Genomic DNA, 459,990 nt, shown 5'->3' with positions numbered 1-459,990 from the left:
CGCTGCAAATCGCCGGCACCGAGGTCAAGGGCGCCAGCAAGGCTGAACGCAAGCAGCTGCGCCGCGATGTGCAGATGGTCTTCCAGAGCCCTTACGCGTCGCTCAACCCGCGGCAGAAAATCGGCGATCAACTGGCAGAACCGCTGTTGATCAACACCTCGCTGAGCAAGGCCGAGCGGCGCGAAAAAGTGCAGAAGATGATGGAACAGGTAGGCCTGCGTCCCGAGCATTATCAGCGCTACCCACACATGTTCTCCGGCGGCCAGCGCCAGCGGATTGCGTTGGCCCGGGCGATGATGCTGCAACCGAAGGTGCTGGTGGCGGACGAGCCAACCTCAGCGCTGGACGTGTCGATCCAGGCCCAGGTCCTTAACCTGTTCATGGACCTGCAAAGGGAGTTCAACACCGCCTACGTGTTCATTTCGCATAACCTGGCAGTAGTGCGCCATGTAGCGGATCAGGTGCTGGTGATGTACCTGGGCCGGCCGGCAGAGATGGGGCCGAAGGAGGATATCTACGAAAAGCCGCTGCATCCCTACACCCAGGCGTTGCTGTCGGCGACTCCGGCGATCCACCCGGACCCGCTGAAGCCGAAGATCCGCATTGCCGGCGAACTGCCCAACCCGCTGAACCCGCCAGAGGGCTGCGCGTTCCACAAGCGCTGCCCCTACGCGACCGAGCGGTGTGCCAACGAGGTACCGGCCTTCAGGCAGGTGGCCTCCCGGCAGGTGGCTTGCCATTATGCGGAGCAGTTTCTCTAGGCCCAGATAGCGCCCCTCGCCGGCAAGCCGGCTCCTACAGGCGCTGTAGGGGCCGGATTGTCGGCAATGGCCGTCTCAATGCATGAAGAACCAGATCAGAATGATCACTGGAATCGGCACCCCAATCATCCACAGCAGTATCGAGCGCATGGCTTTTCTCCTGTTCGGCGGTGAACAAACCGGTGCACGCGCCATGCCAGCGCCCGCGAAAACCCATAGCTATCCGAATCAACGGCTTACGCTGCCTGCCGCTTGATAGAACCGTGCAATATGCCGGACCCACGCCCTTGCACCTGGGTGTTCTGCAATGCACTATCCATTCATGACCGCCCTCACCCTCCCCGACGGCCCAGACCAGACCCCACGCACGGCTGACACGGTGCTGCGCTATCACCTGTGCTGGAAGCACCGCGACCTGGATGGCGTCATCGCGCTCTACCACCCTGACATCCAGTACCACGACTTTTTCCAGAATCGCGTGCTCGGCTACCACGAGCTGCGCGACTACGTGCGCGCCTGCCTGCCCCATGAGGCTGGCGAAGACATCGTCCATAGCGACCGCATCCGCGTGGACGGCTGCACCGCGTTCATCCAGTACCAGGTGACGGTCCAGGGCGGCGACGGCCTGGTGGCGTTCCAGTCCAGCGAGGCAATTACCGTCAAGGACGACCTGATCTGGCGAGTCAACGAATATGCCACCCTGGTGCGCCAGAATGGCCACAGCCCTGCCAGCGGCGGTTTGCGTCCTGCCACCAGCCGCTTGGGCCTGTCACCACGCCAACTGTCGACCATGGCTCAGGACCTTGAGCACTATTTCCAGCGCCAACGCCCCTACCTTGACCCGGAGCTGAATCTGCAACAGGTCGCCGACGCCAGCGGCTACAGCCGCAACCAGATCTCCTACCTGCTCAACCAGGTGCTCGGGCAGAGCTTCTATCGCTACGTCAACCAGGCCCGCCTGCAACACTTGATGGCGATCCTTGACCACGGCAGCGCCGACACGCCGATAGACGACCTGGCCTTCAATGCCGGCTTCAACTCACTTTCGGCGTTCTACAAAGCGTTTCGCGAACACACAGGCCTGACGCCCAAGGCGTACCTGAAGCAAAATTCCCTGCGTGCACGCACGTAAGACAGCCATCGTCGAACGCTACTAGGATCGCCCACAGACATTGATGGATGTGGAGCCGAACCCGATGCAACCCCTGCGCACGCTCAGCCTGTGGATGGACCAGCTCGACGAGCCACTGTGCGCGCGCCCCGCTCTGCGCGAAGACCTGGACGTCGATGTGTGCATCATCGGTGCGGGCTATACCGGCCTGTGGACCGCCTACTACCTCAAGCGGCAGGCGCCGCAACTGAGCATTGCTGTAATCGAAGCCAACATCGCCGGCTTCGGTGCCTCGGGGCGCAATGGCGGCTGGCTGATGGGCAACCTGCTGGGCGAGGACCGGTTGCTCGCCACGCTGTCACCGCAAACGCGCCGCGCCAGCATCGACCTGCTGCACGGCATTCCCGATGAAGTGCAAAGCGTGCTGCAACGCGAGGCCATCGACTGCGATTACCGTAAAGGTGGCGTCCTGTATTGCGCTGCGCGCTACCCCGAGCAGGAGCGCAACCTGCGCGCCTACCTTGATGACCTGTATCGCCAGGGCATGACCGAGGACGACTATCGCTGGCTGCGCCCCGAGCAGTTGGATGCCCAACTGCGGGTCAGCAATGCCTATGGCGCCATCTACAGTCCGCACACCGCGACGATCCAGCCGGCCAAGCTGGTGCGCGGCCTGGCCCGTGCAGTGGAAGCGCTGGGCGTGCCGATCTACGAGAACACCCCGGCCATCGACTGGCAGCCCGGTGCAGTTCGCTCGCCCCTGGCGCATATTCGCTGCCACTGGGTAGTGCCTGCCGTGGAGGGTTACGCCGCCAGCCTGCCCCCGCTGGGCAAGCACCAACTGCCGGTACAGAGCCTGCTGGTGGCTACCGAGCCTCTGCCGGAATCGACCTGGGAACGGATCGGCCTGTCCCAGGGCCAAGCCTTCAGCGAGAGCAGCCGCCAGGTCACCTACGGCCAACGCACCGCCGACAACCGCCTGGTGTTCGGCGCCCGCGGCGGCTATCGCTTCGGCGGTCGTCTGCGCGAGAACTTCAACCTGAACGATCAAGAGATCGAGCTGCGTCGCTACCTGTTCAGCGAGCTGTTCCCGCAGCTGGGACACGTACGGATCACCCATTCGTGGGGCGGCAACCTGGGCATGGCCCGGCGCTTCCGCCCGCACATGCTCTGCGACCGCCAGCGCGGTATCGCCCTTTCCGGTGGCTATGGCGGTGAAGGCGTCGGGGCCACCAACCTGGGCGGCCGCACGCTGGCGGCGCTGATTCTCAACCAGCACAACGAACTGACCGCACAGCCCTGGGTGCTGGACAACCGGCCCGTGTCGAGCCTGGCCAGCTGGCCGCCCGAGCCGTGCCGCTGGCTGGGCTACAACGCGATCATCCAAAGCTTCGTCCACGAGGACCGGACCCTCGCCAACCCCGCCAGCGCGCCCTGGAGGCGGCGCCTGGCCAGCTCGCTTGCGGACTTCATGGAAGGCTTCATGCACTGATTACCTTCACCCTACACAGGATCCACCGGTCATGAGCATCACCCAGTTCAAACACACCGAAAGCGCCGTGCTCGACACCTCCAGCCCGGTTGCGGTGCCACTTGGCGAACCCGTAGCAGTGACCTCGGTCACCTGCGTCGAGCGCAGCGATGGTGTCGAAACCGGCATCTGGGAGTGCACACCCGGCCGCTGGCGACGGCAGATCGTGCAACAGGAGTTCTGCCATTTCATCAAAGGCCGCTGCACCTTCACCCCCGATGGTGGCGAGCCCCTGTCCATAGAAGCCGGAGATGCCCTGATGCTACCGGCCAACAGCACAGGTACCTGGGACATCCAGGAAACCGTGCGAAAAACCTACGTCCTGATTTTCTGATCCGCTGATCGCCTGCCTTCGATAACAACAGACAAAGCAAGGTACTCCCGACATGCGCACACTCCTCGTCGCCCCCCTGATGCTGGCCGCCAGCGTGGTCAGCGCCGCTGACACGGTGAAGATCTACAACTGGTCCAGCTACGTGGCCCCTGACACGCTCAAGAACTTCCAGCAAGCTACGGGCATCGTTCCAACCTACGATGTCTATGACAGCAACGAGACCCTCGACGGCAAGCTAATGACGGGTAACTCCGGCTACGACGTGGTGTTTCCCTCCAACCACTTCATGGCCCGGCAGATCCAGGGCAAGGCCCTGAAGAAGCTGGACAAGTCGCAGTTGCCCAACTGGCACAACCTCAACCCGGTGCTGCTCAAGGCGCTGGAGGTGAACGATCCCGGCAACCAGTACGGCTTCCCGTACCTGTGGGGCAGTACCGGCATTGGCTACAACATCGACAAGGTCAAGGCAGTGCTTGGCGACAATGCGCCCGTGGACTCCTGGGACCTGATCTTCAAGCCCGAAAACATCAGCAAGCTCAAGCGTTGCGGCGTCGCGGTGCTGGACAACGGCCCCGAGCTGCTTCCGATCGCCTTGCACTACCTCGGCCTGCCGCACCACAGTCAGGACCCAAAGGACTACGACAAGGCCAAGGCGCTGTTGATGAAGGTGCGCCCGTACATCAGTTACTTCCACTCCTCGAAGTACACCGGCGACCTGGCCAATGGCGATATCTGCGTGGTGGTGGGTTTCTCGGGGGATGTACTGCAAGCGAAGAACCGCGCCGAGGAGGCGAAGAACGGAGTGAAGGTGGGCTACTCGATTCCCAAGGAAGGCGCGCCGATGTGGTTCGACATGGTCGCCATGCCAGCCGATGCACCCGATGAGAAAGCCGGGTATGCCTACATGAACTACCTGTTGCAGCCGGAAGTGATGGCCAATATCAGCAACCATGTGCAGTACGCCAACGGCAACCTCAAGGCAGACGGGTTGGTAGAGCCGGCGATGAAGGGTAATACGATGATTTACCCGAGCGAGGACGTGATGGGCAAGCTCTATGCGCTAGAGGCGATGCCAGCCAAGATCGACCGCATTCGGACGCGGATCTGGACCAGCATCAAGGCCGGTAACTGAGCCCCTGTGCAGTTTTCACTGGCCTCAATGCCGGCAAGCCGGCTCCCACCGACTGTTGCACAGCCCTATGGACTGGCGCTGTACCTGTGGGAGCCGGCTTGCCGGTGATAGGGCCAGATCAGACACCACACGGTGCTGATCCTACCCCGAGGATCAGTGGTGTTCGCGGGTAGCGCGGAACTTGATGTCCGGCCAGCGCTCTTCCATCAACGACAGGTTGACCCGGGTCGGTGCCAGGTAGGTCAGGTGGCCGCCACCGTCGATGGCCAGGTTCTCCATGGCCTTGTTCTGGAATTCCTCGAGCTTCTTCTTGTCGTCGCAGCTGATCCAGCGCGCCGACCAGACAGTGATGGGCTCGTAGGCGCACTCGACCTTGTACTCTTCCTTCAGGCGGCTGGCGACCACGTCGAACTGCAGCACACCCACGGCGCCGAGAATGATGTCGTTGCTGCGCTCGGGGAAGAACACCTGGGTCGCGCCCTCTTCGGCCAACTGCTGCAGGCCCTGGCGCAATTGCTTGGACTTGAGCGGGTCCTTCAGGCGCACGCGACGGAACAGTTCCGGCGCAAAGTGCGGAATACCCGTAAAGCCCAATGCCTCGCCTTCGGTGAAGGTGTCACCGATCTGGATGGTGCCGTGGTTGTGCAGGCCGATGATGTCGCCGGCATAGGCCTCTTCCAGTTGCTCACGCTCGGAGGAGAAGAAGGTCAGCGCATCGCCTACGCGCAGGTCCTTGTTGATACGCACGTGGCGCATCTTCATGCCCTTCTCGTACTTGCCCGAGCAAATGCGCATGAAGGCGATACGGTCGCGGTGTTTCGGGTCCATGTTCGCCTGGATCTTGAACACGAAACCGGTGAACTTCTCTTCAACAGGCTCGACGGTCCGCTCGTGGGCGACACGACCCAAGGGTCGCGGCGCCCAGTCGACGACAGCGTCGAGCACATGGTCGACCCCAAAGTTGCCCAGCGCGGTACCGAAGAACACTGGGGTCAGCTGACCGTTGATGAATTCTTCCTGGTTGAACTCGTGGCAGGCGCCCTGCACCAGCTCCAACTGCTCGACGAACGACTCGTACTGGTCGCCCAGGTGGGCACGGGCCTCGTCGGAATCCAGCTTCTGGATGATCTTCGCTTCGGTACGCTCGTGGCCATGGCCCGGGGTGTACACCACGATGTAGTCGCCGGTCAGGTGGTAGACGCCCTTGAAGTCCCGGTAGCAACCGATCGGCCAGGTGATTGGCGCAGCCTTGATCTTCAGGACGGCTTCGATCTCGTCGAGCAGTTCGATCGGGTCGCGGATGTCACGGTCGAGTTTGTTGATGAAGCTGACGATCGGTGTGTCACGCAGGCGGCAGACGTCCATCAGGGCGATGGTACGTGGCTCGACGCCCTTACCGCCGTCGAGCACCATCAGCGCCGAGTCCACCGCGGTCAGGGTGCGGTAGGTATCTTCCGAGAAGTCTTCGTGGCCGGGGGTGTCGAGCAGGTTGATCATGTGCTCGCGGTATGGGAACTGCATCACCGAGGTGGTGATGGAGATACCGCGCTGCTTCTCCATTTCCATCCAGTCGGAGGTGGCGTGGCGGTCGGACTTGCGCGACTTCACGGTGCCCGCAACGGAAATCGCCTTGCCCATCAGCAAGAGCTTCTCGGTGATGGTGGTCTTACCGGCGTCGGGGTGGGAAATGATTGCGAAAGTGCGGCGCTTCGCGACTTCGGCGGCCTGGTTGGTCATGGGAAATCGCCTGACTGGAGATCAAAAAAAGGGCCGAGATTATACCCGAATCCATAGCCATACCCAAACAGTGGCCGCCGAAACCGACCTCAATGGTCGTCGAGCAGTTCTTCGCCGATGTGCGTGATCTGAAGCTGCAGGTCAAGCGCGTGGCCGTCGCCCGCCCGGGCATAAGCGAACCAATGCCCGCCAACGTCCTCCCGACCTGTGGCACTCAACTCGAGGTTGGTGGTTCGTGTCCAGATCCGCACGGGTAGCGACTCACCCGCTCGCGGCGCCTGATCCAGGCTGCTGAAGCCCCCGTCTTGGTTCTGCGCCATCAGTTTCCAAAGGCGGTCGTCGCTGACCGGGGTGTCGTACAGGCAGCCGTAGCCGTTGCCATTACGGTCCAGGTGGCGGGTCCTTGCGTTGAAATCACGCCCCGTGCGACGGCTCCAGGATTGAATGTCGTAGTAACGACGCCCCCTGGCTTCATCCACCATGCAGCGGAACCAGAAGTAATGAGGCTCACCGACCGTCAGCGAGGTCAGGATCAGCCAATCGTCTGCGACGCGGGCTACCTGCACGCCCTTCTCCACCACTTTTGCGCAATCCAGATAGCCCTCCAAGCCCGCAGTGGTGGAGGTGACATGGGCGATAAAGGAGCGATCGTAGTCATGTTCAAGCATATGAAACTACCTCAAGTGTTTTTTTCCAGGGTCGCAAGGAGGGCGCTTCCAACCTCCTGCGAGCCCCGTATTCAGCGGCCTTGGCGTTTCGATAGGCAGGAGGAAACAATCAACCTGAAAAAATCCGCGCTGGCCAAATGCCGGCTCAGATGGGAACCTTTGGCCCCCTGGAGACGTCCACAATCCTGTTACCCCCTCGGCAACGTCCATTGGGTCAGGGCTGGTTTCACCGGCATTTCGAGCCTGACGGGGCTTGGCTAAATGGCGTGTCGCGTCCGCGTCGAGACCGCACGCTGCTACTCGCGACCACACTGCCTGCCGCCAGGAATGGCCGGCCGCCACGGGAGTGTGTTCGCCGACTACACAAGGAGTCCGCCTGTGGCTGCACGCTACGGAAAAGGGCTGTTGGGATGGGCCACCGTGCTCGTCATCCTGGCCCTGCTGGTCCATTGGATCGGCATCGACACGATCGCGCGTTATCGCGACGATCTTGGGTTCTACCTGCAAGCGCACCTGGTATTGGTGCTGGCTTCGATGGCGGCGGCGCTGGCCGTGGGCATCCCTGCCGGCATTGCCTTGAGTCGACCGCACCGGGTCGACAAAGCCGAGCGCTTCATGCAGTTCTTCAACGTTGGCAACACCATTCCCCCCCTGGCTGTCCTGGCCATCGCGCTCAGTGTCCTGGGCATCGGCGCAGGTCCTGCGATCTTCGCGCTGTTCCTCGCCTCTCTCCTGCCCATCGTGCGCAATACCTACGAGGGTCTGAAGAACGTCCCCGCCTCGCTCAAGGAAGCCGCCACCGGCATTGGCATGACCCCGCGCCAGCAACTGTGGCAGGTGGAACTGCCCAATGCCGTGCCGATCATCGTCGGCGGTGTGCGCGTAGCCCTGGCCCTGAACGTTGGAACGGCGCCGCTGGCGTTCCTGATCGGTGCCAACAGTCTGGGCAGCCTGATCTTCCCCGGCATCGCCTTGAACAACCAGCCACAACTGCTATTGGGCGCTGCCTGCACGGCACTGCTGGCATTGGCGTTGGACGCGGCGGTGAGTTTCGCCAGCAGACGCTGGCTGGAACCTGGCCTGGCCCGATAACGAGAGGGAACCCATGAAAAAGACAATCGCCTTGTTGCTGGGCGCGGCCCTGCTGTTCGCAGGATTTGCCCAGGCAGCGGACAAACCGCTGATTCGTATCGGTGCTCGCGTATTCACCGAACAGACCGTGCTGGCCGAGATCACCGCCCAGTATCTGCGCGCCCATGGCTATCAGGTGCGTGTCACCGGCGGGCTGGGCAGCAGCCTGGCACGCCAGGCCCAGGAAACCGGCCAACTCGACCTGATGTGGGAATACACCGGTGTCTCGCTGGTGTCGTACAACCATATCGACGAGCGCATGCCCAGTGCCGAAGCCACCTACGCCAAGGTCAAGGAACTGGATGCCGGGAAGGGCCTGATCTGGCTGACACCCTCCAAGTTCAGCAACACCTACGCCCTGGCCTTGCCACGCAAGGTTGCCGAAGCGTACCCGCAAGTGACCAGCATCTCGGCACTCAACGATGTGCTGCGCGCGCAGCCCGATGGCAACCTTCTGGTGGCCCTGGATACCGAGTTCGCCAACCGCCCGGATGGCCTGGTCGGCCTCAAGGAAATGTACGACCTGCAAGTGGGCAGGGCGAACATTCGGCAAATGGACGCGGGCCTGGTCTACACCGCCCTGCGCAACAACCAAGTATTCGCCGGCTTGGTCTACACCACCGATGGCCGCCTGAGCGCATTCGACCTGAAGCTTCTCGAAGACGACAAGCATTACTTCCCCGACTACACAGCCGCACCGGTGGTTCGCAAAGCGGTGCTCGACGCCAACCCGGAACTGGCCAGCCTGCTCAAGCCACTGGCCGAACAGCTTGACGACGAAACCATGCGCCAGCTCAACGCCAAGGTCGATGTCGAGCACCAGAACCCGAGTGCCGTCGCCGCAGCCTTCCTGCAGGCGCATCCACTTAAGGAGGTGCAGCCATGAGCCTGCTCGATACGTTCGCCCACCTCGACTGGGCCCTGGTCCTGCAACTGACCTGGCAGCACATCATGCTGGTCAGTGTCGCCGTGGGCCTTGCGATCATCGTCGGCGTGCCGCTGGGCGTCCTGATGACCCGCTTCCCGGCTGTTGCCGGCCCGCTGCAGGCAAGCGCTACGGTCATGCTGACAATCCCTTCGATCGCCCTGTTCGGCTTGTTGCTGCCGTTCTACTCCAAATTCGGCCAAGGGCTTGGGCCGATGCCTGCGATCACCGCGGTGTTCCTCTATTCACTGCTGCCGATCCTGCGCAACACCTACCTGGCACTGACCAACGTCGAACCTGGTATCCGCGAGGCCGCGCGTGGCATCGGCATGACCTTCGGCCAGCGCCTGCGCATGGTCGAGCTGCCCATTGCAGTGCCGGTGATCCTCGCCGGTGTACGCACCGCCGTGGTCATGAACATCGGTGTCATGACCATTGCCGCCACCATCGGTGCCGGCGGCCTTGGGGTGTTGATCCTCACCTCCATCAGTCGTAGCGACATGTCGATGCTGCTGGTCGGCGCCGTGCTGGTCAGCCTGCTGGCGATCATCGCTGACCTGCTCCTGCAAACCCTGCAACGTGCCCTGACTCCAGAAGGACTGCGCTCATGATCGAACTCAAGAACCTCAGCAAGACCTTCAACGTGAACGGCAAGGACGTCAAAGCCGTCGACTCGGTCAGCCTCACCGTCAACGAAGGCGAGATCTGCGTGTTTCTTGGCCCTTCCGGCTGCGGCAAGAGCACCACGCTGAAGATGATCAACCGCCTGATCACCCCGACCTCCGGCCAGGTGTTCATCAATGGCGAAGACACCAGCGGGCTGGACGAAGTGACCTTGCGTCGGCGTATCGGCTATGTGATCCAGCAGATTGGCCTGTTCCCCAACATGACCATCGAGGAAAACATCACCGTGGTCCCGCGCCTGCTCGGCTGGGACAAGCAAAAGTGCCACGAGCGCGCCCGCGAGCTGATGCACATGATCAAGCTCGAACCCAAGCAGTACCTGCAGCGCTACCCACGTGAGCTTTCCGGTGGCCAGCAGCAGCGTATCGGCGTGATCCGCGCCCTGGCCGCCGAGGCGCCCGTGCTGTTGATGGATGAGCCGTTCGGCGCGGTCGACCCAATCAACCGCGAAATGATCCAGAACGAGTTCTTCGAGATGCAGCGAGCACTGAACAAGACCGTGATCATGGTCAGTCACGACATCGACGAAGCCATCAAGCTGGGCGACAAGATCGCCATCTTCCGTGCCGGCAAGCTGTTGCAGCTGGATCACCCGGATACCTTGCTGGCCCATCCGGTGGATGATTTCGTCAGCAATTTCGTCGGTCAGGACAGCACCTTGAAACGCCTGTTGCTGGTGCGCGCCGAAGATGCGGCGGACAACGCGCCGTCGGTGAGTCCGCAGACATCGGTGAGCGATGCGCTGGAGCTGCTCGACGAGCATGACCGTCGCTATGTGGTGGTCACCGATGCAGCGAACAAGGCGCTGGGGTACGTACGTCGGCGCGACATGCACCGCCAGCAAGGAACCTGTGCGGACTTCCTGCGCCCGTTCAACGCCACGGCGTCGCATGATGAGAACCTGCGCATCCTGTTGTCACGGATGTACGAGTTCAATCGGGCGTGGTTACCGGTGCTGGATGCCGAGCAGGTGTTCCTCGGCGAGGTGACGCAGGAGTCGATTGCGGCCTATTTGAGTTCGGGCAGGTCGCGCGGGGCGAAGACCAGCATCGTATCGCCTGCCGAGGCCGTGGCATCCTGATCTGAATTGCTGTGCGAACCCGCCCCACAGGGACAGCACCGTCACTGTGGGCGCGGGTTCACCGGCAAAGCAGCCGACGCGGTATCAGAACCCTACACTGGCCTGCACATAGAAGGTACGCGGCTCACCCACATAAATGCCGGCGTTGTTATCGCTGGAGCGGGTGTAGTACTGCTTGTCGAAGAGGTTCTTCACCCCTGCCGCCAGCTTCAGGTTGGCCATTTGCGGCCCGAAGTCATATCCACCACGGGCATGCCAGGTCACGTAACCGGGAATGTCACCGTACTGCCCGTCAGCACTTGGCTCGGTGATGTAGTCGCCGTTGAAGCTACCATCGGCGTTGATCCCGGTACCCGGCGCGCGCTGCTTGGACTGGGCATAGGCATCCAGATTCCAGGTCCAACGATCGACCTCGTAGCGCAGGCCGGCAGTGGCCACCTGGCGCGAATAGAATGGCAGGTCGCGGCCCTTGAAGCCGGGAATCTCCCCCTCGTAGGTCGCGCGGGTGTAGGTGAAGCCCGCATTGGCCGACAGCCCTTGCAGGCGCGGGTCCAGACCGGCCAGGTCATAGCGAACCGACGCTTCGATACCTTGGTGCTTGGTGGCGCCGAGGTTGGTCCACCCCACATCGTTGCTGATGTACTGCAGCTCATCGTCGAAGTCGATGTAGAACGCGGTCAGCTCCCCGGCGAAAGCACCATTGTCATAGCGCGTACCGATCTCGTAGGTCTTGGCCTTCTCCGGCTCCAGGCCGTTGGCGGTGCTATTGCCCGTGCCGCCCTGACCCAGCTGGAAGTACTGCAGGCTGCCGAACGATGTCTCGTAGTTGGCGAACAGTTTCCAGGCATCGGAAAGGTGGTACATCACGCTCAGCGCTGGCAGTGGCTCATTGCTGGTAATGCTGCGGTTCTTCTCCGGCACCGGCTTGCCATTGGCACCAAGCACCGGGCGATCACGCCAGTCGGTGTTGATGTGTTCGAAACGGATACCCGGCGTGATGGTCCAGTTGCCGACGTCGATCTTGTCGTCGATGTAGTAGGCGCTGGCCTCGGTGCCACCGCTACGGTCCTGGAACACATGGCCATCGGAGCCTGGGATCGGCGTAGGCACATTGTCGACCAGCCCCAGACGCGTGGACTGCTCGCGCATGGCCTCTTTCAGGTAGCGGTAGCCCACGCTGACTTCCTGGGTGGTGGGCCCGGCGAAGAAGATCCGGGACACACGCGGTTCGATGGCGAAGGTGTGATAATTGCGCGGGTAGGAAGACAAGGTCTTCATGTCGCGCGAGGCAATCGAGCTGCCACGGAAACTGTCGGTATAGTACGTCAACACCTCGAATTGAGTGGCATCGTCGAGCTGGCGCAGCCATTTGAACGAAACGTCCTTGCGACGGCCGGCGAAGTAGTCGTAGTCGCGCACCGACTGGAACGGGTTCTGATCGTACTGGGCCTGGGTCAGGCCTCCGGGCATGTCGGCACGGCCATCGTAGTAGTGAAAGTTCAGCCAGAACTCATCGCTGTCGGTTGGCGCCCAGTGGGTCTTGAGAATGACGTCATCGATGTCGTTGCCGTTGTTGCTTTCCCGATAGCCGTTGCCGTTGACACCGGTGTACAGCAGCGCGACGCCCATGCCGTTGTCCGCAGTGCCGCCAACGAACGCCGACTCGGTGTGTTTCCAGCCGCCATGCTGCGAGGTCTCAAGCGTGGTGGACAACTGCGCCGAAGCCTTCTCGGGGATCGCCCGGGTCACGAAGTTGATCACCCCACCGACGTTCTGCGGCCCATAACGCACAGAGCCTGCGCCACGGACCACGTCGATGCTGTCGAGGTTGCCCGAGGAGATAGGCGCCATGGACAGCTGTGGCTGGCCGTAGGGCGCGAAGGCCGCTGGAATGCCGTCGATGAGCACGGTCGAACGCGGCGACAGGCGCGAGGTCAGGCCACGCACGCCAACGTTGAGCGAAAGGTCGCTGCCGCCGGTGCCGTTGGAGTCCTGCACCTGAACCCCCGGAATGCCCCGCAGCACGTCACGCACGTTCATCGCGCCTTTCTCCACCATCGCCTCGCGGCGCACCACCGTCCGTGCGCCGGGGTGGTTCTGTACCACAGCCTGCTCGGCATCGCCCAACCAGTCACCCACCACCTTCACATCGGTCGGTGCCAGCTCCAGGCTGCCGGAGGTCAAGCTGCCAGCGGCCTGGGCCGGTTTCACCACCACAGTGCCCTGGGACATCTCATAGGTCAGGCCGCTGCCTTGCAGCAGTTGCTGCAGCGCCTGTTCCGGCGCCAGTTGGCCCGATACCGCCGGGGCCTGCTTGCCGGCTACCAGCTCAGGGCTGAAGAACAGCTGCAGGTTGGTTTGCTGGCCCAGTTGGCTCAAGGCAGACGCTAACGGTTGGGCCTGGATCTGAATTGCGGCAGCGGCCTGCTCGGCATGGCTGTCGAAGGCCACGGCACTGACCGCAAGGGCCAGCGCCAGCGCGCGGAAACGAGGGAATGGCTTGTTGTTGTTCACGTCTTCGAAGCATCCTGAAAGTCGGGATAAACGCCAACCGCATGCAAATGTAAATGCTTGGCAGTTGCAGCTGGCGGGGAAGACGAACGACGGGGAAAAAACCTGAATTTATTTTGCGACTATTTCGCGTGAACCGTCTTGGTGGGTCCTGATGGCCACCGGCAGGATACTTGGCAAAGCGCGCAACAGTGCGTCGGTATCGTCGGTGCTGAAAGTGCTGGACAAGCGCAGCCCGGCGACCTTGCCAGGTGCGACTCGCAGCGGTTGAGCCCGGTAACGCTTCACTTCCGCCACCACTTCCTCCAGGGTGGCGTTCTCGAACACCAGTTTGCCCTGGCGCCAGGCGGTCAACGCAGCCGCATTGATCGCGTAGGGCTCGGCCACCTTGCCCTGCGCATCGATGGAAGCGCCCTGCCCGGCGCCCAACTGCGCCAGCGATGCATCGCGGCCCTGCACACGCACCGAGCCCTGCTCGACCGCCACACGGGTCAGCGACGGGTCCAGGCGTACATCAAAACGGGTACCGGTCACGGTAACGCTGCCCTGGGCGGTGTCGACGACGAATGGTCGGCTGCTGTCGTGGGCAACCGTGAACATTGCCTCGCCGGCTTCGAGCACGATGTGCCTGCGACCCGTGCTGTATGCCACTTGCAGCCGCGTCGCGCTGTTGAGCGCAAGTAGCGAACCATCTGGCAGTTCGACCTGACGGCGCTCACCGAAGGCTGTCTGCAAGGTGTCCTGATGGTTCAGCCGCTGGTACTGCCAACCGCTCCAGCCCAGGCCCAGCGCGGCGACGGCAACACCGGCAGCCAGCGCCTGGCGCAGCACGCCCCGCCGCGGCAAATGGCGCACCGGCTCCGGTTCACATAATGCCTGCAGTCGCTGTGGGGGGATGCGCTCGGCTGCGCACCAAAGCAGCGCCAACGCGTCATATTCTGCACGGTGGCTGGGATGTGCTTCGAGCCAATCGTGCAACCGAGCCTGCAACGCACTGTCGCGCGGCGCATCGTGGACGCGAGCGAACCATTCGGCTGCCTGCTCGCGGACGGTACCGGCACCGTGCTGTTTCATCGCAAAGGTCTCCTGACTCATCGGGTGGACACATCCAGGTGCTCACGCAGATGCCGGAGCGTGCGGATCATATACTTTTCGACCATGTTCTTGGTCAAACCCATGCGCTCGGCGATTTCCGCCTGGGTCAGGCCTTCGAGCTTCTGCCAGATGAATACCCGCCGACAGTTCAGGGGCAATTCGGCCAGGGCGCGCTCGACGCTGTCGGCCAGTTCCAGGGCATGTACATAGGCTTCAGGGTCGTCGCTGGCGGTGGCACCTTCCTCGAAGGTTTCCTGCTCCAGTTGCTGACGCCGGTCTTCGCGGCGAAAACCGTCCACGGCAATGTTGCGGGCAGTTTGATGAAGATAAGCGCGAGGCTGATCGACCTGCTCACGCGTGTTCTCAAGAACCCGCACAAAGGCATCGTGGGTGAGATCCTCGGCCTGCTGACGACTGCGCAACTTGCGCGTCCAGGTGCCGATCAGCTCGTGGTAGTGGTCGAGGAAGCCTTTGTGTCCGGACACGGTCTGGGTCGTCAGGGAGGCGGATAAGGGTGCGAATAGTAATGTTTCTCATCAAACTCAGCAAATCCGCCAGTCGGTAACAAAAAATTTATGGGTGATGTCATGTACGGGAGTGCTTGAGAATGTGGCCATAAATATGAACACCTCTGGCCCCTTCGCGGGTAAACCCGCGCCGACCTAAATTGTGAAAACCCTGTAGGAGCGGGCTTACCCGCGAAGGGGCCTACACGCTCCATTCCACAATTTTTTACGCTTGAAACAGTGCCGGGAACATCAGGCGGTCATGCGAGTCGGTTATTCAACGGGTAGGGCGTCGATCCACGACGATCGCACCCGGATTGCCTGTTGATTCTGCATTCTTCACGCCCTAAAGTGCGCGCCGAACGTCCATGCTGGAAACGATCCATCCGGCTCAAGTACTGAGTAGGCGAACCAAAGTGGGGATACGGAGGACGTTCAGTTTGCAGCCACTTAATCTTTCAGTTTGCCCATGGAGTCCCTGAGCATGTCGATCCAGGTCGAAGACTATTTCGCGCGTGAAACCTTCCAGAAGATGAAGGCGTTCGCCGACAAGCAGGAAACCCCGTTCGTACTCATCGACACCCAGATGATCAGCCAGGCCTACGACGACCTGCGCGCCGGTTTCGAATTCGCCAAGGTCTACTACGCGGTCAAGGCCAACCCGGCGGTCGAGATCATCGATCTTTTGAAAGAGAAAGGTTCGAGCTTCGACATCGCCTCGATCTACGAACTGGACAAAGTGATGGGCCGCGGTGTCAGCGCCGACCGCATCAGCTACGGCAATACCATCAAGAAGTCCAAGGACATCCGCTACTTCTACGAGAAGGGTGTGCGCCTGTACGCCACCGACTCGGAAGCCGACCTGCGCAACATCGCAAAGGCCGCACCGGGTTCGAAGGTCTACGTGCGGATCCTCACCGAAGGCTCCACCACTGCCGACTGGCCGCTGTCCCGTAAGTTCGGCTGCCAGACCGACATGGCCATGGACCTGCTGATCCTCGCCCGCGACCTGGGCCTGGTGCCCTACGGTATCTCCTTCCACGTTGGTTCGCAGCAGCGCGACATCAGCGTCTGGGACGCTGCTATCGCCAAGGTCAAAGTGATCTTCGAGCGCCTGAAGGAAGAAGACGGCATCGAACTGAAACTGATCAACATGGGTGGCGGCTTCCCGGCCAATTACATCACCCGTACCAACAGTCTCGAAACCTACGCCGAAGAAATCATTCGCTTCCTGAAGGAAGACTTCGGTGATGACCTGCCGGAAATCATCCTCGAGCCGGGCCGTTCGCTGATCGCCAACGCCGGTATCCTGGTCAGTGAAGTGGTCCTGGTTGCGCGCAAGTCGCGCACCGCCGTCGAGCGCTGGATCTACACCGATGTGGGCAAGTTCTCCGGCCTGATCGAAACCATGGACGAGTCCATCAAGTTCCCAATCTGGACCGAGAAGAAGGGCGAAACCGAAGAAGTCGTGATCGCAGGCCCGACCTGCGACAGCGCCGACATCATGTACGAGCACTACAAGTACGGCCTGCCGCTGAACCTGGCGATCGGCGACCGTCTGTACTGGCTGTCGACCGGGGCCTACACCACCAGCTACAGCGCAGTGGAATTCAACGGCTTCCCACCGCTGAAGGCTTACTACCTGTAAACCAGAACGGGGCCGCAAGGCCCCGTTTTCGCAGGCGCACCACGTGGTGGTTCATCGACGCCTATACAGTGAAACATTGCTGAAATTGGGGACATTGACGTCCTGTACCGCCATCTCGAACGTCAGCACGTTAGGTTTGCCAACCCCCACGTAGTGGTCATCCCAAGGCTTTCGATTGGCCACGCTGACCATTGCCAAGCCTGGCGCAGCCAACGTCACGCCTTGATAGACCTGGATCTGCGGCTGTTCGATCTTCGTGCCGTCGACCCGCACCCGCCAACTCACCGGCTCATCGCTTTTGGCGTAGTAACCAATGTAGCTTTGCCCACTCAGGTCCCAGATGTCGTAATGCGCATAGCCTTCGCCCGATTCGACGGCGCGTACCTGATAGCCGTGTCGATCTCCTTCGAAATACCCGAACCAAAAGCGTTGCGGGCTTTTGACCTCGCTACTGGAACTGACGGTCAACCACTGGCAGCGCCGCTCCCGAGGCGTCCCCTCCATCGAGTCCAGCCACCCTTCGTAGCCTGGGGTGACTGAGGTGAAGGTGGCAATAAACGAACGGTCCTGAACGTACTTCATGCTTAACCTCGCGATTGAATCGAGAGGCGCGACTTTCAGCCTGCTCGCTCAATCAACGAAGTCGGTCAGACTTCCTCGCGCAGCTGTATTTCCAGGGCATAGCCGTCTGCGACAGCCGCCATTGAAGGGCCTGCCGAGCGCAAGGTGTTCAGGCTGCTACGCAAGAACGGCACGTTACCTTGGGCGCGGGCAAGTTCGATCCATCTCAGTGCTTCCTGGTTTTCACCTCGTTCGAACAGCACCAATGCCAAGCTGAACATGCCCCGGAAATCCCCCGCCTCGGCTGAACGCCGATACCAGCGCACCGCCCGAACAGGGCTGGGCGCAGTGGCAATACCGTGTTCCAGATAACGGCCAAGCAGGTTCATCGACTTGGCATGGCCAAGGTGCGCGGCCTTCTCGTAACAGGCCAGAGCCTGGGCCTGGTTGACCGCTACTCCGCGCCCGGTGGCCAGCAGGTTACCCAGGTTGTAAAGCCCCCAGTCGAGCCCGGCATCGGCAGCGTGCGCATAATGGATGGCAGCCTTGACAAGGTTCACCTCGCCGCCCCAGCCATGTTCCAGGCAGCGTCCAAGCATGTTGTGCGCCATGGCATTGCCCGCCTGCGCAGCGATGCCGAACCAACGTCGAGCCAACAGGGCATCCTGTTCGATGCCTCGCCCGTCGAGCAGTATCTGCCCCAGTAACAACTGGGCCTGGACCACGCCCTGCCCCGCTGCCGCGAGAATCGCCTGGGCGGCCTTGCCAGGGCTGTCTTCGAGCATGGCCTGCAAGCCCGCGACATCCACCACGTCCTCACGACGCAATTGGTAGGACACGGTTCAGACCTCGGCCCAGCGGCGCAACAAGTTGTGGTAGGTGCCGGTCAGTTGCAGCAAGGCAGGATGCTCCGGCACATCGGTGGTCAATTGCTGGATGGCATTGTCCATCTCGTACAGCAATGTACGTTGCCCGTCGTCGCGCACCAGACTCTGGGTCCAGAAAAATGCCGCATAGCGTGCGCCACGGGTCACCGGGTTGACCTTGTGCAAGCTGGTGCCGGGGTACAGCACCAGGTCACCGGCCGCCAGCTTGACCTGCTGCACGCCGTAGGTGTCCTGGATGACCAACTCACCGCCGTCGTAGCTGTCGGGGTCGCTGAGGAACAGGGTCGATGACAGATCGGTACGCACTCGCTCGGGGCTGCCCTTGGGCTGGCGCAGTGCATTGTCGATATGGAAACCGAAGTTGCCCCCTTCGCGGTAACAGTTGATCAGGGGCGGGAAGACCTTGTGCGGCAACGCCGCCGACATGAAACGCGGGTTCTTCCACAAGCGGTCGATCAATGCGCAACCCAATTCCTTGGCCAGTGGGTGCCCTTCGGGCAACTGCAGGTTGTGCTTGGCCTTGGCCGACTGATACCCCGCCGTGATCTTGCCATCAGCCCAGTCGGCCTGCTCAAGGGCCTCGCGGATGCGAGTGAGCTCGTCGGCGTCGAACAGGCCGGGAATGTGAAGCAGCATGGCAACGCACCATCAGGAAGTGTAAAGGCTCAATGATATTGATTACCTTTTACGCTGTACAAGCCCCGTCCGCCGCTTAAGACGTTTCAGCGCGTGCAAACCGTAAAGACAAATTGTAAAGAATGTAAATTCATAGCGAATGGTAACGACTCTCAATTGTGAGTCACAATTGCTTACATTAAGATCCGCAGCCTTAACACCTTGGGGAAGGTTCTTTGCAATGCGTCACTACGTGCCATCTACCGTAAGTTCACCGCGCCTTATCGTTTCGGCCATCGGCGTCGCCCTCAGCGCGTCCTCTGCCTATGCCGCCGAGCCCTCCGCCAGTAACGCCATCACCCTCGATGCCACCAGCATCGAGGGCAAGCTTGAACAGGCCAGCACCGATTACAAAGTCGAAAAGGCCTCCTCGCAGAAGTACACCGCTCCCCTGGTGGACACGCCCCGTTCAGTCACCGTGATTCCACAGCAAGTGATCAAGGACACCAATGCCCTGAACCTGCAGGATGCTCTGCGGACCGTGCCGGGCATTACCTTCGGTGCCGGCGAGGGCGGCAATCCCCAGGGCGATCGCCCGTTCATTCGCGGTTTCGATGCCCAAGGCGACACCTACCTCGACGGCGTACGAGACACCGGCGCACAAACCCGCGAGATCTTCGCCGTGGAGTCGGTGGAAGTTGCCAAAGGCCCGAACTCGGCGATCGGTGGCCGCGGAGCTGCCGGCGGCACCATCAACCTGGTAAGCAAGCGGGCGCACTTGGGCAACTCGCTCGACGCCGCGTGGACCTGGGGCAGCGACCAGACCCAGCGCTACACCCTCGATGGCAACTACCAGTTCAGCGATACCGTTGCCGGCCGCCTGAACCTGATGACTCACGAAAGCAACGTAGCCGGGCGCGACAAGGTCAACTACGACCGCTGGGGTATCGCACCGTCCTTGGCCTTTGGCCTGGGCACGCCGACCCGCGTCAACCTTGACTACTACCACCTGGAAAGCGACGACCTGCCAGACTCGGGTATCCCGTACACGATCCCGACCGGCGGTAGCGGCGACCGCACCTCGGCCCACCCAAGCAAGCCGAATGACGGTGGCGACAGCGACAACTTCTACGGCTTGACCAATCGCGATTTCCGCAAAAGCCGTGTCGACATTGCCACCTTCGCCATCGAGCACGACCTGACAGACGCGCTGACCATCAAGAACACCCTGCGTCATGGCAACAGCATGCAGGACTACATCCTGACTCAGCCCGACGATAGCCAGGGCAACGTCAATAACGGCGAAGTCTGGCGTCGGGCCAATACCCGCGTCGGCAATACCACGACCACCACCAACCAGACGGACCTGTTCGGCGAGTTCTATGTGGCGGGCTTCAAGAACAACTTCTCGACGGGTATCGAACTCAGCCGCGAAGAATCGAAACGGTCTTCCTACAATGTCGCCACACTGGATGGCACCACCAAGGTCAACAACAAGAACGTGTGCAATGGCATCGGTGCCCCGTACAACTGCACCTCGCTGGGCAACCCGACGCCGGACGATCCGTGGAATGGAGCGATCTCACGCAACTACGCGGGTACCGACACCAAGAGCGACACCCGCGCCATCTACGTGTTCGACACACTTGAGCTGACACCTCAGTGGCTGCTGAACATGGGCCTGCGCTACGACCACTTCGACACCCAGTACCGTGGCTACGACGCCTCGGGTGCGACCGTGGTGAACAAGAATGGCATCGCATCCAAGGGCAGTGACACCAGTGAGTTCTTCACAGGCCAACTGGGCCTGGTCTGGAAGCCAGCCGACAACGGCAGCATCTATGTCTCCTACGCCACTTCCGCGACGCCGCCAGGTGCCTTGCTTGGCGAAGGTATGGAAGGCAACCCGCTGGGCAATACCACCGACCGCTCCGGCAACCTGCTGAGCAGCGACATGGAGCCGGAAGAGACCACCAACTACGAAATCGGCACCAAGTGGGACCTGCTGAACGAGCGCCTGTCGCTCACCGCCGCCCTGTTCCGCACCGAGAAGGAAAATGCTCGCGTTCAGGTGGACACCACCTCGTACGAGAACGTTGGCGAAACTCGCGTACAGGGCATCGAGCTGTCGGCCAGCGGCAAGATCACCGAGAAATGGCAGGTGTTCGCCGGCTACACCTACATGCAGGCCCGGCAGATCGACGGCGGCCCCCTGGGCAAGGCCAATGATGGCAACCAGCTCCCTAACACACCTAACAACAGTGCCAGCCTGTGGACCACCTACGCGATCACGCCGAAGCTGACGGTCGGTGGCGGTGCCTTCTACGTCGACGACGTCTACGGCAGCGTGGCGAACACCACCATGGTCGACAGCTATGTCCGCTACGACGCCATGGCCGCCTACAAGCTGACCAAGAACGTGGACCTGCAGTTGAACGTGCAAAACCTGACCAACGAGGTGTACTACGACAAGGCGTTCTCCACCCATTTCGCCAACCAGGCCGCAGGCCGCACCGCATTGCTGACCACCAGCGTTCATTTCTGATGACGGGATTGGGGTAAAGCCGGCCCCTGCAGGAGCCGGCTTGCCGGCGATAGGGCCCACACTGGCACTAAACAATCCCCGACCCGGCCCCGTTCATTTCAGTGAGCGGGGTTTTTGCGTATCAAGGCATAATCCACGCCGCCCGGCCCCGCGCGGCCCCAAATGGTGATCGATGTGTTGAAGAAGTCGCTGTTCCAATTGCACTGGTTCTTTGGCATCACCGCTGGCCTGGTGCTGGCCCTGATGGGCATCACCGGCGCGGTGTATTCGTTCCAGGAAGAACTGCTGCGGCTGTTCAATGCCGATGTCCTGCGGGTCGAGGTGCGCCAGGAAGGCGTGCTGCCGCCAGCAGAGCTGGTCCGACGGGCCGAGGCTGCACAAGGCGACAAGGTCTCGATGCTGTGGGTCGATACCCGCGAAGGCAATGCCGCACGCCTCTTCTTCACCCCTGCCCCCGGCGAGCGCCGTGGCGAACTGCGCTATGCCGACCCCTACACGGGAGAGCTCAAGGGTGAAGTCGCCGGGCAAGGCTTCTTCAACCTGATGCTGCAGTTGCACCGTTTCCTGGCCATGGGCGAGACCGGCAGGCAAATCACCGGCGCCTGCACCCTCATGCTGGTGTTCTTCTGTTTGTCCGGGCTGTACTTGCGCTGGCCGCGCAAGGCGCTGAACTGGCGGGTCTGGCTTACGTTCGACTGGGCCAAGAAGGGCCGCGCGTTCAACTGGGACCTGCACGCGGTGGCTGGGACCTGGTGCTTGCTGTTCTACCTTCTTTTCGCCCTCACCGGCTTGTTCTGGTCCTACGACTGGTACCGCGAGGGGCTGAACAAGTGGCTGGCCGACACGCCGGCCGGTGGTGAGCAGCACAAACGTGGTGCACGCCATGGCCTGCAGAAAGCCGACAAGGATACACCGCCGCTGGTGGTCGACTACGACGCGATCTGGAGCAACCTCAAGGCATCCGCAGGCCCAGGCCTTGCCAGCTACAACCTGCGCTTGCCGCCGGCTGGCGACCGACCAGCCACACTCTTCTACCTGCTGGACAACGCCCCTCACGAGCGCGCCTTCAACACCGTCACCCTGGACCCGGCCAGCGGCCAGTTCAAGCGCGTGGAGCGCTACGATGACAAGTCGTTCAAGGCCCAGCTGCTGCAGAGCGTCTACGCGCTGCACGTGGGCAGTTATTTCGGCCTGACCGGGCGAATCATCGTCACGATCGCGAGCCTGACCATGCCACTGTTCTTCGTCACCGGCTGGCTGCTGTACCTCGATCGTCGCCGCAAGAAACGTCAGGTTCGTGCCGCACGGGGCACCGTCGTCACTACCGCGGACAAAGCCGATAACTGGTTGATCGGCTTCGCCAGCCAAAGCGGCTTTGCCGAACAGCTGGCCTGGCAAAGTGCTGGGCAGTTGCAGGCTGCCGGATTGCCCGTTCAGGTCCGCCCACTGGCCGACCTGCAAGAGAACGACCTGCGCCAGGCGCGTCGCGCGCTGTTCGTGGTCAGTACCTTCGGCGATGGCGAAGCGCCTGACAGTGCGCGCGCGTTCGAACGCAAAGTGCTCGGCCAGCCATGGGCATTGAACAACCTCACCTATGCCCTGCTGGCCTTGGGTGACCGACAGTACCCACACTTCTGTGGTTTTGCCCGGCGCCTGCAGGCCTGGCTCGGCGAGCGCGGTGCCAGCAGCGCCTTCAGCCCGGTGGAGGTGGACAACGTCGACCAGGCGGCACTGCAACAATGGCAGCACGCGCTTGCCAGGCTGACCGGCGCCAAGCCAGTCGCTGCCTGGCAAGCGCCAGACTTCGAAAACTGGAGCCTGACCCGCCGCGAGCTACTCAACCCCGGCAGCCTGGGACAACCGGTCTTCCTGCTGGGGCTGCGCCCTGAACACCCGGCGAATTGGCAAGCCGGCGACCTGGTCGAGGTGCTTCCACTCAATGGCCAACGTCGGATCGGTGAATTCCTCGATGGGCTGGGCCTGGACCCCAATACCCGCGTGCAATTGGACGGTCTGAGCGAGACCCTGGGCCAAGCCTTGGCCAGTCGCCAATTGCCCACCCACCGCAGCCACCTGCTCGGCCTGCATGCCCAAGCCTTGGTCGATGCGCTGGTACCGATCGGTAGCCGCGAATACTCCATCGCCTCGATTGCCAGCGACGGCGAGCTCGAGCTGATCGTACGCCAGGAACGTCATGGCGACGGCACCCTCGGCCTGGGTTCGGGCTGGCTGACCGAGTACCTGCCGGTCAATGGCACCGTCAGCTTGCGCCTGCGCCGCAACAGTGGGTTCCACCTGCCAGAAGCGCCGGCCCCCATGATTCTGATCGGCAACGGCACCGGCCTGGCGGGCCTGCGCAGCTTGCTCAAGGCACGCATCAGCGCGGGCGAGCAGCGCAACTGGCTGCTGTTCGGCGAGCGCAACCGTGCCCACGACCTGCTTTGTGGTGTCGAGCTACAGCAGTGGCTCGACGTGGGCGATCTGAAACGACTGGACGTGGCCTTCTCGCGGGATCAGGCCGAGAAGGTCTATGTGCAGGATGTCCTGCTGCAACAGGCCGATGAGTTCAGACGCTGGATCGACGACGGCGCCTGTGTATATGTCTGCGGCAGCCTGCGAGGAATGGCCACCGGGGTCGATACCGCGCTCAACGCCATCCTCGGCGAAGCGACTGTGCAGCAATTGATCGAGGATGGGCGGTATCGGCGGGATGTGTACTGAGCGGAAATCGATGTAACCGGCACCGGCCTCTTCGCGGGTTTAGCCGCGAGAAGGCCGGCCCCACTGTCAATGCAACTCGAAGGTATCGGCATCCAGGTTCGCCGGGAACTTGGCCCGGTAGGCCGCCAGCTCCGCTGCACTCAACACCGCAGTAAACACCCCATCCGCCTCCCCGGCGCTCAGCAGACTCTCGCCCTGGAAGTCCAGCACCTGGCTGTCACCCGAATAGGCGAAGCCCTTGCCGTCGGTACCTACCCGGTTCACTGCGGCCACATAGCACAGGTTCTCGATACCACGCGCCGGCAACAGGCGGTTCCAATGCAGGCGACGGGCCGCCGGCCAGTTAGCGGTATACAGCAACAGGTCGGTGTCCTGGGCGTCACGGCTCCACACCGGGAAACGCAGGTCGTAGCAAATCAGGGGTCGCACCCGCCAGCCCTTGAGCTCGAACTGCACCTGGCGCTCACCCGGGGTGAAGTGCTTGTGCTCGCCGGCCATGCGGAACAGGTGGCGCTTGTCGTAATGCAGGATTTCACCATCCGGGCGCGCCCACAGCAGGCGATTGCGGTGGCTGCCGTCCGCGGCCTGGATGATCAGGCTGCCGGTGATGACTGCGTCGTGTTTCTTCGCCTGGGCCTTGAGCCATTTGTAGGTGGGGCCGTTCTCAGGCTCGGCCAGGGTTTCCGAGGCCATGGAAAACCCGGTGGTGAACATCTCGGGCAGGATCACCAGATCCACATCGCCCACCTGCGCCAGCAGCTCATCGAAGTGCGCGTAGTTGGCTTCGCGGTCGTGCCAGGCCAGGGTGGTCTGCACCAAGGCGACTTTCAGGTTAGGCAGTGCACTCAGATCGCGCATAGTTTTTCCGCTGCCTGACGCAGCGTCTCCTCTCGTTTGGCAAAGCACAGGCGAACCAGGCGTTGCTCGGGGATGGGTTGCTGGTAGAACACCGACACCGGAATGGTCGCCACGCCATGTTCGCGGGTCAGCCACAAGGCCATGTCGACGTCGTTCAGGTCCGGGCGGATCTGCGAGTAGTCCACCAGTTGGAAATAAGTGCCCGCCGTGCGGACAAAGGTGAAACGCGAGTCTTGCAGCAAGTCGCAGAACAGGTCGCGCTTGGCCTGGTAGAAGCCAGGCAACGCGTCGACATGCCCGGGGTCTTCGGCCATGAAATCGGCCAGGGCACATTGCAACGGCGTCACACCACAGAAGTTGACGTACTGATGCACCTTGCGCAGCTCTGCGCTCAGGGCTGGCGGGGCAACGACATAACCGGTCTTCCAGCCAGTGACGTGGTAAGTCTTGCCGAACGAGCTGACCACGAACGCGCGGCTGTAGAGTTCGGCATGGGCCAGCACGCTGGCGTGGCGCACACCGTCATACACCAAGTGTTCGTAGACCTCATCGCTGACCAGGTAGATATCGCGCCCGGCGATCAGACTGGCCAGCTGGTCGAGATCTTCACGGGTAATCAGCGCGCCGCTGGGGTTGTGCGGAGCATTGAGAATGACCATGCGCGTACGCGGGCTCAGGGCGTCGCTGAACCTCTGCCAGTCGATACGAAAATCGCCATCGCTCAACTGAACATGCACGCACCGGCCACCGGCCAGGGCCACCGAAGGCGCGTAGCTGTCGTAGCACGGATCGAAGACGATGACCTCGTCGCCCGCTTGGATAACGGCCTGGATGGCACAGAAGATCGCCTCGGTGGCACCTGGGGTGATGGTCACTTCATGGTCGACATCGACTTTTGCACCGTACAGGCGCTCGATCTTGGCGGCGACCTCCTGGCGCAGGGCTGGCAGACCGGTCATCGGCGCATACTGGTTGTGCCCTAAAGCCACATGGCGGCCAACCGCGTCCAGCAGCGCCTGGGGGCCGTTGAAGTCGGGGAAACCCTGCGAAAGGTTCAACGCGCCGGTCTGTACGGCCAGCTGGGACATGGTGGTAAAGATGGTCGTGCCAACATTCGGCAGTTTGCTGCGGATCATGAAGCCCTCTTTCCTGGGGGTATCCGGCACGGGGTTGGAGTCCGAGCATAGCGGATCGAGCGGTCAGGAAAAAGGATGAAACAATGAGGGTATTGCGCTGGGTCAAAGGGCCAAATCGCCGGCAAGCCGGCTCCTGACCTTGGCGGTAGGAGCCTGCTTGCGGGCGACCACGCCCGCGGGAAATCAGCGCTTCTTGTCGCGGCGCTTCTTCTCGGCCTTCTTGTGGTGCGACATCAGGCGGCGCTTCTTGTTGACCTGGCGGTCGGTGAGGGTGTTCTTCTTGCCCTCGAACGGGTTCTCACTCCCTTTGTACTCGATGCGAATCGGCGTACCGACCAGCTTGAGCACACGGCGGTAAGTGTTTTCCAGGTAACGCGAGTACGACTTCGGAATCTTGTCGGTCTGGTTGCCGTGGATCACGATCAACGGCGGGTTGGCACCACCGAGGTGGGCATAGCGCAGCTTGATGCGGCGGCCATTGACCAGCGGCGGCTGGTGCTCGCTGACCGCATCCTCGAGGATCTGGGTCAGGCGGCTGGTCGGCCAGCGGGTAACCGCCGACTTGAACGCAGCCTGAACCGACTTGTACAAGTGGCCCACACCGGTGCCGTGCAGCGCCGAAATGAAGTGGATGTCGGCGAAGTCGACGAAGAACAGCCGGCGCTCCAGCTCGGTCTTCACATAATCGCGTTCACCCGGCTCCATGCCATCCCACTTGTTCAGGGCGATGACGATGGCGCGGCCGGCTTCCAGGGCGAAGCCCAGCAGGTTCAGGTCGTGGTCCACCACGCCTTCGCGGGCGTCCATGACGAAGATCACCACGTTGGCGTCCTTGATCGCCTGCAGCGTCTTGACCACCGAGAACTTCTCGACTTCCTCGTGGATCTTGCCGCGCTTGCGCACCCCGGCGGTGTCGATGAAGGTGTACTTCTCGTCATCACGCTCGAACGGGATGTAGATACTGTCGCGGGTGGTGCCCGGCTGGTCGTACACCACCACGCGCTCTTCACCGAGCATGCGGTTGACCAGCGTCGATTTACCGACGTTGGGGCGACCGATGATGGCGATCTTGATGCCATCTTTCTCGCTCGGCCCCGGAATACGCACAGCTTCCTCGCCTTCGGCGACGTCGGCATCCAGCGCTTCCTCGACCTGGTCGCGTGGGAGATGGCCGAGGACGGCCTCCATCAGCGCATTGATACCACGGCCCTGCGAGCCGGCCACTGGAATGGCGTTGCCCATGCCCAACGGCGAGAACTCGGCGCGAGCGACATCGGCGTCGATGTTGTCGATCTTGTTGGCGACCAGGATCGCTTCCTTGTTCCGCTTGCGCAGGTGCTCGGCGATCATCTGGTCGGCGGCGGTCATGCCGGCGCGGGCATCGACCAGGAACAGCACGTAGTCGGCTTCCTCGATGGCCATCAGCGACTGCTCGGCCATCTTCTCGTCCATGCCGACTTCGTCGCCGGTGATACCGCCGGTGTCGATCAGGATGTACGAACGACCCTGCCAGGTGGCATCGCCATACTGGCGGTCACGGGTCAGGCCCGACAGGTCACCGACGATGGCATCGCGGGTTTTGGTCAGGCGGTTGAACATGGTGGACTTGCCGACGTTCGGCCGTCCCACCAGGGCGATTACGGGAACCATGCGGCTCTCCACTCTTGAATTCTTGAAAATGCAAAGGCCGCTGCAAGGCAGCGGCCGGAGTTCGGGCGGCGTTTCCTACGCCGCAACTCAAGACCTGTAGCGGTCTTGAGCATAGCTTCAGCGGATGGTCAGTGCCTCGAGCTTGCCGCTGTTGCCAAAGACGTAGATGGTGTCGCCGACCACCAGGGGTCGGGCGCGCAGGCCATCGCTGTCGATTCGCTCGCGACCGACGAAACGGCCGTCGACCTGGCTGAGCAGGTGCAGGTAACCCTCGAAATCACCTACCGCTACGTAGCTGGAGAACACTTCCGGCGCCGACAACTGGCGGCGGGCCATGGAGTCATTGGTCCACAGCGCGCTGGAAGAACGCTCGTCGACACTCTCGACGGTGCCCGACGCTTCGCTGACGTAGACGTTGCCAAAGCCTTGGGCGACACCTACGTAGCTGGACGCATCGCGCTGCCACAGCACGCGACCGCTTTCCAGGTCCAGGCCCGCGACACGGCCCTGGTAGGTGCTGACGTACAGGGTACCACCGGACAGCAGCAAGCCGCCGTCGATGTCTACCACGCGGTCCAGCTCCGAACGGCCCTGTGGAATGGCCACGCGGCTTTCCCAGACAGGCACGCCGTTGCTGATGTCCACCGCAATGACTTTGCCAGTGGACAGGCCAGCAACGGCCAGACGGTTGGTCACGATCGGCGCGCCGGTGCCACGCAGGGTCAGCACCGCCGGAGTGCTTTCATAGATCCAGCGACGGTCGCCGGTCGCGGCATCGAGGCCGATCAGACGGTCGTCCTGGGTCTGGACCACCACCACGTCACCATTGTTCGCTGGCGGTGCCAGCACTTCACTGGTAACGCGCGAGCGCCAGCGCTCCTCACCGGTGCTGGAATCCAGCGCGATGACTTCGCCCTTGAGCGTGCCGAGCATGACCAGGCCGTAGCCTACGCCTACAGCGCCGGAAACCGGCAACTCCAGATCCTTCTTCCACACCACGTCACCGGTGATGCGGTCGAGGGCGAAGACTTCGCCATTGACATCGGATGCGTAGATGCGGTCATTCTCGATGGCCGGCACCAGGGTGTTGTACGTCTCGCCCTGGCCGTCACCGATCGAACGGCTCCACTGCTTCTTCAGCACCACTTCCTCGGTGAACTTGGTCAGCTCGGCCGGAGGCAGTTCCTTCTTGCTGTTGCTGCTGCAACCTGCGGCCAATACGGCCAGGGTCAGCACTGCTGCTTGTTTCCAACCGATCACGTCAGGCGTCCCCTTTGGCCAGGTCATCCAGCTTCAATTGCAGGCCACCGACCGCGGCGTCATCGGACAGCGCGGCCTTGGCTTTTTCGTAGGCGCCGTGAGCATCGTCGGCACGACCCAGCTGCACCAGCAGGTCGCCCTTCAACTCTTCGCGGCTGGCCAGGAACGCCTTGTCGGCGTCGCCATCGAGCAGCTTGAGCGCCTCCTCGGCCTTGTCCTGGGCAGCGAGCACACGCGCCAGACGCTGGCGAGCAATTTCACCCAGGGTAGCGTCGGCAGGTTTGTCCATCACGCTCTTGAGCTCGGCGGCGGCGTCGTCGAGCTTACCGCTCTCGACCGCCACCTTGGCCACGAACAGGCTGCCGTATTGGGCGTAGGCGGTACCACCGAACTCGCTCTTGAGCTTGCCAGACAATTCCGCCACCTTGGTGGCGTCAGGCTGGCCACTCGGCGTCAGACTGGTTTCCAGCAGGGCCTGGTACAGCGCCGAGGCACCTTGCGACTGATTGTTCTGGTACTTGTGCCAGGTATTCCAGCCCAACACCACCACACCGGCCAGCAGGGCACCGGTCAGCAGCGGCTTGCCGTTGCGGTTCCACCAGTCCTTGGCTGCGGCCAGGCCTTCATCATCGGTACTCGACACCCCAATACTCCTTTTCAGCAATTCGGCTGTTTGACTACTTCACGCTTGCGCGATGGCAGCTTCCAGGTGCTCGGCCAGAGCATCCCAGGCAATGTTCTGTTGTTCACCCTGGCCACGCAGGGGCTTGAAACCAATGGTGCGCTGCGCGAGCTCGTCGTCGCCAAGAATCAGCGCAAACAGCGCACCGCTCTTGTCGGCTTTCTTGAACTGGCTCTTGAAACTGCCCCCCCCGGCGTTGACCGCCAGGCGCAGGCCCGGGAGACGGTCACGCAGGCCTTCGGATAGCTTCAGCCCGGCCAGTTCGGCCTGGTCGCCGAAAGCGCACAGGTAGACGTCGATCTGGCGGCTGATGGACTCTGGCACCTTGCCCAGGGTCTCCAGCAGCAGGATCAGACGCTCGATACCCATGGCGAAACCAACGCCCGGGGTCGGCTTGCCGCCCATCTGTTCGACCAGGCCGTCGTAGCGGCCACCGGCGCACACAGTGCCCTGGGCGCCGAGCTTGTCGGTGACCCACTCGAACACGGTCTTGCTGTAGTAGTCCAGGCCACGCACCAGCTTGGTGTTGATTACGAACGGAATGCCAGCGGCATCCAGACGGGCCTTGAGGCCCTCGAAGTGCACACGGGACTCCTCGTCCAGGTACGCTTCCAGTTTTGGCGCATCGACCAGCACCGCCTGGGTGTTCTGGTCCTTGCTGTCGAGAATGCGCAGCGGGTTGCTCTTCAGGCGGCGCTGGCTGTCTTCGTCCAGCTGGTCCAGACGCGCGGACAGGAACTCGACCAGGGCATCGCGGTAACGTGCGCGCGCTTCGCTGGTGCCCAGGCTGTTGAGCTCCAGCTTGACGGCATCCTGAATGCCCAGCAGGCCCCAAAGACGCCAGGTGAGCATGATCAGCTCGGCGTCGATGTCCGGACCGTCCAGGTTGAACACTTCCACGCCAATCTGGTGGAACTGGCGGTAGCGGCCTTTCTGCGGGCGCTCGTGACGGAACATCTGGCCGATGTACCACAGCTTCTGGACCTGGCCGTTGCCGGTGATGCCATGTTCCAGTACGGCTCGCACGCAAGCGGCTGTGCCTTCGGGGCGCAGGGTGAGCGAATCGCCGTTGCGGTCCTCGAAGGTGTACATCTCTTTTTCGACGATGTCGGTGACTTCACCGATGGAGCGCTTGAACAGCTCGGTGAACTCGACGATCGGCGTACGGATCTGGCTGTACCCGTAGGTGTCCAGCAGACCAGCCACGGTACCCTCGAAGTAACGCCACAGTGGCGACTGCTCGGGCAGGATGTCGTTCATGCCACGAATGGCTTGCAGCGATTTGCTCACGGGGAATCCTTACGAATCTGTGTATCAGCCGCGGGCGATCAGCGCCGCGTCGGCCTCGACCTTCTCGGCCGCTTTCTGGCGGATGAGTTTTTCCAGCTCATCGACCAGGTTGTCATTGGTCAGCTTCTGCGCGGGCTTGCCGTCGATGTAGACCAGGTTCGGAGTACCACCGGTCAACCCCACATGGGACTCCTTGGCCTCACCTGGGCCGTTGACCACGCAGCCGATCACCGCGACGTCCAGCGGTACCAGCAGGTCTTCCAAGCGCCCTTCCAGCTCGTTCATGGTCTTGACCACATCGAAGTTTTGCCGCGAACAGCTCGGACACGCGATGAAGTTGATGCCACGGGAACGCAGGTGCAGCGACTTGAGGATGTCGTAACCGACCTTCACTTCCTCGACCGGATCGGCGGCCAGGGAGATACGGATGGTATCGCCGATACCTTCGGCCAGCAGCATACCGATGCCGACGGCGGATTTCACCGTTCCCGAACGCAGGCCACCGGCTTCGGTGATACCCAGGTGCAGCGGCTGGATGATCTGCTTGGCCAGCAGGCGGTAGGCTTCGACGGCCATGAACACGTCGGAGGCCTTGACGCTGACCTTGAAGTCCTGGAAGTCCAAGCGGTCGAGATGCTCGACATGGCGCAGGGCCGACTCGACCAGTGCAGCTGGGGTCGGTTCGCCGTATTTCTTCTGCAGGTCCTTTTCCAGCGAGCCGGCGTTGACGCCGATACGGATCGGGATGCCACGGTCGCGAGCGGCATCCACCACCGCGCGCACTCGGTCTTCACGACCGATGTTGCCCGGGTTGATGCGCAGACAGTCGACACCCAGCTCGGCCACGCGCAGGGCGATCTTGTAGTCGAAGTGGATATCGGCGACCAGCGGCACGCTGACCTGCTGCTTGATGCGACCGAACGCCTCGGCGGCGTCCATGTCAGGGACCGAGACGCGCACGATGTCGACGCCAGCATCGACCAGACGCTGGATCTGCGCCACGGTGGCAGCGACATCATTGGTGTCGGTGTTGGTCATGCTCTGTACCGCGATGGGGGCATCCCCCCCTACTGGCACATTGCCGACCCAGATTTTGCGGGATTCGCGACGTTTGATCGGAGATTCGCCGTGCATGACTTACTGTCCCAACTTCAGGCGAGCGGTCTCGCCACTGGTGAACGGGGCAACATCGACGGCCTGACCGTTGTAGCTGACCTGAGCGCCACGGGCAAAGCCCAGGCGTACCGCGAACGGCGGCTTACCGGTCAGTTCCAGGCTGTCACCCTTGCGCTTGATGGCGCTGAACAGCACCTTGCCGTTGCCATCTGTAACTTGCGTCCAGCAATCGGCGGTGAATTGGATCGCTACCTTGGCACTCCCGGCCGCTACTTCGGCTGGGGTGGCCACGGGGGTTGCCGGCGCACTGGCGACAGGTGCCGCTGGCGTGGCAGGTACGACTGGAGCGACCGGTGCAGGCACTACGGCCGTGGCCGGCGCTTGCTGGACCGGGGCTGCTGCGGGTGCGGGCGCGACAACCGGCGCCTGGGCGGACGGCGCAGTCGCAGCGACAGCAGGGTTGGCTGGCTCGCTGGCGGCCTGCGCAGGCTCCTCGGCGGCGGGCTGCTCCAGTGGCAGTGGCGCACTCTCAGCTTGCTCGCCAGCGGTAACCGCCTGGTCTTCAGGTTCGTCCAGCGGGTGGATCTGTGTGGTGCCGTCGGCGCTCTCGACCTCGACGTGCTCCAGGGCGATCTTGGCCAGGTCCTTGCCACGCAGGCTGCCCTGGTCCTGCCACCACAGGAAGCTGCCGCCGACGACGGCCAGCAACAACAGCAGGCTGACCCCGCGCAGGATGTTATGCGACAGGCGCACCGGTTCTTCGATGCGCCCCAACGAGTGCACTTCACTGCCCTTGGCGTGGGTACCAGTGAACTGATCGAAGGCTTCGACCAGCGGGGCCTGATCCATGTCCATCAGCTTGGCGTAGGCACGGATGTAGCCACGGGCGAAGGTATGCCCCGGCAGCTTGTCGAAGGCACCGGTTTCCAAATGGTTCAGCGACGTGACCGTGAGGTTGAGCTTGCGGGCGACCTCGGCTTGCGACCATTCCCGGTTCTCGCGGGCCTGGCGCAAGAGTTCACCGGGGTTTTGGCGAGACGCTGCTGCTACTTCGGGATGCGCGGCTTTCATCGTTGCTCCGACAGGTATTGCTGATATTCCGGCGTACCGGGATAAAGTCGTTGTAATTGCTCGCCCAGCTCAGCCAGTGCGTTGCGTTCGTCGAACGCGCGGGCAAGGCGACTGCCCAGCAGCAGGCTGCGGGCGTCGTGGCCACTCAACTGGCTGAAACGATCGTAGTAGTCCCGGGCCGGCACATAATGCCTGTTTTCGTAAGACAACTCAGCCATTTCCAACAACGCCCTGGGTTGTCGCGGGTTGAGTTGCAGGGCCTTGCCCAAATACGCATGGGCCTGGTCGCGACGGTCGAGCCTGAGGGCTGTGAGGCCGAGGTTTTCGTACACGCGCGAACGCTCAGGATACAGGCTATCGGCACTGGCCAGGCGAAACATCTGCTCGGCCTCGTCGAACCGCTGCTGAGCATATAGGAAACTGCCGTAATTGTTGCGAATTCGCGTGTCGCCGTCACGCGCATTCAAGGCCTTGCGAAAATGCGCTTCGGCCAGGGCGGGCTCGCCCTGCGCTTGGAACACCAGTGCCAGCGCGGCGTGGGCGTCGGCATCGTTGGCATTCAGGGCCAAGGCCTTGCTCAACGGCACCTTGGCCTGTTCGGCAAAGCCTTGTTGCAAATATCCGAGTCCGAGCTGCACGTAAGCCTTGCCAGCCTCGGCACGCCCTTGGCGATTGGCCAAGGGGTCGCTCGCGCCGCCCGACACACAGCCGGCCAGCAGCACAAGTGTCAGCATCGATAGCGCGGCGCGCAGGTTCATGGCCGGGCCCGCAATCAGTGGCGCACGGCGCTGTCTTGCAACTCGTTGTCGGCAGACAACTGGCGGACGGCGATGTAGCGCTCGCTACGACGGGTGCGGTCATTGACCTGCCCGACCAACTGACCGCAAGCCGCGTCGATGTCGTCGCCCCGGGTAGTGCGGGTGGTGACGTTGAAGCCGCCGTGGTGCAACAGGTCCTGGAAGCGACGGATGGCGTTATTGCTGGGTCGCTCGTAACCCGAGTGCGGGAACGGGTTGAAAGGAATCAGGTTGATCTTGCACGGCACGTCACGCAGCAGCTCGATCATCTGCGCGGCATGCTCAGGTTGGTCGTTGACGTCCTTGAGCAAGGTGTACTCGACGGTCAGCACGCGCTTGCCACCCAGGGTGGCCATATAGCCCATGCACGACTCCAGCAGCACCTTGAGCGGGTACTTCTTGTTGATCGGCACCAGCTGATTGCGCAACTCGTCATTTGGCGCGTGCAGCGACAGCGCCAGCGACACGTCGATGTGCTTGGCCAGCTCGTCGATCATCGGCACCACGCCCGAGGTGGACAAGGTGACACGACGCTTGGAAATGCCATAGCCCAGATCATCCATCATGATCTTCATGGCGGCGATGACATTGTCGAAATTGAGCAGAGGCTCGCCCATGCCCATCATGACCACGTTGGTGATGGCGCGGTCGATCTTGGCAGGAACGGTCCCGAAGGATTTGTTGGCAAGCCACACTTGGCCGATGACTTCGGCGGCGGTGAGGTTGCTGTTGAAGCCTTGCTTGCCGGTGGAGCAGAAACTGCAGTCCAGGGCACAGCCGGCTTGCGACGACACGCAGAGCGTACCGCGATCGTCGGTAGGGATGTAGACGGTCTCGACGCAGCTGCCGGAGGCAACGCGGACCACCCACTTGCGGGTACCGTCGGCGGAAATGTCTTCACTGACCACTTCCGGCGCCCGAATCTCGGCAACGGCCTCGAGCTTTTCGCGCAAGGCCTTGCCGACATTGGTCATGGCGGCGAAATCGTCGACGCCAAAGTGGTGAATCCATTTCATGACCTGACCGGCACGAAAACGCTTCTCCCCGATCGACTCGAAGAATTTTTCCATTTCCTGGAGGGTCAGGCCCAACAGGTTGATCTTGCCAGTCATGTCACTCATGGAATCACCCAAGACCTGCTTCGCTTAGCGAATGCGGTCGCACAGCTCGGTAGCGGAGAAGAAGTAAGCGATTTCGCGGGCAGCCGAAGCTTCCGAGTCGGAACCGTGAACGGCGTTCTCGTCGATGGAAACGGCGAAGTCAGCGCGGATGGTGCCGGCAGCAGCTTCTTTCGGGTTGGTAGCGCCCATCAGCTCACGGTTGGCCAGAACGGCGTTTTCGCCTTCCAGAACCTGAACGATGACCGGGCCCGAAGTCATGAAGGCAACCAGATCAGCGAAGAAGCCGCGCTCTTTGTGCTCGGCGTAGAAGCCTTCGGCTTCGGCTTTGGACAGTTGCTTCATTTTCGAAGCGACGACGCGCAGGCCGGCTTTCTCGAAACGAGTGGTGATCTCGCCGATGACGTTCTTGGCGACGGCGTCAGGCTTGATGATGGAGAAAGTACGTTGAACAGCCATGGAAAACTCCAGAAAAATGAGTGTTGCGAAAAATTAAACCCGCGAATTATACGCGGGTTCCAGGGGATTGCCTAACCTGCAGCACACGCTCAGTCGGCTTCTTCGATCCAGGCCGCCTGGATGGCCTCGAGCACTTTCTCACCGCCGCGTGACGGATCGTCGCTGAACTCTGGCAATGCCAGCACCCAACGGTGCAGATCGACGAAATTCACATAACGAGGATCGACGTCCGGCTTGCTTTCCGCAAGCTGGATGGCGATCTCAAGTACATCAATCCATTTCAGACTCATGCGCAAAACCTCAATGCGGTGCTTCGGCGGCGTGGTTGAGCGAGTATTTTGGAATCTCGATGGTGAGGTCTTCCTCACCGACGATCACCTGGCAGGCCAGGCGCGACTGCGCCTCCAGACCCCAGGCCTTGTCCAGCATATCCTCTTCCAGCTCGTCGGCCTCTTCAAGCGAGTCGAAGCCTTCACGCACGATGCAATGACAGGTGGTGCAGGCACACACGCCGCCGCACGCACTTTCCATCTCGATGTGGTGCTCGTGGGCCAGTTCCAGGATATTGGTCCCGGGCTCCACCTCCACTACCAGCCCCTCCGGGCAGAACTTCTCGTGCGGCAGGAAAATCACCTGTGGCATCGGTTACTCCTCGATCTCATTCAGGTTGCGCCCGGCCAGTGCGGCTTTGACCGTCGAATCAAGGCGACGGGCGGCAAAAGCATCGGTCACCTGCGACAGACGCTTGGTCTGCTGCTCGATGGCCGCGCCATCGGTGCCGCTAAGCAAATCACGCAATTCTTGCATCTGATGCTCGATAGCCACGCGCTCGTCACTGCTGAGCAAACGATCGCCATCGGCGTCGAGGGCGCCCTGCACCGCTTCAAGCAGGCGCTCGCCGTCGACCTGGTGCTCGCGCAACTGTCGGGCCTGCTTGTCGGAACCGGCGTGCTCGAAGGAATCCTTGAGCATGCGTGCGATCTCGCCATCGGTCAGGCCGTAGGACGGTTTGACCTGGATGCTGGCTTCGACGCCCGAGCCGAGTTCGCGGGCGGCGACGCTCAGCAGGCCATCGGCGTCGACCTGGAAGGTGACGCGGATCTTCGCCGCACCGGCGACCATGGCCGGGATTCCACGCAGCTCGAAGCGCGCCAGGGAGCGACAGTCGCTGATCAACTCGCGCTCGCCCTGCAGGACGTGGATCATCATCGCCGACTGGCCATCTTTGTAGGTGGTGAATTCCTGGGCGCGAGCCACCGGGATGGTGGTATTGCGCGGAATCACCTTTTCCATCAGCCCGCCCATGGTCTCAAGCCCAAGGGACAGCGGGATGACGTCCAGCAACAGCAGTTCGCCACCCTCGCGACGATTACCGGCCAGGGTATCGGCCTGGATGGCAGCACCGATGGCCACCACCTGATCAGGGTCGATAGAGGTCAGCGGCGTACGGCCGAACAGTGCACCGACGGCGTCGCGCACGCGCGGAACGCGGGTGGAACCGCCTACCATGACCACGGCACCGACCTCGTCGAGCTCAACGCCACTATCACGCACGGCGCGGCGGCAAGCCTTGAGACTGCGGGCGACCAGTGGCTCGATCATGGCTTCGAATGCAGCGCGGCTCAGCTCGCCTTGCCAGGCGCCGTGGCTGACACTGACCACGTCGGCATCGGTCAGGGCCTCCTTGGCAGCGCAGGCGCTTTGCAGCAGCTGACGCTGGGTGGCCGGGTCGAGGTCGGCGGACAGGCCGGCCTGCTCGATGATCCAGCCTGCAATGGCATGGTCGAAGTCATCGCCGCCCAGGGCGGTATCGCCACCGGTCGCCAGCACCTCGAAAACACCTGCGGTCAGGCGAAGTATGGAGATATCGAAGGTACCGCCACCCAAGTCATAGATGGCCACCAGGCCTTCGGCTTTCTGGTCCAGGCCGTAGGCCACCGCCGCGGCAGTGGGCTCGTTGAGCAGGCGCAGCACGTTCAGGCCGGCCAGCTTGGCGGCGTCCTTGGTGGCTTGGCGCTGGGCATCGTCGAAGTAGGCCGGCACGGTGATCACCGCCCCTACCAGCTCGCCACCCAGGGTGGCTTCCGCTCGCTCGCGCAGCACCTTGAGGATGTCGGCGGAGACTTCCACCGGGCTCTTCGGCCCCTGGACCGTGTCGATGAACGGCATGTGCGACTCGCCGCCGACGAAGCGGTACGGCAGCTGCTCGCCCAGTTGCTTGACGTCGGCCAGGCCGCGCCCCATCAGGCGCTTGACCGACAGCACGGTGTTCAGTGGATCGCTGGAGGCCGCCTCGCGCGCTGCCAGGCCGACTTCGCTACGGCCATCGAGGTAGCGCACGGCGGAAGGCAGGATGACATTACCCTGCGCATCGGGCAGAGGCTCGCTGCGACCGCTGCGCACGGCAGCGACCAGAGAATTGGTGGTACCCAGGTCGATACCCACCGCCAGGCGACGCTGGTGAGGTTGCGGGCTTTGACCGGGTTCGGCGATCTGCAGTAGGGCCATGCTTATCTGAATACCTTAGGCGTCATCACGGGAGACACCGGGTTAATCGTCGAGGCGCTCTTCCAGTTGGCGCACTTCTTGGGCGAGCTTGTCGAGGAACTGCATGCGGCGCATCAGGCGTTCAGCCTTGTCGCGCTCGGCAGGCACATCCCAGCAGGCGGCGAAATCCTCGTTCAGCGTGTCCTGGGCAGCCTTGAGGCGCTTCTTGAACACGGCGACACCGTCGAGGTCGGCTTCGTCCTGCAGCTCTTCGAGTTCTTCGCGCCACTGCATCTGCTGCAACAGGAAGTCGGGGTCATGGACCGTGACCTCCTGGGGCACTTCGTGACCACTGATGGCCAGCAGGTAGCGGGCTCGACGTGGCGCACTGCGCAGGGTCTGGTAGGCGTCGTTGAGGGTTGCGGACTTCTCCAGCGCCACCCGCTGCTCCCGCTCGGAAGCGTCGGCGAAGCGGTCCGGATGCACCTCACGGGCCAGCTCGCGGTAGCGAGTGGCCAACTTGTCGAGGTCCAGGCGGAAGCAGGGCTGGAGGTCAAACAGCGCGAAATGACAAGGAGTACCCACGGCCAGCCTCAGACGTTGAAGCTTTCGCCGCAGCCACACTCACCGCGCACGTTGGGGTTGTTGAACTTGAAGCCTTCGTTCAACCCTTCCTTGACGAAGTCCAGCTCGGTGCCGTCGAGGTAGACCAGGCTCTTGGGATCGATGATCACCTTGACGCCGTGGTTCTCGAACACCTGGTCTTCGTCAGCCAACTCGTCGACGAACTCCAGCACATAGGCCAGACCCGAGCAGCCGGTGGTGCGCACGCCCAGGCGGATGCCCTCGCCCTTGCCGCGCCCTTCGAGGGAACGCCGCACGTGGTTGGCGGCGGCTTCTGTCATGCTGATAGCCATCGGAACTCCTTACTAACCGTGCAACAGGCGGCTTAGATCAAGCCTTTCTTCTGCTTGTAATCGCGAACGGCGGCCTTGATGGCGTCTTCGGCGAGTACCGAGCAGTGGATCTTGACCGGCGGCAACGCCAGTTCTTCTGCCAGCTGGGTGTTCTTGATGGTTTCGGCTTCGTCCAGGGTCTTGCCCTTCATCCACTCGGTGGCCAGGGAGCTGGAAGCGATGGCCGAACCGCAGCCGTAAGTCTTGAACTTGGCATCTTCGATGATGCCTTGCTCGTTGACCTTGATCTGCAGACGCATCACGTCACCGCACGCGGGAGCGCCGACCATGCCAGTCCCGACATCCGGGTCCTCGGCGTTCATCTTGCCGACGTTGCGTGGGTTTTCGTAGTGGTCGATGACCTTTTCACTGTATGCCATGGTGCAATTCCTTCCTCATCAGGGAGCCGCTCTTGCCGGCGACTGCTTAGTGGGCGGCCCACTCGATCTTGGAGATGTCAACGCCGTCTTTGTACATGTCCCACAGCGGCGACAGCTCACGCAGTTTGTTTACCGCTTCACAGACTTTCTGCGCGGCATAGTCGACTTCTTCTTCAGTGGTGAAACGACCGAAGGAGAAGCGGATCGAGCTGTGCGCCAGCTCGTCGTTGCGGCCCAGGGCGCGCAGGACGTAGGACGGTTCGAGCGAAGCGGAGGTGCAGGCCGAACCGGACGAAACGGCGATGTCCTTCAGCGACATCAGCAGCGACTCGCCTTCGACGTAGTTGAAGCTCAGGTTCAGGTTGTGCGGCACGCGAGCGGTGCGGCTGCCGTTGACGTACAGCTCTTCGAGGTCGGAGACCTGGCTGAAGAAGCGGTCGCTCAGGGCCTTGATGCGCGCATTCTCGGTGGCCATTTCCTGCTTGGCGATGGCGAAGGCTTCGCCCATGCCGACGATCTGGTGGGTCGGCAGGGTACCCGAACGCATGCCGCGCTCATGACCACCGCCGTGAATGATGGCTTCCAGGCGCACGCGCGGCTTGCGGCTGACGTACAGCGCGCCAATACCCTTGGGCCCGTAGACCTTGTGGGCCGAGAAGGACATCAGGTCGACCTTCAGCTTCTGCAGGTCGATTTCGACCTTGCCTGCCGACTGGGCAGCATCGACGTGGAACAGCACGCCGCGAGAGCGGGTCAGTTCGCCGATCGCGGCGATGTCGTTGATCGAACCAACTTCGTTGTTGACGTGCATCAGCGAGACCAGAATGGTGTCGTCGCGCAGGGCCGCCTCGACCATGGCCGGGGTGACGATACCGTCTTCGCCCGGCTCCAGGTAGGTGACCTCGAAGCCTTCACGCTCGAGCTGGCGAGCGGTATCCAGGACCGCCTTGTGCTCGATCTTGGAGGTGATGATGTGCTTGCCCTTGGTCTGATAGAAGTGCGCAACGCCCTTCAACGCCAGGTTGTCGGACTCGGTGGCACCACTGGTCCAGACGATCTCGCGCGGGTCGGCGTTGATCAGCTCGGCAACCTGGCGACGGCCGTTCTCAACCGCTTCCTCGGCTTTCCAGCCAAAGACGTGGGAGCGCGACGCCGGGTTACCGAAGTTCCCGTCGACCAGCAGGCACTCGGCCATTTTCTGGGCAACGCGTGGGTCGACCGGCGTGGTCGCGGAGTAATCGAGGTAGATCGGCAACTTCATTGGGTATCTCCTATCAGGCGGTTGGCGTCGCTCGTCGCTGTCGGGTCAATCAGGTCAGTCGACGGCGGACGTCTCAATCTTGTCCAGCTGGGCGGAACGGCCTACGACACGGCGCAGGTCCTGGCGCTGGGCGACTTCCTGCACCTCTCGGCGCATGACGAGGTCGGCCAGGCTGATGCCACTGAGGAATTCGTGGATCTGCTGGCTGAGGTCACACCACAAGTGGTGGGTCAGGCAGGTGTCGCCGGCATGGCAATCCCCCAGGCCCTGGCAACGGGTGGCATCGACCGATTCGTTGACCGCGTCGATGACCTGGGCCACCTGGATGGTTTCCATGCCCCGCGACAGCTGGTAGCCGCCGCCTGGGCCGCGCACGCTGGAAACCAGACTGCTGCGGCGCAGCTTGGCGAACAGCTGTTCCAGATAAGAGAGGGAAATGCCCTGGCGCTCGGAAATGTCGGCCAAAGACACCGGCCCATGCTGCGCGTGCAACGCCAGGTCAAGCATGGCGGTCACGGCGTATCGGCCTTTGGTAGTCAGTCGCATGGCTAATGGATACCACGGGAGTTACAGGATGTGAGCGAGTATGCGATTCCTGAGCATTTAAGTCAACTATTAGACCTACTGCTTTAGTCGGGTTTGCATGCGGGAGGCGGGCGCGATTGTAGCAGCAATGGGGCGTGAGCACACGCCCCATGTATCAGTATGCCTTCAGCCTGGCGCGATCAATGCGGCTGAGTGTCGCGCTGGGCCGGCTGCACGATCTCGGCGAAGTCGTCATCGGGCAGGGCCGGCAACTTCGTGGCACAGTAGTCGCTGCCCATCTTGGTCAAGGCACCGCACATGCCTTCCAGGCGGTCGTCGACCGCCTGCAGGTGGTCGAGCATCTGACCGATGGCGCGGGCCACCGGGTCCGGCATGTCGCCACTGACGCCATAGGCATCGAAGCCGATCTTTTCGGCCATGGCCTTGCGCTTGGCCTCGACTTCGTTGTCGTCGGACTTGACGATGATACGCCCCGGAATACCCACGGCGGTCGCACCGGCCGGCACCGCCTTGGTCACCACCGCATTGGAGCCGATCTTGGCCCCTGCCCCGACAGTGAACGGTCCCAACACCTTGGCGCCAGCCCCCACCACGACACCGTTCTCCAGCGTCGGGTGGCGCTTGCCTTTGTTCCAGCTGGTGCCACCCAGCGTCACGCCCTGGTACAGCGTCACATCATCCCCGATCTCGGCGGTTTCGCCGATCACGATACCCATGCCATGGTCGATGAAAAAGCGCCGACCGATGGTCGCCCCCGGGTGGATCTCGATCCCGGTCATCCAGCGGCCGAAATTCGAAACCAGGCGAGCCAGCCACTTGAAATCGCGCTTCCAAAGGGCATGCCCGAGCCGATGCAGCCAGATGGCGTGCATGCCCGGGTAGCAGGTGAGCACCTCGAAGGCATTGCGCGCCGCAGGGTCACGGTGGAAAACGCTTTGGATATCTTCACGCAGACGCTCGAACATCTGTCAGTCCTTCCGCTTATGCGGCTCGCCCCGTGCGACCTTCTGGGTCTCGGTGAGGATGCCGCGCAAAATGCTCATTTCCGAACGATTGACCGCGCTGCGCCCATACAGCCGACGCAAGCGTGGCATCAGGTGCTTGGGCTTCTCAGGGTCAAGGAAGCCGATGTCCACCAGGGTTTTCTCCAGGTGTTCATAGAACAGCTCCATCTCGTCCATGGTCGCCAGCTCGTTGCTGCGCAGCGAGTTGGCTTCGAACTTCTCGACTTTCGAGGGCGCACCCTCTGCCGCCAGCCAGGCCATGCGCACTTCATAGGAGAGCACCTGGACGGCGGCAGCAAGGTTCAGCGAGCTGAAGTCGGGGTTCGACGGAATGTGCACGTGGAAGTGACATCGCTGCAGTTCTTCGTTGGTCAGGCCGGCGTGCTCGCGCCCGAACACCAGGGCGATCTCTTCGCCACCGCGGGCATGCTCCACCGCCTTGGCCCCGCACTCGCGGGGATCGATCAACGGCCACGGGATGCTGCGCTCACGGGCACTGGTGCCCATGACCAGGCTGCAGCCGACCAACGCCTGCTCGAGGCTGTCGACCACCTGGGCATTGTCCAGCACATCGTCGGCGCCGGAGGCGCGGGCGGTGGCATCGACCGCCGGGAACTCTTTTGGCTGCACCAGCACCAGACGCGACAAGCCCATGTTTTTCATGGCACGCGCAGCGCCGCCGATGTTGCCGGGGTGGCTGGTATTGACCAGAACAACACGAATATTTTGCAGCAAGGTGTTGTGCTCTCAGATGCAGGTTTGGGGGGTAACGATCTTACAGAACCGACCAGCGTAACGCCATGAAAGCAAATGTGACACTTCTGCCGCCAAAGTTTTCTGCTAGAATGATCGGCTTTCTTCTTTAACATCTCCAGGTGACCCTCCCATGCAGCCTATGCTGAATATCGCCCTGCGCGCCGCTCGCAGCGCCAGTGAACTGATTTTCCGCTCCATCGAACGCCTGGACAGCATCAAAGTCGATGAGAAAGAGGCCAAGGACTACGTCTCCGAGGTCGATCGCGCCGCCGAGCAAACCATCGTCAATGCCCTGCGCAAGGCCTACCCGAACCACTCCATCCAGGGTGAAGAGACCGGCTTGCACGCGGGTACCGGCGAAGAAGGCAAGGACTACCTGTGGATCATCGATCCACTGGACGGCACCACCAACTTCCTGCGCGGCATCCCTCACTTCGCCGTGAGCATTGCCTGCAAATACCGTGGTCGCCTGGAGCATGCCGTAATCGTCGACCCTGTGCGCCAGGAAGAATTCACCGCCAGCCGTGGCCGTGGCGCCCAACTCAATGGCCGCCGCCTGCGCGTCAGCTCGCGCACCAGCCTGGAAGGCGCCCTGCTGGGTACCGGCTTCCCGTTCCGTGACAACCAGATGGCCGACATGGACAACTACCTGGGGATGTTCCGCGCGCTGACCGGCCAGACCGCCGGCATCCGCCGCGCTGGCTCCGCCAGCCTGGACCTCGCCTATGTAGCCGCCGGCCGCTTCGACGCCTTCTGGGAGTCGGGCCTGTCCGAGTGGGACATGGCAGCAGGCGTACTGCTGATCCAGGAAGCAGGCGGCCTGGTAAGCGACTTCAACGGTGGCCACGACTTCCTCGACAAAGGCCACATCGTTGCCGGCAACATCAAGTGCTTCAAGGCGGTACTGACGGCCATCCAGCCGCACCTGCCAGAGCACATGAAGCGTTAAGCGCGCATTGCACGCACGAAAAAGCACCCCGAGGGGTGCTTTTTTTGTGCCTGTAGCAGCGGCGCTGACTAGGTGAACCGCGCCGACCTGAGCCCCTCTTACTGCTGGGCGTCGCTCAGGATCAGCTGGCCATTCTTGTCCACCGGAATGGTCGAGCCAGGTTCGTGATCCATTTTCACCCGACCCACTTTGTCACCGATGGAATAGGTCACGTTGTACCCGACCACCTTCTCACTGACGTCATGCACCGTGCTGCAGCGCGTCTGGGTGGTGGTGTAGGTGTCGCGCTCCTGCATACCTTCTTGCACCTTGTTACCGGCATAGCCACCACCGACCGCACCGGCCACGGTGGCGATCTTCTTGCCGGTACCACCCCCGATCTGGTTACCCAGCAGGCCACCGGCAATGGCACCGACTACGGTACCGGCGATCTGATGCTGGTCCTTGACCGGAGCCTGACGGGTTACCGCCACGTCCTTGCAGACCTCTCGCGGCGTTTTCACCTGCTGCTTGATCGGCTGAACGTCGGTGACTTGAGCATACTCGGGGCCTTTGTTCACCAAGCTGTAGGTCGCCACAGCACCTCCGGCGGTAACACCGACAGCACCCAGAACCGCACCCACCAGCATTGATTTGTTCACGTGAACCTCCTGATCGTACCCGCGGGACTCACCCGCCTTCTCCCTGCCTTGGAACGAAAAAAAAGGCGCGAGTTCAACACTCGCGCCTTTTGAGGTGCCGGATGGCGAAGGATCGATCGTTAAGGACGGTCGTCCACACCCTCGGTCTTGGCAGGCGGAATCAGGTCTTCACTGCTCAGATTCAGCCAGATCAGCACCACGTTGGCGATGTAGATCGACGAATAGGTACCGGCCATGACACCGATGAACAACGCCAGCGAGAAGCCAAAGAGGTTGTCGCCACCGAAGAACAGCAGGGCCGCGATCGCCAGCAAGGTCGATACCGACGTGGCGATGGTGCGCAACAGGGTCTGGGTAGTCGAGACGTTGATGTTCTCGATCAGCGAGGCCTTGCGCATCACCCGGAAGTTCTCACGCACCCGGTCGAACACGACGATGGTGTCGTTCAGCGAGTAACCAATGATCGCCAGCACGGCCGCCAGCACCGTCAGGTCGAAGGTGATCTGGAAGAACGACAGGATGCCCAGGGTCACCACGACGTCGTGGATAAGCGAAACGATGGCACCGACCGCGAACTTCCATTGGAAGCGGAAGGCCAGGTAGATCAGGATGCCGCCCAAGGCCAGCAGCATGCCCAGGCCGCCCTGGTCGCGCAGCTCTTCACCCACCTGCGGGCCGACGAACTCGACGCGCTTGACGGTCGCCGGGTTGTCGCCGCCAGCCTTCTGCAAGGCGGCAGCCACCTTGTTGCCCAGCTGCGGGTCATCGCCCGGCATACGCACCAAAAGATCGGTGGTGGCGCCGAAGCTCTGCACCACGGCTTCGTGGAAGCCCGAATCGACAAGCTCTGCCCGGACGGCCTTGAGGTCGGCGGGGCGCTCGTAGGTCAGCTCGATCAGCGTACCGCCAGTGAAGTCCAGGCCGAAGTTGAGACCCTTCTGCCACCAGCTGAACAGTGCCAGTACGGTGAGGAGCACAGTGATGGCGAACGCGACATTGCGCACGCCCATGAAGTTGATGGTTTTCATCGCAGCTCCCTCAAACCCACAGCTTCTTGATGTCACGCCCGCCGCAGGTCAGGTTGACCATGGCGCGGGTCACCATGACGGCGGTGAACATCGAGGTGAAAATCCCGAGGGACATGGTGACCGCGAAGCCCTTGACCGGGCCAGTACCCATGGCGAACAGGATGCCACCCACCAGCAGGCTGGTCAGGTTGGCGTCGATGATCGCGGTATAGGCGCGGTTGAAACCTTCGTGAATGGCACGCTGCACCGACATGCCGGCATTCAGCTCCTCACGAATACGCGAGAAGATCAGCACGTTGGCGTCCACCGCCATACCCATGGTCAACACGATACCGGCGATACCAGGCAGGGTCAGGGTCGCGCCCAGCAGCGACATCAGGGCCAACAGCAGCACCATGTTGCCCGCCAGGGCGATGGTGGCGATCACACCGAAAGCGCGATAGATGGCGATGATGAACAGCGAGACGAACAGCATGCCCCACAGGGACGCATCGATACCCTTGGTGATGTTGTCGGCACCCAGGCTCGGGCCAATGGTACGTTCTTCAGCGAAGTACATCGGCGCGGCCAGACCACCGGCACGCAGCAGCAGCGCCAGCTCGGAAGATTCGCCCTGGCCATTGAGGCCGGTGATGCGGAACTGGCTGCCCAGAGGCGACTGGATGGTCGCCAGGCTGATGATCTTCTTCTCTTCCTTGAAGGTCTGGACCGCGACGTCCTTCTCAACGCCGTCGACCACCTGCTTCTCGTAGCGAGTGACCGGCTTCTGCTCGATGAAGATCACCGCCATGCTGCGCCCGACATTGGAGCGCGTGGCACGGCTCATCAGTTCACCACCATGGCCATCGAGGCGAATGTTCACCTGTGGACGGCCATGCTCGTCGAAGCTGGCCTGGGCATCGGTCACCTGGTCACCGGTGATGATCAGACCCCGCTCGACTGCAGCGGAACGACCGCCTTCGCGGAACTCGAAGACCTCGGTAGTGGCCTTGGAGGCACCGGGTTCGGCACCGAAGCGGAACTCGAGGTTGGCGGTTTTACCCAAGATACGCTTGGCCTCGGCAGTGTCCTGGACGCCTGGCAGCTCGACCACGATACGGTTGGCGCCCTGACGCTGTACCAGCGGCTCGGCCACGCCCAGCTCGTTGACGCGGTTGCGCACGGTGGTGAGGTTCTGCTTGATCGAGTATTCGCGGATCTCGGCGACTTTCGCCTGGGTCAGCGCCAGACGCAGCACCGCGACATCGTTGCGCTCGGTGGTGGTCAGGTCGAAATCATTGAAATTCTTGCGGATCAGGACACGTGCCTGCTCGCGGGTAGCATCGTCAGCGAAGCCCAGCATGATCCCGCCATCCTGCTGCGGCAGGCTGCGGTAGCGGATGCGCTCTTTGCGCAGCAAGGTCTTCACCTCGCCTTCGTAGACCTTCATGCGGGCCGTCATGGCCTTGTCCATGTCCACTTCCAGCAGGAAGTGCACACCACCGGACAGGTCCAGGCCGAGCTTCATGGGGCTTGCACCCAGGTTGCGCAGCCACTGCGGGGTGGTTTGCGCCAGGTTCAGGGCCACGACGTACTCATCGCCCAGTACCTTGCGTACCACATCCTTGGCTGGAAGCTGGTCTTCCTGGTTGGTCAGACGCACCAGACCACTGCCCTTTTCGCCCAGGCTCGCGCCCTTGACGGCGATGCCGGCATCGGCCAGCGCCTTGGTAGCGCGGTCCAGGTCGGCCTGGCTCACGTGCAGCGCGGAACTGGCGCCGCTGATCTGCACCGCCGGATCATCCGGGTAGAGGTTGGGAGCGGAATAAATAAAGCCGATCGCCAGTACCAGCACGATCAGTGCGTATTTCCACAGAGGGTATTTGTTCAGCATCACGCCGCCCGTTCAAGACGCGGGGCGCGTTGCGCGCCCCGACTGGTAAGAAAAAACGGTAACTCAGATAGCCTTGAGCGTACCTTTTGGCAGGGTCGCAGCCACGGCGCCCTTCTGGAACTTCAGCTCGACGTTGTCGGAAACTTCCAGAACCACGAAATCATCGGAAACCTTGACGATCTTGCCAGCGATACCGCCGTTGGTGACAACTTCGTCACCTTTCTGCAAGTTGCTCAGCAGGTTCTTCTGCTCCTTGGCACGCTTGGCCTGAGGACGCCAGATCATCAGGTAGAAGATGACCAGGAAGCCAACCAGGAAAATCCACTCGAAGCCAGTACCGGCGGGGCCGGCGGCAGGTGCAGCAGCATCCGCGTAAGCGGCGGGAATCAAGAAGCTCATTGGGCACTCCAGTTGCTAAGTTTTAATAATAAGAGCGAACAGTCAGTCCAAAGGCGGCACAGGCAGCCCGCGTTTGGCATAAAAGGCGTCGACAAAGGCGGCCAATTTACCCTGTTGAATAGCCTCGCGTAAACCGGCCATCAAGCGCTGGTAATGGCGCAAGTTGTGGATGGTATTCAGCATGCTGCTCAACATTTCGCCGCACTTGTCCAAGTGATGGAGATAGGCACGGGAGAAGTTGGTGCAGGTGTAGCAATCACAGGTCGGGTCCAGCGGCGAATCATCGTGGCGATGGAACGCATTGCGGATCTTGATCACCCCTGTATCGACGAACAGATGGCCGTTACGCGCGTTGCGCGTCGGCATCACGCAGTCGAACATGTCGACGCCGCGGCGCACACCCTCAACGAGATCTTCCGGTTTGCCTACCCCCATAAGGTAACGAGGTTTGTCAGCAGGCATCTGCGCCGGCAGGTAATCCAGCACCTTGATCATTTCGTGCTTCGGTTCGCCCACCGACAGGCCGCCAATGGCAAGGCCGTCGAAGTCGATGTTGACCAACGCTTCCAGCGAGCGCATGCGCAGGTCCTGGTACATGCCACCTTGGACGATGCCGAACAGTGCCGCTGTGTTGTCACCATGGGCGTTCTTCGATCGCTGGGCCCAGCGCAGCGACAGCTCCATGGAGGTGCGCGCCACGTCGTGCTCGGCCGGATACGGCGTGCACTCGTCGAAGATCATGACGATGTCCGAACCCAGGTCGCGCTGGACCTGCATGGACTCTTCAGGGCCCATGAACACCTTGGAGCCGTCCACCGGCGAGGCGAAGGTCACGCCCTCTTCCTTGATCTTGCGCATGGCACCCAGGCTGAATACCTGGAAACCACCGGAGTCGGTGAGGATAGGGCCTTTCCACTGCATGAAATCGTGCAAGCCGTTGTGCTTCTTGATCACCTCGGTACCTGGACGCAGCCACAGGTGGAAGGTATTGCCGAGGATGATCTCGGCGCCGATGGCCTCGATGTCACGCGGCAGCATGCCCTTGACCGTGCCATAGGTACCCACCGGCATGAACGCCGGGGTTTCCACCGTGCCACGTGGGAAGGTCAGACGGCCACGACGGGCCTTGCCGTCGGTGGCCAGCAGTTCGAAGGACATTCGACAGGTGCGACTCATGCTTGATCCTCTGGGCCGCGTGGCGCCGGATTGCGGGTGATGAACATGGCATCACCGTAACTGAAGAAGCGGTACCCCTGCTCGACCGCCGCCGCGTAGGCGGCCATGGTTTCGGGGTAACCGGCGAAGGCCGAGACCAGCATCAGCAGCGTGGACTCCGGCAAGTGGAAATTGGTGACCAGGGCGTCGACCACATGGAAGGGACGGCCTGGGTAGATGAAGATATCGGTGTCGCCGCTGAAAGCCTTGAGCACACCATCGCGGGCCGCGCTTTCCAGCGAACGTACGCTGGTAGTACCGACCGCCACCACTCGGCCACCGCGCGCACGGCAGGCATCGATGGCATCGACCACCTCCTGGCTCACCTCAAGCCACTCTTTGTGCATGTGGTGGTCTTCGATCTTGTCGACCCGCACTGGCTGGAAGGTGCCCGCCCCCACGTGCAGGGTGACGAAGGCCCGTTCCACGCCTTTGGCGGCGATTTTTTCCAACAACGCTTCGTCGAAGTGCAGCCCGGCAGTGGGTGCCGCTACCGCGCCCGCACGCTCGGCATACACAGTCTGGTAGCGTTCACGGTCGGCGCCTTCGTCCGGGCGGTCGATGTAGGGCGGCAACGGCATGTGCCCTACCCGCTCAAGCAACGGCAGCACCTCTTCGGTGAAGCGCAGTTCGAACAGCGTTTCGTGGCGCGCGACCATCTCGGCCTCGCCACCACCGTCGATGAGGATCAGCGAGCCGGCCTTTGGCGCCTTGCTGGAGCGCACATGGGCCAGAACCCGGTGGCTGTCGAGCACCCGTTCTACCAGCACCTCCAGCTTGCCGCCGGAAGCCTTCTGGCCAAACAGCCGCGCCGGGATCACCCGGGTATTGTTGAATACCATGAGGTCGCCAGGGCGCAGGTAGTCGAGCAGATCGGGGAACTGCTTGTGCGCCAGCGCCCCGCTAGGTCCATCGAGGACCAGCAGACGGCTACCATGGCGCTCGGCCAGCGGATGACGAGCGATCAGGGAATCGGGGAGTTCGAAAGAAAAATCGGCGACGCGCATGATGGTGTTCGGTTCGACAGGGCCGCAAAGTTTAGCCCAATGTGTGAAAATTGACTATGAAACACGATTGACCGACCCAAGACACCTCTCTATACTGCGCGCCACACGCCCTGATGGCGGAATTGGTAGACGCGGCGGATTCAAAATCCGTTTTCGAAAGGAGTGGGAGTTCGAGTCTCCCTCGGGGCACCAAATCCGAAGAAAACCGACCTTATGGTCGGTTTTTTTGTGCCTGTAACCAAGCTCCTGCCCTGTACCCTTGCTACCGCACCGAACCTGCCAATGACACGCCATTAATTGGCGCCACGCCAACGACTGTGCCGCCTGCAGCCATGCCTGGATTCTATTGGCCAGCAGCCAAGCCTCTACTTAGGATGTTATTCGTCGGATATACGCAGAAAGCATTGATCGAATGATGTCATCTGGCCATAGTTGCGCTCCCGTTTTTCCACCTCTGTGTGTGCCATGAAAAAAACCGCGCCCTGCCTGGCTGCAATGATGCTGCTCAGTGGGTGCAATGGAATGCCAACCTCCTACGTCTCAGATCCCGTCTACGACCAGGCTTTCGTGGTCACCTCAGGTGCTCCACTGCCGATGCTGCTGATGGCCTCGGCCATTCAGTGGAATGAAGACTATGCGGTAACCGCCAAACACACGCCCTTCCTGCGCAACGTGGTCCACGAAGGCCTCGGCGACGTGGTGTTCTTCAAGCACAAGGCGGCGCAGGTTCCCACCTGGCGCCAGTATGTGCCGGGCGAGTCGGTCACGGCGGTAGGTTTCAACAGCTTCATGGTCCCCGTTCAGGGCACCGGTCATGCCCTGCCATCGCTGGTACGCCTGGAAGGTACGCCAGGCAGTGTGTTTTATTCGGTACACGACGGGCCGATGGTCAAGGGCATGTCTGGCGGCCCGGTGTTTGCTGGAGACGGCAAGGTGGTGGGTATCAGCGTCGCGTTCATCCCCACGAAGCAGATCGACGCGCAGAGCCGGCCGGACCTGGCCGGGCGTGAGCGCGTCAGTGTGTTCATGTCTTATAGCGAAATTGCCAAGGAATGGCGACGTTTCCAGTACCTGCAGGCGCGCAAGGCCAATCCTCGCGCGACGCCGCCAGCCATCAAGGGCTATGTGGCAACCGCCAACCCAGGGGGCTAAAGCGTTCAGGGGCAGCTTGTCCGATCGGCGCCACCGATGGAAGATGACGGACCATGAGCAATCATCAGTAAGGAACGCTGCCCCATGCTCCTGACACATCGCCCCGCGCAAACCGCCGATATACCCGTCATCTGCTGTTTCCCCCAAGGTCCGGACGAACTGTTCTACATGTTCCCCAAGGCCAGCTACCCGCTGACACCTGCTCAGTTGAGCGACGCCATCGCCCAGCGCAGTGGCTCGACGGTGGTCGAGGGCGAGGGCGTGGTTCTGGGCTTCGCCAACTTCTACAAGGCAGAAAGGGGCGGGGTTTGCGCATTGGGCAATGTCGTCGTGGCGCCGGCGGCGCGTGGCCGAGGGGTGGCGCGCTATCTGGTGCAACGCATGGTCGATCTGGCCCGCGAACAATTCGCGGCGCGGGAGGTGTGGGTGTCGTGCTTCAACCACAACACCGCGGGCCTGCTGCTTTATCCATCGCTTGGTTTCGCGCCCTTCGCAATCGAAGAACGGCACACCCCGGATGGCAAGCGGGTGGCGCTGGTGCAAATGAAGCAAGTGATAGGTTGACCCTTCACCTTTGCCAGGCTCTGCGTGAAAAGTCTTGAGACGAAGGTCAGGCTGTTTTCAACGCAGCCTCACCGAGTAGCAAGGCTTTTCATACAGCGCCTAAAACCCTTGGTCCCGTTACAGCGAACCTTCCCTTCTCCTCGACGTCCGAACCTGCATCGCCCACGTTTCGAGGTAGCGCGTGTGAAGAACCTCATCGCCCGCCAGTACCGCCTGGTGGTGAAGACTTTCGGTTACATCGGTTGGTCGCTGTTCTGGCTGCTGATCTGGGATGTGCTGGTCACCATCGACTTCATGCTGTTCTTCAACAGCAAGTTCACCCTGCCACTGATCCCGCTGACCCTGCTGGGTTCGGCGCTGGTGGTGCTGGTGAGTTTTCGCAACAGCAGTGCCTATAACCGCTGGTGGGAGGCCAGGACACTCTGGGGCGCGTTGGTGAACAGCTCTCGCAGCTTTGCCCGGCAGACGCTGACTTTGATCGATGACCCCACGGAGGGCCTGAACCCGGCCAAGGCAACCCTGCTGCGCAGGCACATCGCCTACGTCAACTGCCTGGCGGCACACTTGAAGGGCGAGGCCTGCCCGGATGAACTGATGGCGTTCATCCCCTTGGACGAGTTCGAGCGGCGCAACCGTTCCAACAATTTCGCCAACGATATTCTCAGCGGTTCGGCAACCCTGTTGGCCAGGGAATACCAGGCTGGCCGCCTGGACAGCATCCGTCTGGCGCGGCTGGAGTCCACCCTGGTGGACCTCTCCAATGCCCAGGGCGGCATGGAACGAATCGCCAACACGCCCCTGCCCTACCCCTATGTGTATTTCCCACGGCTGTTCATCACCTTGTTCTGCCTGATCGTGCCAATCGGGCTGGTGGAATCGCTGGGGTGGTTCACGCCCCTGGCGTCGACGGTAGTGGGGTTCATGTTGCTGGCCATCGAGCGTATCGGCACCGACTTGCAGAGCCCGTTCAAGTTCAGCGAGCACCAAATCCAGATGGACACCATCTGCGAAACGATCGAGCGGAACCTGGAATCGATGCAGCGCGAGGCGCAGCGCGGGGAACGGGTGTAGGCGCCGGCTTGCCAGCGGGGGGCCGCAAAGCGGCCGGTCCCTCTATCAGGCGCGCACGAACCGCTGGCGCAACAGATCACTCAACGCATCGACCAGCAGCACCAGCACCAGCATGGCAATGATCACCGTACTGGCCTGCGCTTCCTGGAACAGGCTCAAGGTGGTGTAAAGCATCTGCCCCAATCCCCCCGCGCCGACGAAACCCAGCACGCTGGCCATGCGGATGTTGTTTTCCCAGCGGTACAAACTGTAGGCCAGCAGCTGAGGCCAGAGGTTGGGCAACGTCCCGAAACAGAACGCAGCCAGCTGGCTACCACCTTGCAAACGAATGGCCGCCGCCGGTTCCGGTGACGCATTCTCCAACGCTTCGGCGAACAGACGCCCCAATACCCCGGCGGTATGCAGTGCCAGCGCCAGGGTACCGGCATTCGGCCCAAGCCCGGCAGCCAGCACCGTCAACGCAGCCCATACCAGTTCAGGTATGGCCCGCAGGGCGTTCAGCAGCAGGCGCGCGGCAGCCTGTAGCAGCCAGCCGAAACGCCCTGCCGCAGGCAATGCCAGCAGCATCCCCAAGCCCATTGCAAGCAGGGTGCCCATCCCGGACATGGCCAGGGTTTCCAGGGCACCACGCCCCACTGCGCGCAGGTGCTCGCCAGTCAGGTCAGGCCGCAGGAACCGCCCGGCATACTCACCCATCTGCCCCAGGCCACCGTTGCCGACCACCGCATGAAGATCCAGCTCAAGGTATGCGAAAGACGCCACCACCGCCGCGATGATGACAGCGACCACCAGCAGGTTGATCACCCGGTTCATGCCAACCTCCCCCGCAGGAAGCGGCTGAGTTGGTCGGCCAGAAATACCAGCACCAGAAACGCCAGCAGCATGCTTGCCACTTCAGCACCGGCGAACATGCGCATCGAGAGGTCTATCTGCTGGCCAAGCCCACCGGCGCCGACGAAGCCCATCACCACCGAAGCGCGCACCGCGCACTCCCAGCGGTATACGGTGTAGGACACGACCTCGGCTCCAGCCGTGGGCAGAATGCCGTAGAAGAATGCGGTCAGTCGGCCACTGCCGGCCTGCAGCAACGCATGGGCCGGGCGCTGGTCGACCGACTCGAAGATCTCTGCGTAGACCTTGCCGAGCATACCGCTGTAGGTAATGGCGATGGCCAGTACCCCGGCTGTCGGCCCCAGCCCCACGGCGCGCACGAACAGCAGCGCCCAGACGATCTCCGGCACACTGCGCAGGAAGATCAGCAGGCCGCGCACGGGCATGCGCAGCAACCGCGACCACAGCCCTGCCCTACCGCCCCTGGAGGCTGCGCGCAACGACAGGGCGCGGCTGGCCATCAGGCTGGCCGGCACCGCCAGCAGCAGCGCCAGGGCCATACCGGCAGTGGCCACGGCCAGGGTCTGCAACGTCGACTGATACAACAGCGCCAGGAACTCGGGGTCATGGGCTGGCGGCCAGAACGCGCGGGTGAAACTGGCGATCTGCTGCCGGTTCTCTGCCTGCAGCAACACACCAGGATCGAGCTCGCTCAACTGCAAACCGGGCCACAACAGGGCCACGGCAATCAGGCTCAGCAATAAGCGCGGCAGCAGCGCCGGGTCGCGGACATCGGATTTCAGCATCGTGGAATCTGTACCGTCAACGTCGGGCTGGTCGTGGGAGGCGACGCCAGTTGCTCGTTGGCATACAGCGCATCCAGGCGTGCTTCGCTGACCGCCGCCGCGGGGCAATCGAACGCCACCTGGCCATCACGGATGCCTACCACCCGAGGGAAATGCGCCAGAGCCAGGTCCACGGCATGCAGGCTCGCCACCAGGGTCACGCCATCGGTCATGGCGTGGCGGTTGAGCAAGGCCAGGCTGTGATCGGCCAACACGGGGTCCATGGCCGACACCGGCTCGTCGGTCAGCAACAGTTCAGGCTGCTGGTAAAGCGCCCGGGCGATGCCGACCCGCTGCAACTGGCCGCCAGACAACTGCCCGCACTGCACGAACAGTTTATCGGCCAGCCCCAGCTCGGCCAGCGCCTGACGCGCCCCCGGCACGTCGCTTGGGTAAAGCAGGTTGAGCAAGCCACGCAGGGTGCCCCACCGTCCGAGTCGGCCGGCCAGCACCGCCGTTACCACTCGCTGGCGCGGCGGCAAGGGCGGTGCCTGATGCACCAGCCCCACCCTCGTGCGCAAACGCTGACGAGCCCCTGCGGACAGGCTCCAGGGTTGTTCGCCAAACACCTCCAGGCGGCCGGCACTGGGCTCGATGGCCGTCGCCATCAGGTGCAACAGGCTGGATTTGCCAGCCCCTGAAGGACCGATGATCGCAACCCGTTCACCCTGCTCGATCCGCAGGTTGACGGCATTCAAGGCACGAACCTGGCCGTGTCGCAGGTCGACGTTGTGAAGATGGATAGTCACTTGAGCAGGCCGGCCTCACGTGCCGCTTGCTCGGTGCCTGCATAGTTCTCAGGCTGGGTCTCGATGAAGCGGCTGGCGGCCTGCAGGTCGAGGATCGCCTTGTGCTCCGGGTTGGCCGGGTCGAGGTCGAGGAAGGCCTTCTTGATCTTTTCCTTCAGCTGCGGATCCATGTTGCCGCGCACGGTCCAGTTGTAGTCGTAATAGGCCGGGGTAGTGGCGAACACCTTGACCTTGCTGGTGTCGACCTTGCCGGCATCGACCAGCTTCTGCCATACGCTGGCATTGAGCACGCCACCATCGACCTTGCCGGCCTGAACCCAGGCAACCGTCGCGTCGTGCGCACCGGAGTAGGCCACGCGGCTGAAGTAGCTCTCCGGCTTGATGTTGTCTTCCTTGAGCATGAAGTAACGCGGCATCAAGCTACCGGAAGTGGACGAGATCGAACCGAAGGCGAAGGACTTGCCCTTCAGGTCGGCCAGGCTCTTGACGTCCGGATTGGCAGTGATGAACTTCGAGGTGAATTGCGCGTCCTGTTCACGTTGTACCAATGGCGTGGCTTTGGGGTCCTTCAGGTGCACCTGGACGAAGGTGAAGCCTCCCAGCCAGGCCAGGTCCAAGCGGTCGGACGCCAGCGATTCGACCACTGCCGGGTAATCGGCCACCGGCACGAACTTCACGTCCATGCCCAGCTGCTTGGACAGATATTCCCCCAGCGGCTTGAACTTGCGCAGCAGTTCGGTTGGCGCTTCGTCTGGGATGGCACTGACTCGCAGGGTATCGGCAGCCTGGGCGATGACGGCGCAGCAAGACAGCGCAAGTCCGGCTGCAAGGGCCAGAGGGCGTTTGAGCATTGGGGTTCTCCGGTTCAATAGCGGGGAAAGGGCCGGCATCCGCGCCGACCGTGGCAAGTATAAGAGTCCATGGCACAAAGACCAGCTTTGCTACAATCGCGCAACATCATTGAGCGCACGAGGTGCATATGAGCGAGCCGATTCGCCTGACCCAATACAGCCACGGTGCCGGCTGTGGCTGCAAGATCTCTCCCAAGGTGCTGGACGTGATCCTCGCCGAAAGCGGTGCACAGGCCCTCGACCCGAAGCTCTGGGTGGGCAATGCCTCCCGCGACGATGCCGCCGTCTACGCACTGGACGATGAACGTGGCGTGGTCTCGACCACCGACTTCTTCATGCCCATCGTCGATGACCCGTACGATTTCGGCCGCATCGCCGCCACCAATGCGATCAGCGACATCTACGCCATGGGCGGCGACCCCTTGATGGCCATCGCCATTCTTGGCTGGCCGGTCAACGTACTGCCACCGGAAGTGGCTCGCGAGGTGATCCGTGGCGGGCGCGCCGTGTGCGCCGAAGCAGGCATTCCATTGGCAGGTGGCCACTCCATCGACGCCCCGGAACCGATCTTCGGCCTGGCCGTCACCGGCGTGGTCAGCAAGCATCACCTCAAGCGCAACGACACCGCTACCGTGGGCTGCCGTCTGTACCTGACCAAACCCTTGGGCATCGGCATCCTCACCACCGCCGAGAAGAAAGCCAAGCTGCGCGAACAGGACCACGGCCTGGCCCGTGACTGGATGTGCACCCTCAACACCCCCGGCAGCCGCTTTGGCAAGCTTGGCGGCGTCAAGGCCATGACCGACGTGACCGGTTTCGGCCTGCTCGGCCATTTGGTGGAACTGGCCGAAGGCAGTGGCCTGACCGCGCACCTGAACTACACAGCCGTACCGCGTCTGCCCAGTGTCGACCACTACCTGGCCGAGGGCTGCATCCCAGGAGGCACCCTGCGTAACTTCGACAGCTATGGCCACAAGATCGGCGCCTTGAGCGACGAGCAGAAGCACCTGCTGTGCGACCCGCAGACCAGCGGCGGCCTGTTGGTAGCCGTTACTCCAGAGGGTGAAGCGGAGTTTCTCGACGTAGCTGCAGCGCTTGGCCTGAAGCTCGCGCCGATCGGCGCGCTGGTCGAGCGACAGAGCCACGCGGTCGAGGTGATCTGATGCGCCCCGACTGCACCGATTTTCGCCAGCTGTTCCTCGACGACGCGCCCATGATGGACATGCGCGCGCCCATCGAGTTTGCCAAGGGGGCCTTCCCGGGCTCCGTCAACCTGCCGCTGATGACCGATCAGGAACGGCAGAAGGTTGGCACCTGCTACAAGCAACAGGGCCAGGCCGCCGCCATCACCCTGGGCCACCAACTGGTCAGCGGCACTACCAAGCGCGAGCGCCTGCATGCCTGGGCCAGCTTTGCCAAGGCCCACCCCGACGGATACCTGTACTGCGCCCGCGGCGGCCTACGCTCGCTGATCGTCCAGCAGTGGCTGCGTGACGAGGCCGGCATTGACTACCCACGCATCAAGGGTGGCTACAAAGCCATGCGCACGTTCCTGCTGGAAACCACCCTGCAGGCGGTGGCGCAATGCGATTTCGTACTGGTGGGCGGCCTGACCGGCACAGGCAAGACCGATGTCTTGCACCAGCTGAGCAACGTGCTCGACCTGGAAGGCCATGCCAACCATCGCGGATCCAGTTTCGGCAAGCGTGCCACCGCACAGCCTTCGCAGATCGACTTCGAGAACCGCCTGGCCATCGACGTACTGAAGAAGCGCGCTCGCGGCATCGACCAGTTCGTGCTCGAGGATGAAGGCCGTATTGTCGGCAGTTGCTCGGTGCCGCTGGAGTTGTACCAGGGCATGCAGCAATATCCGATGGTGTGGTTGGAGGACAGCTTCGAGAACCGCGTGGAGCGCATCTTGCGCGATTACGTGGTCAACCTGAGCGCCGAATTCATCGCACTGCACGGCGAGGAGCTTGGTCAACGACTGTTCGCCGAGCGCATGCTGCAAAGCATGAGCAATATCCACAAGCGCCTGGGCGGCGAGCGTTTCCAGCGCTTGTCCGAGATCATGCGCCAGGCGCTGGACGAACAGCAGCGCTGCGGCGCGGTGGACCTGCACCGGGGTTGGATCGAGGGCTTGCTCAACGAGTACTACGACCCGATGTACGCCTACCAGCGCGAGGCCAAGGCCGAACGCATCGAGTTTGCCGGCGATGCACGCGAGGTGCGTGAGTACCTGAAGGCGCGCAAGCGATAAAGGATGGCTGCGCGACTTGCGCACTGACACCATCGCCGGCAAGCCGGCTCCGGCGAGGACTGCGCCAGGAGTCGACTTGCCGGCGAGCGTGACGGAGCCCCCACATCACTGCCCAGGGCTGAGCACCCGATCCAGCTCCCCCGCCCGCTCCCGAGTCATGTCCAGCATGCACATTCCACCTTCATGCAGAGCCATGGTCCCGCCACTGGCCTGCACATGGAACTGGCAGTTGCCGTCGCGATAAGCGATCCACTGGCGCTGCACCTCCCGCAGACGCTTCTGCTGACCGGCATCGAGCTTGGCCATCAGCCGCTTGTAGACCCGGTTCAACCGCTGGTCCTGCAGCGCGGTCTCCTGTTGAATGCATGCACTCATTGCCGCCGTACTGGCCGCCTTGTCCATGCACTGGCCATAGCCCTGCGAGTTTTCCTCGGCCCATGCCTGCGGCAGCAAACCGGCCACTGCAAGGCCTATCAAAAAATGTCTGATCATCATCGTCCCTCCTGGCGAGCATCAGAATGCCCGCGGCTGCTCCGGCGGCATCAGCACCTTGCCAGGCTCGAAGCGCAACGATGGCATCTGCGTGGCGGCATAAAAGGTCACCCCAAGCGCCGCAATCAATGCCACATCCAGCCAGTTCCAACCTGGCACATCGTCACGGCTGCGGGCCTTCCAACACTGCCAGGCCTGGCCGGCACAGAACACGACGATTGCCGCCAGCCACAGGTCGAAGCCCGCACCAAAGCCGGTTCGCTCATGGAACTCATAGCTGATGTTATCGGGCAGGCGTTCAATGCCGAAGCTGCTGGCGGCGAGGTACAGCGCCCCCAAACCCAGCCCCAGGGCCAGCCGTCGGAAGCGCCGATGGCTCAGGAATGCCAATGCCAGCAGCGGATTGGCGAACCACTGGAACAACCCGAAGGGCACGCCCCAGGGCCCGTAAAGCAGCATCTGCAGTGCTGGCATGTGCCGATCAGCGCCCATCAGGGCGCCATCGAACGCCAGGCAGAGCAGGTACAAGGCGAGACTCAAGGTGAGGTAGAAAGCTGGCAAACGGCGGCTCCGTGCTCAATCGTCGAGATTGCCGACCATACAGCACCGGGCGGTCAGACGACAGGCGGCTCAAGTAACAGACCGTATATCCCCGAGTCGGACAGCTCGCCCGCCACGCACCAGCGTGCTCGCAGCGTGCCTTCCAATACGAATCCCTGGCGTTCCAGGGTACGGGCCGAACCGCTGTTGCGCGGGTCGATTTCCGCTTCAAGGCGGCGCATGTGCAAGGTGTGGGCGAGGTAATCGATGAAGCAGGTCAGCGCTTCATCCATGTAGCCCCTGCCCTGCACGGCGCTGGCCAGGCAATAGCCGATTTCGCCACGGCGGGAGACGTCATCGATATTGAACAGCTGCACCATGCCGATCAGTTCGCCGTTGTCACGGCGATACATGCCCAGCTTGAGCTGGTCGCCATTGGCGTACGCTTCGCGGTCGGCGGCCAGTGCGCTCTGGGCTTCGGCAAGGTCTTGCCAGGGTGCGTGGTGCCAGTAACGCATGACCTCGGGGTCGGCCATGATCTTCAGCCATTGTGCAGCGTCGGCGTGGCGCATCGGGCGCAACTGCAGGCGCGGGCTGTCGAGGCAGAGGTCACTGGGGAAACTGCGGGGTGGGGTCACGCCGGATCTCCTGTCCATGGCTGGGGAGATGACAGTTTAACGTCATGTGGGGTGGGTGGGGGTATGGCTTGGGTTTGGAGTGGGCGGCGGGTGCATGTCTGGCGTTTGCGGTGGTGCTGAAACCGAGCGCCGCCCGCGCGGTGCATCGCGAGCAAGGCTCGCTCCTACGTCTGTTTCGGGCCAGTAACGCCAGTGACAGGCGCGCGCGACCGCATTGTTTGTACGGCACGGTATCGCGCTATGCAGCCAGGCGTTCGCGTGCAAATCCCGCAGGACTCATTGGCCCGAAACAGACGTAGGAGCGAGCCTTGCTCGCGATGCGCCGCGCGGGCGGCGCTCGATCTCAAGAACGCTGCAGCTCTATCGGCGAACACGCCTCAAGCCCAGCACCACCGGCAGCTCATCGAAGGCGTGGTCGAGCCGGATGCCGGGCTGGATGACGTACAGGTCGCGACACGGCCAGACCGAAGTCTGCACGCGCACCGCCCCCTGCCCTACTGAAGCATTCGGTTTCAGATTCAGAACCTTCTTACAGCTGACGCTTCAGGCCACCTCGGCCCCATCATCCGGCCAATGCGGCTCGTTGGCCTCTGGTGGCGTCAACGGAGGCAGGCCATAGAACGCCCGCGCATCGTCGCAACTTGGATTATGCACCCCACCCTCCCAAGACGCCTCGAACTCGCGGCATGGGCTGGAACGGTTGGCGTAGATGGTGCACGCGACTTCCTTGCCAATCTCGCCCTGCAGGCTCACGCAGCGGCAAGGCTTGGCGTCGGTGCCGATCATGGCAACACGCGTCGGGTTGATTTGCACCACCAGGTCATCCGGCACAAGGCCGCCGGCAGACTGGCATTCGCCCCAGAAAAAGGACACACGGAAATACCCGCAGCAGGCGCCGCAGTCAAGGCAAGGGTTGTATTCGGACATGATGGCACGGAGGGAAGGTTGTTGTTATCGGGGTTGGCCCGCGCGCCATTTGTAATCGAAGCCAGGTCGGCTGAGAAGAGGGGTAATGCAAAAATAGTTTGCCGTTGATCCGGCAATGGCAGGGGCCGCTTCACAGCCCCTGCCCGTGTGCTATTTACGGGCCAGGCCGTCAGCTCGGAACATCTGGCGAATGCCGCGAATCGCCTGGCGAATCCGGTCCTGGTTCTCGATCAGGGCAAAGCGCACATGGTCATCGCCATAGTCCCCGAAGCCAATCCCCGGCGACACACAAACCTTGGCCTCGGCCAGCAGCTTCTTGGAAAACTCCAGCGAACCCAGGTGTGCGTACTGCTCCGGGATCTTCGCCCAGACATACATCGACGCCTTGGGGTTCTCGACCATCCAGCCCAGCTCGTGCAGCCCCTTGACCAGCAGGTTGCGCCGCTGGCGGTACTGCTCGGCGATATCACGCACGCATTGCTGGTCGCCCTCAAGTGCAGCAATCGCGGCCACCTGCAGCGGGGTGAAGGTACCGTAGTCGTGGTAGCTCTTGATCCGCGCCAGGGCGCTGACCAGCTCCGGGTTGCCGACCATGAAACCGATACGCCAGCCGGCCATGTTGTAGCTCTTGGACAGGGTGAAGAACTCCACCGCAATGTCCTTGGCCCCCGGAACCTGCATGATCGACGGCGCTTTCCAGCCATCGTAGACGATGTCGGCGTAGGCCAGATCGTGCACTACCAGCACGTCGTACTGCTTGGCCAACGCCACCACGCGTTCGAAGAAGTCCAGCTCCACGCATTGCGCGGTAGGGTTGGAGGGAAACCCAAGGATCATCATCTTCGGTTTGGGAATCGACTCGCGAATCGCTCGCTCGAGCTCGTTGAAAAAGTCCACACCCGGCACCAGCGGCACAGAACGCACCTGCGCGCCGGCGATGACCGCGCCATAGATGTGAATCGGGTAGCTCGGGTTGGGCACCAGCACCGTGTCGCCATGGTCGAGGGTGCCAAGCATCAGGTGCGCCAGGCCTTCTTTCGAACCGATGGTGACGATGGCTTCGCTTTCCGGGTCGATGTCGACCTCGTAGCGATCCTTGTACCAGTTGGAGATCGCACGACGCAGGCGCGGTATACCGCGCGAGGTGGAATAGCCATGGGTGTCTTCTCGCTGTGCGACCTGAACCAGCTTCTCGACGATGTGCGGCGGCGTGGCCCCGTCGGGGTTGCCCATGCTCAGGTCGATGATGTCCTCGCCACGGCGACGGGCCGCCATCTTGAGCTCGGCAGTGATGTTGAAGACGTAAGGGGGGAGACGATCGATGCGCGCGAAGCGGCGCGGCGAACCTGGATTGGCCATGGTTTCCTCTGAGAACGTAAGCGCCCGGAACCGTCCGAGCGACGCTGGCCGCTGCGGCGGCCTGAATCAGAAGATAATGCCGATACAGGTTATCTGTAAATGATAATTTCCTGTTTTGTTAGACCTTTTCAGACGATTTTATTGAATATTTCAAGTTTGTGGTTTGACGAGCAGCCCTTTCGCCGACCAACCCGCCCCTACAGGATCAACCACATGCCTCGGAACGAGCTCACCGGCGAACGGGGCTGCACAGGAAGACGCCCATGAAAAACCCCGGCACATGGCCGGGGTCTTCGTGAAACAGGCGTCTGAATCAGCGTGCGTAGGTCATCAGTACGTCCGCAGCGGTCTGGCTGTCCACCGACATCATCACGCTAAGCGCAGTGACGGTGAGGATGGAGAAACCGAATACCTTGCGAGCCCACTTGTTGTCGTCCTCGGCCTTGTAGCCACCCCATGCCATATAGAGCCAGTACAGGCCCATGGCTGCTGCCACGGCCAGGTAGCCGAGGCCGGCGTAACCGCCGAGGGTAAGCATCAGGGTTGCGAGCACGAAGGCCAGCACGTACAGCACGATCTGCTTCTTCGCCGCCAGGATACCGCGAGCCACCGGCAAGACCGGAATGTTGGCAGCGCTGTAGTCCTTGAAGCGGAAGATGGCGATCGCGAAGCTGTGTGGCATCTGCCACAGGCTGAACATCACCAGCAGGGTCACTGCAGCCAGGTCGAAGTTGTTGCTCACGGCGCAGTAGCCGATCACCGGAGGCATGGCACCCGAAAGGCTGCCGACCAAGGTGCCGTGCACCGATTTGCGCTTCAGCCACAGGCTGTAGAAACCGACGTAGACGATGAAACCGATCAGCGCACAGAACGCCGACAGCGGGTTGGCCTGTACATACAGCAAGCTGAAGCCAGCCACCCCAAGCAGGGTGGCATAGGCCAGCGCGAGGGGCAGCGGCATGCCGCCCTGAACCATGACACGGTTCTTGGTGCGTTCCATCTTCTGGTCGATGTCGCGGTCGATGCAGTTGTTGAACACGCAACCGGACGCCACCACCAGAGAAGTCCCTACCACCACCGCCAGGAACAGGGCGAAATCCACATGGCCCTTCGCGGCAAGGAAGAAACCGCCTGCCACGGAAAGCACGTTACCGAAAATGATCCCCGGTTTGGTGATTTGGATAAAGTGCTTCACGGACATGCAGTCTTACCTCACTTGGCCATCATTTCGATGTGGATGTTGAACATGATCCACAGCGACAGGCCGACCAGCAGTGCAATAACCAGAGTGGTGAACAGGAACGTCGACACGTTGGAACGCTGCTCTTTCGAGCGGTCCATGTGCAGGAAGTACACGAGGTGCACTACTACCTGGATGACGGCCATGGCCACAACAACCAGAACGGTCAGGTTCTTCGGCAGGCTTGGGAACATCACCAGGCCGAACGGAATCGCAGTCAGGATGATCGACAGCACGAAGCCGATCATGTAGGACTTGACGCTACCGTGGTTACCTTCGTGATGAGTGTCGTGTGCGTTAGCCATTACAGAACCCCCAGCAGGTAGACGACGGTGAATACGCAGATCCAGACCACGTCCAGGAAGTGCCAGAACAGGCTCAGGCAGCTCATGCGGGTCTTGGCGGTCGGCGTGATGCCCTTGGTGCTGATCTGATACATCAGAACAGCCATCCAGATCAGGCCGGCGGTTACGTGCAGACCGTGGGTACCTACCAGCGCGAAGAACGCCGACAGGAAACCGCTGCGGTTCGGGCCGTAGCCTTCGTTGATCAGGTGATGGAACTCATAGATTTCCATCGCGATGAAGCCAGCACCGAACAGGAAGGTGATGGCCAACCAGCCCAGCACGCCGCCCTTGTTGCCTTTGAACATCTGCAGCATGGCGAAGCCGAAGGTGATCGACGACAGCAGCAGGAAGGCGGTTTCAACAGCTACGAAATCGAGCTGGAAGATGTCATGACCCGACGGGCCGCCGGCAAAACTGCCGGACAGCACCGCGTAGGTGGCGAAGAGCGACGCAAACAGGATGCAGTCGGTCATCAGGTACAGCCAGAAACCGAGGACGGTCATCTGGCCCGAGTCGTGGTGGTGGTCGTCATGCCCATGGTCGTGACCATGAGCAGCACCGTGCATTACTTGACTGGACATTGATTACACCCGCTCAAACGATTCGACACGTGCGCCGGCAGGCAGAGCACCTGCTTTGGCCAGCGCTTTCATGCGCTCGCCTTCGATGCGCGCCACTTCTTCGGCCGGAACCATGTAGCCCTGGTCGTCACGCGCAGCGTGGCGAACGAAGACAGCGATGGTTGCAACCAGGCTCGCGCCAACCAGCCACCAGATGTGCCAGATGAAGGCGAAGCCGAAGACGGTCAGGAACAGGCCCATGAACAAACCGGTAGAGGTGTTGCTCGGCATGTGGATCGCTTCGTACTTGGCCGGAGCCTTGTAGGCGACACCGGCTTCCTTGGCTTCGTGCCAGGCATCCAGGCCAACCTTCTCAGGCATGTGGGCGAAGTTGTAGAACGGAGGTGGCGACGAAGTCGACCATTCCAGGGTACGACCGCCCCACGGGTCGCCGGTCACGTCCAGGTTCTGGTTGCGGTCGCGGACCGAAACGTAGAGTTGGATCAGCTGGCAAGCGATACCGAACAGGATCAGCACGGCGCCGACGACGGCAACGTACAGGTAGGGTTCCCACAGTGGGTTGTCGGAGTGGTTCAGACGACGGGTCATACCCATGAAGCCCAAGGCATACAGAGGCATGAACGCTACGTAGAAGCCCGAGATCCAGAACCAGAAGGCAGCTTTGCCCCACTTCTCGTTCAGGGTGAAACCGAAGGCTTTCGGGAACCAGTAGGCGAAGCCGGCGATATAGCCGAATACCGCACCACCGATGATCACGTTGTGGAAGTGAGCGATTACGAACAGGCTGTTGTGCAGCACGAAGTCAGCACCCGGAACAGCCAGCAGAACGCCAGTCATGCCACCGATGGAGAAGGTGATCATGAAGCCCAGGGTCCACATGATCGGCGCGGTGAAGCGCAGACGGCCCTGGTAGATGGTGAACAGCCAGTTGAACAGTTTCACACCGGTCGGAATGGAGATCAGCATCGTCGCCAGACCGAAGAAGGTGTTGACGCTAGCGCCTGCACCCATGGTGAAGAAGTGGTGCAGCCATACAGCGAAGCCCAGAACGGCGATTGCGCCCGATGCGTAGATCATCGAGTGGTGGCCGAACAGACGCTTGCCAGCGAAGGTCGAGGTCACTTCCGAGAACACACCGAAGGCCGGCAGGATCAGGATGTAAACCTCAGGGTGACCCCACGCCCAGAACAGGTTGACGTACATCATCGGGTTCCCACCAAGCTCGTTGGTGAAGATGTGGAAGTCCAGATAACGGTCAACAGTCAGCAGCGCGAGTGCAGCGGTCAGGATCGGGAACGAAGCCACGATCAGCACGTTGGCCCAGGTGCAGGTCCAGGTGAAGATCGGCATGTCCATCAGCTTCATGCCAGGGGCGCGCATCTTCATCACGGTGACGAGGAAGTTCACGCCTGTCAGTGTCGTACCCAAGCCTGAGAGCTGTAGCGCCCAGATGTAGTAGTCGACACCCACCCCAGGGCTGTACTGAATGCCCGCGAGCGGCGGATAGGCAACCCAGCCGGTCTTGGCGAATTCACCAACGCCCAGCGAAATGTTGACCAACAGCACGCCTGCCAGCAGCAGGTAGAAGCTCAGGGAGTTCAGGAACGGGAAGGCAACGTCACGTGCACCGATTTGCAGAGGAACGGCAAGGTTCATCAGGCCGGTGAAGAACGGCATCGCCATGAAGATGATCATGATCACACCGTGAGCGGTGAAGATCTGGTCATAGTGTTCAGGCGGCAGGTAGCCTTCGGAGCCACCGGTGGCGGCGGCCAGCTGGGTACGCATCATGATGGCGTCGGCGAAGCCGCGCAGCAGCATGACCATCGCGACGATGATGTACATCACCCCGATTTTCTTGTGGTCGACCGTGGTCAGCCACTCAGTCCACAAGTAGGTCCACTTGCGGAAGTAGGTGATAGCACCGACCAAAGCGATACCACCGAGCGCGATAATGGCGAGTGTCACCATGACTATCGGCTCGTGATAGGGTATCGCCTCCAGGCTTAATTTACCGAACATCTCTTACTCCTCTGCACCGGCAGCTGGTTGCATACTCGATTCCACACCCTTGGTAGTGGCCAGATCTTTGCTGCCTGCTTCTTCGTGGCTCGGACGACCGCGGTTCATGCCTTCGTACTTGTCGACGATGATCTGGAACTGGTCAGGCGAGGCCTCGCTGTACAGCGCGACTGGGTTGTTTTCGCTTGGTTTGGCCAAGGCTTCGTATTCGGCCTTGTCCAGCTTCTTCGGCGACTGCTTGACCTCGGCGACCCACTTGTCGAAGTCTTCCTGGGAGGTTGCAGTGGCCTTGAATTTCATGCCGGTGAAGCCAGCGCCGCTGTAGTTGGCGCTGATACCGTCGAACTCGCCGTTTTCGTTGGCGATCAGGTGCAGCTTGGTGGTCATACCGGCCATGGCGTAGATCTGGCCGCCCAGGCCCGGGATGAAGAACGAGTTCATCACGGCGTCGGAGGTGACGCGGAAGTTGACCGGGGTGTTAGCCGGGAAGACGATCTTGTTGACCGTGGCGATACCTTGCTCCGGGTAGATGAACAGCCATTTCCAGTCCAGCGCGACCACGTCGATCTGCACCGGCTTCACATCGGAATCCAGTGGACGGTACGGGTCCAGCTTGTGGGTGGAGTGGTAGGTGAACCAGCCCAGGGCGATGATGATCAGGATCGGGATGATCCACACCGCGGCCTCGATCTTGGTCGAGTGCGACCAGTCAGGGGTGTAGGTGGCGGCCTTGTTGGAAGCGCGGTACTTCCAGGCGAAAACCACGGTCATGATGATGACCGGAATCACCACCAGCAGCATCAGGCCGGTAGCGATAAGGATAAGGTTCTTTTGCTCAATGCCGACCTGACCTTTCGGGTCGAGCAGGGTCCAGTTGCACCCACTGAGTAAAAGCATGCCTAAAAAGGGCAATATGCCAAACAGTCTGGGGTAACGCTTTTTACTCATCTCACGACCTCTAGATCAGCTTGCTTCAATGCAATTTGTGTTTTGGTAGCCAACACTTCGTCCTGCCAAGTGCGGCATTTCGCGCCCGTACTCGCTCCTGCCCGGGGTCCGACTGCAGGAACCTTGGCGTCAAGCGGGTTAGCGGTGCTTATGGTTTCGTAGGCAACAGGCCTGTACTTCAGACCAAGTCCGTTTGGTGCGGGAAAACGCGGAGGGGGGTCCGCCCGGTATCGCCGTTGGGCGAAACTTGACGAAGTCAGCAAAAAGGAGCGCTGCGGCTTCCTTCAATCCTGCGACTCGCAAGCAGTGCCGAACGGAAATTGGGGGCGATTGTAGATAGGTCGCTTACCCTTGACTATGACTTATTGAGCAACAGTCTTTTACAGAATCCGCAACAATGACCCTGAAAAAATCAACTTCGCGACAGTTTGTCGCACCCCGCTTGATAGCCCTGGAACCCGCATTCTGCAAGGCTTTGAGATTGACCTGGATCATGCGGGAGGTGACTTTTCGCTCTTCTCACGCGGCGTAAAAGACCACGCGGAAATCGGGACTTTTGTCTAAGCCCCACGCCGGTTGCGGTAGATCCCCAGCGGTACCAGAACGGTGGTAAGGACGAATGCAACCAGCGCCCATTGCGCCAGCGACAAACCGAGGATCGGCGGGTACGGCGTGCTACAGAAGCCGTCGACCTGAAACGCCAGCGGCCACAGCTTGGCCAACGGCAGGTCATCGACGATCGGCTGCAGGGTATCGATGCCGCAACTGACCATCGGGTTGGCGAGTATATACACATGGTTGCCCGCCGCAACGATTCCGCCAATCGCGCTGAGCACCACCAATGCCTCGAAGAAGGTCAGGCTGCGACGTCCCGGCATGGCTGCGGCGATGAACGCGAACACGGCAATCAACAGCAATGCGTAGCGCTGCAGGATGCACAACGGGCAAGGCGCCTCACCGAGCACCACTTGCATGTAGAGCGCGCCGCCAATCAGGGAGAGGCAGATCACCCCCAGCAGCACCAGAAAGCGCCGTTCCCGATTAAGGCGCGATGTTTGTTCGTTCATTGCCGATTCCTTCGATGGAGAGTGGCAGCGTGTGATTCGCCTGCCTTGCGCAAGTCTACACGCCGGTTTGACCTTTGAGCATGTCGAGGACGAGGCATGGCAGCGCTGCACTATCCAGAGATGGCTGAGACCTGTTGTTGCGGCGTCGGTTCAACGTCGGCCAGCAAAAAAGCTACCCAGGTGCCGCGCAGGGACAAGCCCCTCGACACCCGGGAGTGAAGGATACAGTGATTAAAGGAGGATTAAAGGTGAAAGATGGTCAATGCTGATTCATCATTCCTTCTATATAGGCAACCACCTGAGGGAGCGACTCTGCGTCGCGAGGCCGCTCCCACCGGGTCACCGTGGTACCTCTGTGATCAGACCTGCAGGGTCAGCACATCACTGCAGCGCGGCCGCAGGCCCGAAGAACTCGTAGCGGCTCTGCTGCTCCGGAACGCCCAGCCCCTTCAGGTAGCCTTTGACCGCCGCCATGAAGCCCTTGGGCCCGAGGAAGTAGGCATCCACGTCACGCTCGACCGGCATCCATTCGGCCAGCAGATCCTCGCTCAGCAGGCCAACCGCATGGGCGTCGTTGCTGCCATCCGCTTCGGCATAGCAATAGAAGTGCTGCAACTGAGGGTGACGTTCGGCCAACGCGCTGATCCAGTCGCGGAAGGCATGCACAGCGCCATTGCGCGCACAGTGAATGAAATGCACTGGACGCTTGGTCTCAAGCGCCGCCTCCAGCATCGCCAGGGTCGGGGTGATACCCACACCTCCACTGATCAATACCAAGGGCTTGTCGCTGGCGGTCAGCGTGAAGTCGCCCGATGGTGGGAACAGCTGCAGGGTATCGCCGACGACCAGCTGGTCGTGAAGGTAGTTGGATACCTTGCCACCGGCCTCGCGCTTGACGCTGATCCGGTACTCCTTGCCGTCGCACAGCGCCGACAGCGAATAGTTGCGGCGCTGCTCGACCCCGTCGATGAACAGCTGCAGGCCAATGTATTGGCCCGGCTCGGCCTTGAGCACCGGCTTGCCATCCAGCGGAGCAAAGTAGAACGAAACGATTTCGCTGCTCTCTTGCGCGCGGCGGACCAGGCGGAACTCACGGGCGCCACGCCATCCACCGGCGGCCTCTTCCTTCTGTTTGTACAAGTGCTCTTCCGCGCCGATCAGGATATCGGCCAGCTGGCCGTAGGCAGCGCCCCAGGCCGCGATCACTTCGGGGGTGGCGATTTCCTTGCCCAACACTTCCTCGATGGCCCGCAGCAGGCAGCTGCCGACGATCGGGTAATGCTCCGGGAGAATCTGCAGGGCGACGTGCTTGTTGATGATCTGGCCAACCAGGCCGCCCAGCTGTTCAAGCTGGTCGATATGGCGGGCATACATCAGCACACCGTTGGCCAGCGCGCGAGGCTGGTCACCGCTGGCCTGGTGAGCCTGGTTGAACAGGGGACGCACTTCGGGGTATTCGCTGAGCATCATCTTGTAGAAATGAGTGGTCAGCGCTTCACCACCGCTTTCGAGCAGCGGGACAGTGGCCTTGATGATTGCACGTTGTTCGGCATTGAGCATTGCGACGACTCCTAAGCCTGTGGCTTCGAATGGTTGCACTGGCTATTTCAGCATTCGTGCCAACTCGAAAGGCCCATGAAATCAATGCCTTGACACCGATCATGTCAAAACGACCCACCCCAGCGTATAGTCATTACGACCAATAGGAGTCAATATGACTGCAAAGCCTCTGCTCACCGCCCTCCTCCCGCTGGTCAGCGACCTGTCCCGCGACCTGCCCGACCAGGAGCGTTACCGCCGCCTGTTACAGGCCATGCGCGGCCTGCTGCCGTGTGACGCCGCCGCCCTGCTCCGCCTGGATGGAGAATGGCTGGTGCCACTGGCAGTGGACGGACTGTCGCCAGATACCCTCGGCCGGCGTTTCAAGGTCAGTGAGCATCCACGCTTCCAGATCCTGTTGAGCCGCCCCGAGCCTACGCGCTTCGCCAGCGACTCCGCGTTGCCCGACCCTTATGACGGCCTGGTGCATGCCCCGGACGCCAACCTTGAAGTCCATGACTGCATGGGCTGCCCGCTGATGGTCGATGAACGTCCCTGGGGCCTGGTCACCCTCGACGCGCTGACCCCCGGCCAGTTCCAAAGTCTTGAACTGGAAGCCCTGCAGGCCTTCGCCAGCCTGGCAGCGGCTACCGTGACCGTGGCCGAGCGCATCGAACACCTGGCCCTGCGCGCCGAGGATGAACACCACCGTGCCGAAATCTACCGTCAGGCCAGCGGCCAGCATCAGGAACTGATAGGCCAGAGCAAGGCACACAAACGCTTGGTGGAGGAGATCCGCCTGGTCGGCGGCAGCGACCTGACCGTGCTGATCACCGGTGAGACCGGGGTGGGCAAGGAGTTGGTGGCCCAGGCCCTGCACCAGGCCAGCAAACGCGCCGACCAGCCAATGATCAGCCTCAACTGCGCAGCCCTGCCAGACACCCTGGTGGAAAGCGAGCTGTTTGGCCATGTGCGCGGTGCCTTTACTGGCGCCCATGGCGAACGACGCGGCAAGTTCGAACTGGCCAACGGCGGCACGCTGTTCCTCGATGAAGTCGGCGAGCTGCCATTGACCGTGCAGGCCAAGCTACTTCGGGTGCTGCAAAGCGGTCAGTTGCAACGCTTGGGGTCGGACCGTGAACATCAGGTCGATGTGCGCCTGATCGCCGCGACCAACCGCGACCTGGCCGCGGAAGTGCGCAACGGCAACTTCCGCGCCGACTTCTATCACCGCTTGAGCGTCTACCCCCTGCAGGTGCCACCGCTGCGCCAGCGAGGCCGCGACGTGCTGTTGCTGGCCGGCTACTTCCTCGAACAGAACCGCTCACGCCTTGGCCTCAATAGTTTGCGCCTGTCCAGCGACGCGCAGGCCGCACTGCTGGGTTACGACTGGCCTGGCAATGTCCGCGAACTGGAACACCTGATCGGCCGCTCGGCGCTCAAGGCACTGGGCCAACACGCCGACAGACCACGGATTCTGACCCTGGAAGCCCGCGACCTGGACCTGCGCGCGGTCGCGTCTTCCAATGAGGCTCAATCCGCCCTGCCACAGCAGGAAGCGCCCTTACCCGAAGGCGGCCTGCGTGACGCGGTGGACGCCTATCAACGCCAGGTGATTGAAGCCTGCCTCCAACGTCATGACCACAACTGGGCTGCCGCTTCTCGTGAACTGGGCCTGGACCGCGCCAACCTCAACCGACTGGCGCGCCGGCTAGGGCTTCGCTGAGGCCCGTGCACCAAAGCATTAGTCGGTAAAGCTATCTAGCCGATTGCCAGTTGGCTGCTTAACTGCATAAGGAATCGGTACCTCGGCCTTTGAGTGGCCAGTACTGTTGAAGGCATGCCGCGCCCGCTCGGCCCTGGGCCAATGGACGTCGACCATGTCGCCGTACAACTGCAGGGAGCACTCATGGACAGTATTGTCGTTGCCGATAAGCAAACTTCAGTCGCTACCCAGAATGCCTGGGGCAATATCAGCCTGAAAAGCCCCGCGGTCGTGCAAATGCCGATTTCGCCCAACCAGGTGGCCACCGTCACCCAACGCGGGCAGGACCTGATCGTTACGCTCAAGTCCGGCGAAAAAATAACGATCGGTAATTTCTTCGCCGTCGACCAGGCGGGCGTTGCCAGCGACATGGTCTTCGTCGGCGAAGATGGCACCCTGTGGTACGCCAACTACGATGCCGAAGCGTTCACAGGCTTCACGTTCGAAGAGGTGAGTTCGCTCGACCAGGTGGTGGCGGGTATCGGCGTCGCCGGCAGTGCGACGCCAACCTGGGCGATCGCGGGCCTGAGTCTGCTGGGCGTCGGAGGCGCAGCCGCGGCAGTCGACAACGGGAGCAGTGGCGGCGGTGGCGGCGGATCGGCACCGTCCGACACAACGCCTCCGGCTACCCCCATCGACCTGCTGGTTTCCCCGGATGGCCTGCGCCTGACCGGCCGGGGCGAAGCCGGCACAACGGTCAACGTCCGCGATGCGGCCGGTAATCTGATCGGCAGCGGCACAGTGGGGGCCGATGGACGCTTCGAAATCAGCCTCGACCCGCCGCAGATCAACAGCGAAAACCTTCAAGTCATCCTGACCGACGCCGCAGGCAACGCCTCCCCGGCAGGCACCGTCGTCGCGCCGGACGCGACCGCTCCGCTGGCGCCGACCAACCTGGCGATCGACGAACAAGGCACCACCCTCAGCGGCCGTGCCGAGCCGGGCGCCACGGTTCAGGTACGCGGCCCTGGCGGCACGCTGCTGGGCAGCGTCGTGGCAGGTGCCGACGGTCAGTTCAGCATCACCCTGCAACCCCCTCAAACCGACGGCCAGGCCCTGACTGTCACCGCCCAGGACGCTGCTGGCAATACCTCGCCCGCGGCAAGCATCACCGCGCCGGACGACGTCGGCACGCCCCCGGACACCACCCCGCCCGACGCCCCGGTCAACCTGGTGATCGCAGCGGGTGGCCAACAACTGAGCGGTCGCGGTGAAGCGGGAACCAGGGTCGAGGTGCGCAATGCCGACGGCACCTTGATCGGCAGTGGTGTGGTGGGCAATGACGGCAATTTCACCATTCCTCTCTCTCCAGCCCAGGCCAACGGTGAAGCACTGAACGTCGTGCTCATCGACAACGCCGGCAACACATCGTCGCCCAGCCCGATCACCGCACCGGACACCACCCCACCCAGTCCTGCCACCAACCTGGCACTGAGCGCCGATGGGGTTACCCTCACCGGGCGCGGCGAAATCGGCACCACGGTACAGGTTCGCAATGCCCAGGGCGTGCTGCTCGGTTCTGCCGTGGTTGGGCCTAATGGCCAGTTCACGGTGACTTTGACCCCTGCGCAGACCGACGGCCAGATACTGGACGTGACGCTGCGCGATGCCACAGGCAACACGACGACCACCCCGCTCACCGCTCCGGACCTGGACGGCCCGGCACAACCCTCCGGGCTGGCACTCGATGTCGCCGGCACCCACCTCACCGGGCAAGGGCAACCCGGCTCGATCATCACCGTGCGCGCGGCCAATGGCACCGTGCTAGGCACTACCACGGTCGGCACCGACGGGCGCTTCGAGGTCACCCTCTCGACACCGCAGCGCAACGGTGAAAGCCTGACCGTGGACGCCACCGACAGCCTCGGCAACAGTGCCGGTGCCGTCAACTTCACCGCACCGGACACCTCACCTCCATTGCCGATCACCACCCCCAGCATCGACAGCACCGGTACAACCGTCACAGGCAGCGGGGAACCTGGGGCCACCGTGACCGTTCGCGCCCCCGATGGCAGCGTGCTCGGCACCGGCCAGGTCGCCAGCAATGGCAGCTTCACGGTCACCCTCAACACACCGCAGACCAACGGCCAGGCGCTCTCCGTCGAGCAGCGTGACCCTACCGGCAATGTGTCGACCTCGACCGACCTCACCGCCCCTGACAACCAGGACCCCACCCCACCGGCAGACCTGTCTTTGTCCGGCGATGGCAGCACCCTGTCCGGCACGGGCGAGCCTGGCGCGCAGGTCACGGTCAAAGATGGGTCTGGCGGGGTCTTGGGCACGGCAGTGGTACAGGCCGACGGCAGCTTCCAAGTCATCCTCGACCCGCCGCAGCTCAATGGCCAGACGTTGTCAGTGAGTCAGGCCGATGCCGCCGGCAACGGCTCGACAGACACCCCGTTCGTAGCCAACGACCTTGAAGCGCCCACGCCTGCCCAAAACCTGGCACTGGATGCCAGTGGTACCTTGCTCACCGGGCAAGGCGAGCCTGGCACCACGGTGGTGGTGCGCAATGCCAACGGCCAAATACTGGGTAGCGACCAGGTCAATGCCAACGGCAGCTTCACCGTCACCCTCAGCCCGCCACAAACCAATGGTGAAACGGTGTCGGTGGTGCTGATCGACACCGCGAACCACAGCTCTCCGTCAGCCAGCTACACCGCCGACGACAGCAGTGCGCCAACGTCACCGACAGGGCTGCTGGTCGGCCCGGGCGGCACCTACCTGCAGGGCACTGGCGAGGTAGGTGCGACGGTGGAGGTGCGCAACGCTCAAAACGTGTTGCTGGGCAGCGTGGTGGTTCCGCCAGGCGGCGCCTTCACGGTTGCGCTTTCACCGGCACAGCTCGACGGGCAGTCACTCAACGTGACCTTGACCGACGGCAGTGGCAACACCTCCATGGCCACACCGGTCACCGCCCCCGACCTCACGCCACCGGCCGCCCCCAGCGACCTCGCAGTTGTCCTGAACGGCACGGCGCTCACGGGTAACGCCCCAGGTGCGACCTCGATCACGGTACTGGGCCCCAACGGCAACCTCCTTGCCAGCGGGACAGTCCAGTCCGACGGCAGCTTCAGCGTGCCCCTGTCGACCGCACAGCAGAACGGCGAAACCCTCACCGTCATCGTGGCCGATGCCGCAGGCAACAGCGCCGCCCCGGCAGCGGTGACCGCCCCGGACACCACGCCCCCCAGCGCAGCGACCAACGTCTCCCTGAGCCCGGATGGCACCCTCGTTGCCGGCAATGCCGAGCCAGGCACCGTTGTCATTGTCCGGGACGGCAGTACGCCCTTGGGCAGCGCGACCGTGGGCCCTGACGGTACCTTCCAGGTCGTGCTCGATCGCCCGCTCACCAACGGTGAAGTGGTCGACTTGGTGGTGCGCGACGGCGCCGGACAGGAAGCGAGCAGCCTCTTGAACGGACCCGACGGCAGTGAAGTCGCCAGCCCCACCAACCTGGCGCTCAGCGCCGATGGCTTCGTCCTCACCGGCCAAGGCACCGTCGGCACCCTGATCACGGTGACCTCCAACGGCAATGTACTGGGCACCGCCACCGTCGGCAGCGATGGCACCTTCCATGTGTTCCTCAACGCCGCCCAACTCAACGGACAAACCCTGCAGGCCTACGCCCAGGCGACGGTGGGCGGCACGGCGTCGGTACCCGCCGTGATCGTGGCGGCCGACAGCACCGCACCGGATGCGCCGACCCAGGTCGACCTGAACCCGGCCGGGACCGTTCTCACGGGTCGTGGCGAGGTCGGTGCCACCGTCAAAGTGTTCGATGCTCAAGGCACGCAAGTAGGCAGCGCAGTCGTTGCGAGCAACGGTCTGTTCAGCGTCACCTTGGTGCCTGCGCAGACCAATGCCCAACAGCTGACCATCACCCAGACGGATACCGGCGGCAACACTTCACTGCCCGCGACGCTCCAGGCGCCCGACCTGCAAGCACCACTGGCCGCCAACCAACTCAGCCTCAACAGCGCCGCCACCGTGGTCAGCGGCCAGGGCGAAGCCGGCGCGACTGTCACCGTGCGCGACGCCAATGGCACTGTCCTCGCCACCGGCACGGTCAACCAGAGCGGCGTGTTCCAGGTCACCCTGCCCAGTGCGCAGACCACCGGCAGTGCCCTGCAGGTCACCCTTACCGATGCCGCCGGCAACGTGTCCGCCCCCGCCAGCCTGGCAACGCCGGACCGCACGCCACCGAATGCCGTCGCCGACGTCGTACTCAGTGCCGACGGTCGGCACCTGACGGGCAGTGGCGAGATCGGAGCCATTGTCCAGGTGCGCAATGCCGCGGGTACCATGCTAGGCACCGCTACCGTAGGCGCCGATGGACGCTTCACGGTGGCCTTCAGCACACCTCAGGCCGATGGCAGCACCCTTGGCGTGACCCAGGCAGACAGCGCCGGCAATACCTCCCCGGCAGTGAGCGTCAACACCCCGGACCTCACGCCGCCTGCCGCACTGACCAATGTAATCTTGAACAACAACGGACTGACCCTGACCGGTCTTGGGGAAGCGGGCACCACGGTCACCGTTCGCGGTCCGGATGGCACCGTCATCGGTACCGGCCTGGTGGCCGCAAATGGCAGCTTTACCCTGACGCTCGATAGCGCGCAGCTCAATGCCCAGCATCTGAGCGTGACCCAGACCGACGCAGGCAACAACACCTCCGCCGTCGTTACGGTGATCGCGCCCGACCACACCTCACCCGCCGCCCCCAGCGGTCTGTCGCTGGCCGCCAGCGGGCTGCAGTTGAGCGGCATTGCCGAGGCAGGCAGTACGGTCACGGTACGCGATGCCTCAGGCAATGTCCTAGGCACGGCCATCGCCAACAGCAACGGAACCTTCCAGGTCACCCTCGACAGCCCACAGACCAATGGCCAGACATTGCAGGTGAGTGCAACCGATGCCGCAGGCAATGTGTCGCCCACCACTCCCTATACCGCCGCGGACACCACCCCGCCAGCGCCAGTGTCGCAACTGGCGGTGTCTGCCGATGGCAGCACCCTGACGGGGATCGGCGAGGCCAATGCCTCGGTGACCGTTCGCGCACCAGATGGGTCGATTCTGGGTACGACCACTGTGGGTGTCGATGGTCGGTTCAGCGTGACGCTGTCGCCCGCCGCTGTCGCTGGCCAGGACCTTGGCGTGGTGCAGACCGATGCCGCACAGAACGCCTCGCCCGCACAGACCGTCACCGCTCCGGGCAATCTTGCCCCGGACATTCCCGATGACCTGGTGCTATCGGCCAATGGCCTGACGGTAACCGGCACCGGCACGCCCGGTAGCGCCGTGAACGTCTATGGTCCCCATGGCGTGCTGCTGGGCTCCGGCCTGGTGGCTGTCGACGGCACTTTCACCGTCGGCCTCAGCAGTGCTCAGGCCAACGGCGAAGTGCTGCAAGTGGTTGCCGTGGGTAGCGATGGCAACACATCCTTGCCTGCCACCCTGGTGGCACCCGACACCACCGCGCCGCAACCGCTGACCAACCTGGCCATTTCCAGCAACGGGCTGGTGCTGAGCGGGCGTGGCGAGCCTGGCGCCACCGTCAAAGTACTGGGCGACGGTGGGGTCGAGCTCGGCCAGGGTGTGGTCGATGCCTCGGGCCAGTTCAGCATTAACCTCAGCCCTGCGCAGCTCAACGGCCAGCACCTCAGTGCCAGCCAGACCGATGCGGCGGGCAACGAGTCCAACAGCGTCAGCCTCACCGCCCCCGACCTGGTCGCCCCCGCCGCGCCGCAACAACTGGCCTTCGCCGGCGGCGGCACCCTGCTCAACGGTACTGGCGAGGCCGGCACCAGCGTCAAGGTGCTGGCTGCCGACGGCAGTGTGCTGGGCACTGCGGTGGTTCGTGGCGACGGCACCTTCCAGGTCAACCTGACACCCGCCCAGGCCAATGGCCAGACCGTGCAGGTGATACTCACCGATGCCGCCGGCAACCAATCCGATGCCACGTCCCTTACCGCGGCGGACACAACGCCCCCCGCGGCGCCAAGCGAACTCGCCATCGCCAGCGACGGCGCCACCCTCACCGGCCGTGGTGAAGCGGGTGCACGGGTGTCGGTGAAAGATGCCAACGGCAACGAGATCGGCAGCGCCGTGGTCGATGCCAGCGGCGCCTTCACCATCACCCTCAACCCGCCGCTGGGCAATGCCGAGCTGCTCAGCGTCAGCCAGAGCGACGCCGCCGGTAACGCCTCGCCTGCAACCTCGCTGCAAACGCCGGACTTCACTCCACCTGACGCCCTTACCCAGGTGGTCATCAATGCCGATGGCAGCCTGGTCAGCGGCCGTGGCGAAGCAGGTGCAACTGTCACCGTGACCAATGCCGCCGGGGAGGTGCTCGGCACCACCGTCGTACTTGCCGATGGCAGCTTCCAGGTCGCACTGACACCGGCGCAGATCAACCAACAGGCGCTGTCGGTGCAGCAGGCCGACCCGCCCGGCAACATCAGCGTCCCAGTGGTCGTCACCGCCCCCGACCTGACACCACCCGCGACGCCTGACGCACTACGCCTGAACGCTGCGGGTGACCAGCTCAGCGGCAATGGCGAAGCTGGCACCACAGTGCGGGTGTATCAAGGCAACACCCTGATCGGCGAGGCCACGGTGGACGCCGACGGCACCTTCGTGGTCGACCTGACGCCCGCACAGCTCAATGGCCAGCAATTGCAGGTCACCCTGGAAGATACCAGCGGCAACGTTTCGCCGATCGGCACCCTCACCGTGGCCGATGTCACCCCGCCCGCCAGTGTCCTGGCGACACTCAACGGCAGCGGCACCCAGCTGACCGGCACAGGTGAAGCCGGCGCCAACATCACCGTGGTCAACGACCAGGGCGATGTCGTCGGCCAAGGAGTGATCGATGCCGACGGCACCTTCGTGCTGGATCTGAGCACCCCTCAGCTCGACGGCCAGGTGCTGACCATCATCGCCCAGGACGCCACCGGCAACCCGTCGTCGCCATTCCAGGTCACCGCACCGGACCTGACACCGCCCGCACAACCGACCGGCCTGAGCCTGACCGCCAATGGCTTGCAGCTCAGCGGCAGCGCCGAACCGGGCAGCACCATCACCGTGCGCGGGCCAGACAACACGGTGCTGGGTGAAATCGAAGTTCCCGTCAATGGCGTGTTCACCGTCACGCTTTCACCCGCTCAGACCAACGGCCAACTGCTGTCGGTGGTGGCCACCGATGACGCCGGCAACGCCTCGCCGACTGCCTCCTACCAAGCTGCCGACACCACGGCGCCAGACCTTGTCACCAACTTGAGCATCAGCCCCGGTTACGATGTGCTCAGCGGACGCGGTGAGCCCGGCGCAACCGTGACCGTCACGCTGAACGGCAACCCTCTCGGCAGCGCAGTGGTGGCCGCCAACGGTACTTTCCAAGTCACCTTGCAACCGGCGCCAGGCCCGGACGAGGAACTGCGAATCACCCAGCGTGACGCAGCCCAGAACACATCGGGCGAAGCCAGCTACGATACGCCGCTGGTGCCGGCACCTGCCGCCCCCACCAACGTGGATCTGGCCGCAGATGGCCTGATCTTGAGCGGCAACGCCGAGATCGGCACCACCATCGAGGTGCGTGACGCGTCAGGGACACTCATAGGCACTGGCCTGACAGGCGCTGGTGGCACCTTCACCCTGACGTTGGACAGCGCCCAGCTCAATGGCGAAACGCTGTCGGTCACCGCTGTGTCCGCATTGGGGGGAAGCTCGATACCCGCCATCGTGCAAGCGGAGGACAGCACGGCCCCGGCCAACCCCATCGTCACCGCACTTTCAACCAATGGCCTGGTGCTCAGCGGTACGGGTGAAGCAGGCGCAACCGTGACGGTCCGCGATGCAGGAGGGGCCATCATCGGTACCGGCCAGGTGAATGCCGGAGGGGCCTTCTCCATCACCTTGTCGAGCCCACAGCTCAACGGCCAGGTGCTGGGGGTGACTCAAACCGACGCGGCGCTGAATCCATCCGGCAGCACCAGCTTCACAGCACCTGATTCACAGGCACCAGCGCCTGTGAGCAACCTGGCGATCAATGCCGGCGGCACCGTGCTTACCGGTACCGGCGAACCCGGGGCGACTGTCACCGTGCAAGGCCCCGGCGGTGTCGCACTGGGCAATGCCACGGTCGGCAGCAACGGCCAGTTCAGTATCACCCTCACCACGGCGCAGAACGACGGACAGCAACTGACCGTGCGCCAGGCCGACGCGGCAGGCAACACCTCCAGCAGCGCCAGCATCAACGCGCCCGACACCACGCCGCCCACTGCCCCGGTCGCCAGCATCAACAGCAACGGTACGGTGGTTTCAGGCACTGGACAGGCCGGTACCACAGTTACCGTGCGCAACAGCGCCGGGACGATTCTCGGCACCGCGACCGTCGGCACCAACGGCCTGTTCGTGGTCAGCCTGGCCGCAGCACAGGTGGACAACCAGGCGTTGACCGTCACCCTCACTGACGCGGCGGGCAACACCTCCCAGGGTACCGCGCTGACCGCACCGGACCTCACACCGCCAGCGGCGGCCAGCAACCTGGTCATCAGCGCCGACGGCAGCGTGCTGACCGGTAATGGCGAACCCGGCGCCACGGTCACGGTGCGCAACGCCAGCGGCACCGTGCTGCAGACCGCCACCGTGCAGCCCAATGGCAGCTTCACCGTCACCCTGAGCCCTGCACAGGACAACGGCCAGGTGCTGTCGGTGACGCTAACCGACCCGCGCAACAACGTCTCGGGCAATACCAACATCACGGCACCGGACGTGGACGCCAACGCCCCGGTGGTGGCCAGCGACAACCTGGCGACCGCCACCGTCAACCTGGCACCGGTGGTGTCCACGCAAACCTATCAGGACAGTTTCTCGACCCTGCTGGCGGGCTTCTCCAAGACCTATACCTGGACGGTCGCTGCCGGCACCACGGTGGATCCTACCCTGACCCTCAACACCAGTAGCGCCCTCGCCTTGCTGGACAACGCCACCTTCACCTTGCAAGTGAAAAACGCCAGTGGCGCCTGGGTGACGCTAGCCACCGGCAACACCCAAGGTTTGCTCGACCTGATCCTGCTGCCGCTGGGTCAGGGTGTTCGGGTCGACATCGGCGACTTGCTGGCCGGTGAATACCGGCTGACGGTGAGCAGTGGCGGCATCGGCCTGCTGACCACGGTTACCACACAACTGGACATCGAAACCACCAGCCAGACCCAGTTCACCGGAACCGGAACGCCTACCTCCGGCAACGTCATCAGTGACCCGGGCACCGATGGCGCCACCGACCTGCTCGGGCCGGACAGCGGTGCAGTCCTGCAAGTGCTGAAGAACGGCAGCTATGTCGCGGCTGGCAGCGCCACCGAGGTGCAGGGCCTGTACGGCACCCTGGTGATCCGTGCCGATGGCAGCTACACCTACACCCCGAACGGCAGCCCATCCAGCGTCGGCAAGGTCGATATCTTTAGCTACCAGCTGGTTCACGCCAATGGCCTGGTGGATGGCGCCACGCTCTACGTGCGCATCGACAGCCCGCAGGCCACCGAGATCTGGAGCAACACCAACTACGGCGCTCCCGCCACGGTTGTGGATGCGGTCAATGACATCGACAGCACCGGCATCAGTCTGGTGAATCGCGAATCCACCAGTTCCACCACCTTCACACCGCTGAGCCTGCCGGTGATCGGCACTCGGCAGGCAACCTACAGCACCACCGTAGCCACCGATACCACGGCCGACCTTCAGGTCGTGCTCAACTCGACCAACCTGCTGGGGCTGCTCAACGGCACGACCATCGACCTACTCAAGCTCAACCCAGCAACGGGCCTTTACGCAGTGGTTCAGTCGGTGAACGGCAGTTCGCTGGTCAGCCTGCTGGGGGGCGGCTCCGCCTACACCTTCCAGGACCAGACCGCAGGCTCTTACCAGATACGCGTGACCGCCAGCGGCATCGGCCTGGCCAGCTCCCTCACCACCACGCTCAACACCACGACGACCCATCTCACCGAATTCGTGGTCAGCGGCTATACCCCGGTCACCGGTAACCTGCTTACCGACACCGCAGGGGGTGGAGCCGATAACCTCGGCTCGTCCCTGACCGTGCTCAGCGTCCTGGTGGCCGCCAACACCTATGCGATCCCGGGCTACAACGGCGTCAGCGTGACAGGCACCTATGGCACCTTGCTGGTGCAGGCCGACGGCAGTTACACCTACACCCTCAAGGCGGGCTTGACCTCGGCCATCATTGGCCAGCACGACACCTTCACCTATGAATTGACCCACCCCAACGGCACCACCGATACCGCCACCTTGACCATCAACCTGGACAGCGCCGCCAGTTTCAGTGCCACGAGCGCGCTGCTGGCCGACACCAGCGACGATGGCGTTGCGCTGGCCAGCGTTGCAGCCGCATCCAGCGACGTGATCGCCGGTACCGACGGCAACGACCACCTCGATGGCAGTCAGGGCGGGGCCATCAGCCTGCAGGGGGGAGCCGGCGACGACACCCTGGTGATCGTCGACCAGGACTTCACCAGCGTAGAGGGTGGGGCCGGCACCGACACCCTGCTGTGGGCCGGGGGCGATGCCAGCATCGACCTGGGCAACCTGGCCGAGCGCGTACACGACATCGAGGTCATCGACCTCAATGACACCAGCGCCGTCACCCTCACCCTCAACCTGGCGGACGTCGTGGCCGTCACGGAGACCGGCAAAGACACCTTGGTGATCAAGGGTGATGACAAGGACACGGTGCACCTGACGGACACCTGGACGCTTGCTGGTACCCAGACCGCCGATGGCATCGACTATAACCAATATACGGCCCAGGAGGATCCCAGCCACCACCTGTGGGTGCAAAGCGGCATCCACGTCGTCTGAGCCTGCAGCAAACCGCCGGGTTACCGCCCGGCGCCAAGGATGACCAGCAGTAAGGGAATGATGTGAAGCGAAGCAGTACGCTGTCACCGCTGTTAACAGGCGCCTTTGGGCTCCTGGCCCTGTGTATCACTCCAGCAGCCTGGTCGGCCGACGATATCGACCCGCAGCTGCGCAGCATCGGGCCGTCGCGTCTGCGCGACGCCCCCGAAGCCATACCTGCTCGCCCGCCTTCCGGGCAGGCCGAAGCCGACGGCGACCGCCTGGGCATGGCCGAAGCCGTGCTGCTCGCGGCGCAGTGGCACCCGAGCATCGCCGAGGCCGTCGGTAACCTGTACAAGCAAGGCGAAGGCATCAACGTGGCCCGCGCCGGTTACTACCCGCAGGTCACCGGGGGTATACGCGCAGGGTATGACACCGGGTATGGCAACGACCGGGGCAGCCAGGCGCTGAACCTGTCGCTGAAACAGATGCTCTACGACTTCGGCAAGGTCGACAGTGCAGTGAACGCGGCAAAAGCCGCGGCAGCACGGGCACAAGCCAATATCTTGCTGGTGGTGGACGAACTGGCCCGCGACACCGCCTACGCCTGGATCGAAACCCGTCGCTACGAGCAGTTGATGGCCATTGCCCGCGATCAGATCCGTGGCATCGGCGCCATTGTCGGCCTGGCACGCCAACGCAGCGACATGGGCGCGAGCACCCGGTCCGACGTGGTCCAGGCCGAGTCCCGGGAAGAAGGAGCACGCGCGACCTTGGAGGAGTACCAGTCGCAATACCAACGCTGGCGCTCGACACTTGCCGCGCTGCTCGGGCGCATGTCCCCGCCGGCGCTTGCCGAAGCGCCTCCGGCCGAACTGAACCAGGCCTGCAAACGGCCAGAGCAGGGCGACGACCGCCTGCCCGCCGTGCTCATGGCGCTAGCCCTGCGCGCGCAGTCCCAGGCCGAGCTGGCGCAAGCCAAGGCCGAGGCCTATCCGACCCTGTCGCTGCAACCGCAGGTCAACCATTACCTGGACAACGAGTACGACCGCGACAACTCCCGCCTCGACCGCACGCAGGCCGGGATCTACCTGAACCTTGAGGTGCCGATCTACCAGGGCGGGGCCATCAGCGCCCGCACCCGAGCTGCCGGCCATGCCCTGACTGCGGCCGATTCGGCGGAAGATGCTGCCCGCCTGCAGGCCCGTCGCGGGCTGGCCGAAGCCAAGGCGCAGACCTCTGGATTGGGGCGGCGACTCAGCTCGCTCGAAGCACGCCAGACCAGCATTCAGGAAGCCCGCGAGCTGTACGGTCGCCAGTACCTGGACCTGGGTACACGGCCCTTGCTCGACCTGCTCAATGCCGAGCAGGAGATCTACCAGTCACGCTTCGACCTCGCTGGCACACGCGCCGACCTGCTGCGCCTGGATGTTGATTGCCTGTACAACAGTGGCGCCCTGCGCACAGCCTTCGGGCTGGAAGGGCGCAACCTGCAAGGGGTGCAGATCGAGCCATGAATGAAACCATCAACCTTGCCCAGCCCGCGCAGGCCACCGTCCAGACCGGGCATCCGGACCTGGGGCCGTGGCTCGAAGCCATGCTGCAGGTGGCGCACCACTACCGTCTTGATGTCTCACCCCAGCGCATACACCTGGCCGCTGTGGAAGATGCCCGGCCGCTGGACGAAATCCTACGTCACATGGCCCGCCAGGCGGGGCTTACCCTGCGCTTCACCCATTTCGATGGCAAAGGCCTACGGCAATGGCGCACGCCCTTGGTGCTGGAGCTGGACGACGGCCAGCTGGCCGTGGTCGAGTCGGTGACCCAGGACGACGAACTGGCGGTGGTCTTCGCCGGCGACCAGGGCCTGGCCTCGCGGGTATCGCAGGGCACGCTGGACGGGCGGATATCCCGTGTCGCATTGCTCCGCCCCGCTCGCCCCCTGCGCGACGTTCGCACCGACGACTACACCGCGCCTTACGACCGCCACTGGTTCGCCCGCATCGTGCTGCGCGACCTGCGCCCCTATGGCCAGGTCATGGTCGCCTCATTGGTAGCCAACGTGCTGGCCTTGGCTGGCGTATTGTTTTCCATGCAGGTGTACGACCGGGTGATCCCTGCCGAGTCATTGCCGACGCTGTACGTGCTGTTCGCGGGGGTGGTGCTGGCGCTGGTGTTCGACCTGAGCATGCGCTTGCTCAGGCTCAAGGTGACCGACCTGCTGGGCAAGCGCGCCGACCTGCGGGTCAGCGACCTGGTTTATGGCCATGCCCTGCGCCTGCGCAACTCGGCGCGGCCCAAGTCCACCGGCTCGTTCATCTCGCAGTTGCGCGAGCTTGAGCAGATTCGCGACCTGATCACCTCCAGCACCGCCTCGGTGCTGGCCGACCTGCCCTTCTTCCTGCTGTTCCTGTTGGTGTTCTGGCTGATCGGCGGGGTCCTGGTGCTGATTCCCCTCGTCGCGCTGCTGGCCATGCTGCTGCCTGGCCTGCTGGCGCAGCGGCGCCTGGCCGCATTGGCCAATGCCTCGATGCGCGAGTCGGCGCTGCGCAACGCCATGCTGGTGGAAAGCATCCAGGGCCTGGACGAGATCAAGGCCCTGCAGGCAGAGGCGCGCTTCGAACGCCAGTGGAACCAGTACAACACCGCTTGTGCCCACAGCAACCTGCGCCTGCGCACCTTGACCAACGGCCTGGTGACCTGGACCCAGAATGTCCAGGGTGCAGTGTTCGCCGTGGTCATCGTCATCGGCGCCCCCATGGTGATCGCGGGCGACCTTACTACTGGTAGCCTGGTGGCGGCTTCGATGCTGTCATCGCGCATGATGGCGCCACTGGCCCAGTTGACCCATGTATTGACCCGCTGGCAGCAGGCCAAGGTGGCCCTCAAGGGCCTGGACAATCTCATGCAGTCGCCGGTGGACCATGCCGAAGGCGAGGCGCGCGTCCACCTGCCGGCCCTGCGTGGGGAATACCGGGTGCGCCAGGCGATCTTCCGCTACAGCCCCGAGGCGGCACCGGCGCTGACCATCGGCCAGCTGGACATCCAGCCCGGCGAACGCATCGCCCTGCTGGGGCGCAACGGTTCAGGGAAATCCACCTTGCTCCAGGCCTTGGGCGGCGCCATGGACCTGATGCAAGGCGAGCTCAACCTCGACGGTATTGCTCTGGCCCACCTGGACCCAGCCGACCTGCGCCGCGACGTAGGCTTGCTGCCCCAGTACTCGCGGCTATTTCATGGCACCCTGCGGGAAAACCTCACCCTGGGCGCGGGACAAGCCAGTGACCAGGAACTGGTGGCCGCGCTGTCCGCCACCGGCGCGCTGGACTTCGTCCGCCGACTGCCCAAGGGCATGGACCATTTGATCCTTGAGGGCGGCCAAGGGCTGTCCGGTGGCCAGCGCCAGGCCCTGGTGCTGTCTCGTCTGCTGGTACGCCAGCCACAGGTGCTGCTGCTCGACGAACCCACCGCCTCGCTGGACGACATCAGCGAACGCCACCTGCTCGATAGCCTCGACCGCTTCTGCCAGGGCCGTACCCTGGTGATCGCCACCCACCGCCTGAACGTGCTGCAGCGGGTCGATCGGATCATCGTGCTCGACGGCGGTCGCATCGTCATCGACGACAAACGCGACGCCGCCCTGGCCAAGCTCAAAGGAGGCCAGGCATGAGCAGCCATGAACTTCCCTCGTCCTACCTGGATGGCGAGGACGACCGCGCCGTGCTGCGCGCCGGTCGCCTGATCACCCTGTGCGCGCTGATGCTGGCGGGCTTTCTGGGGTGGGCGGCGTGGTTCGAGGTGGTGGAAGTGTCCACCGGCACTGGCAAGGTTATTCCCAGCTCACGGGAGCAGGTGATCCAGTCCTTCGAAGGGGGCATCGTCACCACCATGAATGTGGCCGAGGGCGACCTGGTCGAGCGCGGCCAGGTGCTTGCCCAGTTGGACCCGACCAAGACCGCCTCCAGCGTGGGCGAAAGCGAGGCCAAGTACCGCGCGGCCACCGCCAGCGTCGCCCGCTTGCGAGCCGAGGTGACCGGCAAGCCGCTAGCCTTTCCCGACAGCCTGCGAGCGTCCCCCGACCTGATCGACGCCGAGACCGCGCTGTACCAAACCCGCCGCCAGGGCCTGGAGCAGACCCTGGCCGGCATCGAGGACTCTTTGCGGCTGGTACGCAGCGAACTGCAGATCACCGAGAACCTGGCGAAGATGGGCGCTTCGAGCCGGGTCGAAGTGATCCGCCTGAACCGTCAACGCTCGGAACTGGAACTCAAGGCCAACGAAGCACGCTCCGACTACCTGGTACGCGCCCGTGAGGAGCTGGCCAAGGCCAGCGCCGAGGCCGACAGCCTGGCCGAGGTGATCCGTGGGCGCAGCGACTCGCTGACGCGCCTGACCCTGCGTTCCCCAGTGCGGGGCATCGTCAAGGACATCGAGGTCAACACCTTGGGGGGCGTGGTACAGCCGGGCGGCCAAGTGATGAAGATCGTGCCGATGGACGAGCGGCTGCTGATCGAAACCCGCATCGCCCCCAGGGACATCGCATTCATCCACCCCGAGCAGGCCGCCAAGGTCAAGATCAGTGCCTACGATTACTCGGTGTACGGCGGCCTGGACGGCAAGGTGGTGGGGATTTCGCCCGACACCTTGCAGGATGAAGTGAAACCGGAGATCTACTACTACCGAGTGTTCATCCGCACCGAACAGGACAGCCTGCAGAACAAGGCCGGCAAGCGCTTCGCGATCGTGCCGGGGATGATCGCCACGGTGGATATCCGTACGGGCGAGAAGACCATCCTCGATTACCTGATCAAGCCACTGAACAGGGCGCGTGAGGCGTTGCGGGAGCGTTAAGGTCTGTCGATGTTTTTTTGGAAGGAGTGAGATCGAGCGTCGCGCGGTCCGCGCTCGATTCACCGCAGAAAATCCAGAATCGTACACCCCCACCCTCCCCCAACCTAAAGCCAGGCGATAACACGCCGATAACCCGGCATCCCCTCTCTGAACGAAGGTCACCATGGCCACGCAAAACGCCCGCGCGGACGCGTTGTCCCTGCTGCTGTTCACCCTGCGCAGCGGCAAGCTGATGGCAATCAACCTGCTCAAGGTCAGCGAAATCATCCCCTGCCCGCCCCTGACTCGGTTGCCTGAATCGCACCCCCACGTCAAAGGTGTGGCCACCCTGCGCGGCAACTCGCTGTCGGTGATCGACCTGTCCCGTGCCATCGGCGAGCGGCCGTTGGCCGACCCGGACGGCGGCTGCCTGATCGTCACCGAGATCAGCCGCTCGCGCCAGGGCCTTCATGTACAGGCGGTCAGCCGCATCGTTCATTGCCTGAGCACCGATATCAAGCCGCCGCCCTATGGCTCGGGCAATCGCTCGTTCATCACCGGCGTGACCCGGGTCGACAACACGTTGGTACAGGTGTTGGACATCGAGAAAGTCATCCACGGCATCGCCCCGCCCGAACCTGAGGCACACCCGGGCGAGGTGAGCGAGCAAGATGCCAGTCTGCTGGCCGCGGCCAATATCCTAGTGGTGGACGACAGCCAGGTAGCGCTGCAGCAATCGGTGCATACCCTGCGCAACCTCGGCATCGAGTGCCACACGGCCCGCAGCGCCAAGGACGCCATCAATGTCCTGCTGGAACTGCAAGGCACCGCCCAGGAAATCAACATCATCGTCTCCGACATCGAGATGTCCGAGATGGACGGCTACGCCTTTACCCGGACCCTGCGCGAAACCCCGGACTTCCAGCACCTGTACATCCTCCTGCACACCTCGCTGGACAGTGCCATGAGCAGTGAAAAGGCCAGGCTGGCCGGAGCCAATGCCATCCTCACCAAGTTCTCCTCGCCAGAGCTTACCGATTGTCTGGTGGTGGCGGCGCGGGCGGTGGCGCACACCGAGCACTGATATATTCAGCGACAATCTCCCCGGCTTGCCGCCGGGGACGTGTAAGGCATAATCACGCCCCTCGGATGTTTCTTGCCGGTATTGCGTATGAAGTTTTTCAGCTCGCTCCTTATCTCCTGCACCCTGTTCAGCGGTGCAGCCCAGGCCTCCAGCAGCCAGGCCTGGAACGAACAGCGCCAGCAGATGCTCAAGGCTTGTCTGGCCGCCAGCCAGTTCAAGGATGCCCACGCCCGCGGCAAGCCTGCGGAGTTCGATGATCAGGTCGGTTTCAGCGCCCTGCTGATCGAAGGTGTCTATCCGCAGAAACACATGCAGCAACGCACAGGCACCGAGTTGTGCCTGTACGACCGCCAGCATCAACGAGCCTTCGTCAGCGAATGGAGCCCGGGAGCTCAGTGAACGACCGTCTACGTTTTGCCTGTACTGGCTGTGGCAAGTGCTGCACCGGCCACCATGTCCCCCTGACACTGGATGAAACCCGCCAGTGGGCAGCGTCCGGCGGCCAGGTCATCATCTTGATCGAAGGCTTCGTGGCCGACGGCCCTGGCATGCCCATCGAGCAGCGCGAGCACGTAATGCGCCGCTCCCTGGCGGTGCCCTGCGGCAGCGGCGAGGCACGGGTATCGGTGACCTTCGCGGCGTTCAACCCAGGCCGTTGCCGGAATCTGGACGATAACGACCTGTGTACCATTTATGAGTCACGCCCGCTGGTGTGCCGCATTTACCCGGTGGAGATCAACCCGCACATCCCCCTGCGCCCCGAAAGCAAGGACTGTCCGCCCGAAGCATGGGAACAGGGGCCCACGCTGATTCATGGCACGCTACCGGTCGACCCGCAACTGGTGGCACTGGTGGAGGCTTCACGCCAGGCCGACCGCGACGACATCGCCGCCAAGGTTGCCCTGTGCCAGGCGCTGGGCATCACCACCAGTGCACTCAAGGGCCGTGGTTTCACGGCTTACTTGCCGAACATGGACGCCTTCGCCACAGCCCTTCGACAGGAATTTCCTGCTGTGCAGACCGCCTGGACCCTCCATGTACCTGATGCCGAACTGGCGGTCAGCCTAGGCGACCTGGGTCTGCAAACCACCGCTGAAACATCGGACTATTACGCCTACATCGGATTCTGATTCAGCGCTTGCCCTGCATGGGTAAACAATCCGTTTACCCACCCCGCCCGATGTCATCCCCTTCCTACACCTCGTGTCGCCCTGCGTCCTACATACCCAGGAAGCGTTTTCCCGTAACGTTCTAATCCATCACAACGGCTTCAGATATTGCGCCCGACACGGCCAACTCGACTTAGCAGTCAACTGCGCAAGAAGTTGCGCACTCAAATGTGAATAAGCCTGTGCATACATTCCTGTAGGCCTTAAGAAATATGGCGTACAGGCAACTGCGCAACTTTTTGCACACCACTGCGCAAGAAGTTGCGCACTTTTCTGGTATTTCGTTGCACAAAAGCCCCTCATTGAAACGACTTAACCTTTAGAGCCCGCGATATATAAGGACTCGCCTGGAATTGGCACGTTTTCTGTATTAACCAGACATGGGAAAGCGGAAATTTCCCAGTCGATATCGACTTATCCACAGCAAGGAGAGCAGCACCATGGCAACACCCGCGTACATGTCCGTCACCGGCGAAAAACAAGGCCTGATCACCGCTGGCGCGTTCACCGCCGATTCGGTGGGCAACACCTACCAGGAAGGCCACGAAGACCAGGTGATGGTCCAGGGCTTCGACCACCAGGTGATCATCCCCCGTGATCCGCAGTCCGGCCAACCGACCGGCCAGCGCGTGCACAAGCCGGTGAAGATCACCAAGGTCTTCGACAAGGCCTCGCCACTGCTGCTGGCGGCCCTGACCTCCGGTGAGCGCATGACCAAGGTCGAGATCAAGTGGTACCGCACCTCGGCGGCCGGCACCCAGGAGCACTACTACACCACCGTCCTGGAAGACGCGATCATCGTCGACATGAAGGACTACATGCACAACTGCCAGGACCCGGCCAACGCCCACTTCACCCACCTGGAAGACGTGTACTTCACCTACCGCAAGATCACCTGGACCCACGAGGTCTCCGGGACTTCCGGTTCCGACGACTGGCGCGTTCCGGTCGCAGGCTAAACCTGGATCACACCGCTGCCTGCCGCGTTCGCGCGGCGGGCTGCGGTCGTTTTCGCTACGTTTTCCCAAAGGAGGACAGGGATGTTTGCCGCCGCGAACCAGACCCATTTCAGCTTGCACATCGACGGCCTGGAGCACGATTTCCAGGTCCTCGCCTTCAACGGCACGGAAGCCATCAGCCACGCCTATGCCATTGACCTCGAGCTGGTGAGCGAATGCCCTTCGCTGGACCTGGAACGCCTGCTACACAAACCCGCTTTCCTCCAGCTCGGCGATGCCGGCCGTGGCCTGCACGGCCTGATCTATCGCGCCGCCCAGGGCGAGTCGGGCAAGCGCCTGACCCGCTACCAGGTCACCCTGCGCCCGCAGCTGGCGTACCTGGACCACCGCATCAACCAGCGCATGTTCCAGCACAAGACCGTGCCGCAGATCATCGCCCTGGTCCTGGAGGAGCATGGCATCCTCGCCAATGCCTACCAGTTCCAGTTGGGCGCGCAGTACCCGCAACGCGAATACTGCGTGCAGTACGACGAGTCCAACCTGCACTTCATCCAGCGCTTGTGCGAAGAAGAAGGCATCCACTATCACTTTCGTCACCGCGCCGACGGCCACCTGCTGGTGTTCGGCGACGACCAGACGGTGTTTCCCAAACTGGCCCCGGTCAGCTTCCAGCACGACGCCGGGCTGGTCGCCGACACGCCGATGATCAAGGGCTTCGCCCTGCGCCTGGAAACCCGCACCAGCAGCGTCACGCGCCGCGACTACGACTTCAAGAAGCCGCTGATCCAGCTCGAAGGCGAGGCCGTCAGCCACGCCGAGCCGGACCTTGAAGACTACGACTACCCCGGCCGCTTCCTCGACCGCGCCCGTGGCAAGCACCTGGCCACCCGCGCCCTGGAGCGCCACCGCAGCGACTTCCGCCTGGCCGAGGGCCGCAGTGACCAACCGCTGCTGGCCAGCGGGCACTTCCTGGCCCTGGCCTGCCACCCCAACGCGGCCTGGAACGACCTCTGGCTGCTGCTCGCCGTGCACCACCAAGGCCGCCAGCCGCAGGTGCTGGAAGAAGTCATCACCAGCGACATCGACGCGAAGCACGACGGTTTCCAGCAGGGTTACCGCAACACCTTCACCGCCACGCCGTGGGACGCCCCGTACCGCCCGCCGCTGCGCCACCCCAAGCCCCGGGTGCTGGGCGACCAGCGCGCCGTGGTCAGCGGCCCGGCCGGCGAAGAGATCTACTGCGACGAATACGGCCGCATCAAGGTGCAGTTCTTCTGGGACCGCGAAGGCCAGGCCGACGACAAGTCCAGCGTGTGGCTGCGCGTCGCCTCCGGCTGGGCCGGCCAGGGCATCGCCGGCCTGCAGTTGCCCCGCGTGGGCATGGAAGTGCTGGTCAGCTTCCTTGAAGGCGACCCCGACCAGCCGCTGGTGACCGGCTGCCTGTACCACGGCGTGAACATGCCGCACTACAAGCTGCCCGACCTCAAGACCCTGGCCACGATCAAGAGCAAGGAATACAAGGGCAGCCGCGGCAACGAACTGCGCATCGACGACACCACCGGTGAAATCAGCATCGCCCTGCGCAGCGACCACGGCGCCAGTGCGCTGAACCTCGGCTACCTGACCCACCCCCGGCCGAGCGGCGGCGCCCCGCGCGGTGAAGGCTTCGAGTTGCGCACCGACCGCCACGGCGCCGTGCGCGCCGCTGGTGGCCTGCTGATCACCACCGAGCCCCGGCCGAACGAAGCCAGGCACCACAAGGACCTGCCCGAGACGGCCGAGCGCCTGGCCACCGCCAGCGAGCAGCAGGACAGCCTGGCTGAACTGGCCAAGCAGATGCAGGCACAGGAGCCAGGCGATCAGGACGAGGTGGCCAAGCGACTGCACGAGCAGCATCAGGGCATTCTCGGCAGCGGCCCCGGCGACCTCAGCAAGAACGAGTTCGCCGAATTCACCCAGCCGCACCTGGTGCTCGCCAGCCCTGCTGGCATCGCCCTGACCACCCCCGGCCCGAACCACATCACCAGCGGCAGCCACCTGGCCCTGAGCAGCACCGGGCATACCAGCCTGTCGATCGGCAAACGCCTGCTGGCCAGTGCCAGCCAGGGCATGCGCCTGTTCGTGCAGAGCCTGGGCTGGAAGGTGGTCAGCGCCTCCGGCGATATCGACATGCGAGCCCTTAAGGACAGCATCAACCTGCTGGCCAAGCTGGATATCACCGCCAATGCCGACCGCATCATCCTCAAGGCCAAGACCGAGCTGGTGGTGCAAGGCGGCGGCAGCGCAACGACCTACAACGCCAGTGGCATCACCCACGTCACCAGCGGCAACTACACCGCCCACGCGGCGCAGTTCGCCCACATTGGCGCGGCGAGCATGGCCGGCACCTTCCCCGAACCACCGAAGCCAGGCAAGGGCGCACTGGAGCTGTTCAACCTGTACGCCAATGCCAAAGGCATCAAGGCCGGGGATTACGAAGTCACCGATGCCCTGGGCAAGGTGTTCAAGGGCAGCCTCGACGGGCAGGGTTTCAACGCCGTGTCCGGCGCCGCGCCGGGGCCGGCCTGGGTCAAGTTCGGCGACGACACCAACGCACCCTGGAACCCCTCCAGCTATGTCGGCGTGATCAACTGGCCGCTGCAGCTGCCGGACGCGCCCAGCATGCCAACCCTCGTGGAATACCTAGCAGACAGCGTGCCCTTGGCCGCGGATGGCGAGGGCGGGCTGTTTGCCAAGGCCAAGCAACTGACCAGCAGCGGCATGAGCCTGCTCAAGAGCGGCCAGGACGCTCTGCAAAGCACGCAACAGGTGCAAGGCGCGCTCGCCAACCGGCCCTCTCTTCCAGCACTGCCCGAGTTCAAGGCCCTGAGCCCGAGCGCCGTTACCGACCTTCTGCCTGGTGAACTGATTTCATGACCGATATCCCCGAAAAACAACGCCCGGCCCAGGCAGCGGTCGTTCCCCTGGACCAGATCGGCGTCGAGGACGTCAGCCGTGGTGCCGCCGTGTTCGACGCCTGGCTACGCGACATCAGCCATGGCTACGTCAACCTCGAACGGCTCAAGGACGCCGCCGAGATGTTGCCGGTCATTGGCAACATCATGGCCCTGGTCGATGCCGTGGGCGACATCGTCAACCTGGCGACTGCCGACCAACCGGACCCATGGGACTGGCTCAGCCTGGGCATCAACCTGATCGGCGTGGTGCCAGCGCCACCCACCATGGCCTATGCCCGCAAAAGCCTGCGGCCGATGCTGGTGCTTGCCCGCCAGGAAGCCAAGCAGGTGCTCGGCGACTCGCTGATCGAGATTCTGGTCGGCCACCTCAACGCCACGATCATTGGCGAGCTGGACACGTTCCTGGGCGATGCCGAAGCCCACCTCACCGAGGTGATGACCGAAGCGGCCAAGACCGGTGAGAAGCTGGTCAACAACACCGCTGATGCCATTGACGCGATCATCCTTGGCAAGCTCGACAGCCAGGGCGACTTGAAAACGGCCGCCACGCAGTTGCAGAAAGTCAGCGACACCATGACGTCAGACCCGCAGGTCTCCCTCGAAAACGCCTTCGGAGCCCTGAGCAATGCCTACTCGGCAATGAGCAAGGGCGCGGCCAACATGGTCATGGGTAATGTCGTGCCCACCCGTGTGCAGCAGGCAGTGCTCGGCTACACCGCGCAGTTCCGCAGCCTGGGCGCGCAGATGAGCAAGCAGATGCTCAACCTCACCAGTCTGGCCAACCCCAACTCCATCGCCAGCATGCGCCTGATCCTGCACAAGAGCAGCACGATCTGGCACGCGCGCAACCCCAAGGCAGTGGCCGGCAACGTCAAGGAAGGCAGCACCTCACAAGCCAGGCATCAGAAAGGTGATGGCCTGCTCGAAGCCACGGCCAACCAGGGCCCGGCCAAGGGTGCCGCCAACGACAAGAAGAACGTCGTCTGCACCAGCACCTGCAACCGCATCAACTTCGCCGTGGGCAGCGAGTCGTTGCACCACACCGACTTCAGCCTGTCCGGCCCGTTCCCGGTCACGTGGACTCGCACCTACAACTCACGCCTCGACAAGCTGGACAACGGCATCCTCGGCGCCCGCTGGATCACCGAGTTCACCACCTGCATCGACGTGGTCGACAAAGGCCTGCTGTTCCACGACATGGACGGACGCAGCCATGCCTTCGCGCTGCCGAAAAAGGGCAAGCCGCAGTATGACGCAGTCGAGTACTTCACCTGGGTGCGCACCGGTGAACAGCAACTGGTGCTGCTGCGCGGCCTGAGCCGCCGGGAAACCTATGCCCGTCACGGTGACCGCTTCTACCTGACCCATATCCAGCTGCGCAGTGGCGCGGGGGCGATGCTGCATTACGAGCATCGTCACCACGACCAGCCGGTGCTGTCGGACATCAACACCTATTTCGACAACGACCCAAACAAGGTCCACCTGCAACTGGGCACCCTGCTCGACGATCACGGCCACATTCAAGGCTTGTGGCAGGTGGTCGACGGCAAGCCGCTGCGTCAGCTGTGCGGGTATCACTACGATGGCCAGGGCGACCTGATCGGCGCCCAGGATGAAAACGGCGCCGCCTGGCACTACCGCTACCGCCATCACCTGATCACCCGTTACACCGATCGTACGGGTCGCGGGATGAACCTGCAGTGGGATGGCTCTGGCGCCAAGGCCAAGGTCATTCGCGAGTGGGCCGACGATGGCAGCTTCGAAACCCGACTGGCATGGGACACGCGCATCCGCCTGACCTACGTCACCGACGCCCAGGGTCAGGAAACCTGGCATTACTATGATGCCCAAGGCTACACCTACCGGATCAAGCACCCGGACGGCAACTCCGAATGGCTGTTCCGCGACGCACGCAAGAACGTCATCCGCCACGTCCATGCCGACGGCAGCCAGGACCGTTACGCCTACGATGAGCGCAGCAATCTGCTGCAGCACATCCGCCCCGATCACAGCGTCGAGCACTATGCCTACGACGACCACGACCAACTGATCAAGATTCGCGATGCCGAAGGCGGGCTGTGGCTGCGCGATTACGACGCGCGCGGCAACCTGGTCGAGACCACCGATCCGCTGGGCAACAAGACCGAGTTTGCCTATACCCCGGCGGGCTTGGTCAAGGCGATCAAGGACGCCAACGGCAACGAAAAGACACTCGCCTACAACGACGCAGGGCAATTGCTGGCGTACACCGACTGCTCAGGCAAGACCAGTGTTTGGGCCTACAACGCCTTCGGCCAGTTGATCGAGTTCGCCGATGCACTAGGCAACAAAACCGCCTATGAGTACAAGACCGGTCAGTTGTCCAAGGTCTCCCACCCTGACAAGACCGAAGAGCGTTTCGACTACGACGCCGAAGGTCGCTTGCTGGCTCACTCCGATGGCCTTGATCGTTGCACCACCTGGTCCTACACCGCGGCCGGCCTGCTGGCCGAACGTGTCGACGCCAACGAGCACACCCTGCGCTACCGCTGGGACAAGCTCGGACGCCTGATCGGCCTGGAGAACGAAAACGAAAGCAAGGCGACGTTCTTCTACGATCCAGTAGGTCGTTTGCTCCAGGAAACCGGATTCGATGGTCTGGTGACCCGCTACCAATACGACCCGTATTCCGGTCGCCTGGCCTCCACCCAGGTCGGCCAACGCCGCATCGACCTGCGCTTCGACCGCATGAACCGGCTGGTCGAACGCACCGCACGCCTGGGCGATCAGAGCCAGACCGAAACCTTCGCCTACGACGGCAACGGCAAGCTGATCCAGGCGATCAACGCCGTCAGCAAGCTGCAGTGGTTCCATGATGAGGCGGGCAACCTGACCCGTGAGCACCAGCACTACCTCGCAACTGGCACGCCGATGGTTGCGGTCTGGCAGCACACCTACGACGCGCTCAACCAGCGTATCTCGACCCTTCGCCCGGATGGACATAAGGTCAGTTGGTTGACGTATGGCAGCGGGCATCTGCTGGGCATGACCCTCGACCATCACGAAATGCTCGCTTACGAGCGTGATGACCTGCACCGTGAAGTCGTACGGCACCAGGGCAACAAGCTCATGCAAACCCAGGCCTGGGACCCGGCCGGGCGCCTGCAAGAGCAGTGGTTGGGCAGCCACGATGGCCCATCCACGCTGCTCAAGCGTCAGTACCGTTACGACGCTGCGGGCCAATTGACCAACATCCACGACACTCGTCGTGGCCAGTTGGAGTATCAATACGATCCGGTTGGCCGCCTGCTCCAGGCCACCAGCCGCCTGGGCGTCGAGACCTTCGCCTTCGACCCGGCTGGCAACCTGCTGGATCAGAAAACCCAAGAGCTGAACCGCCCGCTGGAAGCGGACCCACGTCGCAACAAGCTGATGGACAACCTGCTGCGCGAGTACGCCGGCACCCACTACAAGTACGACGAACGCGGCAACTTGGTGCACCGCTTACAAAACGGCGCGCACGCCCACTTCACCTGGGACCTGTTCGACCGGTTGGCCAGCTACAGCGACGACAAGCTCAAGGTCGACTTCGCCTACGACGCCTTGGGTCGACGTCTGTACAAGAACTCGGTCGCACATTACTGGGATAGGCCGGAAGCGGGTACCGGCTGGAACCAGATGCAGCGGGCCAAGCGCCAACGTGATCTCGGCTGTGGCTTCACCCTGCTCGGCTGGGACGGCGACACCCTGGCCTGGGAAAGCTCACCGCCAAGGGACGATGGCGATACCGGGCGTACCGTGCATTATCTGTATGAACCGGGCAGTTTCGTGCCGGTGGCCCAGGCCCTGCGCAAGCGCCCGATCGTGCTGCACAGGCAGCCGGATTGGCGTCAGCGGGAGTACGACTTCGATCAGGATCCGTTGTGGCAAACGACGATGCCACCGCAGGCGTTCGATGCGATTGCCTGGTACCACTGCGATCACCTCGGCACGCCGATGGAGCTGACCGATCCGCACGGCAACGTTGCGTGGGCGGGGCAGTACAAGGCGTGGGGTGAGGTGCGGGAGGAGCGTTCGGAGTGGGCCAAGCAGGTCGGGATGAGTAACCCGATTCGCTTCCAAGGGCAGTATCACGATCATGAGACGGGGCTGCATTACAATCGACATAGATACTATGCTCCTAAAGCAGGGCGATTTATTAGCAAAGACCCAATAAGCTACAGAGGCGGAATTAACTTATTTGCGTATACGGCCAATCCGGTCCTCTGGGTTGACCCATTAGGGTTAGCAAACAATAAGTATAAAGTTCGCCGCCCACCTGAGGATGCCCATGATCCCCATGGTTCGAAATCCCCGGGAAAGCCTGGAAAGGCAGAAGGCTTTTGTGAATGCAAGTTTGGAGAGACTTGGGCAAAACTTGATGATGGGCGTGGATCAGGATGGCTCGACAAATATGATAACGTTTGGGTTCCTACAGGTCCTGAGGGTCCTGGATCAAAGGCTCATGGTGGGCCACACTGGGATGTACAAAAACCTAAAGGCGAATACGAGAATGTCTATCCAGGTGGGAGACGAAGATAAATGAACATATTAATAAAGCTCCCAAGTTTTTTCTCCAACTTGGATGAAGTTCGCTTTTTTGAAGGTATCACCTCTAATCCCGCCATAGTCGATATCCGCGGAACCGGGAAAGGGCTGAGTATAAAAATAGACAGGCGAAAACTCTCAAAAGAGAATGCGCGAGAACTTATTTCAATACTTTTCAGGTACGGCGTTAACTTGACGCCGCTTGCGGCGATCGCCAATGGGAATCGCCATGCCTGGATAAAAGATAGTGATTATTACTGGCACGAATCCATGTTTGCAAATAAACAGTCCGGTGATTTCATGGACAAGCATAAGGGGAAAACTGGAAGCGTGATGCTCATGAAGAACATGAAATGTAAGGGGTAATCCATTGATTAGGGCCGCGGACGAGTTTAAATGCATATTCGATTCCGCCCAAGGCGAAGAGCGCGAACGTGTAAAAGAGGAGGCAGACGATGCTGTTTGGCTAGAGGTGGTAGAGAAATATCCAGATCTAGGGTCTGTATGAAAAGTCTTGAGACGAAGGTCAGCCAAGGCGAAAACAGCCGAGGAAGCGGAGTTTACGGGTTGTAAATGAGCACTCCGAGGCTGTTTTCAACGCAGCATCACCGAATTTCAAGGCTTTTCGTACAGAGCCTAGAGGTTGAAGTATTGAACAACCATACTATTTCCAGTGTAGTGTTGGAATCTTTGGCGGCGAGCGCCGATCCAGATGTGAGATTTGATGTCGCCATGAAACGGCGTATTACTAGAAAAACATTTGAGGCGCTTGCAGAAGATCCTGTTGCCTCAGTGAGGCACTGTATCGCTTGCAATGCTAGGGTTCCCCGAGATATTTTGGAAATATTGGCTTTTGATAGAAGCGACTCAGTAGCTCGGGCAGCCAAGAAAAGACTGTGATTAGCATTGACTCGTCTTCGAGCAGTATTCGTATAGCTACGCCCCCCGGACCGAGGCTTGCAAAAGCATTCGGTGGCGCACTATACAGAAGCCGGCACCGGCCGGAACGAAATGCAACGGGCCAAGCGCCAGCGTAAACTGAACTGTAGTTTCACCCTGTACGGTTGGGACGGCGACACCCTGGCCTGGGAAAGCTCACCACAAAGGGACGATGGCGATACCGGGCGCACGGTGCACTACCTGTATGAACCGGGCAGTTTCGTGCCGGTGGCCCAGGCCCTGCGCAAGCGCCCGATCGTGCTGCACAGGCAGCCGGATTGGCGTCAGCGGGAATACGACTTCGATCAGGATCCGTTGTGGCAAACGACGATGCCGCCGCAGGCGTTCGATGCGATTGCCTGGTACCACTGTGACCACCTCGGCACGCCGATGGAGCTGACCGATCCGCACGGCAACATTGCGTGGGCGTGGCAGTACAAGGCGTGGGGCGAGGTGCGGGAGGAGCGTTCGGAGTGGGCCAGGCAGCATGGACTGGGTAACCCGATTCGCTTCCAAGGGCAGTACCACGATCATGAGACAGGGCTGCATTACAATCGCTACCGATGTTACGATCCGAGGGCTGGTCGCTATATATGCCAAGATCCTATAGGCTATTCCGGTGGATTGAATCTATTTGAATATGCTATTAGCCCGATCGCATGGGTTGATCCATATGGCTTGTCCAGCGATACAATATGTAATTTAATGTGTGGCTCTTCCTCTGACTTGACAGGTAATACCTGGAGGCTTGACCCAGGAAAAGATAGTGATCTAAGAGGCGCGACTAGAACTTATCGTGATGGGCTGGACGAGGCCTTCAAAAAAACAGGCGTTCCTCGAAGTCAATTTGTTGTGACTAAATGGGGTAAGGATCTGAACGGGAAGTTTATACCAGTAGAATGGGAAGCTCGTGGTGGAGCGAATGTCAATATGGATATCCCGGCATGGAACAATGTGAAATCTAATGGATCACTGGGTGAAGGTCCATATGCTCCACATATTGGCTACCAAACTCCAAAAAAGCCAAGAACGAGAGGGCATATTTTTGTCGACAAAGTTCCAGCAACAAGGAATTAACAGCGAGGAAATATATGTTATGTCATGCTAATGAATTATTGCGCGCCGCTGCTGAAATTGGGGTTAAAGCGCGCTCTACTGAAAAGGATGTGACTGAGAAATATATATCTTTTGTGCTGAATAAGTACAGACCATGGAAGACAAGTGGGCACTTGAGTATTGGCGAGAACGTCAGTAAATTACCTACTGATGAAAATGAGTTTCTATTTTTTTGTCTGTTAAACCGGGTTCGGGCTGGGTGTTTTTTGAGCAAAGCAAGTGGAATAAAAATATTGTTGTGGTGGTTGATGATGTGCGAGATTTATCGAGACTGATGGAAAGCAGCTATGGAATGGAGTACTTTGTATCAGACGAAATTGGCAGTTATCTTATTGCGGTAAACTGGTATGTGATTGAGTATACGGAGGGGGCGATAGTTAGGAGGGTGTAGATAAAATCAAGTAGTAAGTCGACGAGCGAGCATGCGAGCTCAGCCAGCCACACCCAAGCCTCACTTACATCCAGTAACCGATCGTGGTGCATGATCAGCCGCCTGGCTTGCTCATTCCAGGCATGAGTCCGTTCCACCACCCAGCGCTTGGGCATGACCACAAAGCCGCTCGCAACCGGCGCCGCCGTGAACAAATCGCCTTGCTCTGAATGCCATTTCCCGGTGCGGCGATTGTTCGGCCCTCGTATCACCTGGATCTCGAGCGAATGAGTATGTTGCATACATCACTCAGCGAACTGGAGTGGCGATCTATTTTTGCGACCCTCGTAGCCCGTGGCAGCGCGGTAGCAATGAGAACATCAACGGCCTGAGTCGCCAGTATCTGTCTAAAGGCACTGACCTTTCGGGCTATAGCCAAGAGCAACTGGATGCTATTGCGTACGAGCTGAACATCCGACCACGCCAGCGCTTTGATTACAAATGCCCTATCGAAATGATGACGGCAATGATAGCCAAGCACCATGAGAGCCATCCTTGACTCAATAGTCGGGTGTTGCACTCAGCCTCTGAAACCGCCGTGGAAAAAAGATGGCACGAACTTGAAACTGACAAAATGCAACTTCCTGAGTATATTGGGCCTGGCGAACGCTTATATCAGACTAAGCGAGGCCACAGGAAGCTGATAAACAAAGAGGACAACAACCTTCGTAGATTAGAGCTGGAGCATGAGTTAAGCTGCTCGGTAAAATACGATACAAAAAAAATTTGCAAGTACCCATAAAATGGCAAACAAGACTATGAACATGTTTTCCGAACTGTTATCAGCCTTACAAAAAGCTGACGGCAAAAAAATTAGAAAAGAAGTTGCCCAGCTTGCGGACAGGTACGAAAAATTGTTATTCGAAATCGACGGAACCAGCGACGAATCTGTTGATTTTATGCTATCAATCTTTTCCGATGAGCGTTTGTTTAACAAACCAGGAATGGATATCTTCGTATTGAAGGCAGGAACCGAATTTTTCTGCATGACCGATGAGCAAAAGAGCAAGATATACAATGCATTACTTAACGCCTACCATAAATGTAGTAACTTAGACTATTGTTGGGCGACTGGTGATTTGATTGCTCGAAATTTCAATAGGAAATGTGCACTGCATTTTTTTTCTCAAACGTTCGTTTGCGCCACTAAAAATGGCAAGGAAGGTATAGCTCTCGGACTGGACGTTATTGCACGGCAAGAGGGGCGAAACCAGCAGGTGAAGGAAATTATCGCCCGGATTTTACGCTCTGGCTGAAAAGTGAGCGTCAACTAGGCTCTGCACGAGAAGAGATTTCGCAAGCACCGCATGGAACAAGCCAGCTAAACGACTGCTCAATTGCTTGGACAAACACGACCCCGCCGGCAACCTGTTGGACCAGGAATGCGGCAACCTGGTGCACCGCTTACAAAACGGCGCGCACGCCCACTTCACCTGGGACCTGTTCGACCGGTTGGCCAGCTACAGCGTAAGCGCTCCATGAACCCCACATTCAAAGCGCTTACCTGATCCTTGATGCTGTGCTCCCGATTTCTTTCTGGAGCCTGCCGACGATGATGCGCCCCGACGCCAAAGTCGAAAAAGTCTATCTCTACCCCAAGCCCGTCGACTTTCGAAAATCCATCGATGGCCTCGCAGCCTTGGTTGAACTGGATATCAAGGTGGCCGTGTTCGACCCGGTTCTTTTCGTGTTCCTCAACAAGCCGCGCAATCGCGTGAAGATCCTCTATTGGGAGCGCAACGGTTTCTGTCTCTGGCTCAAGCGCCTGGAATCAGAACGCTTCAAAACCTCGCCCGACATCACTGATGAAGCCATTGTCCTGACTGTTCAGGAGCTGAACTGGCTACTTGACGGCTTCGACCTCTGGCGCAACCGTCCGCATCAGGTTTTGACCCCTCGTTTCGTTGCCTGAATCGGTATAATCCTCGGCATGAATCCCATGCCCGATGACCTTCCCGATGACCCTGTCCTGCTCAAGCAAATGCTCCTTGAGGCTTACGCAGCATGCTCGCGTGAGCAGGAAGTCAAAGAAGCCTACGCCACTCACATCGTTGATCTGAAAGAACAGATCAAGTTGCTGCGTGATCGTCTTTTCGGCCGCAAGTCCGAGCAGGCCATCGACCCCAACACGCCGCAACTGGCGATGTTCAACGAGGCAGAAAGCGAACCTCTGTTGACGGTGGAGACGCCGGATGAAGAAGTCGTCACGCCAGCGCCACTCCGGGGAAAACGCAAGCCACTCTCGGCTGATCTGCCACGTATCGAAGTCATCCACGAGCTGCCTGAACACGAACTGACCTGTGCCTGCGGTTGCCTCAAGCATGAGATCGGCGAGGAAATCAGTGAGCAACTGGATATCGTGCCGATGCAGATCCGCGTGCTCAAACATGTCCGTAAGGTCTACGGCTGCCGGGGTTGTGAAGTTGCCCCGGTCACGGCAGACAAACCGGCTCAACTGATAGAGAAGAGCATGGCCAGCCCGAGCGTGTTGGCGATGTTGCTGACGACCAAGTATGTCGATGGCTTGCCGCTGCACCGTTTTGAAAGTGTCCTGAGCCGGCACGGTATCGACATTCCACGACAGACACTGGCGCGCTGGATTATCCAATGCAGCGAACATGTCCAGCCGCTGTTGAATCTGATGCGTGAGCGATTGCTGGAAAGTCCGGTCATTCATTGCGATGAAACCCGTGTCCAGGTACTGAAAGAACCGGATCGAGACCCGACCAGCCAATCCTGGATGTGGGTGCAAGTCAGCGGGCCGCCTGACCGAAAAGTCGTGCTGTTCGACTACAGCTCCAGCCGGGCGCAGGAAGTGCCGTTGCGCCTGCTGGAAAGTTATCGCGGGTATGTCATGACGGACGATTACGCCGGCTATAACGCGTTGGCGCTGCAGCCTGGCGTAGAACGGTTGGCGTGCATGGCGCATGCCCGGCGCAAATTCGTCGACGCTCAGAAAGTGCAGCCTAAAGGCAAAACCGGACGGGCCGATGCCGCACTGACGATGATCAACAAGCTGTATGGCATCGAGCGCGAACTGAAAGATGCCAGTGACGAGCAGCGTTTTGTCGCGCGACAGGCGCAAGCCTTGCCAGTCCTGAGCCAGTTGAAAAGTTGGTTGGACAAGGCCCAGTCCCAAGTCACGCCGCAAAGCGTGCTGGGCAAGGCCGTGAATTATCTCGCGAATAACTGGAGCCGATTGGTGCGTTACGTCGAGACTGGTTTTTTGCCGATCGACAACAATCTGGCCGAACGCTCGATCAAGCCGTTTGTCATCGGTCGCAAGGCCTGGCTGTTCAGCGACACGCCCAAGGGCGCCACGGCCAGTGCCCAGATCTACAGCTTGGTCGAGACTGCAAAGATCAACGGCCAAGAGCCTTATACGTGGCTGCGCCACGTACTGGAGCGACTGCCCCACGCGCAGACCGTAGCGGACTATGAAGCGTTACTTCCGTGGAACTGCTCGCCGGAAATGCCACGGTAACTGCGACTTCCTATTCGCGGTAGGTGGGGTTCATGGATCGCTTACGCTACAGCGACGACAAGCTCAAGGTCGACTTCGCCTACGACGCCCTGGGTCGACGTCTGTACAAGAACTCGGTCGCGCATTACTGGGATAGGCCGGAAGCGGGTACCGGCTGGAACCAGATGCAACGGGCCAAGCGCCAACGTGAACTGGGTTGCGGATTCACCCTGTTCGGCTGGGACGGCGACACCCTGGCCTGGGAAAGCTCACCGCCAAGGGACGATGGCGATACCGGGCGTACGGTGCATTACCTGTATGAACCGGGCAGTTTCGTGCCGGTGGCCCAGGCCCTGCGCAAGCGCCCGATCGTGCTCCACAGGCAGCCGGATTGGCGTCAGCGGGAGTACGACTTCGATCAGGATCCGTTGTGGCAAACGACGATGCCGCCGCAGGCGTTCGATGCGATTGCCTGGTACCACTGTGACCACCTCGGCACGCCGATGGAGCTGACCGATCAGCACGGCAACGTTGCCTGGGCGGGGCAGTACAAGGCGTGGGGCGAGGTGCGGGAGGAGCGTTCGGAGTGGGCCAAGCAGGTCGGGATGAGTAACCCGATTCGCTTTCAGGGGCAGTATCACGATCATCAAACTGGGCTGCATTACAATCGACATAGATACTATGATCCCGATGTAGGGCGGTTTGTCAGCAAGGATCCGCTAAGCTACGGCGGAGGAGTAAATATTTTCCTTTACGTGGCTAACCCTACCGGAATGATTGACCCGCTGGGGCTTTGCAGTTCGAAGCTCAACAATGCATTAGGAGGGATTGCGGGCGACCACCTTCAAGCTCACCATATCGTTCCTGAACAGATTTGGAAAAACCACACATCATTCTTTGTCTCTATAGGCCTCGGCGGGGATGTGGACAAGAAACAGAATGGAGTTCTAATGCCGGATAGGGAGGGCAAAGCAAAACAAATGGGGCGCATGCTCTATCATTGCGGAAGCCATGCTAAGTACAGTGCGGGGGTTGATTTCGAGGTGTCTAGAATCTCGGCCGCTCATTCTGCGGGAATGATTAATAATTCTACTGCGCGGGATAAAATTGCGGCGCTACAAAATAGGAACAGGATGTTGCTACAAGCTCCCGGTGTTCCTGGTATTGCACCTAAACGCTTAGAATAAGGGGTAAAAATGAAATTCTACATGATGAGCCAGAAAAAAGACTCTGGTTGTCCTTTGGGGCTTCTTGATGCCACCTTGTACGACACGATTTATGAAAATTGGGGGGAGGTGGAATATGGCGCCTTCCCTTGGTACGCTAATTCAGCGAGGCACCACCCTCATGAAAAAATGCCTGAAGGCATGGTCCTAGTGGGAGCCGGGAAAAAGTACTGTTTTGGTGCGCGCCGACTAATTAACGATCTATACGCAATTAGTGATAGTTTTTATAATGCGTGTGAAAAGTCCGGGGTGGTTTTTCAGGATGTTGTTCGCGTTAGCTTTAAGGTAGGAGGAGGTAGAAGGGAAAACCCCGGTGCTTATCATGTGGCTGTTTTTAAGTCATACGCAATTGAAGAGGTTATAAAAGGTTCTTTAGGTTTGGTGCGCGACGAGTACAATATGGTGGAGTCATTTGGCAAGTTGGAGTTGAATGATGTTGGGAATGCTGTATTTAAGATATCTGGCCTTTCTCCTTATATAAATACTTTATTTTGCAGTGAAGAATTTAAAAATAAAGCCGAAGAGGTAAAAGTCTTGGGTGTCGATTTTTACCCCATTGAAGAGTGGGGGTCGGAGAAGATATATCCTTTGTAATTAAGTTTGCCTTGTTTTTAGGTCAGGATTGTAGGGCGCTCGGTGGGTACAGCTCGGTGGGGCGTCTGCTCAAAGTCATCAGCCGCCCCTACTTGGAAATTTTCGCCTTCGATTCAAATAGCAACCTTCGGGATCTGAGTCGATGGCAAGCCGCTTCGTCAGTTGTGCACTTACCATTACGACGGCCAGGGCGACCTGATCGGCGCCCGTGACGAAGATGGCGCCGCCTGCACAGTCGGTACCGCAATCATCGGATCACGCGGTCCAATGATCGCGTTGAGGGCGGCTTCATCTTGGAATGGGATGGCAGTGGTCCCCGTTCCAAGGCCAGCGCCGAATCGAGCTGCGTTTTGACCGCATGGGCCGCGTGGCCGCGCTCACCGCCCACCTGGCCGAGCAGAACCAGACCGAGACCTTCGCCTTCGACGCCACCGGCATCCATTACAAGTACGACGAACGCGGCAACCTGGTGCACCGCTTACAGAACGGCGCGCACGCCCACTTCACCTGGGACCTGTTCGACCGGTTGGCCAGCTACAGCGACGACAAGCTCAAGGTCGATTACAGCTACGACGCCCTGGGTCGGCGCTTGCACAAACATTCGGTGGCGCACTACTGGGATCGGCCGGAAGCGGGTACTGGCTGGAACGAGATGCAGCGCGTTAAACGCCAGCGCGAACTGAACTGTGGTTTCACCCTGTTCGGCTGGGACGGCGACACCCTGGCCTGGGAAAGCTCACCGCCAAGGGACGATGGCGATACCGGGCGCACGGTGCACTACCTGTATGAACCGGGCAGCTTCGTGCCGGTGGCCCAGGCCCTGCGCAAGCGCCCGATCGTGCTGCACAGGCAGCCGGATTGGCGTCAGCGGGAGTACGACTTCGATCAGGATCCGTTGTGGCAAACGACGATGCCGCCGCAGGCGTTCGATACGATTGCCTGGTACCACTGCGATCACCTCGGCACGCCGATGGAGCTGACCGATCCGCACGGCAACGTTGCGTGGGCGGGGCAGTACAAGGCATGGGGTGAGGTGCGGGAGGAGCGTTCGGAGTGGGCCAAGCAGCATAGTCTGGGTAACCCGATCCGCTTCCAGGGGCAGTACCACGATCATGAGACAGGGCTGCATTACAATCGACATAGATACTATGATCCCAATGTAAGGCGGTTTGTTAGCAAGGATCCCATCGGGCTCGTCGGCGGCATTAACGTCTATCAGTACGCGCCCAACCCGACGCAGTGGATTGACCCGCTGGGGCTGGCTCGATACCCTTGCGATCCGTGCTCGAAGTACGATGTTGGTACCTACGACGATCTCAAGAAGCGTTCCGCTTCTGGCGACGGTCTAGATATTCACCACGCGATGCAAAGCAAGCCGGCTGGTCAGGTCGTGCCGAATTACGATCATCAGACCGCACCGGCAATTGCTGTTCCGAGGCCAGAGCATTTGCGAATTCCGACGATCAAAGGCTCTTATACTGGCACCGCCCGGGATCTGCTCGCGAAAGATATTCGCGATCTCAGGAGCCGCACCGGAGCATCAAACGAATGCTTGCAGCGCTTGATTGACCTGAACAAGCAGACGTATCCCGGTGCGTTCGCGAGGAAATTACCAACGTGTGAGCTAAGCACATGAACACAGCCGAACTACTTTCATTGATAGACGAGCACGTGAGGGACGCGACGATCAATGACTTAATCGCACTCTTCACGTCTCCTCCCGGCAGGAAACCGGAAAAGTTCTTGGTAGATGTAGCCGCGTGGCGTTCGAACCTCAACGACCACGATCGTGAGCTGTTGGATCGGGTAATCGCGGAATCCGTAAAAGGCGCACTTTTTGGCCTATTTGCAGTTGTCGATGGTGCGCGCGTGGTAGATCAAACCGTTGAACGATTCGTTATCTGTACCGAAGACCATGACGGGAACAGAGTTCCAATCAACGATATGGGTTCGGATTTGCATAGCCACTTTGCGCCAGATTGATTGATGGACCGCATCCGAAAAGAGCGGTGAAACAACAGGGCTGCGTAAGGGGCCCTTGTTGTTGCCCAGAAATCGACCTCCGCGCGGTCACTTGTTTCTCCCTGATCGGGGAGAAGCGCAGCGGCAGCCGTCATTCTGTTGGTGACTAGAAAAGTCGTTCCGCAACCACCTGGCGCGCGTCGTCGTTGAGGTGCATTTGCTGAATTCCGGCGATCGCACGGTGCAGCCAGGTATCGGCAATTGCACGATGCTCGTCGTTCGTGTCGGCCAGCGCCGCCGACAATTGCCGAATTCCGGTGCTGGCCGTCGCGCTGTCGTCGGCGTTGTTTGCAGTGGAAATATCGTGCCGGCCCAAAACGCGAGCTGATCCAGGCCATCAATGCCGACAGCAAGCTGCAATGGTTCCATGACGAAGCGGGAAACCTCTCTCACGAGCATCAGTACTACCTCAAGACCGCTGTGCCGATGGTCGCATTGTGGAAGCAAGAGTACGACGCGCTGAACCTTCGCCCCGATGGCCATAAGTTCAGAACGCTCACCTACGGGAGCGGTCACGTGCTTGGCGTGACCCTTGACCAGCATGAGCTGCTGGCCTACGAGCGCGACGACCTGCACCGTGAAGTGGTCCGGCGGGTCGCCTGCTGCCAGCCACCAGTTGCCTGAGGGTCGAAACCTTCGCCTTCGACCCCGCCGGCAACCTGTTGGACCAGAAGCCCCAGGAGCTGAACCGCCCGCTGGAAGCCGACCCACGTCGCAACAAGTTGATGGACAACCTGCTGCGCGAATACGCCGGCACCCACTACAAGTACGACGAACGCGGCAACTTGGTGCACCGCTTACAAAACGGCGCGCACGCCCACTTCACCTGGGACCTGTTCGACCGGTTGGCCAGCTACAGCGACTACAAGCTCAAGGTCGACTTCGCCTACGACGCCTTGGGTCGACGTCTGTACAAGAACTCGGTCGCACATTACTGGGATAGGCCGGAAGCGGGTACCGGCTGGAACCAGATGCAGCGGGCCAAGCGCCAACGTGATCTCGGCTGTGGCTTCACCCTGTTCGGTTGGGACGGCGACACCCTGGCCTGGGAAAGCTAACCGCCAAGGGACGATGGCGATACCGGGCGCACGGTGCACTACCTGTATGAACCGGGCAGCTTCGTGCCGGTGGCCCAGGCCCTGCGCAAGCGCCCGATCGTGCTGCACAGGCAGCCGGATTGGCGTCAGCGGGAGTACGACTTCGATCAGGATCCGTCGTGGCAAACGACGATGCCGCCGCAGGCGTTCGATGCGATTGCCTGGTACCACTGCGATCACCTCGGCACGCCGATGGAGCTGACCGATCAGCACGGCAACGTTGCCTGGGCGGGGCAGTACAAGGCGTGGGGTGAGGTGCGGGAGGAGCGTTCGGAGTGGGCCAAGCAGCATGGCCTGAGTAACCCGATTCGCTTCCAGGGGCAGTATCACGATCACGAGACTGGGCTGCATTACAATCGACATCGGTATTATGATACTCGGGGTGCTCGATTCATTCGTAAAGACCCCATTAGCTATGCCGGGGGGCTAAATCAATATGTATATGCTCCAAACCCTATAAGTTGGATTGATCCACTAGGACTAGCAAAAGAATGTTGCTGTGGTGCAAAAGGATTAGGGAACGCTACAGAGGCGGGCTCTGTTTTTACTCAGCAACGTAATTTTTGGTCAAAAGATCCTATTCAGTTTAGTGGGAATAAGGTCTATCAGCGGAATGATTTATTTGATCCTAATTTGCAAACTAGTTGGCGTGAAGGTGGCAAGGTCATAACCGGTAGTAATGCTGAGCGTATGGCCTCTGGTCGAGCGCCCATAGGTGTAGATGGCAAGTCGGTGAACCTGCACCATATGACACAAACACAGTCAGGGCCTATTGCAGAAATGACGCAAAGTTTTCACCAAACCAATAGCGCAACTATTCACATTAACCCTAATATAATTCCTTCTGGTAGTGATAGGGCAGCTTTTGATAAGTGGAAGGTGCAGTACTGGAAGCAACGACCTGCAGACTTTAGGAATTGAGAATGAGCCAAGTTACGACACATCAAATTGAGGAATTAGTATCACTGCATCCTGATATCGTGTGCTTTGGTAGCCAGGCCGATTGCGTGAGTGATGACTGGATTGAGAAGGCCGAGCAGCGGCTAGGGCTTGAACTGCCAGGGTCGTACAAGTGGTTTTTAAAGACGTATGCGGGTGGCGAGATTGGTACTGAAGAAATTTACAGTATCTATGGCGTGGACTTTGAGGGTGTCAATGGAGGGGATATTGTCTATCAGCATATTGTGGGCATAAAAAATAATCTGATAGATGGCAAAAAGCTTGTGATTAGCGAAACTGATATGGGGGAAGTCTTTTTCTTTGACTATTCGAAGTTTAAAGATGGTGAGTGCCCCGTGAGTCTTCGACTTCCGTCTGGTGAAAACGTTAATTACGCTTCAGATTTTTATGAGTTTTTATATAAACGAATTTCTGCTCATATTAGATAGATATTCTCATCCTGCACCGGCCATGCGCCGGTGTTGTTTTATCTGCTTACTGCAAAATCTCCTGTCCTTCGTTGCTGGCTTTAGTCGTGGCCTGAGCGATCAGGGCATCAAGCATCTGCGCAACGAATTTCTGTTGGCTCTTAGGGAGACACTGCATAAATAGCCAGCCGCCCCCACCCTTGGCACACTGAGCCCCCTCAACCAGCCTCCTCCGTGAGCTTTGTTACGCGCATGCAAAAGACCTTCTCCGAACTCGAATACACCGGCAAGAAAAAGCAGACTCGCCGAGATCGCTTCCTGGCGGACCTTGAACAGCTGGTGCCCTGGGCACAAGTGGAGGCGCAAGTGGCGCCGTTCTATAGCGACACCACAGGCAAGCGTGGACGCCCTGCGATTGGGTTGTCGCGCATGCTGCGCATGTATGTCGTGCAGCAGTGTTTCGGTCATCTCCGATGAAGGTACCGAAGATGCCGTCTACGACAGCCAGGCCATTCGTGGTTTCATCGGCATCGACCTGGGCCGTGAGTCGGCACCGGATGCCACCACCTTGTTGCGGTTTCGCCGCTTGCTGGAAACCCATCAGCTAACGCGGGTGCTGTTTGAAACGATTAACCAGCATCTGGCCAGCCAGGGTCTGCTGCTCAAGGAAGGCACTATCGTCGACGCTACCCTGATCGCCGCGCCGCCTTCGGTCAAGAACCGAGAAGGCAAGCGTGATCCTGAGATGCATCAAGCGCAAAATCGAATACGCCAAGGCGCAGCTGCGTGCCAAGGTCGAGCATCCCTTCCAGGTGATCAAGGTGCGCTTCAATCATCGCAAGGTTCGCTACCGTGGACTGGAAAAGAATACGGCGCAGTTGTTCAGTCTGTTGGGGTTGGCCAATCTGGTACTGGCCAAGCGGTATTTGCAACGGACGGCGGGATAAGTCCGTCCGAAAGGCGGGGCTGGCCCGCTAATCAGCAAAATCAGGGTAGAAATCGGCCCAAGAAACGCAGAATAAGGCCGGTAGGTTGAAAAACCGGCTTGAAAATGGGGACGGTGAGAATTGGCTAATTGTTCAGCGCCTCCCTAACAAACCTACTTGTAAAAGTTGCAGAGATGCATTGACACACCTAGGAGTGGAATGGGAATGAGCTTTGCTTACGGTGAAATTGTGTGGCCCAATGATGGTCGAGAGGCAAATATTGTACTGAGAAAGTTTATGCTCATAGCCCTTGCAGCAATTAATTATACGTTTCCAGAAGACTTGCCAAGCCCAATAAATTTTGTTGAAAAATACATTTCACGAGAAATCGACCAGTTGGAGTGCCGGAAATTAGCAGCGCAGTGGCGAATACAGATACCGGGTCTTGAAGGTGTTCGTGATTTCCATAGCAGAGATGCATTAAGCACTCGATTGGCAATGCTGTTACTAAGCATTGATGAATCTGACGATCAAGAAATGATGTCGGAAAAGCTCAGTTGGTTTATGGAGTTCCTTCAATGCGACGACGAGAACTATAAACTAGCGGATAAAATTCTTACGGATTACTTTGTCAGCTACGTATGCAAGTAGCTTTTCATGTAAAAATTCATAATGCGCACAGGTACCGGCTGGGACGGCGACACCCTGGCCTGGGAAAGCTCACCACAAAGGGACGATGGCGATACCGGGCGTACCGTGCATTATCTGTATGAACCGGGCAGTTTCGTGCCGGTGGCCCAGGCCCTGCGCAAGCGCCCGATCGTGCTGCACAGGCAGCCGGATTGGCGTCAGCGGGAATACGACTTCGATCAGGATCCGTTGTGGCAGACGACGATGCCACCGCAGGCGTTCGATGCGATTGCCTGGTACCACTGTGACCACCTCGGCACGCCAATGGAGTTGACCGATCCGCACGGCAACGTTGCGTGGGCGGGGCAGTACAAGGCGTGGGGTGAGGTGCGGGAGGAGCGTTCGGAGTGGGCCAAGCAGGTCGGGATGAGTAACCCGATTCGCTTCCAGGGGCAGTACCACGATCATGAGACAAGGTTACACTATAATCGCAATCGCTACTATGCGCCCAAACAAGGACGCTACATCAGCAGAGACCCAATAAGCTATGCTGGTGGGCTAAACCTATATATTTATGTTTCAAACCCAATAGAGCTGACCGACCCTTTATGGCTTTGCAGCCGAAAGCTCGATAATGTTCTAGGGGGTGCTATCGGTGATAATCTTCAGGCTCACCATATTATTCCTGAGCAAGTCTGGAAAATACATAAGCCATTCTTTGACTCGATAGGTCTTGGTGATGGCATGGATAAAAAAGAGAATGGTGTTCTGATGCCCGATAGCGAGGCTAAAGCAAAGCGGGTAGGTCGAATGTTGTATCATTGCGGAAGTCATCCAATTTACAGTGCCTATGTAAGAATGGAAGTGCTTAGGATAAAAAATGATTACAGAGAGGGTGTGATCAGCGACTCTGTGGCGAGAGAAAGGATTGTTGTACTCCAAAATCGAAATCGTAAAATGCTGCAGGCGCCTGGAACTCTAGGTTTGAAACCAAAAAGGTTGGATTAAATATGAACTTTTATGCGATTAGCCAGAAAAAAGACGTAGGCTCGCATCTGGGTCTGCTAGATGCCGCACTCTATGATAAAATATACGAAAATTGGGGTGAGATTGAATATGGGTATTTCCCTTGGTATAAAAATGCGCCAGTTAATGGTGGGCATGAAAAAATGCCTGCGGGGATGGTGCTTGTAGGGGAGTCAAAAAAATATTATTTCGGTGCTCGTAGTTTGGCGGAGGGACTGTATGCAATTAATGAAAAATTCTATGCTGCATGTGTAGAAACCGGGGTGCATTTCATTGATGTGGTTAAGGTGGATTGCAAAGTCAATGGTGGGCGGACGGATAATCCTATTGGTTACTATGCTGCTGTTTTCAAATCTTATAGCCCTGATGATGTGATTGATTTGTCGTCAAAAATTATTGGTGACGAGTATGGTCGAATGCAGTCTTTTGAGTCGTTAATGCTTAAGAAAAAGGACAGTGCAGTGTTTCGAATTGATAGGCTTTCACCGTACATAGATACTCTTTACTGCACAGAGGATTTCAAGGAGAAGGCTGAAGCGCTCGGCGTGTTAGGCGTTGAATTTATCTCTTTAAAAGAAAGTGACTCAAAGGGGATTTTGCCATTATAGCTATATCGCTTGAGGTCTAGATAAAATATGTTTTTTGAGCAGGCGCAAGTTTATAACTTGCGCCTGGGTGAACGGGAAGATGCAGCGGGCCAAGCGCCAACGTGATCTCAGCTGTGGCTTCACCCTGTTCGGCTGGGACGGCGACACCCTGGCCTGGGAAAGCTAACCGCCAAGGGACGATGGCGATACCGGGCGCACGGTGCACTACCTGTATGAACCGGGCAGCTTCGTGCCGGTGGCCCAGGCCCTGCGCAAGCGCCCGATCGTGCTGCACAGGCAGCCGGATTGGCGTCAGCGGGAGTACGACTTCGATCAGGATCCGTCGTGGCAAACGACGATGCCACCGCAGGCGTTCGATGCGATTGCCTGGTACCACTGTGACCACCTCGGCACGCCGATGGAGTTGACCGATCCGCACGGCAACGTTGCGTGGGCGGGGCAGTACAAGGCGTGGGGTGAGGTGCGGGAGGCGCGTTCGGAGTGGGCCAAGCAGCATAGTCTGGGTAACCCGATCCGCTTCCAGGGGCAGTACCACGATCATGAAACAGGGCTGCATTACAACCGGTATCGCTACTATGATCCGAGTTCTGCGCGATTCATTGCTCAAGATCCAGAATTTTGAACGTTTTATTGACTACTTTTATGGATAGTGAACGAGTCCCTTGAAAGTGGGGTGATTACTATTGGAAATATTGGCGATGAACATGATCTGGAAATTCCAGCGGGTGTTTACAAATTGATCTATGAACTCGGGCAAAAAAAGGCAACCATGGTGTCGCCTCAAAATGACGCTCAGACGCTGAAGGGGATTGTTGAAAAGGCAAGATTGCAACTAAGAATTACTTGACCTCGAGTTCACCCAGCCGCGCTCTTTACTCGTAGCCACGCCGACATCGCCCTGACCACCTTGGGCATGCGCTCTCTCGTGCAGGGCCTGGATTGGCGGTTGGTGGCGGGTGCCGGTGACATCCGCGTCACCCGGCAGAAGCTGCGGCGCAACCCCCGGGCCAACTTGGGCGCGGTGTTCCTGGAAATCCTCGAAGGCCACCTGCAGGCCAACCTTGGCGGCGAGCTGGAGCACTACGTCGACGGCGCCCTCGAGCAATTGCCTGCCATGCTCGAAGCCGCCGGCCAGACCGCCAGCCAACTGTTCGGTGGGCTGGCCGGGCTGCTCAAGGACGCCGCTAGCGGCAACCTCGACGCCGAGGTCAATCATGCCCGGGCCCGCCAGCAACTGGCCCAGGTGGCGCTGTACGACTCCATGTTTGAAGTCGACGCCTGGACCCTGGCCGCCGCGCCCCTCGCGCCAACGGATGGTCAAGTGGCGTTGGATAACTCGACCCAGGTAAAAGCTACATCTGCACGACGTGTAGGCGTTGACTCAAAAAATATGGAGCTAGTCGTTTTGGATAGAACTGAGGTGCATGTAAATGGGGGCGCCCAATCCCCCTACTGACAACGCCGCCAAAACTCATCCGCCAACCGCCGCAAGTCCTGCGCCAAATACGCCACATCACTGGCACGTGAGTGGCTATGCTGCCCCACCTCCACCGTCGCTTCACTGGCCAGACGAATACTGACGATATTGCGGTTTATGCTCTCGCTGACCTGGCTTTGTTGCTCCACCGCCGCGGCAATCTGCAAGCTCATCTCGTTGATCTGGTTGACCCGGGCGCTGATGCCATCCAGGGCGCTACTGGCCAGTTGCGCCTGCTCGACGCTGTGTCCGGCGTGCTCGCTGCTTTGCTGCATCACTTCTACCGCGGCGCGGGTGCCGTCCTGGAGGGCACCGATCATGCGCTGGATTTCATGGGTCGACTGCGCGGTGCGCTTGGCAAGGTTGCGTACTTCATCGGCCACAACGGCAAATCCCCGACCTTGCTCGCCGGCTCGGGCCGCCTCTATCGCCGCGTTCAATGCCAGCAAATTGGTCTGTTCGGCAATACCGCGGATGACATCGAGCACACCCGATATCTCGCTGCTGTGGGTTTCCAGCCGGTGAATCACCTGACTGGCCTCGGCCAACGCGCCGGCCAGACCCTGGATGGCGTTGCGGTTACGGTCCACCAACCGATGCCCGGCCTGGGTCTCGCCCTCGGCCTCATCCGCCGCCACCGCTGCCAACTGCGCGCTGCTCGCCACCTGGGCAACACTGGCGCTCATCTGGTGGATCGCCGTGGCTACCTGGTCGGCTTCGCCTTGCTGCTCGAGGCTATGGCTATGACTGGTGTGCAAGGCGTCGACCAAGGCGCCGGAATGGGCCGCCAGGCGTGTCGAGGTGTCGCCGATACGCCCCACCACCGCGCCCAGTTGGGCCTTGAGCATGCGCATGGCGAAAGCTACCTGGCCGATGTCATCACGTCGGCCGGTGTACAACTGCTGGCTCAAGGGGTTGTCGGCTATGGCCAGGGCCTGTGCGCGCAGGCGTTCGAACGGGCGTAGCAAGACGACGATCACCAGGCCGCTCAAGCCTGCAGCCAGCCCCAACTCCAGCAGTGCGGGCAAGCCGCCTATACCCAGGCCCCAATGGCTCAGCGCGGCCACCGACGCCAATACCGTGCCGACGCTGAGCATCAGCCGGCTGCGTAACCCCAGCACCGGTATGCGCTGGCGCCAACCGCCACGGCCCTGGCGCAACTGCGCATAGCAACGCTCAGCCGCCGCGACCAGCTCGGGGCTGGGCTTGGTCCGTACCGATTGGTACTCGATGGTCTGGCCGCCACTGCTGATCGGCGACACGAATGCACTGACCCAGTAATGATCGCCATTCTTGCAACGGTTCTTCACCAGCCCCATCCACGAACGCCCGCCCTTGAGCGTCTGCCACATCTGCTCGAAAGCCTGGGGCGGCATGTCCGGGTGGCGGACGATGTGGTGGGCATTGCCCAGCAACTCATCATGGGAGAACCCGCTGACCTTCACGAAATCCTGGTTCGCATAGGTGATACGGCTGTCCAGGTCAGTGGTGGAAAGAATGTTGGCATCGCCGGGGTAATCCACTTCGCGACCGGTAACAGGCAAATTGCACTTCATCGGAGGCACTCGTTGTTGTAGTTGGGAAGATCGGCAGGGCATTCGACTCTAGGGGTAAAAACAGGCGTTGAATTGATCCAGCGCAGGATATTGGCAATTGGCCACCAACGAGCCGAAACTGTCGGCGCTGTCAGCCAGGCGTCACGCTGCCGACCCGGTCAGGGGGCTATAAGCTTCACTACGGACACGTGTTTCCCACCCCTCTTGGCCAAGGTGCTTGCCCCATGCGACGCCCGTCCCGCTCTCTTCTTCTCGCCGCGGTGGCGCTCCTGGCGCTGGCTGCGCTGGGCCTGTGGTTCGGCCAGCGCGAGCAAGCGCCCGGGCCACGTGCGCAGGCGGCGATTCCGGTACGGGTGGTCAGCGTCGTTCAGCAGGACGTGCCGCGTTATGCCAGTGCCATCGGCTCGGTGCTGTCGCTGCACAGCGTGGAAGTGCGGCCCCAGGTGGAGGGGGTATTGACCCAGGTGCTGGTCAAGGAGGGGCAATGGGTGAAGCAAGGCGACTTGCTGGCCACCCTCGATGACCGGGCGATTCGCGCCAGCCTGGACCAGGCCCGCGCCCTGCTCGGCCAGAGCCAGGCGCAGATCCAAGTGGCCGGCGTCGATCTCAAGCGCTACCGCCTGTTGAGCGCCGATGACGGCGTTTCGAAACAGACGCTCGATCAGCAACAGGCGCTGGTCAACCAGTTACAGGCTACGGTCAAGGGCAACCAGGCGGCCATCGCCAACGCCCAGGTGCAGCTGTCGTACACCCAGATCCGCTCACCGGTGACCGGTCGAGTCGGTATTCGCAACATCGACCCTGGCAACCTGGTGCGTACCAGCGACACCCAAGGCCTGTTCAGCGTCACCCAGATCGACCCGATCGCCGTCGAATTCTCCCTACCGCAGCACATGCTGCCGACCCTGCAACGCCTGCTCAAGGCCCCCGCCCCTGCTCTGGTCCAGGCCTACATGGACGCCGACGGCGAACGCAACCTGCTGGGCGAAGGCCACCTGGCCCTGATCGACAACCAGATTTCCGCCACCACCGGCACGGTGCGGGTCAAGGCCGAGTTCGACAATAAGGATGGCCGCCTGTGGCCCGGACAACTGGTCACCATTCGCCTGCGTACCGCCGTGGACGAAAACGTCCTGGTGGTGCCGCCTCCGGTGGTGCAACGTGGCGTCGATGGGCACTTTGTCTACCGCCTGGACGGCGACAAGGTCACCAGCGTGCCGGTCAAGCTGATATACCAGGACAGCGAGCTGAACGTCATTGCCGGGGTCAAGCCCGGTGAGCGCCTGGTACTCGATGGCCAGTCACGGCTTAAGCCGGGGTCGCGGGTCGAGGTCACCCCTGACGCCCCTGCCGCGTCGGCAATGGCCGACCGCAGGAGTCAGCCATGAATACGCGCAATGGCGTTTCAGCCTGGTGCATCGACCACCCGATCGCCACCCTGCTGCTGACATTCGCCCTGGTGCTGCTGGGCGCCATCGCCTTCCCGCGCTTGCCGGTGGCACCGTTGCCGGAAGCGGACTTCCCGACCATCCAGGTCACCGCCCAGTTACCCGGCGCCAGCCCGGAAACCATGGCATCGTCGGTGGCGACGCCGCTGGAGGTGCAGTTCAGCGCCATTCCGGGCATGACCCAGATGACCAGCAGCAGCGCCCTGGGTTCGACCAACCTGATCTTGCAGTTCACCCTCGACAAAAACATCGATACCGCTGCCCAGGAAGTGCAGGCGGCGATCAACACCGCCACAGCGCGCCTGCCCCAGGACCTGCCCAACCCGCCGACCTGGCGCAAGGTCAACCCAGCCGACAGCCCCGTTCTGGTGCTGACCGTAAGCTCCTCGCAGATGCCAGGCAATGACCTGAGTGACTATGCCGAAACCCTGCTGGCCCGCCAGTTGAGCCAGATCGAAGGCGTCGGTCTGATCAACATCACCGGGCAGTTGCGCCCGGCAATACGGGTCCAGGCGCAGCCGGAGAAACTCGCAGCCATCGGCCTGACCCTCGCCGACCTGCGCCAGGCCATCCAGCAAACCAGCCTGAACCTGGCCAAGGGCGCGTTGTACGGCGAGCACAGCGTGTCGACCCTCGCCGCCAACGACCAGCTGTTCCACCCGCAGGACTACGCCAAGCTGATCGTCTCCTACCGCGACGGCGCGCCGGTGTATCTGCAGGATGTGGCGAAAGTGATCCATGGCGCCGAAAACGCCTACGTCAAAGCCTGGTCCGGCGCGCAACCAGGGCTGAACCTGGTGGTGTTCCGCCAGCCCGGTGCCAATATCGTCGACACCGTCGACCGGGTGCTGGAAGCGCTGCCAAGGCTGCAGGAGATGCTGCCTGCGTCGGTCGAGGTCTCGGTGCTGCAGGACCGGACACAGACCATCCGCGCCTCGCTGCACGAGGTGGAGCTGACCCTGTTGATCGCCGTGGTGTTGGTGATCGGGGTGATGGCGTTGTTCCTGCGGCAATGGTCGGCGACGCTTGTGGTGTCCAGTGTGCTAGGGGTGTCGCTGATCGCCAGTTGCGCATTGATGTATGTGTTCGGTTTCAGCCTGAACAACCTGACCCTGGTGGCCATCGTCATTGCCGTCGGCTTCGTGGTGGACGATGCCATCGTCGTGGTGGAGAACATCCACCGCCACCTTGAAGCGGGCGACGACAGTCGCACCGCCGCGCTCAAAGGTGCCGGGGAAATCGGCTTCACCGTGATCTCGATCAGTTTCTCGCTGATCGCTGCGTTCATTCCGCTGCTGTTCATGGGCGGTGTGGTCGGCCGGTTGTTCAAGGAGTTCGCCCTTACCGCGACGGCCACCATCCTGATCTCGGTGGTGGTGTCGCTGACGCTGGCGCCCACGTTGTGCGCGCTGTTCATGCGCCGCCCGCCTCGCGAGCAACACGGCGGCCTTGGCGAGCGCCTGGTGCGCCGGTACGCGCGTGCCCTGGACCATGCCCTGGCCCACCAGCGCCTGACCCTGGGTGTGTTCGGCATCACCCTGGCGTTGGCAGTGGCCGGATACGTGGCAATCCCCAAAGGTTTCTTCCCACTGCAGGACACCGGTTTCATCCTCGGCACCACCGAGGCGGCGGCGGATGTGTCGTACCCGGCCATGATCGAGAAGCATCAGGCACTGGCCAGGATCATCGAAGCCGACCCAGCCGTGCGCGCGTTCTCCCATTCCGTCGGCGTGACCGGCAGCAACCAGACCATCGCCAACGGCCGATTCTGGATCGCCCTGAAACCCCGTGGCGAACGTGACGTTTCCGCCAGCGAGCTGATCGACAGGCTGCGGCCAAAGCTGGCCCAGGTGCCTGGCATCGTCCTGTACATGCGCGCCGGGCAAGACATCAACCTCAGCTCCGGCCCTTCCCGCACCCAGTACCAGTACGTGCTCAAGAGCAATGATGGCATGGCCTTGAACCTATGGACCCAGCGCCTGACCGACCGCCTGCGGGAAAACCCGGCACTGCGCGACCTGTCCAACGATCTGCAATTGGGCGCCAGCGTCACCCGCATCGACATCGACCGCCAGGCCGCGGCGCGCTTTGGCCTGACCACCACCGACGTCGACCAGGCGCTGTACGATGCCTTCGGCCAGCGGCAGATCAGTGAATTCCAGACCGAGACCAACCAGTACAAGGTGATTCTCGAACTCGACGCCCGCCAACGAGGCAAGGCCGAAAGCCTGAACTACTTCTACCTGCGCTCGCCGCTGACCCACGAAATGGTCCCCCTGTCGGCGCTGGCCCACGTCGCCCCGCCAAGCACCGGGCCGCTGTCGATCAGCCACGATGGCCTGTTCCCGGCCGCCAACCTGTCGTTCAACCTGGCGCCAGGCGTGGCCCTGGGCGATGCCGTGCAGATCCTTGAGCGCACCCAGCGCGAACTCGGCATGCCCGACTCGATCAGCGGCAACTTCCAGGGTGCGGCCCAAGCCTTCCAGAGCTCGCTGTCGAGCCAGCCGTGGCTGATTCTGGCAGCACTGGTGGCGGTGTACATCATCCTGGGCGTGCTCTACGAGAGCCTGGTCCACCCCCTGACCATCATTTCCACCCTGCCATCGGCGGGCCTGGGCGCGCTGATCCTGTTATGGGCCATGGGGCAGGACTTCAGCATCATGGGACTGATCGGCGTGGTGCTGCTGATCGGCATCGTCAAGAAGAACGGCATCCTGCTGATCGACTTCGCGCTGGACGCCCAGCGCACGCAGGGCATCACGCCCGAGCAGGCGATCCACCAGGCCTGCCTGACGCGCTTTCGGCCGATCCTCATGACCACCCTCGCCGCCCTGCTCGGTGCCGTACCGCTGATGTTCGGCTTCGGTACCGGCGCCGAGCTGCGCCAGCCCTTGGGCATCGCCGTGGTCGGCGGGCTGTTGGTGAGCCAGGCCCTGACGCTGTTCACCACCCCGGTCATATACTTGGCCCTGGAACGCTTGTTCCATCGCCGCCGGGCCATCCAGGCGGCTGCGCCCAGTGCCACTTGAGACAAGACCATGCGTGTGCTGATCATCGAAGACGAAGAAAAAACCGCCGACTACCTGTATCGCGGCCTGAGCGAACAGGGCTTCACCGTGGACCTCGCACGCGACGGCATCGACGGCCTGCACCTGGCCCTGGAAGGCGACTACGCGGTGATCGTGCTCGACGTGATGCTGCCTGGCCTGGATGGCTATGGCGTGCTGCGTGCACTGCGGGCGCGCAAGCAGACGCCGGTGATCATGCTGACCGCTCGCGAACGGGTCGAGGACCGTATCCATGGCTTGCGCGAAGGTGCCGACGATTATCTGGGCAAACCGTTCTCGTTTCTGGAACTGGTCGCTCGCCTGCAAGCCCTCACCCGCCGCAGCAGCAGCCATGAACCTTTGCAGGTCCAGGTCGGCGACCTGTGGATCGACCTGATGGCGCGCAAGGCCAGCCGTGCCGGCCAGCGCCTGGACCTCACCGCCAAGGAGTTCTCGCTGCTCAGCGTACTGGCCCGGCGGCAGGGCGAGATCCTGTCCAAGACCGCCATTGCCGAACTGGTCTGGGACATCAATTTCGACAGCGACGCCAATGTGGTCGAGGTGGCGATAAAACGCCTGCGCGCCAAACTCGACGGCCCGTTCGACAACAAGCTGCTGCACACCATACGAGGCATGGGCTATGTCCTGGAAAACCGTGCCGGCTAACTCCATCGCCCTGCGATTGTCGGCGCTGTTCATCCTGGTGGCGATGGGCGTGTTCCTGTTGATTGGCTCGGCGTTGTACCGCCAGGTCGATCGCAGCCTCGACCTGCTGCCCGCTGCCGAGCTCGATGCGCGTTTCAGCGTGCTTGAGTCGACCCTCAACCGCTATGGCACCCCTGAGCACTGGGCCAAGATCACCAACAAGCTTAACCTGCTCAGCGAAGAAGACCGGCGCATCCGCTTCTGGGTGGTCAGCCAAACCCCGGCATTCGAGTATGGCCAGCCGGACGCGCTTATCCGCACATTTGCCGAAGGGCCGCAGGGTATGCGCGAGCTGCGCCTGCCCGATCGGCCCTACCCCTACAAAGTGCTGGTCAGCGAACTCCCACCTTTGGCGGGCCGCCCCGCGTTGCGCTTTCTGATCGGCATCGATACCGAAACCTTCTGGCAGGCCCAGCACAGCTTGTTGGTGGCCATCGTTGGTCTTGCCGTGCTCGGTGTGCTGTTGGCCTCGCTGCTAGGCTACTGGGTGGCGCGCATTGGCCTGCGTCCGCTTCTGGCCCTCTCCAACGAAGCCCAGGCGCTGGCGCCGCCACGTCTGGACGGACGCCTGCAAACCCACGACCTGGCGCCTGAGCTGGCGCAATTCGCAGGCGCCTTCAATGCCGCGCTCGACCGGGTCAGCCAGGCGTATTCGCGGCTCGAGGCCTTCAACGCCGACGTCGCCCATGAATTGCGCTCGCCACTGACCAACCTGATCGGCCAGACCCAGGTCGCCCTGACCCGTGGTCGCAGCGCCGAGCACTACTTCGAAGTGCTGCAATCGAACCTCGAAGAGCTGGAGCGACTGCGCAGCATCATCAACGACATGCTGTTCCTGGCCAGCGCCGACCAGGGCAGCAAGGCCACGGCCCTGACCCAGGCCTCGCTGGCCGAAGAGGTGGCGACCACCTTGGACTACCTGGACTACATCCTTGAAGACGCGCAGGTCAGCGTCACCGTCAGCGGCGACGCCCAGGCGCCCATCGAGAAAGCCCAATTGCGCCGGGCACTGATCAACCTGATCAACAATGCCGTGCAGCATACCGCGCCCAAGCAGGTGATCCAGGTGCACATCGCTGCCGACGCCGAACAGGTCAGCATCGCCGTGAGCAACCCCGGCCCCGCCATCGAGGGTACCCACCTGCCGCTGCTGTTCGAGCGCTTCTACCGGGTGGACGCGGCGCGCAGCAACAGTGGCGGCGGCAACCACGGCCTGGGGCTGGCCATCGTCAAGGCCATTGCCCTGATGCATGGCGGCGATGTTTTCGTGCGCAGCGAAGCCGGCGCCAACACCTTCGGCATTCGCCTTCCAAGCGCTCAACTACGCGGGTTTGAGGCAAAAATCTAAGCCAGTTCAGCGGCGATCATTACTTTTTGTGCAACAGTGCTTATCGTACCCGATACTGTTTCCCGGGCATTGAAAGGACTAACTTTAGTCCTGTCTCAATCAGCACTTGCCAAGCAAGAAGGTAGTTTCAAAATGTCCAACAGTATGGGTATTGCCAGCGTCTTCATCCTGTCTTCCCTGTTGTTGTCGCCCCTGGCCATGGCCGAAGAATCCCAGGCTTTCGTCGCCCGTAACGCACAACTGGCCGCAGCTCAGCAAGAAGCTCGCGAAGCCGTGGCACACAAGGCAGACACTCTGAAAGACGCCAAGCAGACAGCTTCCAAAGCTTCTGTCGACGCCAATGCCGACAGCTGAGTTGTCGCTGTCACCGTTTCCGATTTCCCTTGGCTACGCCATGGGCACCTCCCGTGCCGGTATGTTAGCCTTTTAAAGCCGCTGATCGCTCAGCGGCTTTTTTTATGTGCTTTAACCATCAGCGCGGCCGAAGCGTCACTAATAAGAAAGTTGCACATTCAAAAATAAAAACTGCCCCACCGATAGACCAAAGGAGCTCATACCGGTGCTTACCGCGTATCGTCTTACCCCGTTATTCGTTGCATTGGCCGCAACGATTCCCTTCGCCGCCCAGGCCGATGAAGACAAAGCTGAAGGCTTCATCGAGGGTTCTTCGCTGAACCTGCATTTCCGCAACGCCTACTTCAACCGCGATAACCACCTCCCCGGCGTGCGTGACACCCGTGAGTGGGGCCAGGGCGCGGTTGCCCGGTTCGAGTCCGGCTACACGCCGGGTGTCGTCGGCTTCGGCCTCGACGCCCATGCCATGCTGGGCCTGAAACTCGATGGCGGTGGCGGCCATGCCGGCACCAGCATCCTGCCTACGCACTTCAAGAACGAAGACGAACTGGGTGCCGCGCCGCACTCGTTCTCGACCGCAGGTGCAGCCGTCAAGCTCAAGGCTTTCGACACCGAGCTCAAGGCCGGTGACCTGTTCCTTACCAATCCGGTGATCGCTGGCGGTGAAACCCGCATGCTGCCGCAGACGTTCCGTGGCGTGCATCTGACCAACAACAGCATCGATGGCCTGATGCTCGAAGCCGGTCAGGCCAGTTTCACCAAGCCGTACAACCAGAGCGGACACCGCCGCATCGACACCTACTACGGCAAGTTGGGTGACAACGAGAGCAAGCACCTGAACTGGGCAGGCGCGTCCTGGACGGGCACCGAGAACATCACCGCCAACCTGTATGCCGCAGAGCTGAAGGACATCTGGAACCAGTACTACGCCGACTTCGACTACACCTACGTAGTCAACGACCTGGTCAGCCTGAACCCAGGCGTGCACTTCTACCACACCCAGGACACCGGCCAGGCGCTGCTGGGCAAGATCGACAACAACACCTACAGCGTGCACTTCACCGTCAACGCCGGGTTCCACAGCGTCACCGCCGCTTACCAGCGGGTCAACGGCAACACGCCGTTCGACTACATCAACCTGGGTGACAGCATCTACCTGGACAACTCGCGTATGTACTCGGACTTCAACGCCCCCAACGAGAAGTCCTGGAAGCTGCAGTACAACTACGACTTCGCAGGCCTGGGTGTACCGGGCCTGACGTCGTCACTGTCGTACTCGCGCGGTGAAGCGGACCTGACCAAGGCTGACAAGGACCTGACCCACTACGACTACTACCGCGCGGACGGCAAGAACGCCATGCACTGGGAACGTGACCTGGACGTGAAGTATGTGTTCCAGGAGGGCAACCTGAAGGATCTGTCGGTACTGCTGCGCTATGCCACCCACCGTGGCAGCCAGGGCTATGCGTCCATCGACAGCAACAGTGACAACGATGAACTGCGGGTGATCGTCGATTACCCGGTGAACATCTTCTGACGCATTGATCGCCAGCCAGCCGACGACTACCGGGTTGCAAACGCTCAGTAGGAGCCGGTTGGCCGGCGACTTGGGCTGAAAAACAGCCCCCACAGGTAATTCCGTCGGACAAATCTTGTCCGACAATCCTCGCTTCCCTAGAATACTGCCGCCGCATAACGGCCCCTGCCTCAGCAGTAGCGAGCATGCCCACCCGATCTCCGCGTATCGCACTCTACAGGTCGCACCCCGAACTGATCCTGAACCTGGCCAGTTGCCTTGCCGTGCTCGCTATCGTGGCCATCGTCAGCTACCTGCTGGCACGCGAAAGGGACAGCGTCGAGCTGTCGGCCATTCGCTCGTCCAACAACATCGTCCAGCTCATCGAAAGCGATATCCTGCGCAACGTCGAGCTCTACGATCAGTCCTTGCAAGGCCTGATCTGGGCCGTAAGCCGAAAGGAATTGCCGGACATACCCACCAGCTTGCGCCAGCGTCTGCTGTTCAATGGCGCCTTCGTCGACCACAAGCGCGGCGATCTGCTCTGGCTCGACAAGCAAGGCAACGTAGTGGGCGATTCCACCAGCACCGTCCCACGCACGGCCAACTTGGCCAACACCAGCATTTTTCAGGCCCACCTGCATAACCCCAATCTGGGGTTGCTGGTCGGCCCGCCCTTTAAGTCCAAACTCAGCGACCTGGATTGGTGCATCAGCTTCAGCCGACGTATTTCAGGGCCTGACGCCGCGTTCGTTGGGGTAGCTGCCGGCGCACTGCGCCTGTCGTACTTCAGCGAGCTGTTCCGGCGACTGGATATCGGCGACGACAGTAGCATCAACCTGATCAACACCGACGGACAACTGCTGGCACGACAACCGACGCGCCCCCAGGACCCGATGATCGGGGCCAACGTCAACGACAGCCCCAACTTCAAGCGCATCCTCAGTGAGCACCGGGGCAGCTTCACCGCCCGCTCCAGCTTCACTGGCGCACCCCGTATCTACACCTTCGCACGTGTTGCCGACCTGCCATTGATCGTGCTGGTAGTGCACTCGGCCGACGAGGTGTTCCAGTCCTGGCGACGCACCGCGATTCTGGTCAGCGGTGCCACCGGTGTGCTGTGCATCGGTATCCTCTGGCTGAGCCTGTTGCTGGGCCGAGAGCTGCGCCGCCGCCAGGAAGCCGAACAAGGCCTGGCGACACTGGCCGCCACCGACAGCCTGACCGGACTGGCCAACCGCCGCCGCCTGGACCAGGTACTGCGTCAGGAATGGGCTCGTGCCCAGCGAAATCGACAGCCATTGGCGGTGCTGATGGTGGATGTGGATCACTTCAAGGCCTTCAACCAACGTCACGGCCATGCCGGCGGGGACCATGCGCTACGGGAAGTGGCCAAGACCATCGAACAGTGCATCCGGCGCCCGGCAGACCTTGCGGCACGCTATGGCGGGGAGGAGTTCCAGGTGGTGCTGCCGGAGACCGACCTGGCCGGCGCCAAGCTTCTTGCCGAACGCATCCGTTCGAGCGTGCAAGCACTGGCACCTTTTGCCGACGATGCCCATTCGGTGACGGTGAGCATTGGCATCGGCCTGTACCTGCCGGGCACCCAGCACGATCTGGCAAGCGTGCTGGGTGCGGCAGATGAGGCGCTCTACCGGGCCAAGGCCAATGGCCGTAACCGGGTCGAGGCGCCTGCGGTTTAGGAACGTGCGCGAACAGCGTCGCGCAGTGCCTTCACCTGGTCGTGGTTGCGCTGCACACCCTCGAGTTGCTTCTCGACGATCATGTAGGTCTGGTCGTTGGCGCCCCGGCCCAGTTTGACCAGTTTTTCGCGGGCTTCCTTATAGGCCTTCAAGGCATGGTCTTCACCGCGCTCGACTTCGTTGAGCACCGCTTCTTCATCCTTGCCGGTGACCATAGACTTGAGGTTGACCCAGCCACGGTGCAGGTCGCCGCTGATGCTGGTGGAAGTTTCCGGATCGCCACCCAGGCGGCGCACATCACTCTGCAACTCTGCGGCGGCCGAGGCGCATTCGCCTGCGCGCTGCACGAAGAAGGCTTTGAGCTCAGGGTTCTTCACGTCTTCGGCCGACGTCTTGAATCCTTTCTCGCCATCCTTGCTGTACTCGATCAGGTCGTTGAGCACGTTGATAACGTCTTTGTTCGGGTTGCTCATGGCATGAACTCCTTGGCAGGTGGAAGTCCCTAGGAACAGAGCAGCGTTCATGCCAAGCGCCAACGAATCGTTAAAACGTTGTAAATCAATAAGTTATCTAATGAGGCAAACGAACTGGAAGCGGCGTTCTGCATGATTGCCGCTTGGGCACCCGTGCAGATTGCAGTATGGTCTGCGCTTTTACTCAGCCAGATGCGCCCATGAAACCGGAAACCCTCGAACTACTGGTCACCCGTACCATGCCCTTCGGCAAATACCAGGGCCGGATCATCGCCGACTTGCCTGGGGATTATTTGGCCTGGTTCGCTCGCAAGGGGTTTCCCACTGGAGAGCTGGGCGGGTTGCTGGCATTGATGCACGAGATCGACCACAACGGGTTGATGGACCTGCTGGTGCCGTTGCGTCAGAAGCACCGGCGATAAGGCCCCCGCAGCGTCGATGCTGCGGGATTCTGGATTGTCTTGCGCGGCCTCATCGCCGGCAAGCCGGCTCCTGCAGGGCATACCTAGCCTTTGGCAGGCGCTACCGCCAGTTCCACGCGCTCGCTCTTCTTGATCACGGCATACACCACCGCTGTCAGCAGGCTGCCCGCCACGATCGCCAGCAGGTAGAGCAGCGCGTGGTTGATCGCATTAGGGATCAGCAGCACGAACAACCCACCATGCGGTGCCATCAGCTTGCACCCGAAATACATCGACAAGGCACCGGTCAACGCACCGCCTGCGATACTCGCCGGAATCACCCGCAAGGGGTCTTTGGCAGCGAATGGGATGGCCCCTTCGGAAATGAAGCAAAGCCCTAGTACCAGCGCAGCCTTGCCGGCCTCACGCTCGCTCTGGGCGAACTTGCGCCGGGCGAGGAAGCTGGCGATGCCCAGTCCAATCGGCGGCACCATGCCGGCAGCCATGGTCGCGGCCATCGGTGCATAGCTAGACGAAGCCAGCAGCCCCACCGAGAAGGCGTAGGCCGCCTTGTTGATCGGGCCGCCAAGGTCCACGCACATCATGCCGCCCAGCAACAGCCCGAGAAGAATCGCATTGGTGGTGCCCATACTGTCGAGGAAGCGGGTCAGGCCTTCGAGCATGGCCGCCACCGGCTGGCCAACCACATAGATCATCACCAGCCCAGTGAACAGGCTGGCCAGCAACGGAATGATCAGAATCGGCTTGAGGGCATCGAGACTGCTGGGCAGACGCGCCCAGCGGGCAATGGCCTTGGCGCTGTAGCCGGCGAGAAAACCGGCGACGATGCCGCCAATGAACCCAGCCCCCAGGGTGCTGGCCAGCAGGCCACCGATCATGCCGGGGGCCAGCCCCGGGCGGTCGGCAATCGACCAGGCGATATAGCCGGCCAGCAAAGGCACCATCAGCTTGAACGCGGCCTCACCCCCGATCTGCATCAACGCAGCCGGCAAAGTGCCTGGTTCCTTATAGGCTTCGATACCGAAGACGAACGACAACGCGATCAACAAGCCGCCAGCCACCACCATCGGCAGCATGAACGACACCCCGGTCAGCAGGTGCTTGTAGATACCCGTTTTCTCGGCTTTGCCGGCAGTCGGCGCACCTGCGACATCGGCGGCGCCCTCCAGCTTGCCTTCGGCCAGGGCCTTGTCCAGCGTGGCACGGGCCTGCTTGAGGGCGGTGCCGGTGCCACAACGATAGATGCGCTTGCCGGCGAAGCGTGCCGTCGGCACCTCGATGTCGGCCGCCAGCAACACCACATCGGCTTCGGCGATGGCTTCGGCGGACAGCGGGTTGCGCGCGCCCACCGAACCCTGGGTCTCGACGGTCAGCTGGTAACCCAACTGCTGGGCAGCCTGTTGCAAGGCTTCGGCCGCCATGAAGGTATGCGCTACCCCAGTCGGGCAGGCCGTGATCGCCACGATGCGCGGCGCAACGGCAGTTGCCGATGTGGGGCTGGTGGCAGACGCCCTCAGCACTTGCGCATTGGCCGCGGCTTCATCGAGGAACCCCTCACGGTCGGCCAACGCCTGGGATGGGGTGCTCTGGTACAGGCGCTTGCCGACGAAACGAGCCAGATCGACCGGGCCCGTGCTGATCACCAGCACACAGTCGGCGTCGGCGATCTGTGCAGGCGTCAGTTGTCGCTCGGGATGTTCGCTGTCCTGTACTTCGACACTGGTGCTCCAGCCCCGGCGCTGAGCCGCCGCGGCCAGCAGGCGAGCACTGAGCACGCTCGACACCTGCCCGTTGGGGCAAGCGGTGACAATGGCAATGTTCATCGGCAACCCTCTTGTTGTTCTGTCAGTTGCACACCCGCTTCCAGGCGAGCCAACTGCTCGCGATCACGAATGCCGAAGCCGACCTGGGTGACGGCCTGGGCAGCAATCGCGGTGGCCCGGCGCAAGGTATCGGTCGGCGCTTCGCTCTGCAGCAAGCCATGCACCATGCCGGCTACCAGGGAATCGCCCGCCCCCACCGTGCTGGCGACCCGCACTTTCGGCGGTCGAGCCTGCACCGTGAGGTTATCGGCGAACCAACGGACCCCTTCCGCCCCATCGGAAACAACCACATGCTCGACGCCATCGGCCAGCAGGCGCAGGGCCGCCGCGCGCTGCTGCGCTGCACTGTCCACGGTCAGGCCAAGCACTTCGCCCAACTCCTCGGTGTTGGGCTTGACCAGCCACGGCGCGCTGCGCAGCCCGGCGCGCAGGGCTTCGCCGCTGCTGTCGAGCGCGACTTTCAGGCCCAGGCCCTTGAGGCGCACGAGCAATTGGTTGAACCACTCAGGGCTCACTCCACGCGGCAGGCTGCCTGCGACCACCACGGCATCCTGTCCGGGGGCCACCTGCTCCAACACACGCAGCAGGGCCTCCTGAGCCGCTTCGTCGACTTCAGGCCCCTGCCCGTTGATATCGGTCACGCGGCCGTCGGCCTCGACCAGCTTAATGTTGCTACGGGTTTCGCCTGGAACGCGTACGAAGCAGTCGGTAAAACCGCGCCTCTCGATCAGGGCTTCGAAGGCCTGGAGGTTGTCGCGGCCAAGGAAGCCGCCGACCGTGACGCTGTGCCCCAGGTCAGCCAGCACCTGGGCAACGTTCAGGCCTTTACCGGCGGCATGACTCTGCTGGGCCTGGCTGCGGTTCACGTGGCCGGGACGCAGGGCATCGAGGCTGACTGTGATGTCCAGCGCCGGGTTCAGGGTCAGGGTGAGGATCTTGGCCATTCAGTAACGCTCCACCAGCGCGCGAACCGCCGCGGCGCTGTCTTGTTGCAGGGCCTCGCGCGCCAGGGCGCGGGCCGTCTGGTGATCGGCCTGGCGAACCAGGGCTTTGACTTCTGCAATGCTGCGGGCCGCGACGCTGAGCTCGTCGACGTCCAGGCCGAGCAGCACGGCGACTGCCTGCGGGTCCGCGGCCAGCTCGCCGCACACGCCCACCCACTTGCCCTCGGCATGGGCGGCGCGCACGGTCATGTCGATCAGGCTCAACACCGCCGGGTGCAGGCCATCTGCCTGGGCCGATAGGCTCGGATGGCCACGGTCGATGGCCAGGGTGTACTGGGTCAGGTCGTTGGTGCCGATGCTGAAGAAATCCACCTCACGGGCCAGCTGTGCGGCCAACAAGGCCGCCGAAGGCACCTCGACCATGATTCCGACCTGCAGGTCTGCCACCGGGATTTCCTCACGCAGACGTTCGACCATGGCCCGGGCTTCGCGCCATTCGTGAATCTGGCCGACCATCGGGAACATGATCCGCAGCGGCCGTTGATCGGCCGCACGCAGCAGGGCGCGCAGCTGCTCTTCCATGACCTGCGGCCGTTGCAGGGTCAGACGCACGCCGCGCACACCGAGGAAGGGGTTCTCCTCCGCGGCGATGGGCCAGTAAGGCAGCGGTTTGTCGCCTCCCACATCGAGAGTCCGCACCACCAGTGGCCGACCCTGCAGGCCGTCGAGCACGCGGCGGTACTCGGCCTCCTGGGTGGCGACGTCGGGTGCTTGGGGGTGGGCCATGAAAATCAGTTCGGTACGCAGCAGGCCGACACCTTCGGCGCCTTGATCCACCACCTTGTCGATACCCGTGCTTTCACCGATATTGGCGAACACTTCGACGGCATGGCCGTCGCGGGTCACCGCCGGCTCATGACGACTGGCCCAGGCCGCCTGCAAACGCTGCTCGCGCAGGTCGCGTTCGGCCAGGGCACGTTGCAGCTCGTCAGCGCCAGGCGCGACGCTGACCAAACCACGCTGGCCGTCCAGCAGCAGCGCGGTGCCAGGCGCCAGCAGCAGAATCGACTCGCCCACGCCCACCACCGCCGGAATGCCCAAGGCACGGGCGACAATCGCGCTATGAGCGGTGGCCCCGCCGTGCGCAGTGACGATACCGGCGACCCGGGCCGGGTCCAGCCGGGCGACATCGGATGGGCCAACTTCGGCCATCACCAGCACGTAGGGTTGCTCCGGGGCCTCCTGGGTCTGCACGCCGCACAGCTGGGCCAATACCCGCCGACCGATATCGCGCAGGTCGGCCGCGCGCTCAGCGAGCAGGGCATCGTGCAGCGCTTCCTGCTGGCGCGCAGCCGCTTCGATGACCGCCATCCATGCAGCCGCGGCGCTTTCGCCCTGAGCCAGACGCAGTTCGACATCGTCGGTCAGCGCGGGGTCGGCGAGCATTTCCTGGTGGGTGACGAAGATCTCGCCAATGGCCTTTTCGCTACGTTGTACCAAGGCCTGGAGTTCAGCATTCACCGCCTCCAGCGCTTGGCGCAGCTTCACCCGCTCCTGGGCGGGCGATTCGCCGCGCAGGGGGTAATCGATGTCACGCTCGACACACAGGTGCGCAGGGCCAGCGGCAATGCCTGGGGCAGCACCGACGCCCTGGATATGGCTACCGGCCAGCGGAGGCTGAAGCGCGTCGGCCTCTACCATAGGCTCCGGCACCACACATTTGGGCAGAGGCTCCACCTCTTCGCCAAGGCCTTGCTCGATGGCGGCCAGCAACACCGGCAGCGCATCGGCGGCGATGCCAGGCTCGGCGATCAGTTCGAGCGCCTGGCCTCGCCGCGCCCCTAGGCTCAGCAGCTTGCTCAGGCTCTTGACCGATACTGCTGGCTGCGCGCTGTCCAGCAGACGCACCCTGATTTCCCCCTCGAAGCCCTTTGCAAGCTGCGCCAGCGCTTTGGCCGGGCGGGCGTGCAGACCATGGGGGTTGGCCAGCACCACCCGTACGCTCGGCCAGTCGGCCGGCACCTCGCCGCCCAGCACCTCGAGCACGGCACGGCTGCTGGTGGCCTGGTAGAGCATCTGTCCACGGCCCTCGATCAACACTTCGCACAGGCGTTCGAGCAAGGCCTGATGGGCGGCGCCAAGGCTGGCCAGGCAGAACAGACCATTGAGCGGTTGCTCACGGTAGCGCAGTGGCTGCTGGGGCGTGATGAAGGCCAGACCGGGCTGCAACACCTGACGCTCGCTGTGCAGCCACCACAACCCTTCGCCCAAGGGCAAGGGCTCAGCCTGTTGCAGCGCGGCGGCAAAGCCATTGTCGACACACCCGGCGCGTTGCAGCAGGCGCGAGCCACGCCAGGCCAGTTCGTCGAAGTCTTCGGCAGCAAGGTTCAGGCTGACCAGTTGGGCGTCCAGCGCCAATGCCTGGGGAGCACCCTGCAGCAACTTGAGCAGCGCTTCGGCAGAACTGGCCCGACGCAGGGCCTCGGCCAGGTCGGTTTCGCCCAACGCGCGGGTCAGCAGTTGCAGCAGGCGCAGGTGCTCGTCGGAGCGGGCCGCGATGCCGATGGCGAGGTAAACCCTCTGCCCATCGCCCCAGTCCACGCCTTCGGGAAACTGCAGCAGGCGCACGCCGGTGGCGAACACCAGGTCGCGGGTCTGCGGTGTGCCGTGGGGAATGGCAATGCCCTGGCCAAGGAAGGTCGACCCCTGCGCCTCGCGGGCCTGAAGCCCCTCCAGATACCCTTCGGCGACCAGGCCGTCAGCGACCAACCGATCCGCCAACAGGCGCAAGGCCTGGGCCTTGTCGGCGGCCTTCTGGCCCATGGCTATCTGCTCTTTGGCGAGCTCGAGCATGACCTTCTCCTTTTGCAGTTCCCAGGTGGGTACTGAGGTATTGTTGTGAAATTCACGAAAACGACCAGTGCTACAGTCGGACGCAGGCAACGACCCCGGCAGAAAATTTGCCTGCTGAAACGATTAATCTGACCAGGCGGCCACGTTACTCGATAATCTGCCGAGGAAAAAGCCCCATCCTGTCGGACAATTGCGACAATGGTCGTCTGCGCGCGGTGCCTGTCCTGGGTCAAACTACCCGGTCTGGCTTCGCGGTCAGCCCCGGTAATAACAAGGAAAACTCGGTGAAACTCAGCGATATCGCCCGTCTGGCCGGTGTGTCCGTGACCACTGCCAGTTACGTCATCAACGGCAAGGCCGAACAGCAGCGCATCAGTAACGCCACGGTCGAGCGGGTACGTGCGGTGGTCGAGGCTCACGGCTTCACCCCCAACCCCCAGGCTGCCGGCTTGCGCAGCCGCCATACCCGCACGCTTGGCTTCATTCTCCCGGATCTGGAAAACCCCAGCTATGCCCGCATTGCCAAGCAGCTGGAGCAAGGCGCCCGCGCCCGTGGCTACCAGCTGTTGATCGCCAGCAGCGACGACCAGCCTGACAGCGAACGTCAGTTGCAGCAGCTGTTCCGCGCCCGCCGCTGCGACGCCCTGTTCGTCGCCAGTTGCCTGGAGCCGCACGACGAAAGCTACCGAGAGCTGCTGGACAAAGGCCTGCCGGTAATCGCCATCGACCGGCGCCTGGATCCAGCCTATTTCTGCTCGGTGATCAGTGACGATCGCGATGCCAGCCGACAGTTGGCCCAAAGCCTGTTGGCCACGCACCCACGCAGCATCGCCCTGATCGGTGCACGCCCCGAACTGTCGGTCAGCCAGGCCCGTGCCGGCGGTTTCGATGAAGCCCTGCAAGGCTTCGGCGGTGATGTACGCCGTTACCAGGGCGAAGCCTTCAGCCGGGAATGCGGGCAGCGCCTGATGCAGCAACTGACCGACGAACTGGGCGGCCTGCCCGATGCGCTGGTAACCACCTCCTACGTGCTGCTGCAAGGCGTGTTCGACGCGCTGCAAGCGCGCCCTGCCAATTCGCGCCAACTGCAGTTGGGCACCTTCGGCGACAACCAGTTGCTCGACTTCCTGCCGCTGCCGGTCAATGCCATGGCCCAGCAACACGCACTGATCGCCGCCACAGCCCTGGAGCTGGCCCTGGCCGCCATCGAGGACAAGCGCTACGAGCCTGGCGTACATGCCATAGGCCGCACCTTCAAGCAACGCATCGCGGCTGCCTGACCATGCGCCTGATCGACACCCACACCCACCTGGACTTCCCCGATTTCGACCCTGACCGCCGGCGCCTGCTGGACGATGCGGCAGCGCGCGGGGTCGAGCGGATGGTGGTGCTGGGCGTGTATCAGGCCAACTTCCAGCGGGTATGGGACCTGGTCTGTGGTGACCGACGCTTGTTCGCAGCCCTGGGCCTGCACCCGGTCTACCTCGACCAGCACCGTCCCGAGCACCTGACGCAATTGCGCGACTGGCTGGAACGCCTGCGTGGCGATCCACGGTTGTGCGCAGTCGGCGAGTTCGGCCTGGACTACTACCTGCCGGCGCTGGACAAGGCGCAGCAACAGGCGCTGTTCGAGGCGCAGTTGCAGATGGCCTGCGACTTCGAACTGCCGGCCCTGCTGCACGTGCGCCGCAGCCACGCGCAGGTGATCGCCACGCTCAAGCGCTACAAGCCGGCGCGGGCAGGCATCATCCATGCGTTCGCGGGCAGCTACGAGGAGGCCCGCGAATACATCAAGCTGGGCTTCAAGCTGGGGTTGGGCGGCGCCGGCACCTGGCCGCAGGCGTTGAGGCTGCGCAAGACCTTGCCGAGGCTGCCGCTGGAGTGTGTGGTGCTGGAAACCGACTCACCCGACATGGCGCCGGTGATGTTCCCAGGGCTGCGTAACAGCCCGGAGCACTTGCCGGAGATCGCCGCGGCCTTGGCGGAGTTGATTGGCATCGATGTACAGCGGTTGGCCGAGGTCAGCACGCACAATGCGAGTGAATTGTTTGGCTGGTAGTGGCCGGCAATGCCCTATCGCCGGCAAGCCGGCGCCCACAGGCATTGCCCTCGACCCAAGCGAGGGCGGTCCCGCAGGACCGACCTAGACCCGAAAAGCTCCGATCAAACGCTTCAACTCGATTACCTGTGCCGACAGCGCCCGGCTGGCATCTTCGGTCTGGCAGGCTCCCTGGGTGGTGTCCTGCGCCGCCCGGTTGATCGCCACGATATTCTGGTCGATGTCATGGGCCACCGCTGTCTGTTGCTCGACGGCAGCTGCGATTTGCTGGTTCTGCTCGACGATCCCGCCAACCGCGCCGAGGATATTGCCCAACGCCTGCTGTACCTGGCGTGCCTCATCCACCGTGCCCGACGCCATTTGGTGACTGCTGCCCATCGCCTGGACTGCAGCGGCCACGCCGGCTTGCAGGCGCTGGATCATCAGCGCGATTTCTTCGGTGGAGTCCTGGGTGCGTCGGGCCAGCGTGCGCACTTCGTCGGCGACCACGGCAAAGCCCCGGCCCTGCTCGCCGGCGCGGGCCGCCTCGATGGCGGCGTTGAGTGCCAGCAAGTTGGTCTGCTCGGCAATGCTGCGGATCACCTCCAGCACTCGGCCAATCGCCTGGCTGTCGCCGGCCAGTTGGTTGATCGCCGATACCGTCTCGTCGATTTCCGCCGCCAGACGGTCGATGCTGCCTTGCTGGTGCTCCACCAGGCCTCGGCCATTGGCACTCTCACGGTTGACCTGCTGCGCCCCCTCGGCTGCCAGCGCCGCACTGCGCGCCACTTCCAGGGCGGTCGCGCTCATCTGGTTCATCGCCGTGGCCACCTGTTCGATCTGCTCACGCTGACCACTGACCGCCAGGTTGCTGCGAGCCGACACAGCCAGCACCTGCTCGGCCTGCTCCTCGACCGTAGCCACGGTGCGCCCCACCTGGTCGATCAACCCCCGGATGCGCTTGACGGTTTCGTTGAAGCCCTGGCCCAGCTCGCCCAGTTCATCGCGGCTATGGGCCTGGAAGCTGACCGTCATGTCACCGTCCGCGACCTTGTCCATGGCACTGCCCAACTTGCGCAAGGTGGCCTTGGTCGAGACGAAGAAACCACCATAGAGATAGAGAATCATTGCAAAGACGCCCGCCAGCACGCCGACCAGGCCCACCATACGTAGGCGCTGCTCGCTCAGGCGCGCCTGCAGTTGCCCTTGCAACTGGGCAAGAATGGCATCGTTGAGCTGGTAGGTCTGGCCGATCAGGTCGCTGACTTGTTGATAGAACGTCGCCCAAGGCGCATCCAGGGTCTCGGCCACCACCACCTGCTCCTCGAACAATGCCGCCGCCTGCTTGACCGTGGCCTGGCTAGCCTGCGCGGCCCCTGCCAAGCCTGCCTTCACGGCCTGGTCCCCGGCCAGTGCATCGTCCAGGCGAATGGCATAGTCGGCGGCCAGGCGCTCCAGACGTTGCAGCAGGTCTTCAAACCGAGCGCTGCCGGCAGAGTCGATGAAGCCCCGGCCCAACGCCACGGCACCCATGGCCCTGCCTTCGCCCAGGGTCTGGGTGACCTGGGCCGTAGCAGTGCCTACCAGCTCGCTCAGCTGACGGACCGACGCCTGGTCGTCCTGGCCCAAGCCGGACTGGTTGACCTGCAATTTGCCAAACACTTGGGCAAGGCCCAGCAGCTTGTCGAACAACGCGACCTTGTTCTGCAGCGAGGACTCCACCCGGGCCTGGGCAAAGGCTGCCGACAGCTCCTCGCGCTTGGCCTCCAGCAGTGGGTCATGGCCTTGCAAGGCAAGCAATTGCGCCTGGACCCTGTCCTGCAGCGCAGCGATGCGTGACTCGATGTCTCCAGCCTGACCCGACTGGCCAAGTACCGCGTTGATCTGCAACAGGTTGCCCAGTGATTCCAGATCGCCTCGCAGCGCCAGGCTGCCAGCCAGGGGTGAAATACCCTCGAGTTCGACGCGAGTGGACTGGAATTGCTGGTAGGCATCACGGACCAGATAAAAGCTGGTCACCAGCATGGGCAGGAAGAACAGGACACTGATGAGGCTGAATTTCTGGCCGAAGCTCAGCCGATTCATCAATGCGATGGCCGGATAGAGCAAACGCTTCACAGGTCACCTCCATGGATTCTTATTGTTCTGCGAGATAGCACCAGGCCACTGGTATAACGCAGATCGAATCGGAGGTTTGTAAAGTAAGGTTAACCGATGGCGGCAGGGCCGCAGTGCAAGCCGGCCCCTCCAGGCTCAAACCAGCACGGTCCAAAGCGCGAAGCACGCGTACCACAACACGGCGGTGCGCAACAGCAGCTCCCAGAGGCTGTCCAGACGGCCAAGCCCACGCTGACTGTCTTCCTCATCGGGAATGTCGTCGGCAACTCGACCCACCCGGGTCACCAGGTGCGCGGCACTGATGTGCCAGTTCAACAGTTCGTGCAGCATCACACGCATCACGGCAACGAAATTGCCCACCAAGGCGAAGCTCACGGCGATGATCCGCACCGGCAGCCAATCCATGACATGTCGCAGTCGCTCGGCGCTGGCCTTCAATGCGGGCTGACCGCTGTGCGCGATGCTCAGCGACAACAAGCGGTAGGCCAGCGCGGCAGCGGGGCCGAGCACGAAATACCAGAAGATCACTGCGAAGAAGCTTTGATAGGCCTGCCACAGCAAATACCCCTGAACCTGCACCAGCAAGGCCCGAGGCTCCTCGGCAACCAGGCCCAGGTCCCGCTCGGCCACATGCAACGCGGCCTGCTCGTCGCCCCGGCGCCAGGCGTCACGAAACGGCCCCAGCGCAGCCTTGGCATCTCCCCGGCCCAGACTGTAGATCAGCACCAACAGGTGCACCGGCATGGCCAGCAGGCCATAGGCCACAGGCTCCAGCACATGCAGTAGCAGGGTCAGCAGGATGACCGGTGCCAGCACCAGAATGGCCAGCGTCCACCAGGGATGGACCTTGCCGCTGCGCTCCAGGCGCACCAGCTCTCCCAGGAAAAAGCCATCGCGCTGCAGTCGATGACGCAAGGCCGAAAACTTCTCGACCCAGAGCACCAGCACCAACACCAGAAAACTCATGCGTTCTCCTCGTTTTCCTTGACAGCTTTTCGGTAGCGGGGCCAGTCGAATGCCGGCCCTGGATCGGTCTTGCGTACTGGCGCGATGTCGCTGTGACCCTGGATCCGTGCCAGGTCGATGGCCGGCCAGGCGCGGCGTATCTGTCGCGTCAGTTGCTCCAATGCAGCGTACTGGGCATCGGTGTACGGTAGGTCGTCAGTGCCTTCGAGCTCGATGCCAATGGAGAAGTCGTTGCAGCCTTCACGCCCATCGAACGACGACACACCCGCATGCCAGGCGCGATCGAGCAGTGACACGAACTGGGTAACGGCGCCATCGCGCTCGATGAACAGGTGCGCCGATACCGTCAGGTGGCAGATGCCTTCGAAATAAGGGTGCGCCTTGGGATCGAGCTGGTTCTGGAAGAATGCCTGGACATTGCCCGTGCCAAAGCAGGCAGGCGGCAAGCTGATATTGTGGATAACCAGCAGGGAAATCGACTCACCTGCAGGGCGCGCGTTGAAGTTCGGCGAGGGGCAATGGGTCACGCCGTCGAACCAGCCTGTCGCACGGTTCAGTTGCATGGGGAGTTCCTGAATAGCAGGGGTTACCCGCGCAGTATGCCCTGCCACCGACACCGGGTGCATGTAAATCATTGTGACGATTGGCCAGCGGGCCGTTTCAGTGGGCGTGTTGCTGCCGCAAGCGGTCCAGGACAGTCTCGAGCGCCCGCTCGAACAGCTGGCCGTCGTCCAGCAAGCGGGCTTCTCCATGGCGCAGGGCTTGTGCCAGGCCCGCCGTGCTCCACTCGCGCGCTTTCATTCCGGTGCGGTTGGCGAACACCAGGCGGTCAGTGCCGTCGATGCGCGCCACCAGCTTGCAGCGCAGCGGCTCCTCGTCATCGAACACCTCGACCCAGCTGCCGATACGCAGGCGCTGGACCTGCTGCATGTGCATGGCCAGGCCATCGGACTGACGCAAGGGCGCACAGGCCGGTTCTTCGGCAATCGCCAAGACGATGTCGTCGCCGACCAGCACCTCTGCCAAGGCCGGATCGTCGTCGACTGTAGACGGCTCTCCCCCGGCGCAAGCACGCAGGTGCAACCGCTCCAGGGCAAGGAAGAATTCGCGAGTGGCGGCCGAATCCTGCGCCACGCCCGCCAGGCCGTCGCGCAGGGCCTTGAGCAGCCCCGGCACCTGCTGCAACAGGCGCTCACAAGCCCGCGGCCCGTGGTGGGGGGCAATACTGGCCAGCAATGCGTCCAAGGTTGCCAAAGCGTTGACCCAGGCCAGGGACGCCTCGCCTTGCTTGAGCCATGCCAGCATCATCACCTGGCTCCATGACTGCACCAGCATCTGCACCACCACCTGCGGCCATACATGCCCGCGCAAGCGCTGATTGAGCGCCTGCTGCACCTGCTGTCGGGCCTGCAGGGCACGCGCACGGCCTTCCTCGGCATCGCGGGTGCGCTGCTCAAGCAGTTCGTTGCGTCGCCGTTCGTCCTGGTTGAACGTCACGAAGTCTTCCAGCAGTTCGGCAAACAGACCCACGTCGTCGGTGAAATCGTTCAGCAGCCGCTGGACGATGCGCTCCACACGCAGATGCAGGCTGTCGCGCAGGCCCTGCGCATGGGCATCCCAGCCGAACGAGGCAGCGGCCAATTCGTTGAGCAAGCGCCGCACGGGATGGCTGGGCCGGCTGAACACGCCCTTGTCGAGCAGCGCGACCTTCAGCACCGGTATATGCAAACGGCCCAGCAATGCGCGCAGGGATGGCGGCAAGTTGTCGTCAGCCAGGATGAAGTCGAACAGCAGGCCGACGAGGTTGATCATGTCTTCGTCGGCCGTGGCGATACGCCTGCGGGTACCGCTGCGAACACTGACACGCAACAACAGCTGCTCGAGCTGCTGGCCAAGGACGAAGTCCTCAGGCTCGTAGGTGGCCGGTACGTACTGTTGAAGGTGCGACAGCAGGCGCAACAGGTCGGCGGTGCTGATCGGATGGGCAGTCGCCACCGCTTGCAAGCGCGGCGCGAACCGCCCGCGTTCGGGTGCCAGCAGGCCTTGCAACGAATCGAAGAACGCCTGACCGGCCGCATTCTGGCCGGTAACATCCTCGCGGACCTCGGCTGCCAACGCACGCCGGGATGCCCGTTGCCGATCTTCTGCCCGGCGGCGCGGCGCAGGCTGCAGGTCGGGCAGCACGCCTGCCGCGGCGAGCAACTGGTTCGCCTCGCCATATAGCACGTCGATGTCACGCAGAACGTAGCGTTCGAACAACTTCAACAGCACCAGCTTGACCCGCAGCCCGACCCCCAGGCTGCGCCCGGCGTCGAGGAAGTAGCCGCACAGCGCGCCAGGCTCCAGCGGGTTGTGCCAGTCGTCCAGCGCATGGCCAAGCAAAGTCTGGAACCGAAGGTTCAGTTGCCCCAGCGCAAGGCCATCGCGCGACAGCACCCGCGCGATCATGCCATCGACCGCGGCGGCCCGCTCCAGCTGCGCCTGCCCGCGCGGGCTGTCAGGCTGACTGAGGCCAGCCAAGGGGTCGACCCGGCCCAGGCGCGCGAAGGCATCGTGGTAGATATCGAGAAAACCGCGCTCGATGCTCTTGCGCTTGAGCCGCAAGTCGCGCATCGCTTCGAAGTACAGGTTCTGGTCGAAACGCTCAGCGGCCTTGTCCGCCATTTCGAAAAGGGTGTCGTCGGCATTGTCGAACAAGTCCTGCAGGGCCTGGCGCAACTGCAAGGCAGCTTTGTCGCGTACCTGCAGCAGCAACATGGGGAGGCAAGGCAAAGGCGTACGCACGCCACGATCGATGGCCGCCGCCAAGGGCACCACCTTGCCTTCTTTTTGCATCCCTGACTCCTTGCTGGGTGTTTTCAAGTCTTAGCGCGAAAATCGTCAAAGCTATGACGCCAAATATTGGTCGATATTATCGGTAAAAAAGCGGGCCTCTGCCAGCATCCATTGCATCGCAGGGTAAAGACCATGGGTTGAAGCGAATGCTCGGCGCACCTGACCAAAGGTCACCTGCAAGGCGGCTGTACACACCGTCCCCCTGCCCTATAATCGCCGGCACCTAGCTTGTGGAGCCGAACATGCCGAACCTACGCCTCGCCGACCTGACTGCCGAAATCGAAGCCAATGTGCGCCGTGCGCTGCTGGAGGACATCGGCAGTGGCGACATCACCGCACAGCTGATCCCGGCCGAGCGCCTGGCCAAGGCCACCATCATTACCCGCGAAGACTGCGTGATCGCCGGCACTGCCTGGGTCGATGCGGTGTTCCGCCAGCTCGATCCGCGGGTGGCCGTGCACTGGCAGGTTGCCGATGGCGAGCGGGCCAAGGCCAACCAGGCCTTGTTCCACCTCGAAGGCCCGGCACGCTCGCTGCTAAGTGGCGAGCGCTCGGCGCTGAACTTCCTGCAGATGCTGTCGGGTGTCGCTACCCGCGCGCAGGCGCTGGCCGACAGGGTGAGCGATACCCAGGTACGCCTGCTCGACACCCGCAAGACTTTGCCCGGCCTGCGTCTGGCGCAGAAATATGCGGTCACCTGTGGTGGCTGCTACAACCACCGCATCGGTCTGTACGACGCCTTCCTGATCAAGGAAAACCACATCGCCGCCAGTGGTGGCGTCGCCGAAGCCGTGGCGGCGGCGCATCGCATCGCTCCGGGCAAGCCGGTGGAGATCGAAGTGGAGAGCCTGGACGAGCTGCGTCAGGCACTTGATGCCGGGGCCGATATCATCATGCTCGACGAACTGACCCTGGACGAGATGCGTGAAGCGGTGCGGATCACGGCGGGCAAGGCGAAGCTCGAAGCCAGCGGCGGGGTGAACGAGAGCACGCTGCGGGTGATTGCCGAGACGGGCGTGGACTACATCTCGATTGGTGCGATGACCAAGGATGTGAAGGCGGTCGACCTGTCGATGCGGTTGAGCCTGTAAGAGGCGGTTGAGCCTGTAAGAGACGGTTGAGCCTGTAAAAAGTCCAGATACGAAAAGGGGGCTGCCTAGCAGCCCCCTTCCGGTTCGGTCGTGAAACGCCCTGCGATCAGTGCGAGGCGTTTGCCAGGCCATCCAGGTAGCGCTCGACGTCCAGCGCTGCCATGCAGCCTGCGCCGGCCGAGGTGATGGCCTGACGGTAAACGTGGTCTGCCACATCGCCGGCCGCGAACACGCCCTCGACATTGGTGGCGGTGGCGTTGCCGTCACGGCCGCCGTTGACCACCAGGTAGCCGTCCTTGAGGGTCAGCTGGCCTTCGAACAGCGAAGTGTTCGGGGTGTGGCCAATAGCGATGAACACGCCGTCGACCTTGATTTCGTCGCTGCTGCCATCGTTGTTCTTCAGGCGCGCACCGGTGACGCCCATGTTGTCGCCCAGCACTTCATCCAGCGTGGCGTTGAGCTTGAGCTCGATCTTGCCTTCGGCGACACGGGCGTTGAGCTTGTCGACCAGGATCTTCTCGGCGCGGAAGGTATCGCGGCGATGCACCAGGGTGACCTTGCTGGCGATGTTGGCCAGGTACAGCGCCTCTTCCACGGCAGTGTTGCCACCGCCCACCACCGCTACCGGCTTGTTGCGGTAGAAGAACCCGTCGCAGGTAGCGCAGGCAGAAACGCCTTTGCCCATGAAGGCTTCTTCCGACGGCAGGCCCAGGTAACGAGCGCTGGCGCCGGTGGCGATGATCAGTGCGTCGCAGGTGTACTTGCCGCTGTCACCTTGCAGGGTGTAGGGCTTGTTGGCCAGGTCGACGGCATTGATGTGGTCGAAGACGATTTCGGTCTCGAAACGCTCGGCGTGCTCCTGCATGCGCTGCATCAGGGCTGGGCCGGTCAGGCCGTGGGGGTCGCCCGGCCAGTTGTCGACTTCGGTGGTGGTGGTCAGCTGGCCACCGGCCTGCATGCCAGTGATCAGCAGGGGCTTGAGGTTGGCGCGGGCGGCATAGACCGCGGCGCTGTAACCGGCAGGGCCGGAACCGAGAATGATGACGCGCGAATGACGTACTTCGGACATGTCGAACTCCTGTCGAGCCGGCCGCACAGGGCCGGTATCGGTGTACCAGCTGCGCAGCTGAAATTAAAAGGACCTACGCAACACTTGGGGAAGTGCTACATCGCGCAGGCCCGAAACCTGAAAAGTTGAGCGCACTGTAGCGAGGTCGCAGAGATTAAGGAAATATCCTTCGACAATCCACCTCATAGGCATCCTCTATACCCCAATTTCGACGAAGGAAAACACCTGGCGCTTTTGTTACAGCCGGTTTCCCAACCACCGTCCGCCTTTCGTCGGCGCCGCAAACTCGGTAAGGTCAGCGCGTTTTCCCTCTGTGCGGAGTGTCCCGATGCAAGCCCCTGTCCTTTCCGGTCCCCAGTACCTTCGCGAAGGGTTGAAACTGGTGCTGAGCCCGAACCTTCGGTTATTCGTGCTGCTGCCCCTGGCGGTCAACCTGCTGCTGTTCGGCGGGCTGATCTACTTCGCAGGCCATCAGTTCAGCCTCTGGGTCGACGCCCTGATGCCGACCCTGCCTGAGTGGCTGAGTTTTCTGACATACATTCTATGGCCACTGTTCGTCGCCCTCGTGGTGTTGATGGTGTTCTTCACCTTCACCATGCTGGCCAACGTGATCGCCGCGCCGTTCAACGGTTTTCTCGCCGAGAAAGTCGAAGTGGTGGTCCGCGGCCAAGACACCTTCCCGCCGTTCAGTTGGGGCGAGCTGGTGGCGATGGTGCCGCGAACCCTTGGCCGCGAAATGCGCAAGCTGGGCTACTTCCTGCCACGGGCCATCGGTCTGTTCATCCTGTCGCTGATCCCGGTGGTCAACGTGATAGCGGCGCCACTGTGGCTGATCTTCGGTGTGTGGATGATGGCCATCCAGTACATCGACTACCCGGCGGACAACAACAAGATGAGCTGGCAGGACATGCTCGCCTGGCTACGTAGCAAGCGCTGGCAGTCGCTGGGCTTTGGCGGCATCACCTACCTGGCGCTGATGGTGCCGCTGGTGAACGTGCTGATGATGCCGGCGGCGGTGGCGGGGGCTACGTTGTTCTGGGTGCGCGAGCGTCATTGAGCTCAAGGCGCCGCAAAGCGGCGCATCGCCGGCAAGCAGGCTCCTGCAAACCGCACGGGAGCCGAGCGCCTGACTCAGTGGCTGAGCTGGCTGGAGAACTGCCCCACCGCATCCACCACTTTCTTCGCCCCTTCCTGAATCTCGACGATCACCCCACCGGTATCGGCCGCCAGCGCCAGCCCCTGCTCTGCCTGGCGCTTGCTGGTGTCGATGATCTCTACCGCGGCCTGGGCAAGCTGCTCGTTCTGCTGCACGACCCTGGCGATCTCCTCGGTGGCGGTACTGGTGCGCGAGGCCAACTGACGCACTTCGTCGGCTACCACGGCAAAGCCTCGGCCCTGCTCGCCTGCGCGGGCTGCCTCGATGGCGGCGTTGAGGGCCAGCAGGTTGGTCTGGCCAGCGATGTCGCTGATGGTCTTGATGATCGAACCGATCACCCGCGACTGGGTGTCCAGCGCCTTGATCCCTTCGGCAGCCTCCTGCATGGACGTTTCCAGGCCCCGCATCACGCTTACCGACTGGGTCACCACGTCAGTGGCCTTGCGCGCGCTGGAGTCCGTCTCCAGCGACGTGTTGTAGGCAATATCGGCCGCCTGGGCCACCGCCAGTTCCTGATTGACCTGGTCGGTGATCACCGTGGCGAACTTCACGACTTTGTACAACACATCCTGGGCGTCGAAGATCGGGTTGTAGGAAGCTTCCAGCCAGACCACCCGACCGTGGGCATCGACACGCTTGAACCGGTCGGCCACGTATTCGCCACGACGCAGTTTTTCCCAGAATGCCTGGTACGCCGTAGAGTTCGCTTCTTCCGGCTCGCAGAAAATACGGTGGTGCTTGCCACGCACTTGCTCAAGGCTATAGCCCACCGACTGCAGGAAGCGGTCGTTGGCCGTTAACACATAGCCATCGAGGTTGAACTCGATCACGGCAGTGGAACGCATCAGCGCGTTGATCAGGCTCTCGTGCTCGCGCGACGTTTCGATGGTGCGGGTCAGGTCGCTGGAGTGCATGGTGAAATGCTTGATCCGCCCATCGCTGCCCTTGACCGGCTGCAGGATCGAACGCAGCCAGGCCTCCTGGCCGTTGCCACGCAGCAGCCGGAAAGCGCCGTTGAGGTGTTCGCCACGGGTGATGGCGTTCTTCATCCGCTCATAGAAATCAAGCTTCTTCACGTGCGCGGGGACGATCTCTTCGATATTGCGTCCTATCAACTGCTCGCTGCGGTACAGCATCTCGCTTTCGAAGTTGCTGTTGACCGCGTCGATGCGTCCCTGGGGGTCGAGCTGGAGCACGAGCATCTCGCTGTCGAGGCTGCACTTGACCTGCTCGATGGACAACAGGTCCTCGCGCAACTGCTGGATTTCTTTCTTGAGCTTTCTGTTGAACATCACCGCTCTCCCGGAGCGCGACCCATGATGGAATGCATCTGCATCGGCTACAGGTCCACGGTTCTTGAGCACTTTGCAACGAAATATTCACAGCGCCGGCGTCGCCGGAAATCAGGCGTCATCCGTGCGTCACTTCATCGTCACATGAGCGCAATGAAGCAGGCGGAAACTTTTTGTCATGAATATGCCAGCCCTTCGCATCGCCCTTGTCAGTGAAACCTTCCCACCCGAGATCAACGGTGTGGCCAATACCCTTGGCCACTTGAGCGAAGGGCTTCGGCAACGCGGCCATCAGGTGGAAATAGTACGGCCACGCCAGGCCGGTGATGGTCGTGACGAAAGTGACCAGGACCTGCTGCTGTGTCGAGGCTGGGCCCTGCCCGGCTACCCTGGGCTGCAATGGGGCGAAGTATCGATGCATACCCTGTGGCGCCGCTGGCGCAAACTGCGCCCGGACGTGCTGTACATCGCCACCGAAGGGCCGCTGGGGCTCAGCGCCTTGCGCGCAGCGCGGCGCCTGGGCATCGCGGTCGTCAGCGGCTTTCATACCAACTTCCCACAGTACTCCGGCCAGTACGGGCTGGGCTTGTTGGCACGGCTGCTGACCCATTACCTGCGCTGGTTCCACCGGCGCACCGCCGCCACACTGGTACCCAGTGCCAGCCAGCAGCTTGAACTCGAGCGCCGGGGGTTCGAACGCCTGGCATTGATGGCCCGGGGCGTCGATGCCTGCCTGTTCAACCCGGCGCGACGCAGCCAGGCGCTGCGCGACAGTTGGGGGCTGGGGCCCCATGACATTGCCGTCCTGCATGTCGGGCGACTGGCCGCGGAAAAGAATCTCGGCCTGCTGCGGCCCTGCCTGCAAACCTTGCAGAACACTTATCCACAGCTGCGCCTGCGCCTGGTGGTGGTGGGTGACGGCCCACAGCGAGCAACCCTCGAGCAGCAACTGCCGGAGGCCGTCTTCTGCGGCGCGCAACGAGGCGAATCCCTGGCCGAACACTATGCCAGTGGCGACCTGTTCCTGTTTCCGAGCCTGACCGAGACCTTTGGCAATGTCGTGCTCGAAGCGCTGGCTTCCGGCCTGGCGGTGGTTGCTTATGACGAGGCCGCCGCCGCCCAGCACATTCGCCATGGTCACAGCGGCGCCCTGGCCATGCCAGGAGACCAGGCCGCCTTCATCGACGCTGCCTGCTGGTTGCTGGAAGAGCACGAAACCCTGCGCCGTGTGCGCCTGAACGCTCGCCAGCATGCCAGCCGTCAGGGCTGGCCGGCGATTGTCGAGCAGTTCGAGGCGCACCTGCAAAGCGCCTGCAACCAGGCGCTAGCGACAGCCCCTGCGCTGACGATCAAGCCAGGGTCGACAATGCCTCGCGGCTAAAGGGCAGTACCTCCGTCTCACGCCCCTCGCGGACCTTGAGTGCCCACTCGGCATCCACCAGCAGCGCCCTACCCACTGCCACCAGGTCGAACTCTTCATCGCCGAGGCGACGCAACAGCCCTTCGAGGCTGGCCGGCTTGGCCACTTTGTCGGTGTCGACCATGAACTGCAAAAACTCCCCCTCCAACCCGACGCTGCCCACGGTGATGGTGGGCTTGCCGGTGAGCTTGCGGGTCCAACCCGCCAGGTTCAGTTCAGAGCCTTCGAACTCAGGCTCCCAGAAACGTCGAGTTGAACAGTGGAAGATATCCACACCGGCTTCGGACAACGGCTTGAGGAAAGCGCCCAAGGCCTCCGGGGTGTCTACCAGTCGTGCACTGTAGTCCTGCTGCTTCCACTGCGAGAAACGCAAGATGATCGGAAAGTCCGGGCCGACCGCGGCGCGTACTGCCTGGATCAGCTCGATGGCGAACCGCGAACGGGCGGCCAGGTCGCCGCCGTATTCATCCTCGCGCTGGTTGCTGGAGGCCCAGAAGAATTGGTCGATGAGGTAGCCATGGGCACCGTGAATCTCCACCCCATCCATGCCAATGGCCTGGGCATCGCTGGCGGCCTGGGCGAAAGCGCTGATTACCTCACGGATATCGTCATGGGTCATTCCATGCACCAGCACCTGGCCGTCTTTTACCTTCTCGCTCGGCCCGTAGCCCGGCACACTGGCATCTGGCTCGGTACCCAGGCGGCGTACCGCGCCCACGTGCCAGAGCTGCGGCACGATGCGCCCGCCTTCGGCGTGAACCGCATCGACCACCTGTTTCCAACCCGCCAGGGCATCCGCGCCGTAGAAACGTGGAACGTTGGGGTAGCCATTGGCCGCCCGGTGACCCACTGTGGTGCCCTCGGTGATGATCAACCCCACACCTGCGGCCGCGCGGCGGCGGTAGTAATCGACGACGCCATCGTGAGGAACGCCACCCGGGCAGAAGGTCCGGGTCATGGGGGCCATGACGACGCGGGTCGGCAACTGCAGGGCGCCGAAGGTAAAGGGTTGGAACAGCGGGTTGGTTGACATGGGGGCGCGTCCGTCTGGGGAGGAATTGCGCCTGAGGTTAGGGGGAGAGGAAGGCCTGGCCCAGTATTATTGATCTGGGTGATTCTGGGGTATCGCCGGTACCGGCCTCATCGCCGGCGAACCGGCTCCCACAGGACCTGCGCGGTCCTCTGTCGGAGCCGGCCTGCCGTCGATGAAGACTTCAACCCAGCGCTTTCTCGATGGCCTGCACCACGGACGGATCATCCGGCGCGGTACGCGGTGCGAACCGGGCCAGCACACGCCCGTCCTTGCCCACCAGAAACTTTTCGAAGTTCCAGGTGATATCCCCCGGGAACTCGGCGCCCTCGCCCGCCAGCAGGCGATACAACGAGTGACGTTGCGGCCCGTTTACTTCGAGTTTGCTTCCCAAAGGGAAGCTCACGCCGTAATTCAGGCTGCAGAACGCCTGAATCTCCTTTTCGCTGCCCGGTTCCTGGCCGGCAAACTGGTTGCATGGCAGGCCAAGCACGTTGAAACCTTTGTCCTTGTAGTCCTGGTAAAGATTCTCCAGGGCTTTGTACTGCGGCGTCAGACCACACTTGGAGGCAACATTGACCACCAGCACCACCTGGCCCTTGAACGGGGCCAGGGGCAGGTCCTCGCCGTTCAACGCCTTCAACGTCAGGTCGTGAAATGCACTCATGATAAATCCCCTCTGAGGTTCCTGATTGCCGCTGGGGCGAAACCCGCCCACTAAAAAGGCGCTCGTTCAAGCCGTCCACCTTCCGTTGGGAAGGCTGGTCGGCTTGCCCGAGCGCCTGGCGACTTTCTGAGCTTAGCGCAGAAAATCAGTGGTGATGGCCACCTTCACCATGGATGTGACGGTGAGCGATCTCTTCCTCGCTGGCGTCACGCACGTCGACGACCTTGACCTTGAAGTTCAGGCGCTGGCCAGCCAGAGGGTGGTTGCCGTCGACAGTGACGTCATCGCCGTCGATGTCGCGGATGGTGACGATCTGCATCTGGCCGTCCGGCGCCGAAGCGTGGAACTGCATGCCGACTTCCAGCTCGTCGACGCCTTCGAACATGCTGCGGTTCAGGGTGCTGACCAGCTCGGCCAGGTATTCGCCGTAGGCTTCTTCCGGCTCGATGGCAACGGCCAGCTCGTCACCGGACTCTTTGCCTTCCAGGGCTTTTTCCAGGCCCGGGATGATGTTGGCGGCACCGTGCAGGTACACCAGCGGCGCGCCGCCGACGGAGCTGTCGATGACCTCACCGGCGTCGTTGGTCAGGGTATATTCGATGGAGACAGCCTTGTTGGCGGCGATCAGCATGGGGGCACGACCTTTTGCAAAAGTATGTAGAGGACACCAGTGTAACCAAGGCACCGTCCGAATGCGAACGCACCGCGGACCAGGAGCGGCCCATCAGTCGGATCACCGGCTTTCACCAGGACGAAGAAGGCCACTGGGTGGTCGAGCTTTCCTGCGGCCATACCCAACATCTGCGCCACCAACCCCCTTGGCAGGCTCGCCCGTGGGTGCTCGACGCCGGACAACGGCGACAGCACATCGGACAGGCTTTCGCCTGCGGCTGGTGCGCACAGGGGGCCGATAGCGCTACCCTTGGCCGTTGATTCCTTGCACCGCTTATTTCGAGAAGCACGCATGCAGACATTTTTCATTGCGCCGACCGACTTTGGTGTCGGCCTGACCTCCATCAGCCTGGGCCTGGTGCGCACCCTGGAGCGCGCCGGGCTGAAGGTGGGTTTCTTCAAGCCCATTGCCCAGCCTCATCCGGGCGATACCGGCCCCGAGCGCTCCAGCGAGCTGGTGGCCCGCACCCACGGCATCAAGCCGCCTGTTCCGCTGAGCCTGGCCCATGTGGAACGCATGCTCGGCGACGGCCAGCTGGACGAACTGCTGGAAGAGATCATCCGGCTTTACCAACAAGCTTGCGTCGGCAATGACGTGGTGGTGGTCGAAGGCATGGTGCCAACCCGGCATGCCAGCTATGCTGCGCGGGTCAACCTGCACCTGGCCAAGAGCCTGGACGCCGAAGTGATCCTGGTTTCGGCGCCGGAAAACGAAGTGCTCAGCGAGCTCTCCGGCCGCGTCGAGTTGCAAGCCCAGCTGTTCGGTGGCCCACGCGACCCGAAAGTGCTCGGGGTGATCCTCAACAAAGTGCGAACCGATGAGAGCATGGCCGAGTTCGCCACGCGCCTTCGCGAGCATTCGCCCCTGCTGCGCGGCGATGACTTCCGACTGCTCGGCTGCATTCCCTACCAGCCCGAGCTCAATGCCCCGCGCACCCGCGACGTGGCCGAGCTGCTGGGTGCGCAAGTGCTCAACGCCGGCGACTACGAGCAGCGGCGCATGAACAAGATCATCATCTGCGCCCGCACAGTGGCCAATACCGTCCCCTTGCTGACGCCGGGCACCCTGGTGGTCACGCCAGGCGACCGTGACGACATCATCCTCGCAGTGAGCCTGGCGGCGATCAACGGCGTCCCCCTGGCCGGGCTGTTGCTGACCAGCGACAGCAAGCCAGACACCCGCATCCTTGGCCTGTGCCATGGCGCCCTGCAGGCTGGCCTGCCGATCCTGTCGGTCAGCACCGGCTCGTACGACACCGCCAACCAGCTCAACTCGTTGAACCGCGAGATACCGGTGGATGACCGCGAGCGCGCCGAATTCATCACCGACTTCGTGGCCAGCCACCTCGACGCCGCTTGGCTGCACCAGCGTTGCGGTACCCCGCGCGAGCTGCGCCTGTCACCCGCGGTGTTCCGCTACCAGTTGATCCAACGCGCCCAACAAGCCAACAAGCGCATCGTGCTGCCCGAAGGTGCCGAGCCGTTGCTGGTGCAGGCGGCTGCCATCTGCCAGGCGCGCGGCATCGCCCGCTGCGTGCTGCTGGCCAAACCCGAGGACGTCGAGGCGGTAGCCCGCGCGCAGGGCATCAGCCTACCGGCGGACCTGGAAATTCTCGACCCGGAACAGATTCGCGGGCGCTATGTCGAACCGATGGTCGACCTGCGCAAGAGCAAGAACCTCAATGCGCCCATGGCCGAGCAGCAACTGGAGGACCCGGTCGTGATCGGCACCATGATGCTGGCACTGGATGAGGTCGACGGCCTGGTTTCTGGCTTGGTGCACTCCACCGCCAACACGATCCGCCCTGCCCTGCAACTGATCAAGACCGCCCCGGGCGCCAGCCTGGTGTCCTCGGTGTACTTCATGCTGTTCCCCGACCAGGTGCTGGTGTACGGCGATTGCGTGATGAACCCGCACCCCAGCGCCAGCGAACTGGCCGAAATTGCCCGGCAGAGCGCCGAATCCGCGCAGGCGTTCGGCATCGCGCCACGGGTTGCGATGATCAGCTATTCGAGCGATTCGGCGAGCGATGATGAAGTGGAAAAAGTGCGAGAAGCGACACGCCTGGCACAGAGCGTCGAACGTAACCTGCTGATTGACGGCCCGCTGCAGTACGACGCGGCAGCCAACCCCGAGATCGCCCGTCAGCTGGCACCGCAAAGCCCAGTGGCCGGGCGTGCCACGGTATTCGTATTCCCCGACCTGAATACCGGCAACACCACCCACAAAGCGGTGCAGCGCAGCACCGACGGGGTCAGCCTGGGACCTATGCTGCAGGGGTTGCGCAAGCCGGTGAACGACTTGCCGCGTGGAGCACAGGTGGACGATATCGTGCACACCATTGCCTTGACGGCGATTCAGGCCAGCGTGGTGCGCTAGAGAGAAGGGGCTGCATGGCAGCCCCGGATCAAGGCCGCTGCGACAGTGGTTGAAGACACTGCGCAGCAGCCCCTATCTCAATCAAGGGTACTGCTGAACCTGCCCCTGCTGGTCATACTGCTGGCCAGGAATCGGCTTCAGGTTGACCTCGACACGGCGGTTCTGCGCCCGGCCATTGGCATCGGCATTGCTGGCGATCGGTTGGTCCGGGCCCATACCGCGCACCGTGACGCGCGAGGCATCGACACCTTGGGAGGTCAGGTAGCTGCTGACTGCCTGGGCACGGCGCTGGGACAGGTCCATGTTGTGCTGGCGGCTGCCGGTGCTGTCGGTGAAGCCAACCACTTCGATGGTGTTCTGGTTGAACTGCTTGAACGAACTGGCCAGGTTGTTCAGCGGTGTGTAGAAGCTAGGGGCAATGTTCGCCGAATCGGTAGCGAAGGTAATGTTGCCAGGCATGATCAGCTTGATCTGGTCACCCTGACGCTGAACCTCGACGCCGGTGTTTGCCATTTGCGCGCGCAGCGCGGCTTCCTGCTTGTCGGCGTAGTAGCCATAGCCTGCGGCAGCGGCACCGACGGCGGCTGCACCGATCAACGCACCCTTGCCACGGTTGTTGTGGTCGATGGCGGCACCGGCGATAGCACCGGCCAGCGCGCCCAAGCCACCGTACTTGGCGGTTTTGCTCATCCCGGTGGAGCCCTGCGCCTGACCCTGGCTGTCATAGGGGTTCTGGTTGGCACAGCCGGCCATCAGGGCCGCGGCGGTTGCGACGATAATCAGACGACGCATGGTGAACATGGACAAGCTCCTACTGAAATTCATGTGTACGGCAGAGCGCGAATGGATCTTCGCCAGCCTTGGATGGGTAATTTACGGAAAAATTCCATGAAAGGCTTTTCATGATGGCTCACGCCCGCACGAAAGGGTTCTCGCGCATTTCGTCGCCCAGGCGTGTGTCAGGGCCGTGGCCAGTCACCACGATGGCCTCTTCGTCCAGGCGATACAACCGTTCCTTGATAGAGCGCACGATGGCCCGCTGATCGCCACCCCACAAATCGGTGCGGCCAATTCCACGGCGGAACAGGGTGTCACCGGCTACCAGCAGCTTGGCCTCGGCGAACCAGAAGCTCATCGAACCCGGCGTGTGTCCCGGGGTGTGCAACGCCACGCCACAACCGCAGGCCAGTTCCTCGTCGTCCCCAAGCCAGCGGTCTGGCGAAGGCACTGGCGTGTAGGGCACCCCGAACATCTGGCACTGCATTTCCAGGTTGTCCCACAGCGGCTGGTCATCCTTGTGCAGATGCAGGGTGGCGCCAGTCAACTCCTTGAGCTTGCCTGAGGCAAGGAAATGGTCGAAGTGCGCGTGGGTGTGAATGATGCTCACCAAGGTCAGGCCATGGGCCTGCAGGCGGGCGAGAATCTTGTCCGGGTCACCCCCAGGATCGACCACGATGGCTTTTTTGCTGACAGGGTCGCCGATCAGCGTGCAGTTGCACTGCAGGGGGCCGACGGGGAACGTTTCGCGGATGAGGGTGGTTTGCGGGGGCATCTGGCTACCGGGCATGTCCGAGTATGTTTTGGGCGATTCAGACGAGAGCCTACCATCAGTTCTGTAGTGAGGCGCAGATCGAGCGCCGCCCGCGCAGCGCATCGCGATGCAAGGCTCGCTCCTACGTTTGTTTCGGGCCAGTCATGGCTACGGGATTTGCGCGCGACCGCTTTGGTGCACGGCGCGAAACCGAGTCTTACGAACAAGGCGGTCGCGCGTGTCTGCCACTGGTGTTACTGGCCAAAAAAACGTAGGAGCGAGCCTTGCTCGCGATGCGCCGCGCGGGCGGCGTTCGCATTCATAGGCGCTAAAAATACATGCGTACGCCAATACCCTCAACGCAATTCACCACCAGCCTCAAGGCAAATACAACCGGAACAACCCACCGCCAAGCGCCCCGCCATTGGCAATCTCGATCCGTCCGCGTACGCCATTGCGTTCATGCAGTGCCGCAATCCTGGCCGCGAAGTAAAGACCAAGCCCGGTGCTGCCACTCTGCGGGTCGATCCCTTGCACATAGTCCAACTGCCGTTCGAGCATGCGTGGCGGGTAACCCGCGCCATCGTCGTTGACGCTTATCACCAACTGCTCACCGTCTTCCTCGATGCTGATCAGCAGCGCATGGCCGGCATAACGGATGGCGTTGGTGAGCACATTGGCCACCACCGTGGCGACCAGTTCGCGGTCGAAAAAACCCAGCGGGTTGTCGCTGTCGATACGCCAGGTAGCGAGGATATCGCGGTGCTTGAGCACCTCCTCGTGAGCGGCGAGCTGGGCCTCGATGAAGTCGTCCAGCTCGTGGTAGTCCGGGCATACCGGCAACTGGTTGACGCCCAGTTTGTAAAGGCCCAGCAGCTGCACCAGCATGCCGTTGAGATGACGAAACTCATGTTCCATGACCCCTTGCTCGGACCCGCCGCGCAGCTCCTCGGGCAAGCGCGCCAGCCACTGGTCGTGTGCCTGGATCAACGCTGACAGCGAGTTCTTCACGTCATGCACGGTGGAGGCGATCACCGTGGAGAAATCCAGCCCCTGGTTGTCCTGGTTCATGCGCCGAATATCCGAACGTGCAATTTGCGATAGCGGTCGTAGCGGCTATCGCTGGCGGGGATGCCGGCCACGCTGTTCAGGCAACTGCGGCACTCTTGCATGATGTCGGGCGATGGCGTTTCACCCCCGATGCGCAACAACGCCTGGGCCGTGTTCAGCGCGATACTGATGTTCTTCGGTTGCAGCCCCAACGCCTTGCGGAACATCTCCAGCGCCTCGTTCAACTGCCCGCCCTGGTAACTGCGCACACCCTGACGGTTGAGGTCGACAGCCTCGGTGACAGCGCCAAGCACCGCCGGGTCGTCAGTCAGCTTGGCGACGCTTTGCATGACCTTGGGGTCGTCGCCATAGGTTTCCACGCAACCTTTGAGAATGGCGCCGCCCGCTGCCTCCTGGCCAAGCGCTTGCAACTGCTTGGCCACGGTAAGGGCAGCCTCGACCGAGAAGAACTGCTCCATCTTGTCCAGACGCTGCATGGCTTGCTCAGTCAACTTGGCGGCGGTTTCGGCATCACCTGCCTGCTGCAGGCTGGCGGCCTTCATCAAGCGGGCGCGAACCTGCAGACCCTGGTCCTCGACGTTCTCCTTGGCCACCTCGCTGAGCACGGTATTGATCTCGACGCGAGTACGCGCATCGAGGCCAAAACCCGCGTTCTTGTTCATCAATGCCTGAACCAGGCCAAGGTTGCTTTCGGCATCCTTGTAGCGCGAGCTCTGCCCCTGGTTCACCGCATGCCGATAAGCCTTGGAGGCACTTTCGAAATCTTCGTTGCTCAACGCCAGCTTGCCCAGGGCCGCCTGACGCCTTACCGCGAGGGGCGACAGGCGCACGGCTTCTTCCAGCATGTGCTGGGCACGCTTGGTTTCGCCTTGGGCGACCAGCACCTCGGCCATGCCGTCGTACAGCGCCGGCATGATCGGGAAGGCTTTGAGCGCCTGCTCATACACGCCCTGGGCCTGGGCATGCTGACCACGCTTGTGCAGCAGGCTGCCCAGCGCCGAGTACGCCCACGGCTGCGGTCGGCTGGCGAGAATGGCCTTGAGGAACTTGTCCAGCTCGTCGAAGCGGCCGAGATCGCGCAAGGCATCGGCCCGATAGCGCAGGCACAGCGGGGCGAAGCGCGGATCCTGCTTGCACAGCTCGGCGCACGCGGCCAGCACTTCGGCCGGACGACCGCGGTCCAGGGCCTGGAGTATCGGCTTGAGCAGGGTCTTGCGCTGCACCAGCTTTTCCAGGCGCTGAGCCAGGCCAACGCGGTTGAACGGCTTGGTCAGGTAGGCATCGGGCTCATGTTCGATCGCGCTGAGCACGATGGCTTGGCTGCTTTCGGCCGTCACCATGATGAAGACGCACTCGTGGCTGATCAGCTTGTCGAGGATCAGGTCCTCCAGCACCTGCTGGCCGTTCTTCTTGCCGTCGCCCAGGTGGAAGTCCTGGAGGATAAAGTCGTAGCGCTTCTGCCCGCACATGCGGATGGCCTGCTCGCCACTGTCGGCGGTGTCCACATCACGCACGCCCAGTTCGCGCAGCATGGAACGGGTCGACGTGCGAAAGTCGGTGAAGTCGTCGACGATCAGAAAGCTTTTTTGCCCGTACTGCAGCATCAACACGACCTGTCTTGGGATAATTGGAAAATGGCGCGTGGCGATGCATACCGCCGATTTTTTTATCGGCAGCACTTCAGGAAAGATGAGCCCGGAGAACGCGACGCCCAATTAATGGCACTGAGCCATCATTTTACAAGGCGACAGCCTGCAGAACCAGCTTCAGGCCAGCAGGCCAAGGGACTTGGCCTTGGCCACGGCCTGGGTGCGCCGCTCTACCCCCAGCTTGCTGTTGATATGACTGGCGTGGGTCTTGACGGTGTGCAAGGAAATGAACAACCGCTCGCTGATCTGCTGGTTGGAACAACCTTGGGCGATCAGCTCCAGTACGGCGAGCTCCCGGCTGCTGAGGGCTTCAGCATTGCCAGCGCTGGCCAGCGGCAGTTCGGGTAGACGCGCAAGCAATTGGGCCTGGGCATAACCGCCTGCATTCACCAGCAACTGTTCGCGCAGCCAAAGCGGATGCGCCTCGATCAAGCGCTGGAAGGGCTGCAGAATGCCACCTTGAGCCGCCGTCAGCGCCTTGGGCAACAGGGCCGAGGCCTGCGCCTCCAGCCCCTGCTCCAGCAGCAGGGCCATCCACTGGCACAGCGCAAACACCGTCAGCATCATCCCGCCGCTGGCCTGGCCTCGCTCGACCAGGCTCGAAAGGCGCCGCACCGCCTCTTCGCTGCGCGATTGGATACGCTCGAGCAGCGCCTGCTGCAGCTCGATGTGCAGTGGCAGCAAGGGGTGGAATTCCGGGGGCGCCGCCGCATGCTCGCCACCGTAGGTCTGGCCCAGCCGCAGCAACCAGGACTCGGCAAGGTCGGTGCGCCCCTGGGCCAGCCACAATTCACATTTCACCAAGGTGATCATGGCCAGGTAGTAGATCGGCGGCACGTCCCAGATGTGCATCAACCGCTCTGCCTCGGCCAGCTCGGCGAACGCTTCGGCAAACTGGCCTTCGCGGCCATCGAGCGAGGCGATCACGCAGTGCCCGATCAGTACGCTGATATCACGACAGGCGCGCGCTTCGCCGAGCCCCGCCCGCAAACGCGCCCGGCCCTGCGCCGGCTGCAGGTTCGAAGCGAGCAGATATCCTTCATACAGCGTCAACCGCGCGCGCACGGCATAGAGCCGCTGGCCCGACAGCCCTTGCAGACGCTGCAACCCCTGGCGAACTTCATCCAGAGCCCGCAACACTTCGCCACGGGCATGCAGGACACGGGCACGGTCGTAATGAGCAAGCGCCTCGAACAACGGGTTACCGACCCGCTGGGCCAGCTCCAGCGCCTCGCGGTTCCAGCCCCTGGCACGCCAGAAGTCGGAATCGGCGATGGCCAGGTTGGAGAGCGTCGAAAGGCATACCAGGCGCTGGCCATAGCGTTTGTTCGGCAGACTCTGCAACGCCTCGCCGCAGTAAGTCAACGTGCGCTCACGGTCACCACGCCCCCGGGCGATCACACCGCTCAGCGCCAGCCACTGGGCCAGCATGGACTTTTGCGCAGTGGCCGATGGCGCAGGCAGGAAGCGGCTCAGATACCCCGCCAGTTCCTCCGCGGCATCCAGCTGACAGGCCAGCCCCAACGCCCAACTGTACAGCACGATCAGCCGCGGCGTGCTGATCAGCAGGCTGTCCGGCAAGTCCATCTTCCAACGCAGCAACATGCCGACATTCTGTTCGGCCAGCAGTTGTTCTTCCGACAGGCTCTGCACCAGATCGGCAGCCACATCCAGGTGGCCGGCGCGCAGGGCTTGCTCCACCGCTTCATCCAGCAGGCCTTGGGCCTCGAACCAACGACAGGCACGCAAGTGCAGTTGCGCCAGCGGTTCACTGGCCTGGCGACTGCGCAGCAGGTCCGAGAACAGGTGGTGGTAGCGGAACCAGTGGCCGTGCTCGTCCAAAGGCACCAGGAACACCTGGTGAGCCTGCAGGTAACGCAGGATCGTGGCGCTGTCTTGACGCTCGCGCAGGGCATCGCACAGCGAAGCGCAGAATCGCTCCTGGCAGGCGGTGTCGTACAGGAACGTCTGCACATCGGCCGGCAGGATGTCGATCACTTCTTCCAAGAGGTAGTCGCGGATCAGCCCCTCGCCGCCATGCAGGGCCTGGGGTAAGGCATGTTCATCGCCGGACTCGCTGGCCGCCAACTGCCAGAAGCGCAGCCCGGCCACCCAGCCATCGCTGCGCTGGATCAGGTTGTCCAGGGCCTGGCCACGCAGCCCAATGGGTTGCCGGCCAATGACCGCCAGCGATTCATCAGGCGTAAGTCGTAAGTCCTGCTCGTTCAGTTCCACCAGTTGCCGCGACAGGCGCAGGCGCGCCAGGTGCCAGTCTGGTCGTTGACGGCTGGTGATCAGCAACACCAGCCCATTGGGCAAATGATTGAGGAAAAACTGCAAGCACCGGTCGAGTACCGGCCCCTGCGCCAGGTGATAGTCATCCAGCACCAGCAACAACGGGGTGTCGGGTTGCAGGTACAGCGCCAATTCGTCGAGCAGGCCGTCGATCCACTCCTCGAACGCGAACGGCTGATGGCGCTGGCGCATTTTCAGCAGCCCCATGGCCTGGCCACCCAGCGCCGGACAGAACTGCTGGAGGCCTTCGAGCAACCGTTCGAGGAAACGCCCAGGATCAGCATCGCGGCGGCTCAACCCGAGCCAGAGGCTACGCCAGTGATCGGGCAGTGCCTGGCTGAACTCGACGGCCAGGGAGCTCTTGCCGAACCCGGCCGGGGCATTGACCAACAACAAGCGCCCCGCCAACCCTGCATGCAGGCGCTGGCACAAGCGTGGGCGCGGTACATGGCCCTCCGGCAGCGGTGGCCGGAAGAAACGCCCGTCCAGCAGGCCCAAAGCCTGGCTGGCGAATCCATTCATACGGGACAGATCTGTCATGGCCGGCTCGTTCTAGTTGGAAGACTTCGGCAGTACGGATTGCTGCGAGACTAGCGGGTAACTCGGCGTATTTGAAGATGATGGACGCTACAGGCACAAAAAAGACTACGACAAAAAGCAACAGCACCGATGGACAAAGGCTGGAGCGGGGGTTTGCCAGGGTATTCAGCACAATGATGGGGGGCTTATCGCTGGCCAGCCGATGCCCATGTGCAGCGCGACGACCTTGCGGGCGGCGGGGCCTGTGGCAAAAACAGAAACGCCCCGGCAAGCCGGGGCGTTCTGGGAGATAGCAAGGTGTTTTCAGGTTGGGGTTCAGCGTACCCCTGTCTGGCGCAGCGCAGCAGGCTGGAAGTCGGCCTTGCTGGCACTGAAGCCGAAGTCGTAGGCACGTTTTTCCTCGTTCTTCATGCCCAACGCCAGGTAACGGCCCGACTGCAGGTCGTAGATGGCTTCCAGGGTGTACCACGGCACCTGCACGTTGTAGTAGTCCTGGGAGTGGGCTTCGGAGACGCGCCACAGCTGGCCACGGCCGTCGTACTGGTCGATCACCGCCGCCTGCCAGGTGTCTTCGTCGATGTAGAAATCACGCTTGGCGTAGATGTGGCGCTGGCCAGGCTTGAGGGTCGCAACCACATGCCACACTCGGCGCAGCTCGTAACGCGCCAGGTCCTGGTTGATGTGACCGGCCTTGAGGATGTCGGCGTACTTGAGCTTCGGGTCATCGAGCTTGTAGGCGTTGGAGGCGATGAACATCTCCTTCTTGCCTTCGAGCTTCCAGTCGTAGCGGTCGGGTGCGCCGTTGTACATGTCCAGGTTGTCCGAGGTGCGCAGACCGTCGGCCGCGGTACCCGGGCCGTCGTAGGACACTTGCGGTGCCTGGCGAACACGACGCTGGCCGGCGTTGTAGATCCAGGCCTTGCGTGGCTCCTTCACCTGGTCCAGGGTTTCGTGCACCAGCAGTACGGTCCCCGCCAGGCGCGCCGGCGCGGTCACTTCCTGCTTGAAGTAGAACAGGATGTTGCCGGGGTTGTTCGGGTCGTAGTCCTTCATCTTGTCACGGAAGACGAACTGGTCCGCGAAGTACACCAGGCTGTAAGAGCCGTTCTGCTGCGGTGTGGCCTGGGTTACCAGACGGCTCACGCTGCCGCCGCGATAGCGAGTGATGTGGTTCCAGACCACTTCCAGGCCACTTTTCGGAATTGGGAATGGCACAGCGGTCTTGAAGTTGTTCAGACCATTGCCACCTTCGACCAGGGTGGTCTTGGTAGCGTTTTCCTTGATGGCGGCGAACACCTCATCAGGCACGGTGGCCCCGCGGTGGGTCGGGTAGACCGGGATCTTATAGGTGTCGGGGTAGCGCTTGAACATCGCTACCTGGCCGGGAGACAGCTTGTCCTTGTACTGGTCGACGTTCTGCGCGGTGATGGTGAACTTGGGCTTTTCGCTGCCGTACGGGTCCGACAGGAAGCCTTTGCTGTCGACACTGCCGGCAGTCTTGGACAGCGGCTGCCAGGCCGTGATCGAGCCGTCGGCGTTTCCGGCCTTCTCGGCGCCCATTGGGGTCAGGGTACTGCCCAGCTTGGCCGCTTCGTCGGCGGAAACCGCAGCCATGACGCTGGTCGCCAGCAGGGACAGGCCCAGTACCCCGGCTTTCAGCAGACTTTTGGTTGTTTTCATTGTCTGTCTCGTCCTGATTAGAAGTTCATGCCGAAGCTGAGGGCGACGAAGTCGCGATCATCCACGGTGGTGTACTTGCCGTCGAAGAAGTTGGTGTACGACAGGCTGGCGGTGTAGGTGTTCTGGTACTCGGCGTCCAGGCCGAGGCTGACTGCCTTGCGGCCTTCCTCGAAGTTGCCGCCTGGGCCTGGCGAGTAACCGTCGACGTCGTGGGACCACGCCACGCTGGGGCGCAGGTTCACGCCAGCGAAGACGTTGTTGTAGTCCCAGATGGCCCGCACGCGATAACCCCAGGAGTCGGACGTGGTGAAGCCATCGTTTTCACAGTAACGCGACAGGTTGTTCTGCGGACCACCGGCCAGCGTGCTGCCGTTGAGCGCCTGGCAGGTACCATTGGGCAGCGGACCCGGACCGTACACCGGGTCACGCCCGTAGCGCGCCTTGGAGGTGCTTTCCAGGCCACCGACGTGGGTCCAGCCAACCTCGCCCACCATGGTCAGGCGCTCCGCGCCCATGACCTGGTCGAAGAAGTGGGTGAAGGTGGTTTGCAGCTGGGTGATTTCCTTGCGGCGATAGCCTGGCTGGTCGGTGTCGGCCTTCCCTTCCAGGACCGAGGCATTGGGGTTGAGCGGGGTCAGGCCCGAGTAGAGGATATCGGTGGTGTTCAACTGCACCGGTGCGTTCGGCCGGTAGCTGATCTCGCCGCTCCACGCCGTGCCGGTGGGCAAGGTGGTGGAGAAGCTCAGGCCGTACAGGCGGATGTCCTCCGGATACTCCACGTAGTAGCTGGAGTTGCCCGCCACATACAGCGGCATCAGCGCCTGGAGCAGCGCCGGGTTGGTCGCGGCAGCGGCCGGAACGCCCGCTGCGATCAGTGCCCCGGCCAGGTTGCCTGGCTGGTAGAAGCCGGCAGCCGCGCCACGGCCGCTGAAGATCGGCGCACGGCTGTGGTAGTTCATGAAGTAACCACCGAACTCGGTGTTCAGCGGCTCGTACATATAGCGCAGGGCCACACCGAACTGGCCGCTGTCACGGGCGTCACGGTCGGCGTCACGCTTCACGATCACACCCTCGTCAGGCGAGCCCCAGGTCACGCCTTGCCCGGCCAGCGCATTCATGGCCGGGCCGGCGAATGGGCCGATCTGAGCGCCAAGGCGGCTCGCCACGGCATCCTGGGTGGCCAGCACCGCCAGGTTGTTGTTGCAACCATCGGCAATCACGTCGGGCTGGGAGAAGAAGGTGCCGCAGTTGTCGACGACGGTCTGGTCCCACTCCAGTTGGTAGAAGCCTTCCATGGTCAAGTTGTCGGTGACGCTTTGCGACAGGTAGAACATGTTGACCGGGATCAGGCCTTCCTTGATTTCCGCGCCAGGCCGGCGGAACGCCGAGACATCGATTGGGTTGATGGCGTTGATGCCGCCGCCGATGAAGGTACTTTCGCCCCAGCTCACGACCTGCTTGCCGAAACGAACGGTACCCGGCAAGTCACCCAGGCTGTAGTTGTGATAGATGAATGCGTCGAGGATTTCCCCGCCTGCGGACTTTGCACCTTCCTTGCGGTTGGAGTCACTGATGTCCTTGAACTCGCGGTGCTCGTCCTTCAGTTCGAAGTCGTACCAGTACTTGCCACGCACGAATACGCCCGTGTCGCCGTACTTGAGTTCGAGATCGTGAATACCCTTGAAGATCTTCGAGAAGGTCTCGCCCTTCTTGAAGTTCAGGTGGCCATCGTCGGAGGTCTGCGACAGCCCCCGGCCGCCATTGTTGACCCCGATGAGGTTCTTGTTAGGGTTGGCGGTCGACCAGCTGGCGCCAATGGAGAGCGACGAGTCGAACTGGCCTTCGATTTCTCCGATGTTGAAACTGACCGCGAAAGCTGGACTTGCGAGCGTAGAAGCGAGGCTGACGGCCAGGGGCAGCTTGGCCCGGCGCCAGAACAGGTTTGCAGATTTCATCGACGCTACTCCATGTACTTTTTTGTTATGGCAGTGAGTCCTTTCAGAAACGGCCCGTGCGACCGGTATGCAGGCGTTTACCTGCGGCGACACGTGTTGCGCATGTCGCCCTCCCCCATTCCTGAAAAATCCCCTGGCCTCGACTATAGCCAGCAGGCACAGGTGCTTGATCCCTCTAAAGTGTGATTTGCGTTCCGTGCCTGCGACGCGACCCGTGACAGTGATCACGGCGCGCCAGCAGAGCGAAGCATGGCGCATTTTCGCCGTTTGGCAAGGCGCTGCCTCTCTAGCATGCGGGTCGCGACCGTTTGGAGGCGACCCGCGACAGTGTTACAGGGTCGACAGGAACGCACTGTTACTGGCTTGCCACTGAACGATGTCCTGGCGGATACGCTTCTTGTCGAGCTTGCCGACACTGGTCTTGGGAATTTCAGTAACAACGGCGATCTGGCTTGGAATGGCCCACTTGTTGATATGACCTTCTTCGACGAACGGCTTGAGATGATCCTTGAGTCCCTTGGCATCGATTGCCTGCCCGTCGCGTACCACCAGCAAGGCAAATGGACGCTCGCCCCACTGCGGGTCGGCAACCCCCACTACCGCCACCTCGCGTACCGCCGGATGACGGCTGATCAGGTCCTCGAGGTCCAGCGACGAAATCCACTCGCCGCCAGTCTTGATCACGTCCTTGATGCGGTCGCGGATGTCGATGTAGCCCATGCCATCGAGGGTCGCCACATCACCGGTATGCAGCCAACCGCCCGCCCACAGCTCCTGGCTTTTTTCCGGTTCTTTGAAGTAGCCCATGGTCAGCCACGGCGCGCGCAGCACCAGCTCGCCCTGGGTCTCACCGTCGGCGGGGAGGAAATTGCCGTTGCCATCGACGATAGCGGCCTCCACCAACGGCACCGGCACACCGGCCTTGATCCGGTAGGTGACCCGTTCGTCCTCGCTGCCAGCCTGCAATTCGTCGTTCAGGTGCGCGGCGGAGATCAGCGGGCAGGTTTCGGACATGCCGTAGGCGGCCGTGAGCTGGATGCCACGGGCCAGGGCAGCGTCGTACAGGGAACGGTTGAGTGCGCTGCCGCCAATGATGATTTTCCAACCGCCGAAGTCCTCGCCTTGCGACGACGGACAGTTGAGCAGCATCTGCAAAATGGTCGGTACGCAGTGGGAGAAGGTGACTTTTTCCTCGCGCCACAACTTGACCAGCATGTCCGGTTCGTAACGCCCTGGGTACACCTGCTTCATGCCAAGCATGGTAGCGGCGTAGGGAATACCCCAGGCATGCACATGGAACATCGGTGTGATGGGCATGTACACGTCATTGCTGCCCAGCAGCCGCACGCTGTCGATGCTACCGGTGACCGAGGCTTCGGCCAGGGTGTGCAGCACCAGTTGCCGATGGGTGAAGTAAACCCCTTTGGGGTTACCCGTGGTGCCGGTGGTGTAGAACGTGGTGGCTACCGAGTGCTCGTCGAAGTCAGGGAAGTCGTAATGCGGGCTGGCGGCGGCCAGCAACTGTTCGTATTCGCCCACCAGGTTGGGCAAGTCGGCGGTTTTGTCCGGGCCGTCGGTCAGCAGCAGCGTCTTGTCGACTGTGGTCAGTTGCCCCGCGATAGCTTGGTAGAGGCCGACGAAGTCACTGTTGACCAGCACGAAGCGGTCTTCGGCATGGTTCATGGTGTAGAGGATCTGTTCGGGCGACAGGCGTACGTTGATGGTGTGCACCACTGCCCCGATCATCGGGATGGCGAACATGCATTCCAGGTAGCGGTGGCTGTCCCAGTCCATCACCGCGACAGTGTCGCCGGCCTTGACCCCGGCTTCGCTCAACACGTTCGCCAGCCGGGCGATCCGCTCGTTGAGTTGTGGATACGTCAGCCGCACCTGGTCGCGATAGACGATTTCGCGCGTCTTTTCGTAGCGGCTGCCCGACATCAGCAGGCGTTTGATCAGGAGCGGGAAGGCATAGGCGCCCTCGGCGGGCTTGATGATGCGAGTCTGCAGCATGGGTATCCCTTTTCTTGAAAGCGTGTCGGACAACTCTGATACCAACTCTAGTTGGCCAATGTGACGGCTAAATCAGCCAAAGGAATGATTTGGCTCAACCAAGGTATGAGTGGCATTGTTCGGGTGTTGGCCCTTCTCAACCCTCCACCGGAGCTTCCTGATGCCAAGCCCGCGTCGCGCCGTGTTTCTCGACCACCTGTCCCTGGACCTCGGTGACCTCGACCTGTCGCCGTTGCAAAGCCAGTTCGACGAATTCCAGCTGTTCGATTCGACCCGCCCTGACCAGGTAGCCGAACGCTTGCACGGTGCCATCGCAGTCATCAGCAACAAGGTCGTGCTCGACGCCGCGGCCATGGCCGCCAACCCGCAGCTCAGGCTGATCCTGGTGGCCGCGACCGGCACCAACAACGTCGACCTGGCGGCGGCCAGGGCCCAGGGCATTACCGTATGCAACTGCCAAGGCTACGGCACCCCTTCGGTGGCCCAGCACACCCTTGCCCTGCTGCTGGCCCTGGCCACGCGCCTGTGTGACTACAACCAGGCAGTAGCCGATGGCCGCTGGGCCAAGGCCAGCCAGTTCTGCCTGCTGGACTTCCCGATCGTTGAGCTTGAAGGCAAGACCCTCGGCCTGCTCGGTCACGGTGAACTGGGCGGTGCGGTGGCGCGCCTGGCCGAAGCTTTCGGCATGCGCGTGCTGAGCGGGCAGATCCCCGGTCGCCCGGCGCGGGACGACCGCCTGCCGCTGGACGAGCTGCTCCCGCAAGTCGATGCCCTGACCTTGCATTGCCCGCTGAACGAGCACACCCGGCACATGATCGGCGCCGATCAGCTGGCCCTGCTCAAACCCGGCGCGTTGGTGGTCAATACCGCACGCGGCGGCCTGATCGATGAACAGGCCCTGGCCGACGCCCTGCGCAGCGGTCACCTGGGCGGCGCTGCTACTGACGTGCTGAGCGTCGAGCCACCGGTCAACGGCAACCCGTTGCTGGCCACCGACATTCCCCGCCTGGTCATCACTCCGCACAGCGCCTGGGGCGCGGTGGAGTCACGCCAGCGCATCGTTGGCCAGCTCAGCGAAAACGCCCAGGCCTTTTTCGCCGGCCAGCCACGGCGCGTGGTCAGCTGAGCCGCACGCCGGCCTCTGCTACACTGCGCCACTTTTTTCAGGAGGCGTCGTCCATGGACCCGCGCAGTGAAGTATTGCTCCGCCAGGCGGACCTGTTCCAGGGGCCGCTGCTGATCGCCGGTGCGCCCGCCGACGACTTGCTCGGCCAGTTGCCCAGTGCCCATGGCTGGACCTGGCATGCGGGCGACCAGTCCGTGCTCGACAGCCGCTTCCCGGGGCGCAGCCATTACGCGGTGGAAGCGCCTGAGGTGGCATTCGAGGCGGCGGTGCTGTTCCTGCCCAAGTCCCGCGAGCTGGCCGCCTACTTGCTCAACGCCCTGGCTTCGCGCCTGAAAGGACGCGCGCTGTACCTGGTGGGCGAGAAGCGAGGCGGCATCGAAGGCGCGGCCAAACAGTTGCAGGCCTTCGGCAAGCCCCGCAAGCTCGACAGCGCCCGTCATTGCCAGCTGTGGCAAGTGACGGTGGAAAACGCCCCCGAGGCCAAACCGCTGGAAACCCTTGCCGAGCGCTTCGAACTGGACCTGGAGGATGGCCCCCTGCACGTGGTCAGCCTGCCGGGTGTGTTCAGCCATGGCCGACTCGACCGTGGCACCGCCCTGTTACTCAAGCACTTGGACGACCTGCCTGTGGGCCATGTGCTGGACTTCGGCTGTGGCGCCGGTGTGCTGGGGGCCACGGTCAAGCGACGCTACCCGCAAAGCAGCGTGACCTTGCTCGACGTCGATGCCTTCGCAGTGGCCGCCAGTCGCCTGACCCTGGCCGCCAACGGCCTGGAAGGTGAAGTGATCAGCGGTGACGGGATCGACGCAGCGCCCCGCGACCTGAGCTTGATCCTGAGCAACCCACCGTTCCACACCGGCGTCCATACCAATTACCAGGCATCGGAAAACCTGTTGAAAAAATCAGGCGAACACCTGCGAAAAGGCGGCGAAATCCGCCTTGTGGCCAACAGTTTCCTGCGCTATCAGCCGCTGATCGAAGCGGCCTTGGGCCAGTGTCACACGCTCGCCGAGGCGGATGGGTTCCGGATCTACAAAGCGACCCGCTGATAAAAACAGGGCTTGCCGAAACCGTTTCGACTAGGCAGAATCCGCACCGTCCTAGGGGAGTAGTCTCCCGCGAGCGCCCTGCTCGCCCGGTACGCGTCAACACACTTGGCCCACAGGCCATGGCGCGTGCGACCCATGATCTGCGCAGACAGGTCCAGGGTTTGACAAGACCTATGACACGCACACCTTACCCGGGGCGGGGAGGTCGTACGTGTCATAGCCGTGTCGACCCGCCCCCGTAGGAAACCTGATGCTGGAATCTTTGCTCGTACCCACCGCAATCGTTGCCCTGGCCGAAATCGGCGACAAGACGCAACTGCTCGCACTCATCCTCGCTGCACGCTTTCGCAAGCCCTGGCCAATCATCGCCGGCATCATTGCAGCCACGCTGGCCAACCATGCCGCTGCCGGCGCGGTAGGCGCCTGGGTCAGCGGGTTCTTCAGCGAGACGACGCTGCACTGGATTCTGGCCGCGAGCTTTGCCGCCACGGCGCTGTGGACCCTGGTACCGGACAAGATGGATGACGACGAGAATCCGGCCCGCCGTTTCGGGCCGTTCCTGACCACGCTGATCGCCTTCTTCCTCGCCGAAATCGGTGACAAGACACAGGTAGCCACCGTAATGCTGGCCGCTCAATATCCGCACCTGATCATGGTCATCATCGGCACCACCCTGGGCATGCTGATTGCCAACGTGCCGGTGGTACTGGCGGGTAACTTCGCGGCGGAGAAACTGCCGTTGGCGCTGATTCGTCGCCTGGCAGCTGCTGCGTTCTTCGTGCTGGCGATCGTCGCCGTCTACTCGGCGATGAAGGCCAGTGGCTGGGTGGGGTAAGGCAGTGCCCTGGGGCCGCGTTGCGGCCCCAGGCAACCTTACTTCTTGGCAGCTTCGTACAGCGGCATCACCTTCGGAATGGCCGCCTGCAACGAAGCGATCCGACTGCTGGACGCCGGGTGGGTGCTCATGAACTCGGGCGGTGCGCCTTCGGACGCCTTGCTCATCTTGTTCCACAGGGTGATCGCGGCATTCGGGTCGTAGCCGGCACGTGCCGAAAGCTCCAGGCCAATCAGGTCGGCCTCGTTCTCGTTGGCACGGCTGTTGGGCAACGTCATGGCGTAGTTCACCACGGTGTCGGCCAAGGCCATGCCGCTCTGGCCGAGGCCGAACAACGCGCCAGCACCCTGGCGGGCCATCTCGACCCCATAGGCCTTGGACATCGCTTCGCGGCTGTGCTCGCGCAGGGCGTGGGCGATTTCGTGGCCGACGACCGCGGCAATCTCGGCGTCGGTGAGCTTGAGCTTATCGATCAGGCCGGTGTAGACGATGATCTTACCGCCTGGGCCGCAGTTGGCGTTGAGCTCATCGCTCTTGATGACATTGACTTCCCATTTCCACTGCGCGGCATCCGGGCGGAAGATCGGCGCCTGGGCAATCAGACGGTCTGCGATGGCGCGAACCCGCTTGGCATCGCTGCTGGACTTGTCCAGCACACCCTTGCTCGAAGCCTCACCCAACGTTTGCTGGTAAGACTGCGCGTACATCTGATTGACCTCATCGGTCGAAAGCATACTGAACATGTACTGCTGGCGCTCGACACCGACGGCACCGCCGCTGGTGGTGTTCACCGCCTGGCAGCCAGCCAGCAGGATGCCAGCACTCAACAGGCTGACAACGAATGACTTACGCATGAAAACACTCCCTTTTTACATGCGGCGTATCCTAGGACGAGTCCCCTGCCCCTTGCCATAGCCGCAGGTAAGATTTATGCCGGGGTCAGACACTCGGGCGCATCCAGCTTCGGGTCGTTGACGAAATTGGCCAACGCCCGCTCGCGCAGGGTAACGGTCGGCAAAGCCAGCAACTCGTGCAACCGCAGCACCGGCGTGTCCGGATCCAGCCACGCCGCCTGCGCTGCCTCGTCGAGAATCAGCGGCCGGCGCTGGTTCATCGCTGCCTGGGTCACCACCGCGCAACTGAGCCACACCTGGTCCTGCACTGGATACGCCTCCCAGATCGCGGCGAAGTACAGCGACGAACCTTCTGCCGGCGTCAGCCAATACGGGCGCTTGCGCACCGAACCGCGCCACTCGTAGAAACCATTGGAAGGCATCAGGCACCGGCGCTGACGAAAGGCCTCACGGAACATCGGCTGTTCGGCGAGGGTTTCGGCGCGGGCATGGGCAGGCGTGCGGGAAAGGTCGGTAAGCCAGGCTGGGGTCAGCCCCCAGCGTGCCTTGTCCAGTTGCTGCCGACCGTCGAGCTGTCGCTGGATCAGCACCGAGTGGCCGGGGGAGATATTCCATTGCGCCGGCTGGCCGGCAGGGAAGCCCGGCAGGCTGGCAAGCGCCTGGGGCCAGCGAAACAGGGCATAACGTCCACACATGGGCGAATTCTGAACCTAGCAGATCAAGGTACCGGGAAAACTCTCCGGTTCGTCGCCGGCAAGCGGCTGGGCATCATTGTACGCTTCGATCAGATGCCGTGCGTAACCGGCCTGCTCATCCGGCACGGCAATGCCGAGCAGGCCGTATACCGGCAACTCGCCTACACCACCCACGAGGTCGCGCCCAATCAGGTGCACCTCGATGCCTTCGCTGGTCAGCATGCCCAACAGCATCTGCGCCTCCAGCAGGTTTTCCGGATCGTAGATTCTCTGCATCAGGCATCATCCTCGCGTCTGACGTCGAGCATCCATTCGTCACCGTGCACCTGCAGAATGAACACGACAGGCTGGCAACACACCTGGCAATCCTCGGTGTAGACCTGATCGCCACCGGACAGGTCGACTGTGGTTTCCACCCGTTCACCACAATAAGGACAATCGTAGAAGTCGGTTTCCAGCATCGCGGCCTCCGCAGTGACTTATGCGTATAATTGCCGGTCTGTTTACAGGGCCTGTGAGTGTCCGAGCCGTTTTTCGGACCCCATCCCTACTTTATTACCCTAGCCGTTTCCAACAAGAGAGCATGATGGGCGAATTCGATGCCATCCGACCGTACGACGACGCTGAGGTCCCTGCCGTTCTGGCACGCCTGCTCAGCGACCCGGCATTCCTCGATATCCTCACCCACTTCCGCTTCCCGCGTGCAGCGGGCCCGCTCGGCTGGCTGCTCAAGCCGCTGATCGCCCGCCGCCTGCGCAAGGAGTTCGCGGGCGTCACGTGCGTCGCGACCTTGCAGGACAAGGTCGAGTACTACGTCGACCACACCATCGAACGCGCCACCGACGGCGTGACCTATTCCGGCGTAGAGCAACTCAAGTCCGGTACGGCCTACCTGTTCCTGGCCAACCACCGCGACATCGTCATGGACCCGGCCTTCGTCAACTACGCGGTGTACCATGCCGGCCTGCCGACCCCGCGCATCGCCATTGGCGACAACCTGCTGCAAAAGCCCTTCGTCAGCGACATGATGCGCCTGAACAAGAGCTTCATCGTGCACCGTTCGCTGACCGGTCGCCGCGAAAAGCTGGCCGCCTACCAACTGCTCTCGGCCTATATCAACCACTCGATTCGTAATGACTGCGTATCGATCTGGATCGCCCAGGCCGAAGGCCGCGCCAAGGACGGTGACGATCGCACCGATTCGGCGATCCTCAAGATGTTCCACATGAGCCGCAAGGACGAGCCGTTCGGCGCAGTGATCCAGGGCCTGAACCTGATTCCGGTCTCGATCAGCTACGAGTATGACCCGTGCGACCTGGCCAAGGCGCGCGAGCTGTACATCCGCGCCACCACCGGCACCTACAAGAAGGCGCCTGGCGAAGATGACAACAGCATCGCCAAGGGCATCACTGGCTACAAAGGCCGGGTGCACATCAACTTCGCTCCGCCAGTGACCGAGTATTACGAAGACACCAAGCAGTTGGCGCAGGAAATCGACCGGCAGATCCTCGGCGGCTACCGGTTGTTCCCGGTGCACTACCTGGCCTACGCGATGTGGGCAGAGAAGGATGAAGCGCTGCACGTGCCGAGCGCCGAGACCCTGTTCCCGGCAGACGAACTGGCCCGAGCCAAGGAAGAGTGGCAGCGCCGGCTGGAGGCATGCCCTGAAGAGCAGCGACCGTACCTGATATTGCAGTATGCGACGCCAGTACGTAACCAGTATCAGGTCAAGCAGCAGGCGCCCGTGGCCTGATCGGCCGAACCCCATCGCCGGCGTGCCGGCGATGGCTCAGATCCAGGTGCTGAACCAGGACAGCAGCAGTGCCATGGCCAGGCAGGAAAAGCCCAGGATGTAGTAGTAGCGCGGCACGCGCAGGTCGAAAGCCTCCACCACGCCTTCGTCCATCGCCAGGCTTTCGCGGGTTACGGCTTCGCGCCGCCGGGCGCTGTGCAGCAACAATCCGCCCGGGCACGTCATCAACAGTGCCAGCAGATTGATCAGCTTGGTCGGGTGGGCAACCAGGAAGCCCCAGAGCACTTGCAACGACATCACGCAACCTCGGTTAGAACGACAGCGAAGGCCGGCATTCTACCCAACTCCGCTTGCACCGCCCGGCCCAGGCGACAAAGTGTCATGCGATTTCATGTCGAGGCCGTTTGAAACGTGTCGACCCCATCCCCGGCGAGCCGGCGATGGGGCCGATCGAGCCGAAGGTTACTCGCCCAGGACCTGGCCGATGGTCGGGTCCTTGAACAGGCGCGTGAGGGCATCGCTCAGCACGTCACCGACCAGCTTGGTGTTGGTTTCCTGATTCGGCGCCATGCCGAAACGCTGGTCCAGCGATGCACCGTAGCGGCCGCTGTAGCGACGGTTGGCATTGGACACGTCGGCACGGAAGGTGGCACCGATGGTAGCCTCGGTCACATACAGGTTGTCCTTGGGCGACTGGTATTTCAGCTCGGCCAGGGTCACGGTCAGTTGCGGTGCGTTGTAGGCGTTGGGGGTCGGGGTGAAGCCAAGCAGGCGCACGGCTGCTTCTGCCTGGGCTTGCAGCTTGGGCACGATGTCGTTGCCACTGACGCTGATGGTGCTGGTTTCAGGGTACATGCCACCGCGAGTACCCAGCGATTGCGAAGCCCGCCCATCGACGACCTTGACCACCACGGGCTGGCCATGACCGACCGGCGCGAGCTGGGCAGTGAGTTTGGGTTGCGGGCTGAGTTGTTGCGGGCTGTGGGCACAACCGACCAGGCTGAGGCTGGCCACGGCAATCAAACCGAACAACAGACGTTGCAACATGCGCGTTTCTCCAGAAAATGCGGCAAAGGCCCCCAGTATACTCAGCCAGGCCCTGACCAGTCATCGGCCTGCCCCGTCGTAAAGCCACTCTGGCACCCGACCAAAGCCGGGATTTGCACCCGCGCAAGCCCCCGATGGCACCCACGCACCGCATTTCCCAGACAAACGCTGCAATAAAAACTACGAATTACGACCTTTCTGCCCGCGACATCGTTATAATCTCCCCCCGATTATAAGGACGTCTCCTGATCGGGCCCCGCATTCGCCGATTGACCCCGGCACCTTCAACGCTTCGCCCACAGAGAGCCTTCCACTCAGGTCTTGCATCGGCTGTCGTGCCTGCTTTTCCGGCCCTTCGCACTGCATGAACCTGTGGGTTGCCATCGCGCAGTCCCCTTTTGAGGTTCACGTCTCCAAAAGAGCGTGAAAAAACGGTTTTTCACAACTTCACGAGAGTGTGGCGAGCAAATGAACAGTCTGGCATGTGTAAAAGCGGCAGATGTGTCCCGAACAGCCCTGAACAGGCGGCTAACGCGTTCATCCCGGATGGATGTCTGAGGTCGTTCCATAACGCACGCACGACACCTTGACCATTAGTCGAATTGCCGCACCTGTGGCAAGCGGCGTTCAATAGCCGAACCCGAAGACTGATTGGCGGTGTCCGCGGAAGTTGCAAGAACTGCGAAAAGTCGGACATGGCGATCCTGGCGACCCTGGGGTCCTATGCTGTCAATTAGGTAGCTGTAGATTGTGGAGACGCGTTAAATGGCGCAGAACGAATCGGTTGATGTGGTACTGGTAGGCGCGGGCATCATGAGTGCCACCTTGGCCGTACTGCTCAAGGAGCTTGACCCGACCCTGAAGCTTGAGGTCGTCGAGGCGATGGACTCCGGAGCCGCGGAAAGCTCCAACCCCTGGAACAACGCAGGTACCGGCCATGCCGGGCTGTGCGAGCTGAACTACACGCCCCAGGCCGCCGATGGCAGCATCGACATCAAGAAGGCCGTGCACATCAACACCCAGTTCGAGGTTTCGCGCCAGTTCTGGGCCTACCTGAGCAAAAAAGGCAGCTTCGGCTCGCCGCGCGCCTTCATCAACCCGGTGCCGCACCTGAGCTACGTCGAAGGTGACAAGGGTATCTCCTTCCTCAAGAAGCGCTTCGAGCTGCTCAAGCAGCACCATGCCTTCGCCGAGATGGAGTACACCGAAGACAAGGAAGTGATGAAAGAGTGGATGCCGCTGATGATGCCGGGCCGTCCGGCCGACCAGCGCATCGCCGCCACTCGCGTGCTCAAGGGCACCGACGTCAACTTCGGCGCCCTGACCAACAAGCTGCTCAAGCTGCTGAGCACCAGCCAGGACGCCCAGGTCAAGTACAGCAAGAAAGTCGTCGGCCTGCGCCGTAACGGCAGCGGCTGGACCGTCAGCATCAAGGACGTCAACAGCGGCGGCAGCCGTGAAGTGGACGCCCGTTTCGTCTTCCTCGGCGCCGGTGGCGCGGCCCTGCCGCTGCTGCAAATGTCCGGCATTCCGGAAAGCAAAGGTTTCGGCGGTTTCCCGGTGAGCGGCCAGTGGTTGCGCTGCGACAACCCGGAAATCGTCAAGCAACACCAGGCCAAGGTCTACAGCCAGGCCGCGGTTGGCGCGCCGCCCATGTCGGTACCGCACCTGGATACCCGTGTGGTAGATGGCAAGAAATCGCTGCTGTTCGGGCCGTACGCCGGCTTCACCACCAAGTTCCTCAAGCACGGCTCGCTCATGGACCTGCCGCTGTCTGTACGCATGGGCAACATCGGCCCGATGCTGGCGGTCGCGCGCGACAACATGGACCTGACCAAGTACCTGGTCAGCGAAGTGATGCAGTCGATGGAGCAACGCCTGGAATCCCTGCGTCGCTTCTACCCGCAGGCCAAAGCCGAGGACTGGCGCCTGGAAGTGGCCGGTCAGCGCGTGCAGATCATCAAGAAGGACCCGAAGAAAGGCGGCATCCTGCAGTTCGGTACCGAGCTGGTCTCGGCCCAGGACGGCAGCCTCGCAGCCTTGCTGGGTGCATCGCCAGGTGCTTCGGTGACCGTGTCGATCATGCTCGAACTGATCGAGCGCTGCTTCCCCGAGCAGGCCAAGGGCGCCTGGGCTGCCAAGCTCAAGGAGATCTTCCCGGCTCGCGAGAAGACCCTGGCCAACGATGCCGCGCTGTACCACAAGATCAGTGCCGACAACGATGCGGCCCTGGATCTGGTCGAAAGCAGCCCGGCCAAGCACTACGCCTGATCTGGCTGAAACGAAAAAACGCCCCTCGGGGCGTTTTTTTGTGTCTGCTCGCTGTGCCGCCTATACCGCCCTGCCCCTGTAGGAGCCGGCTCGCCGGTGATAGGGCCGGTTCAGGCGGCCGATCAGCCGCGGGCTTTATCGATGATCTCGATGTACTCCGGCGCATTGCGCTGGTCGGCGATCAACTCGACGAAGGTCTTGCCGTGCTCGTCCTTGCCGTCCAAGTCATGGCCGGCCTCGACGAAGAAACCGACAAAGCGCTCGAAATCGTCGACACGCAGACCACGATAGGCCTTGACCAGCTTGTGCAGCGACGGCGAGGTCACGCCATCGGCCGGCTCGAACTGAAGGAACGTCTTGACGTAGTCATCGCTGATCTCGTCACCAATCACCTGCTTCTTGTCTTTGCGCATTGCCGGCTCCAACTGGACCATCACGGGATTTCGAAGGCCGGCAGTTTACCCCCCTCAGGCGACAGGCCTCAACGCGTACGTACAGTGCCGGTGTGCAGGTCGGCCCAGACATGGCCGTTGGCGTAGGTCAGAAATTGCACGTAGACAGTTTCGTTACGCAGCAGGTCCATGACCACGCGATAATCGCTGACCGGGTAATTCAGGCTCAGCGTGCGGGTCTTTTCGTCGTACACCGGCTTCTTCAAACTCTTGCCGGCCTCACCGTCGAAGGTCAGCAGCACCTGGCCGATGGTCGCGCCCTTGCTCAGCGGCTTGCCCTTGAGGCGCATCTGCAGCGAGGCGGTGATCGGGATCGGTTGCTGGTCGGACTGACGTTGGGCTCCCACCACCACCGAGTAGTCGGTCACTTGCAGCAACTGCTGACCGGTCGGCGCTTCCTGGCGCAATGACAAGTCATCGGGTGGGAGAAACTGGCTGTGCAACGGTGCGGCGCAAAGCGGCAGGCTTACGACCAGCAACAGGGAAAGAATCGCACGCATGTGAGGCTCCTTGGCATGAAGGAGCACTCTAGCACGCCGGGTTTTGGCTGTACGGCCCTATTGCCGCGGATCGGCACCAGCACACGCCGGCGTCCTGGCTGGGCAGCACGCCTCAATCGAATTGCGCGATCATCCAGGCCAGGTATTGGGCCACGCCCTCGTCGCCTTCACGCGGCGCCCAGTGGGCATGCTCGCCTTCAGCCAAGGCCCGGTACGGCCCAGCCTTGCACTCGAACAGAATGCTGTCAGGCTCCAGTACGACCAGCCCGTGATAAAGCCCAGGCACAAGATCCACGCCCAGGCAGTCGCCACCGGCCTGCAGCACGCGCTTGTCGCATACCTGGCCGTCTTCATTGAAAATCAGCAGGCCCAGGCGCCCCTTGAGCACCAGCAGGGTTTCAGCCTTGTCGGCGCTCAGGTGCCGGTGCGGCGCGATGTAGGTGGAGGGCTGCAAGCCGACCGCCACCCGGTGGCACGGCTCATCCATTTCATGAAAGGTGTGATGATGCCGCTGGCGCGGCACCTCGGCGGCTGTGCTGGCCAGCCTGGCGAACAGCGTTTGGTCGATGAACTCAGGCCGGCGCATGCTTACAACCCCTTGACCGCGAAGATGCCGTTGGCGTTGCGCCAGTAGCCCTTGTAGTCCATACCATAGCCGAAGATGTAGCGATCGACGCATGGCAGGCCGACATAGTTGGCCTTGAGGTCCGGGCTGGCCTTGCGGTCGTGGTCCTTGTCGATCAGCACGGCAGTGTGCACCGAACGGGCGCCGGCATGCTTGCAGAAGTCGATGATGGCGCTGAGGGTGTGGCCTTCGTCGAGAATGTCATCGACGATCAACACGTCGCGGTCGATGAACGACACTTCCGGCTTGGCCTTCCAGAACAGCTCGCCACCGCTGGTTTGATTGCGGTAGCGGGTAGCGTGCAGGTAAGAGGCTTCGAGTGGGAACTGCAGGTGGGTCAGCAGCTTGCCGGCGAAGATCAGGCCACCGTTCATCACGCAGAAAACCACCGGGTTCTTGTCGTGCAGGTCCTTGCAGATCTGCTCGCCGACTTTGGCGATGGCCGCCTCGACCTCAGCTTCGTTGTACAGGCAGTCTGCTTCGCGCATGACTTGACGGATGTGCTCGAGATCAGCGGACATGGCGCTCTCCAGGGGGTGCATTTTGGAAAAGCGGGCAAAGGTACGCATCCGCTCGTCCCGAATCAAGCATTTATGGACTAACGTCCAGAATGACTGCACGACAGCACAGGCTGAATAGATTAATCTAGCGCGGTTTTTTTGCCCGCCTTTCGGAGCCCCCCTATGCCCACTCGTGAGATCCGCCATCCGCTGATCCGCCATAAGCTCGGCCTGATGCGCCGTGCCGATATCAGCACCAAGAATTTTCGCGAACTCGCCCAGGAAGTCGGCGCGCTTCTGACCTACGAAGCCACCCAGGACCTGCCGCTCGAAACCTACGAAATCGACGGTTGGTGTGGCAAGGTCCAAGTGGAAAAAATCGCCGGCAAGAAGATCACCGTGGTGCCAATCCTGCGGGCCGGTATCGGCATGCTCGACGGCGTGCTCAGCCTGATTCCGGGCGCCAAGGTCAGCGCCGTGGGCGTTGCGCGCAACGAAGAAACCCTCGAAGCGCACACTTACCTGGAAAAGCTCGCCCCGGACATCAACCAGCGCCTGGCCCTGATCATCGACCCGATGCTGGCCACCGGCGGCTCGATGGTCGCCACCATCGACCTGCTGAAGAAGGCCGGCTGCAAGGAAATCCGCGCCATGGTCCTGGTCGCCGCGCCAGAGGGCATCGAGGTGGTGGAAAAAGCCCACCCGGACGTCCAGATCTACACCGCGTCGATCGACCAGCACCTGAACGAGCACGGTTACATCGTTCCAGGCCTGGGCGACGCTGGCGACAAGATCTTCGGCACCAAGCAGAAGGACGCCTGACCATGCAGGACGGCTTCAACGACCCGCTCTGGCGCCAGGTCGTTTCGGGCGCGCAGATGCTCTTCGTGGCATTCGGCGCGCTGGTGCTGATGCCACTGATCACCGGCCTCGATCCGAACGTCGCGCTGTTCACCGCAGGCATCGGCACCTTGCTGTTCCAGTTGGTCACCGGTCGGCAAGTGCCGGTATTCCTGGCGTCGAGCTTTGCCTTCATCACCCCGATCATTCTCGCCAAGGGCCAGTTCGGCCTGGCCGAGACCATGGGCGGCGTGATGGCCGCAGGCTTCGTGTACACCTTCATGGGCCTGATGGTGAAGATCAAGGGCACCGGTTTCATCGACCGCATGCTGCCGCCTGTGGTCATCGGCCCGGTGATCATCTCCATTGGCCTGGCCATGGCCCCGATCGCCGCGAACATGGCCATGGGCAAGGCCGGTGACGGCAGTGTGCTGCTGCCGTACAAGACCGCCATGCTGATCTCCATGCCGGCACTGCTGACCACCCTGATCGTCGCCGTGTTCGGCAAGGGTATCTTCCGCCTGGTGCCGATCATCGCCGGTGTACTGGTGGGCTTCGCCCTGTCGTTCGCCTTCGGCGTGGTCGATACCGCCAAGATCGCCGCCGCGCCATGGCTGGAGCTGCCCAACTTCACCGCGCCCGCGTTCAACTGGCAGGCCATCCTGTTCATCGTGCCCGTGGCGCTGGCCCCGGCCATCGAACACATCGGCGGCGTGATCGCCGTCGGTAGCGTGACCGGTCGCGACTACCTGAAGAAGCCAGGTCTGCACCGCACCTTGCTGGGCGATGGCCTGGCGACCACCGCGGCCGGCCTGTTCGGTGGCCCGCCCAATACCACCTACGCCGAAGTGACTGGCGCGGTGATGCTGACCAAGAACTACAACCCGAAGATCATGACCTGGGCGGCGATCTTCGCCATCAGCCTGGCCTTCATCGGCAAGTTCGGCGCATTGCTGCAGAGCATTCCGGTTCCGGTGATGGGCGGCATTCTCTGCCTGTTGTTCGGCTCGATCGCGGCGGTAGGCATGAACACCATGATCCGCCACAAGATCGACCTGGCCGAGGCGCGCAACCTGGTGATCGTGTCGGTAACGCTGGTGTTCGGTATCGGCGGCGTGTTGATCGGCAGCGGCGACGGCCCGGACGACTGGGGCCTCAAGGGCATTGCCCTGTGCGCCATCGTGGCCATTGCGCTGAACCTGATTCTGCCGGGCAACGACAGCTGGAAGCACAAGAAACTGGACGACCAGTTGCCCTGAGTGACTGAGCCCCCATCGCCGGCAAGCCGGCTCCTACGGGAGCCGGTTCACGGCTGAGAGAGGGGGGCGCAAACGCCTTATGCCTTCTCGCACATTCCCGCCAGCACCCTCACCCACTCCGGGTGGTCATTCAGGCAAGGCACCAGCACCAACTCCCCGCCCCCCGCCTCGACAAACTGCTCACTCCCCCGCTGGCCAATTTCCTCCAGCGTTTCAATGCAGTCGGCCACGAATGCCGGGCACATCACCAACAGCTTCCTCACACCGGCCTTGCCCAGTTCGTCCAGACGCGTTTCGGTGTAGGGCTCGATCCATTTGGCCCGCCCCAGGCGAGACTGGAACGACACTGACCATTTGCCATCCGGGAGGCCCATCCTGGCTGCAAACGCCTTGGCCGTGGCCAGGCACTGCCCGCGATAGCACACCGCGCGCATTTCGGCGCTGGCGTCCTTGCAGCAATCGGCGGCCTGGAAATCGTGCTGGCCGGTCGGATCGAGCTTTTTCAAATGGCGCTCTGGCAGGCCATGGAAACTCAGCAACAGGTGATCGTAGTCCTGCTGCAGATAAGGCTTGGCACTGGCCACCAGGGCGTCGATGTACTCGGGGTGATCGTAGAACGGTTGCAGCACACGCATCTGCAAGGGCAATTGCTTATCGGCAATCGTCTGGTTCGCCAGCGTCACCACGGTGGTGACCGTGCTGTCGGCAAACTGGGGATACAGTGGCGCCAGGGTAACCTTGCGCACCCCCTGTGCGGCCAATCGCGCCAGCACATCGGGCAATGCCGGCTCGCCGTAGCGCATGGCAATTTCAACGGGGCCGTGGGGCCAGTGCTCGACCATGGCCGCCTGCAAGCGTCGGGTCAGCACCACCAGAGGCGAACCCTCGTCCCACCAGATCGAGGCATAGGCATGGGCCGACTGCTCCGGGCGCTTGATCAGGATCAGCGATACCAGCAGACGCCGCACCGGCCACGGCAGGTCGATCACATAAGGGTCCATCAGGAACTGGTTGAGGTAACGGCGTACATCGGCCACCGAGGTGCTGGCGGGTGAACCCAGGTTGACCAGTAGCAGGGCGTGATCGGTCATGCAGCGTCCTATGTCAGAGGCGGCTGGACAGGCTGTCCAGCGCCGATTGCAGATCGTTGAAACGGAACGTGAAGCCCGCCGCCAGCAAGCGCGCTGGGCGGGCCCGTTGGCCGCCGAGCAGCAGGATCGACAACTCGCCCAGGCCTGCCTTCAGCAGCAGCCTGGGTACCGGCAGCACTGCTGGCCGGTGCAGGGTCCGGCCCAGACGCCTGGCGAACTCGCGGTTGCGCACAGGTTCAGGGGCGCAGGCATTATAAGGACCGCTAGCGTCCTTATGCTTCAACAGAAAATCAATCAAGGCGATTTCATCGTCTATGTGGACCCAGGGCATCCACTGCCGGCCATCGCCCAAAGGCCCGCCCAGGCCGAGTTTGAACGGCAGGCGCAGGCGCGACAAAAAGCCGCCATCGGCAGCCAGTACCAAGCCGGTTCGCACCAGCACCACACGTATGCCCAAGGCTTGGGCGCGCGATGCGGTTTCTTCCCAGGCGATGCACAGCTGGCTGGCGAAATCCTCACGCACAGGCGGCGAGGACTCGGTCAGCTCACGCTCACCGCCATCTCCGTACCACCCCACGGCGGACCCTGAAACCAGCACCTCGGGACGTTGTGCCCTGGCCTCGAGCCAGGCCAGCAATTGTTCGGTCAGGGTGACCCGGCTGGCCCAGAGCACGCTGCGCCGGCCCGCCGTCCAAGGTCGGTCCGCAATGGGCGCGCCGGCCAGATTGACCACCGCATCAAGCACTTCGTCGGCGGCCAGGTCTTCCAGCCGGGCTATCCCACGCACCCCACTGCCACACAACCTGGGCACTTGTTCGGGGCGGCGGCTCCAGACCGTGAGACGATGACCCTGGCTTGACCAGAGTTGGCACAGGTGCTGGCCAATCAAGCCGGTACCGCCTGTCAGCAATATATGCATGGCTGTGTCCTCGTGGAGTGCCGCTGTGGTCTATTTTTAAGATCAAGGCACTTTCCTGACCAGATGTTTGACCCAACGCTCTCGTTAAACATAGGCCACCCTGTTCCATGAAGCAGCATAACCTTATACAAAAATTATGCATTGTACAGGTTTGCCTGACAGCGTAGTCTGCGTAACAGCACGGTTCGAAGAGGCCATCATGACAGTACCAATCGCTATCATCGGTGCCGGCATAGCCGGCCTGTCCGCCGCCCAGGCCTTGCAGAAGGCCGGGCAGGCCGTCCATTTGTTCGACAAGGGCCATGGCAGTGGCGGTCGCATGGCCAGCAAACGCAGTGAGGCCGGTGCGCTCGATCTGGGCGCCCAGTACTTCACTGCCCGCGATCGACGCTTCGTCGAGCAGGTGCAACAGTGGGTCGCCAACGGCTGGGCCGCGCAATGGAAGCCGCAGTTGTACAACTACCGCGACGGCGAACTGACCCCCTCCCCCGACGAGCAGACCCGCTGGGTCGGCGTGCCTCGCATGAGCGCGATCACCCGTGGGCTACTCAAGGATGTGACAGTCAACTTCGGCTGCCGCATCGCCGAGGTCTTCCGTGGCAAACAGTTCTGGCACCTGCAGGACACCGAAGGCTGCAGCCATGGTCCCTACAGCCGCGTGGTCATCGCAGTGCCGGCGCCTCAGGCCACTCCGCTGCTTGCCGCTACGCCCAAGCTCGCCGCCGTCGCGGCAGGGGTGACGATGGAGCCGACCTGGGCCATTGCCCTGGGCTTCCAGACACCCTTGGACACCCCGATGCAAGGCTGCTTCGTCCAGGACAACCCGCTCGACTGGCTGGCCCGTAATCGCAGCAAGCCAGGACGGGACGGGCATCTCGATACTTGGGTCCTGCACGCCACCTCCACCTGGAGCAGACACCACATCGACCTGCACAAGGACGAAGTGATCGAACAACTGTTGGGAGAGTTCGCCGAGTTGATCGGTTGCGTGGTGCCACCTCCGACGTTCTCCCTCGCCCACCGCTGGCTGTACGCGCGCCCAGCGGGCAATCACGAATGGGGCGCCCTGGCCGATGCCGACCAAGGCCTGTATGCCTGTGGCGATTGGTGCCTGTCCGGACGGGTCGAAGGTGCCTGGCTCAGTGGCCAGGAGGCCGCACGCCGCCTTCTGGAACACCTTGAGTAAGCGAGCGCTAAACCTATACAAAAAAACCAGGTTGCATAAATTTCTGGTTGTGCTGGAATAGCCTTGTACACACATTTATTTCTGTACAGGTCTCCGGAGACAACCATGCTCGAGCCTTCTGCCCACCGTAAGCCTCGAATCGGCATCAGCGCCTGCCTTACCGGGCACAACGTGCGTTACAACGGCGGGCACAAGGCGTCCGAATTGTGCCTCGGCCAGCTCGAACAGCACTTCGAATGGATGCCGGTGTGCCCTGAAGTGGCCATCGGCCTTGGCATTCCCCGAGACGCCATCCGTCTGGTGGGCGACCCCGAAAAGCCTGAAGTGGTCGGCACACGCAACCCCGGTACCGACCTGTCAGGGCCGCTGCGTGCCTACGGCGAGCAGATGGCCACTCAACTGCACGATATCTGCGGCTACATCTTCATGCAGAAGTCCCCCTCGTGCGGGCTGGAACGGGTCAAGGTCTATCAGGAGGCCGGGCACCCAGCGCGCAAAGGCGGGCGTGGCGCGTTCGCGGCGGCTTTCTGCGAACGGCGCCCAGACCTGCCGGTGGAGGAGGAAGGCCGCCTGCACGACCCGGTGCTGCGGGAAAACTTCATCAGCCGCGTCTACGCCTACGCCGATTGGCAACACCTGCTGGCCGAGGGCCTGAGCCGTGGTGCACTGATCCGCTTTCACTCGCGCTACAAGTACCTGCTGATGGCCAACAATCCCCAGGCCTATCGCGAGCTCGGCCGCCTGCTTGGCAACATGCGCAAGTACGACGACCCGTTGGTGATAGGGCCGCGTTACTTCAGCCTACTCATGCAGGCCCTGCGTCGCTGTGCCAGCCGCGGCACCCATGGCAACGTCCTGCAGCACCTCACCGGCTACCTCAAGGACTCACTCAGTGCGCAGGACAAGGCCGAGTTGCAAACCATCATCGGCCAGTACCAGCAGGGCGTGATACCGCTGGTGGTACCCCTGACCCTGCTCAAGCACCATTTGCGCAAGCACCCGGATCCTTACTTGCTACAGCAGGCCTACCTGCAACCTCACCCCGAGGACCTGGGGCTGCGCAATGCCGTCTGAACTGCTACCCATCGGCGAGCTGGCTCGCCGCACCGGCGTAAACCCAGTCACCCTCCGGGCGTGGGAACGGCGCTATGGTCTGCTCAAGCCGCAGCGCACCAGCAAAGGCCACCGGCTGTATCCGCTGGACCAGCTGGCGCGCGTCGAGGCCATTCTTGCCTGGTTGGAACGCGGTGCATCGGTCGGCCAAGTACGCGAGCTGCTCGACCAGCCTGCCAACAGCGCGCCCCAGGGCGACTGGCAGGCCCGTCAGGAACACTTGATCGAGGCCGTCGCCAGCCTCTCGCAACGCGCACTCGACCAGCAACTGAACCAGGTGATGGCCCTCTACCCTGCCATCACCCTGTGCGAGCAGTTGCTGCTGCCCTTGCTCGACAGCCTCGCACAGCGCTGGCGCAGCTACTTCAACGCCCGCCTTGAGCAGGTGTTCTTCCACACCTGGCTGCGCAGCAAACTGGGCGCTCGGGTCTATCACGACAACCAGTTGCTGTCCGGCCCGCCAGTGCTGCTCGCCGAAGACAGCGAACGGCCTTTCGACATCAGCTTGTGGCTGTATGCCTGGCTCCTCAGCAGCAACGGCATCGCCGTGGAGGTGCTCGAATACCCCGTCAGCGGGCCAGAGTTGCAACGCGCCGTCGCCGCCCTGCGGCCCCGCGCACTGTTGCTGCACCTGGGCCCACGCGTCGACCTGAAAGCCCTGCACCGGACCCTGGCCGAAGTGGACGGGATGAAGTTGCTGGGCGGCTTGACCGTTGCCCTGCATACCCCACCGTTGCAGGCGCTGGATCTTGACCAGCTGTTTCTGTTCGATACCCCACAGGCGGCCCTGCGTTTGCTCCAACGCCAGGGCCGTCTGCCTGAAGAGTTGACCCTGCCATGCAATTGATCTGGCTGCGCACCGACCTGCGCGTTACCGACAACACTGCCTTGAGCGCCGCCTGTGAGCGCGGCCCCACCGTGGCCATCTGGCTGGCCAGTCCCGGCCAATGGCAGGACCACGACGATGCCCCCTGCAAGGTCGACTTCTGGCTGCGCAACCTGCGCACGCTGCGTCAGTCGCTGAAGGCCCTGAACATCCCGCTGCTGATCCGCACGGTCGAACGCTGGGACCAGGCCCCCGAGACCCTGCTCGCGGTCTGCAAGCAACTGCAGGTAGAAGCCGTGCACTGGAACGAGGAGTACGGCATCCACGAACACCGTCGCGACGAAGCAACGCGTCGCCTGCTGGAGCAATCCGGCATACAGGCGCACAGCTACCTCGACCAGTTGCTGTTGCGCCCCGGCACCGTCCTGACGCGCAGCGGCCAGTACTTCCAGGTGTTCGGCCAATTCAAGAAGGCCTGCTTCGAGCGGCTGCATCTGGGCCTGCCGGCACTGGCTGGCCGGGTGCAATGCCAGGCCCCGCTGAACATTCCGAGCGACCCGGTCCCGGAGCGGATCGAAGGTTTCGATACGCCAACCGATACCCTGCGAACGCTCTGGCCTGCGGGCGAGGATGAAGCACAGAAGCGGCTCCAGCGCTTTCTCGATGAAACCATCGAGAACTACCAGCACCTGCGCGACCTGCCAGCTGAGCCGGGCACCAGTCAACTGTCTGCCTATCTGGCCGCTGGCGTGATCTCGCCCCGCCAGTGCCTGCACGCTGCACTGGCCCACAACCGAGGCGAATTGGACAGTGGCAGCGCAGGTATACAGACCTGGATCAACGAGTTGCTGTGGCGGGAGTTCTATAAACACATCCTCAATGGTTATCCACAGGTCTCCCGACACCGTGCCTTCCGCGACCAGACCGAAGCCCTGCCATGGCGCGACGCCCCTGCCGACTTCAACGCCTGGAAGGAAGGCCGTACCGGTTTCCCGATCATCGATGCCGCCATGCGCCAACTGCTGGAAACCGGTTGGATGCACAACCGTCTGCGCATGATCGTCGCCATGTTCCTGAGCAAGAACCTACTGATCGACTGGCGCCTGGGCGAGCGGCACTTCATGCGCCACCTGATCGATGGCGACCTCGCCGCCAACAATGGGGGCTGGCAATGGAGCGCCTCCACCGGCACCGACTCGGTGCCGTACTTCCGTATCTTCAACCCGGTCTCCCAGTCGCAGCGCTTCGACCCCCAAGGGCGCTTCATCCGCCACTGGCTACCGGAATTGTCGGACCTGGGCGACGAAAGGGTTCATGAGCCGATGAAGGCGGCCGATCTTTTTGCTAATAAATCCTATCACCATCCAATCGTCGATCTCACAAGCAGTCGCCAGCGCGCCCTGGAAGCTTTCAAAGGCCTTCCGCGCCGGCAGGATCAGAGGGCAGCACATTGAACAACACACTGGATTTCTGGGTAACAGGCGCCAGTAATGGACTAGGGCTGGCCTTGGTGGAGCAGTTGCTGGAAGGCGGGCACCGCGTCGCCGCCAGTGGCAGGGACAGCGAAGCGCTGGATGGATTGGCAAAGCGGTACCCCCAACAGTTGCTGCGCGTACCAGGGCAATTGCCGCTGCTCGAGCAGGCTCAGGCAGCCGCGGCGTCGATCCTGCGCAACTGGGGGGGGCTGGACTGCCTGATCCTCAATGCCGGAACGTGCGACTACCTGGCCGATGACCTCCCTGAGGCCGAGCTGTTCGAAGCCATCGTCAGCACCAACCTGCACGCCAGCGAGCACTGCCTCACCAGCGCCCTGCCCTTGCTGGTCAAGCGCGATGCGCCACAAGTAATGGCGTTGCTCAGCCGTTATTCCGCCCTTCAGTTGTACTCGCCGACACGCATGCCCAGCGGCGCCAACAGCACCGCGCAGTGGCTGCGCGAACAGCGTCAAGAGCTGCAGATCCTTGGAGTCGGGCTGACGCTGGTGGCGCCGCAGGCCATGCAAAGCCCGGCTTCATCGGCCCAGGCCATACCTGAGCAGTGGACGCCGGAGCGTACGGCCGATGAACTGATACGTCGGCTGCCTCAGCGTGAGCCTGAACTGGTGCTCGAAGCCCTGACGCTGAGCAACCTGTGGCCCTTGCCACGCTGAGGACACACGCCAGCATGGCCCCGCGGCGGGGCCGTGCTCACAGCGGCATGCGGTAATGCAAGCTGTAGCTTTCTACACCATCGTTGGGCTGCCTGATGCCCGCGTTGGAATAGTGAATGGCCCGGATACCCAACTCATGGCCACCGGCAAAGCGCAGGCCCACGCCGATGCGATCTTCGAACTGGAAGGACGAGCCAAGTTCGTTGCTTTCCAGCTCGGTGCTGGAGAACAACGCAACGCCAATACCGGCCTCGATGTAAGGCTTGACCGACTCCCCGGCGAACTCGTACACGAAGACAGGCGCAAACGACAGGCTGTGGTTGCTGGCGGTTTCGTCACCGTCCCAATAGCTGTAGGCCCCATCCCAGTAGCCCGTCAGCCTGCCCACGCGGGTTTGCCACCAACTGGCGTCCCAGTTCGATTGCAGCCCCAGGCGATAGACCTGTGTGGAGTCACCGGTCTGGCCCACCGAAAACGAAACATCGGCGGCCTGCGCCGTTACCACATGCCCCAGAATCCAGGCGGCAGCCGCCGCCACGCCAAGCCGTTTCTTCATGGGAAACTTCCTTCTTCCTGATGTGTTATGACTGTTCGCCTTGTGCCAGGCAAATAGTAGAAATCGGCGATAGCACGATAGTTCAGCTTTATTCCGCGCTGTGGTTACAACGGGAAGCGTTGCACACGATCGGACTCATGCCATAGCAAAGGCAGGATATTGCTCAGGGCTTGCGGGTCGGCACTGCTCCAGAAGCGTGCCGCCTGCGCCGGCCCGTCGGCCAGCAGATCGCGAGCGGCCAGCAAACGGTGCAACTGCCGCGCAACCGCGGCGCCGGTGTCGATGATCGCAACGTCCGCCGGCACCATTTCAGCCAGCAGCGGGCGTAGGAAGGGATAATGGGTGCACCCCAGAATCAGCGTATCGCAGCCCGCGTCCAACAGCGGCTGTACGTAGCCCAGCAGCAACTGGCGCAGCTGCGCACTGCCAAGGTCGCCGGTTTCGATCCGCTCGACCAGTCCCGGGCACGGCTGGGTGACAACCTGCACGTCATTGGCAAAGCGGTCCAGCAAGGCGGCGAACTTGGCACTTTGCAGCGTGCCGGTGGTGGCCAGAACACCGACCACCCCGGAGCGAGTCGCCGCCGCAGCCGGTTTTACCGCAGGCTCCATGCCCACCAGCGGCCAATCCGGGTAGCGCTCACGCAGGTCGGCCACCGCCGCCACCGTGGCGGTATTGCACGCCAGGACCATGGCCTTGGCCCCTTGTGCGTGGAAGAACTCGGCAATGTGCCTGCAGCGTTCACGGATGTACTCCGCCGATTTCTCACCGTAGGGCACATGGCCGCAATCGGCCACGTACAACAGCGACTCGCCAGGCAGCAGGCGCTGGATTTCGGCGAGCACCGACAATCCGCCGACCCCCGAATCCATCACGCCGACCGGCGCCGAGCGTTCAGCCATGCCGGTTACCACACACGGCACAAGCCGGGTCGCGCTTGACCCGCAGCTCGCGCATGCGCGTGCCCAGTGCGTCGATCAACAGCAAGCGCCCCACCAGCGGCTCGCCGAAACCAGCCAGCAGTTTCATCGCCTCAAGGGCCTGCAAGCTGCCCACCAGCCCGACCAGCGGCCCGATGACGCCGGCCTCGCTGCAGGTCAGCTCGGCCTCGCTGCCATGGCCATACAGGCAGTGGTAGCAAGGGCTGTTGTCGCGGCGCGGGTCGAACACCGAAAGCTGCCCTTCCAGGCGAATGGCCGCACCGCTGACCAACGGCTTGCAGGCGGCCACACAGGCCGCGTTGACGGCTTCGCGGGTGGCGAAGTTGTCCGAGCAGTCCAGCACCAGGTCAACCGCCGCCACCGCCGCAGCCAGGGAGTCATCGTCCAGTGCATGGCGATGGGCAACCAGGTTCACTTCGGGGTTGATCGCCTGCAGACGCTGGATCGCCGAGTCCACCTTGCTCATGCCGACGCTGGTGCTGTCGTGGATCACCTGCCGTTGCAGGTTGGTCAGGTCTACGGTGTCGAAGTCCGCCAGGTGCAGTTCGCCCACGCCTGCCGCCGCCAGGTACAGTGCGACCGGCGAGCCGAGGCCGCCGAGGCCGACGATCAGCGCCTTGCTGCGCTTGAGCCGCAGTTGGCCATCGATATCGACTTGGGCCAGCAGCACCTGCCGGCTATAACGCAACAGTTCCTGGTCACTCAACATGGCAGACGTCCCATCGTGATGCGTTCGTGGCCGCCCAGGTCCTTGCGGCTGGCGACCTCGGTAAAGCCCCGGGCAGTCAGCAACGCCTGCACCGAAGTCGCTTGATCATAACCGTGCTCGAGCAACAGCCAACCACCCGGCAGCAAGTGCTCCGGCGCCTGGTCGACGATTATCCGCAGATCATCCAGGCCATCGGGCCCCGCCACCAGGGCGCTGCTCGGTTCGAAGCGCACGTCGCCCTCCGCCAGGTGCGGGTCCTCTGCGGCGATGTAGGGCGGGTTGCTCAGGATGAGGTCGAAGCGTTGCCCCGCCAGGCTGTCGAACCAATGGCTGGCCAACACCTTCACGTTATCGAGGCCCAGGCGCTGGCGATTGCGCTCGGCAAGGGCCACTGCCTCGTCGACACGGTCCACCGCCGTCACCTGCCAGGCCGGGCAGTCGCTGGCCAGCGCCAAGGCGATGGCACCGGTACCGGTACCCAGGTCGAGCACCCTGGCTGGCGAGGCTGGCTGCAGCTGGAGGGCTGTTTCTACCAGCAGCTCGGTATCGGGACGCGGAATCAGGGTGTGTGGCGCGACCTCCAGGTCGATCTTCCAGAAGCCCTGCTGCCCGAGGATATAGGCCACCGGTTCTCCGGCGCGACGGCGCTCGAGGTAACTGGCGAAGACGTCCGCCGCCTCGCTGCTGACGATCCGCTCGGGCCAGGTGTGCAGGTAGCTGCGCGACTTACCGATGGCCGCGGCCAGCAACAGTTCGGCATCCAGTCGCTCAGTGGGCGAATCCGGCAGCTGCGCGTTGCGCAGCAAGCTGGCGATGATGGTCATTATTCCCCCAGGGCAGCCAATTGATCGGCCTGGTACTCGGCCAGCAACGGCTCGATCACGGCCTCCACGCCACCGGCGAGGATGTCGTCGAGGGAATAGAGAGTCAGGTTGATACGGTGATCGGTCACCCGGCCCTGTGGATAATTGTAGGTACGGATACGCTCGGAGCGGTCACCCGAGCCGACCAACAGCTTGCGCTCGCTGGCGATGGCGTTCTGGGCGGCACTGGTCTGCATGTCATTGAGCTTGGCCGACAACCAGGACATGGCCCGCGCACGGTTCTTGTGCTGCGAACGCTCCTCCTGGCACTCGACCACGATACCGGTCGGCAAGTGGGTGATGCGGATTGCCGAGTCGGTCTTGTTGACGTGCTGGCCGCCAGCACCCGAAGCACGGTAGGTGTCGACCCGCAAGTCAGCGGGGTTGATCTCGATGGCCACTTGCTCGTCGGGCTCAGGCAACACCGCCACCGTGCATGCGGAGGTATGGATGCGGCCCTGGGACTCGGTTTCCGGCACTCGCTGCACGCGGTGCGCGCCAGACTCGAACTTCAGCTTGCCGTAGACATTGTCGCCTTCGACACGCGCGATGATCTCTTTATAGCCGCCATGCTCGCCCTCGTTCTCCGAGAGGATCTCAAGGCGCCAGCCGCGCCGCTCGGCATAGCGTGAATACATGCGGAACAGGTCACCGGAAAAGATCGCCGCCTCATCACCGCCGGTACCTGCGCGAATCTCCAGGAACACGTTGCGACCGTCGTTGGGGTCCTTGGGCAGCAGCATGCGCTGCAGTTGCGACTCCAGGCCCACCAGTTGCTCCTTGGCCTCCCGCACCTCCTCCACCGCCATTTCGCGCAGGTCGGGGTCGGCATCCTTGAGCAGGGCCTGGGCGCCTTCGAGGTCGTCCTGAACCTTGCGCCACTCTTTATAGGCAGCGATCACCGGCTCGACTTCGGCGTATTCACGGGAATAGGCGCGGAATCGGGTCTGGTCGGAAATGACTTCGGCGTCACCGAGCAGGGCGGTGAGTTCCTCGAAGCGGTCCTGGAGCGTGTCCAGTTTGTTCAGCAGCGACGCTTTCATTGCGGGGTTTTGTCCGTCGAGCCCTCGTTGAGGGCAAAGAGTTCCTGGGCCATGGCCAGCGCATCGAGGCGGCCCTCGGCCGAGAGCTTTTTCAGTTGCACGCTGGGCGCATGCAGGAGTTTGTTGGTCAGCCCCCGGGCCAGTTGGGCCAGTACATCTTCGGGGTTGCCGCCGTTGGCCAGCAGTCGCTGGGCCTTTTGCAGTTCTTCGTCGCGCAGGCGCTCGCTTTGCTGGCGATAGGCACGCAGCACATCAACCGCCGCCAGCTCGCGCAGGCGCGCCATGAAGTCCTCGGCGCCCACCGAGACCAGCTCTTCGGCAGCCTGCGCCGCACCCTGGCGGCTCTTGAGGTTTTCGGCGACCACTTCGTGCAGGTCATCGACCGTGTACAAGTACACGTCATCGAGCTCACCGACTTCAGGCTCGATGTCTCGCGGCACGGCGATATCGACCATGAAGATCGGCTTGTGCCGACGTTGTTTCAGCGCGCTTTCCACCGCGCCTTTGCCGAGGATCGGCAACTGACTGGCAGTGGAGCTGATGACGATGTCGCTGTTGGCCAGTTCCTGCGGAATGTCCGCCAGCAGCACGGCATGGGCACCGAACTGTTCGGCCAGGATACTGGCCCGCTCCAGGGTCCGGTTGGCAACCACGATCCGGCGCACGCCTTGCTCGTGGAGGTGACGGGCGACCAGGGTAATGGTCTCGCCCGCACCGATCAGCAGGGCCTGGCTGCGGCCCAGGTCGCTGAAGATCTGCCGCGCCAGGCTGACGGCGGCGAAGGCAACCGACACCGGGTTCTCGCCGATCGCGGTATCGGTCCGTACCTGCTTGGCGGCGCTGAAGGTCGCCTGGAACAAGCGCCCGAGCAGCGGTCCGATGGTGCCGGCCTCGCGGGCCACGGCGTAGGCCGACTTCATCTGGCCGAGGATCTGCGGCTCGCCGAGCACCAGCGAGTCCAGTCCGGAGGCCACCCGCATCATATGCTTCACGGCATCGTGCTCTTCATGGATGTAGGCGCTGGCGCGCAGCTCATCCAGGCTCAGCCGGTGATAGTCGGCCAGCCACTTCAGGACGGCATCGGCGGACAGGTGGTCCTGCTCTATATAGAGCTCGCTACGGTTGCAGGTCGACAGAATCGCCGCTTCGCGGCTGGCGGTCAGTCGACAGAGCTGCTGCAGGGCGTCTACCAGCTGCTCTGGGGTAAACGCCACGCGCTCGCGTACGTCTACCGAGGCAGTCTTATGGTTGATACCAAGTGCAAGAAAGGCCATGCAAGGTCGCTGGTTGTGACGAGAAGCCGATAATTGTCCTCTTTCACAGGTTTTAGAACAACCACCGTTCGCTATTGTCCCAACAATCCCAGGCTATCCCTGTAAACCACGACCTTCGCCGGTGGGTTTGCCCCCGCGCTTGTGTCATCATGCTCCGACCGCCGGTTAGCCCTTCTAAGCCTCATTTATGAACAGACCCTACGCATTGCTGCTTGCCTTCGCCCTGCTCCAGGGCTGCCAGAACCTGGCCCCGCAACAAGCCGAACCGCCCGTCGCCGAGGCGGGCAAAGCCGCGGCCGACAAGCCCGTGGTGTATGGGTCATTCAAACAGGACACGCTCTACAGCCTGTTGGTCGCGGAGCTGGCCGGCCAGCGCAATCGCTTCGACATCGCCCTGGCCAACTACACCGACCAGGCGCAGAAGACCCAGGACCCAGGCGTGTCCGAGCGTGCCTACCGCATCGCCGAATACCTCGGTGCCGACGAGCCGGCCCTGGACAACGCGCTCATCTGGGCCCGCAACGACCCGCAGAACCTCGACGCCCAGCGCGCCGCTGCCGTCCAGTTGGCAGGCGCCGGCCGCTATGACGAATCCATGGCCTACATGGAAAAGGTGCTTCAGGGCCAGGGTGACACCCACTTCGACTTCCTCGCCCTGTCGGCCGCCGAAACCGATCAAGGTACCCGCGACGGCCTGTTGCAGAGTTTCGAACGGCTGCTGGTCAAATACCCGGACAACAGCCAGTTGGTCTTCGGCAAGGCCCTGCTGCTGAACCAGGACGGCAAGCCCCAGCAAGCCCTCGACCTGCTGGAGGAACACCCGCCACAAAACGGCGAAGTGGCGCCGATCCTGCTGCGCGCCCGCCTGCTCCAGGCCCTCGACCGCGGCCCCGAGGCGCTGCCGCTGCTGCGCGGCGCCATCCGCGACAACCCGGACGACAAGCGCCTGCGCCTGACGTACGCCCGAACCTTGGTCGAGCAGGACCGCATCGCCGACGCCAAGGGTGAATTCCTCGGCCTGGTCCAGCAGTACCCGGAAGATGACGAGCTGCGTTACTCCCTGGCACTGGTCTGCATGGAGAACAAGGACTGGGATGAAGCCGAAAGCTACCTGCAGGAGCTGATCGAGCGCGACAGCAACGTCGATGCCGCCCACCTCAACCTGGGCCGCATCCGCGAGGAACGCAACGACCCCGAGGGTGCCTTGCGCGAATACGCCCTGGTCGGCACTGGCCCCGATTACCTGCCAGCGCAACTTCGCCAGGCCGACATCCTGATCGCCAACGGTCGCGGCACCGAGGCCTCGCGCCTGCTGGCCGAGGCCCGCGAAGCCCAGCCGGACCTCGCGGTCCAGCTGTTCCTGGTCGAGTCGGAGAGCTACAGCAACAACAACAAGGACGCCCAGGCCAACCAGGTGCTGCAGCAAGCCATCAAGCGCTTCCCGGACGACCTTAATCTCCTTTACACCCGCGCCATGCTGGCCGAAAAGCGCGACGACCTGACGCAAATGGAACAAGACCTGCGCGCCATCATCGCCCGCCAGCCGGAAAACGCCATGGCGCTGAACGCGCTCGGCTATACCCTGGCCGATCGAACCACCCGCTACACCGAAGCCAAGGCGCTGATCGACAAGGCCCACCAGCTCACCCCAGACGACCCGGCGGTGCTCGACAGCCTGGGCTGGGTCGCCTACCGCCTGGGCAACCTCGACGAAGCCGAGCGCTACCTGCGCCAGGCCTTCGAGCGCTTCCCCGACCATGAAGTCGCCGCCCACCTGGGCGAAGTGCTGTGGGCCAACGGCAAGCGTCGTGAGGCCCGCCAGGTCTGGGCCAAGGCCTTCGAGGCCCAACCCGACAGCCCTATCCTGCGCAAGACCGTCTTGCGCCTGACCGGATCCGAGACTCTTTAACGCTATGTTCCTGCGCCATTGCATTACCTTTTCCCTGATCGCCCTGCTTGCCGGCTGTGCCGGCTTCGGATCCCGCGAAGCCCTGCATGGCCAAGGCAACCCACAACAGTGGCGAGCCCACAAAGAACAGCTGAGCACCCTGGACGGCTGGCAGATCAACGGCAAGGTCGGTATTCGCGCCCCCCGCGACTCCGGCAGCGGCACCTTGTTCTGGCTTCAGCGCCAGGATTACTACGACATCCGTCTGGCCGGGCCGCTTGGCCGTGGCGCCGCACGCCTGACCGGCCGCCCTGGCGGCGTGGTGCTGGAAGTCGCCAACCAGGGCCGCTTCGAGGCCAACAGCCCCGAAGCCCTGCTCGAAGAACAACTGGGCTGGCAATTGCCCGTTTCGCACCTGGTGTGGTGGGTGCGCGGACTGCCGGCCCCGGACAGCAAGAGCCAGCTCACCCTGGATGACGACAGCCGCCTGGCCAGCCTGAACCAGGATGGCTGGCAGGTGCAGTACCTGAGCTACACCCAGCAGAACGGCTACTGGTTGCCCGAGCGCATGAAACTGCATGGCGAAAACCTGGACGTGACCCTGGTGGTCAAGGACTGGCAGCCACGCCAGCTGGGGCACTGAAACCATGCAAAAACTCACCCTGCCCGCGCCGGCCAAGCTCAACCTGTGGCTGCATATCATCGGTCGTCGCCCGGACGGCTACCACGAACTGGAAACCGTGTTCCAGTTCCTCGAACACGGTGACGAGCTGAGCTTCGCCCTGCGTGACGACGGCCAGGTCCGCCTGCACACCGAGATCGACTCGGTGCCACATGACAGCAACCTGATCGTGCGCGCCGCCCGTAAACTGCAGGAGCAGTCTGGCACCCACCTGGGCGCCGACATCTGGTTGACCAAGGTTTTACCCATGGGCGGTGGAATCGGTGGCGGCAGTTCCGATGCCGCGACCACCCTGCTGGCCCTGGACCACTTGTGGCAGCTGGGCTGGGATGAAGACCGACTGGCGAGCCTGGGCCTGTCCCTGGGCGCCGATGTCCCCGTATTCGTTCGCGGTCATGCAGCTTTCGCCCAAGGTGTCGGCGAGCAGCTGACCCCGGTCGACCCCGAAGAGCCCTGGTACGTCGTACTGGTGCCGCAAGTCTCTGTCAGTACTGTAGAAATTTTTTCGCATCCACAGTTGACACGTGATTCCCTCCCCCTTAAGATGCGCCCCGTTCCCGAGGGAAACAGTCGAAATGACTGCCAACCGGTGGTAGAGCAGAGTTACCCAGAAGTTCGCAATGCGTTGAATTCATTGGGTAAATTCACTGAAGCTCGACTGACCGGCACTGGAAGTTGTGTGTTTGGGGCCTTCCCAAGCAAAGCCGAAGCTGATAAAGTTCTGGCCCTTCTTTCAGAGACCCAAACAGGGTTTGTGGCGAAAGGAAGCAATGTTTCGATGTTGCATCGCAAGCTGCAAAGTCTGATCAAGAAGTCGAGTGCCTAGCGCTCGCAGCAACAGATACAGGGGCGTCGCCAAGCGGTAAGGCAGCAGGTTTTGATCCTGCCATGCGTTGGTTCGAATCCAGCCGCCCCTGCCATTTTCCTTATACTCATCCAGGTTACCCTCAGCCTTCAGGTACTGCGCGTGTCCAAGATGATGGTCTTTACGGGGAATGCCAACCCCGATCTGGCTCGGCGTGTCGTACGTCAGCTGCACATTCCACTGGGTGATGTTTCTGTCGGCAAATTCTCCGACGGCGAAATCAGTGCTGAGATCAATGAAAACGTTCGCGGTAAGGACGTCTTCATCATCCAGCCAACCTGTGCCCCAACCAACGACAACCTGATGGAACTGGTCGTGATGGCTGATGCCTTCCGCCGCTCCTCAGCGTCGCGAATCACCGCCGTGATTCCTTACTTCGGATACGCCCGCCAGGACCGCCGTCCGCGTTCGGCACGTGTAGCCATCAGCGCCAAAGTCGTCGCTGACATGCTCACTGTCGTGGGTATCGACCGTGTTCTCACCGTCGACCTGCACGCTGACCAGATCCAGGGTTTCTTCGATATCCCCGTCGACAACATCTACGGCTCGCCCGTACTGGTCGACGACATCGAAGACCAGCGTTTCGAGAACCTGATGATCGTTTCCCCGGACATCGGTGGTGTCGTGCGCGCACGTGCCGTCGCCAAGTCCCTGGGTGTCGATCTGGGTATCATCGACAAGCGCCGCGAGAAGGCTAACCACTCCGAGGTCATGCACATCATCGGCGACGTCGAAGGGCGCACCTGCATCCTGGTAGACGATATGGTCGACACCGCCGGCACTCTGTGCCACGCGGCCAAGGCCCTGAAAGAACACGGCGCTGCCAAGGTTTACGCCTACTGCACGCACCCTGTCCTGTCGGGCCGCGCGATCGAGAACATCGAGAAGTCGGTACTGGACGAGCTGGTGGTGACCAACACCGTTCCGCTGTCCGCCGCTGCTCAAGCCTGTGACCGTATCCGCCAGTTGGATATCGCACCGGTTGTCGCTGAAGCGGTACGCCGCATCAGCAACGAAGAATCGATCAGTGCGATGTTCCGCTAAGCGGAACACCTGCTGACGAAAAGCGCCCCGCCCCAACACCTGTTGTTGGGGCGGGGCTTTTTTGCCATCCCCGTTGGCGCTGGTCGCAAACGCCCTCGGGAGGCTATTTTGGAGATACAAAATGACTGACTTCATCCTGAACGCCCAAGCGCGTACTGACCTGGGGAAAGGTGCGAGCCGCCGCCTGCGTCACTCCGCCAACATCCCTGCCGTTGTCTACGGTGGCGATAAAGAAGCCCAATCCCTGACCATCCTGGCCAAGGAAATCACCAAGCTGTTCGAAAACGAAGCTGCCTTCAGCCACGTTATCGAACTGAACGTCGACGGCGCCAAGCAGAACGTCGTGGTCAAGGCCATGCAGCGCCACCCGGCCAAAGGCTTCATCATGCACGCCGACTTCGTTCGCGTCGTTGCAGGCCAGAAGCTGACCGCCAAAGTGCCGGTTCACTTCATCAACGAAGAAGCCCCGGTCAAGAAAGGCGGCGAAATCTCCCACGTAGTGGCCGAGGTTGAAGTTTCCTGCGAAGCCAAGGACCTGCCTGAGTTCATCGAAGTCGACCTGGCCAAGGCTGAAATCGGCACCATCATCCACCTGTCGGACCTGAAAGCTCCGAAAGGCGTAGAGTTCGTCGCTCTGGCCCACGGTGATGACAAAGCTGTTGCCAACGTTCACGCTCCGCGCGTTGCTCCAGAAGCTGAAGGCGCTGCCGAGTAATCCACTCGCGCGCCGGTGTTGACCGGGTTACAGTGCCCCGCGCCCTGTAACCCACCAACTCCAAGGAAGAGCCCCTGACGTGACCGCCATCCAGTTGATCGTTGGCCTGGGTAACCCCGGCCCCGAATACGAACAGACCCGGCATAACGCAGGGGCTCTTTTCGTTGAACGCCTTGCCAGCGCCCAGCGCGTGTCGCTGACCGCTGACAAAAAATATTTCGGCCTGACGGCTAAGTTCAGCCATCAGGGTCACGACGTTCGTCTGCTGATCCCCACCACCTACATGAACCGCAGCGGCCAGTCCGTGGCGGCATTGGCCAATTTCTTCCGCATCAAGCCGGAGGCCATTCTGGTGGCGCATGACGAACTCGACCTGCCTCCGGGCGTTGCCAAGCTCAAGCGCGGCGGCGGCCATGGAGGGCACAACGGCCTGCGCGACATCATCGCGCAGCTCGGCAACCAGAACGACTTCCACCGCCTGCGGCTTGGCATCGGCCACCCGGGCGACGCCAAACTGGTCTCCAACTTCGTCCTGGGCCGCGCGCCGCGCGCCGAGCAGGAGAAGCTCGACGCCAGCATCGATTTTGCCCTCGGCGTAATGCCGGACGTGCTCGCTGGCGACTTCGCCAAGGCGATGCGCGAACTGCACAGCCAGAAGGCCTGATTTCCTAGAGAGGGGAACACCCATGGGTTTCAATTGCGGCATCGTCGGCCTGCCCAACGTCGGCAAGTCCACCCTGTTCAACGCCCTGACCAAGTCCGGCATCGCGGCGGAGAACTTCCCTTTCTGCACCATCGAGCCGAACAGCGGCATCGTGCCGATGCCTGATGCGCGCCTGAACGCGCTGGCGGAAATCGTCAAGCCGAACCGCATCCTGCCGACCACCATGGAATTCGTCGACATCGCCGGCCTGGTGGCGGGCGCATCCAAAGGTGAAGGCCTGGGCAACAAGTTCCTGGCCAACATCCGCGAAACCGACGCAATCGCCCACGTGGTGCGCTGCTTCGAAGACGAGAACGTGATTCACGTCTCCAACAGCGTCGACCCCAAGCGCGACATCGAGATCATTGACCTCGAACTGATCTTCGCCGACCTCGACAGCTGCGAAAAGCAACTGCAGAAGGTTGCCCGTAACGCCAAAGGTGGCGACAAGGAAGCCCTGGCACAGAAGGCCATCCTTGAGCAGCTCATTCCGCACTTCACCGAAGGCAAGCCTGCGCGCAGCCTGATGAAGAACATGAGCGCCGAAGACAAGGCCGTGATCCGTGGCTTCCACCTGCTGACCAGCAAGCCAGTCATGTACATCGCCAACGTTGCCGAAGACGGCTTCGAAAACAACCCGCACCTGGACGTGGTCAAGGCCATCGCCGAGGAAGAAGGCGCGGTCGTGGTGCCGGTGTGCAACAAGATCGAGGCGGAAATCGCCGAGCTGGATGAAGGCGAAGAGAAGGACATGTTCCTCGAGGCCCTGGGCCTGGAAGAGCCTGGCCTGAACCGCGTGATCCGTGCCGGTTACCAGTTGCTGAACCTGCAGACCTACTTCACCGCCGGCGTGCAGGAAGTACGTGCCTGGACCGTACGCGTCGGCGCTACCGCGCCTCAGGCCGCTGGCGTGATCCACACCGACTTCGAAAAAGGCTTCATCCGCGCTGAAGTTGTCGCCTACGACGACTTCATCCAATTCAAGGGTGAAAGCGGCGCCAAGGAAGCCGGTAAATGGCGTCTGGAAGGCAAGGACTACATCGTCAAGGACGGTGACGTGATGCACTTCCGCTTCAACGTCTGAACAGAAACTTAGATCCTCTCGGATCTTGATGGACACTGAACCCCTTGAGAAATGCAGCCTCAAGGGGTTTTTCTTTTCCACCAAGATCCATTAGGACACTATACGATCCAGCAGAGAACCGGGTACGCTACCGGGTACAGCGAAAACGAACCCACCTTTAAACCGGGTACAGCTAGAAAGGAGCAGCCATGCCGCTTACCGACACTGCGTGCCGCACCGCAAAGCCCAAGGAAAAGCCCTACAAACTGACTGACGGAAATGGTCTCTATCTGGAGGTGAAGCCCAACGGGGTCAAGGCATGGCGCTATCGGTTCGAGCTAAGCGACGGGGCGACCAAGAAGGAAAGCGTGTTCGCCATCGGGGATTACGTGATTGCCCCAAAGGGAGAAATGCCCGAGCAAGCTGAGGAACGTCGCAAAGGACGTCGATTCACCCTTTCAGAAGCCCGAGAGGAGCGCGTTAGAGCACGCTCGCTGGTCATACAAGGCATTAATCCAGCCCACCACCGCCAGCAAGAGCGAGTCAAACGCGACTACGAAAAGGCCATTACCTTTGAAGCTGTCGCCAAAGAGTGGCTGGCTCTGAAGGACTGGGAAGACATCACCAAATCCAAACGACTCAAGATGCTAGAGCGGGTCGTCTTTCCAAGAATCGGCGATCTGCCGATGAAGGCCATCACTCCCGTCAACATTCTTGACGTACTCAGAGGGGCAGCACAGGAGAATGGGCCTTCTGTTGCCGCAGAAGCGAAGCGGACCATGTCCGGGGTTTTCGAACTGGCAATCTCAACCCTACGCACCACCAGCGACCCCGTATACCCGGTTCGTAAAGCGCTGCCAGCCAACAAGACGCAGCACAAGCGCCCACTTTCCGTGAAAGAAATTGGCCAACTGCTGCGAGATGTCGAATCCCACGGCGGGCGCCATGAAACGCTTTGCGCGTTCCGCCTTATGTGGATGACATTGTGCCGCCCTAGCGAAGCCGTTGAAGCTCAATGGTCCGAGTTCAACTTGGACAAGGCGCTATGGAAAATCCCAGCCGAGCGCATGAAAAAACGCAAGGCGCATACGAACCCGCTGCCCCTGCAGGCAGTAGAAATGCTGCGAGGCCTTCATCTCATTACTGGCAAATACGCGCATGTTTTCCCGCACCGAGACGTACGTACTCGGCCAATGGTTTCAGCGTCATTCCGCCAGATGCTTAACGTCCTGGGCTGGGGCGGTAAGTACAGCCCGCATGCCACAAGGACAACTGGTAGCACCAGACTCAATGAAATGGGCTACTCAGCAGACTGGATCGAAAGACAGCTCGCGCATACCGAGCAGAATGCAGTCAGACGCACTTACAACCATGCTGAGTACTTAGATGATCGAGCCATCATGATGCAGCGGTGGGCAGATATGCTAGACAGTTGGAAGAAGGAAAGCGCTTAGGCTAATTTGAATCACATGCCCCTAATCCGGCGGTTTCAGGAGCTGAGTGCAACACGGTTATTGAATTGAAGCTGGAGCATCATGCCGCATAGCCATGGCTTCTTGCATCACCTCGCCCATGACTTCAATCGGGCATTTGAAGTCGAAGCGCTTGCGCGGGCGCATATTCAATTGCAGTGCAATGGCATCCAGCTCTTCCTGGCTGTGTACCGACAGGTCTATGCCCTTGGGCAGGTACCGGCGGATCAGGCCATTGATGTTTTCGTTGCTGCCGCGCTGCCAAGGACTGTGCGAGTCGCAGAAGTAAATCGCCACCCCGGTCTTCCGGGTGATGTCGGCGTGCCGCGCCATCTCCCGCCCTTGCTCGTAGGTCATGCTCTTGCGCATCGCCAGCGGCATACGATTGAGCGCCGCGCTGAAACCTTCCATCGCCGAGGTCGCCGTCGCGTCGTTCATCTTCACCAGGATCAGGTAGCCACTGGTGCGTTCTACCAAGGTGCCTACGGACGAGGCGTTGGCCTTGCCCTTGATCAGGTCGCCTTCCCAATGGCCCGGCATCAGTCGGTCTTCGATCTCCGGCGGGCGCACGTGGATACTGACGATCCCGGGGATTTGGGCACGCCGATCTACACCGCCAGAGCGCGGCCGGCGGGCCGTCTTGCCTTGGCGCAGGCAGATGATTAGCTCCTTGCGCAGTTCGCCGACCGGCAGGGCATAGATCGCGTTATAGATCGTCTCGCGACAGACGTAGGCATTTCTAAGGCTGGGAATGTTCATGCTGCGCAGCCTCAAGCAGGTAGAGTGACTCGCTGCCGGCCTTCACCGAGGCGCTCAACGAGTGAATACGCGGCAGCAGGGGGGGGCGAAATAGAACCGCGCCGTGCCCAGCTTGCTCGCGTAGAAATCGTCCTGCGCTTCTTTACCGTAAGCTGCCTTGGTCATCAAATGGATCATGTCGCGCAACGAATGCGAGAAAGGCCTCGGCGGAAACAGCCAGCTCGCTGGTCACCACCGGCAACATGCGCGACACCTCCCAGCGCTGTGGCGCGAGCGCCTGAACGATGGACGTTATGTCCTCCTGATGGTTCAGCGCATGACCACGGTATTGAACTTCAAGCGCAGAGCCGCATTACCCGCCTTGCACGCGCGAGTTTTCTCACTCCCCTCTCCCACGCTGTAAAAGACTGCCGGTCAAGCCATGATCCCCGGTGATACACCAGGCCAATCAGTACAACATCGGCGCAAACATCCACTCATCAGAAATTTCTCATTATATTGACGCCAAAATTACGCCCCAGCTGCGACTGATGCTAGAATGACATCACCAAGGTGCCTGAAACATCACAAAGGCGCCCGAAAAGGTCATCAATACCTAATGACATCACCCGGCCTTCGAATGGAACCTGAGGCATGAACATCGTTTTTTCGGGCCAAACGCGGCAAGCAAAGCAGACCCGCCGCGAGCGCCTCCAAATTGACGTTGATAGGTGGGGTCCCTAGATAGTTTGACTTGATGATTGAGTCGCATTCCCGAGGGGGGATGATTTTCACCGAGCGGATACACCGATCTCGCGCTGGACAGGGCTTTAGGAGGCCAAGATTTTAGGAACAGTCCGGGTCTTTATCCGGAGCGAACCCTGATGGCACCAGCATTCCGTTCCCAGCCCCCGTACCTTGCGGAAATACCAACGTTGATAGAGTGTCAAGCGGAACGTCCGCCAAAAAGCGCGTCAGCTTTTTAAAAGGGAAAATCTTGCAAAGCCAAGTTGCAGACACGAAATAGTGAAGCAGGGGGAAACAGCTGAATCAGAACAATTCTCAGTACACAAAAAATTTTAAGCCAATACACTAAAGTTTTACTTAGTTCGCTCCGACAACTTGATAGGCTTGGCAAAAAGGCCATGTAACTCTGTCATGCAACGAGATTCCCCATGTCTTTCCGCAATTTGAACGTGTCCAGTCGAGCGGCTTTGGGTTTTGGGCTGATCGGCCTCATCGTATTGCTGCTCGGTCTGTTCGCCCTCAAACAGATGACCTCGATTCGCGACGAAGCCGGCAAAGTCAGCAATCAGTGGCTGCCGAGCATCACGGCTTTGGGGAGGCTGAATGAACACACCCTTCGTCTGCGCATCCACGCGTTGCGCCTGCTTGCCGACCGCGAGCATCTTGAAGAGATTCGCGCCACCGTCAATCAATTCATGACCGACCTCAAGCCGCTTGAAGATGCCTATGCAAAAACCATCTTCATGGCCGAGGAAAAGGCGCTCTATGAGCGTTATATGAGCGCTCGCCAACGTTTCGAGTCGATTCTGCGCGAAATCCAGCAACTGGAAAGCAGTGGGCAACTTGCGAAAGCCATTGTCCGGACCAGTGAGCAATTTACCGACGTGTCCTCGAGCATGAGCCAGGCATTGCGTGATCTGGTCAGTTACAACACTGAACAGGCCGAGCTTTCGTCGCAAGAGGCGGACAAGCTATTCAGCAACGCACGCGTCTGGATGATCGCGACAATCATCGCAGCCGGCCTGCTGACCTGGCTACTGGCCTGGCTGTTCACCCACAGCATCGTTCAGCCGCTGAGCCAAGCCGTCGAAGTCGCCGAAAGCGTGGCCAGTGGCGATCTGCGCCGGCCGATCGAGATCGAAGGCAAAGACGAACCGGCCCGGCTCCTGATGGCACTCAAGACCATGCAGGCGAGCCTGTGCGAAACGGTACAGCGCATCGCCGACTCGTCAAACCAGCTCGCCTCGGCCGCCGAGGAACTCAACGTGGTCACCGAAGACTCGACCCGCGGCCTGCATCAGCAGAACGACGAGATAGAGCAGGCAGCCACTGCAGTCAACGAGATGACCACGGCGGTCGATGAAGTGGCTAGTAATGCCGTGGCAACCTCCGAAGCCTCCCGAGAATCGGATGCAACCACACAACGGGGACGGCAACAGGTTATCCAAACCGTCGATTCGATCAGCCTGCTGGCCTCCGATGTGACCTCGACGGCAACAGAAGTCGAGCGGCTGGCCATTCATATACGCGATATCAGCAAGGTACTGGACGTGATCCGTTCGATTGCCGAGCAGACCAACCTGCTCGCGCTGAATGCTGCCATCGAGGCAGCCCGAGCAGGCGAAGCGGGACGTGGTTTTGCCGTGGTGGCCGATGAGGTACGCGCTCTGGCACACCGCACCCAGCAGTCGACCCAAGAAATCGAGCAGATGATCGGCGCGGTACACCAGGGCAGCGAAAAGGCAGTCCAAGCGATGCAGACAAGCAATCAGCGCGCGCACTCGACCCTCAAACTGGCCAAGGCCGCCGGCGACGCACTGGACGACATCGCTCGAGCCATCAGCCAGATCAGCGAGCGCAACCTGGTGATTGCCAGTGCCTCCGAGGAACAGGCGCAGGTTGCGAGGGAAGTGGATCGCAATCTGGTGAATATTCGCGACCTGTCGATGCAATCCGCCGCCGGTGCCAATCAGACCAACGCAGCCAGCCAGGAACTGGCGCGCCTGGCCGTAGAGCTCAACGGTCTGGTGGAACGCTTCAATTTTTAACCGACGGACACACGCCGCCAACAACCACCTACCGAGAACGCCCCCTGCTCGCCTTGAGCGACCCAGGGGGGAGTTTATGGTATTAGGAGCGGATATTTCACTTCTTCACTCCGAGCATCAGGCCACCAGTGACTCCCCAGGGATTGACTGCAACACGCCTTGGGAAATCCATGCCGGAGCCAAATCGAAACTACCGAAGGAACCATGAGGATGGCATCGACTGGTGTCGCCAAGGCGAGAAACCTCTGGCACTGCTTGCTCGCGTTGACTTTCGTCCCGTTTGCTGAGGCCTCGCAGGACAACCCATCGTCGCTACGCGTGGTCACTGACAACAATTACCCCCCCTACGTCATTCAAAGAGCGAACGGCCAGGTTGAGGGTTACCTCATTGATCTTTGGCAACTCTGGGAACGCAAGACGGGTGTCCGGGTCGACCTGAACGCCATGCAGTGGGCAGATGCACAGCGTTTCATGCTGGACGGCAAGGCAGACGTGATAGACATGCTGTTCCGCACCCCGGCACGTGAGGTGCTATTCGACTATTCGGCACCCTATGCGGCTCTGCCGGTAAGCATCTATGTCGATACATCGATCCACGGGATTCGTGACGTGGAATCGCTGGCCGGCTTCACCGTGGGTGTACAGCGCGGCGATGCCTGCGTGGATAAGCTCACCAGCCTGGGCATCTCCAGCCTGGAAGCCTACCCAAATTACGAGGCCATCCTGTCCGCTGCCGAAAGCGGCGAGATCAAGATGTTCTGCATGGACGACGAGCCAGCGAGCTACTACCTCTATCTCAATCGCGGCAATTTGAACTTTGCTCGCGCCTTCAAGCTGTACGAAGGACAATTCCATTGGGCTGTCCCCCGTGGCAACCAGGCAATACTCGACCTCGTCAACCAGGGTATGAGCTTGATCAGCGCCGATGAGCGGGAAGCGCTACGCAAGAAATGGTTCACGTACCCCTTCGAGCTTCGCCCTTACCTGCGCATCATCCTGGCGGTCGCGCTTGCAGCGCTAGTGCTGGTGGCCATGGCCGGTCTCTGGATCCGGTTTCTGCGCCGTGCCGTTTGGGCCAAGACCGTCGAAATACGCCAGCAACATAAGCAGCTACAACTCACAGCGGACGAACTGCGTTTAGAAAAAGCGCTGTTGCGCACCATCATCGAAAGCAGCCCCGATGCCATGACACTCAAGGATTCGAAGGGTGTCTACTTGGCTTGCAACGCCGCCGCCGATCAGCTGCTTGGCCTGCCGAGCGAGAAAATTCTCGGTAAGACGGACCGCGAGATATTTCAGGACAAGGACTATCTCGACCTCATCCACGCAAACGATCAACAAGCCCAGCGCACAGGACATAGACAACGCTACGAAATCGCCGTGACCACGCCAGACGGCACAAGGCTCGAACTCGAAGTACTAAAGGTTCAAGTCCATGACATCGATGGTGCATCCGTGGGCGTATTGACGACAGCGCGCGATATCACCGAACGCCGCCGCGACGAACGCGAGCTCAGGGTTGCCGCAGTGGCATTCGAGAGCCATGACGGCCAGATAATCACCAACGGCAATGGCGTCATCGAACGCGTGAACGCAGCCTTCACGCGCATCACAGGTTTCTCAGCGGGCGAAGTCCTCGGCAAGCCCTCCGAGAGCCTCAGGTCGGGCATGCACAGCCAAGCATTCTATGACGATATAACAGCCGCTCTGCAGCGAGACAGGCACTGGCACGGGGAAGTCATCAACCAGCACCGGGACGGCCATCTCTACAGCGCACGACTGTCCATTTCCGCGGTATCGGATGTTCAGGGGCGCACGATGCGATACATCGGCAACCTTCAAGACATCACGGCGGAAAAAGAGGCGCTCAAGCTGGCCGAGCACTTGAAGCTGTTCGACTCTTTGACGGACCTGCCAAATCGCATGCTGATGGAGGATCGCATACGCCATGCCCTGGACAATAGCTGCGAACTCACGGAATACGGCGCCATCATGATGCTCGACGTAGATTTTTTCCGGCAGGTGAATGATTCGCTTGGGCATGCCTGCGGCGACCTGGTACTGATCGAAGTCACACGACGAGTGCGCTCGGTTATCCGTGAAGGCGATACCCTCTGTCGCTTCAGTGGCGATAGCTTCGTCCTGCTGGCCGAGAACCTGGGTTTGAACACGCATACGGCGGCATTCCAGGCTCAGCAACTGGCCGAAGCCATCAGGCAGGCCGTCAAAGTCCCAATGACCGTGCATGGCCACCGTCTCGTCTGCACCGTCTCGGTTGGGTTGACACTGTATTTCGACCATGAGACGAACTCTGATGCTCTCCTGCGCCAGGCCGAACTGGCGATGTACAAGAGCAAGAGTCGTGGTAGAAACATCTGTTACTTCTTCGAAGACGCCATGCAGATCGAGATCGATGAGCGCAGAAAGCTCAAGGAGGAGCTCGAGGAAGCCATAGATCAGCAGCAGTTTGTACTTCACTATCAGGTCCAGGTCGACGCGCAAGGACACCCCATTGGTGCGGAAGCTCTCTTGCGCTGGAATCATCCGCAGAAAGGAATTGTATCGCCGGCAAAATTCATCCCGTTTGCCGAGGAAACCGGCCTGATTGAGCCAATCGGCCGCTGGGCTCTGGCCACCGCTTGCCACCAGCTCGCCGACTGGGCGCAGCATGACAAGCTGCGGCACCTCAGCATTGCCGTGAACGTAAGCCCACGTCAGTTCAAGTCCGAGCGTTTCGTCAAGGATGTCCTCGCGGAAGTCCAGCATTCGGGGGCATCGGCCAATAAGCTCAAGCTGGAGGTGACCGAGAGCCTGGCCATCGACGATTTCGAAGACTCCATCGCCAAGCTCAATGCACTCAGAGCGCTCGGCTTCCGGATAGCGCTTGACGATTTCGGTACGGGCAACTCCTCGCTAAACTATCTGACCAAGTTGCCTCTGACTCAACTGAAGATCGATAAGTCATTCGTCGACAACCTACCGGCCGGTCACCGCGACGCCATGGTCGTCCAGACAATTATCGCCATGAGCCGCGGGCTTGAACTCGACGTGATTGCCGAAGGCGTAGAGAATGAGGCGCAACGCGACTTTCTTGCGACCCTGGGTTGCGAGGCGTTTCAGGGCTATCTGTTCGGTCGCCCGCTGCCAGTGAATGAATTTATGGAAGCGGCCCTGCGCGAACAGCAAGACTAAAGCCTGGTATGAGATCCATGCCGCGAAGAATGGCGCCCCGGCGCAATCTCGCCGCAGCTTGCCCATGACACCCGGCGCGCCAAGGCCGCCTTCGACAAGGTTTCCATCCAATAGGTATATGTCCTTACGCGGCACAGCACCCAACACCCATTACACGTATCGTGCGGCGATCTTTTTGCCTTCAAATCAGGGGGCAATGAATGGGCGCAACCCTGAGGATAGCTTTATACCGGCAGCGAAACCCAGACAACCACAATCATATATATTCAACAATAAAAATTCGCTTGAAAATTTTTACAGAGCATCGATAATTGTCTATAAAATATGCCTTTATTAAAGTTTGCATAATTGGATTTCTGGCCACAATAGCCAGCGGGGTCCTTATTTACCAGGAAAGCCAGCGATACCGGCACACTATCGACTCTGTAGTAACTGATATAGAACTTTATCGACTAAACAGGCATATCGAGACACTTGTTCTGGCACGCCAACGAAACGCAAAAACCATTAGCTTCCTGATCAATATCGAACAATATCTGGGCACACCCTCAGCCACATCCAGGCAAAAACTTAATAATCTGCTCAACGAGCTACGAGATAATCTCGACGCCAGCATCATATACATCCTGGATGAACACGGAACAGCGATTGCCTCAAGCAACCATAACGCTCGAAACAGCCTTATCGGTCACAATTTTAGCGCTCACTATTATTTCAAGCAGGCGATGCTGGGCCTGCCAGCCCAGCAGATAAACCTGGACGTTGTTACCAACCGCTTCGGAGCCTACTTTAGCCATCCGATCATTGCAGAATCGTCGGCGGGCGGCTTGCCTGCCCATATGCTGGGGACCATAGTAATCAAGGAGTCGCTAAACTTACCGTTGATCGGCATATCGAAGAAAGAAATCGCAACCTTACAAAATGACAAAACAACAGCACTAACATTACTGATAGGGCCAGAGGGAACGGTAGCTGCGTCAAATGCCGACGACTGGGTGGGCAAGATACTGCCGGCAGACATTCTCGCCGACAACATGCAGATCTGGGAGCACGAGGGCGCTCGCTATAAGGTTTCGCGGATTACGTTAACCGACTTTCCAGGCTGGCAGCTCATCCGCCTTCAGCCGTCGGTTTCCTGGGTAGGTCATGTCATGGCCCCCTTGCTGACCCTGGCTGGCGGGCTTTATCTGGCAATGTTGTGCGCGGTCTTCCTCGCTATGTTCAGACTTTACAGGCGAGTTACCGTCTGGATCAGGAAGCGAGAGATTTCCCATATACGCCTGCGCCGCAGCCACCAACGGTACCGCCGACTCTCCTATCGAGACGCACTTACAGGCCTTCATAATCGTCGCGCATACGAAAACGATCTAACCCGCGAGATGCAGAGGTCCGAGCGATATGAACAACCTCTTACGATCGCGTTGCTGGATATCGATTTCTTCAAGAAGATCAACGATCGACACGGCCACGATGTCGGCGACCGCGTGCTTAGAGATTTTGCAAGGCTGATACAGAAAAACATCCGCGATACCGACTCTGCGTACCGATTTGGCGGCGAAGAATTCATTATCATCCTTCCCGAAACGGACTTGAAGGCAGCAAATGCCGTCATAACGCGCATTCAAAGCTCGCTACTGGAAGACGACAACGAAACCCTATATACGTTCAGCTGCGGTATCTCCCTCCAGCAACCCAAAGACACAGCCGAACAGCTATTCGAGCGCGCCGATGAGCTACTGTACCAAGTCAAAGAAAACGGCCGAAACGGAATAAGGCTGCAGTCCTGAAGATAATTGATATTTGTAAATTACTCACCGGAATTCCACGAGAGCAGTGCCATGGGCACTACCAGACGATTCCAATTTGAAATAAAGAATGGTGGCTAAATTGAAATTAAGCGCAGTTTTTATATTTGGACTAGCAATACAGCTATTGGCACTGGGCACATTTTTTTTTACGGAAACTTCTTTTTTGTCATGCCCTGACAAAAATAGAATCAACCCAGACAGCCAGGCAGAATCTAACCACTCTGGCGAGGCTTCTTTAATGTCGCCAGCTCACAAATCAGAAAAACAAGATAGTTGGACCTGGATGACGTCATTTAAATTTTCGGATTCAGAAGACAAACTAAGCTACGAGACTCTTAAAAATGAAATCTCTATTGCAGCTTGGTTGAGATACTTGCTTATAGCAAGTGGCGTTATGACGTCAGCAGGATTATTAATGATGATTAGCCGCCGAAAAAAAACTACAAATTTTACACCTGACCAGCTATTTCACCTCTGCTCTGTAAGGGCTGCATTAGTGCCGACCACCTATCAACAGTGCTTTAAGTGCCACGCAATTGTTAAGTATCAAAAAAATATAAAGGCCTTATCCAAAGGCTCAGCAATATGGGTGTTAGAGATTACTATATCAAGTGCATCGGACCGTAGGAAATCCGCTGAAGCAATTAAAGCAATGAACTTGCCGGTCATACGACAAGAAAATAACTTTATAATTCTTGGCCCATACAAAAATAAGACCGAGGCAGCGGAAATCGTACGCAATCTATACATTACTCATAATGTTAGAAGCTGGCTATCCCCAGGAAACTGATATATAGTTATACCAACGAAAATATCCGCACCTGATAAACTGCCTTATTGACATTCTTTACCGCAACGGGTTTATTATTGGTAAGTAGGACTGAAATATCGAGGTTAATGTACACACTGACGAAATTATCATATTTTTTTGATAAAGCCTCCAGTCTTCATCAGAAACTCGTATCGTCTTTAATTTAAGATGTCGCACTAGAATCACGGCCGCAACCAGTACGGACTATTGGAAGCCTTCAGGTTTTGGCCGGGCCGGGAAATACTGGCACGATTATTGCTTTGACTGAATAGAGGCGCCAATTTTAAGGCTAAATGAAAAAGGTACCGATGGCCATATTTAGCGGCTCTCAGGTCGTTGGGCAAAACATAGAGCCGTGCTTTCACAGCCACGAGATTAGAACAGCCGTCTTGTAGCACATCAAAAAATCCAAGCGGCCGCCACTTAAATGACCAGGAGTAAGAAAATGAGCCGCATGTATCCCGTGCAGGTCATCGCTGTAACAGGAGGTAAAGGCGGCGTCGGTAAAACGAATGTAGCCGTAAATCTGTCACTGGCATTAGCTGAGCGTGGCCGGCAGGTCATGCTCCTTGACGCTGATCTAGGTCTGGCAAATGTCGATGTTTTACTTGGGTTAGCACCCACCCAAAACCTTGCTGACGTGATTAAGGGACGATGTGAACTGCGGGATGTCGTTCTGCAAGGGCCCCGCGGAATCAGCATCGTTCCTGCCTCTTCGGGCTGCCAGAGCATGAGTCATTTAACGCCAGCTCAGCACGGCGGAATAATTCAAGCCTTTAATGATATCGACGAAAAGCTCGACGTATTGGTGATTGACACGGCTGCCGGCATAGGTAGCACAGTTATCAGTTATATTCGTGCATCTCGCGAAGTATTAATGGTCCTATGTGACGAGCCAGCTTCAGTTGCCAATACCTATGCGCTAATAAAAATGCTCAGTCATTCTTACGGCGTGGCTCGCTTCCGAATACTAGTTAACATGACACGAACCCCCCAAGAAGGACCCAATCTTTTCGCTAGATTAATGCGTGTTACCAATATCTTTCTTGACGTGAGCTTACAATATGTTGGCGCCATACCTTATGATGAATGTATGCGCAAGGCTGTAAAAAAACAGCGTGCTGTATACGATGCTTTTCCGCGTTCTCAGTGCTCCCTGGCATTTAAAGCTATCGCGCAAAAAATAGATGCTTGGCCATTACCGGAAAACCCGATGGGGCACTTGGAGTTTTTTGGTGAGCGGCTGATAACCACTTCCAAGTGGCGAAAAGCCATGTAATTTTTGTAGCTGGCTATAAATTGTAATTAATTTATTATAGAAGTGACGGCTCGGTGCTTAGTTGAATAAAAACATGAAAATACTTATCGTTGACGATTTTTCAACGATGCGACGGATCTTAAAAAATTTGTTACGCGACCTGGGGTTCACTAACATATTTGAGGCAGATGACGGAATGTCTGCACTTCCGATGCTTAAAAAAGGTAGCTTCGATTTTCTCATCACTGATTGGAATATGCCTGGCATGTCCGGTATAGATCTTTTGAATTTTGTACGTGCTGACGACCGTATCAAACACCTTCCAGTTTTAATAGTGACTGCCGAGGCTAAACGTGAACAGATAATTAAGGCAGCCGAAGCTGGAGTGAACGGCTACGTAATCAAGCCCTTTACCGCACAAGTCTTAAAAGTAAAGATTGAAAAGATTTTCGAGCGCAGTAGTAACTAAATTTCCGCTGAAGCTAGGCGGCCGCAAAAACTGAGTGCAACAGCTGACCTTTTCGGTAGGGTGCGGCCCCATGTCCTATTCCGAACTCAGCGTCGAAGTGTAGTGGTCAACCCATTCCGGGCAGTGGGTTAAGTTTTTCTTCATCCACCACAGGTGATAGTCCATCGTTGAACTGATGCTGCCTGATCCAGTTGTAACGATGGGCGTCAGGGCAATGGTCGGCCCCCTGCGCGAGGAAGGTAAGCTATGCGACTCAGGGCCATGCGGCGCCATTCAGCCCGTGCATCGGCCCTGACCACGCCTCTCGCCCGGCAGCATCGTCATTCTCCCACCTTCCAGAGCAACACCATGTCTAGCCTGAATCCAAGCCGCGAACAACTGCTTGAACAAGCGGTCGCGGTAGGGACGGCAGGTAACTGCCGTCCCTACCGCGACCGGTGTGTTGCCCGGACGGTTACTTTTTTCACCACCATCAACATCTTTTTCGAAGCAGAAAGGTTGTCGTGGAGCGTTTATCCATGGGTAAGATTCGCAAAGTGCTACGTCTCAAGTTCGAGGTCGGACTATCGGCTCGCCAGATTGCGGCCAGTGTGCGGGTCGGTCGTGTCATCGTCGGTGACTACCTCTACCGATTCACATCCAGCGGCCTCTCCTGGCCGCTTCCCGCTGAGTTTCCGACGCTGAGCTGGAGCGGCGCCTTCTCCCGCCACCGCCGGCAGTCCCCTCCCAGCCACGACCACTGCCCGACTGGGTCTGGGTGTGCGGAGCTGCGCCGACCGGGCGCAACCCTGGCGCTGCTCTGGCAGGAGTATCTTCTGGGCCAGCCACAGGGCTGGTAAGTAGACCAAAGGAGTTTCACCTTCAGCCTCTCGCAGAACCGTACGTGAGCCTCTCAACTCATACGGCTCCCGTTGCCCAGTCGAACCGCATTTCCAAAGACATGCCAGTGCACGAACAACGATGGACAGGCTTTCTTCATTCGATTGAGCCAGTCAGCACTGCGGCGCTTGTGCCCGGCCAGTGGTTTGTATTTCTGACGTGCCCATCGCTTTAGCTTCAAGTCAAAATGATCGAAGACCTTATGCATCGTTGTTTTGTAAAACGCACCATAGTAGTTCCACCACCCTCGAAGAGTAGCGTTGTACCGCTTTGACAGATCCAGAAGGCTGGCCGGCGTTTGCCGCTGGATATTCCAGCGGCGCGTTTGCTGGCGCATTCGTTTCAAAGCCTCGTTACTGGCAGCAGGCTGGAAGCTGGTGAACCGGCGTCCATTATTACCCTGTGCCTCTCGTGGCCGAAAGGTGAATCCTAGAAACGTGAACTGCGTCGTCGGGTAGGTTGCTTTGCGGTTACTGTCCTTGCAATAAACGATCTTTGACTTTTCCGGGTGCATGGTCAGCAGGCATGCTTCCAATCGTGCCTTGATTGCCGCCATGACCTCATACGCTTGCTTTTCGCTGCGGCAGTGAACCACCGCATCGTCGGCATAGCGGGCAAACGGACATCCCGGATAAGACCCTTGCATCCAGGCATCGAACGTATAGTGCATGAACAGATTCATCAATAAGGGACTGACAACCCCACCTTGGGGCGTGCCGCTTTCACGCGGTACTTGAACGCCGTCAGCAGTCTCAAACGGCGCTTTAAGCCACCATTCGATATACAACAGAATCCAGTCGTCCTTCACATGATGCCTTACTGCTTTGAGCAGCAACTCATGATCGATATGATCAAAAGCTCCCTTGATATCAAACTCCACCACCCAATTCATATTCCAGCAGCGCCTGCGAGTGATCTCGACCGCCTGTTTGGCTGACTTTCCCGGCCGGTATCCATAGGAATCCGAATGAAAAAGACAATCCAGGCGCGGCTCTATAAGCAGCTTGACGGCGGTCTGAGCCACCCGATCGGCTACCGTTGGAATACCCAGCTTGCGTTTGCCTCCTGATTGCTTCGGAATTTCCACCTGCCGAACCGGTGGCGGAAAATAGGAACCCGACGACATGCGGTTCCAAACCTTGTACAGGTTCCGTTGCAGCTTCTGCTCGAACAGGGCAATAGACTGTTCATCTATCCCAGCGGCTCCTCGATTGGCTTTCACACGCTGGAAGGCCTCCCAAACTGTCAATTTGGAAATGCTGTACGACTTTGCTGTGCTCATGCCGCTCCTCCTCGCCACAGCGAGTTGACGACATGAGAAAGCCGGGCAACGCCATCCCTTCGCTCCGCTCTCATTACAAGAGGTTCATCACTACTACGAATGGCTCTGCCCCTGAACCTTTGCATCGGTATTCTTCCTCGCGGTGGTAACCGCTTGTCATTTCCCTTGGCATCAAAGGCCAGGTTCTCACGTTCCGTATCAAAGCCTGTATTGAGCTCATGCCGCCTATACACCGGCTGCCATCTGGACAGTAAACAGGTGCCCTCCAGACTGATCCCAAGGCTACTGAACGACCTTGGTTTTGACAGCACTTGACCAACTTAACGATGCGTCCTCGAACGGTTTGCTTTCGCTCATCTTCTCAATACGTACCTGACGCCGTTTATCAGCGCCTTTTCCACAGTCGCTCACCACCACGCTTTTTGAACGCAGCAGCACCGGGCGGTTTGAAGCCAGCTCCTGCAAGCCGACTCCGGGAGGCCTTCTCCCATCTTTGATACAGCATCGCCGGCTTACGCCAGCGTTCGTGACACACTCCAGTACAGGTGGTTCTGCGAGCACTACCGGGCCTGGGCCGGCAAGGTCGATGTGGTGATGCGTCAGGAGCACCGCGTCGGCGAGAAGTTGTTCGTCGACTATGCCGGGCAGACGGTGCCGGTGATCGACCGCCACAGCGGCGAAATCCGTCAGGCTCAGGTGTTCGTCGAGGTGCTCGGCGCCTCCTGCTATACCTTCGCCGAGACCACCTGATCGCAGCAGTTGCTCGACTGGCTGGGCTCCCATGCCAGTTGCTTCGCCTTCCTCGGCTGGGTGCCGGAGATCGTGGTGCCGGATTATGTCGCGCGCCACATAATCCGGCTTTTGTTCCCTTTGCTGTTATGGGGCACTGGCTCGGCAGCCCCAGGAATGACGGGGGCGCTCGACCCGAGCGGGCACATAAGAATCAAAGGGAATCGAGCCATTTCAGCAAGTCGACGTCCCGGTGCCAAGCGTCTGTTTGGAAGGATGCCTCCGAGGATTGATCAGGTGGAGCGCACAAGGCAACAGCAGCTTCCTTAGTCCGAATGTTGATCTCAGCATAACGGTTCGTCGCGTCCAGACCGACGTGACCCAGCCAGGCCCGGATGACGTTGATTTCGACTCCAGCCTCAAACAGGTGAGGGCTGGGTTGCTAAGGTCGGCCTTGTCGCTCAGGAGCATTAGGTCGCGCTCCCGGCCTGCCTCCTCGTGTTTGGGCTCGATCAGGAAGGGGGAGAAGGAATTGTGACAGTCGCGAATCGCAGCGCTCGCATCCGCGTAGACTTTTGATTCCCCCAGTAGAGCTTTAAAGTGCCCTCCGCTGTCACGCCCACATACAAAACCCCATCCGCGCCGTGATAGTGCATACGTGTGCCGGTCTTGAGATCCATTTTGGAAAGAATCTGTCGCAGCTTGAGGAAGCGCTCCGTCAGCAGGAACAGCAGCATTTCTCCGCCCTCGCCGGTGTTCGCCAAATCGGTAAACGAGCGATCGACGCGCTCGATTAGTTCGGCGACTGCCTCGGTGCTGTTGAATCGGCTGTCACGCGCTTTTGCCTCGACGAGCTCCGAGCTCGGAATCGCATAATCAACGATGGCATTCCGCATGAACTCTGCCAGCCGATACGGTTGAACACGGCCATTTCCATCCATCGAAAGACAGTGACAGTGAATCTTGACTATATGCCCGTCAATCAGTATTCCTCGCTCGACGAGTGTCAGGTGAACCTCAAGCGCTTCCGGGTTCCCCGTTAGAGCAGATTCGAGATCGGCGGGGGATGATCGACAAACGGCCTCCACTCCATATGGTCTACTCCATCTGCGTTCAGATGGCATGACGAAATCAGAATGCAACCGTATTCACCGCTGTAGTGCATAGGACAAACTTGCCTAGAGACCTTCGTGTGTCCGCGTGGGTCGACTGCTGCGGTCAGTTTCTGACTGATACAGTGGTCATGACACTACCATTCGATTCGAAAAAATCTCAGCCACACATTATCGCGATGACATAAGCACCAAGGAGATTCGCCCCATGTCATTGCAGTGCCCCCGTTGTCACTCCCCCAAAGTCGCTTCCTTCCATCACGCCATGAAAGTCGGCGCGGCCATCGGCACCGTAGGCGGTGCTGCCCGTGGCGTCAGCGCAGCTCTAGCTGGTGGTCAGGCTGGTGCGCTTATCGGTGCTATCGCCGGGCCTATCGGCATCACCCTCGGTTCAGTATCAGGCGCAATCCTCGGCGGCCTGGCCGGCGGGGTCGGCGGCTGTGCGCTCGGCGCCCAACTGGGTGAGTCGCTCGATCGCCACGTCCTGGCCCACAACCTCTGCTTGCTATGTGGCCACCGCTTCAACCTCCCGACCTAACCAAGTCAACTTCCCTTCTATTTATTACGTCCGGACGGTGCTGCGCTCTGCGTGGCGCTTTATGCCGGCTTGCACCTAAAGGAATAACAATCATGGCTCATCTCATCGAAACTATGGCTTATGCTGGCGAAACTCCCTGGCATGGCTTGGGCAATCAGCTCACGCAAAAACAACCCATCGAAGTTTGGCAACGCGAAGCCGGCATGGACTGGGCGATCCAGGAAAGCCCCGTCCTCTTCAAATCAGAGACCGTCGGCCACCTGGGCGCGATCCATTCCTTCCCCGAACAGAAGGTGCTCTACCGCTCCGACACCAAGGCACCGCTGTCGGTGGTCTCCCAGCGCTATCACACCGTGCAGCCTCGGGAAGTTTTGGAGTTTTATCGTGACCTCACCGAGGTCTCCGGCTACGAGCTGGAGACTGCGGGGGTACTCAAAGGTGGTCGCAAGTTCTGGGCGTTGGCGCGTACCGGTCAAGGTGCTGCACTCAAGGGTAACGACCAGGTTAACGGCTACCTACTGCTGGCCACGTCCTGCGACGGCACCCTGGCCACCACGGCAACACCCACTACCGTGCGGGTAGTCTGCAACAACACCTTGACCATCGCCTTGGACGGCACCAGCCGCGCGATCAAGGTGCCGCACAACACCCGCTTCGATCCGAAGGCTGTGAAGAAGCAACTCGGCATAGCCGTCTCCGGTTGGGACGAGTTCATGTGCCGCATGCGCCATCTCGCTGAACGCAAGGTCCAGTGGCAAGAAGCTCTTGGATACTTCATGAACGTGCTGTGCGAGGTAAATCCGAGCAATCAACTGCCGGAGCAACTACCTAACGAACGTGCTCTGCGCAAGGTCCAAGAGCTGTATGAAGGCCATGGTCGGGGCAGCCAGCTCGAATCGGCACGCGGCACCGCCTGGGGCTTGCTCAATGCGGTGACCGAGTACATCGATCACGAGCGCCGCGCCCGTAGCAATGAGTACCGCATGGACTCGGCCTGGTTCGGTCAAGGGGCGCAGATCAAGCAACGCGCTCTGGACACAGCCCTACAACTGGTCGCCTGACCGCTTAACGTCTTTCCACCGCGATAACGCCTGATCAGCCTTGGCGCTGGTTGGGCGTTTTTATGTCCGCAAGGTGAACTTTATGAAAGCCACTCCGTTGAGCAGCACCGGCAGGTCTCGCCCGGCACTGCGCTTGATCAGCACCAAAGAGTTACCTCGTGAAGATTGGCTGTCGGTGCGCAAACAGGGTATCGGCAGCTCGGATGCAGCCGCTGCCGTTGGCCTGAATCCCTACAAGTCGCAGTTGGAGCTGTGGCTGGAGAAAACCGGTCGTGATACGTCACTTCCCAAGCTCGACCCGCAGGATGAAGAGAGTCCAGCCTACTGGGGCAATGTGCTGGAGCCCATCGTCGCCTGGCATTACAGCAAACGCAGCGGCATCCGGGTACGACGTATCAATGCCGTACTGCAGCATCCGAATCCCGAGCTGTCCTGGATGCTCGCCAACATCGACCGCGAGGTCATTGGCGCAGACGACGTGCAGATCCTCGAATGCAAGACCGCCGGTATAAATGGGGCACGCCTTTGGAAGGAAGGCGTGCCGGAGTATGTGCAGTTGCAGGTCATGCATCAGTTGGCCGTCACCGGCAAACAGGCGGCGGATGTCGCGGTACTGCTGGGTGGCCAACACCTTGAGATCCATCGCATCGAACGGGACGAGTCGATGATAGCTCGGCTGATCGATCTGGAGCGACAGTTCTGGGATTACGTGGTCAGTGATACCCCTCCACCGGCCGATGGCACAGCGTCTGCGGAAGCGGCGTTGCGCTGCCTCTACCCCGAGGACAACGGGCAGGCGCAGGACTTCAGCCAGCACCCGGAGCTGGCCAACACCTACCTGGAGCTCAAGGCTATTCGCCAGAGCATCGCCCAGCAGGAAACCCGTGAGGCGCAACTTAAGCAAGCCCTGCAACAGGCCATGGGCGCAGCCACCCGTGCAGAGTTTGCCGAGGGTTACATCAGCTGGAAGAGGTCCAAGGACAGTATTGGGCTGGATGTCGAACAGATGCTCAAGGACAAACCCTACCTGCAGGCCCGCTACCCCAAAATCAAAACAGGCAGTCGCCGTTTTCTGATCATCTGAACCAGTCCCTTCATTCAAGCCACCCGGACCGTTTACGTCTCGGTGGCTTTTTTATTTTTCAGACCAAGGATAACCACCATGCTTAAAGGTCTAGCTATCACCCCCCCGGTACTCGGGCGCATTTCCATCGGCAAAGTCGTCGAGAAGAACGGCAAGCGTCTGCCGGAAAAAGACGATCAGTTCACCATTACATCACAGGTACAGAGCCGCGATGGCTGGCTGCTGCATCCACTCAATGAGGAGCTGCGCAATGGCCAGGACGGCAAGCTGCGCAGCATTCCGATCCGCCTACTGTTCAACGAGCCTGACCTGAACTTTCGCGCGGACTACAGCCTGTTCGACCGTAACACCGGCCGGCCGCTATGCGTCGGCAATGGTGAGACCTGCAAACGTTTGACCAAGGACGGCATCCAGTCGTTGCCCTGCCCTTCACCTGATGGCTGCTCACTGGCCCAAGGCAATGCCTGCAAACCTTACGGTCGCTTGAACGTGGTGATCGGTGACGGCGACCCGCTAGGCAGCTTTGTCTTCCGCACCACCGGCTTCAACAGCATCCGCACCCTGGCGGCACGCCTGCAGTATTTCCAAGCCATCTCTGGCAATCGCCTGGCCTGCCTGCCTCTGGAGTTACGCCTGCGTGGTAAGTCCACTCGGCAAAGCCATGGCACGCCAATCTTCTACGTGGACATCACGGTACGTAGTGGGCTGAGCCTAGAAGACGCCTTACTGGAAGCCAAGCAACTGGAGGAAACCCGGCAAGCCGCAGGCTTTGACCAGAGCACCTTGGATCAGGCGGCCCGGCAGGGCTTTAACAATGGCGCCTTTGAAGACAGCGAGGAGGACTGCGGTGCCATCGTCGAGGAGTTCTTCCCCGCCATAGAAGATCAGCCCAGCCCTGGAAAGCCCCAAGCCCAACTGGCAGCGCCTGCCAAACCCTCACTCGCTCAAAAGTTGGAATCGCAAGCCGTGCGGCACAACAGCAGGTCTTCGGCTCAGTAACCGAACTCTTCAGCCCCTTTCATTTCTTCGCATTCAAATAGGAAGTCCACCATGAAATATCACAAGCTCATCGCTGGTGAAACGACCGGTACCTATGTCATGGAATCCCCCGTCACCGAAGCTGACATCCTGCGTATGGCTCAGCAGCTGGCAATGAGTCGCCTGTCTAAAGGCCGGGCACTGACTGAGCCGAAGCAGGTCTTCGGCCACCTGCAAACACTGCTGCAGTACTATGAATACGAAGTATTTGCGCTGCTGCTACTCGATACCAAGCACCGGGTGATTGCCTTCAGGGAGCTGTTCAGAGGCACGCTAGATGGGGCCAGCGTGTACCCACGGGAAGTGGTCAAGATCGCCCTAGAGTACAACGCCGCTGCTGTAATACTGGTGCATAACCACCCCTCAGGGGATCCCGAACCCAGCCAGGCCGACCGTGTCTTGACCAGCAAGCTGAAGGACGCACTGAGCCTGGTCGGTGTCAGGACGCTTGATCACATCGTGGTGGCCAGCGAAGGTTGTGTTTCGCTGGCCGAGCAAGGCTCCTTGTAATGGAGCCTGAGGGCCATTCCATGTACCTACTCCGTTTCCTTGTCTTGGTATTCGTGCTGATCGGTATCCTGGCCAGTTGCGGCGTCGCGGTCGCGCTGTTGGCTCTCGCTCTGCGTTTCTGGCCGGTGCTGCTGGTCTTCGCCCTGACAATCAGCCTATTCGGCTGGCTGCTCAAATGCATCGGGCTTCGCATCACGTCGAAGCGCTGATCCAGAGCGCCTTGCACTCACTCAACTCAAACGGGCATAGAACAGCATGAGCAGCCTATGGCTGCTCATGCTGTGACCTGGATTTTTCTTTGCTCCTGTAGCTTTGCAAAACGCTGAATCAAGCGTCCGACTCGTAGGAATCTTTCAGGCGCTGCAACAGGTCTTTGTGACGCGCCTCCAGGTCAGTCAGCCTAAAGCTCCCCATCGCCAACAAACGCTGCGAGTTTGGCAAGCTTTCCACCCGATCCTCGAAGTAGCGAACTCGCTTGCTCGCAAAGTCCAGATTGCCTAGGGACGTGTTCTTACGCCGCGAGAGCAGCATCAGGTTGCCCAGGCGGTGCAGCCATATCTCGCGCTGTTCCTCATTGAAGTCCTTGACCCACTGGCTCGCGCCATCCGGATTCTGCGGCAGGATATGCTCCACACTAATATCATCCGGCAGGTTTAACGGCGCGGCATGACTGGCCAGCAAGTACTCCAGGCGCAGCAGAACATATCGAGCGAAGCGCCGACCATAGATGGCGCCGTCCAGTAAGTCCTGCAACTGTTTACGGTCAAAGTCGAAGGCTTTGCTGGCAAGCACTTCAGCCGGGGTCTCGGCCGCCTCGATCACCTTAAGCACTTCATTCATGTTGCTGATGCGCTGGGTTGGTGTGAGCTGCACGATCCAGTCAGCCGAGAATTTGTTGTCGATGCGCTCGATCAGATCGAGCAACTTCGCTGCCTTGAACTTACGATACCAGGCCAACACTGGCGGAATCCAGTCGGTGGAAGGCATGCCACGACGCATCACGTTGATACGGTTGCGATAGGCATTACCCAGACTGGCCGGCAGACCATCGAGCTGGATCGCCTCATCGAATGCATCCTTGTACGCCTTCACGGCCTCGAAGCTCTCGCTGCCCAGCGCCAGCAGCGGCGGCTTGGCGCCGTAGATACGCTCGTCAAACTCCTTGAGCAGACCTTCACGTGCCTTGTCCTTCACATAGATGGTGCGCACCAGCGAGAGGAAACGGTCAAACTCGTCGCGGCCCATCTCACCTTCAACTTCTTCCCAATTTTCAGCCCACTTGCTGCGCTCGCTTTCCTTGGTGACAGCCCCGAGGTTTTTGGCCTTTAGAATATCGCTGTTGGACAGCGGAATACCCCGGTCGTTGAGGATGGTGAACAGCCGGAAGGCATCGTCCAGATCCTCGGTGGCCACATAGATGAACAGAGCGTTGTTCAGCAGATAGCCAACGAAACGGTCAAAGTCGCCTTCGTTAGGGAAACGGCTGCTGTCATCAAAACCGGCATGAATGGTCTGCATTCCTGCCGCCATATTGGCCAGAGACAGGTTCTTGCTGGCGGCAATTCCAGCCAAATCAGCGCTGCACGAGCCGTTGTCGGCCTTAACAAAGCGCTCGATGAAATTGCCCACGTTGTCGCGGATGTCATAGACGATGCGGTTGCGGCCAGGAATTTTCTTCCACTTATTTTCCTCCTGGAACAGCATCTCGCGGCAGGCGCCCTTGAGCTTGTCGTCCGTGACCCGGTCACGGATGCAGGCCAACATCAACATCAGGGTGGTCAGGCGTTGCTGACCATCCAGCAGCTCGTATTCCTCAAAGCTCACCCCTTCGGTGGTGCGTGTAGCCTTGCGCAGCACCATCGAGCCCAAGAAATACTGGCCGTCCGGGTTGTGCTCGCTGGCGTAGTTCACATCGTCGATTAGCTCGGATATCTCATCCTTGCCCCAGACGTAAGCCCGCTGGTAGTCCGGAATACGGAACCAGAAGCGGGAGAACACTTCGCCGATCACAATCTTGGCGCTGTCAATCTGGCCCTTTTTGCTTGCACTCACTGCAAATTCTCCTCAATCCCTTCCCAGCGCTTGTCCGTGATCATCACGAAGCGGCAACGCCCCTCGGAAAGCCGTGCCCACAGGCCGCCAATCAAACGGTCATCCTCATGGGCGCTCCAACGATCTGCACCTTTGTATTCAACGGCCAACACCGCTCCATTGGGCAACTGACAAAGAAAATCGGGGTAAAAACGACCATCAGCCTTCTGTAGGAAGAACGAACTACCTTCCCGGCGCACGAGGTTTCGTACCCAGAACTGGATGCGCCCCTGTTGCGCCCATTTGTCCAGCTCACAAGCGCAAAGGAACTCCTCTTTGCTATCGAAGTCCCCAATGCGGCCATAGAAGTGTTTACGGAAATCGAAGAGGCCAAATCGCCCATCGTAGTCGCGGCTGGGCGCGTAACCGTGGGCGTGGAACTCGAAAGCATATTGATCGCCCACGGTTACGCGTGACGCCGCATCATCGGCAAACAGAGCCTGCTGATAGGCCATGTTTATAGCCTGCTTACGCAGTGCTCGAATGCGCGCCTCGATCAGATTGCGGATCAGGAATTTCTGCAGGTTAACGCGGGCCAGCGTGAAGCCATCCCGGCGCAGCAAATCAGTCAGCCACGCCACAACAAAGGCCTGCTTGCTGGCATGGGTCAGCGACGGCTCGGGTAGGTTGCGGCACAGCCAAGTGGCCAAGCGTAGCTCATCCCAGTTCTCCGGCTGATAGACCAGCCCCAGATCACGCTGCAGGTCAGGCAGGAATCGCGGAATCAGCTTTCCGCTACTGTCGATGTCGATTACGCCGCCTTCGGACACTTTCAGAGCGCCACCCAACGTCGCAAGGTCATCGGTTGCCGGCGCTGCATCGTAGATCGACACATCCCAGGGGTACTCCAGCACCTCGGGATCATCGAACAGTTGCAACTCCCCCTGCACATGCAATGCCAGTTGTGGAACTCGCAAATGCTCTCCCAACTCAGCAGGAGTCTGGAAGAACTCAATCGCAGTGGTGCGACTGGTCTCTGCGGCCTGCACAATCGCCACCGCTGCTGCCTCCGAACTAACCGAGGCTTTGAGCTCCTCCGCCTCATCCTCAGTCAGTGGCGTGCTGATTGTCAGTGTGTTGCGCTTACCATCCCAACTCACCTTGTCACGTACCAGTTTGGGCACGCTCTTCAGATCAGGCTTCTCTGTCAGAGTAACGGCAACCGGCGTATAGACTGCCCGCGTGCCCTCCAGATCCAGCCGCGCCTGCTCGGCCTTAGCAGCCACGACAAACTCTCTGACATCGCGTCGTTCAAATCCGGCCCCAGCCACCAGCCGGTCACGCAGCGCACCTGCCGTTTCGGCAAAACTACGTGACACCACAAAGGCATAGGACTGGTTCAGTGGCGTGGCATGACGATGGCTAGCATCGGGCTGGCGTAACACGCGACCGAGTAACTGCTCAACAGCAGTTGCAGAAGACAACGAGGCCATGCTCACCAGAATGTAGGCAAATGGGCAGTCCCAGCCTTCGGCCAGCGCCTTCTGGGTGATGACGAACTTCACTGGGCAGGCCGGGTCGGCAATGCCCAGCTTGTAGTCAGCGTCAATCTGCTCCAGGCCCTTTTCCTCTCCGGTAGCGACGACGATCTCATGGGCCGGGATGCCGTGATTGGTAATCAGCTCCTGGCGCACCTTATCGAAATCCAACGTTTCCACACCGGCCCGGCGCGGCTCGGACTGAATCAACACCAGTGGCCGCAGATAGGGCGCACCTGCTCGACGCTCCTCATCGGCCAGCTTGTGCAGGGCGTCGCGCCGTCCAATAGCATCGGCCAGGCACTGCTGCCAGTTCGGCTCAGTCTCCAGCACCACCGGCAGTTTGATCATTTCTTCCGCCTTCAACTCGGCGGCAGACACACTGTGCAGCACGTTGCTGGGGGTGCGCTCCAAGTCGGGCGTGGCGGTAAGCTCCATCACGCCGCTGGGGCGGAAACGCGCCAACATGTCAAAGGCCAACTCGGTGCGGCTATTGTGCGCCTCATCGACTATCACAAAGGGGCGACGCAGGCGCAGCACATTGGCCAGGGAATAGGGCGTGGTGCGCTCACTGCCTTCGCCATCGGTCAGCAGTTCATCGCGCTGACTGGGAGAGAGATTGTCGAAGTGATGCATCAGCGTGCCGCTGCTCTGGTACACCTTGCGACATTCCTCCTCCTCCACCTGGAACGCCTGCCGCGTGGCGACAATCACCGTGGTTGAGGTGTCCAGCGTCGCGCGGGTGACGCTCTTGGCCTCGTCCAGATCCAGCACCGTGATAGGCCCGGCCTCGCGCAGCGCAGTGTGGTAGGGGTGGTTGCGGTCTTTCAGCGCCTTGAGCGTCTGCTCACGGATGGGCTTGCTGGGCACCAACCACAGAATCACGCTGTGCTCGGTACGCAGAAGATGGGTGTTGACCCCTGCCACGCTTTTCGCCGCCAGCCAGGTCTTGCCGCCACCTGTAGGCACGCGTAAACAGAAATAGGGCATGTCTAACGGGAAGCCGGACAACGGATAGTAGGGGTTACCCCTCCCCCACAGGCGCTCGGTGGTAATCGTGAAGGCGACGGAAGGAGAAGGCTGCTCGTGGCAGGCTTGAAAATAGGCCTCCACGCTGTCCAGCACTTGCTGTTGATAGATTTTTGGAGCGAATTCGGACATGGCTTACACCTCCAGCGCGTAAGGGGTTTGCTTGAAGGTGATGCCTTCGCGTGCGGCGCGTGCGCCCAGGCGATTGGCGGCAGCGTAGATCACTTTCGGCCCAGCGAAAGTCGGCAGAACGTCCAGCACCGGGCCGGTGAGCACATTGCCGCCAGACACCGACTTGTCCTTGAGGATGCCGTTGTACAAAAGGTAGATAGCGCGGCCTTCATGCACGCCCAGTAGTGGGCTTTCAGCCTGACCGACAAAACCGGTGCCGGTTTCAGCGAACCAGACGAATTCAGCCAACTGCGCAAAGGTCACGTCGCTGCGTATTTGGCCATCGGCATTAAAGAGCGGGTGCTCACTTAGACGACAGAACTGAAAGCCGCCACCCAAACCCTCGATGGATTGCTCCTTAGCGTTGCTGTAGCCCTGCGCAACACGTCGGACCCGCTCGGCGGTCATGTTCTGGGCGAGGCCTTCTCCCATTTCTACGAGGATGAAGCGGCGGGAACCAGCGTCCTCAGCGTTCTGTTGCAGCACGGCGTGGCCTGTAGTACCTGAACCGGCGAAGCTGTCGAGAATCAACGAGTCCTTATCAGTGGCGATTTGCAAGATACGCTGGATTAGCCGAATAGGTTTTGGGGTTATGGTTTCAGAGGGAAGTTTGCTGAGAATTTCACGCACTTCATTCTTTGCTTCTGCATTGTGTCCCGCATCTTCATGCAACCATAACGTAGTTGGCGTAACACCATCTTTGACTTCCGAAAGGAAGCGTTTGACGGCCGGAACACCCTCACCATTTTTTCCCCACCAAATTCGATCCTCGGCGAGCATGCGGTCAAAGGAATCGCGAGAATAACGCCAGTATGTTCCTGATGGGGGGCTGATCCGTTTTCCGACCGGAGACTCAATCTCATACAACCCCTGCGAATAAACATTCCTCGCATGAAACGGAGTAGCTTTCCATGGACCACGTGGATCGTTGTCTGGATTCTTAAAAGCATCGTCCTGCTTAGACGCACGCGGAATGAGATTTATGCTCCATTTATGTTTGTTTTTCGCAAAGCAAATAATGTGATCATGCATTTCTGAAAAGTAACGAGCGGAATTCTTAACGGTGTAAATTTTTTGCCATTCAATCTGCGTGACAAAATTATTCGCACCGAAAATCTCATCCATCAACAGCCGCAGTGTGGCGACTTCATTATCGTCAATGGACACAAATATCGCTCCGTCATCGCGCAGGAACTGCTTTAGAAGCACTAGCCGTGGATACATCATGCATAGCCAGCGGTCGTGCCGATCCAGCGTTTCACCTTCCTTGCCCACCACTTCGCCCAACCACTTGCGAATCTCCGGACTGCTGACGTTATCGTTGTACACCCACCCCTCATTGCCTGTGTTGTACGGCGGGTCTATATAGATGCACTTCACCTGGCCTGCGTAGCGTGGCAGTAGCGCCTTGAGCGCGTGCAGGTTGTCGCCCTGCACGATCAGATTGCCGCTGTCCTTGCCGTGATTGTCGCCACAGGATAGCTCCCTCACCGGCTCCAGAAGGCGGAAGGGTACGTCCTTGTGGTGTCTGACCACGGCCTCTTTGCCGATCCAGTTCAATGTTGGCATTCAGCCCTTTCCTTCAATCCATGCGCGATGACGACAGGTCATCGCAGCGTTGTTCTTTCTATCCAGACTGCATCTGCGCCAATCCACTCGAGCGAGGTGCCTGCCCAGTCGGCAGCCTAATAAAGTGCGACCGGCATTCAGGGAATGTGCGAGCGGCCCGACAGCAAACTGTAAACCCGGCAAATTAGCAGGTCAGCACGTACCAGGCGAGCTTTTGCACCCTAACAACAGAAGCACGAGGTCGCATTGCCAAAGCCACACCCTGTCACCCTCGATACGGACGCTTCATCTGACCCGTCCGCAGACTTCGAGCCCCCTCGGGCCTCAAGCGCAGGTGCTGACCGTCTTTGACTAGATACTTCACTGCCTTGTGCACATGGCGCCGAATTGCTCGATCACTCCTCAGGATGCGGCCGATACCACACCCGTCTCCGTATTGCTCCTTATCGTGGTTGCAACTGTAGATGTAGCCCTGACCATGCGTGATGTCCTCCCACAACGCGCCGAGCTGGATGGCCTTGTAAACATCGCCCTGCACCTCGTTGCCATTGAAAAAGTAGGCAGCATGGATGTGGTAGCCCCCACCATCCTTCCTGTCACCCTGCTCCACCGAATAAATGTGGCCGATGAGATGGTCAAAAATCGTATTGCGCTTGTGCTTGGTAATCAGTTCATCCAGGTCATCGAAGACATGTTCGACTCGCAGCCTGACCTGGGCATCAGAACGGTAGTGGAAGTCGACCCTGACGATAGTGATGCGTGAGTAGAGCTCACATAAGGCATCGGCGTAGTCGCAGACTTGGATCCCCTGTTCCTTGGCCTGGTGGCGGAGGTCATGCTTCCTGCGGAGATACCACCCTTCACGAGTCAATTGACGGATCCGGGCGACCAAGACGTTCATGCTGTGATGATGATCCAGGTAAGCCGTACCCTCTTCATTCAGACAGGCAGGGCCGTCAGGGTGGCGCTCCAGCCCGATGTCCTGACATGCAGCCCTAAACGCTTGCAGGTGCTCGCTGTAGCTGTATTCGATACGGCCTTCAAATAGATCGACCATCTGCTGGATGTGATCGAAGTACCGAGAACGCTTGGTCTCTTGGACCCGTTCGTAACCTGTGCGGGCTTGCTTGATTCGGAATGCCGGTAAATCTGAATCTCCGATGGCCAGGACAAGTCGCTCGATCTGGAGGGCAATGTCGGACTGGGAAAGATGGGTGTGAGTCTTGCGATTGGTCATGGATAGGTACCTGGTTGGTTGTTGTGCATACCAGGCACGTGTTGTGTATTTTTTAACCGATGACCTATCCCTGCCTGTGCAGTAGGTGCAGTACTGGATAAGTGTCAATAACTATTGAATTATTAGGTTTTGATAGACAGTAGCTATATCACTAGAAGCAGCCCAGCCGACTACCAGCCCTCCCGGCGAGAGCTGCCAATGGAGAGCAACATTGCCTGCCTGCCGAGAGATTTGCCGAATCGCGTCTTGGGAGAGTTAGCTGAGAACACTGGACCTTACCAAAGGGCATAAACGCCATGACCAGCCGTAGCCAGTCATGGCGCAGATGGTTAGTTCTAGCCGGCCACACTCAGGTGGCCGGTGGCGCGCACCGCAGCACCCTCTGCCAGGTCACGCTCCTCGATCCTTGCCAAGATCCAGTCGTGCACCTCGCTGTCGACCCAACCGACGCAACGGTCGCCCAGTGACACCGGTTTCGGAAAGGTGCCCTCCCCGATGTGCTTGTAGATGGTCGACCGCGCCAGACCGGTCGAATCGATGACTTCTTTCAGGCGGATGATTCGCATGAGCAGGCTCCTCTGTGGCTCAGAGGATCTGCAAGCGCCGTTTAAAAAAACTAAACGACCATAACACCCTGACCTGCCCCTACCAAACGGGACATCGGCTCCCCGCCAGGCAGGCGTTTGAACTTCTGAGGTAAACAGCATTTCAGCCCTCCGTGCGAATGCTCCTCGCCGTAATGCTTGAAGAATCCTAGGCTCATTCGATGGGGACGTGGCACATACAGTCCCGCCACGTGGCCTTACGAGGCCCCCTATGCGTTGCTCTACGGGCTGACGCCCCGGATAACCGGCGATAGTAGGTCGATACTCCAGACAACGACTCCGGGTGGTCGGTGGCATCGGCCGAACCGTTATAGCTCTGACGCCGCGCTGACATAGCCTGCAACTCGCCATAGAGGCGTTCTTGATAGGCTACAGCATCACGTCACGATACCGCCTTGCACCCCGACCTCCTGAGCGTGGCGATCAGGCCGAAAGACAGACGCAGTTTTTCCACCGCCCTTGCCGCTGAACTCGAAACCATTCGAACATCATCAAGAGCTGATCGTCTCCACAGCGACACGATCTCCGCGACACCGCGCCACACCCGGCTGTTTGCTCAGCGCTCCAGCAACAGGCAGTGCTCGCGGCAAATTCCTTTCACAATCACCGTAGTCTAAGGTCTGCTGACGCAACGTCCAATTCCTATAAAACCCTTTAAAATCGTCATCAAAGCCAAAATCCAACCAATAGAATACTCCTAGAATGTCCGTAGAGCAGACATATAAAAACGGTAGACTATCCATAGAACCCGAGTAAAATCTACATAGAAGACACAAAGAGCCTTACTAGAATTAGGCTTGATGTATCACTAGTGATTCACACCTAGAGAGCTAACTGATAATGGCTGTCAACGACCCCTCCGACCCAATCACTCCACTCCTAGGCACTTGGATAAATCACCGGCAAGCAACTTGGCTGTGGCTTGGCCTGCGCATACACGAGAAATTTGACCTCGACGACAACTCGTGCGGCGGAGCGACTATGCGAGATGAGGTCGCTTGGGCCCTAGAGGGGGCCCCGGATATCACTTCAAGCTTTCGAGCCAAAAAAGATCGCTATTTGCTGCCAGAGGAACAGCTGGCTTGGATCACCGCCAGCCAAAGACAGCTTCAATGGCTAACCCCGAGAATTGACACTCTCACAGACCGAATCCTTCCCAGATGTCTCGTCCACCTCCAGGGGCGGGATCGACTCGTAGCCGCCCTAGACATTTGGAAAATCGACCTCGAAAAGAAGCAGCGTGCAGTAGAAAGGCTTCATGACCAATGGCGCAGACACAAAGCCATGGACAGCCAGCTTGAGTGGTTTAGCGATCAGAAAGAGGGCACGAAGCGATGCCTTTGCGCCTGGGAGTGGCTACAGAAGAATTACTTGAAGCCATTCTCAAGACAGATTCCCATCAGCAACTATCAGGAGCTGCTGATGTTCTTCGACCACGAAGACATGGGTTCAAACGAGAGAGTAGCTATCATCCAAAGGATCAGGAAGCTTTGGAGCAAAAGGCAATTCAATGAACGCTCCGCTGACAAGAAGCAGGTCAACGTCATGCTCCCGAAAGCAGTAATTTCCCAGTTGGATGCGCTAGCAGAGAAGCATGGCCTGAAACGCGCTCAAGTCATTGAAAGCTTGGTCAGGATGGAGGCCGATGCTGGCGTGTACTTGGCCGGAAGCTAGGAATACTACACCCGCACCGTTAAGACACCGCAGTAACACTACCCACGGACTCAAAACCGGGTAAAAAACCGGGTACACGGAATTGTGTTATTCGTACAAACACCCACGAGACACGATCTTCACGGCATTACTTCCCGACTAACGTCTGAGACCAGGCCACTCGCGATACGAAAACCCCTTGGGCAGCAATGCCCAAGGGGTTTTCTTTTGCCCGCTGGGCAGCCGTGAGCCCTTCCTGGCCCCGGTAAGCCAATTCCCAAGCTGATGTGACCTCAAGCAGCGGGTTGCAAGTTCGCAAATGTCTTGCATCCTTGAGGTTGATGGGGGCGCGCTAGTGCTGTAGAGCCCCCCACTTCCCGGAGCCTGCACCATGGAAAAATCGCCTCGCGCCTCCCGCTTCGACTGGCAACGCTGGCTCCCCGGTCTGGCCACCCTACTCCACTACCAACCCACCTGGCTCCCCAGGGACCTCGCCGCGGGCCTGGTCCTGACCACCATGCTGGTCCCCGTGGGGATCGCCTACGCCGAAGCCTCCGGGGTACCGGGCATCTACGGCCTGTATGCCACCATCGTCCCGCTGTTGGCGTACGCCCTGTTCGGCCCCAGCCGCATTCTGGTGCTCGGCCCGGACTCGGCACTGGCGGCCCCCATCCTCGCCGTGGTGGTGCAATACGCCGCCAGCGACCCACAACGGGCTATCGCCATCGCCAGCATGATGGCCCTGGTGGCCGGTGCGTTCTGCATGGTCGCCGGCCTGCTGCGGCTGGGCTTCATCACCGAACTGCTGTCCAAACCAATCCGCTATGGCTATATGAACGGCATTGCCCTGACGGTGTTGATCAGCCAGCTACCCAAGCTGTTCGGCCTTTCGTTCGACAGCCAGGGCCCTTTGCGCGATCTCTGGCAACTGGCCCAGGCCTTGTTCGCCGGCCAAGGCCATTGGCCAAGCTTCGCGGTGGGTGGCGCCAGCCTGGCGTTGATCGTGTTGCTCAAACCCTACAAACGTCTCCCCGGCATCCTCATCGCGGTGGTGCTGGCCACCGTGGCCGTGAGCGTGCTGAACCTGGACCAGCAGGGCGTGAAGGTGCTCGGCGAGCTGCCCCAGGGCCTGCCCAGTTTCACCTTTCCATGGCTGAGCGACATTGACCTGGTGGAGGTGCTACTGGGCGGCATCGCCGTGGCACTGGTGTCCTTCGCTGACACCAGCGTGCTGTCGCGCACCTACGCCGCTCGCTTGAAGGCGCCGGTGAACCCGAACCAGGAAATGTTCGGCCTGGGCGTGGCCAATCTGGCGTCCGGGTTGTTCCAGGGCATCCCCATCAGCAGCAGCTCGTCACGCACCCCAGTCGCCGAAGCTGCTGGCTCCAAGACCCAACTGACCGGCATCATCGGCGCGCTGGCAGTCACGCTCCTGTTGCTGGTGGCGCCCAACCTGATGCGCTATCTGCCCAACAGCGCCCTGGCGGCAGTGGTGATCGCCGCCGCGCTGGGGCTGTTCGAGTTCGCCGACCTCAAGCGCATCTTCCGTATGCAGCAATGGGAGTTCTGGTTGTCGTTCACCTGCTTCGTCGGCGTGGCGGTGTTCGGCGCCATTCCTGGCATCGGCATCGCGGTGGTGATCTCGGTGATCGAATTTCTCTGGGACGGCTGGCGTCCGCATTTCGCCGTGCTGGGCCGTGTGGATGGCACCCGCGGTTACCACGACATCGAGCGCCACCCGCACGCACGACGGATTCCGGGGCTGGTGCTGCTGCGTTGGGATGCTCCGCTGTTCTTCGCCAATGCCGAGCAGTTCCATAACACCGTAATGGCAGCGATCGACGAGTCGCCGACCCCGGTACAACGCCTGGTGGTGGCCGCCGAGCCTGTGACCAGCATCGACATCACCTCCGCTGACATGCTCGCCGAACTGGACCGCATCCTTGAATCCCGTGGCGTTGAGCTGCAATTTGCCGAGATGAAAGATCCGGTCAAGGACAAGATGAAGCGCTTCGAGCTGTTCCATTGCATTGGTGCGCAGGCCTTTCATCCCACGGTAGGCGCCGCCGTGGATGCCTACCTGAAGGATACCGGCGTCGACTGGCAGCCCTAGGGTCTACATGAAACGTCTTGAGACGAACGTCAGGCCCCGAGGCTGTTTTCAACGCAGCATCACCGAGTATCAAAGCTTTTCATACAAAGCCTGGCGGATGACATCACGGCGTGACGACCTGCCTGGCACGACGCCTGTCGATCCAGATCAGCATCGCGCTGGCATACAACGACACCGCGACGAACAGTGCCATGCGCACGGCAAACGCACGGTACACATCCTGCCCGGCTGCACTGTCCTGCACCGATTGCCCCAGAAGGATCAGGAACGTCGTCAGGCAACTGATCCAAAAAGCCGGCGTCTGCTGCGTCATCACTGCCTGGTAGAGCCTGCGCGCCTGCCAAAGACAGAACAGCAGCCCCCACAAGAAGAACATCCACAGGTGCACGAACAGGCCAAGCGCACCCCACAGCAGGATCGCCAGCGCCCCGGCCAGCAGGGTCGAACCGATCAATTCGCGGCTGGCATGCCGCGCGTGGGTCTCGCCGGCCTGTTGCCCCAAGCTCACCGATTTCATGATCAGCGGCATGAACGTGTCCGGTGCGATCAATGCCAACAGAAACGCTGGCATCACGATCAGGGTGGCACGCAAGGCCACCCACCCAACCTCATTGTCATTCAGCCGTGCCGGGGGGGATGGGACGGGAGCATCGGCAGGTTCGGGGAACAACAGATGCGCCAGGGCACAGCCCAGGGTTGCCAGGAGCATGCCCTTGGCCATGGCCTCGACCACCGACAGCGCCAGGGTGAAGTCACTTGTGCCTGCCGCGGCGATCATGGTCAGGCCGATGACCAGCAGGTTCGCCAGCAAGCCGTTGCCCCCCAGCAGGGCATAGCGCAGTACCAGGTATACGCCGGTGCCAACCACCAGCACCCCGCTGACCGGGGCATGGCGCAGCAACGGAATCAGCAACAGGCCACTGCCGCAACTGAGCAGCACCAGCAGTGCCAGCAACGGCGCGGCGCGCAACGGCAGAGGTTGGCTGCGCATCGCCAGCAGCAGCACGGCGAACACAGGCGCCAGAATCGGCACCGGCAGGCCAAGGCCGAAACTGACCGCCAGGCACAACGCCGTGCCCCACGCCAAGCGCAGGGCGCGCAAGCGACGCAGCTCAATAGGCATAGGACATCCAGCTCATCAGCCACATGAACACCCTGGCCAACAGGTTCAGCGGGTTGCCTTCGCGAGGCAGCGCCATGACTTCGGCCTGACCGCCTACCCGCAGGCCGGCAGCGCTTTGCAGCTGATCGCGTTCCAGCTCGACGATTACCGGAAAGCGTTGCGCCGAACGCAACCACTCACGGCTGTTCTGCACCGTCGGTAAGCTGCCCGGCGGGGTACTCTGACCAACGCTCACGCCACGGCCAATACTGCGCACACGCCCGCGCAGCACCTTGCCCGGTAGTGCATCGAGCACCACCAGTACCGGCGTACCGGACTGCAGGTAGCCAAGGTTGTTCTCGGTCATGTCGGCACTTATCCACAGATCATGGATGGCGATCAGGGTCATCATCGGGCTGCCTGCCGCGACGTAGTGGCCCACATCGGTACGCAGGTCGGTGATCAGGCCATTGGCCTCGGCCCGTACCACGGTGCGCGCCAGGTCCAAACGGGCCTTTTGCACATTGGCCGCGGCACTGCGCAACTGGGCGTTGTCCGCTTCAGCCCCGCCCTGCTGTTCACGGGCCCGCTCGACTTCCGCGCGGGCTGCGGCGACCTGGCTGATGGCCTGGTCGCGGGTCGCCTGGGCCCCTTCCAGACGCCGCACCGACACCGTGCCGGGGTCCTCGTCGATCAGCCGCTTCAACCGTTCGGCATCTTGCCGCGCCTTGCGCTCGTTGGCCTGGGCGGCCACCAGCGCGGCCTGGGCCGAGTCGATGCCAGCAGTATGGGCGCCGATCTGCCGGCGCATGGTGTCCAGGTCCGCTTCGGCCCGTGCCAACGCGATGCGGTACTGCTCGGGGTCCAGTTCGAACAGCACATCGCCCCTGCGCACTTCCTGGTTGTTGCCCACCGCCACCCGCCTGATCTGGCCTGCCACTTCGGCACTGACCGGTACCACGTAGGCCTGCAAGCGGGCCTGCTGGGTGTAAGGCGTGAAGCGGTCGGCCAGCAGGTACCAGACCAGGCTGACGACAATCAGCAGCAGCACCCAGCGCATGCCCCGGTCCGGTGCTGCTGGTGTCGGCGGTGTACCCTGGGCGTCGCTCATCTTCGCGTACCTGTTTCCTGATGTTCAGGGGCTGGCCCATCGAGCAGCGTTCCCCAGTCGGTGCGTTGTTGCATCTGCTGGCGGGTCGCCGGCGGGATCGGCTCACCAACCTGCTCCCAGCCTCCACCTAGCGCCTTGTACAGGCTCACCAGGCTGCTGACGGCGTTGCCTCGGCTGACCAGGTAGCCGTCCTGCTGCTGCAACAGCAGCTGCTGGGCATCGAGCACCCGCTGAAAATCGGCGAAGCCCTCACGGTACTGCGAGCTGGCCAAGCTCAACGAACGTTGCGCGGCCTGCGACGCCTGCTGGCGAATACCGGCGCTTTCCAGCGAGCGCACCAGGCCGCTGGCGGCATCGTCCGCCTCGCGTGCAGCGTCGCGCACATTCTGGTGATACCGCTCGATCAACTGCTGCAAACGCGCATCCTCCACCCGCACGGCGTTCTTGCGCCGGCCATAGTCGAACGGGTTCCAGATCAGGCTCGGTCCGGCTGCGAGGTCGAACGTATCGGGCACGTGATTGGCCGTGACGAAGCTCCAGCCAATGCTGCCCAGCAAGCTCAACGACGGATAAAGATCAGCCTCGGCCACGCCCACCAGGGCCGACTGCGCCGCCACCGCCTGCTCGGCGGCGCGGATATCCGGGCGGCGTTGCAGCAGGTTGGCGGGCACGTCCTGCAGAACCGCCCGATCCGGCAGAGGCAACTGGCCATGGCGCGCTTCGAGCTCCGGCAACGGACCAGGCGGCCGGCCGATCAGCGAACACAGCACATTTCGCAAGGCATTCACCTGGTTCTGGAACTCGGGAATGGTCGCCTGGGTGGCCAGGTACTGCGTGCGCGCCTGCTGCCAGTCCAGCTCGTCGTTTTCGCCATGGCGGAACAACCGCTCGGTGATTTCCAGGCTGCGGGCCTGGCGCCTAGCGTTTTCTTGGGCGATGGCCAGGCGCGCCTCGGCGGTGCGCAAGCCGAAATAGGTGTCGGCCACCTGCGCGCGCAGCAGCACCATGGCGTCGGCATAGTTGGCCTGGGAGGCGAAGTAGGCGGCATCGGCCGACTCGATGGCGCGGCTGAATCGTCCCCAGAAATCCACCTCCCAGGCAATGTCGAAACCCAGGCTGGACTGCCAGAACACCGAGTCACGAGCGGTCGGGGTGCCGGACTGGTCCTGCTTGAGGTACAGGCTTTGCGCACGTAACTGCTGCAACTGGGGATAGCGTCCGGTCTGCACAATGGCCAGTTGCGCACGTGCCTCGACGATGCGCAGGCCTGCCACCCGCAGGTTGGTATTCTGAGCGTCAGCCTCGGCAATCAGCGCATCCAGCGTCGGGTCGGCGAACACCGCCCACCACCGGCTCAGATCAGGTGTCGGTGCGGTACGCCCCGTCTGTTCCAGCAGGGGTGTGCTCCAGCCTTGCAACCACCGGTCCTGGGGCGCCGCGAAATCCGGGCCGACCTGGCTACAGCCGGTGAGCACCAACAACAGGATCAGGCCATGGCAGCGCTTGGGCATGACTGGCCTGGCTCATGCTGCTGGCGGCACAGGTTGCTCCGGCACCTGCAACGCCACCCACTGCCAGAAAAGCACATAGGCAACGCCGAGGATGACCGGGCCTATGAACAAACCGATGATGCCCTTGACCACCATGCCGCCCAAGGCTCCGATCAACACCACCGGCATCGGCACGTCCACCCCGCGCCCCAGCAGCAGCGGTTTGAGCACGTTGTCGGCAAGCCCCGCGACGAAGGTGTAGACGGCAAAGACAATGGTCGCAGCGGTGAAACCCTCGACATTGAATACGTAGATGATCACCGGAACGGTCACCAGGGTCGCTGGCGCCTGGGCGATCCCCAGCATCAACACAACGATCGCCAACATGCCCGCCCCCGGCACGCCCTTGACCACGAAACCGACGCCAATCAGCAGCATCTGGATAAAGGCGATGCCAATCACGCCCTGGGCGACCGCCCGTATCGTCGCGGTGCACAGTTTGGCCAACGGCTTGCCGCGCTCTTCGCCGGATACCCGCATGGCGATGCGCTGTGCTGCAATCTCGCCACGCTCGCCGAAGGCCATGATCACACCCGAGATGATCACGGCACCGATGAACAACAGGAACGCCCCGCCCGCACTCGCCGCGGCGCCCAGCATGCTCAGCCCTACGCCTTTGAGATGTGGCATCAGGTTGTTCATCACCGGGGCCAGGCTTTCGGAAGCCGACTGCCAGAAGGCATACAGCCGAGGGCCGATGAGGGGCCAGCCTGCCACTGATTCCGGTGGCGCAGGCACACTCCAACCGCCCTCCTTGAGCAGCGCCACCAGGCTATGAACGGACTCGCCAATGGAAACCACCACCAGATAGATCGGGACCAACAACACCACCAGCACGAGCAAGACCACGAGCGTTGCGACATACCCGTTTTTCAGACCGATACGGCGCTTGATCCGGCTATAAAGCGGATACAAGGTGACCGCCAGGATCACCGCCCAGAGCATTAGCTCCAGAAACGGCTCGAACACCTGAAAGGCAAAGATCACCAGGGCCGCCACCAGCCCGGCCTTGATCAGCACGTCGAGCAGCCCTCGCGACAGGGCGCTGTCCAGCTTGAAACCCGACTGCATGGTTCACCTCCTGGCCGCATTCAGCGGATGAACGATCAGTGCGCCCCATGGCGCGTGTCTGTGCTGCGAAGCTTCAGGGCGCTCAGCGAGCACCTGGAAAATCACCCTTGCCGTGCTGCTGATCCAGCAGCCTGCGTGCCTCTTGCCGTTGGTATCGCTGAACCCAGGCCGACGCCTGCTCTTCGCTGTACCCCAACGCGATAAGGGCCCGGCGCGCCATCTCCAGGCTGGAATGGAAGGTCTCGCGCACTGGATCGACGCCCATGGCAAGCAGCCGCAGCGCCTCCTGGCTGTCACGCGCAGCGGCGATCACTGGGGTCTGTGGATAAAGATGCGCCAGCACATCGGCAGCCTTGAGGTTGGCCTGCGGGTCGTCGGTAGCGACGATCACCAGCTTGGCCTGGTCGACCCTGGCCGCCCGCAGGATCTCCGAGCGAGACGGGTCGCCAAAGAACACCAGTGGGCCATCCGGCTCGCTGCTGCGGCTTACTGACTCGATCGAAGTGTCCAGCGCCACCAGGCGCACGCCCTCGCCATGCAGCATGCGCACGATGGCACCGCCCATGCGCCCGAGGCCGGCCACCACTACCTGGGGTGTTTCGTCGACTTCCGGCAGGGCCGCAGCGGCTGCGGCCACCGTCGCGTCATCGCGCAACTGGCGGGCCAGGGCCATCATCACCAGCGGCACCACGGCCATCGACAGGGTGATGGCGAGCACCAGCAGGTCGTGTACCTGCTGCTCCAGCACTCGATGCTCCAACGCCAGCTTGAACACCACGAAGGCGAACTCACCGCCCGAGGCCAGCACCACCGCCAGGCACAGTGCCTGGGCCCGCTCCAGGCCGCCCGCGGTGCGTCCAAGCATGAACAGCAGCGGTAACTTGACCCCCACCAGCAACACGGTGAGCCCCAACACTTGCACCGGCATGCTCAGCAGCAGGCGCAAGTCGGCGGTCATCCCCACGCCGACGAAGAACAGCCCCAACAGCAGCCCCTTGAGTGGCTCGACCTGGGACTCCAACTCATGGCGAAACGGCGAATCGGCCATCACCACACCCGCGAGGAAAGCGCCCAAGGCCATGGAAACCCCGACATGCTCCATTACCCAGGCGGTGCCCAGCACCACCAGCAATGCCGTAGCGGTCGACAGTTCATGCAGCCCCGAGCCGACGGTCCAGCGGAATACCGGTTGCAGCAGGTAGCGACCCGTCACGATCACCAAACCAACGCCCAATGCCACCGCCAACAATGGCCAACTACCCTCCTCCGGCGGACTGATACCGGTACCAAGCAGGGGTACCACGGCGATCAGCGGAATGGCCGCGATGTCCTGGAACAACAGGATACTCACAGCCAGTCGCCCTTGCGGCTTACCCAGTTCCCGGCGCTCTGCCAGCACCTGCAAACCGAAGGCGGTGGACGACAGCGCCAGGCCCAGGCCCAGCACAATCGCCGCCGCCCTCGGCTGGCCGAACACCAGGTACGCCAGCAACCCCAGCACCACGGCGGTCAGCGCCACCTGCAGCGAGCCAACGCCGAACAGCGACCGGCGCATGGTCCACAGGCGGCGCGGCGAAAGCTCCAGGCCAATCACGAACAACAGCATCACCACGCCCATTTCGGAGAGGCGGGAAACGTTCTCGGGATGGTTGATCAAGCCCAACATGGATGGGCCGATGAGGATACCGGCCAGCAGATAGCCCGGTACCGCCCCCAGTTTCAGACGCTGCGCCAGTGGCACCAACAGCACCACGGCCAGCAAGAAGACCACTGTCGCCTGTAGCAGACTGCCGTCGTGTGGCATGGCCGCTTATCCCCTGGCTTTGTCGGAAGCGAACCCCGACTGTCGATACGGACCCTCTTGCCAACGCCGACTGCCAACTGACGGGCTGTTTCACACGTGTCAAAACCGTTCCGGCACCACCTTGAAGGGGTAGTCCACGGACTTGTACTTGCCGATCTTGCCGCGCTTGGGCAGCTTGACGATCTCTTCGCGGGTCACGTCCTTGTACTCGATGCGCGACAGCAGGTGGCTGATGATATTGAGCCGCGCGCGCCGCTTGTCATTGGAGTGCGCCATGAACCAGGGCGCCCAGGATGAGTCCGAGGCGGCGAACATTTCGTCACGGGCATGGGTGTAGTCGTCCCAACGTGAATAGGACTTCAGGTCCATCGGCGACAGCTTCCACAGTTTGCGCCCATCGTTGATGCGGTCCTGCAGCCGTCGGGTCTGCTCCTCTGCACTGACTTCAAGCCAGTACTTGATCAGAATGATCCCAGACTCGACCATCATCTTCTCGAACAGCGGCACCACGGTGAGGAACTTGTTGGCTTGCTCCTCGGTGCAGAACCCCATCACCCGCTCGACCCCGGCGCGGTTGTACCAGCTGCGGTCGAAGATCACCACCTCGCCAGCGGCAGGCAGGTGGCCCAGGTAGCGTTGCACGTACATCTGGGTCTTTTCCCGCTCGGTGGGTGCCGGTAACGCAACCACCCGAAAGACTCGTGGACTGACCCGCTCGGTGATGGCCTTGATGGTCCCGCCCTTGCCCGCGCCATCACGGCCTTCGAAAACGATGCATACCTTAAGGCCCTTGGCCACGACCCATTCCTGAAGCTTGACCAGTTCGACGTGCAGGGACTTGAGCGCTTTCTCATAGTCCTTGCCGCTGAGCTTTTCGTCGGATGACTGGGTGGCTTTCTTTTTGGCCGACTTGGACATGGCCTGCTCCCGGAGGCGAATGATGACTGAGTATGGTCGATTAATGGGGGTTTGCTGGATGGCTCGCGGGGCTCGCTGCTGCCCCGCAAGCGTCGCACCGCTGCTTTACTTGGCCAGCTTGTTGTAACTGGTCATCAGGTTGCGGTAGTCGGGGATGTGGTTGGAGAACAGCGTTCCCAGCCCTTCGATGTCGTTGCGCCAGTCGCGGTGCAACTCGCAGGCCACGCCGAACCAGGTCATCAGCTGTGCCCCGGCCGCTTCCATGCGGCGCCAGGCCGAGTCGCGGGTGAGTTCGTTGAAAGTGCCGGAGGCGTCGGTGACGACGAACACCTCGAAGCCTTCTTCCAGTGCCGACAGCGCCGGGAAGGCCACGCACACCTCGGTGACCACGCCGGCGATGATCAGTTGTTTCTTGCCGGTCGCTTTCACCGCCTTGACGAAGTCTTCGTTGTCCCAGGCGTTGATGTTGCCGGGACGGGCGATGTACGGGGCGTCGGGGAACTGCGCCTTGAGCTCGGGCACCAGCGGGCCATTGGGGCCGGTTTCGAAACTGGTGGTGAGGATGGTGGGCAGCTTGAAGTACTTGGCCAGGTCCGACAGGGCCAGCACGTTGTTCTTGAAACGGTCGGGGTCGATATCCCGTACCAGCGAGAGCAGGCCGGCCTGGTGGTCGACCAGCAGTACCGCGGCATCGTTCTTGTCCAGGCGCTTGTATTGGAACGTCATGGCGCAACTCCTTGCTTCTGTGCGTGGGTAATTCAGCGTAGGCAAGGATGCGCAGACAGGATGACCGCCAGTCGGCAAGGGCTGCGCAGCGCGCTGGTTTCGGCAATACGCCACGGATGGGCATCCTCCCCTGGTCACTTCACAAATTCCTGAACTAATTATTTCCTGCCAGCGATTTTTCCCGTCAGCGCCCCCCACCAGAATCGCTTCACCACAATCACAAAAACCGTGAGGCCACTCCCGTGGACCAGACACTCCAGGTACGGCAGGCCGCTGCCGACCTCGTCGAAGCCTTCGCCAGCAACGATACCGCCCGCTACTTCGCCTGCTTCAGCGAAGACGCCACCTTCCTGTTCCATACCTTGCCGCAGCCGCTGCTTTCTCGTCGCGCCTACGAAGACCTCTGGGCGCAATGGCAAGCCGAAGGGTTCGCCGTGCTGGCGTGCCGGTCGAGCAATGTGCATGTGAGCCTGCAAGGCGATGTGGCGGTGTTCATGCACGATGTCGCCACGCATATCCGCATGGCCGATCAAGAGCACCAACTGGCCGAGCGCGAAACCATCGTGTTCCGTCGCCAGGGCGAACGCTGGCTGGCGTGCCACGAGCACTTGTCGGTCGTCACCGCCGCCTGACCTACACCTTTTACGCGGCCTTGCCGCTCTGCCATCGCACCCACAAGAGGGTCCGCGCACCGCGCCGACCTACAACAACCGCGCTGGAGCATCATCATGAGCCACTCGACCGGTATCGAGACCAATGGCGTCGAACAGATCCCCGACGATCAACGCGACGCTTCCCCACTGGACCTGTTCCGCCTGATCTTCGGCGGCGCCAACACATTCGCCACGGCGGTACTGGGCAGCTTCCCGGTGCTGTTCGGGCTGTCGTTTCAGGCCGGGGTCTGGGCCATTGTGCTGGGCGTCGGTGTCGGTTCGCTGATCCTTGCGCCAATGGGCCTGTTCGGTGCACTCAACGGCACCAACAACGCAGTGTCCTCGGGCGCGCACTTCGGCGTGCATGGACGAATCGTCGGGTCGTTCCTCTCACTGCTCACGGCAGTGGCGTTCTTCTCGCTGTCGGTCTGGAGTTCGGGCGACGCCCTGGTAGGTGGTGCCAAGCGCCTGGCCGGGCTGCCGGAAACCGACCTCACCCTGGGCCTAGCCTACGGTCTGTTCGCCGTGCTGGTGCTGGTAGTGTGCATCTTCGGCTTCCGCTTCATGCTGTGGGTCAACAAGATTGCCGTGTGGGCGTCGAGCCTGCTGTTCCTGCTGGGCATCTTCGCCTTTGCCGGGCCTTTCGACGCGGACTTTGCCGGTAGCGTGAACCTCGGCCAGCCTGGCTTCTGGGCAGCGTTCGTCGGTGCAGCGATCCTGGCCATGAGCAACCCGGTGTCGTTCGGCGCCTTTCTTGGCGACTGGTCGCGCTACATCCCGCGGGAAACGCCAAAGGCACGCATCATGCTGGCGGTCATCGCCGCCCAGGTCGCAACGCTGATCCCGTTCCTGTTCGGCCTGTGCACCGCCACCCTGGTGGCCAGCCAGGCGCCCGACTACATCGCCGCCAACAACTACGTCGGCGGCCTGCTGGCGATTTCGCCTAGCTGGTTCTTCCTGCCGGTATGCCTGATCGCGGTGATCGGCGGCATGTCGACCGGCACCACCGCGCTGTACGGCACCGGCCTGGACATGTCCAGCGTGTTCCCACGCCTGCTCAGCCGCGCCGGGGCGACCCTGCTGATCGGCGTAGCCGCGATCGCCTTCATCTTCATCGGTCGCTTCACCTTCAACCTGGTGCAGAGCGTGTCGACCTTCGCCGTGCTGATCATCACCTGTACCAGCCCTTGGATGGTGATCATGATCCTTGGCCTGATCACCCGCCGTGGCTTCTACCACGCCGACGACCTGCAAGTGTTCACCCGCGGCCAGCGCGGCGGTCACTACTGGTTCCTGCACGGCTGGAACTGGCGAGGCATGGGCGCATGGATCCCGAGTGCGGCGGTGGGCCTGTGCTTCGTGAACCTGCCTGGGCAATTCGTCGGCCCGCTGGGCGACCTGGCTGGCGGCATCGACCTGAGCTTGCCGGTGACCCTCGGGCTGGCCGGAGTGCTGTACCTCATTCTGCTCAACGTGTTCCCTGAACCTGCAGGCGTGTATGGCCCCAATGGCCCTCGCTGGGTGCCCAGCAAACGCACCCCGCACCTGCCCGTAACCACTGCCGAAATGGCCTGACCGGAGTCCGACCATGACCCATTCCCACTACATCGCTGGCCGCTGGGTCGAAGGCCAGGGCAGCGATTGCATCACCGTCAACGACCCGTCGCTCGGCCAGCCGTTCGCCGAGCTGAGGGCCGCCAGCGTGGCCCAGGTCGACCAGGCGGTCGCCGCCGCCCGCCAGGCACTGACCACCTGGAAAGCCGTCAGCGCCGCCGCACGCGCGGCGTTCCTGCGCGGCTTTGCCGAGCAGCTTGGGCAACGCCGTGAAGAGCTGATCGGCTTGCAGATGCGCAATAACGGCAAGCCACGCCACGAGGCCGAAATTGACCTGGACGACGCCGTGGCCACCTTTGCCTACTACGCCGACCTCGCCGAACAGCTGCCGGCAAAGAACCGCGACGTGCCACTGGCCGCGCCCGGCTTCACCGCCCGCACGCGGCTGGAGCCGGTGGGCGTGGTGGGCCTGATCGTACCGTGGAACTTCCCATTGGTGACCAGCGCCTGGAAGCTCGCCCCAGCCCTAGCGGCCGGCTGCACCGTGGTGCTCAAGCCATCGGAAGTGACCCCGCTTATCGAACAGGCCTACGGCCAGATCGCCGACACCCTGGGCCTGCCTGCAGGGGTGCTGAACATCGTCAACGGCAAGGCTGAAACCGGCGCTGCCCTGAGCGGCCACAACGGCCTGGACAAACTGTCGTTCACCGGCAGCAACAGTGTTGGCAGCCAGGTGATGCGCAGCGCTTCGGCCCAGTGCCGGCCGGTGACGCTGGAGCTGGGTGGTAAATCGGCCATCGTGGTGTTCGATGATTGCGATGTCGACCAGGCGGTCGATTGGATCGTCGCGGGTATCACCTGGAATGCCGGGCAGATGTGCTCTGCCACCTCACGACTGCTGGTGCAGGACGGCATCGCCGATGCATTGCTGCCGCGCCTGCAGCAAGCCTTGGACAAGCTGCGGGTTGGCAATCCGCTGATTGAGGAAGTGGACATGGGGCCGCTGACTAGCCAGGCGCAATGGCTGAAAGTGGCCAGTTACTTCGCCACGGCGCGTGAAGAGGGCTTGCAGTGCCTGGCCGGTGGCAAGGCGCTGGACCGTGACGGTTGGTTCGTCAGCCCCACGCTGTATGCCGAGGTACCGAAGGACAGCCGCCTGTGGACGGAAGAAATCTTCGGGCCGGTGCTCTGTGCTCGTCGCTTCTCGACCGAAGCGCAGGCGATTGCCGAAGCCAATGACAGCCGCTTTGGCCTGGTCGCTACCGTCTGCTCCGCCGACCTTGAGCGCGCCGAGCGTGTGGCCGATGCGCTGGAGGTCGGGCACGTGTGGATCAACTCGGTGCAGGCGGTGTTCGTCGAAACGTCGTGGGGCGGGACCAAGGGCAGCGGCATCGGGCGCGAGCTCGGGCCTTGGGGGTTGTCGGGGTATCTGTCGGTCAAGCATGTGACGCGCTGCTTGGGTTAAGGGCAATACGGGGGCTAGCCAGACCAGCTTGGGTGCCTGGGAGACCGAGCGCCGCCTGCGCGGCGCATCGCGAGCAAGGCTCGCTCCTACGAGTCGCGCGCGTCTTTCACTGCCGTTACTGGCCCGAAACAAACGTAGGCGCGAGCCTTGCTCGCGATGCGCTACGAGTCGCGCGCGCCCGTCACTGCCGTTACTGGCCCGAAACAAACGTAGGAGCGAGCCTTGCTCGCGATGCGCCGCGCGGGCGGCGCTCGATTTGCGCCCCCCCACAAATCCCAAGCCAGCCCCCAGAGCAGCCCCACACCTCATGCCTGTTCGTCAGCCGGACCCCACGTCGCCACTGACCGCGATCACCACACCGCTGGCCGGCGCACCCAGAATCGACAGCGCGCCACCCGTGCGACGCATCGCGAGCAAGGCTCGCTCCTACGAGTCGCGCGCGTCTTTCACTGCCGTTACTGGCCCGAAACAAACGTAGGAGCGAGCCTTGCTCGCGATGCGCCGCGCGGGCGGCGCTCGATTTGCGCCCCCCACAAATCCCAAGCCAGCCCCAAGAGCAGCCCCACACCTCATGCCTGTTCGTCAGCCGGACGCGCCCCCTCCTGCACTAGCACCATACTCTGCGGCGAAGACAGGGAAATCCCTTCGTCACGCAAGCGGCCCAGGATGGTGAACAGCAGATCACTGCGCGTCCCCGACACCTGGCGCGGCCCCGCTACATAGCCACTGACCGCGATCACCATGCCGCTGGCCGTGAGATCCTTGAAGGTCACCGAACTGGCCGGCGCATCCAGAATCGACTCGTGCTCGCGATACGCCGCCAGCAACAACTCACGCACCCGATTGGCATCGGTCTCCAACGGCAGGGTCAGGCTGATGCCGACCACACCCAGGGCATTGCCCATGGTGACGTTACGCACGTTCTGCGAAATGAACTGCGAGTTGGGCACGATCACCGTCGAACGGTCAGACATCTGGATTTCGGTGGCGCGCACGTTGATACGGCGAATATCACCCTCGACCCCAGCCAAGCTGACCCAATCACCCACCTTGACCGGACGCTCGGTGAGTAGAATCAGGCCAGATATGAAGTTCTGCACGATCTGCTGCAAGCCGAAACCGATACCAACCGACAGGGCACTGACTACCCAGGTCAGGCTGGTCAGGTTGATGCGCAAGGTCGACATCACCAGCATGGCCAGGAACAGGAAGCCCAGGTAACCGACCAGGGTCACCAGGGACGCGCGCATGCCGGCATCCATGTCGGTCTCCGGCAGCAGGCGCTCGCTCAGCCAACGCTTGACCACGCGGATACCAAACAGGCCGCCGAAGAACATCACCAAGGCCAGCAGGATGTCTTGCGGCACGATGTTCAGGTTGCCCAGCACCTTGCCGCCCGTGCCATCCCAGTCGCCCAAGCTCAACAGCAGCTCGCCCGGGCTGGTGCCCGATGGCATCAGCGCCAGCAACAACGCCAGGAACAACAGCGCGGTGCGACCGATACCGGCCAGGATAGTGCTGGCCTGGGCCTGGTGACGCGGCGCAAGGCCCAGCGCCGAGGCCAGGGCCAGGCCGCCAGGCTGGCGTGGCGACAGCAAGGTTTCGCAGAGGTCTCCCAGGAATGTGGTCAGCAGGTAGGCGCAGGTGGCGACCACGCTGATCCACAGCAACTTGGCCGTGAGGAAATAGGCCAAGGTCAGGTAGCCGGCGAGCAGCGCCAACAGAATCAGCCCCACCCACACCACGATCACGAAGGGTATCAACCCGGCCAAGCCGGTCGGGCGCTCCAGCTCATGCTTGCGCAGGGTACGACGGTAGCGCAGCAGCGCTGCCGAGAAGATCAGCGCCACCACCAGCGCGGTCAGGCCGTTGGTGGCGACGGTCAGCGCCAGACTGGAGCCGATCACGCTGTTGATGCGCTCCTGGGTCAGCATCACCATCAGCGCCAGGGCCAGCAGCTTGGGGAACCAACCCAGGGCACTGGCGACTTCGTCGTGAATCGGCGGCAAGCGCCAGGACGGGCGCTGCAGCATCAACATGGCGCGGCCCAGTCCCGAAATGAAGGCGCTGAACACGACCAGGGTGAGAATATGATTGGTCAGGCTGGCCAGGTCCGCGCCCAGCTCGGCGCTGCTCTCAAGGCCCCAACGCAGCAGCGAGACGGAGCCTGCGATGGTGCCGAGGGTGGCCAGGCTCACACTCAAGGCCAACGCACTACGCCGCAGACGCCCTTCCGGCAACCAGCGGACCATGGCATCGGCAAGTAGACGTTCGAGTACGCGACGGACCAGCGTCCAGACCAGAATCGCAGCCACCAGACTGGTGATGAACAGCCAGCGATGCTCGGCGCTGAAGGCACTGGCCACCGCATCGGCCGCTTCGCTGCGCAGGTCGCGAAGGCGCAGTACGTCCTCTTCGGTGGGGCGGATCAGCGTTTGCCAGAAAGCCGGGCTCAGTGGGCTGGCAGCGCGACTGGTGACCTGCGAGTTGAACTGGCTGCGGCGCAGGTTGACGATCTGCGTGGACAGGTCACGGGCCGACTGGGTCAGCTTGGTGGCTTGCTCCTGCTCGGCGAGCACTGCCTTGTGCTCGGCTTCGAGCTGCTTGCGCTGCTGGGCAAGGCTCTGGGGTTCATCGGGTTGCGCGGGGCCGATGACCTTGAGCTGGTCGTCGAGTTTCTGCACATCGGTGGCCCGCTGAGAGCTCAGGACATCGGCTTGACGCTGGACCTGAATGGCCGCTTGGCGCAGCTGCGACAGCAAGTCATCGTTGGCGTTGCTGGTCACGCCCTGGCGAATGAAGTCGAGCCGTTCGTTCAATTGGTCAAGGCTGGCGTCTTCAGCCAACACCGGCAATTCACCGCCCGCCAGGTTGGAAACCGGCGTAGCCGGTGCCGACCAGGCTGGGGTGGCCAGCGCCAGCATCAGGGCGATTACGCCCAGGCAATAACGGGCAAGGCTTACACGCCTCATCGAAAATTCCTCTTCACAACGCGATTTGGCGGGGGATTCTACGCTGCTCCAGGCAATCAGGAGAGTGCCGTTTCTCGCGTCAACAACTGGACCTTGCGCTCCACTCCCCAGCGGTAGCCGCTGACATCACCGTCGCGGCGCACTACCCGATGGCACGGAATGGCCACCGCAATGCGGTTGGCGGCGCAGGCCTGCGCCACGGCGCGCATTGCCTTGGGCGCGCCAATGCGCTCGGCGATGTCGGTGTAGCTGACCCGGCTGCCCGCCGGAACTTCGCGCAGGGCCTGCCAGACCCGCTCCTGGAAGGCCGTGCCCTGGACGTCCAGGGGCAATGCCAGGCCGATGGAAGGGGCTTCGACGAACCCCACCACTTCAGCGACCAGTCGTTCGAATTCGCTGTCGCCGCCGATCAGGCTGGCCTTGGGGAACTGGTCCTGGAGCTCATGCAACAGCGCTTCGGGGTCGTCACCCAGCAAAATCGCGCAAATACCCTTCTCGCTTTGCGCCACCAGAATCGCCCCCAGTGAACATTCACCCAGCGCGAAGCGAATCGTCGCGCCAGCGCCGCCAGCCTTGTAGGCCTTGGGCAGCATGCCCAGGCGCTGCCCGGCGGTTTCGTAAAAGCGGCTGTTGGAGTTGTAGCCGGCCTCGTAGATGGCCTCGGTCATCGAGCGTTGCTCATCGCCCAGTTGCTCGCGCAAGGCGCGGGCACGAAATGCGGCGGCATAGGCCTTGGGAGTAAGGCCGGTCTCGGCCTTGAACAGGCGATGCAGGTGAAAAGGGCTGACGGCCAGTTGCGCGGCAAGCTGATCGAGGTTGGCGGCACTGTCGCCAGCTTCGATCAGGCGACAGGCCCGGGCGATCAGCTGGGTGCGCCGAGCCGCTGCAGCGTCATGGTCGACGCCGCAGCGGCGACAAGGTCGGTAGCCGGCCGCTTGAGCCGCTGCGGCATCGTCGAAGAACACGACATTCTCACGCTTGGCCATGCGCGATTTGCAACCAGGGCGGCAGTACACCTGGGTGGTGCGCACGGCATAGACGAAATCGTCGGCGGCTGCACTGTCGCGGCTTTGAACGGCTTGCCAGCGTTGGGCATCGGTGATGTAAAGGCTCATGATTTCCTCTGTCTGTTCTTGCCTGCCGCTGGCTTTCAAGCCCGCCACAGGTACCACGCAGCTACCGTCCGATAGGGGCTCCAGGCGCCGCCGAGCGAGCGCAGCTGTGCGGGCGTCGGTGCCTTGTCCCAGCCTTTGAGCCGGCGGTAACCCTCGCGCACGCCGAAGTCGTCCACCGGCAGGATATCCGAGCGCTCCAGGCAGTAGATCAGCAACATTTCAACGGTCCAGCGCCCTACCCCACGCAAGGCGACCAGACGCTCGATCAACGCATCGTCGGTCAGGCTCAATGCTTCCTGCCGGTCAGGAATCACGCCGTCCATCCTGGCCTGTGCGATGCCATGGATGGTCGCCAGTTTGCTGGCAGAAAAACCGCATGCACGCATCACCTCCGGCGTGGTCGCCAACAGTTGGCTCGGTTCCGGAAACGCCACATCGGGAAACAACGCCAGCAACCGCGCCAGAATCGCCTCAGCGGCGCGGGCATGCAGTTGCTGGTAGGCGATGGCCCGCACCAAGGCTTCATATGGCTCGCGTTCCGGTGTGGCCTGGTGCAAGCACGGGCCGGTGGCGGCAATGTGGCGTGCCCAGTCAGGGTCGAGCGATGCCAGGTAGTCGGTGGCCTCACTAAAGGCTTCGGGTGAAAGGTCGGCCAGAATCATTGGGGGCTCCAGAGGTCCGCTGCGGGTCCAGCTTAGTTCAACCGTCGATCAGGAAAACGCCGGATCTTGCGCGGCTAATTCCGGGACTGCCATTGCCCTGCGCCCAGATCCCCGCATAGAATTGAGAACCATTAACAGTCGCACCTCTTTCACGAGACCGGGCCTTCGTCACGATGCAGATGAACGACACGCTCAAGCCTACCGAGGTCGCGCTGCTCTATCAGTCGCACCATGCCTGGCTTCGCGGTTGGTTGCGCAGCCGGGTCGGTTGCCACGAACACGCCGCCGACCTGGCTCAGGACACCTTCGTGCGCCTGCTGCGTGCGCGCCAGGTTTCACCGCTCAAAGAACCCCGCGCCTACCTCAGCAGTATCGCCCGGGGCCTGATGATCGACCAGTTCCGACGCCGGGCATTGGAACGGGCCTACCTGGAAAGCCTGGCCACCCTGCCAGAGGCGGAAATACCCAGCGAAGAGCACCGGCTGGTCATCCTCGACACCCTCGAACGCCTCGACCGCGCTCTGCAGCAGCTCAAGCCCAGGGTGCGCCAGGCCTTCCTGTTGGCCCAGCTCGATGGCCTGAGCATTGCCCAGATCGCCCTGCGCCTGGACGTATCGCGTGCCACCGTCGAACGCGACCTGGCCAAGGCCCTGGGCGTTTGCTATCGGTTACGCTATGCCGACCTCTGACAGCACCCCGAATCAAGCCCAGGTCGACCAGGCCATCGACTGGCTGGTGCGTCTGCGCTTCGACACCCCCTCCCCGCGCACCCGGCAACGGTTCCAGCAGTGGTTGGCCAGCCATCCGCACAACGCCCATGCCTGGGAACGCGTCAGCCACCTCAGCGATGAACTGGCCGGGCTCCCCAGCGAACTGAGCCGCCGTACCCTGGAGGGCAGCCAGCGCCAGCGCATCAGCCGGCGCGACCACCTCAAGCTGCTGGCCGTTCTGGCGGTCGGTAGCAGCCTGGGCTGGGCCGCGCGCGAGCCCCTGGGCTTGCCGGCGCTGTTGGCCGACACCCACACCAGCACGGGCGAACGCCGTCAACTGCTGGGTAGCGATGGCAGCCGTATCCAGCTCAACACCGCCAGCGCCATCGACCTGCGCTACAGCGACACGCAGCGCGAACTGACGCTGGTGCATGGTGAAGTCAGCCTGGCCTGCAACGCCAACGACAACCGTCCGTTCCTCCTCGGCACGCGGATCGGCGCCTTGTCCACCCGCGACGGGCACTTGCTGCTGCGGGAGAACGACCAAGGTGTATTGCTCGCCGTGCGCAGCGGCGAAGTGACGATGTTCCCCGATTCGAGCGCACCACGCCGGGTGCAGCCCGGCGAAGTGCTTCAGGTTGCTTCGGCGGCTAGCTACGCGCCGGCCACCCTGTATGCCGATCCGTGGGGCTGGACCGATGGCGTGCTGAGCGTGCAGCAGATGCCGCTTGGCGAGTTCGTCGCCGAACTGTCGCGCTATCGCCCTGGCTTGCTGCGCTGTGCGCCTGAGGTGGCGGGCCTGAAAGTGTCCGGCACCTATCAGTTGGCGGACACCGAGCGAATCCTGCTGCTACTGGCGCGCAGCCTGCCTGTGCGCGTCGTTTACCGCACGCGTTACTGGGTCAGCATCGGCGCCGTGTGAAAAAACTCAAAAAATAATGAGGTGGAATCTCATTCTCGTCCGGCCTGAAGGAACAAAAGCCCCAACAGTGGTCTGTGAAACCTTCAGGAGCCGTCCATGATTCACCCGTGTTCCCCTCGTAACGACAGGTTGCGCCATGCCGTGCGCGCCGCGGTGTTCGGCCTTGGCCTGGGCGCTGGCCTGGCCGCTTCGGTGACGGCATTGGCTGCACCGGCCAGCCAGCGCCAACAACTGGACTGGCGCATCGCGGCGGGGCCATTGGCACCGGCACTGGACCAACTGGCGCGCCAAGGCGGCCTGAACCTGTCGTTCGATGCGAACAGCCTGCAGGGAAAGACCACCCAAGGGGTGCAAGGCCGTCATGACGCCGCCCAAGCCCTGTCGATCCTGTTGCAGGGCAGCGATGTGCAAGTGCAGCAGGAAGGCGACAACAGTTTCCTGCTGATCCCGGCCATGGACGTGGGCGACGCGCTGGAGCTCGGTGCCACCAGCATTTCCAGCAATCGCCTGGGCGAGACCACCGAGAACACAGGCTCGTACACCACAGGCGCGGTCACCATCGGCAAGATCCCGCAGTCGTTGCGCCATACGCCGCAATCGGTGAGCGTGGTCACTCGCCAGCGGATCGACGACCAGAACATCACCAACCTGACCAACCTGCTGGAGCAGACTCCCGGCGTGGTGGTCAACTACACCGACAGCGAGCGGGTCCAGTATTTCTCCCGTGGCTTCCTGATCGATGCCATCCAGTACGATGGCGCCACCGTGGTGCAGAGCAGTGGCGGCGGCTCGTTCATCCAGAGCGATTCGGCCTTCATCGACCGTGCCGAAGTATTGCGCGGCGCCACCGGAATGCTGCGTGGCGCGGGTAACCCATCGGGGACCGTGAACCTGGTGCGCAAGCGCCCGACCCATGAGTTCCAGGCTTCCGGCACCGCCACCCTCGGCTCATGGAATGCCCAACGTTACGTCGCCGACATCTCCGGCCCGCTGACCGACACTGGCAACGTGCGTGGCCGAGTGATCGCCGTGCACGACGACCGCGACCTGTTCCAGGACTCGCGCATGGAGCGCAAGGAGGCCTTCGGCGGCTCCCTGGCCTTCGACCTCGATGACAGCACCACGCTGACCACCGGTTTCGAATGGACCAAGCTCGATGCCACCGGCGCCTGGGGCAACCTGCCCGCCGACTATGACGGCTCGCCCCTGCCACTGGGCCGCAGCACCTACCTGGGTGCCGACTGGAACCGCTGGGACCGCAGCAACCTCAACACCTACGCCGAACTCGAACACCATTTCGACAACGACTGGACGCTCAAGCTGATGGCGCTGCGCAGTCATTTCGAGCTGGATGACAATGGCTTCAAGCAAACCTACATGACGCGCGCGCCCGCTCGCTTGAACCCCACCAACAACCCTTACCTGATGCAGTACCAGGTGACCGAGGGCGATGGCGGCGAAAGCCTGCAAAACAACCTCAGCGCCACGCTCAACGGCCCGTTCGACCTGTTTGGCCGCACCCATGAGCTGATGCTCGGGGTCGAACGCATTCGCAACGACTCCTATGCCTCCGGGACCAATCGCGTGGTGTACTCCGACGTGGTCGATATTCGTGACTGGGACCCCAGGACCAGCCTCGACGAGCCGACCATCACCGATATCCCCCACCCGGTGCGCACCCGCACGACCCAGCAAGCCGTGCACGCCACCTGGCGCATTTCGCTGGCCGACCCGCTGACCGCCATCATCGGCGCGCGGGCCAACTGGTACGACTACGAGCAGGAGAACAATGCAGGCGCCAGCGGCAAGTTCAGCGTCGACGAAAAGATCGTGCCTTATGCCGCGCTGATCTACGACCTGAACGACAACTTCAGCGTCTATGCCAGCTACACCGAAATCTTCAACCCTCAGACGGTGGTGGACAAGAACAACAAGGTGCTCGACCCGATCGTCGGCGAAGCTTATGAAACAGGCATCAAGGGCGAGTTTTACGATGGCCGCCTGAACACCTCGCTGGCGTTCTTCCGGATCAACCAGGTGGGTACGCCCATCGACGACACGTCGGTCCCGATCGGCTGCAACGGCAGCACCGGCTACTGCAAGATCGCCTCTGGCAAGAGCCGCAGCGAGGGCATCGACCTGGAAATCTCCGGCGAAGTGCTGCCAGGCTGGCAAGTTACCGGGGGCTACACCTACAACACCACCGAATACGTGAAGAACACCGCCCAGACCAATGGCGACGCGATCCGCACCACCGACCCCGAGCATATGCTGCGCGTGTTCACCAGCTACCGCCTGCCAGGCACGCTCGATGCCTGGACCATCGGCGCCGGTGTGCAGGCACAAAGCGACATTTATTCGCAAAGCGGCAGCGCGAAGGCCACCCAGGCGGGTTATGCGGTGTACAACGGCCTGCTCAAGTACCGTATCAACGACAATTACTCGGTGCAGTTGAACGCGAACAACCTGTTCGACAAGCATTACTACCGCCAGATCGGCACTACCGCGACCGGCTACTACTGGGGCGACCCGCGCAACGTGTCGGTGACCTTGCGCGGAAGCTTCTGACCTGGCCTGCAAGACCTGATCGCTGACGCCTGCAGAACCTGCAGGCGCCGCCTTGCCGGCGACAGGTCCATCAATCAGCGAGCGCCCGCAGCTTCCCTGCCCGTCGGTACGACTGCCGGGCGAAGCACACGAACATACCGGCCATCAGCGCCAGCGCCATGGGCAAACCATGCGGTGCAACGTCCATCGCCGCGCCACTGACCAGCGGCCCGACCAGGCTACCGACACCCCACAGCAAGCCCACACTGGCATTGGCCGTCACCAGGTCCTGCCCCTTGAAGCGCTGCCCGATCAGCACCAGCGCCAGGGTGTAGATGCCCCCCGCCACCGCGCCCAGCAACACCAACAGCGGCCACAGCAACCAAGTCATCTGCAGCAACCACGGCAGCGCGATACCGATGGACATCGCCACCAGCCCACAGACCAGATGCAGCCCGGTACGCTCGACCCGGTCGGCAAGCCAGCCCAATGGCAGCTGGAAGACCATGTCGCCAGCGAACACCACCGTCACCATCAAGGCTGCCACGCCCACGGCAAAACCATGGCTGGTGGCATACACCGGCAGCAACGACAGCACCACGGCATCGAAGAACGAGAAGAACAGCACCGCCACGCACAGCGCCGGGGCGACGCGAAAGAAGCCGGCCAGGCCGAAGCTCTTCTCGCCTTCGTCGCCATGCTCGACGTGATCGTTGGGTACGGTGAGCAGAATGCACAGCAAGGCCAGGCCATAACAGGCGGTGACCACCCCGGTGATCCACGGGCTGTTGGCACCGATGATCGCCAGCATCGCCGGGCCCAGCACCTGGAATCCGGTGAAGCTGGTGGCGTACAGGGCCATGATCTTGCCGCGGTTGTGGTCCGGGCACAGTTCGTTGACCCACGACTCGCCCAGGATGATGGCGATGCCCATGCCGACACCCAGCCCCAGGCGCAGCAGCGCCAGCCACAGCATCGAGTCGAAGGCCCACTCCAGCAAGGCGATGCTCAGCGTGCACAGGCTGAAGCTGAGCAGGTAGATGACGCGACGGGTCAGGTGCCGGCAGCAGGCATCGACCAGGAACGCCGAGAGCATCATCCCCGCAGCGGGAATGGCCGAGATGATGCCGATCTCCAGGGTTCCGGCACCTGCTTCATGCAGGCGCAACGACACCAGCGGCAGGCTGGCCCCCAGGCTGAAGCCCACCACCGAAACGGCGAACAGAAGGCCCGCCAGCAAACGCATGTTCATGTACCACTCCTTGCAAACCGAAAAGACGCGCAAACGCAGGCGCCCAGGCGCACACCGGGACGGTGGACGACGCAGGGGCGCGGATCAGTTCAGTGCAAGGTGTGGCGAGAAGGTGAAGGCGAACAGCACACTGCGCCGACGCTTGAGCACCGTGTCGCTCGGCCATGCGCGACGCATGGCCTGAAAGGCAGGCGGGCGTGCATGAGGGAGGCTTTGGGTACGGCGCATTGCTGAGACTACTACGCAGGTGTGTCGAAAAAAGAGGCGGCACTCTAGGCCAAGGCGAGTTGGTTCGTCAAATACCCAGGTGGGAGAGGCCTTGTGTCGCGAAAGGGCTGCAACGCAGCCCCAGCGTTCTCAACGCTTACCGGTATTGGGCAAGAACACCGCCAACAACCCGAACAACGGCAGGTACGAGCACACGCCATACACATACTCGATACCGCGCAGGTCAGCCACATACCCCAGCAGCGCAGCGCCAATTCCACCGAAGCCAAACATCAGCCCGAAGAACACCCCGGCAATCATGCCCACGCTCCCCGGCACCAGTTCTTGGGCATACACCACGATGGCCGAGAACGCAGACGCCAGGATGAAACCGATCACCACACTCAGCACGGTGGTCCAGAACAGGTCGGCATAGGGCAACGCCAGCGTGAACGGCGCCACGCCCAGGATCGAGAACCAGATCACCGCCTTGCGCCCAATGCGGTCGCCGATCGGCCCGCCAAAGAAGGTGCCAGCGGCCACCGCGCCAAGGAACAGGAACAGATGCAGCTGCGAGCTGGCCACCGACAGGTCGAATTTCTCGATCAAGTAGAAGGTGAAGTAGCTGGTGAAGCTGGCCATGTAGAAATACTTGGAGAACACCAGCAGGCCAAGCACGATCAGTGCCGCGATCACCCGCTGGCGCGAGATGCCATGGGCGGCCTGCACCGCCTTGCGCGCCTTGGCCTGACTGAGGTGGTCCTTGTACCAACGGCGCAGCATCAAGGTCACGCCGAAGAAGAACAGCCCCGCCAGGCCGAACCAGGCGACGTGACTCTGGCCGAAGGGAATGACGATGGCCGCTGCCAGCAACGGACCGAATGCAGAGCCTGCATTACCACCGACCTGGAAGGTCGACTGCGCCAGGCCGAAGCGTCCCCCCGAGGCCAGGCGGGCGATCCGCGAGGTTTCAGGGTGGAAGGTCGAGGAGCCGATACCTACCAGCGCCGAAGCCAGCAGAATCATCGGGAAGCTACCCACGAACGCCAGCATGACGATGCCCACCAGGGTACACAGTGTGCCCATCGGCAGCAGATTCGGCGTCGGCCTGCGGTCGGTGAAGAAGCCTACCCAGGGTTGCAGCAACGACGCGGTGATCTGGAACGTCAGGGTGATAAGGCCAATCTGCGCGAAGCTGAGGTCGTAATTGGCCTTGAGCATCGGGTAGATCGCCGGCAGTACCGACTGGATCAGGTCGTTGATCAGGTGCGCCAGGGCACAGAAGGCGATGATGCGCATCACCAGCGGATTGGCGTGGGAAGCCGAGCCGCTGGCAGAGGCGGTTGAGGCGCTGCTGGTGGCCATGAACTGGTGTCTCCGTCGGCAGGTTGGGATCCGATTATCAGGAAACGAATAGATACATAGCTACCTTTTTATCACCCTATCGGCGCACGCTTGTAAATGGTTCTCAATATATTTAGCATCCTCACGCTCTATCCCTGTATTCGTTGGGCGAACCCGCCCTCTTCGTGAACTGATCGACACCATGAGCCCGATGCCAGCCCAGCAGACCCAGCGCGAGGCCCAGCAACAAGCGCTGGAGTGGTTCTCGCGCATGCGCCAGCCTGGCTGCGACGACATCGAGCGCCGCGAATTCGCTGCCTGGTGCCAAGACCCGCTCAACGCCCATGCCTATGCCGAACTCGAGGCCCTCTGGCAGCACCTGCAACCGCCACAGGTTCGCCCGCGCCCCCTGCCGGCGACGCCCCGTCGCAGTCACCTGGGCAAAGCGATGGCGCTGTTGTGCCTGTTACTGGCCGGCGCCCTGGTCTACCTGTACTGGCCGTTGATGCAACGCTGGGGCAGCGAACTGCATACCGAGGCCGGCGAACGGCGCAGTGTGCGCCTGGCCGACGGTTCGACCCTGCACCTGGACAGCGCCAGTGCGATGAACGTCGACCTGCGCAGCCGTACCCGCCAACTGCAGCTGGTGCAGGGCCAGGTCTACCTGGAAGTGATGCTCGATGGCCGGGCCATGGACCTGCAGGTCGATGACGCGCGCATCCAAGTGTTCGGTAGCCGCCTGATGGTGGCGCGCCACGCGGACCACGACGAAGTGGTGGTGATCAACGGCAAGGCCATGGTCATTCAGGGAGGGGACCAACGAATGGTCTCTTCGGGCGAGCGCGTGACCTTCAACCAGGCACGCATCGACACGGTGCAGAAGGTCGACATCGACCGCGCTACAGCCTGGCGCAGTGGGGCTTTGCGCGTCACCGACATGCCGCTGGGCCAGGTACTGGAACGTCTGGCCGGCTACCAGGGTAGGCGCGTGTGGTTGATGGACCAGCAGGCCGCCTATCGGCGCATCAGCGGCGACTTCAGCCTCGACCGTGCGCAAGACAGCCTGGACAAACTCGCCGCCGCGCAGCGATTGACGCTCAACGGCCTGCTTGGCCACTGGCTGATCGTCCGCTGAAACCGGGCTTTGCGGCTAAGTTTTTGAAAGCGTGCAAATTTTTTTTGAAATGAGTGTTGACACAGGGTCATCACAAGGGAATAATGCGCGCCATCGGCTACATAGCTCAGTTGGTTAGAGCATAGCATTCATAATGCTGGGGTCCGGGGTTCAAGTCCCTGTGTAGCCACCAAACAAGTGAAAGGGCTTACCGCAAGGTAAGCCCTTTTTCTTTGCCCGCGACACATCTCCCCGCTCAGCGCACACCGCTGATTGCAACCGCCAGCCCCAGCCCGATCAGCGCTACGCCTATCATTCGGTCGACCATCCGCTGACGCTCGATCATCGCCCTGCGCAAACCTTCACTGGAAAAGAACACCGCCACCAGACTGAACCAAGCCCAGTGGGCGAACGACATGAACGCGCCGTAGGCAAAATCCAACTGCAATGCACTGCCCGGTTTCACCACCTGGGTATAGGCGCTGATCACAAACAGCAGGGTCTTGGGGTTGAAGGCGTTGGTCAGAAAACCAGTGCGCATGGCCTGCAGCATACCCGCACGACTGCTGCCACCTTCAAGACGGATCCGGCGGGTGTTGGTCAACGACTGGTAACCCAGGTAGATCAGGTACCCCGCCCCCAGCACCTTCATCCCCATGAACAGCGTTGGGCTGCGGCTGATGATCACCGCGATTCCCAGCACCGTGTACAGCACATGCACCTGTACGCCCAGGGCGATACCCAAGGCGGCGGCCAAGCCCGCCTTGCGGCCCTGTGCATAACTAGTGCGCGTGACCATGGCGAAATCAGCGCCAGGGCTGATGACTGCCAACACGGTGAACACGGCGATAGCGACCAATTCATTCACGGAACAACTCCTCGATAAGCGATGAAAATGCACGGATGCGCGATTATCGAGGCCTGATGCCCTGGCGAAAAATCGATTTATAGTGAAGGAAATCTGATAGTTTTCCTGTCAGATTTTTATGGCCTCTTCATGAGCAACCGTCCTTCTACGGGGTCAGCGCCAACCTTATGAAGGGTGATGCATACGCCAAGGCGCAGGAATGGATAACGACCCTTCGATGAAACTGCCCCCACTCAATGCATTGCGTTACTTCGACATCGCCGCCGAAACCGAAAACTTCGTGCGCGCCGCCGAACGCCTGCATGTCACCCATGGCGCCGTCAGCCGCCAAGTACGCCTGCTGGAGGAAAGCCTGGGCATCGAGCTGTTCGAACGGCGCAACCGGGCCATCTTCCTAACACCTGCAGGCCGCGCGCTGCACGGCACCACCCAAGCCATCTTCGAGCAGCTCGAAGGCGCGGTGCAGCGCCTGCGGCAGCAGGAAAGCAACAACGTACTGGTGCTGTCCTGCGAGCCCACCATTGCCATGCGCTGGCTGATCCCACGCCTGCCCCGCTTCCACGCCGCCCACCCCGACCTGCAACTGCACCTGGTGGCAGCGGGCGGCCTGCCGGACTTCACTCGCGGGGGCATCGACCTGGCCTTGCGCCGCGACGACTTCCACTGGGACCACACGCTGCACAGCCTGAAAATCTGCGAGGAATGGATCGGCCCGGTAGGCCACCCCACCACTGCTGACAACCAGCGCCTGCTGCACAGCGGCACTCGCCCCAGCGCCTGGCCGACCTGGCTGCGCCTGAGCGGCCAGCGGCTCGGGCACACCGAGCGCAGTGACTACGAACATTTCTACCTGTCGATCCAGGCCGCCAGCGCAGGCCTGGGCCTAGCCATCGCCTCAGCCCTGATGGTGCAAGACGAACTGGAAAGCGGGCAGCTGAAAGCCCCCTTCGGCTTTCTGCGCGACGGCTCTGCCTATCACCTGCTCAGCCCCCATCCGCTCAACGCTGGCGGTAAACGCCAGCGCTTCGCCCAATGGGTGGCCGATGAGTGCCAGCGCGGCCTGACTCAACTGGGCTTGATGCAGAACGACGAACCGGCACCACCATCCCCACCCCAGGTGCGATAGCCTGCGGTGTCGATGTGGATACGCCCCGTCGGATAGCGCCCCAGGCCCATGTTCCAAGCCTGGCCATGCTGTTGCCAGAAGCGGCATAGCGGCTGGGGATCAGCCCAGCGTGGCAAGAGGATGTCGACCGCGAACGCACGGGTATGCGCACTGCCCACAGCGCCACCCGCACAGGCATTGAGGCCTGGCTCGCGGTAGGCCGAGACCACCTCGTACTGACGCAGGATGCCTTGCTGATCGAGGGTCTTGAGCAGCGACAAGGTGGAGCGCACCGCCGGCCAGTGACTGATTGGCGGCACGGCGAAAGGCGACGCCCGGCATACCCGCCAGTCCGAGGCCGAGCGCAGCAACTGCGCGATCGGCACCACACCGTACAATCGGGCATCGACCAGCATCTCGCGAAACGGTCGGGTCTGATGATCCCCCGCCCATTGCGCGAACATCCACACGTCCCGCTCATCGGCCTGTGCCACGCCGCCCGCCATCGCCGCCATCAACACCCAACCTGCCCTTCTCATCGCCACGCTCCCTGCCCCAGTATTAGCACCGGCCGCCGGATCGGGCGGCAATGACAAGGAGTTAAGCATGCACAAGATTGCCTTATCGAGCCTCGCCGTCGTCGCCTTCAGCAGCCTGGCCCTGGCTGACGCGCATATCGACCTGGGCGATAGCCAGCGCGTCACCCGATTGTTCGCCTACCCCAACAACTGCAACGTGGTGTGCTACCGCAACTGGTCGCTGGAACAGACCGTCGAGCACTACCTGACGCAGAGCGTGCGCCGCGACGGCTATGCCGATGCAGGGGTGCACGTCAGTCGCGACAACGACAGGCTGTACGCCACTATCAGCAAGGTGCCCGCCAACTACGTCGCGCCACTGCGCCAGCTGCTCGACAGTGGTGAGCTGGCCTACGATGGCGCCACACAGTTGAACAAGGACGGCAAATGGTCCTACGACTGGTACCTGTTCCTGCCGCTGGGCATGGCCCTGCAGAACCGTCGCAGCATCGAGCTGCTGCACTTCCCGCCGGACTATTCGCTGACCCAGGCCCAGGACTACCTGCGTTCGAACACCACCGACCGCTGGGCCGAACTGCTGACGTTCAACGGCGTCGCTACCAGCCAGACCCCGGCCTACCAGACCATCATCGACATCGCACCCATCGCCGCCCCCGCCAGCGCTGGCGAGTCATTGAAGGACACCTATAGCTACTTCAAGGACTACCAGGTCCGCATGGTCCGCGAGATGACCCTGCAAAACCCCGCCAAACCCCTGCCGATGGTCGCCTTCGGCGCCCCGGTGCGCAGCTGGATCCAGCAGCAGTACGGACCGCAGGTCGGCGTACTGGGCCTGGTCGGCATCAGCCCGCAAAAGGGCACGACGGTGCCGGTGCTGGGGGCCAACCACCCCAGTGCGATCTGGTATGCGGCGGACAAGGCCAGCCATGGTGGCGATCAGGATGCAGCCGATACGGCCGGGCTGAAAATGATGGGGCAGGACCTGACGGCGGCCTGCTGGCAGGCCGGGATGGGGCGCAACCCGGCGGCAGAGCCGAAACTGACACTCGAGGCCTGTGCCACCAAGTGGCAAGTCACGCAGAAGAAACAGACGTGCGAGCTGTTCTTCCGCACCGTACGCAAGTACACGCCGGAACAAGCAGCGGCGAAATGCAACAGCGCGGCGGTGACCCGATCGCTTCGGGACCTGCGCAAGCCCGTCGAGGCGCTGCCTCCAGCGCTGTGATCGACATACCGGCCTCTTCGCGGCGCGAGCCCGCGCCCCCAGGCTTCACGCCACGATCGAGGCCGGCTCAGGCCGGACCCAGGCTTACTCTTCGAGCAGGGTACAGGCCATCACCAGGGCATCTTCGCGCCCACCGGCGATCGGGTAGTAGTCACGTCGGCGGCCAATCTCGTTGAAGCCATAGCGCTCGTACAAGCGATAGGCCGACTGGTTGCTGGCCCGCACCTCCAGGAAACACTCCCGGCCATTGAGCTGGTAGGCACGTGCCATCAGGTGCTCCAGCAGGCGCAGCCCCAGGCCACGGCCCTGGTTCTCCGGCTTGACGGTAATGTTGAGCAGGTGCGCTTCGTCGATGATCACATTGATCACGCCATGGCCGACCTGCTGCTGGCCATCGAACATCAGCCAGACTTCGTACGACTTGAGCGCATCCTGAAAGATCCCACGGGTCCAGGGATGACTGAACGCTGCATATTCGATTTTAAGCACGGCATCCAGATCCGCCTCGGTCATCAGGCGGAAGCTGATCGAGTCACTCATTCAACGCTCTTCCAGCGCGCCATCAGCTGGCGCATCGCTTTCCAGACGTCCGCCTTGCGTTGCGGCTCGTCCATCAACAGTTCAAGGCCCGGCAACGCCCAGGCATCGCCCAGGCCTTCGACCTTCAGTACTTGGTAATACGCATCGGCGTCGGCATTGGCGGCAAAGCGCAGCGCCGGCATGCCGACCAGCCAGAGGCAGGCGCCCGGCACTTCTTCGAGGCGCGCCTGGAGGAAGCCCTGGACGAAGTCCCGAGCGGCATCCGGGCCCTGATCCATGTTGCCGCGCACCAGCAGCGGCCAGCGTACCGGCTCGCCGATGATCTGCGGCGCATCGGGCAGACCGGCGGCACGCAGCATGTCCTTGAGCAGCAGGTAGGACGGATCGCGGCTCTGGAACGGTTGGCCGGTGGCCAACTCGATCAACAGCAGGCAACCGCCAGCGCGCAGCAACTGCAGCGAGAACCGTGGCGGCGGCACCGGAGCCGGACGTGGCGCCGGGGCGGCCTCTTCGGCCTCCACCGCCTTGGCGACAGGTTTGGGCGCACTGCCCGGCCGCGGAATTTCGATCTTCGGCCGCTCGACGGAACGGGCCTGGGGCGCAACCGGCGTCTCGCTGGCGACAGGCGCGGATGGCCTGGCTTCGAACTCGAGCGCCTCCACCGGCACCTGCGGCAATAACAGCTCTGGGCGCGACGGTGCGGCGAACGGCAGTTCGGCACGCGGCAGCCAGTGCACCACTTGCATGGCGGAGAGGTAGGCGCGGCGGCGGGGTTCGGTCAGCAAGGCACGGGTATCCGGGTCGAAACAGTGGGCCATTCTAACGTTGTTGGCAGGCATGCGCTGCAACTGGTCAGCGGATTTTTGTCGCCTGACCAGGGCCATCGCAGGTAAACCCGCGGCCACAGGTTTCCCCTGCATTTCGACTAGGCCGCAACACCTGCAGGCGCCGGCGTGCCGGCGAACTGGCCAGTGAAACCCCCAGAAAAGCCAGGGTTATCCCTCATTACAGACCAAGGGGTGAAATCCTCCCCCAAGGATGCAGTACAATCGCCCCCTTTTATTTGGCAACGAGTCGACGCCAATGATCGAACCCAAGCGCGTCCTGCGCGCCCTAGCCGAACACTGGGCCTTGATCGAGCCGCTGTGCGAGCGTTTCGACCAGGGCACCCTGAGCCTGGTCGAACTGCGCCAACAGCTGGCCCGCCAGCAGGTCGAGAGCACCCCGCAGGACATCACCCAGCTGCTCGACGTGTGGATCCGCCTGGATATCCTGGTCCCGGTGGCCAAGAGCCCGAACCGCTTCGAGCTCAACGCCCAGATCCACGACTTCCTCGCCTACCTGCGCCGCGAGCACCGCCTGGGCCTGTGCCTGGAGATCGAGGCTTACCTGCGCCACCTCGAACGCCTGGCCGGACATATCCAGGACGCTTTCGACAACCGCGACAGCGATGACCTGGCGCGCCAGTTGCGCCTGCTCGACATGCGCGTGCGTGACGTCCTCAAGAAGCTCGACAACGACGAACAGGCCCTGGTGGCCGTGGCCGAGCGGGCCAAGACCAGCAACCGCCAGATCCCGCTGCGCCAGCGCTATGCCGAGGTCCTGGCGACCTGGGACGAGTACGTCGAGCCGATGATCCAGTTGGTCAACGCCGACGGTGCCTTCGAACAGGGCGTGCGCAAGGTCGAGACCGTGCTGCTGAAACTGCTCGGCGAGCAAGCCCGCCTCGGTCACCTGGTCGACGACGACATGCTGCTGCGCACCCATGCGCGCATTCTGGAAATGCAGACCAGCGCCCAGCTGACGCTGCGTCATGCCCGCGAATTGCTGCTGCCGCTGCGCGAAGAAGCACGTCGGCACAACGCCGTGACCCGTGGCGCGGCCCTGGCGCTGTCGGTGATCCGCCGCAAGGGCATCGACGCCGTGCCCCACGCCGCCATGCCACTGTTCACCCGGCCGCAGAGCACTTTCCTGGGCAGCGCCAGCCAGGTCGAAGCGTATGTCTACGCCCTGGCCCGTTTCGAGCCCAAGCCGGCGCGCTTCCCCAAGGCGCACAAGACCCAGAAAGGCCCGCTGCCGCGCGCGCCACGCACGGTCAAGGAAATGCTCGAACGCTGCGAAGACGCCCTGCCGCTGCCCGACCTGATGGTCTGGTTGTTGGAGCAGGAGCCCGAAGGCGCCACCGACGAATTGCTGTACTGGTTCTCGCGCCTGTCGCGGGAAAAACGCTTCAAGCGTGAGCGCCTGGAACGGCGCGAGTACACCACCCAAGAACACCTGGTCAGCCTGCGCTCGTTCGCCCTGACATCCAGCCGCGAACCATCGCCTGAAACCAACGCGAGCCCAGCCAATGCATCTTGATCTTTCCGAACTGTCCCAGCTCGCGCCGATCTTCCGCGAGCTGTTCAAGGGCTTCCACGTCAGCCGCCGCGACCCTGAAATGTACGGCCAGCTGTCGAACTTCCAGGACCAGTACCGCACCCTGTTCAAGGCCCTGGGCTTCGAGCTGGTGTGCGACACCCGTGGTTTCTACTACTTCGTCCCCGAGCAGGCCGCCGCGCAGGTCAACAAGACTGCCCAGCGCTTGTCGCTGTTCACCTTCATCCTGGTCGAGCACCTGGCTGACCAGGGCCGCGACCCGATGGCCGTGCTCGACGGTGGCAGCATCGGTCGTGACGAACTGCCCTCGCTGCTGGACAAGTACCGCGACCTGTTCCTGCAGGCCGAAGTGCAGACCGTCGACGAGCTGGAAGAAAAGATCATGCGCCGCATGACCCAGCTTGGCTTCGCCCACGAGGAAGGCGGTATCTACCGCTTCCTGCCGCCCATGCACCGTTTCCTCGACGTGTGCCTGTCGGTCCAGCAGGACCGCGACCTGGCGGCCAGTCTGCACAGCGACTTGCCACTGCCGACGCCGGTGCTGGTCGAGGAAGAGAGCCCCGAAGCACTCAACCGCACCGACGACCCGCTGGATCTGGCGCCGTTCGACGACGAGGAAAGCGAGGAACAGGCCCTTGCCCGGGCCATCCGCGAAGAGCAACAGGAGAATGAAGCATGAGCCAGGAACGCTACGGCATCCGCCGCTTCGCACTGCTCAACACCGCCGGCTACAGCCTCGGCCTGTTCCCGCTGGAACACCCGCTGTCGGTCTACGGTGCCAACAACCTGGGTAAATCAGCGTCGATCAACGCGCTGCAGTTCCCGATCCTGGCGCGCATGTCGGACATGAGCTTCGGCAAGTACAGCCTCGAACAGTCGCGTCGCTTCTACTTCGCCAGCGACACCTCGTACATCCTCTGCGAACTGAACCTGCCCCATGGCCCCCACGTGATCGGCGTGGTCGGCCGGGGCCCGGGCGGCGGCTTCGGCCACCAGTTCTTCGCCTACAAGGGCGAGCTGGACCTGGCCCATTACCAGAAGAACGACACCTGCCTGCGCCAGAAAGAGCTGTTCACCAACCTCGAGCGTCTGGGCCTGAAGGCCTACGAGCTCAAGCCGGACGAACTGCGCCGGCTGCTGGTCGGTGGCCACACCTCGGTACCGCTGGACCTGACCCTGATTCCGCTGCGCTCGACCAGCGAGCAGAGCCTGAAAACCTTCCGCGCACTGTTCATCAACCTGCTGCACATGCGTGAAATCACTGCCGCCAAGCTCAAGCAGCTGTTCCTCGATGCCTTCGAGCACAGCCTGCGCTCAGGCAGCGTCGACTACATCGCCGCTTGCGAAGAGGCGTTCCGCGATGTGCGCCGTATGGAGCAGGACTACAACGCGCTGGTCGCGGCCGGCCCACTGGTCGAAGCCCTGGCCGGCGGCGTGGCCCAGCGCGACATCCTGCGCGGCAAGCTGCACCGCCTCTCGCCCCTGCTCGACAACCTGCTGGGCACCTGGCAGGACTACGCCATGGCGCGCAAGGAAGAGCTGGTCATCCAGGCCGAGCACTACCGCAGCGAGCAGGACAGCCTGCAGAACGACCAGCGCAGCGGCACCCAGGAATTGATGCGCCTGGAGCGCGAGATCACCGGTATCCAGCGTTGGCTCGGTGAGCTGTCGGTGCTCAAGCACCGCTTTGCCCTGGTCGATGACGTCAAGGTCCTGGAACAGCAGCTGCTGGCGGCCAAGGACGCCCACGACGAGCTGGCCGGTGCCCTGGCCCAGTCGCGCCAGTTCTCCGCCGAAGACCTCGACGAGCGGGTGCGTGACCTGGAAAAACGCCTGAAGCAGGTCAAGCAGCAGCTCGAGCACGCCGACAACAACAGCTACGCCCGCCTGCGCGAGGAGTTCTCGCAGCAGGATGTCGACCGCCTGATGCGCCTGTTCAACGGCGCGCTGTTCAGCCTGCCGCTGGGCGAGCGCGGCATCGAGCTGGACGACAGCGACCTGTGGGTGAAGTCCCTCGAAGCCGTGCTCGATGGCTTCAAGGGCGAGCGTTTCGAGGCCCCTGGCCTGTCCATCGACCTCTCCCACATCGACCCGCCAGCCCTACAGGCCCTGGCCGACCGCGCCGCCCTGCGCGACCAGAAGGACCGACTGGAGCGTGAGCTCAAGCAGCTCAAGACCCAGCAGGCCGTCGCCGCCGACCGCTCGGCTTCGAAAGCCCAGACCGAAGCCCTGTACCAGCAGGTGCTGGATGCCCAGAAAGCCCTGGAAGACTTCCGCCGCACCGAGACGCTGAGCGCCGAAGAGCCCGAGAAGATGGAGCAGTTGGCGCAACTGGAAGCCGCCCAGGACGAACTCAAGCGCTCCAGCGACGCCTTCACCGAACGCGTCCAGCAGCTGTCGGCCAAGCTGCAACTGGTCGGCCGCCAGATCGCCGACCTCGAAGCCAAGCAGCGCACCCTGGAAGACGCCCTGCGCCGCCGCCAACTGCTGCCCGCCGACCTGCCCTACGGCACGCCGTTCATGGAAGCGGTCGACGACTCCATGGACAACCTGCTGCCGTTGCTCAACGACTACCAGGACAGCTGGCAGAGCCTGCAGCGCGTCGACAACCAGATCGAGGCGCTGTACGCCCAGGTTCGCCTCAAGGGCGTGGCCAAGTTCGACAGCGAAGACGACATGGAGCGCCGCCTGCAACTGCTGGTGAACGCTTACGCGCACCGCACCGACGAAGCCCTGACCCTGGCCAAGGCACGCCGCGCCGCAGTCACCGACATTGCCCGGACCCTGCGCAACATTCGCAGCGACTACGACAGCCTCGAGCACCAGCTGGCTTTGTTCAACCGCGAGATCAACCGCCGCCAGGTCTCCAACCTGGAGAGCTTCCGCGTGGTGCTGGCGCCGAACAAGGAAGCGCTCAAGCACATCGACCAGATCATCCACAGCGCCGGCCAGTACGAGGAGGGCGAGACTCTGTCGGTGTTCGACCTGACCCAAAGCGCCGAGCAGGATCACAAGAACGAAGAGGCCAAGGAGTACCTGGCACGGTTGGTGGCGGCCAACCACAACCAGCTGGGCCTGAAAGACCTGTTCGAGCTGGCCTTCGAGATCACCAAGGTCAACAGCCAGCCAGTGATCCATGCCGACATCGACGGCGCCGCCTCCAACGGCACCACCATGACCATCAAGGCGCTGACCAACATGTACCTGTTGCTGCACCTGATGGACCGTGACCTGGCCGGCCGCATTCGCCTGCCCTACTACCTCGACGAGGCAGCGGACATCGACGAACGCAACCAGGCCGCGCTGCTGGAGACCAGCCTGCAGCTGGGCTTCGTGCCGATTCTGGCGAGCGTGAAGCCGCAAGTATCGGCGCGAGTTGCGATCGACCTGGAAGGTGGCAGCGGGCCGAATGGCATCTACATCGACGAGGCGGACTGGAAGTTCATCAGCCGTCTGGATGTGGAAAAGGCGATCGTGCGTGAGGATCAGGCCGAAGAGTTGGCCTGATTCGGTGTGACGGGGCCGCTTTGCGGCCCCTACGCGGGTTTTGCACACGCCCCAACGGCAGTGGAGTGCGTGCAGGAGCGGGTTTACCCGCGATGGAGGCCAAAGGCCTCCCAACTACATCAATGCGCCCAAGGCAGGATCGGGATCGCCGTCACCGCATTCTGCGGGCTGCCTTCGATCATGCGGTCGCTGTACACCAGATACACCAGCGTATTGCGCTTCTTGTCCAGGAAGCGCACCACCTGCATGGTCTTGAACACGAGCGAAGTGCGCTCCTTGAACACCTCCTCGCCATCCTTCAACTCCCCTTTGAAGTTGATCGGCCCAACCTGGCGGCAGGCAATCGAAGCTTCCGCCCGATCCTCGGCCAGCCCCAAACCACCCTTCACACCGCCTGTCTTGGCACGCGAGAGGTAACAGGTCACCCCCTCGACCTTAGGATCGTCGAACGCCTCGACCACGATACGATCGTTCGGCCCAAGGAACTTGAACACAGTGGACACCTGGCCGATTTCCTCGGCGCCGGCGAGCACGGGCAGCGCCAGCGCCGCCACGGCCACAAACCGCTTGAGCAATCTCATACCAGCACCAGGTTGTCGCGGTGCACCAGTTCGGGCTCGGCAATATAGCCAAGCACGGCTTCGATGGCGTCGGACGGCTGGCCAATGATCTTCTGGGCCTCCAGTGCACTGTAGTTGGCCAAGCCACGGGCGACTTCAACACCATCCGGGCCGACACAGACCACCATCTCGCCACGGCGGAAGCTGCCCTGCACGGTTTTCACGCCCACCGGCAGCAGGCTCTTGTTGGCCTCGCGCAGCGCCTGCACGGCGCCTGCGTCGAGTACCAGCGTGCCGCGCGTCTGCAGGTGGCCGGCCAGCCACTGCTTGCGCGCGGCGAGCATGCCGCGCTCAGGTGACAGCAGCGTGCCCAGGCGTTCACCGGCCTTCAGACGGTCGAGCACGCGCTCGATGCGCCCACCGATGATGATGGTGTGCGCGCCAGAACGGGCCGCCAGGCGCGCGGCGCGCAGCTTGGTCTGCATGCCCCCACGGCCCAGGGCACCACCGGTACCCCCGGCCACGGCATCGAGCGACGGGTCATCGGCGCGGGCCTCGTAAATCAGTTGCGCCTCGGGGTTGTTGCGGGGGTCGGCGTCGAACATGCCGTCGCGGTCGGTGAGGATCACCAGCAAGTCGGCCTCCACCAGGTTGGCCACCAACGCCGCCAGGGTGTCGTTGTCGCCAAAACGGATCTCGTCGGTGACCACCGTGTCGTTTTCGTTGATCACCGGTACCACGCCCAGGTCGACCAGGGTGCGCAAGGTGCTACGGGCGTTCAGGTAACGCTTGCGGTCGGACAGGTCGTCATGGGTCAGGAGAATCTGCGCGGTGTGCTTGCCGTGCTCGCCGAAGCTCGACTCCCAGGCTTGTACCAGGCGCATCTGGCCGATGGAGGCCGCGGCCTGCAGCTCGTTCATCGCGCTCGGTCGCGAGGTCCAGCCAAGCTGGCTCATGCCGGCAGCCACGGCCCCGGAGGAGACCAATACCAACTCCACGCCCGCTTCGCGCAGCGCCACCATCTGCTCGACCCAGACAGCCATGGCGCCGCGGTCGAGGCCCTTGCCATCGGCCGTCAGCAGCGCACTGCCGATCTTCACGACCCAGCGCTTGGCGCCTGTCACCTTGCTTCGCATCTTCTCTTCCAACCTATGTCGAATCTGTAGATACCGTAGATACCAAAACGCCGCTTGAAAAAGCGGCGTTTAGTGTACTGCAACCGGTCAGTCACGCACGTAAATGATTTCCGGACCGTCTTCGTCGTCCTCGAAATCATCATCCCAATCGTCATCGTCGCCGATGTCGTGCACGCTCTTGACGCCGGTGCGACGCAGGGTACGGGCGTCGTCCAGGGCCTGCAGCTGAGCACGGGCTTCGTCTTCGATACGCTGATCGAGGTCGGCCAACTCTTCGGCGTAGGCCGGGTCGTTCGCCAGGCGATCGGCGCGCTCTTCGAGGTAGCGCATCAGGTCGTGGCTGAGCTGCTCGGTACCCTGCTTGGCGATGGCCGAGATCATGTAGACCGGCCCCTCCCATTGCAGGCGCTCGATCACGGCCTTGGCCCGCTCGTCGCGCTCGTCGTCCATCAGCATGTCGCACTTGTTCAGCACCAGCCAACGCTCGCGCTCGATCAGCGACGGGCTGAATTGCGCCAGCTCGTTGATGATGACTTCGGCAGCATCGGCAGGGTCGCTGTTGTCCAGCGGTGCCAGGTCGACCAGGTGCAGCAGCACGCGGGTACGGGCCAGGTGCTTGAGGAAGCGGATACCCAGGCCAGCACCGTCGGAGGCACCTTCGATCAGACCGGGGATGTCGGCGATGACGAAGCTCTTCCAACGGTCGACGCTGACCACGCCCAGGTTCGGCACCAGGGTGGTGAACGGGTAGTCGGCGACTTTCGGCTTGGCGGCCGAAACCGAGCGAATGAAGGTGCTCTTGCCAGCGTTTGGCAAACCGAGCAGGCCAACGTCGGCCAGCACTTTGAGCTCCATCTTCAGGTCACGTTGCTCGCCCGGCTTGCCCGGCGTGGTCTGGCGTGGCGCACGGTTGGTGCTGGACTTGAAACGGGTGTTGCCCAAGCCATGCCAGCCGCCCTGGGCGACCATCAACTTCTGGCCCGGAGCGATCAGGTCACCGATCACTTCCTGGGTCGAGGCGTCGATCACGGTGGTGCCGACCGGCACCCGCAGGATCAGGTCATCGCCCTTCTTGCCGGTGCAGTCGGTGCTGCCACCGTTGGAGCCGCGCTGGGCTTCGTGGTGACGGGTATAACGGTAGTCGACCAGGGTGTTGAGGTTTTCGTCAGCCACCATGTAGACCGAACCGCCATCGCCACCGTCGCCGCCGTTGGGGCCGCCGTTCTCGATGAATTTCTCGCGGCGGAAGCTCATGCAACCGTTACCGCCGTCACCGGCCTTGACCCGAATGGATACTTCGTCAACAAACTTCATTCAAAACCGCCTCTCGTCGGACGACGAGCTGAATACTAAAAAACCTGAGGCTCTTGCAAAAATGAGCGCGGCGGCCCCGTACGACCGTAGAAACCAACGCCGGCAGCCCATACAAACAGCTTTGCAAGAGGCTCACCACAAACGAAAAAGCCCCGTCGCATGACGGGGCTTCTGGAGCGACGTCGCGATTAGGCTGCGACGATGCTCACGTAACGGCGGTTGAACTCGCCTTTCTTCTCGAACTTGATCACGCCTTCGATCTTGGCGAACAGAGTGTGATCCTTGCCCATGCCAACGCCGTAGCCGGCGTGGAACTGGGTGCCGCGCTGGCGGACGATGATGTTGCCGGCCTTGATGACCTGGCCGCCATACATCTTCACGCCAAGGCGTTTCGATTCTGAGTCGCGACCGTTACGAGTACTACCACCAGCCTTTTTGTGTGCCATGGTTCAATTCTCCAATAAATTCAGGGGATCGAGGGGATTAAGCCTGGATACCGGTGATTTTGATTTCGGTGAACCACTGGCGGTGGCCCATACGCTTCATGTGGTGCTTACGACGACGGAACTTGATGATGCGGACCTTGTCGTGACGGCCTTGCGAAACGACTTCGGCTACAACTTTAGCACCAGCGACGACTGGAGCGCCGATGGTGACGTCGTCGCCATTGGCAACCAGCAGAACGCGATCGAAGGTCACGGATTCGCCAGTAGCGACTTCCAGTTTTTCGATCTTGAGGAATTCACCTTCAGCGACTTTGTACTGCTTGCCGCCGGTAACGATTACTGCGTAAGACATGGGTATTTCTCCGATAATCCTGCTCACCCAGCGCTTTATATGATGAGTATTGGCTGGCATGGCTGCATGGGGCTGGAACGGCCCTGTGCAATTGCGTAAGGCAGGTGCTGCCCAGGAAGTTAGGGTGCGCGATTGTACGCAACCCAGGTTTTGCTTGCAAGTGCCGCCCCAGGCCCGCAGGTACCGCGCCTTGACACACCGGGACCCGCGACCTAGCATGCCGCGCAACCTCAATGGAGCAGCCGATGCAACCCCAATCCTTCTACCGCGCGGTGGCTGACGATTTCAGCGCCGTCGACGAGATCATCAAGAAGCAGCTGACCTCGCGCGTGCCGCTGGTATCGAAGATCGGCGACTATATCACGTCCGCTGGCGGCAAGCGCCTGCGCCCCCTGCTGGTGCTGCTGTGCGGCAAGGCGCTGGGCCGTGAGGGCAACGACCTGCGCCTGCTGGCCGCCACCATCGAGTTCCTGCACACCGCCACCTTGCTGCATGACGATGTGGTCGACATGTCCGGCATGCGCCGTGGCCGCTCCACCGCCAACGCCCTGTGGGGCAACGCACCGAGCGTGCTGGTGGGCGACTTCCTTTATTCGCGCTCGTTCGAAATGATGGTCGAGCTGGGCTCGATGCCGGTCATGAAGATCCTGTCCCAGGCCACCCGCGTCATCGCCGAGGGTGAGGTGCTGCAGCTGTCGCGCGTCCGTGATGCCAGCACCACCGAGGAAATCTACATGGACGTCATCCGCGGCAAGACCGCGATGCTGTTCGAAGCCTCGACCCACAGCGCAGCGGCGCTGGCGGGCGCCACCGAGGAGCAGCGCGAAGCACTGCGCACCTTCGGCGACCACCTGGGCGTAGCTTTCCAACTGGTCGACGACCTGCTCGACTACGAAGGCGATGCGCAAGCCCTGGGCAAGAACGTCGGCGACGACCTGGCCGAAGGCAAGCCGACCCTGCCGCTGATCTACACCATGCGCGAAGGTACGCCCGAGCAGGCGGCCCTGGTGCGCAAGGCGATCCAGAAGGGTGGCCTCGATGATCTGGAGCAGATCCGTGAAGCGGTCAGTGCATCGGGCGCCCTCAAGTACACTGCCGAGCTGGCCCGTGACTACGTCAAGCGTGCCATTGCCTGCCTGGAAGTGCTGCCTGCCAGCCAATACCGGGATGCCCTGGTCGAGCTGAGCGAATTCGCCGTCGCACGCACGCACTGAACACCGCTTCGCCCTCCTTCGCGGGTAACCCGGCTCCGATGCTGTATCGGGAGCGGGGTTACCCGCGAAGGCATTTGTACGGACAGAAACACTTGCCGCACAAAACCTTATACAATATGGGCCTTTAACCGTCCGTCTGTTTAAGGAACCGAAGTGAGCACTCTGCCACCCTGCCCCAAATGCAACTCCGAATACACCTACGAGGATGGCACCCAGCTGATCTGCCCTGAGTGCGCCCACGAGTGGTCGGCCAGCGGCGAAGCCGAGGCCGCCAGCGATGACGTGGTGAAAAAGGATTCTGTCGGTAATGTCCTGCAGGACGGCGACACCGTTACCGTGATCAAGGACCTCAAGGTCAAAGGCTCCTCCCTGGTCGTCAAGGTTGGCACCAAGGTCAAGAACATCCGCCTGTGCGACGGCGACCACGATATCGACTGCAAGATCGACGGCATCGGCGCGATGAAGCTGAAGTCCGAGTTCGTGCGTAAGGTCTGATGACGCGCCTGTCCGGCAATTGGCGCTTGCTATTTAGATAATAAGAATTATTCTCATTGGAACCGCTATCCAAGGAGAATAGCCATGACTTATCTGATCGACGCCTGGCTGGACCGCCCTCACCCCTACCTGCGCATACTTCATCGCGAAACCGGCGAAGTGTGCGCGTTGCTTGAAGCAGAAGCGCTCGATGAACTGCGTGACCAGGGCGACCTGGACATGAGCGGGTTGAATTCGAGCGAGCCGATAGTGCTCAAGGAGCTGGTGCGAAATGTGTTTCTGTTCTGCTATGCGCGGGCGTTGCGCCCCGGTGGGACAGACTGGATTTGAAGCTCGCAGGTCTTTGAGTATTCGCGGGTAAACCCGCTCCCACAGGCCCTGTAGGAGCGGGTTTACCCGCGAATGGCATCAGCAGGTCTTACAGAACGTCGAGCAGCTCGACGTCGAACACCAGTACGCTGTGCGGCGGGATGCTGCCCACGCCTTGAGCGCCGTAAGCCAGTTCGCTCGGCACGTACAGACGCCATTTGCTGCCAGCGTTCATCAGCTGCAGGGCTTCGGTCCAACCCGCGATCACACCGCCCACCGGGAATTCAGCCGGCTGACCACGCTCGTACGAGCTGTCGAACACGGTGCCGTCGATCAAGGTGCCGTGGTAGTGGGTACGCACGTTGTCTTCGCGGGTCGGCTTGGCGCCTTCACCTGCGGTCAACACTTCGAACTGCAGGCCCGAAGCCAGGGTGGTGATGCCTTCACGCTTGGCGTTCTCGGCCAGGAATGCCTTGCCTTCGGCAGCGGCGGCTTCAGCCTTGGCGGCCGCTTCGGCTTGCATCACTTCGCGGATGACTTTGAAGCTGGCCGACAGGTCGGCTTCGCTGACGCGGCTTTCAGCACCGTTGAAGGCGTCGGTCAGGCCAGCCAGGATCGCTTCCAGGCTGACGCCGGGTGGCGGGTTGTCACGCAGCTGGCCGCCCAGCTGACGGCCGATGCCGTAGCTGACGCGAGATTCGTCGGTGGTCAGGTTGAGTTCGGACATTGTCGTGCTCCACTGCAGGGCGCAGTGAGGCCGCGCCCTTGATGAAAAGGGCGAGCAGCCTAGCACACTGGGACGCTGCGAGCAGCTACCAGGCCGAACGCTGGGAAATCGGAACCTTGAGGTCTTCTTCAGGATGGGTGCCCATGCCGACCATTTCATCCTGGACGGACCAGTGCACCAGGTTCATGGAGACCATCGGAATGGTTTGCAGCAACTTGCGCGCATCCTCCACCGAATGCACCCGCAAGCGTTCTCCCCGCGTGTCGGACAAAGGATGGGCATGCCCCTTGACCCGAGCCTCGAGCAGGTAATCGCCACCTTCGATGGCGATCAGGTTGACTTCATCGACATGGCCGGCCCTGGCCTCGGAATTGAGCTGATGCAGGTTCATGAGAGCACCTCGCAATGGGAACCACGCATGACTGCTCATTTTTTGTACGGAAAAGGGCAATACACAAGGCATTACCGCCGCCGCTCGTCCGTTAGTGTGCATTTGCCGTGGGAGCAAGGGCGGCTCCCACAGCGCCAGCCGTCAATGCTTGGTGACTTTGTCCAGGTAACCCATGACGAACGCCGAGATGACGAAAGTCATGTGGATGATCACGTACCACATCAGGTAGTCGGTGGAGATGTTCTGCGCATCCATGAACACCCGCAGCAGGTGGATGGAGGAGATCGCCACGATGGACGCCGCCACTTTCATCTTCAGCGACGAAGAGTCCATCTTGCCCAGCCAGTTGAGCTTCTCCTTGCTTTCGTCGATGTCCAGCTGCGAGACGAAGTTCTCGTAGCCCGAGATCATCACCATCACCAGCAGGCCGCCAACCAGCGACATGTCGATCAGCGACAGGATGACCAGGATCAGGTCCGCCTCGGCCAACGAGAACACGTTGGGCAGGACGTGAATGATTTCCTGGAAGAACTTCAACGCCAGGGCGAACAAGCCCAGGGACAGGCCGAAATAGATAGGAGCGAGCAGCCAGCGAGAGGCATACATCGCGTTTTCGAGAATACGTTCCATGGAGGGATTGGGACTCGTCAGGTGACTAAAAAAGCGAGGGCGAGTATAGCCAGCCACCTGTGACAGCAAAAGCCTTGGGCAGTTGCGCGAGCCAATCGCCAGCGCCTTCCAAAACGAGCAGCGGCGGCTGCTCAGGTTTCAGGATGGAACTGGTAATCCCCAAGGTTGCGACAACGCTCGCCGTTGATCCGTCGCAACTGCGCCTGCAGGTGCAGCGCCCAGATCTGTGGATCGTGCGCCACCTGATACCCGTGCAAGGTCAGGCTGTCGACGATGGCATGGAGCACCGACTCGGCCACCGCGGGCCCATGGAACGGTCCCTGCGCCTTGATGGCCGACGGTTGTTCACCGGCCATGCCGGCAGCGAACAGCAGGGTCCACATGCCGTTGTCACCGGCCAGTGGGCGAATGCTGCATTCAATGCGGGTCACCAGGCCCAGGCACTGGCGAGTAAGGCTGAGGTTGCGCATGGCCGCGTCCCCTCCAATGAGCCCTGTTCAGCCTGGAATCACAGGCTGTTTCCATCCTGAACCCTGATACCGTCCTACGTTCCAGCATAGAATAGCGACGGAAAAAGATGGAAAACCGGCGCTGAACGGTAGCACATCGCCTTCAGCGCCGTTTTCTTGACTCAAGCCGGCTTGGCTTGGGCAATCATGTCCTCCAGACGTTCTTTTTCTGCCTCTTTGATGTCTTCTTCGCTGATCATCTCGGCGATTTCCCGCAGGCGCTCCACCACCCGGGCATTGACGCTGCCTTCGGTGAACTGGCCCTTGTCGTCCAGTACGCCGGCCTCCTCACCCACCAGCAAGCTCAACGCCTCGTCGGCCTGGCTCACCGCGTAGACGTGGAACTGCCCGGCCTCGACCGCCTGCAACACCCGCTCGTCGAGCATCAGCGTGGCGACGTTGGCCCGCGGGATGATCACGCCTTGGTCGCCCGTCAGGCCTCGGGCATCGCACAGGCGGAAGAAGCCTTCGATCTTCTCGTTGACCCCACCCACAGCCTGCACTTCACCGAACTGGTTGATCGACCCGGTGATGGCGAAGCACTGCTTGAGCGGCGTGCGCGACAAGGCCGAGATCAGCGTGCACACCTCGCCCAGCGAAGCACTGTCGCCGTCGACATAGCCGTAGGACTGCTCCAGGGCGATGCTTGCCGAGATCGCCAGCGGGAACTCCTGGGCGTAGCGGCTGCCGAGGTAACCGGTGAGGATCATCACCCCCTTGGAGTGAATCGGCTGGCCCAGGTTGACCTCGCGCTCGATATCGACGATGCCGCTGCCACCGGGGTACACCGTGGCCGAGATCCGCGCCGGCATACCGAACGCCGAGTCACCGACCTCCAGCACCGTCAGCCCGTTGCACTTGCCGATGGCCGCGCCCTCGGTGTCGATCAAGATGATGCCGGCGAGCATGTCGTCCAGCACCCGCTGCGAAACCCGACCGGTACGGGTGGCCTTGGCCTTGAGCGCACGTTCGATGTGCCCCGCGTCGGTCATGGTGTCGCTGGCCAGCTGGCGAATGAAATCGGCCTCGCTGACCAACTGGAAGAGATCGCCGATACGCGCCGACAGCCGCGACTGGTTTTCCGCCAGGCGGGCGCTGTAGGTGGCCAGGCGTGCCACCGCATCGCTGGTCAGCGGCGCCATGCCCTCTTCGTTGGTACGGGTACGCAGCAACTGGGCGAACTGCTCCAGGTTCTCGTCGACCATGGGCATGTCTTCGTCGAAGTCCACCAGCACCCGGAACATCTCCTGGAAGTCCGGGTCGTGGTCCTGCAACGCGTAGTACAGCTGACGCGAACCGATGATCACCAGCTTGACGTTCAGCGGGATCACCTGCGGCGTAAGGCTGACGGTGGCCACGCGGCCCAGTTCGCCCAGGGGCGACTCCATCTTCAGCTTGCGCGATTGCAGGGCGCGCTTGAGCGCGTCCCACACGAACGGCTCACCCAGCATTTTCTCGGCTTCCAGAATCAGGAAGCCGCCGTTGGCGCGGTGCAGCGCACCGGGGCGCAGTTGGCGGTACGAGGTGTACAGGGCCCCCTGGTCGGTGCTGTATTCGATACGGCCGAACAAATTGTCGTAGGTCGGGTGCGGCTCGAACACTACCGGCGCGCCGCCATCGGCATGGTGGCCGACCACCAGGCTGGGGGCGTATTGCTCTTCCAGCAGCTTACGCGCGGCGGCATCGGTCTTGCTGTCGTCGACCAGTTGCTCGACCACCGTTCGCAGCAGGTTCAGCTGCATGGACTGCAGGTAGGCGCACACGGCCGCATTCTCGGCGTACTTCTGCGACAACGGCGCCAGCAGCGGCTGCAAGGCCAGGGTGATGGTTTCTTCGTTGAGCTGGCGCAGCTGGTTGTTGGACTCACGCTTCCATTGCGGCAAGCTGGCGAGTTCTTCGTTCAAGCGCTCTTCCAGCTGGGCGATGTCTTCGTGGAACTGCTCGCGAACCTCTTCTGGCAACTGGGCGAATTCGGCTTCATCCAGTGCCTTGCCGTCGGCCATGGGGGTGAAGGCGACGTTGCTGGCGTCGCGGTACAGGGCCACGTCCTTCTCGAGCGAGGCACGTTCGATCACGTCGAGGGCGCGGTCATAGCGCTGGTTGAAGGCGCGGTCGATGGCGCCTTTCTTCTGCTGGTAGGACGGGTGCTCGAACACCGCCGGGAAGGTGGACAGCAGGTTGTCGATCAGCCCCCCCATGTCGGCGATGAACTCGGCGGCGCTGCCCGACGGCAGCTCCAGCGCACGCGGCTCGCGGGTGTCGTCGAAGTGGTTGACGTAGACCCAGTCGGACGGGGTCTGCTGACGCTTGCCCTCGGCCTTGAGGTAGCGTTTGACGAACGAGAAGCGGCCAGTGCCCGGCTCGCCCATCACATACACGTTGTAACCAGGGCGCGGCATCGCCACGCCAAATTGCAGGGCCTCTACAGCGCGCTCCTGGCCCAGTACTCCGCGAAACGGCTCCAGATCGTCGGTGTTGGTGAATGCAAACTGCTCGGGGGAAAAACGCCGGGTCAGGGCTTCGGGCGCGAGACGCAGGCGCGCAGCGACAGGATCGGGCATTGTGTTTCCTTACTTCGGCGGGCGGATAGCAGCATTCTGGCGCTGCCCGCGCGCGCCTTGCAAGGCTCGGCGGGACTTTATGTCGCAGCCGCATCGCCCACCGAAGGCAAGCAAATTTTTCGCAATCAGCGACGCAACCTTTAGATCGTGCCTAAACTCCAAGCTGCGCGGGTGGGTGAAAAGCTTTCCCGACCTGGCAACCGAGTTGCCAGATAACCCTGACCCTTGGTTTAGACAAAGAGAACAAATGCTATGAAACGGATTCTTCTGGGTACTCTGTTCACCGTGGTCTCCATCAACGCCATGGCCGAAGCGCCAGGTGGCCCGAACTGCGGCTGGGGTAACCTGCTGTTCGAAGGCCAACGCGGCACTCCGGCGCACTTCCTGGCCTCTACCACCAACGGCACCTCCGGCAACGCCACCTTCGGTATGACTTCCGGTACCAACGGCTGCTCGACCAAGGCGGCACTGACCTATGGCGGCAAGTCGTGGTTCGCCATGAATGGCATGATGAACGAGCTGTCCGAAGACATGGCCAAGGGCCAGGGCGAAGCCCTGACCACCTATGCCGTGGTACTCGGCGTGGCTCCGGAAGACCGCGGCTACTTTGCATCGGTCACCCACCAGCACTTCGACCAGATCTTCAGCAGCGCCGACGTCACTGCCGAGACTGTCCACAACAACACCCTGGCCGTTCTGAAGAACGACCCACGCCTGGCCAAGTACGCCACCGAGGCCTAAGCGCAGCTGCTCCCGCCCCTTCTCGGGGCGGGTTTCGCCTTTTCTTTCGGCATCGTTGAGAAGTAGTTGCCCGACATGCTCAAACGCCTCGCTTACCTGGCGCTGGTTGCCTGCGCCCCTGTTCATGCCATGCCTGCGCTGGAACAAGGCCGTATCCAGCAACTGGCCAATACCCCTTACTGGATTGCCCTGGGCCATTACGAAACCGCCAAGCTCGGCGGCTGGCGCAGCTATGTCGACGATGACGCGTTCTTCCTCGCCGAGGACGGCGCGCACCACCCCGACCAGGAGCTCAAGTCCACCGTCGAAGCGCTGTATGCCCCGGCCAGCCAAGGCGACAAGCACGCCCAGTGCGTATTCCCCGCCCGCACCCGCTGGCTGCGCGAGCAACTCGACCTGCAAGACCTGCCGCAACCAGACTGCCAGGCGTTCAAGACCTGGTACCAGTCGATCGACCCGCACAGCGCAGCGTTGATCTTCCCGGCGGCTTACCTGAACAGCCCATCGTCGATGTTCGGCCATACCCTGCTGCGCATCGACCAGTCCCACACCCGCAGCGACGACACCACGCTGCTGAGCTATGCGATCAATTTCGGCGCCTACATCGAAGGCAGCGACAACAGCATCCTGTATGCCTGGAAAGGCCTGATGGGCGGTTACCCAGGCCTGTTCGCGCTGATGCCTTACCAGGAGAAACTGTCCGAATACCGCAGCCTGGAAAACCGCGACCTGTGGGAATACCAGCTAGACCTCACGCCCGAAGAAACCGGGCGCATGGTCGAGCACGTGTGGGAACTCAAGCAGATCCAGTTCGATTACTTCTTCTTCGATGAAAACTGCTCCTACCGCCTGCTCGAACTGCTGCAAGTGGCCCGCCCAGGCCTGGACCTGACCTCGCAGTTCCCCCTGACCGCCATCCCCACCGACACGGTCAAGGCCGTCAAGCAGTCTGGTTTGGTCAGCAGCATCAACTACCGCCCCTCGCGCGAGCGAGAACTGCTGGCCCGGGCCGAGCCCCTGGATCACGACGAAAAGCGCCAGGTGCTGGCCGTCAGCGCCGACACGGCACAGCTGCAAAGCCCTGGGTTCACCGCCCTGCCCCGCGAGCGCCAAGCCCTGGTGCAGGATGCCGCGTACCGCCTGGAGCGTTACCGCGCCAACGGCCAGCAACGCGACCCCGCGCAGGCCAAGCGCAGTTTCGAGCTGCTGCGGGCGATCAACCGCAACCCGCCGCCGGCGCTTGAAATAGAGCGACCCGGCCTGCCGGAGGATGGCCACGACTCGCGTACCTGGCAACTGGGCGTCGGCACCCGCGAGGACCGGGCCTTTGCCGAGTACGGCCTGCGCATGGCCTACCACGACCTCAACGACAACGCCTACGGCTTCCCGCTGGGCGCACAGATCGAAATCCTCCAGCTCAAGCTGCGCCAGTACGAAGGCAACGACTGGCAGGTGCAGCGCCTGGACTTGGCCACCATTCGCTCGCTGACGCCTCGCAACGCGCTGCTCAAGCCGTGGTCATGGCAGGTTGCCGGTGGTCTGGAACGGGTGCCGGGCAAGCATGACGACGAAGTGCTGGTCAGCCACGTGAACGGCGGCGCCGGTGGCACCTGGCAGTTGTCCGACGGCTTGCTGGGCTTTGCCCTGGGCACGGTGCGGGTCGAGCACCATAACGACTTCGCCCCGTTCATCGCCCCGGCAGCGGGCTTCAATGGCGGGCTGTTGTGGCGCAATGGGCTGGGCAACATGACGCTGGAGGCCAAGGGCGATTACTTCACCCATGGCGAAGTGCGGCGCAGCGTGAGCCTGAACCAGCAATGGGAGATCAGCCAGAACCTCGGGTTGCGCCTGAGCGCCTCGCGGGCATTCAGCCACCTGGCCACGGCGCAGAATGAGGTGATGCTGGAGTTGAAGTGGTATCACTATTGAGTCCTCTCAGCGCGCCTGCAGGCATCGGCTGGCCCTGCAGGCGCGACTTTACCCGCGACCAACGTGACCCAACCGACTCTTTGACACTGTTTTGACGACTCCCCGACAAAACGCCACCTAGACTTTCCACGATCGTTGGGAGGTGTTGTGGATATGTCGCGGTACTGGTTTGGGTTGTGCATCGCCTTGCTGCTGACAGGTTGCGAAACCACCCATGAGCAAATGGTCAAGCAAGGTTATCCCCCCGCCTACGCCGACGGCTTCCAGGATGGCTGCAGCAGCGGTCGCCAGGCTGCCGGGCTGATGGTCGGCGATTTTCGCAAGGACGTGCCCCGCTACCTGCACAACCGGCAATATGAAAGTGGCTGGGACGATGGCTTTCGCCAGTGCCACGCCATGCAGGACAGCGAAGACCTGCGCCAGTACCGCGAGCGCTATTGGGATGAGCGTGACCGTGAATGGCAGCAGGAAAAAGACCGCGACGCGGGACGTGCCTATCGGCGCAACTAGGTCGCAAACGGACATCCCCCGAAACCACTGACCTGTCACCATGGTCCCCTGCATAAGGAGGCCCCAGCATGAGCCGAGCATTCGTCAACGAAGACCAGGCCGCCGCCCAGGCAGACCCGCCGGTAGAGCGCCTGGTGAGCGAGCAGCCCAACTACGTCACTGCCAACGGCCTGAACCAGCTGCACCAGCGGGTGGCCGCGCTCAATACCTTGCGCAGCGAACTACAGGCTCAAGGCGAGCGTGCCGACCAGCAACGCCTGGCCGATACCGAACGGGACCTGCGTTATTTCAGCGCGCGCGTACAGAGCGCGCAGGTGGTGCCTGCCGCGACCTCGCGCAGCAAGGTGCAGATCGGGAGCCGAGTGACGTTCGCCGATGAGCAGGGCCAGGAGCATTCGGTGCAACTGGTCGGGGAGGACGAGGCGGATGCCAGCCAAGGGTTGATCAACTGGGGCTCGCCGCTGGGACGGGCATTGTTGGGTTCAGCGCCTGGGGATGAAGTGTTGTGGCGACGGCCAGCGGGGGATCAACTGATCGAGGTCGTCGACATCGAAGGCGAACGGTAGGGGCCGCGCTGCGGCCCCCGGGCCTGCGATCAGACCACGCCTTGCGCCAGCATCGCGTCAGCCACTTTCACGAAGCCTGCGATGTTCGCGCCTTTGACATAGTTGACCTTGCCATCGGCCTCTTCACCGTAGTGCACGCACGCATGGTGAATCGACTGCATGATGTTGTGCAGCTTGCTGTCCACCTCGCCGGCGGTCCACAGCAGACGCATCGCATTCTGCGACATCTCAAGACCCGACACGGCCACGCCACCGGCGTTGGACGCCTTGCCCGGCGCGTACAGGATACCGGCGTCCAGGAAGATATCCACGGCTTCGAGGGTGGTCGGCATGTTGGCGCCTTCGGCTACGCAGATGCAGCCGTTTCGCAGCAAGGTGCGAGCGTCTTCGCTGTCCAGTTCGTTCTGCGTGGCGCATGGTAGGGCGATATCGCACGGCAGGCTCCACGGTGTCTGGCCCTTGCGGAACTCCAGGCCGAACTGGCTGGCCAGCTCGCTGATGCGGCCGCGCTTGACGTTCTTGAGCGCCATCAGCGCCTCCCACTGGGCATCGGTCAGGCCCGCTTCGGCGTACAGCGTGCCTTCGGAGTCGGACAACGAGATCACCTTGCCGCCCAGGTCCATGACCTTGCGCGCCGCATACTGGGCAACGTTGCCGGAACCGGAGATCGCCACGCGACGGCCGTCGATGCGCAGGTTCTGGCGCTTGAGCATTTCCTCGGCAAAGTACACGCAGCCATAGCCGGTGGCTTCCGGACGAATCAGGCTGCCGCCGTAGGTCATGCCCTTGCCGGTGAGTACCGAGGTGAACTGGTTGGCCAGGCGCTTGTACTGGCCGAACATGTAGCCGATTTCGCGGGCGCCTACGCCGATATCACCGGCCGGCACGTCGAGGTCGGCGCCGATGTGGCGGTAGAGCTCGCTCATGAAGGCCTGGCAGAAGCGCATGACTTCGGCATCGCTCTTGCCCTTGGGGTCGAAGTCCGAGCCGCCCTTGCCGCCGCCCATGGGCAGCGAGGTGAGGGAGTTCTTGAATACCTGTTCGAAGGCCAGGAACTTCAGCACGCCGAGGTTCACCGACGGGTGGAAGCGCAGGCCGCCCTTGTAAGGGCCAATGGCACTGCTCATCTGGATGCGGTAACCGCGGTTGACCTGGACCTTGCCCTGGTCATCGACCCACGACACTCGGAACAGCACCGCGCGCTCCGGCTCGACCATGCGCTCGAGAATCCCGGCCTGCAGGTAGCGAGGGTTGGCTTCGAGGAACGGCCACAGGCTGCGCAGCACCTCTTCCACCGCCTGGTGGAATTCGGGTTGGGCCGGATCGCGCTGTTTCAGGCGCGCGAGGAAATTGTCGACGGATTCGATCATGGTAGACATCTCACCAAGAGGGATTGGGCTTATTGGTTTTTTCTGGAATGTACCAAGAAGCAATCGCACTGGAACAGGGCGAAATGTCGTTTTTATGAAATTTTTTGGTGCGTATTATATAACTGTATACAAAATAGCCCTTCGGCGGCGGCCGCTCCGCGGCTACCCCACCCCCACAAGGAGCCTGCAAGTCCTGAGGTTAGCGCCGCATCTCCAGTAGCAAGAATGCCCGCGCATGAAGCCAACATCGCTTCCCAATCAGGCACAAAAATGGGGCCGCTAGGGCCCCATTCTTGTGCATCAAAAGACCGGCTTACTGGGCCAGTTTCTTGTGGCGTACACGGTGCGGCTGGGCAGCTGCGTCACCCAGGCGCTTCTTGCGATCGGCTTCGTACTCGGTGTAGTTACCTTCGAAGAACACCACGTTCGAGTCGTCTTCGTACGCCAGGATGTGGGTCGCCACACGGTCCAGGAACCAACGGTCGTGGGAAATCACGATGGCGGCGCCTGGGAAGTCCAGCAGGGCTTCTTCCAGCGAACGCAGGGTTTCGACGTCGAGGTCGTTGGACGGTTCGTCGAGCAGCAGGACGTTGCCGCCCTCTTTCAGGGTCAGCGCCAGGTGCAGACGGCCACGCTCACCGCCGGAGAGGTCCTTGACGAACTTCTGCTGGTCGCCACCCTTGAAGTTGAAGCGGCCAACGTAGGTGCGCGACGGGATCTCGTAGTTGCCGATGCGGATCATGTCGGAACCGTCGGAAACCTGCTGGAACACGGTCTTGTTGCCGTCCAAGTCTTCACGGCTCTGGTCGACGCAGGCCAGTTGCACTGTTTCGCCGATCTCGATGCTGCCCGAATCTGGCTGTTCCTTGCCCATCAACATGCGGAACAGGGTCGACTTACCGGCACCGTTACCGCCGATCACGCCAACGATGGCGCCCTTAGGCATGGAGAACGACAGGTTGTCGATCAGCACGCGGTCGCCATAGCCTTTGGTGACGTTCTTGAACTCGATGACCTTGTCGCCCAGGCGCGGACCGGCCGGGATGTAGATCTCGTTGGTCTCGCTGCGCTTCTGGAATTCCTGCGACTGCATTTCTTCGAAGCGTGCCAGACGGGCCTTGGACTTGGACTGGCGGGCCTTGGCGCCTTTGCGCACCCACTCCAGTTCCTCCTTCATGGCCTTCTCGTGGGCGCTCTGCTGCTTGGACTCTTGCGCCAGACGCTCGGACTTGGCCTCCAGCCAGCCCGAGTAGTTGCCTTCGTACGGGATACCGGCACCGCGGTCCAGTTCGAGGATCCAGCCGGCGACGTTGTCGAGGAAGTAACGGTCGTGGGTGATCGCCACCACGGTGCCGGGGAAGTCGTGCAGGAAGCGCTCCAGCCAGGCCACCGAGTCGGCGTCCAGGTGGTTGGTCGGTTCGTCGAGCAGCAGCATGTCGGGGGCCGACAGCAGCAGGCGGCACAGCGCCACGCGGCGCTTCTCACCACCGGACAGGTGCTCGATGCGGGCGTCCCAGGCTGGCAGACGCAGGGCGTCGGCGGCGACGTCCAGCTGACGCTCCAGGTTGTGGCCGTCGGCGGCCTGCAGGATAGCCTCCAGCTTGGCCTGTTCGGCGGCCAGCTTGTCGAAGTCGGCGTCGGGTTCGGCGTAGGCCGCGTACACTTCGTCCAGGCGCGCCTGGGCGTCCTTGATCACGCTGACCGCTTCCTCGACCACTTCACGGACCGACTTGGTCGGATCCAGTTGCGGCTCCTGCGGCAGGTAGCCGACGTTGATGTCAGGCATCGGACGGGCTTCGCCGTCGAATTCCTTGTCGACGCCCGCCATGATCCGCAGCAGGGTCGATTTACCCGCACCGTTCAGGCCGAGTACGCCGATCTTGGCGCCTGGGAAGAACGACAGGGAAATATTCTTGAGAATTTCCCGCTTCGGCGGCACGACCTTGCTCAGCCGATGCATGGTGTAGACGTATTGAGCCAAAACCAAGCCCTCTATCAGATAGGTAAAGACATCGACGTACGCCCCGGCCTTGTGACCAGGGGGATGTGTTTACGGGGGTGTCATTGAACAAAGTCGACCATTCTACGCCAAGACGCGGCATTGCGCAGGGTGGTCGGATGGTGGGATGAAGTTGCAGGGATCGAGCGCCGCTTCCAGCGTCCGTGACGGCCCTTTCGCGGGTAGAGCCCGCCCCCACAGGTTCGATCGTTTGCCGGACCGCACCCGCTTGGGGGCAGCCCATTGCTGTGGGAGCAGGTTTACCCGCGCATTGGCCCTTACCGGCTCGATAAGGGTGTCAGACGTGACGCTGCTTGGCCTTGCCCCGCGGCAAGCGGCAACGGTCGCCCTGCTCGGCAAGACGCGCGGCCCAGGCGGCCTTGACGCTGAAGCCACCGCGACGGGCAGGCTGCTCGGCGGCCTTGGCCGGCTTGCCGACCGGCGCGCTCACGACCTTGGCGGCTGGCTTGGCAGCGACGGACTCGACGGCCGGCTCTGCAACCGCCTTGGCAGTTTTGCGCAGCTCGGCCAGCGACGGGCTCTTGCTCTTCGGCGCGCTAGCCGCGCCAGATTTGTCCAGCGAACGCTGGCAAGACTTGCAGGATACGTCCTCGGTCACGGCAGTGCTGACAAGGGTCTGACTGCTGCGCCCGCAGGCGGAATCGAGGCCATTGGTGGAATAGTGGGTAACCAAAACCGAACATCTCCGATGCGTTGTCATTGAAGCGGCCGGCATTCTCGCACAGGTTGCAGGGGCTTGCCGAACCCCCCCAGCGGGCGACGACCGTCGGCACAGGACAGCAGCGCTGGCACTTTGCCATAATGATTGGCATGCTAGCCCCTTTCCGGTGTCCCGCCGTATAGTGCGCCACGCCAGCACGGCCACGGCCTTGCGGCACACACCGTGCATGATCAAACCCTGCCATCGCCAGCCCAATTGCAGGACCACCGCTTGACCGATCTCACACACTCGCCCTCGCTGCGACCTGCCTCCTCCGCTCCGGCTGCGTCCGTGCGCGGCTCGGTCAAAGGTGCGCTGGCCCTGCTGGCCCTGGTTCTGCTGGGTTTGCTGCTGTGGCAGCTGTTCGCCCAGTTCCATCACACGCAGGCGGAGCTGCGTCAACAAAGCCTGGCGACCAGTGCCGACCTGGCGGACCACCTGGGCCTGAACATGGCGCTCAAAGCCCAGGAGGCTGTGAATGTGGTCCAGCCCTACGTCAAAACGCCGACGCCCGCAGCACTGCCCAGCCTGCTGCAAACCCTGCGCGAACGCCTGCCCGAGCTGCGGGAACTGGCCTGGCTCGATGCTGCCGGTAACGTGCGCGGCGACAGCCTGGCGGGCAGCCCAGACCGCCAGTGGATTGACGAGCTGGTCGAACTGGCCAAGGGCCGCGCCTACTTTTTCTCCAACTCGGACGATAACCGTACCGTCTACCTGCTGTTGCGCCAGTCGACCGAGCAGGATCGCGGTTACTGGCTGCTGCGCCTTGCGCCCTCCTACTACAGGACCCTGACGATTCACCTCGATGGCGTAAGCCACCCCTTGTGGCTGCTGGAAAACAGCCGCAGCGGCGATGTGCTGGAGCGCCATGCCCCGGTGCAAACCAGCAATGAGCCGTTGCAAAGCGTCATGCTGGCTTTCATCGACAACAGCGCATGGCAGTTGCGCGGGCTGTTCGATGCCGGCCTGGCCCGGCAGAAGCTGCTGCCGGCGCTGATCGGCAAATGCATGCTGGTGCTGTTCTGCGCGCTGCTGCCGGTGCTGGCATTGATCAACATGCGCCGACGCCAGCAGGCCCTGCAGGAGGACCGCCGCCGCTACCAGGACATCTTCGAGGGCACGGGCGTGGCCTTGTGCGTGCTCGACCTCTCCAGCCTGCCCGGCCAGCTCGACCGCTACCACCTGCGCAACCTGGCCGCGCTCAAGCAAAGCCTGGCGCTGGACCCGAACCTGCGCCGCGCCCTGCTGCTGGAACTGAAAATCACCGAAATCAACCAAGTGGCGCGCCAGTTGCTCAATGTCGACTGCAACGAAGGCGCCTGGCAGCGCCTGATCGACGGCAGCGGCGATGGCCGCGACAGCGTCGGCATGCAACTGATCGACGCGCTGATCGAACAGCGCCCTGTGCTGGAACTCGAAGTCCGCCTGCCCGCCCCGCTCGGTGGAGAACTGCACCTGTGGCTGATGGCCCGCCTGCCGCAGCAGCGGCGCAACTACCAGGCGGTCATCCTCAGCATCAGCGACATCACCAGCCGCAAGCAGGTAGAGCTGTCGCTGCTCGAACGCGAAAGTTTCTGGTCGGACGTGGTACGCACCGTACCCGACCAACTGTATGTGCAGGACGTCTTCAACAAGCGGATGATCTTCAGCAACCGCCACCTCGGCCAGACCCTGGGCTATGACCGCAGCGAGCTGGCGCAGATGGGCGACCGCTTCTGGGAGCTGCTCCTACACCCCGAAGACGCCGAACACTACAAGGCACTGCTTCAGCATCAACGCGAGACCGGCCACAGCGAGTCGCTGCATTGCCAACTGCGCTTCCGCCACCGCGACGGCAACTGGCGCTGCTATGAGATTCGCGAACAGGTGCTGACCCGCGACGCCGATGGCGTCGTCACCCGTATCATCGGAGTGGGCAAGGACGTGACCGTGCAGATCGAGGCCAGCCAGTCTCTGCGCGACAGCGAACAACGCTACCGCATGCTCGCCGAGAGCATCAGCGATGTGATCTTCTCCACCGACAGCCAGCTGCAGCTCAACTACGTCAGCCCGTCGGTGCATGCCGTGCTGGGCTACCGGGCCGAGTGGATCTTCGAGAACAGCTGGCAGTCGATCGTCGCCAACCCGGCCCAGCTCACCGGCATCTATAGCCTGATGGAACGGGTCAGCAAAGCCATGGGCGACCGCGAACAGCTGGCGCAGCTGCGCAGCCAACTGCCCTCCCAGCTGTTCCTGTTCGACTGCCTGCGTGCCGATGGCCGCAAGATTCCCATCGAACTGCGCCTGGTACTGGTGTGGGACGAGCACGAGCGCTTCGAGGGGGTACTGGGGGTTGGCCGCGACATCAGCCAGCAGCGCCGCGCGGAAAAAGACCTGCGCATGGCCGCCACGGTATTCGAGCACTCGACTTCGGCCATTCTGATCACCGACCCGGCCGGCTACATCGTCCAGGCCAACGAAGCGTTCAGCCGCGTCAGCGGCTATGCGGTGGAGGAAGTACTCGACCAACTGCCCGGCATGCTGACCGTCGATGAGCAGCAGGAAGGCCACCTTGCCTACGTGCTCAAGCAATTGCACCAGCGCGGCAGTTGGGAAGGCGAAGTGTGGCTCAAGCGTCGCAATGGCGAGCCGTACCCGGCATGGGTCGGCATCACCGCCGTGCTCGACGACGAAGGCGACCTGGCCAGCTACGTGTGCTTCTTCACCGACATCAGCGAGCGCAAGGCCAGCGAGCAACGCATTCATCGCCTGGCCTACTACGATGCCCTGACGCACCTGCCCAACCGCACATTGTTCCAGGACCGCCTGTACAACGCGCTGCAGCAGGCCGATCGGCAGAAGGCCTGGGTGGTGCTGATGTTCCTCGACCTGGACCGCTTCAAGCCGATCAACGACTCCCTCGGCCACGCCGCGGGCGATCGCATGCTCAAGGACATGGCCCTGCGCCTGCTGGCGTGCGTCGATGACGACGACACCGTGGCGCGCATGGGCGGCGACGAATTCACCCTGTTGCTGCAACCGCGCGCCACCCGTGAAATGGCGCTCAACCGCGCCATCCACGTGGCCGAAAACATCCTCGCGAGCCTGGTGCGGCCGTTCGTGCTGGAAAACCGTGAGTTCTTCGTCACCGCCAGTATCGGTATCGCCCTCAGCCCGCAGGACGGCAGCGAACTGAGCCAACTGATGAAGAACGCCGACACGGCCATGTACCACGCCAAGGAGCGCGGCAAGAACAACTTCCAGTTCTACCAGGCCGAGATGAACGCCAGTGCCCTGGAGCGCCTGGAACTGGAAAGCGACCTGCGCCATGCCTTGGAGCAGAACGAATTCATTCTGTACTACCAGCCGCAGTTCAGCGGCGACGGCAAGCGCCTGACCGGTGCCGAAGCGCTGCTGCGCTGGCGCCACCCCACCCGTGGCCTGGTGCCGCCGGGCGATTTCATTCCGGTGATCGAGGAGCTGGGCCTGGTGGTGGATGTGGGTGACTGGGTGCTGCGCGAGGCCAGCCGCCAACTGAAGGCCTGGCACAAGGAGAAAGTCCGTGTGCCGAAGGTGTCGGTGAACATTTCCGCACGGCAGTTCTCCGACGGCCAGCTGGGCACGCGCATCGCCACCATTCTGGAAGAGACCGGCCTGCCGCCGGCGTGCCTGGAGTTGGAGCTGACCGAAAGTATCCTGATGCGCGAGGTCAACGAGGCGATGCAGATTCTCGACAGCCTCAAGAACCTTGGCCTGAGCATTGCCGTCGACGACTTCGGCACTGGCTACTCGTCGCTCAACTACCTCAAGCAGTTCCCCATCGACGTGCTGAAGATCGACCGCACCTTCGTCGATGGCCTGCCCGAAGGCGAACAGGATGCCCAGATCGCCCGGGCGATCATCGCCATGGCCCATAGCCTCAACCTGGCGGTGATCGCCGAAGGCGTGGAAACCCATGAGCAGTTGGAGTTCCTGCGTGAGCACGGCTGCGACGAAGTGCAGGGCTACCTGTTCGGACGGCCGATGCCGGCCAACCAGTTCGAGGCGCAATTCAGCAACGAAACGCTGTTCATGTTCCAGTGATCCGATGCCAGCACAGAGGCGGCGGAAAACGGACTTTCGAGTCAACTCACGCCCCCAGCCAGCCCAGACACGGCGCGGGATCCAACATGAAGTCCATTGGTCCGCGACTTGATGCCACTTCATATGCCAGGCGCGAATCAATCGGTTAGAATGCCCCCCCAATTCACCCCGATCCTTGAGGACCGCCATGTTCAGCCGTGATTTGACCATTGCCAAGTACGACGCCGAGCTCTTCGAAGCCATGCAGCAAGAAGCTCTGCGCCAGGAAGAGCATATCGAGCTGATCGCTTCGGAAAACTACACCAGCCCGGCAGTCATGGAAGCCCAGGGCTCGGTCCTGACCAACAAGTACGCCGAAGGCTACCCAGGCAAGCGCTACTACGGTGGCTGCGAATACGTCGACGTGGTCGAGCAACTGGCCATCGACCGTGCCAAGCAGCTGTTCGGCGCCGACTATGCCAACGTCCAGCCGCACGCCGGTTCCCAGGCCAACGCTGCCGTCTACCTGGCCCTGCTGTCGGCCGGTGACACCATCCTGGGCATGAGCCTGGCGCACGGTGGCCACCTGACCCACGGTGCTTCCGTGAGCTCTTCGGGCAAGCTGTACAACGCCATCCAGTACGGCATCGACGCCAACGGCCTGATCGACTACGACGAAGTCGAGCGCCTGGCCGTCGAGCACAAGCCGAAGATGATCGTTGCCGGCTTCTCGGCCTACTCGCAGGTTCTGGACTTCGCCCGCTTCCGCGCTATCGCCGACAAGGTCGGTGCCTACCTGTTCGTCGACATGGCCCACGTTGCCGGCCTGGTTGCCGCTGGCGTGTACCCGAACCCGGTTCCGTTCGCCGACGTGGTCACCACCACCACCCACAAGACCCTGCGTGGTCCGCGTGGCGGCCTGATCCTCGCTCGCAAGAACGAAGAGATCGAGAAGAAGCTGAACTCCGCCGTCTTCCCAGGCGCCCAAGGCGGCCCGCTGGAGCACGTCATCGCGGCCAAGGCCATCTGCTTCAAGGAAGCCCTGCAGCCTGAGTTCAAGGCCTACCAGCAGCAAGTGGTGAAAAACGCCCAGGCCATGGCCAGCGTGTTCATCGAGCGTGGTTTCGACGTCGTTTCCGGCGGCACCCAGAACCACCTGTTCCTGCTGTCGCTGATCAAGCAGGAAATCTCCGGTAAGGACGCTGACGCCGCGCTGGGCAAAGCCTTCATCACCGTCAACAAGAACTCGGTACCGAACGACCCACGTTCGCCGTTCGTCACCTCGGGCCTGCGTTTCGGCACCCCAGCCGTCACCACCCGTGGTTTCAAGGAAGCCGAGTGCCGCGAGCTGGCCGGCTGGATCTGCGACATCCTGGCTGACCTGAACAACGAAGCGGTCATCGATGCCGTGCGTGAGAAGGTCAAGGCCATCTGCAAGAAGCTGCCGGTTTACGGCAACTGATTGGCGATTGCCTGATGTGAAGAAGCCCGGCCTCGTGCCGGGCTTCTTCGTTTCTGCGCCCTGTACGGAACCCGTTCCGCGTGGGCTAGCCCGGCAAAGCCCCCTAGCCTGAGGCCTCCCCAACCTAGTGGAGCCTCCCATGACCGATCACGTCGCACACTCGTTCACCGCCACCCTGGAAGTGGCCGAGTCGCCCATCAACACGCTCGGCAGCATGACCACAGGGCAGGTAGCCCTCGACAGCCCACAGCAAACGCCAGGGTATGCCGTGCAAGGGAACCGCACCCTTGGACTGCTCAATGGCTCGGACGCCGACTGGCAGCACGGCCAAGAGCTGGGGCTGGTCAATTTCGACAAAGGCGAACAGCCGGTCGCGCTGGTGCTGTATTTCCGCCATAGCGACGCCGGTTATCGGCTGTACGTTCGCAGCGGCCCCCACTTCGGTGAAGGGGTGTTCACCACCTCCGACGGTTTGGTCAATGTCGAACCCATTGGCAGCCAGGACCCGGCGCTGTGGACTTTGACCGATGTGCAGCTGGGCGAGCCGTTCGATGTCACGCAGCTGGAAGAAGGGCGTCGGGAAATCCAGTTGGTCAATGCCAAAGGGCATGGCCTGGAGATCCACAACCTGTATCCAGTGGGTGGGTTCCTGGCGTGCCATCAGGCTGCGGAGCACAGCACCGTGAGCCTGGTGATCAAGGCGCGTGGTGTGGATTGGGCGAACCTTGGTTGAGCGTGTGCTCATCGCCGGCAAGCCGGCGCCAACAGGCGGCATGTCACCTGCGGGCGCTGGCTTGCCAGCGGCCAGACCCGCACAATAGCCACGCCTTGCGTACCCGCGATCACAGGACCTCGCCTTGACCAGAGAGCAACTCGAAACCCAGCAGATTCCGATCTACTTCGCCACCGTCGCCGTCGCCCTCACCTTCGGCCTGCTGGCCCCCGACACCGCTCACCCTCTGCAAGCGCTGGTTACCCCGGCCATTGCGGTATTGATGTATGCGATGTTCCTGCAAATCCCCTTCCTCGACCTGCGCCAGGGCCTGGGCAACCGCCGCTTCATGGCCGCGCTGCTGCTCGCCAACTTCGTTTTCGTCCCACTGCTGGTCTGGGCGACTACCCGGGGGTTGGTCGAGCATCCGGCAATTCTTGTCGGCGCCCTGCTGGTGCTGCTCACCCCCTGCATCGACTACGTCGTGGTGTTCACCCACATTGGCCAGGGCGATTCGCGCCTGACCCTGACCGCCACCCCCCTCCTGCTGCTGTTACAACTGGTGCTGCTGCCGGTTTACCTGGCGTTGATGCTCGGTGCTGGCGCACGGGTGACGATCGCCATCGCCCCGTTCATCGAAGCCTTCGTACTGCTGATCGTGCTGCCGATGGTACTCGCCGTGCTCACCAGCATCGGCGCCCGTCGCTCCCGTGCCGTGGCGACATGGAACGACGCCTGGGCGTGGATGCCGGTGCCGGCGATGGCGTTGGTACTGCTGGTGGTGATCGCTTCGCAGATCACGGTGGTGATGCGCGACTTCGACAGCCTGTTGCCGGTGATTCCGGTGTATATCGGCTTCATGCTGCTGGCGCCGGCCCTCGGCTTGGTGTCTGCGCGACTGTTCCGCTTGCCAGTGGCCGAGGCGCGCTCGGTGACCTTCAGCGCATCGACCCGCAACTCGCTGGTGGTGCTGCCTCTGGCATTGGCGCTGCCCGAGGAAATACGCGCATTGGCAGCGGCTGCCGTGATCATGCAGACCCTGGTGGAACTGGTGAGCGAGCTGATCTACGTCAGGGCCGTGCCACGGCTGGTGCGGTGAGCCCAGCTCGACGCCAACTCAGGCCACTGCCGGTGTGGCACCGCCCTCCCGCCAGGCAGCGGGCAATCCACGAAAGCCTCCAGGCAAACCGATGCCTGGACACCCGGGCCTCAGCGATCCGCGCCCCGATGGCCGAGTGCGGGCGTACGTTGCCTGTACAGCAGCCGCCCGCCCTTTTCAGCTTCAGGCCAGATGGCGTTTCAGCTCGGCGATGTGCTCCGGGCCGATGCCACAGCAGCCACCGATCATGCTCGCACCGCGCTTGCGCCAGTCATTGGCCCAGGCCAGGTAGCCGGGCGGGTCAAGGTCTTCGCGCAGTTCATCGAGGCCGTCGTTGGCGGTGGCTTCCTTCGGCTGCGGCGGGAAGGCATTGGCATAGGCGCCAATGACGATATCGGCAGTGTGTCGCTCGATCACCGAGCGCGCGACATCCACCGCCGCGCCAATCACCTCAGGCTGGCTGCAGTTGAACAGCACCGCGTCGGCCCCCAGGCCAACCACGGCTTCGATGGCATCGGCCACCGGCTCGCCGGAACGCAGGCGCGGGACGTCGTCGACTTCTTCGTCCTGCAAGGTGAACGAGACCCAGAACGGCTTGCCGTCTTCCGGCAGGTGGGCATGGATGGCCCGCACTTCGGCAACCGAGCTTTGGGTTTCCGCCAGCCACAGGTCGACATGCGGGGCCAGGCCCTGCAGCAGCGGGGACAGCACTTCCTCTACTCGCTCGGGCTGGAACAGGTCTGGGCGATACGAGCCGAACAGCGGCGGCAGCGAACCGGCCACCTTGACCGGATGCGCCCCTGTATCGGCGGCGTGACGTGCCAGCTGGCCGGCGATCGTGGCCAGCTGGCGGCCTTCCTTGGCAAAACGCTCCTCGCCGATGTGGAACGGCACCACCGCATAACTGTTGCTGGTGATGACCTGGGCCCCTGCGGCAATGAACGCTGCGTGCACGCCCACCACCGCTTCGGGCGCCTCGCTCAGCGCCAGCGCCGACCACTCCGGCTGGCGAAACGGCGCGCCACTGCGCTGCAGTTCACGGCCCATGCCACCGTCCAGAATCACCATCGCTCGCTGTTTCATATAACTACTCTGAAGGTTCTTATGAATAAAATTCATTATGAGAGGAACATTTATAACTATTAAATACCCTTTATCTCCTTTGTCCAACATTTCAGGTATGTACATGCGATTTTCTACTCTGCTCGGTGCGGGCCTCGTGCTGCTCGCGACTGCTTCCCAGGCCTTGGCCGGCGCCACGCTGGAGCGGGTCGAATCGCGCAAGGAACTGGTCAACGTGCTGATGGAGAGCTACCCGCCGTTTTCTTTCCTCAACGACCAGAACCAACTGGACGGTTTCGACGTGGATGTCGCCAAGGCCGTGGCAGACAAACTGGGCGTCAAGCTGCGCCTGGAAACCCCTTCGTGGGACGTGATCGCCGCGGGCCGCTGGAGCGGCCGCTACGACATCTGCATCTGCTCGATGACGCCGAGCAAGGCCCGCGCCGAGGTGTTCGACTTCCCGGTGGAGTACTACGCATCGCCGGCGGTGATCATGGTCAACGCCAAGGATGACCGGATCCATGGCGCGAAGGACCTGGACGGCCGCAAGGTAGGCCTGACCAGTGCATCGAGCTACGAGAGCTACCTGAACAAGAACCTGGTGATCGAAGGCAACGAAGACAAGAAGATCGAATACCCCTTCGACTTCGTGCAGATCGCGCCGTACGACACCGACAACGTTGCCTTCCAGGATTTGGGCCTGGGCGCTGGCGTGCGTCTGGATGCCATCCTCACCAACCTGGTGACAGCGCAGCCGCGCCTGGATCAGGACAAACGCTTCAAGCTGGCCGGCGCCCCGCTGTACGAAGAGCCGAACTCGGTGGCCATCGAGAAAGGCGACCCCGAGTGGGATGCCAAGGTGCGCCAGGTGTTTGCCGAACTGAAGGCTGATGGCACCCTGGCCAAGCTGTCGCAAAAATGGATTGGCGCCGACATCAGCAAATGAGCACCTTCCCTCCCTCCCCCAAGCCCGTGGTGAAGGCCACGGGCGCCGGCCTGTTCGGCTTTCGCACACGGTTACTGCTGACCTGGCTGGCGCTGTTCGGCCTGTTCGTCGCGTTTTTCCTCAGCTTCGACCTGAAATTCTCGATCATCCTGGAGAAGTTTCCGAACCTCGCCGGTTTCAGGCTGGGGCCCAACGGCTTTCTGCAAGGCGCGGCACTGACCTTGTTCCTGTGCCTGTGCTCGATGGTGGTGTCGGTGCTGTTCGGCTTTGCCGCCGCCCTGGCCCGCTTGTCGAACAGCGCAGTGCTGGTGGGTGTCGCCAGCTTCTATACCTCGTTCTTCCGCGGCACACCGCTGTTGATCCAGATTCTGCTGATCTACCTGGGGCTGCCACAGCTGGGCTTGGTGCCGGGCGCCATCAGTGCCGGCATCATCGCCTTGTCGCTGAACTACGGCGCCTACCTGAGCGAAATCTTCCGCGCCGGCATCCTCGGCGTCGCCCGAGGGCAACGTGAAGCGGCGCTGGCGCTGGGCATGCGCCCACGGCAGATCTTCTGGCACATCGTCCTGCCCCAGGCCATGCGGGTGATCATTCCGCCCAGCGCCAACCAGTTCATCTCAATGCTCAAGGATTCATCGCTGATATCGGTGATGGGGGTGTGGGAGGTGATGTTCCTGGCGCAGTCGTATGGGCGGTCGAGCTATCGGTATCTGGAGATGCTGACCACGGCGGCGGTGATCTACTGGCTGCTGTCGATCCTGCTCGAACTGGTACAGGCGCGGCTGGAGCGCCACTATGGCAGGGCTTATCAGCGCTAGCCACCGGACACTCCACCCCCCAGGGGCGCCGAACGCGCGATCAGATCGAACGCTGGTTCACGCGCGCAGAAAGCTGTTCGGCGCTTTCCTTACGCTCGGAATAACGATCGACCAGAAACGCCGCACGGTCGCGCAGCAGCACGGTGAACTTCACCAACTCCTCCATCACGTCCACGACACGGTCGTAATAAGGCGAAGGCTTCATGCGGCCCGCATCGTCGAACTCTAGATACGCCTTGGGCACCGATGACTGGTTGGGGATGGTGAACATGCGCATCCAGCGGCCCAGCACCCGCAGCTGGTTGACCACATTGAACGACTGCGAGCCGCCGCACACCTGCATCACGGCCAAGGTCTTGCCCTGGGTGGGACGCACGGCCCCAAGGGCGAGGGGAATCCAGTCGATCTGCGCCTTGAACACGGCCGACATCGCGCCATGACGCTCTGGCGAGCACCACACCTGCCCCTCCGACCACAGCACCAGCTCACGCAGCTCCTGCACCTTGGGATGCTCGACCGGCGCATCGTCTGGCAGGGGCAGGCCAGAAGGGTTGAAGACCCGCACCTCGGCACCGAAATGCTCCAGCAGGCGCGCCGCTTCTTCGACCAGCAGGCGGCTGAAGGAACGTTCGCGGGTCGACCCATAAAGCATCAAGATACGCGGCTTGTGGTCGCTAACGCGGGTTTCGGCAGGCGGCGCCTCGAACAGGGAAAGGTCCAGATTGGGGAGTTGCTCAGACATAGGTCCTCCTGGAGCAGGCCAACGCGGTCCAGCGTGCGTGGGCAGCGGCGGCATCGGTCGCTCCTCTACGTGGTAACAGGCTTCAGAGGCTCAGGCGCAGGGCCAGGGCCGACAGGGTGATCAACAGCACCGGCACCGTCAGCAGGATGCCGACCTTGAAGTAGTAACCCCAGGTGATGCGCATACCCTTGCGCTCCAGTACATGCAGCCACAGCAGCGTGGCCAGGCTGCCGATGGGGGTGATTTTCGGGCCCAGGTCACAGCCGATGACGTTGGCGTAGATCATCGCCTCGCGCACCAGCCCCTCCACCCCACTGGCATGGATCGACAGCGCGCCGACCAGCACGCTGGGCATGTTGTTCATCACCGACGACAGCAAGGCCGAGAGCAAACCCGTACCGATGGCCGCACTCCACAGCCCCTGCCCGGCCAGCCGTTCGAGCAGCATGCTGAGAAAGTCGGTGAGGCCGGCGTTCTTGAGCCCATACACCACCAGGTACATGCCCAGGGAGAAAATCACCACCTGCCAGGGCGCCTCGCGCAGCACACGGCGGGTGGAAATTCGGTGACCACGGGCAGCCACCGCGAACAGAATCGCCGCACACACCGCCGCCACCGCACTGACCGGCACGCCCAAGGGTTCGAGCACGAACAGGCCCGCCAACAGCACCAGCAGCATCCAGCCACCGACGATGAAGGTGGCACGGTCATGGATAGCGGCCTTCGGCGCTTTGAGCGCCGCCAGCGAATACTGCACCGGCAGGTCGCGGCGGAAGAACAGGAACAGCACCAGCAGCGTGGCGGCCACGCTGGCCAGGTTCACCGGCACCATCACCGACGCATACTCGGCAAAGCCCAGCCCGAAGTAGTCCGCCGAAACGATGTTGACCAGGTTGGACACCACCAGCGGCAAGCTCGCCGTGTCGGCGATGAAGCCCGCGGCCATGACGAAGGCCAGGGTCGCAGCCGGCGAAAAACGCAGGGCCAGCAGCATCGACATGACGATGGGCGTAAGAATCAGCGCCGCACCATCGTTGGCGAACAACGCCGACACCGCCGCCCCCAGCAGCACGATGAAGGCGAACAACCGGCGCCCATCGCCACCGGCCCAGCGCGCCACATGCAGCGCCGCCCACTCGAAGAAACCGGCCTCATCCAGCAGCAGGCTGATGACGATGATCGCGATGAACGTCGCCGTGGCGTTCCACACAATGGCCCAGACCGCAGGAATGTCGTGCAGCGATACCGCGCCGACCGCCAGGGCGATGATCGCCCCCAGGGCCGCGCTCCAGCCTACGCCGAGGCCTCTGGGCTGCCAGATGACCAAAATGAGGGTGAAGATGAAGACAGCAGCAGCAACCAGCATGGGAGCGACCTCGAAGTTCAGCAGCAAGCGCTGGCGCGCACGGGGCGGTCATTCATGTTCTGCAGGCGCGAGGTGTTGTCCTGCAGCCACGCGGCGTTGGCCTTGAGCGTAACCTGCAGCATCTCGTGCACCCAGGCGGGCAGTTGCGGGTTGAGGCGGTAATACACCCACTGGCCCTGGCGACGATCCAGCAACAGACCACTGCTGCGCAGTTGCGCCAGGTGGCGGCTGATCTTGGGTTGGCTGTCGCTCAAGGCGCACATCAGCTCGCAGACGCACAGCTCGCCGAGGCTGGCGATCAGCAAGGTGGCGCGGGCGCGGGTCTCATCGGCCAGGCTTTTGAAAACCTCGGTGGGTGCGATCATGGGGGCTGCCTTTTACATATGGATAATCGAATATACGGATTTCCATATGCAAAGCACAACCCCCAAGGGCTATCAGAAGCGGAAGCGCTTCATCATGTCGTTCAAGCCAATCGACAGGCTGGCCAGCTCCTGGCTGGCGCTGCTGATCTGACTGGCGCCGTCGGAGGTTTGCAGCGACAGGTCACGGATGTTCAGCAGATTGCGATCGATCTCGCGCGCGACCTGCACCTGCTCTTCAGTGGCGCTGGCCACCACCAGGTTGCGCTCGTGGATGGTGCTTGCGCCCGAGGTGATCTCATCCAGGGCCTGCCCGGCCAGCTCGGCCACTTCCAGGGTTTCGCGCACCTGCTGGCTGTTGCTCTGCATCGAGGTCACCACACGGGCGGTGCCATTGCGGATGGCGTTGACCATTTCTTCGATTTCCAGCGTCGAGCTTTGGGTACGCGCCGCCAGCGCCCGCACTTCGTCAGCCACCACCGCGAAACCACGCCCGGCCTCGCCCGCCCGCGCCGCCTCGATGGCGGCGTTGAGCGCCAACAGGTTGGTTTGCCCGGCAATGGCCCCGATCACGTCCAGCACCTTGCCCACCTCCTGGGACTGTTCGGACAGCTCGCCGATCTGGCGGCAGGCCTCGCCGACATTTTCGTTCATCTTGTCGATCGAACTGATGACCTGCCCTACCCGCTCGCGGCCCAGGCGCGCGGCGTCTTCGGACTGGCGCGACACCTCGGAGGTGCTGACGGTGTTGTGCGCGACCTCCTCCGCCGCGGCGCTCATCTCGGTCACCGCCGTGGCCGCCAGCTGGATCTCGTCGCTCTGGCGATTGAGGTCGCTGGACGTCTGCCGGGTGATGGCCGACATCTGCTCACTGGCCGCCGCCAGTTGCTGGGACGAGTCGGCGATCAGACGCAGGGCATCCTTGAGGCTGTCCTGCATCGCCGCCAGCGCCGTCATCAATTGCGTCGCTTCGTCACGGCCATCGGTGCGCACCACCCGGGCCAGGTTGCCACCGGCGATGCCCTGGGCCACGTCGATGGCCTCGCGCAGCGGGCTGACGATGCTGCGGGTCAGCAGCCAGGCCAGGCCAACCGTCAGCACCACCACCAACCCCAGAATCGAGTAGGTGAGGTACAGCGCGCGCTGGTATTCGGCGCTGGCATCGGCGGTGTAGCGCGCAGCGACATCGCGGCTGGATTTCACCAGCGTGTCGTAGAGCTCGCCGATACGGTTGGAAATGTCCTGCATCTCACCGCTGAGCATGGCCTGCATCTGCGGTACCTGGTTCTGGTCGGACAGCAGTTTGTACTGGTCGATGAGCACACGGTACTTGCCGATCAGTTGCTGCATTTCCACGAAAGCAGGTTGCGCCGAGGGCGGCGCCACGGCGCCGAAGTCCTTCATCCCGGCGTCCAGCAGCCCCTTCAACTCCTCCAGCCGCGCCAGCGTCGGTGCCAACTGCGCCGGGGCACGGGCCAGGGTCATGCGCATGGTGATGACCCGCAGGCCCAGCATGTGGCTGCGGATCTCGCCCAGGTAGCGCGTGCCGGCGTTGGTGACCTGCTCGGTGTACACCACCGCTTCGCGCATGGAAGAGATTTTGTTGATGGAGAACAGGCCCAGGAAGACCACCAACACGGCGATCAGGCTGAAACTCAGGTAGGAGCGAGTGGCGATGTTGAGACTGCGTACGGACATGGCAGGTTACCGGAGGCTGGTGGACTGCTCGTACGATCGGCAGGAAGCGCGCAGTGTTTACCTCGGGTTGGTGGGCTTTGTGCGGTGATCGAACACAATTATCGGGCGGGGGCGCTGGTGGGGTGAGGCGGCGCGCAATGGGGCTTGGGCACATGCTGGCTTCGGTCGGTGTCGCCTGGGTTTGGCCGAGCCAGCACGGTGGTGGTTTTTACTCGGTTGGAGGGTGTGTGCCGGTGTCGCTCTGCTGGAGGACTTTTCCGCATTGCTCACTGGCCAGGCGGCTGATGATCCGGATGGCCTGGTGGATGCCAGCGGTGTTGCGGAAGCTCAGGCGTGGGTTGTGTTCGCATTCCAGCATTTCGTCGTGCTGGACCAGCGCTTCGCCGAGGAGTTCGAGGGTCCAGGCGTAGCTTTGCAGGTTGGAGAGGCGTTCTTGGTCAGTCATGGGGCACCTGCTTGGGTGCGGGGGTGGGTTGGGTGTGGATGGGGTAGAAGGTTGGAGGGGTGTGGGCCGGTTTGGGGCGGCGGCGGAGAGCGGATGCGAGGATCCTTATCGGATTTTTGGTGGGCATGCATGAGACTCCAAGTTTTGGTTGGAGCTACCACGATCCTTCCTACGGGATTGGGTGGCAGCTGTGTATGGGGTAGGAATACCGGGGAACTTGGGAAACCCGGCCAGGCCGAAGCCTGCCCACACACAGCCGCCATTACAGAGCACGGCAGGCACAAAAAAAGCGCCAGCTGTGGTGCAGGGGGCGCCTAGTGCGTGCGCCAAGTTTACCAACGGGTTCCTACGCCCGGTCACGGAATTTGCCGCGACTTAGGCAATTTATCCTTGCGGCTTGGATGGGACAAGGTTTAAAGCTGTAGGAAACGTCTCTGATTTTTAGAGGAAAGGCGTCGATAGTGCTGGATTGTGCGGAAAATGGTGATTTTGTCGTTTGGCGGTGGGGCCGAAGGCGAGCACATCTGTAATGGACTAACTGTGGCGGAGACAGGAATCGTACCAACACGAAAGGGTCTGAATTCAATGGGGATTATTCTTAAGAGTACAACTCTTTATCTCTAAAATTATCCCCAGCCTATTTTCAGGATCCCGACCACTGCGAGTAAGGCATGACTGGATGATGGAAAACGGCTATCAATTCGCCAAGTCGAGGCTCAGGCTCATCAGGGGAAAGGCAGCTACGACCCAAAGCTATCCTTGAGCACGGGTCGATATGGTGCGTACGGAGCTGAGGATGCGCGAAATCAGGCTCCCGCAGGAGGCAACAGTCAAGTTTTCATTCATTTTTGCTTCCCGCGAGACCTAGGCCGCCTCCTTTGGGGTTGGGGCGCCCTGCTGGCCGGGGTTCTTTTATCAAGGCAGATCGACATTTCCCTCGCCTGAGGAATGTTGAACTCGAGCATACGTTCGAAAAGCAGCGCACCCAGTGAACGTGCTGAGTCGTCTAGGTCCTGCAGCTTCAATGCTATATCAACGATCCACTCCGTACTGAGATACCAGGATGTAGCAATGTTGCCCATCTTTGACGCGGCGGCATCCAGCATCGCATTCGCCACCAGAAATATTCTCCGCGGCTCCCGCGTGACGAGTTTCGCGAGCTGCTCGGGCAGCATGTCTGCAGGTCCAGTATGCAAGATATGTGGATGTTCAACGAAGGCATCTAGTACTTCGAAAGTTTCGGCATCAGGTAAGAACGCATCGCCGGTAAAAATAGCTGAAAGAGCGGTCAAAACTTCCGGCTCTCCACGTGCGATGATTTTCACCACGAGCGGCTGTACGGCAGGTCGAGTAATGGGCTCGGCCCAGAGCCGCGCCACGCTGTGGGCCAGGCCTACAGAGGCTTCACCGTCACCTTCCGCTAGGGCATACGCCATATCACGGGACCAGCGTTCAGCCGGAAATCTGGCGTGTCTCAAGGCAATCAGTTCGCCTGCTCCTTGTCGGTGTCGATCTGGACCGACGGTAAGCTCTATCCATCGCTGCACGGTTGCAGAAGACGCCCAACGATTGGTCATGGCGAGGAAGCGGATCCAGCCGTCTGTGCATAGCAGCGTGGGTAGCTTTGAAACAACAGTTTCTACAAGGCTTTCCGCTCTTAGGTGATCACACAATCCAAGGTTTGTGAGCTCTGACTGCAGCAGCATTTCCCAAACCTTTGGTACTTCGCTTCGCTGCGCATGCTTTTCAAGAATATCCAGCCACCGATCGATTTCTTTGGTGGAGGGGACTAGGCAGGCCGCTGTTAATGCAGATAGCACCGGATAATTCCCTTCGGGGATTACCATCGATAAGCCTCCCCCCCAGAGTACCGAGGAGCGGTTTGGCTTTGGCGGATCCTCTGGCTCGGGATCATGTACTGAAGAAGCAGCGGTTAGCCACTTCTCCAGCATTGCAATCAGAGCCTCTGGTATCGACTGATCTTCGGTTACGCTCGATTCTATGGCGAGAGCCGCGTCGCTCCTGAAGCCTGGACTGGAGAATCCTTTTTCCGCTAACTCAAGGACGAGGGCGTGCAATTCAGCAGCCGGAAATTTTGCCGACGTAAGCTCACGCAAAATACAGGCAGCCGGAATTTCATTGACCGCAGGTTTCAGTGAACGGAGGATCCTGAGCGTCTTCGGCAAATCTATATGCGCCAGTCGCCCCAGTTCACGGCCAGCCTGAATCGCCCCCCCTTGCATCTGATGGCGAGGATGATCCCAGCCGCATTCGTCCGTTAGCTCCGCGAATATACCAAAAACATCTTCGTCGGAAGCTTTCGCCATCTGTTCTGCAGTAACAGGACTGCCTATCCATTGGGGCTCACCGAAGGTGACTTCCCGAGGGTTTTGACTAGGAAATGCCCGATTTTCTTCTTCGATCGTTTTTTGAATCGCAGGCGTGAGCCGCTGCGCGGGTAGTGCTCGAAACAGCCTTAGACGGTGCTGTCGGTTCCAAATAGTCCGCCGCTGGCGGATCGATACCGGCTCCGAAATTGCGCCAATCACTGGCATAGACCAGTGTTTGAGCATTTCTTCAAGGCGTAGGTAGTGCTGATCATCTAATCGGGGAGCTATTGTTTGGATGAGGGCAATACTGTCTTGATGCACATCGGAATATGGCCCTAGCATCAAGCGTCGTGGATCGTCGCTGATGTATTGCAAGATGCGCGTGGGCCACGTTCGTCCTGCCACAGCCCGTCCGAGGCTCAGGAGACGATGAACTAGCAAACTTTCCGAAGAGGTATAGGAGTCAGCAAAATCAAGAAAACTGACAGCATCCAGCGTGGCCCATTCTTTTAATGCCAAAAAAATCGAGCCTAATAGCGGAGGGCAGTGCGAGACGCCCTCACCCATATGACGAATTGATAACCCCTGGCTGTCACGATACCCGCCGCCCGAGCCGGGCGCCCTCGACGAAGTAACCTGAAAGCACTCAACTAACAGAGGCCAAATTTCTTCGCAAAAGCGTTGGGGTGCAGCTTCCGCAACTGCTTCTATCTCATGAAGGTGATGGTTTTGAATGATATTTCTGATCCCATCGACCATTTTCTCGACAGTCGATGTACCCGAAGGTGGGCCTTCGATAGATTTCGCTTGCTCGATGGCTCTGTTCAACCACGCCCCTAGCAATTTTGGAGCTTCATTGGGGTGATCTATGCTGACCAGATTGGTTGTGCTGGCGATCGCCCACTCCGAGAGTGGCGAGCGACTAGCAATGGTCGTCAAACCATCGAGCCAGAGCCCTGGCGTAGGCGATACGTCATTCCAAGCGAGTACCTGCCAACTTAAACTGTCTAACTGAGGATCAGGGAGCCAGAAGCGGTGGATGAGACTGACAACTGCTGACGCGTTAAACTGAAGCGCTTGGTTCAGCAAAGGAACCAAGGCTTGCGCTCTGACCTCGCCTTGCGCCATCCATTTAGGAATCGCAGACGTAGTCAGCGCGTCAAACCATCCCGGGCTGCCCACCATCGCGCTTATAAACCTGGGAAACAGCCAAGTATCCTCGATGCACGTTTCGACAAGCGTACGTTCTTTACTGAGCAACGCGGTTTGCTTACCCAGAAACTCGATCAGCAACATTCTCAGGTGCGGGCGCAGCTCAGCCGCCCAGAGTTTCTCGAGTTCTTTTTCGTAGTCCAACGGCGCGGCGCTTCGGAAGTAACTCAGGGCGTGCCATACCTGTGGGCGAATGCGCAGGGTGTTTTGGTTTTGCACAACCGTGTCCGTCAGACTGCCACTTTCTTCCAAAAACATTCTGGCGCGCACGAACTCATAAAGAGTCTGGTGTCTGAATTCTACGCGGCCAGCGTCGATACGCAGCAACCCAATTGCGCTCAACTGCTTAATTGCCATGTAATGCTCTTCTACGATCGCGAGCGGTAAGCCGAGTACCTCGCGCTCAGCCATGATCTTAGCAAGCACCCTTAGCGTTTTACGTTTGGTATCAGTCGGGTCGCTTAAAACGTACTTCTCCCACTGGGCCTCCTGTAAGCCATGAAAACTGGTTAAGGCCCCCAATTCGGTATGCTCTCGAAGCAATGACAAGTACACGACCAGCGCATGAGGTGATCGAAGTATCTGTTTAAGCTCCGGATTCCACACGTCAGCGTGTAAGCCTTGTGCTTGAAGGACTGGAAGCACAGCACTCCATTCGGGCAGCTCCAAATTCACGATTTGAGCACTCAGATTTCTCAGTGCCGGGTCATGCTTCTGCTCGAATGTGCGGCAGGAAATAACCGTTCTGACGCCCGGAATGGAGGCGAGATCGTTCACAAAATCCAGTAGTACCCGCAGGCGCGCTGACTGCTGCACCATAAGCTCCGCAAGGGCATCAATTTGGTCGATTACAACCAGAACAGGCCCACTAGCCGCCGCTGCTTGGAGAATGGCGACACTGTCTCCGCCCAGGTCCAAGTACCCGTTGAGGCCTTGCCGGTCACGAACCTCTTCAGGAAGACGGTCAGCTTTTATAGCTAACACTGACCATCCAGTTTGGCGCTTTTCTTCAGCGATCTTTACGAGTAGCGAGGATTTACCGCTGCCTGGCTCGCCTAAGATAAAAAAAGTGTGCTCATCCTCCCCGTTCAAATCTAGCGAAAGGGGCTCTAGTTCCATGCGTTGTAGCCAAGTGCCGTCAGCAAGCGTGCTGGGCCAGTTGAGCATCTGAATGGAAGCATTACTGAGTTTTCTGGCAATCTCTTCCGCTGAAGGCAGAATCGGCTCTCGGTTCGGTAAGGGTGGCGTCAGCCCCTGCCCCGGTGGAAGGCCACCGCTTTGCGCTATTCGCTTGATGATGTCTACTAACGCCTTGTGGGCGAACACGGCTCTCGATCTTGGTTTGGCAATCTCTAAATGATCGCCTTCGATTCCGGTTGGTACCACTCCTTCAATGCCCGGATCGCTGCTGTGGCGGTCCACAATAATGAAGCTTTTACCCAGAGGTATGCCAAGGATTCTAATACCTTTAAAAAGCTTCTTGGTTTCGAAAAATACGCTGACTTGGAATTTTCGACGGGCTTGTAGGTGGCGAAATTGCCCATTCAGAGTTTTGAGCCAAGCGTCATCGGTCTGCATGTTCCCCACCTGCGGGTTGGGCCGAACAAGGATCCGCAGCACATCTGCAAGATTGGCTAGGTTCGCCCCTTGATGCGGAGTACCAAGGAAAACGACACCTTCAATGGCATTGAGAACTGGAGCATGAGACGGGTCTCCAAGTGATTCCGCCTGTGTCATTCCAGACTTAATCACCAACCCTCCTAGGCTGTGCCCAACGAGGACTGTGCGTGCGCCATTCAGGCTTTCCTCTGCCCGCAGCGCTGAAACCAATGCCACCCCTTGGTCTGCCAAATGCATAGCCGTATCGACCCACTTTGAGGTCGCCGCGCCGTAGCCAGCGATCCACACGTTGCAGCCCGTATCCTCACCAATCCAGGTCGGCCACAGGGACGTATGATCAGTGGCTTTGTGCATCCAAGTCTCGCGTGGGTGACCGCCCAGTCCGTGTACGAAAACAACATTCAGTGCCCCTGGCTCTGGGGCAGAGTGCACACGGGTCAACATCACCATAGATATCTCTCAAATTGCCAAAGGGTAGAGAAAAGAGGCCGTACTCTGCGACTAGCATAGGATCAACATGCAGTTTACCAATGATCGAGGCACAACGTTTTGGAAAAATTGGTGGCGTACCCTCTACGTAGCAGGTATGCGCGACCGTGCTTTCACGTCGAAGCTCTCGAGGTATCAAAGCCGTTGAGTGGAGGTGCGACCGCTCAATAGAGTAGTCCACCCGGATCAGTAGCCGGAGGAACAGCATGGTCGTCGCGCTTCACCTATGATAATTAGGCTTGAAGCTAACGATGGCCTATCGGACCTAAATCCGGGATGAGAGCAGAACAACCATCGTACGCTATCGGCAATTCGCCAACGGCTGTTGAAGCCTTCCTGCTGAGAGGCATGGCTGACATCAGGACGTCCGGCTTGGCGGGTGTTCACCACGAGTCGCGCTATATAGCGCACCTGTGTAGCAAAGACTATGAGAGAGATGTCGTAGATTGCCACAGAGAATCGACGGCAGCGATGCGCAACAGACCGCTATCGGCCAGAAGCGGACGTCTAAAGAGGCTAGATTTTGAGGGTGCAGTGTCTTATGAAGCCGGGGCGATTCGCTCCGTATTTCTTCATATCTGAACGAACGTCCTCTGATTTCTCCAGCCCTGAAACCGTTGATATACCGTTGACCATGGGCCGAAGGACTCCGCTATATCTCGGCACGCAGCACCGAAGCAGAGTAACCAGAGCACACCAGCAAGCATCAGGCGGTCGCTCATGACAGTGGGCCTCGTCCGAGAGTTCGTAGCTTTGCCACGGTGAGTTACACCACTTCCTGGGAGTACTGGCTGGCGGGGTACCTCGGTGTGTGGCCGGGCATGAAATACCTTCTGCTGAGGGGCTTTTTAAGGGTAAGCGATTGATTTAATATGTTTTTGGGGGCTACCCATAAAAGCCGTTGAAGAATGTGATGAGCGTCGATATTAAAAATATCGGCCGGTATTCAAGCAAGTCAGGTTGTCGATTTCATTCCTGCTAAAGTACCAGACCATTCCCGGTTGTTTTTCTTTTGCATAGTTCATGAAAAAAGCGACGTAATTCGTGTTTTTTTCCTTGAAGATGGTTTTGTATTCAACCTTTACTCTGAGCATTAAGCTGCGCGTTTCGCGTAGCGGGGTGTTTGTCCTGTTGTTTTGGAGTTGCCTGGAGTGTGTGACGCTTGCATCGTAAAGGCAGTAACCTTCCGGTATGTATTTGGCAGTTATCAAGGTATTAATATCCCTCACCGATACCAGAGGTAGTGCAATTGACTGACCTTTGTTGATCTTGATGCCATTGCCTCCAGCGGCAACGTAAAAGCGACTTTTTTCGGTTTTAATGACTTTGGAGTCTGCTATAGGGCTACCTGGAATTTCGATGGCCAAGCTTATTTTTGTATTCAGTGCCGGTAGCTCTGAGACATTTTTTATTGTGGCAGCAAGAAATTCACGATTGCCGTCATAAATGGTGCTCGAAAAGTCCATGGATTCGAGCGTTAGCGTAGTCGGGTGGGTGGCTATCAGATAGGCATCTTGTATAGTTGTGGATGGCGGGAGTTGGCAGTAAATATTGATCGGAGAGTCGGTTATATCCTGGAGATTGTTGGCGCAGTTGGAGCTTCTTATTTCCTGTTTTTCGGCGCTTAGCGCAGGCAGGGAAATGATAAGTAATATCGAGGCGGTCAACGCTTTCAATTCATTTCATCCTAATGTTGATAGGGCTATTGCTGACATTGTTGAAGTTGTTGGCGTTCTTGGAGTTGGTAATGGTTTGTGAATGTGTCGCTTCTTCTTTATCTTGCATGCTTGAGAGGTGTGCCGTGATGGTTTTTAATACCTCGAGCTTGCAGGTCTGCGTGCTCTTGATTGCGTCTAAGACTTGGCTTTTCAAGACACCTTGGTGTGCTTCCTTTGTATGGTCGGCTGAAAGGGAGATTCCCAGTTTTGCTAATTTTTTTGCGAGTCCTGAGAGCTGGGCGTCTATATTGCCTTGGACCGTGGTTTTAGTGGTTTCGCCAGCCAGTGGTGCTTGCCCACATATCGCATTGGATGTCTCTATGGATAATTTCATCGCGCGATCCAGTTGTGGATTCAGATCAGCGACAGCCATTGAGTTCGTGCATTGAATTAGAGCAATTAGTGCGATGCCACACTTGATTTTCATTTATGGATACCTGTACATATTTAAATGTTTGAAGTGTTGTCTAGCTTGAGCAGTAATGCGCAGCAGAACGTCGATGCGCATGCTAGGAATAGTACGCAGTTTATACATCAAGCAATGGCTAATAGCCATTATTTGATGGCCGAGGCACTCGGCCAACCTCCAGATGATAGGCATGGCCTTTCGGAATTCAGCCGTCATTGTGGCGATGGTCGACCACCGCACGACTCGACCAGTGCGGTATTCACCGCCATTGTCCTGTTAACACTGGATAGCCGGTTTTGTGCGGTGCTGACGGCTAGGTCACCGCGCCCAACCACGTCGCGCAGATGCGCCGCATAGTCGGCCAATACCCCACAATCAATCTGCCGCGCATCATTGATGCCGGGCCCCTGTTCGGAGCGGCACCACCTCACGAATGCCTGCCACCGATCACAGTGTGCTTTGACCGTGCCGTAGTGGCCGCCGCCAAACATGTCTTTCAGCGCCTGAGGTCCTGCGTAGCTCAACTGCCTGCCGTAGCCGAAATTGCGGCCATCGCGCCTACCTACCAATGCCATGTCAGTCACCTCCTCTTCCGCTATCCGATCCTCGCCCCACGTCATCCCGCCAAGAATGCTGAGTGTTATCAGGGATCAAGGCCCCTGCGACCTGTGGGGATGTCCTCTAGCGCGGGACTGGCGGCTCCTTACGTCCGGGAGCAAGGGCATCTCATGATCTGGCCTCCTGAGCACCGTTACCGGTGGGCGGGTGGAGGCAGCACTGGCTGACGAGACCAGTGCCTGAAGATCCTGAGCCGGGTGAACGCAGCACTGCGATGACCGGGGCGTGCCTGACTGTCAGTCAGGTGCAGTCCATTCCTTGGTCTGCGGCACCATCATCTACAGCGCTGTTGCTGGTGACATCGGCGTTTGTCACGCCGATTGTCACGAGGGGGAATGCCGCAAAGCCTTGTGCGATCAGGGCTGCAGCAGCGGTAGAAGTGCCCGTCTCTTTCCAGAAGAAAGAGACGGGCACAGGTTGGCGCAATAGTCGGCCAAGCGGATAGGTTGCTGCAGGGCAGCGAGGTACGGTGTGTCTGGCGCTCGAGCGCTATATGTGTAAGAGCATCCATCACATGGGTAGTGACCGGGCGAACTGCCGGATGCGAATCGCCCTTGGGGAGAACCACCGCGAGAGCGGCGTGACCTTGAAGGCTCGGGTCACCTGGGGTGCTGTCAACGACAGCCTTTGCACTGTCTTTTCTACGCCCGCAATCCGAGAGGGTCAAGCGACTCGCCCGCTGGATTTTGCAGTTGAACATGACGTTGGGCGTGTACGGAATCTCGTGGTTTCCAATATCCGATTTGGTGTTTTTGATTTTTCAGATGAGGTCCATCCAAACAGGGCGGCTTTGCAGCCCTGTTTGGATGGACCCGCATGGAAAGCGGATCATCGAAACTTCAAAGCCGTGCGCTCACTCGACTGCGCCACGCCTTGCTCTAAGGCTAGAGACGTTTGTCCCGGTCTGATTCGCGAACTCATGCGGCGAGATATGCTCCTGCCGGTTCGCTTCGAGGTAACGGCTCCACCAAATCATGATCATTCGCCGTTCCTCCAGGAACTCGGCCTTGTGGATATATGCCGCCCGAACGTTGTTGCGCTCCCTGTGACTCATCTGCCGTTCGATAGCCGTCTCGGACCAAAGCCCGGATTCGACCAAGGCACTGCACGCCATTGACCGAAATCCATGCCCGCAGATTTCGGTCTTGGTGTCGTAGCCCATGTTCCGCAAAGCGCTGTTGACCGTGTTCTCGGACATAGGCTTCCACGAGCGAGCGTCACTGGTGAACACCAGGTCGAAGTACCCCGTGATCGCATGAATCTGTTCGAGCAACGCCACCGCTTGCGGTGACAGAGGGACTAGGTGGATATCGCCCGCCATCTTCGTCCCTCTGGTCGAATACGGAACGCCGTCCAACGCCGGTCGCGTATCAGGTATCTCCCAGATACCGCGCTTCAGGTCGAACTCACTCCAACGTGCGAAGCGCAATTCGCTGGACCGGACAAACACATGCAGGGACAGCATGACGGTCAGCCGAGTGAGCATGCGTCCCTTGTAGTTCTCGATGCGGTCCATCAACTCAGGCAAACGTGACAGCGGGAGTGCAGGCCGGTGCGTAACCCGTGGTGCGCTGATGAAGCCCTCAAGGTCATATGCCGGGTTCACCGTGATCAGTCGCAGCCGCTTCGCCTCACGCATGATGCTTTGTAGGTAGTTTTGCACCCTCAACGCCACATCAATCGTGCCGCGCTTCTTGATCGCCTCAAGCGGCTGCATGAGGTCGAAGGTATCCAGATCAACGATGGCGCGTGCGCCTAGCAGCGGGAATACGTGCGTCTTCAAGCGACTCAGCACCGTCCTCGAATGGCCAGGCGCCCACTTCACGGACATTTCCTTATGCCAGTCCAAAGCAACGCGCTCGAATGTGTGGCCTCTCACAACCGCCTCGGCCTTGGCCTGCTGCTTGGACGCAATCGGATCGATGCCCTCAGCTAGCATCCGCTTAGTCTCCAGACGCTTCTGCCGAGCATCTGCGAGACCAATGACGGGATAGTTGCCAAACGAGGTCAGCCCCTCTCGCCCATCCGGTTTCACATACCGGAAGCGCCAGCCTTTGCGGCCATTGGGGTAAACGAGGAGGTAAAGACCGTCACCGTCGAAAAGCTTGTAGGGGCGGTCAGTAGGTTTGGCCGAACGGCATGCGGTGTCGGTCAGGGGAGCAGTAGTACGAGCCATAAGGGTAAACCCCTTTATCGAATCGACTTTATCCCAAACGTTACCCCTAAATCGGCTGGCAGCTATCGGAATCCGACGGAACGCCATAACGAAAAAACCCGCCAGAAGGCAGGTTTTACGGGGGTTCCAGAGATTTTGGTAGCCTTCGCTGGAACCTGAACTGGTGCCGGAGACAGGAATCGAACCTGCGACCTTCGCGTTACGAGTGCGCTGCTCTACCGACTGAGCTACACCGGCGTGTAGCGCAACGTACCACTGCTCGCACCCGTTACGCAAACTCCTGTTTCCCCTGACTTATTGCCCTGCCCTCAAGGCGCCTTGCACCCCTTCGGCGCGAGGTCTTCTTCAATGTTGGTCGCACAGCTCCAACCTGTGGCCGAGCGGGTCAGGGTGACGGTCTTGCCCAGCACGTTGGCCGGTGCATCCGCCAGGGTGCATTCGAGCGTGGCGCTGCCGTCGGCGGCCTTGCCGGTGGCGGTGATGGCGCAATGGGAGGTGGCGGGCTGGCCGCCGAGGGCGGCGACGTCGGATACGTCCTTGCCTTCGTTCAAGCGCAGGTCCATCGCGGTCTTGAGCGCTGAAATCTCCAGCAAGCCTGCCGCCGCCTTGGTGCGGGACTGGTGGTTGGTGTACATCGGAATGGCGATGGTCGCCAGGATGCCAATGATCGCCACGACGATCATCAGTTCGATCAGGGTGATACCTCGTTGCCCTTTCATGAACATCTTCCTTTTCGATACGCGTACTCGTTGAGGTCACTCTCGACCCCGGCTGACAGCGGCGCAGTAGGCCTGATCAGACACCTTTTGTCACCCCTGCCCGTCTGGGCGTCATGTTCGCTGAACTACTCTAGTGAGCATCAGGCAAGCGCGCCCGACAATGGACTCGGCAAGCTGTTTCCAAGCTTGTCGCACAAGTACCCAAGGACTGTTCATGAGCTCATCGACACACCTCTACAGCTGGCATGGCACCGATACCGATGGCACGCCGGTCAGTGGCGAAACCCGCGGGCGCAGCCCTGCCTATGTGCGGGCGGGGCTGCTGCGCCAGGGTGTTCGGGACGTGCGGGTGCAGCGGGCGAGTTCGTGGGGTTGGCAATGGCCGAAGGCTCGGGAAAAAACCGATGCGCCGGGCTTCAGCCGGCAATTGGCGACGTTACTCAAGGCGGGCGTGCCGCTGCTGCAGGCGTTCGACGTGATGGGGCGCAGCGGCTGTGGTGCGGGGCAAGCGGCATTGCTGGGGCGATTGAAACAGGATGTGGCGGCGGGCTTGGGGCTGGCCGATGCGCTACAGCGCCACCCGGGCTGGTTCGATGCGTTGTACTGCAACCTGGTAAGGGTGGGTGAGCAGTCCGGCACGCTCGACCGGCAACTGGAACAGTTGGCAGGCATGCTGGAACAGCGCCAGGCGCTGCGCAAGCGGGTGCGCAAGGCCATGCTGTACCCGGTGCTGTTGTTGCTGACGGGGCTGGGCGTTTCGGCACTGCTGTTGCTGGAGGTGATTCCGCGCTTTCAGAACTTGTTTGCGGGGTTCAACAGCGAGTTGCCAGCTTTCACTCAGTGGGTCATCGACTTATCCACAGCGCTGGGGCGTTATGCGCCGGGGTTGCTGATTGGCGCGCTGGTTCTGATGGCCGGCGTGCTCCGGCTCTATCGGCAGCATGCGTCGGCACAGTTGTGGATAACGCGCTACGCGCTGCGCTTGCCGGTGTTCGGCACATTGCTGGGGCAAGCGGCCTTGGCGCGTTTCGCCCGCAGCCTGGGCACCGCCTACGCGGCGGGCGTTGCGCTGCTGGATGCGCTGGTAACGGTGGCGAGGGTGAGCGGCGACCCTGTGCACGAGCAGGCCATCCTGCGCTTGCGTCAGGGCATGGCCAATGGGCAGGGGCTGAATCAGGCGATGGCCAGTGAGCCGCTGTTTGCGCCGTTGCTGGTGCAGCTTGTGGCCATCGGCGAATCCAGTGGCACGCTGGACGTGATGCTAGAGAAGGCGGCCAGCCATTACGAAGAACAGGTCAGCCAGACACTGGACCAGTTGACCAGCCTGCTGGAGCCGGCCATCGTGCTGGTCCTGGGCGTGCTGGTTGGCGGCCTGGTGGTAGCCATGTACCTGCCGATTTTCCAGTTGGGTAGTTTGATCTGAACATGACTTTATGGACTTTCCTGGCTGCGCAGCCGGCTTACCTGATGACCTTGGCCGCCCTCCTGGGGTTGCTGGTCGGCAGCTTTCTGAACGTGTTGGTACACCGCCTGCCGATCATGCTCGAACGCCAATGGCAGCGCGAAGCACAGCAGGTGCTGGGGCTGCCGACGTCGGTGCATGAACGCTTCGACCTGTGCCTGCCTGCCTCCCGCTGCCCGGGCTGCGGGCACCCGATTCGTGCCTGGGAAAACATCCCGGTGCTGAGTTACCTGGCCCTGCGTGGGCGCTGCTCGGCGTGCAAGTGCCGCATCAGCCCGCGTTATCCACTGGTGGAGCTGGCGTGCGCGGCCGTTTCGCTGGTAGTGGCGTGGCATGGCGGCAGTGCCGCGCAGCTGCTGTTGCTACTGTTGCTCACCTGGTGCCTGCTGGCCTTGAGCCTGATCGATATCGAACACCAGTTGCTGCCCGACGTGCTGGTGCTGCCAATGCTGTGGCTAGGCTTGATCGCCAATGCCTTCCACACCTTCGTACCCCTGAGCCATGCGCTGTGGGGCGCGATTGCGGGTTACCTCTGCCTGTGGAGCGTGTACTGGGTGTTCAAGCTGCTGACCGGCAAGGAGGGCATGGGCTATGGGGACTTCAAGCTGCTGGCGTTGATCGGCGCCTGGGGCGGGTGGCAGGTGCTGCCGCTGACCTTGCTGTTGTCATCGGTGCTGGGGGTGCTGGTTGGCCTGTGCCTGCTGCGTGTGCGTCGGCAATCGCTGAGTACGACGTTGCCGTTCGGGCCTTATCTGGCCATTGCAGGGTGGATTGCGTTGCTCTGGGGTGATGAAATATACGCCTCTTACATGCAACTACTGGGACTCTGATGACCACTGCGGCCTTCACCCCCTGGATTCTGGGCCTGACTGGCGGTATTGGCAGCGGCAAAAGCGCGGCTGCCGAACGTTTCGTCGAACTGGGCGTGCACCTGGTCGACGCCGACCAGGCTGCGCGCTGGGTGGTCGAACCCGGGCGCCCTGCCCTGGCCAGCATCGTCGAGCGTTTCGGCCCTGGCGTGCTGCAGGAAGATGGCCAGCTCGATCGCGCCGCCCTGCGCCAGCTGATCTTCGCCGACCCGACGCAGCGCAAATGGCTGGAGCAACTGCTGCACCCGCTGATCGGGCAGGAGATCTTCAGCTACCTGGCCAAGGCCGAGTCCCCTTATGCGGTGTATGTTTCGCCGCTGTTGATCGAGTCTGGTCAGCACCAGAAAACCCAACGCGTGCTGGTGATCGATGCTCCGCAAGCGCTGCAGATGGAGCGCACGTTGAAGCGGGACAACACCAGCAGCGAGCAGGTGCAGGCGATTCTCAAGGCCCAGTTGGCCCGTGAGGAGCGCCTGCGCCATGCCGACGATGTGGTGGTCAATGATCGCGACCTGAGCGCGCTGCATGCGCAGATCGACCGCCTGCACCACTTTTACCTGACTTTACGAGGAGGCCAGCCATGAGTCAGCCATTGACCGTCGATTGCCCGACCTGTGGCGCACCTGTGGAATGGAACGAGCACAGCCCGTTCCGGCCGTTTTGTTCGGACCGCTGCAAATTGATCGACCTGGGCGCCTGGGCGGCGGAAGAGCACAAGATTCCTGGGGCGGATGAGTCGGAGGATGAGCTGTATTCGGGGGATCTGGAGTCTCGGCATTGATCCGATAGCACGGTGCTCGTAAGGGCCCTTTCGCGGGTAAACCCGCTTCTACAGAGATCTCACGGTTTTCAAGATCGGTGCAGTACCTGTGGGAGCGGGTTTACCCGCGAAGAGGCCGGAACAGCCAACACACAATCACCGCTCATCCTCCTTCCACGGCGCCTGCAAATACCGCGTGCGGTTGAACGTCTCCAGCCACTCCGGGCAGAACACCACCAGCGCGCTGATCACCGTGCCGTTGATGAACGCCTCCGGGAACATCATCAACCACAGGTAGCCCACGAAGTCGCTGAGCCATTCCGGCATGGCGAATCGCCCATCCAGCCACAGCAACCCCAACCCCGCCACCAAACAGGCCAACACTGTCAGCGCTGCCGGGAAGAACCCGGAACAGAAGATGTAGACGAACAGGTTACGCGGCTGCGCCCGCTCGACCAGGATCGCGCACACTTCGGTAATCAGCACCGGCAAGCCAATCAGCAGCAGCCCGTTGACCCCCAAGGCCGCCATGTCTTGGCGGCCAAGCGCCAGCAACCCGAGCTGGGCGAGAAAGCCGCCAAGCATCGCCAACGGCCAGTCCAGCAGCAAGGTCACGGCAGTCATGCCGATGAAGTGGTAAGACACGCCGGTGTCGAAGTCGCGCCTGACCAACCACAGCGCGAACAGGCAAAAGACCGTGCCGAACAGCAGGTGCTGACGGCGGCTGTCGCTGAACAATTCCACCCAGCGCGTGCGCGTCGCCGCCCAGATCAACAGCGGTACGTATGCCAGCCAACCCACGGTCATGCTGGTGGAAGACAGGACCTGTGCGCTGATCAACTCAAGCTCGCTCCCGTTTCAGATACCCCGAGTCTACACCTTGATGACGTTTCCCACGGGCAAACAAGCTCTTACCGTTCACAATTGCCGACTAAGCTAGTTCACATGGATGACTCAGACTACCTGCGCCTGCTTACCATCCAGGCCGAACAAGCCAATGCATTCCTGTCCAATGCCCGCAAATGGGAGCGCGAGCGTTGGGTCTGCCAGCGTCTGCTGCAAGGCCTGAACATTCCCTACCGCAGCGAGGACTTTTCCCCCGCCGGCCAGGAACCGCCCGACGTGCTGTTCCGCGATGCGGCGTTCGAGGTGTTTTTCGTGCTCGATGAGGGGCGCCGGCTGAATGACGAATGGCGCGAAGAGCTGCAACGCCGGCGCAGCGCCTTTTCGCTGGCGCAGTTGGTGCGGCGTGAAGCGCGGCCAAGGCGGATCAGTGCCGCCGAACTGCTTGGGCGCCTGGCCCCGACCTTGCGCAAGAAGGCGCATAACTACCGCGAACGCGGGCTGGACCTGAGCGAGCTGGACATCATCGCCTTCTCCAGCCTCAAGCGTGAGGTGCTCGACCTCAACACGCACTTCCCGCCGCCCACCGAATACCTGCGCCAGGGCTGGCGCTCGCTGTCACTGGTCGGGCCGACCTTCGCCCGGGTGTTGTTCGCTCACCCCGATGCGCCGGACTTCCTGCGCGGCAACCTGGGGCGCAGTATCGTGTTCGATGTCGGAATCAGTCTTTGATCCAGTGCCGAGAGTCTTTGCAATGGCGTAAACTCGGCGCCAGGGATAGAAAGCATTATCATTTGTTTCAAGCGCTTGCGTGAACGCTGTGGCGTTCGCGCAGTCACAAACGTCTATCTGACGAGGCCCACCATGACCAGCCGACTGAATCCGGAAGATCAGCGTCGTGTCGATGAGTACCTGCGAGCCCCCCAGCACCAAGTCGAGCGCAAGCCTTTCAGGCCGTGGCTGCTCCTTGTCCTGGTGGTGGCCGTGACCATCGGCCTGGGCCTCATTAGCCGCCTGTTGAGTGGACTGGTGCTATGAGCTGCCTCGCGCTCGCCCTCCTCTCGCGCAGTTTGCGGCCGGCCCCCAGGGCCAGGAATTCCGTAAACCTTATGAGATATCCCCATGACTCATCGCATCGTGATTGTCGGCGGCGGCGCCGGCGGCCTGGAACTGGCGACCCGCCTGGGTAAAAGCCTGGGCAAGCGCAAGCGGGCCGAGATCACCCTGGTCGACGCTAACCTCACGCACATCTGGAAACCGCTGCTGCACGAAGTGGCCGCAGGCTCGCTGAACTCTTCGGAAGACGAACTGAACTACGTGGCCCAGGCCAAGTGGAACCACTTCAACTTCCAGCTGGGACGCATGAGCGGCCTGGACCGTGAGGGCAAGCAGATCCAGCTCGCCGCCACCCTCGATGAAGAGGGCCGCGAGTTGCTGCCGGCGCGCACGCTGGGCTACGACACGCTGGTGATTGCCGTCGGCAGTAACACCAACGACTTCGGCACCCTGGGCGCGGCGCAGCACTGCCTGTTCCTGGACACCCGCAAGCAGGCCGAGCGCTTCCACCAGCAGTTGCTCAACCACTACCTGCGTGCCCACGCCGGCGATGTGGCAAGCGAGAAAATCAGCGTGGCCATCGTCGGCGCCGGTGCCACCGGTGTGGAACTGGCCGCCGAACTGCACCATGCCGCCCATGAACTGGCGGCCTATGGCCTGGACCGCATCCAGCCCAAGGACATGCACATCACCCTGATCGAAGCGGGCCCACGGGTGCTGCCGGCACTGCCGGAGCGCATCAGCGTGCCGGTGCACAAGACCCTGGAAAAACTCGGGGTGAAGGTGATGACCAACGCGGCGGTCAGCGAAGTGACGGCCGAGGGCCTGAAGACCAAGGATGGCGAAATGATCCAGGCCAGCCTGAAGGTGTGGGCGGCGGGCATTCGTGCGCCGGGCTTCCTCAAGGACATCGACGGCCTGGAAACCAACCGTATCAACCAGCTGGTGGTGCGCCCTACCCTGCAGACCAGCCGTGACGACGACATCTTCGCCTTCGGTGACTGCGCCGCCTGCCCGCAACCTGGCAGCGACCGCAACGTGCCGCCACGGGCCCAGGCGGCACACCAACAAGCCTCGACACTGGCCAAGAGCCTGAAGGCGCGCCTGGAGAACAAGCCGCTGCACACCTATGCCTACAAGGATTACGGCTCGCTGGTATCGCTGTCGCGCTTCTCGGCGGTGGGCAACCTGATGGGTAACCTGATGGGCAGCGTGAAGCTGGAAGGCTGGCTGGCGCGGATGTTCTATGTGTCGCTGTACCGGATGCACCAGATGGCGTTGTATGGGGTCTTCCGCACGGCGATGCTGATGCTGGGCAGCAAGATTGGTCGCGGTACCGAGCCGCGCCTGAAACTGCACTGACAGCGCGCTGAAACACCCTGTGGGAGCGGGCTTGCCCTCTCCCACTTTTTTTGCCCGCCAATCACCCGCCCCCGCAGGAGCCGGCTTGCCGGCGATAAAGCCAGCAAAACCCCAAAACCTAAATTCGAGACAAAAGAAAAAGGGCATCTCATTCGAGATGCCCTTTTTACATGGTGGGTCGTGTAGGATTCGAACCTACGACCAATTGGTTAAAAGCCAACTGCTCTACCAACTGAGCTAACGACCCGGAAAATGGTCGGGGTGAGGGGATTCGAACTCCTGACATCCTGCTCCCAAAGCAGGCGCGCTACCGGACTGCGCTACACCCCGAGATTGGCTCCGCGACCTGGACTCGAACCAGGGACCCAATGATTAACAGTCATTTGCTCTACCGACTGAGCTATCGCGGAACTGAACTTCGGTACAACTTCGAAGGCTGTGTTAGCTTCGAACCCTTTAGCTTCTTCGCTTTCGCGTTGTCGCTGCTGAGGCCGGCTATTCTACATTCTTCGTTTTGCTTGTCAACCACTTTTTTTCATTCAACTTACTGATTTGTAAGTTGTTTTGCGATCCCCGGTGTTGCTGGTGATTCGCTTAGTGCCTGACAACGCGGCGTATATTAGGGGCACTCGATTTTAGATGCAAGCAAAAATTTCAAAATTTTCAGCAAGTTATCTGGGAGTGCCGAAAAGCCTGGGTTTTCGGGGGGCCGGCTAAAAAAAGCCCCGCGAATGCGGGGCTCGTGGCACAGCGGTGAATCAGGCGAAGACGATCTCGTCGCCCTCGACCGTGGCGGTAATCGCCGTGCCTGGCATGAACGTGCCTGCCAGGATCAGCTGCGCCAGCGGGTTTTCGATCCAGCGCTGGATCGCCCGCTTCAGCGGCCGTGCGCCATACACCGGGTCGTAACCCACGGCGATCAGCTTGTCCAACGCTTCCGGGCTCAGGCTCAGCGTCAGCTCGCGTTCGAGCAGGCGGCTGCGCAGGCGGCCCAGCTGGATCTCGGTGATGCCAGCGATCTGGTCGCGGCCCAGGGGCTCGAACACCACCACTTCGTCGATCCGGTTGATGAACTCCGGACGGAAGTGCGACCCCACCGCATCCATAACCGCCGCACGCTGGGCTTCGCGATCGCCCACCAGTTCCTGGATCTGCGCCGAGCCCAGGTTGGAGGTCATCACGATCACCGTGTTGCGGAAGTCCACGGTACGGCCATGGCTGTCGGTCAGGCGGCCGTCCTCCAGCACTTGCAGCAGCACGTTGAACACATCCGGGTGTGCCTTCTCCACTTCGTCGAGCAACACCACCGAATAGGGCTTGCGGCGTACGGCTTCGGTCAGGTAACCGCCCTCTTCATAACCGACGTAGCCTGGCGGGGCACCGATCAGGCGAGCCACGGAGTGTTTCTCCATGAATTCGGACATGTCGATGCGCACCATGGCCTCTTCGGTGTCGAACAGGAACTCGGCCAGCGCCTTGCACAGCTCGGTCTTACCCACACCGGTCGGGCCGAGGAACAGGAACGAACCACTTGGCCGGTTGGGGTCGGACAGCCCTGCACGGGAACGGCGCACGGCGTTGGCAACGGCGGTGACCGCTTCGTGCTGGCCAATCACACGCTGGTGCAGCAGCGCTTCCATCTTCAAGAGCTTCTCGCGTTCACCTTCGAGCATCTTGGAAACGGGGATGCCGGTCCACTTGGACACCACTTCGGCAATTTCTTCCTCGGTGACTTTGTTACGCAGCAGCTGGTTATCCGACTTGCCGTGCTGGTCGACCATCTGCAGGCTGCGCTCCAGGTCTGGAATCACTCCGTACTGCAGCTCGGCCATGCGGCTCAGGTCGCCTTTGCGACGGGCGGACTCCAGCTCCTGGCGGGCTTGCTCGATCTTTTGCTGGATCTGCGCCGAGCCCTGTACTTCAGCCTTTTCGGAAGCCCAGATTTCTTCAAGGTCGGAGTACTCACGCTCCAGACGCTCGATTTCTTCGGTCAGCTTCTCAAGGCGCTTCTTCGCGGCCTCGTCTTCTTCTTTCTTCAGCGCCTGGGATTCGACTTTGAGCTGGATCAGGCGGCGGTCGAGGCGGTCGAGCACTTCGGGCTTGGAGTCGATCTCCATACGGATGCGGCTGGCCGCTTCGTCGATCAGGTCGATGGCCTTGTCGGGCAACTGACGGTCGGTGATGTAGCGGTGGCTGAGCTTGGCCGCGGCGATGATGGCGCCGTCGGTGATCGCCACCTTGTGGTGCACTTCATAGCGCTCTTTCAGGCCACGCAGGATCGCGATGGTGTCCTCTTCGCTCGGCTCTTCGACCAGCACTTTCTGGAAGCGCCGCTCAAGGGCTGCGTCCTTCTCGATGAACTGGCGGTATTCATTGAGCGTGGTAGCGCCAACGCAGTGCAGCTCGCCACGGGCCAGGGCCGGCTTGAGCATGTTGCCTGCGTCCATGGCGCCCTCGCCTTTACCGGCGCCGACCATGGTGTGCAGTTCGTCGATGAACAGGATGATCTGGCCTTCCTGCTTGGACAGCTCGTTGAGCAGCGCCTTGAGGCGCTCTTCGAACTCGCCCCGGTATTTGGCGCCGGCAATCAGGGCACCCATGTCCAGGGCCAGCAGGCGCTTGCCTTTGAGGCCATCGGGCACTTCGCCGTTGATGATGCGCTGGGCCAGGCCCTCGGCGATGGCGGTTTTACCCACGCCAGGCTCACCGATCAGCACAGGGTTGTTCTTGGTACGACGCTGCAGCACCTGCACGGTGCGGCGGATTTCGTCGTCACGGCCGATCACAGGGTCCAGCTTGCCTTCCTCGGCGCGCTTGGTGAGGTCGACGGTGTACTTGTCCAACGCCTGGCGCGATTCTTCGGCATTGGCGTCATTGACCGCCGCGCCGCCGCGCAGGTTGTTGATGGCATTTTCCAGGGCTTTCTTGGTCACGCCCTGGCCGAGCAGCAACTTGCCGAGCTTGCTGTTCTCGTCCATGGCGGCCAGCAGTACCAACTCGCTGGAGATGAACTGGTCACCTTTCTGCTGGGCCAGGCGGTCGGCCTGGTTGAGCAGGCGCGCCAGGTCCTGGGACATGTTCACGTCGCCCGTAGGGTTCTGGATCTTCGGCAGCTGGTCGAGCTCTTTGACCAAGGCCTGGCGCAGGCTGTTGACGTCGAAGCCGACTTGCATCAGCAGCGGCTTGATCGAACCACCTTGCTGCTCGAGCAGCGCTTGCATCAGGTGCACGGGCTCGATAGCCGGATGGTCCATGCCAACGGCCAGGGATTGGGAATCGGATAAAGCCAGCTGCAGCTTGCTGGTCAAACGGTCTATTCGCATGGGGTACCTTCCTTTAAAGGGCAGGTCGGAGCGATGGACAGCGCCTGTTGATGAAGAAACCTGCCTGAGATGACCTTATAGATAAGGTTGATTCTGGAAGATTCAAGCGTAGCGGGCTTGACGTGGATCAGCTTTGAGAGTGCAAGAGGGGTCGCTTCGCACCGCGCAAAATCAGAGGCAGGCGCTGGCGCTAGCCTGCGATGAGCCGCGAAGCGGCCCCGCCAATCTCAAACCTGCAACCAGACCAACGAAGCGAACCGCCCACCCTGCGGGGTCCGGCGATAAGAGAAGAACCGCGGGTCGCTCACCGTGCAGAAGCCACCGCCATAAACGGCCGTGACCCCACGTGCCGCCAGGCGAATACGCGCCAGCGCATAAATGTCCGCCATCAGCTTGCCGGGGCGCTCGCCGTCGACGAAGGCCGTGGCCGCTTGCGGGTGCACAGCGGTGAATGCATCGCGCACTTCCGGGCCCACTTCGAATGCCGTTGGTCCGATGGCCGGCCCCAACCACACCAATACCTCTTCAGCGGGCAGCGCCAGGCGGTCCAGGGTAGCCTCCAGCACGCCCCCGGCCAGCCCGCGCCAGCCGGCATGGGCTGCCGCCACACGGGTACCGGCGCGGTCGCAGAACAGCACCGGCAGGCAATCGGCAGTCATCACGGTGCAGGCGATGCCGGGCTGGTCGGTCCAGCTGGCGTCGGCTTCGGCAACGATAGAGGGGTCTGCATCGGCCACCACCAGCCCGTGCACCTGTTTCAACCAGGCAGGCTCGATGGCGAATTCATCGCTCAGGCGGCGGCGGTTCTCGGCGACCGCTGCAGGGTCGTCGCCCACATGGTCGCCAAGGTTGAAGGATTCGTAGGGCGGCAGACTCACGCCGCCCTGGCGGGTGGTGACGCAGGCGCGAACCGAGGCTGGGGCTGGCCAGTCGGGAATCAACAGCGACTGCATCAATTCACTCATCCGATGAAACTCTCGCGGTCCTGGTTGAGCAGCGATAGCAGCCAGACGAAATCATCCGGCAGCGGCGATGCCCATTCCATGCGTTCACCGGTGGTGGGGTGATCCAGTGCCAGGAAACGCGCATGCAGGGCCTGGCGCGGGAAGTTCTTGACCGCGTCGACCATGGTCGGGCTCGCCGCAGGCGGAATGCGGAAGCGACCGCCGTAGGTCTGGTCGCCGACCAGCGGGAAGCCCACGTGGGCCATGTGCACGCGGATCTGGTGGGTACGGCCGGTCTCCAGCTTCACCCGTACGTGGGTGTGCGAGCGGAAGCGCTTGAGCACGCGGTAGTGGCTGACCGCCGGCTTGCCGCCGTCGGTGACGGCCATGCGCTGACGCATGCCGCCATGGCGGCCGATCGGGGCGTCGATCTTGCCGCCCGCGGTCACCACGCCCACCACGATGCACTCGTAGATACGGCTGACGCTGCGTTTTTGCAGTTGGTCGACCAGGTTGGTCTGCGCCTGCAGGGTCTTGGCCACCACCATCAGACCGGTGGTGTCCTTGTCCAGGCGGTGGACGATGCCTGCGCGCGGCACATTGATGATGTCCGGCACGTGGTGCAGCAGGGCATTGAGCAGGGTGCCATCGGCATGGCCTGCCGCAGGGTGGACCACCAGCCCGGCAGGCTTGTTGATCACCAGGATCTGGTCGTCTTCATAGACGATGTCCAGCTCGATGTCCTGAGCCACCCACTCGCCCTGGGCCTCTTGCTCGGCATCCAGGGCCAGCAGCGAGCCGCCGTGCACGGTGTCGCGGGGGCGCAGGACCGCGCCGTCGACCGTCAGGCGGCCCTCTTTGATCCACGAAGTCAGCCGCGAGCGCGAGTACTCGGCGAACAATTGGGCTGCGACCTGGTCGAGGCGTTGGCCGCCCAGTTCGGACGGTACCTCTGCGCTAAGTTGAATGATCTCGGACATGCTCGATTCGGCGGGCGCACAGCCTTTGGTTTCGGCTGCGAGCTTGTGGTTAAATACGGCTTCTTTTGTCCCGGGGTTGGCCGGGGCGCTCATCATAACAGGACGGCACCGCCCAAGACAGCGGCCGTCAAAGGGACGCAAGCCGCCATGCAAGTGAAACACCTGCTGCTGATCGCCATCCTCGGGCTCACCGCGGCCTGTTCCTCTAACAAAGAAGTGATCGACGAGAACCTCAGCGAGGCCGAGCTGTACCAGCAGGCCCAGACTGACCTGGACAACCACAGCTACAACAGCGCCGTGAGCAAGCTCAAGGCCCTGGAGTCGCGGTACCCGTTCGGCCGCTACGCCGACCAGGCGCAGCTCGAACTGATCTACGCCAACTACAAGAACTCCGAGCCTGAAGCTGCCAAATCGGCTGCCGAGCGCTTCATCCGTCTGCACCCGCAGCACCCGAACGTCGACTATGCCTACTACCTCAAGGGCCTGACTTCGTTCGACCAGGACCGTGGCCTGCTGGCGCGATTCCTGCCGCTGGACATGACCAAGCGCGACCCGGGTGCCGCGCGCGACTCGTACAACGAGTTCGCCCAGCTGACCAGCCGCTTCCCGAACAGCCGTTACTCGCCGGACGCCAAGCAGCGCATGATCTACCTGCGCAACCTGCTGGCCTCCTATGAAATCCACGTGGCCGACTACTACCTGAGCCGCCAGGCTTATGTCGCCGCGGCCAACCGTGGCCGTTACGTGGTGGAAAACTTCCAGGAAACCCCGTCGGTCGGTGACGGCCTGGCGATCATGGTCGAGTCCTACCAGAAGATGCACCTGGACGACCTGGCCGCCACCAGCCTGGAAACCCTCAAGCTCAACTACCCCGACCACCCAAGCCTGGTCGATGGTCAGTTCCAGCCCAAGCAGGACGAGGCTGATGGCCGTTCGTGGCTGTCCAAGGCCACCCTGGGCCTGATCGAGACCGAAACGCCGCTGCCACCGGGTGAAACCCGCGCCAACCAGGACGTGGTCAAGCAGTTCCAGGACGCTCGCTCGGAAATGCCGGAAGAGCTGCTGCCCAAGGACGAAGACGGCAATCCGATCCTGCCGGAAGGTCCGAAGGAAGCCGAGAAAGACCGTTCGTGGTTCAGCTACATGACCTTCGGTCTGTTCGACTGATACACGGCACTACAAGAAAGGGAGGCTCAGGGCCTCCCTTTTTCGTGGGGGCCGCCCTAGACTGGTGGCTTCCTCTCTGAACAAGCTGGACACCATGGTTCGCCTACTCTTCTGGATCGCCCTGATCGCCGCCGCGTTCTGGCTGTGGCGCAAGTTCAAGATCAGCCAACAGTCGCATCCCGAGCCCAAGCTCGACGACCCGCTGAAGATGGTGCGCTGCGCCCATTGCGGGGTGCACCTGCCCAACGACCGGGCACTGCGCCAGGGTAACGAGTGGTATTGCAGCCAGGCGCACTTGCAGCAAGGCCCTGGCCGCCAAAACTGAACACACAGCCCTGTAGGAGCGGGTCATCCGCTCTTACAGGTTGCGCGGTAATTTTCTTGCGCTCTTATCCCTCCCCGACGCTTTCGCACCGTTTACGACCCCTCCCCAGCCTTCGGCATTGACCCCTATGGGCAAAACTCGCTAAATCCTATTTATCCGCATAAATATGAAAAATAGCGAAATGCTCAAACCCAAACGCAAGCGCCAGAAGCTGTCGGATGTGATCGTCGAATCGGTCAAGCGCTCTATCGTCACCGAAGCGCTGCACCCTGGCGATCGGCTGCCCACCGAGCGTGAGCTGATGGAGCATTTCGAATGCTCCAAAGGCACCGCCCGCGAAGCGCTCAAGGCCCTTGAAGTGGAAGGCCTGGTCAGCACCCGCACCGGCCCGAGCGGTGGCGCCTACCTCAATGAGGTCGGCACCGAGCCGGCCAGCCGCGCACTGCGCAACTACTTGCACTTCCAGCACCTGGACGGCGAGCAGGTGTACCAATTGCGCAAAGTCATCGAGGTCGAGCTGGCGGTGTCGGTCATGGGCAAGCTGAGTGACGCTGACTATGCGGCCCTGCAAGCCAACATAGACTTCTGCAGCGCGCCGGAAGACAGCGAAGAAGGGCAGCGCGAACAACGGCTGGCGGAGCTGGAGTTCCACACGCTGCTGGCCGACCGTTGCCCCAACCCGCTGCTGCGTTTCATGGCAGTGTTCCTCAACGACCTGCTACGCGACCTGGTGGTGCTGAAAAAGGCCTACCTGCCCAAGCGCCAGCAGTTCGCTGCCGCCAACATCGCGTACCACAAGCAGCTGCTGACAGCCTTGCGCGCCAGCGACGAACCCGCTGTACGCCGGTTGATGCACGAACACATGTGCGACGCCGAGCACCACATGACCGCGCTCGAAGGCGAGGTTGCCCGCAACTTCCTGCTGGAGTTCGAACACCACCACTGATGCGCCTGGAAAGAGGCCTGCACACAGGCCCGGTCGTACCCGCTTTGTCATTGCCACTCCTGCCTAATAACCAGAACCAAGGAGTTACCCATGCAAAGACGTACCCTGCTCAAGGCAGGCCTTGCCCTGGGTGCCCTAGGAGGCCTCCCCTTGGGGGCGCACCGGGCATTCGCCGACCAACCGCTGACCTTCTATGGGCTCAAGTCCATGTCTGGGGCCTTCGCCAGCTACGGCAAGTACGCCGACATGGGCTCGCGTCTGGCCATCGCCGAGTACCCACAGTTGCTCGGCCACCCGCTCAAGTACAAGGTCATAGACACCGAAGGCAACGCCGGTAAAGCGGTGCGCAAGGTGCAGGAAGCCATCGGCCAGGACGGCGCGCGCTTCTTCCAGGGCTGTACGCTGTCGTCCTCGGCATTGGCGGTGTCGAAGGAAATCCACAAGGCCGGCGGCGTGTTCATGACGCCAGTAGGCGCCGACGAAATCACCGGCAAGGACTGCAATGCCTCGACCTTCCGATGGTCAGTGCCCACCTACGGCGCTATCCGCGAAACATTGGTGCCGATGATCCGCCAGCTGCCGCAGGCCAAGCGCTGGTACACCATCACCCCGCAATACGTGTTCGGCGATGCCCTGCTGGACAACGCCCGCAAGGTATTCTCCGAGTTCGGCGTCGAACACATCGGTAATAGCTACCACTCGCTGCAGGAGCAGGAGTTCTCCGGGTACCTGACCAACGCCATCGCCGCCAAACCCGATGTGCTGGTGCTGCTCAACTTCGGTAGCCAGGCATCCAATGCACTGCGCCAAGCGGTGAACTTCGGCATCAAGGACCGCATGAGCGTGCTGATGGTGTGGTCAGCGGGCCTGGACCAGTTCCAGGAGTTGGGCAGCGACGTGCTCGAAGGCGTCTATCTGGGCGCTCAGTACTGGCACCAGGTCGACACCCCGCTGAACAAGCAACTGGTCGCAGCCACCCGTAAAGCCTACGGCATCAACCCCAATTACCCGTTGGCGGCCGACTACATCGGTACCAAGGTCATGCTCGAAGCGATCATCAAGGCCGGCAGCCTCGAAGGCGCCGCGGTGTCCGCCGCACTCCAGGGCATGCGCTTCCAAGGCCCGACTGGCGATGAACTGATCCGCCCGGGTGACCACCAGGTGCTCAAGGATTACTACCTGCTGCGCGGCAAGCCCCAAGGGCAGATGCGCGACGAGGACGACCTGGCCGAAGTCATCAGCTCGGGGCGCTCGTTCATCGAGGTCGACCACACCGGTTGCGCCCTGGCCTGAAGCCAAGGCGTTAGTCAAACACACTCGTACAGGCAGCCGCACCGCGCGCTGTCGAGGGCACGCTCATGCTCGATTTGTACCTGTTCCAACTGCTCAACGGCCTGGGCCTGGGGATGATCTACTTCCTCATCGCCGTCGGCCTGACGATCATTTTCGGCTTGCTGAACTTCGTCAACTTCGCCCACGGCGCGTTCTTTCTGCTGGGCGCCTACCTGTGCTACACCGCCGTGGCTGTTACCGGCAACTTCTGGCTGGCGCTGCTGATCGCGCCGCTGGTGGTGGCCGCGCTGGCCTGGGCGGTGGAGCGCCTGCTGATCAAGCGCATCTACCACTTGCCGCACACCTTCCAGATCCTCGTCACCCTCGGCATTGCGCTGATCATCCAGGAAGCCTCGGTACTGATCTGGGGCCCAGTGGGCAAGAACATCGCCGTGCCGCCGGAACTGCGCGGGGTGCTGATCCTCGGTGACTTCATCTACCCCTACTACCGCCTGTTCCTGATCGGTTTCGCTGCCCTGATCGGCCTTGGCTTGTGGCTTCTGCTGGAGCGCACCCGCTTCGGCGCCTTGGTTCGGGCCGGCAGCGAGAGCACCGAAACCGTATCGCTGCTGGGCACCAACATCTTCCGCCTGTTCTCTTTGACCTTCGCCCTGGGCGTGGGCCTGGCCGGCGTGGCGGGCGTCCTTTTCGCTCCGCTGCGGGGTGCCCAGCCTTTCGTCGGCCCGGAAATCCTCGGCATCGCCTTCGTGGTGGTGGTGATCGGCGGCATGGGCTCGTTCGGCGGTGCGCTGGTCGGCGGCCTGCTGGTGGGTGTGGTGCAAAGCATGATGACCAGCCTCTGGCCGCAAGGCGCCAGCCTGATGATCTATGGCGCCATGGCCGCGGTCATCCTGGTCCGTCCTTATGGCCTGTTCGGGAGAGCGTGAGATGAGCGAGAAAAACCCATTACCCGTTGCCAAGGGCCGCGCGCCAGCTCTGCTGTCGCTGGTCGTCGCCAGCCTGGTTGCGCTGCCGCTGCTGCTGCCGTCGGCCACCCTGGCAACCGAGATCCTGATCTTTGCCCTGGCAGCGCTGGCCTGCAACCTGCTGCTCGGTTACACCGGCCTGCTCTCTTTCGGCCAGGGCATCTTCTTCGGCGCCGGTGCCTACGGTGCGGCGCTATTGATGATTCACCTGCAGTGGGGGCTGTTCGCCGCCCTGCTCGGCGCAGCCTTGTTCGGCGCCTTCCTGGCGCTGCTGGTGGGGGCCCTGGCGATTCGCCGCAAAGGCATCTACTTCGTCATGCTGACCCTGGCCTTCAGCCAGATGGCCTACTTCCTGGCCTACACCCTCAGCGGTTGGACCGGCGGTGACAATGGCCTGCTCGACGTGCCACGCCCGAACATCGAAATGGCCGGCCACGTGCTGGTGGACCTGGGCGACCCTCGGCACTTCTACGTGTTCGTCGCGGTGCTGTTCCTGCTGATCTTCGCCGGTGCCCTGCGGGTAATCCGCTCGCCATTCGGCAGCACCCTGCTGGCCATCCGTGAGAACGAAACCCGCGCCGCGGCCATTGGCTACGACATCCGACACTTCAAGATCCTCGTTTTCATGCTGTCGGGTGCCATAACCGGCATCGCCGGTGCGCTGTACGCCATGCTGCTGCATTTTGCGCCGCTGTCGAACATCGACCTGATGATGAGCGAGAACATCCTGATCATGACCATCGTCGGCGGCACCGGCTCGCTGTTCGGCTCACTGCTCGGCGCTGGCGCCATCGTGTTGCTGGGCGATGTGCTGTCGGAGCTGTGGCCACGCTGGCTGATGTTGCTGGGGGTGATCCTGATCCTGGTGGTGGTCTTCATGCGCGGCGGCCTGTGGGGCGGTCTGGCCGAGTTGGGCAAGCGCCTGCTGGCGCCACGCAGTGCCAGCGACAAACCCCAGGCCAACACCAAGGAGACCCTGTGATGAGCGACTACCTTCTGCAAACCCGCCAACTGGAGCTGGCCTATGGGCCGTTCAAGGCGGTCGCAGGCGTTGACCTCAAAGTGAGCGCCGGCACCATTCATACCGTCATCGGCCCCAACGGCGCTGGCAAGACCAGCCTGTTCCACTGCCTGACCGGTGAGCGTCAGGCCACCGGCGGCCAGATCCTGTTCAACGGCCAGGACATCGTCCGCAAACCCTCCCACGGCCGCGTTGCGCTGGGCATGGCGCGCTCGTTCCAGCTCACCAGCCTGTTCCAGAACCTGTCGGTTCGCGAGAACCTGCGCCTGGCCGCCCAAGGCCGCGACGGCCTGGGTGCGCTGAACTTCTGGCGCAGCGTCGAGCACAAGCGTAGCCATTGGGACACCGCCGACCAGGTGCTCGAGCGCCTGAAACTCACGGCCCGCGCCGAGACGCTGGCCGGCGAGCTGTCGCACGGCCAGCAGCGGGTACTGGAAGTCGGCATGTCGATCTGCGCCAGGCCCACCCTGCTGATGCTCGACGAGCCCACGTCGGGCATGGGCATCGACGATATCCCGGTCATGACAGCATTGATCAGCGACCTTGGGCGCGACCACACCGTGCTGCTGATCGAACACAACATGAGCATCGTCATGTCGATCAGCCAGCGCATCACCGTGATGAGCCACGGCCAGATACTGGTCGAAGGTACCCCTGAACAGGTGCGCAACGACGAACGCGTACGCACCGCTTACCTTGGAGAGGCCGCCTGATGCTCAACGTCGACTCGATCCACTCCTATTACGACAAGAGCCATGTGCTCGAAGGCGTCTCGCTCAAGGTCGAGGCCGGCGAGCTCGTGACCTTGCTTGGGCGCAACGGTGCCGGCAAGACCACTACCCTGCGCAGCATCCTCGGCATCGTCCGCCCGCGTCAGGGGCAGATCACCTTCAACGGCCAGCAACTGGTTGGCCGCGAGATCTTCGATATCGCCCGGCTCGGCATCGCCTTGGTGCCCGAGCACCGTGGCATCTTCCGCCAGCTCAGCGTGGAGGAAAACCTCAAGATCGCCCTGCGCAAGGACAGCCGTTGGCAGCTTGAGGATGTGTACAGCATGTTCCCGCGCCTCAAGGAACGGCGCCGCAACGGCGGTTTTGCCCTTTCCGGTGGTGAGCAGCAGATGCTGGCCATCGCCCGTGCGCTGCTCAACGACCCCAAGCTTCTGATCCTCGACGAACCCACCGAAGGTCTGGCCCCGGTGATCGTCGACGAACTGGTGAAAATCCTGCGACGGATCAAGGACGAAGGCCTGTCGATCCTGCTGGTGGAACAGAACCTGATGGTCTGCGACGCCCTCGCCGACCGTCACTACGTGCTCGAACAGGGCCGCGTGGCCTATCAGGGTAGCGCTGCGCAGTTTCGCGAAGACCCGAGCATCAAGAACCGTTACCTGGCCTTGAGCGCCTGACTGTGGGTTGTGTGTACCGGCTCTTTCGACGGGACCCGGCGCAGGCCACACAGCACACCGCCATTGAATTGACCATGTTTTGCTTCAGGAGAGATGAACCATGAACACCCGCATCGATCCCTCGCAGCACCTGCTCGGCCAGGGTTCGCTGGTCAGCCGCGACCGCCTCTGGCAATCGCTGATGGACCTGGCACGACTGGGTGCCACCGCCAAGGGCGGTGTCTGCCGCCTGGCCTTGACCGACCTTGACCGTCAAGCCCGCGACCTGTTCGTGCGCTGGTGCGAGGAAGCCGGCTGTACCGTCAGCATCGACGCCATCGGCAACATCTTCGCCCGCCGCCCCGGGCGCAACCCGGCGCTGCCACCGGTGATGACCGGTAGCCATATCGATACACAGCCCACCGGGGGCAAGTTCGATGGGTGCTACGGGGTCATGGCTGGCCTTGAAGTGATCCGTACCCTGAACGACCTCGACCTGAGCACCGAAGCCCCCTTGGAAGTGGTGGTATGGACCAACGAAGAAGGCTCACGCTTCCCACCGTGCATGATGGGCTCTGGCGTGTTTGCCGGTAAGTTCGGCCTGCAGGAAACCCTGGAAAAGATCGACGACCAGGGCCTGTCGGTTGGCGCCGAGCTTCAGCGCATCGGCTATGCCGGCCCGCGCGCGCCCACCGGGCATGCCGTTGGCGCCTATTTCGAAGCGCATATCGAGCAGGGCCCGATCCTGGAAGACCAACGCACCACCATCGGTGTGGTCCAGGGCTGTCTGGGGCAGAAATGGTTCGATCTGGTGCTGACCGGCGTCGAAGCCCATGCCGGCCCCACCCCGATGCACCTGCGCAAGGACGCACTGGTCGGCGCCGCCGAAGTGGTGGCGGCGGTCAACCGCTCGGCCCATGCACACCAGCCTCACGCTTGCGGCACGGTCGGTTGCCTGACCCTGCACCCCGGCTCGCGCAATGTCATTCCCGGCCAGGTACAGATGACCATCGACCTGCGTCATCTCGACCCCGACCACCTCGCCAGCATGGTGGGCGAAGTACGTGCCGCCATCGAAGCCAGTGCAGCGAAACACGGCCTGAGCTATGAACTGACACCGACCGCGGACTTCCCACCGCTGTACTTCGCCGAGCAATGCGTCGATGCCGTGCGCCAGGGAGCCCGCGCTCTGGGGCTAAGCCACATGGACATCGTCAGCGGCGCCGGCCACGACGCGATCTTCCTGGCCGAACTGGGGCCGGCCGGTATGATCTTCGTACCGTGCGAAGGTGGCATCAGCCACAACGAGATCGAAAATGCCGCACCACAGGACCTGGCCGATGGCTGCGATGTCCTGCTGCGCGCCATGTTCCAGGCTGCCAATCCAGGAGCCCGCTGAGATGACCGAGAAAACCGCGATTGGCGAGTTCACCGCCGTCGAACTGCTGGAGCTGTACCAACGCCGGCAGTTGTCACCGGTCGAGGTGGTCGACGATGTGCTGACGCGCATCGACCTGCACAACCCGGCAGTCAATGCCTACTGCCATGTCGACGGCGAGGGGGCCCGCGCCGCGGCCCGCGCCAGCGAACGACGGTGGCTGCGGGGTGAGCCCTGTGGCCGGCTGGATGGCGTGCCTGCCTCGATCAAGGACCTGACCCTGACCTCTGGCATGCCCACGCGCAAGGGTTCGCGCACCACGTCGGCTGCAGGCCCATGGGAAGTTGATGCGCCCTTCACCGCTTTCATGCGCGAAGCCGGCGCGGTGCTGGTGGGCAAGACCACTACGCCGGAGTTCGGCTGGAAGGGGGTCACCGACAATCCGCTGTATGGCATCACTCGTAACCCCTGGGATACCCGGCTGACCGCTGGCGGATCATCCGGCGGCGCCGCGGCGGCTGCCGCGCTGAACCTGGGCGTGCTGCACCAAGGAAGCGATGCCGGTGGCTCGATCCGTATCCCCTGTGCCTTTACCGGTACATTCGGCATCAAGCCAACGTTCGGCTATGTACCGCAATGGCCGGCCAGCGCCATGACCGTCCTCTCGCACTTGGGGCCGATGACGCGCACGGTCGACGACTCGGTGCTGATGCTCGACTGCGTCGCCCGACCCGATGCGCGCGACGGGCTGGCAGGCGCACCACGCCAGACGCCGTGGCTGGGTCAGGATCAGGACCTTGGCCACCTGCGCATCGCCTACAGCGCCGATTTCGGGTATGTGAACGTCGACCCGCAGATCCAGGCGTTGGTGGCACAGGCGGTGAAGCGCCTGGCTCGGTTGGGGGCGCAGGTCGAAGCAGTCGACCCAGGATTCGACGACCCGCTGGAAACCTTCAATACGCTGTGGTTTGCCGGAGCTGCACGGTTGGCCAGCGCGTTCAGCGATGAGCAGCGAGCCCTGCTTGACCCTGGGCTGCGGTGGATCGCCGAACAGGGTGCGCGAATCAACCTGAGCGAATACACCCAGGCACTGGAGGCCCGGGCGGATCTGATCGCGAAGATGAATGCCTTCCATCAGCGCTATGACGTGCTGGTAACGCCCATGTTGCCGCTGGTGGCATTCGAGGCGGGGCACAATGTGCCGCCTGGGTCAGGGATGGCGCAATGGATGGAATGGACGCCGTTCAGCTACCCCTTCAACCTGACTCAGCAGCCCGCGGCCTCCATACCGTGCGGGTTTACCCGCGAGGGGTTGCCCGTCGGGCTGCAAGTGGTTGCCGGGCGGTTTGCCGATGAGCACGTGCTGCGGGTGTGCAAGGTGTATGAGCAGCATTATCCAAGCCGGCACCTTCAGGTGCCGCTGACAGGCTGCAATGGCTGATGGCTTGGCCGGCGCATCGCCGGCCAGCCAACGCCCACAAGGAGCGCGCGGAGCCCGAGAAGATCACGGGCCGCACTGCGGCCCAGCGCACGATCAGCCAAGGCGCCCCGCCGGCGCATAGGGCGCCGGGTCGATAATCGGCTCGGCCCCTGTCAGCAGATCGGTGAACAGTTGGCACGATGCCGGCGCCAGCACCAGCCCGTTGCGATAATGCCCGCAATTGAGCCACAGCCCATCATGCCCCGGCACCCGCCCGATGTATGGGATGCCTTCCGGTGAGCCTGGCCGCAAACCGGCCCAGTGCCCCACGACCTCGGCATCTGCCAGCGCCGGTAGCAACTCCACCGCCGAAGCCTTCAGGCTTTCCAGTGCCTCTGGCGTTGGCGTCTTGTCGTAACCGGCATGCTCCAGCGTACTGCCCACCAGAATGTGCCCATCACGTCGTGGAATTGCATAACGCCCCTTGGCCAGTACCATGCTGGGCAGGAAATCGGCGGCGCACTTGAAGAGGATCATCTGCCCCTTCACCGGTTCCACCGGCAAGGTCAGGCCCAGGGTGCCGAGCAGGTCGCCACTCCAGGCGCCAGCGCTGAGTACCACGTCATCGGCCTCGATCACCCCGTCAGCGGTCCGTACGCCTGTCACGCACCCGCTTTCTTGACGGAACCCTGTGATCTGGCAATGCTCGCGTATTGTCACGTTGGGCAGCGCCAGCAATGCCGCCTTGAGCGACTTCACCAGGCGAGGATTACGCACGTTGGCTACACCGGCCATGTAGATGGCCCGCTTGAAACCAGGCCCCATGACCGGGACCGCGTCGTAGGCAGCCGAGATGTCGACGGCACTGAGCGGGCGGCCCGCGCGCTGAGCCCAAGCCAAAGCTTCAGCTTCGTCGTCCAGGTCGAGCCAGTACAGGCCGGTGGTGTGAACTTCCGGGTCCAACCCGGTGCTGGCGAACAGACGCTCGCCAAGCTGTGGATAAAAGTCCTGCGACCAGTGCGCCAAGGCGGTGACCGCCGGGCTGTAGCGCCACGGGTACAGCGGCGAGACGATACCGCCACCGGCCCAGGACGACTCGCGGCCAACCTCGCCCTGGTCACAGACCACTACCTGGCCGACTTTCTCCGCCAGGTTGAACGCCGTCAGCAGGCCGATCACTCCGCCGCCAACAACCACTACTCGTTTGCTCATCTGTCGATCCAAACACCTGAAGTAAATCCGCGATGCACCCGGCATCATTCAACCTTCAGCTTCCCCAACAGCGTTCAGCGTCGCCGGACGCGCCGGGGTTGGCGCGCACACCGGCCTGGTCGAGCTGGAAATCGCCACAGCGATCAACGGCCATCAGGCCGCTCGGCAGCCGGCGTGCCAACAGCGTGAAGGTGTCGCTGCCACGTTGGGCGTGCAGCCTGTAGTGACGATTCCCGTCAGGTAACCGGGGGTCGCCCTCGGCATACTGGCCAGTGAGCGCACGATGACGCTCCAGGCGCAGGGCGGCTTCGTGCAGCAGGCCAACCACTTCGCTGCGTGCGGCTCGCCTGAGCTGGTCGCTGTAACTGGGGTAGGCAATGGCTGCCAGAATGCCGGTCACGGCCAGGACAATCAACAACTCGATCAGGCTCAAACCTTGCTGCATGTCAGTCCCGCCTCAGTCTCTGCCGCCAAAGGATGCGCTGCGCTACCTGCCCGTGAGCGGCTGGCACAGCGTAGACCGCCTCCACCACTTGCCTTGACTCGCTCTGGCGACTGACGGCGGTCACCCTGTACAACGTGACTTCCTCGCCCTCTGCGCGGTGGGCGGCACGGGTACTCGCGCCCAGATTCTGAAGCTGAAAGTAGCCGCTCTCGGTGCCTTGCCATGCCCCCTGCAGCTCGTGCGGGCGCGAAGGGGGCTGGCAGTCCTTGCACAATGCAGGTGGCGCGCGCTCCAGCTCGGCTTCGGCGAACTGCAGGGTGGTCTCCACCTGTTCCAGCGCCTGCAGGCCATCGCGCAGGTAACCGGTCATGCGCGTCTCCAACAGCGCATCGCGCAAGGCCGACGCTGCAATCAGGGCAAGTAGCAGGCTCAGCACCAACGCCAGCAACAGCACCATGCCGCGTTGGCGTTTCATGATTCGTCCACCGGGTTGCGTACCGCAACGGTCAGTGCGTAACGCTGCTCGATACCCAAGGTTGGCTCGTACAGCGCCAGCTGGATATCCACCCGCCCTCCGCCAAGCGCTGGCACATGGACCAAGCGCAGTTCGCGCACGTGGTTGACCAGAGGCTGGAAGTTTCGGCTGTTGGCACGCTTGAAGACCAACGTCGTGCCTTCAAGCCGGTAGCTGTGGCGGCTGATCGGAAACGCCAAAGGAAGCTGGTCGTTGCCCTCGCGCGCGCGATGCACCTGTACCTGTTCGATGCAATCGGTGCGAAGGGTCCAGTTCGGTATTCCGGTGTATCCAGGCAACTCGGCCACGACCAGGTCGAGGCTGGATGTACCGACTTGCAACGGCTGGGCGAAGGCCTGGATCGCCTCTGGTGCCTTGAAGTCGCCGGGTTGCGCTCGCAGACACCCGAACATGCCGGCCATGCGTATGCTTTGCGCCATGTGCAGCAGTGCAAACCGGGCATCGTCCTGCATATGGACCGCCGCGCCTTGCAGGCGCCAGGCCTGATGCGCGGCGACGAACACCTGGCTGACCGCCGCCAGGCACATCAGCCCGATGGCAAGCGCCAGCATCACTTCGAGCAGGCCGAAGCCTCCTTGCTCGCGGCTCATGGCTGCCTGCCCTGGGCCCTGCCCCGCTCGTGCTCGCTGTGCGCGCTCAGCGCGGCCTGCCCCTCGTGGCGGGCGCTTTCGGTGGCTTGCATCGCTCGCAACTGCGATGCGGCCGCAGCGAACATGCTCAACGACACCACCACCACGGCCAACAGCACTTCCAACAGCGTCATCCCCTGATCCCTCGTGCGCATCCGTGCACCTCCTGCGACTTTTCCCCCTGAAGAGCGCGAACTTGGCCGACTGGACCTTGCCGCCATCGACCTTGAAGCTAAAGCGAAGCACTTCCGGGGAGGAATGCACGGTGCGGCAACAAGGGGCAACACTGATACAAATGATGTTCGCGTTGGCGCTCGCGGCGGTGCTTACGCAACTGGGCATGCCTGCCTACATCAACATGACCGATGACCTGCATCGCTCGGCAGCCGCACGGGACCTCTTGCAAGGCTTGCGTAGCGCTCGCAGCCATGCGCTTCTGCAAAGCCGTGCGGTGGCGATTCAACCGTTGGACAGTGACTGGGGGACAGGTTGGCGAATCGTGCTCGCTGACAACGAACAAGTGCTGCGGGAACATCGCCTGGCGCGACCGCTGCGGGTCGTGGCGAGTACGAGCAGAGAGGTGGTATTCAGCGAGATCGGCATCGCGCAGGGGCGCAATGCCAGTCTGCAAGGGATAACGCTGGAGGTGTGCAGACGGGTTGCCGAAAGCACACCCTATCGGGTCATCGTGGCACCGAGCGGTCGGGTCAGGCTGACGACAGACGAACCCGACCGACCCGCTTGCCAGGCCAGCTGATCAGATCAGCGAGCGAACCCGCAGCTCCTTGGGCATCGAGAAGGTGATGTTCTCTTCGCGTCCATCGAGCTCTTCGGCACCGGTCGCGCCCCAGGACCTGAGCTGCTCGATCACGCCACGCACCAGCACCTCCGGCGCCGAAGCACCCGCGGTAATGCCGATGCGGGCCATGCCGTCGAACCAGGCACGTTGCAGGTCTTCGGCACCATCGATCAGGTAGGCCGGTGTGCCCATGCGCTCTGCCAACTCGCGCAGGCGGTTGGAGTTGGAGCTGTTGGGGCTCCCCACCACCAGCACCACATCACACTCGTCGGCCAATTGCTTGACCGCGTCCTGGCGGTTCTGGGTCGCGTAGCAGATGTCATCCTTGCGCGGGCCGCCAATGTTCGGGAAGCGCGCGCGCAGGGCGTCGATCACACGGCTGGTATCGTCCATCGACAGGGTCGTCTGGGTCACGAAGGCCAGGTGATCGGGGTTGCGCACTTGCAGCCTGGCCACATCGTTCTCGTCTTCGACAAGGTAGATGGAGCCGCCATTGCTGGGATCGTACTGCCCCATGGTGCCTTCGACTTCCGGGTGACCGGCGTGGCCGATGAGGATGCACTCACGGCCATCGCGGCTGTACTTGGCCACCTCGATGTGGACCTTGGTCACCAGCGGGCAGGTGGCGTCGAACACCTTCAGGCCACGGCCGGCAGCTTCCTGGCGCACCGCCTGGGAGACGCCATGGGCGCTGAAAATGACGATCACGTCATCCGGCACCTGGTCCAGCTCTTCGACGAAGACGGCGCCACGGTTGCGCAGGTCTTCGACGACGAACTTGTTGTGCACCACTTCGTGACGCACATAGATCGGTGGGCCGAAGACTTCCAGGGCGCGGTTGACGATCTCGATCGCCCGGTCGACCCCCGCGCAGAAGCCGCGCGGGTTGGCGAGTTTGATTTGCATGCTCGGCTCCAGGCTCAAAGCGCCTTGACCTCGAGGATTTCCACCTCGAAGTTAAGGGTCTTGCCAGCCAGTGGGTGATTGAAGTCGATGGTCACCTGGTCGTCATCGAACGCTTTGACCACACCCGGCAGCTCGGTGTTGGCGGCGTCGTTGAAGATGACCAACAGCCCTTCGGACAACTCCATGCCCTCGAACTGAGACCGCGGCATGACCTGCACGTTCTGCGGGTTGGGCTGGCCGAAGGCATTCTCCGGGGCCACGACGACCGTGCGCTTGTCGCCGGCCTTGAAGCCGAACAGCGCATTTTCAAAACCAGGCAGCAGGTTGCCATCACCGACCTTGAAGGTCGCCGGGGCCTTGTCGAAGGTGCTGTCGACGGTGTCGCCGTTTTCCAGGTGCAGCGCGAAGTGCAGGGTCACTTCGGTGTTCTGGCCGATACGGGTTTCAGTCATGGACAGCTTCCTCGGACTTCTTGCTCTTGAACATATCCAGCGCCAGCATCACCGCACCGACGGTAATGGCGCTGTCGGCCAGGTTGAAGGCCGGGAAATAGTAACGGTTCTGCCAGTGCACCAGGATGAAGTCGACCACATGGCCGAGCACGATCCGGTCGTACAGGTTGCCCAGCGCACCGCCAAGCACCAGCGACAGGGCCACCGCCAGCCAGGTCTCGCTGCGCCCCAGGCGCTTGAGCCAGACTACCAGCACGGCACTGACCACCACGGCGATGAGGGCGAACAGCCAGCGCTGCCAGCCCGAACTTTCCGCCAGGAAGCTGAATGCTGCGCCGGTGTTGTAGGCCAGGGTCCAGCTGAAGTAGTCGGGAATGACGACGATCTGTTGGTACAGGCTCAACTTGCCTTCGAAGTACACCTTGGTGACCTGGTCAAGGACCAGGACCACCAGGCTGAGCCAGAGCCAGGCAAGGCGCCCGAAGCGCCCCGCTGCAGGGTTAGGCATAGTGGCGCACCTCACCCGAACCGCCCAGGTTGTCGACGCAACGGCCGCAGATTTCCGGATGCTCCGGGTGGCTGCCGACGTCAGCGCGGAAATGCCAGCAACGGCCGCACTTGGCGTGACCGGACTTGACCACTTTCAGCTTGAGGCCTTCGACTTCGGTTGCAACGGCATCCGCCGGTGCCTGGACGAACGGCACGACGCTGGCCGCCGAGGTGATCAGCACGAAGCGCAACTCGTCGCCCAGCTTGGCCAGGTCGGCGCTGAGGGCGTCCTCGGCGTACAGGGTAACTTCCGCCTGCAGGTTGCCGCCGATGACCTTGGCCGAACGCTGGTTCTCCAGCTCCTTGTTGACCGCTGCCTTGACCGCCATGACGCGATCCCAATAAGCGCGGTCCAGCTCGGTGCCTTCCGGCAGCTCGCTCAGGCCTTCGTACCAGCCATTGAGCATCACCGACTCGTTACGCTCGCCTGGCAGGTACTGCCAGATCTCGTCGGCAGTGAAGGCCAGGATCGGGGCGATCCAGCGCACCAGCGCCTCGCTGATATGGTAGAGCGCGGTCTGGCAGGAACGACGGGCGACACTGTTGGCGCCGGTGGTGTACTGGCGATCCTTGATGATGTCGAGGTAGAAACCACCCAGCTCCTGGACGCAGAAGTTGTGAACCTTGGAGTAGACGTTCCAGAAGCGGTACTCGCTGTAGTTCTCTTCCAGCTCGCGCTGCAGCAGCAGGGTGCGGTCAACCGCCCAACGGTCCAGTGCGATCATGTCTTCCGGGGCCAGCAGGTCGCGGGCCGGGTCGAAACCGGACAGGTTGGAAAGCAGGAAGCGCGCGGTGTTGCGGATGCGGCGGTAGGCATCAGCGCTGCGCTGCAGGATCTGCTCGGAAACAGCCATTTCACCGGAGTAGTCGGTGGCGGCTACCCACAGGCGCAGGATGTCGGCGCCCAGGGTGTTGTTGACCTTTTCCGGCTCGATGGTGTTGCCCAGCGACTTGGACATCTTGCGGCCGTTCTCGTCCACGGTGAAGCCGTGGGTCAGCAGCTCGCGGTACGGCGCGTGGTTGTCGATGGCGCAACCGGTCAGCAAGGACGAGTGGAACCAGCCGCGGTGCTGGTCGGAACCTTCCAGGTAAAGGTCGGCGCGCGGGCCAGTGGAATGACCGATGTCGTGGGAGCCACGCAGCACGTGCCAGTGGGTGGTGCCCGAGTCGAACCACACGTCCAGGGTATCGGCGATCTTGTCGTACTGGCCGACTTCTTCACCCAGCAGCTCGGCGGCGTCCAGCTTGAACCACGCCTCGATGCCTTCTTTCTCGACGCGCTTGGCCACTTCTTCCATCAGCTCGACGGTACGTGGGTGCAGCTCGCCGGTCTGCTTGTGCAGGAAGAACGGAATCGGCACGCCCCAGTTGCGCTGACGCGAGATGCACCAGTCCGGGCGGTTGGCGATCATCGCGTGCAGGCGCGCCTGGCCCCAGGCCGGGACGAACTTGGTGTCCTCGATGGCCTTGAGCGCGCGCTCGCGCAGCGGCTGGCCTGTGGTTGGCTGCTTGTCCATGCCGACGAACCATTGCGCGGTGGCGCGGTAGATCAGCGGAGTCTTGTGGCGCCAGCAGTGCATGTAGCTGTGGCTGATGGTTTCGGTGTGCATCAGCGCACCGACTTCGCTCAGCTTCTCGACGATGGCCGGGTTGGCCTTCCAGATGAACTGACCGCCGAAGAATTCCAGCGAGTCGACATACACACCGTTGCTTTGCACCGGTGTGAGGATGTCGTCGTTGACCATGCCGTAGCGCTTGCAGGTGACGAAGTCGTCTTCACCGTAGGCTGGCGAGGAGTGAACCACACCGGTACCGGCGCCCAGTTCGACGTAGTCGGCCAGGTAGATCGGCGACAGGCGGTCGTAGAACGGGTGACGGAAGTTGATCAGTTCCAGGGCCGAACCCTGGGCGGTAGCCAGCATCGTGCCTTCCAGGTTGTAGCGCTTGAGGCACGACTCGACCAATTCTTCGGCCAGCACCAGCAGGCGCTCGCCGGTATCGACCAGGGCGTACTTGAACTCCGGGTGGATGTTCAGCGCCTGGTTGGCAGGGATGGTCCACGGGGTGGTGGTCCAGATCACGATGGCAGCGGGCTTGGCCAGCGCCGACAGGCCGAAGGCGGCGGCCAGCTTGTCGGCGTCGGCAACCGGGAAGGCCACATCGATGGTCTGGGACTTCTTGTCGGCGTACTCGACCTCGGCTTCTGCAAGTGCAGAACCGCAATCGAAACACCAGTTCACCGGCTTGAGGCCCTTGAACACGAAACCTTGCTTGACCATTTCGGCCAGGGCGCGGATTTCACCGGCCTCGTTGGCGAAGTTCATGGTCTTGTAGGGGTTGTCCCAGTCACCCAGTACGCCAAGGCGGATGAACTCGGTCTTCTGCCCTTCGATCTGCTCGGCGGCGTACTCTCGGCACAGCTCGCGGGTGCGGTCGGCCGACAGGTGCTTGCCGTGGGTGACCTCGACCTTGTGCTCGATCGGCAGACCGTGGCAGTCCCAACCCGGCACGTATGGCGCATCGAAGCCTGCCAGGGTCTTGGAACGGACGATCATGTCCTTGAGGATCTTGTTCAGCGCATGACCGATGTGAATCTTGCCGTTGGCATAGGGCGGGCCGTCGTGCAGGACGAACTTCGGACGGTCCTTGCCAATTTCGCGCAGCTTCTGGTACAGGCCAATGCTGTCCCAGCGCTGCAGAATCTGCGGTTCGCGCTGAGGCAGGCCGGCCTTCATCGGGAAGGCGGTGTCCGGAAGGTTTAGCGTGGCTTTGTAGTCGGTCATTTCAGGCTCTTCGTTAGCGGTTGAGCGTGCCAATGTGCACGTGCGGCGGCGATGTCCGCGTCGATCGCCGACTTCAGCGCCTCCAGGGAGGCGAAACGCTGCTCTTCACGCAGCTTGTGGTGGAATTCCACCGTCAGGCGCCGGCCATACAGATCGCCGGCATAATCCAGCAGATGAATCTCGAGGTGCGGGCGCCCGTCACCGGATACGGTGGGGCGCACGCCAATGTTGCCAACGCCCGGCCAGGCCTTGCCGTCGATCTCGATACTGGCCAGGTAGACCCCGGACAGCGGCACGCGGCGGCGCTTGAGCTGGATGTTGGCGGTTGGGGTGCCAAGCTGGCGCGCCAGCTTCTGGCCATGCAATACCCGCCCGGTGATGCTGTACGGGCGGCCCAGCAGGTGTTCGGCCAGTTCGAAGTTGGCCTCGGACAACGCCTTGCGCACCTCGGTGCTGCTGACGCGCAGGCCGTCCTGAATCACGGTGTTGGCCGCCTCGACGGTGAAGCCGTAGCGGTGACCTGCCTCAACCAGGAAGGCGAAATCGCCGGCGCGGTCGCAGCCGAAGCGGAAGTCATCGCCCACTTCCAGATGCTTCACGCCAAGACCATCGACCAGGATCGCCTTGACGAAGGCCTCGGCGCTGAGCTGGCTCAGACGTTGGTTGAAAGACAGGCATAGAACGCGGTCGATACCTTCGCCAGCCAGCAGCTCGACCTTGTCGCGCAGGCGTGCCAGGCGCGCGGGCGCGGTGTCCGGGGCGAAGTATTCGCGAGGCTGAGGCTCGAAGACCACCACGCAAGTGGGCAGGCCCATGGCCTGGCCGCGCTCGCGCAGGCGCGCCAGGATTGCCTGGTGGCCACGGTGAACCCCGTCGAAGTTGCCAATGGTGGCGACACAGCCCCGGTGCTCGGGGCGCAGGTTGTGAAGACCTCGAACCAGCTGCATAACGCGCTTCTTGCTCATAAAGTGGCCGATTATAACCACACCCGGGCGCTGGTGACAGGCAACAGCGCCGAGGGGTGGCGTGGAATGCGAAAAACCGACGCCTGACCCGCCTTCAGCTTCAATGCAGGGCCTTGCGGGCGAAATGCCGGGGCCGGAAACCACACAGGTACAGGCAACCGAAATAGGTCACCACCCCCGCCAGGATCAATGCCCCCAGGCGTACGAAACGTTCGAGCATGCCGCCCAGCTCCCAGGCTGGCAGGTAATGCATGCCCACCAGCAACACCGCCGACATCAGCGTCACCGCCAACACCAGCTTGAACAGGAACATGGCCCAGCCTGGCTGCGGCTGGAACAATTGCTGGCTGCGCAGCTTCCAGAACAGCAGTCCGGCATTGAGGCAGGCGCCAAGGCTGATGGCCAGGGCCAGGCCGGCATGCTTGAGGGGGCCGATCAGCGCCAGGTTGAACAGCTGGGTGCAGACCAGGGTGAAAATGGCGATCTTCACCGGGGTCCGGATATTCTGCTGCGCATAGAAGCCAGGTGCTAGCACCTTGACCAGAATGATCGCCAGCAAGCCCACGGAATAGGCGATGAGCGCACGCTGGGTCATGGCCGCATCGAAGGCGCTGAACTTGCCGTACTGGAACAGTGCCACGGTCAGCGGCTCGGCCAGGATCGCCAGGGCCAGGGTGCAGGGCAGCACCAGCAGGAAGCACAGTCGCAGGCCCCAGTCGAGAATGCGCGAATACTCTTCGCGGTCCTTGTTGGCGTAGGTCTTGGCCAGGGTCGGCAGCAGGATGGTGCCCAACGCGACACCCAGCACGCCTGACGGCAGTTCCATGAGGCGGTCGGCGTAGTACATCCACGACACCGAGCCGGCCACCAGGAAGGACGCGAAGATGGTGTTGATGATCAGCGAGATCTGGCTGACCGACACCCCCAGGATGGCCGGCAGCATCTGCTTGAGCACGCGCCAGACGCCCGTGTCGCGCAGGTTGAGGCGCGGCAGCACGAGCATGCCGATCTTCTTCAGCGCCGGCAGCTGGTAGACGAGTTGCGCCAGGCCGCCGGCCAGTACCCCCCAGGCCAGCGCCATGATGGGCGGGTCGAAATACGGCGTCAGCAGCAACGCGAAGGCGATCATCGCCACGTTCAGCAAGGTCGGGGTGAACGCCGGGACGGAGAAACGGTTCCAGGTATTGAGGATCGCGCCGGCCAGGGACGACAACGAGATCAACAGTATATAAGGAAAGGTCACGCGCAGCAGGTCGGTGGTCAGCTGGTACTTCTCGGGGCTGTCGACGAACCCGGGCGCGGTTGCCCACACCACCCAGGGCGCGGCGAGGATGCCGACGGCGGTGACCAGCGCCAAGGCCAGGGTCAGCAGGCCACTGACATAGGCGATGAAGGTGCGGGTCGCCTCCTCGCCCTGTTGAGTCTTGTACTCGGCCAGGATCGGCACGAAGGCTTGCGAGAATGCGCCCTCGGCGAAAATGCGTCGCAGCAGGTTGGGCAGCTTGAAGGCGATGAAGAAGGCGTCGGTGGCGACACCAGCGCCAAACACACGCGCCAGGATGGTGTCACGAACGAAGCCCAGTACCCTGGAAATCATGGTGATGGAGCTGACAGCGGCGAGGGATTTGAGCAGGTTCATCGAAAAGTTTCACGCCAAGGGCAGAGGACGCTGCCAGACAGCGTCCGAATGTGCGATACTCCCGCGCCTTCGCATGGGAGCCAAAAATTCCCGAGTTTACAGGTCGCGCAGCAGAAAGGAATATTTCCCTCTTGTTGGCGCACCGCTCGGCGGAACCCTGCAGGTGGCCTTGACATCCGCTCGACTGATCGGCATGATTCGCGGCCTATTTTGTTTGCTATTTACCTAAAGTCTTTCGAGGAGCTCGACGGTGGCCAACACACCTTCCGCCAAGAAACGTGCAAAACAGGCTGAGAAGCGTCGCAGCCACAACGCCAGCCTGCGTTCCATGGTCCGCACCTACATCAAGAATGTAGTCAAAGCCATCGACGCAAAAGACGCCGAAAAAGCGCAAGCCGCCTACATCCTGGCTGTGCCTGTAATCGACCGTATGGCCGACAAGGGCATCATCCACAAGAACAAGGCTGCTCGCCACAAAGGCCGTCTGAATGGCCACATCAAGGCGCTGAAAGAAGCTGCAGCTGCCTAAGCGACGCGCTTGTCGAAAAACCGACCCTAGGGTCGGTTTTTTATTGCCTGCGATTTGTGCTTCCGCAATCGCCGGTTCGCTGGCAATCAGTGGGGGCCGCACGCGGCCCCGCCTGAGAAATGCCCCTTACTTGGCAATCTGGATCTTGGGCGCCCATTGCAGCCATTCATCCTCGGCCTTGTCGAACAAGGCAAAGGTCTGCTGAGGCCGGGCTGGGGTGCCCATCTGTTCGCCATCCGGTGTCGCAAAGGCGATACCGCCATCGATCAGCGTCTCCACCGACTCGGTCCGCACCGTGGCGCCTTTGAACAGACCCCAATCGAAGCCAAAGCCGCTGCTGTTCCAGAATCGGCTGCCACTGCGTACCAAGGCGGCGTAGCGAGGCTCGATCAGGATATGGATCAGCACCCGGTCGGCATTCTGCCCAAGCTCGAAGCCGGTGACCTTGCCTACCGCCACTTCACGGTAGGTGACAGGTACGCCCGGCTTGATAGACCCACGGCGGGGCGCGCTCAGGGTCAGGGGCAAGCCGACTTCCGGCTCCGTGAACGCCGGGGCATCGGCCAGTGCAATGAAATCACGCTGCGGCCCCTTGTCCTTGGCTGCCGGCAGCACTTCCAGGTATTGCCCACCTACCAGGGTATCCAGGTTCTCGGTGCGTACGAGACCAAGTGAAGGCTTGACCACCCAGAACTGAGTACCGACACGGGCAATGCGGTCGGCTGCTTCGGTAATGCGCGCACGCAGCAGCACTGCTTGCAGGTCAGCAGTCAGGTCGACACTCTCGACACTGCCCACATCCAGGCCACGGAAGCGAATCGCGGTACCAGGCTTCAAGCCATCGGCCCGGGTGACACGGATGGTCACCAAGGTGCCGGCACGATTCACTGCCTCCTGGCTCTCATGCAGGCGGAAACGTGGAATCCGGCGTTTGAGCGCCACGTTCGCAACCGGTGTGTCGAATGCGATACCGCCGGCCATCAGCGTCTGCAGTGACTCGCTTTTGATCTTGATGCCCGACAGCCCTCCGGTCAGCGTGATACCGCTGACGTTCCAGAATCGGGACGAGCCGTTTACCAGGTTCTGGTACTCCTGCTCGATATGCACGCCAATCAGGATGCGATTGCTGTTACGGGCAAACTGGTAGCTCTGCACGCTACCGACCTTGACCTGGCGGTACATCACCGGGCTGCCGATTTCGAGCGATCCCAAGGTATCGGCGAACAGCACCATGTGCAGGCCTGGGGATTTCAGGTCGAGCGGTGGCGCCTTGGGCCTGGCCTCGAACTCGCGCAGAGGCTTGGCCCCCTTCTCGCCCGGACGAATCGCGATGTAGTTACCTTTGACCAATGCTTCCAGGCCGGTGATGCCAGCCAGGGAGATCGACGGCTTGACCACCCAGAACTGCGTGCCTTCTACCAGGTAGTCCTCGGCCAGCGGGTCGAGTGTCAGCTCGGCCGTGGCACTGCCCAGGTTGTCTTCCATCTTCAGGGCCTTGAGCGAACCGACCTGGATCCCCTTGTACATCACGGGCGTGCGCCCGGCCTGCAAGCCTTCATAGTCGGTGAGCTTGACCTTGATCCGTATTCCCGCCTGGGCTGCATCGAAGTCCTCGTACAGACGGAATGGCAGGCTCGGATCGGTGGGCGGGCTGTCCTTGCGGTATTCCGGTGTGGCGAAGGCAATCCCCCCGGCCACGATACTGGACAGCGACTCGCTGCGCACCTTCACGCCAGACAGGTCAGCGTCGATGCTGATGCCACTGGCATTCCAGAACCGCGTGTGCTTTCGCACCAGGCTGGCATAAGCCGGTTCGATGAACACTTTGATCTCGACGGTTTCCTGATCCTCGGACAAGCGGTAGCTCTTTACCCGACCCACCTGGATCTGCTTATAGAACACGGGGCTGTCACGGTTGAGCGAACCCAGCCGTTCGGCTTTGAGGGTAAGGTGCAGGCCTGGCTCGGAGTCCGACAGCGGCGGCGCCACCTTCAGCGCAGTGAAGCGCTTGGTGCGCTCACCCTCGCCTGGGCTCACCGCGATGTAGTTACCGGACACCAGTGTCTCAAGGCCGGAAATACCTGCCAGGCTGACACTGGGCTTGACCAGCCAGAAGCGAGTGCCTTTATTCAGATGAGGCTGGGCGGCCTTGTTCATCTCAATGGTGGCGATGACACCTTGGTTCTCGCCCTTGGCATCGAGCACCAGGCTCTTCACCTTGCCGACGGGCATGCCCTTGTAGATGACTTCGGTCTTGTTGGCGACGATTCCTTCCCCGCTCTCGAATCGAACTTCGATTTCAACACCCGCATCGCGATAGGCCTGCCAAGCCAACCAGCCACCGATCAGCAAGGCGATCAGCGGCAAAATCCAGATAGCCGACCAGTTCGAAGCTGGTCGGGTTCTAGCCGTAGGCACGTCACTCATGGTCGTCATCCGACTCCGTGTTATCCCAGATCAGTCGGGGATCAAAAGTTAAAGCTGCGAGCATCGTCAGGATCACCACACTGGCAAATGCAACGGCGCCCAAGTTGGCTTCGACACTGGCGATACGCCCGAAATTCACCACGGCCACTAATATGGCAATGACGAAGATATCGAGCATGGACCAGCGCCCAATGAATTCGATGAAGCGGTACATCAGGATCCTTTGTCGCGCTGACAAGGGCTGGTGACGCTGCACCGAGTACAGCAGCAGGCCGATACCCACCAACTTGAAGGTGGGTACCAAAATGCTGGCAATGAACACCACGGCGGCGATTGGCAGCATGCCGTGCTGCAGCAGGGTGATGACACCGGACATGATGGTGTCGGGGCTACCCTGCCCAAGCGTGCTGACGGTCATGATCGGCAGCATGTTCGCCGGAATGTAGAGGATCGACGCAGTGATCAGCAGCGCCCAAGTGCGCACGATACTGTTTGGCCGACGCGCATGCACGACCGCACCACACCGCGTGCAGGTCTGCGAAGTACTGTCGGCCTCCTGGCGGTTCAACTCATGGCATTCATTACAGACCAGGATGCCTGCATCAATCGCCCGCATGGAGATCCTCCCCGGAAAGTGCGCTCCAGATCTGGTGTGGAGACATCACCACTTCCAGCCAGACCTGTATCAGCAAAAGACTGATAAAGCAGAACAGGCCAAGCCCTACGGTAAGCTCGGCCAGGTCGACGAGCTTGACGATCGCCACCAGCACGCCCATGAAATAGACCTCGAGCATGCCCCAATCTCGCAAATGATGATAAATGCGATAGAACAGCAAACCGTAGCTGCGCCCTACGTCGAGGCGAATGCTCAACAGCACCAGCAACTGACACAGTAATTTCACCGCAGGGATGGCCATGCTGCAGAGGAAGACCACCACTGCCACACCCCGCATTTGCGAATTGTACAGACCCACCACACCTGTCCAGACGGTGTCATCGGAGGTCTGCCCAAGCAGGTGCAACTGCATGATCGGCAGGAAGTTGGCGGGCACGTAGAGCAACAAAGCTGTCAGCACCAGGGCCAGGCTGCGGTTGACCACGTTGTGACGGTGAGCGTACAGCTCATATCCACAGCGCGGGCACTGAGCCTTTTCGTCTCGCTGCAGTACCGGCTTGCGCATCAACAGGTCGCATTCATGACAGGCGACGAGCTCTTTAAGGGGGAGTCGATCTAGCGCTTCAGGTTCTAAAGGGTTGGGCATACAGAGCTCTGAATGGGTACGTCGGCTCTATTCTAGTGATCTGGCTGCAAATGTGGGAGGCGACTAATGCGGGGGACACGCGGGCGCGGCTGCGCCAGAAAGACAAAACCCCTACCTGCTCGCGCAGATAGGGGTTTTGCGAAATGAATCTTGACGATGACCTACTCTCACATGGGGAAACCCCACACTACCATCGGCGATGCATCGTTTCACTGCTGAGTTCGGGATGGGATCAGGTGGTTCCAATGCTCTATGGTCGTCAAGAAATTCTGTTGCCAGAATGTCGTGTAAACACTCTTGGCCAATTCGGATATGTGAATTTGTGGTCTTGCGAACTTTCGGTCGTTTCGTCTTCACCACCGCAATCTGCGTCGGCAAATTGCTTGGGTGTTATATGGTCAAGCCTCACGGGCAATTAGTATTGGTTAGCTCAACGCCTCACAGCGCTTACACACCCAACCTATCAACGTCGTAGTCTTCGACGGCCCTTTAGGGAACTCAAGGTTCCAGTGAGATCTCATCTTGAGGCAAGTTTCCCGCTTAGATGCTTTCAGCGGTTATCTCTTCCGAACATAGCTACCCGGCAATGCCACTGGCGTGACAACCGGAACACCAGAGGTTCGTCCACTCCGGTCCTCTCGTACTAGGAGCAGCCCCTCTCAAATCTCAAACGTCCACGGCAGATAGGGACCGAACTGTCTCACGACGTTCTAAACCCAGCTCGCGTACCACTTTAAATGGCGAACAGCCATACCCTTGGGACCGGCTTCAGCCCCAGGATGTGATGAGCCGACATCGAGGTGCCAAACACCGCCGTCGATATGAACTCTTGGGCGGTATCAGCCTGTTATCCCCGGAGTACCTTTTATCCGTTGAGCGATGGCCCTTCCATACAGAACCACCGGATCACTAAGACCTACTTTCGTACCTGCTCGACGTGTTTGTCTCGCAGTCAAGCGCGCTTTTGCCTTTATACTCTGCGACCGATTTCCGACCGGTCTGAGCGCACCTTCGTACTCCTCCGTTACTCTTTGGGAGGAGACCGCCCCAGTCAAACTACCCACCATACACTGTCCTCGATCCGGATAACGGACCTGAGTTAGAACCTCAAAGTTGCCAGGGTGGTATTTCAAGAATGGCTCCATGAGAACTGGCGTCCCCACTTCAAAGCCTCCCACCTATCCTACACAAGCAAATTCAAAGTCCAGTGCAAAGCTATAGTAAAGGTTCACGGGGTCTTTCCGTCTAGCCGCGGATACACTGCATCTTCACAGCGATTTCAATTTCACTGAGTCTCGGGTGGAGACAGCGCCGCCATCGTTACGCCATTCGTGCAGGTCGGAACTTACCCGACAAGGAATTTCGCTACCTTAGGACCGTTATAGTTACGGCCGCCGTTTACCGGGGCTTCGATCAAGAGCTTCGCTTGCGCTAACCCCATCAATTAACCTTCCGGCACCGGGCAGGCGTCACACCCTATACGTCCACTTTCGTGTTTGCAGAGTGCTGTGTTTTTAATAAACAGTCGCAGCGGCCTGGTATCTTCGACCGACATGGGCTTACGGAGCAAGTCCTTCACCCTCGTCGGCGCACCTTCTCCCGAAGTTACGGTGCCATTTTGCCTAGTTCCTTCACCCGAGTTCTCTCAAGCGCCTTGGTATTCTCTACCCGACCACCTGTGTCGGTTTGGGGTACGGTTCCCAGTTATCTGAAGCTTAGGAGCTTTTCTTGGAAGCATGGCATCAACCACTTCGTCGCCTAAAGGCAACTCGTCATCAGCTCTCGGCCTTGAGATCCCGGATTTGCCTAAGATCTCAGCCTACCACCTTAAACTTGGACAACCAACGCCAAGCTGGCCTAGCCTTCTCCGTCCCTCCATCGCAATAACTGGAAGTACAGGAATATTAACCTGTTTTCCATCGACTACGCTTTTCAGCCTCGCCTTAGGGACCGACTAACCCTGCGTCGATTAACGTTGCGCAGGAAACCTTGGTCTTTCGGCGTGGGAGTTTTTCACTCCCATTGTCGTTACTCATGTCAGCATTCGCACTTCTGATACCTCCAGCAAGCTTCTCAACTCACCTTCACAGGCTTACAGAACGCTCCTCTACCGCGTCATCAAAGATGACACCCGTAGCTTCGGTGCATGGTTTGAGCCCCGTTACATCTTCCGCGCAGGCCGACTCGACTAGTGAGCTATTACGCTTTCTTTAAAGGATGGCTGCTTCTAAGCCAACCTCCTAGCTGTCTAAGCCTTCCCACATCGTTTCCCACTTAACCATGACTTTGGGACCTTAGCTGACGGTCTGGGTTGTTTCCCTTTTCACGACGGACGTTAGCACCCGCCGTGTGTCTCCCATGCTCGGCACTTCCAGGTATTCGGAGTTTGCATCGGTTTGGTAAGTCGGGATGACCCCCTAGCCGAAACAGTGCTCTACCCCCTGGAGTGATACATGAGGCGCTACCTAAATAGCTTTCGAGGAGAACCAGCTATCTCCGAGCTTGATTAGCCTTTCACTCCGATCCACAGGTCATCCGCTAACTTTTCAACGGTAGTCGGTTCGGTCCTCCAGTCAGTGTTACCTAACCTTCAACCTGCCCATGGATAGATCGCCCGGTTTCGGGTCTATACCCAGCGACTAAACGCCCTATTAAGACTCGCTTTCGCTACGCCTCCCCTATTCGGTTAAGCTCGCCACTGAATATAAGTCGCTGACCCATTATACAAAAGGTACGCAGTCACCTAACAAAGTAGGCTCCCACTGCTTGTACGCATACGGTTTCAGGTTCTATTTCACTCCCCTCTCCGGGGTTCTTTTCGCCTTTCCCTCACGGTACTGGTTCACTATCGGTCAGTCAGTAGTATTTAGCCTTGGAGGATGGTCCCCCCATGTTCAGACAAAGTTTCTCGTGCTCCGTCCTACTCGATTTCATTGATAAGAGATTTTCGTGTACGGGGCTATCACCCACTATGGCCGCACTTTCCAGAGCGTTCCACTAATCTCAAATCAACTTAAGGGCTGGTCCCCGTTCGCTCGCCACTACTAAGGGAATCTCGGTTGATTTCTTTTCCTCAGGGTACTTAGATGTTTCAGTTCCCCTGGTTCGCCTCTTGCACCTATGTATTCAGTACAAGATAACCAGCTTATGCTGGCTGGGTTCCCCCATTCAGAGATCTCTGGATCACAGTCTGTTTGCCGACTCCCCAAAGCTTATCGCAGGCTACCACGTCTTTCATCGCCTCTGACTGCCAAGGCATCCACCGTATGCGCTTCTTCACTTGACCATATAACCCCAAGCAATCTGGTTATACTGTGAAGACGACATTCGCCGAAAATTCGCATGTTGCTCAATTAAGAGCAGAACTCACAAATTTTACCTTAGCCTGACATCACACCAGTGAAAGTGCGTGTCAGTCTATCTATCACATATCCGAATTTTTAAAGAACGATCTGACAAAAGTCAGAAATCAACATTCGATCTGAATGCTCATTTCTAAGTTCTGAGCAGCTGTACAACCTGAAAGAGTGGTGGAGCCAAGCGGGATCGAACCGCTGACCTCCTGCGTGCAAGGCAGGCGCTCTCCCAGCTGAGCTATGGCCCCGTGTGTTCTAGGCCGCACCAAGTAATTGGTAGGTCTGGGCAGATTTGAACTGCCGACCTCACCCTTATCAGGGGTGCGCTCTAACCAACTGAGCTACAGACCTATAACAGGGTCGCGTTACAGCATCGTCTTTATACAAAGAATCAAGCAATTCGTGTGGGAGCTCATCAGCAGGCTGATGTCGTCGATTAAGGAGGTGATCCAGCCGCAGGTTCCCCTACGGCTACCTTGTTACGACTTCACCCCAGTCATGAATCACACCGTGGTAACCGTCCTCCCGAAGGTTAGACTAGCTACTTCTGGTGCAACCCACTCCCATGGTGTGACGGGCGGTGTGTACAAGGCCCGGGAACGTATTCACCGCGACATTCTGATTCGCGATTACTAGCGATTCCGACTTCACGCAGTCGAGTTGCAGACTGCGATCCGGACTACGATCGGTTTTGTGAGATTAGCTCCACCTCGCGGCTTGGCAACCCTCTGTACCGACCATTGTAGCACGTGTGTAGCCCAGGCCGTAAGGGCCATGATGACTTGACGTCATCCCCACCTTCCTCCGGTTTGTCACCGGCAGTCTCCTTAGAGTGCCCACCATAACGTGCTGGTAACTAAGGACAAGGGTTGCGCTCGTTACGGGACTTAACCCAACATCTCACGACACGAGCTGACGACAGCCATGCAGCACCTGTGTCAGAGTTCCCGAAGGCACCAATCCATCTCTGGAAAGTTCTCTGCATGTCAAGGCCTGGTAAGGTTCTTCGCGTTGCTTCGAATTAAACCACATGCTCCACCGCTTGTGCGGGCCCCCGTCAATTCATTTGAGTTTTAACCTTGCGGCCGTACTCCCCAGGCGGTCAACTTAATGCGTTAGCTGCGCCACTAAAATCTCAAGGATTCCAACGGCTAGTTGACATCGTTTACGGCGTGGACTACCAGGGTATCTAATCCTGTTTGCTCCCCACGCTTTCGCACCTCAGTGTCAGTATCAGTCCAGGTGGTCGCCTTCGCCACTGGTGTTCCTTCCTATATCTACGCATTTCACCGCTACACAGGAAATTCCACCACCCTCTACCGTACTCTAGCTCGCCAGTTTTGGATGCAGTTCCCAGGTTGAGCCCGGGGCTTTCACATCCAACTTAACGAACCACCTACGCGCGCTTTACGCCCAGTAATTCCGATTAACGCTTGCACCCTCTGTATTACCGCGGCTGCTGGCACAGAGTTAGCCGGTGCTTATTCTGTCGGTAACGTCAAAACAGCAAGGTATTAGCTTACTGCCCTTCCTCCCAACTTAAAGTGCTTTACAATCCGAAGACCTTCTTCACACACGCGGCATGGCTGGATCAGGCTTTCGCCCATTGTCCAATATTCCCCACTGCTGCCTCCCGTAGGAGTCTGGACCGTGTCTCAGTTCCAGTGTGACTGATCATCCTCTCAGACCAGTTACGGATCGTCGCCTTGGTGAGCCATTACCTCACCAACTAGCTAATCCGACCTAGGCTCATCTGATAGCGCAAGGCCCGAAGGTCCCCTGCTTTCTCCCGTAGGACGTATGCGGTATTAGCGTTCCTTTCGAAACGTTGTCCCCCACTACCAGGCAGATTCCTAGGCATTACTCACCCGTCCGCCGCTGAATCAAGGAGCAAGCTCCTGTCATCCGCTCGACTTGCATGTGTTAGGCCTGCCGCCAGCGTTCAATCTGAGCCATGATCAAACTCTTCAGTTCAATACTGCTTGGGTTTTTAAGAAACCCTAAACTTGGCTCAGCAATCTCAAATGACTATGTGATTTCTCGCATGGCCACTTGTGATGCTGATAATCTTTGTGACTATCAGTCCGTACTCACAAGCACCCACACGAATTGCTTGATTCGATTTGTTAAAGAGCGTTTGGCTAAGAGCGTTTCGTCTCAACCGAGGCGCGCATTCTACGCTTTCCTCATTTGCTGTCAAGCGTTTATTTTGAAGTTTTTTGCGAGAAACTCGTTTAGCTTCAAACACTTGACTCGCTGCGATCTCTCGTAGCGGGAGGCGAATAATACAGCGTTTTAAAACGCTGTCAACCACCTCTTTCAGCGCTTCCGATTGCTTTCTAAACGCTCAACTTGTTGATTAACAAGGAGTTTTTCGTTTCGACTGCGTCGGAAGTGGGGCGCATTATAAGGGGATTCGAGAGGCCGTCAACCGTTAATGTTCATTTAAATTGAAATGATGGCAAACACGGACCGTATCGAGGCCGCCAGGTGCCCGCCGCGATGCATTCAGCGGTTTGTAGATCGAGCGCCGCCCGCGCGGCGCATCGCGAGCAAGGCTCTCGCCTACCCGGTTGGTCTGCAAGGACGCCACTGGAAACAAAGCGGGGGAGGCCTTTCGGCCTCCCCCGCTGCTATCGCAACCCTTACAGGCTTGGGAACGCGAACTGCGAAGCCTCGTGGCTCGCACGCTGCGGCCAACGCTGGGTGATCGCCTTGCGACGGGTATAGAAGCGCACGCCATCCGGACCATAGGCGTGCAGGTCGCCGAACAGCGAACGCTTCCAGCCGCCGAAGCTGTGGTAAGCCACCGGCACCGGCAGCGGGACGTTGACGCCGACCATGCCCACTTCGATCTCGTCGCAGAACAGGCGTGCAGCTTCGCCGTCACGGGTGAAGATGCAGGTGCCGTTGCCATACTCGTGATCATTGATCAGCTGCATGGCCTGCTCCAGGCTGTTCACGCGCACGACGCACAACACCGGGCCGAAGATCTCTTCTTTATAGATGCGCATCTCTGGCGTCACGTTGTCGAACAGCGTGCCACCTACGAAGTAACCATCCTCATTGCCCGATACGCGGTAGCCACGGCCATCGACCACCAGTTTGGCACCAGCGGCAACGCCGTCGTCGATATAACCGACCACCTTGTCGCGAGCCGCAGCGGTTACCAGCGGGCCCATGTCCAGACCGCAAGCAGTGCCGGCACCAATCTTCAGTGCCTTGATCTGCGGCTCCAGTTTGGCAATCAGCGCATCGGCCACCTGGTCACCCACGCAGACCGCGACCGAAATCGCCATGCAACGCTCGCCGCACGAACCATACGCCGCGCCCATAAGTGCACTGACCGCGTTGTCCAGGTCGGCATCCGGCATCAGTACCGCATGGTTCTTGGCTCCGCCCAGCGCCTGCACACGCTTGCCGCGCTTGGTGCCTTCAGCGTAGATGTACTCGGCGATCGGGGTCGAACCCACGAAGCTCAGCGCCTTGACCTCAGGCGCCTCGATCAGCGCATCCACGGCTTCCTTGTCACCGTGGACCACGTTGAGGATGCCTTTTGGCAAACCGGCCTCAAGCAGCAACTGGGCAATGAACAGCGTGGAACTCGGGTCGCGCTCGGAGGGCTTGAGGATGAATGCGTTACCGCAAGCGATGGCCAATGGATACATCCACAGCGGAACCATGGCCGGGAAGTTGAATGGGGTGATACCGGCAACCACACCCAGCGGCTGGAAGTCGGACCAGGCATCGATATTCGGGCCAACGTTGCGGCTGTACTCGCCTTTCAACACTTCAGGGGCAGCACAAGCGAACTCCACGTTCTCGATACCGCGCTTCAGTTCACCAGCGGCGTCTTCCAGGGTCTTGCCGTGCTCTTCGCTGATCATCTGCGAGATCTTGGCTTCGTTCTGCTCCAGCAACTGCTTGAAGCGGAACATGACCTGAGCACGCTTGGCAGGCGGGGTGTTGCGCCAGGCCGGGAAGGCAGCCTTGGCCGAATCGATGGCTTGCTGAACGGTTGCACGACTGGCCAGCTCGACCTTTCGAACTGCCTGGCCAGTGGACGGGTTGAACACATCGGCAGTGCGCTCGCCTTTAGTAACCAGCTCGCCGTGGATCAGGTGCTGAACAATGCTCATGCATAACTCCAGATAAAGAGGGTTGAGCCAGGCGCGTGCTGAGCACGCGCCCTACGTCAAAGTCGGAAAGGTCAGTCGATCTGGTTCAGGGCTTCGCCTACCGCATCGAACAGGCTGTCCAGCTCCTGCGGCTTGGTGTTGAAGGTTGGCCCGAACTGCAGGGTGTCGCCCCCGAAGCGCACATAGAAGCCGGCTTTCCACAGTTTCATCGCCGCCTCGTACGGACGGACGATGGCATCGCCATCACGGGCAGCGATCTGGATCGCGCCAGCCAGGCCGTAGTTGCGGATATCGACGATATTCTTGGTGCCCTTGACGCCATGCAGCAGCTTCTCGAAGTGCGGCGCCAGCTCGGCAGCCGATTGCACCAGGTTTTCCTTCTGCAGCAAGTCGAGCGCGGCGATACCGGCGGCACAGGCCACTGGATGAGCCGAGTAGGTGTAGCCGTGTGGGAATTCCACGGCGTATTCCGGGGTCGGCTGGTTCATGAAGGTCTGGTAGATCTCGCTGCTGGCGATCACCGCGCCCATCGGGATGGCACCATTGGTGACCTGCTTGGCGATGCACATCAGGTCAGGGGTCACGCCGAAGGCCTCGGAGCCGGTCATGGCGCCCATGCGGCCGAAGCCGGTGATCACTTCGTCGAAGATCAGCAGGATGTTGTGCTGGGTGCAGATTTCGCGCAGACGCTTGAGATACCCCTTCGGTGGCGGCAACACGCCAGCCGAACCGGCCAGGGGCTCGACGATGACTGCGGCGATGTTCGAGGCATCGTGCAGTTCGATCAGCTTGAGCATCTCGTCGGCCAGGGCGATTCCGCCCTCCTCCGGCAAGCCCTTGGAGAAGGCGTTGGCCGGCAGCACGGTGTGAGGCAGGTGGTCGACGTCCAGCAGCTGGCCGAACATCTTGCGGTTGCCGTTGACGCCACCGAGGCTGGTGCCAGCGATGTTCACACCATGGTAGCCACGGGCGCGGCCGATGATCTTGGTCTTGGTGGCCTGGCCCTTCAGGCGCCAGTAGGCACGTACCATCTTCAGCGCGGTGTCGCAGCACTCGGAACCGGAGTTGGTATAGAAGACATGGTTCAGGTCGCCCGGGGTCAGCTCGGCGATTTTCTCAGCCAACTGGAACGACAGCGGGTGCCCGAACTGAAACGCGGGGGAGTAATCCAGGGTGCCGAGCTGACGTGCGACCGCCTCGGTGATTTCCTGACGCGTGTGACCGGCGCCGCAGGTCCACAGGCCCGACAGGGCGTCGAAAATCTTGCGGCCCTTGTCATCGGTCAGGTAGTTGCCCGATGCAGCCACGATCAGACGCGGGTCGCGCTGGAAGTTGCGGTTGGCGGTGTAAGGCATCCAGTGCGCATCCAGCTTGAGCTGGCTGGCCATTCCTGCAGGGGCGGTTTCCGGCATGTTCATCGGCGGTTCCTCGAGAGACGATTAGGCAACGATGGATGTTGTTGCAGCTAAGTTGGCACGGCGATAAAGTCTGAAAAAGCCAACATTTCTAATCTTCAGATTGAACAAGACTAAACTTATGAGCCGACGTCCCGACCCTCTCGCACAAGTCAGCGATTTCGACATTCGTCTGCTGAAGATCTACCGCAGCGTAGTCGAGTGCGGTGGTTTCTCTGCCGCCGAGAACGTCTTGGGCATCGGGCGCTCGGCCATCAGCCAGCAGATGAACGATCTGGAGCAACGCCTGGGCTTGCGCCTGTGCCAGCGCGGACGCGCCGGCTTCTCGCTTACCGAGGAGGGACGCGAGGTGTATCACTCGGCGCTGCAGTTGCTCAGCGCCCTGGAGACCTTTCGTACCGAGGTCAACGGGTTGCACCAGCACCTGCGTGGCGAGCTGAACATCGGCCTGACCGACAACCTGGTGACCCTGCCGCACATGCGCATCACCCACGCCCTGGCAGAACTGAAGGACCGGGGCCCCGACGTGCGCATCAACATCCGTATGATCGCCCCCAGCCAGGTCGAGCAGGGTGTGCTCGACGGCAGCCTGCATGTCGGCGTGGTACCGCAGACCAGCCCTCTTTCAGGATTGGAATACGAACCCCTGTACAGCGAGCGTTCGCTGCTTTATTGCGCGGTGGGGCACCCACTGTTCTACGCCGATGACCAGCAAATCGACGACGCACGCCTCAACAGCCAGGAAGCTATCGCCCCTACGTTCCGCCTGCCAAGCGACATCCAGGCTCACTATCAGGCCCTGCACTGCACCGCTAGTGCATCGGATCGCGAAGGCATGGCCTTTCTGATCCTGACCGGACGCTACATCGGCTACCTGCCCGACCACTACGCCAGCTTCTGGGTCCAGCAGGGCCGACTGCGCGCGCTGAAACCCGGCCAACGCTTCTATGACCTGAGCCTGAGCTGGGTGACCCGCAAGGGACGCCGGCCGAATCTGGTACTGGAAAGCTTCCTCGAAAGCCTGGCAGCGACGCGCTGATGCCTGTCTCTGACGCTAACGCTTGTCAGTTCGGCGCAGGAAGGTAATCTTGTCCGACAGCCGCAGCCACTGACCCGTACGGAATCGTCCATGACCCTTGAAGTCCCTGCGCATCGCCTCTCTGCCTCAGGCAAGCCCGCTGGCCGCATCCGCCAGAAAAACGAACAGGCCATCATCCAGGCAGCCGAAGACGAATTCGCGCGCCATGGTTTCAAAGGCACCAGCATGAATACCATCGCGCTGAAAGCCGGGCTGCCCAAGGCTAACCTGCATTATTACTTCACCAACAAGCTTGGCCTTTATATCGCGGTGCTCAGCAACATCATCGAGTTGTGGGACAGCACCTTCAACGCCCTCAGCGTCGATGACGACCCGGCTGTGGCGCTGAGCCAGTACATCCGCACCAAGATGGAGTTCTCCCGGCGCAACCCACAAGCGTCGAGAATCTTCGCCATGGAAGTGATCAGCGGCGGTACTTGCCTCACCGAGTATTTCAGCGCCGACTACCGTGAGTGGTTCCGAGGCCGGGCCGCGGTGTTCCAGGCCTGGATCGACGCCGGCAAGATGGACCCGGTCGATCCGGTACACCTGATCTTCCTGCTGTGGGGCAGCACCCAGCACTATGCCGACTTCGCCACACAGATCTGCCAGGTCACCGGCCGCAGCCGCCTGACCAAGCAAGACATGGAAGACGCCAGCAACAACCTTATCCACATCATTCTCAAGGGCTGCGGCATCACGCCGAGCGCCTCATAGCCACTTATGCCTTCTACCCTGCTTGACCTCTGCGAGTTTCGCGAGGAAATCCGCAAGAGCCGCTTCATCACCCTCGCCGGCCCCATCTCTAGCCCCGCCGAGGCGATGAGTTTCATCGAACGCCACAGCGACCTGGCCGCCACCCACAACTGCTGGGCCTGGAAACTGGGCGCGCAATACCGCAGCAGCGACGACGGCGAACCTGGCGGCACGGCCGGGCGGCCGATCCTGGCGGCCATCGAGGCGCAGGACTGCGACCAAGTGGTGGTGCTGGTCATTCGGTGGTACGGCGGTATCCAGCTCGGCACAGGCGGCCTAGCCCGGGCCTACGGCGGAGGTGCCAACAAATGCTTGCAACAAGCGCCGAAAAGGTTGTTGGTCCAACGCAGTGAATACACCTGCAGTTGCACCTTCAGCGAGCTGGCCTTGGTGAAACTGCGCCTGGCCGAAGTGGATGGGCTGGTGCTGGACGAACAGTTCACCGCCAATGGAGTCGACCTGCGCATCGCCGCAGGCCAGGCACACATACCCACCTTGCAGCAGCAACTGGCAGACCTGAGCCGCGGCCGGATCATTCTGGAAATCGGCTGAAGCTTGCTCACAACAACTGTGGGCCTGCCTGTGGATAAGCTATGAGCACTCCCCGGCAGCGCCCGTTATCAAAGGGCTCCAGCGCTTTGATCATATTTTGATCACCGTTTGATGACAGCTGCAAACGTCTGAAGGGTCAAGACTTATCCCCAGCACTTTGCCACCGGTCTCGAATCATACCCCGATCGGTTGCACACATTAACTGTGGAGCAGCCTGTGGATAACCCGTTAGCCAATGAGTGCAGTGCCCGGCGGCACACGGCCTGGCAAAGGTGGTCATTTTTTAACCAAATTCAGATCGGGCAGCTTCTGCCCGGCTGAATTATGCTCAATATCCCTCTCCTCCAACGCTCAAGGAGTCCCCAATGTCCCTTCAAAAAACCGCCCTTGTCATTGGCGCTTCGCGTGGACTGGGCCTAGGCCTGGTACAGCGTCTGCACGAAAAGGGCTGGAAGGTCATCGCAACGGTGCGTGATCCGCAGAAGGCCGACACACTGCGCCAGGTGCCCGGCGTACGCATCGAACAACTGGAGATGAACGACACCACCCAGCTCGATGCGCTCAAGCAAAGCCTTCAGGGTGAGGTGTTCGATCTTGTATTCGTCAATGCGGGCGTCATGGGGCCTCTGCCCCAGGATGTGGACGGCGTGCAGGCAGCCGATGTTGGCGACCTGTTCATGACCAATGCCGTTGCGCCCATCCGTGTCGCCCGCCGTTTGGTTGGCCAAGTGCGCGAAGGGAGCGGTGTACTGGCCTTCATGAGTTCGATCCTGGGCAGCGTGACCATTCCCGATGGCAGCGAACTGTGCTTGTACAAGGCCAGCAAGGCTGCGCTGAATTCGATGATCAACAGCTTCCTGGTGGTCGAGGCGCAGCGTCCCGATCTTTGCGTACTGGCCATGCATCCGGGCTGGGTAAAAACCGACATGGGTGGCGAAAACGCCGAAATCGACGTGCTGACCAGCACCCGTGGCATGGTCGAGCAAATCGAAGCTCAACGTGGCAATGCCGGTCTGCGCTTCATCAACTACAAAGGCGAGAGCCTGACCTGGTGAATTGAAAGCCGCGAGGCGAGGCAGTAGACTCGGAGCCTCGCCCACGCGGCGGACCTGGATCAGCAGACAGGGCAACACTGAGCTGGCTAACCTGAACCCACTTTCAGAGGAGCCGGCACCATGCCTGCGACCCGTATCTGGTTGAAATCCCCCCTTGCCATCTTCACCGCCAACACCCTCGACGCCCGCGGCGGACTGGTGATCGAAGACGGCCGTATCCTCGAACTCCTGGCCCTTGGTGAAAGCCCCAGCCAACCTTGCGAGCAGGTTTTCGACGCCCGCGAGCACGTCGTGCTGCCCGGCCTGATCAATACCCACCACCACTTCTACCAAACCCTCACCCGGGCCTGGGCGCCAGTGGTGAACCAACCATTGTTCCCCTGGCTGAAGACCCTTTACCCGGTCTGGGCACGCTTGACACCGGCCAAGCTGGAACTGGCAAGCCAGGTAGCATTGGCAGAGTTGCTGCTGTCCGGTTGCACCACCGCCGCCGACCATCACTACCTGTTCCCCCAAGGCCTGGACAACGCCATCGACGTGCAGGTCGAGGCCGTGCGTAAGCTGGGCATGCGCGCCATGCTGACCCGAGGCTCAATGAGCCTGGGCGAAGCCGACGGGGGCCTGCCGCCTCAGCAGACGGTGCAACAAGGTGAAGTGATCCTGGCCGATAGCCAACGGCTTATCCACAGCTACCACGAGCGCGGTGATGGCGCGCAGATCCAGATCGCCCTGGCGCCTTGCTCGCCGTTCTCGGTCACCCCGGAAATCATGCGTGCCAGCGCAACCCTTGCCGAAGAGCTGGACGTGCGCCTGCACACGCACCTGGCCGAGACCCTCGACGAAGAAGACTTCTGCCTGCAGCGCTTTGGCCTGCGTACCGTCGACTACCTGGACAGCGTCGGCTGGCTCGGTCCGCGCACCTGGCTGGCCCATGGTATTCATTTCAACGGCGATGAAATGGCCCGCCTGGGCGCTGCAGGCACCGGTATCTGCCACTGCCCCAGCTCGAACATGCGCCTGGCATCGGGCATCTGTCCGACCGTGGAGCTCGAGACCTCCGGTGCTCCGGTGGGCCTGGGCGTGGACGGATCGGCGTCCAACGATGCCTCGAACATGATCCTGGAAGCTCGCCAGGCGCTTTACCTGCAGCGCCTGCGCTACGGTGCCGAACAGATCACCCCCGAACGCGCCCTCGGCTGGGCCACCCAGGGCTCCGCACGCCTGCTGGGCCGCCAGGATATCGGTGAGCTGGCCCCCGGCAGACAGGCCGACCTGGCCCTGTTCAAACTCGATGAGCTGCGCTTCTCAGGCAGCCACGACCCGCTCTCGGCGCTGCTGCTCTGCGGCGCCGACCGTGCCGACCGGGTCATGGTCGGCGGCCAGTGGCGCGTCATCGACGGCCAGATCGAGGGCCTGGACATCCAGGGCCTCATCGCCGACCACCGCCAGGCAGCCGCCCAACTGATCGCTGGTTGAGGCAACACAGGCCTGGCTGGGCGCATTGCCCGGCCAGGCCCTGTAGAATGGCGGCAACCGTACCTGATTGAGATAACCCCCTATGTATGAATGGTTGAACGCCCTGCCCAAGGCCGAACTGCACCTGCACCTTGAAGGATCGCTGGAGCCCGAACTGCTGTTCGCCCTGGCCGAGCGCAACAAGATCGCCCTGCCCTGGGGGGATGTGGAGGCGCTGCGCAGTGCCTATGCCTTCAACAACCTGCAAGAATTCCTCGACCTCTATTACCAAGGCGCGGACGTGCTACGCACCGAGCAGGACTTCTACGACCTGACCTGGGCTTACCTGCAACGCTGCAAAGCCCAGAACGTAATCCACACCGAGCCTTTCTTCGACCCACAGACCCACACCGACCGAGGTATCCCCTTCGAAGTGGTGCTCAATGGCATCAACCAGGCGCTCAAGGATGGCCGTGAGCAACTGGGGATTTCCAGCGGGCTGATCCTCAGCTTCCTGCGCCACCTCAGCGAGGAAGAAGCGCAAAAGACCCTCGACCAGGCCCTGCCATTCCGCGATGCGTTCATCGCTGTTGGCCTGGACAGCTCGGAGAAAGGCCACCCACCCAGCAAGTTCCAGCGCGTCTTCGACCGCGCCCGCGCCGAGGGCTTCTTGACCGTGGCACACGCAGGCGAGGAAGGCCCACCCGAGTACATCTGGGAAGCCATCGACCTGTTGAAGATCCAGCGTATCGACCATGGCGTACGCGCCATCGAGGACGAACGCCTGATGCAACGCATCATCGACGAACAGATTCCGCTCACCGTCTGCCCACTGTCGAACATCAAGCTTTGCGTGTTCGAACACATGGGCCAACACAACATCCTCGACATGCTGGAGCGCGGCGTGAAGGTCACGGTCAATTCGGATGACCCGGCCTACTTCGGCGGTTATGTCACCGAAAACTTCCATGCCCTGCACACACACTTGGGCATGACCGAAGACCAGGCCCGTCGCCTGGCGCAGAACAGCCTCGACGCCCGCCTCGTTCGCTGATCGACCACACCTGGCATTGCAGGTGGTTGATTACCCCACCTGCAACGTCTTCACCCGGGCGATCTGATTGATGTGCTGAATGCCCATGGCGGATATGTGCAACGCTCGTGTGCCTTTCGGCTCGCGAATCCACCCCGACTGCAGGAACAGCTTGAACATCGCCTGACCCAGGCTTCCGCCGATATGCGGCCCCTGGTCGCTCCATTCGTTGCAGTGACAGAGTGCGCTTGCGCGCTGCTGGCACGGCGCCAAGGCCTCGATATAGACGCCAATGGCGGCCAGTTCCGCCCGGCCCTGCTCGCTGACGAGCAACTGCTGCCCTGCCCCCTCCAGCCAGCCCGCGACCACCAGCCGATGGTACAGCTCGCTTGCCAGTTCTCCGCCAAGGTGATCGCCACAACGGCGTGCCCTGCGCATTGACAACGGTACCTGCAATGGCGCCGCCTTCGCCCCGGCGCCCCTGGCGCTTTCCAGTTGCACGCTGGCCAAGGCCTCGACCGCCGCCCCCACCTGAGGCGTCGCCAGCCGGAAATAGCGCTTGCGCCCCCTGGCTTCCAACCTGAGCAACCCTGCCGAGGACAACAGGGAAAGGTGCGCGCACGCCGAGGATGAGGTCAGCCCAGTCATCACTGCCAGCTCATCGGCTGGCCGCGGTATGCCGTCTATCAACGCCCATAGCATGGCGCTGCGCTTAGGGTCTGCCATCAGGCCGGCGATCTGGCTTATGCTGCTGGCTGCTTTCATGTCCTGGTAACTCCCTGCAAGCTCACTTTGGTTTCCAATGGCCAACCGTGGCAACACGCATCACCAGCACTTCGTCTGCCCCCCCTGGCAGGGAAACATGACTCACTGCCGCTGGCCCCGCCGCCAGTATATGCCCGGCAAACACCCATTCAGGATTGCCAGGTACGGGGGCCGTGCCGTGGGTGCACCGACCCTGGAAAGCCCTGGGTTATCCACAGCAGACCCGGCCAGCGCCTGATGGGGCGTGACAAAACCGCAAGCTAGAAGGATTACAGACGAAGCTGGAGGAAAGATCGCCCGCTGCCTTCGCAGATACTGCCGACAACAGGCTTCCCAAAGTAGCGCAAACAAAAGCGAAGGTTCGACATGATGCCAGGCATTGCACCTGGCATTGCAAGGGGCACGGAGGTGGCACCTCAGGACCGTCAGTCAGGACACCATAGCCGGTCATGGCATGCGCTCGGCACAGCGCTACACTGATCCGGCCCCCTCAGAGGTATGCCGCGATGAAGATTGTCGTCACTGCATCAAGCCGAAACCCCAACTGCCCTTGGCAGGTTCAACTCGATCAGCACAAGGTGAGTTTCCGCAGTGAAGCCGAGGCGCGTGCCTTCGTCGCCACGTTGGAAACCCGCCTGAAGGCACCTCACACGCTCATGCCGGACGCCTGGCCTGCAAGTACCGGGTCAGCAGCGCGACACTGACCACCAGTGCGCCACACAAGCTGATCACCATGGCCATCGGTACCGCGCTGCCATCATGCAACAGCCCGACCAGTGCCGCCGCGCCTGCGGCGACACTAAACTGCAAGCACCCCATCAGGGCCGAGGCGCTGCCTGCCCGCGCGCCCTGACCGTTCATGGCGCAAGCCGACGCATTGGGAATGATGCATCCCAGGCTGGCAATGCACACGAACAAAGGCACCAGCAGCGGCCACAACTGCGTCGGCCGCGTGGCCGCCACGCCCAGCAACACCAAACCTGCCGCCAGATACATCCAGACGGCGCGCAGCAGCAGGAAGGCAGGACCACGCTTGGCCAGCAAGCGGGCATTGACCTGTGCAACCAGGATGAAGCCCGCGGCGTTGGCACCGAAGAACCAGCCGTAATGCTCGGCAGGCACGCCGTAAAGCTTGATGAATACGAACGGAGAACCTGCAATGTAGGCGAACATCCCAGCGATGGCGATGCCTCCCGTCAGGGCATGCCCCAGGAACACCCGGTCGCTGAGCAACCGGAAATACTGACGCAAGGCGCCAGACAGCGGCTGCCGGGGTATGTGCGCAGGCAGGCTTTCCGGCAGGCCCATGCCAACTGCCAGCAGGCAGGCCGCGCTGAACAGGCTCAAGGTCAGGAAGATTGACTGCCAGCCGGCAAGGTTCACCAGCACCCCACCGAGCATCGGCGCAAGGATCGGTGCCAGGCCCATGACCAACATCAACTGCGAGAACACCTTGGCCGACGCCACCGCATCGCACTTGTCGCTGACGATGGCGCGCGACAGGACCATACCGGCACAGCCCCCCAACGCTTGGACGAAACGCGCCAGGATCAGCGTGTCGAGGTTGGGCGCGAACGCGCAGGCCAAGGACGCAACGGTGAACAACGCCACACCGAACAGCAGCGGTTTGCGCCGGCCAAAGCGGTCGGCGATCGGGCCGTAGGCCAACTGGCCAATGGACAGCCCGAGGAAATAGGCCGCCAGGGTAGTCTGGACATGTTGTTCATCGGTGGCGAAAGCCTGCGCCATGGCCGGGAAGGCGGGCAGGTAGAAGTCGATCGCCAAGGGCCCGAACGCACTCAATGCGCCCAGGATCAGCACCATTCTCAGGTTCATCAGGAATCCATAGCAGGCTAAGCAAGCGCGTAAGTCTACCTGCTGCGGATGGCCTGAGTATGAAAACATTTGCAACAAAAACCCGGCGATTTGGCGTCGATTACTCTGTGTTGTCGCTGGCAGGCCGCCCCCATCCTCACGCCATCTCGGCCTGATAACCCTCTTCGCGGATCGCTTGCAGAATCCGTTCGCTCCCCAGCTCGCTCTGCACACGCACCTGCTTGCCAGCCAGGTCGACTTCAACACGCGCCTGTGGGTCCTGTTCCTGCACCGCTCGGGTCACCGCTTTCACGCAGTGGCCGCAGGTCATGCCTTGTACGTTGAACACTTGCATCGAGGTTACCTCCTTTCAGGATTTGCCTCAGTTTCAACCTTGCCATCGGGTCAAGGTCAAGTTCTGCGGTAAACGGCCGGGCTGGAAATCTGCCTTGACCTCGGCCAAGCTGCGCCTTTGATGATTTGGCAAGTAGGAGATTTCTCATGTTCAGGGCAGCAGTGGGCGTTGTCGGGTTGCTAGGCGCATTGGCCGCCACGCCCCCCGCTTACGCCGAGGGCAACTCGGACTACAGCGTGTTGATCATTTCCCGCGAGCGCCTGGAGGTGGCCACCAGCTGCGAAATCGGCATCTACCTCAACGATCAGCTCTCTGGACGTGTATTCCAGGAACAATCGACCTCCTTCAACCTGCCACCCGGCCCGGTGGACGTGCGCTTGCGTCTGTTGCCAGGGCAAGCGCCTGGCTGCGCCCCGGGTATCGAGGACCAACGCAGCACCCGCTTGAACCTGCAGGCTGGGCAGATCAACAAATACCGCATCGCCATGGGGCACAATGGGCTTGAGTTGAAGCGAGCCGGCCTGGGCTATTGACCTTCCCCACGTGGCAAGGTTGATGCTGGAGGCCAGTCCAAGGAGTGAGCCATGCCCGCATCCACCACGTTCGACCTGCCGATCTCCGGCATGACCTGTGCCAGCTGTGCTGGCCGTGTCGAGCGCGCCCTGCGCAAAGTCGCTGGCGCTGAACAGGTCAGTGTCAACCTCGCCACCGAACAGGCCCGCGTCCTCGCGCCGGCCGACAGCCTGCACGCCCTGGTCGACGCCGTGCGCGAAGCAGGCTATGCCGTCCCTACCCGTACCGTAGAGCTGGAAATCAGTGGCATGACCTGCGCCAGTTGCGTAGGCCGTGTCGAGCGCGCCTTGGGCAAACTGCCAGGCGTCGAGGAGGTCAGCGTCAACCTGGCCAGTGAGCGAGCCCATCTGCGTGTGCTGCAGGCGCTGGATGATCGCCAACTGATCGAGGCGGTGGAGAAAGCCGGCTACAGTGCCCGCCTGCCCCAGGCCGGCGCGGATGAGCAGAGCGATGCGCTCCACCCTCTGCGCAAGGAGCGTTTGGCGGTCGGCCTGGCACTGTTGCTCGCCCTGCCCCTGGTAGTACCGATGCTGGTGCAGCCATTCGGCATTCACTGGATGCTGCCTGCCTGGGTGCAGTTCCTGCTCGCCACACCGGTGCAGTTCGTCCTCGGCGCACGTTTCTACGTAGCCGCCTGGAAAGCCGTTCGCGCCGGCACTGGCAACATGGACCTGCTGGTGGCGCTGGGCACCAGCGCCGGTTATGGGCTGAGCCTGTACCAGTGGGCGAATGCCTCGGGGGAAATGGCGCCGCATCTGTACTTCGAGGCCTCGGCGGTGGTGATTGCCCTAGTGCTGTTGGGCAAGTACCTGGAAAGCCGCGCCAAACGCCAGACCGCCAGCGCCATCCGCGCCCTCGAAGCCTTGCGCCCCGACCGCGCCGTACGATGGGTCGATGGCCTGGAGCAAGACGTGGCTATCGACCAGTTGCGCATCGACGACCTGGTCGTGGTCAAACCTGGCGAACGCTTCCCGGTCGATGGCCTGGTGGAGGACGGCAGCAGCCATGCCGACGAGGCCCTGATCAGTGGCGAAAGCCTGCCGGTGCCCAAACAGCCAGGCGATACAGTCACCGGAGGTGCCATCAACGGTGAAGGCCGCTTGCTGGTACGCACCCAGGCACTGGGCACGGAAACCGTACTGGCCCGGATCATCCGTCTGGTCGAAGACGCCCAGGCGGCCAAGGCCCCTATACAGAAGCTGGTGGACCGCGTCAGCCAGGTGTTCGTCCCAGCGGTGCTGGTGCTGGCACTGATCACGCTGGTGGGCTGGTGGTTGGCCGGTGCGCCGCTGGAAACCGCGCTGATCAATGCCGTCGCGGTGCTGGTCATCGCCTGCCCTTGCGCCTTGGGCCTGGCCACGCCAGCGGCGATCATGGCCGGCACCGGTGTCGCTGCCCGAAATGGCATCCTGATCAAAGACGCCGAAGCCCTGGAGCGTGCCCATGCGGTCAACCGCGTGGTGTTCGACAAGACCGGCACCCTGACATCCGGCAGCCCCCGTGTCGTCCACAGCCAGGCGCTGGTCGGGGACAGCGCAGAACTGCACCGCCTGGCCGGCGCCCTGCAACGCGGCAGCGAACACCCCTTGGCCAAGGCTGTGCTGCAGGCCTGCGCCGAGCAGAATCTGGATGTTCCGACAGTGACCAACAGCCAGTCCCTGACCGGGCGCGGTATCGCCGGGCAGGTACAAGGCCGCGAACTGGCCCTGGGTAACCGACGCCTGCTCGATGAAAGCGGCCTGCAGCCCGGCGCACTGGCCACCCAGGCCCAGGCTTGGGAAACCGAAGGCCGTACCTTGTCGTGGCTCATCGAGCGCGGCGAACAGCCCCGTGTCATTGGCCTGTTCGCCTTCGGTGACAGCCTCAAGCCCGGCGCCGAACAGGCCGTCGCGGCCCTACGGGCACGCCACATCAGCAGCCATTTGCTGACCGGTGATAACCGTGGCAGCGCCAAAGTGGTCGCCGCTGCCCTTGGCATCGATGACGTTCACGCCGAAGTGCTGCCAGCCGACAAAGCCGCCACTGTCGCCGCACTCAAGCAGGATGGCGTGGTGGCGATGGTAGGCGATGGCATCAACGACGCGCCGGCCCTGGCCGCCGCCGATATCGGCATCGCCATGGGCGGTGGCACCGATGTCGCCATGCAGGCGGCCGGCATCACCTTGATGCGTGGCGACCCGCGCCTGGTGCCCGCTGCCCTGGAAATCAGCCGCAAGACCTACGCCAAGATTCGCCAGAACCTGTTCTGGGCCTTTATCTACAACCTCATCGGCATTCCGCTGGCAGCGCTGGGCTACCTCAATCCGGTACTGGCCGGCGCCGCCATGGCGCTGTCGAGCGTCAGCGTGGTCAGCAATGCCCTTTGGCTGAAAACCTGGAAACCCACCACCACCTCGCAGGAGGCCCCATGAACATCGGCCAGGCCGCCCGCCGCAGCGGGCTCAGCACCAAGATGATTCGCTACTACGAGTCCATCGGCCTGCTCAAGCCCGCTACCCGCAGCGACAGCGGCTATCGCCTGTACCACCAGGACGACCTGCACCGCCTGGCCTTCATCAAACGCTCACGCGACCTGGGCTTCTCGCTGGACGAAGTCGCCAAGCTGCTGACCCTGTGGCAAGACCGCCAACGCGCCAGTGCCGATGTGAAGGCCCTGGCCATGCAACACATCGACGAACTGAACCGCCGGATCGAAGAGTTGGTCAGCCTGCGCGATACCCTCGATGAGCTGGTCGCGCACTGCCAGGGCGACGACCGGCCAGACTGCCCAATACTCAAGGATCTGGCCAACGGTGGCGCTTGCTGCCCCTGAAAGCACACCGCTGCTGGCATTTTGGTATGCCATATTAGCCTAAACCCGACCGAATAGTCGCCAAATACGACTTTATCCAATAAATACGGGGGTTTCCCCTCAAAAAGCCGACGCTCCTGCCGATACAACGCTTACTGCCTCGTGTGTCGATAAAGAAAAAAATTCCGGGAGCGTCGATGAACATCAAACAGAAACTGACCTGGGCATTCGCGGTCATCGCCGCCTTGCCCATTGTGCTGGTAGCCACGTTAGTGGTCCTGAACCTGCGAGGCGAAGCCCGCGAAGGTTTCCTCGACGGCAGTAGCCGGGAAATCCGCCAGGTCAGCAATGCGATGAATATCTTCTTCCAGGGCATCGACCAAAACGTGGAGTTTCTGGCCGCGCAGCCCATGGTAGCCGCGACCGGTAACGAGCTGAACAAGTTCATGAGTGCCAATCCGTCCTATGAACTGGGTGCACAGGCGCAGCAGCTGCTCGACTTTTTCACCCGTCTGGCTGACGCTCACCCTGGCTACGCCTACATCTCCTACGGCGTCAGCGACGGCGGCTATGTCGGTTGGCCTGCCGGCCAGAAGTTCGTCAACTACGACCCACGCCCACGCCCGTGGTACCAGCAGGCCATGGCCAACCCCGGCAAGACCGTACGCACCGGGGCCTATTACTGGGCTCCCGACGATGCCGTGCTGGTCAGCACCGTACGCGCTGTCGCCAACAAACTGGGCAACCCAGGCGGTGTGGTCAACATCGACGTCTCGCTCAAAGGCCTGACCGAGATCGTCAAGCAGATCAAAGTGGGCGAAAGCGGTTACCTGATGCTGGTGGAAAGCAACGGTAACGTGATGGTCGACCCGCGCGATGCCAGCCACAACTTCAAACAACTGGCCAGCTTTGGTGACGGCTACGCCGAACTGGCCAAGGCCGGCAAAGGCCTGGTGGAGATCGAGCTCAACGGCACCCGCTACATGGCCAACGTCTACCCGGACGAAAAGCTGGGCTGGACTTTCATCGGCCTGATCGAACAAAGCGAAGTGATGCAGACCACTACCCGCCTGACTTGGCTGATCGGCACCATCGCCCTGGTGCTGGCGGCGCTGTTCGCGGTCGTCGGCGCCGCGTTCGCCAAGCTCATCGTGCGCCCGATCAACAGCGTGACCAGCGGTCTGGAAGACATCGCCCAGGGCGAAGGCGACCTGACCCGGAACCTGGAAATCCGCGGCCGCGACGAAACCGCACAACTGGCCAGCTGGTTCAACCAGTTCCTCGGCGCGATCCGCAGCCTGATTCAGCACATCGGTGCCGCCGCCGCCAAGATTCTCAGCACCTCCAGCAGTTCCACCCGGGTTTCCAGCGACATGGCCGAAGCCGCCGGGCGCCAGCGTGAAGCCGTGGACATGGTGTCCACCGCCTTCCACGAAATGGTCGCGACCGCCAACGAAGTGGCCCGCTCGTGCAGCCAGGCCGCGCAATCGGCCGACAGCGGCCAGCAGCAAGCGCGTGAAGGCCAGCAGCAGATCGATGCGGCGGTGCACAGCGTCGATCGCCTGAGCCAGGAGATCGAGCAGTCGGCGCAGTCGATCCAGCAACTGGAGCGTGACAGCAACGCCATTCAGTCGATCCTCGGCACCATCCGCTCGATTGCCGAGCAGACCAACCTGCTGGCCCTCAACGCCGCCATCGAGGCCGCGCGTGCCGGCGAGCAGGGCCGTGGTTTCGCCGTGGTCGCCGACGAAGTACGGGCCCTGGCCAAGCGCACCGCCGATTCCACCGCTGAGATCGACGGCCTGCTGGGCAACCTGGCCAGCCGTACCGCCGAGGTGGCCGAGCAGATGCACGCCAGCCTGGAGGTGTCGCAGCAGTCGGTCAGCCGGATCGGGCTGGCCCGCGACAGCTTTGGCCAGATTCGCGAGTCGGTGGACATCATCCGCGACATGAATACCCAGATCGCGACGGCAGCGGAAGAGCAGCACCAAGTGGCAGAGGACATCAACCGCCACATCAGCCAGATCCATGGCGATGCGCAACTGGTGGCCGAGCTGGCCCAAGCCGCCCGTCAGGACTCCGAGAGCCTGGCCGGCCTTTCCAACGAGCTGGATGCGCTGGTACGCCGCTTCCGCACCTGACCGCTAGAGCCGCAACTCGCCGGGGGTCGACCCGAACAGCTGCTTGAAGGCGGCGATGTAGGCTGAGGTGGAGTCATAACCACAGCCCAGCGCCGCCTCGGTCACACTCTCTCCCGCTTCCAGCAGGGCCAGGGACGACAACAGGCGCATGCGCTGGCGCCAGTTGCGAAAGCTCAGGCCCGTCTCCCGCTGGAACAGGCGCATCAGGGTTTTCTCCGAACACGCCAGCTGTCTGGCCCATTCCTGCAGGGTCTGCGGCTGCTCGGGTGTGGCGATCAGGCCGTTGCACAAGGCCAGCAGCCCGGGATGACGCGGCAACGGCAGTGAGAACCCAACCTCAGGCAATGTACGCAACTGATCGAGTAGCACAGACACCAGCCGTGCTTCGGGACTGTCGCCTTCGGGGTAATCCACGGGGAACAGGCAGAACTGCTTGATGAGTTCACGCGCCAGCGGCGTCACTTCCAGGACCCGGCACTGCGTCGGCGCCCACGGGCAGGCATCGCGGCGCACATAAAGGCTGCGCATTTCAGCCTGCATCGAGGTAACGACTTCGTGTTCGGCATCAGCGGGAATCCACACGCCCCATTGCGGCGGCGCGAAATAGCTGCCATCCGCGGTGTAGACGCCGAGCACTCCGCTGATGGCATAGGAGAACTGCACCCAGTCATGGCGGTGCCGCGTGGTCCAGGAGCCGGCGCCAAGGCTTTCGGCACGGGCGTAGAGCGGCCTGGGCAGGTGATCCAGCACTGGGATGGGGCGTGGGTGTCCGATGGTCGGCATGTGGGTTTCTTGTAGTTCTGACCAGACAAGCCTAACACGGGACTATCGGGCTCATCGCCGGCCAGCCGGCGATGGGATGCCTGAACCGTGGGCTTGTCGTGCAAATGCTCAACGTTCGACGATGGCCGTGACCCCCTGCCCACCCGCCGCGCAGATCGAGATCAAGCCCCGGCCCTTGCCTGCCGTCGCCAGCAACTTGGCCATGTTGGCCAGAATCCGCCCGCCCGTCGCGGCGAAGGGGTGGCCGGCGGCCAACGAACTGCCCTTGACGTTGAGCTTGCTGCGGTCGATCGCCCCCAGCGGGCCATCGAGACCCAGTCGTTCACGGCAGTAGTCGGTGTCCTCCCAGGCCTTGAGCGTGCACAGCACCTGGGCGGCGAATGCCTCGTGAATTTCGTAGTAGTCGAAGTCCTGCAGGGTCAGGCCATTGCGCGCCAGCAGACGCGGCACGGCGTACGCTGGCGCCATCAGCAGCCCCTCCTTGCCAGTGACGAAGTCCACCGCGGCCGCCTCGCCATCGACGAGATACGCCAACACCGGGAGGCCTTGCGCCTGTGCCCACTCCTCGCTGCCCAGCAACACCAGCGAGGCGCCATCGGTCAGCGGGGTGGCATTACCCGGCGTCAGCGTGCCTTGGCCGCTTCGGTCGAACACCGGTTTCAGCGCACCGAGTTGTTCGAGCGTCAGGTCCCCACGCAGGTTGTTGTCGCGGGCCAGCCCCATGAACGGCGTCAGCAGATCATCCTGCCAACCTTCGGTATAGGACGCAGCCAGGCGCTGGTGACTGAGCAGCGCCAGTTCGTCCTGTTCGGCGCGGCCAATCTGCCAGGTCTGAGCCATGCGTTCGCAATGCTCGCCCATCGACAGGCCGGTGCGTGGCTCTTCGTTACGCGGCAGTTCTGGCTTCAGGTGGCCGGGGCGCAGCTTGAGGAACGGTTTGAGCCGCTCCCCCAGCGTCCTGCCCCGGTGAGCCTGCAGCAGAATCCGGCGCAAGCCTTCGCCGACGGCGATGGGCGCATCGGACGTGGTGTCCACCCCGCCGGCGATCGCGCTGTCGATCTGCCCCAAGGCAATCTTGTTGGCCACCAGCAACGCCGCCTCAAGGCCGGTGGCACAGGCTTGCTGGATGTCATAGGCAGGCGTCTGCGGCGACAGCCGTGAGCCCAGCACACACTCGCGGGTAAGGGCCATCTCGCGGGAGTGCTTCAGTACCGCCCCGGCAACGACCTCCCCCAGCTTCAATCCATGCAGCCGGTAGCGTTCGATCAGGCCTTCCAGAGTGATGGTGAGCATCGCCTGGTTGCTGGCATTGGCATAGGCACCGTTGGAGCGGGCGAAGGGAATTCGGTTGCCGCCCAGGATCGCGACCCGGCGAGTTGAACGCATGCGCATGTTCCTCCTGAAACAATTTGATCCGTACAGCCTAGGTGTTTTTACCGCATTCGAACGACCTTGCCACAAACTTGGTCCACACTTGCAAGCTTGCATTCAGGGAGACCCGCACATGAGTGATCGCTATCTAGGCTTCGCCAACTCCAACCTCGGTCGACGCCTCGTGGATGCCTTGGGCCTGCCCCACCCCGCGCCCCTGGAGCGCTGGCAACCCGGCCGCCTGCGCCCGGTCGAAGGCGCATTGGTGCTCGGCGGTGGTCCGCTGGCGAACCAGGTCGAGTCTATCGCCCCGCGCCTGACCGACGATTTCTATAGCTTCAATGGCGAAGACCTGCAGGCACCCGCCTGGGTCGCCGGCCTTGGGCCAAAGTTGAAGGCTGTGGTGTTCGATGCCAGTCATCTGTCCGACAGCGACGGGCTGAAGCAGTTGCGTGAGTTCTTCCAGCCGCTGCTGCGCAGCCTGGCCTCCTGTGCCCATGTAGTGATCCTCGGGCGTGCGCCGGAAAGCCTCGACGACCCGATGGCCAGCGTCGCACAACGCGCCTTGGAGGGCTTCAGCCGCTCGTTGGCCAAAGAGCTGCGCAACGGCGCCACTGCACAATTGCTGTACGTGGCCCCCGGAGCACAAGATCAACTTGAAGGGGCCCTGCGCTTCTTCCTTTCGCCCAAGAGTGCATTCATCTCCGGTCAGGTACTGCGTCTTGAGCCCTGCGCCAGCCAGGTCCAGGACTGGACGCGGCCTCTAGGTGGGCGCCGGGCCCTGGTCACCGGGGCCGCACGCGGGATTGGCGCAGCCATCGCCGAAACCCTCGCGCGCGACGGCGCAGAAGTCGTGCTGCTGGATGTGCCCCAGGCCCAGAAGGACCTCGACGCCCTGGCCGCACGGCTCGGCGGCAAGGCGCTGGGCCTGGACATCTGCGCCAGCGATGCCGCTGCGCGATTGCTTGAAGCCTTGCCCGGCGGAATCGATATCGTCGTGCACAACGCCGGTATCACCCGCGACAAGACCCTGGCCAACATGACGCCGGAATACTGGGACGCAGTACTGGCGGTCAACCTCAAGGCCCCGCAGGTACTGACTCAGGCGCTGTATGACGCCGGCGCCCTGGGCGAAGAGGCTCGCATCACGCTGCTGGCGTCGGTCAGCGGTATCGCCGGCAACCGTGGCCAGTCCAACTATGCAGCAAGCAAGGCCGGGCTGATCGGGCTTGCCCAGGCCTGGGCGCCGAAGCTCGCCGAGCGAGGCGCCAGCATCAATGCCGTGGCCCCCGGTTTCATCGAAACCCATATGACCGCCGCCATGCCCATGGGGCTTCGCGAAGCCGGCCGACGCCTGAGCTCCCTGGGCCAGGGCGGGCGTCCACAAGATGTCGCCGAGGCGATTGCCTGGCTCAGCCAGCCTGGCTCCGGAGCGATCAATGGCCAGGTGCTTCGGGTTTGCGGCCAGGCGCTGATGGGAGCGTGAACATGGATCGACAGTGGCACGACCTGCACAGTCCAGACGCGCGCGCCAGCCTCTATCTGCGCGCGGCGAGCAAGCGCAAGATCAGCGGCGACACGCTTCCGGCCACGGGCTTGCGTTGTTTCCTTCATGTACAGCACGACAACCTGGCGGCCTACCGCCGGCTCTGCCACTTCCCCGATGACGGCCGCTTGCCGGGTACCTACCCGCACATCATGGCGTTCACCCTGCAACTGCAGTTGCTGACCGCCCATGACTTTCCCTTCCCGCTGCTGGGGCTGGTGCATGTGCACAACCGCATCGACGTGTTGCGGCCGCTTGGCGGCATCGACGGTCTGCGGTTTGCCGTTCACGCCGAGAACCTTCAGCCGCACGCCAAAGGCGGCACCTTCGACCTGATCACCGAGGCCGAAGACAGTCTCGGCCTGCTATGGCGCGAAACCAGCCGCATGCTGGTACGCGGCTTGCGCCTCGATGGGCAGCCCGAAGAAGCACCTGCCCCCGACACCGCCCCATTGCCAGAAGCCACCCGCTGGTACGCCGACAGCGACATCGGCCGGCGATATGCCAGGGTCTGCGGCGATTACAATCCGATCCACCTCAGCGCTGCCAGTGCGCGCCTGTTCGGCTTCCCCAAGGCCATCGCCCATGGCATGTGGAGCAAGGCCATGGCCCTGGCGGCACTGCGTACGCACCTGCCCAGCAGCGGCTACCGCTTCGAGGTGGATTTCTTGAAACCGGTACGGTTGCCGTCCGAGGTGGTGCTCAGTGCCAGTGAAGCGGGGGCAAGCGGTGAACTGCGGCTAGACGGGCATGGCGATCTGCTGCACATGGTCGGGTGCTGGGCGCCACGGTAGGAGCAAACCCCATGGCAAGGTTGCGAGAGGGCCGCACAGCGGCTCCCGCGCCCGGCGTCACTGCATCAATGACAGGTCGAGGCTGGAAGCCTCCCGAATCCACTTGCTTTGCACCGGGCCTCCACCGAAGCTATGCAGCATTAGGAGACCCCGATGAACCTGCAAGAACTCACCGAACGCCTGCACCGGATTCGCGACAACAACGACTGGCGCGGCTTCCACAGCCCGAAGAACCTGGCCATGGCCGCCAGCGTGGAAATGGCCGAACTGGTGGAAATCTTCCAGTGGCTGAGCGAAGACCAATCACGCCAACTGCCCGCGGACAAACTCGCCCACGCCGGCCAGGAAGTGGGCGACGTGGTTCTCTATCTGTTGCTGCTGTGCAGCGAACTGGGCCTGGACATGGAACAGGTGGTGCGCGCCAAGCTGGCCGACAGCGAGAGGCGCTTCGCCAAATGAACGACCGTCACTTCGATGAGCTCGCCACGCGTTTTGCCGAAAAGATCTACGGCGGCGCCAAAGGTGCGATTCGCCTGGCCGTGCTCCAGGCCGACCTGGCCGACGCCCTGCCCGACCGCCCGCTGCGGGTGCTCGACATCGGCGCAGGCCTTGGCCACATGGCACTGTGGCTGGCCCAACGCGGCCACCACCTTACCCTGGCCGAACCCGCCGCCCCGATGCTCGAAGGCGCCCAGGCGCGTTTTGCCGAAGCCGGGCAACAAGCCACCTTCATCCAGGCCCCCTGGCAAGACCTGCTGGGCCAATTGACCGAGCCTTACGACCTGGTGCTGTGCCACGCGGTGCTCGAATGGCTGGCCGAACCCGAAAGCATCCTGCCGGTACTGCACCAGTTGACCGCCCCAGGCGGCTGGTTGTCGCTGGCGTTCTACAACCGTGATGCGCTGGTCTACCGCAACCTGCTCAAAGGCCATTTCCGCAAGTTGCGCAGCAACAGATTGCAAGGTGAAAAGCAGAGCCTGACGCCGCAGAAACCACTTGATCCCCGTGAGCTCAAGGTTCACCTTGATCCTGTGTGGCAGGTAGAAAGTGAAAGTGGTGTCAGGGTGTTCCACGACTACATGCCCAAGGAATTCCAGGACAAGGCCGAGCTGCTGGACCTTCTGGAAATGGAACTGGCCCACCGTCGTCACCCAGCCTTTGCCGGCTTGGGCCGTTACCTGCACTGGATCTGCCGCCCCCGCTGACCCCGCCCGCCGGGAGGACTACATGCCGTATCGCTTGCTGTGCCTGGCCTTGCTGCCGTTAGCCCTGGCCGCCTGCCAGGGTGCCAACCCGTATGTCGCCAGCAGCCGCCCGCTGCCCCCCGCACCACCCCAGGCCGCAACGACCTACGATGCCAGTGCCTACCCGGCACCGACACGGGACTACGGACATTACCGCAGCTGGAGCTGGCGCAACGGCCAATTGCCCAGCAGCAGTGCCAACGCCGACCCCAGCCAACTGGCCGACGCTGTCAGCGGTGCCCTCGACCAGCACGGGCTACGCCCGGCCAGAGGTGGTACCGGCGACTTGCTGGTGAGCGCCGACATCCGGCTGGAACGGCGCCTGCGCCAGGTTCGCGATTACGACTATGACCCCTACTACGGCCCCTACCCCTATGGCGGCGTCGGCTTCGGCGGTTACCGCAATGGCTATGGGGCCTATGGCAGCGTGCCCATCGTGCGCACCTACGAGGTCGAGGTGATGGTGGTACGCATCGACCTGTTCGACGCCCGCAACGGCCAGCCCGTCTGGAGCGCCAGCGCCGAAAGCGGCAGCGACCAGGACTCACCACGTGATCGCGAGCAAGCCCTGCGCGAATCGGTGCACAAGGCGCTCAGCGGCTATCCTCCTAGTTAACGTTCAACGGAGAACCATCATGTTGCGCCGTCTCGTTGTGCTGTCATTCGCGCTGTTGCTCGCCGCTTGTGCAAGCAACAACGTCCAACAGGATTTCGACGCGAGCCGCGATTTTGCTGCCTATCGCAGCTGGGCATGGCAGGAGCCAGGCTTGCAGTACCGACCCGATGACCCTCGCATCAAGAGCGACCTGACCGAGCAGCGCATCCGTCAGGCAGTTGCCAGCGAGCTGGATCAACGTGGTCTGCGTCCTGCGCAGGGCAGCGCCCGGCCTGATCTGAAGGTCCAGGCCTACCTGATCGTCGAGCAACGCCAGCAACAGATCACCACCAACTATGGCGGCGGCTGGGGTGGTTACTGGGGAGGCTATTGGGGTGGCCCGATGTACAACGAGACCCGCAGCGTCGACTACAAGGTGGCCACCCTCCAAGTCGACATGTTCGATGGCCACGATGGCAAGCTGGTGTGGCGCGGCAGTGCCGAACAAATCATGAACAACTACCCACCAAGCCCCGAGGAACGCAACTCCGCGATCCAGAAGACCATTTCCCAGGTGCTGAGCAAGTACCCACCGGGTAGCAAGCAATAAGACTGCGCCGGCCTCGACATCCGTGACCGCCTCACTGTGCGTGGACGGTCATGGATGAAACCTTTTTTCCCTCACGCCACGCCCGTTCGTCGGATTCCGTCTACCCTGACTATTGAAACCTGACTGCCTGGATAGATCAGTTCAACGAATAGGGATGGCGACCTGCCCATGCAAAGCATTGTTCTCCTGATGTGGCTTGCCTTGTGCGCCGAACAAGATGTCCGCGAACGGCAGATCTCCAACATGCTTACCCTGGGTGTGGCCGCTTGTGCCCTGGTGTGGCTGTTCGCAACCGGACACAGCTGGATCGGCGCCGACGCCAGCGATGCCGGCTGGGCGCTGGCCATCGTCATGCTGCTTACCCTGCCCGGCTACATGCTCGGCCGCTTCGGCGCTGATGACGTCAAGTTGATGGGCGCCCTGGCGCTGGCCACCAGCTACCAGTATGTACTCGGCACCTTCATTGGTGCCGGGATCAGCGTCCTGATGTGGTTGCTCGCCCGGCGACGCTTGTGGACCCTGATGAATCCGAAGGTCAAGAAACGACTGCAAGCGCTGACTGAGCAAATGGGCGACAAGCAAGCGTTCGTGCCTTACGTGCTGGCCGGCTTCATGCTCACTGCCGTATGGATCCAATAGTCATTTCCATGGTCCGAAGTGTTGTACAAAACTTGTACAAAGTTGGGAAGTAGGACTACTTTTCTAACTGCCAGAGCGTCTGGCCCGGGAGCAGGGCCAATTACGAACAGGGAGTTGATCGTGAGCAAGCCAACGAGTGAGGTAAAGGTGCTGGTTGTCGATGACCAGCAGTTGATCGTCGAACAGTTGTGTGAATTCCTCGAAAGCCATGGCCATCGCTGCGTGCCGGCTTTTTCAACCGACCAGGCCATCGAATGCTACGTGGCGGACCAAGCCATTGGCCTTGTGCTGTGCGACCTGCACATGCCCAAACGCGATGGCATCGAGTTGGTTCACGCACTCAAGGAAGTCGCCGGACGTGAGCGTCTGTTCGAGGCGATCATGCTGACCGGGCGAGCCGAGAAACAGGATGTGGTCCGCGCGCTGCGCGAAGGTTTTGCCGACTACTACCAAAAACCCGTGGACCTCGATGAGTTGCTCGAAGGTGTACGCCGCCAGGAGCAATCGTTACTCGAACGCCAGAACAACTTCCGCGACCTGGGCAGCCTGAACCGACGCCTGCAGGAGCTGGCCGAATCGATCGACGAACTTTACCAAGACCTGGAAAAAGCCCGCGGCCAGGGCGTGCACCGTCGAGCCAGCGATGCCGAGGAAAACGAAGCCGACCTGCCAGCTGCCTTCGAGAAGCTTTCGCCACGCCAGCTGGAAGTGGCCCGCCTGGTGAGCAAGGGTAAGACCAACTACCAGATCGCCTGCGAGCTCGGTATCACCGAGAACACCGTGAAGCTCTATGTATCCCAGGTACTGCGCCTGACCCATATGCACAACCGCACCCAGCTGGCGTTGGCCCTGACGCCTAGTTCGTCTCCTGTGCACCAGCGATTCACCACGCACTGAGGGCATCGAAACCGGCCAGGCTCAGGGCTGGAAGCTGAAGGTCAGGGTCCAACGCGGCCCGCGATCGAGACTGTCCAGCGCCACATCCGCCAACGGCTTGGCCACTTCCAGCGCGACACTGCCACGGCGACCGTCACCCAGGCGCACACCCAGTGCCACAGCGCTCAGCTTTGAATCCTCGAGGTGCCCGCTGTTGTACCAGGCACGCGCGCTATCGAGCACACCATAGGGTTGCACCTGGCGGAGCAGCGCACCATCGAGCTGAAAGCTGTAGTTCAGCTCGTAGGCCATGCCCCAGCCCCTGTCGCCCGCCGCCTGGTCCCGAGGGTAACCCCTGCCGAAATTCTGTCCGCCGAACACCGCCCTTTCGCTGTCGGGCAGCCGGTCATCGCTCCAGTACAACGCCCCAGAAAGCACACCCTGCCAGTTGTCCATCAGCCGATCGCTTTGCAGCCCCGCGACGCGCATACGCAAGAAGTTGAGGTCGTAGTCGCCATCGCTATGGCCCCCCAGATAATCCAGGCCTTGGTAGACCCCTGCAGTGACGATCCGCAATCGACGCGGGTCGGCATGGCGCCAGTCGCCGCCGAACGACAAGGCCCGTAGCGAGGTCGCGTTGTTTCGAGAAGGCACGCCCTGCCCTGGCCGGTCTTCGATGTGCTCGCTGACGGCATAGAAATGCCCAGCCACCGTCATCCACTCATCCGCCGCGACGATCACCGGCTGACGCAGCCCTACTGCGTAGCGATCGCTCTCCCGGCGTTGCGTCATGGTCCGGCCATGGTCCAGGCGAACGCGTGTATTCGGCTCGCTACGGTAGCGCGTGGCAGACACCAGCAGTTGGCTGCCTTCGGCATCGAGGTACTGGCTGTACTCCAGATGCTGGTATCGGGTCTGCTCGTCGCCTTTGGGCTGGATGACGCTGGCCGCGACGCGTTCGGCAAAGCGGGTCTGCGAACGGCTGGAAACCCTGAGCAATGCTTGCGGCTCGTCACGGTTGCCATCGCTAAGGGTCAACGCCGCGTCGAAGGGCCTGCGCCGGGCACGAACGGTCAATTGGGTCGCACCGTCCGCTTGATCGGTGGCAGGCAGTTCGGCCTCGATGGACACACCGGGCATCCGCTCGGCCAGGCCGAGGTAACGGTCGAGGGTCTTGCCGGTCAAGGGGCGCTCGGCCTTGAGCCGCGTCAGCAACTGCTCGAGGTAGGCGGCGGCAGGTCCGATATCGCCTACCAGCCGGTAGTCGCGGATATAGCCCTCGACCAGCACCACCTGCACCCGGCCTTCGCTGACGTCCTGGGGCGGTAGGTATGCGTAGGACAGCAGGTAGCCGTCACCCCGATAACGCTCAGTCAGGCGATCGGTGAACTGTTGCAGTTCGCCGAAGGTGGTTTGCCGCCCCATCAGCGGCTGGAAATGCTCGCGCAGTTCACTGAGCGGGTAGACGGTCCCCCCTTCGAAACGCACCTTGTGCAGCATCAGCGGAGTATTCGTCGGCAGCGATGCGCGTTGCTTGGCGAGCGGAGCCCACACCCGCAGCCCAGGTGCCAAGGGGCGATAAACATCCAGCGGCAGGTTGGCGGCGGGCAGGCGGCGCTCATTTTCGTGGCCGTCGAGAAAGCCAGGCAACGGCTCGGCATGAGCCAGGTTGGCCCAAGACAGCAGCAACAGGGGCACGACCAGAGGACGCATAGGACACTCCATGATCCCTTGGGTACCAGGGCGCCAGCCGGTCACCCCAGTCACTTGCAAGCGTAGGTGCTGGACCTGCAAACGTCGACCGTCACTCGTTGACCTCAAATGCCACCCGCGCGGTCTCGCCGCTTTCGTCCAGGGCGCTCAGCTCGATCTGTCCGGCCTTGTCGAAACGCACCAGCAAGCTGTTCTGCCCCTCGGTCTCGCCCAAGGGCTGGCCGTTGAGGAACCACCAGCGGCGCCCGCCTCCGCCCAATGCCCAGACATGCAGTTGCAGTGGCTCGCTGCTGGTCGAAGGCCTGCGCAGGTTGTCCCCAGGGCGCACCCCCACGATCGACAACGGCGGCACCCGCGCCGCGAGCTGCGGCGGGCAACCAGGGTCCACGGCTGGCAACCGGGCAGCGCGACGCTCCTGACGCCCCAACCAAGGCTCGAGCGGGGCGGGCCACAGGGCGACCTCTCGCGCCTTGGCACCGGGGCAGGTGCTGTCGACGCGCAGGCCCTGGTCGTTGACCCAGACCGTTTCCCGCAGCCCAAGCCCGATCGGCTGGTCGGCCGCCTGTAGGGTGGGTGGCGTGGTGCCTTCCAGGGTCCAGGCGAAGCGCTGGCGACGGCAGTTGGGGTCTTGCCGCTTCATTGGCTGGCCCAAAGGCCAACAGATCGCCGCCACGCCAACGCTTTGCGGCATCTGCTCCACCGGCGCGGCAATGCCACGTTGGCTGTCGCGATTGCTCAACAGGTCATGAACCTGCAGCATCAGCGGCGCTGCCGAGGCCAGGCCAAACTGCCCAGGCACCGGCGTACCGTCGGGGCGACCGATCCACACACCGATCAGGTAACGCGGCCCTACCCCGATCGACCAGGCATCGCGAAAGCCATAACTGGTCCCGGTCTTCCAGGCCAGCAGCGGCCGTTGGACCAGTTCGGCATGTGGGTCACGGTCAGGGCGGGCCTGGCCGCTGAGAATGCGGCGGATGATCCAGGCCGCCCCCGGCGACAGCAGGCGTCGTTCCACCAGCGGGTCCTGCGGCCGCAGGCGTACCTGGGCACTGTTGCCCGCCCTGGCCAACGCCGCGTAGCCTGCGACCAGGTCTTCCAGGCGACTGCCGGCGCCCCCGAGAATCAGCGACAGGTTGGGCTCTGCCAGGGGCGGCAGCACCAGCGGTATGCCCGCATTTCGCAGCTCCGCTGCAAAGCGTTTGGGGCCGTAGGCTTCAAGCAGTTGCACGGCTGGCAAGTTCAAGGACAGGGCCAGCGCCGAACTGGCTGCCACCGGCCCGCTGAACCCCATCGAGAAATTGCCGGGACGGTAGTCACCATAGCGGCGCGGCACGTCCTGCAGCAGCGACTCGGAATGAATCAGGCCGTCGTCCAGCGCCATGCCGTAGAGAAATGGCTTGAGGGTCGAGCCGGGCGAGCGCAGGGATCGCACCATGTCGACATGGCCGAATCGGCGCTCGTCGGCCAGGTCGATTGAGCCCAGGTAGGCCCTGACGGCCATGGTCTGCGATTCCACCACCAGCACCGCGGCCGAGGTGCGCTCCGGCAGGCGTGCACGCCAGCCTAGCAGCAGGTCTTCCAAACGCCGCTGCAGGTTCGCGTCCAGGGTGGTACGAATGAGCGGCGGACTGTTGGCCGTGTTCAGCCGGCGCGCCAGCAACGGCGCCAGCGCAGGCTCCTGGCGCGGGGCCAGCAACAGGGGCTCCTCGGTAGCCTCCTTGATCTGCAAGGCAGGCCACACGTGATATTCGCCCAGGCGCTGCAGCACTTTGTCCCGCGCCCGCTGGGCACGCGCCGGATGACGGTCCGGGCGCAAACGGCTGGGCGCCTGCGGCAACACCGCCAGCAGCGCCGCCTCGGCAGGGGTCAAATGCATCGGCGACTTGCCCAGGTAAGCCCAACTGGCCGCCGCTACGCCCTGCAAGGTGCCGCCAAATGGAGCACGGTTCAGGTAAAGCTGCAGGATCTTGCGCTTGGACAGGTGCCATTCGAGTTGCCCGGTGCGCCACAGTTGCCGCAGCTTGCCGGCCAGCGTTCGATCATGCGGGTCGAGCAGCCGGGCCACTTGCATCGACAGGGTGCTGCCACCCGAGACCACGCGCCCACCGCGCAGGTTGAGCCAGGCCGCACGGGCCAGGGCCAAGGGGTTGATACCCGGGTGGCTGTAGAACCAACGGTCTTCATAGGTCAGCAGCGCCTGCAGGTATAGCGGCGAAACTTCCTCGGGGCTGACCGGGTAACGCCACACGCCATCGGCATCGGCGAAACGCCACATCGGCGTGCCGTCTTCGGCCAGCACCACCCGTGCCAGATCATCCGCTGGCATGGGCAACGGCCAGAGGCGGTCGGCCAGCCACAACAGGCCCGCCGTCATCGCCAACGCCAAGGCAGAACCGCACAGCAAGCGCCCCGCACGGGTATGCAGGCGGGTTAAGCTTGGCATTGGGAACCGACCTGGCCAGGTGATGGCCAAAGGCTTGGAATCGGTAACCTCGCCGATTCGATCATCAGGAAGCAACTATGCATGTAGAAGGTTTTTTCGAGTGGCTGGGGCAGGCGCTGGGGTCGTTGATCCGCTTCATCGTCGACGCGTTGAGCGGCCTGTTCAACCTGCTGGCCAATGCCGGGGGTAATTTCATAGATGGCCTGGCGCGCACATTGGGCATGGACACCTCGCTGATCAGCATCCTGGCCCTGATCGTTGGCCTGATGCTGCTGTACTCGGCAATCCGCGCCTTCATGCGCGCCTCGATCATCGCTGGGATCATCTGGTTGCTGCTGGGGTTGTGGGTGTTGAGCTGGATCATCCACTGACGTGGGGCCGCTTCGCGGCCCATCGCTAGCTCCCACGGATAACCGCTACCTGTGGGAGCCAGCCCGCATCTCAACGCGCCTTCACAACCATCTCACCCTGCCCATCCCCCACTGCTTGAAGGTTTGGCCGGTACATCGACTCGACCTGCGGCGGCGGCACGCGATAGGTGCCCGGCGTCACGGCCCGCGCCAGGTACAGCAAGTGCGTGGTCCCATAGCTGTCGAGCTTGAGCGCCGCCACGTAGCGATCGTCACGATACTCCTGGTGCACCACGCTGGCGTTCTGCATCGACTCACGCCACTGCTTGACCGCACTGCTGGCGTTGTCCAGGCTCGCCGCGCTCTGCGCCAGGTTCTGGTTTTCCAGCTCCAGGCCCGCAGGCAACAAGTCCGCCACCAGCGCATCCGGCACGGCGGTCTCGGCCTTGAGTGCCAGGTGCACCAGCACCAGGTCACCACTGCGCAGGTTGTGCAGGTCAAGTGCCTGGCCGTTCATGCCCAGGTACTCGCGGCGGATCTGCAGGCCGTTGCCGCCAGCGGCCGGTGCCTGACGCGGATACCCCGACAGCGTCAGTTGCTGGTAGAGCGTTTCGCTGCCTTCGTTCTGCACGCTCAGCGGCGCGGCCAGCAACGGCCCTTCGAGCTTCATGCCCGATTCGGTGTTGCTGAACACGCGAATCTCGCCCGCGCTGTCCAGGCGCGCCTTCCACTGCCCTTCCGGCTTGTCGAGCAAGCCACGGCCTGCCAGATACAGCGCATTGCGCTCCTGGGTCGAAAGCCAACGGTTGGCGGCCAGTTCGTCCGACAAGGCGAACAGGCGCTGGTCGACCTGATTACTGGCCAGTTTGTTCTCCTGCAACAGCGCCAGAATCAGTGCCTGGTCGCGCAATGCGCTGCCGTAGTCAGCCATCCAGCCCTTGCCACGGCTGATGCCTAGGCCGGCCTGCAAGGCCTGATCGGCGCGTGGTTTGTCGCCCATTTTGTCCAGCGCTACCGCCAGTTGCACCAGCGGCAGCCCGGAACGCGCATCGGCCCGTCGTTCGAACAGACTGCGCAATGCGCCCAAGGGTGCCTGCTGGCTGCGCGACAGCACCAGGGCGGCATAGGCCTGCACGGCAAAACGGGTGTGCTCGGCATTGTCGCTGTAATCAACCTCGATCAGGTTGCGCTCCTGCACGTAACGCAACAACCGCTCACTGGCCTTTTTCAGGGACTCGGCCGGGACGCCGTAGCCTTGGTCGCGGGCACGCATCAGGAAGTCGGTGACATAGGCGGTCAGCCAGTACTCCTCCTCACTGTCCGAACTCCACAGGCCGAAGCTGCCGTTGTGGCGTTGCATGCCCAGCAAGTGCTCGATGCCCATCTCGATCTTGCGCTTGCGGACCTCGGCGGCTTCGCCCTTGATGCCCAGGCGCTTGAGACTCTCCGCATCGGCATACAGCGAGGGGTAGAGCCCGCTGGTGGTCTGTTCCAGGCAGCCATAAGGGTAGGCTTCCAGCGCACGAATCTGCTCGGCCAGGTTCAACGGCGGGCGACTCGACAAGGCCAGGCTGGCCTCCAGGCCGGCGGGCTCGAAGGCGGCCAGGTCGCCCTCCGGCAGCGTCCAGGGTTGCTCCTTCAGGGCCACACGGTAGTGCTTGAGCATGGCCGGGTAGGCGGGGCGAACACCCAAGGTCCATTCCCGCTCGAAAGTGTTGGTCGGCTCACCCGGCAGTTGCAGGCCGTTGACGCGCACGGTCACCTTGCCCTGACCGAGGCCTCCCTGGGCCTGGACCGGAATCATCAGCGTGGTGCGCTGACCTTCCGCCAGCGCGACGCTTTGCAGGGCATCCGCTTGCAGGCTTAATTGGCCCTCGGTACGCAGCTCGACACTCAACTGCTGCGCACGCCCCGACAGGTTGGCCAAGTCCAGCGCCAGGCTGGTGCGATCACCACCGGCCAGGAAGCGCGGCGCCGCCAGTTCGGCAATCAATGGCGCGGCGACCACGGTCTTGCCCTCGGCCATGCCGAAGTGCTCATCGCTCCAGGCTTGAGCCATCAGGCGCAGCTCACCGTTGAAGTCGGGGATCTCGACCGTTGCCTGACCCTCGCCCTTCTCGTCAAGGGTCACCGGCACGCTCTGCTGAGCGACGATGGTCACCGTGGTATTGGGGCGCTTGCCGCCCTTGGCCATGGCCGCATCGCCACCGAATGCCAGGCTCGCCAGACGGCCCTGGCCGGCTTCGATCAACTGCCCGTAGATGTCCAGTTGGTCGGCACCGTAGGCCTTGCGACCGAACAGGCTGGCGAACGGGTCCGGGGTTTTGAAGTCGGTGATGTTGAGGATGCCCACGTCTACCGCGGACAGCAGCACATGCACTTGTTTCGGGTGGCTGCCATCAGCGTTGGCGGCCTTGAGTTTCACGGTCAGTGGCTGTTTCGGCCGCATCTTCTCAGGGGCCTGCAAGGTGACGGCAAGCTTGCGCTCGGCGCGGTCCAGCGGCAGGTGCAGCACGCCCACCGCGCGCTTGGGCGTGGCATTGGCTTTGCGTTCGCCGGGGCGGATCACCAAGGCGCTGACATACAGGTCATGGCGCGCCCACTGCTTGTCGAGTTTCACCTCGAAGGTCTTGCCCTCGGCGGGAACGTCGATCTCCTGCCACCACAGCGGGCCCTCGCTGGACTCGACCATCAAATAACCACTGCCTGGCGCCGGTGGCGTGACGGTGACATTGGCCGTGGCACCATCGGCGTACGAAGGCTTGTCCAGCGCCAGCTTGACCTGGTCCGGACGCACCGCGCCGCCTTCGGCGTTGTCCTGGGCGCGATAACCGGCCCAGAAGCGTTCGCTGGAAACCAGTCCGGTATCCGGGTCTTCCACTTCCACGCGATACGGCCCCCACTCGACCTGGAAGGTCAGCTTGGCCGTGGAGCCTGCCTTGACGCTGAGCGTTTCCTCGCTTTGCGTGAGGAATTTCTCGTTGTAGTTGTAACTCCAGCCATCACTCTGCGAATAGTTCCAGTAGTAGTCGCGGCGCTCGCGAATCAGCCTGACCTTGAGGTCGTTCGCCGCCAGCTTGTTGCCGTCCCGGTCCGCCACCAGGAACTCGAATTCCACCGGGCCATCGCTGTCGGTCTCGTCACCGTCGAACAGGCCACGCAGGCCCGGCAAACGCTCGGCAGGCCAGATCGGCTGTTCCAGACGCCGGGTGATCGGTCGGCCGCCGGACTCCTGCAGGCTGGCCTGCACGGTCAGTTGCAGCGGCGAACGGGCCTCAGCCCAGCGGCTTTCGATGTCGACCACCGCTTTACCGGCCTGGTCGAGGGTCACTTCATCGAGCTCCAGGTCCTGGTTCAGCTCGGTCTCGGTCACCGAGCCGAACTGGTAGCCCGGCAAGGCGGGTACGGCTTCTCGCAGCGGGCGGACATAGGCCTGACCACTCAGGCGATTGCCGGCAGCCGGGGCGCCATAAAGGTAGCGGCCATTGACCTGGATACGCGCATCCTGCTCTGGTGCGAGCGGCTGACTGCTGCCCTTGAGCTCCAGTGCCAGGCGCTCGGGCAGGAAGTCTTCGACCAGGAACTCATACACCTGCTTGCGCCCGCCGCCGAGGTCGAGCAGCAACTGCCAACGGCCCGTCGGAGCTTCGGTGGCCAGTTGCAATTGGTACTGGTAAAGACCTTTGGCGTCAGCCTCCCAGACGAACTTGCGGCTCACCTGCTCATCGGGGCGACGGACCTCCACGCTGACCGGCTGGGCCTTGACCGGCTTGCCATCCTGATCGCGCAACAGGCCATTGAGCAGCACCGTTTCGCCAGGGCGATACAGGTCTCGCGGGCCGAAGATGAAGAACTGCAGCGGGTTGGCCTGGGGCCCGGTGATGTCGAACTCGGCCAGGTCCAGCGCCGCCGTGTTCAGGCGCAGCAGCGTGGTGTGCACGCCCTGGGTGGCAATCAGGGTGTCGGCCTTGGCGGTGATGGGCAGTTGGGCATGACCCTGGCTATCTGTCTTGGCCTGGGCCAGCAGCTTGCCCTTGTCATCATGCAGTTCGAGGTTGACGTCTTTCAACGCCTTGCCGCCTTCCAGCGCCTGGGCGAATACATCCAGGCGGTCGTGGTAGCGATGGGCGGATACGCCGATGTCGCTGAGGGTGAACAACGTTGCCGGTTGCGAATAGTCGTAGGTGCCCGAGGCACGCATCACGGCCAGGTACACGCCCGGCTCCTGCAGCGGCTTGATACCGGCAATCGGCAGCAGCATGGTCTCGCGGGTGTTGCGCGCAGGGTTGAGGTCGAAACGGCCGCTGTAGACCAGCTCAGCCATCTCCAGGGTTTCCTTGGACTGGTAGTAGTACAGGCTGCTGTTGCGACCCCAGTTGACCAGGAAGCTGGAGAGCATGTCCGGCTTGATGCGGAAGAATTCGACATCGACCTTGTTGACGTTCAGGGCGATGACCGGCAGGCCTTCGGCCAGGCGCGTCGGCAGCAGCGAGCCGCGGCTGGCGAAGCCCACGGTGGGCTGCATGTCGCGGGTTTCCAGGCGGCTCACCGACTCGCTGTCCAGCGTCTTGCCGTTCACCGCCAGCAGGCCTTTGTCGATGGTCAGCACCAGCTTGCGCTGTGGCTCAAGATGGCGCAGGCGCAGTTCCATCTGGTTGTCGGAGAGCTCCCAGGCGCCATCGACCTTGCCTTTGACCGTATCCACCAGGTGCAACGTGTTGGCGAAGTCCTGCTTGGCATCCAGTGGCACCGAAAAGCTCACCGACAAGGTAGCGGCTCCGTCGAGCTGGACTTCGGAGACGTCCAGCACGCTCAGCTCGCGGCCCTCGTAACGTTTGGCGAGCACAGCCGGGTCTTCGCGTTTGGGTGCCGCCGCCTCGACCGCCGCGCTCGCGGCAGGAGACTCGGTCGGCTTGGTTTTTTCCGGCGAGGCGCCGTCACAAGCACTGAGCAACGCCAGCGCGCAGGCCAGCAACAATCCTTTGTTGAACATGGAGTGGAAACTCTTTGGCAGCGTGTACGTAAGGGCAGCAACTATAGCGCAATGGCAGCAGGGACACCTGAGGTCGAGCGGATTGGCTGGCTGGCCTTTACACTGTTGCCCTCAGAAAAGCGCGGCGCACGGCCGTTCCCGGACCCGCAATCGCTGGGAGCGGCCCGGTGACGCGAAACGGCCGCAACGCAGCCGCAGATTCAACAGGAACCCGATGACTTCACTGACGACCGACTGGCGCGACCGCCCCACCCACCGCAAGGTCTGGGGCCTGGCCGCACCGATGATTCTCTCCAACGTTTCGGTGCCACTGGTGGCGCTGGTCGACAGCACGGTGATTGGTCACCTGCCCCATGCCCACCAGTTGGGTGCGGTCGCCGTGGGCGCCACCCTGTTCACCTTCATGGTCGGCCTGATGGGCTTTCTGCGCATGGGCTCCACCGGTTTCGCCGCCCAGGCTGCCGGGCGCGCCGACGGTGCTGCGCTGCGCCAGGTGCTGGTACAGGGGCTGTTGCTGGCGGTCGGCTTCGCCCTGCTCATCGGCCTGCTCGCCGTACCCTTCAGCCAGTTGGCGCTGCAGGCCATGCAGCCGAGCGAAGCCTTGCAGCAAGCCACCGAAGACTTCTTCCACACGCGGCTGCTTGGCCTGCCGGCCGCGCTTGCCAGCTATGCCTTGGTGGGCTGGTTCCTCGGCACCCAGAACGCCAGGGCACCGCTGGCCATTCTGCTGACCACCAACCTGCTCAACATCGTGCTCAACCTGTGGTTCGTCCTTGGCCTCGACTGGGGGGTGCTGGGCTCGGCGCGAGCGTCGGTGATTGCCGAATGGAGCGCCGCGCTATTGGGCTTGGCCCTCACCCGCCCTGCCCTGCGCGCCTATCCGGGGCAGATCGCCTGGGCGGCGCTCAAGCGCTGGCAAGCCTGGCGGCCACTGTTGGCGGTGAACCGCGACATCTTCCTGCGCAGCCTTGCGCTGCAGCTGGTGTTCCTGCTGATTACCGTGCAGGGCGCGCGCCTGGGTGAGGCCACGGTGGCCGCTAACGCCCTCCTGCTCAATGGCCTGCTGTTGACCGCCTATGCCCTGGACGGCCTGGCTCACGCCGTGGAGGCCCTGTGCGGCCACGCCATCGGCGCCCGCGACCGCGACACGCTGCGCCGCTCGTTGGTGGTGGCCTGTGGCTGGTCGCTGATCACCAGCCTGGGGTTTGCCGTGTTGTTCCTGATCGGCGGGCACCTGTTCATCGACCTGCAAACCGACATCGACAGTGTGCGGGCAGCGGCTTATCCGTATCTGCCGTACCTGGCGGTGCTGCCGCTGATCGCGGTGTGGAGTTATCTGCTCGACGGGCTGTTCATCGGTGCGACAAGGGCGCGAGAGATGCGCAATGCAATGCTGGTTTCGGTACTGGTCGCGCTGCCTCTGGCGCTGGTGTTGAGTGGCTCCGGCAACCATGGGTTATGGCTGGCGTTTCTGGGGTTCATGGCGTTGCGGGCAGTGACGTTGGGGTGGGTGGGATGGAAATTGCAGCAGAGAGGCAAGTGGGTCGGAGTGGAAAACAATATGAAAAATAGATTCGATTGACTGCGAGAATCAATTTGGTAAATGCAGCGCCCACGGAGGGGACTCTTCTTAATTACTTAAGAGCAAGGAGCCTTTATGTACCCTCCAACCGCATCTGTTGATAGCGACATGAATGCTGCCAGCAAGGCGCGTAACTACTTTAAAAACGGCGGCAGTGCTTTTCTAGTGCCGTGGTTTTACTCGATGGTCAGAAATCGAGGTGAGTGGGACTATAAACAGCAAGGAAGGCAGTACGAAGCCTTTGGCAACTTCAATTACGGAGCTACGGGAACCGCCGCAGGTCTATCGCAAGAATTCTTGTTGAGAGGTGCTGGATGGGCACAGCGTCGGGCTGGCACCTGCAATTCGGCATTTGGATCGTGGTGCAATGATGCCCCTTATGGAGACGCCCCCGAAGATCAGGCATGGATCAAAGCAGGTATTGAGTATGCGAAGTCAAGGGGCTACTCAGTGCCTGATAGCAGTCTTGCTTCTACTTGCCGTCGGACAAGGCATATGGATGCTCAGCACAGACTCAAAGCCCGTACTGAGCAGGGTTGTTGTGTATAGGCAGTTGGGGCTGCTACGCAGCCCTTTCGCGACACAAGGCCGCTCCCGCCCCACACAGGGCAGGAGCGGCCACTGGCGATCAGGACGACAGGTATGACGACCGGGTCAGGCCAAGACGCAGCGCATCGAGGAACTGGGTCCGCTCGCGGGCGCTGATCCTGGCGCTGGCCACCTTGTCGCGGTAGTGGGTCATCAACTCCTCCGGCGACAGGTGCACGTAGCGCAGCATGTCCTCGATAGTGTCGTGGGTCTCGATACCGGCGTGGTACACGCTGCCATCGGCATTCTGATAGATGTTCACCGAGTCGGTGTCACCGAACAGGTTGTGCATGTCGCCCAGGATCTCCTGGTAGGCGCCGACCAGGAACACACCCAGCAGGTAGTCTTCGCCTTCCTTGACCGCATGCACCGGCATGCTGGTCTCGATGCTCTGCTCGTCGACGTACTGGTTGATCTTGCCGTCGGAATCGCAGGTCAGGTCCTGCAGCACCGCGCGACGCATCGGCTCTTCATCCAGGCGATGCAGCGGAATGATCGGCAGCACCTGGCCGATGGCCCAGGTATCCGGCAGGCTCTGGAACACCGAGAAGTTGCAGATGTACTTGTCGGCCAGCTTGTCGTTGAGCTCGTCCAGCACTTGGCGGTGCGAGCGCTGGCGGGCTTTGAGCGAGTTGTGCAGGCGACGGCACACGGCGAAGTAGCACTGCTCGGCCAGGGCTTTCTCGGCCAGGCTGATCTTGCCATCGGCATACTGCGCTGCCACGTCACCCATGTAGTGGGTGGCGCGCCAGTAAGTCTCGGTCACCATCTCGATGTCGGTCGGGCCAAGCAGATCGGCCAGCCACTGCACGGTCTCCGGCAACGACTCCTTGTTCTCGATGGTCGGCACGTCGTCGTTGTGTTTCTCGACGTCGGTCACCTGGATCACCAGCATGGCGTGGTGCGCAGTCAGCGAACGGCCGCTCTCGGAGAAGATGTGCGGGTGTGGCAGGCCCTGCGCGTCGCAGAACTCCTTGAGCATGCCCACCACCACGCCGGCATAGTCATCCATGTCGTAGTTGATGGAGCTGGCATTGCGCGAGTGAGTGCCGTCGTAGTCGACACCCAGGCCGCCGCCGACGTCGATATGGTCGACCGGCAGGCCCAGGGCCCGTAGTTCGCCATAGTAACGGATGGCTTCCTTGAAACCGTGCTGGTAGTCGGCCAGGTTGGCGATCTGCGACCCCATGTGAAAGTGCAGCAGGCGGATGCCCTGGTCCAGGCCCGCGTCGCGGAAACGCTGAACCACCGAGATCAGCTGGGCCGCGGACAAACCGAACTTGGACTTTTCGCCACCCGTGTCTGCCCACTTGCTCGATGCCAGCGACGACAGACGCACGCGCAGGCCTACCTGAGGCTTGACCTTGAGCTCGGCGGCCTCCTCGATCACCAGAGCCACTTCGGACTCTTTCTCGATGACGATGAACACGTTGTGGCCGAGTTTCTGCCCCATCAGCGCCAGGCGAATGAACTCACGGTCCTTGTAGCCGTTGCAGACGATGGTCCCGCCCTTGGGCGCCAGCGCCAGCACCGCCAGCAGCTCGGGCTTGGAGCCGGCCTCAAGGCCGATGGACACGTTCTGGGTGGCGATGATGTTTTCCACCACCGCTTCCTGCTGGTTGACCTTGATCGGGTACAGCGCGGTGTACTTGCTCTGGTACTCAAGGCGCGCGATGTTGGCGTCGAAGGCGCCGGTCAGCTGGCGCACGCGGTCCTGCAGAATGTCTGGGAAGCGCACCAGCAGTGGCAGCGACAGGCCGCTCTGGCGCAGCTCCTGGACTTGCTCGAACAGGTCGATCGGGGCACTGCTCGGCCCGTTGGGGCGCACTTCGACGCGCCCGGCTTCATTGATGGCGAAATAACCAGCGCCCCAATGGCGGATGCCATAAACACTGCGGCTGTCGGCCACGGTCCATTGGCTACCATCGTCTTTGCGTGTGCGTCGTACGGACATTCACGTCCCCTATAGATAAGTCGAAGACACTGCCCCACGAGGCGGCGGGCGCAGTGTAAAAGCTGAAAATGACGATTATTCCGTATTCAGGGATAGACCCCTGCTACGGAAACGAGTTTAGAAAGCGCTGGGGAAAAAATCGCGCGGCCGTATCAACCGCCGGATTTCTTCGCCTTGAAGCCTTGCTTGGTCAGCTCGCCGATGAGTAACTCAACGTGATCGCCCTGGATCTCGATCACGCCCTCTTTCAAGGCACCACCGGTACCACATCGGCGCTTGAGGGTGGAGGCCAGCTCCTTGAGCTGGTCGAGCGGCAGCGGGACGCCGGTGACGGTGGTCACGGTCTTGCCGCCACGGCCTTTGCTTTCACGACGAACGCGGGCGATACCGTCCCCCTCGGGGATGACGGATTGCTTACAGGTGCAGGCGTCCACCGGCTGGCCACAGTCGGGGCAATGCCGACCGGAATCGGTGGAGTACACGAGACCGCCAAGGGCGGAGAAGGAAGAAGCTTTCTTGGCCACTTTTGTTCCTCTTGCTGAGGACAAAAACTGGTCGACGGGAGCCGACCGCGAAGCCCCACTCTGGCAGGGGCGGCGCTACTGCCACAAGACCTGCGGCAGCCCGAAAAGGGCGCGCAGTGTAACGATAAAACCGGCGTTTGCTAAGTACTGGAATGCGCCATTTTTCGAATGTTTTGCGACCCCTCGCAGGCAAGCCCGCTGCAACGGCTATTTCACTGGACTCACTGGCAGTGAATCACCTGCTGGATCGGGTTAACCCGCGAAAAGGCCAGCACCGGGAAGCCTACCTCAGAGACTGGCCTTGTAGCGCTGCAACGCCGCCAGCGAGTCCGGGCAATAAGGCTTGCTCAGGCTCTCGGCCTCCGCTTGCTCGATGCGAACGAACTTCGCCTCTATCACTTCTTCCCGCTGCAAGCGCAACGGCGCATCCGACACCGCCGAATACACCGCGCACCACAAGCGGTTGTCCGGCTGGTCGAAGTAGAACCGCTCATGGAAGCGCAAGTCGACGCCTTCGATCCCCAACTCTTCGGCCAGCTCGCGCGCGGCGGACTCGGCATACGCCTCTCCCGCCGTCACCATGCCGCCTGCCGCCACATCCCAGTAGCCTGGGTAGAGCGCCTTGCTCAGGGTACGGCGGTGCACGCACAGTTCACCGGCACTGTTGAACAGCAGGATGAAGGTGCAGCGACCGATCAGGCCGCGCTCACGCAACTGAGCCCTGGGCAAGGCGCCGAGGACCTGATCGGCTTCGTCCACCCAGGCGACCAGCTCACGGTCGGAAGCTGCCCGGTGGGCAGCCTCCTTGGGATCGATGGCCATGATCAGCCCTGGGACAGCAGCTGACGCAGGTCGATCACCGCTGCGTTGGCTCGGGAGATATAGTTGGCCATCACCAGCGAGTGGTTGGCCCACATGCCGAAGCCACTGCCGTTGAGCACCATCGGGCTCCACAGCGCCTCCTGGGACGCCTCCAGTTCACGGATGATCTGGCGGACGCTGACGGTAGCGTTCTTCTTCGCCAGTACATCGGCGAAGTCCACCTCGATGGCACGCAGCAGATGCGACAGCGCCCAGGCCTGGCCACGGGCTTCGTAGAACACGTTGTCGATCTGCAGCCAAGGCGTTTCCACCAGTTCCTCGTCAACCTGCGGCGCCTGGCCGGGCTGCACCGACTCGGTCTTCAGGGTGCTGTTGAGCTTGACCCGGCCGACACTGGCCGACAGGCGCTGGGACAGCGAACCCAGACGGGTCGCCACGTCACCCAGCCAGTTGTTGAGGTTGTCGGCACGAGTATAGAAGATCGCGCCCTGATCACCCTTGGCCAGGCGAGCCTGGTAGCGGCTCAGCGACTTGATGCCTTCCTCGAACTCCGACTCGCTCGATGGCAGGATCCAGCTCTTGTTGTCGAAGTTGAAGCGCGGCTCGGCCTTGGCCAAGTCGGCGTCTTCGGTGGATTGCGACTGCGAACGGGCGAAGTCCTTGCGCAGTGCGCGCGACAGGTCGCGCACCTGGACCAGCACGCCGTATTCCCAACTCGGCATGTTGTCCATCCACAGCCCAGGTGGGAAGCGGTCGTTGGAAATGTAGCCGCCCGGCTTGTCCAGCAAGGTCTGCGCGACCGTCTTGAGGGTTTCGATGGTGGTGTAGCCAACGACCATCTGCTGGCCATTCTTCTCGGCCGCCGCCTGGGCGTTCTGCTGCACCGGGAACAGTTCAGGCTCCTGGCTCCAGTACCAACCAAGGCCAATGCAGACCAGCAGGTAAAGGCCAATCAACGTGCCCAGCGCACGGCTCCAGAGGCCACCAAGGTAGCTGCGGGCCGCAGCACCGCGACCATCGACACGCTCGCGGGGCTCGGCTTTGGCCTCGCGGTTTTTCCAATCCAGCATGGCTTTGTCCTTAATCAGTCACGACGGTTCAGGGGCTTGGACCACAGGCCTGCGCCAGGGTGCCACGGCAAGCCCGCGTGGCTGCACTATAAAGCAGACACCGCCGTACGCATAAGCGACCAATGAGTCAGTAACTGAATATTCGTTCGGAACCCTTTGTTGATTCAGGGCACTCACTCGTCGGAAAAGAACTGCTAGCATAGAGCCATCATTGCACCTGCACATCCCCAACTAATAAGTAGTCAGGACATGAGCCAAACAGCCGAGCCGAGCCACGAGCGTCTCAAGCAGCACTTCGCCCAGCGTGTGATCCTCCAGGCCAGGCAGATCCTCGAGATCTGGCAGCGTCTGCAGCGTGGCGAATGGTCGGACGGCGACCTGGGCGAACTGTGCGAGGCCAACCTACGCCTGCAACGCTACGCCGAACGCTTCGAGCAGCCTGAGCACAGCGACCTGTCGACCGCCATCGGCCAGACCCTGCAGGCCATCGAAGCCAACAGCGCACGGCTCAACTCACAACTGATCGGCGAGCTCAACCGCCTGATGCAACGTCTGTCGCGCACCGGGCTGCGCAAGGGCGACCAACTCGACCAAGTGCCCCTGCCGCCCTTGCGCAAGCCGGTGTACATCCTGCTGCAGGACCATGACCGGGCCGAGCGCCTGGCCCAGCAGTTGGAGTTCTTCGGCCTGGGCGTCGAAGCCCTGTTCAGTGCAGACGCTTTCCAGGCCTCGATGAAAGAGCGCCTACCGTCAGCCATTGTCATGGATGTCGACTTCACCGGCCCAGGTCTGGGCTTGCAACTGGCTGCTCAGGCCCAGCAGGGCCTGGAGCAACACATCCCGCTGCTGTTCTTCAGCCATCAGGAAACCGACACGCCGACCCGGCTGGCCGCTGTGCGCGCCGGAGGCCAGGAGTTTCTCACCGGCACCCTTGAGGCCTCCAGCCTGCTGGAGAAAGTCGAGCTGCTGACCAGCGCCACCCAGTACGACCCGTTTCGCGTGCTGATCATCGACGACTCACGCGCCCAGGCCCTGCACACCGAACGCCTGCTCAACAGCGCCGGCATGATCACCCGCAGCCTGAACGATCCGATCCGGACCATGGCCGAGCTGGCCGACTTCCAGCCCGACCTGGTGATCCTCGACATGTACATGCCGGCCTGCACCGGCACCGAGCTGGCCAAGGTGATCCGACATAACGACCGCTATGTGAGCGTGCCGATCATCTACCTGTCGGCCGAGGACGACCTGGATAAGCAGCTCGATGCCATGAGCGAAGGCGGCGACGACTTCCTGACCAAGCCGATCCGCTCGCGCCACCTGATCACCACCGTGCGCAACCGCGCCGCCCGTGCCCGTCACCTGAAAGCGCGCATGGTCCGCGACAGCCTGACCGGGCTGTACAACCACACGCACATCCTGCAATTGCTCGAAGACTGCAGCTTCCGCGCGCGCCGCGAAGAGCAGCCGTTGAGCTTCGCCATGCTCGACATCGACCACTTCAAGAAGATCAACGACCGCCACGGCCATCCCATGGGCGACCGGGTAATCAAGAGCCTGGCGCTGTTTCTCAAGCAACGTCTGCGCAAGACCGATTTCATCGGCCGCTACGGCGGCGAGGAATTCGCCATCGTGATGCCTAACACTGGCCTGGAGGCGGCGCACAAGGTGCTCGATGAAATCCGCAGGCGCTTTGCCGAGATTCTCTACCCCGCGCAGCCCCACGACCTGCAATGCACGTTCAGTGCAGGTGTGGTTCAACTCGACGACGACCTGGATGCGCTGACCATGGCCAGCGCCGCCGATGAGGCGCTGTACCGCGCCAAGCATGCCGGACGCAATTGTGTGGTGCGCGTGGAGCCCTGAGGCAGGGCTTTGCCTGTGCTGTGCCCTTCGCACCGACCTTGAATTCGCAGCAGTCCCTGTGGGAGCGGCTTCCCCCGTGAAGGCGTCGGCACGGCCAAAACCAATGCCGGCACTGTGCCACTTTTTTTGTGCCACGCCGCCCCGTCGTCATCACCACGTCACAAAACCGCAATAACTTCAGGCACCTACCTCTCCACTCCCCCGCAGGAAGTTCGCGGCTATGCGCCTGAAGTGGCTGACCAATTTCAACACCTTGTTGCTGGTGACCGTGTGTATCGCCCTGGGCGCGACCCTGTGGTGGTCGCAACGCGCCCTGGAACGTCCCTACCAGTTGATGGAGCGCTACCTTGGCCTGTCGCGGCAGTTCCAGAACGACGCCGTGGGCAATATCCAGGCCTACCTCGGCAGCGGTGACGCATTGCGCCACGCGGCGGCCGTGCAAGCCAATACCCAGTTGCAGGCCGCCCTCGCCGAGTGGCCGGAAGACCTGGCTGGCCGACTGCGCCCAAGCCTTGGCAGCCTTCAGGCCTTCACCCGCAACGAACTGCTTGCCGCCGGCAAGCTGGCCGGCGACCCACAGGCCTTGCTGCTGCAAGCCGAACGCGAACTGGGGGCGAACCTCGAACAATTGGCAGGCTATGCCCGCGACAGCGCGAGCGCCGAAGCCGAGCATTACCTGACGCCGATCCTCGACGCCACGCTGCACCTGGGCCGCCTGTCGTTGGCCCGGGACAAACTGGTCAGCAGTGGACGCGCCGAACTGGCCGACGAAGTCGATCGCGAGCTGCAGCTCATTCGCGCCCAGGCCCAGGTCATCGACGGCCTGCCACTGCTGGGCGTGACTCGCGCCGCCGCATCCGGCGCCGATGACTTCGCTGCCATGATGGGCCTGCAGACCCAAGCCAGCGAGCAACAGGAAGACATTGCCGTCGGCCTGAAACGCGAGTTGCTGAGTCTGCTAAACCGGTACCCCGCGGAACTGCAGCGCACCCGAGAGCTGATTGAACGCCGCACGGTCCTGGCCGCCAATACCAACGAACGCCTCGATGCCGTCCAACAGGCCATCGCCGCCGTGGAGCCGGCGGTGCGCAGCCAGCATGGCACGATCGCCAACGAAGTGCGCATCATCCAAGGCCTGATGATCGCTGTGATCCTGCTCATCGCCCTGCTCATCGATACCCTGCAGCGCCGCCTGGCCCGCACCCTCACCAGCCTGGCGCCGGCCTTGTCACGCTGGGCCGAGGGTGACTTCGCCAAGGCCATCGTCCTGGGCAAGAGCAACCGGGAGCTGCAGGACATACAGGAATCGCTCAACCGCCTGCGCCAGTATCTGGTGGAGCTGGTCGGCACCATCCGCCACAACGCCGAGCAGGTGGCGGGCAGCAGCCATGCCCTAGCCGGGATGAGTGCGGCCCTGCACGACGGTGCCGAGCGCCAGGCGGGCGATACCGGGCAGATTCGCGATGCGCTCGGTGAGCTTGAAGCGACCATCGTGCAGGTTGCCAGCGATGCCAGCTCGGCTGCCGATGCCAGCCGCGATGCCGGCCGTGCCGTCGAACAGGGCCAGGCCGTGATTGGCCAGAGCCTGACGGGCTTGCGCGAACTGGTGGAGGAGGTGCACGGCAATGCCCGCATGATCGAGCAGTTGGCCGAAGAGTCAGCCACCATTGGTGGTGTACTGACGGTTATTCGCTCGATTGCCGAGCAGACCAATCTGCTGGCCCTCAACGCCGCCATCGAAGCGGCCCGAGCCGGCGAGATGGGTCGAGGCTTTGCTGTGGTCGCCGATGAAGTGCGCTCACTGGCCCAACGTACCACTGGCGCCACGGGCGAAATCCAGGCTTTGATCGACCGCCTGCAACAGGCGGCGCGTGAGTCGGTGGCGGGCATGCGGGCCCAGCTCGAACATGCCGAGGCTACCGCCGACCAGGCCCAGGCCGCCGACGGCGCGCTGGACGAGATCGTCAGCGCGATCCGCACGATTTCCGCCACGGCCATCCGGATTGCCGACGCCACCGCCCAGCAAAGCGGCGCCGTGGGCGAGATCCGCGACCACAGTGAGCGAATCCACGCCCTGGGCGAAGACAACCTGCAGCGCATCGGCGAAGGGCGCGAACAAGGGGAGCAGTTGCTGGCGCTGGGTGGCGAGTTGAACCGGGCGGTGGGGGCATTCAGGGTCTGAGATCGCACGCGAACTGGCCCGAAACAACCGGAGGAGCGAGCCTTGCTCGCGATGTGCCGCGCCGACGGCGCTCGCTCCCCCAACGCTGAAGATATCCCGACAAACCCCCGCCCCCAACGCCCATCAACTCCGCTATCATGCCCAGCACGTTCCACCTCGCGAGTCCGCCATGCGCCGCCTGTTTTTCCTGCTGTTCCTGCTGCTGGCCAGCCCCGCCTTCGCCTCAGGCCTGCTCGACAACCGCCCCAGCGCCACCCTCGGTGCCGCCTCGCTGTCCAACAGCGCCGATTTCCTGCCTGTCCATGAAGCCTTCAAGCTCAGCCTGATCCAGGGCGACGCCCAGACCATCAAGTTGCGCTTCGTCGCCACCGACGGCTACTACCTCTACCGCCACCGCTTCCAGTTCCGCAGCGAGCCGGCCGACATTGCCTTGGGCGCACCACGAATCCCCAAGGGCGAGCCCAAGCACGACGAGTTTTTCGGCGATGTCGAGGTCTACCACGGCGTGCTCGACATCGAGATACCGCGCTCGACCAGCGACCAGCGCGCCTTCACCTTGCTGGTGAGCTACCAGGGCTGCGCCGACAAAGGCCTGTGCTACCCACCGGAAACCGAACGCCTGACCATCGACGGTACCGGCAGCGCCACCGCGCCAGTCCCTGACCAGGCTTGGAACTGGAAATCGCTGCTACTGTTCTTCCTCGCCGGCATCGGCCTGACCTTCACTCCTTGCGTGCTGCCGATGCTGCCGATCCTCTCGGGCGTCGTGCTGCGCGGCCAGGTAGGTGGCTGGCGTGGGCTCAGCCTGTCGTTGGCCTATGTGTTGCCAATGGCCGCCTCCTTCGCCGCGCTGGGTGCCTTGATGGGTGTGTTCGGTGCCAGCCTCAACTTGCAGGCGCGCCTGCAATCGGCATGGGTACTGGTGCCGTTCGCGCTGTTCTTCGTGCTGTTCGCCCTGGCCATGTTCGGTCTGTTCGAGCTGAAACTGCCGCAGGCGCTGAGCAGCCGCCTGAACACCTTCGCCAATGGTGTCAGGGGCGGCTCGCTACTGGGCGCGGCGGTGCTGGGCGTCCTGTCCAGCCTGCTGGTGTCACCGTGCGTATCGGCGCCGCTGGCCGGCGCGTTGCTGTACATCAGCGCCAGCGGCGATGCCCTGGGCGGCGCACTCAAACTGTTCACCCTGGGCCTGGGCATGGGGGCGCCGCTGTTGTTGGTCGCCACTGGCGGTGCAGCCTGGCTACCGAAGAGTGGCCCTTGGCTGAACACGGTGAAGAATGCCATCGGTGTATTGCTGCTGGGCCTGGCCATTGGCTTGCTCAGCCGCATTCTCCCGGGGCCGGTCACCTTGCTACTGGTCGGTTTCCTGGCCGCCGGCGTGGCGCTATTCCTCGGCGCCCTGGAGTTCGTGGTCAAGACACCACGCCAGCGTCTGGTACAACTGCTGGGCCTGGCGCTGCTGGTGTACGCCCTGGCCTGCTGGTACGGCGCCCTGAGCGGACGCGGCGACCCGCTACGCCCACTGCCACCGCCTGCGGTCGTCGGTGCAGGCCCGACCAGCCCCGCCACTCAATCGGATGCCTGGCAAACCCTGACCACCCCTGCCGCGCTCGATGCAGCGCTGGCTGAGGCCAAGGCCGCCGGCCAGCCGGTGCTGTTGGACTGGTATGCCGACTGGTGCATCAGCTGCAAGGTGATCGAACATGAAGTGCTCAATGCGCCCCACGTGCAACCACAGCTGAGCGCCTTCCGCCTGCTGCGCTTCGACATCACCGACAGCAATGCCGAACAGCGCAGCCTGCTCGACCGCTACCAGCTGTTCGGGCCGCCTGCGCTGATGTTCTTTGCCGCGAACGGCAGCGAAATTACCGCTGATCGGGTGATTGGCGAGATAAATGCCGGCGATTTTGCGCAGGTTCTGGCGCGCGTACGCGGCAAACTCGGTCTATAACTTCCCGCGGGCTGTAAAAAAACCACAGTAGAGTGACCAGATTGAATTATTTGGTCACATACTTCGCGCGAACCTCGGACATCGTGCTGGCTATTGCCGGGAACTGGACACTTGCTCCCGCTTTGCGGCACACTCGCCGCGCTGTGTCGAATTGCCCTACAAATTCAAGGAATCCGCAGATGGCAACCCTACTGGTGCTCCACGGCCCCAACCTGAACCTGCTCGGGACCCGCGAACCGGGCCACTACGGCGCCGTGACCCTGGCCCAGATCAACCAGGACCTGGAGCAGCGCGCTCGCGCCGCTGGCCACCATCTGCAGTACCTGCAGAGCAATGCCGAGTACGAACTGATCGACCGTATTCACGCCGCACGCAACGAGGGTGTGGACTTCATCCTGATCAATCCGGCTGCTTTTACGCACACAAGCGTCGCATTACGTGACGCATTGCTTGCGGTGAGCATCCCATTCATCGAAGTGCACCTGTCCAACGTGCACAAACGCGAACCGTTCCGTCACCACTCCTACTTCTCCGATGTAGCCGTAGGGGTGATCTGCGGTCTGGGCGCCAGCGGCTATCGCCTGGCCCTGGAGTCCGCGCTGGAACAACTGGCTGCCAACGCACAGCCCTGATGATAGAGACCTCGGCCTAAGTGGGCCGGGGTTCGAGAGAAACGTTTTCAAACACGTTTTCAATTACGCCCCCTGACCGAACCTTGGGAGTTGATGATTAATGGATATCCGTAAAGTCAAGAAACTGATCGAACTGCTGGAAGAGTCTGGCATCGACGAACTGGAGATCAAGGAAGGCGAAGAGTCGGTCCGTATCAGCCGTCACAGCAAGGCCCCAGCCGGCCAGCAGTACTTCGCTCCGGCACCGGTTGCCGCCGCGCCTGTTGCCGCGCCGGTCGCTGCCGCCGCTGCCCCGGTTGCCGAAGCCGCTGCCGCCGCTCCAGCCCTCAAAGGCACCGTGATTCGCTCGCCGATGGTGGGTACCTTCTACCGCAAGCCTTCGCCGACCTCGCCGAACTTCGCTGAAGTTGGCCAGACCGTGAAGAAAGGCGACACCCTGTGCATCGTCGAAGCCATGAAGATGATGAACCACATCGAAGCCGATGTCGGCGGCGTTATCGACGCCATCCTGGTGGAAGACGGTCAGCCGGTTGAGTTCGACCAGCCGCTGTTCACCATCGTTTGATTCGCGGAGAGCCAACGATGTCTGGGAAGCTGGAAAAAGTCCTGATCGCCAACCGTGGGGAAATTGCCCTGCGGATCCTGCGTGCCTGCAAAGAGCTGGGCATCAAGACCGTCGCCGTACACTCCACGGCCGACCGTGAACTGATGCACCTGGGCCTGGCAGACGAGTCGGTCTGCATTGGTCCTGCTTCGTCCAAAGATTCGTACCTGCACATCCCGGCGATCATCGCTGCCGCTGAAGTGACAGGCGCTACCGCCATCCACCCTGGCTACGGCTTCCTGGCGGAAAACGCCGATTTCGCCGAGCAGGTCGAGAAGTCCGGTTTTGCTTTCATCGGCCCGAAAGCCGACACCATTCGCCTGATGGGCGACAAGGTCTCGGCCAAGGACGCGATGATCAAGTCGGGCGTTCCGACCGTTCCGGGTTCCGACGGTCCGCTGCCGGAAGACGAAGAGGTTGCCCTGGCAATCGCCCGTGACGTCGGCTACCCGGTGATCATCAAGGCCGCCGGTGGCGGTGGTGGTCGCGGCATGCGCGTGGTGCACAAGGAAGAAGACCTGATTGCCTCGGCCAAGCTGACCCGTACCGAAGCCGGTGCGGCCTTCGGCAACCCGATGGTCTACCTGGAGAAGTTCCTGACCAACCCACGTCACGTGGAAGTTCAGGTGCTGTCCGACGGCCAGGGCAACGCCATTCACCTGGGCGACCGTGACTGCTCGCTGCAACGCCGTCACCAGAAAGTCCTGGAAGAAGCACCTGCCCCGGGCATCGACGAGAAAGCCCGTCAGGAAGTCTTCAAGCGTTGCGTCGATGCGTGCATCGAGATCGGCTACCGTGGTGCCGGTACCTTCGAGTTCCTGTACGAAAACGGCCGTTTCTACTTCATCGAGATGAACACCCGTGTGCAGGTTGAGCACCCGGTGTCGGAGATGGTCACCGGTATCGACATCGTCAAGGAGATGCTCAGCATCGCCGCTGGCAACAAGCTGTCGATCCGCCAGGAAGACGTGGTCATCCGTGGTCATGCGCTGGAATGCCGTATCAACGCCGAAGACCCGAAGAAGTTCATCCCGAGCCCAGGCAAGGTGAAGCACTTCCACGCGCCAGGCGGCAACGGCGTTCGCGTCGATTCGCACCTGTACAGCGGTTATTCGGTTCCGCCGAACTACGACTCGCTGATCGGCAAGCTGATCACCTACGGCAAGGACCGTGACGAAGCCATGGCGCGCATGCGCAATGCCCTGGACGAGATCGTCGTCGACGGCATCAAGACCAACATCCCACTGCACCGCGACCTGGTGCGGGATGAAGGTTTCTGCAAAGGCGGCGTCAACATCCACTACCTTGAGCACAAACTGGCTAGCCAGGAGTGATCGCGTAGCGTGATGTACCGAAACCCCGGACATGTGCCGGGGTTTTTTTTGGGTTGTCTTTAGAGGGTTGGTGACTGAGCCTTGCTGGCGATGCGCCGCGCAGGCGACGTTCGATCCCAAACAGCTGGCTTGCCGACGATGGGGCCGCAAGGCAGCCCCAAAATCACCCCTTCATCCGCGGCATCTCGATCCGGTGCTCATGTACCCGCCGATACAGGGTGGCTCGCGAAATCCCCAACGCCCGCGCCGCCTCGGCCGGCTTCCAGCGATGGCGAATCAAGGCATCGAGCAACAGTTGCCGGGCCGGGCTCGACGTCCCGACATCCGCCGAAGGCGCTGCATCGCCACGCACCTCCTGTGGCAGGCTCTCCAGACACACCTGCCCCCCTTCACTGACCGCACAGGCATAGCGCAACACCTGCCGCAGCTGGCGCAGATTACCCGGCCAGCGATACACCAGCAGCGCCTGCAACGCATCGTCGGCCAACGTCACCTCGACACCACACGCCTTGGCCTCTTCGGCCAGCAACTGGTGAATCAAGCCCAAGCGATCATCGCGCTCACGCAGCGGCGGCAACTCGAAGCGGGCGTTGGCCAGGCGAAAATACAGGTCCTCACGAAAACGCCCTTCACTCACCATCACAGCCAAGTCCCGGTGGGTGGCACAGATCACCTGGATATCCACGCGCTCGCGCCGTGCAGCGCCCAAAGGTGCCACCTCGCCTTCAGCCAGCACCCGCAGCAATCGGGTCTGCAGATTGAGTGGCATGTCACCGATTTCATCGAGGAACAAGGTGCCGCCATCGGCCTGCTGCAACAGTCCTTGCATACCTTTGCTCGATGCACCGGTAAAGGCGCCGGCCACGTAGCCGAACAGCTCGCTCTCGATCAGGCTCTCAGGGATCGCCGCGCAGTTGAGCGTAACGAAGGGTCCGGTACAGCGCTGGCTCTGCTGATGCAACTGGCGGGCGAAAACTTCCTTGCCCGCGCCAGTCTCACCCTGCACCAGCACTGCAAGGTTGCAGTCCTTGACCCGCGTGGCCAGGCGCAAATGCTGCTCGATTCGAGGGTCCTGGGCCTGCTGCACGGCGCGCACTGGCTCGCGTCGCCGGGGCGCACTCACCCGGCCATACAAACCGCCCCACCCCGGCAGCCGCTGGGCAGAGGCCTCGTTGGCGCGGCGCAGCTGATCCAGGTCGAACAACTCGCCGATGTGCTCGGGCAAGCGTCCATGGCGGGCCAGCAGGCGCTCGCGGGCCAGGCTGTTGATCGCCCGCAGGCGCCCGTCGGCATCCCAGGCCAGCAGGTAGTCCGGCTGGCTCTCGACATACCCCGGCGTGCCATGAGCGCGCATCACCCAATGGCCTTGGGCGCTGTGCATGAAAAAGGCGTTTTCGATCTCCCGCGCAGTCTGCTCCACCAACTGGCGGATCAAGTGCTGGCTACGACGGTCGTCCGGCGATTGCAGGGCGGAAACATCCACTACCCCCAGCAACTCCCCTTGGGGGTCGAACACAGGGGCCGCCGTGCAGGTCAGGCCGATGAAGGCCGCGCGAAAGTGGTCACGCTTGTGCACCGTGACCGGCGCCTTGCTGGTCAGGACGGCCGCCACGCCGCAAGTCCCCTCCTCGCCTTCCGACCAGCAGGTACCCAGGTACAGCCCGGCCTTGCGGCAGTCGTTGCGAATAGCGGATTCAACCCGATAGTCGATGGTGCGCCCGAGGGCGTCGGTGAGCAGCACACAGTAGTCGGCACCGCGCACACGCTCATGCAGGCGCGCCACGGCATCGCCGGCGATACGCAGAAACAGTTCGGCACGTTCGCGGCATTCGTTGAGCACGCTTTGGGAAAGGATGCGCGGCCCCTGCTGGGAGCCTGGGTCGAGGCGGTACAGCTCCATGGAACGGCGCCATGAATCGAGAATCAGCGGCGGCACCGGTGCCTGCGGCAGGCGGTCGGCATTCTTCAGCACCCGGCTGACGCAGTCGACATGGGCTCGGGAGTTCGCGGCAAGCATTCAGGCCCTCCGGTTCTCGTTGCTGTTTTTATCGTTGTCCGGCCATTAAGCGCTTCTGGACATCCCCCGACAAGCACTGAGTGATTACCGGCAGGCTTGAGACGCAGCGTCTCAGCGTCTCGTCGAAACCGGCCGAGCCCTGGCACCGGGCGTCTCGCCAGTGCCACCGAGGGCACCCGCCGGAAGACGCCGGAACCGCTCTGGAGCAAGCTTCTCAGCCAACCCCGAAAAAGCTGGCACCCACCTTGCTCTTGCCTTGGCAAACAAGAATACGAGGTGCGCCATGCCGCAACCTGCCCCGACTGTCGGGATCATTGCCAACCCTGCCTCTGGCCGAGACCTGCGTCGCCTGACCGCCAACGCCGGGCTCTACTCGAGCACCGACAAGGCCTCGGCCATCCAGCGACTGCTCGCAGCCTTCGGTGCCACCGGTGTGAGCCAAGTGCTGATGCCCACGGACATGACGGGTATCGCTGCCGCTGTACTCAAGGCCAGCCATGGCCCGATAGCTCGCGAACAGCATTGGCCGGCACTGGAACTGCTCGACCTGCCCCTGACCCAGACGGTCGCCGATACCCGCCTGGCCACCCGTCTGATGGTCGAGCGTGGCGTGGCCATGATCGCCGTGCTCGGTGGCGACGGCACCCACAAGGCGGTTGCTGCCCATGCCGGGGACGTACCGCTGCTGACACTGTCCACCGGCACCAATAACGCTTTCCCCGAGCTGCGCGAAGCCACCAGTGCCGGCCTGGCCGGAGGCCTGTTCGCCAGCGGCCAAGTGCCGAACACGATCAGCCTGCGCCGCAACAAGCGCCTGCTGGTGAACGTAGCGCGGCAGAACCTCTGTGAATGGGCCCTGGTGGAAGTCGCGGTGTCGCCTCAGCGCTTCGTCGGTGCCCGCGCCTTGAGCCGCAGCGAAGACCTGAGCGAAGTCTTTGCCTGCTTCGCCGAACCCCATGCCATTGGCCTCTCGTCCCTGTGCGGCCTGTGGTGCCCAGTGTCGCGCCACGCGGCGCAGGGTGCCTGGGTACGCCTGAACCCCGGCGCCGAACATGCCTTGCTGGCCCCCCTGGCGCCAGGACTGCTGCAAGGTTGCGGCATCACCGCTTCGGGCTTTCTGGCCCCCGGCGTGCCCCATGGCCTGAGCCTCGCCAGCGGCACCCTGGCCCTGGACGGCGAGCGCGAAATCGAGTTTGCCGAAGGCGACAACCCCACCATTACCCTCGATCACCAAGGCCCCCTGACCGTGGATGTCGAGGCCGTGCTGGCCCATGCCGCACGGCACCACCTGCTGGCCGTCCCGCGCGGTCATCGGCTGCACCCTGCAAACCCGTGTTGAGACAACCCTGGAGAACAACAAGATGTCCACTCACCTGAGCTGCGAACAGTTGCTACATGCCTACGAAGTGATGCGTACCATCCGCGCCTTCGAAGAACGCCTGCACGTGGAGTTCGCCACCGGCGAGATCCCCGGTTTCGTCCACCTTTACGCTGGCGAAGAAGCCTCCGCCGCCGGGGTCATGGCCCACCTGCGCGACAGCGACTGCATCGCCTCCACCCATCGCGGCCACGGTCACTGCATTGCCAAGGGCGTGGATGTGTACGGCATGATGGCCGAGATCTACGGCAAGAAGACCGGCGTGTGCGGCGGCAAGGGCGGCTCGATGCACATTGCCGACCTGGAAAAAGGCATGCTCGGCGCCAACGGCATCGTCGGTGCCGGTGCCCCGCTGGTGGCCGGCGCCGCTCTGGCCGCCAAGCTCAAGGGACGCGACGACGTTTCGGTGGCCTTCTTCGGCGACGGCGCCTCCAACGAAGGCGCGGTGTTCGAAGCGATGAACCTGGCTTCGATCATGAACCTGCCGTGCATCTTCGTCGCCGAGAACAATGGCTACGCCGAAGCCACCGCCTCGACCTGGTCGGTGGCCTGCGACCACATCGCCGACCGCGCCGCCGGTTTCGGCATGCCCGGGGTCACCATCGATGGCTTCGACTTCTTCGCCGTGCACGAGGCTGCCGCTGCCGCCATCGAACGCGCCCGTTCCGGGCAAGGCCCGTCGCTGATCGAGGTCAAGCTCAGCCGCTACTACGGCCACTTCGAGGGCGATGCGCAGACCTACCGCGCCCCGGACGAGGTGAAGCACCTGCGCGAACAGCGCGACTGCCTGTTGCAGTTCCGCAACAAGACCACCCGCGCCGGATTGCTTACCAACGAGCAGCTCGACGCCATCGACGCCCGCGTCGAAGACCTGATCGAAGACGCCGTGCGCCGTGCCAAGTCCGATCCCAAGCCACAGCCTGCAGACCTGCTCACCGACGTCTACGTCACCTACCCCTGAGCCCGGACAACAAGAACAACAGGAGAACCACCATGGCAAGAAAGATCAGCTACCAGCAGGCCATCAACGAAGCCCTGGCCCAGGAAATGCGTCGCGACAGCAGCGTGTTCATCATCGGCGAAGACGTTGCCGGCGGTGCCGGCGCGCCCGGCGAAGACGATGCCTGGGGCGGCGTGCTGGGCGTAACCAAAGGTCTTTACCACCAATTCCCTGGCCGGGTACTCGACGCACCGCTGTCGGAAATCGGCTATGTCGGGGCCGCCGTCGGGGCCGCCACCCAAGGCCTGCGCCCGGTCTGCGAACTGATGTTCGTCGACTTCGCTGGTTGCTGCCTGGACCAAATCCTCAACCAGGCGGCCAAGTTCCGCTATATGTTCGGCGGCAAGGCCGTCACTCCGCTGGTGATGCGCACCATGTACGGCGCCGGACTGCGTGCGGCGGCACAGCACTCGCAGATGCTCACCTCGCTGTGGACCCACATCCCAGGACTCAAGGTGGTCTGCCCCGCCTCGCCCTATGACGCCAAGGGGCTGTTGATCCAGGCCATCCGTGACAACGACCCGGTGATCTTCTGCGAGCACAAGTTGCTCTACAGCATGCAGGGCGAGGTGCCGGAAGAGGTCTACACGGTGCCCTTCGGCGAGGCCAACTTCCTGCGCGACGGCGACGACGTGACGCTGGTGACCTACGGGCGCATGGTCCATGTGGCGCTTGAGGCAGCCAACAACTTGGCTCGTCAGGGCATCGACTGCGAAGTGCTGGACCTGCGCACCACCAGCCCACTGGACGAAGACAGCATTCTCGAAAGCGTGGAGAAGACCGGCCGCCTGGTGGTTATCGACGAAGCCAACCCGCGCTGCTCCATGGCCACCGACATTAGCGCACTGGTTGCGCAGAAAGCGTTCGGCTCGCTCAAAGGCCCGATCGAGATGGTCACCGCGCCCCATACACCCGTGCCGTTTTCCGACGCCCTCGAAGACTTGTACATCCCGGATGCCGCGAAGATCGAGGCCGCTGTGCGCAAGGTAATCGAAGCTGCAAGGAGCGCCGCATGAGCCAGATCCATACCCTGACCATGCCCAAGTGGGGCTTGTCGATGACCGAGGGCCGGGTCGATGCCTGGCTCAAGCAGGAAGGCGACGAGATCAACAAGGGCGATGAAGTGCTGGACGTTGAAACCGACAAGATCAGCAGCAGCGTCGAGGCGCCTTTCAGTGGCGTGTTACGCCGCCTGATCGCCCAACCCGACGAAACCCTGCCGGTGGGTGCGTTGCTTGCCGTGGTGGTGGAAGGTCAGGCCAGCGAGGCTGAAATCGACGCGGTGGTGCAGCAGTTCCAGGCCGAGTTCGTCGCCGAAGGGGCCGCCGACCAGGCTCAAGGGCCCGCACCTCAGAAGGCCGAAGTGGGTGGCCGCCTGCTGCGCTGGTTCGAACTGGGTGAAGGTGGCACCCCGCTGCTGCTGGTTCACGGTTTCGGCGGCGACCTCAACAACTGGCTGTTCAACCATCCGGCCCTGGCCGCCGAACGCCGGGTAATTGCGCTGGACCTGCCTGGCCATGGCGAGTCGGCCAAGGCACTGCAGCGGGGCGACCTGGATGAGCTGAGCGAGACAGTGCTCGCCCTGCTCGACCATTTGGACATCCCACGCGCCCATCTGGCCGGGCATTCAATGGGCGGCGCGGTCAGCCTGAACGTGGCGCGCCTGGCGCCGCAACGGGTGGCGAGCCTGAGCCTGGTCGCCAGCGCCGGGCTGGGCGATGCGATCAACGGGCAATACCTTCACGGCTTCGTCGAGGCGGCCAACCGCAACGCCCTCAAGCCACAGCTGACCCAGCTGTTCGCCGACCCCGCGCTGGTCACCCGGCAGATGCTCGAAGACATGCTCAAGTTCAAGCGCCTGGAAGGCGTGGACCAGGCACTGAGACAGCTGCGCTCGGCCATCGCCGAAGGTGACCGGCAACGGTACGACCTGCGTAGCGTGCTTGGCCAGCACCCGGCTATGGTGGTCTGGGGCGCCGAGGACGCGATCATCCCAGCCGCCCATGCCGAAGGATTGGAGGCCGAGGTCCTGGTCGTGCCTGGCGTTGGTCACATGGTGCAGATGGAGGCAGCCGAACAGGTCAACGAACGACTGTTGGCGTTCCTGCGCAAGCACTGATCCCGTTGCGTGAGTCTGGAGACAATCATCATGAATGACCTGAGCCACACCCATATGCGCGCCGCCGTCTGGCATGGCCGCCATGACATCCGTGTCGAACAGGTCCCCCTGCCTGCCGACCCGCCTCCTGGCTGGGTGCAAATCAAGGTGGACTGGTGCGGCATCTGTGGTTCCGATCTACACGAATACGTGGCGGGCCCAGTGTTCATCCCGGTCGAGGCGCCGCATCCTCTGACCGGCATCCAGGGCCAGTGCATCCTCGGCCACGAGTTCTGCGGTGAAATCGCCAAGCTCGGCGAGGGAGTCGAAGGCTATGCCGTGGGCGACCCGGTGGCGGCGGATGCCTGCCAGCATTGCGGGACCTGCTACTACTGCACCCATGGCCTGTACAACATCTGCGAGCGCCTGGCCTTCACCGGGCTTATGAACAACGGTGCCTTCGCCGAACGGGTCAATGTGCCCGCCAACTTGCTGTATCGGTTGCCACAGGGCTTCCCACGGGAGGCCGGGGCACTGATCGAGCCGTTGGCGGTGGGCATGCACGCGGTGAAGAAGGCCGGCAGCCTGCTGGGACAGAACGTGGTGGTGGTAGGCGCAGGCACCATCGGCCTTTGCACCATCATGTGCGCCAAGGCTGCCGGTGCGGCTCAGGTGATCGCGCTGGAAATGTCCTCGGCACGCAAAGCCAAGGCCAAGGAAGTGGGAGCCAGCGTGGTGCTCGACCCTAGCCAGTGCGATGCCCTGGCCGAGATTCGCGCGCTCACTGGCGGGCTTGGGGCCGATGTGAGCTTCGAGTGCATCGGCAACAAGCACACGGCCAAGCTGGCCATCGATGCCATTCGCAAGGCCGGTAAGTGCGTGTTGGTGGGTATTTTCGAGGAGCCCAGCGAGTTCAACTTCTTCGAACTGGTGTCCACCGAGAAGCAGGTGATCGGGGCATTGGCCTACAATGGCGAGTTCGCTGATGTGATCGCATTCATTGCCGATGGGCGTCTGGATATTCGACCGCTGGTGACTGGGCGAATCGGGCTGGAGCAAATTGTCGAGCTCGGCTTCGAAGAATTGGTGAACAACAAGGAGCAGAACGTGAAGATCATTGTTTCACCGGGCGGGCATTAGGGTCTGTCTGAAAGGTCTTGGGACGAAGGTCAGGCAAGGCGAAAACAGCCGAGGAAGCGGAGTTTACGGGTTGAAAATGAGCATTCCGAGGCTGTTTTCGACGCAGCATCACCGAGTTTCAAGGCTTTTCGTACAAAGCCTAGGTGCACTGGGCGATCAGGATCTTGGGCCGCGTTGCGCCCCTTTTGCCCGTCGAGGCCGCTTCTGAAGGCCGCAGGGATGATCTGCTGACGATGGCGGTCAGGACCGGAACAGGTCCTGCTGCAGCACCAAGGTCTGCTTGCTGCTGTCCAGTTGCACCCACGCCCCCAGGGGCAGACACACATTCGGGTCACAGTGCCCGCTGCGCCACCCGGCCAGTACAGGCACACCCAGCGGCGCGAAGATGTCCTCCAGCAGCGGCGTCATGGCGGCGACCGTAACGCCGGCGAAGTCCCCCACCAATACGCCTTTGACGCCCTCGAGCTTGCCGGCCAGGCGCAGTTGGGTCAGCAGACGATCTACCCGGTACAGTGGCTCGTTCACATCTTCGATGAACAGGATACTGTCCTGGGTATCGACCTCGGCCATGGTACCCATCGTAGCCCCCAGCAACGACAGGTTGCCGCCCACCAAGCGCCCACTGGCTTCGCCAGGCACTACACTGCTCAACGGGTAGGCTGCCGGATGGACGATGGCATCGCCCGCCGCCAGACGCCCGTTCAACTGCGCCAGTAGCGAAGATTCGGTGGGCTCGAGCTTGGCGCCCAGCAGGTCGGCGTTGAGCATCGCCCCATGGAAGGTCACCAGCCCACTGTGACGGCCGATGGCGGTATGCAGCGCGGTGATGTCGCTGTAGCCAATCAACGGTTTGGGATTGCGCCGAATCAGCTCGAAGTCGAGCTTGTCGAGCAGGCGCATGCTGCCGTAACCGCCACGCATGCACAAAATGGCGTGGATGGAAGGGTCGGCGAATGCATCGTGCAGGTCCTGCAGGCGACGCTGGTCGGAGCCGGCCAGATAACCCTGGGCCTGATTGACGCTCGGATAGATACGGGACTGATAGCCCCGGCTGGCAAACCACAGGCCGGCTTTTTGCGCATCCAGCCGGGCCGGCCCGGCGGGGGCGACCACGGCGAAGCAAGCACCTACGGGCAACGCGGCAAGCAAGCGGGACTCGAAGGTTTCAACGCTGTTCACTGGGTAACTCCTTACCGTGTTTCACCGACAATGCTCATACAAAAATGCCGATGCCGCCTTTCGGCGCGCATCGGCATGTCTGACTCAACACAGGATCAGAGCTTGATCTTGGCCTCATGAGCCTGCTGGTCAGCGTGATAGGACGAACGCACCAGCGGGCCGGACGCGACGTTCTTGAAGCCCATCTTGTAACCTTCCTCGGCGAACCAGGCGAAGGTATCCGGGTGGACGAAGCGCTGAACCGGCAGGTGACTGCGCGATGGCTGCAGGTACTGGCCAAGGGTCAGCATGTCGATGTCGTGCTCGCGCATGCGGTGCATGACTTCGATGACTTCTTCGTCGGTCTCGCCCAGGCCGAGCATCAGGCCCGACTTGGTCGGCACATGGGGCACCATCTGCTTGAACTTCTGCAGCAGGTCCAGCGACCAATCATAGTCCGAGCCCGGACGCGCGGCCTTGTAAAGGCGCGGGACGGTTTCCAGGTTGTGGTTGAAGACATCTGGCGGCTGTTGCGCAGTGATCTCCAGAGCGATGTCCATGCGGCCACGGTAGTCCGGGACCAAGGTCTCGAGCTGAACGCCCGGCGACAGCGCACGGATTTCGCGAATGCAGTCGGCGAAGTGCTGGGCGCCGCCGTCGCGCAGGTCGTCGCGGTCCACCGAAGTGATGACCACGTACTTCAGGCGCAGGTCGGCGATGGCGATGGCCAGGTTTTTCGGCTCGTCGACATCCAGTGGCTTCGGTCGGCCATGGCCAACGTCGCAGAACGGGCAACGACGGGTGCAGATGTCACCCATGATCATGAAGGTCGCAGTCCCCCCCGAGAAGCACTCGCCCAGGTTCGGGCAGGATGCCTCTTCGCACACGCTGTGCAACTTGTGCTTGCGCAGCAGTTGCTTGATGCGGTCGACCTCCGGGGAAACCGGGATACGCACGCGGATCCAGTCCGGCTTTTTCGGCAGTTCTTCGGTGGGGATGATCTTCACCGGAATACGGGCGACCTTTTCGGCGCCACGCAGTTTAACGCCAGCTTCCACCTTCTTCGGCGCGGGGCGCGGGGTGGAATCCTGGGTAGGAGTCAGGTTCGGCACGGCTTCTTGCACAGTTGTCATATTCAGTCGATTCCGCCCGTGAGGGTCGTCTGCTCAGCATAGTCGAGGTGCTTGACCAGCTGTCCGCGCAGCCTTGTCCTGACCTCGTCGAGTTCGATCGGACCTGCCAGGTCGCGCAGCTGGGTCATGGCCAGCCCCGCGTACCCGCAGGGGTTGATTCGGCGGAATGGCGCAAGGTCCATGTCCACATTCAGAGCAAGGCCATGAAACGAACGGCCATTGCGGATTCGCAGGCCGAGGGAGGCGATTTTCGCTCCATCGACATAGACACCGGGAGCATCGGGTTTTGCCGCAGCCTGGACATCGTAGCTGGCCAGCAGGTCGATCAGGGTGCGCTCGATACGGCTCACCAGGTCACGCACACCGAAGCCAAGGCGACGTACATCCAGCAGCAGGTAGGCCACCAACTGCCCGGGGCCGTGATAGGTCACCTGGCCACCGCGGTCGGTCTGCACCACCGGGATATCGCCCGGTACCAGCAGGTGCTCGGCCTTGCCGGCCTGGCCCTGGGTGAAGACCGCGGGGTGCTCGACCAGCCAGACTTCGTCCTGGCTGTCCGGGCCACGCTGCTCGGTAAAACGACGCATGGCCTCCAGCACCGGTTCATAGGGCTGCAGGCCAAGATCGCGAAAACCGAGACACCGCGGCATCAGAGCACCATTTTCACGATGCCGGTCGCGCGCAGGGCGCTATTGATATCGTGCAGCTGGTTCTCGCTTTCGGCAACGATGTGCAATTGCACGGTGGTGTACTTGCCTTCCTTGCTCTGGCGCTCGGCCAGTGTCTGGAGGTCGACTTTGGCGTGCTTGCTGAGGATCTCGATCACCGTGTCTCGGAAACCGACAACGGTATCGCCGATCACCTTGATCGGGTAATCCTCGCAGGGGAATTCGATTTTGTGCGACTTGACGTCAGCTTCGCTCATGGCGGAAACGGCCTCGTAAGCCGTGGCAACAACAACGCTCCCGCAACGATGCGCGGGAGCGTGGCAGGTCACGTATCAGTTGAACAACCCGTAGAAGAATAGACGAATGCTATCCCACATACGGCGGATGAAACCACCTTCCTCGACGCCGTCGAGGGCGATCAGGTCGGCGCTGTGAACCACATTTTCGTCCAGTTTGACTTCCACTTTGCCGATCACGTCACCTTTTGCGATCGGTGCGGTGAGCTGCGGGTTCATGGTCATCGAAGCCTGCAGACGCTTCAATTGGCCTTTAGGCATAGTCAGGGTCAGGTCGTTGGCCAGACCCGCTTTCACCTGGCTGGTGGCACCCTTCCAAACCGGCGCCTGGGCCAGTTCGGTACCCTTCTGGTAGAAGGTCTGGGTTTCGAAGAAGCGGAAACCGTAAGTCAGCAGCTTCTGGGTCTCGGCGGCACGGGCTTGCTCGCTGTTGGTGCCGAACACCACGGCGATCAGGCGCTGGCCGTCACGAACGGCCGAAGCCACCATGCAGTAGCCCGCTTCGTCGGTGTGGCCGGTCTTCAGGCCGTCGACGGTCTTGTCGCGCCACAGCAGCAGGTTGCGGTTAGGCTGCTTGATGTTGTTCCAGAAGAACTCTTTCTGCGAGTAGATGGCGTAGTGGGCCGGATCCTCGTCGATGATCGCACGCGCCAGCAGGGCCATGTCGTGGGCCGAAGAGTAGTGCTCCGGGTTCGGCAGGCCGGTCGGGTTCATGAAGTGGCTGTTGCTCATGCCGAGGTCGGCGGCGGTCTTGTTCATCATGTCGGCGAACGCGTCTTCGCTGCCGGCGATGTGCTCGGCCAGGGCGACGGAGGCGTCGTTACCCGACTGGATGATGATGCCGTGCAGCAGGTCGCTGACGGTGACCTGGCTGCCCACTTTGATGAACATGCGCGAACCACCGGTGCGCCAGGCGTTTTCGCTGACGGTGACCGGGTCGTTCTCGCCGATCTGGCCACGGCGGATGTCCAGGGTGGCGATGTAAGCGGTCATCAGCTTGGTCAGGCTGGCTGGCGGCAGACGCTCGTCACCGTTGTTCTCGACCAGCACGTTGCCGCTGGACGCGTCCATGAGTACGTAGGACTTGGCCGCCAGCTGCGGTGGCGATGGCATCATCTGCTCCGCCGCGAAAGCGGCAGGCGTGATCATCAGCAGTACGGGCAGGCAAAGTCGTTTGGCAAGCTTGGTGATGTTCATCCGTCTCTCGAAAATCGCTAATGGTCTGATGCCCGGAGGGCAAGGGTTCCCTGGCCGGCAGCAAAAGCGGCCATTGTACATGCCTGCGCCCGCCAATTCATGACAAAACCGACAGTTTGGCATGGTTCAGTACCGGCCCTGTTGCCGTCGACAGGGTCAGTCAGCTGTGACCAGCTTTGCCTGCCCCAAGTTCGCCAGGCGAATGCTGTCCTGAGCCTGCTGGATCTCGCCCTGGCTGCCGATCGGTCCCAGGCGAACACGGTGCAGGGTCTGCTGGTTACGCACGATGGAACTGATGAACACCGGGGCGCTGACCATGGTGCTCAGTTTCGAACGCAGCAGCTCGGCGGCGTCTGGGTTGGCGAACGCCCCCACTTGCAGGAAGCTGCCGCCGTTGCCGCTTGGCACATTGCTGCCGCCAACCTGCACCGGCACCACAGGTGCGGCGTGCTGCTGCGGCGGCGGCGTCCACTGCTCGACGCGCCCGGTGCTGGCCGGAATCGGCTGAGTCTGGGCCACCTGAGGCTCCTTGAGCATCAGGGGCGGCTGCTGGCCACGCTGGGCCCACCATTGCTGCGGGTCGATACCCTCGACCCGCACGTGGGCGGTACCGATCTCGGCGTAACCGAGCTTCTTCGCCGCCGCGTAGGACAAGTCGATGATCCGGTCCGAATAGAACGGTCCACGGTCATTGACCCGCAGGATCACACTGCGGCCGTTGGCCAGGTTGGTCACTCGCACATAGGCAGGCAGCGGCAGCGTCTTGTGCGCCGCGCTCATGCCATAGAGGTCATAGAGCTCGCCATTGGCGGTGTTCTGACCGTGGAACTTGGTGCCGTACCACGACGCCGTGCCTTCGGCGCGGTAATTGCGCGCGTCTTGCATCGGGTAGTAGGTCTTGCCCAACACCGTGTACGGGTTGGCCTTGTAGGGACCGGTGTGCACGGTGGGCGTGGCATCGGGAATCTTGTTCACGTCCACGTCCCACCAGGGCGCACCGTCCTTGTGGGCACGGTTGATATCCAGTCCAGGCTGGGAACGGACCACGTTACCGCTCTGCTGGGAGGTTGGGCGGCTGGACGAACAACTGGCCAGCGCCAGGCCGACCGCGACACAGGTCAGCAACTTGAAGGAGTTGGCAGAGATGATTGCGCGCATTACTTGACGCCCCGTGCTTGAACCAGCTGTTCCGAAAGCTGATGCACCGCCATGGCATACATCACGCTGCGGTTGTAGCGAGTGATCGCGTAGAAATTCTTCAGGCCCATCCAATATTCGGGGCCGTTTTCACCTTCCAGGCGGAAGGCGGTCACTGGCAGATCATCGCGCAGCGCATCATGACTCGACCAGCCTAGCGCTCGCAACTCCCCAACCGTCTTCACCGGCTCGATGCCGGTCGTCAGCCCCTGGTCGGCCTGTGTACCGGCCACCTGGGCCCGACTGACCACAGGCTCGCCAGCTACCCAGCCATGGCGCTTGAAATAGCTGGCGACGCTGCCGATGGCATCATCGGGATTGTTCCAGATGTTGATGTGGCCATCGCCGTCGAAGTCGACCGCATAGTTACGGAAACTGCTGGGCATGAACTGCGGCAGCCCCATGGCACCGGCGTAGGAGCCCTTGAGGGTGAGCGGGTCGAGCTGCTCCTCGCGGGACAGCAACAGGAACTCGCGCAGCTCTTTGCGGAAGAACTCGGCACGCGGCGGATAATCGAAGCCCAGGGTCGACAGGGCGTCGATGACCCGGTAATTGCCCGTGTTGCGACCAAAGAAGGTTTCAACACCAATGATGGACACGATCACCTGGGCAGGCACGCCGTATTCCTGCTCGGCACGGGCCAGGGTCGCTTCGTGCTGGCGCCAGAAGTCCACGCCGCGGGCGATGCGTGCGTCGGTGATGAACATCGGCCGGTAGTCCTTCCACGGCTTGACCCGCTCGGCAGGGCGGGAAATCGCGTCGAGAATCGACTGCTTGCGCTGGACCTCGCCGAACACGGCCATGAGCTGCTCGCCGGCAAAACCGTAGTCACGGGTCATTTCGCTGACAAACTCGGCCACCTGGGGCGAGCCCTCGTAATCGCCGGCATTGGCTTGCTGGACAGCGCCAAACAGGCCCAACGCGCCAATCCAGGGCGCAAAACGGGCAGCCCAGCCACGCACTGCTTGCATGAAAATTTTCACCTTATTCAAACTTGCGCGATCCATTTGCGGTGCGTGTGGATCGACATCAGAACGCCAAACGCTGACAGCAGCGTCACCAACGAAGTTCCGCCATAGCTAATGAAGGGCAGCGGCACGCCCACCACGGGCAACAGGCCGCTGACCATACCGATATTGACGAATACGTATACAAAGAAGGTCATGGTCAGGCTACCTGCCAGCAGCTTGCCGAACAGGGTCTGGGCCTGGGCCGTGATCATCAGGCCACGGCCAATGAGCAACAGGTAGATCAGCAGCAGCAGGCAGATGCCCACCAGGCCGAACTCCTCGCCGAGCACCGCGATGATGAAGTCGGTATGGCTTTCGGGAAGGAAGTCCAGGTGCGACTGGGTACCCAGCAGCCAGCCCTTGCCGAACACGCCACCGGAGCCGATTGCGGCCTTGGACTGGATGATGTTCCAGCCGGTGCCCAGCGGGTCGCTTTCCGGGTCGAGGAAGGTCAGCACGCGCTGCTTCTGGTAGTCATGCATGACGAAGAACCACATGGCCACCGCCACGGGCACCGCCGCCGCCAGCACACTGATGATCCAGCGCCAGCGCAAGCCGCCCATGAATAGCACGAAGGCCCCCGAGGCCAGGATCAGCAGTGCTGTGCCGAGGTCAGGCTGGCGCACGATGAGTATGAACGGCACACCGATCAGCACCAGGCTGATGGCCACATGCTTGAGGTGTGGCGGCAAGGTGCGCTTGGACAGGTACCAGGCGATGGTCGCCGGCATGATGATCTTCATGAACTCTGACGGCTGGAAGCGGATCACCCCGGGGATGTTGATCCAGCGCGTAGCGCCCATGGCGTTATGGCCCATGACGTCCACCACGATCAACAGGAACACCCCGGCCAGGTAGGCCAGCGGAACCCAACGCGCCATGAAGCGTGGCTCGAGCTGGGCGATGATGAACATCGACACCAGACCGATGCCGAACGAGCTGGCCTGCTTGAGCAGCAGGTCCCAGTTCTTGCCACTGGCCGAATAGAGGACGAACAGGCTGCCGGCCGCGAGGGTCAGCAGGATGACCAGCAAGGGGCCGTCGACGTGGATGCGCTGCAGGAAGCTGGCGCGTCGACGCATCACGTCCTCGCTGGAGAGCATGCGATCGAAATTGTTCTTCACTGAGCCGTTTCCTGGGCAACGGTGGCAGGCGCGAACTCAGGCTTGAGCCGGCCGTTTTCGTCGAGCAGCCAGGCGTCCATGACCTGACGCACCACCGGGGCGGCGACACCAGAGCCGGATTCACCGTTCTCGACCATCACCGAGACCACGATCTTCGGATCGTCAGCCGGGGCGAAGGCAACGAACAGCGCGTGGTCGCGATGGCGCTCCTGCAGTTTGTTGCGGTCGTACTTCTCGCCTTGCTTGATCGCTACCACCTGCGCGGTACCGCTCTTGCCGGCAATCCGATACTGGGCACCCAGGGCAGCCTTGCGTGCTGTACCTCGGGCGTTGTGCATCACTTGTTCCATGCCATGGGTGACCTTGGCCCAATCGGACTTGTCACGCAGGACGATGTTCTCCATGGGGTTGTCGTCCACCGGGGGTTGACCTTCGATGGTCTTGGCCAGGTGCGGACGGTTCCACACGCCCTTGTTGGCGATCAGCGCGGTGGCCTGCGCCAGCTGCAGCGGCGTGGCCTGCATGTAGCCCTGGCCAATACCCAGGATCAGCGTCTCACCGGGGAACCAGGCCTGGCGACGGGTGGCGCGTTTCCACTCGCGGGACGGCATCAGGCCGGCCGATTCCTCGAACATGTCGAGGGAGACCTTCTGCCCGATACCGAACTTATTCATGTAGCTCGACAGCCGGTCGATGCCCATCTTGTGGGCAAGATCGTAGAAGTAGGTGTCGTTGGAACGCATGATGGCGGTATCCAGGTCGACCCAGCCATCGCCGGTGCGGTTCCAGTTGCGGTACTTGTGGTCGTAGTTGGGCAACTGGTAGTAACCCGGGTCGAACACCCGGCTGCTGGCGTTGACCACGCCACTGTCGAGGCCGGCGATGGCCACGGCAGGCTTGATGGTCGAGCCAGGCGGATACAAACCGCGCAGCACGCGGTTGAACAGTGGTCGGTCGATCGAGTCACGCAGCTCGGCATAGGCCTTGAAACTGATGCCGGTGACGAACAGATTCGGATCGAAGCTTGGCTGGCTGACCATCGCCAGCACCTCGCCGGTGCGCGGGTCAAGCGCGACCACCGCGCCACGCCGGCCACCCAGCGCTGCCTCGGCAGCCTCCTGCAGCTTGATATCCAGGCTCAGGACAATGTCCTTGCCCGGTTTCGGGTCGGTGCGCTTGAGCACCCGCAGCACACGGCCACGGGCGTTGGTCTCGACTTCCTCGTAACCTACCTGGCCATGCAGCTCGGCTTCGTAGAAGCGCTCGATGCCGGTCTTGCCGATGTGGTGGGTACCGCTGTAGTTCACCGGGTCTAGGGACTTGAGCTCTTTCTCGTTGATGCGCCCGACATAGCCGACCGAGTGGGCGAAGTGCGCACCTTGCGGGTAGTGGCGCACCAGCTGCGCAACCACTTCCACGCCAGGCAGGCGGAACTGGTTGACCGCCACGCGAGCGATCTGCTCTTCGTTCAGCTCGAACAGGATCGGCACCGGCTCGAACGGCCTGCGACCCTGGCGCATGCGCTTCTCGAACAGCGCGCGATCGTCGGGCGTCAATTCCAGCACTTCGACGATGGTATCCAGCACTTCCTGCCAGTTACCCGCACGTTCCCGGGTCATGGACAGGCTAAAGCTGGGCCGGTTGTCGGCGACGATCACGCCATTGCGGTCGAAGATCAGCCCCCGCGTTGGCGGGATGGGCTGGACATGCACCCGGTTGTTCTCGGACAACGTCGAGTGATAGTCGTACTGGATGATCTGCAGGTAGTACAGTCGCGCGATCAGCACGCAGATGAGCAACATGATCGCAACCGCGCCGACCACGACGCGGTTGCGCACCAGGCGGGCGTCTTTCTCGTGGTCCTTGAGACGGATCGGCTGCGACATCGGGCGGGCTTACAGGCTCATTTGTGATAAGGATGCCCGGACAGCACGGTCCAGGCGCGATAGATCTGCTCGCCGATGAGTATCCTTACCAATGGGTGCGGCAGGGTCAACGGCGACAGCGACCAGCGTTGCTCGGCGCGTGCACAGACTTCAGGCGCCAGCCCTTCCGGGCCACCCACCATCAAATTCACCGTGCGCGCGTCCAGGCGCCAGCGGTCCAACTCGGTCGCCAACTGCTCGGTGCTCCAGGGCTTGCCATGGACCTCGAGCGTGACGATGCGTTCCCCAGGCTGAACCTTGCTCAGCATGGCTTCGCCCTCCTGACGGATCAGGCGGGCGACGTCGGCATTCTTGCCACGAGTGTTCAGCGGGATTTCCACCAGCTCCAGCGACAGCTCAGGGGGCAGGCGCTTGGCATATTCATGCCAACCGTCCTCGACCCACTTGGGCATGCGCGAGCCGACCGCGATCAGGCGCAGACGCACGACGCTTCCTTATTCCCGATCCTTGAGCTTGTCGGAGTAGTCGTGGCTGTTCTCCGGGCTGTGGTGCTTGCCATCGGCCGAACGGCTCTGCTCGGCGCCCAGCCACAGACGCTCCAGGTCATAGAACTGACGGGCAGCGGCGGTCATCATGTGCACGATGACGTCGTTCAGGTCCAGCAGCACCCAGTCGCTGTCGCCCTTGCCTTCTTCACCCAGAGGCTGAGCGCCCTTGGCCTTGACCGCTTCACGGACCTTTTCCAGCATCGCGTTGATCTGACGATTGGAGGTACCGGTGGCAATGATCATGTAGTCGGTCAGGCTGTGCTTGTCGCGCACGTCGATGACCTGGATGTCCTGGGCCTTGACGTCTTCCAGCGCTGCCTTGGTCAGCTCGACCAGCTCTTCGCCATTGATTTTCTGCTTGCTCATAAAAAACTCTTTCAACTCGTTAGGTGAGGTGCCTGCGGCACCGTCAGTTAGGGGCACGGTACAGGTCGTGCGCCTCGATATAGGCCAGTACGGCGTCCGGCACCAGGTACCTCACCGACTTGCCGCTGGCCAGCAGCTGTCGGATCTGAGTAGCCGACACCGCAAGCGGCGTCTGCCAGACGAACGAAATATTCCCCGCCGGGCCGGACATGGCGGTGGGATCGCTCTCCGAGCGCGCCGCCAGAAGGTTGCGCAGCTCGTCAGGGGGTTCTACGTCGGCATCCGGGCGTTGCAGCACCAGGATGTGACAGTGTTGCAACAGCTCTTCCCAGCGATGCCAGCTAGGTAGGCCACAGAAGGCATCCCAACCCATCACCAGAAACAATTGGTCGGCAGCGCCCAGCTCGGCACGGATCGACTCCAGGGTATCGATGGTGTACGACGGCTTGTCGCGCTCCAGCTCCCGGGCATCCACGCTCAGGCATGCGACGCCTTGAACCGCCTCGCGAACCATCGCCAGCCGGTCCTGCGCCGCCACCTGCGGGGTGTCGCGGTGCGGTGGCCGGGCGTTGGGCAGCAGGCGCAACTCATCCAGCGCCATGAACTCGGCAACCTCCAGCGCGCTGCGCAGGTGGCCGATGTGCACGGGGTCGAATGTGCCGCCTAGAACGCCAATGCGCCGGACTGCCTGGGCCTTGCTCAACTCAGCAGGACTCCTGGCCGCGTAGCTGGCCATCACCGATCACCACGTACTTCTCGCAGGTCAGCCCTTCCAGGCCGACCGGGCCGCGAGCATGCAGCTTGTCGGTGGAAATGCCAATCTCAGCACCCAGGCCATATTCGAAACCATCGGCGAAGCAGGTCGGGGTATTGAGCATCACCGATGCGGAATCGACCTCGGCCATGAACTGGCGGGCCTGCCCCTGGTGTTCGGTGATGATCGAATCGGTATGGTGCGAGCCATAGTGGTTGATGTGCTCGATGGCCTGGTCCAGGCCGTCGACCACTCGAATCGACAGGATCGCGTCGAGGTACTCGGTGTGCCAGTCGTCCTCGGTGGCCGGCTTGGCATCGATCAGCGCCCGGGTGCGTTCGCAACCGCGCAGCTCGACCCCTTTCTCGGCGAAGCGGCGGGCCATTTCCGGCAGGAAGCCTTCGGCCACGCGCTGGTCGACCAACAGGGTTTCCATCGCCCCGCAGATGCCATAACGGTAGGTCTTGGCGTTGAAGGCCACACGCCAGGCCTTGTCGAGGTCGGCATGCTCGGCCACATAGACGTGGCAGATGCCGTCGAGGTGCTTGATCACCGGGACCCGGGCGTCACGGCTGATGCGCTCGATCAGCCCTCGGCCACCACGCGGCACGATCACATCGACGAACTCCGGCATGCTGATCAAGGCGCCCACGGCTTCGCGGTCGGTGGTCTCGACCACCTGCACCACCGCCGCCGGTAGGCCGGCCTCAGCCAAGCCACGTTGAATGCAGGTGGCGATGGCGCGGTTGGAGTGGATGGCCTCGGAACCACCGCGCAGGATGGTGGCGTTACCCGACTTCAGGCACAGGCTGGCAGCATCGATGGTCACGTTGGGACGCGACTCGTAGATGATCCCGATCACACCAAGCGGCACGCGCATCTTGCCCACCTGGATGCCCGACGGGCGGTAGCTCATGTCACGGATCGCACCGACCGGGTCCGGCAGGCTGGCCACCTGGCGCAGGCCGGTGATCATGCCGTCGATACGCGCCGGGGTCAGCGCCAGGCGGTCCAGCAGGGCTGGCTCCAGGCCATTGGCACGTCCGGCGGCCAGGTCCAGTTCGTTGGCTGCGGCGAGCTCGTCACGGGCAGCATCCAGCGCATCGGCGGCAGCTTGCAGGGCGCGGTTTTTCTGCGCAGTGCTGGCACGGGCGATCACCCGGGAGGCCTGGCGAGCAGCGCGACCCAAACGGGTCATATAGTCAAGAACGGACTCAGTCATGGGTTCGGTGTCTTGGCGAAGGGGAAATCGGCTGATTATAACTGTCGCGCAGGTATACGCCCAGCGGCGGGTGGCGGATGGTAGAAAATGGTAACGGGGAATGCCTGGGAAAGATGTAACCGCTCTTATCGAAATTGCTTCAAGCCACCTCGGCCTGATCGCCGGCAAGCCGGCTCTACCGGGCCTTGGACTGACTTGCCGCGATGCGACGGCATTTCCTCAGCTTCAGCCTCGGTTAAGCCAATCATTGTTATCATCGCCGCCTCTGAAACGACGAACCGCCAGCATGCCAGCTACCGCACCCTGCCCTGCCCGCGCCCTGCCCGACAGCTTCTTCGACCGCGACGCCCAGACGCTCGCCAAGGACCTGCTGGGTAAAGTCATCCGCCATCGCCACGGCGACCTGTGGCTGGCGGCGCGCATCATCGAAACCGAGGCCTACTACCTGACCGACAAAGGCAGCCACGCCTCGCTCGGCTACACAGACAAGCGCAAGGCACTGTTTCTCGATGGCGGGCACATCTACATGTACTACGCCCGCGGCGGCGATTCGCTGAATTTCAGCGCCCAGGGTCCAGGCAATGCGGTGCTGATCAAGTCGGGCTATCCGTGGGTGGACGCCCTTTCGGATGCCAACAGCCTTGCACGGATGCAACTGAACAACCCCGATGCCAGCGGCAACCTGCGCCCGGCCGAGCGCCTGTGTGCGGGCCAGACGTTGCTGTGCCGGGCGCTGGGCCTGAAGGTACCGCGCTGGGACGCCCAACGCTTCGACCCCGAAAACCTCTATGTCGAAGACTGCGACATACAGGTCCCTCGGATTGTGCAATGCGCCCGACTGGGCATTCCCACAGGCCGCGACGAGCATCTGCCGTACCGCTTCGTCGACGCCGAGTACGCCCGCTTCTGTACCCGGAACCCGCTGCGCCGGGGACAAGTCGAAGGGCATGATTTCTTCACTCTCGAACAAGGAAGCTGATAGATGGGCCAATGGCTCGATAGCCTGACTGGCTGGCTCAGCGCCAACCCTCAGTGGCTTGGCCTGGCAATTTTCCTGGTGGCCTGCGTGGAGTGCCTGGCCATCGCCGGCATCATCGTGCCAGGGACCGTGCTGCTGTTCGCCGTCGCCGTGCTCGCGGGTAGCGGCACGTTCGGCCTTGGCGAAACGCTGCTGCTCGGTTTCCTGGGCGGCCTGCTCGGCGATGCGATTTCGTACACGATCGGCAAGCACTTCCACCAGAACATCCGCCGCCTCCCCGTGTTGCGCCACCACCCGGAATGGATTGGCAGCGCCGAAAACTACTTCCAACGCTATGGCATCGCCAGCCTGCTGGTAGGCCGCTTCATCGGCCCGCTGCGCCCGATGCTGCCCATGGTCGCGGGCATGTTCGACATGCCCCTGCCGCGCTTTATTGCCGTCAGCCTGGTGGCGGGCGCCGGGTGGTCAGTGGCGTACCTGCTGCCAGGCTGGGCCACCGGTGCGGCCATGCGCCTGCCTCTGCCGGAAGGCTTCTGGCTGGATGCAGGAATCATCGGCGGCAGCCTTGCGGTGCTGATCGGTCTGAGTCTGAGCAGCAGCATTCGCGATCAACGTCATGGCACACGGCTGATCGCCGGCCTGAGCTTCCTGGCGCTGCTGGGACTGTTCCTTGGCTGGCCTTATCTGCATGAGTTCGATCAAGGCGTGATGAGCCTGGTCCAGGAGCACCGCAGCCAGGTCATCGATGGCGCCGTGGTGCTGGTGACCCGCCTGGGCGATTTCCGTACCCAGCTGTTCCTCGGAGGGTTGCTCACTGGCTTGCTGCTGCTTGCCCGCCAATGGCGCCATGCGCTGTTTGCCGGCGGCGCACTGATGGGAACGGCCATTGCCAACGGCACACTGAAATGGTTGTTCGCCCGGGCTCGACCTGAGGTGCTGACCGACCCATTGACCAGCTACAGCATGCCCAGCGGGCACAGTTCGGCCTCGTTCGCATTCTTCGTGGTGCTGGCGTTGCTGGCCGGACGCGGGCAGCCACCGAGGATGCGCCTGACCTGGGTGCTGCTGGGCTGCATTCCTGCCCTGGCCATTGCGCTGTCGCGAGTGTATCTGGGGGCGCACTGGCCGACTGATATTCTGGCCGGCGCATTGCTGGCTTGCTGCGTCTGCGCGGTCAGCCTGACGCTGGCCCAGCACCGCCAGCCGCTGGGTGCCTTGCCGCTGCGAGTGTGGTGGCTGGTGTTGCCGGCCTGTATCGCGCTACTGGCGTTCTTTGCCCTGCATGCGCTGCCTCAGGCGTTGTTGCGGTATCAGTATTGAGCCTGGCGGGGGTTGTTGGCGCCTGTGAGAGCGCGCACCGCCGGTGCGGCGCATCGCGAGCAAGGCTCGCTCCTACGCTGGTGAGGGGCCTTGCTCGAATCGATGACCCTCAGGCAAACAGCTCGCCCTGGATGCGCTCCAGCAGTTTCTGGATTTCAGCCAACCGCTCCTGAGGCGAGTCGATCGCCAGCAAGTCCAGCTTGTCCTCCTCCATGAACGGCAACAGATACGCCAGCTGATTAGACAAGGCCTGCCGCCCATCGACCTCCCGAGGCATGTCCAGAGCTTCGACCATCGGGTGCTCACCCAAGGCCACCAGCAACGCCAGCAGGTCATCATCGTGCTCGGTCAAAGGGCTGTCGGCCTGCTCCGGCAACCAATTGACTTCCCCGACCAACAACTGGTCCTTCTGCACCTCGGTCTGGCTCAGCTCGAAGCGTCGAACACCTTCCACACGAATACCCAGCAGGCCGTTCTCCTGCTGCACGAAATCGCGAATCATCGCTTCGCAGCCAATCGACGCGACCACTGGCGGCGCCTTGCCGACCTGCTCGCCTTCCAGGATGCAGACCACTCCAAAACCTTCGCCCTTCTTCATGCAGCGCCCGATCATGTCCAGGTAGCGCGCTTCGAAGATCTGCAAGTCGAGCAGGCAGCCGGGAAACAGCACGGTATTGAGGGGAAACAGCGGTAGCGTCATCACAACTCCTCAGGCCACCAGGCTGACGGCCAAGGGCAGGAATACTGCCGTGGCCACGCCCATCAGGCTCATCGCCAGCGCTGCGAAGGCGCCGCATTCGTCACTTTCCTGCAAGGCCACCGAGGTCCCCACGGCGTGCGCCGTGACGCCCAGGGACATGCCGCGCGCCTCGGGGTTGTGGACCCCGAAACGGGTCAGCAAGGCCGGGCCGAAGATCGCCCCGATCACCCCGGTAATCAACACGAACACCGCCGCCAACGCCGCCACGCCGCCGATCTGCTCGGCCACCAGCATGGCGATTGGCGAGGTCACCGACTTCGGCGCCATGGTCATCAGAATCATGTGTTCGGCGCCAAACCACCTGCCCAGCAGTAGGCAGGCCACAGTCGCGAACAAGCCTCCGACTACCAGCGTAGTAAATGTCGGCCAGAACAACTGCCGGATCCGTCGAAGGTTCAGATACAGCGGTACCGCCAAGGCTACCGTGGCCGGGCCCAGGAGGATGTTCATGATTTCGGTGCTCTTGCGGTATTCGGCGTAATCGATGCCGCAGGTCAGCAACACACCGATCACCAGCACCATCGACACCAGCACTGGCTGCAGGAAGATCCAGCGAGTCTTCTCATAGGCGGCCAGCACGATCTGGTAGGCCCCCAGCGTGATGCCTATGCCGAACAGCGGGTGATGGATAACAGCATCGAGCGCGCCTTGCCAATCGAGGTTCATGGCCGCTCCTCGCCGCGCTGGCCTTGGCGCTGCATGAGCTTCTGCATGAGCACGCCGACGAACACCAGGGTCACCAGGCAAGAAATGAACAGAGCACCCACGATGGCCCAGAAATCGGCGGCGATATCCTTGGCATACACCATCACCCCCACCGCTGGTGGCACCAGCAACAGCGGCAAGTAGCGCAGCAGGCTGCTGGCCGCTTCGTTCAACGGCTGGCCCACTTCACCGCGGGCCATCAGGAAGCACAACAACAGCAGCAGACCGATGATCGGCCCCGGCAGGATCGGCACGAACAAATGGTTGATCGCCGTACCCAGCAGCTGAAACAGCACTAGCCAGGTCAAACCACGCAACAGCATAAGCATCTCCTTCGGGCATGGCGGCCATTATAAGCACGCCCGACTGATAAGCCGATATTCGCCGAAAAGCTGGCAACTTGACTGGAACGGTTCATCGTGCTGATCTTGCACCTTCGTACCAAAAGACAACTTGGAGAGTCGCGATGCCTTATGTACCGGTTACAGAGCTTTCGCAGTACGTTGGTAAGGAACTGGGGCGCTCCGCGTGGTTGAAGATCGACCAGCAGCGCATCAACCTGTTCGCCGAGGCCACCGGCGACTTTCAATTCATCCATGTCGACCCGGAAAAAGCCGCGAAAACCCCATTCGGCACGACCATCGCCCATGGTTTCCTGACCCTTTCGCTGATCCCCAAGCTCATGGAAGACATTCTGGTCATGCCAGAGGGCCTGAAGATGGTCGTCAACTATGGCCTGGACAGCGTGCGCTTCATCCAGCCAGTGAAAGTCGACAGCCGGGTGCGCCTGAAAGTCGAGTTGGTCGATGCCCTCGAGAAGAAACCAGGCCAGTGGCTGCTAAAGGCCACCGTCACACTGGAAATCGAGGGCGAAGAAAAACCGGCCTACATCGCCGAGCCGCTGTCGCTCTGTTTCGTTTGACCTCTCATCAGGGCCGCAAAGCGGCCCATTCTGCGGCATACTCGGCAGATCTATTGCCCGGATCCCGCCATGCGTCCACTGCTCCCCCTAGCCCTGACCCTGTTACTCGCTGCCTGCGGTGATGGCGAATCGCTTCTTCCGCCGGATGCACGTCTGCCTGACGGAGGGCGCTACCGCGGTGAAGTGGTCAATGGCTTGCTGCAGGGCGAAGGGCGTATCGACTACCCCAACGGCAGCTGGTACGCCGGCACGTTCAAGGATGGCCAATGGCACGGCCAAGGTGAGTGGCATGGACGCAACGGCGAGGTCTATCGAGGGCAATTCGCCGAAGGCCTGTTCCAGGGGCTGGGCGACCTGACGACGCCTGGCAGCCATTATGCCGGCACCTTCAGCCATGGCCGCCGGGACGGCGAGGGCACGCTCAAGCAAGCCGACCAGACCTACCGCGGCCAGTTCAAGGACGACCTGTACGAAGGCGCCGGCGAACTGGAACTGGCCGATGGCAGCCGCTACCAGGGCCTGTTCGCCAGGGGCAAGCCCAACGGGGCGGGCGTGCGCAGCGATGCCAGTGGCAACCAGTTCAGCGGCCGTTTCGTCGACGGCCTGCTGCAAGGCAGCGGCACCTACGACAGCGTCGATGGCGAACAGTACATCGGCGAATTCAAGGACAACCGCCTGGAAGGCCGAGGGCGCTATGAAAACGCCGACGGCGATGTCTGGATCGGCGAGTTCAAGGATGGATCGCTCAGCGGCGAAGGTGAGTTGTTGGGCAGCGATGGCAGCCACTACAAGGGCAACTTCGTCGATTGGCGCCTGTCTGGCCAGGGCAACCTGCAGTTGGCCGATGGCAGCCGTTATATCGGCAGTTTCCAGAATGACGCCTATCACGGCCGCGGCAAGCTGATACAGGCCAATGGCAAGGTCGAGGCCGGGTACTGGGTCAACGGTGTGCGCGTGCGCGACCAGAAAGGCACTTTGCTGCCCGACCCGCTGGACCTGGCCCTGCTCAATCAGGGCCGCCTGCTGGAAGACGCCCTGGCCAAGGTACCTCGCTCCGCCCCGCCCGTTCAGCTGTACAGCCTGGTGGTTGGCGGCGATGGCCAGCAAAGCGTCTTCCTGCGCGAAGCAGACTATGTCAGCAACATGCTCAAGGTGCGCTTCGGCGCCCGGGGCCAAGTCACCCTGGTCAACCATCGCGACCACATGACCACGCGCCCCATGGCCACCCGCGAGAACATCACCCGTGCCGCCCGCATCCTCGCCGAGCGCAGTGGCCCGGAGGACCTGGTGTTCATCTACCTGACCAGCCATGGCAGCCAGGACCACCAACTGGTACTCGACCAGCCGCGCCTGCAACTGGCCGACCTGTCCGCCGATGAACTGGCCAGCGCACTGGCTCCGCTCAAGGAACGCGACAAGGTGATCGTCATCTCCGCCTGCTATTCCGGTGGCTACATCACCCCGCTCAAGGATGATCGGACGGTCATCATGACCGCGGCACGTGCCGATCGGGTGTCCTTCGGCTGCTCCGAGGAAGCGGATTTCACCTACTTTGGCGACGCCCTGTTCGCCGAGGCGCTGAACCAGACCGACGATTTGAAACTGGCGTTTGAACTGGCCCGGACCAGCGTTGCCGAACGTGAACGAAGGGAAGGTTTCGAAGCCTCGGAGCCTCAGATATGGGCACCACCCGCAGTACTGGCACACTGGCAGCAGTTGCGCCGACAGCAGGCCGAGGAAGCCTTACGTAACGCGGCACAAGCCCCTGTGGGGGAGCAGGCAAAAAAGCCCGGCAACCACTAAGCTTGTGTGTAACAAGGGAGAGACATCATGTACTTGACGCCTCAGCATGTCCTGCTTGCCGGAGCCACGGGCCTGACGGGTGAACACCTGCTCGACCGCCTGCTCAACGAACCCACCATCAGCCGCGTGCTGGCGCCTACCCGCCGCCCCCTGGCCGAGCACCCACACCTGGAAAACCCGGTCGGCGACCCTGCAGTGTTTCTCCCCCAGCTGGCCGGCCGGGTCGACATCGCCTTCTGTTGCCTGGGGACCACCCTCAAGCAAGCGGGCTCCGAATCCGCCTTCCGCGCGGTCGACCTGGACATGGTCGTGGCATTCAGCAAGCGTGCCCGGGAAATGGGCGCTCGGCACCTGCTGGTGGTCAGCGCCCTGGGTGCCGATCCCAAGTCGTCGATTTTCTACAACCGGGTCAAGGGTGAAATGGAAGAAGCCCTCAAAGCCCAGGATTGGCCGCAACTGACCATCGTACGGCCGTCGCTGCTGCTGGGCGAACGTGTCGAGCCGCGGCTTGGCGAACGCTTGGCGTCGCCATTTGCCCGTCTGATCCCAGGCAAGTACCGGGGCATCGAAGCCTGCACCCTGGCGCGGGCGCTCTGGCGGCTGGCGTTGGAGGAAGAGGACGGCGTGCGGATTATCGAGTCCGACGAGTTGCGAAGGCTGGGCAAGAAGTAGGCGCCGCCGAGGGCTTCTGCGCGGGTGAAACCGCTCGCACACGCCTTCTCGGCACTTTAGGCAGCAGACCTGCTTTGGGCCATCAAAGGCCGCCGGTGGCCTGAAACCCAACCCCCGCCGCCGTCAGCAGGGACAACGGCAGCAACAGGGTATCGAGCAACAGGCTACCCGGCAGGTCCAGCCCAGGATACGCCGGCGCCTCGGCGCCGAAGCGGTCCTTCGGGCAGCACCCGCCGTTGATCACGTACACGTCCAGACGCGTGCCGGCATATACCAGCGGTGCGCCCGGTTTGTTGGCATCCAGCGTACGCACCGTCGCACAACCGCCGAGCAACAGCGTGGCGAGCAGCCCGACCAGCGCCGGCTTCAATCATCGACCCCGAAGTGGTGCTCGCCCCAGCGCGGTAGCATGTCCTGCGGAATATTGAGCAGGTTGAGGATGCGCGCCACCACGAAGTCGACCAGGTCGTCGAGGGTCTGCGGCTGATGATAGAACCCCGGCGCCGCCGGCAAGATCACCGCCCCCATCTGCGACAGCTTGAGCATGTTTTCCAGGTGGATGGTCGAGAGCGGCGCCTCCCTCGGCACAAGAATCAACTGGCGACGCTCCTTGAGGGTGACATCCGCAGCCCGCTCGATCAGGTTGTTGCAAGCACCTGTAGCGATCGCCGACAACGTGCCGGTGGAACACGGCACCACCACCATCGCCGCCGGGGCTCCCGAACCGGAGGCGACTGGCGACATCCAGTCCTCCTTGCCATACACACGGATCTGCCCATCGGCCGCGCCAGTGTACTCGGTCAGAAACGCCTGCATGGCCTGGGGCTTGGCCGGCAACACCACGTCGGTTTCGGTGGACATGACCAGTTGCGCTGCCTTGGAAATCAGGAAGTGCACCTCACGGTCCTCGCGCACCAGGCAGTCGAGCAGGCGCAGGCCATACTGCGCCCCCGAGGCACCGGTCATGGCCAGTGTGATGCGTTCCGGCCCGCTCACTTCAAGGCCTCGGCCAGTTTGCCGTGCAGGCCGCCAAAGCCGCCGTTGCTCATGATCACCACATGGGTGCCCGGACGCGCCTGGCCCTTGACCCGCTCGATGATCGCCTCGAGGCTGTCCGCCACGATCGCCGGCACCTTGCACTGCGCAGCAGTGGCCGCCAGGTCCCAGCCCAGGTTAGGCGGCGCATACCAGATCACTTGGTCGGCATCCGTCACACTGCCGGGCAAACCCTCGCGGTGGGCGCCGAGTTTCATGGAATTGGAGCGAGGCTCGATCACGGCGATGATCGGCGCCTCGCCTACCCGCTTGCGCAGGCCATCAAGGGTGGTAGCAATGGCCGTCGGGTGGTGGGCGAAGTCGTCGTAGAGGGTCACGCCCTGCACTTCGGCGACCTTTTCCATGCGCCGCTTGACGCTCTTGAAGGCACTCAGGCCCTCGATCCCCATGGCCGATACCACGCCCACATGGCGAGCGGCGGCCAGGGTCGCCAGCGCGTTGGCGACGTTGTGCTGGCCGGTCAGCGCCCAGTCCACCACGCCCTGCGCCTGACCTTCGAACAGCACTTCGAAGCGCGAACCATCGGCGCTGAGCAGCTTGGCTTGCCATTGGCCACCTTCGCCGGTGGTTTGCACCGGGGTCCAGCACCCCATGCCGATCACCCGCTCGAGTGCCGGCTCGGTGGTGGGATGAATGACCAGGCCCTCGCTGGGGATAGTGCGCACAAGATGGTGGAATTGCCGCTCGATGGACGCCAGATCAGGGAAGATATCCGCGTGATCGAACTCAAGGTTGTTCAGAATCGCAGTGCGTGGGTGGTAGTGGACGAACTTGGAGCGCTTGTCGAAGAAGGCGCTGTCGTACTCGTCAGCCTCGACCACGAAGAACGGGGTGTCGCCCAGGCGTGCGGACACCGAGAAGTTCTGCGGCACCCCGCCGATCAAAAAGCCCGGGCTCATGCCCGCATGCTCCAGCACCCAGGCCAGCATGCTGCTGGTGGTGGTCTTGCCGTGGGTACCCGCCACGGCCAGGACCCAACGCCCCTGCAAGACATGGTCGGCCAGCCACTGCGGGCCGGACACATATGGCAGGCCTTTGTTCAGCACGTACTCCACGGCCGGGTTGCCGCGCGACATGGCGTTACCGATGACTACCAGATCCGGCGCCGGGTCGAGCTGAGCCGGGTCGTAGCCCTGGGTCAGTTCGATGCCCTGGGCCTGGAGCTGGGTGCTCATCGGCGGATAGACGTTGGCGTCCGAGCCGGTGACGCGGTGGCCGAGCTCTTTGGCCAGCACCGCCAGCGAGCCCATGAATGTGCCGCAAATACCGAGAATGTGAATATGCATGGTCGACCTCGCAAAACTTCGAGGCAGGGTAGCCCAGGGCGCAGGAAATCGCACCCGCTGTTTCGCTCAGACGACCCTGGCGATGCCGTGTTTACGCAGTTTTCGATACAAGGTATTGCGGCTGATCCCCAGATGCTCGGCGACATGGGTCATGTGCCAGTGTTTTGCCTCTAATGTGGCCAGCAGCGTGTCGCGTTCGGCACTTTGCAGCGGCGCGCCCATCGCCAGCACGCCTCCGCCCTCAGCGGCGGTGTCGTCAACGTCGCGATCGAGGGTGGCGCCTTCGCGTACGATGGCAGGGAGATCGAGGTATTCGATGCGGCCGTCGTCACACAGCGCCACCAGAGTGCGCAGCACATTGCGCAGCTGCCGCACGTTCCCCGGCCAGGCGAAGCCCAATAATGCCTGACGCGCCTCGGGGGCCAATTGCACGACCTGCCCCTGCGACTCCTGGCGTAACAGGAACTCCAGCAACTGCTCTTTGTCGCTTCGCGCGCGCACCGCCGGCAGCGCTACTTCAAGGCCGTTGAGGCGGTAGTAAAGGTCTTCGCGGAAACAGCCCTGCTCAACCCGCTCGAGCAGGTCTCGGTGGGTGGCGCTGATGATGCGTACATCCACTGCCTGGGGCTCACCGCCGATGGGCACCACCTGGCGCTCTTCCAACACGCGCAGCAAGCGGGTTTGCAGGGCGAACGGCATGTCTCCGATTTCGTCCAGCAACAAGGTGCCGCCATCGGCCTGAAGCAGCTTGCCGCGCATGCCTTCCTTGCGCGCCCCAGTGAAACTCCCACCGCGATAGCCGAACAACTCGCTCTCGATCAGGCTCTCTGGGATCGAGGCGCAGTTGACCGCCACGAACGGCTTGCCACGGCGTTGGCTCGCCTGGTGCACGGCCTGGGCGAAGGCCTCTTTGCCACAGCCGGTCTCACCGCGCAGCAGCAAGGGTACATCACGCTCGAACACCCGCACCGACCTGCGAAACTCATGCTGCAGCGCCGGGTCGAGCAAGCAAATGCCCGGCTCTGCCACAGTGGGAGCCTGAGGCAAGCTCACCGGCACCGACCACGCCGGCGCCCGCGCCCGACCGCGCAGGCTGGCAAACACCAGGCGGCCATCACGGGTATGCAGCGGCCAGGCGGTGCTGCCCTGGGGCTGGGCCCGGCTGAACAAGTCGTCATGACTGCAGGCGAAGAACTGCTCCATCGGCTTGCCCAGCAACCCGCCACGAACGGTGCCCAACAGGTTCAGTGCGCTCTGGTTGGCCGCGCAGATGCGCCCTTCGCCATCGAAGGCCAGCAACCCTTCGCTGAACAGCCCCACCGACTCGGCCTGCAAGTGAAAGCGCAGCAGCCACTGCTGCTCGAAATGGCGCAGGAAGTAACAGCTTTCGATCATCTTGGCCGACAGGTTGACCAGCGCCATGGTGTGGAACTGGCTCTGGCGCGAGACGTCAGGCCGCGCCGACGACACATCGAGCACCGCCAGCAACTCGCCATGGGGGTCGAAGACCGGGCTCGCCGAGCATGTCAGCCCGGTGTGGCGGCCACGGAAGTGCTCGTTCTGGTGGATGGTCAACGCCTGGCGCTCGACCAGACACGTGCCGATGCCATTGGTGCCCTCACGGGCTTCGCTCCAGTCGGCGCCCAGCCACAGGCCGGCGCGCTCGAAACTGCGGCGCTCGGTAGGAGCAGTGACACAATTGAGGATGACCCCGCGAGCGTCGGTCAACAGCACCGCGTGGCCGGCACCGGAGAGTTGCTGATGCAGGCTGTTCATTTCGCTATCGGCGATCTTGAGCACCTGGCGCAGGCGCTCACGGCTCTCCAGCAGACGCCCATGCTCAAGCACCACAGGGGCTTCGATCAGCGCCGGATCGAGGTGATAGTCCTCCAGGCAACGCAGCCAGGAACGGGCGATGGAGGGATCGCTGCCGGCGCCGCCCGCCTCGCCGCGGGCGACGGTATGCACTTGCTGGGCATGGCTGCTGAACGGGTTGCTCTGCATTTGTTGTTGTTCTCCGCAGATAGAGATTCCCGTCAGCATCCTCCACCTGACCTTCCATTGCAATGGCACCGGGACTGCCCAGTCACACAGCGTGTCGCAAACGGTACAAAGTGTCACCCACCCCGTGCCAACGCTGGCACAGCACACGCCTGGCGCGCCTGTAAAACTGTCCCAACTCATTGATTTACAAGGGGTGCAAAGCACTGGCCCAACCTTTGCTCTACGCTTTACCAGCTCCCTAACAAACACAATAGCCAGGAGACACACCATGCGTTACGCACATCCCGGTACCGAAGGCGCGAAGATTTCCTTCAAGAGCCGCTACGGAAACTACATCGGTGGTGAGTTCGTTCCTCCGGTCAAGGGTGAGTACTTCACCAACACCTCTCCGGTGAACGGTCAGCCGATCGCCGAATTCCCTCGCTCCACTGCCGAAGACATCGAGAAAGCCCTGGACGCAGCCCACGCCGCTGCCGATGCCTGGGGCCGCACCTCGGTGCAGGACCGCTCGAACGTCCTGCTGAAGATCGCCGACCGCATCGAGCAAAACCTCGAAGTGCTGGCCATCACTGAAACCTGGGACAACGGCAAGCCGATCCGTGAAACCCTCAACGCCGACATTCCGCTGGCCGTCGATCACTTCCGCTACTTCGCCGGTTGCATCCGCGCCCAGGAAGGCGGCGCCGCCGAGATCAACGAAAACACCGTGGCCTATCACATCCACGAGCCGCTGGGCGTGGTCGGGCAGATCATCCCGTGGAACTTCCCGCTGTTGATGGCGGCCTGGAAACTCGCGCCGGCCTTGGCCGCTGGCAACTGCGTGGTGCTCAAGCCCGCCGAGCAGACCCCGCTGGGCATCACCGTGCTGCTCGAGCTGATTGGCGACCTGCTGCCCAAAGGCGTGCTAAACGTGGTGCAAGGCTATGGTCGCGAGGCCGGTGAGGCCCTGGCCACCAGCAAACGCATCGCCAAGATCGCCTTCACCGGCTCCACCCCGGTGGGCTCGCACATCCTCAAGTGCGCTGCCGAGAACATCATCCCGTCCACCGTCGAGCTGGGCGGCAAGTCGCCGAACGTGTACTTCGAAGACATCATGCAGGCCGAGCCGAGCTTCATCGACAAGGCCGCCGAAGGCATGGTGCTGGCGTTCTTCAACCAGGGCGAGGTCTGCACCTGCCCGTCGCGGGCGCTGGTGCAAGAGTCGATCTACTCGCAGTTCATGGAAGTGGTGATGAAGAAGGTGCTGCAGATCAAGCGCGGCGACCCGCTGGACACCGACACCATGGTCGGCGCCCAGGCCTCGCAGCAGCAATTCGAGAAAATTCTCTCGTACCTGGACATCGCCCAGGAAGAAGGCGCCGAGCTGCTCACCGGCGGCAAGGTGGAGAAACTCGAAGGGACCCTGGCCACCGGGTACTACATCCAGCCGACCCTGCTTAAGGGCACCAACAAGATGCGCGTGTTCCAGGAGGAAATCTTCGGCCCGGTCGTCAGCGTCACCACCTTCAAGGACGAAGCCGAGGCCCTGGCCATCGCCAACGACACCGAGTTCGGCCTCGGTGCTGGCGTGTGGACCCGCGACATCAACCGCGCCTACCGCATGGGCCGTGGCATCAAGGCAGGCCGCGTGTGGACCAACTGCTACCACCTGTACCCGGCGCATGCCGCGTTCGGTGGCTACAAGAAGTCCGGCGTCGGTCGTGAAACCCACAAGATGATGCTCGACCACTACCAGCAGACCAAGAACCTGCTGGTGAGCTACGACATCAACCCGCTGGGCTTCTTCTAGACCGCGTTGCCTTCTTCGCGGGTAGACCCGCTCCCACAGGGACCGCACAGGTTTCACTTCCAGTGCGGTCACCGTGGAAGCGGGCTCACCCGCGAGGGGGCCAGACCTGCGGCGTCAAAGCCAGGGCGGCATCCGTGCACCATCCGCTCTGGCTCGCTTCCTGCAACCTCTATCACCAAGGGCCGGAATCCTTCTGGCCACCAAGAAAAAAAACAGGTGAAACCATGCCAAGCGATCATTCCGCCGGCACGCCGGCAGGCTCTTCCGTCGACTTCGAAAAAGTCGGCTCGGATTATTTCCAGCAACGTGAACTGAAAAAAGGCGCCGCCGGCTGGGTCCTGCTGGTAGGCCTAGGCGTTGCCTATGTAATTTCCGGCGACTACGCCGGCTGGAACTTCGGCCTGGCCCAAGGTGGCTGGGGCGGCATGTTCCTGGCCACCCTGCTGATGGCCACCATGTACCTGTGCATGTGCTTTTCCCTGGCAGAGCTGTCCTCGATGATCCCCACCGCAGGCGGCGGCTATGGCTTTGCCCGCAGCGCCTTCGGGCCTTGGGGCGGTTTCCTGACCGGGACGGCCATCCTGATCGAATACGCCATCGCCCCGGCCGCCATCGCCGTGTTCATCGGCGCCTACTGCCAGTCGCTGTTCGGCATCGGCGGCTGGATGATCTACCTGGCGTTCTACATCGTGTTCATCGGCATCCACATCTTCGGGGTCGGCGAGGCACTGAAGCTGATGTTCATCATCACCGCGATCGCCGCCATCGCCCTGGCTGTCTTCTTGGTGGGCATGTTGCCCCATTTTGATGCAGCCAACCTGTTCGACATCGCCAAAACCGACGCGGTGGGCGCCAGCAGCTTCCTTCCATTCGGCTATGTCGGTGTGTGGGCGGCCATTCCCTACGCCATCTGGTTCTTCCTGGCTGTCGAGGGCGTGCCGCTGGCCGCTGAAGAAACCAAGAACCCGCGTCGCGACCTGCCGCGCGGCCTGATCGGTGCCATGCTGGTACTGCTGGCATTCGCCCTGCTGATTCTCGTGGTTGGCCCAGGTGGCGCGGGCTCCGAGGCCCTCAAGGCATCCGGCAACCCGCTGGTCGAGGCCTTGGCCAAAGCCTATGGCGGGTCCACCTGGATGGGCAGCTTCGTCAACCTCGTGGGCCTGGCTGGCCTGATCGCCAGTTTCTTCTCAATCATCTACGCGTACTCCCGGCAGATCTTCGCCCTGTCCCGCGCCGGCTATCTGCCGCGCAAACTCTCGGAAACCAACAAGAGCAAGGCACCGGTCTTGGCGCTGGTCATCCCCGGTATCATCGGTTTCGCACTGTCGCTGACCGGCCAAGGCGACCTGCTGATCCTGGTGGCAGTGTTTGGCGCCACCCTGTCCTACGTACTGATGATGGCCGCGCATATCACCTTGCGCATCCGCCGGCCGAAGATGGAGCGCCCCTACCGCACCCCCGGCGGCATCTTCACCTCCAGCGTGGCCCTGGTACTGGCCTGCATCGCAGTGGTCGCCGGTTTCCTGGTCGACCCGCGGGTGGTGATTGGCGCCGCGGTGATCTATGGAGTATTAATTGCCTACTTTGCTTTCTACAGCCGCCACCATCTGGTAGCGGGCACACCGGAAGAGGAATTCGCCGCGATTCAGAAGGCTGAAGAGGCCCTGCACTGATCGCCGACACCCGTCGCGGGCCACGCCCGCGGCGCTCTGGAGAATCTGTATGGCAAGTTTCGTACACACCGTGGGCCATCTGGTCTACCGCTTCGACAGCCTCAAAGAGGTCATGGCCAAGGCCAGCCCGGCGCGTTCGGGTGATTACCTGGCCGGCGTCGCCGCCAGCAACGACGGTGAACGGGTCGCCGCGCAAATGACCCTGGCCAATATCCCGCTCACTCACTTTCTCAACGAAGCGCTGATTCCCTACGAAGAAGACGAAGTCACCCGCCTGATCGTCGATACCCATGACGCCGAGGCGTTCGCAGCGGTCAGCCACCTGACCGTGGGCGGCCTGCGCGACTGGCTGCTCAGCGACCAGGCCAACGAAGACAGCCTGCGTGCCCTGGCCCCGGGCCTGACGCCGGAAATGGCCGCGGCGGTGTCGAAGATCATGCGGGTGCAGGACCTGGTGCTGGTGGCTCAGAAAATTCGCGTGGTCACTCGTTTTCGCGGCACCATGGGCCTGCGCGGTCGCCTGTCCACCCGCCTGCAGCCCAACCACCCCACCGACGAACCCGCGGGGATCGCCGCCAGCATCCTCGACGGTTTGCTGTACGGCAATGGCGACGCCATGATCGGCATCAACCCGGCCACCGACAGCATCGCGTCGATCTGCGCCCTGCTGGAAATGCTCGACGCCATCATCCAGCGCTACGACATCCCCACCCAGGCCTGCGTGCTGACCCACGTCACCACCTCGATCGAAGCGATCAACCGTGGCGTGCCGCTGGACCTGGTGTTCCAGTCGATTGCCGGCACCGAGGCAGCCAACGCAGGCTTTGGCATCAACCTGAACGTCCTGCAGGAAGGCTACGAAGCGGGTCTTTCGCTCAAGCGCGGCACCCTCGGGCAAAACCTCATGTACTTCGAAACCGGCCAGGGCAGCGCGCTGTCGGCCAATGCCCACCACGGTGTCGACCAGCAAACCTGCGAAACCCGCGCCTACGCCGTGGCCAGGCACTTCAAGCCATTTCTGGTGAACACGGTGGTCGGTTTCATCGGCCCGGAGTACCTGTACAACGGCAAGCAGATCATCCGCGCCGGCCTCGAGGACCATTTCTGCGGCAAGCTGCTCGGCGTGCCCATGGGCTGCGACATCTGCTACACCAACCACGCCGAAGCCGACCAGGACGACATGGACACCCTGCTGACCCTGCTGGGTGTAGCCGGGATCAACTTCATCATGGGTATCCCCGGCTCCGACGACATCATGCTCAATTACCAGACCACCTCGTTCCACGACGCGCTGTATGCGCGCCAGACCCTGGGCCTCAGACCCGGCCCCGAATTCGAGGCCTGGCTCGAGCGTACCGGCATCTTCACCCAGGCCGACGGCCGGGTGCGTTTCGGTGACAACCTGCCGCCGGCTTTCCGCCAGGCTTTGGCACAGCTTGCATAGGGATGACCATGGACCATCGCACGCCTACCCCTGACAACCCCTGGCTGGCCCTGCGCAACCTGACCCCGGCACGCATCGCCCTAGGCCGCGCCGGCACCAGTCTGCCGACCGGCGCCCAGTTGGATTTCCAGTTTGCCCATGCCCAGGCCCGCGACGCGGTACACCTGCCCTTCGACCATGAAGGCCTGAGCACTCAGCTCAGCGACCGTGGTCGCGAGAGCCTGGTGCTGCACAGCGCGGCCAGCGACCGTCACCAGTACCTGCAACGGCCCGACCTCGGTCGGCGCCTGAACGAAGACTCGGCAGCCTTGCTGCGCCAGCATGCTCAAGCCAACCCGGGTGGCGTCGACCTTGCCATCGTGGTGGCCGATGGGCTCTCGGCCCTGGCCGTGCACCGCCATACCCTGCCCTTCTTGACCCGATTCGAAGAGCAGGCGGCCGCCGACGGCTGGACCAGCGCCCCGGTAGTACTGGTCCAGCAAGGGCGGGTTGCGGTGGCCGACGAAGTGGGCGAGCTGCTGGGTGCCCGCATGACCGTCATGCTGATCGGCGAACGACCAGGGCTCAGTTCCCCTGACAGCCTTGGGCTGTACTTCACCTACGCGCCAAAGGTCGGTCTAACCGACGCCTACCGCAACTGCATCTCCAACGTGCGCCTGGAAGGGCTGAGCTACGGCATGGCCGCTCACCGTCTGCTATACCTGATGCGCGAAGCCTGTCGCCGGCAATTGTCCGGAGTGAATCTGAAGGACGAAGCCGAGGTCCATAGCCTCGACAGTGAACATGCCCCCAGCCCAAAAGGTAACTTCCTGCTGGGAAAAGGGTAAAAAACATGTCACGGAAGGCGGATTGCGCTCGAAGCCCGCATTGGGCAGGATGCCATCAGAGCCACTGGCAATCCGCTGTTTCCCCAAATGGACTCTGAGGGCTGCACATGCGCATCATCAAGGCAACGCTGGAACACCTCGACCTGCTGACCCCGCTGTTCGTCAAATACCGTGAGTTCTATGGGCAACTGCCCTACCCGGACAGTTCACGCAGCTTCCTGGAAAAACGCCTGAAACGCGACGAGTCAGTGATCTACCTGGCGCTACCGGATGACGACGACCACAGGCTGCTGGGCTTCTGCCAGCTCTACCCAAGTTTTTCGTCGCTGTCGCTCAAGCGCGTCTGGATTCTCAACGACATCTACGTGGCCGAGGACTCCCGACGCATGCTGGTGGCCGACCACCTGATACGTGAAGCCAAGAAAATGGCCAAGGACACCAATGCCGTGCGCATGCGGGTATCCACCAGCGCCAATAACGAAGTGGCACGCAAGACGTACGAGTCGATCGGCTTTCGCAAGGACACCGAGTTCGAGAGCTACGTGCTGCCGATCCAGTTGGATTGAAGCCAGTCGCCAACCTCTGAAAAGCTGGCACGACGCCTGTGGGAGGGGCGGTACGGCGATTGGCCTAGATTGCCTGCACGGCGGATATAACCGCTCCCACAGGCTCAGCTGAATCGGCTGGTCCGCCGCCGCCCGTTGGTAACCCCCCGCTACAATCTCTCCGGGCACGATTCCTACTTCGCCGTATAATGCCTCCCTCTGTCATGTGTGAATTTTTACCCATTGCGCGGTAAACAAGCCCACGCCCTTGGCATTGTCCGTCATCGCGTGCCCGTCGTAGCGGGTCAAGAACACAGGTGCTGTACATGGATTTCAACCCGCTGGACCTCATCCTGCATCTCGATGCGTACCTCGATCTGCTGGTCACCAATTACGGTCCCTGGATCTACGCCATCCTGTTCACCGTGATTTTCTGCGAGACCGGCCTGGTGGTGATGCCGTTCCTGCCGGGCGACTCGCTGCTGTTCATCGCAGGGGCCGTTGCCGCGGGCGGTGGCATGGACCCGGTGCTCCTGGCAGGCCTGCTGATGGCGGCGGCAATCATGGGCGACAGCACCAACTACATCATCGGGCGAACCGCGGGCGAACGGCTGTTCAACAACCCCGAGTCGAAGATATTCCGTCGTGACTACCTGCAGCGCACCCACGAGTTCTACGAACGCCATGGCGGCAAGACCGTGACCCTGGCGCGCTTCCTGCCGATCCTGCGCACCTTCGCGCCCTTCGTGGCCGGCATAGCCCACATGCACTACCCGCGCTTTTTGGCCTTCAGCGTCGCGGGCTCGGTACTTTGGGTCGGAGGCCTGGTGACCTTGGGCTTCTTCTTCGGCAACGTGCCGTTCATCAAGCAGCACCTGTCGCTGATGGTGGTGGCCATCATCTTCCTGTCGCTAGTGCCGATGATCCTCGGCTTGCTGCGCAGCCGCCTGGGCCGCGCGGCCAAGGCCCACTGACCACAGCCCATGTGGTCGTTGAGCGCCTGGCGGCGCAAGCGCACCCTGGCGCGCTTCCCGGTCACCGCACAGCAGTGGCAGGTGGTCCGCGACCATCTGCCGATGCTCGATGGCATCAGTGATGAAGAGGACCGCTGGCTGCGCGAGGCCTGCATCCTCTTCCTGCACGACAAACACCTCACCACCCTGCCCGGCGTCGAACTCAGTGACGAACAGCGCCTGTTCCTCGCCGCCCAGGCACAACTGCCGCTGATGCACCTGGGTGACCTGAACTGGTACCAGGGTTTTCACGAAATCATCCTCTACCCCGACGATTTCAAAAGCCCCCAGCGCCACCGTGACAGCAGCGGTGTCGAGCACGTCTGGGATGCCGAGCACAGCGGTGAGGCCTGGCAGCAGGGCCCGGTGATCATGGCGTGGCCCGGCGTGCTGGCCAGCGGTGGCTGGGAGGCCTACAACCTGGTCATCCACGAGCTGGCACACAAGCTCGACATGCTCAACGGCGATGCCAACGGCCTGCCGCCGCTGCACAGCGGCATGCACGTAGAGCATTGGGCCAGCGCCATGCAAGCGGCCTACGACGACCTCAACCGGCAACTGGATGCCGACCCCGACGCAGAGACCGCCATCGACCCTTATGCCGCCGAGAACCCGGCGGAGTTCTTTGCCGTCAGCAGCGAATACTTCTTCAGCGCTCCCGACCTGCTGCAGGGCAGTTATCCACAGGTGTACCATCAACTGTCGCTGTTCTACCGGCAGGACCCGCTGGCCCGCCTGACCCGGCTGTTGGCGGAGCATCCGGACTACCGCGAAAGCCACGCCTGATGCGGCCGCACATCAGGCCAGGCGTGGCATGCCCGGGCAGAATGTGCCTATAATCGCCGCCACTTTTTTGATCAAACACGGGGGCATAGCCCAATGAGCTACAGCAAGATCCCGGCTGGCAAAGACCTGCCGAACGACATCTACGTCGCCATCGAGATCCCGGCCAACCACGCGCCGATCAAATACGAGATCGACAAGGACAGCGACACCCTGTTCGTTGACCGCTTCATGGCCACCCCGATGTTCTACCCAGCCAACTACGGCTACATCCCCAACACCCTGGCTGACGACGGTGATCCGCTGGACGTGCTGGTCGTTACCCCCTACCCGGTTGCCCCAGGCTCGGTCATCCGCGCCCGTCCGGTTGGCGTCCTGCACATGGACGACGAAAGCGGTGGCGATGCCAAAGTCCTGGCCGTACCACACGACAAGCTGAGCCAGCTGTACGTCGACGTGAAGGAATACACCGACCTGCCAGCCCTGCTGCTGGAGCAAATCAAGCACTTCTTCGAGAACTACAAAGACCTCGAGAAAGGCAAGTGGGTCAAGGTCAAGGGCTGGGCAGGCGCCGACGCCGCCCGCGCCGAGATCACCAAATCGGTTGCAGCCTACAAGGGCTGATACCGATTGGAAAAAAACCCCGCTTCGGCGGGGTTTTTTGTAAGCGAAATTCAAACCTCGAAGGTTGGCTGTAAGTAATCCTACTTAGTCCTAATCCATTTCCCACAACTCAGGCAGCTTGCCGTAGTTCGCATCAACATCAGGTTCATTTCCCCGCTGGCACTCGGTCGTTACACTCGCTGTCATGAATACATCCGGTGAACGCTTAAGGGCCCTGCTCAGGGAATGCGGTCTGACCCCTTCCGACCTTGCCGCCTTGCGTCATGTGTCGGCCCAGCACGTCAACAACTGGTTCAAGCGCGGCGTCCCACTGGCCCGACTAGACGAACTGGCCGAGCTGTTCTGCGTAAACCGACGCTGGCTACACACAGGCGATGGCCCCAAGCACCCGACGTCCATCTTGCGTCAGCCCAGACAACCAGAGGCTGGCGAAGGGTTGGTTGCCGTGTCGACGATGGATGGGCGGCTGCTGCCAGTACCCTTGCACGAACTGCACGAAGGCAAGCTGGTACCCATCAAAGGCAAATACCTGCGCCTCCCTGCGCAAGCGCTGCAGAAACTCGGCGTCGCCGCCAGCCAGACAGTCTGCATGATCATGCCGGCCACTAACATGGCGCCGCTGATCCCAGGAAACGCCCTGTTGGCCATCGACCTTAGCCTGACCGACGTGATCGAAGGCGAAACCTATGCCTTGCTGCATAACGGCAGGCTCAGGGTGAACTGCCTGAGCCTGGGCCAATCGGGGACCCTGTGCCTGCACAGCCACGACCGTCGAAATCACGCGGTCGAACGCTACACCCCCGCGCAGCTAAGAAGCCAGGACCTGAAAATTCTAGGCTGGGTATTCCACTGGTCACATTTTCGCCAGAAGCGCGCCGAATGAAACAACCTGTGCCATTTTTCGCTGGGCATCCAGCGCCAGCCCTAGTATGCTACGCGCCACATCAGCCCCGACCGGTGCAAACCGCGACCCAGAGGGCTTGGCGACGTCTCACACAGCCGTCTGCCATCTCTATTCTGGCCGAGTGCCAACACGATTAAGGCGATTGCGGCTTACCAAAAATTAGCCAAGACCGTCCCCGAGAAGCCGGCCACAAGCCGGCTTTTTAATTGCCCAAAATAATCTCCTCCCATCCTAGTCACCGCCTAGATAAGGTTTACGCAGATCAAATTCGCCCTCTTCAAAAGTTAATTCATTAAACATCCCACACCTCTAAATCAAATCGTACAAGGACAGTTCGACAAGAACTGCTCCGCTTCCTGCCTTAACTGCCGGGCTCGAGAGGCCGGCAGGCCTGATGTTCGCAACGCTCACTGCCAAACATCCATCTGACGCCTACTAGGCTCTGTCTGAAATCCCAAGAAACTGAAATGTGGCCCCCGGAACAGCCGAGGTTCTGTACAGTCGCCGGCCATCTGCGGAAAGGAATTCTGTGATGGCAAAGCGTTATGAACTCTCGGGTGACGCGTGGGCAGTGGTCGCCGATCTCTTTACGGCAGCCCACGTCAGGGGCAGGCCCCGCAGCAGTGATCGCGTGATGCTCGATGGTGTGCTCTGGGTGCTGTGCTCAGGAGCGGCCTGGCGAGGTATGCCCGAGCGCTTCGGGTCTTGGGCGACGGTCTATCACCGCTTCCGGGTCTGGCGAAACCGCGGAACATTCGATCAGATGCTCAGACGATTGCACCTCAGACTCAATGACAAAGGCTGGATCGATCCCCACACCTGGATGATCGATTCGACCGCTGTTCGAGCAACCCGTGCTTCATCTGGAGCGCGGAAAAAAGGGGGCCTGACGAGCCTACCGATCACGCTCTAGGCCGCAGTCGCGGCGGACTGACAACCCAAATTCATATGCTCTGCGATGCCAACGGGATACCGTTGCGCTTCCTTCTCTCTGGCGGCCAAGCCAGCGACATCAGCTATGCCCAGCCGTTACTTGATGATGTCAGCATCCCGACAAACCAGCGTGGTCGTCCACGCAAACGATGCAAATGGTTGCTGGCTGACAAAGGCTACGACGCCGAGGCCTTGCCCCGTTACTGCGATCGATATCGGATGCAGCCGGTCATTCCGCTAAGCTCAATGAAACGCAAGCCCAAACCCGGCTTGCCAAGACTGTTTGACCGCCCAAAATATCGACAGCGCAACATCATCGAACGCATGTTCGGCTGGCTAAAAGAGAACCGCCGAATCGTCACGCGCTTCGACAAGCTCGCAAAAAGTTATGCCGCAATGGTCTCGCTGGCTTGTGTCATGCGGTGTATGCGACGGCTTTTTTCAGACAGAGCCTAAGTCAAGATCCAATAAGCTATATGGGAGGGATAAATCTATATAGCTATGCGGATAATCCGACGGAGTGGCTTGATCCGTTGGATCTTGCTCGAATAAGTGGACCAGGTAGCAGGCCTGGTAAAGATTTTACAAAGGCTGGGAGGAGAGAGGTTAAGCAAGAAAATATTGACCGTTATGGTCACTTGACTTGCGAGAGCTGCAGCGTGCAAGCGTTCAATGCAGTCAGGCATGAGCGGGGTGTGAGGCCGCCTGACAATGAGGCACATGTTGATCACGTGATTCCTAAGGCAAAGGGCGGTTCGGGAACTCCAGAGAATGGACAGGTTCTGTGTAGGGTCTGTAATCTAGAGAAAAGTGATTCTTGTGAAATATAGGCGGTGCTAATGGAAAAGGTTTTTATTAGCTTGAATGTTGTTGATGGCTACCCCCCGGTTGGGGTTGAAAGTGTATGGGCTGAAAAAAAAGACGGAAATCTTTATAGAATTAAGAATATACCGTTCTACTCAAAGGAGGTGTGTTTTGAGGACGAGGTGAGTACCTCAAAGGGAAGTGATGGTGAGGCCGTTTTCGTTGCTGTGGTGGCTGATGAGGGTAATAGTACAATTAGGATTATATTTTTTGATGGCGATGAAAGTGTGCCAGGTTTGATCATGGCCGAGATTTCCAATATGGGCTGTTCTTGGGAAGGAATGAGTAAAAAGTTTTTCTCAGTAAACGTTCCTCGGGAGGTTGATTTTGATGAGGTTGTCAAGTATTTGGAGGTAAAGAGCGAAGAAGGCTGGTTGGATTATGAGTACGGCAAAGTACGTCAATAGTATGCGCGATTTTTATATGTTTGGCGGGCTGCGCCTACTTGTTTAGGTGCGGTTTTTTAAGTTTAATTAAAGTTTTGATTTTTGATTTTTGTAAAGCTTTGGTGTGAAGTCTGATGGGTGATGGATAGGTTTTAGTTCTTACGCTCCTTTCGGTCACCCATTGTAAAAATAGGTCTGTAATGAGTATCAAGGCTTTTCGTACAGAGCCTAAGCCAAAGAAAATGATGTCGATACCCAGACGGCTGACGGCCTGTAACAAGCGGCCAGCCGATTTCGCAGATGAACCTCTAAGCAAGAGAACTAAACTCCTAGCACTGGGACTTCATGCAGTAAATTTTTCTGCCTAATATCCTTAATTTTCTGGACATCACCCAGGTCCCTTTCGATTAATACATCCAACAACTGATCACACCAATCCACCTCTAACGCAGTCTTCCTGTCTACATCTTCGTCTAAAATATCGATTGCTTCAGCCACCTTCGCAATGGCGTATCGAACTGACTCATGGCTGGAATTTTCTAAATACTCAACACAATAAGATGTACAAATCACAGCACACTGGGCCTGATCTACCAACTCATCACTGTAGTCCTCAGTATCCGGAATACCACTATAAACTTCTTGATACAACAGCTTAAGCTCGTGCTTATCCAGCAACACATGCCGCTGAAATAACTCAGCCAGAGCCGAAGAGTTGACATCTACACTCAGGGCATATTTTTTACAGTACTCAGCATAAATTCCTGCCACACGCTCTGCCCCTTAAAGGCAAAACAGAGATATTTTTTCTCTCGACATCCCAAACAATTTTTCAAAATTCATCTTCATCAAACCCGCCTACTTCTTCAGTAAGCTCACTTTTATTATAACGCGCTTCACTACATGCCCATTTTTATCTGTAACCCGACACTTCAAAAGCTCATTACTCTCGAGGAGGAAAAACAGGCTTTCCATTGCAATGTGAATACTCTCCTGCCAACCTGGAGAACTTTCATTACGAAGCCACCAATACGTCAATACGCCAAACCGGATAATCATTAGTCATTACAACCTCCTTTCAACCTTGGACAATCCCCGCTGGTAGGGCGCCGCTATGATTAACTGCTCAATCTCGCCCGAGCCTTTTCAATAGCCCCCTTAAGCACTTGAGCATCGCCGCTAGTAACTTTCAAACTTTTTATTTCACCCATTAGATCAACAGAGTAAACTAACGAGTCGAGCATCATATTAATCCGCCCTAACCCGCTAGATCCCTTAAACTCGCCATAGGGCAACTGCACCCGCAACTCAATATCTTTACTTGCTTTATGATAGCGCCTAATCTCAGGATAATCTCCGACTCTGTCATCCGGCATGACGATGGAAATGACGCTCCATTTTTTTGCACCACACGAAAGTTCAACGTCTTTTATAAACTCAGAAATTATTGGTTCTATCGCCTTGCGCGCCTCTGACACCGCCTCATTAACTGATATATGTTTTTCACTGGACATCCAGAAATCCATTGCCCACCCCCTAGTAATCGCTTTTATTTAACGGCGGCCTATTACCACCATTAGCCGCCCTGTACTCAACAATCTTCTCATGTTGCCAAGCATGCATTTCCTTCTTAGTGCCTGACGCTTCCTCCACCATCTCGACGTTATTTTAATTTAGATATTTTTTCGAGTACCGTCGCGACCCCATGGTTGTTTCACCATACTTCATTACCTCATCACTGTCGCGATCTCTCAATGTATATCCAATTGCCGGTTTAGTTGAGTTATGACTATTCCCATGAGTACCATCCGTCTCACACGGACACGGTATCGAAGGATCTTTCCCTGCCCCAAACCGCCCATTCGACTGACGCGGCTGTCCTTTCCACAGCCCCAACGGATCAATCCACTCCACAGGGTTCGGCGCATAGGCAAACAGGTTTAAACCGCCGCCGTAGCTAATCGGATCCTGGCTCACAAACCGCCCAACCCTCGGATCATAGTACCGATACCGGTTGTAATGCAGCCCGGTCTCATGATCGTGGTACTGCCCCTGGAAGCGAATCGGGTTGCTCATCCCAACCTGCTTTGCCCACTCCGAACGCACCTCGCGCACGTCACCCCACCCAGTTCGCGCTGGCGCTTGGCGCGTTGCATCTGGTTCCAGCCGCTGCCCGCACGGGGATCGTCGTAGTGATGCGCGGTCGAGTGTTTGTGCAGGCGACGGCCCAGGGCGTCGTAGCTGTACGCCACGCTGAGCTTGCCATCGTCGAAGCGGACCAGACGGTCGAACAGGTCCCAGGTCAGGCGGGCCTTGTCGCCGTTGTGCAGGCGGTGGATGAGGTTGCCGCGTTCGTCGTACTGGTAATGCGTGCCGGCGTACTCGCGCAGCAGGTTGTCCATCAGCTTGTTGCGACGCGGGTCGCTTTCCAGCGGGCGGTTGAGTTCCTGGGTCTTCTGGTCCAGCAGGTTGCCGGCCGGGTCGAAGGCGAAGGTCTCGACACCCAGGCGACTGGTGGCTTGCAGCAGGCGGCCTTCGGCATCGCGTTCGAAACGCTCTTCGGTGTCGTAATGGACTGGAAAAGAATACGGCGCAGTTGTTCTGTCTGTTTGGGTTGGCTAATCTGGTACTGGCCAAGCGGTATTTGCAACGGACGGCGGGATAAGTCCGTCTAAAAGGCGGGGCTGGCCCGCTAACTCAGCAAAATCAGGATAGAAATCGGCCCAAGAAACACAGAGTAAGGCCAGTAGGTTGGAAAAACCGGCTTGAAAATGGGGACGGTAAGAAACGGCTAATTGTTCAGCGCCTCCGTATCGAAATGATGACGGCAATGATAGCCAAGCACCATGAGAAACCCATCTTTAATTCAATAGCCTCTGAATCTGCCCCTAACTACTCTGTAAATCCGCATCATGCAACGCCGAGCAAATCATAAAATTGCTCGGCGCCTCTATAAAAAATACAACCCCCCTTAATCGCCACCTAGATATCGATCATTGAGCAGGTACTCGCGCCTCAAAGCGAACATCTACTCGTATTGTTCAAGCTCTTCTCGCAAAGCAACTTCAAGAGCAGTCGGAGAAATCACCACCCCCACATCCCCTGGCACAGGAAACACTTGACACAGTCGAGAATCTGAATGCATACCCGGAAGCCACTTATCTAAAAAGTCCTCAATAGCAATTTTACGCGGCCAAAAATCACCCCATTCATCCGTCGCACAGCGCTTAGCAAATTCCTCCTCAGGCCAGAACGGCACCACTACGTTTCCTTCTAGGGTAGCAGTGGCCCATCCCTCATCATACAAACCCCAAACAACCTCAAAATCTGCAACTTTTCTGATGAAAAACTCAAACCTACCCTCTGAGCTTAGAGAGGATACATTTAAAACTTTACTATCGTGCATTCTCAATATCCTCCTATCCTGTGCTGAGTTTTATGAAGGTCTGCATCTTGCAGTTTAGAGTGACGATAGCAGAAGCCATCTTTCGCCTCTGTATTATATCCATGCGCCAACTCCTTCCCCTTACCTTTTGAGTTGCGTGAATTCCCTGGTAGTCTTAGCGCCGTTCTGTTTCCACTCTTGATATGGCGCATGTCATTCTTCACCCATCCTCGAATCCACGCTGGCTGCTTATCCTCATCCGCCAATGCCCGAATCCGCTCCTGCTTGGTTGATCGACCATGCGATCCATCTTGATAGATCGGACACTGCTTCTTGGGAGCTAAACCAAATACGTCAAACCACTCAATTGGATTCGGGGCGTAAGCATATAAATTCAGCCCCCCCTCATAACTGATCGGGTCTTGGCTAATGAAACGGCCCGCCTTCGGATCATAGTACCGATACCGGTTGTAATGCAGCCCGGTCTCATGATCGTGGTACTGCCCCTGGAAGCGAATCGGGTTGCTCATCCCAACCTGCTTGGCCCACTCCGAGCGCACCTCGCGCACGTCACCCCACGCCTTGTACTGCCCCGCCCACGCCAGCTCTCCGTGGTGGTCGGTCAGCTCCATCGGCGTGCCCAGGTGATCGCACTGGTACCAGGCAATCGCATCGATCGGCTGCGGTTTCACTTCGTGCTGCCACAGCGGGTCCTGGTCGATGTCGTATTCGCGTCCACGCCAGTCCGGCTGCCGCAACAGGCGAATCGGTGCCTTGCGCAGCGCCTGCGCAACGGGCACGAAGCTGTCCGGTTCGTACAGGTAATGCACCGTCCGCCCGGTCTCGCCTTCGTCCTGCGGCGGCGAGCTTTCCCAGGCGAGGTTGTCGCCATCCCAGCCGTACAGGGTGTAACCGCAACCCAGTTCGCGCTGGCGCTTGGCGCGTTGCATCTGGTTCCAGCCACTGCCCGCACGGGGATCGTCGTAGTGATGCGCGGTCGAGTGTTTGTGCAGGCGACGGCCCAGGGCGTCGTAGCTGTACGCGACGCTGAGCTTGCCATCGTCGAAGCGGACCAGACGGTCGAACAGGTCCCAGGTCAGGCGGGCCTTGTCGCCGTTGTGCAGGCGGTGGATGAGGTTGCCGCGTTCGTCGTACTGGTAAGGCCTGCCGGCGTACTCGCGCAGCAGGTTTCCGGACGGGTCGAAGGCGAAGGTCTGCACACCCAGGCGACCCACCGGTTTTCTTCTTGTAAAGCTTTATGAGCTTACCGTTTTTAGCACCTCATCGAACCACTGGAGCTGAATGCCGCTTCACACTCTCTTTGTGTCCTGCCGAAGGCTTTAGCTTTATCATGATCAACGTGCTCCCTGGCCGAGATTCTGTTGTACATGCCTTACTCATACGGGCGACCAGGCCGTCGACGTCCATCGCCTCCGGTAGGTAGCTGCCTGGACTGTAGCGGAAGCTGGTCTTGCATGCGCTCGCCAGCCGATCCAGCGGCCCTACTTGTCCGAATCGCGACTCAATGCAGTGTGAGCGAGTCTAATTCTGACGGAGGCAATTGACAGTGCGTCGACCACCATATATTGGCCGCAAAAATGCATTAATCTTTACAGCCAGACCTGAGCCATACTCCGTAATAACCTTAACAGGAGCTAAAGTCACAATGCATCTAACAGCAAACAAATCACGCCACAATCAACGCCTTATTTCCAAGAGCGCCCTTTCCAACATTTTCATATCTGGAGGAGTTTTCTGAGCCCCCTTCGAAGCCAGCCATCTATGAACAGGGTTTTTAGGACCAAATGCTATACTTCTACCCTCATCTGTAAGCTCACTAAATTTTACCTTCCTCTTTATTATCTGCCCCCTCTCATTTGTCACCCTACAACAAAGCAGGCCATTCATCTCAAGGAATCTGAACAGTTCCTCTAACGTATTATTTACACTAGCCTCCCACTCCGGGATATCCTTGTAAGACTCTAAAATACCATCGATATCCCACATTAAAAAGTCTTCAGACATCACTCCCTCCTATGCAATTTAGACAGCCCCGAGACTGGCACAAGCTCTTGAGTACTTCTATCCCTAGTATAGCTACCGCCCGCGGCCAAGATTCGTCTTTCTTTAGCCTGCCGCTCCATTTTGTTAGCGGCCATACTGGTGACTTCATAAGTTGTTGCAGTACCGTTTTCAATGACAAATGTATCGACTCGTCGACGTTCGCCAGTCACTGGATCTCTGACGGAACGACCAGTCACATCCCTCAAATAACATTCGCTCTGAATTGAAGCAGTTGGGTGTTTAGCTTTAATTTCCGCATTGAACTCCTGATGGCGGCGATGCCCATCAATCGCATTCTTGATCCGCTTCAGTCCCCACGGATCGATCCAATCAATAGGGTTCGGAACATACTCATAGAGGTTGAAACCGCCGCCGTAGCTAACCGGATCCTGGCTCACAAACCGCCCAACCCTCGGATCATAGTACCGATACCGGTTGTAATGCAGCCCGGTCTCATGATCGTGGTACTGCCCCTGGAAGCGAATCGGGTTGCTCATCCCAACCTGCTTTGCCCAGTCCGAACGCACCTCGCGCACGTCACCCCACGCCTTGTACTGCCCCGCCCACGCCACCTCTCCGTGGTGGTCGGTCAGCTCCATCGGCGTGCCGAGGTGATCACACTGGTACCAGGCAATCGCATCGATCGGCTGCGGCTTCACTTCGTGCTGCCACAGCGGGTCCTGGTCGATGTCGTATTCGCGTCCACGCCAGTCCGGCTGCCGCAACAGGCGAATCGGTGCCTTGCGCAGGGCCTGCGCGACGGGCACGAAGCTGTCCGGTCCGTACAGGTAATGCACGGTCCGCCCGGTTTCGCCTTCGTCCTGCGGTGGCGAGCTTTCCCAGGCGAGGTTGTCGCCATCCCAGCCGTACAGGGTGTAACCGCAACCCAGTTCGCGCTGGCGCTTGGCGCGTTGCATCGTAAGCGATCCATGAACCCCACCTACCGCGAATAGGAAGTCGCAGTTACCGTGGCATTTCCGGCGAGCAGTTCCACGGAAGTAACGCTTCATAGTCCGCTACGGTCTGCGCGTGGGGCAGTCGCTCCAGTACGTGGCGCAGCCACGTATAAGGCTCTTGGCCGTTGATCTTTGCAGTCTCGACCAAGCTGTAGATCTGGGCACTGGCCGTGGCGCCCTTGGGCGTGTCGCTGAACAGCCAGGCCTTGCGACCGATGACAAACGGCTTGATCGAGCGTTCGGCCAGATTGTTGTCGATCGGCAAAAAACCAGTCTCGACGTAACGCACCAATCGGCTCCAGTTATTCGCGAGATAATTCACGGCCTTGCCCAGCACGCTTTGCGGCGTGACTTGGGACTGGGCCTTGTCCAACCAACTTTTCAACTGGCTCAGGACTGGCAAGGCTTGCGCCTGTCGCGCGACAAAACGCTGCTCGTCACTGGCATCTTTCAGTTCGCGCTCGATGCCATACAGCTTGTTGATCATCGTCAGTGCGGCATCGGCCCGTCCGGTTTTGCCTTTAGGCTGCACTTTCTGAGCGTCGACGAATTTGCGCCGGGCATGCGCCATGCACGCCAACCGTTCTACGCCAGGCTGCAGCGCCAACGCGTTATAGCCGGCGTAATCGTCCGTCATGACATACCCGCGATAACTTTCCAGCAGGCGCAACGGCACTTCCTGCGCCCGGCTGGAGCTGTAGTCGAACAGCACGACTTTTCGGTCAGGCGGCCCGCTGACTTGCACCCACATCCAGGATTGGCTGGTCGGGTCTCGATCCGGTTCTTTCAGTACCTGGACACGGGTTTCATCGCAATGAATGACCGGACTTTCCAGCAATCGCTCACGCATCAGATTCAACAGCGGCTGGACATGTTCGCTGCATTGGATAATCCAGCGCGCCAGTGTCTGTCGTGGAATGTCGATACCGTGCCGGCTCAGGACACTTTCAAAACGGTGCAGCGGCAAGCCATCGACATACTTGGTCGTCAGCAACATCGCCAACACGCTCGGGCTGGCCATGCTCTTCTCTATCAGTTGAGCCGGTTTGTCTGCCGTGACCGGGGCAACTTCACAACCCCGGCAGCCGTAGACCTTACGGACATGTTTGAGCACGCGGATCTGCATCGGCACGATATCCAGTTGCTCACTGATTTCCTCGCCGATCTCATGCTTGAGGCAACCGCAGGCACAGGTCAGTTCGTGTTCAGGCAGCTCGTGGATGACTTCGATACGTGGCAGATCAGCCGAGAGTGGCTTGCGTTTTCCCCGGAGTGGCGCTGGCGTGACGACTTCTTCATCCGGCGTCTCCACCGTCAACAGAGGTTCGCTTTCTGCCTCGTTGAACATCGCCAGTTGCGGCGTGTTGGGGTCGATGGCCTGCTCGGACTTGCGGCCGAAAAGACGATCACGCAGCAACTTGATCTGTTCTTTCAGATCAACGATGTGAGTGGCGTAGGCTTCTTTGACTTCCTGCTCACGCGAGCATGCTGCGTAAGCCTCAAGGAGCATTTGCTTGAGCAGGACAGGGTCATCGGGAAGGTCATCGGGCATGGGATTCATGCCGAGGATTATACCGATTCAGGCAACGAAACGAGGGGTCAAAACCTGATGCGGACGGTTGCGCCAGAGGTCGAAGCCGTCAAGTAGCCAGTTCAGCTCCTGAACAGTCAGGACAATGGCTTCATCAGTGATGTCGGGCGAGGTTTTGAAGCGTTCTGATTCCAGGCGCTTGAGCCAGAGACAGAAACCGTTGCGCTCCCAATAGAGGATCTTCACGCGATTGCGCGGCTTGTTGAGGAACACGAAAAGAACCGGGTCGAACACGGCCACCTTGATATCCAGTTCAACCAAGGCTGCGAGGCCATCGATGGATTTTCGAAAGTCGACGGGCTTGGGGTAGAGATAGACTTTTTCGACTTTGGCGTCGGGGCGCATCATCGTCGGCAGGCTCCAGAAAGAAATCGGGAGCACAGCATCAAGGATCAGGTAAGCGCTTTGAATGTGGGGTTCATGGAGCGCTTACGTTGCATCTGGTTCCAGCCACTACCCGCAAGCAGTTACAAACATCACGGCAAAGACAGCGTGCTGTACCGAGTCAAGCGCAAAATCGAATACGCCAAGGCGCAGCTGCCTGCCAAGGTCGAGCATCCCTTCCAGGTGATCAAGGTGCGCTTCAATCATCGTAAGGTTCGCTACCGTGGACTGGAAAAGAATACGGCGCAGTTGTTCAGTCTGTTTGGGTTGGCCAATCTGGTACTGGCCAAGCGGTATTTGCAACGGACGGCGGGATAAGTCCGTCCGAAAGGCGGGGCTGGCCCGCTAATCAGCAAAATCAGGGTAGAAATCGGCCCAAGAAACGCAGAATAAGGCCGGCAGGTTGAAAAAACCGGCTTGAACATGGGGACGGTGAGAATTGGCTAATTGTTCAGCGTCTCCTTAGCCCTATAAACCTATCCATATACAGCACCACTTAAATAAAACTTCTTTCATCGCCCTTTGACACATTTAGCCGAAGCCTTGCTTTTTCAACTGCCCCCCTTAGAACGGAAGCATCCTCGCTCTTTAATCTTAAACTTTTTATCTCACCCATCATATCAACAGAGCGAGACAAAGCATCAAGCATCAAGCCGACCTGCTTATTTGCGTCAGCATCTTTGAACTCTGAAAACGGAAGTTTGACTCGCAACTCCACATCCCTTTTGAGTTTATGATATCGCTTGACCTCGGGATAATCCGCCTGTCGCTCATCAGGCATAACTATAGATATAAAACTCCATTTCTCCAAGCCGCAATCAAGAAGAACATCAGACAAAATGCCAGCCAAAACTGGCTCCAATGTTTTACGTGCCTTGTGCTCTGCGTCACCTACCAACGCATGCTGCTCGCTCGACATCCAAAATTTCATGAATACTCCTAAAAGTCGCTTTTATTTAGCGGCGGTCTAGCACCGCCATTTTGGGCTTTGTACTCTAGAATTTTCTGATGCTGCCACGCATGCATCTCCCTTTTTGTGCCCACCGCCTCTTCACGCATAATCAAATTATTATCTTCCAAATACTGCTTTGTATATCGATGCTTTCCCCTGGTGGTCTCACCATATTTCATCACTTCGGTCGAATCACTATCCCTAAGAGTATAGCCAATAGCCGGAGCAGTACTGTTTAAGTTATTGCCATGAACTTTTTCAGAAGTCGCGATCTTACACGGACATGGCTTCGAAGGATCTTTTCCCGCCCCAAACCGCCCATTCGACTGACGCGGCTGTCCTTTCCACAACCCCAACGGGTCAATCCACTCCACAGGGTTCGGCGCATAGGCAAACAGGTTTAAACCGCCGCCGTAACTGATCGGATCCTGGTTCACGAACCGCCCAGCCCTCGGATCATAGTACCGATACCGGTTGTAATGCAGCCCGGTCTCATGATCGTGGTACTGCCCCTGGAAGCGAATCGGGTTGCTCATCCCAACCTGCTTGGCCCACTCCGAGCGCACCTCGCGCACGTCACCCCACGCCTTGTACTGCCCCGCCCACGCCACCTCTGGTGCTCTGCTGCGATGAAAAGAGCCAGGTTCAAGCCTTGCAGCGCACACAGCCAGGCTTGCCATTGGGCATCGGCCATATCCGTACGCAAACTCATGACTATGTCCGTCACGGCACGCTCACGCTGTTCGCAGCCATGGATTATCTGCAAGGTCGGCTGATCAGCAGCATCGAAACACAGCACCGGCATCAGGAGTGGCTGGCCTTTCTGAAAAAGATCAACCGGGAAACACCCAAAGGCCTGCAACTGCACTTGATCGTGGACAACTACGCCACTCACAAGCATCCCGTCGTCAAGGAGTGGCTCAAGCGGCATCCACGGTTCCATATGCACTTCACTCCGACTTCAAGCTCCTGGATGAACATGGTTGAGCGCTTTTTCCGGGATATCACCGTTTACCTACGCGACGGCAGCTTCAGCTCGACACGCGAATTGGCCAGTTCCATTACCACGTTTTTAGCGCTGCACAACGCTCAGCCCTGCCGGTATGTCTGGAACGCAAAAGGTGAAGACATCTTGCGCAAGATCCAGCGTGCCCGAGAGGCCATGACAGGCGAGAGCGAAGAGAACGTTTTATCGAAGACAGAACACTAACAGCAAGAGGCAATTTTAAAGGAAAATTACACCATGCCGCCTGCGCTCGTTTTACGATAGCTCAGGAACCAAATCCAGCACTATACGCAACACTTCCAGAAAGCACTAACTCTATAAATTAATCGGTGTCTATTTTTTCACAACTAGCTAACCTAGGCTCAAGCACCTACTGGTTAGCCAGTCTAGAAAGCAGCGCAGCTAGAGTTTCTTCGCACGAATATCCATCAAAGCCTTCTCAAGAGATCTTAAGTCATCTGGGTCTTTGAATCTTGCCTTTGAGCGCAACCACTTATCGACTGCATTATTACGACCACTTGATAGCAAATCGCCCTCCGCGGTAATTTCGCTACTCATAATCACACGCTTTACTAATTTCCCGCTCTCATCACTTACCCGACAATTCAAAAGACCATTACTTTCCATGAACAAAAATAGGTTCTCAAGAGCTCTACCAATGCTTGCATGCCACTCTGGTATATTAGCATATGCTTCAAGCACACCATCTATATCCCATACTGGATAGTCGCTCATTCAATCTCTCCTAACGACCTCTGAAATGCCCGCCACAGGTACTAGTTTCCCAGTGGAGCGATCTTTAACAAATTTACCACCCGTCGCTAATATTCGACGCTCTTTAAGAATCTGGTCCGTTTTATCAGCCGTCATACTCGTAACCTCGTAGGTTTTGGCCTCTCCGCTCTCGATCACAACTGTGTCTACCCGCCGGCGTTCACCAGTATGAGGGTCTTTGACTGACTTCCCGCTTGCATCCCGCAGATAACACTCACTCTGAATAGTCGCATTTGGATGCTGAGTTTTAATTTCCGCATTGAATTCCTGATGGCGGCGATCCCCATCAATCGCATTCTTGATCCGCTTCAGTCCCCACGGATCGATCCAATCAATAGGGTTCGGAACATACTCATAGAGGTTGAAACCGCCGCCGTAGCTGATCGGGTCCTGGCTCACAAACCGCCCAACCCTCGGATCATAGTACCGATACCGGTTGTAATGCAGCCCGGTCTCATGATCGTGGTACTGCCCCTGGAAGCGAATCGGGTTGCTCATCCCAACCTGCTTGGCCCAGTCCGAACGCTCCTCGCGCACGTCACCCCACGCCTTGTACTGCCCCGCCCACGCCACCTCTCCGTGGTGGTCGGTCAGTTCCATCGGCGTACCGAGGTGATCGCACTGGTACCAGGCAATCGCATCGATCGGCTGCGGTTTCACTTCGTGCTGCCACAGCGGGTCCTGGTCGATGTCGTATTCGCGTCCACGCCAGTCCGGCTGCCGTAACAGGCGAATCGGTGCCTTGCGCAGCGCCTGCGCGACGGGCACGAAGCTGTCCGGTTCGTATAGGTAATGCACCGTCCGCCCGGTCTCGCCTTCGTCCTGCGGCGGCGAGCTTTCCCAGGCGAGGTTGTCGCCATCCCAGCCGTACAGGGTGTAACCGCAACCCAGTTCGCGCTGGCGCCTGGCGCGTTGCATCTGGTTCCAGCCGCTGCCCGCACGGGGATCGTCGTAGTGATGCGCGGTCGAGTGTTTGTGCAGGCGACGGCCCAGCGCGTCGTAGCTGTACGCGACGCTGAGCTTGCCATCGTCGAAGCGGACCAGACGGTCGAACAGGTCCCAGGTCAGCCGGGCTTTGTCGCCGTTGTGCAGGCGGTGGATGAGGTTGCCGCGTTCGTCGTACTGGTAATGCGTGCCGGCGTACTCGCGCAGCAGGTTGTCCATCAGCTTGTTGCGACGCGGGTCGCTTTCCAGCGGGCGGTTGAGTTCCTGGGTCTTCTGGTCCAGCAGGTTGCCGGCCGGGTCGAAGGCGAAGGTCTCGACACCCAGGCGACTGGTGGCTTGCAGCAGGCGGCCCACCGGGTCGTACTGATAAGCCAGGTGACCACGGCGGGTGTCGTGGATGTCGGTCAGCTGGCCGACGGCATCGTATTGATACTGGCGCTTGAGCAACGTGGACTTGCCGTCGTGGCTACCCAGCCATTGCGCCTGCAGGCGACCCGCCGGGTCCCACGCCTGGGTCTGCTCTCCGTCGTTTCAGTCACCCGCTGATGCAAACGTTTTCAAGCCCAGCGCCTGCAAGGTTTAGTGGATCTACCGGGGCGAGGTCGCAAGCCATTATTGCCTGCCGAAGCCTTGAGGCGAACCCTTGAGCAAGTCACTCAACCGCGCATCGGTAAGCCGCGCTGGAGCTGCCGTAGCATGGCCTCGCCATCCGACTCCGCCGATTAAAATAGAGAACTAGGCCATACATGATGCTAGCAAATCGACCTCAGAAAGTTTCTTCCTAGCACTTTCACGATCAACATCAGATAAAGCCCACACCTTGAATCCAGACTTGTCAAGAATTTCACCATGCTGTGACATCACAGCATATAATAATTCGAGCTTTTTGGGAGGAAGCGCTTGCAGCTTACGCACA

The 459,990-nt window shown here is 61.6% G+C and carries 388 protein-coding genes, 9 tRNA genes, 3 rRNA genes, 30 pseudogenes and 1 riboswitch (2 of these 431 cut by a window edge); of the genes and pseudogenes, 207 read left to right on the top strand and 223 right to left on the bottom strand.

Features of this window, described 5'->3' with window-relative positions; all coding sequences use genetic code 11:
- From C4Q26_RS16970 to C4Q26_RS16950, 6 genes are all read left to right on the top strand, one after another.
- Nucleotides 1–761 carry the 3' portion of a peptide ABC transporter ATP-binding protein gene (locus C4Q26_RS16970; protein WP_023382179.1) on the top strand. Its footprint begins 208 nt before the window's first position, so the window shows 761 of its 969 coding nt (coding positions 209–969); its start codon lies beyond the left edge, outside the window; the stop codon is at nucleotides 759–761.
- An 82-nt stretch (nucleotides 762–843) separates the two neighbouring features.
- Nucleotides 844–1,017 (top strand): hypothetical protein, encoded by a 174-nt coding sequence (locus C4Q26_RS28125; RefSeq protein WP_162144434.1) that lies wholly within the window; start codon nucleotides 844–846, stop codon nucleotides 1,015–1,017.
- A gap of 51 nt (nucleotides 1,018–1,068) precedes the next feature.
- On the top strand, nucleotides 1,069–1,893 hold the full coding sequence (locus tag C4Q26_RS16965; protein WP_177429835.1) for a nuclear transport factor 2 family protein: 825 nt from the start codon (nucleotides 1,069–1,071) through the stop codon (nucleotides 1,891–1,893).
- A 64-nt stretch (nucleotides 1,894–1,957) separates the two neighbouring features.
- Nucleotides 1,958–3,364, top strand: coding sequence for an FAD-binding oxidoreductase (locus C4Q26_RS16960; protein ID WP_027906594.1), 1,407 nt, complete (start codon nucleotides 1,958–1,960; stop codon nucleotides 3,362–3,364).
- A 31-nt stretch (nucleotides 3,365–3,395) separates the two neighbouring features.
- Nucleotides 3,396–3,737 (top strand): cupin domain-containing protein, encoded by a 342-nt coding sequence (locus C4Q26_RS16955; protein WP_023382182.1) that lies wholly within the window; start codon nucleotides 3,396–3,398, stop codon nucleotides 3,735–3,737.
- A 52-nt stretch (nucleotides 3,738–3,789) separates the two neighbouring features.
- Entirely contained in the window at nucleotides 3,790–4,869 is a 1,080-nt protein-coding gene (locus C4Q26_RS16950) for a polyamine ABC transporter substrate-binding protein (protein ID WP_023382183.1), read from the top strand.
- A 153-nt stretch (nucleotides 4,870–5,022) separates the two neighbouring features.
- Here C4Q26_RS16950 and C4Q26_RS16945 read toward each other — a convergent pair whose 3' ends face one another.
- The gene (locus C4Q26_RS16945; RefSeq protein WP_023382184.1) at nucleotides 5,023–6,606 is read right to left on the bottom strand and encodes a peptide chain release factor 3; all 1,584 of its coding nucleotides are present in this window, start codon (nucleotides 6,604–6,606) and stop codon (nucleotides 5,023–5,025) included.
- An 89-nt stretch (nucleotides 6,607–6,695) separates the two neighbouring features.
- Entirely contained in the window at nucleotides 6,696–7,274 is a 579-nt protein-coding gene (locus C4Q26_RS16940) for a hypothetical protein (protein WP_104883341.1), read from the bottom strand.
- Nucleotides 7,275–7,652: 378 nt separating this feature from the next.
- Here C4Q26_RS16940 and C4Q26_RS16935 point away from each other — a divergent pair, with 378 nt between their 5' ends.
- From C4Q26_RS16935 to C4Q26_RS16920, 4 genes are read left to right on the top strand one after another with little or no spacing between them, the layout of a single operon-like run.
- Complete coding sequence (locus tag C4Q26_RS16935; protein WP_023382185.1) at nucleotides 7,653–8,366, top strand: ABC transporter permease; 714 nt, start codon at nucleotides 7,653–7,655, stop codon at nucleotides 8,364–8,366.
- A gap of 13 nt (nucleotides 8,367–8,379) precedes the next feature.
- Nucleotides 8,380–9,291 carry a glycine betaine ABC transporter substrate-binding protein gene (locus C4Q26_RS16930; protein WP_023382186.1) on the top strand — a complete coding sequence of 304 codons (912 nt, stop codon included), beginning with the start codon at nucleotides 8,380–8,382 and terminating at the stop codon, nucleotides 9,289–9,291.
- Complete coding sequence (locus C4Q26_RS16925) at nucleotides 9,288–9,941, top strand: ABC transporter permease (RefSeq protein ID WP_023382187.1); 654 nt, start codon at nucleotides 9,288–9,290, stop codon at nucleotides 9,939–9,941. Before C4Q26_RS16930 ends, C4Q26_RS16925 begins: the two co-directional genes overlap by 4 nt.
- Nucleotides 9,938–11,095: a betaine/proline/choline family ABC transporter ATP-binding protein gene (locus C4Q26_RS16920; protein WP_023382188.1), complete on the top strand. Its 1,158-nt coding sequence runs from the start codon at nucleotides 9,938–9,940 to the stop codon at nucleotides 11,093–11,095. The genes C4Q26_RS16925 and C4Q26_RS16920 overlap by 4 nt, the downstream gene beginning before the upstream one ends.
- Before the next feature lie 84 nt (nucleotides 11,096–11,179).
- Here the strand turns inward: C4Q26_RS16920 and C4Q26_RS16915 are convergent, their stop codons facing one another.
- The 3 genes from C4Q26_RS16915 to C4Q26_RS16905 all read right to left on the bottom strand — a co-directional run bounded on the left by C4Q26_RS16915 (nucleotide 11,180) and on the right by C4Q26_RS16905 (nucleotide 15,186).
- Nucleotides 11,180–13,609, bottom strand: coding sequence for a TonB-dependent siderophore receptor (locus C4Q26_RS16915; RefSeq protein WP_104883340.1), 2,430 nt, complete (start codon nucleotides 13,607–13,609; stop codon nucleotides 11,180–11,182).
- A gap of 108 nt (nucleotides 13,610–13,717) precedes the next feature.
- The gene (locus tag C4Q26_RS16910) at nucleotides 13,718–14,680 is read right to left on the bottom strand and encodes a FecR family protein (protein WP_104883339.1); all 963 of its coding nucleotides are present in this window, start codon (nucleotides 14,678–14,680) and stop codon (nucleotides 13,718–13,720) included.
- Between the two features lie 17 nt (nucleotides 14,681–14,697).
- Nucleotides 14,698–15,186, bottom strand: coding sequence for an RNA polymerase sigma factor (locus C4Q26_RS16905; RefSeq protein WP_027906599.1), 489 nt, complete (start codon nucleotides 15,184–15,186; stop codon nucleotides 14,698–14,700).
- Between the two features lie 505 nt (nucleotides 15,187–15,691).
- Here C4Q26_RS16905 and C4Q26_RS16900 point away from each other — a divergent pair.
- Nucleotides 15,692–16,855, top strand: a complete 1,164-nt coding sequence (locus tag C4Q26_RS16900) for a type III PLP-dependent enzyme (RefSeq protein WP_023382192.1) — start codon at nucleotides 15,692–15,694, stop codon at nucleotides 16,853–16,855.
- A 51-nt stretch (nucleotides 16,856–16,906) separates the two neighbouring features.
- On the opposite strand, the gene C4Q26_RS16895 is transcribed toward C4Q26_RS16900, so the two are convergent.
- The 3 genes from C4Q26_RS16895 to C4Q26_RS16885 all read right to left on the bottom strand — a co-directional run bounded on the left by C4Q26_RS16895 (nucleotide 16,907) and on the right by C4Q26_RS16885 (nucleotide 18,939).
- Nucleotides 16,907–17,437 (bottom strand): hypothetical protein, encoded by a 531-nt coding sequence (locus C4Q26_RS16895; protein ID WP_023382193.1) that lies wholly within the window; start codon nucleotides 17,435–17,437, stop codon nucleotides 16,907–16,909.
- A gap of 65 nt (nucleotides 17,438–17,502) precedes the next feature.
- Nucleotides 17,503–18,255 (bottom strand): tetratricopeptide repeat protein, encoded by a 753-nt coding sequence (locus C4Q26_RS16890; protein ID WP_104881279.1) that lies wholly within the window; start codon nucleotides 18,253–18,255, stop codon nucleotides 17,503–17,505.
- Nucleotides 18,256–18,258: 3 nt separating this feature from the next.
- The gene (locus C4Q26_RS16885) at nucleotides 18,259–18,939 is read right to left on the bottom strand and encodes a Fe2+-dependent dioxygenase (protein WP_023382195.1); all 681 of its coding nucleotides are present in this window, start codon (nucleotides 18,937–18,939) and stop codon (nucleotides 18,259–18,261) included.
- Nucleotides 18,940–19,159: 220 nt separating this feature from the next.
- Here C4Q26_RS16885 and C4Q26_RS16880 point away from each other — a divergent pair, with 220 nt between their 5' ends.
- A complete protein-coding gene (locus C4Q26_RS16880; protein ID WP_104883338.1) occupies nucleotides 19,160–21,463 on the top strand; it encodes a TonB-dependent siderophore receptor in 2,304 nt (767 codons plus the stop codon).
- Between the two features lie 174 nt (nucleotides 21,464–21,637).
- Nucleotides 21,638–24,184: a sulfite reductase flavoprotein subunit alpha gene (locus tag C4Q26_RS16875; RefSeq protein ID WP_104884054.1), complete on the top strand. Its 2,547-nt coding sequence runs from the start codon at nucleotides 21,638–21,640 to the stop codon at nucleotides 24,182–24,184.
- 66 nt (nucleotides 24,185–24,250) lie between these two features.
- On the opposite strand, the gene C4Q26_RS16870 is transcribed toward C4Q26_RS16875, so the two are convergent.
- The 21 genes from C4Q26_RS16870 to trmJ all read right to left on the bottom strand — a co-directional run bounded on the left by C4Q26_RS16870 (nucleotide 24,251) and on the right by trmJ (nucleotide 42,990).
- A complete protein-coding gene (locus C4Q26_RS16870) occupies nucleotides 24,251–25,042 on the bottom strand; it encodes an amidohydrolase (protein WP_023382198.1) in 792 nt (263 codons plus the stop codon).
- Nucleotides 25,030–26,178 carry a pyridoxal phosphate-dependent aminotransferase gene (locus tag C4Q26_RS16865; RefSeq protein ID WP_023382199.1) on the bottom strand — a complete coding sequence of 383 codons (1,149 nt, stop codon included), beginning with the start codon at nucleotides 26,176–26,178 and terminating at the stop codon, nucleotides 25,030–25,032. The genes C4Q26_RS16870 and C4Q26_RS16865 overlap by 13 nt, the downstream gene beginning before the upstream one ends.
- Before the next feature lie 183 nt (nucleotides 26,179–26,361).
- Complete coding sequence (gene der / locus C4Q26_RS16860) at nucleotides 26,362–27,828, bottom strand: ribosome biogenesis GTPase Der (RefSeq protein WP_023382200.1); 1,467 nt, start codon at nucleotides 27,826–27,828, stop codon at nucleotides 26,362–26,364.
- 117 nt (nucleotides 27,829–27,945) lie between these two features.
- Nucleotides 27,946–29,088 (bottom strand): outer membrane protein assembly factor BamB, encoded by a 1,143-nt coding sequence (gene bamB, locus C4Q26_RS16855; protein WP_023382201.1) that lies wholly within the window; start codon nucleotides 29,086–29,088, stop codon nucleotides 27,946–27,948.
- Nucleotide 29,089: 1 nt separating this feature from the next.
- A complete protein-coding gene (locus tag C4Q26_RS16850; RefSeq protein ID WP_027906603.1) occupies nucleotides 29,090–29,731 on the bottom strand; it encodes a tetratricopeptide repeat protein in 642 nt (213 codons plus the stop codon).
- Nucleotides 29,732–29,770: 39 nt separating this feature from the next.
- Nucleotides 29,771–31,060, bottom strand: coding sequence for a histidine--tRNA ligase (gene hisS / locus C4Q26_RS16845; protein WP_023382203.1), 1,290 nt, complete (start codon nucleotides 31,058–31,060; stop codon nucleotides 29,771–29,773).
- Between the two features lie 24 nt (nucleotides 31,061–31,084).
- A complete protein-coding gene (gene ispG, locus C4Q26_RS16840; protein WP_023382204.1) occupies nucleotides 31,085–32,194 on the bottom strand; it encodes a flavodoxin-dependent (E)-4-hydroxy-3-methylbut-2-enyl-diphosphate synthase in 1,110 nt (369 codons plus the stop codon).
- Nucleotides 32,195–32,197: 3 nt separating this feature from the next.
- On the bottom strand, nucleotides 32,198–33,247 hold the full coding sequence (locus C4Q26_RS16835) for a RodZ family helix-turn-helix domain-containing protein (protein ID WP_023382205.1): 1,050 nt from the start codon (nucleotides 33,245–33,247) through the stop codon (nucleotides 32,198–32,200).
- Nucleotides 33,244–34,005, bottom strand: coding sequence for a type IV pilus biogenesis/stability protein PilW (pilW, locus tag C4Q26_RS16830; RefSeq protein ID WP_023382206.1), 762 nt, complete (start codon nucleotides 34,003–34,005; stop codon nucleotides 33,244–33,246). Before pilW ends, C4Q26_RS16835 begins: the two co-directional genes overlap by 4 nt.
- Nucleotides 34,006–34,019: 14 nt before the next feature.
- The gene (gene rlmN / locus C4Q26_RS16825; RefSeq protein WP_027906606.1) at nucleotides 34,020–35,165 is read right to left on the bottom strand and encodes a 23S rRNA (adenine(2503)-C(2))-methyltransferase RlmN; all 1,146 of its coding nucleotides are present in this window, start codon (nucleotides 35,163–35,165) and stop codon (nucleotides 34,020–34,022) included.
- Between the two features lie 24 nt (nucleotides 35,166–35,189).
- On the bottom strand, nucleotides 35,190–35,621 hold the full coding sequence (ndk, locus tag C4Q26_RS16820; protein ID WP_023382208.1) for a nucleoside-diphosphate kinase: 432 nt from the start codon (nucleotides 35,619–35,621) through the stop codon (nucleotides 35,190–35,192).
- 89 nt (nucleotides 35,622–35,710) lie between these two features.
- On the bottom strand, nucleotides 35,711–35,911 hold the full coding sequence (gene iscX / locus C4Q26_RS16815) for a Fe-S cluster assembly protein IscX (protein WP_023382209.1): 201 nt from the start codon (nucleotides 35,909–35,911) through the stop codon (nucleotides 35,711–35,713).
- 10 nt (nucleotides 35,912–35,921) lie between these two features.
- Nucleotides 35,922–36,263 carry an ISC system 2Fe-2S type ferredoxin gene (gene fdx, locus C4Q26_RS16810; protein WP_023382210.1) on the bottom strand — a complete coding sequence of 114 codons (342 nt, stop codon included), beginning with the start codon at nucleotides 36,261–36,263 and terminating at the stop codon, nucleotides 35,922–35,924.
- A gap of 3 nt (nucleotides 36,264–36,266) precedes the next feature.
- Complete coding sequence (gene hscA / locus C4Q26_RS16805; protein WP_023382212.1) at nucleotides 36,267–38,129, bottom strand: Fe-S protein assembly chaperone HscA; 1,863 nt, start codon at nucleotides 38,127–38,129, stop codon at nucleotides 36,267–36,269.
- Between the two features lie 42 nt (nucleotides 38,130–38,171).
- Nucleotides 38,172–38,693, bottom strand: coding sequence for a co-chaperone HscB (gene hscB, locus C4Q26_RS16800; protein ID WP_023382213.1), 522 nt, complete (start codon nucleotides 38,691–38,693; stop codon nucleotides 38,172–38,174).
- A gap of 8 nt (nucleotides 38,694–38,701) precedes the next feature.
- Nucleotides 38,702–39,025 carry an iron-sulfur cluster assembly protein IscA gene (gene iscA / locus C4Q26_RS16795; RefSeq protein WP_003257854.1) on the bottom strand — a complete coding sequence of 108 codons (324 nt, stop codon included), beginning with the start codon at nucleotides 39,023–39,025 and terminating at the stop codon, nucleotides 38,702–38,704.
- A gap of 32 nt (nucleotides 39,026–39,057) precedes the next feature.
- Nucleotides 39,058–39,444, bottom strand: coding sequence for a Fe-S cluster assembly scaffold IscU (gene iscU / locus C4Q26_RS16790; protein WP_007929523.1), 387 nt, complete (start codon nucleotides 39,442–39,444; stop codon nucleotides 39,058–39,060).
- A gap of 46 nt (nucleotides 39,445–39,490) precedes the next feature.
- Nucleotides 39,491–40,705 carry an IscS subfamily cysteine desulfurase gene (locus C4Q26_RS16785; RefSeq protein ID WP_023382214.1) on the bottom strand — a complete coding sequence of 405 codons (1,215 nt, stop codon included), beginning with the start codon at nucleotides 40,703–40,705 and terminating at the stop codon, nucleotides 39,491–39,493.
- Nucleotides 40,706–40,759: 54 nt separating this feature from the next.
- The gene (gene iscR / locus C4Q26_RS16780; RefSeq protein WP_023382215.1) at nucleotides 40,760–41,251 is read right to left on the bottom strand and encodes a Fe-S cluster assembly transcriptional regulator IscR; all 492 of its coding nucleotides are present in this window, start codon (nucleotides 41,249–41,251) and stop codon (nucleotides 40,760–40,762) included.
- A 179-nt stretch (nucleotides 41,252–41,430) separates the two neighbouring features.
- Nucleotides 41,431–42,216, bottom strand: a complete 786-nt coding sequence (gene cysE, locus C4Q26_RS16775; protein ID WP_023382216.1) for a serine O-acetyltransferase — start codon at nucleotides 42,214–42,216, stop codon at nucleotides 41,431–41,433.
- Nucleotides 42,217–42,219: 3 nt separating this feature from the next.
- Nucleotides 42,220–42,990 (bottom strand): tRNA (cytosine(32)/uridine(32)-2'-O)-methyltransferase TrmJ, encoded by a 771-nt coding sequence (gene trmJ, locus C4Q26_RS16770; protein WP_023382217.1) that lies wholly within the window; start codon nucleotides 42,988–42,990, stop codon nucleotides 42,220–42,222.
- Nucleotides 42,991–43,141: 151 nt separating this feature from the next.
- Here trmJ and suhB point away from each other — a divergent pair, with 151 nt between their 5' ends.
- Nucleotides 43,142–43,960, top strand: a complete 819-nt coding sequence (gene suhB / locus C4Q26_RS16765) for an inositol-phosphate phosphatase (protein ID WP_023382218.1) — start codon at nucleotides 43,142–43,144, stop codon at nucleotides 43,958–43,960.
- Nucleotides 43,961–44,058: 98 nt separating this feature from the next.
- Here the strand turns inward: suhB and C4Q26_RS16760 are convergent, their stop codons facing one another.
- The 6 genes from C4Q26_RS16760 to queA form a co-directional block, all read right to left on the bottom strand.
- A complete protein-coding gene (locus tag C4Q26_RS16760) occupies nucleotides 44,059–44,601 on the bottom strand; it encodes a glycine zipper 2TM domain-containing protein (RefSeq protein WP_023382219.1) in 543 nt (180 codons plus the stop codon).
- 119 nt (nucleotides 44,602–44,720) lie between these two features.
- On the bottom strand, nucleotides 44,721–45,629 hold the full coding sequence (secF, locus tag C4Q26_RS16755; RefSeq protein WP_023382220.1) for a protein translocase subunit SecF: 909 nt from the start codon (nucleotides 45,627–45,629) through the stop codon (nucleotides 44,721–44,723).
- Nucleotides 45,630–45,639: 10 nt separating this feature from the next.
- Complete coding sequence (secD, locus tag C4Q26_RS16750) at nucleotides 45,640–47,502, bottom strand: protein translocase subunit SecD (protein ID WP_104881275.1); 1,863 nt, start codon at nucleotides 47,500–47,502, stop codon at nucleotides 45,640–45,642.
- Nucleotides 47,503–47,565: 63 nt separating this feature from the next.
- Nucleotides 47,566–47,901: a preprotein translocase subunit YajC gene (gene yajC / locus C4Q26_RS16745; protein WP_023382222.1), complete on the bottom strand. Its 336-nt coding sequence runs from the start codon at nucleotides 47,899–47,901 to the stop codon at nucleotides 47,566–47,568.
- A gap of 42 nt (nucleotides 47,902–47,943) precedes the next feature.
- On the bottom strand, nucleotides 47,944–49,059 hold the full coding sequence (gene tgt / locus C4Q26_RS16740) for a tRNA guanosine(34) transglycosylase Tgt (RefSeq protein WP_162144435.1): 1,116 nt from the start codon (nucleotides 49,057–49,059) through the stop codon (nucleotides 47,944–47,946).
- A gap of 14 nt (nucleotides 49,060–49,073) precedes the next feature.
- Nucleotides 49,074–50,123 (bottom strand): tRNA preQ1(34) S-adenosylmethionine ribosyltransferase-isomerase QueA, encoded by a 1,050-nt coding sequence (queA, locus tag C4Q26_RS16735; RefSeq protein ID WP_023382224.1) that lies wholly within the window; start codon nucleotides 50,121–50,123, stop codon nucleotides 49,074–49,076.
- Nucleotides 50,124–50,230: 107 nt separating this feature from the next.
- Here queA and C4Q26_RS16730 point away from each other — a divergent pair.
- From C4Q26_RS16730 to C4Q26_RS16715, 4 genes are all read left to right on the top strand, one after another.
- A tRNA-Leu gene (locus C4Q26_RS16730) sits at nucleotides 50,231–50,315 on the top strand.
- Nucleotides 50,316–50,621: 306 nt separating this feature from the next.
- Nucleotides 50,622–51,275 carry a trypsin-like peptidase domain-containing protein gene (locus C4Q26_RS16725; protein ID WP_027906609.1) on the top strand — a complete coding sequence of 218 codons (654 nt, stop codon included), beginning with the start codon at nucleotides 50,622–50,624 and terminating at the stop codon, nucleotides 51,273–51,275.
- Nucleotides 51,276–51,359: 84 nt separating this feature from the next.
- Nucleotides 51,360–51,839: a GNAT family N-acetyltransferase gene (locus C4Q26_RS16720; protein WP_023382242.1), complete on the top strand. Its 480-nt coding sequence runs from the start codon at nucleotides 51,360–51,362 to the stop codon at nucleotides 51,837–51,839.
- A gap of 183 nt (nucleotides 51,840–52,022) precedes the next feature.
- Nucleotides 52,023–52,910: a bestrophin family protein gene (locus C4Q26_RS16715; protein WP_023382244.1), complete on the top strand. Its 888-nt coding sequence runs from the start codon at nucleotides 52,023–52,025 to the stop codon at nucleotides 52,908–52,910.
- 45 nt (nucleotides 52,911–52,955) lie between these two features.
- On the opposite strand, the gene phnE is transcribed toward C4Q26_RS16715, so the two are convergent.
- From phnE to C4Q26_RS16695, 4 genes are read right to left on the bottom strand one after another with little or no spacing between them, the layout of a single operon-like run.
- Nucleotides 52,956–53,723 carry a phosphonate ABC transporter, permease protein PhnE gene (gene phnE, locus C4Q26_RS16710; protein ID WP_023382245.1) on the bottom strand — a complete coding sequence of 256 codons (768 nt, stop codon included), beginning with the start codon at nucleotides 53,721–53,723 and terminating at the stop codon, nucleotides 52,956–52,958.
- The gene (locus tag C4Q26_RS16705; RefSeq protein ID WP_023382246.1) at nucleotides 53,720–54,547 is read right to left on the bottom strand and encodes an ABC transporter permease; all 828 of its coding nucleotides are present in this window, start codon (nucleotides 54,545–54,547) and stop codon (nucleotides 53,720–53,722) included. Before C4Q26_RS16705 ends, phnE begins: the two co-directional genes overlap by 4 nt.
- A complete protein-coding gene (locus C4Q26_RS16700; protein ID WP_104883337.1) occupies nucleotides 54,541–55,335 on the bottom strand; it encodes a phosphonate ABC transporter ATP-binding protein in 795 nt (264 codons plus the stop codon). The genes C4Q26_RS16705 and C4Q26_RS16700 overlap by 7 nt, the downstream gene beginning before the upstream one ends.
- A complete protein-coding gene (locus C4Q26_RS16695; protein ID WP_023382248.1) occupies nucleotides 55,332–56,186 on the bottom strand; it encodes a putative selenate ABC transporter substrate-binding protein in 855 nt (284 codons plus the stop codon). The genes C4Q26_RS16700 and C4Q26_RS16695 overlap by 4 nt, the downstream gene beginning before the upstream one ends.
- 128 nt (nucleotides 56,187–56,314) lie before the next feature.
- Here C4Q26_RS16695 and selD point away from each other — a divergent pair, with 128 nt between their 5' ends.
- Together selD and mnmH are read left to right on the top strand one after the other, a co-directional pair.
- Nucleotides 56,315–57,349: a selenide, water dikinase SelD gene (gene selD / locus C4Q26_RS16690; protein WP_104883336.1), complete on the top strand. Its 1,035-nt coding sequence runs from the start codon at nucleotides 56,315–56,317 to the stop codon at nucleotides 57,347–57,349.
- Complete coding sequence (mnmH, locus tag C4Q26_RS16685; RefSeq protein WP_023382250.1) at nucleotides 57,349–58,446, top strand: tRNA 2-selenouridine(34) synthase MnmH; 1,098 nt, start codon at nucleotides 57,349–57,351, stop codon at nucleotides 58,444–58,446. The genes selD and mnmH overlap by 1 nt, the downstream gene beginning before the upstream one ends.
- A 105-nt stretch (nucleotides 58,447–58,551) precedes the next feature.
- Here mnmH and C4Q26_RS16680 read toward each other — a convergent pair whose 3' ends face one another.
- The 12 genes from C4Q26_RS16680 to hmpA form a co-directional block, all read right to left on the bottom strand.
- Nucleotides 58,552–58,938: a lysozyme inhibitor LprI family protein gene (locus C4Q26_RS16680; RefSeq protein ID WP_104884053.1), complete on the bottom strand. Its 387-nt coding sequence runs from the start codon at nucleotides 58,936–58,938 to the stop codon at nucleotides 58,552–58,554.
- Nucleotides 58,939–58,959: 21 nt separating this feature from the next.
- On the bottom strand, nucleotides 58,960–59,499 hold the full coding sequence (locus tag C4Q26_RS16675) for a hypothetical protein (RefSeq protein WP_104883335.1): 540 nt from the start codon (nucleotides 59,497–59,499) through the stop codon (nucleotides 58,960–58,962).
- Between the two features lie 53 nt (nucleotides 59,500–59,552).
- Nucleotides 59,553–60,116, bottom strand: a complete 564-nt coding sequence (locus C4Q26_RS16670; protein WP_023382253.1) for a GNAT family N-acetyltransferase — start codon at nucleotides 60,114–60,116, stop codon at nucleotides 59,553–59,555.
- A gap of 543 nt (nucleotides 60,117–60,659) precedes the next feature.
- Nucleotides 60,660–61,043, bottom strand: coding sequence for a YkgJ family cysteine cluster protein (locus C4Q26_RS16665; RefSeq protein WP_023382254.1), 384 nt, complete (start codon nucleotides 61,041–61,043; stop codon nucleotides 60,660–60,662).
- Between the two features lie 150 nt (nucleotides 61,044–61,193).
- A complete protein-coding gene (gene alaC, locus C4Q26_RS16660) occupies nucleotides 61,194–62,402 on the bottom strand; it encodes an alanine transaminase (protein ID WP_023382255.1) in 1,209 nt (402 codons plus the stop codon).
- A 313-nt stretch (nucleotides 62,403–62,715) separates the two neighbouring features.
- Nucleotides 62,716–63,603, bottom strand: a complete 888-nt coding sequence (gene cyoE, locus C4Q26_RS16655) for a heme o synthase (RefSeq protein WP_023382256.1) — start codon at nucleotides 63,601–63,603, stop codon at nucleotides 62,716–62,718.
- Between the two features lie 11 nt (nucleotides 63,604–63,614).
- Nucleotides 63,615–63,947 (bottom strand): cytochrome o ubiquinol oxidase subunit IV, encoded by a 333-nt coding sequence (gene cyoD, locus C4Q26_RS16650; RefSeq protein ID WP_023382257.1) that lies wholly within the window; start codon nucleotides 63,945–63,947, stop codon nucleotides 63,615–63,617.
- Nucleotides 63,947–64,570, bottom strand: coding sequence for a cytochrome o ubiquinol oxidase subunit III (gene cyoC, locus C4Q26_RS16645; RefSeq protein WP_027906615.1), 624 nt, complete (start codon nucleotides 64,568–64,570; stop codon nucleotides 63,947–63,949). The genes cyoD and cyoC overlap by 1 nt, the downstream gene beginning before the upstream one ends.
- 3 nt (nucleotides 64,571–64,573) lie before the next feature.
- Complete coding sequence (gene cyoB, locus C4Q26_RS16640) at nucleotides 64,574–66,592, bottom strand: cytochrome o ubiquinol oxidase subunit I (RefSeq protein WP_023382259.1); 2,019 nt, start codon at nucleotides 66,590–66,592, stop codon at nucleotides 64,574–64,576.
- 3 nt (nucleotides 66,593–66,595) lie between these two features.
- Nucleotides 66,596–67,540: a ubiquinol oxidase subunit II gene (gene cyoA, locus C4Q26_RS16635; protein ID WP_023382260.1), complete on the bottom strand. Its 945-nt coding sequence runs from the start codon at nucleotides 67,538–67,540 to the stop codon at nucleotides 66,596–66,598.
- A gap of 560 nt (nucleotides 67,541–68,100) precedes the next feature.
- Nucleotides 68,101–68,607, bottom strand: coding sequence for a disulfide bond formation protein B (locus tag C4Q26_RS16625; RefSeq protein WP_023382261.1), 507 nt, complete (start codon nucleotides 68,605–68,607; stop codon nucleotides 68,101–68,103).
- Between the two features lie 381 nt (nucleotides 68,608–68,988).
- Nucleotides 68,989–70,167 carry an NO-inducible flavohemoprotein gene (hmpA, locus tag C4Q26_RS16620; RefSeq protein ID WP_023382262.1) on the bottom strand — a complete coding sequence of 393 codons (1,179 nt, stop codon included), beginning with the start codon at nucleotides 70,165–70,167 and terminating at the stop codon, nucleotides 68,989–68,991.
- A gap of 154 nt (nucleotides 70,168–70,321) precedes the next feature.
- On the opposite strand from hmpA, the gene norR reads away from it, so the two are divergent.
- From norR to C4Q26_RS28395, 15 genes and pseudogenes are all read left to right on the top strand, one after another.
- Nucleotides 70,322–71,872: a nitric oxide reductase transcriptional regulator NorR gene (gene norR / locus C4Q26_RS16615; protein WP_023382263.1), complete on the top strand. Its 1,551-nt coding sequence runs from the start codon at nucleotides 70,322–70,324 to the stop codon at nucleotides 71,870–71,872.
- A 183-nt stretch (nucleotides 71,873–72,055) separates the two neighbouring features.
- Entirely contained in the window at nucleotides 72,056–82,786 is a 10,731-nt protein-coding gene (locus tag C4Q26_RS16610; RefSeq protein WP_104884052.1) for a BapA/Bap/LapF family large adhesin, read from the top strand.
- Nucleotides 82,787–82,848: 62 nt separating this feature from the next.
- Nucleotides 82,849–84,282 carry a TolC family outer membrane protein gene (locus tag C4Q26_RS16605; protein ID WP_023382264.1) on the top strand — a complete coding sequence of 478 codons (1,434 nt, stop codon included), beginning with the start codon at nucleotides 82,849–82,851 and terminating at the stop codon, nucleotides 84,280–84,282.
- Nucleotides 84,279–86,435: a type I secretion system permease/ATPase gene (locus C4Q26_RS16600; RefSeq protein WP_023382265.1), complete on the top strand. Its 2,157-nt coding sequence runs from the start codon at nucleotides 84,279–84,281 to the stop codon at nucleotides 86,433–86,435. Before C4Q26_RS16605 ends, C4Q26_RS16600 begins: the two co-directional genes overlap by 4 nt.
- The gene (locus C4Q26_RS16595) at nucleotides 86,432–87,616 is read left to right on the top strand and encodes an HlyD family type I secretion periplasmic adaptor subunit (protein ID WP_023382266.1); all 1,185 of its coding nucleotides are present in this window, start codon (nucleotides 86,432–86,434) and stop codon (nucleotides 87,614–87,616) included. The genes C4Q26_RS16600 and C4Q26_RS16595 overlap by 4 nt, the downstream gene beginning before the upstream one ends.
- 163 nt (nucleotides 87,617–87,779) lie before the next feature.
- Nucleotides 87,780–88,679, top strand: a complete 900-nt coding sequence (locus C4Q26_RS16590; protein ID WP_023382267.1) for a chemotaxis protein — start codon at nucleotides 87,780–87,782, stop codon at nucleotides 88,677–88,679.
- An 87-nt stretch (nucleotides 88,680–88,766) separates the two neighbouring features.
- On the top strand, nucleotides 88,767–89,078 hold the full coding sequence (locus tag C4Q26_RS16585) for a hypothetical protein (protein WP_023382268.1): 312 nt from the start codon (nucleotides 88,767–88,769) through the stop codon (nucleotides 89,076–89,078).
- Nucleotides 89,075–89,809, top strand: coding sequence for a YkgJ family cysteine cluster protein (locus tag C4Q26_RS16580; RefSeq protein WP_104883334.1), 735 nt, complete (start codon nucleotides 89,075–89,077; stop codon nucleotides 89,807–89,809). The genes C4Q26_RS16585 and C4Q26_RS16580 overlap by 4 nt, the downstream gene beginning before the upstream one ends.
- A gap of 479 nt (nucleotides 89,810–90,288) precedes the next feature.
- Complete coding sequence (locus C4Q26_RS16575) at nucleotides 90,289–90,807, top strand: Hcp family type VI secretion system effector (RefSeq protein ID WP_023381485.1); 519 nt, start codon at nucleotides 90,289–90,291, stop codon at nucleotides 90,805–90,807.
- 81 nt (nucleotides 90,808–90,888) lie between these two features.
- Nucleotides 90,889–93,723 carry a type VI secretion system tip protein VgrG gene (locus C4Q26_RS16570; protein WP_104883333.1) on the top strand — a complete coding sequence of 945 codons (2,835 nt, stop codon included), beginning with the start codon at nucleotides 90,889–90,891 and terminating at the stop codon, nucleotides 93,721–93,723.
- Nucleotides 93,720–98,324, top strand: a complete 4,605-nt coding sequence (locus C4Q26_RS16565; protein WP_104883332.1) for an RHS repeat-associated core domain-containing protein — start codon at nucleotides 93,720–93,722, stop codon at nucleotides 98,322–98,324. The genes C4Q26_RS16570 and C4Q26_RS16565 overlap by 4 nt, the downstream gene beginning before the upstream one ends.
- A complete protein-coding gene (locus C4Q26_RS16560; protein ID WP_104883331.1) occupies nucleotides 98,325–98,696 on the top strand; it encodes a hypothetical protein in 372 nt (123 codons plus the stop codon).
- A gap of 285 nt (nucleotides 98,697–98,981) precedes the next feature.
- Nucleotides 98,982–99,230, top strand: coding sequence for a hypothetical protein (locus C4Q26_RS27895; RefSeq protein WP_158664899.1), 249 nt, complete (start codon nucleotides 98,982–98,984; stop codon nucleotides 99,228–99,230).
- A 51-nt stretch (nucleotides 99,231–99,281) separates the two neighbouring features.
- Nucleotides 99,282–99,962, top strand: a pseudogene (locus C4Q26_RS28400) (RHS repeat-associated core domain-containing protein); the annotation flags it as partial.
- A gap of 12 nt (nucleotides 99,963–99,974) precedes the next feature.
- The gene (locus C4Q26_RS28395) at nucleotides 99,975–100,346 is read left to right on the top strand and encodes a polymorphic toxin type 47 domain-containing protein (RefSeq protein ID WP_252189446.1); all 372 of its coding nucleotides are present in this window, start codon (nucleotides 99,975–99,977) and stop codon (nucleotides 100,344–100,346) included.
- A 436-nt stretch (nucleotides 100,347–100,782) separates the two neighbouring features.
- Here C4Q26_RS28395 and C4Q26_RS16545 read toward each other — a convergent pair.
- Nucleotides 100,783–101,045 (bottom strand): annotated as a pseudogene (locus tag C4Q26_RS16545) (IS5/IS1182 family transposase); the annotation flags it as partial.
- Between the two features lie 8 nt (nucleotides 101,046–101,053).
- Between C4Q26_RS16545 and C4Q26_RS16540 the strand changes: the two are divergent.
- The 10 genes and pseudogenes from C4Q26_RS16540 to C4Q26_RS16505 form a co-directional block, all read left to right on the top strand.
- A pseudogene (locus tag C4Q26_RS16540) lies at nucleotides 101,054–101,322 on the top strand (IS30 family transposase); the annotation flags it as partial.
- A 257-nt stretch (nucleotides 101,323–101,579) separates the two neighbouring features.
- A complete protein-coding gene (locus C4Q26_RS16535) occupies nucleotides 101,580–102,071 on the top strand; it encodes a hypothetical protein (RefSeq protein ID WP_158664897.1) in 492 nt (163 codons plus the stop codon).
- Between the two features lie 85 nt (nucleotides 102,072–102,156).
- On the top strand, nucleotides 102,157–102,297 hold the full coding sequence (locus tag C4Q26_RS27890) for a hypothetical protein (protein WP_158664896.1): 141 nt from the start codon (nucleotides 102,157–102,159) through the stop codon (nucleotides 102,295–102,297).
- A 70-nt stretch (nucleotides 102,298–102,367) separates the two neighbouring features.
- On the top strand, nucleotides 102,368–102,727 hold the full coding sequence (tnpB, locus tag C4Q26_RS16530; protein WP_230384521.1) for an IS66 family insertion sequence element accessory protein TnpB: 360 nt from the start codon (nucleotides 102,368–102,370) through the stop codon (nucleotides 102,725–102,727).
- Between the two features lie 18 nt (nucleotides 102,728–102,745).
- The gene (locus tag C4Q26_RS16525; protein ID WP_104882684.1) at nucleotides 102,746–104,299 is read left to right on the top strand and encodes an IS66 family transposase; all 1,554 of its coding nucleotides are present in this window, start codon (nucleotides 102,746–102,748) and stop codon (nucleotides 104,297–104,299) included.
- 35 nt (nucleotides 104,300–104,334) lie between these two features.
- Nucleotides 104,335–105,078, top strand: a pseudogene (locus C4Q26_RS28390) (RHS repeat-associated core domain-containing protein); the annotation flags it as partial.
- Nucleotides 105,052–105,465 carry an AHH domain-containing protein gene (locus C4Q26_RS28385; protein ID WP_238546562.1) on the top strand — a complete coding sequence of 138 codons (414 nt, stop codon included), beginning with the start codon at nucleotides 105,052–105,054 and terminating at the stop codon, nucleotides 105,463–105,465. The pseudogene C4Q26_RS28390 and the gene C4Q26_RS28385, both read left to right, overlap by 27 nt.
- Nucleotides 105,466–105,474: 9 nt before the next feature.
- On the top strand, nucleotides 105,475–106,098 hold the full coding sequence (locus tag C4Q26_RS16515; protein WP_158664895.1) for a hypothetical protein: 624 nt from the start codon (nucleotides 105,475–105,477) through the stop codon (nucleotides 106,096–106,098).
- Nucleotides 106,099–106,531: 433 nt separating this feature from the next.
- Nucleotides 106,532–107,371: pseudogene (locus C4Q26_RS28590) on the top strand (RHS repeat-associated core domain-containing protein); the annotation flags it as partial.
- Nucleotides 107,372–107,730: 359 nt separating this feature from the next.
- Nucleotides 107,731–108,081 carry a hypothetical protein gene (locus tag C4Q26_RS16505; RefSeq protein ID WP_023382277.1) on the top strand — a complete coding sequence of 117 codons (351 nt, stop codon included), beginning with the start codon at nucleotides 107,731–107,733 and terminating at the stop codon, nucleotides 108,079–108,081.
- A gap of 145 nt (nucleotides 108,082–108,226) precedes the next feature.
- On the opposite strand, the gene C4Q26_RS16500 is transcribed toward C4Q26_RS16505, so the two are convergent.
- Entirely contained in the window at nucleotides 108,227–108,436 is a 210-nt protein-coding gene (locus tag C4Q26_RS16500) for a hypothetical protein (protein ID WP_041925546.1), read from the bottom strand.
- A 5-nt stretch (nucleotides 108,437–108,441) separates the two neighbouring features.
- Between C4Q26_RS16500 and C4Q26_RS28585 the strand changes: the two are divergent.
- The 11 genes and pseudogenes from C4Q26_RS28585 to C4Q26_RS16460 all read left to right on the top strand — a co-directional run.
- Nucleotides 108,442–109,706, top strand: a pseudogene (locus C4Q26_RS28585) (RHS repeat-associated core domain-containing protein); the annotation flags it as partial.
- Nucleotides 109,707–109,907: 201 nt separating this feature from the next.
- Nucleotides 109,908–110,138 carry an HNH/ENDO VII family nuclease gene (locus C4Q26_RS28200; RefSeq protein ID WP_218274792.1) on the top strand — a complete coding sequence of 77 codons (231 nt, stop codon included), beginning with the start codon at nucleotides 109,908–109,910 and terminating at the stop codon, nucleotides 110,136–110,138.
- Nucleotides 110,139–110,140: 2 nt separating this feature from the next.
- Nucleotides 110,141–110,605 carry an SMI1/KNR4 family protein gene (locus tag C4Q26_RS16490; protein ID WP_104883325.1) on the top strand — a complete coding sequence of 155 codons (465 nt, stop codon included), beginning with the start codon at nucleotides 110,141–110,143 and terminating at the stop codon, nucleotides 110,603–110,605.
- A gap of 231 nt (nucleotides 110,606–110,836) precedes the next feature.
- Nucleotides 110,837–111,531, top strand: a pseudogene (locus C4Q26_RS16485) (IS5 family transposase).
- 204 nt (nucleotides 111,532–111,735) lie between these two features.
- The gene (locus tag C4Q26_RS16480) at nucleotides 111,736–112,161 is read left to right on the top strand and encodes a hypothetical protein (RefSeq protein ID WP_023382282.1); all 426 of its coding nucleotides are present in this window, start codon (nucleotides 111,736–111,738) and stop codon (nucleotides 112,159–112,161) included.
- Nucleotides 112,162–112,197: 36 nt separating this feature from the next.
- Nucleotides 112,198–112,761: pseudogene (locus C4Q26_RS28360) on the top strand (RHS repeat-associated core domain-containing protein); the annotation flags it as partial.
- Complete coding sequence (locus C4Q26_RS28355; protein ID WP_371919604.1) at nucleotides 112,735–113,148, top strand: AHH domain-containing protein; 414 nt, start codon at nucleotides 112,735–112,737, stop codon at nucleotides 113,146–113,148. The pseudogene C4Q26_RS28360 and the gene C4Q26_RS28355, both read left to right, overlap by 27 nt.
- Before the next feature lie 2 nt (nucleotides 113,149–113,150).
- A complete protein-coding gene (locus tag C4Q26_RS16470; protein ID WP_104883323.1) occupies nucleotides 113,151–113,774 on the top strand; it encodes a hypothetical protein in 624 nt (207 codons plus the stop codon).
- Between the two features lie 76 nt (nucleotides 113,775–113,850).
- Nucleotides 113,851–114,387, top strand: a pseudogene (locus tag C4Q26_RS16465) (RHS domain-containing protein); the annotation flags it as partial.
- Between the two features lie 60 nt (nucleotides 114,388–114,447).
- On the top strand, nucleotides 114,448–114,621 hold the full coding sequence (locus tag C4Q26_RS27885) for a hypothetical protein (RefSeq protein WP_158664894.1): 174 nt from the start codon (nucleotides 114,448–114,450) through the stop codon (nucleotides 114,619–114,621).
- A 66-nt stretch (nucleotides 114,622–114,687) separates the two neighbouring features.
- Nucleotides 114,688–115,230, top strand: coding sequence for a hypothetical protein (locus C4Q26_RS16460; RefSeq protein ID WP_148299934.1), 543 nt, complete (start codon nucleotides 114,688–114,690; stop codon nucleotides 115,228–115,230).
- On the opposite strand, the pseudogene C4Q26_RS28855 reads toward C4Q26_RS16460, so the two are convergent.
- Both C4Q26_RS28855 and C4Q26_RS28850 read right to left on the bottom strand, forming a co-directional pair.
- Nucleotides 115,224–115,742 (bottom strand): annotated as a pseudogene (locus C4Q26_RS28855) (methyl-accepting chemotaxis protein); the annotation flags it as partial. The gene C4Q26_RS16460 and the pseudogene C4Q26_RS28855 sit on opposite strands and share 7 nt — an antisense overlap.
- Nucleotides 115,743–116,141: 399 nt before the next feature.
- Nucleotides 116,142–116,807 (bottom strand): annotated as a pseudogene (locus C4Q26_RS28850) (PAS domain-containing protein); the annotation flags it as partial.
- 224 nt (nucleotides 116,808–117,031) lie between these two features.
- Here C4Q26_RS28850 and C4Q26_RS16450 point away from each other — a divergent pair.
- From C4Q26_RS16450 to C4Q26_RS16420, 7 genes are all read left to right on the top strand, one after another.
- Entirely contained in the window at nucleotides 117,032–118,195 is a 1,164-nt protein-coding gene (locus C4Q26_RS16450; protein WP_104883321.1) for an efflux RND transporter periplasmic adaptor subunit, read from the top strand.
- A complete protein-coding gene (locus C4Q26_RS16445) occupies nucleotides 118,192–121,284 on the top strand; it encodes a multidrug efflux RND transporter permease subunit (RefSeq protein WP_027907448.1) in 3,093 nt (1,030 codons plus the stop codon). Before C4Q26_RS16450 ends, C4Q26_RS16445 begins: the two co-directional genes overlap by 4 nt.
- 9 nt (nucleotides 121,285–121,293) lie before the next feature.
- Complete coding sequence (locus C4Q26_RS16440) at nucleotides 121,294–121,968, top strand: heavy metal response regulator transcription factor (protein WP_023382289.1); 675 nt, start codon at nucleotides 121,294–121,296, stop codon at nucleotides 121,966–121,968.
- Complete coding sequence (locus tag C4Q26_RS16435; protein WP_023382291.1) at nucleotides 121,943–123,355, top strand: heavy metal sensor histidine kinase; 1,413 nt, start codon at nucleotides 121,943–121,945, stop codon at nucleotides 123,353–123,355. Before C4Q26_RS16440 ends, C4Q26_RS16435 begins: the two co-directional genes overlap by 26 nt.
- Nucleotides 123,356–123,487: 132 nt before the next feature.
- Nucleotides 123,488–123,709 (top strand): hypothetical protein, encoded by a 222-nt coding sequence (locus tag C4Q26_RS16430; protein ID WP_023382293.1) that lies wholly within the window; start codon nucleotides 123,488–123,490, stop codon nucleotides 123,707–123,709.
- 205 nt (nucleotides 123,710–123,914) lie between these two features.
- Nucleotides 123,915–125,246 carry an OprD family porin gene (locus C4Q26_RS16425; protein ID WP_023382294.1) on the top strand — a complete coding sequence of 444 codons (1,332 nt, stop codon included), beginning with the start codon at nucleotides 123,915–123,917 and terminating at the stop codon, nucleotides 125,244–125,246.
- A 185-nt stretch (nucleotides 125,247–125,431) separates the two neighbouring features.
- Nucleotides 125,432–126,928, top strand: coding sequence for a sensor domain-containing diguanylate cyclase (locus tag C4Q26_RS16420; RefSeq protein ID WP_104883320.1), 1,497 nt, complete (start codon nucleotides 125,432–125,434; stop codon nucleotides 126,926–126,928).
- On the opposite strand, the gene C4Q26_RS16415 is transcribed toward C4Q26_RS16420, so the two are convergent.
- Nucleotides 126,925–127,401, bottom strand: coding sequence for a PA2169 family four-helix-bundle protein (locus tag C4Q26_RS16415; RefSeq protein WP_104881262.1), 477 nt, complete (start codon nucleotides 127,399–127,401; stop codon nucleotides 126,925–126,927). The genes C4Q26_RS16420 and C4Q26_RS16415 overlap by 4 nt on opposite strands.
- A gap of 200 nt (nucleotides 127,402–127,601) precedes the next feature.
- On the opposite strand from C4Q26_RS16415, the gene C4Q26_RS16410 reads away from it, so the two are divergent.
- Nucleotides 127,602–127,823 (top strand): DUF3820 family protein, encoded by a 222-nt coding sequence (locus C4Q26_RS16410; protein WP_023382297.1) that lies wholly within the window; start codon nucleotides 127,602–127,604, stop codon nucleotides 127,821–127,823.
- 83 nt (nucleotides 127,824–127,906) lie between these two features.
- Here C4Q26_RS16410 and C4Q26_RS16405 read toward each other — a convergent pair whose 3' ends face one another.
- The 3 genes from C4Q26_RS16405 to ptsP are packed head-to-tail and all read right to left on the bottom strand — an operon-like array spanning nucleotide 127,907 to nucleotide 133,443.
- On the bottom strand, nucleotides 127,907–129,646 hold the full coding sequence (locus tag C4Q26_RS16405; protein WP_023382298.1) for a PTS fructose-like transporter subunit IIB: 1,740 nt from the start codon (nucleotides 129,644–129,646) through the stop codon (nucleotides 127,907–127,909).
- Nucleotides 129,643–130,590, bottom strand: a complete 948-nt coding sequence (gene pfkB, locus C4Q26_RS16400) for a 1-phosphofructokinase (protein ID WP_023382299.1) — start codon at nucleotides 130,588–130,590, stop codon at nucleotides 129,643–129,645. Before pfkB ends, C4Q26_RS16405 begins: the two co-directional genes overlap by 4 nt.
- Nucleotides 130,591–133,443, bottom strand: a complete 2,853-nt coding sequence (ptsP, locus tag C4Q26_RS16395; RefSeq protein ID WP_023382300.1) for a phosphoenolpyruvate--protein phosphotransferase — start codon at nucleotides 133,441–133,443, stop codon at nucleotides 130,591–130,593.
- 284 nt (nucleotides 133,444–133,727) lie between these two features.
- Here ptsP and cra point away from each other — a divergent pair, with 284 nt between their 5' ends.
- Both cra and C4Q26_RS16385 read left to right on the top strand, forming a co-directional pair.
- Entirely contained in the window at nucleotides 133,728–134,723 is a 996-nt protein-coding gene (gene cra, locus C4Q26_RS16390; protein WP_023382301.1) for a catabolite repressor/activator, read from the top strand.
- 2 nt (nucleotides 134,724–134,725) lie between these two features.
- Nucleotides 134,726–135,502, top strand: coding sequence for a TatD family hydrolase (locus tag C4Q26_RS16385; RefSeq protein WP_023382302.1), 777 nt, complete (start codon nucleotides 134,726–134,728; stop codon nucleotides 135,500–135,502).
- Between the two features lie 84 nt (nucleotides 135,503–135,586).
- Here the strand turns inward: C4Q26_RS16385 and C4Q26_RS28845 are convergent, their stop codons facing one another.
- The 4 genes from C4Q26_RS28845 to C4Q26_RS16365 all read right to left on the bottom strand — a co-directional run bounded on the left by C4Q26_RS28845 (nucleotide 135,587) and on the right by C4Q26_RS16365 (nucleotide 141,400).
- The gene (locus tag C4Q26_RS28845; RefSeq protein WP_371919401.1) at nucleotides 135,587–136,291 is read right to left on the bottom strand and encodes a methyl-accepting chemotaxis protein; all 705 of its coding nucleotides are present in this window, start codon (nucleotides 136,289–136,291) and stop codon (nucleotides 135,587–135,589) included.
- A 1,443-nt stretch (nucleotides 136,292–137,734) separates the two neighbouring features.
- Nucleotides 137,735–138,565, bottom strand: a complete 831-nt coding sequence (gene ampE, locus C4Q26_RS16375) for a regulatory signaling modulator protein AmpE (protein ID WP_104883318.1) — start codon at nucleotides 138,563–138,565, stop codon at nucleotides 137,735–137,737.
- Nucleotides 138,562–139,128 carry a 1,6-anhydro-N-acetylmuramyl-L-alanine amidase AmpD gene (gene ampD / locus C4Q26_RS16370; protein WP_023382305.1) on the bottom strand — a complete coding sequence of 189 codons (567 nt, stop codon included), beginning with the start codon at nucleotides 139,126–139,128 and terminating at the stop codon, nucleotides 138,562–138,564. Before ampD ends, ampE begins: the two co-directional genes overlap by 4 nt.
- Nucleotides 139,129–139,225: 97 nt before the next feature.
- The gene (locus tag C4Q26_RS16365; RefSeq protein ID WP_027907451.1) at nucleotides 139,226–141,400 is read right to left on the bottom strand and encodes a DUF1631 domain-containing protein; all 2,175 of its coding nucleotides are present in this window, start codon (nucleotides 141,398–141,400) and stop codon (nucleotides 139,226–139,228) included.
- Between the two features lie 242 nt (nucleotides 141,401–141,642).
- On the opposite strand from C4Q26_RS16365, the gene nadC reads away from it, so the two are divergent.
- Nucleotides 141,643–142,491 carry a carboxylating nicotinate-nucleotide diphosphorylase gene (gene nadC, locus C4Q26_RS16360; RefSeq protein WP_027907452.1) on the top strand — a complete coding sequence of 283 codons (849 nt, stop codon included), beginning with the start codon at nucleotides 141,643–141,645 and terminating at the stop codon, nucleotides 142,489–142,491.
- 106 nt (nucleotides 142,492–142,597) lie between these two features.
- Here the strand turns inward: nadC and trxB are convergent, their stop codons facing one another.
- The gene (gene trxB, locus C4Q26_RS16355) at nucleotides 142,598–143,560 is read right to left on the bottom strand and encodes a thioredoxin-disulfide reductase (protein ID WP_023382308.1); all 963 of its coding nucleotides are present in this window, start codon (nucleotides 143,558–143,560) and stop codon (nucleotides 142,598–142,600) included.
- A 328-nt stretch (nucleotides 143,561–143,888) separates the two neighbouring features.
- On the opposite strand from trxB, the gene cysZ reads away from it, so the two are divergent.
- Nucleotides 143,889–144,617, top strand: coding sequence for a sulfate transporter CysZ (gene cysZ / locus C4Q26_RS16350; protein ID WP_023382309.1), 729 nt, complete (start codon nucleotides 143,889–143,891; stop codon nucleotides 144,615–144,617).
- A 74-nt stretch (nucleotides 144,618–144,691) separates the two neighbouring features.
- On the opposite strand, the pseudogene C4Q26_RS28840 reads toward cysZ, so the two are convergent.
- Both C4Q26_RS28840 and C4Q26_RS28835 read right to left on the bottom strand, forming a co-directional pair.
- Nucleotides 144,692–145,108, bottom strand: a pseudogene (locus tag C4Q26_RS28840) (methyl-accepting chemotaxis protein); the annotation flags it as partial.
- Nucleotides 145,109–145,285: 177 nt separating this feature from the next.
- Nucleotides 145,286–145,918, bottom strand: a pseudogene (locus C4Q26_RS28835) (PAS domain-containing protein); the annotation flags it as partial.
- Between the two features lie 268 nt (nucleotides 145,919–146,186).
- Here C4Q26_RS28835 and C4Q26_RS16340 point away from each other — a divergent pair.
- The gene (locus tag C4Q26_RS16340) at nucleotides 146,187–147,389 is read left to right on the top strand and encodes a glycosyltransferase family 1 protein (RefSeq protein ID WP_027907453.1); all 1,203 of its coding nucleotides are present in this window, start codon (nucleotides 146,187–146,189) and stop codon (nucleotides 147,387–147,389) included.
- Here C4Q26_RS16340 and C4Q26_RS16335 read toward each other — a convergent pair.
- The 3 genes from C4Q26_RS16335 to C4Q26_RS16325 form a co-directional block, all read right to left on the bottom strand.
- Nucleotides 147,358–148,461, bottom strand: a complete 1,104-nt coding sequence (locus C4Q26_RS16335) for an NADH:flavin oxidoreductase (protein ID WP_023382312.1) — start codon at nucleotides 148,459–148,461, stop codon at nucleotides 147,358–147,360. The genes C4Q26_RS16340 and C4Q26_RS16335 overlap by 32 nt on opposite strands.
- A 181-nt stretch (nucleotides 148,462–148,642) precedes the next feature.
- A complete protein-coding gene (locus C4Q26_RS16330; RefSeq protein WP_023382313.1) occupies nucleotides 148,643–149,125 on the bottom strand; it encodes a glutathione peroxidase in 483 nt (160 codons plus the stop codon).
- A gap of 145 nt (nucleotides 149,126–149,270) precedes the next feature.
- On the bottom strand, nucleotides 149,271–149,756 hold the full coding sequence (locus C4Q26_RS16325) for a peptidylprolyl isomerase (RefSeq protein ID WP_023382314.1): 486 nt from the start codon (nucleotides 149,754–149,756) through the stop codon (nucleotides 149,271–149,273).
- Between C4Q26_RS16325 and C4Q26_RS28830 the strand changes: the two are divergent.
- A pseudogene (locus C4Q26_RS28830) lies at nucleotides 149,725–150,058 on the top strand (DUF3565 domain-containing protein). The gene C4Q26_RS16325 and the pseudogene C4Q26_RS28830 sit on opposite strands and share 32 nt — an antisense overlap.
- Nucleotides 150,059–150,089: 31 nt before the next feature.
- The gene (pta, locus tag C4Q26_RS16315) at nucleotides 150,090–152,177 is read left to right on the top strand and encodes a phosphate acetyltransferase (RefSeq protein WP_104883317.1); all 2,088 of its coding nucleotides are present in this window, start codon (nucleotides 150,090–150,092) and stop codon (nucleotides 152,175–152,177) included.
- An 81-nt stretch (nucleotides 152,178–152,258) separates the two neighbouring features.
- Here the strand turns inward: pta and C4Q26_RS16310 are convergent, their stop codons facing one another.
- From C4Q26_RS16310 to C4Q26_RS16270, 8 genes are all read right to left on the bottom strand, one after another.
- Nucleotides 152,259–152,978 carry an OmpA family protein gene (locus C4Q26_RS16310; RefSeq protein ID WP_023382317.1) on the bottom strand — a complete coding sequence of 240 codons (720 nt, stop codon included), beginning with the start codon at nucleotides 152,976–152,978 and terminating at the stop codon, nucleotides 152,259–152,261.
- A gap of 109 nt (nucleotides 152,979–153,087) precedes the next feature.
- Nucleotides 153,088–153,729, bottom strand: coding sequence for an MBL fold metallo-hydrolase (locus C4Q26_RS16305; RefSeq protein WP_041925550.1), 642 nt, complete (start codon nucleotides 153,727–153,729; stop codon nucleotides 153,088–153,090).
- Nucleotides 153,730–154,086: 357 nt separating this feature from the next.
- Nucleotides 154,087–154,779, bottom strand: a complete 693-nt coding sequence (locus tag C4Q26_RS16300; RefSeq protein ID WP_023382319.1) for a sensor histidine kinase KdpD — start codon at nucleotides 154,777–154,779, stop codon at nucleotides 154,087–154,089.
- Nucleotides 154,776–156,383: a tetratricopeptide repeat-containing response regulator gene (locus C4Q26_RS16295; protein ID WP_023382320.1), complete on the bottom strand. Its 1,608-nt coding sequence runs from the start codon at nucleotides 156,381–156,383 to the stop codon at nucleotides 154,776–154,778. Before C4Q26_RS16295 ends, C4Q26_RS16300 begins: the two co-directional genes overlap by 4 nt.
- Nucleotides 156,384–156,545: 162 nt before the next feature.
- Nucleotides 156,546–159,263: a LuxR C-terminal-related transcriptional regulator gene (locus tag C4Q26_RS16290; RefSeq protein ID WP_023382321.1), complete on the bottom strand. Its 2,718-nt coding sequence runs from the start codon at nucleotides 159,261–159,263 to the stop codon at nucleotides 156,546–156,548.
- Nucleotides 159,264–159,578: 315 nt separating this feature from the next.
- Nucleotides 159,579–160,943: a DUF1329 domain-containing protein gene (locus C4Q26_RS16285; RefSeq protein ID WP_027907455.1), complete on the bottom strand. Its 1,365-nt coding sequence runs from the start codon at nucleotides 160,941–160,943 to the stop codon at nucleotides 159,579–159,581.
- A gap of 17 nt (nucleotides 160,944–160,960) precedes the next feature.
- On the bottom strand, nucleotides 160,961–162,898 hold the full coding sequence (locus C4Q26_RS16280; RefSeq protein ID WP_023382323.1) for a DUF1302 domain-containing protein: 1,938 nt from the start codon (nucleotides 162,896–162,898) through the stop codon (nucleotides 160,961–160,963).
- Between the two features lie 330 nt (nucleotides 162,899–163,228).
- Nucleotides 163,229–164,911, bottom strand: coding sequence for a fatty acid--CoA ligase (locus C4Q26_RS16270; RefSeq protein WP_023382324.1), 1,683 nt, complete (start codon nucleotides 164,909–164,911; stop codon nucleotides 163,229–163,231).
- A gap of 160 nt (nucleotides 164,912–165,071) precedes the next feature.
- On the opposite strand from C4Q26_RS16270, the gene C4Q26_RS16265 reads away from it, so the two are divergent.
- The 3 genes from C4Q26_RS16265 (at nucleotide 165,072) to C4Q26_RS16255 (ending at nucleotide 167,921) form a co-directional block, all read left to right on the top strand.
- The gene (locus C4Q26_RS16265) at nucleotides 165,072–166,037 is read left to right on the top strand and encodes a 2-hydroxyacid dehydrogenase (protein ID WP_023382325.1); all 966 of its coding nucleotides are present in this window, start codon (nucleotides 165,072–165,074) and stop codon (nucleotides 166,035–166,037) included.
- Between the two features lie 53 nt (nucleotides 166,038–166,090).
- Nucleotides 166,091–167,086, top strand: coding sequence for a class I SAM-dependent methyltransferase (locus C4Q26_RS16260; protein ID WP_104883316.1), 996 nt, complete (start codon nucleotides 166,091–166,093; stop codon nucleotides 167,084–167,086).
- 42 nt (nucleotides 167,087–167,128) lie between these two features.
- Nucleotides 167,129–167,248, top strand: a riboswitch (yybP-ykoY riboswitch).
- A 91-nt stretch (nucleotides 167,249–167,339) separates the two neighbouring features.
- Nucleotides 167,340–167,921 carry a TMEM165/GDT1 family protein gene (locus tag C4Q26_RS16255; RefSeq protein WP_177325268.1) on the top strand — a complete coding sequence of 194 codons (582 nt, stop codon included), beginning with the start codon at nucleotides 167,340–167,342 and terminating at the stop codon, nucleotides 167,919–167,921.
- Between the two features lie 38 nt (nucleotides 167,922–167,959).
- Here C4Q26_RS16255 and C4Q26_RS16250 read toward each other — a convergent pair whose 3' ends face one another.
- The 4 genes from C4Q26_RS16250 to C4Q26_RS16235 form a co-directional block, all read right to left on the bottom strand.
- A complete protein-coding gene (locus tag C4Q26_RS16250) occupies nucleotides 167,960–168,775 on the bottom strand; it encodes a M48 family metallopeptidase (RefSeq protein WP_023382328.1) in 816 nt (271 codons plus the stop codon).
- Nucleotides 168,776–168,849: 74 nt separating this feature from the next.
- A complete protein-coding gene (locus C4Q26_RS16245; RefSeq protein WP_104883315.1) occupies nucleotides 168,850–169,470 on the bottom strand; it encodes an SOS response-associated peptidase in 621 nt (206 codons plus the stop codon).
- A 15-nt stretch (nucleotides 169,471–169,485) separates the two neighbouring features.
- On the bottom strand, nucleotides 169,486–169,746 hold the full coding sequence (locus tag C4Q26_RS16240; RefSeq protein WP_023382330.1) for a putative signal transducing protein: 261 nt from the start codon (nucleotides 169,744–169,746) through the stop codon (nucleotides 169,486–169,488).
- Nucleotides 169,746–169,931 carry a CPXCG motif-containing cysteine-rich protein gene (locus tag C4Q26_RS16235; RefSeq protein WP_023382331.1) on the bottom strand — a complete coding sequence of 62 codons (186 nt, stop codon included), beginning with the start codon at nucleotides 169,929–169,931 and terminating at the stop codon, nucleotides 169,746–169,748. Before C4Q26_RS16235 ends, C4Q26_RS16240 begins: the two co-directional genes overlap by 1 nt.
- A 122-nt stretch (nucleotides 169,932–170,053) precedes the next feature.
- On the opposite strand from C4Q26_RS16235, the gene C4Q26_RS16230 reads away from it, so the two are divergent.
- Complete coding sequence (locus C4Q26_RS16230; RefSeq protein ID WP_162144447.1) at nucleotides 170,054–171,223, top strand: 1-acyl-sn-glycerol-3-phosphate acyltransferase; 1,170 nt, start codon at nucleotides 170,054–170,056, stop codon at nucleotides 171,221–171,223.
- 36 nt (nucleotides 171,224–171,259) lie between these two features.
- Here the strand turns inward: C4Q26_RS16230 and C4Q26_RS16225 are convergent, their stop codons facing one another.
- Both C4Q26_RS16225 and C4Q26_RS16220 read right to left on the bottom strand, forming a co-directional pair.
- Entirely contained in the window at nucleotides 171,260–171,520 is a 261-nt protein-coding gene (locus tag C4Q26_RS16225; RefSeq protein ID WP_023382333.1) for a hypothetical protein, read from the bottom strand.
- A gap of 165 nt (nucleotides 171,521–171,685) precedes the next feature.
- A complete protein-coding gene (locus tag C4Q26_RS16220) occupies nucleotides 171,686–172,270 on the bottom strand; it encodes a YajG family lipoprotein (protein ID WP_023382334.1) in 585 nt (194 codons plus the stop codon).
- A gap of 765 nt (nucleotides 172,271–173,035) precedes the next feature.
- Here C4Q26_RS16220 and mqo point away from each other — a divergent pair.
- Nucleotides 173,036–174,541, top strand: a complete 1,506-nt coding sequence (mqo, locus tag C4Q26_RS16215; protein ID WP_023382335.1) for a malate dehydrogenase (quinone) — start codon at nucleotides 173,036–173,038, stop codon at nucleotides 174,539–174,541.
- 122 nt (nucleotides 174,542–174,663) lie between these two features.
- Here the strand turns inward: mqo and C4Q26_RS16210 are convergent, their stop codons facing one another.
- The 4 genes from C4Q26_RS16210 to C4Q26_RS16195 all read right to left on the bottom strand — a co-directional run bounded on the left by C4Q26_RS16210 (nucleotide 174,664) and on the right by C4Q26_RS16195 (nucleotide 176,639).
- Nucleotides 174,664–174,954, bottom strand: coding sequence for a PA4642 family protein (locus tag C4Q26_RS16210; protein ID WP_023382336.1), 291 nt, complete (start codon nucleotides 174,952–174,954; stop codon nucleotides 174,664–174,666).
- 68 nt (nucleotides 174,955–175,022) lie between these two features.
- Nucleotides 175,023–175,493, bottom strand: a complete 471-nt coding sequence (locus tag C4Q26_RS16205; protein WP_023382337.1) for a hypothetical protein — start codon at nucleotides 175,491–175,493, stop codon at nucleotides 175,023–175,025.
- A 112-nt stretch (nucleotides 175,494–175,605) separates the two neighbouring features.
- Nucleotides 175,606–176,079 carry a WbuC family cupin fold metalloprotein gene (locus tag C4Q26_RS16200; RefSeq protein ID WP_023382338.1) on the bottom strand — a complete coding sequence of 158 codons (474 nt, stop codon included), beginning with the start codon at nucleotides 176,077–176,079 and terminating at the stop codon, nucleotides 175,606–175,608.
- 2 nt (nucleotides 176,080–176,081) lie between these two features.
- On the bottom strand, nucleotides 176,082–176,639 hold the full coding sequence (locus tag C4Q26_RS16195; RefSeq protein ID WP_023382339.1) for a hypoxanthine-guanine phosphoribosyltransferase: 558 nt from the start codon (nucleotides 176,637–176,639) through the stop codon (nucleotides 176,082–176,084).
- 162 nt (nucleotides 176,640–176,801) lie between these two features.
- Here C4Q26_RS16195 and upp point away from each other — a divergent pair, with 162 nt between their 5' ends.
- The gene (gene upp / locus C4Q26_RS16190; RefSeq protein ID WP_023382340.1) at nucleotides 176,802–177,440 is read left to right on the top strand and encodes a uracil phosphoribosyltransferase; all 639 of its coding nucleotides are present in this window, start codon (nucleotides 176,802–176,804) and stop codon (nucleotides 177,438–177,440) included.
- 2 nt (nucleotides 177,441–177,442) lie between these two features.
- A complete protein-coding gene (locus C4Q26_RS16185) occupies nucleotides 177,443–178,717 on the top strand; it encodes a uracil-xanthine permease family protein (RefSeq protein WP_023382341.1) in 1,275 nt (424 codons plus the stop codon).
- A gap of 77 nt (nucleotides 178,718–178,794) precedes the next feature.
- Here C4Q26_RS16185 and hemH read toward each other — a convergent pair whose 3' ends face one another.
- Nucleotides 178,795–179,808, bottom strand: coding sequence for a ferrochelatase (gene hemH, locus C4Q26_RS16180; RefSeq protein ID WP_104883314.1), 1,014 nt, complete (start codon nucleotides 179,806–179,808; stop codon nucleotides 178,795–178,797).
- A gap of 13 nt (nucleotides 179,809–179,821) precedes the next feature.
- Nucleotides 179,822–180,727, bottom strand: coding sequence for a TIGR01777 family oxidoreductase (locus tag C4Q26_RS16175; RefSeq protein WP_023382343.1), 906 nt, complete (start codon nucleotides 180,725–180,727; stop codon nucleotides 179,822–179,824).
- A 199-nt stretch (nucleotides 180,728–180,926) separates the two neighbouring features.
- Here C4Q26_RS16175 and C4Q26_RS16170 point away from each other — a divergent pair, with 199 nt between their 5' ends.
- The 5 genes from C4Q26_RS16170 to C4Q26_RS16150 all read left to right on the top strand — a co-directional run bounded on the left by C4Q26_RS16170 (nucleotide 180,927) and on the right by C4Q26_RS16150 (nucleotide 186,001).
- The gene (locus C4Q26_RS16170; RefSeq protein WP_023382345.1) at nucleotides 180,927–181,913 is read left to right on the top strand and encodes an NAD(P)/FAD-dependent oxidoreductase; all 987 of its coding nucleotides are present in this window, start codon (nucleotides 180,927–180,929) and stop codon (nucleotides 181,911–181,913) included.
- 105 nt (nucleotides 181,914–182,018) lie between these two features.
- A complete protein-coding gene (locus tag C4Q26_RS16165; RefSeq protein ID WP_104883313.1) occupies nucleotides 182,019–182,987 on the top strand; it encodes a DUF523 and DUF1722 domain-containing protein in 969 nt (322 codons plus the stop codon).
- A complete protein-coding gene (locus C4Q26_RS16160; RefSeq protein ID WP_023382347.1) occupies nucleotides 182,977–183,873 on the top strand; it encodes a MerR family transcriptional regulator in 897 nt (298 codons plus the stop codon). The genes C4Q26_RS16165 and C4Q26_RS16160 overlap by 11 nt, the downstream gene beginning before the upstream one ends.
- Nucleotides 183,864–185,306: a deoxyribodipyrimidine photo-lyase gene (phrB, locus tag C4Q26_RS16155; protein ID WP_023382348.1), complete on the top strand. Its 1,443-nt coding sequence runs from the start codon at nucleotides 183,864–183,866 to the stop codon at nucleotides 185,304–185,306. Before C4Q26_RS16160 ends, phrB begins: the two co-directional genes overlap by 10 nt.
- Nucleotides 185,303–186,001: an SDR family oxidoreductase gene (locus C4Q26_RS16150; protein ID WP_104883312.1), complete on the top strand. Its 699-nt coding sequence runs from the start codon at nucleotides 185,303–185,305 to the stop codon at nucleotides 185,999–186,001. Before phrB ends, C4Q26_RS16150 begins: the two co-directional genes overlap by 4 nt.
- Before the next feature lie 37 nt (nucleotides 186,002–186,038).
- Here C4Q26_RS16150 and C4Q26_RS16145 read toward each other — a convergent pair whose 3' ends face one another.
- The 6 genes from C4Q26_RS16145 to hemA form a co-directional block, all read right to left on the bottom strand.
- Nucleotides 186,039–186,557 carry an acyloxyacyl hydrolase gene (locus C4Q26_RS16145; RefSeq protein ID WP_023382350.1) on the bottom strand — a complete coding sequence of 173 codons (519 nt, stop codon included), beginning with the start codon at nucleotides 186,555–186,557 and terminating at the stop codon, nucleotides 186,039–186,041.
- A gap of 104 nt (nucleotides 186,558–186,661) precedes the next feature.
- Nucleotides 186,662–187,459 carry a glutamate racemase gene (murI, locus tag C4Q26_RS16140; protein WP_104883311.1) on the bottom strand — a complete coding sequence of 266 codons (798 nt, stop codon included), beginning with the start codon at nucleotides 187,457–187,459 and terminating at the stop codon, nucleotides 186,662–186,664.
- Entirely contained in the window at nucleotides 187,452–188,207 is a 756-nt protein-coding gene (locus tag C4Q26_RS16135; protein ID WP_104883310.1) for a molybdopterin-synthase adenylyltransferase MoeB, read from the bottom strand. The genes murI and C4Q26_RS16135 overlap by 8 nt, the downstream gene beginning before the upstream one ends.
- Nucleotides 188,201–189,031, bottom strand: coding sequence for a peptide chain release factor N(5)-glutamine methyltransferase (gene prmC / locus C4Q26_RS16130; RefSeq protein WP_023382353.1), 831 nt, complete (start codon nucleotides 189,029–189,031; stop codon nucleotides 188,201–188,203). Before prmC ends, C4Q26_RS16135 begins: the two co-directional genes overlap by 7 nt.
- A complete protein-coding gene (gene prfA / locus C4Q26_RS16125) occupies nucleotides 189,031–190,113 on the bottom strand; it encodes a peptide chain release factor 1 (RefSeq protein ID WP_023382354.1) in 1,083 nt (360 codons plus the stop codon). Before prfA ends, prmC begins: the two co-directional genes overlap by 1 nt.
- The gene (hemA, locus tag C4Q26_RS16120) at nucleotides 190,110–191,387 is read right to left on the bottom strand and encodes a glutamyl-tRNA reductase (protein WP_023382355.1); all 1,278 of its coding nucleotides are present in this window, start codon (nucleotides 191,385–191,387) and stop codon (nucleotides 190,110–190,112) included. The genes prfA and hemA overlap by 4 nt, the downstream gene beginning before the upstream one ends.
- Before the next feature lie 187 nt (nucleotides 191,388–191,574).
- Here hemA and C4Q26_RS16115 point away from each other — a divergent pair, with 187 nt between their 5' ends.
- The 9 genes from C4Q26_RS16115 to C4Q26_RS16075 all read left to right on the top strand — a co-directional run bounded on the left by C4Q26_RS16115 (nucleotide 191,575) and on the right by C4Q26_RS16075 (nucleotide 199,801).
- Nucleotides 191,575–193,296, top strand: coding sequence for a tetratricopeptide repeat protein (locus tag C4Q26_RS16115; RefSeq protein ID WP_023382356.1), 1,722 nt, complete (start codon nucleotides 191,575–191,577; stop codon nucleotides 193,294–193,296).
- 4 nt (nucleotides 193,297–193,300) lie between these two features.
- Nucleotides 193,301–193,918: a lipoprotein insertase outer membrane protein LolB gene (gene lolB / locus C4Q26_RS16110; RefSeq protein WP_023382357.1), complete on the top strand. Its 618-nt coding sequence runs from the start codon at nucleotides 193,301–193,303 to the stop codon at nucleotides 193,916–193,918.
- Between the two features lie 4 nt (nucleotides 193,919–193,922).
- On the top strand, nucleotides 193,923–194,783 hold the full coding sequence (gene ispE, locus C4Q26_RS16105) for a 4-(cytidine 5'-diphospho)-2-C-methyl-D-erythritol kinase (RefSeq protein ID WP_023382358.1): 861 nt from the start codon (nucleotides 193,923–193,925) through the stop codon (nucleotides 194,781–194,783).
- A 19-nt stretch (nucleotides 194,784–194,802) separates the two neighbouring features.
- Nucleotides 194,803–194,877 (top strand) — tRNA-Gln (locus tag C4Q26_RS16100).
- 47 nt (nucleotides 194,878–194,924) lie between these two features.
- Nucleotides 194,925–195,866, top strand: coding sequence for a ribose-phosphate pyrophosphokinase (locus C4Q26_RS16095; RefSeq protein WP_016391678.1), 942 nt, complete (start codon nucleotides 194,925–194,927; stop codon nucleotides 195,864–195,866).
- Between the two features lie 121 nt (nucleotides 195,867–195,987).
- Nucleotides 195,988–196,581 (top strand): 50S ribosomal protein L25/general stress protein Ctc, encoded by a 594-nt coding sequence (locus tag C4Q26_RS16090; RefSeq protein ID WP_023382359.1) that lies wholly within the window; start codon nucleotides 195,988–195,990, stop codon nucleotides 196,579–196,581.
- A 79-nt stretch (nucleotides 196,582–196,660) separates the two neighbouring features.
- Nucleotides 196,661–197,245 carry an aminoacyl-tRNA hydrolase gene (gene pth / locus C4Q26_RS16085; RefSeq protein ID WP_023382360.1) on the top strand — a complete coding sequence of 195 codons (585 nt, stop codon included), beginning with the start codon at nucleotides 196,661–196,663 and terminating at the stop codon, nucleotides 197,243–197,245.
- Nucleotides 197,246–197,267: 22 nt separating this feature from the next.
- The gene (gene ychF, locus C4Q26_RS16080) at nucleotides 197,268–198,368 is read left to right on the top strand and encodes a redox-regulated ATPase YchF (RefSeq protein ID WP_023382361.1); all 1,101 of its coding nucleotides are present in this window, start codon (nucleotides 197,268–197,270) and stop codon (nucleotides 198,366–198,368) included.
- Nucleotides 198,369–198,556: 188 nt separating this feature from the next.
- On the top strand, nucleotides 198,557–199,801 hold the full coding sequence (locus tag C4Q26_RS16075; protein WP_104883309.1) for a tyrosine-type recombinase/integrase: 1,245 nt from the start codon (nucleotides 198,557–198,559) through the stop codon (nucleotides 199,799–199,801).
- A 57-nt stretch (nucleotides 199,802–199,858) separates the two neighbouring features.
- Here C4Q26_RS16075 and C4Q26_RS16070 read toward each other — a convergent pair.
- Together C4Q26_RS16070 and C4Q26_RS16065 are read right to left on the bottom strand one after the other, a co-directional pair.
- A pseudogene (locus C4Q26_RS16070) lies at nucleotides 199,859–200,590 on the bottom strand (IS30 family transposase); the annotation flags it as partial.
- Nucleotides 200,559–200,716, bottom strand: a pseudogene (locus C4Q26_RS16065) (acyl-CoA dehydrogenase C-terminal domain-containing protein); the annotation flags it as partial. The pseudogenes C4Q26_RS16070 and C4Q26_RS16065, both read right to left, overlap by 32 nt.
- 1,016 nt (nucleotides 200,717–201,732) lie before the next feature.
- On the opposite strand from C4Q26_RS16065, the gene C4Q26_RS16060 reads away from it, so the two are divergent.
- From C4Q26_RS16060 to C4Q26_RS16035, 7 genes and pseudogenes are all read left to right on the top strand, one after another.
- Complete coding sequence (locus C4Q26_RS16060) at nucleotides 201,733–203,352, top strand: methyl-accepting chemotaxis protein (protein WP_104883308.1); 1,620 nt, start codon at nucleotides 201,733–201,735, stop codon at nucleotides 203,350–203,352.
- Nucleotides 203,353–203,562: 210 nt separating this feature from the next.
- Nucleotides 203,563–206,544 (top strand): EAL domain-containing protein, encoded by a 2,982-nt coding sequence (locus C4Q26_RS16055; RefSeq protein WP_104883307.1) that lies wholly within the window; start codon nucleotides 203,563–203,565, stop codon nucleotides 206,542–206,544.
- A gap of 311 nt (nucleotides 206,545–206,855) precedes the next feature.
- On the top strand, nucleotides 206,856–208,331 hold the full coding sequence (locus C4Q26_RS16050; protein WP_104883306.1) for a sensor domain-containing diguanylate cyclase: 1,476 nt from the start codon (nucleotides 206,856–206,858) through the stop codon (nucleotides 208,329–208,331).
- A 100-nt stretch (nucleotides 208,332–208,431) separates the two neighbouring features.
- Nucleotides 208,432–209,142: a hypothetical protein gene (locus C4Q26_RS27880; protein WP_158664893.1), complete on the top strand. Its 711-nt coding sequence runs from the start codon at nucleotides 208,432–208,434 to the stop codon at nucleotides 209,140–209,142.
- 466 nt (nucleotides 209,143–209,608) lie between these two features.
- Nucleotides 209,609–210,442, top strand: coding sequence for a MinD/ParA family protein (locus C4Q26_RS16045; RefSeq protein ID WP_104883305.1), 834 nt, complete (start codon nucleotides 209,609–209,611; stop codon nucleotides 210,440–210,442).
- Between the two features lie 73 nt (nucleotides 210,443–210,515).
- Complete coding sequence (locus C4Q26_RS16040; protein ID WP_177429834.1) at nucleotides 210,516–210,890, top strand: chemotaxis response regulator CheY; 375 nt, start codon at nucleotides 210,516–210,518, stop codon at nucleotides 210,888–210,890.
- A 518-nt stretch (nucleotides 210,891–211,408) separates the two neighbouring features.
- Nucleotides 211,409–211,726: pseudogene (locus C4Q26_RS16035) on the top strand (IS21 family transposase); the annotation flags it as partial.
- A gap of 56 nt (nucleotides 211,727–211,782) precedes the next feature.
- On the opposite strand, the gene ltrA reads toward C4Q26_RS16035, so the two are convergent.
- Nucleotides 211,783–213,051, bottom strand: coding sequence for a group II intron reverse transcriptase/maturase (ltrA, locus tag C4Q26_RS16030; protein ID WP_104883303.1), 1,269 nt, complete (start codon nucleotides 213,049–213,051; stop codon nucleotides 211,783–211,785).
- Nucleotides 213,052–213,333: 282 nt separating this feature from the next.
- A complete protein-coding gene (locus C4Q26_RS28105) occupies nucleotides 213,334–213,516 on the bottom strand; it encodes a hypothetical protein (protein WP_177429807.1) in 183 nt (60 codons plus the stop codon).
- A 72-nt stretch (nucleotides 213,517–213,588) separates the two neighbouring features.
- On the opposite strand from C4Q26_RS28105, the pseudogene C4Q26_RS16020 reads away from it, so the two are divergent.
- Nucleotides 213,589–213,885: pseudogene (locus C4Q26_RS16020) on the top strand (IS21 family transposase); the annotation flags it as partial.
- A gap of 129 nt (nucleotides 213,886–214,014) precedes the next feature.
- On the opposite strand, the pseudogene C4Q26_RS28825 reads toward C4Q26_RS16020, so the two are convergent.
- A pseudogene (locus tag C4Q26_RS28825) lies at nucleotides 214,015–214,676 on the bottom strand (DUF1837 domain-containing protein).
- A 424-nt stretch (nucleotides 214,677–215,100) separates the two neighbouring features.
- Here C4Q26_RS28825 and C4Q26_RS16005 point away from each other — a divergent pair.
- The 6 genes from C4Q26_RS16005 (at nucleotide 215,101) to C4Q26_RS15980 (ending at nucleotide 219,332) form a co-directional block, all read left to right on the top strand.
- Nucleotides 215,101–215,430 (top strand): hypothetical protein, encoded by a 330-nt coding sequence (locus tag C4Q26_RS16005; protein ID WP_104883302.1) that lies wholly within the window; start codon nucleotides 215,101–215,103, stop codon nucleotides 215,428–215,430.
- Nucleotides 215,431–215,522: 92 nt separating this feature from the next.
- The gene (locus C4Q26_RS16000; protein ID WP_104883301.1) at nucleotides 215,523–216,491 is read left to right on the top strand and encodes a DUF932 domain-containing protein; all 969 of its coding nucleotides are present in this window, start codon (nucleotides 215,523–215,525) and stop codon (nucleotides 216,489–216,491) included.
- A gap of 82 nt (nucleotides 216,492–216,573) precedes the next feature.
- A complete protein-coding gene (locus tag C4Q26_RS15995; RefSeq protein ID WP_104883300.1) occupies nucleotides 216,574–217,575 on the top strand; it encodes a YqaJ viral recombinase family protein in 1,002 nt (333 codons plus the stop codon).
- Nucleotides 217,576–217,653: 78 nt separating this feature from the next.
- Nucleotides 217,654–218,574: a hydrolase or metal-binding protein gene (locus C4Q26_RS15990; protein ID WP_104883299.1), complete on the top strand. Its 921-nt coding sequence runs from the start codon at nucleotides 217,654–217,656 to the stop codon at nucleotides 218,572–218,574.
- 51 nt (nucleotides 218,575–218,625) lie between these two features.
- On the top strand, nucleotides 218,626–219,123 hold the full coding sequence (radC, locus tag C4Q26_RS15985; protein WP_104883298.1) for a DNA repair protein RadC: 498 nt from the start codon (nucleotides 218,626–218,628) through the stop codon (nucleotides 219,121–219,123).
- A 20-nt stretch (nucleotides 219,124–219,143) separates the two neighbouring features.
- Nucleotides 219,144–219,332, top strand: coding sequence for a hypothetical protein (locus tag C4Q26_RS15980; protein WP_104884051.1), 189 nt, complete (start codon nucleotides 219,144–219,146; stop codon nucleotides 219,330–219,332).
- A 118-nt stretch (nucleotides 219,333–219,450) separates the two neighbouring features.
- Here the strand turns inward: C4Q26_RS15980 and C4Q26_RS15975 are convergent, their stop codons facing one another.
- The 5 genes from C4Q26_RS15975 to C4Q26_RS15955 form a co-directional block, all read right to left on the bottom strand.
- The gene (locus C4Q26_RS15975) at nucleotides 219,451–221,175 is read right to left on the bottom strand and encodes a DUF262 domain-containing protein (RefSeq protein ID WP_104883297.1); all 1,725 of its coding nucleotides are present in this window, start codon (nucleotides 221,173–221,175) and stop codon (nucleotides 219,451–219,453) included.
- A complete protein-coding gene (locus C4Q26_RS15970; protein WP_104883296.1) occupies nucleotides 221,172–223,853 on the bottom strand; it encodes a DEAD/DEAH box helicase in 2,682 nt (893 codons plus the stop codon). The genes C4Q26_RS15975 and C4Q26_RS15970 overlap by 4 nt, the downstream gene beginning before the upstream one ends.
- Nucleotides 223,854–223,856: 3 nt before the next feature.
- Nucleotides 223,857–225,461 carry a site-specific DNA-methyltransferase gene (locus C4Q26_RS15965; RefSeq protein WP_104883295.1) on the bottom strand — a complete coding sequence of 535 codons (1,605 nt, stop codon included), beginning with the start codon at nucleotides 225,459–225,461 and terminating at the stop codon, nucleotides 223,857–223,859.
- Between the two features lie 265 nt (nucleotides 225,462–225,726).
- A complete protein-coding gene (locus tag C4Q26_RS15960) occupies nucleotides 225,727–226,698 on the bottom strand; it encodes an inovirus-type Gp2 protein (RefSeq protein ID WP_104883294.1) in 972 nt (323 codons plus the stop codon).
- Between the two features lie 335 nt (nucleotides 226,699–227,033).
- Nucleotides 227,034–227,264, bottom strand: coding sequence for an AlpA family transcriptional regulator (locus tag C4Q26_RS15955; RefSeq protein WP_104883293.1), 231 nt, complete (start codon nucleotides 227,262–227,264; stop codon nucleotides 227,034–227,036).
- Between the two features lie 879 nt (nucleotides 227,265–228,143).
- Here C4Q26_RS15955 and C4Q26_RS15950 point away from each other — a divergent pair.
- Together C4Q26_RS15950 and C4Q26_RS15945 are read left to right on the top strand one after the other, a co-directional pair.
- Nucleotides 228,144–228,977, top strand: coding sequence for a hypothetical protein (locus C4Q26_RS15950; RefSeq protein WP_104883292.1), 834 nt, complete (start codon nucleotides 228,144–228,146; stop codon nucleotides 228,975–228,977).
- Nucleotides 228,978–229,347: 370 nt separating this feature from the next.
- The gene (locus tag C4Q26_RS15945) at nucleotides 229,348–231,069 is read left to right on the top strand and encodes a SulP family inorganic anion transporter (RefSeq protein WP_027907461.1); all 1,722 of its coding nucleotides are present in this window, start codon (nucleotides 229,348–229,350) and stop codon (nucleotides 231,067–231,069) included.
- A gap of 103 nt (nucleotides 231,070–231,172) precedes the next feature.
- On the opposite strand, the gene C4Q26_RS15940 is transcribed toward C4Q26_RS15945, so the two are convergent.
- The 7 genes from C4Q26_RS15940 to ycaC form a co-directional block, all read right to left on the bottom strand.
- A complete protein-coding gene (locus C4Q26_RS15940; RefSeq protein WP_023382363.1) occupies nucleotides 231,173–232,192 on the bottom strand; it encodes a DUF2955 domain-containing protein in 1,020 nt (339 codons plus the stop codon).
- A complete protein-coding gene (locus C4Q26_RS15935) occupies nucleotides 232,182–233,282 on the bottom strand; it encodes an HlyD family secretion protein (protein ID WP_027907463.1) in 1,101 nt (366 codons plus the stop codon). Before C4Q26_RS15935 ends, C4Q26_RS15940 begins: the two co-directional genes overlap by 11 nt.
- A complete protein-coding gene (locus tag C4Q26_RS15930; protein ID WP_104883291.1) occupies nucleotides 233,279–234,793 on the bottom strand; it encodes an efflux transporter outer membrane subunit in 1,515 nt (504 codons plus the stop codon). Before C4Q26_RS15930 ends, C4Q26_RS15935 begins: the two co-directional genes overlap by 4 nt.
- Nucleotides 234,794–234,805: 12 nt before the next feature.
- Entirely contained in the window at nucleotides 234,806–235,903 is a 1,098-nt protein-coding gene (locus tag C4Q26_RS15925) for an AI-2E family transporter (RefSeq protein WP_023382366.1), read from the bottom strand.
- Nucleotides 235,904–235,985: 82 nt separating this feature from the next.
- Entirely contained in the window at nucleotides 235,986–237,707 is a 1,722-nt protein-coding gene (locus C4Q26_RS15920; RefSeq protein ID WP_081669693.1) for a monovalent cation:proton antiporter-2 (CPA2) family protein, read from the bottom strand.
- Between the two features lie 99 nt (nucleotides 237,708–237,806).
- Entirely contained in the window at nucleotides 237,807–238,625 is an 819-nt protein-coding gene (ppk2, locus tag C4Q26_RS15915) for a polyphosphate kinase 2 (RefSeq protein WP_023382368.1), read from the bottom strand.
- A gap of 105 nt (nucleotides 238,626–238,730) precedes the next feature.
- Nucleotides 238,731–239,351: an isochorismate family cysteine hydrolase YcaC gene (gene ycaC / locus C4Q26_RS15910; RefSeq protein ID WP_023382369.1), complete on the bottom strand. Its 621-nt coding sequence runs from the start codon at nucleotides 239,349–239,351 to the stop codon at nucleotides 238,731–238,733.
- 242 nt (nucleotides 239,352–239,593) lie between these two features.
- Here ycaC and C4Q26_RS15905 point away from each other — a divergent pair, with 242 nt between their 5' ends.
- From C4Q26_RS15905 to C4Q26_RS15895, 3 genes are all read left to right on the top strand, one after another.
- Nucleotides 239,594–239,983, top strand: a complete 390-nt coding sequence (locus tag C4Q26_RS15905) for a nuclear transport factor 2 family protein (RefSeq protein WP_023382370.1) — start codon at nucleotides 239,594–239,596, stop codon at nucleotides 239,981–239,983.
- A gap of 96 nt (nucleotides 239,984–240,079) precedes the next feature.
- Nucleotides 240,080–241,579: a cytosine permease gene (locus C4Q26_RS15900; RefSeq protein ID WP_023382371.1), complete on the top strand. Its 1,500-nt coding sequence runs from the start codon at nucleotides 240,080–240,082 to the stop codon at nucleotides 241,577–241,579.
- Between the two features lie 13 nt (nucleotides 241,580–241,592).
- Nucleotides 241,593–243,023, top strand: coding sequence for an aldehyde dehydrogenase family protein (locus tag C4Q26_RS15895; RefSeq protein WP_023382372.1), 1,431 nt, complete (start codon nucleotides 241,593–241,595; stop codon nucleotides 243,021–243,023).
- Nucleotides 243,024–243,592: 569 nt separating this feature from the next.
- Here C4Q26_RS15895 and C4Q26_RS15890 read toward each other — a convergent pair.
- Genes C4Q26_RS15890 through C4Q26_RS15880 form a run of 3 tightly spaced genes read right to left on the bottom strand, consistent with a single transcriptional unit; the run spans nucleotide 243,593 to nucleotide 247,772 of the window.
- Nucleotides 243,593–245,995 carry a DUF3772 domain-containing protein gene (locus C4Q26_RS15890; RefSeq protein WP_023382373.1) on the bottom strand — a complete coding sequence of 801 codons (2,403 nt, stop codon included), beginning with the start codon at nucleotides 245,993–245,995 and terminating at the stop codon, nucleotides 243,593–243,595.
- Nucleotides 245,996–246,051: 56 nt separating this feature from the next.
- Nucleotides 246,052–247,110, bottom strand: coding sequence for a bifunctional DNA-binding transcriptional regulator/O6-methylguanine-DNA methyltransferase Ada (ada, locus tag C4Q26_RS15885; protein ID WP_104884050.1), 1,059 nt, complete (start codon nucleotides 247,108–247,110; stop codon nucleotides 246,052–246,054).
- A 35-nt stretch (nucleotides 247,111–247,145) separates the two neighbouring features.
- Nucleotides 247,146–247,772 carry a DNA-3-methyladenine glycosylase gene (locus tag C4Q26_RS15880; protein ID WP_104881252.1) on the bottom strand — a complete coding sequence of 209 codons (627 nt, stop codon included), beginning with the start codon at nucleotides 247,770–247,772 and terminating at the stop codon, nucleotides 247,146–247,148.
- Nucleotides 247,773–247,945: 173 nt separating this feature from the next.
- Here C4Q26_RS15880 and C4Q26_RS15875 point away from each other — a divergent pair, with 173 nt between their 5' ends.
- The 3 genes from C4Q26_RS15875 (at nucleotide 247,946) to C4Q26_RS15865 (ending at nucleotide 251,972) form a co-directional block, all read left to right on the top strand.
- Nucleotides 247,946–248,461 carry a sigma-70 family RNA polymerase sigma factor gene (locus C4Q26_RS15875; RefSeq protein ID WP_104883290.1) on the top strand — a complete coding sequence of 172 codons (516 nt, stop codon included), beginning with the start codon at nucleotides 247,946–247,948 and terminating at the stop codon, nucleotides 248,459–248,461.
- Nucleotides 248,448–249,404: a DUF4880 domain-containing protein gene (locus C4Q26_RS15870; protein WP_104883289.1), complete on the top strand. Its 957-nt coding sequence runs from the start codon at nucleotides 248,448–248,450 to the stop codon at nucleotides 249,402–249,404. Before C4Q26_RS15875 ends, C4Q26_RS15870 begins: the two co-directional genes overlap by 14 nt.
- A 96-nt stretch (nucleotides 249,405–249,500) precedes the next feature.
- The gene (locus C4Q26_RS15865) at nucleotides 249,501–251,972 is read left to right on the top strand and encodes a TonB-dependent receptor (RefSeq protein WP_023382378.1); all 2,472 of its coding nucleotides are present in this window, start codon (nucleotides 249,501–249,503) and stop codon (nucleotides 251,970–251,972) included.
- A gap of 70 nt (nucleotides 251,973–252,042) precedes the next feature.
- Here C4Q26_RS15865 and C4Q26_RS15860 read toward each other — a convergent pair whose 3' ends face one another.
- On the bottom strand, nucleotides 252,043–253,203 hold the full coding sequence (locus tag C4Q26_RS15860) for an MFS transporter (protein ID WP_023382379.1): 1,161 nt from the start codon (nucleotides 253,201–253,203) through the stop codon (nucleotides 252,043–252,045).
- A 357-nt stretch (nucleotides 253,204–253,560) separates the two neighbouring features.
- Nucleotides 253,561–254,775: an MFS transporter gene (locus tag C4Q26_RS15855; protein ID WP_023382381.1), complete on the bottom strand. Its 1,215-nt coding sequence runs from the start codon at nucleotides 254,773–254,775 to the stop codon at nucleotides 253,561–253,563.
- A gap of 181 nt (nucleotides 254,776–254,956) precedes the next feature.
- Here C4Q26_RS15855 and C4Q26_RS15850 point away from each other — a divergent pair, with 181 nt between their 5' ends.
- Both C4Q26_RS15850 and C4Q26_RS15845 read left to right on the top strand, forming a co-directional pair.
- A complete protein-coding gene (locus tag C4Q26_RS15850) occupies nucleotides 254,957–255,889 on the top strand; it encodes a FecR domain-containing protein (RefSeq protein ID WP_256583272.1) in 933 nt (310 codons plus the stop codon).
- A gap of 95 nt (nucleotides 255,890–255,984) precedes the next feature.
- Nucleotides 255,985–256,061: transfer RNA gene (locus tag C4Q26_RS15845), tRNA-Met, on the top strand.
- A 63-nt stretch (nucleotides 256,062–256,124) separates the two neighbouring features.
- On the opposite strand, the gene C4Q26_RS15840 is transcribed toward C4Q26_RS15845, so the two are convergent.
- Complete coding sequence (locus C4Q26_RS15840) at nucleotides 256,125–256,736, bottom strand: LysE family translocator (RefSeq protein ID WP_027907637.1); 612 nt, start codon at nucleotides 256,734–256,736, stop codon at nucleotides 256,125–256,127.
- 217 nt (nucleotides 256,737–256,953) lie between these two features.
- Between C4Q26_RS15840 and C4Q26_RS15835 the strand changes: the two genes are divergently transcribed.
- Nucleotides 256,954–257,862 carry a LysR substrate-binding domain-containing protein gene (locus C4Q26_RS15835; RefSeq protein WP_023382384.1) on the top strand — a complete coding sequence of 303 codons (909 nt, stop codon included), beginning with the start codon at nucleotides 256,954–256,956 and terminating at the stop codon, nucleotides 257,860–257,862.
- Here C4Q26_RS15835 and C4Q26_RS15830 read toward each other — a convergent pair.
- Nucleotides 257,802–258,380, bottom strand: coding sequence for a D-Ala-D-Ala carboxypeptidase family metallohydrolase (locus tag C4Q26_RS15830; protein ID WP_027907638.1), 579 nt, complete (start codon nucleotides 258,378–258,380; stop codon nucleotides 257,802–257,804). The genes C4Q26_RS15835 and C4Q26_RS15830 overlap by 61 nt on opposite strands.
- Before the next feature lie 67 nt (nucleotides 258,381–258,447).
- Between C4Q26_RS15830 and C4Q26_RS15825 the strand changes: the two genes are divergently transcribed.
- Nucleotides 258,448–259,605 (top strand): hypothetical protein, encoded by a 1,158-nt coding sequence (locus tag C4Q26_RS15825; RefSeq protein ID WP_023382386.1) that lies wholly within the window; start codon nucleotides 258,448–258,450, stop codon nucleotides 259,603–259,605.
- A gap of 84 nt (nucleotides 259,606–259,689) precedes the next feature.
- Here C4Q26_RS15825 and rimI read toward each other — a convergent pair whose 3' ends face one another.
- Nucleotides 259,690–260,145 carry a ribosomal protein S18-alanine N-acetyltransferase gene (gene rimI / locus C4Q26_RS15820; RefSeq protein WP_023382387.1) on the bottom strand — a complete coding sequence of 152 codons (456 nt, stop codon included), beginning with the start codon at nucleotides 260,143–260,145 and terminating at the stop codon, nucleotides 259,690–259,692.
- A complete protein-coding gene (locus tag C4Q26_RS15815; RefSeq protein WP_023382388.1) occupies nucleotides 260,142–260,930 on the bottom strand; it encodes a hypothetical protein in 789 nt (262 codons plus the stop codon). Before C4Q26_RS15815 ends, rimI begins: the two co-directional genes overlap by 4 nt.
- A gap of 298 nt (nucleotides 260,931–261,228) precedes the next feature.
- On the opposite strand from C4Q26_RS15815, the gene mksB reads away from it, so the two are divergent.
- Genes mksB through mksF form a run of 3 tightly spaced genes read left to right on the top strand, consistent with a single transcriptional unit; the run spans nucleotide 261,229 to nucleotide 266,031 of the window.
- Nucleotides 261,229–262,506 (top strand): Mks condensin complex protein MksB, encoded by a 1,278-nt coding sequence (mksB, locus tag C4Q26_RS15810; protein ID WP_023382389.1) that lies wholly within the window; start codon nucleotides 261,229–261,231, stop codon nucleotides 262,504–262,506.
- Nucleotides 262,496–263,203, top strand: a complete 708-nt coding sequence (mksE, locus tag C4Q26_RS15805; RefSeq protein WP_023382390.1) for an Mks condensin complex protein MksE — start codon at nucleotides 262,496–262,498, stop codon at nucleotides 263,201–263,203. The genes mksB and mksE overlap by 11 nt, the downstream gene beginning before the upstream one ends.
- The gene (gene mksF / locus C4Q26_RS15800; RefSeq protein ID WP_104881248.1) at nucleotides 263,200–266,031 is read left to right on the top strand and encodes an Mks condensin complex protein MksF; all 2,832 of its coding nucleotides are present in this window, start codon (nucleotides 263,200–263,202) and stop codon (nucleotides 266,029–266,031) included. The genes mksE and mksF overlap by 4 nt, the downstream gene beginning before the upstream one ends.
- A 119-nt stretch (nucleotides 266,032–266,150) precedes the next feature.
- Here the strand turns inward: mksF and C4Q26_RS15795 are convergent, their stop codons facing one another.
- From C4Q26_RS15795 to rplU, 5 genes are all read right to left on the bottom strand, one after another.
- Nucleotides 266,151–266,612, bottom strand: coding sequence for a CreA family protein (locus tag C4Q26_RS15795; protein WP_023382392.1), 462 nt, complete (start codon nucleotides 266,610–266,612; stop codon nucleotides 266,151–266,153).
- Nucleotides 266,609–267,727, bottom strand: coding sequence for a glutamate 5-kinase (gene proB, locus C4Q26_RS15790; protein ID WP_023382393.1), 1,119 nt, complete (start codon nucleotides 267,725–267,727; stop codon nucleotides 266,609–266,611). Before proB ends, C4Q26_RS15795 begins: the two co-directional genes overlap by 4 nt.
- Nucleotides 267,728–267,814: 87 nt before the next feature.
- Nucleotides 267,815–269,041 carry an Obg family GTPase CgtA gene (cgtA, locus tag C4Q26_RS15785; protein WP_023382394.1) on the bottom strand — a complete coding sequence of 409 codons (1,227 nt, stop codon included), beginning with the start codon at nucleotides 269,039–269,041 and terminating at the stop codon, nucleotides 267,815–267,817.
- 188 nt (nucleotides 269,042–269,229) lie between these two features.
- Nucleotides 269,230–269,487, bottom strand: a complete 258-nt coding sequence (gene rpmA, locus C4Q26_RS15780; RefSeq protein WP_023382395.1) for a 50S ribosomal protein L27 — start codon at nucleotides 269,485–269,487, stop codon at nucleotides 269,230–269,232.
- Nucleotides 269,488–269,524: 37 nt separating this feature from the next.
- Complete coding sequence (rplU, locus tag C4Q26_RS15775) at nucleotides 269,525–269,839, bottom strand: 50S ribosomal protein L21 (protein WP_011532169.1); 315 nt, start codon at nucleotides 269,837–269,839, stop codon at nucleotides 269,525–269,527.
- A gap of 245 nt (nucleotides 269,840–270,084) precedes the next feature.
- Between rplU and C4Q26_RS15770 the strand changes: the two genes are divergently transcribed.
- The 3 genes from C4Q26_RS15770 (at nucleotide 270,085) to C4Q26_RS15760 (ending at nucleotide 271,878) form a co-directional block, all read left to right on the top strand.
- A complete protein-coding gene (locus C4Q26_RS15770) occupies nucleotides 270,085–271,053 on the top strand; it encodes a polyprenyl synthetase family protein (RefSeq protein ID WP_023382396.1) in 969 nt (322 codons plus the stop codon).
- Between the two features lie 153 nt (nucleotides 271,054–271,206).
- Complete coding sequence (locus C4Q26_RS15765) at nucleotides 271,207–271,548, top strand: zinc ribbon domain-containing protein YjdM (protein WP_023382397.1); 342 nt, start codon at nucleotides 271,207–271,209, stop codon at nucleotides 271,546–271,548.
- 84 nt (nucleotides 271,549–271,632) lie between these two features.
- Entirely contained in the window at nucleotides 271,633–271,878 is a 246-nt protein-coding gene (locus C4Q26_RS15760; RefSeq protein WP_104883287.1) for a hypothetical protein, read from the top strand.
- 88 nt (nucleotides 271,879–271,966) lie between these two features.
- Here the strand turns inward: C4Q26_RS15760 and C4Q26_RS15755 are convergent, their stop codons facing one another.
- The 5 genes from C4Q26_RS15755 to C4Q26_RS15735 form a co-directional block, all read right to left on the bottom strand.
- On the bottom strand, nucleotides 271,967–272,584 hold the full coding sequence (locus tag C4Q26_RS15755; RefSeq protein WP_023382399.1) for an FKBP-type peptidyl-prolyl cis-trans isomerase: 618 nt from the start codon (nucleotides 272,582–272,584) through the stop codon (nucleotides 271,967–271,969).
- 85 nt (nucleotides 272,585–272,669) lie between these two features.
- Nucleotides 272,670–272,975 carry a DUF6482 family protein gene (locus C4Q26_RS15750; protein WP_023382400.1) on the bottom strand — a complete coding sequence of 102 codons (306 nt, stop codon included), beginning with the start codon at nucleotides 272,973–272,975 and terminating at the stop codon, nucleotides 272,670–272,672.
- Nucleotides 272,976–273,116: 141 nt separating this feature from the next.
- Nucleotides 273,117–273,605 carry a TIGR00645 family protein gene (locus tag C4Q26_RS15745; protein WP_104883286.1) on the bottom strand — a complete coding sequence of 163 codons (489 nt, stop codon included), beginning with the start codon at nucleotides 273,603–273,605 and terminating at the stop codon, nucleotides 273,117–273,119.
- A 131-nt stretch (nucleotides 273,606–273,736) separates the two neighbouring features.
- Complete coding sequence (locus C4Q26_RS15740; RefSeq protein ID WP_023382402.1) at nucleotides 273,737–274,075, bottom strand: hypothetical protein; 339 nt, start codon at nucleotides 274,073–274,075, stop codon at nucleotides 273,737–273,739.
- Nucleotides 274,076–274,236: 161 nt separating this feature from the next.
- Nucleotides 274,237–276,675 (bottom strand): Lon protease family protein, encoded by a 2,439-nt coding sequence (locus C4Q26_RS15735; protein ID WP_104883285.1) that lies wholly within the window; start codon nucleotides 276,673–276,675, stop codon nucleotides 274,237–274,239.
- A 252-nt stretch (nucleotides 276,676–276,927) separates the two neighbouring features.
- Here C4Q26_RS15735 and C4Q26_RS15730 point away from each other — a divergent pair, with 252 nt between their 5' ends.
- The 4 genes from C4Q26_RS15730 (at nucleotide 276,928) to C4Q26_RS15715 (ending at nucleotide 280,421) form a co-directional block, all read left to right on the top strand.
- The gene (locus C4Q26_RS15730) at nucleotides 276,928–277,416 is read left to right on the top strand and encodes a DUF3015 domain-containing protein (RefSeq protein ID WP_023382404.1); all 489 of its coding nucleotides are present in this window, start codon (nucleotides 276,928–276,930) and stop codon (nucleotides 277,414–277,416) included.
- A 75-nt stretch (nucleotides 277,417–277,491) separates the two neighbouring features.
- A complete protein-coding gene (locus tag C4Q26_RS15725; RefSeq protein ID WP_104883284.1) occupies nucleotides 277,492–279,345 on the top strand; it encodes a DUF4105 domain-containing protein in 1,854 nt (617 codons plus the stop codon).
- A gap of 153 nt (nucleotides 279,346–279,498) precedes the next feature.
- A complete protein-coding gene (locus tag C4Q26_RS15720; RefSeq protein ID WP_023382406.1) occupies nucleotides 279,499–279,855 on the top strand; it encodes a hypothetical protein in 357 nt (118 codons plus the stop codon).
- 68 nt (nucleotides 279,856–279,923) lie between these two features.
- Nucleotides 279,924–280,421, top strand: a complete 498-nt coding sequence (locus C4Q26_RS15715) for a GreA/GreB family elongation factor (RefSeq protein WP_027907645.1) — start codon at nucleotides 279,924–279,926, stop codon at nucleotides 280,419–280,421.
- Nucleotides 280,422–280,450: 29 nt separating this feature from the next.
- Here the strand turns inward: C4Q26_RS15715 and gdhA are convergent, their stop codons facing one another.
- From gdhA to C4Q26_RS15700, 3 genes are all read right to left on the bottom strand, one after another.
- The gene (gdhA, locus tag C4Q26_RS15710; RefSeq protein ID WP_023382408.1) at nucleotides 280,451–281,791 is read right to left on the bottom strand and encodes an NADP-specific glutamate dehydrogenase; all 1,341 of its coding nucleotides are present in this window, start codon (nucleotides 281,789–281,791) and stop codon (nucleotides 280,451–280,453) included.
- 313 nt (nucleotides 281,792–282,104) lie between these two features.
- Entirely contained in the window at nucleotides 282,105–283,772 is a 1,668-nt protein-coding gene (gene ettA, locus C4Q26_RS15705) for an energy-dependent translational throttle protein EttA (RefSeq protein ID WP_023382409.1), read from the bottom strand.
- Between the two features lie 316 nt (nucleotides 283,773–284,088).
- A complete protein-coding gene (locus C4Q26_RS15700; RefSeq protein WP_023382410.1) occupies nucleotides 284,089–284,484 on the bottom strand; it encodes a hypothetical protein in 396 nt (131 codons plus the stop codon).
- A gap of 258 nt (nucleotides 284,485–284,742) precedes the next feature.
- On the opposite strand from C4Q26_RS15700, the gene C4Q26_RS15695 reads away from it, so the two are divergent.
- The 4 genes from C4Q26_RS15695 to C4Q26_RS15680 all read left to right on the top strand — a co-directional run bounded on the left by C4Q26_RS15695 (nucleotide 284,743) and on the right by C4Q26_RS15680 (nucleotide 291,825).
- Nucleotides 284,743–288,573, top strand: coding sequence for a bifunctional diguanylate cyclase/phosphodiesterase (locus C4Q26_RS15695; RefSeq protein ID WP_023382411.1), 3,831 nt, complete (start codon nucleotides 284,743–284,745; stop codon nucleotides 288,571–288,573).
- A 187-nt stretch (nucleotides 288,574–288,760) separates the two neighbouring features.
- Nucleotides 288,761–290,014 carry a serine hydroxymethyltransferase gene (gene glyA / locus C4Q26_RS15690; protein ID WP_023382412.1) on the top strand — a complete coding sequence of 418 codons (1,254 nt, stop codon included), beginning with the start codon at nucleotides 288,761–288,763 and terminating at the stop codon, nucleotides 290,012–290,014.
- A gap of 139 nt (nucleotides 290,015–290,153) precedes the next feature.
- A complete protein-coding gene (locus C4Q26_RS15685) occupies nucleotides 290,154–290,747 on the top strand; it encodes a hypothetical protein (RefSeq protein WP_023382413.1) in 594 nt (197 codons plus the stop codon).
- A 124-nt stretch (nucleotides 290,748–290,871) separates the two neighbouring features.
- Nucleotides 290,872–291,825, top strand: a complete 954-nt coding sequence (locus C4Q26_RS15680; protein ID WP_104883283.1) for an arsenic resistance protein — start codon at nucleotides 290,872–290,874, stop codon at nucleotides 291,823–291,825.
- A gap of 183 nt (nucleotides 291,826–292,008) precedes the next feature.
- On the opposite strand, the gene C4Q26_RS15675 is transcribed toward C4Q26_RS15680, so the two are convergent.
- Nucleotides 292,009–292,893, bottom strand: a complete 885-nt coding sequence (locus C4Q26_RS15675) for a homocysteine S-methyltransferase family protein (RefSeq protein ID WP_177325269.1) — start codon at nucleotides 292,891–292,893, stop codon at nucleotides 292,009–292,011.
- 118 nt (nucleotides 292,894–293,011) lie between these two features.
- Between C4Q26_RS15675 and C4Q26_RS15670 the strand changes: the two genes are divergently transcribed.
- Together C4Q26_RS15670 and C4Q26_RS15665 are read left to right on the top strand one after the other, a co-directional pair.
- Entirely contained in the window at nucleotides 293,012–293,833 is an 822-nt protein-coding gene (locus C4Q26_RS15670) for an ABC transporter substrate-binding protein (RefSeq protein WP_104883282.1), read from the top strand.
- A complete protein-coding gene (locus C4Q26_RS15665) occupies nucleotides 293,830–294,651 on the top strand; it encodes an amino acid ABC transporter permease (RefSeq protein ID WP_023382417.1) in 822 nt (273 codons plus the stop codon). Before C4Q26_RS15670 ends, C4Q26_RS15665 begins: the two co-directional genes overlap by 4 nt.
- 40 nt (nucleotides 294,652–294,691) lie before the next feature.
- Here the strand turns inward: C4Q26_RS15665 and arsH are convergent, their stop codons facing one another.
- The 13 genes and pseudogenes from arsH to C4Q26_RS15585 form a co-directional block, all read right to left on the bottom strand.
- The gene (gene arsH / locus C4Q26_RS15660; protein ID WP_023382418.1) at nucleotides 294,692–295,393 is read right to left on the bottom strand and encodes an arsenical resistance protein ArsH; all 702 of its coding nucleotides are present in this window, start codon (nucleotides 295,391–295,393) and stop codon (nucleotides 294,692–294,694) included.
- A gap of 82 nt (nucleotides 295,394–295,475) precedes the next feature.
- A complete protein-coding gene (locus C4Q26_RS15655) occupies nucleotides 295,476–296,759 on the bottom strand; it encodes an arsenic transporter (RefSeq protein ID WP_023382419.1) in 1,284 nt (427 codons plus the stop codon).
- Between the two features lie 17 nt (nucleotides 296,760–296,776).
- Nucleotides 296,777–297,124: a metalloregulator ArsR/SmtB family transcription factor gene (locus C4Q26_RS15650; protein WP_104883281.1), complete on the bottom strand. Its 348-nt coding sequence runs from the start codon at nucleotides 297,122–297,124 to the stop codon at nucleotides 296,777–296,779.
- 72 nt (nucleotides 297,125–297,196) lie between these two features.
- Nucleotides 297,197–298,819, bottom strand: a complete 1,623-nt coding sequence (locus tag C4Q26_RS15645; RefSeq protein ID WP_027907651.1) for a methyl-accepting chemotaxis protein — start codon at nucleotides 298,817–298,819, stop codon at nucleotides 297,197–297,199.
- A gap of 208 nt (nucleotides 298,820–299,027) precedes the next feature.
- Nucleotides 299,028–299,264 carry a hypothetical protein gene (locus C4Q26_RS15640; protein ID WP_023382422.1) on the bottom strand — a complete coding sequence of 79 codons (237 nt, stop codon included), beginning with the start codon at nucleotides 299,262–299,264 and terminating at the stop codon, nucleotides 299,028–299,030.
- A gap of 842 nt (nucleotides 299,265–300,106) precedes the next feature.
- The gene (locus C4Q26_RS15630) at nucleotides 300,107–304,780 is read right to left on the bottom strand and encodes an AAA family ATPase (protein ID WP_256583270.1); all 4,674 of its coding nucleotides are present in this window, start codon (nucleotides 304,778–304,780) and stop codon (nucleotides 300,107–300,109) included.
- A 710-nt stretch (nucleotides 304,781–305,490) separates the two neighbouring features.
- Nucleotides 305,491–305,631 (bottom strand): annotated as a pseudogene (locus C4Q26_RS15625) (transposase); the annotation flags it as partial.
- A 210-nt stretch (nucleotides 305,632–305,841) separates the two neighbouring features.
- Nucleotides 305,842–306,591, bottom strand: a complete 750-nt coding sequence (locus tag C4Q26_RS15620; RefSeq protein WP_104883277.1) for a hypothetical protein — start codon at nucleotides 306,589–306,591, stop codon at nucleotides 305,842–305,844.
- A 1-nt stretch (nucleotide 306,592) separates the two neighbouring features.
- Nucleotides 306,593–307,060, bottom strand: coding sequence for a hypothetical protein (locus tag C4Q26_RS15615; RefSeq protein WP_104883276.1), 468 nt, complete (start codon nucleotides 307,058–307,060; stop codon nucleotides 306,593–306,595).
- 245 nt (nucleotides 307,061–307,305) lie between these two features.
- Nucleotides 307,306–307,617 (bottom strand): annotated as a pseudogene (locus C4Q26_RS15605) (integrase); the annotation flags it as partial.
- Nucleotides 307,618–308,513: 896 nt separating this feature from the next.
- Nucleotides 308,514–309,836, bottom strand: coding sequence for an integrase arm-type DNA-binding domain-containing protein (locus tag C4Q26_RS15595; protein WP_158664892.1), 1,323 nt, complete (start codon nucleotides 309,834–309,836; stop codon nucleotides 308,514–308,516).
- Nucleotides 309,837–309,997: 161 nt separating this feature from the next.
- Nucleotides 309,998–310,073 (bottom strand) — tRNA-Thr (locus C4Q26_RS15590).
- Between the two features lie 71 nt (nucleotides 310,074–310,144).
- Complete coding sequence (locus C4Q26_RS15585) at nucleotides 310,145–310,555, bottom strand: pilin (RefSeq protein WP_023382437.1); 411 nt, start codon at nucleotides 310,553–310,555, stop codon at nucleotides 310,145–310,147.
- 214 nt (nucleotides 310,556–310,769) lie between these two features.
- Here C4Q26_RS15585 and C4Q26_RS15580 point away from each other — a divergent pair, with 214 nt between their 5' ends.
- From C4Q26_RS15580 to yacG, 4 genes are read left to right on the top strand one after another with little or no spacing between them, the layout of a single operon-like run.
- Nucleotides 310,770–311,978, top strand: a complete 1,209-nt coding sequence (locus tag C4Q26_RS15580; protein WP_104883273.1) for a type II secretion system F family protein — start codon at nucleotides 310,770–310,772, stop codon at nucleotides 311,976–311,978.
- Nucleotides 311,979–311,980: 2 nt separating this feature from the next.
- The gene (locus C4Q26_RS15575; protein ID WP_023382439.1) at nucleotides 311,981–312,847 is read left to right on the top strand and encodes an A24 family peptidase; all 867 of its coding nucleotides are present in this window, start codon (nucleotides 311,981–311,983) and stop codon (nucleotides 312,845–312,847) included.
- Entirely contained in the window at nucleotides 312,847–313,470 is a 624-nt protein-coding gene (coaE, locus tag C4Q26_RS15570) for a dephospho-CoA kinase (protein ID WP_023382440.1), read from the top strand. The genes C4Q26_RS15575 and coaE overlap by 1 nt, the downstream gene beginning before the upstream one ends.
- Nucleotides 313,467–313,667, top strand: coding sequence for a DNA gyrase inhibitor YacG (yacG, locus tag C4Q26_RS15565; RefSeq protein WP_023382441.1), 201 nt, complete (start codon nucleotides 313,467–313,469; stop codon nucleotides 313,665–313,667). Before coaE ends, yacG begins: the two co-directional genes overlap by 4 nt.
- A 135-nt stretch (nucleotides 313,668–313,802) precedes the next feature.
- On the opposite strand, the gene C4Q26_RS15560 is transcribed toward yacG, so the two are convergent.
- Nucleotides 313,803–314,453 (bottom strand): energy-coupling factor ABC transporter permease, encoded by a 651-nt coding sequence (locus tag C4Q26_RS15560; RefSeq protein WP_256583406.1) that lies wholly within the window; start codon nucleotides 314,451–314,453, stop codon nucleotides 313,803–313,805.
- A 138-nt stretch (nucleotides 314,454–314,591) separates the two neighbouring features.
- Here C4Q26_RS15560 and C4Q26_RS15555 point away from each other — a divergent pair, with 138 nt between their 5' ends.
- From C4Q26_RS15555 to C4Q26_RS15545, 3 genes are all read left to right on the top strand, one after another.
- Nucleotides 314,592–315,221: a DUF1780 domain-containing protein gene (locus tag C4Q26_RS15555; RefSeq protein ID WP_023382443.1), complete on the top strand. Its 630-nt coding sequence runs from the start codon at nucleotides 314,592–314,594 to the stop codon at nucleotides 315,219–315,221.
- A 132-nt stretch (nucleotides 315,222–315,353) separates the two neighbouring features.
- A complete protein-coding gene (locus tag C4Q26_RS15550) occupies nucleotides 315,354–315,527 on the top strand; it encodes a DUF3094 domain-containing protein (RefSeq protein ID WP_012316344.1) in 174 nt (57 codons plus the stop codon).
- 84 nt (nucleotides 315,528–315,611) lie between these two features.
- Nucleotides 315,612–316,907: an NAD(P)/FAD-dependent oxidoreductase gene (locus C4Q26_RS15545; protein WP_104883271.1), complete on the top strand. Its 1,296-nt coding sequence runs from the start codon at nucleotides 315,612–315,614 to the stop codon at nucleotides 316,905–316,907.
- Between the two features lie 171 nt (nucleotides 316,908–317,078).
- On the opposite strand, the gene C4Q26_RS15540 is transcribed toward C4Q26_RS15545, so the two are convergent.
- The 6 genes from C4Q26_RS15540 to rluD form a co-directional block, all read right to left on the bottom strand.
- Nucleotides 317,079–317,154: transfer RNA gene (locus tag C4Q26_RS15540), tRNA-Lys, on the bottom strand.
- A 6-nt stretch (nucleotides 317,155–317,160) separates the two neighbouring features.
- A tRNA-Pro gene (locus C4Q26_RS15535) sits at nucleotides 317,161–317,237 on the bottom strand.
- A 4-nt stretch (nucleotides 317,238–317,241) separates the two neighbouring features.
- Nucleotides 317,242–317,317, bottom strand: a tRNA-Asn gene (locus tag C4Q26_RS15530).
- Between the two features lie 348 nt (nucleotides 317,318–317,665).
- The gene (gene clpB / locus C4Q26_RS15525) at nucleotides 317,666–320,230 is read right to left on the bottom strand and encodes an ATP-dependent chaperone ClpB (RefSeq protein ID WP_104881231.1); all 2,565 of its coding nucleotides are present in this window, start codon (nucleotides 320,228–320,230) and stop codon (nucleotides 317,666–317,668) included.
- Nucleotides 320,231–320,457: 227 nt separating this feature from the next.
- Nucleotides 320,458–321,195 (bottom strand): peptidoglycan editing factor PgeF, encoded by a 738-nt coding sequence (gene pgeF / locus C4Q26_RS15520; RefSeq protein ID WP_104883270.1) that lies wholly within the window; start codon nucleotides 321,193–321,195, stop codon nucleotides 320,458–320,460.
- On the bottom strand, nucleotides 321,192–322,154 hold the full coding sequence (gene rluD / locus C4Q26_RS15515; RefSeq protein WP_023382448.1) for a 23S rRNA pseudouridine(1911/1915/1917) synthase RluD: 963 nt from the start codon (nucleotides 322,152–322,154) through the stop codon (nucleotides 321,192–321,194). The genes pgeF and rluD overlap by 4 nt, the downstream gene beginning before the upstream one ends.
- 147 nt (nucleotides 322,155–322,301) lie before the next feature.
- Here rluD and C4Q26_RS15510 point away from each other — a divergent pair, with 147 nt between their 5' ends.
- From C4Q26_RS15510 to C4Q26_RS15465, 10 genes are all read left to right on the top strand, one after another.
- Entirely contained in the window at nucleotides 322,302–323,321 is a 1,020-nt protein-coding gene (locus tag C4Q26_RS15510) for an outer membrane protein assembly factor BamD (protein ID WP_023382449.1), read from the top strand.
- A gap of 94 nt (nucleotides 323,322–323,415) precedes the next feature.
- The gene (locus C4Q26_RS15505; protein ID WP_023382450.1) at nucleotides 323,416–323,646 is read left to right on the top strand and encodes a PP0621 family protein; all 231 of its coding nucleotides are present in this window, start codon (nucleotides 323,416–323,418) and stop codon (nucleotides 323,644–323,646) included.
- A 181-nt stretch (nucleotides 323,647–323,827) separates the two neighbouring features.
- Complete coding sequence (locus C4Q26_RS15500; RefSeq protein WP_023382451.1) at nucleotides 323,828–324,592, top strand: FadR/GntR family transcriptional regulator; 765 nt, start codon at nucleotides 323,828–323,830, stop codon at nucleotides 324,590–324,592.
- Nucleotides 324,593–324,682: 90 nt separating this feature from the next.
- Complete coding sequence (locus C4Q26_RS15495) at nucleotides 324,683–325,885, top strand: ABC transporter substrate-binding protein (RefSeq protein WP_023382452.1); 1,203 nt, start codon at nucleotides 324,683–324,685, stop codon at nucleotides 325,883–325,885.
- Between the two features lie 65 nt (nucleotides 325,886–325,950).
- Complete coding sequence (locus C4Q26_RS15490; protein ID WP_023382453.1) at nucleotides 325,951–326,811, top strand: branched-chain amino acid ABC transporter permease; 861 nt, start codon at nucleotides 325,951–325,953, stop codon at nucleotides 326,809–326,811.
- Nucleotide 326,812: 1 nt separating this feature from the next.
- Entirely contained in the window at nucleotides 326,813–327,832 is a 1,020-nt protein-coding gene (locus C4Q26_RS15485) for a branched-chain amino acid ABC transporter permease (protein ID WP_023382454.1), read from the top strand.
- Entirely contained in the window at nucleotides 327,832–328,584 is a 753-nt protein-coding gene (locus tag C4Q26_RS15480) for an ABC transporter ATP-binding protein (RefSeq protein WP_023382455.1), read from the top strand. The genes C4Q26_RS15485 and C4Q26_RS15480 overlap by 1 nt, the downstream gene beginning before the upstream one ends.
- A complete protein-coding gene (locus C4Q26_RS15475) occupies nucleotides 328,584–329,279 on the top strand; it encodes an ABC transporter ATP-binding protein (protein ID WP_023382456.1) in 696 nt (231 codons plus the stop codon). Before C4Q26_RS15480 ends, C4Q26_RS15475 begins: the two co-directional genes overlap by 1 nt.
- Before the next feature lie 100 nt (nucleotides 329,280–329,379).
- Nucleotides 329,380–330,657 (top strand): Zn-dependent hydrolase, encoded by a 1,278-nt coding sequence (locus C4Q26_RS15470; RefSeq protein WP_023382457.1) that lies wholly within the window; start codon nucleotides 329,380–329,382, stop codon nucleotides 330,655–330,657.
- Between the two features lies 1 nt (nucleotide 330,658).
- On the top strand, nucleotides 330,659–332,077 hold the full coding sequence (locus C4Q26_RS15465) for an amidase (protein ID WP_104883269.1): 1,419 nt from the start codon (nucleotides 330,659–330,661) through the stop codon (nucleotides 332,075–332,077).
- Nucleotides 332,078–332,170: 93 nt separating this feature from the next.
- On the opposite strand, the gene thiO is transcribed toward C4Q26_RS15465, so the two are convergent.
- From thiO to C4Q26_RS15440, 5 genes are read right to left on the bottom strand one after another with little or no spacing between them, the layout of a single operon-like run.
- Complete coding sequence (thiO, locus tag C4Q26_RS15460) at nucleotides 332,171–333,268, bottom strand: glycine oxidase ThiO (RefSeq protein WP_104883268.1); 1,098 nt, start codon at nucleotides 333,266–333,268, stop codon at nucleotides 332,171–332,173.
- A 55-nt stretch (nucleotides 333,269–333,323) separates the two neighbouring features.
- Entirely contained in the window at nucleotides 333,324–333,713 is a 390-nt protein-coding gene (locus C4Q26_RS15455; protein WP_023382460.1) for a type IV pilin protein, read from the bottom strand.
- A 1-nt stretch (nucleotide 333,714) separates the two neighbouring features.
- Nucleotides 333,715–334,188: a hypothetical protein gene (locus C4Q26_RS15450; protein WP_023382461.1), complete on the bottom strand. Its 474-nt coding sequence runs from the start codon at nucleotides 334,186–334,188 to the stop codon at nucleotides 333,715–333,717.
- A complete protein-coding gene (locus tag C4Q26_RS15445) occupies nucleotides 334,185–334,838 on the bottom strand; it encodes a PilW family protein (protein ID WP_023382462.1) in 654 nt (217 codons plus the stop codon). Before C4Q26_RS15445 ends, C4Q26_RS15450 begins: the two co-directional genes overlap by 4 nt.
- Nucleotides 334,835–335,032 (bottom strand): prepilin-type N-terminal cleavage/methylation domain-containing protein, encoded by a 198-nt coding sequence (locus tag C4Q26_RS15440; protein ID WP_023382463.1) that lies wholly within the window; start codon nucleotides 335,030–335,032, stop codon nucleotides 334,835–334,837. The genes C4Q26_RS15445 and C4Q26_RS15440 overlap by 4 nt, the downstream gene beginning before the upstream one ends.
- A gap of 110 nt (nucleotides 335,033–335,142) precedes the next feature.
- On the opposite strand from C4Q26_RS15440, the gene C4Q26_RS15435 reads away from it, so the two are divergent.
- Nucleotides 335,143–335,634: a GspH/FimT family pseudopilin gene (locus C4Q26_RS15435; RefSeq protein WP_027907755.1), complete on the top strand. Its 492-nt coding sequence runs from the start codon at nucleotides 335,143–335,145 to the stop codon at nucleotides 335,632–335,634.
- Here C4Q26_RS15435 and ispH read toward each other — a convergent pair whose 3' ends face one another.
- The 6 genes from ispH to murJ all read right to left on the bottom strand — a co-directional run bounded on the left by ispH (nucleotide 335,635) and on the right by murJ (nucleotide 342,970).
- The gene (gene ispH, locus C4Q26_RS15430; RefSeq protein WP_023382465.1) at nucleotides 335,635–336,582 is read right to left on the bottom strand and encodes a 4-hydroxy-3-methylbut-2-enyl diphosphate reductase; all 948 of its coding nucleotides are present in this window, start codon (nucleotides 336,580–336,582) and stop codon (nucleotides 335,635–335,637) included.
- 14 nt (nucleotides 336,583–336,596) lie between these two features.
- Nucleotides 336,597–337,034, bottom strand: coding sequence for an FKBP-type peptidyl-prolyl cis-trans isomerase (gene fkpB / locus C4Q26_RS15425; RefSeq protein ID WP_023382466.1), 438 nt, complete (start codon nucleotides 337,032–337,034; stop codon nucleotides 336,597–336,599).
- The gene (gene lspA, locus C4Q26_RS15420) at nucleotides 337,027–337,542 is read right to left on the bottom strand and encodes a signal peptidase II (protein WP_023382467.1); all 516 of its coding nucleotides are present in this window, start codon (nucleotides 337,540–337,542) and stop codon (nucleotides 337,027–337,029) included. Before lspA ends, fkpB begins: the two co-directional genes overlap by 8 nt.
- On the bottom strand, nucleotides 337,535–340,366 hold the full coding sequence (gene ileS / locus C4Q26_RS15415; RefSeq protein ID WP_104883267.1) for an isoleucine--tRNA ligase: 2,832 nt from the start codon (nucleotides 340,364–340,366) through the stop codon (nucleotides 337,535–337,537). The genes lspA and ileS overlap by 8 nt, the downstream gene beginning before the upstream one ends.
- Nucleotides 340,363–341,313 (bottom strand): bifunctional riboflavin kinase/FAD synthetase, encoded by a 951-nt coding sequence (ribF, locus tag C4Q26_RS15410; protein ID WP_023382469.1) that lies wholly within the window; start codon nucleotides 341,311–341,313, stop codon nucleotides 340,363–340,365. Before ribF ends, ileS begins: the two co-directional genes overlap by 4 nt.
- A gap of 118 nt (nucleotides 341,314–341,431) precedes the next feature.
- Nucleotides 341,432–342,970, bottom strand: coding sequence for a murein biosynthesis integral membrane protein MurJ (gene murJ, locus C4Q26_RS15405; protein ID WP_104881225.1), 1,539 nt, complete (start codon nucleotides 342,968–342,970; stop codon nucleotides 341,432–341,434).
- 250 nt (nucleotides 342,971–343,220) lie between these two features.
- Here murJ and rpsT point away from each other — a divergent pair, with 250 nt between their 5' ends.
- Nucleotides 343,221–343,499: a 30S ribosomal protein S20 gene (rpsT, locus tag C4Q26_RS15400; RefSeq protein ID WP_023382471.1), complete on the top strand. Its 279-nt coding sequence runs from the start codon at nucleotides 343,221–343,223 to the stop codon at nucleotides 343,497–343,499.
- A gap of 126 nt (nucleotides 343,500–343,625) precedes the next feature.
- On the opposite strand, the gene C4Q26_RS15395 is transcribed toward rpsT, so the two are convergent.
- The 10 genes from C4Q26_RS15395 to C4Q26_RS15350 all read right to left on the bottom strand — a co-directional run bounded on the left by C4Q26_RS15395 (nucleotide 343,626) and on the right by C4Q26_RS15350 (nucleotide 356,101).
- Nucleotides 343,626–345,926 carry a PqiB family protein gene (locus C4Q26_RS15395; RefSeq protein WP_023382472.1) on the bottom strand — a complete coding sequence of 767 codons (2,301 nt, stop codon included), beginning with the start codon at nucleotides 345,924–345,926 and terminating at the stop codon, nucleotides 343,626–343,628.
- Nucleotides 345,919–346,542, bottom strand: coding sequence for a paraquat-inducible protein A (locus C4Q26_RS15390; protein ID WP_023382473.1), 624 nt, complete (start codon nucleotides 346,540–346,542; stop codon nucleotides 345,919–345,921). The genes C4Q26_RS15395 and C4Q26_RS15390 overlap by 8 nt, the downstream gene beginning before the upstream one ends.
- Nucleotides 346,529–347,188: a paraquat-inducible protein A gene (locus tag C4Q26_RS15385; protein ID WP_027907754.1), complete on the bottom strand. Its 660-nt coding sequence runs from the start codon at nucleotides 347,186–347,188 to the stop codon at nucleotides 346,529–346,531. Before C4Q26_RS15385 ends, C4Q26_RS15390 begins: the two co-directional genes overlap by 14 nt.
- Nucleotides 347,189–347,336: 148 nt before the next feature.
- A 5S ribosomal RNA gene (gene rrf / locus C4Q26_RS15380) occupies nucleotides 347,337–347,452 on the bottom strand.
- 130 nt (nucleotides 347,453–347,582) lie between these two features.
- Nucleotides 347,583–350,474: ribosomal RNA gene (locus C4Q26_RS15375) — 23S ribosomal RNA — on the bottom strand.
- A gap of 242 nt (nucleotides 350,475–350,716) precedes the next feature.
- A tRNA-Ala gene (locus C4Q26_RS15370) sits at nucleotides 350,717–350,792 on the bottom strand.
- 26 nt (nucleotides 350,793–350,818) lie between these two features.
- Nucleotides 350,819–350,895 (bottom strand) — tRNA-Ile (locus tag C4Q26_RS15365).
- Nucleotides 350,896–350,981: 86 nt separating this feature from the next.
- Nucleotides 350,982–352,518 (bottom strand): 16S ribosomal RNA (locus tag C4Q26_RS15360).
- Together the 16S, 23S and 5S rRNA genes with 2 tRNA genes alongside form the textbook arrangement of a ribosomal RNA operon.
- Before the next feature lie 671 nt (nucleotides 352,519–353,189).
- On the bottom strand, nucleotides 353,190–354,683 hold the full coding sequence (locus C4Q26_RS15355; protein WP_023382475.1) for a CoA-acylating methylmalonate-semialdehyde dehydrogenase: 1,494 nt from the start codon (nucleotides 354,681–354,683) through the stop codon (nucleotides 353,190–353,192).
- A gap of 71 nt (nucleotides 354,684–354,754) precedes the next feature.
- Nucleotides 354,755–356,101, bottom strand: a complete 1,347-nt coding sequence (locus C4Q26_RS15350) for an aspartate aminotransferase family protein (RefSeq protein ID WP_023382476.1) — start codon at nucleotides 356,099–356,101, stop codon at nucleotides 354,755–354,757.
- A 118-nt stretch (nucleotides 356,102–356,219) separates the two neighbouring features.
- Here C4Q26_RS15350 and C4Q26_RS15345 point away from each other — a divergent pair, with 118 nt between their 5' ends.
- The 6 genes from C4Q26_RS15345 (at nucleotide 356,220) to C4Q26_RS15320 (ending at nucleotide 362,048) form a co-directional block, all read left to right on the top strand.
- Nucleotides 356,220–357,137 (top strand): LysR family transcriptional regulator, encoded by a 918-nt coding sequence (locus C4Q26_RS15345; RefSeq protein ID WP_023382477.1) that lies wholly within the window; start codon nucleotides 356,220–356,222, stop codon nucleotides 357,135–357,137.
- Nucleotides 357,138–357,227: 90 nt separating this feature from the next.
- On the top strand, nucleotides 357,228–357,893 hold the full coding sequence (locus C4Q26_RS15340; RefSeq protein ID WP_023382478.1) for a TetR/AcrR family transcriptional regulator: 666 nt from the start codon (nucleotides 357,228–357,230) through the stop codon (nucleotides 357,891–357,893).
- A gap of 6 nt (nucleotides 357,894–357,899) precedes the next feature.
- Nucleotides 357,900–358,484, top strand: a complete 585-nt coding sequence (locus tag C4Q26_RS15335; RefSeq protein WP_023382479.1) for a YigZ family protein — start codon at nucleotides 357,900–357,902, stop codon at nucleotides 358,482–358,484.
- A gap of 365 nt (nucleotides 358,485–358,849) precedes the next feature.
- Nucleotides 358,850–359,539, top strand: a complete 690-nt coding sequence (locus tag C4Q26_RS15330; protein ID WP_023382480.1) for an SDR family oxidoreductase — start codon at nucleotides 358,850–358,852, stop codon at nucleotides 359,537–359,539.
- Between the two features lie 120 nt (nucleotides 359,540–359,659).
- Complete coding sequence (locus tag C4Q26_RS15325; RefSeq protein ID WP_027907510.1) at nucleotides 359,660–361,015, top strand: 8-oxoguanine deaminase; 1,356 nt, start codon at nucleotides 359,660–359,662, stop codon at nucleotides 361,013–361,015.
- An 82-nt stretch (nucleotides 361,016–361,097) separates the two neighbouring features.
- Nucleotides 361,098–362,048 (top strand): adenosine deaminase, encoded by a 951-nt coding sequence (locus C4Q26_RS15320; RefSeq protein WP_023382482.1) that lies wholly within the window; start codon nucleotides 361,098–361,100, stop codon nucleotides 362,046–362,048.
- A 30-nt stretch (nucleotides 362,049–362,078) separates the two neighbouring features.
- Here the strand turns inward: C4Q26_RS15320 and C4Q26_RS15315 are convergent, their stop codons facing one another.
- Nucleotides 362,079–362,792: a helix-turn-helix transcriptional regulator gene (locus tag C4Q26_RS15315; protein ID WP_027907509.1), complete on the bottom strand. Its 714-nt coding sequence runs from the start codon at nucleotides 362,790–362,792 to the stop codon at nucleotides 362,079–362,081.
- Nucleotides 362,793–363,298: 506 nt separating this feature from the next.
- Between C4Q26_RS15315 and C4Q26_RS28345 the strand changes: the two genes are divergently transcribed.
- A complete protein-coding gene (locus C4Q26_RS28345) occupies nucleotides 363,299–363,496 on the top strand; it encodes a hypothetical protein (RefSeq protein WP_081669694.1) in 198 nt (65 codons plus the stop codon).
- On the opposite strand, the gene C4Q26_RS15305 is transcribed toward C4Q26_RS28345, so the two are convergent.
- Nucleotides 363,447–364,628 carry a multidrug effflux MFS transporter gene (locus C4Q26_RS15305; protein WP_104883266.1) on the bottom strand — a complete coding sequence of 394 codons (1,182 nt, stop codon included), beginning with the start codon at nucleotides 364,626–364,628 and terminating at the stop codon, nucleotides 363,447–363,449. The genes C4Q26_RS28345 and C4Q26_RS15305 overlap by 50 nt on opposite strands.
- Nucleotides 364,629–364,764: 136 nt before the next feature.
- Complete coding sequence (locus C4Q26_RS15300) at nucleotides 364,765–364,962, bottom strand: heavy-metal-associated domain-containing protein (RefSeq protein ID WP_023382486.1); 198 nt, start codon at nucleotides 364,960–364,962, stop codon at nucleotides 364,765–364,767.
- A gap of 146 nt (nucleotides 364,963–365,108) precedes the next feature.
- On the opposite strand from C4Q26_RS15300, the gene C4Q26_RS15295 reads away from it, so the two are divergent.
- From C4Q26_RS15295 to C4Q26_RS28815, 5 genes and pseudogenes are all read left to right on the top strand, one after another.
- Nucleotides 365,109–365,495: a hypothetical protein gene (locus C4Q26_RS15295; protein ID WP_023382487.1), complete on the top strand. Its 387-nt coding sequence runs from the start codon at nucleotides 365,109–365,111 to the stop codon at nucleotides 365,493–365,495.
- A 51-nt stretch (nucleotides 365,496–365,546) separates the two neighbouring features.
- Nucleotides 365,547–367,946 carry a heavy metal translocating P-type ATPase gene (locus C4Q26_RS15290; RefSeq protein ID WP_104881221.1) on the top strand — a complete coding sequence of 800 codons (2,400 nt, stop codon included), beginning with the start codon at nucleotides 365,547–365,549 and terminating at the stop codon, nucleotides 367,944–367,946.
- Nucleotides 367,943–368,347 (top strand): Cu(I)-responsive transcriptional regulator, encoded by a 405-nt coding sequence (cueR, locus tag C4Q26_RS15285; protein WP_023382489.1) that lies wholly within the window; start codon nucleotides 367,943–367,945, stop codon nucleotides 368,345–368,347. Before C4Q26_RS15290 ends, cueR begins: the two co-directional genes overlap by 4 nt.
- 176 nt (nucleotides 368,348–368,523) lie before the next feature.
- Nucleotides 368,524–369,561 (top strand): annotated as a pseudogene (locus tag C4Q26_RS28820) (cache domain-containing protein); the annotation flags it as partial.
- A gap of 138 nt (nucleotides 369,562–369,699) precedes the next feature.
- Nucleotides 369,700–370,467, top strand: coding sequence for a methyl-accepting chemotaxis protein (locus C4Q26_RS28815; RefSeq protein WP_371919400.1), 768 nt, complete (start codon nucleotides 369,700–369,702; stop codon nucleotides 370,465–370,467).
- A gap of 3 nt (nucleotides 370,468–370,470) precedes the next feature.
- Here the strand turns inward: C4Q26_RS28815 and C4Q26_RS15275 are convergent, their stop codons facing one another.
- Nucleotides 370,471–371,250, bottom strand: a complete 780-nt coding sequence (locus C4Q26_RS15275; protein WP_023382491.1) for a helix-turn-helix transcriptional regulator — start codon at nucleotides 371,248–371,250, stop codon at nucleotides 370,471–370,473.
- A gap of 108 nt (nucleotides 371,251–371,358) precedes the next feature.
- Complete coding sequence (locus C4Q26_RS15270; protein WP_023382492.1) at nucleotides 371,359–372,636, bottom strand: acetyl-CoA C-acetyltransferase; 1,278 nt, start codon at nucleotides 372,634–372,636, stop codon at nucleotides 371,359–371,361.
- Between the two features lie 118 nt (nucleotides 372,637–372,754).
- On the opposite strand from C4Q26_RS15270, the gene C4Q26_RS15265 reads away from it, so the two are divergent.
- From C4Q26_RS15265 to C4Q26_RS15230, 8 genes are all read left to right on the top strand, one after another.
- On the top strand, nucleotides 372,755–374,107 hold the full coding sequence (locus C4Q26_RS15265) for a 3-oxoacyl-ACP reductase (RefSeq protein ID WP_023382493.1): 1,353 nt from the start codon (nucleotides 372,755–372,757) through the stop codon (nucleotides 374,105–374,107).
- A 2-nt stretch (nucleotides 374,108–374,109) separates the two neighbouring features.
- Nucleotides 374,110–374,961: a MaoC/PaaZ C-terminal domain-containing protein gene (locus C4Q26_RS15260; RefSeq protein ID WP_023382494.1), complete on the top strand. Its 852-nt coding sequence runs from the start codon at nucleotides 374,110–374,112 to the stop codon at nucleotides 374,959–374,961.
- A 153-nt stretch (nucleotides 374,962–375,114) separates the two neighbouring features.
- On the top strand, nucleotides 375,115–375,420 hold the full coding sequence (locus C4Q26_RS15255; protein ID WP_104881220.1) for a MazG-like family protein: 306 nt from the start codon (nucleotides 375,115–375,117) through the stop codon (nucleotides 375,418–375,420).
- Nucleotides 375,417–376,166 carry a methyltransferase domain-containing protein gene (locus tag C4Q26_RS15250; RefSeq protein ID WP_023382496.1) on the top strand — a complete coding sequence of 250 codons (750 nt, stop codon included), beginning with the start codon at nucleotides 375,417–375,419 and terminating at the stop codon, nucleotides 376,164–376,166. Before C4Q26_RS15255 ends, C4Q26_RS15250 begins: the two co-directional genes overlap by 4 nt.
- A 22-nt stretch (nucleotides 376,167–376,188) precedes the next feature.
- On the top strand, nucleotides 376,189–376,821 hold the full coding sequence (locus C4Q26_RS15245; RefSeq protein WP_104883265.1) for a DUF4136 domain-containing protein: 633 nt from the start codon (nucleotides 376,189–376,191) through the stop codon (nucleotides 376,819–376,821).
- A 19-nt stretch (nucleotides 376,822–376,840) separates the two neighbouring features.
- Nucleotides 376,841–377,410 carry a DUF4136 domain-containing protein gene (locus tag C4Q26_RS15240; protein ID WP_023382498.1) on the top strand — a complete coding sequence of 190 codons (570 nt, stop codon included), beginning with the start codon at nucleotides 376,841–376,843 and terminating at the stop codon, nucleotides 377,408–377,410.
- Nucleotides 377,411–377,578: 168 nt separating this feature from the next.
- Nucleotides 377,579–378,049 (top strand): prepilin peptidase, encoded by a 471-nt coding sequence (locus C4Q26_RS15235; RefSeq protein WP_104883264.1) that lies wholly within the window; start codon nucleotides 377,579–377,581, stop codon nucleotides 378,047–378,049.
- A gap of 114 nt (nucleotides 378,050–378,163) precedes the next feature.
- Nucleotides 378,164–378,946 (top strand): response regulator transcription factor, encoded by a 783-nt coding sequence (locus C4Q26_RS15230; RefSeq protein WP_371919544.1) that lies wholly within the window; start codon nucleotides 378,164–378,166, stop codon nucleotides 378,944–378,946.
- Between the two features lie 21 nt (nucleotides 378,947–378,967).
- On the opposite strand, the gene C4Q26_RS15225 is transcribed toward C4Q26_RS15230, so the two are convergent.
- Together C4Q26_RS15225 and pbpC are read right to left on the bottom strand one after the other, a co-directional pair.
- The gene (locus C4Q26_RS15225) at nucleotides 378,968–380,638 is read right to left on the bottom strand and encodes a ShlB/FhaC/HecB family hemolysin secretion/activation protein (RefSeq protein WP_104881217.1); all 1,671 of its coding nucleotides are present in this window, start codon (nucleotides 380,636–380,638) and stop codon (nucleotides 378,968–378,970) included.
- Between the two features lie 91 nt (nucleotides 380,639–380,729).
- Nucleotides 380,730–383,084: a peptidoglycan glycosyltransferase PbpC gene (gene pbpC / locus C4Q26_RS15220; protein WP_104883262.1), complete on the bottom strand. Its 2,355-nt coding sequence runs from the start codon at nucleotides 383,082–383,084 to the stop codon at nucleotides 380,730–380,732.
- Between the two features lie 77 nt (nucleotides 383,085–383,161).
- On the opposite strand from pbpC, the gene C4Q26_RS15215 reads away from it, so the two are divergent.
- Complete coding sequence (locus tag C4Q26_RS15215) at nucleotides 383,162–383,455, top strand: hypothetical protein (RefSeq protein WP_023382503.1); 294 nt, start codon at nucleotides 383,162–383,164, stop codon at nucleotides 383,453–383,455.
- A gap of 70 nt (nucleotides 383,456–383,525) precedes the next feature.
- Here C4Q26_RS15215 and C4Q26_RS15210 read toward each other — a convergent pair whose 3' ends face one another.
- Nucleotides 383,526–388,427: an alpha-2-macroglobulin gene (locus C4Q26_RS15210; RefSeq protein WP_104883261.1), complete on the bottom strand. Its 4,902-nt coding sequence runs from the start codon at nucleotides 388,425–388,427 to the stop codon at nucleotides 383,526–383,528.
- A gap of 214 nt (nucleotides 388,428–388,641) precedes the next feature.
- On the opposite strand from C4Q26_RS15210, the gene C4Q26_RS15205 reads away from it, so the two are divergent.
- Nucleotides 388,642–390,009 (top strand): MATE family efflux transporter, encoded by a 1,368-nt coding sequence (locus C4Q26_RS15205; RefSeq protein ID WP_023382505.1) that lies wholly within the window; start codon nucleotides 388,642–388,644, stop codon nucleotides 390,007–390,009.
- Between the two features lie 75 nt (nucleotides 390,010–390,084).
- Nucleotides 390,085–390,558: a polymorphic toxin type 44 domain-containing protein gene (locus C4Q26_RS15200; RefSeq protein ID WP_104881215.1), complete on the top strand. Its 474-nt coding sequence runs from the start codon at nucleotides 390,085–390,087 to the stop codon at nucleotides 390,556–390,558.
- 79 nt (nucleotides 390,559–390,637) lie between these two features.
- On the opposite strand, the gene speA is transcribed toward C4Q26_RS15200, so the two are convergent.
- The 4 genes from speA to C4Q26_RS15180 form a co-directional block, all read right to left on the bottom strand.
- Entirely contained in the window at nucleotides 390,638–392,551 is a 1,914-nt protein-coding gene (gene speA / locus C4Q26_RS15195; RefSeq protein WP_023382506.1) for an arginine decarboxylase, read from the bottom strand.
- A 152-nt stretch (nucleotides 392,552–392,703) separates the two neighbouring features.
- Nucleotides 392,704–393,075: a translation initiation factor Sui1 gene (locus C4Q26_RS15190; protein WP_023382507.1), complete on the bottom strand. Its 372-nt coding sequence runs from the start codon at nucleotides 393,073–393,075 to the stop codon at nucleotides 392,704–392,706.
- A 288-nt stretch (nucleotides 393,076–393,363) separates the two neighbouring features.
- Entirely contained in the window at nucleotides 393,364–393,897 is a 534-nt protein-coding gene (locus C4Q26_RS15185) for an NUDIX hydrolase (RefSeq protein WP_104881214.1), read from the bottom strand.
- 2 nt (nucleotides 393,898–393,899) lie between these two features.
- The gene (locus C4Q26_RS15180; RefSeq protein ID WP_023382509.1) at nucleotides 393,900–394,967 is read right to left on the bottom strand and encodes a DUF2333 family protein; all 1,068 of its coding nucleotides are present in this window, start codon (nucleotides 394,965–394,967) and stop codon (nucleotides 393,900–393,902) included.
- Nucleotides 394,968–395,216: 249 nt separating this feature from the next.
- Between C4Q26_RS15180 and C4Q26_RS15175 the strand changes: the two genes are divergently transcribed.
- From C4Q26_RS15175 to accC, 6 genes are all read left to right on the top strand, one after another.
- Nucleotides 395,217–396,833, top strand: a complete 1,617-nt coding sequence (locus C4Q26_RS15175) for a diguanylate cyclase (protein ID WP_023382510.1) — start codon at nucleotides 395,217–395,219, stop codon at nucleotides 396,831–396,833.
- A gap of 220 nt (nucleotides 396,834–397,053) precedes the next feature.
- Nucleotides 397,054–399,015 (top strand): methyl-accepting chemotaxis protein, encoded by a 1,962-nt coding sequence (locus C4Q26_RS15170; protein WP_104883260.1) that lies wholly within the window; start codon nucleotides 397,054–397,056, stop codon nucleotides 399,013–399,015.
- A gap of 169 nt (nucleotides 399,016–399,184) precedes the next feature.
- Nucleotides 399,185–400,963: a protein-disulfide reductase DsbD gene (locus C4Q26_RS15165; protein WP_104883259.1), complete on the top strand. Its 1,779-nt coding sequence runs from the start codon at nucleotides 399,185–399,187 to the stop codon at nucleotides 400,961–400,963.
- A 179-nt stretch (nucleotides 400,964–401,142) separates the two neighbouring features.
- Nucleotides 401,143–401,595 carry a type II 3-dehydroquinate dehydratase gene (aroQ, locus tag C4Q26_RS15160; protein WP_008093086.1) on the top strand — a complete coding sequence of 151 codons (453 nt, stop codon included), beginning with the start codon at nucleotides 401,143–401,145 and terminating at the stop codon, nucleotides 401,593–401,595.
- A gap of 100 nt (nucleotides 401,596–401,695) precedes the next feature.
- Nucleotides 401,696–402,160 (top strand): acetyl-CoA carboxylase biotin carboxyl carrier protein, encoded by a 465-nt coding sequence (gene accB, locus C4Q26_RS15155; protein WP_104881211.1) that lies wholly within the window; start codon nucleotides 401,696–401,698, stop codon nucleotides 402,158–402,160.
- A 17-nt stretch (nucleotides 402,161–402,177) separates the two neighbouring features.
- A complete protein-coding gene (gene accC, locus C4Q26_RS15150) occupies nucleotides 402,178–403,533 on the top strand; it encodes an acetyl-CoA carboxylase biotin carboxylase subunit (protein WP_023382514.1) in 1,356 nt (451 codons plus the stop codon).
- Between the two features lie 163 nt (nucleotides 403,534–403,696).
- On the opposite strand, the gene C4Q26_RS15145 is transcribed toward accC, so the two are convergent.
- Nucleotides 403,697–405,550 carry a sigma-54-dependent Fis family transcriptional regulator gene (locus tag C4Q26_RS15145; RefSeq protein ID WP_104883258.1) on the bottom strand — a complete coding sequence of 618 codons (1,854 nt, stop codon included), beginning with the start codon at nucleotides 405,548–405,550 and terminating at the stop codon, nucleotides 403,697–403,699.
- A gap of 283 nt (nucleotides 405,551–405,833) precedes the next feature.
- On the opposite strand from C4Q26_RS15145, the gene C4Q26_RS15140 reads away from it, so the two are divergent.
- The 5 genes from C4Q26_RS15140 to C4Q26_RS15120 are packed head-to-tail and all read left to right on the top strand — an operon-like array spanning nucleotide 405,834 to nucleotide 411,166.
- Nucleotides 405,834–406,889: an ATP-NAD kinase family protein gene (locus C4Q26_RS15140; RefSeq protein ID WP_104883257.1), complete on the top strand. Its 1,056-nt coding sequence runs from the start codon at nucleotides 405,834–405,836 to the stop codon at nucleotides 406,887–406,889.
- Between the two features lie 22 nt (nucleotides 406,890–406,911).
- Nucleotides 406,912–407,889, top strand: a complete 978-nt coding sequence (locus tag C4Q26_RS15135) for a thiamine pyrophosphate-dependent dehydrogenase E1 component subunit alpha (RefSeq protein ID WP_027907498.1) — start codon at nucleotides 406,912–406,914, stop codon at nucleotides 407,887–407,889.
- Nucleotides 407,890–407,921: 32 nt separating this feature from the next.
- Complete coding sequence (locus C4Q26_RS15130) at nucleotides 407,922–408,944, top strand: alpha-ketoacid dehydrogenase subunit beta (protein ID WP_023382518.1); 1,023 nt, start codon at nucleotides 407,922–407,924, stop codon at nucleotides 408,942–408,944.
- A complete protein-coding gene (locus C4Q26_RS15125) occupies nucleotides 408,941–410,047 on the top strand; it encodes an acetoin dehydrogenase dihydrolipoyllysine-residue acetyltransferase subunit (protein WP_104883256.1) in 1,107 nt (368 codons plus the stop codon). Before C4Q26_RS15130 ends, C4Q26_RS15125 begins: the two co-directional genes overlap by 4 nt.
- A 54-nt stretch (nucleotides 410,048–410,101) precedes the next feature.
- Nucleotides 410,102–411,166: a 2,3-butanediol dehydrogenase gene (locus C4Q26_RS15120; RefSeq protein WP_238346505.1), complete on the top strand. Its 1,065-nt coding sequence runs from the start codon at nucleotides 410,102–410,104 to the stop codon at nucleotides 411,164–411,166.
- Nucleotides 411,167–411,406: 240 nt separating this feature from the next.
- Here the strand turns inward: C4Q26_RS15120 and C4Q26_RS15115 are convergent, their stop codons facing one another.
- The 13 genes from C4Q26_RS15115 to C4Q26_RS15055 form a co-directional block, all read right to left on the bottom strand.
- Nucleotides 411,407–412,345 (bottom strand): LD-carboxypeptidase, encoded by a 939-nt coding sequence (locus tag C4Q26_RS15115; protein ID WP_023382521.1) that lies wholly within the window; start codon nucleotides 412,343–412,345, stop codon nucleotides 411,407–411,409.
- A gap of 95 nt (nucleotides 412,346–412,440) precedes the next feature.
- On the bottom strand, nucleotides 412,441–413,457 hold the full coding sequence (gene lipA / locus C4Q26_RS15110) for a lipoyl synthase (RefSeq protein WP_023382522.1): 1,017 nt from the start codon (nucleotides 413,455–413,457) through the stop codon (nucleotides 412,441–412,443).
- A gap of 2 nt (nucleotides 413,458–413,459) precedes the next feature.
- Nucleotides 413,460–414,107 (bottom strand): lipoyl(octanoyl) transferase LipB, encoded by a 648-nt coding sequence (gene lipB / locus C4Q26_RS15105; protein WP_023382523.1) that lies wholly within the window; start codon nucleotides 414,105–414,107, stop codon nucleotides 413,460–413,462.
- Nucleotides 414,107–414,382: a DUF493 domain-containing protein gene (locus tag C4Q26_RS15100; protein WP_023382524.1), complete on the bottom strand. Its 276-nt coding sequence runs from the start codon at nucleotides 414,380–414,382 to the stop codon at nucleotides 414,107–414,109. The genes lipB and C4Q26_RS15100 overlap by 1 nt, the downstream gene beginning before the upstream one ends.
- Before the next feature lie 75 nt (nucleotides 414,383–414,457).
- A complete protein-coding gene (locus C4Q26_RS15095) occupies nucleotides 414,458–415,618 on the bottom strand; it encodes a D-alanyl-D-alanine carboxypeptidase family protein (protein WP_023382525.1) in 1,161 nt (386 codons plus the stop codon).
- Nucleotides 415,619–415,774: 156 nt separating this feature from the next.
- Nucleotides 415,775–416,776, bottom strand: coding sequence for a septal ring lytic transglycosylase RlpA family protein (locus C4Q26_RS15090; RefSeq protein WP_104883255.1), 1,002 nt, complete (start codon nucleotides 416,774–416,776; stop codon nucleotides 415,775–415,777).
- Nucleotides 416,776–417,786 carry a lytic murein transglycosylase B gene (mltB, locus tag C4Q26_RS15085; RefSeq protein WP_104883254.1) on the bottom strand — a complete coding sequence of 337 codons (1,011 nt, stop codon included), beginning with the start codon at nucleotides 417,784–417,786 and terminating at the stop codon, nucleotides 416,776–416,778. The genes C4Q26_RS15090 and mltB overlap by 1 nt, the downstream gene beginning before the upstream one ends.
- Before the next feature lie 17 nt (nucleotides 417,787–417,803).
- A complete protein-coding gene (rodA, locus tag C4Q26_RS15080) occupies nucleotides 417,804–418,907 on the bottom strand; it encodes a rod shape-determining protein RodA (RefSeq protein WP_049818786.1) in 1,104 nt (367 codons plus the stop codon).
- A 38-nt stretch (nucleotides 418,908–418,945) separates the two neighbouring features.
- Nucleotides 418,946–420,835: a penicillin-binding protein 2 gene (gene mrdA / locus C4Q26_RS15075; RefSeq protein ID WP_023382529.1), complete on the bottom strand. Its 1,890-nt coding sequence runs from the start codon at nucleotides 420,833–420,835 to the stop codon at nucleotides 418,946–418,948.
- Nucleotides 420,836–420,852: 17 nt separating this feature from the next.
- A complete protein-coding gene (gene rlmH / locus C4Q26_RS15070; protein ID WP_023382530.1) occupies nucleotides 420,853–421,320 on the bottom strand; it encodes a 23S rRNA (pseudouridine(1915)-N(3))-methyltransferase RlmH in 468 nt (155 codons plus the stop codon).
- A gap of 9 nt (nucleotides 421,321–421,329) precedes the next feature.
- Nucleotides 421,330–421,749, bottom strand: a complete 420-nt coding sequence (gene rsfS, locus C4Q26_RS15065) for a ribosome silencing factor (protein WP_023382531.1) — start codon at nucleotides 421,747–421,749, stop codon at nucleotides 421,330–421,332.
- Nucleotides 421,750–421,792: 43 nt separating this feature from the next.
- A complete protein-coding gene (gene nadD / locus C4Q26_RS15060; RefSeq protein ID WP_049818785.1) occupies nucleotides 421,793–422,485 on the bottom strand; it encodes a nicotinate-nucleotide adenylyltransferase in 693 nt (230 codons plus the stop codon).
- Complete coding sequence (locus C4Q26_RS15055) at nucleotides 422,454–423,725, bottom strand: glutamate-5-semialdehyde dehydrogenase (protein WP_023382533.1); 1,272 nt, start codon at nucleotides 423,723–423,725, stop codon at nucleotides 422,454–422,456. The genes nadD and C4Q26_RS15055 overlap by 32 nt, the downstream gene beginning before the upstream one ends.
- Nucleotides 423,726–424,011: 286 nt before the next feature.
- On the opposite strand from C4Q26_RS15055, the gene C4Q26_RS15050 reads away from it, so the two are divergent.
- Nucleotides 424,012–424,704 carry a DNA-3-methyladenine glycosylase gene (locus tag C4Q26_RS15050; RefSeq protein ID WP_023382534.1) on the top strand — a complete coding sequence of 231 codons (693 nt, stop codon included), beginning with the start codon at nucleotides 424,012–424,014 and terminating at the stop codon, nucleotides 424,702–424,704.
- A gap of 3 nt (nucleotides 424,705–424,707) precedes the next feature.
- A complete protein-coding gene (locus C4Q26_RS15045) occupies nucleotides 424,708–426,024 on the top strand; it encodes a bifunctional DedA family/phosphatase PAP2 family protein (RefSeq protein WP_023382535.1) in 1,317 nt (438 codons plus the stop codon).
- 109 nt (nucleotides 426,025–426,133) lie between these two features.
- On the opposite strand, the gene C4Q26_RS15040 is transcribed toward C4Q26_RS15045, so the two are convergent.
- From C4Q26_RS15040 to C4Q26_RS15030, 3 genes are read right to left on the bottom strand one after another with little or no spacing between them, the layout of a single operon-like run.
- On the bottom strand, nucleotides 426,134–426,724 hold the full coding sequence (locus C4Q26_RS15040) for an LON peptidase substrate-binding domain-containing protein (RefSeq protein ID WP_023382536.1): 591 nt from the start codon (nucleotides 426,722–426,724) through the stop codon (nucleotides 426,134–426,136).
- 9 nt (nucleotides 426,725–426,733) lie between these two features.
- Nucleotides 426,734–427,450 (bottom strand): LrgB family protein, encoded by a 717-nt coding sequence (locus C4Q26_RS15035; protein ID WP_023382537.1) that lies wholly within the window; start codon nucleotides 427,448–427,450, stop codon nucleotides 426,734–426,736.
- Complete coding sequence (locus tag C4Q26_RS15030; protein WP_023382538.1) at nucleotides 427,447–427,812, bottom strand: CidA/LrgA family protein; 366 nt, start codon at nucleotides 427,810–427,812, stop codon at nucleotides 427,447–427,449. Before C4Q26_RS15030 ends, C4Q26_RS15035 begins: the two co-directional genes overlap by 4 nt.
- A gap of 143 nt (nucleotides 427,813–427,955) precedes the next feature.
- On the opposite strand from C4Q26_RS15030, the gene C4Q26_RS15025 reads away from it, so the two are divergent.
- From C4Q26_RS15025 to C4Q26_RS15015, 3 genes are all read left to right on the top strand, one after another.
- Complete coding sequence (locus tag C4Q26_RS15025) at nucleotides 427,956–428,411, top strand: MaoC family dehydratase (RefSeq protein ID WP_027907495.1); 456 nt, start codon at nucleotides 427,956–427,958, stop codon at nucleotides 428,409–428,411.
- Between the two features lie 69 nt (nucleotides 428,412–428,480).
- Nucleotides 428,481–430,214 (top strand): C13 family peptidase, encoded by a 1,734-nt coding sequence (locus tag C4Q26_RS15020; RefSeq protein WP_023382540.1) that lies wholly within the window; start codon nucleotides 428,481–428,483, stop codon nucleotides 430,212–430,214.
- Nucleotides 430,215–430,241: 27 nt separating this feature from the next.
- Nucleotides 430,242–430,886: an oxidoreductase gene (locus C4Q26_RS15015; RefSeq protein WP_023382541.1), complete on the top strand. Its 645-nt coding sequence runs from the start codon at nucleotides 430,242–430,244 to the stop codon at nucleotides 430,884–430,886.
- Nucleotides 430,887–430,968: 82 nt separating this feature from the next.
- Here the strand turns inward: C4Q26_RS15015 and C4Q26_RS15010 are convergent, their stop codons facing one another.
- The 4 genes from C4Q26_RS15010 to C4Q26_RS14995 form a co-directional block, all read right to left on the bottom strand.
- Complete coding sequence (locus C4Q26_RS15010; RefSeq protein ID WP_023382542.1) at nucleotides 430,969–431,256, bottom strand: YceK/YidQ family lipoprotein; 288 nt, start codon at nucleotides 431,254–431,256, stop codon at nucleotides 430,969–430,971.
- Nucleotides 431,253–431,882: a flavin prenyltransferase UbiX gene (gene ubiX, locus C4Q26_RS15005; RefSeq protein ID WP_023382543.1), complete on the bottom strand. Its 630-nt coding sequence runs from the start codon at nucleotides 431,880–431,882 to the stop codon at nucleotides 431,253–431,255. The genes C4Q26_RS15010 and ubiX overlap by 4 nt, the downstream gene beginning before the upstream one ends.
- On the bottom strand, nucleotides 431,879–433,228 hold the full coding sequence (gene mpl / locus C4Q26_RS15000) for a UDP-N-acetylmuramate:L-alanyl-gamma-D-glutamyl-meso-diaminopimelate ligase (protein ID WP_104883253.1): 1,350 nt from the start codon (nucleotides 433,226–433,228) through the stop codon (nucleotides 431,879–431,881). The genes ubiX and mpl overlap by 4 nt, the downstream gene beginning before the upstream one ends.
- A gap of 66 nt (nucleotides 433,229–433,294) precedes the next feature.
- Nucleotides 433,295–435,232, bottom strand: coding sequence for a sigma-54-dependent Fis family transcriptional regulator (locus C4Q26_RS14995; RefSeq protein ID WP_023382545.1), 1,938 nt, complete (start codon nucleotides 435,230–435,232; stop codon nucleotides 433,295–433,297).
- Nucleotides 435,233–435,500: 268 nt separating this feature from the next.
- On the opposite strand from C4Q26_RS14995, the gene C4Q26_RS14990 reads away from it, so the two are divergent.
- The 12 genes from C4Q26_RS14990 (at nucleotide 435,501) to C4Q26_RS14935 (ending at nucleotide 447,038) form a co-directional block, all read left to right on the top strand.
- A complete protein-coding gene (locus C4Q26_RS14990; RefSeq protein WP_023382546.1) occupies nucleotides 435,501–437,021 on the top strand; it encodes an aldehyde dehydrogenase family protein in 1,521 nt (506 codons plus the stop codon).
- A 224-nt stretch (nucleotides 437,022–437,245) separates the two neighbouring features.
- The gene (gene eat, locus C4Q26_RS14985) at nucleotides 437,246–438,694 is read left to right on the top strand and encodes an ethanolamine permease (protein WP_023382547.1); all 1,449 of its coding nucleotides are present in this window, start codon (nucleotides 437,246–437,248) and stop codon (nucleotides 438,692–438,694) included.
- Nucleotides 438,695–438,743: 49 nt separating this feature from the next.
- The gene (locus C4Q26_RS14980) at nucleotides 438,744–440,138 is read left to right on the top strand and encodes an ethanolamine ammonia-lyase subunit EutB (protein WP_104881204.1); all 1,395 of its coding nucleotides are present in this window, start codon (nucleotides 438,744–438,746) and stop codon (nucleotides 440,136–440,138) included.
- Between the two features lie 8 nt (nucleotides 440,139–440,146).
- Nucleotides 440,147–440,965, top strand: a complete 819-nt coding sequence (eutC, locus tag C4Q26_RS14975) for an ethanolamine ammonia-lyase subunit EutC (RefSeq protein WP_023382549.1) — start codon at nucleotides 440,147–440,149, stop codon at nucleotides 440,963–440,965.
- A gap of 107 nt (nucleotides 440,966–441,072) precedes the next feature.
- Entirely contained in the window at nucleotides 441,073–441,531 is a 459-nt protein-coding gene (locus tag C4Q26_RS14970) for a GNAT family N-acetyltransferase (RefSeq protein ID WP_023382550.1), read from the top strand.
- 305 nt (nucleotides 441,532–441,836) lie between these two features.
- Nucleotides 441,837–442,484 (top strand): DedA family protein, encoded by a 648-nt coding sequence (locus C4Q26_RS14965; RefSeq protein ID WP_023382551.1) that lies wholly within the window; start codon nucleotides 441,837–441,839, stop codon nucleotides 442,482–442,484.
- Nucleotides 442,485–442,493: 9 nt separating this feature from the next.
- Nucleotides 442,494–443,309 (top strand): zinc-dependent peptidase, encoded by an 816-nt coding sequence (locus tag C4Q26_RS14960; RefSeq protein ID WP_023382552.1) that lies wholly within the window; start codon nucleotides 442,494–442,496, stop codon nucleotides 443,307–443,309.
- 93 nt (nucleotides 443,310–443,402) lie between these two features.
- Nucleotides 443,403–443,930, top strand: a complete 528-nt coding sequence (ppa, locus tag C4Q26_RS14955; RefSeq protein ID WP_023382553.1) for an inorganic diphosphatase — start codon at nucleotides 443,403–443,405, stop codon at nucleotides 443,928–443,930.
- A gap of 184 nt (nucleotides 443,931–444,114) precedes the next feature.
- A complete protein-coding gene (locus C4Q26_RS14950; protein ID WP_104883252.1) occupies nucleotides 444,115–444,813 on the top strand; it encodes a helix-turn-helix transcriptional regulator in 699 nt (232 codons plus the stop codon).
- Nucleotides 444,814–445,366: 553 nt separating this feature from the next.
- A protein-coding gene (locus tag C4Q26_RS14945; protein WP_177429833.1) for an IS5 family transposase occupies nucleotides 445,367–446,223 on the top strand; the annotation gives its coding sequence in 2 pieces (ribosomal slippage) (nucleotides 445,367–445,715 and nucleotides 445,715–446,223; 858 coding nt in all).
- A 20-nt stretch (nucleotides 446,224–446,243) separates the two neighbouring features.
- Nucleotides 446,244–446,597: an HNH endonuclease gene (locus tag C4Q26_RS28810; protein WP_104883251.1), complete on the top strand. Its 354-nt coding sequence runs from the start codon at nucleotides 446,244–446,246 to the stop codon at nucleotides 446,595–446,597.
- Nucleotides 446,598–446,606: 9 nt separating this feature from the next.
- Entirely contained in the window at nucleotides 446,607–447,038 is a 432-nt protein-coding gene (locus tag C4Q26_RS14935) for a DUF4265 domain-containing protein (RefSeq protein ID WP_023381478.1), read from the top strand.
- 300 nt (nucleotides 447,039–447,338) lie between these two features.
- On the opposite strand, the gene C4Q26_RS14930 is transcribed toward C4Q26_RS14935, so the two are convergent.
- From C4Q26_RS14930 to tnpB (C4Q26_RS14885), 9 genes and pseudogenes are all read right to left on the bottom strand, one after another.
- On the bottom strand, nucleotides 447,339–447,788 hold the full coding sequence (locus tag C4Q26_RS14930; protein WP_104883250.1) for a hypothetical protein: 450 nt from the start codon (nucleotides 447,786–447,788) through the stop codon (nucleotides 447,339–447,341).
- 347 nt (nucleotides 447,789–448,135) lie between these two features.
- Nucleotides 448,136–448,531 (bottom strand): hypothetical protein, encoded by a 396-nt coding sequence (locus C4Q26_RS14920; protein ID WP_104881199.1) that lies wholly within the window; start codon nucleotides 448,529–448,531, stop codon nucleotides 448,136–448,138.
- A gap of 373 nt (nucleotides 448,532–448,904) precedes the next feature.
- Nucleotides 448,905–449,569: pseudogene (locus tag C4Q26_RS14915) on the bottom strand (RHS repeat-associated core domain-containing protein); the annotation flags it as partial.
- A gap of 476 nt (nucleotides 449,570–450,045) precedes the next feature.
- Nucleotides 450,046–450,423, bottom strand: coding sequence for a DUF2750 domain-containing protein (locus C4Q26_RS14910; protein ID WP_041925556.1), 378 nt, complete (start codon nucleotides 450,421–450,423; stop codon nucleotides 450,046–450,048).
- Between the two features lie 2 nt (nucleotides 450,424–450,425).
- Nucleotides 450,426–451,643: pseudogene (locus C4Q26_RS14905) on the bottom strand (RHS repeat domain-containing protein); the annotation flags it as partial.
- A gap of 457 nt (nucleotides 451,644–452,100) precedes the next feature.
- Entirely contained in the window at nucleotides 452,101–452,427 is a 327-nt protein-coding gene (locus C4Q26_RS14900) for a hypothetical protein (RefSeq protein ID WP_104883249.1), read from the bottom strand.
- Between the two features lie 341 nt (nucleotides 452,428–452,768).
- Nucleotides 452,769–453,383, bottom strand: a pseudogene (locus C4Q26_RS14895) (RHS repeat-associated core domain-containing protein); the annotation flags it as partial.
- A 46-nt stretch (nucleotides 453,384–453,429) separates the two neighbouring features.
- Nucleotides 453,430–454,983 carry an IS66 family transposase gene (locus C4Q26_RS14890; RefSeq protein ID WP_104882684.1) on the bottom strand — a complete coding sequence of 518 codons (1,554 nt, stop codon included), beginning with the start codon at nucleotides 454,981–454,983 and terminating at the stop codon, nucleotides 453,430–453,432.
- An 18-nt stretch (nucleotides 454,984–455,001) separates the two neighbouring features.
- Complete coding sequence (gene tnpB, locus C4Q26_RS14885; RefSeq protein ID WP_230384521.1) at nucleotides 455,002–455,361, bottom strand: IS66 family insertion sequence element accessory protein TnpB; 360 nt, start codon at nucleotides 455,359–455,361, stop codon at nucleotides 455,002–455,004.
- A gap of 111 nt (nucleotides 455,362–455,472) precedes the next feature.
- On the opposite strand from tnpB (C4Q26_RS14885), the pseudogene C4Q26_RS14880 reads away from it, so the two are divergent.
- Nucleotides 455,473–455,715 (top strand): annotated as a pseudogene (locus tag C4Q26_RS14880) (transposase); the annotation flags it as partial.
- 178 nt (nucleotides 455,716–455,893) lie between these two features.
- Here the strand turns inward: C4Q26_RS14880 and C4Q26_RS14875 are convergent.
- Nucleotides 455,894–456,328, bottom strand: coding sequence for a hypothetical protein (locus C4Q26_RS14875; RefSeq protein ID WP_104883248.1), 435 nt, complete (start codon nucleotides 456,326–456,328; stop codon nucleotides 455,894–455,896).
- Between the two features lie 368 nt (nucleotides 456,329–456,696).
- A pseudogene (locus C4Q26_RS28805) lies at nucleotides 456,697–456,960 on the bottom strand (RHS repeat-associated core domain-containing protein); the annotation flags it as partial.
- Between C4Q26_RS28805 and C4Q26_RS14865 the strand changes: the two are divergent.
- A pseudogene (locus C4Q26_RS14865) lies at nucleotides 456,948–457,559 on the top strand (IS630 family transposase); the annotation flags it as partial. The pseudogenes C4Q26_RS28805 and C4Q26_RS14865 overlap by 13 nt on opposite strands.
- 198 nt (nucleotides 457,560–457,757) lie before the next feature.
- On the opposite strand, the gene C4Q26_RS14860 reads toward C4Q26_RS14865, so the two are convergent.
- Both C4Q26_RS14860 and C4Q26_RS14855 read right to left on the bottom strand, forming a co-directional pair.
- On the bottom strand, nucleotides 457,758–458,090 hold the full coding sequence (locus tag C4Q26_RS14860; protein ID WP_104881417.1) for a hypothetical protein: 333 nt from the start codon (nucleotides 458,088–458,090) through the stop codon (nucleotides 457,758–457,760).
- Nucleotides 458,091–458,432: 342 nt separating this feature from the next.
- Nucleotides 458,433–459,593 (bottom strand): annotated as a pseudogene (locus tag C4Q26_RS14855) (RHS repeat-associated core domain-containing protein); the annotation flags it as partial.
- On the opposite strand from C4Q26_RS14855, the pseudogene C4Q26_RS14850 reads away from it, so the two are divergent.
- Nucleotides 459,576–459,776, top strand: a pseudogene (locus tag C4Q26_RS14850) (helix-turn-helix domain-containing protein); the annotation flags it as partial. The pseudogenes C4Q26_RS14855 and C4Q26_RS14850 sit on opposite strands and share 18 nt — an antisense overlap.
- Nucleotides 459,777–459,809: 33 nt before the next feature.
- Here C4Q26_RS14850 and C4Q26_RS14845 read toward each other — a convergent pair.
- Nucleotides 459,810–459,990, bottom strand: the end of a protein-coding gene (locus C4Q26_RS14845) for a hypothetical protein (protein ID WP_104883247.1). It continues 569 nt past the right edge of the window; the window shows 181 of its 750 coding nt (coding positions 570–750); its start codon lies off the right edge, out of view — the gene reads right to left on this strand; its stop codon occupies nucleotides 459,810–459,812.

This window comes from Pseudomonas sp. SWI44 (genome assembly GCF_002947915.1).
Classification (GTDB): Bacteria; Pseudomonadota; Gammaproteobacteria; order Pseudomonadales; family Pseudomonadaceae; genus Aquipseudomonas; species Aquipseudomonas taiwanensis.
Note: the sequence above shows the minus strand (reverse complement) of the source record. Positions and strands in the feature narration are given on the sequence as shown.

Bases quoted from the DNA above. Each gene is read 5' to 3' on its own strand.
- C4Q26_RS15715 (WP_027907645.1), top strand. From the start codon at position 279,924: ATGAGCCGAGCATTCGTCAACGAAGACCAGGCCGCCGCCCAGGCAGAC.
- C4Q26_RS15795 (WP_023382392.1), bottom strand. From the start codon at position 266,612: ATGAGATTGCTCAAGCGGTTTGTGGCCGTGGCGGCGCTGGCGCTGCCC.
- C4Q26_RS15965 (WP_104883295.1), bottom strand. From the start codon at position 225,461: ATGCCAACATTGAACTGGATCGGCAAAGAGGCCGTGGTCAGACACCAC.
- C4Q26_RS16300 (WP_023382319.1), bottom strand. From the start codon at position 154,779: ATGAACCAGGACAACCAGGGGCTGGATTTCTCCACGGTGATCGCCTCC.
- C4Q26_RS16265 (WP_023382325.1), top strand. From the start codon at position 165,072: ATGCCAAGCCCGCGTCGCGCCGTGTTTCTCGACCACCTGTCCCTGGAC.
- mksB (WP_023382389.1), top strand. From the start codon at position 261,229: ATGATCGAACCCAAGCGCGTCCTGCGCGCCCTAGCCGAACACTGGGCC.
- ada (WP_104884050.1), bottom strand. From the start codon at position 247,110: ATGAGCCTTTACATCACCGATGCCCAACGCTGGCAAGCCGTTCAAAGC.
- eat (WP_023382547.1), top strand. From the start codon at position 437,246: ATGCCAAGCGATCATTCCGCCGGCACGCCGGCAGGCTCTTCCGTCGAC.
- C4Q26_RS16695 (WP_023382248.1), bottom strand. From the start codon at position 56,186: ATGCTCAAACGCCCTCTGGCCCTTGCAGCCGGACTTGCGCTGTCTTGC.
- C4Q26_RS16945 (WP_023382184.1), bottom strand. From the start codon at position 6,606: ATGACCAACCAGGCCGCCGAAGTCGCGAAGCGCCGCACTTTCGCAATC.
- C4Q26_RS15290 (WP_104881221.1), top strand. From the start codon at position 365,547: ATGCCCGCATCCACCACGTTCGACCTGCCGATCTCCGGCATGACCTGT.
- C4Q26_RS15735 (WP_104883285.1), bottom strand. From the start codon at position 276,675: ATGCCCGATCCTGTCGCTGCGCGCCTGCGTCTCGCGCCCGAAGCCCTG.
- C4Q26_RS16220 (WP_023382334.1), bottom strand. From the start codon at position 172,270: ATGTTGCAACGTCTGTTGTTCGGTTTGATTGCCGTGGCCAGCCTCAGC.
- ppa (WP_023382553.1), top strand. From the start codon at position 443,403: ATGAGCTACAGCAAGATCCCGGCTGGCAAAGACCTGCCGAACGACATC.
- C4Q26_RS15125 (WP_104883256.1), top strand. From the start codon at position 408,941: ATGAGCCAGATCCATACCCTGACCATGCCCAAGTGGGGCTTGTCGATG.
- C4Q26_RS15255 (WP_104881220.1), top strand. From the start codon at position 375,115: ATGAACCTGCAAGAACTCACCGAACGCCTGCACCGGATTCGCGACAAC.
- C4Q26_RS15165 (WP_104883259.1), top strand. From the start codon at position 399,185: ATGCGCCGCCTGTTTTTCCTGCTGTTCCTGCTGCTGGCCAGCCCCGCC.
- ltrA (WP_104883303.1), bottom strand. From the start codon at position 213,051: ATGAGCACAGCAAAGTCGTACAGCATTTCCAAATTGACAGTTTGGGAG.
- C4Q26_RS28200 (WP_218274792.1), top strand. From the start codon at position 109,908: ATGGCCTCTGGTCGAGCGCCCATAGGTGTAGATGGCAAGTCGGTGAAC.
- C4Q26_RS16785 (WP_023382214.1), bottom strand. From the start codon at position 40,705: ATGAAGTTGCCGATCTACCTCGATTACTCCGCGACCACGCCGGTCGAC.
- C4Q26_RS15305 (WP_104883266.1), bottom strand. From the start codon at position 364,628: ATGAACCTGAGAATGGTGCTGATCCTGGGCGCATTGAGTGCGTTCGGG.
- C4Q26_RS16950 (WP_023382183.1), top strand. From the start codon at position 3,790: ATGCGCACACTCCTCGTCGCCCCCCTGATGCTGGCCGCCAGCGTGGTC.
- C4Q26_RS16450 (WP_104883321.1), top strand. From the start codon at position 117,032: ATGCGACGCCCGTCCCGCTCTCTTCTTCTCGCCGCGGTGGCGCTCCTG.
- C4Q26_RS15555 (WP_023382443.1), top strand. From the start codon at position 314,592: ATGGATGACTCAGACTACCTGCGCCTGCTTACCATCCAGGCCGAACAA.
- tgt (WP_162144435.1), bottom strand. From the start codon at position 49,059: ATGTCCTTCGAACTGCTGGCCACCGACGGCAAGGCCCGTCGTGGCCGT.
- C4Q26_RS14875 (WP_104883248.1), bottom strand. From the start codon at position 456,328: ATGAAATTTTGGATGTCGAGCGAGCAGCATGCGTTGGTAGGTGACGCA.
- C4Q26_RS16445 (WP_027907448.1), top strand. From the start codon at position 118,192: ATGAATACGCGCAATGGCGTTTCAGCCTGGTGCATCGACCACCCGATC.
- iscA (WP_003257854.1), bottom strand. From the start codon at position 39,025: ATGGCTATCAGCATGACAGAAGCCGCCGCCAACCACGTGCGGCGTTCC.
- aroQ (WP_008093086.1), top strand. From the start codon at position 401,143: ATGGCAACCCTACTGGTGCTCCACGGCCCCAACCTGAACCTGCTCGGG.
- C4Q26_RS15505 (WP_023382450.1), top strand. From the start codon at position 323,416: ATGGTTCGCCTACTCTTCTGGATCGCCCTGATCGCCGCCGCGTTCTGG.
- C4Q26_RS15090 (WP_104883255.1), bottom strand. From the start codon at position 416,776: ATGCGCGCAATCATCTCTGCCAACTCCTTCAAGTTGCTGACCTGTGTC.
- C4Q26_RS15325 (WP_027907510.1), top strand. From the start codon at position 359,660: ATGCCTGCGACCCGTATCTGGTTGAAATCCCCCCTTGCCATCTTCACC.
- C4Q26_RS14970 (WP_023382550.1), top strand. From the start codon at position 441,073: ATGCGCATCATCAAGGCAACGCTGGAACACCTCGACCTGCTGACCCCG.
- C4Q26_RS16560 (WP_104883331.1), top strand. From the start codon at position 98,325: ATGAACATATTAATAAAGCTCCCAAGTTTTTTCTCCAACTTGGATGAA.
- C4Q26_RS16505 (WP_023382277.1), top strand. From the start codon at position 107,731: ATGAACACAGCCGAACTACTTTCATTGATAGACGAGCACGTGAGGGAC.
- murJ (WP_104881225.1), bottom strand. From the start codon at position 342,970: ATGAACCTGCTCAAATCCCTCGCCGCTGTCAGCTCCATCACCATGATT.
- C4Q26_RS16075 (WP_104883309.1), top strand. From the start codon at position 198,557: ATGCCGCTTACCGACACTGCGTGCCGCACCGCAAAGCCCAAGGAAAAG.
- C4Q26_RS15015 (WP_023382541.1), top strand. From the start codon at position 430,242: ATGTACTTGACGCCTCAGCATGTCCTGCTTGCCGGAGCCACGGGCCTG.
- alaC (WP_023382255.1), bottom strand. From the start codon at position 62,402: ATGGCCAATCCAGGTTCGCCGCGCCGCTTCGCGCGCATCGATCGTCTC.
- C4Q26_RS15235 (WP_104883264.1), top strand. From the start codon at position 377,579: ATGCAAAGCATTGTTCTCCTGATGTGGCTTGCCTTGTGCGCCGAACAA.
- C4Q26_RS16225 (WP_023382333.1), bottom strand. From the start codon at position 171,520: ATGTCGTTGCAAGTGCTCTGGGGCTTCCTGGTTGCCCACCCGACCAAG.
- ampD (WP_023382305.1), bottom strand. From the start codon at position 139,128: ATGCAACTGAACCGTGCGACAGGCTGGTTCGACGGCGTGACCCATTGC.
- C4Q26_RS15335 (WP_023382479.1), top strand. From the start codon at position 357,900: ATGCCTTCTACCCTGCTTGACCTCTGCGAGTTTCGCGAGGAAATCCGC.
- ileS (WP_104883267.1), bottom strand. From the start codon at position 340,366: ATGACCGACTACAAAGCCACGCTAAACCTTCCGGACACCGCCTTCCCG.
- C4Q26_RS16235 (WP_023382331.1), bottom strand. From the start codon at position 169,931: ATGCTGGAAACCGACTTCTACGATTGTCCTTATTGTGGTGAACGGGTG.
- C4Q26_RS16305 (WP_041925550.1), bottom strand. From the start codon at position 153,729: ATGCCCCCGCAAACCACCCTCATCCGCGAAACGTTCCCCGTCGGCCCC.
- C4Q26_RS16895 (WP_023382193.1), bottom strand. From the start codon at position 17,437: ATGAAGTACGTTCAGGACCGTTCGTTTATTGCCACCTTCACCTCAGTC.
- C4Q26_RS15020 (WP_023382540.1), top strand. From the start codon at position 428,481: ATGCGTCCACTGCTCCCCCTAGCCCTGACCCTGTTACTCGCTGCCTGC.
- rluD (WP_023382448.1), bottom strand. From the start codon at position 322,154: ATGTCCGAGATCATTCAACTTAGCGCAGAGGTACCGTCCGAACTGGGC.
- C4Q26_RS15025 (WP_027907495.1), top strand. From the start codon at position 427,956: ATGCCTTATGTACCGGTTACAGAGCTTTCGCAGTACGTTGGTAAGGAA.
- ispG (WP_023382204.1), bottom strand. From the start codon at position 32,194: ATGCACGGCGAATCTCCGATCAAACGTCGCGAATCCCGCAAAATCTGG.
- C4Q26_RS15475 (WP_023382456.1), top strand. From the start codon at position 328,584: ATGCTCAACGTCGACTCGATCCACTCCTATTACGACAAGAGCCATGTG.
- C4Q26_RS15040 (WP_023382536.1), bottom strand. From the start codon at position 426,724: ATGACGCTACCGCTGTTTCCCCTCAATACCGTGCTGTTTCCCGGCTGC.
- C4Q26_RS28125 (WP_162144434.1), top strand. From the start codon at position 844: ATGAAGAACCAGATCAGAATGATCACTGGAATCGGCACCCCAATCATC.
- C4Q26_RS15760 (WP_104883287.1), top strand. From the start codon at position 271,633: ATGACTTATCTGATCGACGCCTGGCTGGACCGCCCTCACCCCTACCTG.
- C4Q26_RS15295 (WP_023382487.1), top strand. From the start codon at position 365,109: ATGTTCAGGGCAGCAGTGGGCGTTGTCGGGTTGCTAGGCGCATTGGCC.
- C4Q26_RS15135 (WP_027907498.1), top strand. From the start codon at position 406,912: ATGTCCACTCACCTGAGCTGCGAACAGTTGCTACATGCCTACGAAGTG.
- C4Q26_RS28845 (WP_371919401.1), bottom strand. From the start codon at position 136,291: ATGAGCGCGACCGCCCTGGAAGTGGCGCGCAGTGCGGCGCTGGCAGCC.
- C4Q26_RS15500 (WP_023382451.1), top strand. From the start codon at position 323,828: ATGCTCAAACCCAAACGCAAGCGCCAGAAGCTGTCGGATGTGATCGTC.
- mpl (WP_104883253.1), bottom strand. From the start codon at position 433,228: ATGCATATTCACATTCTCGGTATTTGCGGCACATTCATGGGCTCGCTG.
- lipB (WP_023382523.1), bottom strand. From the start codon at position 414,107: ATGCCGCGGTGTCTCGGTTTTCGCGATCTTGGCCTGCAGCCCTATGAA.
- C4Q26_RS16005 (WP_104883302.1), top strand. From the start codon at position 215,101: ATGTCATTGCAGTGCCCCCGTTGTCACTCCCCCAAAGTCGCTTCCTTC.
- C4Q26_RS28815 (WP_371919400.1), top strand. From the start codon at position 369,700: ATGGCCGAAGCCGCCGGGCGCCAGCGTGAAGCCGTGGACATGGTGTCC.
- C4Q26_RS15850 (WP_256583272.1), top strand. From the start codon at position 254,957: ATGAGCCCGATGCCAGCCCAGCAGACCCAGCGCGAGGCCCAGCAACAA.
- C4Q26_RS15575 (WP_023382439.1), top strand. From the start codon at position 311,981: ATGACTTTATGGACTTTCCTGGCTGCGCAGCCGGCTTACCTGATGACC.
- ispE (WP_023382358.1), top strand. From the start codon at position 193,923: ATGCAAAAACTCACCCTGCCCGCGCCGGCCAAGCTCAACCTGTGGCTG.
- C4Q26_RS15095 (WP_023382525.1), bottom strand. From the start codon at position 415,618: ATGAACATCACCAAGCTTGCCAAACGACTTTGCCTGCCCGTACTGCTG.
- C4Q26_RS16340 (WP_027907453.1), top strand. From the start codon at position 146,187: ATGAATATGCCAGCCCTTCGCATCGCCCTTGTCAGTGAAACCTTCCCA.
- C4Q26_RS16330 (WP_023382313.1), bottom strand. From the start codon at position 149,125: ATGAGTGCATTTCACGACCTGACGTTGAAGGCGTTGAACGGCGAGGAC.
- C4Q26_RS15350 (WP_023382476.1), bottom strand. From the start codon at position 356,101: ATGAACATGCCGGAAACCGCCCCTGCAGGAATGGCCAGCCAGCTCAAG.
- C4Q26_RS28345 (WP_081669694.1), top strand. From the start codon at position 363,299: ATGAAGATTGTCGTCACTGCATCAAGCCGAAACCCCAACTGCCCTTGG.
- pilW (WP_023382206.1), bottom strand. From the start codon at position 34,005: ATGAACCTGCGCGCCGCGCTATCGATGCTGACACTTGTGCTGCTGGCC.
- cueR (WP_023382489.1), top strand. From the start codon at position 367,943: ATGAACATCGGCCAGGCCGCCCGCCGCAGCGGGCTCAGCACCAAGATG.
- C4Q26_RS15670 (WP_104883282.1), top strand. From the start codon at position 293,012: ATGCGATTTTCTACTCTGCTCGGTGCGGGCCTCGTGCTGCTCGCGACT.
- hemA (WP_023382355.1), bottom strand. From the start codon at position 191,387: ATGGCCTTTCTTGCACTTGGTATCAACCATAAGACTGCCTCGGTAGAC.
- rplU (WP_011532169.1), bottom strand. From the start codon at position 269,839: ATGTCTTACGCAGTAATCGTTACCGGCGGCAAGCAGTACAAAGTCGCT.
- C4Q26_RS16250 (WP_023382328.1), bottom strand. From the start codon at position 168,775: ATGCGTAAGTCATTCGTTGTCAGCCTGTTGAGTGCTGGCATCCTGCTG.
- C4Q26_RS16595 (WP_023382266.1), top strand. From the start codon at position 86,432: ATGAGCAGCCATGAACTTCCCTCGTCCTACCTGGATGGCGAGGACGAC.
- cyoD (WP_023382257.1), bottom strand. From the start codon at position 63,947: ATGGCTAACGCACACGACACTCATCACGAAGGTAACCACGGTAGCGTC.
- ptsP (WP_023382300.1), bottom strand. From the start codon at position 133,443: ATGCTCGAGCTCGCCAAAGAGCAGATAGCCATGGGCCAGAAGGCCGCC.
- nadC (WP_027907452.1), top strand. From the start codon at position 141,643: ATGCCGAACCTACGCCTCGCCGACCTGACTGCCGAAATCGAAGCCAAT.
- C4Q26_RS15445 (WP_023382462.1), bottom strand. From the start codon at position 334,838: ATGAGCCGCGAGCAAGGAGGCTTCGGCCTGCTCGAAGTGATGCTGGCG.
- queA (WP_023382224.1), bottom strand. From the start codon at position 50,123: ATGCGCGTCGCCGATTTTTCTTTCGAACTCCCCGATTCCCTGATCGCT.
- C4Q26_RS16870 (WP_023382198.1), bottom strand. From the start codon at position 25,042: ATGCGCGATCTGAGTGCACTGCCTAACCTGAAAGTCGCCTTGGTGCAG.
- C4Q26_RS14960 (WP_023382552.1), top strand. From the start codon at position 442,494: ATGTGGTCGTTGAGCGCCTGGCGGCGCAAGCGCACCCTGGCGCGCTTC.
- C4Q26_RS15855 (WP_023382381.1), bottom strand. From the start codon at position 254,775: ATGGCCACCAGCAGCGCCTCAACCGCCTCTGCCAGCGGCTCGGCTTCC.
- tnpB (WP_230384521.1), bottom strand. From the start codon at position 455,361: ATGATGCGCCCCGACGCCAAAGTCGAAAAAGTCTATCTCTACCCCAAG.
- cyoC (WP_027906615.1), bottom strand. From the start codon at position 64,570: ATGTCCAGTCAAGTAATGCACGGTGCTGCTCATGGTCACGACCATGGG.
- C4Q26_RS15550 (WP_012316344.1), top strand. From the start codon at position 315,354: ATGACCAGCCGACTGAATCCGGAAGATCAGCGTCGTGTCGATGAGTAC.
- C4Q26_RS15045 (WP_023382535.1), top strand. From the start codon at position 424,708: ATGGGCCAATGGCTCGATAGCCTGACTGGCTGGCTCAGCGCCAACCCT.
- C4Q26_RS15245 (WP_104883265.1), top strand. From the start codon at position 376,189: ATGCCGTATCGCTTGCTGTGCCTGGCCTTGCTGCCGTTAGCCCTGGCC.
- C4Q26_RS16570 (WP_104883333.1), top strand. From the start codon at position 90,889: ATGTTTGCCGCCGCGAACCAGACCCATTTCAGCTTGCACATCGACGGC.
- C4Q26_RS28810 (WP_104883251.1), top strand. From the start codon at position 446,244: ATGGGAGGGATAAATCTATATAGCTATGCGGATAATCCGACGGAGTGG.
- arsH (WP_023382418.1), bottom strand. From the start codon at position 295,393: ATGTCTGAGCAACTCCCCAATCTGGACCTTTCCCTGTTCGAGGCGCCG.
- C4Q26_RS15510 (WP_023382449.1), top strand. From the start codon at position 322,302: ATGCAAGTGAAACACCTGCTGCTGATCGCCATCCTCGGGCTCACCGCG.
- C4Q26_RS15745 (WP_104883286.1), bottom strand. From the start codon at position 273,605: ATGGAACGTATTCTCGAAAACGCGATGTATGCCTCTCGCTGGCTGCTC.
- prfA (WP_023382354.1), bottom strand. From the start codon at position 190,113: ATGAAAGCGTCGCTGCTGAACAAACTGGACACGCTCCAGGACCGCTTC.
- C4Q26_RS16260 (WP_104883316.1), top strand. From the start codon at position 166,091: ATGGACCCGCGCAGTGAAGTATTGCTCCGCCAGGCGGACCTGTTCCAG.
- C4Q26_RS14860 (WP_104881417.1), bottom strand. From the start codon at position 458,090: ATGAGCGACTATCCAGTATGGGATATAGATGGTGTGCTTGAAGCATAT.
- C4Q26_RS15860 (WP_023382379.1), bottom strand. From the start codon at position 253,203: ATGAACATGCGTTTGCTGGCGGGCCTTCTGTTCGCCGTTTCGGTGGTG.
- C4Q26_RS15995 (WP_104883300.1), top strand. From the start codon at position 216,574: ATGAAAGCCACTCCGTTGAGCAGCACCGGCAGGTCTCGCCCGGCACTG.
- C4Q26_RS15300 (WP_023382486.1), bottom strand. From the start codon at position 364,962: ATGCAAGTGTTCAACGTACAAGGCATGACCTGCGGCCACTGCGTGAAA.
- C4Q26_RS16310 (WP_023382317.1), bottom strand. From the start codon at position 152,978: ATGTTCACCATGCGTCGTCTGATTATCGTCGCAACCGCCGCGGCCCTG.
- mksF (WP_104881248.1), top strand. From the start codon at position 263,200: ATGAGCCAGGAACGCTACGGCATCCGCCGCTTCGCACTGCTCAACACC.
- pta (WP_104883317.1), top strand. From the start codon at position 150,090: ATGCAGACATTTTTCATTGCGCCGACCGACTTTGGTGTCGGCCTGACC.
- C4Q26_RS16435 (WP_023382291.1), top strand. From the start codon at position 121,943: ATGTCCTGGAAAACCGTGCCGGCTAACTCCATCGCCCTGCGATTGTCG.
- C4Q26_RS14910 (WP_041925556.1), bottom strand. From the start codon at position 450,423: ATGCACGATAGTAAAGTTTTAAATGTATCCTCTCTAAGCTCAGAGGGT.
- C4Q26_RS15980 (WP_104884051.1), top strand. From the start codon at position 219,144: ATGTACCTACTCCGTTTCCTTGTCTTGGTATTCGTGCTGATCGGTATC.
- C4Q26_RS15770 (WP_023382396.1), top strand. From the start codon at position 270,085: ATGCAACCCCAATCCTTCTACCGCGCGGTGGCTGACGATTTCAGCGCC.
- C4Q26_RS16590 (WP_023382267.1), top strand. From the start codon at position 87,780: ATGGCCACGCAAAACGCCCGCGCGGACGCGTTGTCCCTGCTGCTGTTC.
- C4Q26_RS16405 (WP_023382298.1), bottom strand. From the start codon at position 129,646: ATGAACATTGCCATTGTCACCGCTTGCCCCAACGGGCAGGTGTCGAGC.
- cyoA (WP_023382260.1), bottom strand. From the start codon at position 67,540: ATGAGTAAAAAGCGTTACCCCAGACTGTTTGGCATATTGCCCTTTTTA.
- C4Q26_RS15900 (WP_023382371.1), top strand. From the start codon at position 240,080: ATGAGCCACTCGACCGGTATCGAGACCAATGGCGTCGAACAGATCCCC.
- C4Q26_RS15870 (WP_104883289.1), top strand. From the start codon at position 248,448: ATGCCGACCTCTGACAGCACCCCGAATCAAGCCCAGGTCGACCAGGCC.
- C4Q26_RS16665 (WP_023382254.1), bottom strand. From the start codon at position 61,043: ATGTCCGAATACAACCCTTGCCTTGACTGCGGCGCCTGCTGCGGGTAT.
- C4Q26_RS16490 (WP_104883325.1), top strand. From the start codon at position 110,141: ATGAGCCAAGTTACGACACATCAAATTGAGGAATTAGTATCACTGCAT.
- accC (WP_023382514.1), top strand. From the start codon at position 402,178: ATGTCTGGGAAGCTGGAAAAAGTCCTGATCGCCAACCGTGGGGAAATT.
- C4Q26_RS28395 (WP_252189446.1), top strand. From the start codon at position 99,975: ATGTGTGGCTCTTCCTCTGACTTGACAGGTAATACCTGGAGGCTTGAC.
- cgtA (WP_023382394.1), bottom strand. From the start codon at position 269,041: ATGAAGTTTGTTGACGAAGTATCCATTCGGGTCAAGGCCGGTGACGGC.
- C4Q26_RS16725 (WP_027906609.1), top strand. From the start codon at position 50,622: ATGCTGCTCAGTGGGTGCAATGGAATGCCAACCTCCTACGTCTCAGAT.
- C4Q26_RS15755 (WP_023382399.1), bottom strand. From the start codon at position 272,584: ATGTCCGAACTCAACCTGACCACCGACGAATCTCGCGTCAGCTACGGC.
- C4Q26_RS15240 (WP_023382498.1), top strand. From the start codon at position 376,841: ATGTTGCGCCGTCTCGTTGTGCTGTCATTCGCGCTGTTGCTCGCCGCT.
- C4Q26_RS15740 (WP_023382402.1), bottom strand. From the start codon at position 274,075: ATGCGCAACCTCAGCCTTACTCGCCAGTGCCTGGGCCTGGTGACCCGC.
- hmpA (WP_023382262.1), bottom strand. From the start codon at position 70,167: ATGCTCAATGCCGAACAACGTGCAATCATCAAGGCCACTGTCCCGCTG.
- C4Q26_RS16195 (WP_023382339.1), bottom strand. From the start codon at position 176,639: ATGTCCGCTGATCTCGAGCACATCCGTCAAGTCATGCGCGAAGCAGAC.
- accB (WP_104881211.1), top strand. From the start codon at position 401,696: ATGGATATCCGTAAAGTCAAGAAACTGATCGAACTGCTGGAAGAGTCT.
- C4Q26_RS16575 (WP_023381485.1), top strand. From the start codon at position 90,289: ATGGCAACACCCGCGTACATGTCCGTCACCGGCGAAAAACAAGGCCTG.
- C4Q26_RS16205 (WP_023382337.1), bottom strand. From the start codon at position 175,493: ATGCGTGCGATTCTTTCCCTGTTGCTGGTCGTAAGCCTGCCGCTTTGC.
- C4Q26_RS15925 (WP_023382366.1), bottom strand. From the start codon at position 235,903: ATGCAGTCGGGTTTCAAGCTGGACAGCGCCCTGTCGCGAGGGCTGCTC.
- C4Q26_RS15185 (WP_104881214.1), bottom strand. From the start codon at position 393,897: ATGGCCATCGATCCCAAGGAGGCTGCCCACCGGGCAGCTTCCGACCGT.
- C4Q26_RS16210 (WP_023382336.1), bottom strand. From the start codon at position 174,954: ATGCGCAAAGACAAGAAGCAGGTGATTGGTGACGAGATCAGCGATGAC.
- C4Q26_RS16470 (WP_104883323.1), top strand. From the start codon at position 113,151: ATGAACTTTTATGCGATTAGCCAGAAAAAAGACGTAGGCTCGCATCTG.
- eutC (WP_023382549.1), top strand. From the start codon at position 440,147: ATGGACCATCGCACGCCTACCCCTGACAACCCCTGGCTGGCCCTGCGC.
- norR (WP_023382263.1), top strand. From the start codon at position 70,322: ATGACTGCAAAGCCTCTGCTCACCGCCCTCCTCCCGCTGGTCAGCGAC.
- C4Q26_RS16900 (WP_023382192.1), top strand. From the start codon at position 15,692: ATGTCGATCCAGGTCGAAGACTATTTCGCGCGTGAAACCTTCCAGAAG.
- C4Q26_RS15495 (WP_023382452.1), top strand. From the start codon at position 324,683: ATGCAAAGACGTACCCTGCTCAAGGCAGGCCTTGCCCTGGGTGCCCTA.
- coaE (WP_023382440.1), top strand. From the start codon at position 312,847: ATGACCACTGCGGCCTTCACCCCCTGGATTCTGGGCCTGACTGGCGGT.
- C4Q26_RS15485 (WP_023382454.1), top strand. From the start codon at position 326,813: ATGAGCGAGAAAAACCCATTACCCGTTGCCAAGGGCCGCGCGCCAGCT.
- pfkB (WP_023382299.1), bottom strand. From the start codon at position 130,590: ATGGCCAAGATCCTCACCCTGACCCTGAACCCGGCGCTGGACATCACA.
- C4Q26_RS15675 (WP_177325269.1), bottom strand. From the start codon at position 292,893: ATGGTGATTCTGGACGGTGGCATGGGCCGTGAACTGCAGCGCAGTGGC.
- C4Q26_RS15585 (WP_023382437.1), bottom strand. From the start codon at position 310,555: ATGAAAGGGCAACGAGGTATCACCCTGATCGAACTGATGATCGTCGTG.
- C4Q26_RS15270 (WP_023382492.1), bottom strand. From the start codon at position 372,636: ATGCGTTCAACTCGCCGGGTCGCGATCCTGGGCGGCAACCGAATTCCC.
- radC (WP_104883298.1), top strand. From the start codon at position 218,626: ATGAAATATCACAAGCTCATCGCTGGTGAAACGACCGGTACCTATGTC.
- C4Q26_RS15640 (WP_023382422.1), bottom strand. From the start codon at position 299,264: ATGACTGACCAAGAACGCCTCTCCAACCTGCAAAGCTACGCCTGGACC.
- C4Q26_RS15720 (WP_023382406.1), top strand. From the start codon at position 279,499: ATGTCGCGGTACTGGTTTGGGTTGTGCATCGCCTTGCTGCTGACAGGT.
- C4Q26_RS16565 (WP_104883332.1), top strand. From the start codon at position 93,720: ATGACCGATATCCCCGAAAAACAACGCCCGGCCCAGGCAGCGGTCGTT.
- C4Q26_RS16160 (WP_023382347.1), top strand. From the start codon at position 182,977: ATGCCGTCTGAACTGCTACCCATCGGCGAGCTGGCTCGCCGCACCGGC.
- C4Q26_RS16090 (WP_023382359.1), top strand. From the start codon at position 195,988: ATGACTGACTTCATCCTGAACGCCCAAGCGCGTACTGACCTGGGGAAA.
- pbpC (WP_104883262.1), bottom strand. From the start codon at position 383,084: ATGCCAAGCTTAACCCGCCTGCATACCCGTGCGGGGCGCTTGCTGTGC.
- C4Q26_RS28385 (WP_238546562.1), top strand. From the start codon at position 105,052: ATGATTGACCCGCTGGGGCTTTGCAGTTCGAAGCTCAACAATGCATTA.
- C4Q26_RS16365 (WP_027907451.1), bottom strand. From the start codon at position 141,400: ATGCAAAAAGAAGGCAAGGTGGTGCCCTTGGCGGCGGCCATCGATCGT.
- C4Q26_RS15950 (WP_104883292.1), top strand. From the start codon at position 228,144: ATGGCTGTCAACGACCCCTCCGACCCAATCACTCCACTCCTAGGCACT.
- C4Q26_RS15140 (WP_104883257.1), top strand. From the start codon at position 405,834: ATGCCGCAACCTGCCCCGACTGTCGGGATCATTGCCAACCCTGCCTCT.
- mltB (WP_104883254.1), bottom strand. From the start codon at position 417,786: ATGCAAGCAGTGCGTGGCTGGGCTGCCCGTTTTGCGCCCTGGATTGGC.
- C4Q26_RS14920 (WP_104881199.1), bottom strand. From the start codon at position 448,531: ATGTCCAGTGAAAAACATATATCAGTTAATGAGGCGGTGTCAGAGGCG.
- C4Q26_RS15210 (WP_104883261.1), bottom strand. From the start codon at position 388,427: ATGTTCAACAAAGGATTGTTGCTGGCCTGCGCGCTGGCGTTGCTCAGT.
- C4Q26_RS15595 (WP_158664892.1), bottom strand. From the start codon at position 309,836: ATGGCTCGTACTACTGCTCCCCTGACCGACACCGCATGCCGTTCGGCC.
- C4Q26_RS15275 (WP_023382491.1), bottom strand. From the start codon at position 371,250: ATGCCGACCATCGGACACCCACGCCCCATCCCAGTGCTGGATCACCTG.
- C4Q26_RS16290 (WP_023382321.1), bottom strand. From the start codon at position 159,263: ATGACAGATCTGTCCCGTATGAATGGATTCGCCAGCCAGGCTTTGGGC.
- C4Q26_RS15630 (WP_256583270.1), bottom strand. From the start codon at position 304,780: ATGCACAAAGCCACTGATCATACGTCCCTGTGGCCGACCTGGATTGGT.
- thiO (WP_104883268.1), bottom strand. From the start codon at position 333,268: ATGAGCAAACGAGTAGTGGTTGTTGGCGGCGGAGTGATCGGCCTGCTG.
- C4Q26_RS16055 (WP_104883307.1), top strand. From the start codon at position 203,563: ATGGCATCGACTGGTGTCGCCAAGGCGAGAAACCTCTGGCACTGCTTG.
- lspA (WP_023382467.1), bottom strand. From the start codon at position 337,542: ATGCCTAACCCTGCAGCGGGGCGCTTCGGGCGCCTTGCCTGGCTCTGG.
- C4Q26_RS16525 (WP_104882684.1), top strand. From the start codon at position 102,746: ATGAATCCCATGCCCGATGACCTTCCCGATGACCCTGTCCTGCTCAAG.
- C4Q26_RS16145 (WP_023382350.1), bottom strand. From the start codon at position 186,557: ATGAAGAAACGGCTTGGCGTGGCGGCGGCTGCCGCCTGGATTCTGGGG.
- C4Q26_RS16930 (WP_023382186.1), top strand. From the start codon at position 8,380: ATGAAAAAGACAATCGCCTTGTTGCTGGGCGCGGCCCTGCTGTTCGCA.
- C4Q26_RS15175 (WP_023382510.1), top strand. From the start codon at position 395,217: ATGAGCCAAACAGCCGAGCCGAGCCACGAGCGTCTCAAGCAGCACTTC.
- C4Q26_RS16940 (WP_104883341.1), bottom strand. From the start codon at position 7,274: ATGCTTGAACATGACTACGATCGCTCCTTTATCGCCCATGTCACCTCC.
- C4Q26_RS16430 (WP_023382293.1), top strand. From the start codon at position 123,488: ATGTCCAACAGTATGGGTATTGCCAGCGTCTTCATCCTGTCTTCCCTG.
- C4Q26_RS15655 (WP_023382419.1), bottom strand. From the start codon at position 296,759: ATGCTGGTTGCTGCTGCTGTCTTCATCTTCACCCTCATTTTGGTCATC.
- pgeF (WP_104883270.1), bottom strand. From the start codon at position 321,195: ATGAGTGAATTGATGCAGTCGCTGTTGATTCCCGACTGGCCAGCCCCA.
- C4Q26_RS14995 (WP_023382545.1), bottom strand. From the start codon at position 435,232: ATGCAGAGCAACCCGTTCAGCAGCCATGCCCAGCAAGTGCATACCGTC.
- C4Q26_RS16165 (WP_104883313.1), top strand. From the start codon at position 182,019: ATGCTCGAGCCTTCTGCCCACCGTAAGCCTCGAATCGGCATCAGCGCC.
- mnmH (WP_023382250.1), top strand. From the start codon at position 57,349: ATGCGCCCCGACTGCACCGATTTTCGCCAGCTGTTCCTCGACGACGCG.
- C4Q26_RS15615 (WP_104883276.1), bottom strand. From the start codon at position 307,060: ATGAAAATCAAGTGTGGCATCGCACTAATTGCTCTAATTCAATGCACG.
- speA (WP_023382506.1), bottom strand. From the start codon at position 392,551: ATGTCCGTACGACGCACACGCAAAGACGATGGTAGCCAATGGACCGTG.
- C4Q26_RS16720 (WP_023382242.1), top strand. From the start codon at position 51,360: ATGCTCCTGACACATCGCCCCGCGCAAACCGCCGATATACCCGTCATC.
- der (WP_023382200.1), bottom strand. From the start codon at position 27,828: ATGGTTCCCGTAATCGCCCTGGTGGGACGGCCGAACGTCGGCAAGTCC.
- prmC (WP_023382353.1), bottom strand. From the start codon at position 189,031: ATGACCATCATCGCCAGCTTGCTGCGCAACGCGCAGCTGCCGGATTCG.
- C4Q26_RS16920 (WP_023382188.1), top strand. From the start codon at position 9,938: ATGATCGAACTCAAGAACCTCAGCAAGACCTTCAACGTGAACGGCAAG.
- C4Q26_RS16245 (WP_104883315.1), bottom strand. From the start codon at position 169,470: ATGTGTGGACGTTATGCCCTGTTTCGCTGGCCCCAGGCGCTTGCCAGC.
- C4Q26_RS15645 (WP_027907651.1), bottom strand. From the start codon at position 298,819: ATGTCCGTACGCAGTCTCAACATCGCCACTCGCTCCTACCTGAGTTTC.
- yacG (WP_023382441.1), top strand. From the start codon at position 313,467: ATGAGTCAGCCATTGACCGTCGATTGCCCGACCTGTGGCGCACCTGTG.
- C4Q26_RS15315 (WP_027907509.1), bottom strand. From the start codon at position 362,792: ATGAAAGCAGCCAGCAGCATAAGCCAGATCGCCGGCCTGATGGCAGAC.
- C4Q26_RS16135 (WP_104883310.1), bottom strand. From the start codon at position 188,207: ATGTTGAGTGACCAGGAACTGTTGCGTTATAGCCGGCAGGTGCTGCTG.
- C4Q26_RS15830 (WP_027907638.1), bottom strand. From the start codon at position 258,380: ATGAGAAGGGCAGGTTGGGTGTTGATGGCGGCGATGGCGGGCGGCGTG.
- cyoB (WP_023382259.1), bottom strand. From the start codon at position 66,592: ATGTTCGGTAAATTAAGCCTGGAGGCGATACCCTATCACGAGCCGATA.
- C4Q26_RS15390 (WP_023382473.1), bottom strand. From the start codon at position 346,542: ATGCGGGCGATTGATGCAGGCATCCTGGTCTGTAATGAATGCCATGAG.
- cysE (WP_023382216.1), bottom strand. From the start codon at position 42,216: ATGTTCGAGCGTCTGCGTGAAGATATCCAAAGCGTTTTCCACCGTGAC.
- upp (WP_023382340.1), top strand. From the start codon at position 176,802: ATGCCCACTCGTGAGATCCGCCATCCGCTGATCCGCCATAAGCTCGGC.
- ppk2 (WP_023382368.1), bottom strand. From the start codon at position 238,625: ATGTCCAAGTCGGCCAAAAAGAAAGCCACCCAGTCATCCGACGAAAAG.
- C4Q26_RS16230 (WP_162144447.1), top strand. From the start codon at position 170,054: ATGATGGGCGAATTCGATGCCATCCGACCGTACGACGACGCTGAGGTC.
- C4Q26_RS15355 (WP_023382475.1), bottom strand. From the start codon at position 354,683: ATGAGCATTGTTCAGCACCTGATCCACGGCGAGCTGGTTACTAAAGGC.
- ampE (WP_104883318.1), bottom strand. From the start codon at position 138,565: ATGAGTTTTCTGGTGTTGGTGCTGGTGCTCTGGGTCGAGAAGTTTTCG.
- suhB (WP_023382218.1), top strand. From the start codon at position 43,142: ATGCAGCCTATGCTGAATATCGCCCTGCGCGCCGCTCGCAGCGCCAGT.
- C4Q26_RS15470 (WP_023382457.1), top strand. From the start codon at position 329,380: ATGAACACCCGCATCGATCCCTCGCAGCACCTGCTCGGCCAGGGTTCG.
- cysZ (WP_023382309.1), top strand. From the start codon at position 143,889: ATGCAAGCCCCTGTCCTTTCCGGTCCCCAGTACCTTCGCGAAGGGTTG.
- C4Q26_RS16515 (WP_158664895.1), top strand. From the start codon at position 105,475: ATGAAATTCTACATGATGAGCCAGAAAAAAGACTCTGGTTGTCCTTTG.
- C4Q26_RS14990 (WP_023382546.1), top strand. From the start codon at position 435,501: ATGCGTTACGCACATCCCGGTACCGAAGGCGCGAAGATTTCCTTCAAG.
- murI (WP_104883311.1), bottom strand. From the start codon at position 187,459: ATGGCTGAACGCTCGGCGCCGGTCGGCGTGATGGATTCGGGGGTCGGC.
- C4Q26_RS16865 (WP_023382199.1), bottom strand. From the start codon at position 26,178: ATGATCCGCAGCAAACTGCCGAATGTTGGCACGACCATCTTTACCACC.
- hscA (WP_023382212.1), bottom strand. From the start codon at position 38,129: ATGGCCCTACTGCAGATCGCCGAACCCGGTCAAAGCCCGCAACCTCAC.
- C4Q26_RS15050 (WP_023382534.1), top strand. From the start codon at position 424,012: ATGCCAGCTACCGCACCCTGCCCTGCCCGCGCCCTGCCCGACAGCTTC.
- C4Q26_RS16880 (WP_104883338.1), top strand. From the start codon at position 19,160: ATGCGTCACTACGTGCCATCTACCGTAAGTTCACCGCGCCTTATCGTT.
- secD (WP_104881275.1), bottom strand. From the start codon at position 47,502: ATGCTGAACAAATACCCTCTGTGGAAATACGCACTGATCGTGCTGGTA.
- phrB (WP_023382348.1), top strand. From the start codon at position 183,864: ATGCAATTGATCTGGCTGCGCACCGACCTGCGCGTTACCGACAACACT.
- ychF (WP_023382361.1), top strand. From the start codon at position 197,268: ATGGGTTTCAATTGCGGCATCGTCGGCCTGCCCAACGTCGGCAAGTCC.
- C4Q26_RS16410 (WP_023382297.1), top strand. From the start codon at position 127,602: ATGAAACCGGAAACCCTCGAACTACTGGTCACCCGTACCATGCCCTTC.
- C4Q26_RS15450 (WP_023382461.1), bottom strand. From the start codon at position 334,188: ATGAAACGCCAACGCGGCATGGTGCTGTTGCTGGCGTTGGTGCTGAGC.
- ycaC (WP_023382369.1), bottom strand. From the start codon at position 239,351: ATGACGTTCCAATACAAGCGCCTGGACAAGAACGATGCCGCGGTACTG.
- C4Q26_RS16240 (WP_023382330.1), bottom strand. From the start codon at position 169,746: ATGCAGAGAATCTACGATCCGGAAAACCTGCTGGAGGCGCAGATGCTG.
- C4Q26_RS16280 (WP_023382323.1), bottom strand. From the start codon at position 162,898: ATGAAATCTGCAAACCTGTTCTGGCGCCGGGCCAAGCTGCCCCTGGCC.
- ispH (WP_023382465.1), bottom strand. From the start codon at position 336,582: ATGCAAATCAAACTCGCCAACCCGCGCGGCTTCTGCGCGGGGGTCGAC.
- rlmN (WP_027906606.1), bottom strand. From the start codon at position 35,165: ATGAGTGACATGACTGGCAAGATCAACCTGTTGGGCCTGACCCTCCAG.
- clpB (WP_104881231.1), bottom strand. From the start codon at position 320,230: ATGCGAATAGACCGTTTGACCAGCAAGCTGCAGCTGGCTTTATCCGAT.
- C4Q26_RS16270 (WP_023382324.1), bottom strand. From the start codon at position 164,911: ATGCTGCAGACTCGCATCATCAAGCCCGCCGAGGGCGCCTATGCCTTC.
- C4Q26_RS15825 (WP_023382386.1), top strand. From the start codon at position 258,448: ATGCACAAGATTGCCTTATCGAGCCTCGCCGTCGTCGCCTTCAGCAGC.
- C4Q26_RS16335 (WP_023382312.1), bottom strand. From the start codon at position 148,461: ATGTCAACCAACCCGCTGTTCCAACCCTTTACCTTCGGCGCCCTGCAG.
- ndk (WP_023382208.1), bottom strand. From the start codon at position 35,621: ATGGCTGTTCAACGTACTTTCTCCATCATCAAGCCTGACGCCGTCGCC.
- C4Q26_RS15215 (WP_023382503.1), top strand. From the start codon at position 383,162: ATGCATGTAGAAGGTTTTTTCGAGTGGCTGGGGCAGGCGCTGGGGTCG.
- C4Q26_RS15330 (WP_023382480.1), top strand. From the start codon at position 358,850: ATGTCCCTTCAAAAAACCGCCCTTGTCATTGGCGCTTCGCGTGGACTG.
- C4Q26_RS16185 (WP_023382341.1), top strand. From the start codon at position 177,443: ATGCAGGACGGCTTCAACGACCCGCTCTGGCGCCAGGTCGTTTCGGGC.
- C4Q26_RS16000 (WP_104883301.1), top strand. From the start codon at position 215,523: ATGGCTCATCTCATCGAAACTATGGCTTATGCTGGCGAAACTCCCTGG.
- C4Q26_RS15465 (WP_104883269.1), top strand. From the start codon at position 330,659: ATGACCGAGAAAACCGCGATTGGCGAGTTCACCGCCGTCGAACTGCTG.
- selD (WP_104883336.1), top strand. From the start codon at position 56,315: ATGAGCGAGCCGATTCGCCTGACCCAATACAGCCACGGTGCCGGCTGT.
- C4Q26_RS16325 (WP_023382314.1), bottom strand. From the start codon at position 149,756: ATGCTGATCGCCGCCAACAAGGCTGTCTCCATCGAATATACCCTGACC.
- C4Q26_RS16535 (WP_158664897.1), top strand. From the start codon at position 101,580: ATGTTTTCCGAACTGTTATCAGCCTTACAAAAAGCTGACGGCAAAAAA.
- C4Q26_RS15030 (WP_023382538.1), bottom strand. From the start codon at position 427,812: ATGCTGTTGCGTGGTTTGACCTGGCTAGTGCTGTTTCAGCTGCTGGGT.
- C4Q26_RS16060 (WP_104883308.1), top strand. From the start codon at position 201,733: ATGTCTTTCCGCAATTTGAACGTGTCCAGTCGAGCGGCTTTGGGTTTT.
- C4Q26_RS15265 (WP_023382493.1), top strand. From the start codon at position 372,755: ATGAGTGATCGCTATCTAGGCTTCGCCAACTCCAACCTCGGTCGACGC.
- C4Q26_RS16415 (WP_104881262.1), bottom strand. From the start codon at position 127,401: ATGAGCAACCCGAACAAAGACGTTATCAACGTGCTCAACGACCTGATC.
- C4Q26_RS16680 (WP_104884053.1), bottom strand. From the start codon at position 58,938: ATGATCAGACATTTTTTGATAGGCCTTGCAGTGGCCGGTTTGCTGCCG.
- C4Q26_RS15395 (WP_023382472.1), bottom strand. From the start codon at position 345,926: ATGAGTGACGTGCCTACGGCTAGAACCCGACCAGCTTCGAACTGGTCG.
- C4Q26_RS15580 (WP_104883273.1), top strand. From the start codon at position 310,770: ATGAGCTCATCGACACACCTCTACAGCTGGCATGGCACCGATACCGAT.
- C4Q26_RS16965 (WP_177429835.1), top strand. From the start codon at position 1,069: ATGCACTATCCATTCATGACCGCCCTCACCCTCCCCGACGGCCCAGAC.
- C4Q26_RS15320 (WP_023382482.1), top strand. From the start codon at position 361,098: ATGTATGAATGGTTGAACGCCCTGCCCAAGGCCGAACTGCACCTGCAC.
- C4Q26_RS15225 (WP_104881217.1), bottom strand. From the start codon at position 380,638: ATGCGTCCTCTGGTCGTGCCCCTGTTGCTGCTGTCTTGGGCCAACCTG.
- C4Q26_RS15260 (WP_023382494.1), top strand. From the start codon at position 374,110: ATGGATCGACAGTGGCACGACCTGCACAGTCCAGACGCGCGCGCCAGC.
- lolB (WP_023382357.1), top strand. From the start codon at position 193,301: ATGTTCCTGCGCCATTGCATTACCTTTTCCCTGATCGCCCTGCTTGCC.
- trxB (WP_023382308.1), bottom strand. From the start codon at position 143,560: ATGTCCGAAGTACGTCATTCGCGCGTCATCATTCTCGGTTCCGGCCCT.
- C4Q26_RS15955 (WP_104883293.1), bottom strand. From the start codon at position 227,264: ATGCGAATCATCCGCCTGAAAGAAGTCATCGATTCGACCGGTCTGGCG.
- C4Q26_RS15385 (WP_027907754.1), bottom strand. From the start codon at position 347,188: ATGCCCAACCCTTTAGAACCTGAAGCGCTAGATCGACTCCCCCTTAAA.
- C4Q26_RS15930 (WP_104883291.1), bottom strand. From the start codon at position 234,793: ATGCCCAAGCGCTGCCATGGCCTGATCCTGTTGTTGGTGCTCACCGGC.
- C4Q26_RS15455 (WP_023382460.1), bottom strand. From the start codon at position 333,713: ATGCAGCAAGGTTTGAGCCTGATCGAGTTGTTGATTGTCCTGGCCGTG.
- mksE (WP_023382390.1), top strand. From the start codon at position 262,496: ATGCATCTTGATCTTTCCGAACTGTCCCAGCTCGCGCCGATCTTCCGC.
- rsfS (WP_023382531.1), bottom strand. From the start codon at position 421,749: ATGAGCAAGCAGAAAATCAATGGCGAAGAGCTGGTCGAGCTGACCAAG.
- phnE (WP_023382245.1), bottom strand. From the start codon at position 53,723: ATGAACCGGGTGATCAACCTGCTGGTGGTCGCTGTCATCATCGCGGCG.
- iscR (WP_023382215.1), bottom strand. From the start codon at position 41,251: ATGCGACTGACTACCAAAGGCCGATACGCCGTGACCGCCATGCTTGAC.
- C4Q26_RS15560 (WP_256583406.1), bottom strand. From the start codon at position 314,453: ATGACCGTGGGTTGGCTGGCATACGTACCGCTGTTGATCTGGGCGGCG.
- C4Q26_RS14935 (WP_023381478.1), top strand. From the start codon at position 446,607: ATGGAAAAGGTTTTTATTAGCTTGAATGTTGTTGATGGCTACCCCCCG.
- C4Q26_RS15200 (WP_104881215.1), top strand. From the start codon at position 390,085: ATGTACCCTCCAACCGCATCTGTTGATAGCGACATGAATGCTGCCAGC.
- proB (WP_023382393.1), bottom strand. From the start codon at position 267,727: ATGCGAAGCAAGGTGACAGGCGCCAAGCGCTGGGTCGTGAAGATCGGC.
- mrdA (WP_023382529.1), bottom strand. From the start codon at position 420,835: ATGTCGCAGCCGATCCGTCTCAAGGACCACGAGAAAGACGCCCGCCTG.
- C4Q26_RS15345 (WP_023382477.1), top strand. From the start codon at position 356,220: ATGAGCCGACGTCCCGACCCTCTCGCACAAGTCAGCGATTTCGACATT.
- C4Q26_RS16625 (WP_023382261.1), bottom strand. From the start codon at position 68,607: ATGAACGAACAAACATCGCGCCTTAATCGGGAACGGCGCTTTCTGGTG.
- C4Q26_RS16910 (WP_104883339.1), bottom strand. From the start codon at position 14,680: ATGAAACAGCACGGTGCCGGTACCGTCCGCGAGCAGGCAGCCGAATGG.
- C4Q26_RS15055 (WP_023382533.1), bottom strand. From the start codon at position 423,725: ATGACTGAGTCCGTTCTTGACTATATGACCCGTTTGGGTCGCGCTGCT.
- C4Q26_RS15895 (WP_023382372.1), top strand. From the start codon at position 241,593: ATGACCCATTCCCACTACATCGCTGGCCGCTGGGTCGAAGGCCAGGGC.
- C4Q26_RS16600 (WP_023382265.1), top strand. From the start codon at position 84,279: ATGAATGAAACCATCAACCTTGCCCAGCCCGCGCAGGCCACCGTCCAG.
- cyoE (WP_023382256.1), bottom strand. From the start codon at position 63,603: ATGTCCGTGAAGCACTTTATCCAAATCACCAAACCGGGGATCATTTTC.
- ribF (WP_023382469.1), bottom strand. From the start codon at position 341,313: ATGCAGCTGGTTCGAGGTCTTCACAACCTGCGCCCCGAGCACCGGGGC.
- C4Q26_RS15340 (WP_023382478.1), top strand. From the start codon at position 357,228: ATGACCCTTGAAGTCCCTGCGCATCGCCTCTCTGCCTCAGGCAAGCCC.
- C4Q26_RS16440 (WP_023382289.1), top strand. From the start codon at position 121,294: ATGCGTGTGCTGATCATCGAAGACGAAGAAAAAACCGCCGACTACCTG.
- C4Q26_RS16925 (WP_023382187.1), top strand. From the start codon at position 9,288: ATGAGCCTGCTCGATACGTTCGCCCACCTCGACTGGGCCCTGGTCCTG.
- C4Q26_RS16200 (WP_023382338.1), bottom strand. From the start codon at position 176,079: ATGCGCCGGCCTGAGTTCATCGACCAAACGCTGTTCGCCAGGCTGGCC.
- C4Q26_RS14965 (WP_023382551.1), top strand. From the start codon at position 441,837: ATGGATTTCAACCCGCTGGACCTCATCCTGCATCTCGATGCGTACCTC.
- C4Q26_RS16175 (WP_023382343.1), bottom strand. From the start codon at position 180,727: ATGCATATATTGCTGACAGGCGGTACCGGCTTGATTGGCCAGCACCTG.
- C4Q26_RS16585 (WP_023382268.1), top strand. From the start codon at position 88,767: ATGAAGTTTTTCAGCTCGCTCCTTATCTCCTGCACCCTGTTCAGCGGT.
- C4Q26_RS15665 (WP_023382417.1), top strand. From the start codon at position 293,830: ATGAGCACCTTCCCTCCCTCCCCCAAGCCCGTGGTGAAGGCCACGGGC.
- fkpB (WP_023382466.1), bottom strand. From the start codon at position 337,034: ATGACTGAAACCCGTATCGGCCAGAACACCGAAGTGACCCTGCACTTC.
- C4Q26_RS16480 (WP_023382282.1), top strand. From the start codon at position 111,736: ATGAGCTTTGCTTACGGTGAAATTGTGTGGCCCAATGATGGTCGAGAG.
- C4Q26_RS15890 (WP_023382373.1), bottom strand. From the start codon at position 245,995: ATGAGGCGTGTAAGCCTTGCCCGTTATTGCCTGGGCGTAATCGCCCTG.
- C4Q26_RS15120 (WP_238346505.1), top strand. From the start codon at position 410,102: ATGCGCGCCGCCGTCTGGCATGGCCGCCATGACATCCGTGTCGAACAG.
- C4Q26_RS15440 (WP_023382463.1), bottom strand. From the start codon at position 335,032: ATGCGCACGAGGGATCAGGGGATGACGCTGTTGGAAGTGCTGTTGGCC.
- C4Q26_RS14890 (WP_104882684.1), bottom strand. From the start codon at position 454,983: ATGAATCCCATGCCCGATGACCTTCCCGATGACCCTGTCCTGCTCAAG.
- C4Q26_RS16115 (WP_023382356.1), top strand. From the start codon at position 191,575: ATGAACAGACCCTACGCATTGCTGCTTGCCTTCGCCCTGCTCCAGGGC.
- C4Q26_RS15875 (WP_104883290.1), top strand. From the start codon at position 247,946: ATGCAGATGAACGACACGCTCAAGCCTACCGAGGTCGCGCTGCTCTAT.
- C4Q26_RS16170 (WP_023382345.1), top strand. From the start codon at position 180,927: ATGACAGTACCAATCGCTATCATCGGTGCCGGCATAGCCGGCCTGTCC.
- tnpB (WP_230384521.1), top strand. From the start codon at position 102,368: ATGATGCGCCCCGACGCCAAAGTCGAAAAAGTCTATCTCTACCCCAAG.
- C4Q26_RS15920 (WP_081669693.1), bottom strand. From the start codon at position 237,707: ATGCCACACGACGGCAGTCTGCTACAGGCGACAGTGGTCTTCTTGCTG.
- C4Q26_RS16045 (WP_104883305.1), top strand. From the start codon at position 209,609: ATGAGCCGCATGTATCCCGTGCAGGTCATCGCTGTAACAGGAGGTAAA.
- C4Q26_RS15100 (WP_023382524.1), bottom strand. From the start codon at position 414,382: ATGAGCGAAGCTGACGTCAAGTCGCACAAAATCGAATTCCCCTGCGAG.
- C4Q26_RS16610 (WP_104884052.1), top strand. From the start codon at position 72,056: ATGGACAGTATTGTCGTTGCCGATAAGCAAACTTCAGTCGCTACCCAG.
- C4Q26_RS14980 (WP_104881204.1), top strand. From the start codon at position 438,744: ATGGCAAGTTTCGTACACACCGTGGGCCATCTGGTCTACCGCTTCGAC.
- C4Q26_RS15835 (WP_023382384.1), top strand. From the start codon at position 256,954: ATGAAACTGCCCCCACTCAATGCATTGCGTTACTTCGACATCGCCGCC.
- C4Q26_RS16885 (WP_023382195.1), bottom strand. From the start codon at position 18,939: ATGCTGCTTCACATTCCCGGCCTGTTCGACGCCGACGAGCTCACTCGC.
- C4Q26_RS16285 (WP_027907455.1), bottom strand. From the start codon at position 160,943: ATGAAAACAACCAAAAGTCTGCTGAAAGCCGGGGTACTGGGCCTGTCC.
- C4Q26_RS15685 (WP_023382413.1), top strand. From the start codon at position 290,154: ATGACCGATCACGTCGCACACTCGTTCACCGCCACCCTGGAAGTGGCC.
- C4Q26_RS15650 (WP_104883281.1), bottom strand. From the start codon at position 297,124: ATGATCGCACCCACCGAGGTTTTCAAAAGCCTGGCCGATGAGACCCGC.
- C4Q26_RS16960 (WP_027906594.1), top strand. From the start codon at position 1,958: ATGCAACCCCTGCGCACGCTCAGCCTGTGGATGGACCAGCTCGACGAG.
- C4Q26_RS16705 (WP_023382246.1), bottom strand. From the start codon at position 54,547: ATGCTGAAATCCGATGTCCGCGACCCGGCGCTGCTGCCGCGCTTATTG.
- C4Q26_RS15940 (WP_023382363.1), bottom strand. From the start codon at position 232,192: ATGCCTATTGAGCTGCGTCGCTTGCGCGCCCTGCGCTTGGCGTGGGGC.
- C4Q26_RS14900 (WP_104883249.1), bottom strand. From the start codon at position 452,427: ATGTCTGAAGACTTTTTAATGTGGGATATCGATGGTATTTTAGAGTCT.
- C4Q26_RS16835 (WP_023382205.1), bottom strand. From the start codon at position 33,247: ATGAAAGCCGCGCATCCCGAAGTAGCAGCAGCGTCTCGCCAAAACCCC.
- C4Q26_RS16040 (WP_177429834.1), top strand. From the start codon at position 210,516: ATGAAAATACTTATCGTTGACGATTTTTCAACGATGCGACGGATCTTA.
- C4Q26_RS15970 (WP_104883296.1), bottom strand. From the start codon at position 223,853: ATGTCCGAATTCGCTCCAAAAATCTATCAACAGCAAGTGCTGGACAGC.
- C4Q26_RS15035 (WP_023382537.1), bottom strand. From the start codon at position 427,450: ATGAACCTCGATTGGCAAGGCGCGCTCGATGCTGTTATCCATCACCCG.
- C4Q26_RS15480 (WP_023382455.1), top strand. From the start codon at position 327,832: ATGAGCGACTACCTTCTGCAAACCCGCCAACTGGAGCTGGCCTATGGG.
- gdhA (WP_023382408.1), bottom strand. From the start codon at position 281,791: ATGATCGAATCCGTCGACAATTTCCTCGCGCGCCTGAAACAGCGCGAT.
- C4Q26_RS15750 (WP_023382400.1), bottom strand. From the start codon at position 272,975: ATGAACCTGCATCAGCTCAATTCCGAGGCCAGGGCCGGCCATGTCGAT.
- rpmA (WP_023382395.1), bottom strand. From the start codon at position 269,487: ATGGCACACAAAAAGGCTGGTGGTAGTACTCGTAACGGTCGCGACTCA.
- C4Q26_RS16385 (WP_023382302.1), top strand. From the start codon at position 134,726: ATGCGCCTGATCGACACCCACACCCACCTGGACTTCCCCGATTTCGAC.
- C4Q26_RS15180 (WP_023382509.1), bottom strand. From the start codon at position 394,967: ATGCTGGATTGGAAAAACCGCGAGGCCAAAGCCGAGCCCCGCGAGCGT.
- C4Q26_RS15730 (WP_023382404.1), top strand. From the start codon at position 276,928: ATGAAACGGATTCTTCTGGGTACTCTGTTCACCGTGGTCTCCATCAAC.
- rimI (WP_023382387.1), bottom strand. From the start codon at position 260,145: ATGAGTGACTCGATCAGCTTCCGCCTGATGACCGAGGCGGATCTGGAT.
- secF (WP_023382220.1), bottom strand. From the start codon at position 45,629: ATGAAAACCATCAACTTCATGGGCGTGCGCAATGTCGCGTTCGCCATC.
- C4Q26_RS15170 (WP_104883260.1), top strand. From the start codon at position 397,054: ATGCGCCTGAAGTGGCTGACCAATTTCAACACCTTGTTGCTGGTGACC.
- C4Q26_RS15725 (WP_104883284.1), top strand. From the start codon at position 277,492: ATGCTCAAACGCCTCGCTTACCTGGCGCTGGTTGCCTGCGCCCCTGTT.
- C4Q26_RS15130 (WP_023382518.1), top strand. From the start codon at position 407,922: ATGGCAAGAAAGATCAGCTACCAGCAGGCCATCAACGAAGCCCTGGCC.
- C4Q26_RS15880 (WP_104881252.1), bottom strand. From the start codon at position 247,772: ATGATTCTGGCCGACCTTTCACCCGAAGCCTTTAGTGAGGCCACCGAC.
- C4Q26_RS15545 (WP_104883271.1), top strand. From the start codon at position 315,612: ATGACTCATCGCATCGTGATTGTCGGCGGCGGCGCCGGCGGCCTGGAA.
- iscU (WP_007929523.1), bottom strand. From the start codon at position 39,444: ATGGCATACAGTGAAAAGGTCATCGACCACTACGAAAACCCACGCAAC.
- C4Q26_RS15145 (WP_104883258.1), bottom strand. From the start codon at position 405,550: ATGCTTGCCGCGAACTCCCGAGCCCATGTCGACTGCGTCAGCCGGGTG.
- C4Q26_RS15935 (WP_027907463.1), bottom strand. From the start codon at position 233,282: ATGAGCGACGCCCAGGGTACACCGCCGACACCAGCAGCACCGGACCGG.
- C4Q26_RS15960 (WP_104883294.1), bottom strand. From the start codon at position 226,698: ATGACCAATCGCAAGACTCACACCCATCTTTCCCAGTCCGACATTGCC.
- C4Q26_RS16420 (WP_104883320.1), top strand. From the start codon at position 125,432: ATGCCCACCCGATCTCCGCGTATCGCACTCTACAGGTCGCACCCCGAA.
- C4Q26_RS16460 (WP_148299934.1), top strand. From the start codon at position 114,688: ATGCGCTCTCTCGTGCAGGGCCTGGATTGGCGGTTGGTGGCGGGTGCC.
- lipA (WP_023382522.1), bottom strand. From the start codon at position 413,457: ATGACAACTGTGCAAGAAGCCGTGCCGAACCTGACTCCTACCCAGGAT.
- fdx (WP_023382210.1), bottom strand. From the start codon at position 36,263: ATGCCACAGGTGATTTTCCTGCCGCACGAGAAGTTCTGCCCGGAGGGG.
- C4Q26_RS15205 (WP_023382505.1), top strand. From the start codon at position 388,642: ATGACTTCACTGACGACCGACTGGCGCGACCGCCCCACCCACCGCAAG.
- C4Q26_RS16295 (WP_023382320.1), bottom strand. From the start codon at position 156,383: ATGCTGCAGTACGGGCAAAAAAGCTTTCTGATCGTCGACGACTTCACC.
- C4Q26_RS15250 (WP_023382496.1), top strand. From the start codon at position 375,417: ATGAACGACCGTCACTTCGATGAGCTCGCCACGCGTTTTGCCGAAAAG.
- rodA (WP_049818786.1), bottom strand. From the start codon at position 418,907: ATGCGTCGACGCGCCAGCTTCCTGCAGCGCATCCACGTCGACGGCCCC.
- hemH (WP_104883314.1), bottom strand. From the start codon at position 179,808: ATGACCGATCACGCCCTGCTACTGGTCAACCTGGGTTCACCCGCCAGC.
- C4Q26_RS15945 (WP_027907461.1), top strand. From the start codon at position 229,348: ATGGAAAAATCGCCTCGCGCCTCCCGCTTCGACTGGCAACGCTGGCTC.
- mqo (WP_023382335.1), top strand. From the start codon at position 173,036: ATGGCGCAGAACGAATCGGTTGATGTGGTACTGGTAGGCGCGGGCATC.
- iscX (WP_023382209.1), bottom strand. From the start codon at position 35,911: ATGAGTCTGAAATGGATTGATGTACTTGAGATCGCCATCCAGCTTGCG.
- glyA (WP_023382412.1), top strand. From the start codon at position 288,761: ATGTTCAGCCGTGATTTGACCATTGCCAAGTACGACGCCGAGCTCTTC.
- C4Q26_RS16955 (WP_023382182.1), top strand. From the start codon at position 3,396: ATGAGCATCACCCAGTTCAAACACACCGAAAGCGCCGTGCTCGACACC.
- nadD (WP_049818785.1), bottom strand. From the start codon at position 422,485: ATGGCCAGCTACGCGGCCAGGAGTCCTGCTGAGTTGAGCAAGGCCCAG.
- yajC (WP_023382222.1), bottom strand. From the start codon at position 47,901: ATGAGCTTCTTGATTCCCGCCGCTTACGCGGATGCTGCTGCACCTGCC.
- C4Q26_RS14950 (WP_104883252.1), top strand. From the start codon at position 444,115: ATGAATACATCCGGTGAACGCTTAAGGGCCCTGCTCAGGGAATGCGGT.
- C4Q26_RS15865 (WP_023382378.1), top strand. From the start codon at position 249,501: ATGATTCACCCGTGTTCCCCTCGTAACGACAGGTTGCGCCATGCCGTG.
- C4Q26_RS15990 (WP_104883299.1), top strand. From the start codon at position 217,654: ATGCTTAAAGGTCTAGCTATCACCCCCCCGGTACTCGGGCGCATTTCC.
- C4Q26_RS15490 (WP_023382453.1), top strand. From the start codon at position 325,951: ATGCTCGATTTGTACCTGTTCCAACTGCTCAACGGCCTGGGCCTGGGG.